The organism is Bordetella avium (genome assembly GCF_034424645.1).
GTDB lineage: Bacteria > Pseudomonadota > Gammaproteobacteria > Burkholderiales > Burkholderiaceae_B > Bordetella > Bordetella avium.
This window is the reverse complement of record NZ_CP139969.1, coordinates 171,113-627,585: the sequence shown is the minus strand read 5'-3', so window position 1 is coordinate 627,585 and position 456,473 is coordinate 171,113. Positions and strand designations below refer to the sequence as shown.

The following is a 456,473-nucleotide window of genomic DNA, read 5'->3' as shown; positions in this document are numbered from 1 at the left end:
CTATGGCGAACAGCGCCGTCTCGAGCTGGCGCGCGCGCTGGCCACCGAGCCCAAGCTGTTGCTGCTGGACGAGCCGGTGGCCGGCATGAACACGGGAGAGCGCGCCGAGCTGATGCGCGAGATTCTCGCCATCCGCGAGCGCGGCTACACCATCCTCATGATCGAGCACGATATGCGTTTCGTGATGGGCTTGTGCGAACGCATCGCGGTGTTGAACTTCGGCAAGATCATCGCCTGCGGCGGGCCGGAAGAAATCCGCAACAACGAACAGGTCATCGAAGCCTATCTGGGCCGCGAAGACGACGAAGACACCGAACAGGCGGAGGCCGTGCAATGAGCGCCATGCTGGAAGTCCGTGGCCTCGAAGTGAACTACGGCCACATCGAAGCGGTGCGCGGGATCGATCTCGATCTGCGCGCCGGTGAAATCACCGCGCTGGTTGGCGCCAACGGCGCGGGCAAATCCACCACGCTGCTGGCCCTCTCGGGCCTGCTGCCCAAAGCGGCCGGACGCATCATCTTCGAAGGCGAAGACATCACAAATCTGGCGCCGCACCAACTGGTGTCGCGCGGGATCGTGCAGGTGCCGGAAGGCCGGGCCATCCTCACCACCATGACGGTGCTGGAAAACCTGGAGCTAGGCGCCTACCGCCGTGGTCTGAAGAACCTCGACGCCGATCTGGAATATGTGTTCACGCTGTTTCCCCGCTTGAAAGAGCGCATCCACGGCATGGCCGGCAACCTCTCGGGCGGCGAACAGCAGATGCTTGCCATCGGCCGCGCCCTGATGGCCAAGCCGCGCCTGCTGTTCCTGGATGAGCCCTCGATGGGGCTGGCGCCCATCGTCGTGCAGGATATCTTCCGCTCGCTGCGCGCCATCAACGCCGATGGCCTGACCCTCTTCCTGGTCGAACAGAACGTGCGCCAGGCGCTCAAGATCGCTCAGAAAGGCTATGTGCTGGAAAACGGGGCGATGGCGCTGGAGGGCAGCGGCCGCGAACTGCTGGGCCATCCGCGCGTGCTGGAAGCCTATCTGGGAGCCTAAGCTCCCTCATACGAGCCGGCAGGCGGATCACAACCGCCTGCCGTGCTCGCGCAAGGCAGACGCTCCCCTGCTCAGTGGCGTGGTCTCGGCGCCAAGGTCGTGACGACCCAGCAGGAAGAGCCTGCTGCGGCGAACCCCGCAGCGAGGCGCTGCCGCTACCCGGGCATGAAAGATCAGCGGCGGCTCTTGAGCAGATGGGGCAAGGTGTAAACCTGGTCACGGTAAACCTGCTGCGGCCACAGCGCATGGGCCAGCGCACAGCGCACGGCGGCAGGATCGGCCGGCTCGATGGGAGTATAGGAATCGCCCCCTTCATAGCGGTACTGCGAACCCGGCTTGCCCGGCTCCAGAATGGTCAAGATTTGCTGCTGCAACAGGCCATAAACATCACCGTACTGCATGAGGGCCCGGCCGCCTGCCTCAGGGTCGGTCAGGTCAAAGCCGATCATGGGATGCTCGCCCTCAATGCCCAATAGCGAGAGCAGCGTCACCGGCAAATCGATCTGACTGATCACCCTATCATCCAGCCTGGGCTGCACCGACCCGCCCAAAATCAGGGCGGGGATATGGAAATGGCGCAGGGGAATGCGCTGCTTGCCGCCCACCCGCACATCGTGATCGGCTGTCACGAGGAAAACCGTGTCATCCCAGTAATCGGATTTGCGCGCCCTGTCGAAAAACTGCCCGATGGCCCAATCCGCGTAGCGCACTGTATTCCCCACCGAAGCCGGATCGCCCACTGGCGTGATGCGCCCTTGCGGATACTCCCAGGGAGAGTGGTTGCTGACGCTGAAAGCCAGAATGAAGCAGGGCTCGTCTCCCGCGCTGTCGAGAATGGCATGCACGCGGTTGAACATGTCTTCGTCGCTGGCGCCCCAGGTGCCGACAAAGGCCGGATTGATAAAGGTCTTCTGGTCATACAGCTCGGTAAAACCGTTGCCCAGAAAAAAAGCCTTCATATTGTCGAAGTGGGCTTCGCCGCCATAGACAAAGCCGTTGCGGTAGCCCTGGGTGCCTAGCAATTGAGCCAGGGTGAAAAAACGCGATTGCGCGCCGGGCAGGCGCAAAGCGGCCTGCGATAGCGAAGGCGGAAAGCCCGCCACCAGCGCCTCCAGCCCTCGTACCGAACGCGTGCCTGTCGCATAAGCATGCTGAAACGCCCAGGCGATGGGCGCCAGTTTGTCCATTTCCGGGGTGCAGCCGCTGCCGCCCAGATGGCCGACGAATTGCGCGCCCAGACTTTCCTCCACGATCAGCACCAAATGCCGCTTTTTCGCCGGTTTCGCGGCCGGGGTCTGGCGGTGCAAGGTGGGAATGCCGCCCTCGGGAATGGGCCCAGGAATGCGCGAGCTTGCACGCACCAGGGTCTGGACTTCGGTTTCGTCCATATCGCCGTAGGCGCTGCTGGCCGACGCCTCGTTCTTGAGGGAGTACACCGAGTACATCACGCTGTAGAGCGAATTGAGCGCGAGCGCATTGATCATGCCGTCGCCGCAAAAAGCCACAGTCGAAGGGTTGATGGGGCGATGCTGCAAGGTGCCCCGGATCGCCAGCACGCAAGCGGCGATGCCGCCCAGCGTCAGGACAGGCCGCCACCACCAGGAAAACACCGGCTCAGGAAAGAGCCAGGCCGTGCCCAGCAAGGCATGACCCGCCGCCACCATGCCAAGCAAGGCGGCCACCCCCAGAAACAAGGCCAGCCGATACTCTTTGAAGAGCATCGAGAACACCTCTTTGGGATACTTCAGATAGACGACGTATAACTGATTGGGCCGGGTGTCGTATTCGATAATGAACTGCGGCGTGGAAAACTCCAGCAGGCAAATCAGCGACCACGCGATCAGCAGCCAGATACCATTGATGGTGATGGCCGCCGGGGCATCGCCCAACCAGGGCGCCAGGGCCAGGGGCAAGGCCACGGCAACACCGATAAGGTGGGCATCAATGCGCAAGCCGCCCAGAAGTATCTGCCAGGGATGCCGGGATTCGGCCACCCGTTCGCGCTGCCACACCATCAAGGCCAGACGGCACGCCGTCAGAAAGAGCAGCGAGGCTCCGATAAACACTGCAATCTGTGAATACATTACCTGCCACCTGAAACCCTGAGGGAGCCTTCCATCAAACGGGCGACCATAAAGGAAAGAGCGTCAAATTCTTATGAGGAGGCGAGGTTTTCAGCCGGCCTCCGGGCGGGCTCATGCCCTCTTTCTCCGCGAAAACAGGGCAGATTGTTTCAGTGACGCCCTTGGATGGCAAGCTTTTCAGCCCCGCCCATCAGGCGAGCCCCTGCGGCCCGCGCGCACATAGACCAGCTCGGCCAGCAACTCGATCAGTGTCTGCGTCACGATGACAGCAGGCAAGACGGGCAGCGCACCCGGAATCGCCAGGGCAAGCGGCAGCACCACCAGGGAGTTACGCGTCGCGCTGCTGAACGCCACCGCCCGCCGTTGCTCTGGCGGCAAACACAACATCCACCCGGTCAACCAGCCAGCAATAGGCGCTAGCAAGGCGAAAGCGGCATAGACCGGCACGACTTCGCCCACGGCAGGCCAGGCCTGGCCCAGTTCAGGCGTGACCGACGCCACCACCACCCAGAGCAGGGCTGCTGTCGCGGGCACAGGCATGAGGCCCAGCCACCGCACCCCTCTTTTTCCTGCTGCCCCACGCGCCGCCCAGAACTGGCAAATCGTGGCGAGGGCCAGCGGAAGGGCGATGAACCAGACAAAGGCATGCGCAAACGGCTCCCAGCTTATCCATCGCGCAGCCTCCTCACCCAGGAACAACCCTAGGTAAAACGGCAGCAAAAGCATCTGGCACAGCAACAGCACGGGGGTGGCCGCAAGCAGCGAACGGGCATCGGCGCGTCCCAGATGGGCGAAGGTCACGACATAATCGATACAGGGGGTCAGCAGCACCATCAGCACCCCTATCCGTATTAAGGGGTCGCCCGGCACCCAGGGCAACAAGAGCGCCAGCAGCGCGGGCAGGACAATGAAATTCGCCAGCAGCAAAGTCCCCACGAAACGCAGATCGCTCAAAGCCCGGCCCACATCGCCCATCGGCACCTGCACAAAGGTGACGAAGAGCATCAGGGCCAGCAAAGCATCGATCGCCGCTGACAGTCCCCGCATGCCCGGCAGCACCCAGGCCGCCAGAAAAGCGCTCAAAACCGCAGCAAAATAGATGGAAATCTGGCGGGCCTCGAGAAAGGCGCGGCACGGGTCGAAAGACATGGCTTATCCGGGCAGGGGCAGAGCAGCCCCGAACGGGCCGATCGTAGCAGGCGCAGTCAATGGGCGCCGGTAATGCCCTCTCGCGCCATCAGGGTCAGGTCTCCCCCCATCCAGGGATCGCGAAACGGCCCCTGTTCGTGCAGGGTTTCAAAGCGCTCAGGATGCGGCGAACGCAGCCGGTAAAACTCCACCCAGCCGCTGGAGCCCGACGGCCGGACCGGCTCCTGACGCACGCCAGCCTGCTGATTGAACCAGAACGGGTCCTGATAGCCCGTCGCCACGCGCTCGGCTAGACGCTCCAGGGCCTGCGGCCGGTAGGCGTACCAGTCCTGGCCCTCTAAGCGTGCGAGCTCGGCCATCATCACCAAGGGTGCGATGGCGTAATCGTGATAGTGCAGCGCCCGGCGCTTGCGGGCCATTTCCATCGGTAAGCTGCCATCGGCTTGAATGTCATCGATGCCCTGCTGATAGATGCTGCGGGCGCTATCCAGCAAACCCTGGTCATGGGTCGCCAGCGCAGCGGCTAAGACCCCCAGGCCCGTCCAGTAATAATGGTTGTTGCGTTTATGTTTCGGGCTCTCCCAATAGACCAGGGTGGCGCGAGCGAGCTGCTTCAGCCAGGCCTGAATCACTTTGCGCTGGTCAGGCGTGGCCGCCCGGCGCGTTTTCAAATAGGCAATACCGGCCGCGCCCAATGTCCACTGGCGCACATACTCAGATTGGTCATTGTTGACGCGAATCATCTGACCCAACATGGCGCCGCCCTCTGCCCAGGCATCCAGCCACGACAAGGCGCAGCGCGCCGCGCCCTCGTCATGCCGGCCGATGTACGCATCCGACATCGTGGCCAGCCCTTCCACAAAACGCCTGAAAGGCCGTGTCGCTGCTTTATTTTCGACCTTGAGCGCCGGATCGATGACGGATGAGGCCGCATCGCGGTAATACCCCATTACCCGGATGTTGCGTTCAGCAGGCGGTGGCGTCTCGCATTCGGCGGCGAAAACCAGCGTGGCCGACACTGTGGCAATGCCTAGAACAGCCCAGGCAGCCAGGCGGCGGAAAACGCAGGAACGTCCCCGGGAAGAAGAGCGGTGCATAAGCAGACTCCGGCGAGCACAGGCAGTATCCTGTTGGGATCTGGCGCACCTGTGCTTGGTTCAAGGCAGGCCACAGACTGAAAACAAGCGTGGCGCCCGGCACGATTTAAGGATACACGGCGCCCGCCACTAGCAGAAACACCTTTCTTTTCTGGAGACGACTCATGCCCCGTTTGCCGCTTGCCCTGCTTGCCTTGTTCACGCTTGCCGGCTGCGGCGACGATGTGCTGGACTGGCGCAATGCCCAGTTCAGCAATGGCAAGGTCTATGAGGGCAGCGCCAACAAACCCTTCAGCGGCAAGGTCACGAACATGCCTTATTCCAAGGTGCTGGGAGGACAGGCGGGCTATCAACAACTGATCGGCCGGGGTGAAGCCATCGTCGCCATGTTGCTCGGTTCGTCCGTATTGTGCGACGTCAAGGTCCATGACGGCGTGCTCAAGGGCGAGGCGGTCTGCCGGCGCCCACAACAGACCGAAAACGAAATCGAAGCCCATTTCGACAACGGCGCGCTGACGGGCAAGTTTGTCATGCGCGACCCCAAAACCCACAACATGCTCGCCGAGACCACCTTCAAGGCGGGCAAGATCGACGGCGTACTCAAGCGTTACGACCCGCAAACCCAGAAGCAGACGCTGGAGCAAAGCGTGAAAGCCGGCGTCGCCGAAGGACGGCTGAAGCAATGGGATGGCGCGACGGGCCAGCTTCTGCTGGACGCCAATTTCAGCAAGGGTGTGCCTGAGGGCAAGTATCTGCAAAACGACGTGTACGGCAACGAACTACTCAATGGCTCGTATAAAAACGGGCTATTCACGGGCGATCGCACGCGCCTCTATTATTTGGAGGACGCATCCAGCCCGAAGACCCTGATCTCACGCATCACGGAAAAGGTGGTGGCGGGCAACATCGTCAATCAGGCCGAGGTGGACAAAGCACAGGCCAACTCGCGGCGCATCAAAGAGTGCGTCTGGGATCTGCGTTCCATGCGCCAGTTCGACGATGAAAAAATCGAGTACTCGGCACGCATCTCAAGCTATATCGCGCAATGCCAGAAAGACCCCGAGGCGGCCGCGAAATTGCGTGAGGCGCGCCATCCAGCGTCGAGCAAGGTCAGCAGCACGCCGGCGGCCAAGGAAGTAGACGAATTCGACGATGAACGCCTTTCTTTTCCGGAAGAGTCCAATGCCTGCACCGAGGCCTGGGCCGACGCCTTTCGCAAAACCGCCGGTGAAGACGCCATGATCAACTACGCCCTGGCCTGGGAATTTGTCGACAACTGCCGGGCCGGAAAACGTCCCTGACCCAGGCGTCCCGGAAACAGGACCTGCCCGGTCTGAGCCGCATCGGGTTCACGCTCAAAGGCGGCGACAGCAACCATCGATCGAGGCAGGCCGCCCGGCGCGAGCGATGCGATCGGCTTATTGATCCGCGCTTGCCTGCGGCGATGGACTCGGCTGTCTGCGAACCAGATCAGCGTCCTTGCGCGGCAAGGCGCGCCGTATCCAGGGAATGGAATCAAACGTTTGGAACAATTGCTCTATGGTCTGCACGATGCGCGTCAGCGAATCCAGATCCGCCTCCACCCCGGTCATGCGGCGCCACACCCGCACTTCGTGATCGATAACCTGCAAAGCGCCATAGATGTTCGCCACCGCCACGAGGTCGGTATGGGATAAGGTGGTGGCCTTATCGACGTGGGCCTGCAAAGCATCGAAGAAAAACCCCGCGCGTGCGCTGCGCAGATATTGCTCCAGCCCGGGAAGGTCACGCTGAACGGCCGCCGTGTGCAACAGGGTGAGATCGCTCCAGGCGGCCAGAATATTGCCCACCAGCATGCGCTGAAACAACTCCGCCACCGCAGCTTCCTTGCGCTGCTCTTTACGCGCCTGCACAAAGGACAGCCAAAGCGCCACCACCACAGCGCCCACGGTACCGCTGGCAGTCATCACCTCCAGAAACTTGACTTCCTGCGACAGGCCCAAGCTGCTATCGAAAATCTGTTCCAGCAATAGCAAACCCAGGCCCAAGGCCAACACAAGCAAGGTCAGCCAACCCCAGGCTTGCGCCCGGCTATGCCCCGTCTCTTGCGCTTTCATATTCACCGCCGCTCCTCTGTCCATGCGGCATCATACCCAAGGGCTTAAGAGGATTCTTGCCCGGCCTCAGCGGATCGCGTTGCTACGCAGCCGATTCAGCTCGGCCGCATTCAAACGCTTGGCTTCCTGCTCGGCATAATCGCGCTCGCCGGGCTCGTAAGCGCCGTTGTACAGGCAGGCATTGCGATTGATGCGGCACTCCACCGAAGCGTTGCTAGCGCCACTGCCGCCCAAGGAAGGCAATAGCGCGCGTACAGCGCCTGTCGGGCCGCTTACCGTGCATCCCGTCATCGAGGCAAACAACAACATCAGGCCGGCATAGCGGATCAGGGTGGCAGTATGCATAGGTCTCCTCAATGGCGGCAAACAACAAAACCCTGGCAAGACAGCAGGGCGGTCTGAATTGCCCCCCGAAAGCTGAGCAAACATCCCTAAGCTTTGTGGACAGGCATACGCGGATCAACATTACATCAATCGCGGCACGCTGGGGCAGATCGGCGCGGCCATCGCAGAAGGCCCCGGACGGCAGCGCTGCGAGGGGATGCCAGCCGCTCTCCGATACGCTCGGCCTGCAAAAAGGCTTGCATACCAAGGCATGCAAGCCTTTCACTCGGCCTGGCCGCTTACTGCTGCTCGACCTTGGCGTCCCTGATCACCCGCGCCCAGCGCTGATACTCATCACGGATAAAGCGGTCAAACACCTCAGGACCATCGGCGCGCGTCTCCCCACCAAGCTGCGCGATACGCTCCTGGAACTCGGGCGAAGAAGCGATACGGCGGATGGCTGCATCCAGCTTGGCCACGATCTCCGGCGGCGTTCCCGCCGGCGCCAGCACGCCATTCCACGAACCGATCACGAACTCCGGATAGCCTGCCTCGACCATGGTCGGCACATTGGGTAAGAGGGGGCTGCGCTGCGCCGAGGTCACAGCCAGGGCCTTGAGCTTACCGCTTTGCACATAGGGCAAGGAGGAGCTCAGATTGTCAAACATCAGCGTCAGCTGCCCGCCCATCAGATCGGACACGGCCGGCGCGCTGCCCCGATAAGGCACATGGGTGCCGGGCACTTTGGCGGCCACGTTGAACAACTCACCCGACAGGTGAATCGACGAGCCCACGCCCGACGACGCGAAACTCACCGCATTCTTGGGGTTGCGCGCGTAAGCCACCAGCTCGGCCACATTGTTTACCGGCAACTGCGCATTCACCACCAACACATTCGGAATGGTGCTAAAGAGCGTCACCGGCTGAAAGCTGTCCAAGGTCTTTTCTGACATGCCCTTGTACAGACTGGGATTGATCGCCTGCGTGCCGACCGTGCCCACCATCAAGGTATAGCCATCCGGCACGGCGCGCGCCATCTGGGCGCTGGCGATATTGCCCGAGGCGCCCGACACATTCTCGATCACAAAGGTCTGCTTCAGATCCTTGCTCAATTGCGTGCCAAGCAGGCGGGCCATCAAATCCGTGTTGCCGCCAGCCGCAAAGGGCACGACCAGGCGTACCGGTTTGTCCGGCCAATTGTCTGCGGCCCCGGCGGCCTGCGCAGCCGGTCCGACACAGACGGCAGCCAGCACGGCCATGGCGTATTTCTTCAATCCGAATTGCATGTTTGTCTCCGGGGATTTTATTCATGCCGCCGCAAGCCCTCCCCCGAGCATGCGGCAGGGGCTCAAACGGCGTAGCCGGGATTGCGGCGGTCCAGGCGGCGCAACAGACCGGGCCAGGCCAGCGCGGCCTTGGCGGCGCGGTCTGCGCGCGACTCGACATGGGCGCGGGCCAGCACCTCCGGCGGAATCTCCTGCAACTCCGCCCCACCCGATTGCGCCCGCACCTGCACCATGCAGGCAGCTTCCAGCCGGTGCATGGCCTGAAAAGCGTCAGCCATCGTCGAACCCACGGTCAACAGGCCATGATTGCGCAGGATGAGGTAATGGTTCGCACCGAGATCGCGCACCAGTCGCGGCTGTTCGTCCAGATTGAGCGCCAGGCCTTCGTAGTCGTGATAGGCCAGCGAAGGCAGCACGATGAATGCGAACTGCGATATCGGCAGCAAACCGGCCTTCTGGGCCGACACGGCCGCGCCATTGATCGAATGGGTGTGCAGCACGCACATCGCATCCTTGCGGGCGGCGTGGATACAGCTATGAATCGTGAAACCGGCCGGGTTGATGTCGTACTCCGACGCCATCACTTTGCGGCCGTCCAAATCAATCTTAACGAGGCTGGACGCCGTGATCTCATCAAAGGTCATGCCATAGGGATTGATCAGGAAGTTTTCCGTCCCGGGCACCTTGGCGGTGATATGCGTGAAGATCAGATCGTCCCAACCGAACAGCGCGACCAGACGATACAGCGCGGCCAGATCACAGCGCACCTGCCACTCGGCCTCTCCCACGCGCTCACGCAGGTCTGAAGCCACATCATTGTTTTGCAGAAAACTCATGGATAAGCCATCCCCCAAAAAGAAAATCCCCGCCGCGCGCCGCATCCCTAAGCAGACACAGCATTCGTTTGGAGCGACCCGCTATGGTAAGAACTCCCGGCTCGGACTCAAACCGTAATAAACTCATCTTCTTAATGAGTTTTATGAATGATTTTCCTGCGCAAATTCACCCCGTCCATGTCGCAGCTGCTGGCCTTCGAGGCCGCCGCGCGCCTGGGCAGCTTCACGGCCGCCGCCAAAGCGCTCTTTCTCACGCAAAGTGCGGTCAGCCGCCACATCCAGGAACTGGAAAGCCTATTGCAGGTGGATTTATTCGTGCGCAGCGGGCGGCGCGTCAGCCTGAGCGCGGAAGGCGCTCGTTACGCGCATGAAATTAGCGGCGCGCTGGCGCGTATCCGCAGTGCCAGCATGGACATCTACGAAGCCCGGCAGCGGGCCGGCGCGCTGCAACTCGCCGTGCTGCCCATCTTCGGCTCCAAATGGCTGATGCCCCGGCTGGGTGACTTCCAGGCAAAACACCCCGAAGTGCTCATCAATCTGCATTCACGCATTGGCGATATCGAGCGCACCTCGCAAGGCGTGGATGCCTGCATCATCATCGGCGACGGCAACTGGCCTCGCATGGAATCGCATCATCTGCTGACTGCGCGCGGCGTCATCATCGCCGCCCCCTCCCTGCTCGCCAAACAGCCCTTGCAACAGGCTCAAGACCTGCGCCGCCACCGCCTGCTGGAAGCCAGCACCTCGGCGCCGGGCTGGCGCGAATGCTTGCTTGCCAGCAACCTCGACCCGCGCATCGCCACCGTCGGCTCCCGCTTCGAATACACGGCCCACCTCATTCAAGCCGTGGCGGGCGGCCTGGGGCTGGGGCTGGCCACAGACCTCTTTGTGCAAGACGAGCTTCGCGCCGGCACCCTGGTCGCGCCCCAACTGCCAGGCTTTCGCTTCCCCGCCAAGCACTATTACCTGGTGCACCGCCCGGAAAAATCCCAGCTCCCGGCACTGAACACCTTCAAAACCTGGTTGCTATCGACCGCCGCCCTCGCTCGCATCGAAACCACCACCGGCTGAACCGCCCTGTTCGCCGCTCTGCGACATTCTGATTAATACGAATTTTTCGAGACAGGCGTAACCCAGGCTATCTCGCTCGGGCTGCTCTGAAATAATCGCATCGTTCTGCACCGCGATCGTTCTACAGCAGTTGTGTTCATCAACCCGCGAGAAAGCCGTATGAGACGTGCACGACCTTCCAACATGATGCTTTCTGGCGCTGACGATCAAAGGCTCCAGTTTGCGAGCCCCATCATTTACACGCCTGCTCTTGGCGCCGCCTTGATCTTGGCCTTGACCCTGTCAGCGCCCGGCCAGGCCGCTCAGGTCTACGCAAATGGCACCAATGAGATCGCACCTGCCACGGTCGACACCGGAAATATTTCCGGCACCAATGGGGTAGGCCTCTATGCGACGCGCGGCGGCACGATAAACAGCACGGGTGCGGTTCAGGTCACAACTGGGGGCACTGGCGCCTATGGCGTCCACGCTTACAACAACGGAAGCGTTACCCTGCAGACAGGCTCGACCGTCACCACGACAGGCAGTACCGCCTACGGGCTTTATACCCTCACCAATGGCCGGATTACCGCAACGGGCACCGTCATCTCGGTCGCGGCCAAGACCTATGCCGTAGACGCCACCCAGGGCGGAAAAATCGTGCTCATCGACAGCACCGTCAACAGTGGCGGCACCGGTCTGTTCACACTAGGCGCGAACGGCGACGGAACGAGTATCACCGCTACCAACGTCCACGTGCGCAGCGAGGGCGCCGCCGTAGAGGTCGATCGGGACAGCCTGATCAGCTTCACAGGGGGGTCGGTCATTACCACGGGCGCCTCAGGCCATGGCCTGTATAATATCGGCTCGGGCGCCGAACTTCAGGCCAGCGCGGCCACCATCACCACGCAAGGCTATAACGCACACGGGGTGTTCGCGGCAAGCGGCAGCATGACGCTGAAAAACCTCACGATTGAAACCCAAGGACAAACCGCCTACGGCGCCTACGCTGCAGGAGCCGTCCAAGTGGACCTCAGCGGCGGACGCATCCATACCGCCGGCAAGGATAGTCTGGGCGCCGTCGCGCAGAATCATGCGCAACTGCAGATCAATGATGTATCCCTCGTCACCGATGGCGATAACAGCCACGGACTTTTAGCATTCAATAGCCTGGCGAATCCCGGTACGAAGCTAAGCGCCGATAAGGTGAGCGTCACCACCTCAGGCGCGAACTCGCATGGCGCCGTGCTTGTGGGTGGCGCCGAAATGACGATCACCGGCGGAAGTTCGATCACCGCCCAGGGCGCCAACGCCTTCGCGCTTTTCGCTCAGGCGCGCGACGGCAATAAGAGCGTAGCGCGTGTCGCGGACAGCTCGCTGATGTCCACACAGGGGGTCGGCGTCCTGGTCTTTGGCACCACGCTCGATATCACGCTGACCCGCTCGCAACTCTCGGGCCAGAACGCGGCGCTGGACGTCCGCTCCGCCTCGGGCAATAGCGGCCACCTAACCCTCGCTGCCGACGCCTCCACCCTGACCGGCCGCGCCACGCTGGATGCGCTATCAACATCCGAACTCTCCCTGAGCAAGGGATCGGCCTGGACCCTGACAGGCGACTCCCGGATCACCCGGCTAAACAATCGCGACAGTTCGGTGCAGTTTCAATCCATCAGCGGCCCCGCCACCGATGCCGCCTCCTATCGCACACTGAGCACCGGCCATTACACCGGACAGAATGGAGCGCTGCGCCTGAACACCTATCTCGCAGGCGACAACTCGCCCAGCGACAAACTCATCATCGATGGCGGCGCCGCAGACGGGCAAAGCCGCGTACGCATCAACAACACCGGCGGCCCAGGCGCACAGACTAAAGGCGGCATCCTGGTCATCGACGCCATCAATGGCGCCACCACCACCACCGACGCCTTCGCGCTAGAGGGCCGCGCGGTGGCCGGGCCTTACGAGTACCGCCTGCTGCGCGGCGCCACCGACGGCAGCAATGCCGAGGCCTGGTATCTGCGCTCGGAAAAAATCAATAACCAGCCGGATGAGCCCCTCTACCGCCCCGAAGTCGGCGCCTATCTGGCCAACCAGTTCTTCGCTCAGCAATTCCTGACCCACACCCTCGATGACCGGCGCGGCGATCAGCCCACCTCCCCGGCCCAAGCCACTCAGCGTCTGCCCCACGCCTCCTGGCTGCGCATGACAGGCGCCCACGCCAAGGGCAACACCGGCGACGGCAACCACAGCGCCAAGACCGACGTCTTCACCCTGCATGGCGGCGCCGACCTCTATGAACAGGCCTCCGCCGATGGCCAGGGCAAAACCTATGCCGGCCTCATGGCCAGCTATGGCGTGGGCAGCTCACGCGCCCGCGCCGACGGCAACCCCTATCGCGCCAACGGCCGCAGCCAAGCCTGGAGCCTGGGCGCCTACGGCACCTGGTATGGCAACGACTTGACCCGCCTGGGCCCCTACGTCGATACCTGGGCCCAGATCGGCACCTTCCGCAACCGCGTCGAAGGCCAGTTGCTCGAAAAAGAAAAATACCAGGCCCACGGTTGGGCCCTGTCCGCCGAAACCGGCTATGCCGCCGCCCTCAGCGGCCGCTGGGTCATCGAACCCCAAGCCCAGCTCATCTACCTGGGCTACCGCCAATCCGGCTTCACCGAAAACACCGGCGTGCGCATCGGCAGCGCCAACGCCGATGGCCTGCTCACCCGCCTGGGCGCCCGCCTCTACCACCAGGCCGACACCTTCCAGCCCTATCTTGCCGCCAACTGGTGGCGCTCCAGCATCGAGCCCACCGTCCGTATGGACGGCAAACGCATCGACAACATGTATCCCCAATCCCGCTACGAACTCAAGACAGGCCTTAACGCGCGCCTGGCCAAAAGCTGGACCGGCTGGACCAGCCTGTCAGGCAACTGGGGCAAGCAGGATTACCGCGAATACGCCCTGCGCGCAGGGGTGCAATACACCTTCTGAAGATCGAGCACAGGCATTGCTGGGATCGCTCTCCGATTCCGCACAGGATAGGAAAAAGGCCAACCTATGAAGGTTGGCCTTTTTGATTGGAATTCTGGTGGGCTGTGAGTGGCTCGAACACTCGACCTACGGATTAAGAGTCCGCTGCTCTACCAACTGAGCTAACAGCCCGGCGCATGCAGTGTTATCACCGAGGAAATGTGCAAGCAATTCGTGAACCCGAGGGTTGCGAGGCGCTTGCCTTATTTCGCTGCAGAACCGCTGCAATTGCGAGAGGCCGAATTATACATAGATTTTTCGAGTTGTCCAACTTAGACCAAAAAATTTATGAAATCGGCCTATTTTTTCTTATCGCCCTCTTTGGCAGGCAGGCGTTTGAACAGGTCGGCGCACTTGGCTTCCTGGGGCGAGCTGGGAGCCACGAGGGCCAGGAGTGCGGCGGCGGGCGTCAACAGCACACCGAGGGCGACAGCGCCCGCGCTGCGCGCTGCCAGGGGCAACAATTCCACGCCGACATCGGGGTGCTCGAAGGTGCCGCGCACGTAAAGCGGAGAGCGCAGCGAGAAAATGCGAAAACCCTTGCTCTCCGGTGAAATGGTCAAATCCAGGGTTTCGTTGCGGAAATTGACATCGCCACTAACGGTGATGAAAGCGTTCTCGGTGTCAAAAGCCACGAGCCGGGGCGTCATGACGCCGGACTTCATTTCGAGATCGGCAGCCGCGCAGGTAATTTTGACCTCATCGTCGCCAAACAATTTACTGACGACGTAATTGCCCAGGTTCAAGCCGGCGATCTCCATAAGAGAACGGCTGATGAGACCATCATGCAGCAGCACCCGCGCCTGGCCATTGGCCGTACCTAGAAGCGCCGCGACAGAGTTGCCGCTACCCGAGAGCGCGATATCGCCGTTGAGCTCGCCCAGGGCACGTTGCATGGCTTGCACCCCGGGGAACATCTGTTTGAGCTGCAAACGGCGTATACCGAGGTCAATCCGGCCCTGCATGGGCGTTCTCGCGCCGTCGAGATGGAGTTTGCCGTCCAGACGCCCACCCGCCATGTCAAAGCGCAGGGGGTTGAGCACCAGCACGCCGTCGTTGAGCGACACGCCGACATCCAGGTTGCCCACCGGCAGCTTGTCGCCATGCAGAATACGGGCTGCGGAGAGTTGGATATCCGCATCCATGTCACGCCAGCGATCCGTGCGAAAAGTCTGTACGGGCAGGGCTTCGCCGCTAGGCTGAGGCTGCGCTTTTTCACCTTCGGCTCTGAACGTGCGGGCGGTGGTCCCTGCGCCCGATTGCACGCCGATCAAGGGCCCGAGGTCGGCCATGCGTAACAACTTGGACGAGAGCTGGCCGCTGAGCTTGGGACGCGGCGCCTGGAGCGCGAAGCTGATGTCGCCATGCAGATCGCTGGCGCCGACCTTGCCATTAAAGCCACGGTAGTGAAACTGCGGACCCCCGGCCTCGCGCAGACTGGCCTGCAAGTGGCCATCCGTGGCGTAAGGCGGGGTATCGGGCAGGGTGACGCCCGTGAGCAGAAAGAGATTGGCCATGGAGTCGCCCGAGAGCTGCAATCTCAGGTCTAGCGCGCCCAGGTGCATCGGATCGGTTAGGGTGCCGACAACGGCGGCATGGGTCGTGCCCGCGTGCAACTCAGCCTGTAAGGGAAAGGGGCGCGTGTGCAGGCTCAGCATGCCGCCCGCCTTGCCCTCGCCCTGCACGGGAAGATCTTTATACTGGCCTTTTACCTTCCAGCCGAAAACATAGTCCTCCGTCTGCGCCTCGAGCCGCTGCGCGGTAGCCGCGTCAGCTTGCTTGATCGTTTGCAAGGCATCGCCTGCAATCTGCGCGAAAGGAACCGGCTTGCCCAGCGGATCAATCTGCATATCCAGGTCCGCATTGAGCAGGGCATCGCGGTAGCGGATCTGGCCTTGATCAAAGCCGATTGCACCGATATCCACCGTCCAGGAAGACGGGCCTTTCGACTCGGGCATCGCAAAGTCCCAGTTGGCTTGACCATCGGCGCGGCGCTCCAGGTTGGCGCTCGGACGGGTGAACTGGAGTTCGTGGATCTCGACACGCTGCCGCAACAGGGGCAGCGCCGCGAGAGAGAATGCCAGACGCTCGATATGGGCGAGGTCTGCGCCCTGCCCCCAATCGGTGTTGGCGATACGGATGTCCGAGGCGGTAATGTACGCCCCCCAGCCGGCGCTCCGCCCCCAAGTCAGACTCAGGTCGCCCTGAATGGCGAACGGGCGGCCGATGGCTGCCGTCACCTTCTCATTGATGACGGGCTTGAAGCGGTTCCAGTCCAGATTGCTGACCACGATCACAAGCGCCACAGGCAAGGCCAGCAGCACCAAGATAATTGCAATCAGGATCTTGCGCCGGGTTGTCATTGCGTTTGTGCCCTGGTTTGTGCCCTGTCTCGCGCCACCCGCAGCACCCTGCTGCCGGCAGCCTCCGGCTCAGGGTAGCGCAGTCCCAGGCGCGAAGAAACCCCACCGCGGGGCAACACATGCACTGGCATCATTTCGCAGGACGCTTGAACTGAGCGCGCGCCTTGCCGCAGATTTTGTGCGCATAACATTGTGCATGATGGTCGTTGACCATACCCACGGCCTGCATGAAGGCGTAGACCGTCGTCGGCCCAACAAAGGACCATCCCCGTTTTTTCAGGGCCTTGGACAGAGCGGTCGCCTCCGCCGTGGGTGCGCCATCGGTCAAGGGCCGATCGGGGCCTTCGTAGCGCCAGAAGAACGCGGCCAGCGAACCCTCGCACTCGCGCATCTCAAGAGCACGCCTGGCATTGTTGATGATGGCCTCGATTTTGCCGCGATGCCGCACGATGCCAGCATCCTGCACCAGGCGCTCCACATCGGCAGGCCCGAACTGCGCGACACGATCCATATCAAAGTTGGCAAAGGCGCGGCGGTAACCCTCGCGCTTGTTCAGAATGGTGCGCCAGCTCAGGCCCGCCTGCATGCCTTCCAGGCAGATCTGCTCAAACAGATGCCGCTCATCCAGACTGGGATGCCCCCATTCGCGATCATGGTATTCGCGGTAGATATCAGAGTCGTCGACCCAGCCGCAGCGCGGCTTGCCATCAAGAAAATTCTGGCGCGTTTGCATGACTTGACCTTGAAGATGAAAAACCCTTGCATTGTGCAGGTGGCCCGATCGAGGGGCAATCGCACCTGCTACTATTGCACGCCGGTCCGTTCACCGCCTTAGGGCCGCCATGAATGGACCTCGCCATGACGCGACTCACCCCTGACCCCACCACGATTGTTTCCCTGGCCGATCTGGCCGGTGCCGACGCCAACCCCTGCCTCAGTTGCGGCGCCTGCTGCGCGCACTTCCGGGTGTCATTTTATTTCGGGGAGGTCAGCGGCGCCCTGGGCGGCCTGGTGCCCGAAGAATTGGTCACCCAGATCAGCCCCTCACGCGTCTGCATGAAGGGCACGGAACAAGGCGGGGGCCGCTGCACCTCGCTACGCGGCGAGCTGGGCCAGCCCGGCATTCATTGCGCCATTTACGAAAACCGCCCGACGCCCTGCCGGGAGTTTGAAATGTGGCAACCGGACGGCAGCCCCAATCCCGATTGCCAGCGCCTGCGTGCCCGGCTTGGCCTGGCGCCGCTGCAAGCGCGTCCCGATGCCGAAAACGACCCGCAAGGCCCGTCCACGCCTTCGGATCAACCCCGGGCCGCCTGAGCCTGCGCCTATTTCTGAACTGTCATACTTGCCTTTGAACGGCACAAGGCGCCAGTCTGCACCCTGATTCCTGTGCCCAGGCTGGCGCTCGACGGCATGCGGGTGAACATCGAGGCCGCCGCCCTCTAAGCCGCGAAGACCCTAGCGCCAATCGCCCACGCTTTGCGGGTCGATACGAGTCATTTCGTGGCGCATTTTTCTCAGATCCACGGTCAAAGCCTGGCCTGCGCCAACCTCGATATACTCTCGCGGGCCAGCCGATTGCGTGCGCACCCTGACCTCTCCTTGCTGCACGCGCACCACCAATTGGCCACCATCGTCTTTCACATCGAAAATGGTATCGGGGGTGGCCATGGCCGAGGCCAGCACGCTGACCTCATTCACGCCTATGCGCACATTGAGGTTGGTGCGGAATTTGTACACCACCCGAAAATACACTTGGCCCTGAGCCAGATTGACGTCGCGTCGGCGCGAGAAGAGCGCAACACTCAGCTCGGTATCGCCTCCCGCAACGATTTCGGTGCCATCCTCCAGCTTCAATGAGCGAACCTGGCCAGCCGACGTGTCGATCTGGGCACTGAATTGCGGAACGCTCTCGCGCAACACCCAGTTGGCGGTGAAGGCGAGCGCCAGTCCCACCAGAATGACGGCCAGCAAGATGGCCAGAATATGCTTGCGCCAGAGGGGGCGGGACTCAATTCGCTCAGACATGGAAAGACAAGAAGGCGGAGGAGACGATGCAGGGATTATAGGAAGCCGGCGGCATCCCCGCTTGCCGCCTAGCCTGATCGCTCTGCCGCCCTTTAGGGCGGTCGCCGCACAACAGGCGCACCGCGTATGATTCGACTGTCGCCGCGCCGGCAAGCGCCGGACCGCCTGACGCTTACGACTATCCGTGCTCAACCCTATCGCGACTATGCAATCCATCCAGATACCCACCGGCATCCATTGCGCCAACAACCTGCCCTTTGTGCTGTTCGGCGGCATCAACGTGCTTGAGTCCGAAGACCTGGCTCTGCGATCCTGCGCGGAATACGTGCGCGTCACCGACAAGCTCGGTATTCCCTATGTCTTCAAAGCCAGCTTTGACAAGGCCAACCGGTCCTCCATCCATTCCTATCGCGGCCCCGGCCTCGACGAAGGCATGCGCATTTTCGAGAAGGTGAAGCAGGAGTTTGGCGTGCCCATCATCACCGATGTGCACGAGCCCTGGCAGGCGGCCATCGTGGCCCAGACGGCGGACATTCTGCAACTGCCGGCGTTTCTCGCCCGCCAGACAGACCTGGTCATCGCACTCGCCAAGACCGGCAAAGTCATTAACATCAAAAAACCGCAGTTTCTCAGCCCCTCGCAAATGGCGCATATCGCCGAGAAATTCCGTGAAGCCGGCAATGACCAGCTCATTCTTTGCGATCGCGGCAGTTGTTTTGGCTATGACAACCTGGTGGTCGACATGCTGGGTTTTGATGTCATGACGAAAAGCACGGGCGGGCTGCCGGTCATCTTTGATGTCACACACGCACTGCAACAACGCGACCCGGGCGGCGCAGCCTCTGGCGGACGGCGCCAGCAAAGCGCCCAGCTCGCGCGCTCGGCGATGGCCCTGGGCCTGGCCGGTCTTTTTCTGGAAGCCCATCCGGACCCGGCCAAAGCCCTGTGCGATGGCCCAAGCGCCCTGCCGCTGGCGCAACTGGAACCCTATCTGGCGCAAATCAAGGCGATTGACGACCTGGTCAAATCCTTTGACCCACTGCACATCGATTAACCGCCCGGCCCTGGCCTGACAGGCAGGCGCCCCCCGGACTTACGCCAGCGGGGTGAGGCTTGCTCCGACACCAACTGGCTGATCCTCTATTGACCCTCTACTAGCGAAAAAAAACCCTGGCAGATTTCTCTACCAGGGTTTTTTGTATTTCGTTGGTGGGTCGTGCGCGACTCGAACGCGCGACCAACGGATTAAAAGTCCGCTGCTCTACCGACTGAGCTAACGACCCGACCTAAGCCAGCAATTATGGCCTAAGTTCATCCCATTGTCAAAACATCAAGCCAGGCATCTCGCCAAAACCCGCCGGGCACCAGGGCCTGGCGGGCGATGCAGATCGGGTGCGATCCGAATTACCAGGCAGCGACCACCGCGCCCTTGTACTTCTGCAGGATGAATTGTTTGACGGGATCGCTGTGATAAATGCTGACCAGCTTCTTGATCTCGGGACGGTTCTTGTCGGCAGCGCGCACGACCAGCACATTGGCGTAGGGCGAATCGGAAGCCTCCTGAACAATGGCATCCTTGGCGGGGTTCAGACCGGCTTCCAGGGCGAAATTGGTGTTCACGGCCGACGCATCGGTGTCATCCAGCGAGCGCGGCAGTTGCGCCGCATCCAGCTCGATGAAGCGCAGCTTCTTGGGGTTTTCGATCACGTCGATCGGGGTAGCCTTCAGGCCGGCTTCCGGACGCAGCTTGATCAGGCCCTGGGATTGCAGCAACAGCAACGCACGGCCGCCATTGGTCGGATCATTGGGAATGCCGATACGCGCGCCATTGGCCAGTTGATCCAGCGACTTCACTTTCTTGCTGTAGACGCCGATCGGAAAAATCACGGTCTTGGCCACGCTCTCCAGACCGTATTTACGATCGGCATTGGCGTTATCCAGATAAGGTTGGTGCTGGTAGCTATTGGCGTCCAGATCGCCGGAGGCCAGCGCCACATTGGGCTGAACGTAATCGGTGAATTCGATGATTTGCAGGTTCAAGCCTTGCTTGGCAGCTTCTTGCTTGACCACCTCAAAAATTTGCGCGTGCGGGCCGGCGGTCACGCCGATCTTCAAGGGCTTGTCCTGCGCCAGGGCCGGCTGGGCCAGAACGGCAGCGCCCAGGGCGAAAGTAGCTAGCGACTTCAGAAACTTGATGCTCATGATGCGGTACGTTCCGGTAATTATCAGTAAAAGACAAACAGGGTTAACGATGTGACATGCGGCGCACGAGCCAGTCGCCGAAACTCTGCACGGCCTGCACCAGCAGAATCAGCACCAGCACAACGGCCAACATCACTTCAGGCAGAAAACGCTGATAGCCATAACGGATGCCAAGGTCACCGAGACCGCCGCCGCCGATGGCGCCCGCCATGGCGGAGTAACCGATCAGGCTGACAATCGTCACGATGGTCGCGGCCACCAGGCCCGGCAGCGCTTCGGGCAACAACACCTTGCAAATAATCTGCATCGGGCTTGCACCCATGGCGCGGGCGGCAGTGATCAGGCCCGGATCGACCTCACGCATGGCGTTTTCGGCGATACGCGCCATGAAAGGAATCGCCGCAACCGCCAGCGGCACAATGGCCGCCGTGGTGCCGATCGAGGTTTGGGCTACCCAGCGGGTGAACGGAATGATGGCGACCATCAAGATCACGAAGGGCACGGAGCGCGTGGCGTTCACGATGAGGCCGAGCACATGATTGACGGCCAGGTTTTGCAGCATGGCGCCGCGGCTGGTGACAATCAGCGTGACCCCCAGCGGAATCCCCACCACCATGGCGATGACGCCGGCCACGCCGACCATCAGCAGGGTCTCAAGCAGCGACGTGTAAAGCAGGTCGATCATTTGCGGGTTCATGGGCGATTTCTTCTACAGAGATTTGATGGGCGGCCAAGGCGGCGAGCGCGTTATTGACGGCTTGCGGCGTACCTTGCGCCAGTACGAACAGCGTGCCGACGGCCACGCCCTGGATATCATCCACGCGGGCCTGAACCAGGCTGATATCGAGCGCATGCTGCCGCGCCAAATCGGAAATCAAGGCGCCGCCGGCATCCTTGCCGGTCAAAGACAAGCGCCACAAACGCGCAGCGCTGCCAGGCTGCTCCGCCGCCCGCGCCGCAATGCGCGCCTGCACCGCAGCCAGCGTGCTTTCGGTCAGGGCCGACGACGTCGCCGCCGACACCATCGCGCGGGTCACGTCATGCTGAGGCGTGGCGAACACATCCTGGGTGCGCGCCATTTCCACCACCTGCCCGTGCGAAAGCACAGCCACGCGGTCACAGATTTCGCGCACGACTTCCATCTGGTGCGTAATCATGACGACCGTCACGCCGGTCTTGCGATTGATGTCGCGCAGCAGCGCCAGAATGTTATGCGTGGTTTCGGGATCGAGCGCAGAGGTGGCCTCGTCGCTCAACAACACGTCCGGATCATTGGCAAGGGCGCGCGCGATACCCACACGCTGTTTCTGGCCACCAGAAATCTGGCTTGGATAGCGGTCACGCAAATGCTCCAGGCCCACCAGCGCCAAGAGACGTTCAACCTTGCCCGGAATTTCCTGGCGCGGCACGCCGGCAATCTCTAGCGGCAGCGCCACGTTGCCGTAGACCGTGCGGCGCGACAAGAGATTGAAGCCCTGGAACACCATGCCGATACGGCGCCGCTGGCCACGCAACTGCGCCTCGGACAGACCCGTCAGTTCCTGGCCGCCAATGCTGATAGAACCCTGATCGGGGCGCTCCAGCAGATTGATGCACTGGACCAGCGTGCTCTTGCCTGCGCCGCTGGGTCCGATGATGCCGAAGACTTCGCCCTGCTCGATCAGCAGGTCGATGCCACGCAAGGCCTCGAAGCGGCCATGTGGCGTGGCATAAGTCTTGGAAAGGTTTTTGATGTGAATCATGGCATGTGGATTGTGTCTTGCTGCCTTTCTAAATAGAACGACAGTTTATTCCTCTTTTAATAACTATTAGTTATATAAAAGGACTCAGACCCGACACGCGCGCCGCGCGAATCGGGTCAGAAGAGAGGCATCAGGAAAACGCCAGGGACAACCGGAGGCATGCCCCGGACTGATCCTGTCAGTCCGGGGCCGGCTCAAGTCAACGGGCGCGGGAAATGCGCACTTCAGCGCCGCGCCGCTTCACTTCCAGCCCTTCGGAGGGCAGGATACGCAGACCTTCCAGCCCCTTGATATAGCTGGAGCCCTGCATCTGCATCACACGGATTTTATTCCGCATGACAACCGGGTTGTGCACCGGCATGCCAAACATCCAGACTTCGTCAAGGATACGAGCCGAATTGAACTCGCCCGTATGCTGCGCCGCCGGCCCCAGGCAAAGCATATGCCCTTCACGGCCAAACACCGGCAACTGATTCAAACCGCAGTCCAGCGTCCAGGTCGTGCCGCCTTCATAGCGATGACCAGTATTCATATCCCACCAGGCTTCGCCCTTGGGCAGATAGACCCGCATCTGATTGCCGGGCTGCACAATGGGCGCCACCAACAGGGCAGGGCCCAGCAGGTATTGCAGATCCCAGGCATGCGCCTCCGGGTCATTGGGGAAAGCCATGGCCATCGAGCGCTGCACCGGCAAGCCGGTACGCGCGGCGTCCTCGATTGCCCCCAGCACATAAGGAATCAGGCGATAGCGCCATTGCATCCAGATTTGCACATGGGACAAAGTCTCTTCGCCAAAATCCCAGGGCAACAGCCCCGGCACACCCTGGAAACTGAAATTGGCGGAAAACACATTGGCGGCCAGCCAGCGCAGATAAAGCTCGGCCGTCATGTTTTCAAGGCTGCCGGTTGCCGAACCCAAGTTATGCACCTGCACGGGCAGGCCACTCGCGCCGATGGACAAGGCCGTGCGCAAACTGTGTTGCAAGCCGTCCCAATCATTGCTCACCTGCGGCCCGACCTGCCAGGGCAGCCGCTGTGCGGCAGGAAAAAGATCGGTGCTGGGCACCACGCCTTCGGGCGGTACTTTCTGCCCTGCGACCGCGTCAAACAGGGCGCGTCGGGCCAAAAGCGGATACATCGTGCGCAGCGCCGGACCCGTCTCGCCATTGCGCGCAGACACCGCATCGGGGATTGCGATCTGCGCATTGCAGGCCGGCGTGTCCAGGCCGTCATCGACCAGTTGACGATGGCGTTCCACCCAGAGGGTGTAGGCATCGCGATAAGTCAAATCCAGCAAGCCATAAGGCTGGCCCAGTGTCGCGGCATTCCCGTCAAAAACCTGGGCGCTGCCATCGTCACGTGTCAGCAGCCAGCCTCTATCTTCCAGCTCTTCGAAGAGTGGCGCGTGCTTGAGCACGGCCGGAAAGCTATGACCGGCCACATGCACATGCAACTTATGGAACAGCGCCAGCGCCTGACGCGCATCAGGAAAGCGCCGGGCATCCCATTCCATACCAAGCTTGTCTGACTGGAAGCCCCAAGCCGCCGGCAATGCCAGGGACACGGCGTCCAGCGGCACCTGACGCGAACGGAACTCCTCGACCAGCGCAACGGTTTCCGTCGGCATCTGGCCAGCAGCCTGCTGCAACCATGTTCCCATGGCCCACAGCACGGGCTGACCTGCGCGTCCCGTCAGTGCCGAGTACTGATTCAGGATTTCGCCGGGTTCGCCCGCAAACAGAAACACATCCAGGACGGGATCATCGACCGTCAGGACATAGCTGCCCTCATCGGGCGACACCCCAACGCTATGCTCGACACGGCGTAGGGTGTTGGCGTAAATACCCCAACCCCGCGGGCTCCAGGCGAGCGGCAGCGCGCGGTGTTCCGGATCATCCGAGACCACGGCTTCCTCGCGGCGGTTCAAATCTCCCGAGGTCTCACCCAGACCGTAGACGGCCTCGCCTTCGCGCAGGGCGAAGCCGGCCGTCCAGACAGCCTGTTCAGCGTCGTCCAGCGCGTTATGCCCGAACGGCGGGTTATGCGGCGAGAGCGAGGAGCTCAGCACCTCGACATCGCCGCGATAAAGCGTGACCCGCAAAGGATCGGTGCTCAAATCCAGCGACACATCGCCCTGCGTGATGCGCCAACCGTCGGCGCCTTCACGGGGCGTAATCGTGGCCTCGCCCACCGCTTCCTGGCGAGCGAGCAGCATTTCCGCCACGGCGCGCGCGCCAGGCTTGTCATCCGTCAACAGGCCCGCTTGACCACAGCGCAGACGAAACACGCCCGGCGCATGGGCCTCCAGCACCAGATGCAGGCCATCGCCCGCGTCAAAGTCGATACGGGTGGGGCGGGATGTCAGCAACTCGACGGTTTCGAGCTGGTTAGTATGAGCAAAGTCGTACTTCGGCGGCACAGAGCATCCCCCGGCTTTAGCCAAAAAACCAATAAAAGTCGTTATTTTGACGGATTTGGCCCCCGAAATAAACTCGGTCCCTTATTTGGCCTTCATGACCCATCCTGCGAGGCGCCATTATTCGTCTTCAAACGCGGAATCAAGCACAGTTCAACTCTACGCGCCGTTGCCGGACTTGAGCGCAAAAAGCCGATAAAAATCGATCAAAAGCGTGCATTTTCCACCAAATAACGACATACAAAAAAATCAACGTGGCCCGACGGAAGCCAGCAAATCGGTTTCCAGAGGTAAAGGCTCGCCGCACAGACGGGCGGCGATAACATCGCCGGCCAGGGCAGACCAACTCAAGCCGCGAGAACCATAAGCGCTGGCCAGCCACACCCCGCTGACCCCAGGCAGTTCACCCAACACCGGCAGACGGCCCGGCATCACCGCACGCCAGCCGGCCCAACCCGGCAACGGCCCCGCCACAGCGTCCAGCGGCGCGCCCAGCAGACCCGCCGCCTTCTCCAGATTGCGCTGCTGCCCGGCCAGACTAACCTCGCTTTGCGCCACGCCGGGCGCATAGGTACTGCCCACCACGCACCAGCCATCCACCGCGGGCAGCACATAGCCCTCCCCCCCGATCATGCAGTGCGGCCCCCCTCCGAGGGCCGCCGCCGGCACATGCGACACCTCACCCGCTAACGCATGCATCTGCGCCACACGCGGCAGCGGACCCAGTAAACCGCTCGCCTCCAGCACCAGAGGAGCCCCCGCCGCATTGGCCAGCACGACCTGCCGCGCCTCGCCCAGAACCTGGCCCAGGGCGTCCAGCGCCTGCCACTGCCCGGCCGAGCACTGCACCAGCCTGCTTACCCGCCCCCGCACGCGCTCGATGCCCGGCCAAGCCAACAAGGCGTCAATCAACGGCTGCGGACGCACCAGCAGGCCATCGGCAAAGTACAGGCCTCCCCGCGCAACAGGCAGACCCGCCAGTTGCTCTGCCTCATCAGATTCGACCCAACGCACCCAGTCACGGGGAAAGTGGAGCGCCGCCAGCGTGTCGGCCAGTGCAGCGCTGCGGCCGGCGTCGCGCTCGAGCTGCAAGGCGCCCACCTTACGCACAGCATCCAGCCCCTGCCAACGATGCCATGCACGCTGGCTTCCGGCCCGCGCCAAGCGCGCCCGCGCATTGTCATCGCGGGCCACCAGAGGCGTGAGCGCCGCGGCAAGATGACCGCCATGGGGCTGCGCCGACTCGGCGATCACACGCACTGACAGGCCGCGCAACGCCAGTGCCTGAGCCATGCCCGCACCCGCCAGCCCCGCCCCCACGACCAACACGGGCGCATCTGGCGCATCGGTCCGACGCGGCGCATGTTTACCCGCCCAGGCAGAACGGCGTCCCACCGTGATATGGCGTTTGCCGCGCGCGCCCGTCAGGCGCTGAATATCGAAACCCGCCTCCTGCAAACCCCGGCGCACAAAACCCGCGCTGGTCCAGGTAGCGAGCGTGGCGTCAGCTGCCCCCAGACGCAGGAGGCGGCGCAGCACATAGGTATCCCACATGGCCGGGTTTTTGCTCGGCGCGAAACCATCCAGGAAAAAAGCATCCACGCAGGCGCTCAAGCGGGGCGCCACCTGGCCGATATCGCCCAAAGCCAGCGTCAACGTAACGGCGCCATGCTCAAACTCGAGCCGGTGCAGACCTGGCAAGAGCTTAGGCCATTGGGCAAGCAGCTCACGCGCCCCTGCGCGCAGCGGCTCGGGAACCTGGGTATCGAGCACCGCCTCGTAGGCCTCGCGCGTAAGCGGATGCCCCTCAATGGACAGCATATGCAAACGCCCGCAGCGCCCCGGATCTTCCCGCCAGGCCCGCCACAAGGCCAGAAAATTCGTGCCCAGGCCAAAACCGGTTTCACATACCGTGAAATGGCGGCGCCCACGCCAGCGCTGCGGCAAGTCGTTGCCATGCAGAAATACGTCCACCGCCTGACCGTAGGCATCGGCAGGGCTGTTGTAGACATCGCCGTACTGACGGCTGGCCAGATGACCCGCCTCGTTCACTTCCGTCAAGGCGGGCGTCAAGGGTTGGTAAGCACTAGACATTGCATTCGCAGCTCGCCACCCCGGCTCTACGAGTCCGTTGGACGCAAGCCACGCCAAAAGATTAAATTGTTATGAAAAACCGGCTGCCCGATTGGGCAGGCTTACACTGCTGCCATGCAAAGCTCAGAGCCTCTCTCCCACAAAGCGATGCTGGATCTCGGCACCGCCATCGACATCGCTGTCACCGCCGCACATGCCGGCGCCGCCATCTTGCAGTCTTATGCGCACCACCGCAGCGATCTCATCATCGATCACAAGGCGCGCAACGATCTGGTGTCTCAGGCCGACCGCGAAGCCGAAGCCGCCATCCTGGAAGTCCTTCGTGAACGCAGCCCTGCCTACGGTATTGTCGCCGAGGAAACAGGCGGCGCGGCACAGGGCCCCGCCACCTGGTATATCGACCCGCTAGACGGCACCACCAATTTTCTCAGCGGCATTCCGCACTACGCGGTGTCCATCGCGCTGGTGGCCCATGCCGGCACCCAGGCCGCGCCCGGCGCCGCGCTCGAAGAAGATACGCCTGTCATCGGTGTGGTCTACGACCCTAACCGCGAAGAGCTCTTCACCGGCGTGTATGGCGTGGGCTCCTGGCTCAATGGCCGCCGCATCGCCTGCTCACGCACGCCGAGCCTGGCCGACTCGGTGGTAGCCACCGGCTTCCCCTTCCGCGACTTCTCCTTCGAGCCGGAATACATGCCCACGCTGGACTACGCCATCCATCACTCCCGTGGCGTGCGCCGCATGGGCGCGGCCGCGCTGGATCTGGCCTGGGTCGCCTGCGGCCGCTACGACGGCTATTGGGAAATGGGGCTGGCCCCGTGGGACGTCGCGGCCGGTACGCTGCTCGTGCGCGAAGCAGGCGGCGTCTGCCTCGACATGGACAGCCGAGACCCCTGGCCCGTCGCCGGGCGTGTCGTGTCGGGCAACCCGGTTGTCTGCGCGGCGCTGCACGACATGATCCGCCCTCACCTCAAGCCGCGCGGCTGACCCGCTCAGGCCGCGGGCGGCGCAGCCTCATCGCGCAACTCGCGGCGCAGTATCTTGCCTACATTGCTCTTGGGCAATTCCGTCCGAAACACGATGGCGCGAGGCCGCTTGTAGTTGGTCAAGCGGGTTTCGCACCATTTGAGAATATCCGCCTCCGTCAAGCCGGGGTGACTCCTGACGACATAGGCGCGGACCATCTCGCCCGAGTTCGCATCGGGCACCCCAACCACCGCACACTCCCGAACGCCGGGGCAGGCGCTGATCACGGTCTCCACCTCGTTCGGGTAAACCTTGAAGCCCGATACGATGATCATATCTTTTTTGCGATCCACGATACGGGTATAACCCCGCTCATCCATGATGCCAATGTCACCCGTGCGGAAAAAACCCTCCGCCGTCATGGACTGGCGGGTTTCTTCGGGCCTGCGCCAATACCCCAGCATGACTTGAGGCCCGCGTACGGCCACTTCGCCACGCTCACCCAATGGCAGCTCGGCGCCCGCGTCATCCAGAATCGCCACATCGGTCGACGGCAGAGGCTGCCCGATAGAACCTGAGTAAGCCGCAGAGTCCGTCGGATTCACCGTGGCGACCGGCGACGTCTCAGACAGGCCATAGCCCTCGATCAAGGGACGCCCGGTAATCTGAAGCCAACGCTCGGCCACCGAAGGATGCACGGCCATGCCGCCGCCCAGCGTCAAGCGCAGACCGGAAAAGTCCAGCCGGATAAATCCCGGGTTGTCGGTCAACGCATTGAACAAGGTGTTGACGCCGGGAAAGACATTGACGGGCACGCGCCGCCATGCCGAAATCAGCGCCGCCTGATCACGCGGATTGATAATGAGCAGATTACGCATGCCCGCATACATGCCAAACAAACCGCAAACGGTCAATGCAAAGACGTGATACAGCGGCAGCGCGCTGAGCATCGTGAGCGGCGGACCGTCTGGCGCGCCCAGCGCCGGGCGCGCCACGGCGCCCACCTGCAACACATTCGCCACCAGATTACCGTGCGAAAGCATGGCCCCCTTGGGCACGCCGGTCGTGCCGCCCGTGTATTGCAGCACCGCCAGATCACTCATGGCCTGCTCGGGCGCGGCGAACGGCCGCTGCGCGCCCTCATGCAGCGCCTGCGTCAATGCGCAAGCCCCATCGATCCGCCATGCCGGCACCAGCCGCTTGATATGACGCGCCGCAAAATTCACCAGCGGCGCCTTCAGGCCACCCAGCAGATCACCAGGGCCGACCACGACCACATGCTTGAGTTGCCCGCGCTCGCTCACCGCCGCCAGCGTCGCCGCGAAATTTTCCAGAATGACGATGGTTTCGGCACCGCTGTCGGCCAACTGATGCTGTAGTTCATCAGGTTTGTATAAGGGGTTGATATTGACCACCACCATGCCGGCACGAAATACCCCGAGCAAGGCGACAAGATAGGCCGGCACATTCGGCATCATCAAGGCGACACGGCTGCCGCGCTCCAGGCCGCGCGATTGCAACCAGGCGGCAAAGCTACGCGCCCACAGATCGATCTGACGATAAAGAATGTCGCTGCCCATGGCGGTGCAGGCAATCCGGTCGGCATGACGCTGAAAAGCCTCGTCCAGCAGATGCGTCAGCGAGCGGTAAGCCCCGGTGGATATTTCTGTGGGCACGCTCGGCGGATAATGCGCAAGCCACGGACGCGACATGGTGTTTGTCTCCATTTAGTTTGTTTTTTGTTTGATGATACCCTGCAAGAGTTCCGGCTCACACATAGAGATTTCCGCATGAAAATCCTCGAACCTATCTCAATCTGGCACGAAGAAATTGCCGGGCTCCGGCGCGATATCCATGCACATCCGGAACTCGCCTATCAAGAGTTCCGCACCGCCGATCTGGTGGCGCAACGCTTGCAGGAATGGGGCATCGAGATTGACCGTGGCCTGGGCGGCACCGGCGTGGTGGGCATCATCAAGGGCAAGCTGCCCGGTACGCGCGCCCTGGGTCTGCGCGCCGACATGGATGCCCTGCCCATGCAGGAGGTCAACACCTTCTCGCACGCCAGCAAACATACGGGCAAGATGCATGCCTGCGGCCATGACGGCCATACCGCCATGCTGCTCGGCGCGGCGCGCTACCTCTCGCAGCACCGTGATTTCGCAGGCACCGTTTACGTCATTTTCCAGCCCGCCGAAGAGGGCGGCGGCGGCGCCAAGCGCATGATCGATGACGGTCTTTTCACCCGCTTCCCGATGGACGCGGTATTCGGCATGCACAACTGGCCCGGCATGAAAGCCGGCCAGTTCGGCGTCACGGCCGGGCCCATCATGGCATCAGCCAGCGAGTTCTCGATTCGCATCACCGGCAAGGGCGCGCATGCCGCTATGCCACATCTCGGTGTGGACCCGGTCATGACCGCAGTGCAACTGGCACAAAGTCTGCAGACCATCATCACGCGCAACCGCCCCCCCCTCGAAGCCGCCGTGCTATCCATCACGCAGATTCACTCCGGCAGCGCCGATAATGTCGTGCCCAACGACGCCGAGATGCGCGGCACCGTGCGCACCTTCACCACGGAAACGCTCGATCTCATCGAGCGGCGCATGGAAGAAATCTCGCTCCACACCTGCGCCGCCCTGAATTGCGACGTCATCTTCGAGTTCAAGCGCAACTATCCGCCCACGGTCAATCATCCGGCCGAAACCGCCTTCGCGGTGGAGGTCATGCGCGACATCGTCGGCGCCGACAACGTCTTCGACAAAGTCACGCCCACGATGGGCGCCGAAGATTTCGCCTTCATGCTCCAAGAAAAGCCCGGCTGTTATGTCTGGATCGGCAACGGCAGCGGCGATCATCGTGATGCCGGTCACGGCGCGGGCCCCTGCATGCTGCACAACGGCAGCTACGACTTCAATGACGCACTGATCCCGCTGGGCGCCACCTACTGGAGTCAGCTGGCATTGAAGTGGCTGGCCGCCTGAGCTACTCCACGGCGGCCTGACAGGCCGCCAGAAAGCGCCGCGCCGCACGCGAGCAAGCCTGAGCGTGCGGCACCAGAATGCTGAGCGTTCGAGCCAGGGGTTCGGGCGCGATGCGCAGCGCGGCCAGCGTGCCGTCTTCGTGGCGCATCGACATCACCGATACAAAACCCACGCCCAAGCCGGCGCGCACCGCCTGCTTCACCCCCTCCACCCCGGCGAGCTCCAGCCCGGCGAGCACCGGCAAACCCGCGCGCCCGAAAGCCTGCTCGACCAGTTGCCGCACACCCGAACCGGGCTCACGCATGACCAACGGCAAAGCGGCCAGCTCATCGAGCCGCGCCGTCCCGCTGCGCGCCAGCGCATGATCGGCCCGCACGATGGCCACCACTTCATCACGCCGCCAGGCATGAACCTCGGCATCAGCAGGCAGCCCTGCCGGCACTTCACCCTCGATAAAGGCGAGATCCAGGGTCGCCAGACGCTCTACGATCTGACGGGTATTCCCATCTGACAAATGCAGGCTGACCGAAGGATAGTCTGCCCGAAAACGCGCCACCAGGGCGGGCAGCAGGTAGCTGGCAGGCGTCGTACTGCCGCCCAGGCGTAAAGAACCGGTTTCCAGGCCCCGCCAAGCATCGCGCATCGCCTGCGCCTGACCATAAACCTGGCGTAGTTGGCGGGCATGCGTGGCCAGACGCTCGCCCGCCTCGGTCAAGGCAATGCCATGGCCATTGCGGCGATATAGCGGCTCGCCAAACCACTCCTGCAACATGCGCAGCTGCCCCGACAAGGCCGGCTGAGAAAGATGCAGTTGCTGGGCGGCGCGGCTGATATTGCCGAGGTCGGCGACGCAGGCAAAACTCAGTAGTTGATCAGGTGTCACAAGATAATTATCGGAAATTCTTATATTAAATATAGAAAATAAAGATTTTTCAGATAGTTAGCAAGGCCGTAATATTTCCACCAGTTATTTGTCTATTCGAAAAACATGTCTGCCCTCCCCTTGCCCGCGCCCACCCCCTGGCGCGACAAACTCAACGGCGTGCTCTTTGTCGCCCTCATGGCCGGGGCTGTCGTTCAGCTCTCCAGCCTCCCCGCCATCAAACAACTGGGCTTCTCGCCGCTCGTTGTCGGCATCGTCTGCGGCATGCTGTATGGCAACTTTCTGCGCGGCGCCATGCCCGTGGACTGGGGCGTGGGGGTCAACTTCACGGCCCGGCGCCTGCTGCGAATCGCCGTCGCCTTCTATGGCCTGAACATCAGCATCCAGCAGATTGCTGCGGTCGGTCTGCCTGGCCTGGCCGTATCCGTGGCAATCGTTGTCGGCACCCTGCTGATCGGCGCCGTGGTCGGCCAGCGCCTGCTCGGCCTGGACCGCGACACCGCCCTGCTCACCTCCGCAGGCAGCGCCATCTGCGGCGCGGCGGCCGTGCTGGCCTTCGAACCCACGCTGCGCGCCGCCCCCCACAAGAGCGCGGTCGCCGTCGCCACCGTCGTGCTCTTCGGCACCTTGTCCATGTTTCTTTATCCGCTGGCCTATCATGCGGGCTGGCTGTCGCTGGACACGCAGGCGCTGGGCATCTATATCGGCGGCACCATCCATGAAGTCGCGCAGGTTGTCGGCGCCGCCAGCAACATCGACCCCGCCACCACGGAAGTCGCCACCATCGTCAAAATGACTCGGGTCGCGCTGCTGGTGCCGGTGCTGCTGGCGCTAGGCCTGTGGCTGCGCAGCCGCGCCAAAGACACGCCCTCGCAAGGCCGCGGAACACTGCCCGTGCCCTGGTTCGCCATCGGCTTTCTAGCCCTGGCCATCATCAACTCCCTGGACATCCTGCCAGCCAGCCTGATCGATGCTATCCGCCGTATTGATGTGTTCCTGCTGACCATGGCCATGACTGCACTCGGCATCGAAACCCGCTTCGCGCAAATCCGCAAAGCTGGCCCGCGCGTACTGGCATTGGGCCTTGTTCTCTATGTCTGGCTGTTATTTGGAGGCTATGGCATCGTCAAGCTGGTCGCCTGAGACGCCATCCGAAAAGCATGAAACACGCCTAGGTCACGTTTTTCCTGCATAATCGGCCGGTTCGCCATCAGGAGCCGGCCATGACGACCAAACTGCAATCCACCACCTTGCCCGTTGGCCGGGAGCCTGTCCTACGCGTAATGCCGATGCCGGCCGACGCCAATATCCATGGCGATGTATTCGGCGGCTGGATCATGGCGCAGGTTGATATCGCAGGCTCCATTCCGGCCGCACGCCGCGCCGCTGGCCGTGTCGCCACGGTTGCGGTCAACGCCTTCCAGTTCAAGCAGCCCGTTTTCGTCGGAGACCTGCTCAGCTTCTACGCCCAGATCGTCAAAACCGGCAACACTTCGGTCACTGTCGAAGTCGAGGTCTATGCCCAACGGCAGCGGCTGGACGCCGAAGTGGTCAAAGTCACCGACGCCACGCTCACCTATGTCGCCACCGACGATGCCCGCCGCAGTCGCCCGCTGCCCACTCTTTGAGTCCAGATTCGCATGACGCAGTCCGCCGCCGCGCAAAAAACCCCCGCGACGCCTCGCCGCCTGGACCCTGAAGACGCCCAGCACGCGCTGGAAGAAGTCCAGGAGCGCCTACGCCGCCAGCAAGTCGTGTCCGATCTCGTTCATCGCCAGGAACAGGGTGATCGCAAGGCCGGCCTGGTCGAAGACCTGCTGCATCGTCAGCAACAGGCAGAACTGCAAGCCCTGATCAACCGGCTGCACCCGGCAGATATCGCCTTCATTCTCGAATCGCTGCCCAAGGATGAGCGCCAGCAAGTCTGGCAACTGGTCAGCGCCGAGCATGATGCCGATGTGCTGCTGGAGGTCGAAGACTGGGTCCGCGAATCGCTGATCCAGGCCATGGATCGCCAAGATCTGGTGGCCGCCACTGGCAATATGGACGCAGACGAGCTGGCCGACCTCGCGCCGGATCTGCCGCCCGACGTGGTCGCGGAGGTGCAAAAAGGCCTCACCGAAGAAGAGCGCGCCCAGCTGCTTGAGGCCATGGGCTATCCGGAAGACAGCGTCGGCGCCATCATGGACTTCGAAATGGTCCGCGTGCGCGAAGATGTCTCGCTGGAGGTCGTGCTGCGCTATCTGCGCCGCTTGCACGAACTCCCCGACCACACCGACCAGATTTTCGTTGTTGACCGCCAGGACAAACTGCAAGGCGTGTTGCCCATCGCGGTGTTGCTGGTCAGCGAACCCGAGACCGAAGTGCGTTCGGTCATGAATATCGATTACCTCACCCTGGGTCCGCTGGACTCCGACGCCGATGCAGCTGGCGCTTTCGAGCGCTACGACCTCGTTTCCGCGCCGGTCACCGATGACCAGGGCCGCCTGATCGGCCGCGTCACCATCGCGGACGTCGTGGACGTGATGCGCGAAGACTCGCAAGAACAGGCGCTGTCGCGGGCAGGCCTGCAAGAGGAGGACATCTTCGCACCGGTAGCGATGGCGTTGCGCAACCGGGCGCCGTGGCTGTTATTCAACCTCTGTACGGCAGCCACCGCGTCTTTCGTGGCTTCACGCTTCGAGGGCACCGTCAGTCATATCGTGATCCTGGCCTTCCTGATGTCCATCGTCGCCGGTATCGGCGGCAACTCGGGTAATCAGACCATGACCATGATCATCCGCGCGCTGGCCGTGGGCCGCATCACTGGACGCAATATCTGGCAACTGATCAAGCGCGAAATGCTGGTTACGCTCCTGGTGGGCCTCTGCGGCAGCCTGGTGGCGGCAGCCTTCGCCTGGGCCATCTCCGATTCGCTCTCCATCGCACTAGTCATGATGGCCGCCATGATCTGCAACATGCTGGTCGGCGCAGGCGTCGGCGTGCTGGTGCCCATGGTGCGCGCCCGCTTCGGGAAAGATCCGGCAATCGGTTCCTCGGTACTCCTTACTTTTGCAACCGACTCGCTGGGTTTCTTTATATTTCTCGGGCTAGCCACCTTATTCCTTATTTAGAAAAGCGCTGCACAACAAAGCCGGCTCTGTCTTTTCAAGGTTGGCGATATATCCCGGATGACTGAAAAAGCCCCGACAAAGTACCCGCGCAAGCGGGAGCGCTTACCCCTGGGCTGTTCGGTCTCCGACACCTGGCGCCAGGTGTCGGAGACCGCCAAACGCAGCGTTAGGGCTCACACATCCGGCCATCGCTACGCTCGCCTGGGCAGCCAATAGACCTCGGATCGCAAAATGCGGGGTCTATCAACACATTGGGAGATGTCGGTGTAAAGTCAGCGACATGTCTTTTTTTTGTCATGCTGCTGCCGTGATCTACCTGCCCCGTCTACGCCATTTTTTTATCGGCTGTCTGCTCTGTTTACCCACGCTGTCGTACGCCTGCGAAAGCCTGCCCTCCTGGGCGCAATCCGCATGTAACCGTATTGACCAGATCTGGACCGAAGGCGGCAATGATCTCTATGTCACGGGTTACTCCTGGCATAACCGATCCATGTACAGCGCCAGCAAAATCCGCTCCTTCAATGAGAAAGCCTGGGGCGGCGGCTGGGGCCGCAGTCTCTATGACGAAGACGGAGACTGGCAGGGTCTTTACGCCATGGCGTTCCTGGACTCGCACAGCAAGGTCGAACCCATCGCCGGTTATGGCTTTCTGAAAATCGGCAAGGTTTCTGAAAACTTCCGGTTGGGTGCGGGCTACACGGTGTTCCTGACCGCCCGCCAAGACATCATGAGCTACGTGCCGTTTCCGGGCATTCTCCCGCTGGTCGGCGCCGGCTACAAAGACGCCATGCTTTACGCCACCTATATCCCGGGTGGCCGGGGTAACGGCAACGTGCTGTTCCTCTTTGGGCGTATGCACTTCTGAACCGCGCCTTCAAGGCGAGGTGTGCACCAGCCTGCGCACCAGTTCGGCGAGGCGGCAATCATCGATGCCGCTTTCGCGCAATGCTCTCTCCGTCTGCACGACGTAATCCAGGCAGCGTCCCGACTGGCCAACCGCTCGCCTTACGGCATCCAAGAGCAAATCGTCGGATAGCCCCTGAGCGTAATCGTCGCAGCGGCGATTCAGTAAAAACACCAGATCGCGTACGGCTTCGGCTTCCGTTTCACAATTGAGCCAGCGGGGCACATAAGCTCCGCGCACCATCTCGCGCTGCCAGAGCATGTCAAAAGTCGGAAGCACATCGGCGGCGGCAATACGGTAGGCCACGCCGCGGCAACAGCCGCCCCGGTCCAGCCCGAAAACCAGGCCCGGCAGATCGGGCGAACCCCGATGATCATGTGACCACAGGCAAAGCGACCGATGATAGCCGCGCACAGTTGCCAACCGCCGTTCCTGCCAACTGAAATTCGGCCGCCAGATCAGCGAACCATAGGCAAACACCCAGAGGTCTTTCTCACCATCCCAGCCCAACAACAAATCGTTTATCGAGGCAGCTTGAGGGGAGTCTGCCGAGGGAAGCAACATCATGATGCAAACAAGGTGACGGCCGCTAGCCGTGTCAGAGATGATCGCTATCCTAAGCCCGCAGCAACGCAAAAGCATTGCCACCTGAGGGAATGCAGCGGGTCGAAATAAAAATCACATCTACGGCAACCAGCCAGACTGGAATTTTTTTCTCAAAGCGAGCCTCACACCCCCGGGATAGGTAATTCTGTCGTACTTTTGATGACTTCCATCGAGAAACTCGCGCTCACATCCAGCAGATCCACCGCCTCGATCAAGCGCCGGTAAAAGCGGTCATAGGCGGCCATATCCTCGACCACGACCTTCAACAGGTAATCAATATCGCCAGCCATGCGGTGAAACTCCACCACATTGGGCAAAGCGGTCACGGCGCCGATCAGGGCCTGGGTCCATTTGGCGTTGTGCTGGCTGGTTTTGATGGTGACGAACACCGTGAGGTTCAAGCCGAGCGCTGCCGGGTCCAGCAGAATGGTGTTACGCGCAATAACGCCATCATCCTTGAGCTTCTGGATACGCCGCCAACACGGCGTGACCGACAAATTCACCTGCTCGGCGATTTCCGCCACCGAACGGCTTGCGTCCTGCTGAAGCAGGTTCAGAATCTTGATGTCCGTCTGATCCACGACGCCTTCCCCGAATGCCGCCTGCGGCCCTCAAAACCGGGGCCCTAGCGCTTGATGGCGCTTATCTTGCCCTTTCCCCCGATGCGCGTCCACCGGCATACCGGCGCGCTAGGAATAGTTTTCTAAAAAGCCTCGAGCCGCCCCAGGATTTTGCAAAGTATTTCTCGCCGTCCGTCCCTAGGATAGAGCGCATCATTTCAGTTCCTGCAAAGGCCTCACCATGATCCTCACCGACCGCGCATCAGCCCTGGGCGATCTCTGCCGAATCGTGGACAGCGCAGCCCAGAAGGCCGCCGCCAACCTCTTGTCTGACCTGGCCGCAGGTGTCGCGGCAACCGAAGGCATGCTGGCCTATCTGCCTGAGTCATTGCGAGCGGGCGAAGCGGACTCCTACACCCGGCATATTGCCTACGCCGACCCTCACGGCCGCTTCACCATTGCCTATCTGATCTGGCGTCAGGGCCAGTTCAGCCCTGTCCATGGTCATAAAACCTGGTGCACCTATCAAGTGCTGCAAGGCCAACTGACTGAAACCCATTTCCGTTGGCATGACGGCCATGCCGATCGAACCGGAAGCAAGCAGCGCCTGCCTGGCGACATCGTCACGGCCATGCCCGGCTTGCAACAAATCCACCAGCTTGGCAATGCCGACCCACAAACCGCGATCTCTCTGCACATCTATGGGGTGCCTCAAGCCGACCTGAGCTGCGGGGTCAATATCCTCGTCGACACAGAGGCCCGCTAAGGCCCGGCTAGGCTAGGGCTTGCCCCGGACCTCCGATTGATGCCTGTCCCCGTTCGCACTGCCCCTCGCGCCCTCTCAAGGGCAGCCCGGCAACATGCTGGCGCCAATTGCCCCTCCCCGATGGCCTCCGCCCCGACACGCCCCCAAACCAAACGGCCCTCAGACAAAGCCTGAGGGCCGCCGCATCGATGTCAAAGGCCGGTGTCCAATTCGTATCGGGAACCGTCACGCCGAACCAGCGTCAGCGTGCTTAATCGGGGCAGCACGGCCTGATCATCCTGGACGACGTGGATGCGCAGATTCGCCAATTCGACATCCCAACCCCCTTCCTGAGCCTGAATGCTGGCGTCCGCCACCAGGGCCAGACGTTCAGCCAGTGCCTGCGCATTCGCCGAACGTACGTCAATACGCGCAAGACTGCGCGTCTGATTAGGATGATTCATGAACTCCGGCGCCCAAACGCACTCGGGCGTGAGATGCCGGCAAAAATACATGCGCAGTCCAGGAATGGGCGGCTCGGCGAAACGCACCGTATGAAATCGCGCCATGATCTCCCGGCCACCCACTTGCGCCGGACGGCTCAGATCCTGAACGGGGTTGACCGCGAAACCCGCTGAACGCAAGCGCTCATAGCTTGCTTCAGCGTCATCGGTACGAAACACCAAGGCTTCCAGACCCGGAGCCGAGTCCGCGATCTCTTTGCGCGCAGGCGGCGCACCCGGAGGCCAGCCCAGCAACTCGATATAGGTATCGTCCAGCACGATAAGCCGGTTGCACGAACCGAGGTTGTGCACCGACTTGTCGCTCAGATGAAAACCCTGTTGCTCATAATGAGGCGCGAGATCGTCCAGACGGTCGCGCACCATGATGACAGCGTGGTCGAACTCCGTGCGCGGCATGATCAGGTCAACTTACCGTGGCACTGTTTGTACTTCTTGCCGCTGCCGCAAGGGCAAGCATCGTTGCGGCCCACCTTGGGCAACACATTGCGCACCGGCTCCTGAGCCTCAGCGGCCTCGCTGGCAAGCGCTTCGTCGTAATCCGAATGGTGGAACTGCACGTTTTGCACATGCGATTGCGCCGCCTCGGCTTCGGCCTGCGCAACCTGCTCGGTCGATTGCACGCGCACGGTCATGAGCACGCGCACGACATCATCGCGGATGCGGTCCAGCATGCCCGAGAACAGCTCAAAAGCCTCGCGCTTGTATTCCTGCTTGGGATTTTTTTGTGCGTAACCCCGCAGATGAATACCCTGGCGCAGATAGTCCAGCGCCGACAGATGCTCGCGCCAGTGCGTATCGATGGACTGCAACATGATGGAGCGCTCAAACTGCCCCCAGGACTCCTCGCCCACAAGCTCGGACTTGCTGCGATAGGTATCACGGGCAGCTTGCAAGACACGCTCAAGCAGCTCTTCGTCGGTAAGATTGGGCTCGGCCTCGACCATCTCGGCAAGCGGCAGTTGCAACTGCCAGTCGGACGCCAAAGCCTGTTGCAAGCCGGCAATGTCCCACTGCTCCTCAACCGACTCGGCAGGGACGAACCCCCGGAACAATTCCGTCACGGCGGCGTCACGCAGATTCTCGACCGAGGCGCCGATGGTCTTGGCTTCCAGCACATCGTTGCGCTGCGCATACAGCACTTTGCGCTGATCATTGGCGACATCGTCATACTCAAGCAACTGCTTGCGAATATCGAAGTTGCGGCCTTCCACCTTGCGTTGCGCGGTTTCGATCGAACGCGTCACCATGCCCGCTTCGATAGGTTCGCCTTCCGGCAGCTTCAGACGCTCCATGATGGCGCGCACACGGTCACCCGCGAAGATACGCATGAGCGGATCTTCCAGCGACAGATAAAAGCGCGAAGAACCCGGATCGCCCTGACGGCCCGCACGCCCGCGCAACTGGTTGTCGATGCGGCGCGATTCATGGCGCTCAGTACCGATGATGCGCAGGCCGCCAGCCGCTTTCACCTGTTCGTTCAAGGGCTTCCATTCCTGGCGCACCCGCTCGATACGGGCCGTTTTTTCGGCCTCGCTCAGGTTTTCATCCGCGCGGATCAGGTCGATCTGTTTTTCGACACTACCGCCCAAGACAATGTCGGTACCCCGGCCCGCCATATTGGTCGCGATCGTGATGTGCCCGGGCTTGCCGGCCTCGGCGACGATCTCTGCCTCACGGGCGTGCTGCTTGGCATTGAGCACCTCATGCGGCAGCTTGGCTTTTTTCAACAGGCCGGACAGCAATTCAGAGTTTTCGATGCTCGTCGTACCGACCAGCACGGGCTGGCCGCGTTCATGGCAGTCCCGGATGTCATTAAGAATCGCGTTGTACTTCTCTTGGGAAGTCCGGAAGACCTGATCGTTCTGGTCCTTGCGCTGCATCGGCTTGTTGGTCGGGATGATGACCGTTTCCAGAGAGTAGATTTCCTGGAATTCATAAGCTTCGGTGTCAGCGGTACCCGTCATGCCCGAGAGCTTCTCGTACATGCGGAAGTAATTCTGGAAGGTAATGGATGCCAGCGTCTGATTCTCGTGCTGGATCTTGACGCCTTCCTTGGCTTCAACAGCCTGGTGCAAGCCATCGGACCAGCGCCGGCCCGCCATCAGGCGGCCCGTAAACTCGTCAACAATGACGACTTCACCGTCTTGGATAACATATTGCTGATCGAGGAAGAACAGGGTGTGGGCGCGCAAAGCCACCATCATGTGGTGCATCAGCGCGATATGACGCGGATCGTAGAGCGACTCACCTTCAGGCAAGATACCCAGGCGCGTCAGAATTTTCTCGGCGCTCTCATGCCCCGACTCCGACAAATGCACCTGCTGGCTCTTTTCATCGACCCAGTAGTCCCCTTCGGGCTCGGGCTCATGCGGTTTGGGCTCGCCCGCCATACGTTTGAGCAGAGGCGGCACGGCATTCATGCGCACATACAGTTCAGTATGGTCCTCGGCCTGGCCCGAAATAATGAGCGGGGTACGGGCCTCGTCGATCAGAATGGAGTCCACCTCGTCGACGATGGCGTAAGCCAGCCCACGCTGGCGGCGGTCCTCGACGCGGTACTCCATGTTGTCGCGCAGATAATCGAAGCCGAACTCATTGTTCGTGCCATAGGTGATGTCGGCGCGATAAGCCGCAATCTTTTCTTCGTTAGGCTGCTGCGGCACGACAACACCCGTGCTCATGCCCAGGAAGCGGTACAGACGGCCCATCCAGTCCGCATCACGGCGCGCCAGATAGTCGTTGACCGTCACCACGTGGACACCCTTGGCCGCAATGGCGTTCAGGTAAACGGGCAAGGTGGCCATGAGCGTCTTGCCCTCGCCAGTGCGCATTTCTGCAATCTTGCCGTTGTGCAGCGCGATGCCGCCCAACAACTGCGCATCGAAGTGGCGCATGCCGAACACGCGCTTGCCTGCCTCGCGTACGACAGCAAAGGCTTCGGGCAGCAAGTCATCCAGGGAGGTTCCCTTGGCGTGGCGGTCACGGAATTCCTGCGTCTTGGCCTGCAGCGCCTCATCGGAAAGGGCGGCAATTTGCGGCTCAAGATTGTTGATCTGAGTGACCAACTTGCGGTACTGCTTGAGCAGCCTGTCATTACGGCTGCCGATGAGTTTTTTGAGCAGAGAAACCATGCGTGTCGTGGACGGCCACAGAGCGCAGCGCCAGCGGCGGCCACACCCATGCCGATATTTTCTGTGTCTGGTTAAGCGGGGGCTCCCGCTAGGAAACAATCCAGTTTAACGCACTGGAGCGTCACAGCGATTGCGTTGAGACGTCTTATGGCGCAGCGGGGTTGGCAGCGCCTTTGCCCTGCTGGGCTTGGGCGACGACAGATCCCTGAGCTTGAGGGGTGCCCAGGAACAAACGAGGGTCCAGCGGCTGGCCCGCCAGACGCACTTCAAAATGCAGATGCGGCCCTGTTGACCGGCCCGAAGACCCGACCCGGGCGACTTCCTGACCACGCTCGACGACGTCACCTGCCTTCACCAGCAGGCGCGAAGCGTGGGCATAGCGGGTGATCAAACCATTGCCGTGATCGATTTCCACCATATTGCCGTAGCCCGGTTGGGCTTTGGCCAACAAGACCACGCCGCCGGAAGCCGCCAGAATGGGGGTGCCCGGCGGGGCGGAAAAATCCAGCCCTTCGTGCATGGCGTAACGTCCCGTCACCGGGTTGCGCCGCCATCCATAGGAAGAGCTAAGATAGGGGTAATCCTTGATGGGCAGCGCCGTGGGCACCCGCGCCTGTTCGGCCGAGTGACTGGTCAGCGCAGCATCCAGCAGTTTCAAGTTGTCGGCCTGCTCTGTCATGCGCGTCTGGATATCGTCCAGTTGGCGGCCCAATGCTTCAGCCGACTCGGGTGTGGGTGGCTGGCGATCCGTAAACAGATCGTCCATGACGTAAGTCGCTTCGTCAAGAGGCCGCGCGACCATCATCTGCTCAGGCGCGGCGTACTTCAGGCCGGCGATCTCCGCCACCCGGCGGCCCAGCCCGTCGATGCTGGCCAGCTTGGCCTGCAAGATGCCCACCTTGGAAGCCAGCATGTTCACGTTCTCGCGCATGAAATCGGCATCTCGGTTGGCCTGAGCGCGCGCATAAGAAGGCCAATCCACCGCATAAGGCGCTGCCGCCTGACCAAACAGCAGACGCTGCATGCCTGCGCCGAACATGGCGGCGGCCATCAGGGCCAGCCCCATCAGCAAGACCAGACGCCCACCGCCGACGGTGAAATGCCGGTCTTGCCCTGAACGGGCATGCATAATCACTACCTTCAAGGTTGCATCCTATGATTATTGAACGGCATGAATAGACAACCTTCACACCGCCCACGTTCCTTGGCCAACAAACCCGGCGAACGTACCGCACTGGGCTGGCTGGGTCACGATATGCGCGGCGCTGGCGTTCTGGCGACAGCACGGGCGCATTTGCAAATTCAGCAGGCCGTCGCAGCCGTGCTGCCTCCCGCCTTGGGCGCTGTCTGCGTGGTAGCCAAACTGGAAAGTCAGCGTTTACAACTGGCGGTTCCTGGGGCAGCGCATGCAGCCAAACTGCGTCAGATGGCCCCTCGCATTGCTCAGGCGCTGTCTGCGCAAGGCTGGAACCTTAACGAAATTAGCGTCCGCATTCAAGCTGGCATGCCGCGCCCAGGACAACGCTCACCCCGCCCCCCGAAGGAAGCCGTCCCGCTGGGTGATACGGCCCTGAAAGCATTTGAAGACTTACAGCAGAATCTTACGCCAGGGCCCTTGGCCGATGCAGTGGCGCGGCTGTTGCGTCACCACAAGCGTAGCGAGTAATTCGACCCTGTTTATTGCTTTTTGGGGCTCGCCGCTGAAGCGGGCTTGGGCTGTGCAGCACCGTCATCGTTCAAGGAACGGTTGATTGACTGATTAATGCTGTTCACGACACCGTCAAAATCACTGAAGGCGCGATTGAGCGCGGCAGGTGCTTCAGAAATACTGACCCCATTTATAGATTCAGATTGATCTGATGCACAGCCGGTCAGAACCATCAGAAAAACCAGCCCTGCGAAAAACGAACGCATCATGACTCCAAGCTCAAAAGGTAAGGGGCCATGCAGGCCCCTCCGAGTACGAATCCGCGCGCTTAGGCCAAGCCCGGTCAGGCCAGCTTCCATTCGTGGCGGAAAGCTTGCGGCGCCTCTGCCTGGGATTCGTAAGTGACTAATTCCCAGGCGTCCTGCTGCTCGAGCAAGGCGCGGGCCAATTGGTTGTTCAGGGCATGGCCGGACTTCTGGGCGACATAGCGGGCCACCAGCGGTTTGCCCAGCAGATAGAGGTCACCGATAGCGTCCAGAATCTTGTGTTTGACGAACTCGTCGTCGTAACGCAGGCCGTCACTATTCAGGACGCGGAACTCGTCCATCACAATCGCGTTATCGAGGCTGCCCCCACGCGCCAGCCCCATGGATCGCAAGGCCTCGACTTCATTGACGAAACCGAAGGTGCGCGCACGGGCGATTTCGCGCACGTAGGAGTGCGTGGCAAAGTCGATTTCAGCGAAATTGGCGGTGGAATCGATGGCCGGATGGCGGAAATCAATCGAAAACGCCAGCGCGAAGCCTTCATGGGGCTCCAAACGAGCCCACTTTTCATTACGACCCTCCCCCTCACGCACCTCGATGGGCTTGAGTACGCGAATGAAATGCTTGGGGGCGTTCTGCTCGACGATGCCCGCTGACCGCAGCAGGTATACGAAAGTTGCTGCGCTGCCGTCCATGATGGGCACTTCTTCGGCCGTCAGGTCAACATGCAGGTTGTCGATGCCCAGTCCAGCAAGGGCGGACATCAAATGCTCCACCGTGGACACGCGCACATTGCCTTGTTGCAATACCGAGGCCATGCGTGTGTCGCCCACGCCCGTCGCCTGGGCCGGCAGGTCAACCACCTGAGGCAGGTCGACACGATGAAACACAATACCCGTATTGGGCTGTGCGGGACGCAAAGTCAACTCGACGCGACGCCCGGAATGGACACCGACGCCCGTCGTGCGGACAAGATTTTGAATGGTGCGCTGTCGAAACATAATTGGTGCTTTTAGACCAGCCAGCCAGGACAACAACCTCAACATCAGGGATTATGTTCAGGAAGTATGTCAGCTTGATAGTGCCATTGTAACCCCGAGGGCAAAGCGATGCCATGCAGGGGCAATATTCACGCCGGGACCCATCCTCTCTGGTTGATATTCGACAAGGCTCCATCACCCGCCTGCCCAGGGGAGGAAGCAGGCGGGTGTCGAGGGAGTGCTACGCCCCGCAAGGCGCTGTCAGACGCTTAGTCAGCTTGCTTGCGCAGAAAGGCCGGGATATCGAAATGATCCATACCCGAGCTTTCCAGCGCGCGCACCTGAGCCGAAGCCTGCGAACGCGGATTGCGCATCACGGACGGCATATCCAGACCACGATAATCGCCAGTCTGGCCGGCCAGCATACCGCCCACGGGCAGGTTGTCCGTACCCGTGCGCAACTCTTCGGTAGCCGTCTGCACCAGCTGCGGACGTGCGGTGGCGCGGCCCAGGCCGGTGGCCACAACGGTCACGCGCAGGCTTTCACCCATGCTCTCGTCATAGGCGGTGCCGAAAATCACGGTGGCATCTTCCGAAGCGTAGCTACGGATGGTTTCCATGATTTCGCGCGTTTCGCGCATCTTCAGCGAGCGAGCGGAAGTAATGTTGACCAGCACGCCACGGGCACCGTGAAGGTCCACGCCTTCCAGCAGCGGGCAGGCAATCGCCTTCTCGGCAGCGACGCGAGCGCGGTCGGCGCCGCTGGCGCTGGCCGTACCCATCATGGCCTGACCCTGCTCGCCCATGATGGTTTTGACGTCTTCGAAGTCAACGTTAACATTACCTTCGACGTTAATGATTTCAGCGATACCCGCGCAGGCGTTGTGCAGGATATCGTCGGCAGACTTGAAGCAGTCTTCCTGAGTGGCGTCCTCATCCATCAGCTCATACAGGTTCTCGTTCAGAACCACGATGAGCGAATGCACGTGCTTGGCCAGTTCAGCCACGCCCTCTTCAGCCATTTTCAGGCGCTTGTTGCCCTCAAACATGAAGGGCTTGGTCACCACGCCGACCGTCAGGATACCCAGTTCCTTGGCGACTTCTGCCACGACCGGCCCCGCGCCCGTGCCCGTGCCGCCGCCCATACCGGCGGTGATGAACACCATATGCGCGCCATTCAGCGCAGCACGAATTTCTTCACGCGCCGTTTCGGCGGCTGCGCGACCCTGCTCCGGCTTGGCGCCAGCACCCAGGCCGGTACGGCCCAGACGGATTTGCACCGGCGCATTGGTTGCAGCCAACGCCTGGGCATCAGTGTTGGCGCAAATGAAATCGACGCCGCTGACACCACTGCGAATCATATGCGCGACAGCATTGCCGCCCGCGCCTCCAACGCCTACGACCTTGATGACGGTCCCCTTGGCGTTGCTCTCAAGCATCTCAAAGTTCATCATGATGACTCCCTCACAAGTCGAATTCCAAACCAGAATATCCCCAACAACCTGTCTTTAACCGCCTCAACTCCGCAACTGACTGGCTGGCCAATCCGCTACGGGGTTGAGGCGTTCCCTCTCCCGACAAAGGCCGCAGGCTGCACGGCCATTGCCGAGGGATGGGCCCGCACCCATCCCTGAAATCAATTCATGAACCACTCTTTCATCCGCGCCAGCAGGCTTTTGAAATTGCCCGTCTGAGCGGCGACCTTCCTGCCACGCACGCGCTGCAAGCGCGCTTCCTGCAAAAGCCCCATGACGGTCGAGAAGCGCGGGTTACGCATCACGTCCGCCAGGCTGCCCTCATACTCGGGAACCGCTACACGCACCGGCTTGAGGAATACGTCCTCGGCCAGTTCGATCATTCCAGGCAGTTGCGCCGATCCGCCGGTCAACACGACACCAGACGAGAGCAGATCCTCGTAGCCCGAATCACGCACGACCTGTTGCACCAGGTTGAACAGCTCTTCGACACGCGGCTCGATCACAGCCCCCAGCGCCTGGCGCTTGACCTGACGTGAACCGCGATCGCCCAATCCGGGCACTTCCACGGTCTCATCCGGGCTGGCGATGACCTGTTTGGCCACGCCGTAACGCAACTTGATTTCTTCGGCATCCGGCGTCGGCGTGCGCAACATGGCCGCGATGTCGTTGGTGATCTGGTCACCCGCGATAGGGATGACCGCCGTATGACGGATAGCCCCCCCGGTATAGATCGCCACATCCGTCGTGCCGCCGCCAATATCGACCAGCACCACGCCCAACTCTTTCTCGTCAGGCGTCAGGCAGGCAAGGCTGGAGGCCAGCGGTTGCAGAATCAGGTCCTGCACTTCGAGTCCGCAACGGCGCACGCACTTGACGATGTTCTGCGCAGCACTCACCGCGCCAGTGACGATGTGCACGCGCACTTCGAGGCGCAGACCGCTCATGCCGATGGGTTCTCGGATATCTTCCTGACCATCGACGATGAATTCCTGAGTCAGGACGTGCAGCACCTGCTGGTCGGTCGGAATGTTGACAGCCTTGGCGGTCTCGATCACGCGCGCCACATCGGTAGCGGTGACTTCTTTGTCTTTGACCGCAACCATGCCGCTGGAGTTGAAACTGCGGATATGGCTGCCCGCGATGCCGGTATAGACATCACGGATCTTGCAGTCGGCCATCAGCTCGGCCTCTTCCAGCGCACGCTGAATCGAGTTGACGGTCGTCTCGATATTGACGACGACGCCTTTGCGCATGCCGCGCGACTCGTGCTGCCCCAGCCCGAGTACCTCGAAACGGCCTTCGGGCAGGATTTCAGCCACCACCGCAACCACCTTGCTGGTGCCGATATCGAGGGCGACGATTAGGTCCTTGATGTCACGAGTCATGGCGTCAATTTTTCTTGGCAGGTTTCGATTTGGAATGTGATTTGCTTTCGGACGGCGGCAAGGGCGCAAGGGCCAGAGCGAAACCATTCGGGTAACGCAGGTCCGCGCCAGTCACGGTGCGCCCTTCCAGGTGGCTCATCACCCCCGGCCAGACTTGTACAAAACGTTGAATGCGGGCGGCAAAGGGCAGTGCCCCAGGCAGGCCATGCGGATCCGGCGCATCCGCGCCCGGATCGCGGCCAAGATCCAGGGTCATGCCATTGGACAGCACGGCCTTCCAGGCATAGCGCGGGCTCAACTCCAGCTCTCGGACATGCAGATCCAGCGGCGCGAACCAGCGCGCCAGCTCCGCATAACGTTGCACCACGAGACTCTCCGAACCCTCCGGTCCGGAGAATTGCGGCAAGGTATCCTCGTCGTCCAGCTCGCCGGTGTTTGCCGTGAACGCCTCGCCCCAGGTATTGATCATCTGGTTTTCGTTCCACAGCGCCAGAGGCTGCTGCTCTTCGATCCGCACGCGCAGGGTGTTCGGCCAGATGCGCCGCACAGTGGCATGACGCACCCAGGGCACGGACTCGAACACTTTGCGCGCATCGTCCAGGTCCATCGTGAAGAAATTGCCCTTGAAACGACCGGCAATCGCCGAACGCACCGAGCCCGGCGAAACATAGTGCAGCTCGCTCTCCGGCATGGGTTCGAGCTCGATGGCAGCCAGATTGAAATACGGCCGCTGCGCCACCCACGCCACGCCGGCAAGCAGCAAAGCGGCGACCGCCAGCACGGCTAGCGTGTTGGCGACCAGGTTGATGGTACGAGCCTCGTTCCACACAGAACTTCCTATCCATTGGCGCGCGCCGGTGCGCGCAGCTTACAAGAGGCATCCGCCAGAATCGCGACACACAGCTCGGCATAGCTCATGCCGACCGCGCGCGCGGCCATGGGCACCAGCGAATGGCTGGTCATACCGGGAGAAGTATTCATCTCCAGCAACCAGGGCTGGTTTTGCCCATCCAGAATAAAATCCGCACGCCCCCAGCCTTCGCAGCCCAATGCGCGATAGGCCTGAACGGCAATCTTCTCGATTTGCTCGGCCACGCCCACAGGCAAGTCCGCCGGGCAAAAATACTGGGTCACGTCTGTGAAATACTTGTTCTGATAGTCGTAGTTGCCATCCGGCGCCACGATCTCGATCACAGGCAGCGCACGCGCATTACGGCCCGAACCCAGTAAGGCGACGGTCAGCTCCCGGCCGCGAACAAACTGTTCGGCCAGCACGACTTCATCAAAGTGCGAGGCCGCCGCATAAGCCTGCTCCATGTCGGCGCAAGCCGCCACTTTGGTGATACCCACGGTCGAACCTTCGTGCGGCGGCTTGAGAATCAGCGGAAGCCCCAGACGGTCAGGCACCCGCCGCAGTTCCGTGTCCGAGTCAATTTCCTCAAATGCGGGGGTAGGCAGGCCATGCTGCAGCCACACCCGCTTGGTCATGATCTTGTCCATCGCCAGCGCCGAAGCCGTCACGCCGCTTCCGGTATAGGGAATGTTCAACAGTTCCAGCGCGCCCTGAATCGCACCATCTTCGCCAAAGCGGCCATGCAGGGCGATGAACACCCGCTCGAAGCCGGCGGCTTCCAGCGCCGTGAGATCCTGCAAACCAGTATCGAACAGATGCGCGTCAACGCCTGCGCTGCGCAATGCCTCGTGCACACCGGCCCCGGACATGAGCGAAACCTCGCGCTCGGCAGAACGTCCGCCATACAGCACGCCAACTTTTCCAAAACGCTGTGTCATGCATGTTCTCCCAGTTGCGACGGAACCTTGCTGATGGACCCGGCGCCCATCAGGATCAATACATCGCCATCACGCATGAAATCCCGCACTGCCTGCGGCAGCTCGGCTACATCTTCTACAAACAAAGGCTCAACTTTTCCGGCCACGCGCAACGCGCGCGCAAGGGCCCGCCCATCGGCAGCCACCAGCGGCGCCTCGCCGGCCGCATAAACCTCGGTCAGCAGCACGGCATCTGCCGTACCCAGCACGCGCACGAAATCTTCAAAGCAGTCCCGCGTGCGCGTGTAACGATGCGGCTGGAAGGCCAGCACAATACGCCGGTCCGGCCAGGCGCCGCGGGCCGCAGCCAGCGTGGCGGCCATTTCGACCGGATGATGGCCATAATCATCGATGACGGAATACCTGCCGCCGCCCTGCGCCTCGGCCACCGGAAACTCGCCCCATTGCGTAAAGCGGCGGCCCACGCCTTTGAAGCCCGCCAGCGCCTGGCAAATGGCGGCATCGGCGACACCCAGTTCGGAAGCCACGGCGATCGCAGCCAGAGCATTGCGCACATTGTGCAAGCCCGGCAGGTTCAGTTCGACCTCGAGCGTGGGCAGATCCTGCTCGCGGCCTTGGCGGCGCACGGAAAAACGCATGCGCGTTCCATCGGCCTGTACGTTTTCAGCGCGGACCTGCGCGTCGGGGCTCAGGCCATAAGTCGTGATCGGCCGCGACACAAAGGGCATGATTTCGCGCACATTGGCATCGTCGGCGCACAACACTGCGCTGCCATAAAAGGGCAGACGCTGGGTGAACTCGATGAAGGCGCTCTTGAGACGCGCCACATCGTGCCCATAGGTATCCATATGGTCGGCGTCGATATTGGTGATGATGGCCATCACCGGCAGCAGATTCAGGAAAGAAGCATCCGACTCATCTGCCTCGACCACAATGAATTCACCCTGCCCCAATTGTGCATTGGCACCCGCCGAGTTCAGGCGGCCACCGATCACGAAGGTCGGGTCCAGGCCACCTGCGGCCAGCACGCTGGCGACCAGGCTGGTCGTCGTCGTCTTGCCATGCGTACCCGCCACAGCAATACCGCGCTTGAGGCGCATGAGTTCAGCCAGCATGACGGCGCGCGGCACCACAGGAATCCGCGCCAGACGGGCAGCGATCACCTCCGGGTTGTCACCGGCCACGGCCGTGGAGGTGACGATCGCATCAGCGTCCGCCACATTCTCGGCCGCATGGCCGATCGACACCTTCAGACCCAGATCGGCCAGACGGCGCGTAACGGTCGACTCGCTCAGATCGGAGCCGCTGACGGTGTAGCCCAGATTGAGCAACACCTCGGCGATGCCGCTCATGCCTGAGCCGCCCACGCCGACAAAATGAATATGTTGAATGCGATGTTTCATGATTGACGCCTCGCTGCCGCTACGCAGACGTCGGCGATATGCGCCGCCGCGTCCGGCCGCGCATGCGCGCGCGCCCGTTCGGCGACAGCTTGAAGTTCGGTACGGTCGCGCTGAGTCAGCCAATCGGCCAGCCACTGCGCGGTCAAAACATGCTGGGGTTGCAGCCAGGCGGCCTGCGCATCACTCAGATAGCGCGCATTGGCCGTTTGGTGATCGTCAATTGCATGAGGCAAGGGCACAAACAGTGCGGCCACGCCTGCCGCAGCCACCTCGGCCACCGTCATGGCGCCCGCGCGGCAAATCAGTACGTCAGCATTCGCCAATGCACTCGCCATGTCTTCGATGAAGGCAACGCACTCGGCCTGCACACCAGCTTTTGCATAGTCCGCCTGCAACGTTTGCAGATGCTGCGCGCCCGCCTGATGCATCACGATAGGTCGTTGCGCCGGAGGAATATTCCCGAGCGCCTGCGGCACGACGGTATTCAAAGCCTGCGCCCCAAGCGAGCCGCCCACCACCAGCAGGCGCAAAGGCCCCTGCCTGTCGGCATAGCGTTGCGCCGGGCTGCTTAGATCGCATAGATCTGCCCGCACGGGATTACCCACGTTGTCGGCACCGGGCAAGACGGCCGGAAAGCCCGTGAGGACGTTTTTCGCCATACGTGCCAGCCAGCGGTTGGCCGTACCGGCCACGGCATTCTGTTCGTGCACGACCAACGGCGTGCGGCGCAGCGCCGCGACCACGCCGCCGGGGAAAGCAACATAGCCCCCCATACCCAGCACGACATCCGGCTGGATCTCTGCCATATGCTTGCGGGCCTGAAGCAAGGCTCGCGTCAACAGCAGCGGCAACTTCAACAAAGCCGTCACGCCACGGCCGCGCAAGCCCTGAAAACGCAGGGGGGCCATCTCGATGCCGCGCGCGGGCACCAGCTTGCCTTCCATCTTGTCTGGATTGCCCAGCCAGCGCACCTGCCAGCCTCGTTGGCGCAAAATCTCAGCCACTGCCAGGCCCGGCATGATGTGACCGCCCGTGCCTCCGGCCATGATGAGAATGGTGGGCGCGCTCATACGCGGCCTCCCCGCATCATGACGCGGTTTTCATGATCGACCCGCAACAGCATGGCCAGCGCGCACAGATTCATCACGATGCCCGAGCCGCCGTAGCTCATCAAGGGCAAGGTCAAACCCTTGGTGGGCAGAAGGCCCAGGCAGACGCCCATATTGATGAAGGCCTGCACGCCAAACCACATAGCCACGCCATGAGCAACCAGGCCGGCAAAAGTGCGCTCCATGGCAATTGCCTGGCGACCGATATCAAAACCACGCTGCACAATGATGCCGAACAGCACGATGACCAGCATGACACCGGCGAAACCCAGCTCTTCGCCCACCACTGCCATGAGAAAGTCAGTATGTGCCTCTGGCAGGTAATGCAGTTTTTCGACGCTAGCGCCCAGACCCACGCCGAACCATTCGCCACGCCCCAGCGCAATCAGCGAATGAGATAGCTGATAGGCACTGCCATAAGCATTCTGCTCATTCCATGGGTCAAGATATGCAAACAGACGCGCCCGACGCCAGGGCGACAACCAGATCAACATCAGGAAGGTGCCAATCAGCACCGCCAGCAGACTGCTGAAATATTTGCCGTTGATACCCCCCAGGAACAAGATGCCGATGGCGATTGCCACGATCACCATGAAGGCGCCCAGGTCGGGCTCCAGCAACAACAGCATGCCCACGCCGCACAGGGCGCAGGCCATGGGGAGAAAGCCGCGCGCGAAAGCTTGCATATGCTCTTGCTTGCGCACGGTGTAATCGGCCGCATAGAGCAGCGCAGCCAGCTTCATCAATTCTGAAGGCTGGAAATTCAGCGGACCGAGCGGAATCCAGCGGTGCGCACCATTGACCTCGCGGCCAATGCCGGGAATCAACACCGCCACCAGCAAAATAAGCGCGATCACGAACAGCGGCACGGCAAGGCGTTGCCACACGCGGATGGGTATCGTCAGCACCACGGCGCCGGCGACCAGACCTGCCAACATGAACAGGCCATGGCGCAGCACAAAGTAATAGCGCCCATACGAGGCATAGCGTGGCCCATCGGCCAAACCGATCGAGGCCGAATACACCATCAACAGGCCAAGCAGCAACAGCGTCGATGCGGCTACGATAAGCGGCAGATCGCTATTGCGCATGCGGGTGCGCCCTGGACGCACGGCATTGACACTGGCGGTGAGTTCGGCGAACAGGCTCATAACACCTCACCTCGATCAAGGGCCAGCTCTTCGACCTCTTCGACGAACACCTGCCCGCGATGCGGATAATTACGGTACATATCGAGACTTGCGCAGGCCGGTGACAACAACACGGCCTCTCCCGCTTGTGCGATCTCGGCGGCGCGGCGAACCGCCTCGCGCATATCGGCGGCGACCACCAGGGCAACCCCGGTGGATTCGAGCACCTGCCCGATGGCCGGGCCATCGGCGCCAATCAGCACGACGGCACGGGCATGACGCGAAACGGCGGAACGCAGCGGCGAAAAGTCCTGTCCCTTGCCCTGGCCTCCTGCAATCAGCACCACGGTCTGCCCCAGGCCCTCGAGCGCGGCGACGGTGGCGCCAACGTTGGTGCCTTTGCTGTCATTGATATAGTCAACGCCGCCAATGCTGCGCACGAAAGCCGCTCGGTGCGGCTCGCCCGCGTAGTCGCGCAAAGCGCGCAACATGGGGCCCCAACCCAGCTCCAGCACACGCGCCAATTGCAAAGCAGCCAATGCGTTAAGGGCATTGTGCACGCCACGAATACGCAGAGCATCGACCGGCATCAAACGGCTCATGCGGCCCTCACCACGCTGCGGCGGTGGCGCATCCTTCTTGCGGCGCACAACCGGCTCATCGAAATCGCTAGGCTCGCAGGCCACCAGCCAGGAAACACCTTGCCCCAACTCCAGCCCCATGTCGCCCACTCTCTGCGGCAGATCACGGCCAAAGCTGCGCACATTCAGGCCATTGACATCAGCCACCATGGCCAGGGTCAGCGGGTCATCACGATTGACGATCGCCACGCGAGCCATCTTGAGCAAGCGGGCCTTGGCCTGAGCATAGGCCTGCATATCGCCATGCCAATCGAGATGGTCCTGCGTCACGTTCAGCACCACGGCCGCATCGGCCTGCAGGCTGTGCGTGGTTTCCAACTGGAAGCTGGAAAGCTCCAAAACCCAGACATCCGGCAAGGCATCCTGGTCCAGCGCCTCCATCAGCGATGCCAGAGCGGCCGGGCTGATATTGCCCGCCGCCCGGGCGCTCAGGCCGCAGGCCTCGATCAGTTGTCGCGTCAGGGCGGTAACCGTGGTCTTGCCATTGGTGCCCGTCACGGCGAGCAGGCGCGGATGATAGGCCCGTGCCTCGGCAAGACTGGCCAGCGCGCGCGCGAACAGCTCGACTTCACCCAGAACCTCGATACCGCGGGAGACGGCTGCGGCCAGCAAGCTGGCGGCCGGCTCCTGCCCCGGCGCGAGACCAGGGCTCAGGACCAGCTGCGTCACGCCATCCAGCAAGGCCGGATCAAAATGACTGCCGCAACCGAGGTGGTACTCCACCTGGGCCTCTTGCAAGACCGCTCGCAAACCCTCCAGGCCACCCGGCTGCATACGGGTATCGGCCACGCGAAGGCGGGCGCCCTCGCGGGCGCACCAGCGCGCAGCGGCCACTCCCGTCTCGCCCAATCCGAGGATCAGAACGAGCGGCGCATCGGCGCGGGAGGTGAGTTCGGTATTCATCGCAACTTCAGTGTCGAAAGGCCAATCAACACCAGCATCATGCTGATGATCCAGAAGCGCACCACAACCTGTGTTTCTTTCCAGCCGCCGACTTCAAAATGGTGGTGCAAAGGTGCCATCCTGAAGATACGTCTGCCCTGTCCGTACTTGCGCTTGGTGTATTTGAACCAAGTCACCTGCAGCATCACTGACAGCGTTTCGACGACGAACACGCCGCCCATGATGAACAACACGATCTCTTGGCGCACGATCACGGCAATGGTGCCCAGAGCCCCGCCCAGCGCCAACGCGCCGACGTCGCCCATGAAGACCTGCGCCGGATAGGCGTTAAACCACAAAAACGCCAGCCCCGCCCCGCCAATCGCGGCGCATAGCACCATCAGTTCGGAGGCGCCCGGAATGTAAGGAAACAGCAAATATTTGGAGTAATCGACGCGACCCACCACATAGGCGAAGATACCCAATGCTCCGCCCACCATGACGGTGGGCATGATAGCCAGGCCATCTAATCCATCGGTCAGGTTGACCGCATTGCTGGTGCCGACGATGACGAACCAGGTCAGCGCGACAAAACCCAGCACGCCCAGCGGATAGCTGACGGACTTAAAGAAAGGCACGATAAGGTCAGCGCGGGTGGGCAGCGGCATGGTGAAGCCGCTGACGACCCAGGCTTTGAAGAGCGGCCACAGTTCCGTGTTGGCCGGAGCCGACACCGCAAAGGCCAGATACACCGCCGCCACCAGGCCGATCGTCGCTTGCCAGAAAAACTTCTGACGCGCCGGCATGCCTTCAGGATCGCGATGGACCACCTTGCGGTAATCATCCATCCAGCCAATCCAACCAAACCCGAAGGTCACGAGCAGCACGACCCACACGAAGCGGTTGGTCCAATCGGCCCACAGCAAGGTGCTGATCGCAATGGAAATCAGGATAAGCGCACCGCCCATCGTGGGCGTGCCCGTCTTGACCAGATGCGTCTCGGGACCATAAGAGCGCACCGCCTGGCCAATCTTCATTTCGGTCAGCTTGCGAATCACCCTAGGGCCCGCCGCCAAACCGATCAACAAAGCTGTCGCACAAGCCAGCACCGCTCGCAAGGTGATGTATTCCAGCACGCCGATCGCGCGCACATCGTCAGACAGCCAACGAGCGATTTCAAGCAACATGCTTGTCCTCCTGGCCGGAGGCCGCCTCGTCGCCACTTGCAGAAAAAGCCGTCACTACCCGCTCCATGCGCATAAAGCGCGAACCTTTAATCAATACGCTGAACGGGTTCATGCCGCGCAAAGCGGCAAGGACTTCGTCTACGGATGCGCAAGCGTGCGCGCCTGCACCGAATTCGGCCGCAGCCGCCCGGCTGGCGTCACCCAGCGTGACCATTGCGTCGATCCCCTGATCGCGCGCGTACCCGCCAACTTCACGATGCATGGCAGGCCCCTCATCCCCGACTTCACCCATGTCGCCCAGCACAAGCACTCGTGGACCAGGCAACTGCGCAAGCACCTCGATGGCAACGCGCACCGAGTCGGGGTTCGCATTGTAGGTGTCATCAATGAGGATTGTTCCGTTACTCGTTTCTTTGCGTTGCATACGCCCTTTAACGGCAGAGAAGCCTTCCAGGGCCCGCACCGCACTCGCCAAAGGCGCTCCAGCAGCCAATGCGCAGGCAATTGCCGCCAAAGCGTTACGCAAATTATGCTCGCCAGGTACAGGTAAAACGATATCGGCCACACCCATCGGTGTTACCACCTGACACAAGGTACCCGAAGCATCAAGACGAATTTTCTGGGCGTACACATCCAGACCGGGCTGCAGGCCAAAGCGCAGCACCCGCCGCGCCCCCGCAAGCTCATCCCAGATAGGGGTGTAAACATCGTCACCGGGATAAACGGCCACGCCATCTTGGGGCAAAGCGGATAAGGCCGCGCCGTTCTCTCGCGCCACGGCCTCTACACCATGCAGGAATTCCTGATGCTCGCGCTGCGCATTGTTGACCAGCGCCACCGAGGCCTGAGCCATCGGCGCCAAATAAGCGATTTCGCCGGGATGATTCATCCCCAGCTCAAACACGGCGGCACGATGCCCCTCACGCAGCCGCAGCAGCGTCAGGGGTAAACCGATATCGTTATTGAAGTTGCCGGAAGTCGCCAGACGATGCGCCTCGCCCTGCCACGCCGCTAGAATGGCGGAGATCATCTCCTTGGTGGTGGTCTTGCCATTGCTGCCCGTGACGGCAATCACAGGCAGGCTGAAGCGCGCGCGCCAGGCCGTGGCCAAACGCCCCAAGGCGTGACGTGTCTCGCCCAGCACCAATTGCGGCAGGCTGGAATCACTCACGCGGTGGGCGACGACCGCAGCACATGCACCAGCGGCTTGAGCCTGAGCCAGATAACGGTGACCATCGAAATTCTCACCGCTGATCGCCACGAAAATTTCATCAGCAGCAACGCTGCGTGTGTCGGTCGAAACCCCTGCGACATGCGGCAGCAGCAAAGCAGCCCGGGCCCACTCGCGATCATCGAAAGCCAAGCGGCGACCGGCGATCTCCTGATAGGTCTCATGACCCTTACCCGCGAGCAGCACGACGTCTTCCGGCCGGCTGTCCCAGACCGCATGCAAAATGGCGAGGGCCCGATCGGACTCGGCGCGCAAGGCAAGGTCCGGCCCGACGCCGGCCAACACCTGATCAATGATGGCTTGTGGCGCCTCGCTGCGCGGATTGTCGCTTGAAACAATGATACGGTCGGCCAGCTCACCTGCAATACGGCCCATTTCGGGCCGTTTTCCCGGGTCACGATCGCCGCCGCAGCCAAACAGGCAGACCAGTGCGCCATTGCGCGCCTGCGCAACAGGCCGCAAGGCCAGCAAGGCACGCTCCAGGGCGTCCGGCGTATGCGCATAATCCACCACCACCAGCGGTCCCTGAGCGGAACCGACAGGCGCCACGGCTTGCAAACGCCCGTCTACCGGCGCGGCGGCAGCGACCTCGCGGGCCACGGCAGCCAGGGGCCAACCCAGCCTGAGCAGCAGACCCGCCACCAGCAGCAGATTGGCGACATTGTGATGCCCGAGCAAACCGGTGACGACCTGAGCTTGGCCCTCGGGGGTCGCCAGTGTGAAAACCTGCCCATGAGCCGTGGCCTGCAAATCGAGCGCGCGGACGTCGGCCTCGGCATGGTCGATGGCATAAGCACTGGCCAGGCCGACAGGCAGCTTGGCCAGCAGACGCCGGCCAGCGGCATCATCGGCATTGATCACGGCGGCCTGAAGCCCGGGCCAGTTGAACAGCAGGGCTTTCGCCGCTTCGTACTGCTCCATGGTCCCGTGGTAATCGAGATGGTCGCGCGTCAGATTGGTATAGCCGGCAGCAATCAGGCGCACACTGTCCATGCGGCCCTGCTCCAGACCGATCGAGGAGGCCTCAATCGCGACGGCTTGCGCCCCCGCGTCGCGCATCTGCGCCATCAAGCGGTGCAGGGTTATCACATCGGGCGTCGTGAGATTGCCGCCCAGCGAGACGCCATCCGGCAACAAACCGCCCAAGGTCCCTATCGTGCCGCAAGGCTTGCCCAGGCGGGTCAATGCCCGCGCAAGCCATTGCACGCAGGAGGTCTTGCCATTGGTGCCCGTCACGGCCAGAACGGTGAGACTGGCAGAGGGTTGCCCATACCAGCCGTCGGCCAACTCGCCCAGCATGCCGCGCAAGCCGGCCACAGGCAACACACGCGGATCGGCCACCACGCTCTGCGTCAGCGCATCGCTGTCATAAAGCACCACGGCGGCGCCCGCATCCAAAGCCGAGCCGATGTAAGCACGGCCATCGCCTTGCACTCCCCGGCAAGCAATAAACACGTCGCCAGGACTCAGCTCGCGTGAGTCGAGCCTCAGGTGCGCGCTCGCGGACACACGTGCCCGCAAAACCTCCAGTACCGGAAGCGCACTACCCTCAGATGCACGAACAAAATGCGGACTCAACGCTGACCTCCGTTATCAACACCCGCCACGATGGTGGATTCAAACGGCGCGTCAGGCTGCACACCCATCAGACGTAGACTTCCCCCCACGATGCTGGAAAACACGGGCGCGGCGATCGCGCCACCGTAGTAGCCCCCCACTTGAGGCTCGTCAATGGACACGGCCACGACAATCTTGGAATTGGAGACAGGCGCGAACCCCACGAATGAACTGCGATACCGCTGAAAACTGTATTTCCCATCGACAATCTTGCGTGCCGTCCCGCTCTTGCCGGCCACTCGGTAGCCGCGAACCTGGGCCGCCTTGGCGCCGTCCGGACCGGCGGCAGCCTCCAGCATGCCTCGGATCAACGCCGCCGTTTTCGGCGAATAGATCTTCACGCTGGTGGGATCACTGTCGCGCTTGACCAGTGTCAAAGAGACCATATCGCCATCACGTGCAAAAGCCGTGTAGGCCCGCGCCACCTGCAACAGCGACACCGACAGGCCATAGCCGTAAGCCATCGTGGCTTTCTCGATCAAGCGCCAACGGTCCCAGGGCCGCAGACGTCCCGGCGCAGCGCCGGGAAAACCCAGTTGCGGGGCCTGGCCCAGTCCCAGCTCGGTGAACCGATCCCACATCTCGCGTGACTGCAGTTTTTCGGAAATCATGGCCATGCCGATGTTGCTGGAGCGGCGCAGAATCCCGGCCACATCCAGCACACCATTGCGGCTCACATCGCTGATAGTCGAGCCTTGATACTGAAAGCGGCCATTACCGGTATCGAAGGTGGTGGCCGGCGTGATACGCCCCAGATCCAGCGCAAGCCCGGCCGTGAAAGGCTTCATGATGGAGCCGGGTTCAAAAGTATCGGTAATGGCCTGATTGCGCAGATTGGCAATCTTCCAGTTCTCGCGATGGTTTGGATCGTAGGAAGGTAGATTGGCCAGCGCCAGAATCTCTCCGGTTTTAACATCCACCACCACGGCCGTCGCAGCTCGCGCCTGATGCTTGTCTATCGCGGCCTGCAATTCCTTATAGACCAGGTATTGCAAGCGGGTATCTATCGACAGACGCAGATCGCGGCCATCCACAGGCAAGGTGATCGCCTTCACATCCTCAATGACGCGGCCCAGACGGTCCTTGATGACACGGCGGCTGCCCGGGCGGCCCGAAAGCTGCTCATTGAACGTCAGCTCGACCCCTTCCTGGCCCTGGTCCTCAACATTATTAAAGCCGACGATATGGGCCGTTACCTCACCCTCGGGGTAGTAACGCCGTGATTCCGGCTGCTGATGAATGCCCGGCAAGGCCATCTGCCGGATCTTGTCAGCCACATCCATCGGCACTTGCCGCTTGAGGTAAACGAAGTTGCGATCCTCGTCCGACAAGCGGCGGCGCAATTCGGCCGCTGGCGTATCGAGCAGCTTGGCCAGCGTGTTGATTTGATCAGGCGTGGCGGCCTTGGCATCTTCAGGGATGGCCCAGATGGCGCGCGCCGGTACGCTGGACGCCAGCACCACATTATTGCGGTCCATAATCTTGCCACGCGTGGCCGCCAAGGTCAGCGTACGCTCATAGCGGCGCTCACCCTGTTGCTGCAAAAACTCATTGGACAGCCCTTGCAGAAACAAAGCTCGACCGGCCAGAACCACCAGACCAGCAAACAGGAGAATCAGAACCAGCCGGGCGCGCCACATCGGCAATTGCCCACGCAGCACCGGGTTGTCGAAGAAAGGGACGCGCTTCATTGCACGCCCCCAGGCTGCACCATATAAATGGTGCGATCCGGCGAGATGGGAATCATCTTCAGATCATCGCGCGCCGCGCGGTCCACCCTGGCGTTGCGGGCCAACTCCGCGCGCTCCAGTTGCAGACGGCGCCAATTGATGTCCAGATCACGGGCCTCGGCCTGGCCGCGCCCCAACTCTATATAGAGCTGGCGCGACTGATACCTGCTCGTCACCAGAGAAATGGCGGACAGCATCAGCAAAGCGGCAACGACGAGGCAGGCACGGCCCATTAACGGCGCCTCCCCTTTTCCGCCGCACCGGGCACCGCCGGCACGAAATCTTCCGCACCCGTTGCGGGCAAGGGCTGCGAAGTACGTTCTGCGGCGCGCAGAATGGCAGAGCGCGAACGGGCGTTGCCGGCGACTTCGGCGTCGTCCGCAACCACTTTGCCCAGCGTTTGCAAAATAGGCTGCGGCAATTCGCTCTCACGCAGAGGCAGCCGCGGATGCGCGGCTGCCGGCCTTGCGGCCGCCGCGATGCACTGCTTGACCATCCGGTCCTCAAGCGAGTGAAAACTGATCACCGCCAACCTCCCCCCTGGGACAAGCAACTCTATAGCTGACGCGAGGGCGCGCGCGAGCTCTTCGAGCTCCCGATTGATGTAAATCCGTAGAGCCTGAAAGGTGCGTGTGGCCGGATGCTGCCCCTTTTCGCGCGTGCGGACGGCGCTGGCGACGCACTCGGCAAGCTCGAGCGTGGTGTGCAGCGGCCGTGTTGCGCGGCGAGCAGCAATCGCCTTTGCAACCTGAAAAGCAAACCGTTCTTCGCCATAATCTGCGATTACCTCCCGCATCTCTTCCACGCTGGCTTGCGCCAGCCAATCCGCCACCGTGGGACCACGGCTCGTATCCATACGCATATCGAGCGGGCCTTCTCGCATGAACGAGAATCCCCGATCCGCATCATCGATCTGGGGAGAAGACACCCCCAGATCCAACATCACGCCATCGATGCGCTCGATGCCGCGCGCTGCCAATTCTTCCGTCATGGTGGCAAAGCCGCCATGAACCACTGTCACCCGGGCATCTTCGGCAGCCAATGCCTGAGCCACGGCAATCGCCTCGGGGTCTTTATCGAACACAACCAGGCGGGCTTGAGGACCCAGACGGCCGAGCAACTCGCGGCTATGACCGCCCCGACCAAACGTACCGTCGACAAAAATGCCCGTGGCCTGCCGGGTCAAGGCTGCGGCCTCATCTCTGGGCCGCGCGCGTGAGGCGCCCCTGCCGCCGAAATCGGCTTGCAACAAGGCGTCCACCGTCGGCTCCAGTAGAACGGGCCGGTGTTCGAATTTCATAGTCGGTTTCAGAACGAAAACTGATTCAACACATCCGGCATTCCCTGGGCCAGATCTTCCGCCTCGCGGCGGGCCAGGGAAGCGGCATCCCAGAGCTCGAAGTGAGCACCCATACCGAGCAGCATCACGTCGCGCGTCATTCCGGAAGCGTTGCGCAGTTCGGGAGCAATGAGCACGCGGCCAGAGCCGTCGATGTCAACGTCCTGAGCGTTACCCAACAACAGCCGTTGCAGGCCACGCGCCGTCATCGGAAAAGCCGCGATCTGCTCGCGCTTCGCTTCCCATTCGGGCCGTGGATAAACCAGCAAACAACCATCGGGATGGCGAGTCAGGGTCAGGCGGCCTTCGGCCTGAGACACCAGGGCGTCACGATGCCGGGTCGGAATTGAAATCCGGCCCTTAGCATCCAACGTGAGCGCGCTGCTTCCCTGAAACACCGGTTTACCCCACTTAATTGCACAAATTCCTACTTTTTCCCACTCTACGGGAAGGGCACAAGCGGGTCAAGCGAGCGTTTGAAAATTTTTCAATCACAACAAGGACTTAGAGCAAATCACGAAAGCCGTGAAATGAAAACATCTTGAGAAATCAGGATGTTGCGATGCGAACTAAAAGTCACGCATCATGAAGCGGCGGCAAACACGCTTTTTTTCACTAGGACTTATCAGCACATGACGGCAAGAGAACGCCTCGTGCGCATATCGAACTAGTGCGAAAAAAAGGGGGGAGTGCAAAGCAGATCTATAGGCCGGATTCTGTACGCCGGGTTTCCCCGACTGGCAATCATTCCTCTACGCGAGCCATTGCTGACACGCTCTAGCCACCTACCCGCATGCTCGAACGAGCCGCCCTTTCCAGCCCGAAGGCTGTGCGCATGCCTATTTGATGTTGCTCCGGATAGAGGTTGCCGCGTTTCACCCTGCGATGCCGGCAACTGTCACCAGTTGCCGCAGCACGGAGATGGCCGTGCCGGTGCGCCCCTGAAGGCGCCCGCCCCGCAGACTCGTCTCTGTGGCCCTGTTCCTCGGCTCGATGCTTGCGCATCTTACCGGACGGCCGTTAGCCGCTATCCTGCCCTATGGAGTCCGGACCTTCCTCGATGGTCTAACCATCGCGACTGCCCAATCTGCCTTGCGGCGTGCATTGTAGTACACACAGCCTCATTCGCCGGTTCCTGCGACAATAGCGCCAACGCTAAGCGCAGAAATCCTCATGGCTCAAAACACGCTCATCTCCCTGACCGACGTACAACTGGCTTATGGCCACCATCCCTTGCTCGATCATGCCGACTTCGCCATCCAGGAGGGCGAACGCATCGGCCTGATCGGCCGCAACGGCGCCGGCAAATCCTCATTGCTACGTCTGCTGGATGGGCGCACGCAGCCCGACGACGGCGACATCAGCCGCATGTCGGGTTTGCGCGTCGTTACCGTCGAACAAGAGCCCATACTGGACGAAACCCGCAGCGTGTACGACATGGTCTGCGACGCCGAGGCCCATCCCGAAGATTGGCAGCGTCCGGCGCGGGTGCGCGCCACGCTGGAAAAACTCGGTTTGCCGACCGATGCCTTGATCTCCGGCCTATCGGGCGGCACCCGCAAACGCGTCGCTCTGGCGCGCGCACTGGTGGACCAACCCGACCTTCTGCTCCTCGACGAACCGACCAACCACCTCGATTTCGAAGGCATTGCCTGGCTGGAAGAGCTGCTGCGCAATTGGAAAGGAGCCGCGGTCATCATCACCCACGATCGCCGCTTTCTGGATGCGATCGCCACACGCATCGTCGAACTCGATCGAGGACGCTTGCTCAGCTTTCCGGGCAACTTCAGCCAGTGGCAGGAGCGCAAGGCGCAATGGCTAGAGGCCGAACGCCTCGAACAAGCCCGTTTCGATAAACTCCTGGCGCAGGAAGAGGTCTGGATACGCAAGGGCGTGGAAGCCCGACGCACGCGCAACGAAGGCCGTGTGCGCCGCCTGGAGCGCCTGCGTGTCGAGCGCGCAGACCGGCGCGAACGCATGGGCAACGTCAACCTGGCGGTCGCGCAAGGCCAACGTTCAGGCAAACTGGTCGCGGAACTACGCGATGTCGGCAAAACCTTTGGCGACAAAACCGTCGTACGCGACTACTCAACAACCATCCAACGTGGCGACCGCATCGGTATCATCGGCCCCAACGGTGCCGGCAAGACCACCTTGCTGAAGATCATTCTCGGAGAGCTCGCCCCTGACAGCGGCACGGTACGCACTGGCACCAATGTCGAAGTCGCCTATTTCGACCAAATGCGCGCCCAACTGGATGAAAACGCCGCACTGGCCGACATCATCAACCCCGGCAGCGAATGGGTTGAAATCGGTGGCGCCCGCAAGCACGTTATGAGCTATCTCGGCGATTTTCTCTTCTCGCCAGCGCGTGCCGGCTCGCCGGTGCGCAGCCTGTCCGGCGGCGAGCGTGCCCGCCTGCTGCTCGCGCGACTGTTCGCCCGGCCCGCCAATGTGCTGGTACTCGACGAGCCGACCAACGACCTCGATATCGAAACGCTGGAATTGCTGGAAGAGTTGTTGCAGGACTACGCTGGCACGGTATTGCTGGTCAGCCACGACCGCGCCTTCTTGAACAACGTCGTCACCCAAACCATCGCCTATGAAGGCGATGGCCGCTGGCGCGACTACGTCGGCGGCTACGACGAATGGCTGATGCAACGCCCGCAACCCGAAGCCGCAGCCGCCTCCCCGGCAGCGGCACCGGCCACGGTGCCTCGCGCCAAGCCGGCGCGCGCCTCCAGGATCAGTCCCTGGGAGCTGCGCGAACTTGAAGAATTGCCTGACGTGATCGCCGGGCTGGAAGCCGAACAGGCCAGCCTGAGCGCGAAACTGGCCGATGGCAGCCTGTATCGCGAAGCGCCCCAGGACGTCGATCGTATTCAGGGCGAACTGGCGCGCATCGAGAAAGATCTCGAAACCAAGTTCGCTCGCTGGGAAGCGCTGGAGGAGCGGCGCTCCGCCGCCAATTGAACGGGCTGGATAGCAACGGGCGGCCCTGGCCGCCCGCTTCTCATGCCTTGCGCAGCAGACTCAAGCCTTCACCCGCCAGCGCAGCGCCTCACCTGCCGCCAACGGCACCAGCGTCGTACTGCCAAAAGGCAGCTCTTGCGGGATAGTGAAATCCTCGCGCAACAAGGTCAACGTGTCGGTGTTGCGCGGCAGACCGTAGAAGTCAGGGCCGTGATGGCTGGCAAAACCTTCCAGCTTATCGAGCGCGCCTGCGTTCTCGAAAGCGGTCGCGTACAGTTCCATGGCATGCAAAGCGGTATAACAACCCGCGCAACCACAGGCATGCTCTTTCAGGCCGCGGGCATGCGGTGCGCTATCCGTACCCAGGAAGAAACGCGGGCTGCCGCTGGTGGCAGCTTCCACCAGCGCCTGGCGGTGTATCTCACGCTTGAGTATGGGTAAACAGTACCAATGCGGACGTACGCCGCCCTGGAAAATCGCATTACGGTTGTACAACATGTGCTGCGGCGTGATCGTCGCCGCGATCGGCCCCTCAGCATCACGCACATACTCCGCCCCATCCTTGGTCGTGATGTGCTCAAACACCACCTTCAGACCGGGATAGGCGCGGCGCAAAGGTTGCATCACCCGCTCGATGAACACGGCCTCACGATCGAACACGTCGATGGCCGGGTCCGTCACCTCACCGTGCACCAGCAAAGGCATGCCAGCCTTCTCCAGCGCCGTCAGGGCTGGACCACACTTGCCAAGCAGATCCGTCACGCCGGCATCGGAGTTGGTGGTGGCGCCTGCCGGATACAGCTTCACCGCATAGACCTGGCCGCTGGCATGGGCGCGTTCGATTTCGGCAGCTGGCGTGTTGTCCGTCAGATAAAGCGTCATGAGCGGATTGAAGGCCGTTGCCCGGTTTCCCACTGTTTTCTGCAGAGCAGCCACGATACGCTCGCGGTAGGCGAGCGCCTGCTCCGTCGTCGTAACAGGCGGCTTGAGATTGGGCATGATAATGGCGCGCGCGAATTGACGCGCCGTATCACCCACCACGGCCTCGAGCGCCGCGCCATCGCGCAGATGCAGATGCCAGTCGTCTGGGCGGGTAATCGTGATTTGAGCAGCGTTGGACATAAAAGAGGGGCTTTATTCGGCCAGAGGCATACCGCGCTCAGCCAAAGCAGCGAACATCGCGCTGCCCAGCGGAATCACGGCGTCATTGAAATCGAAATGGGGGTTATGCAGCAGGCAACCCGACTCTGCGCCGCCTTGGCCCAGCCGAAAATAGGCGCCGGGCTTGGCCTGCAGCATAAACGAAAAATCTTCTGACCCCATCGACGGAATCAGATCGCGCACCACCTTATCCTTACCCAGCATCTCGGTGGCGATGTCTGCCACTAGATTCGCATGCTGTGGCGTATTTAAGGTGGCGGGATACACGCGCTCGTAGCTAACTTCGGCTGTTGCCCCAAAGGCGGACGCGATAGCCGTCGCCAATTCACGCATCCGCATCTCGACCATTTCCTGCACCGATTTACGGAAGGTTCGCACCGTGCCTACCATGCGCGCCTCCCGTGGGATCACGCTCATTGCACCCGGATGCCCGGCCTGCACCGAACCGATGGACAATACCGCGGAATCCAGCGGGTTAACGTTGCGCGACACAATCGTCTGCAAAGCCGTGATCAGATGACCGGCCACCGTGACCGGATCGATTGTCTGATAGGGATGCGCACCGTGACCGCCCCGTCCATTGATCACGATTTCAAAGCGATCAGCCGCCGCCATCATCGGACCCGGATTCACGCCTATCGTGCCGGCAGGCAAACCGGGCCAGTTATGCAGCGCATAAACGGCGTCACAGGGATAGGTGTCAAACAGGCCATCATCCAGCATGGCCTTGGCTCCCCCCAAGCCCTCTTCGGCTGGTTGGAAGATCAACACCGCCGTGCCATCAAAATTGCGGGTCTGGGCCAGATAGCGTGCCGCGCCCAGCAACACCGCCGTATGCCCATCATGACCGCAGCCATGCATCAAACCTGGCTTGGTGGACCGATGCGCGAAGGCATTGTCTTCCGTCATAGGCAAGGCATCCATATCGGCGCGCAAGCCGATCATCCGACCGCTATCGCAACGCTTGCCGCGAATCACCCCCACCACGCCGGTCTTGCCGATGCCGCGATGCACCTCGATACCCAGTGCCTCAAGCGCACCCGCAACAATCCCTGAAGTTCGAACTTCTTCGAAACCCAATTCGGGATGGGCGTGCAAATCTCGACGCAGGGACGTGAGCTCTTCGTGGAAAAGACTTATCGATTCAAGTAGAGAACGTGCGTACATAGGACGTTACAGATGCCTCATAGGAGGGAGTGTATAGGCCGATTTTAGTTGCTACAGAGGATAAATGGCTTTGTCTTTACTGGGGAGACACGTTATGCTGCCGCCCGCAGGACATTTTTTCCAACATCCAGAGAAGGAGCGCCGCATTATGGCCACACCCTCCAAAACCGCGACCACGCGTAAACCGAATGCCGCGTTTATGAAGCCCCTGACCCCCAGCGCCGAGCTGGCCGCTGTCATCGGCTCGGAAGCCGTGCCGCGTACCGAGGTCACCAAAAAGATCTGGGACTACATCAAGAAGCACAACCTGCAAGACGCCAGCAACAAGCGCAACATCAACGCTGATGCCAAGCTGCTTCCCATCTTTGGCAAAGATCAGGTGACGATGTTCGAACTGACCAAATTGGTCAACGCTCACCTCAAGTAAGCGCCTGGGTCGAGGGCGTACCTCGTGCGTCCCTTCCTCCCTTTGTGCGTGAGGCAAGCCGGGTGTCGCCGTCCTGACCTCCCGGTCGTACTCCCCTCCCTGTTCTTGCGCTAACGACAGGAACATGCTGCACTGGCACTCATGCGTGCCAGATAGGCAGACTTGAGACAAAAAAACCGGCCATGGCCGGTTTTTTGCTTGATGCTAGGCATAACTGGAAGGCGGATTGCCCTCCAGCAGGGCCAGCCAGCCCTTGATAAGACGGTACAGCACCCAGATCACCGTAGCAGCCATGCCGATCCAGCCGATATAGATCAGCATCAGCACAAAGCTGACGGCAATCCAGAGCAAGGACCACCAAAAGGTGCGCAACAACCAATCGAAGTGCGACGCGTAAACAGTGCCTGCGGCATCCGAACGCTTCAGATACATCAGCACGACAGCCGCAAGCGTCGCGACCCCCAACATGCCGCCAGTCAAGAAGCCCAGCGCAAACAGGCCGTAGGAAACGTGCGTCAGAGTACGCAGATCCAGGGGTTGAGAACCCGGTACGGAATTGGGAGATTCACTCACGATCACTGCTCCATCGAATGCATTCACACAATCTTACCGCACAATACCGCAGCCTCCCGGCGGCCGTTGTTATTTAGGTACGCAGCGAGGTTTTGCTCCTCCGGGCTCTTGCCAAGGTCTTGTTTAGCTTTTCCGACTCTGACCTAGCCTCGCCGCTACGAAAAGAATGCATCGATATCCCTGGCTGAGACAGCCTAGGCAGCCGGCATGCAAAGACTTAACGCCTGCCGGGCAGATCAGCGGGCGTCAGGCAACGTGGCAGGCACCGGGTTTTCGCAGGCTGAGAGGGTGTTGGGGCGTGGCGCCTGGGGGAAGGCGAGCCGCGCAGGCAGGGGGTGCGGCAAGGGCCAGCGCAAGGGTGAAGCGCAAAAACAAAACCCCACAAGCGGTAGCTTGTGGGGTTTTGAGGGATAAAAGCCTGACGATGACCTACTTTCACAGGCGTAAACCAACTATCATCGGCGCGAAGGCGTTTCACTGTCCTGTTCGGGATGGGAAGGAGTGGGGCCACCTTGCTATGGTCGTCAGGCGTAACTGGCTAAGCAGTTGACGCTGTTGTCAACAGCTTGAATTTGGAAGAAGCGTCACGCGGGTTGCGTTGATGTATGTTCAGACGGCACTGGCGCGTATGGCCAGCAATCGTATATGTAAGACTAAAGAGTTATAGGATCAAGCCGCACGGGCAATTAGTATCGGTTAGCTTAACGCATTACTGCGCTTCCACACCCGACCTATCAACGTCCTGGTCTTGAACGACCCTTTAGAGAGATCTAGTCTCTGGGATACCTAATCTTCAGACGAGTTTCCCGCTTAGATGCCTTCAGCGGTTATCTCTTCCGTACTTAGCTACCCGGCAATGCCATTGGCATGACAACCGGTACACCAGAGGTACGTCCACTCCGGTCCTCTCGTACTAGGAGCAGGCTCCGTCAAGTATCCAACGCCCACGGCAGATAGGGACCAAACTGTCTCACGACGTTTTAAACCCAGCTCACGTACCTCTTTAAATGGCGAACAGCCATACCCTTGGGACCGGCTACAGCCCCAGGATGAGATGAGCCGACATCGAGGTGCCAAACACCGCCGTCGATATGAACTCTTGGGCGGTATCAGCCTGTTATCCCCAGAGTACCTTTTATCCGTTGAGCGATGGCCCTTCCATTCAGAACCACCGGATCACTATGTCCTGCTTTCGCACCTGTTCGACTTGTCAGTCTCACAGTCAAGCACGCTTATGCCATTGCACTATCAGCACGATTTCCGACCGTACCTAGCGTACCTTCGAGCTCCTCCGTTACACTTTGGGAGGAGACCGCCCCAGTCAAACTGCCCACCATGCACTGTCCCCGATCCGGATAACGGACCAAGGTTAGAACCGCAAACAAACCAGGGTGGTATTTCAAGGACGGCTCCCTCGAATCTGGCGACTCGAGTTCTGCGCCTCCCACCTATCCTACACAGGCCGGTTCACAGTTCAATGCAAAGCTACAGTAAAGGTTCATGGGGTCTTTCCGTCTAGCCGCGGGTAGATTGCATCATCACAAACACTTCAACTTCGCTGAGTCTCGGGAGGAGACAGTGTGGCCATCGTTACGCCATTCGTGCAGGTCGGAACTTACCCGACAAGGAATTTCGCTACCTTAGGACCGTTATAGTTACGGCCGCCGTTTACCGGGGCTTCGATCAAGAGCTTGCACCCCATCACTTAACCTTCCGGCACCGGGCAGGCGTCACACCCTATACGTCGACTTTCGTCTTTGCAGAGTGCTGTGTTTTTAATAAACAGTCGCAGCCACCGATTCTCTGCGACCCCATCATGCTCAGCGCGCAGGCGCCTCACACTACCGGGGCATACCTTCTCCCGAAGTTACGGTATTAATTTGCCGAGTTCCTTCTCCCGAGTTCTCTCAAGCGCCTTGGAATATTCATCCCGTCCACCTGTGTCGGTTTGCGGTACGGTCTCGTACAGCTGAAGCTTAGAGGCTTTTCTTGGAACCACTTCCAATCACTTCGCGAGACATGCTCGCTCGAGCCACACCCTTGATTTACGCGCCCGGATTTGCCTAAGCGCCATCTTCAATGCAGCAACAGGGACATCCAACACCCTGATGATCTTCCGCGATCCGTCCCCCCATCGCACTGTACGACGGTGCTGGAATATTAACCAGCTTCCCATCAGCTACGCATCTCTGCCTCGCCTTAGGGGCCGACTCACCCTGCGCCGATGAACGTTGCGCAGGAAACCTTGGACTTACGGCGAGGGGGCTTTTCACCCCCTTTATCGCTACTCATGTCAGCATTCGCACTTCTGATACCTCCAGCAGCCTTCACAAGCCACCTTCGCAGGCTTACAGAACGCTCTCCTACCGCGTGTACTCAAAGTACACACCCGCAGCTTCGGTTTATCACTTAGCCCCGTTACATCTTCCGCGCAGGACGACTCGATCAGTGAGCTATTACGCTTTCTTTAAAGGGTGGCTGCTTCTAAGCCAACCTCCTGACTGTCTATGCCTTCCCACTTCGTTTCCCACTTAGTGATAATTTGGGACCTTAGCTGGCGGTCTGGGTTGTTTCCCTCTTGAGTCCGGACGTTAGCACCCGGTGCTCTGTCTCCCAAGCTGTACTTGCGGGTATTCGGAGTTTGCCATGGTTTGGTAAGTCGCCATGACCCCCTAGCCATAACAGTGCTCTACCCCCCGCAGTAATACTTGAGGCACTACCTAAATAGTTTTCGGAGAGAACCAGCTATTTCCAGATTTGTTTAGCCTTTCACCCCTATCCACAGCTCATCCCCTAGTTTTTCAACACTAGTGGGTTCGGTCCTCCAGCACGTGTTACCGTGCCTTCAACCTGGCCATGGGTAGATCATCTGGTTTCGGGTCTACACCCAGCGACTCAACGCCCTATTCGGACTCGCTTTCGCTACGCCTTCCCTATTCGGTTAAGCTTGCCACTGAATGTAAGTCGCTGACCCATTATACAAAAGGTACGCCGTCACCCCACAAGGAGGCTCCGACTGTTTGTATGCACACGGTTTCAGGATCTATTTCACTCCCCTTCCGGGGTTCTTTTCGCCTTTCCCTCACGGTACTGGTTCACTATCGGTCGATCACGAGTATTTAGCCTTGGAGGATGGTCCCCCCATCTTCAAACAGGATTTCACGTGTCCCGCCCTACTTCTCTTACGCTTAGTTCCACCACCCGCATTTCATCTACAGGGCTATCACCTGCTACGGCCAGACTTTCCAGACTGTTCGATTATACGGATGGCTAAATCGTAAAGGCTCTTCCGATTTCGCTCGCCACTACTATCGGAATCTCGGTTGATTTCTTTTCCTCGAGCTACTGAGATGTTTCAGTTCACCCGGTTCGCTTCCACTGACCTATGTATTCAGTCAGGGATACTGCTTGCGCAGTGGGTTTCCCCATTCGGACATCTACGGATCAAAGCTTGTTTGCCAGCTCCCCGTAGCTTTTCGCAGGCTACCACGTCCTTCATCGCCTGTGATCGCCAAGGCATCCACCATGTGCACTTAGTCGCTTGATCCTATAACACTTGAGTCTTATAGGTTGCTGTCATTTCGCGTTTGTGCCGTTCTTAAGTTCAAAAGCTCTGACCATCTCTGGTCAGCTTGAGACTTGGAACATAATCATGCAATCACAACCCGTATTCATCTTCGTCAAGTTCCCTTGATTACTCGATAAACACTTTACGTTGTGCTTCTTCCAAATTGTTAAAGAACATATATAGCTGTCAGGCCTAAACCTAACGATTAAGACTGCTCGCAACCTTAACCGTTAACCTCAGACTCGCGAAGGATGAAACCTCTCTCTAACCGCCTCACTTCCAATCCGGCATCAACCGAATCAAAAGTAACTGGTGGAGGTGAACGGGATCGAACCGATGACATCCTGCTTGCAAAGCAGGCGCTCTCCCAGCTGAGCTACACCCCCGTATTCGTGGTGGGTCTGGTTGGATTCGAACCAACGACCCCCGCCTTATCAAGACGGTGCTCTAACCGACTGAGCTACAGACCCCAGACTTCAAATCTTCCGGATCTGTTCGATCCTTCGCAGCTATATTCAAACAACCGATAAGCGTGGACACTTAATGCGAGCACTTAGCTCTTAAAGGAGGTGATCCAGCCGCACCTTCCGATACGGCTACCTTGTTACGACTTCACCCCAGTCATGAATCCTACCGTGGTAATCGCCCCCCTTGCGGTTAGGCTAACTACTTCTGGTAAAACCCACTCCCATGGTGTGACGGGCGGTGTGTACAAGACCCGGGAACGTATTCACCGCGACATGCTGATCCGCGATTACTAGCGATTCCGACTTCACGCAGTCGAGTTGCAGACTGCGATCCGGACTACGATCGGGTTTCTGGGATTGGCTCCCCCTCGCGGGTTGGCGACCCTCTGTCCCGACCATTGTATGACGTGTGAAGCCCTACCCATAAGGGCCATGAGGACTTGACGTCATCCCCACCTTCCTCCGGTTTGTCACCGGCAGTCTCATTAGAGTGCCCTTTCGTAGCAACTAATGACAAGGGTTGCGCTCGTTGCGGGACTTAACCCAACATCTCACGACACGAGCTGACGACAGCCATGCAGCACCTGTGTTCCGGTTCTCTTGCGAGCACTCCCAAATCTCTTCGGGATTCCAGACATGTCAAGGGTAGGTAAGGTTTTTCGCGTTGCATCGAATTAATCCACATCATCCACCGCTTGTGCGGGTCCCCGTCAATTCCTTTGAGTTTTAATCTTGCGACCGTACTCCCCAGGCGGTCAACTTCACGCGTTAGCTGCGCTACTAAGGCCCGAAGGCCCCAACAGCTAGTTGACATCGTTTAGGGCGTGGACTACCAGGGTATCTAATCCTGTTTGCTCCCCACGCTTTCGTGCATGAGCGTCAGTGTTATCCCAGGAGGCTGCCTTCGCCATCGGTGTTCCTCCGCATATCTACGCATTTCACTGCTACACGCGGAATTCCACCTCCCTCTGACACACTCTAGCTCGGTAGTTAAAAATGCAGTTCCAAAGTTAAGCTCTGGGATTTCACATCTTTCTTTCCGAACCGCCTGCGCACGCTTTACGCCCAGTAATTCCGATTAACGCTTGCACCCTACGTATTACCGCGGCTGCTGGCACGTAGTTAGCCGGTGCTTATTCTGCAGGTACCGTCATTTGCGCAAGGTATTAGCCTGCGCCTTTTCTTTCCTGCCAAAAGTGCTTTACAACCCGAAGGCCTTCATCGCACACGCGGGATGGCTGGATCAGGGTTTCCCCCATTGTCCAAAATTCCCCACTGCTGCCTCCCGTAGGAGTCTGGGCCGTGTCTCAGTCCCAGTGTGGCTGGTCGTCCTCTCAAACCAGCTACGGATCGTCGCCTTGGTGAGCCGTTACCCCACCAACTAGCTAATCCGATATCGGCCGCTCTAATAGTGCGAGGCCCGAAGGTCCCCCGCTTTCCCCCGTAGGGCGTATGCGGTATTAGCTACGCTTTCGCGTAGTTATCCCCCGCTACTAGGCACGTTCCGATACATTACTCACCCGTTCGCCACTCGCCACCAGACCGAAGTCCGTGCTGCCGTTCGACTTGCATGTGTAAAGCATCCCGCCAGCGTTCAATCTGAGCCAGGATCAAACTCTTCAGTTTAATCTCTGTGTTGCGCCGTTAATCTCTTAACGACGACTTTCGCTTGCTCAAAGGAAGTGAGGTGATAGTTTCGAAAAACTAAACCTTACTTCTATATGAGCACTTGATAGTTTCGCTTCCCGTCAGACCTAAGCCTGACGTTGCGCACTCACACCAAGTGCCCACACTTATCGGTTGTTTAATTGTTAAAGAGCGGTCTTGCTAATTCTGTACTACCTTACTGCTTCGCTTCTCACTTACCGCGTCGCTCGGCTTATCTGCCGTTCGTCGCTGCATCGTTGTCAGCAGCAGAGAAACGAGATTATGAAGGAGTTTTTTTCGTTTGTCAACTCAGCTTCGCTTTTTTCGTATCGCTTGCGAAGATTTTTTTCTCCACTCACGCTACCGGCGAAACACCGAGTTGGCAACTTACTCACCACCTCACAGCAACCTAAGTCACTGCTCACCTCTTATCTCACTTCCTTGCTCTAGCAGCTCTCGAAACACCCTGCCGTTTTGCAGATCCGGGTAAACCCGAATGTTTCGATAACTGCCAAGCCCGAAACTATAACACAACTTTTTGGAATTTTGCAAGTCACTCGCAATTTTTTATTCCCCGTCGTGCCGCACTGGAATCCGGGCCGGCTATCGCCTTAACCTCTCTCCCCGTGCCTGACGCCTATCTGCTCTTCCCACGTTTCGCTTTGCGATAACCGCTTTGGAATCAAACACATAAACCTCAATTCCGGCTTCACTTCACTGACTGCGCCGCGTCTGCGTTGCTGTCTGTGCTGCGAAGGAGGCGAACTATAGCACAGCTTTTTTCGCCCTGTCTCGGCTTTGACTCTTTTTTAAAGAAAAATGAAAAATAATTTTGAAAGCCCCCACCTTCTGCCCCTGTTTGAGTTCCCCCTCTATATATAGGGGGCTTGTTTTGGCCCTGGCCCGACAGAATCTCGCTGTGGGGCTACACCCGCAACTCGGTCGTTTCCTTGATTTGCTGCAAAGCAAAGAAAGACTTCATATCGACTACCGCAGGATGCAACATCAGGGTATCCATCGCAAAGCGGGAAAAGTGCGCCAGGTCTTCTACTTGAATGCGCAAAAGATAGTCCATGTCTCCTGACATCGCGTAGCACTCGACGACCTCCGGCCAGAGTTGCACATCGCTATGGAAGTCAGCCATCGGGGCATGGCTGCCGCCCACATGCTTGTTGAGCCGGATCGTCACATAGGCAAGCAGCCCCAGGCCAACCTTCTTGGCATCCACCAGCGCGGCGTAGCGCTTGATATACCCCTGCTCTTCCAGTCTGCGCACCCTGCGTAAGCAAGGGCTAGGAGATAGCGACACACGCTCGGCCAACTCCTGATTACTTAGCCTGCCATCCCGCTGCAATTCGGCCAGAATCTTTCGATCTGTCCTGTCCAACCCTATTTCTGTCATTTTTCACCCCACTTTATAATTTATGCGCAATTAAATTGCTGATGATAGCTATTTATCGGGCATTTTTGCAATCCGCTGCCGCGCTAAATCCCTAGAATTTGTGTTTTCCAGCCCCATAAACGATAGAGACAAGCGAGCGCAGGCATGAGCACTCAATTTCAGCCTTGGGACAACCCCATGGGCACCTCCGGCTTCGAGTTCATCGAGTACACCGCCCCCGATCCGATTGCGCTGCGCAAAGTGTTTGAGCTGCTTGGTTTCAAGGCCATTGCCAAGCATCGGCACAAAGATGTGACGCTGTACCGCCAGGGCGGTATCAACTTCCTGATCAATGCCGAACCAGACTCTTTCGCCCAGCGTTTTGCCCGCTTGCACGGTCCCTCTATTTGCGCCATCGGCTTTCGGGTGGATGACGCGGCACGCGCCTACAAGCGCGCGCTCGAGTTAGGCGCCTGGGGTTTCGATTCGCATAGCGGCCCGATGGAATTGAACATTCCCGCCATTAAGGGGATCGGTGACTCGCTGATTTATCTGGTGGATCGCTGGCGCGGCAAGAACGGCCACGGCGGCATTGGCGACATCAGTATTTATGACGTCGACTTCGAGCCGCTCGACCCTGCGCACGCCCAGGAGGACCTGACCCATGTCGGAGCCGGACTTACCCTGGTGGACCACCTGACGCACAATGTGCACAAAGGCCGGATGGATGAGTGGGCCGAATTCTACGAACGCCTCTTCAATTTCCGCGAAGTGCGCTACTTCGATATTGAAGGCAAGGTGACGGGCGTGAAGTCCAAAGCCATGACCTCTCCTTGCGGCAACATCCGCATTCCCATCAACGAGGAAGGCACCGAGGAAAAAGGGCAGATCCAAGAGTATCTGGACCTGTACCGCGGCGAAGGCATTCAGCACATCGCCATGTCTACCGACAATATCTACGCCACCATCGAGCGCTTACGCGAGAACGGTGTGGTCTTTTTGGATACGCCCGAGACCTACTACGAATTGCTCGACCGCCGCCTGCCGGAGCACGGCGAGGACGTTGCCCGTCTGCAAAAAAACCGCATCCTGCTGGACGGCGCCCCCGATGGCGGTCTGTTGCTGCAAATTTTCACCGAGAACCAGATTGGCCCGATCTTCTTCGAGATCATTCAACGCAAGGGCAATGATGGTTTCGGTGAGGGCAACTTCAAAGCATTGTTCGAATCGATCGAACTCGACCAAATGCGCCGAGGCGTGGTGAAGTCGGTCGACTGAGTCCCGCCCACAGTGAAATGCCCCTCCCTGGCGACAGCGGCCAGAGAGGGGCATTTTTTATGACTTCAAACGACTCTGAAACTGCTTACGGAATTTGCTCACCTTGGGCGCGATGACGAACTGGCAATAGCCCTGCTCAGGATGCAAGGCGAAATAGTCCCGATGGTAGTCTTCGGCAGGCCAGAAGGTGGCAGGCGCCAGCAGCTTGGTGACGATAGGGGCATCGTAGATTTGCGCGCTATCGATCTCGCCGATGACCGCCTGAGCCTCTTGGCGCTGCTTATCGTTCTGCCAAAAGATTGCCGATTCGTATTGCGGACCGACGTCATTACCTTGGCGGCCCGGCGTCGTCGGGTCATGTGTGGCGAAGAACACGCGCAACAGATCCGCATAGCTCAATTCAGCCGGATCGAACTCGATGCGAGCGACTTCTATATGGCCCGTGTCTTTATTGCAGACTTGCTGATAGGTCGGATGATCGACGTGACCGCCGGCATAGCCGGGCAGCACACTGACCACGCCACGCAAATCCTTGAACACCGCCTCGACACACCAGAAGCAGCCGCCACCCAGCACCGCAATCTCCGTGCCGGAACAGGAAGGAGTTTCAGACATGGGGTTTCCTAAAGTTGAGAGTTATTTGGCAGGCGACAACGTCAGCACCCATTCCGCTAACTTGTGAGCCTCTTCAGGCGTCACCTGCGATTGTGCAGGCATAGGCACGGCGCCCCAGACCCCGCGGCCACCATGGCGAATTTTGTTAGCAAGGTAATCAACGGCCTCAGGATGCCCGGCATAACGTTCCGCGACACTGCGAAAAGGCGGCCCCACCCGCTTGTTATCAACCTGATGGCAGGCCATACAGGCCTTGCTTTTGGCCAGATCAAGCCCGGTGGTTTGCGCAGTGGCCGAAGCAGATGCAATCAGTGACAGGCCAAACAGGGCAGTTTTGAAGTTCAAATGCATAGATACGGAATTCCACGATAGAAGACACTAGCCAGGGGCCATAACGATGGTACCCGAAAGCTGTCTGGAAGGACCTCCCCAGGGAGTCTGTCTTGCAGACATTCTCCAAGTCATCCGAACGACGGGCGCGTCCGGTTATGATCGGACAACTTTTCTTCGCAGACCGCTCATGCTTCAGTTTCCCCAATTTGATCCCGTCGCGTTGCGCTTGGGTCCGCTTGCCATCCACTGGTACGGCCTGATGTATCTGCTGGCGTTCGCCTTTGTTTATTTACTGGGCCGCTACCGAATCAAGCGCGGCCAGGGCGGCAACCTGACATATAAAGACCTAGAAGATCTGATCTTCTATAGCGTGCTCGGCGTGGTGCTGGGCGGCCGCCTGGGTTATGTGCTGTTTTACAAACCAGGCTATTACCTCAGCCACCCGCTTGAGATCGCCTTTTTGTGGGAAGGAGGCATGTCCTTCCATGGTGGCCTGATAGGCGTGATCCTGGTGATGCTGCTCTTCGCGCGCAAGAAAGGCGTCTCTTTCTTTACGATCAGCGATTTCATTGCGCCCCTGATTCCCTTGGGCCTGGGCGCCGGGCGTCTGGGCAACTTCATCAATGGCGAACTCTGGGGCAGGCCAAGCGATTTGCCCTGGGCAATGGTCTTTCCACAATCGGGCAGCATGCTGCCGCGCCACCCCTCCCAGCTTTACGAGCTAGGCCTAGAAGGTCTGGTGCTCTTTGCGCTGCTATGGTGGTTTTCGAGTAAGCCGCGCCCTACCGGGCAGGTGAGCGCGATGTTCCTCATGGGTTACGGCGCGTTCCGCTTCCTGGTGGAGTTCACCCGTGAACCAGATAATTTCCTGGGCTTACTCGCCGGAGGCATGAGCATGGGACAGTGGCTGTCCCTCCCCATGTTCCTCGGCGGTCTCGTGCTGTTCGTGCTTACTGCAAGACGATCGTCCCGCCAACCGTAACGCTGACGGTCACCTCGCCGGCCTCCAAGGGCACCCCTGCAGCCGGCGCGGCGTCTGCGGCTTTGGCCATTGCCATCATGCGCGGCATCGCCCCACCACCATCACCCCCACCCAACTCAAGCTTGGACAGGCGGTAACCCGAAAAACCGAAGGCATTGGCCGCAGCCAATGCCCGCTCTTTGAAGGCTTGCGCCGCCTGGCCCAGCAATTTGCGCTCCTCGGCCTCGCGCCCTTCACGGGAAAGGAAGAAAGAGATATTCGAAATTGCGGTCTTGTCGCCCAGTTTGGCGGCCAGCGCCGAAGCGGCTTCAAAATCCTTGGATTCGAGCACGATCTCACCCTGGCCACGCCAATTCACGATCTTGCCTTTGGAATTGGTATTGGGCCAGACGTTATAGCCACCGGTACGGACTTCGATATTTTTAGCTCCACGGGCACGCTTGACCACGTCATCGAGCGCAGCCGTCAGACGCTTACCAGCGCTAGATTGATCGTTAGCCTCAACTTCCACCGACAGGGTGATGCGCACCGTGTCTTGCTTGACTTCGGCGGACGCCGAAGCATGCAGGCTCAATTCGGGTGCCGCGCGCGTGGACTCGGCAACCGCCGGTGCAGCAGTTTGCGCCAGGACGGGTTGAGCGAAAGCAAACGCCAGCGTGGCGCAGCAGGCCGCCGCGATTCGGGTCAGCGAAAACGCTTGGGATCGATGCATGAGGAAACCTGTAGAAAGATGACAGGGGGGAGGAATACGGGAGAACCCCGTCCAGGCTGCCCTGCGCCGCAAAAGACGCAGGACAGCCTGTATAAGATGCCCCGCAAGTGCCGTCTAGGCCGGCATCTCGAACCCATAGGTTCAAGGTGGTCGCGATCCGAAGAGCATCGGGTTCGTCAGCAAAGAGACGATCACACCCGCTCGACACTCCCGCAACCAGTATGCCGAAAAGCATCGGTTCAGAGAATGTATGGCCAAGTCACGAGCACCGCAGGGACAAACTGGAAACGCAGTGATGCGCGGCGGAACACCACCGCTGCAATGACAGTTAACTACGTTTAAAGAAGCTTTTCCTGGCCCGACAAGGCATCGTCGAGCAATAGGTTCATTTCTTCGATTCTACGCTTGAAGTCGCCGACTGCCAAACCGCCCAAGGGGCCATCGGGCGCCTTCATGGCAAGCAGCTCGCCTGCAATTTGCAGCGCCGCCATCACCGCTATGCGTTCGTTGCTGGAAACCTTGCCGGTGCCCTGGATGCGCAGCATGAGCTGATCCACATGGCGCACCGCAGCAAGCAAAACGGGCTTCTCTTCGGCTGAACACGCGAGGGAATAGTCGCGGCCCAGGATACTGACATCTAGGCGTTCCATCAGGCTTGTTCTCCCGCTGCGGCGCCCGGCAGACGCGCCAGGACAGCATCAATGCGTTCGCGTGCCGAAGAAGCAGCCGTACGCAAGCGCTGCAACTCGACGTCGCGAGCGGCCAGCACCTGCTGGATTTCGCTCTCACGAGTGGTGATGCGCGCCTGGAGAGCCTGGCGGTCTGCGGATTCACGGGCGAGCTGGTCCCTGAGCTCGGCTTGCGCCTGCTGGGATTCCGCCCTGGCAAGATTCAGCGCAGCGTCGTGATCGTGCATCTGTTCTTTCAGGGCCTGTAGTTCGGCTTCACGGTCGGCACAACGCTGCCTGAGGGCGCGCGCCTCGGCGTCGCTATCGTTCAGACGGATACGCAACGCATCGCGCTCGGCGTGCAGTTGTCGGGTGCGTTGCACCAATTGCCCAATTCGGGCGGCGAGTTGATCAAGGTCTTGCAGCATGGGCGCTATCGTAAACCATCCGGAACCGATTCGGGTCGCTTCACACACACGGAGAAACAGGGCAAGCTCTGGTTCCACATGAAAGTTTCATGCCAGATAACTTTCACTGCAGGAAAGAAGTAAACATCGAGGCTTAATTTCATCTTTCCGTTTACTTTCTTTTTACTTTCATTAAGCTTTCAATCGCCATTCAACTGAGCAATCTGGTTACAAGTAAAACCCGGATCATCCCTTACTTACACCCAAATCAAGGGAAAACCCTAGCTTATCTGATGAATGCCAGGGTTTGCATGGCGCATCCCCTCAATTACCATTCGGCCTTCAAAAAAGCGCCATTTAGCTTTCAGTCCATCCGCAGACGCTTTCAATAAGAACGAATGGCACCTCCAAGTGCCTTTTTGTGCCCGTCGTCCATGACCAACATCGCGCCGGGCTCACGCAAATCTACACGCTGTAAAACAGGAGCCAAACAATCATGCAGCTACGCAATCGACAGGATTTCTGGTCGGGGGTGATGTTTATCATCCTCGGACTGGGATTCTCCTGGCAGGCCAGCAGCTACCAAATGGGCACTGCGGCCCGCATGGGGCCTGGGTACTTCCCTTTCTGGCTAGGACTCGTTCTCGCCCTGCTGGGCGCAATCGTTCTGCTCAGCTCGCTCTCGAAGAAGGCCACTGAAACTCACGTCGACCGATTCGACTGGCGTGTGGTCTTTCTGGTGATTGGCTCCGTTGTTGTATACGCCCTGGTGCTCAAGCTGCTGGGTGTTTATATCTCCGTGTTCCTGCTGGTTGTGCTCAGCAGTGTGGCAAGCCATGAGTTCAATCTCAAGGTTGCCATTGCCAACGGTATTTTCCTGGCGGTGTTCTCGTACTTGGCCTTCATCAAGGGCCTGGGCTTGATCTTCCCGCTGTGGCCGTCGTTTATCTAAGGCTAGAGGAGCACACTCGCCATGGAATTGCTTGACAACCTCATGCTGGGTTTCTCGGTGGCGGTCACGCCCGAGAATCTGGCCTACGCCCTGCTGGGCTGCATTCTGGGTACGCTGATCGGCGTGCTGCCTGGCATCGGTCCCGTGCCGACCATTGCCATGCTGTTGCCCATCACCTACGTGCTGCCGCCGGTGGCCGGCCTGATCATGCTTGCCGGCATTTATTACGGCGCCCAGTATGGGGGGTCGACGACCGCCATTCTGGTGGCGTTGCCCGGGGAAACCTCCGCAGTGGTGACCGTGCTGGACGGCCACCAGATGGCCCGTAACGGCCGCGCCGGCGCTGCCCTGGCCATCGCGGCGCTGGGCTCTTTCTTCGCTGGCTGCGTGGCCACGCTGCTGCTGGCCGCCTTCGCCCCCCCGCTGGCCGAGGTCGCCTTCAAGTTCGGCCCTGCTGAATATTTCTCGCTGATGGTGCTGGGCCTGGTGGGTGCGGTGGTGCTGGCTTCGGGCTCCCTGCCCAAGGCCATCGCCATGATCATTCTCGGCCTGTTGCTGGGCATGGTCGGCACCGACGTGAATTCGGGCGTGGCCCGTTTCGACTTCGGCGTCCCCGAACTGCAAGACGGTATCGACTTCGCCATCGTGGCCATGGGCGTGTTCGGTTTCTCCGAAATCATGAACAACCTTGAGCAACGGGAAAACCGCGTAGACATCACGGACAAGATCGGCAATCTGTACCCGAACAAGCAAGAGTTCAAGGAAGCGGCCCCGGCCGTGATCCGCGGCACGGCCCTGGGCTCGGCGCTGGGCATCCTGCCTGGCGGCGGCGCAGTGCTGTCTTCTTTCGCGTCGTATACGCTGGAGAAGAAGATCTCCCGCAACCCCGAACGCTTCGGTAAGGGCCACCCGGCCGGTCTGGCTGGCCCAGAATCGGCTAACAATGCTGCGGCGCAGACTTCCTTCATCCCGCTGCTGACGCTGGGCATTCCCGGTAATGCAGTGATGGCCCTGATGGTTGGCGCCATGACCATCCACAACATTCAGCCTGGCCCTCAGGTGATGAGCAGCCACCCCGAGCTGTTCTGGGGTCTGATCGCCTCCATGTGGATCGGCAATCTGATGCTGGTGATCCTGAACCTACCCCTGATCGGCTTGTGGGTCAAACTGCTAAAGGTGCCCTATCGCATCCTGTTCCCAGCCATTCTGGTGTTCTGCACCATCGGGGTGTACTCGCTGAATTACAACACCTTTGATATCTTCATGACGGCGGCTTTCGGCATCGTGGGTTATCTCTGGTCCAAGCTGAAGTGTGAGGGCGCACCGCTGCTGCTGGGCCTGGTGCTGGGCCCCATGATGGAAGAGAACTTCCGCCGCGCTCTGCTTTTGTCTCGCGGCGACTTCTCGACCTTCATCACCCGTCCGCTGTCGGCCTCGCTGCTAGCGCTGGCGCTGGCCCTCGTCGTGCTGGTTGCACTACCCGCCATCCGCAAGAAACGCGAAGAGACCTTTGTCGAAGAAGACTGAGGACTCTGATGGGAAAGCCGGGCCCGCAAGGCCCGGCTTTTTTTTGCGCCCGCAACAGGCACCGGACATGTTCTGAGTGGATCATCGCTGGCTGGCAGTGTAGGAACACTGGCCCGGCCGCTCGACCTGCAGCGCATCGAAATGGAACTGCGCGCTGGCACCGCGCCACCCTAGTTACCGACCGCCCGGCCCGCCTCTGCCCCGACGAAAGCGGGTGCTTAAGGCTCGCTGCGGACGGATGATTAAGGTAAGTTAACGGCTTTGCGGTTTCACTCTTTGCGGGAAGCTCGAGCATGGCAAGCATTGGCTCAAAAACCTATGACAACGTCGCGGCGAAAAAAGTCGCTTTTCTCGGCCTGGGCGTGATGGGTCTGCCCATGGCCGGGCACTTGGCGCGTGCCGGACATGACGTGACTGTCTACAACCGCAGCCCGGCCAAGGCTCAGGCCTGGGTGCAAGAGTTCGGAGGAAAGTCGGCCCCCACACCGCGTGACGCCGCACAAGGTGCGCAGATTGTCTTTGCCTGCGTTGGCAATGACGACGACTTGCGCAGCGTGGTGCTAGGCGATGATGGGGCTTTTGCCGGCATGCCCGAAGGCGCCACCTTCGTTGACCACACCACCGCCTCGGCCGACGTCGCACGCGAACTGTATGCGCAGGCCAAAGCGCTCGGCTTGAATTTCGTGGATGCGCCGGTCTCGGGAGGACAGGCGGGCGCGGTCAATGGCGTATTGACCATCATGTGCGGTGGCGAGCCCGAGGTCTTTGAAGCCATCAAGCCGGTGGCGGCCGCCTATGGCCGCGCAGTCACTCTAGTGGGAGCGCCGGGCGCCGGCCAATTGGCCAAGATGGTCAACCAGATTTGCATCGCAGGTGTGGTGCAAGGGCTTTCTGAAGCCGTCGCATTTGGCGAAGCCGCCGGCCTCGACATGAAACTCGTGCTCGACGTCATCAGCAAAGGGGCCGCGCAAAGCTGGCAGATGGAAAACAGGGGCAAGACGATGGTCGATGGCAAATTCGACTTTGGTTTCGCCGTTGACTGGATGCGCAAAGACCTGGGCCTGGTGCTGGATGAAGCGCGCAATAACGGCGCGCGCCTTCCCCTGACCGCCCTGGTCGACCAGTTCTACGCCGATGTGCAGAAACACGGAGGCGGCCGCTGGGACACGTCCAGCCTCATCACGCGTTTGCGCAACTAAGCAAGCCCGGCGCGGTTTCGCCCGCGCCTCAGGCCAGTTGGGGCAGCAGTTCATCAATACGCGCCTTGGCCTGAGCCAACCCTTCGGCCGCGGCGAACTCCCCCATCGCCATGCCTTCGGCGGCGATAACCGTGACATCCTGCATGCCCAGAAAGCCCAGCATCTGCTTCAGATACGGTGTCATGCTGTCCTGCGGCGTACCCAAGGCCTTGCCGCCGCGCGCAATCAGCACATACACCTGCTTGCCCTGGAGCAAGCCCTCAGGCACCCCTTCTGGCGTATAACGGAAAGTGATACCCGCACGCGCCACATAGTCCAGATAGCTTTTGAGTTGGGCTGGTAGGTTGAAATTGTAGGTCGGCACCGCAAACACCACGCGCTCGGCAGCCTGCAACTCGGCGATCAGCGCGTCCGAAAGCGCCACGATGGCGCGCTGTGCGTCGCTGCGCGCATCGGCCGGGGTGAACAAGGCGCCCGCCGTCTCGGCATCGAAGTAAGGGACCGGCTGTGCGGCCAGGTCCCGCACCGTGATGTCGCTGGCTGGCTCATGCTCACGCATACGAGCCAGAAAATGATCCGCAAGCGCCTTGGATTTGGAACGATCACCAAGGATGGACGAAAGCAGGACGAGGGTCTTCAAGAGGAATCTCCGGTTATAGGGTGGCGCGTTGCCATGCCACGTACTGTACGGAGCTTCATTAATTACATAAATAGCCCTATGATTAACTTATCGTTCCAAATTTAGAACAATCATGCAGGATCTCAACGATCTTTTCTATTTTTCCCAAGTTGTCGATCAAGGCGGCTTCAGCGCTGCGGCACGCGTACTGGACATTCCCAAATCCCGTCTCTCGCGGCGCATTTCTCAGCTGGAAGAAAGACTAGGCGTGCGGCTTTTGCAGCGCACGACGCGGCGTTTGCGCCTGACCACGGCAGGCGAGCGCTACCTGCATTACTGCCGCGAGATGACCGCCTCAGCGCGCGCCGCCGAAGATGCGATGCGCCAGTTGCAAATCGAACCCTCCGGCCCTGTCGTGGTGAGTTGCCCGATTTCCCTCGCCCAGCAGGTACTGGCCCCACTGCTGCCGGAATTCATGAGTGCCTGGCCTGAGGTATCGATCCAGATGCTGGCAACCAATCGCCGCGTAGATCTGATCAACGAGGGGGTGGATCTGGCTTTGCGAGTGCGCACCAAACTGGATACCGATGCCGAACTTGTCGTGCGGCAGTTCGGCGCGGCCAGCAGCACACTGGTGGCCAGCCCGGCTTACCTGCAGCGCCATGGCACACCGGAGACGCCTGAAGACCTGCTTCAGCACATGACACTGAGCTTCAACGACCCTCAAACCGAGGTGGTCTGGTCTTTGCACAACGGCAAAGGAGAGGAGCGCCATGTCACAGTAGCCCCACGCTTGTGCTGCAATGATTTCATCGTGCTTGCGGCCGCGGCGGCGAACAGCCGTGGCATTGCCCTGCTGCCGACGGCCGCCACCCAAACGGAAATGCGGCGGGGAGAACTCGTGCCCGTGCTACCCGACTGGCGCTCGCCCGAGGGTATCGTGCATTGCATCTATCCCTCCCGTCGCGGCATGATTCCCGCGGTGCGCGTCTTCCTGGATTTTCTGTCCGAACACCTTGGCCCCAGCTACGAACAATTCGGCATGAAACCCCTCACGCGCTGAGCGGGAGTTCGCCTGAAGAACGCTCCTCCACGAGTACGGCGGCACCAAGCCATGCAAGCATCAGGTTCCCGGGCCACTCAGGGCCCGGATAGGAGCCGACATGCCTACTACCCCAACACTGCCCGACGCCAACTTTCTCCCTTCGATCGGCGATTTTGACGCCATCCTTGCGAGCTATGCGGCTGAAGCCGGCATGGCCGCCCGCGACGGCGTCGTAAGGCTGGTGACTTACACGCCCCACACCTATCTGCTCAGAGGGAATAGCCCGATACGCAACGGCAGCTTCGACGCTGCGGCCCTGCTGGCCAGCCTGAAGGCCGTCGCGCCCCTGCCCTCGCGCTTTTATATGATAGACGTGAGCCTGACTTCCGACCTCTTGCCTCACGAGTTCGCCGATAAAAAAGTCGAGGCTGAGTATTGGCGGCAGCACTCGCAGGCAGGCCGCCTGATCTCTCATCCCGTATTCGGCGCCGTCACCAGCCCCGACGATTTCCCCGATGTGCCGCGCAGAAAAATATCGGCCTTGCCCGGGGTAGACCGGCTGCCCGAGCTTCTCGCAGCGCTGCACCAAGAGATGTCGGAATGCACGCCTACCGTCATCTATGTGCATTGCGAGGCCGGGAAAGACCGCACGGGTGAAGTCATCGCAGCCTACAGCATGCAGTATTTGCGGCTATCTTATCGGGACGCCCTGGCCCAGGCCCGCGAGATCGCGGGCCGCCACCTCAACCGGTTCAACGAACAGGCCATGCGCTGGTATGCCTATTACCTGCGCGACATACTCGGTGTGCAAACTATCGGCGCCATCGATTGAATCAACACTTCCCAGCTATGAAACAGGCTGTGCTGGGCGTCCCACACCGTGACGGAAGCAAGCAAAACGGGAACCGACAGGGTAGCCACAGCGGCCCTGGCCAAACCGCGATCTGCACATTGAGCAGGATGAGCAGCGCCCAGGCCCGAACCGCTGGTCTCCGGCATCCGAGGCAGCGCCCTGAATCCCCGGGCTGTCCCCGACGCGATCCAGAAACAGGGGCAAAGCGGTAGCTCAGGACGCAGGCTCGTCGTTACCCCCCTGTTGCAATGCAAGCGGAATCCAGAATACGGCGGCCAGCCCATGGCCCCCCTGCGCATTGGGCTCACCGTCCTGCAGCTCGATATCGCCATCATTGCGGCGTGCGAAAGCCCGCGCAATGGATAGACCCAAACCGGAGCCCGAAGCGCCAGGCGTACGATCCAGGCCAACGCGCTCGAAACGCTCAAAAGCCCGGGCGCGCAATTCCGGCTCAACGCCAGGGCCATTATCGGCCACGATGACCTCGGCACGCTGGTCTTTTTTCACGACCGAAACCGTGATCGTGGCGCCCGGCGGCGCATAGTTAATGGCGTTATGCACAAGATTTGATAGCAATTCGTGTAACTCGGCCTCGCTGCCCGAAACCGGCACAACCGCGCCGCGCTGCCTGACCTTGCCGTCCTCGTCGCCGCGCGCATCCACCCAACCCAGATCCTGGCGCTTTTCGTGCGCCACAGGTAAGTATTGCAGTACCACTTCGCGTGCAAGATCGTTCAGGTCTAGCACCTGGCGCGGCATGACTTCAGCCTGGCTGGCATGCGCCAGTGACAGCAACTGCTCGGTCAGGCGGCGCGTACGGCCCAGTTGATCCACGATCGCCCGCAAGCCTTCTTGCGCACGAGCGGGGTCGCGTTCGCGCAAGGCATATTGCGCCTGGGTCAGCATGATGGCCAGCGGCGTGCGCAACTGGTGCGAGGCATCAGCCAGAAATTGGGATTGCTCGTCAATGACATGACGATGACGGGCAATGTGGTAATTGACAGCCTCGACCAAGGGCGCAAGTTCGCGGGGCACCCGCGTCGCATCGAGTGGCGTGAGGTCATCCTGACGGCGCGAGAGAATGTCATTGCGCAAACGCACCAAGGGTCGCAGCGCCCAGGTCACCCCCCACCAAACCAGCAGGGCTACGAGAGCCAACATACGCGCATCGCGCAAGGCCTCCTGCCGTTGTGCCGCCGCCTCTGCCTCCAGGCGCTTGCCCATGCTTTCCGCGACGATCACCAGCACCTGATAATGCTGCCCGTGGTAGTAGAGGTCACGCAGCACCGCCACCGCGCGCACCGGGTCATTGCGGTAGACGGCATCGTAGAAAACGGGCTGATCATTGGCGGCAGGCCAGCGCTCGGGATAGGGCATTTCCGGCATGCCAGCCAAGCCATGCCCCACCGGCGGACCTGATTTTGCATCCGGCCAGGGCGGGTCGATCTGCTCGATGCGATAGTACTTGCGCAGACCCGCACGAGATTCCAGCATGACCTGCGCATACAAGGGCGTAGAAACCTGCAAGGCGCCGTCAGTCGTGAACTCAAGACTGCTTTCGAGCACCCTTGCGGGTTCCAACAAGGCCGAGTCGTAGGCTTCGTTGGTAATGGATGCAAGCGTGCGGTAATCGTTAAGGCTGTCGATGACGAGGAGAACGATCACCCCGGGCAGCAAAAGCGAAATGAGCAGCGCCCTAATGCCCAGCATGGGCCGGCGGCGCCTTTCAGGACTCGGAGGACTCACGGGCCACGCTTTCGAGCATATAGCCCAGGCCGCGCACCGTCACGATGCGGACATCGCTGCCAGCCAGCTTTTTACGCAAGCGGTGCAGCACCACCTCTATGGCATCGGGATTGGCTTCGCTATCGTGCGTAAATACCTTGCCGAACAACTGAGCCTTGTCTACCGGATAGCCACTGCGCGTGAGCAATGCCGCCAAAGCCGCATGCTCACGCGGGGTCAGAAAGAGCAGCGATCCGTCCAGTGTGAACGCACGGCTTTCACCATCATAGGAAAGCGATCCGCACTGCAGCCGGGGATGCTGACGGCCACGGCTGCGCCGCACCAATGCTGTCAGGCGCGCCTCAAGCTCTTCAAGGGCGAAGGGCTTAGTAAGAAAGTCATCAGCCCCGAGATTCAGGCCTCGCACACGGTCCTGCAAGGCGCCCTGAGCGGTCAGAAGCAGCACCGGTGTGCGATCATCACGATTACGCATCTCGCGCAACAAAACCAAGCCGTGTTTATCCGGCAAGCGCAAATCCATGACGATAGCGTCGTACTCGTTGCCCGCCATCAGGCCTTCGGCAGTACGCGCATCCGGCGCGTGATCGGGCAAAAATCCACTTTGCGCAAGCGCGCGCATGAGCCACGAGGCCATGTCGCGCTCATCTTCAACCAGCAATATGCGCATGTCCGTCCGTTTCCGGAGAGTTATCGGTAGACCTGGGTCCGTGCACACGTTGCCGCAGATAGCGGGTTTCGTGATGCCTGCGGAACAGGATAGCCGCCAGTTCGTTCAATGCCTGGGTATAGACATCGCGCTTGAACTCAATCACCGCATCTAGCGGAACCCAATACTGACTCCAACGCCAGGCGTCAAACTCAGGATGCTGTGTCGAACGCAAGCAGACATCGCTGTCGCGCCCGACCAGGCGCAACAGAAACCAAATTTGTTTTTGCCCTTTATAGTGGCCACGCCACTCACGCCGGACGAAATGATCTGGTACGTTGTAGCGTAACCAGTCGCGTGTACGCCCCAAAATACGGACATGCTCGGGCTTGAGGCCCACTTCCTCATGAAGTTCGCGATACATGGCTTGCACCGGGCTTTCGCCATACTTGATGCCGCCCTGCGGGAATTGCCAGGCATGCTCCCGGATTCGCTTGCCCCAAAAGACCTCGTTTTTACCGTTGACGAGAATGATGCCGACATTGGGACGGTAGCCTTCGCGATCAAGCATGGGCCACCCCCACCGAATTTAATACAATTACGGACGATTATACGTATCTGCTGCCACCTTTAAACATGCGCGCATCCAACTACCACATCAATACCCTGAAAGAGGCGCCCGCCGACGCGGAAGTCGCCAGCCACCAACTGATGACGCGCGCCGGCATGATCCGGAAGCTGGCGGGCGGCATCTACAGCTACATGCCGCTAGGCCTGAAGGTCATCCGCAAGGTCGAGCACATCATCCGCGAGGAGATGAACGCATCCGGCGCTATCGAACTGCTGATGCCGGTGGTACAGCCGGCCGAACTTTGGCAGGAGTCAGGCCGCTGGGAGCAATACGGCCAGGAACTGCTGCGTATCAAGGATCGCCATCAGCGTGACTTCGTACTCCAACCCACGTCCGAAGAAGTCATCACCGATATCGCCCGCAACGAAATCCACAGCTATCGTCAGCTGCCGGTCAACTTCTTCCACATCCAGACCAAATTCCGTGACGAGCGCCGGCCCCGCTTTGGCGTGATGCGAGGCCGCGAGTTCACCATGAAGGATGCCTACTCCTTCGACCGTGATGAGGCCGGCGCAGGCCGCAGCTACGACATCATGTTTGACGCCTACCATCGGATTTTCCGCCGGCTGGGCCTGGCCTTTCGCGCCGTGGCTGCCGATACAGGCTCCATCGGCGGCTCGCGCAGCCACGAATTCCAGGTGATCGCCGATACGGGCGAAGACTTGCTGGTGTTCAACCCGGATTCCGATTACGCCGCCAATATCGAGTTGGCCGAAGCGGTCAGCCTGTTGACCGAGCGTGCAAGGCCGGCGGAAGCCCTTCAGGAGGTGGCCACGCCTGGCGCCGCCAAATGCGAAGCCGTGGCCGAACTGCTTGGCCTGCCGCTGTCGCAAACCGTCAAATCCATCGTGCTCGCCACCGAGTCCGAAAAAGACGGTGTGCAAATCTGGTTGGTGTTGCTGCGCGGCGACCATGAGTTGAACGAAGTGAAGGTCGGCAAGGTTCCTGGCCTGCAAAACTTCCGTCTCGCCACCGAAGCCGAGATCGTCGAGCATTTCGGCTGCAAACCGGGCTATCTGGGCCCCATCGCAACGGCCAAGCCTGTGCGCATCATCGCTGACCGTACGGTCGCCAACATGGCGGACTTCGTCTGCGGCGCAAACCGCCCGGACTTCCATCTCCGGGGCGTGAACTGGGGCCGCGATCTGCCTGAGCCTGAATTGGTCACGGATTTACGCAATGTGGTGGCGGGTGATCCGTCGCCCGATGGCAAGGGCACCCTGGCCATCCAGCGTGGCATCGAAGTCGGCCATGTATTCTTCCTGGGCACCAAGTATTCCGAAGCCCTGAAGGCCACATTCCTTGACGAAACCGGCAAACCGGCCCTCATGCAGATGGGCTGCTACGGCATCGGTGTCACCCGTATCGTCGGCGCCGCCATCGAGCAGAACTTCGACAACCGCGGCATTATCTGGCCGCGCGCCATCGCGCCTTTCGAGGTCGTGATCTGCCCGGTCGGCTGGGGCAAAAGTGAAACAGTACGTAACAAGTCCGAGGCACTGTATCAAGCCCTGCGCGAGCAAGGCATCGATGTCATCCTGGATGACCGCGACGCGCGCCCCGGCGTGATGTTTGCTGAATGGGAGCTCATCGGAGTACCGCTGCGCGTCACGATCGGCGACCGTGGTCTGAACGACGGCGTCATCGAGTTGCAAGGCCGCCGCGATACAGAAACTGTAAAAATTTCGGTCGATTCAGCATTGAAAGAGATACTGAATAAACTCGAAACGCTGTAGACTGCGCCCCGGGCCATTATCGGCCCGGGTTTCCCCTAGGCCGTTTATCTACCGTGAGCCAGCAGACGCCTGCCGAATCCATTCTGCGTGTACGTATCTACTATGAAGATACCGACGCAGGCGGAGTGGTTTTCTACGCCAATTACCTCAAGTTCTTCGAGCGTGCCCGCACCGAATGGCTGCGGGAGCTCGGGGTAGACCAATCCAAGCTGGTTCGTGAGCACAAGCGGATGTTTGTCGTCCAAGGGCTGAACATGGCTTACCGCCGCCCCGCCCTGCTCGACGACTTTCTGACTATCCGCAGCCGCATCATCCGTCTGGGGCGCGCTTCGATACACTTCGCACAGCGTGCCGAACGGGATGGGGAACTGCTGGCGGAGGGACAAATCCAAGTCTGTTGCGTAGACTCGGAGAGCATGCGACCCGCGGCGCTGCCCGACTTCCTCCGCGCCAAATTGGAATTCACTCAGGAATAACCATGCAAGTCACCAGCGACATGTCGTTGTCTTCGCTGCTTTTCAATGCCAGCGTGCCGGTTCAGCTCATCATGCTATTACTCCTGGGCATTTCGGTCGTGTCGTGGACATATATTTTCGCCAAACGGATGGCGATCAAACGCGCCAACCAGCAGACTCGCCGCTTCGAGGACGATTTCTGGTCGGGCGGTGACCTCGCCATGCTCCAGCAGGCCGTCTCGTCGCGCCGCGATGAGCAAGGCGCGCTAGCCCGCATTTTCGATGCCGGCATGACCGAGTTCCTGAAAGCCCGACGCAGCGGCGGTGACTCCAGCAGCCTGCTCGATGGTCCGCGCCGCGCCATGCGCGCAGCCTACCAGCGCGAAATGGACTCGCTGGAATCGCACCTGAATTTTCTCGCCTCAGCCGGCTCGGTCAGCCCTTACATCGGCCTTCTGGGTACGGTCTGGGGCATCATGCATGCCTTCATCGGCCTGTCCAATATGCAGCAGGCCACCCTGGCCTCGGTGGCACCCGGCATCGCAGAAGCCTTGATCGCCACGGCAATCGGCCTGTTTGCAGCCATCCCTGCCGTAGTGGCCTATAACCGCTTCACCAACGACATCGATCGCATCTCGATCCGCTTCGACAGCTTCGTCGATGAGTTTCTGAACATCTTGCAGCGGCAGGTGCGCTAATGCCTTCGGTACGTTCCAGCGGCCGTGGCGGCCGCCGCATGAAGGCCGACATCAATGTCGTGCCCTATATCGACGTGATGCTGGTGCTGCTGGTGATCTTCATGGTCACCGCTCCGCTCATTACGCCGGGCCTGATACAGTTGCCTTCGGTCGGCGCCGCCTCCGATGTGCCCGTCAAGCCGCTGGAAGTGCAGATTTCGGAAAATGGCCAGATTGCCATGCGCATGCGTGAACCGGGCGCCCAACTGGAAGACATCCAGCGCTCGGATCTGTTGAATCAAGTCCGATCACGTATCACGGCCGAAACGCCGGTCGTGATCGCAGCGGACGGCAAGGTTCCCTACGAAACCGTAGTCAAAGTGATGGACGAGTTGCGCAGTAACGGCATCACCCGCCTCGGTCTGCTGGTGGACCAGGGTGGCAGTTCGCAGCCAACGCCCGCCAAGAAACGCTGATTGCGCCATGCCCCCGATTATTCGATCCGACAGCAAAAACCCCTGGTCGCCAGAGCGTAAGGACACGGCCAAGTCCCTCGGCTTGGCCATTCTGGCGCACCTGCTGTTGATCGTAGTACTGATATTTGGTCTGAACTGGCGTACGGAAAACCCCGGCCCCGTCCAGGTTGAACTCTGGATGGACGGCGACACCCCCAACGCGACACCGCCCAAGCCCGAACCCGAACCCGAGCCTGAGCCGCCTACGCCGCAGCAACCGCCCAAGCCTGAACCCGAACCGGCCCCGCCCGAGCCTACGCCTGAGCCGCCGCCGCCGCCGCCTCCTCCTCCTACGCCCAAGCCGCAGGCTCAGCCCGAACCCCAGCCCGATCCCGAGATCGCGTTGGAGGCTGCGCGCAAGAAGCGCGAACAGGAGGAAAAAGCCCGGCAGGCGGCCGAGGCCGCAAAGGAAAAAGCGCGTCTCGAAGAAGAGCGTCGCCAGGCCGAGCTGAAGGAAAAGCAGCGCCTGGAGCAGGAGCGTAAGGCTGCCGAACAAAAGGCCAAGGAAGAAGCTGCCAAGAAGGCTGCCGAACAAAAGGCCAAGGAAGAGGCTGCCAAGAAGGCCGCTGAACAGAAAGCCAAGGAAGAAGCCGCCAAGAAGGCCGCTGAAAAAGCCGCAGCGGAAAAAGCTGCGGCAGAAAAAGCGGCTGCCGAACAGAAAGCCAAGGAAGAGGCCGCGAAGAAAGCTGCCGCCGATAAAAAGGCGAAGGAAGACGCCGCCAAGAAAGCAGCCGCTGACAAAGCCCTGCGAGATGCCTTCCGCAATGACATTCTCGGTACAGCCGGGGTGCCCGGTGGCACGGCCGACCGCAATCAGGCCGGCGGAGGCCGGGATAACGGCTATGGCGCCAAGGTTCGCGCCTGCGTGCAACCAGGGGTTGCCTATCCGACGCCGCCACGCGCAGGCTCGGCCAATCCCACCGTGGAATACCGAGTACAGTTAGGTAGTGATGGCAGGGTGAACAACCTGACGTTGACGCGCTCCTCCGGCAACGCTGGCTTTGACCGTGCTGTCGAAAACGGCATTCGCCGCTGCAACCCCTTCCCCAAGCCTTCGACGGGGCGCTACGAGCCCCTTATCGACGTCGTGTACCGTATGTATGATTGACAGGAGATTGCCGACCATGACACCCGCCTTCAGCCGAGCTTCCCTGTCGGAAGCCTTGCGATCGTATGGCCTTGCACTGCTGCTTTTCCTGGCCACGCTGCTTGCATGGCAACCGGCTCACGCGCAACTGCGCGTTGATATTTCTGGAACAGGCGCAACCCAATACCCCATCGCCATTGCCGATTTCGCGGGTGATGACGTGCGCGGCCGAGCCTTGGCCGAGGTCATCCGCGCTGACCTGACCCGCACGGGTCAGTTCCGCCTCATCAATGCCGCTGGCTCAGGCCTGACGGTCGACTCGCCCATCAATTACGATGATTGGCGTGGCCGTGGTGCCGACTATGTCGCCTATGGCAGTATCAGCCAGGGTGCAGATGGCCGCTTCGAAATCCGTTATCGTCTGGCTGACACCGTCAAGAAAAACCAGCTCGACGGCGTTGCCTTCTCGGGCACCGAACCGGAACTGCGCCGGATCGCACACCAGATCGCTGACCGCATCTACGAAAAAATCACCGGCGTGCGTGGCGTTTTCGCCACCCGTATTGCCTATGTTCTGAAGCAAGGTAATACCTACGAGCTGCAGGTTGCCGATGCCGACGGCCAGAACCCCCAGGTTGCCCTGCGTTCGCGCGAACCCATTATTTCGCCGACCTGGTCGCCCGATGGCTCCAAGCTGGCTTATGTGAGCTTCCACTCCGGCAAGCCCGTGGTCTACGTGCAGACGCTGGCCACACGCTCGCAAATCCCGGTGGCCAACTTCAAGGGCAATAACAGCGCCCCGGCCTGGTCTCCTGACGGATCGCAGCTCGCAGTCGCCCTGACCCAGGACGGTTTGTCGCAGATTTACATCGTCTCGGCTGATGGCAGCGCCAAACCGCGCCGTATTACGCGTTCGCCTGGCATCGACACCGAACCGACCTTTACGCCTGACGGCCGTTCCATTATCTTTACTAGTGATCGCAGCGGCGGGCCGCAAATCTACCAAGTCGGCCTTGATGGCGGTGACGCCCGCCGACTGACGTTTAACGGTAGTTACAACATATCACCCCGAATTTCTCCTGATGGCTCGACGCTGCTGTACGTTGCTAGACGCGACGGCGCGTTCCGAATCGCTTCGCTAAACCTGCCTACCGGCACAGAAACTCTGCTGACCGACGGTCGTGATGACCAGTCGCCGAGCTTTGCGCCCAACGGCATGCAGGTACTCTACGCAGCCACACAAAATGGGCGTAGCGTGCTTGCCGGTGTATCGAGCGATGGCCGCGTGCGGCAGACCCTGTCAGTCCTGAATGGGGAAATACGTGAACCAACGTGGGGCCCTTTTACCCGATAACACGTGTGACTCTCTTTGCAAAGGAACTATCATGAAGTCGCGCATTGCCAAAACCCTTACCATTGCCGCTCTGCTTGCCACGCTGGCAGCTTGCAGCTCCGTCCCTCTCGACGACAAAGCCGGTCAAGGTAGCGGCGGCGGCCAAGGTTCGGCCACTGGCCAAATCCTTGATCCCTTCAACCCCCAAAGCATCCTGGCGCAACAGCGCTCGGTGTACTTTGATTTCGACAGCTACGGCGTGTCGGATCAGTACCGCGGCCTGGTCGAAACCCATGCCCGTTACTTGGCCTCGCACCCGCAGCAGCGCATCAAGATCGAAGGCAACACCGACGATCGCGGCGGCGCCGAGTACAACCTCGCCCTGGGTCAGCGCCGTGCTGATGCCGTCCGTCGCATGATGACCCTGCTGGGTGTTGCTGACGCACAGATCGAAGCGATCTCCTTCGGCAAGGAAAAGCCCAAGGCGACCGGCTCGACCGAAGCTGACTTCGCTGAAAACCGCCGCGCTGACATCGTTTATCAGCGCTGATTTTTAGCGGGTGCCCCACCTCGCGTCGGGACGGTCTACCGGCCGTCCCGACGTTTTTTGCTTTCAGAGACCAGGAATTCCTATGCACGATCGAGTTCTTTCCCTGCGTAAACTGACCCTGGCCGCCAGCATCGCACTGGCCACGCTGGCCGCGCCTGCCCATGCCTTCTCCGACGATGAAGCACGCCGGGCGATTCTGGATCTGCGCCAGCAATTGCAGCAGCAGAACGAACAAAACTCACGTGCCCGCCTGCAACTGGCCGATCAAATCCAATCCTTGCAGCAAGAGATCGCTCAATTGCGCGACCAGCTCGAATTGGTGTCGCGCCAGCAGCCCAGCGGCCAGGGTCAGGGGCAGCAACATCCTGCCAATCCGCAAGGCGTGGAAGTCGGTGATCCTCAGGAACAGGCCGCCTTCGATGGCGCCACCGATCTGTACCGTAAAGGTCAGTACAAGGAGGCCGCCGAGTCGCTAGCTGCCTTCACGGCGCTCTACCCGAACAGCGATCTGGCGCCGACGGCCCAGTTCTATCTCGGCAGTGCGCGCTACGCATCCCGCGACTACAAAGGCGCGATCGAGCAACTGAGCAACCTGCTGCAAAAGTCGCCGGATAACGCTCGCGCGCCGGACGCGCTGCTGGTTATCGCTGGCAGTCAGATCGAGCTGAACAACCGCGCAGGCGCCAAGACCACCCTGCAGCGCATTGTGCGCGACTACCCTAATTCTCCGGCGGCCAATACCGCCAAAAGCCGCCTGCAACTGCTCTAAGTGAAAAACGGCGGCTCAACCCGCCGTTTTCCTGTTGCAGCCAGCGCGTCAAACAACGGCCTGCTGCGATGACCGCAGCAGGGCCGCACCTTTTTCAGATGCGTTCCGAACCCGAACTTGAATTACTGACCGTCGATCTAGACGGCTATCCCCTCTGCTATGCAGAAGCTGGCAGTGGCGAGCCCCTGGTGCTGGTGCATGGCTCGCTATGCGATTGCCGCTACTGGAAGCCGCAATTGGCCATGTTGTCGCGTCATTTCCGAGTACTGTCGCTATCTTTGAGACATTACTGGCCCGAGCAATGGAATGGCGAAGGCGAGGGCTTTTCGATTGCCCAGCACACTTCCGACGTACTAGCCTTTATTGAGGCCATCGTAGAAGGTCCAGCCCATCTGGTGGGACATTCGCGTGGCGGCCGCATCGCGCTTGAAGCCGCCTTGCGCGCACCTGCGCAAGTGCGCAGCCTGGTATTGGCCGACCCCGGTCTGTCGCGCCCTGGGGAAGATGAGCGCGGCGATTTTCGGCAGCGTGCCTTGGCCATGATTCAAGCGGGCGACATCGAAGGCGGCCTGGCGCTATTCATCGATATGGTGACCGGCCCGGACACCTGGCGGCGCATGGTGCCCTGGTTCAAGGACATGGTGCGCGCCAACGCCGCCACCTTGATCGGACAGGCTCGCGAGCCCGCCGAAGCCCTGGGAGACATCCGCGCACTGACGATGCCGGTATTGCTGATAGGCGGCGCACTCAGCCCGGCGCCCTACCCTGCCACGCTGGATCGCTTGCAGACGCTATTGCCGGCCGCAAGTCGGCTGGATATCGCGGGCTCATCGCATGGCATGAATCTGGGTAATCCACGCGCCTTTAACCAGGCCATCATTCATTTTCTGGCCTGACCAAAGCGGGGCCATGTGCAAGCGCATGGCCCCGCCCGGTCAAGCCCGCGTGGACCCGGTGCGAGCGGCAATGACCTGCTCGGCCACCTGGCGAGGCGCCTCGGCGTAGTGCTTGAACTCCATCGAGTAGGTCGCCCGCCCCTGGGTAAGCGAGCGCAAAGAAGTGGAATAACCGAACATCTCGGCCAGCGGCACCTCGGCTCGCACCAGTTTGCCACCGCCCCCGGCAATATCTTCCATGCCCTGAACCATACCGCGCCGAGAGGACAGATCGCCCATCACATTGCCCGTGAAATCTTCGGGGGTTTCGACTTCGACCTGCATCATGGGTTCGAGCAAGACTGGCGTGGCTCGCCGCAGCCCTTCCTTGAAAGCCATCGAACCTGCCATGCGAAAGGCATTCTCGTTGGAATCCACATCATGGTATGAGCCAAAGGTCAGTGTCACCTTGACATCAACCACCGGATAGCCTGCCAGCACACCCGTGTTAAGGGTATCGACGATGCCGCGCTCAACCGCCGGGATGAATTCTCGCGGGATCACCCCGCCCTTGATGGCATCGATGAATTCAAAACCCTTGCCCGCCGCCTGCGGCTCTACGGTAATAACGGCATGGCCGTATTGACCCCGTCCGCCTGATTGCTTAACAAACTTACCTTCAACGCCCTCGACCTTTTTGCGTATCGTTTCGCGATAGGCCACCTGCGGCTTGCCCACAGTAGCCTCAACATTGAATTCGCGCTTCATGCGATCGACCAGAATCTCAAGATGAAGCTCACCCATGCCGGAGATGATGGTCTGGCCGGACTCCTCATCGGTACGCACCCTGAATGAAGGGTCCTCCTGGGCCAGGCGATTGAGCGCCAGACTCATCTTTTCCTGGTCGGCCTTGGTCTTGGGTTCGACGGCCTGCGAGATCACCGGCTCGGGAAATATCATGCGCTCCAGGATGATGACATGGCCCGGGTCCGTCAGCGTATCCCCGGTCGTGACATCTTTCAGGCCCACCGCAGCGGCGATATCACCTGCGTACACCTCGTTGATTTCCTTGCGCTCATTGGCATGCATTTGCAGGATGCGGCCCAGGCGCTCTTTCTTGTTCTTAAGCGGGTTGAGTACAGAGTCACCGGATTTGACGACGCCGGAATAGGCGCGGAAGAACACCAACTGACCGACAAAGGGATCGGTCATGATCTTGAAGGCCAGCGCCGAGAATGGATCTTTGTCGGATGGGCGACGTTCGATTTCCTTATCGTGCTCGTCATGGCCCTTGATGGCAGGCACATCTAAGGGTGAAGGCAGATAGTCAAGAACGGCGTCAAGCATGGCCTGCACGCCCTTGTTCTTGAAGGCGCTGCCACACAGCATGGGCACAATCTCGTTGGCGATCGTGCGCTGGCGCAGCCCGGTCTTGATCTCTTCTTCGGACAGCGCTTCGCCGGACAGGTATTTTTCGAGCAGCACCTCATTGGCCTCGGCTGCCTTCTCAACCAGTTTGTCACGCCATTGATTAGCAAGCTCAAGCATAGGGGCAGGCACGTCTTCGTACTTGAAGCTCACGCCCTGGCTGGCCTCATCCCACAGAATGGCTTTCATCTTGACCAGATCGACCACGCCCTGAAAATTATCTTCGGCACCGATCGGCAACTGGACTGGTACGGCATCGCCCTTCAAGCGCTCGACGATTTGACGCTGCACGCGCAGAAAATCGGCGCCGATGCGGTCCATCTTGTTGACGAAAGCTATGCGCGGGACACGGTATTTATTGGCCTGCCGCCATACGGTTTCGGACTGCGGCTGCACGCCACCCACCGAGTCGTAGACCATGCAGGCGCCGTCGAGCACGCGCATGGAGCGCTCTACCTCGATAGTGAAATCCACGTGGCCGGGGGTGTCGATGATATTGATGCGGTGTTCGGGATAGTTACCCGCCATGCCGCGCCAGAAGGCGGTCGTCGCGGCCGACGTGATGGTGATGCCGCGTTCCTGCTCCTGCTCCATCCAGTCCATCACCGCAGCGCCTTCGTGCACCTCTCCCAGTTTATGGGTGATGCCGGTGTAAAAGAGAATGCGCTCTGTCGTCGTGGTTTTACCCGCGTCGATGTGGGCACTGATGCCGATATTGCGATACAGCTCGATTGGCGTCCTACGAGTCATGGTGATAGCCCCTTGCTCAAGGCGGTGGATCAATGGAGGCGCAACAGCAAAAACCGTTGTGTCCTGGACCAACTCCAGACTGATTAGCATAGTACGGCGCGGACACAAACGCAGCCCTTGCCCTCATTCGGCAACGGGTCATTCGGCTGACGAGCGCTGCGGACCCATCATCAGGCTAGGCGACGCGGCGAAAGAGAGGCCCCCACGCCGCGCTCGCTTAGCCCGCTTGTCCCAAGGGGGGGTTAAAGAGGGGCGCGCCAGCTAATGCGCTCCCGAACAGAGCGCCCAAAAAGAACAATCCCCACGCAGCATAGCGCTGCGTGGGGATCGGACTGACCTCTTATTCCCCCCGGGAAACCCGTGTCCGAAGGCTGCCGGTCAGCGCATCTGCCTTACTTCTTTTCTTCGACGCGGTAGACCAGCACGGCCGTGGAGGCCAGGGACAGCACTTTGGCCGTCACGCTGCCCAACAACAGACGCGACAGACCGCTGCGACCGTGGCTGCCGATGAAGATCAGGTCGCAGCCGGTATCGTGAGCGGCTTGCACCACGCCATCGGCCACATTGAAATTGGACACGGCACGCGACTCGACATTCACCCCTGCGGTATGAGCGCGATCGACGATTTGCTTCAAGTATTTTTCAGCCTGCTCGGAAGACGCTTTTTCGTAGTCTTCGTCGGTAATGGCATAGGCTGCGGCCATGCCGTCAAAACCGATGGTGGCCGCAAAAGGTTGCGTCACATGCAACGCAACGACATCCGCGCCAACCGAACGTGCAAAGGTGATACCGGCGTTGGCAGCCTGAGCGGACAGCGGAGAGCCATCGGTGGGAATCAGGATTTTCTTGAACATGCTTGCCTGCTCCTGTTTAGTAGGAAATTACATGCTAACGGAAAACAACATTCGGCCATGGGCATAGACCCCAAGCCTTGATAGGCATCAAGACAGTTGCTGAGCCGCCACGAACAAATTGGCACATCGCGTGCCCGTGCGGCAGTACGCGAGAACCGGGCCCGGCAGTTCGCGCAGTAATTCTGCAAAGCGTGCCACATCATCAGCCGTCATGGCACTGCCGACCACGGGTTGGTATTCAACATGCAGACCCGCCGCTTCGGCGGCCTTGGACACCGCTGCTGCGGTAGGCTGATCGGGGCCGCCCTCGAAATCGGGGCGGTTGATGATCACGCTCTTATAGCCCGCCTCGGCGACGTCAGTCATGTCATTAGGACCCAGTTGGGGCGCTACGGCGAAATTCTCGGTCAAGGGACGAATCGGCAAGCTCATGAGGGCTCCTTCAATAAGAGAGGCGGGTTCAACACGCAGAGTATAGTGGCCGCCGCGATTTAGGGAGGCAGGGTTTGCGCCTCAACGCTGCTGATCCGCACCGCCCATGATGTCTGCCAGAATGCCCCATGCCTGGGGCACATCGACCATGGCGACTGAAAACCGCAGCATCGTCGATGGCTGCTGGCTGGGAGAGAACAGCGTGCCAGGCGCCAGCAACATGCCACGGTCGGCCGCGCGGCGCGCCAATGTTTCGGAATCGCGCCCACAATCCGCCCAGACAAACATGCCTGCCATGGGTTCGTGGCTCACGACAAAACCCAAGGTTTGCAGACGGCGCAGACACTCGCGCCGCGCCTCATCCACGCGCAGGCGCACCCGGTCAAGATGGCGGCGGTACTGACCGCTCATCAGAATACGATGCACGACACGTTCGCCCAGCTCCGGCGAGGTCAGTCCGGCCAGCATTTTGAGGTCGCTCAAGGGCTGAATGACATCGGCATGGGCGGCCACATAACCCACCCGCAGGCTTGCTGCGAGCATTTTGGAAAAGCCCCCCACGAGTATCACGCGATTCAAGCGGTCCAGCGCGGCCAAACGCATTGCCCCGCCGGGATGCAGCTCGCCATAGGTGTCGTCTTCAACGATTACAAAATCGTGGCGCTCGGCCAGACGCAACACACCATAGGCCACTCCGGCAGAAAGACTGTAGCCCGTGGGGTTATGCACGGCGCCGTTGATGATAAACATCCGGGGTTTATGCTCGGCCGCCAGACGCTCGAGCAAGTCGAGATCCGGGCCGTCCGGACCACGCGGCACACCAATGACCCGGGCGCCGAAAGCCGCCAAACGGCCGAAGAACACAAACCAGGCAGGGTCCTCGACCAGTACGGTGTCGCCCGGCTTGACCAGATGGCGGGCGATGATGTCCAGACCGTGCGTCACACCATTGGTGGTGAGCAGATGGCGTTCGGGGTGCGCCGGCACGCCCTCACCCTGCAACATGGAAGCGATCTGCTGGCGCAGCGGCAGATACCCTTGCGGATGGCCATAGGACAGCAAATTCGCCCGTACCGAACGGCCGACGGCGCGGATAGCGCCCGCCACCATTTCGGGGTCCAGCCAACTCGCCGGCAGCAAACCCGCCCCGCCAGGCGAACCCGGCGCGGTATCGCGAAACATGCTGCGCAACAACCAAGTGACATCAATGCGCGCCGGAACCGGCAGGGCGGAGGAAACCGGCGCCGCTGGCGTCAGGGAATCGCGTCCCCGCGCCCGGACGAAAAACCCGGCGCCGCGACGGGACTGCACTAGCCCACGCGCCACCAGCCGATCATAGGCCTCGACGACCGTGAAACGGCTCACCCCCGCTTGTTCAGCCATGCGGCGGATAGACGGCAGGCGCGTGCCTGGCCGCATGCCCTGCTCGTCGATACGGCGGGCAAGATCGTCTGCCAACTGCATCACAAGCGTGGCATCGCTTTCGCGCACGGGCTGCCAGTTGGCGGGGGATTCGGCATTAACTGTCATGGTGTTTTTACCAGGCCAGTGACAAGGGTGAATAGGTCAAGTGTATCGGTACTGTATCGCTAACTGTGCGTAGAGTGACAGGCTTGTGATCTCGCAGCAAGACCTGACCCCGAAATTCCCTAGACTTATGCCCCGATCTCCTGCCGCCACTCAGTACGAAGGCTATGCCATGGGCTTGCTTGGCGTGCTGATGTTTTCTCTCACTCTGCCCATGACGCGCCTGAGCGTGGCCGAAATCCCACCGCTGTTAGTCGGCCTGGGGCGTGGCTTGGTGGCGGCCCTGCCCGCAGCCCTTCTTTTGGCGCTCACACGCAGCCGCCGTCCCACCCCTGCGGAATTCAGCGGCATTCTGCTAGCCGCTGTAGGCATCGTGGTGGGCTGGCCCCTCGCCTCCTCGCTGGCATTAAGCGATATCCCCGCATCAAATGCCGCCGTCGTCAACGGCCTGCTTCCGCTCTCCACGGCGCTGTTCGCTTGCTGGCGCAGCGGCGAGCGTCCTTCAGCGCAGTTCTGGGCCTGGGCGGTGCTGGGCGCGGTAATCGTGATGAGTTTTGTGTGGCGCGACGGTCACGGCAGCCTGCGGGCGAATGATCTGTACTTGCTCTTGGCCGTCTTGCTGGGCGGCATGGGTTACGCCGAAGGTGCCCGTGCCGCGCGCACCCTCGGAGCTTGGCGCACGATCTGCTGGGCCCTGGTCATCAGCGCGCCGTTTCTGGCCGGCCCGGTGCTTTGGATGGCGGCCCAGGCGTCCCGGCCTAGCGCCACCGCACTGTGGGCCTTTGCCTATCTAGCATTTTTCTCGATGTTCCTGGGTTTTTTCGCGTGGTATCGCGGCCTGGCGATCGGTGGCATCGCAAAAGTGGGCCAGGTACAGCTCTTGCAACCGTTTCTCACCGTGTTGGCCGCCGCTACGCTGTTCCATGAGCAGGTCGCTCCCAGCACTTTTATCTTCGCCATTGCCGTCATCATCGTCATCGCCGCAGGCCGCCGGGCGCTGGTCAAGACGAAACGCTGATATCACGTTTGAGCCAATACCATGTTGACCGAGTCCATCCCCATTCTTTCCCTGTCTTTGCTTGGCCCCTTGGCCTTATTCGCGCTGGTGTCCTCGATCACCCCCGGGCCCAACAACGTCATGCTGGCGTCCTCTGGGTTGACCTTCGGCTTTCGCCGCACCATGCCGCACATGCTGGGCGTGACGATCGGCTTTTCAGTCATGATTTTGCTGGTCGGGCTGGGCCTGGGCAGTCTGTTCGGTCAATTCCCCTGGCTATATACCGTGTTGAAGTACGGTGGTGCCGCTTATCTGATCTACCTAGCCTGGAAAATCGCGAATTCCGGCCCGATGGAAGACGGGTCAGCACGCGCCACCCCCATGACCTTCATGCAGGCTGCGCTATTTCAATGGGTCAATCCGAAAGCCTGGGTCATGACGGTGGGTGTGGTCGCCACTTATACGCCTCAGCAAGGCTTTGTTGCGAACCTGCTGGTGGCGACGCTGGTGTCAGGCCTGATCAACTTCCCCAGCCTGTCGGTCTGGGTGTCTTTCGGGATGGCTTTACGCCGGATACTGCATCGCCCGGGCGCGATCCGGGCTTTTAACATCAGTATGGCGATCCTGCTGGTGCTGTCTTTGTATCCGATCGCGCTGGAATTGCTGCCTTATTGAGCGATACGTCAACGGCTGCTCAAGGGCCGCTCAAGGGCTGCAAGGTTCGCATCAGCGGCGAACCCTGACGGGTTTCGGATGCCAGCGCCGGACGCCTCAAACTCAATCTTTGCACCAGCAGGCCATTGGCCACCAGCCACTCGCCCAACTCGGCACTGGACAGCACGGCCAATTCTGCGACGCGCTGTTCAGCATGCTCGACCGGGCCAGGCAGAGCAGGATGGCACATGATCAAATCACCATCCAGCGCATTGCTTAACCAATGATGCAGGAAAGCAGCGTAGACGCGCTCTCCGCCCTGAAAACCATAAACCCCGAAAAAACGGCCATTGCTAGGCCAGGCTTCGCGACGCACCTGGGCAGCCAGAGCATGACCGCCCAGCGCCGCGATCAACTGCGCCTTGAGCGTAGGCATCCAGGGCATACCTTGCAGGGTTCCCGCCGGCGTCAGGCGCAGCCAGGGACGCTGACCCGCATAGCGCTGCCGCAACTCAGCCAGCAGCGCCTGGCGCACGCCGGGCAACTGATGCACATGCTGATGCCCGTCGACATAGTGCGGCGCATGGCCTATCCGATCTTCAAAAGCGTCAAGCTGACGGGCGATCTCTTGGCGTAGCCAGTTGGCGTTCAGACGGCCAGTGTAAGCACGTAGCAATAAGGCGCGCAGCGGCAGCATGCCACCGTCTGCGGGCGATAAGGGTTCGGTGAAATTGAGATGCAGCCCGATGTCAACGGCACGCGTCTTGAGATCCTGGGCGTGCGCTGCAAAGCTTGCCCCCGTGGACATGCAGCTCACCGCACTCATGCGGCCCGCGTCAAGCAATTGAAAAATCGCGCGGTCGATACTGGCATCCATGCCAAAATCATCGCCACAGATCGCAATGCATCGGCTATATGCCGAAGCTTTCATTGTCGTACCCATTACCGTCATCCGCATGCCCGCGTTATTTCGTCAAATCGCCCTGTTTATTCTGGTTGGCTGCGCCGCCGCAGCGACGCACTGGCTGGCCGCTGTGCTTTGCGTCGAATTCGGCGGCATGGCGCCCGCCTGGGCGAACGTAGTTGGCTGGCTGCTTGCCTTTGCCGTGTCTTTCAGCGGTCACTACCGGCTGACATTTCGCCATCTTGCGCTCTCATGGATCGTAGCAGCCCGGCGTTTCTTCCTTGTGTCAGCCGCTGGCTTCGCCGTCAACGAATTGGCGTTTGTCTGGCTGCTGCACACGACCCGCCTGCCTTACGAGCTCCTGCTAGGGCTGATACTGATTGTTCTTGCCTGCCTTACTTTTGTGGCAAGCCGCCTATGGGCTTTCCGGCACAAACCCGCTCGCGCAACGCGTCATTGACGACCACACGCCAAACCAAGCGCCGGCCGTCGGAAAAATACGGCGCCTCACCCTTGATTGACACATAAGCATCGTTATCTGAGGGCTGCCCCCAGACCCAATAACGGGAGCCGGTTGGCGCAGCGCACAGACGGGCATTGAAGACTTCGTTGGAGACCAGCACTCGGCGCCCGACCTCCGGTTCAAATATTGCGGCGTCATAGAGCTCCTTGCGCCAATTATCGCGCGTAGGGATCTCGGGATTTGACCAATCATCGACGACCCAGATCGGCTCAGTGGAGGCAGTGTAAATACCAAGGTCAAAGGGGAAATGATGCAGAGCAACCATCGTATCGCCGGTTTGCGCCTCGGCGCGCACCTGCTCCCCGAGCGGCCCGCTGCCGCCACGAGGATTGAGCGTGGCAATGATGATACCCAGCAGGCATAAGACAGCGCCTAAGCCCAGGGAAAGCAGGGCCCGACGGCGCATGCCCTGGTTCCAGGCCCCCATAACCAACTCGGCAACCAGGAAAGCCAGCGCGGGCACGGCCGGCAGGATGTAGCCGATCAGTTTGGAACTCGGCAGCGAGAAAAAGACCAAAATGACAAGCAGCCAGATAAGCATCAGCCGGCGCAGGCCGTCAGTATCCTCCGCAGCCCAGAAACCTCGGCGCAGCGCGCCTCCTAACCAGAGCGACCAGGGCAAGGCGAGGCCTGCAAGTACCGGCGGATAGAACCAGAAGGGCTGTACATTGTTAAAGCCCGACAGCGCAAAACGCTCAAAATGCTGATAGACGAAGAAGTAGTGGAAAAAGCTGGGATAGCGCAGCTGCATTTCCACGAACCAGGGTACCGCCACGAGCAAAAACAACAGAATCGCTGGCGGCCAGATCAACGCCTTGAAGCCTCGCCAATCACGCCGCATAAGCAGCCAGAAGAACAGAATCGCAGCGGGCAATACCACACCGATCAAACCCTTGGCCAATACGGCCAGAGCAGCAGCCAAGGCCGTCGCCAACGACATGTAGCGCCAGGGCTGCCCCTGCGACACCCTCATAATGGTGTCTGCGCCGGCAAGCACGCACAAAGTGATCAGCCCAGCAACCGACATATCCATGTTGGCGAATTGCGCCCCGCCATAGAAGAAAGGCATGGTGGAGAGCACTAGGACTGCGCACAAGGCGAAAGCCTCGCCGCGATAGCGGCGCGAGAACGCATAAACGCCGGCGATGGACATCCAGGCGATCAATAAGGACGGCAGCCGGGCCGACCACTCAGACAGGCCGAAGACGGCGAACGACGCCTGAGCAAGCCAGTAGTAAAGGGGCGGCTTGTGAAAATAGGGCATGCCGTCCATCAGCGGCACAAGGTAGGAGTGGCTGCGCAACATTTCCCAGGCTACGCCGCCATACCGCCCTTCATCAGGCAGCGTCAGGGGCCGTATCCCAGCCAGAAAGGCAAGCCATACGGCGACACCGGCCAGCACCAGCCAAGCCGGCCAGCGCACCGTCGCTGACCGTGCAGACAAGACAGCTGTATTCATTTTTTATTGGCCTTACGTGCTGCACGGGCGCGTCCGCGACGCTGCCGAGTGATGTAAAGGGGACGCCCTTTGACTTCGTCAAAGATGCGGGCGACGTATTCGCCCACGACACCCAAAGAAAGAAGATTGATGCCTGCAAAGAACAGCAAGGCAGTGACGATCGTAGTCCAGCCGGAAACCGGATTGCCGTCCAAGAAATAGGCGCCCACGAGGTAGGCGCCATACACCATGGACATCAAGGCAAACACCAGACCCAACATGCTGACCACGCGTAGCGGCCAGGTCGTGAACGCAGTAAGACCGTCCATGGCAAGACCGATGAGCTTCATGGGCCGGAAATGGCTTTGCCCGTGCATGCGGCTGTCTGGAGTGTAGGGCAGCGGCTCGCACTTAAAACCCACCCAGGCATAAAGCCCTTTCATGAAACGTGTGCGTTCAGGCAGGGCAACCAATGCATTCACCACACGGCGATCCATCAAACGGAAGTCGCCGGCGCCCGCTGGCACATCCACCCGGCTGCCCGACAGCAGGCGATAAAACCAGTCAGAGCCCAAGCGTTTGAAATAGCCTTCGTCGTCGCGGTTACGACGCACGGCGTAAACCATTTCAGAACCTGCCTGCCAACGACGCAGCATTTCCTCAATGAGCGCGGGAGGATGCTGCATGTCGGCGTCGAGGCAGATCACGACATCGCCATCAGCGGCCTCCAGACCCGCGCTGATCGCGGCCTCTTTGCCAAAATTGCGCGCCAGCTGGATATAACGGAAGCCGTCCAACCCGCTCCAGTTGGCCATCAACTCAGCGGTGTTATCCGTGCTGCCATCATCAATCACGATGATTTCCCAGGCAGAGCAAAGTGACTCTAGCCGGTTGCGCAACGCAGGAAGCAGCACGCAGAGATTGTCCGCCTCGTTCAAACAAGGAACAATGCAACTGATCTGGGCCTCGACATAGAACGACCGCGTTTCAGCGGCGACCTCGAAGGCGGCCTCAGAAGTAGGAAGTGGCGCAGGGAGTGGCGCAGGAAGCGCCCGAGAGCGGAATTCGGCTTGCATATGGCGACCCATTTATGGGTGAATGTGCCGCAAGTATGCAAAGCGCACCGTCAAATTTTTATCAAATAAGCCCACTCCTACAAAACAAATCAAACCCGTCCAAATCACGAAAAAAATCGGGGACGAACTCAAACAAAAGCAATATAAACCGTTGTTTTATTTATTTTTTATGATCAACACGCTGTTGTGCCGCCCCATGAAGATTAGCGACCTGCCTGCCATCTTGCATCTGCAGGCAAGGGTGTATCCCGCCGATCTATTGGAAAATGAAGACTTTTATCGCAACCGTCTGACGCTGGCCCCGGCAACATGCCGGGTAGCCGTCAAGGACGGCACGCTGGTGGGCTATTTGATCGCCTATCCGTGGACGTCGGCCATGCCGCCCGCGCTGAATGCCCTGCTGAACGCCCTGCCCGCCGCGGCAGACACCTGGTTTGTGCATGATTGTGCGGTCGCCCCGCAGGCCCAGGGTGCAGGCGTGGCCGCCGCCATGCTGAAAGAGAGCGCCCGCGCCGCGCGCGAAGCCGGCTTGACGCGCGCCAGCCTGGTGGCATTAGCGAACGCGTTGCCTTACTGGCGGAAACTCGGTTATGACGCCGCAGCATCATCGCCGGCGCTGGCTGCCAAGCTGGCCGGCTATGGCCCTGGCGCGGTCTATATGACGCGGTTCTTTTAGTAGAAAGAACTGAAGGAGATATAAGCCTTGTAGAGAATGGTCAGCAAGGCCACGACAAGGCCAAGACCCATCAAACCCAGGCCCAGATTACGGTCACGCATCCCAAACCCGACCAACAAGAGCGCCACGGCAAGGCACAAGATGATGATCATCGTATTCGTGTTCGGGTGCATTGCCTCTTTCCTTTTTGAATAAAGCCTGGTTTCAACAACTGAGCGACATCCGACAGGTTTCGCCGTGGGCGATGTCTCGCAAAGCCTTTCCCGGCTTGCTCATGCCCCGCGCCATGTTAAACGGCCGGTACCGCGCTCCATTCCCGCATCGAGCACGCCCAAATCAATCGAAATTCAACAGCCGCACAACGTCGCTGCCGACTAGACCATACACGAAAAATAATGTCACGCTGCTACGGACACGCCGCCGCACAAGCCCTGCCAGCCTGCGCCTTCCGAAGTGGCGCTTTCCCGAAGCGGTTCTTTCCCGAAGCAGTTCCTTCGAAGCCGCGCTTTTCAGTCTCCTGCCAAGCGCAGTCTTCCAAAGAACGCTTTTTATCTTGGGATGCGGCCCGACGCTGTCTAGGCCTATTGCTGTCTAGGCCTATTGCAAAGCTGCAGAAAAGAAAAAGCCCGCTGTATTAACAGCGGGCTTTTTCAGGTGTTTGGTGGGTGGTACAAGTTTCGAACTTGTGACCCCTGCCGTGTGAAGGCAGTGCTCTACCACTGAGCTAACCACCCTGAAAGAAGCGAGATTCTAGCACGCTTTTTAAAACGTGCGCAAACCGCAAAATTAATTGGCTTTCGCTGGGGCTTGGACACTGCCGTCCAAGGTGCGCCATAAACAAGATCCGCCTACGGCTTTATCCAGAGCCGCAAGATAGGCCTCATGTTCGGTGAGATCTTCGCCCGCTGCCGCGACGACCGGCAGCACTGAGGCATCGAATGCCGCCAGCGCAATGCGGTTGCCTCCCGCCTGATTGTCATCGACATCAATCAACAGCGCGTCCTGCCCTCGCGTCATGGCCAGCCAGACCTCGGCCAGCAACTGCGAGTCCAGCAAAGCACCATGCAGCGTCCGGTGCGCATTCGAAATGCCATAGCGGTCGCACAGCGCATCCAGCGAGTTGCGCTTGCCCGGAAACAGCGTACGAGCATGCGCCAGGGAGTCGGTCACGCTGGCGCAATAGTTATCAAGAGTCTTTCGACCGACCTTTTGCAACTCCGCATTGAAAAACTTGACGTCGAAACTGGCGTTGTGTGCGATCAGCTCAGCGCCCTCGATGAACTGGATAAACGCTTCGGCAATATCGCCAAAACGCGGTTTATCGGACAGGAATGCCGTCGTCAAACCATGAACCGCCAAAGCCTCGGGGTCGCTGTCACGATCCGGATTGAGATAAAGATGCAGGTTGCGGCCGGTAACCATGCGGTTAACCAGTTCGACACAGCCGATTTCGACAATACGGTGTCCCTGAGCGGGGTCCAGGCCGGTGGTTTCAGTATCGAAAATAATCTGACGCATGGCAGCAATAACACAGCAACTACTTGGAGACAGGCGCGGCCTTGGGGTGCTGCTCCCCACCCGCCTTGGTATTGGCGATAAGGGAATAGGCAACCGGCACCACGAACAAGGTCAATAGTGTACCCAGACTGAGCCCACCCACCAGCACCCAACCGATTTGTTGGCGCGATTCCGCCCCCGCGCCGCTGGCCAAAGCCAGGGGAACGGTGCCGAGCACCATCGCGCCCGTCGTCATCAGAATGGGCCGCAGACGCAAGACGCTGGCCTCCACGACAGCTTCCATGAGGTCTTTGCCTTCTTCACGCAACTGATTGGCGAACTCGACAATAAGAATGCCGTGTTTGGTGATCAGGCCCACCAGGGTTATGAGACCGATCTGGCTATAAATAGACAGCGTGCCGCCGGTCAGCCAGAGCGCCAGCAGTGCCCCGGTCATGGAGAGCGGCACCGACAACATGATGATGAAGGGATTGCGCCAACTCTCGAACTGCGCAGCAAGCACCAGATAGATGAAGGCCAATGCCATCGCAAATACCAAGTAGATGCTGCCGGACGAGTCACGGAACTCGCGCGACTGCCCATCCAGATCCGTCACCACGGTATGCGGCAAGACCTCACGCGCCACGTCGTTCATGTGGGCCAACACCTCACCCAGCGCATAACCGGGCGCGACCGAGGCATCCACCTTGACTGCCCGCAGGCGGTTGAAATGGTTCAGCGATTGAGGCGACACGCTTTCACGCACCGACAACAGATTATCCAGCTGAACCATGCTGCCATCTCGGGCGCGCACATGAATACCGGAAATGTCGGCAGGCGTGGCGCGGTCGCGCGGTGTGACCTGCACGATCACATCATATTGTTCGCCTTCGTCTTTATAGCGCGTCACCTGCCGGCCGCCCAGCATAGATTCAAGGGTGCGGCCGACCACGGAAACATCGGCGCCCACATCCGCCATCTTGTCGCGATCGACCTCCACCCGCAGCTCCGGTGTGTTCAGGCGCAGATCGGTATCCAGGTTTTGCAGGCCGGGATAGTCACGCAAGGCATCGACAAATACCCCGACCATCTTGGCCAGCTCCGGATAAGAAGCCTGGCTCATGATGATGAATTCCACGGGTTTCGAACGCGCCGACTGCCCCAGCGAAGGGGGGTTGGTCGGGAAGGCGCGCACGCCTGGCAGGGAAGAAAACTTGGGTTGTAGCGCTCGGGCAATGTCCTGCTGGCGGCGGTCTCGCTCCTCCCAGGGCTTTAGACGCAAAATCGCCGTACCATCCGTCACGGTGGGAAAACCGACGGTTGACTGGATGATGCTGGCCTCGGGAATGTCGCCGTAGAACTTCTCGATCGCCAACATGCTGTCCAGCGTATAGCCCAGTGTGGCCCCCTCGGGTGCGCTCACGATACCGAAAATCACGCCTCGGTCTTCGATGGGCGTGAGTTCGCTTTTAACGACTTTGAACAGCCCGCCGCTGGCCGCAGCCACGACAAAACCCAGCCCAATCACCACACTACGATGCGCCAGCGACCAGCCCAGAGCGCGACGATAGCCCCGTGCCAGCGCTTCAAGCCATCCCTCGATCAGGTTGTAACAGCGATTGTGCCGCTTCTCGTGGCGCAGCAGCACTGCGCACATCATCGGGGTCAGGGTCAGTGCCACAAAACCCGAAACCAACACCGCAGCCGCAAGCGTCAGGGCGAACTCGATGAAGAGCCGGCCCGTGCGACCGGTGGCGAAAACCAGCGGCGCATACACCGTGACCAAGGTCATCGTCATGGCAACGACGGCGAAACCGATTTCACGCGAGCCTTGAATCGCCGCCTGCATGCGCGGCATGCCATTCTCGATATGACGAAAAATGTTTTCCAGAACCACGATGGCGTCATCGACCACAAGCCCGATCGCCAGCACCATGGCCAGAAGAGTCAGTGTGTTGATGGAAAAACCGAACATGTACATGATGGCGCAGGCACCAATCAGGGACACGGGAATCGTGACAATCGGCACCAGACTGGCGCGCAGATTACGCAGGAAGAAGAAAATCACCAGCACCACCAGCACAATGGCCTCACCGATGGTGTGATACACAGAGTCAATCGAACGCTCGATAAACACCGAGGTGTCATACGAAATGTTCAACTTCATGCCAGCCGGCAGACTTTCGTTCAAGCGTTCAACCTCGGTGCGAACGGCCGAGGACAACTCCAAGGGGTTGGCCGTGGACTGACGTGTAATGCCGATATTGATGGCGTTCTTGCCATTGAAGCGCGAAAGCACCCGGTCATTGGCGGCGTCGATCTGCACTTTGGCCACATCGCGCAGCCGCACCGGATAGCCTTTGACGTTGGCCACGATGATGTTTTCGAACTGGCCTGTCGTCTGGAGATCCGTAGAGGACACCACGGAAAACTCACGTGCGCGGGACTCGATACGGCCGGCCGGAATTTCTACGTTCTGACTGCGTAAGGCCGATTCGACGTCCTGCACTGTCAGCTTATAGGCGGCCAGCTTGTCGCGATCGATATAGATGCGCATGGAGGGCAGGCGCTCGCCAAATACCCGCACCTCGGCTGCGCCAGGCAGCACCGACAAACGCGTCTTGATATACCGATTGATGTAGTCAGAGGTCTGGATGGCCGAATAAGGCCCGGACTCCACCGAGATATAGATGATAGGCTGAGAGTCGGCCTCGACCTTGCCGATGATGGGTTCGTCGATTTCATCGGGCAGAAAACGACGAGCGCGGGACACCTTGTCGCGGACCTCGGCAGCAGCAGCGTCCGGATTGCGCGAGAGATTGAATTTGATATTGATGAGGCTGCGTTCGGAACGGCTGCGCGATGTCATGACATCGACGCCTTCGATACCCGCCAGCAGATCCTCCAGGGGTTTGGTTACCTGAGACTCGATGACTTCGGGCGATGCTCCCTTATAGGTCGTATCCACCGAAACAATAGGTTCGTCTATCTTGGGATATTCTCGAACCGCCAGCCGCGAGTATGAAATCAGGCCAATCAGAATGATGATGAGCGACAACACCGAGGCGAAAACCGGCCGGCGGATACAGATTTCAGAAATGACCACGGCCGGCCCCTCTTTTATTTAGCGCCGCTGTTAACAATGGTGACCGGCGCGCCATCGGTCAGGCGCTGCTGACCCGCAACCACCAGATCATCACCGGCCGATACACCTGTCAGGATTTCGGCGTGGCCATCACGGCGCTCGCCCACACTGACTTCGACTTTCTCGGCATGGCCGTCGCGCACGCGATAGACATACTGACTCTGCGCGGCGGGCGCTAGAGCCGCCTCGGGGGCAAGCAAGGCGCGGTCCTCACCGAACTGCAACTGCACCCGCGCAAACATGCCGGGGCGCAAGACCTTATCCGTGTTTTTCACCGTGGCGCGCAGCAGAATGGAGCGGCCGCCCGCGTCCACCAGCGGGCTCACCGCGTACACTTCGCCGCTGCGTTCCTCACCGGGCAGCGCATCCAGCCGCACATCCAGCTTCTGCCCCACGCGCAACTTGTTCAAATACATTTCCGGCACCCGGAAATCCACCTTGAGGGGGTCAATGGCTTCCAGCGGCGCCAAATCCTGCCCCTGGTTGACATAGTCGCCCACCGATACATTACGCAGCCCGACCATACCGGCGAAGGGCGCGCGTATCGTCATTTTGTCGAGCCGGGCCTGCGCCAGCGCGGCAGCAGCCTGCTGCACCTTGAGATTGCTGCTCGCTTCATCGCGGGCCTGCTGGCTTACGAAACCCCGGCCCTGCAGGTCTACTGCGCGACGGTGCTGGCTTTCCGCCAGCGCCAGATTGGCCTTGGCCTGGCGCAGCTCGGCGTTCTGGATCGCATCATCGAGGCGTATGAGCACCTGGTCGGCATTCACCGACTCCCCCTCTTTGAAGTCAATCTGCTGAATGCGACCCGCAACCTCTGGGCGCAGCACCACCGACTCGTCAGAGCGCAGACTACCCACTGCGGCGAGCTTACGTGCGAAAGGACGCTCTTCGACCTTGGCGACCTCCACCCGTATCGTGCTGGGAGCCGGCGCGACGGCCGTCTTGACCGGAGCCGCAAACCAGCGGGGAAGATAAACACCAACAGCCGCGCCAGCGGCCAGACCAAGCGCCAACGTGGCGAGCAATGCGGTTTTTTTCATGCTGGAACAGGAAGCGCCCGCGCAATCGTCTGGGCAAGAAACAGGAGCCTGGGACTGTAGCGCAGGTTTACAGCCTGGTACAGACAGGGCCGCTCGGTGAAATCCCGATCGGGCGATAGCTTAACGAAGCGCGGCAGAACTCAGTTGCGCGCCACACTGGCGACGCCCTGATTGGCCAGCATATCGGCCATTTCATTGCCAGGATCGCCGTTATGCCCGCGCACCCACTGCCAGCGAACCTCATGACGCGCAACCTGGGCGTCGAGCAACTGCCAGAGCTCTGCATTCTTGACCGGCTTTTTGTCGGCCGTCAGCCAACCCCGGCGCTTCCAGTTGGGCAGCCATTCGGTCATGCCCTTCATGACATATTGCGAATCGGTATGAATGACAACCGTGCAAGCCCGCTTGAGGGCGCGCAGCCCTTCCACCACGGCCAGAATTTCCATGCGGTTGTTGGTGGTTTGCGGGTCACCGCCGAAGAAAGTCTTTTCGTGGCTGCCATATCGCATCAACACGCCCCAGCCTCCGGGGCCGGGATTGCCCTTGCAGGCTCCATCAGTCCACATTTCAACGAGATCGGCGGGCGGGTTGGCGGTCGACATGGCATTCCATCAATAAAACTGGCCGCCGAAGATACTGGATTTCGGCAGCATGTGCATCCCTCAAGGGCTGTCACTCTGGCGGCTGACCCCGACCGGCGCGCCCTGGGCCGCCTTGCGCTTTTTCTTCCAGGCCGGCCCGATCAGGCGCATGCCGGACACACGCTTGACGGCCGATACCACATAGACGGCACCTCCCACGCGCCACCAGCGCTTACCCAGGCCCTCCATGAAGTGCCAGCGCTTGATCCAGGATTCGTTGCGGCAGGCGGGAATGAAACAGCCGTAATGGCCCCGATCCACCTCGAAAGACAGCAATTTGAGCCAATCACGCAGACGCGGCAGAGACACTTGCGACTTCAGCGGCACCGGCAACCAGGCCTCCATGCCAGGCAGCGCATTGCGCACGCCCCACAGGCTCCAGGGATTGAAGCCGGAGATCACGACCCTGCCCTCGGGCACAAGCACGCGCTCGACTTCGCGCAAAACCTCATGCGGCGCCTCGGCGCATTCGAGCATATGAGGCAACACCAGCAAATCCACACTTTGGGATTCGAAGGGCAGCAGTTCGGGCTGCGCCTGCACCCGCGCGGGCCAGGCCGTGTCGGACGTGAACAGGTCAGCCCCCACCCAGGCCTTGAATGGCATACGATTATTGGCCAGCAGATCAGGATCGGCCAGCCCCATCTGCCAGGCGTAGTACCCGAAGACATCAGCCACTTCTTCGTCAAAGCGGGCACGCTCCCACGCCAGGGCGTATTTCCCCGGCGGCGTCTGGAACCATTCGGCCAGTTCTACAATCGGTGCTGTTGTTTCCGCCACTTAGCCTTCCTCATACGATGCCAGCCCATTCCGACACGACGAAATCCGCCAGCCAGGTCGTCCCGATTGAAGCGTTCACGGATAACTATATATGGGCGGTGGTCTGCGATGGCTGGGCGGTCGTGGTGGACCCGGGCCAGGCCCAACCGGTAAGAGACTTTCTGGCCGCCCGCGGACTGCAACTGCGGGCCATTCTACTCACGCATCATCATGGCGACCATGTTGGCGGCGTCCTGGAACTGCTGGCCGACGCGACGGTGCCGGTTTATGGCCCGGCGCACGAAACACTGCCGCATTGTGATGTGCCGCTGCAGGAAGGCGACCGCGTCGACATCCCTGACCTGGGGATTTCCCTGGCCTGCCTGGATGTGCCGGGCCATACGGCCGGGCATATTGCCTATGCCGGCCATCTTGACGGAAAACCGCTGCTTTTCTGTGGCGATACGCTGTTTGCCGCAGGTTGCGGGCGGCTCTTCGAAGGCACACCGGAACAGATGCTGGCCTCACTGGAAAAATTGGGGACTTTACCGGAAGATACACAGGTTTTCTGCGCACACGAGTACACTCTAGCGAACTTACGCTGGGCCACGGCGGTGGAACCCGCCAACCTCACCCTGCAACAGTGGCAAGTTCAGGCCCGGCAAATGCGCACGGACGGCCGTCCCACGCTTCCCTCCTCGATAGGCAAGGAAAGGGACACGAATCCGTTTCTGCGCACTCAGCAGGCAGACGTAATCAATGCGGCCAAAATATGGGCCGGACAAACCTTGTCCAGCCCGGTGGAGGTCTTTGCCGCCCTGCGTAACTGGAAGAACAACTTCAAGTGAACAAGCGATGAGCCTATTTCGACTCCTGTTTCCTGTCCTCCTCATAGTCCTTGCCGGTTGCGCCGGCTCCGGACAGAAGCAGAATGCCGACGGTAGCTCATCGACCCGTTATGTCGCCAAAGACACCTCTCGCACGGTAGACCTCACCAGCCCGCCGCGCGATGCCTGGGACCGCATCCGCCGCGGTTTCGCCATTCCTAATCTGAATACCGAACTATCCCAGCAATGGACGGACTACTACGCCGCGCATCCGGACTCCGTTCAACGCATGGCGGAGCGGGCGGGCAAGTACCTCTACTTCATTGTGGACGAGGTCAACCGCCGTGGGCTGCCGACCGAGCTGGCGCTGCTGCCTTTCGTCGAAAGCGCCTACAACCCGACCGCGCTCTCGCGGGCTCAGGCCTCTGGGCTGTGGCAGTTCGTGCCGGCAACCGGGCAGCACTTCAACCTGAAGCAAGACTGGTGGCGCGACCAGCGCCGTGACCCTATCGCCTCGACCTACGCCGCGTTGGACTACCTGGAAAAATTGTTCGAAATGCAGGGTGACTGGTATCTGGCGCTGGCCTCCTACAACTGGGGCGAAGGGTCAGTACAGCGCGCAATGGCCAAAAACGAGGCTGCGGGTCTACCGACCGACTACCTCTCACTGTCCATGCCTGACGAAACGCGCAACTATGTGCCCAAGTTGCAGGCCATCAAAAACATCATCGCCGACCCCAAAAAATATGCTGTGGCGCTGCCCAAGGTAGACAACAGCCCCTATTTCGTCACCGTTCAGAAGAACCGCGATATCGATATCGAACTGGCCGCCAAATTCGCCGAAATGCCGCTGGACGAATTCAAGGCCTTGAACCCCTCGTTCAACCGCCCGCTGATACGGGGCGAGCACGCCCCCACCCTTTTGTTGCCGGCCGACCGGCTGGCGACATTCAATGCGAACATGCAAAACTACAAGGGTGATCTGAGCACTTGGTCTACCTATACCTCGCGCCGGGGCGAAAGCTATGCCGCTATCGCCAAGCGCCACGGTGTGACCGAAGCCCGCCTGCGCCAGATCAACGAATTGGGCGCCAAGCAGAAAGTCGCATCGGGCCAGGTATTGCTGGTTCCGGCAGGCCCCGAAAAACCTGCTGCCGAAAGTGTGCAACTGGCCTCATTGGCGACGCCTGTCGGGGCCCTGACCCCGCCGGCGACCGCCAAGCCAGGCCCCCGCGCACTGCCCTCGGCCGCCCGTGTGGCGCAGCCCAATGTGCGTACTCACAAAGTCGGCGCCGGGGACACTCTTTTCAGTCTTGCCAAACGCTATGGCACCTCTGTGGACGCGCTGCGCGCCCTGAACAATCTGAAGGGCAACAGCCTGAAGATTGGCACGCCATTGCGTGTGCCGGGCACCGGCACCCGAGGTTAAACGGCAATGCCCGTAAAATAACGGCCTTCAAGCAAGGCAACCAAAGGAAAACACCATGGGCTTTCTCGCTGGCAAGCGCATCCTCGTCACCGGGGTGCTCTCCAACCGTTCCATCGCTTACGGCATCGCTCGCGCCTGCCATCAACAGGGCGCCGAGCTGGCGTTCACCTATGTCGGCGACCGTTTCAAAGACCGCATCACTGAATTCGCCGCCGATTTCGGCAGCGATATCATCCTGCCCTGTGACGTCGCGGAAGACAGCCAGATCGAAGGCGCGTTCGCCGCACTCAAGGAACGCTGGGACGGCCTGGACGGCCTGGTCCACTCCATTGGTTTCGCACCGCGCGAAGCCATTGCCGGCGACTTTCTCGATGGCCTGTCGCGCGAAGGCTTCCGCATCGCCCATGACATCTCGGCCTATAGCTTCGCGGCCATGGCCAAGGCTGCGCTGCCGCTGATGGAGGGCCGCAAGGCCTCCGTGCTCACCCTGACTTATCTCGGCGCCGAGCGCGTCGTCCCCAACTACAACACCATGGGGCTGGCCAAGGCCTCTCTGGAAGCCAGCGTGCGCTATCTGGCCAATGCGCTGGGTCCGCGCGGCATCCGTGCCAACGGCATTTCCGCCGGCCCGATCAAGACGCTGGCGGCCAGCGGCATCAAGGACTTCTCGTCCATTCTGAAATTTGTCGAAGCCAGCGCACCGCTGCGTCGCAACGTCACGATCGAAGACATCGGCAATGTGGCGGCCTTCATGCTGTCGGATCTAGCTGCGGGCGTCACCGGCGAGATCACCCATGTCGATGCGGGTTTTTCGACCATCGTGCCTGGCATGGAAGACTGATAGACCGTTTCATAAAAAAAGGCGCTACGGCGCCTTTTTTTATGAAAGCCTCGTCTCAAGGGCCTCTTCACCACGCCTTCAGCATGCGCGGCCTGGCCCCCCCTCCGTTCGCCGAGCCTGACAAAAAACTGAACTTTAAGCGGAATTGCGGGTCTGTCACTCAGATGATTTTCGAGGAGTCTGCCTTGAGTGCCCGCCAACTGCTGGACCAATTACTGCAATCCAATCTGATCAAACAGGCTTCATCAAACGATGCCGCACGCGATGGCAAGCGCTTTCTTGCCGGCCTGGGCGGCGGCGCCCTCGGCGCCGGCGCGCTCGGCCTGCTGTTGGGCAGTAAAAAAGCCCGCAAAATCGGCGGCAAGGTGGCAATGTATGGGGGTGCGGCCGCGCTAGGCGCCATGGCTTTCCGGGCCTATAAGCAGTGGCAGGAAAGCCAGACACAGCCTGCGCCCTCACCCGCGCCGACGCCGATCACCATGGAGGCGCACAGCACGGCTATCCTGACCGCCATGATAGGCGCGGCCAAGGCCGACGGGCATATCGGCCCCGAAGAGCGCCAGTTGCTCGAACAAGAACTAATCCGTCTTTCCGGTGACGCCGCCGACCGATCCTGGCTAGAGGCGCAGCTGGCAGGCCCGGTCGATCCGGCTGCCGTGGCCCGATCTGCTCACACGCCCGAAATCGCGGCCGAAATGTATCTCGCCAGTGTGCTGATGGCCGACGAGCAGAGCTTTATGGAGCGCGCCTATCTCGATGAGCTGGCGCGCCAATTGAAGCTGGAACCGGCACTCAAGCAACAACTGGAAGCCCAGATCGCCCAACTGACTTAATCGGCATGCAGGCCCATGCGCCGGGTAAGCTGGCCAAAGCGCTGAATATCGGCCAACACCAAGGCCTGAAACGCCTGCGGCGTGCTGGCCACCGGATTAAAGCCCAGTTTCAGCAGCTCGGCGCGCATTGCCGGACGCGCCATGATGGCGCTCAGGGCCTGATTCAGACGGCTGATCACCGCAGGCGGCGTTGCCGCCGGAGCCAGAAGGCCATGCCATTGATCCAAGTCGTAGCCTGGCCAACCCTGCTCGGCCACCGTGGGCACATCAGGCATCAACGGCGAACGCTCAGCCGCGCTGACGGCTAAGGCATGCAATTTGCCCGATTGCAAAAACGGGAAAGCGCTGGATGCCGTCACCACGCCCAGCGGCACATGGCCCGCCAGCACATCGCTCAGCGCCGGTCCGCAGCCCTTATAGGGCACTTGCTGCATGGCTGCATTGCTGCGTGCCCGCAGCAGCTCGGCGGCCAGATGCTGCGGCGTGCCATTGCCGCAAGAAGCATAAGGCAGCGGGTTTTCGGGCAAGTTCGAGCGCAACACCGCATCCAGGGTGTTCAACGGCGATGCCGCCGGCACCACGATGACCGAAGGCACGAACGCCACATTGATCACCGCCGCGAAATCCTGCTCCGGTGAAAAATCGAGCTTGCCGAATACGCCGGGATTGATCGCAAATGAGCTGTTTACCATCAAGAGGGTATAGCCGTCAGGCTTTGCCTCTGCTACAGCACGGGCGCCGATATTGCCACTAGCTCCCGGCCTGTTCTCTATCACGACAGGCTGGCCCAGATCCCGTTGCAAGGCGCCACCTAGTTTGCGTGCCAGCAGATCCGTACCTCCGCCAGGCGGAAAGGTCACGATGACGGTGATGGGGCGGCTGGGGAAATCCGCATCGGCCTGAGCGCCACCCGCCAGACCCAAAAGGGCTGCTAACAGAGGGAATACGAATCGTCGCGCCATGGTGTTTCGCCAGGATGAGCGCTACCCCGACGCTCATCCTGACGCCGTCGAGGGCACTCGGTAAAAGAAAGGGGTCAGCTATCCAAGCCGATATCCAGCACCCGCGCGCTATGCGTCAGCCAACCCACCGCCATCAGATCCACGCCGGTTTCGGCAATCGCGGCGGCAGTCTCGGGAGCAATACGGCCGGAGGCTTCGGTAATCGCCCGGCCATCCACACGGCGCACCGCTTCGCGCAGGGTGTCATGGTCCATATTGTCCAGCAGCACGACATCCACCCCCGAGGCAAGCGCCTCGTCGAGCTGATCGAGGGTATCGACCTCAAGCTCGATCTTGACCATATGACCAACGCTGGCCCGTGCGCGGGCCAGCGCCTGGACGACCCCGCCTGCGAAAGCAATGTGGTTGTCCTTGATGAGCACAGCATCATCGAGCCCATAGCGGTGATTGCTGCCGCCACCGACACGCACGGCATATTTCTGCACTGCGCGCAGACCCGGCATGGTCTTGCGGGTGCACGTCACCTTGCACGCCGTGTGGGCGATGGCGTCGGCGATGGAAGCCGTGCCCGTCGCCACGCCACTCAGATGACCGAGAAAATTCAAGGCCGTACGCTCAGCAGTCAGCATGCCCCGCGCCGACCCTTCGATGCGGGCGATTTCGCTACCGGGCTCCAGACGCGCGCCATCCGTAAGCCGTGCCTGAAAACGGATCTCCGGATCAATCAGGCGAAATGCCAGACGAGCCAGGTCTAGCCCCGCCAAGACGCCAGCCTGACGTGCGACAAGGCGAGTTTGTCCTCGCGCCTCAGCCGGCACGATGGCATCGCTGGTGATGTCGCCCGCCCGGCCCAGGTCTTCCAGCAAGGCGGCCCGGACCAGAGGCTCCAGCATGACCTGAGGCAGCGCCGGCACAACGCGCGCCGTCTCAAAGGCGGGCATGGGACTGACTGTTTTTATGCTCATTTTGAGTATATTTAATGTTAAAAAAAGATGGCTTGACCTCGATTTATGCTAATCCTGAGCATAAATCATTGTCAAGCCTGCTGCCCGCAGTTAGCTGCTTACTGCCGCGCCAAGGGGAGCTTGCTGCCCGAAATAGCCCGCTCCTGCATCACATCGCGGCGAAAACGAAACAATTTGGCGGGCCGGCCGGCCGTCCCGCTGGCCATGCCGCCCGTTTCTTCGACCAGATCCTGCTGTTCGATCAGACGGCGAAAATTCTGTTTGTGCAAGCCACGTCCGGCCAAGGCCTCGACCGTCGTCTGCAACTGCAACAAGGTGAACTCAGAGGGCATCAGCTCAAACACGACCGGCCGATACTTGATCTTGGCGCGCAAGCGCGCAATACCTGTCGCCATGATGCGACGATGATCGTGCCGCATCGGCTGTCCCGGCAACGGCGCCGCCTCATTGGCTTCCCGAACCAAGCCCGCCTCATAAAGCAGCTCATAGCGCTGCAACACCATGTCTTCGTTCCAAGGCGCGCCGTCTAGACCGAAACTGTAAGCCAGCCGTTGATGACGTTGAGCGCGCAGACTCGTCTCCACGTCGGCCCAACGCCGCAAACGGTCCTCGATGTCTGCCAATACGGCAGGCGCACCGCTGCGCCAGTCTTCCCAGGGGAAATAACGATACCAATCCTGCCAGCCGACCTGGGCCACGCCCGTGTCGCCCACCTCTCTCGTCAAGGCGAGATAACTAACAGAAATGACCCGTGCGCCGTCCTCGTTGGAGCGGTCACGATCCGCGAAAGTGTAGAGCTGCTCGACATAGCCCAGGGGATGATGGGTCTGGGCCTCCACCCAAGCTCGCAGGCCTGCCTGCAAAGAGCGGTGGCTGAGCTCGAAAGGACCCGCCGGCAGCATCTGCCCGCAATCGGTGGTGAGCACACGCGGCTGCCCCGCCGTCACAGCGACAAGCACAGCCACCAGCTCGGCGGAAAGAGAACGGTCCAAGGCGTCGGCAATCCAAAAACAAATACACGGCCGGGATAAAACCGTGGCCGATTATAGATGCGCCTTCGAAGCTTGCCGTGAGCGATGCGCTGACGGCCAGCCTGGCCCTATTCCGCGCCGTTAAACATATAACCCCAGCCATGCACGGCGCGGATGGGCAAACGCAATTGCATGTCGGAGGCCTTGCGGCGCAAACGGCAGATCAACACATCGATATAGCGCAACCGTATGCCGTCGCTGCGGCCAGGACGCACATCCACCACATCCAGCAGCTCTTCACGGCTAAGCTTGTGTGTCGGCGCCTGCACCAGAGCCTGCAACAACGCGCGCTCCGTGCCGGTAAGCGTAAGACGAGCGTTGCCCGGGCTGGTCAGTACCCAACCATCCTCCAGCAAACGCCAGGTGCGTTCGAGATGATCGACATTGGCCGGTGCCATGCTATTACCAACCAGAGATAGTGAATGTTCTGGAGCAGGGGCCAGCTTATGCGCCAGGCCGCGCCGGGCCAGCGCCTGCAATACTGCGGCCACCTCTTGATGGCGCGTCGCCTGCTCCAGGCAGGCGTCAACGCCGCACAGCAGCAGTTGCACCCGCGCCTCGGAAGACAGCGGCGGCGTCAGCGCCACAATGCCCACACTGGGGGCCAGGGTGCGTAAACGAGATGCCGCGATCAGCACCTCTCCCTGTGGCGCGGCCAAAATGACAAATCCGTGTCGCTGCTGAGCATGCAGTTCATACATTGTCGACAGCTCAGTGCAACTGGCGACTCGAAAACCGGAGTCTACAAGCGAGTTCGACAGTGTCTGTGACAGACCGATGCCATCACAGAACAAGAGCACGCCTGGATTCGCTGCGCTATAGGGTTGATTTGCCAGGGAATAATCGGCAAATTCGAGCGATACCCGGCGCCCCATTACGCGCCATCCCGACCAGCACGAGAGGCCGGCGAAAAGGCCTCTGGACGGCCCGATTTATTCATGCAAAACGTGAAACTGGAAAACACGGATCTCATACTGTCCTGCCTTACCTTATAAATACACGTTCGTGTGAAAAGTAAATCACACTTATGAGTGTTTTGAAACTCGCATGGCGTTTATTTTTCAATCCAGGAACGAAGCTAGATATGAACCGGCCCTGTTACGTTTTGAAAACAACTGCCGCAACCCTTTGCACTCCATGCAAATGGGTATGCTCTAATCGCAGCCCCATTTCTATTCAAGCCGCTGCCGGTGAGCCGTTTCAGTGATCGTCTTCGCACCGCCCGCAACACGCGCGGCTGGACGCAAAAAGAGCTGGCTGAACTCAGCGGTCTGACACCCAGCGCCATCGGCAACTACGAAAGCGGCCAACGCGCCCAGGCGTCCGCCTCGGCCATGCTCAAACTCGCTGAAGTCCTCGGTGTATCCCCCGGATGGCTCGCTCAGGGCGACAGTCCGGCGCCGCCCCCGCCGGCGCCCTGGCCCTTCCCCTCTGTGCCCTATTCGCGCTACCTGCAACTTAAACCGCAGCAAAGACGTCAGCTCGAAGCGCTAATCGGCGCTTATATCGACTCCTGCTCAGGTTGATCTCTTTTTATTGCCAGGGAATCCGCCACGCATTCCAACTTGTCATTCAGCAAGTCGAGCGCGGCCCTCGCCAATTCGAACAAGGCATCGGCTTGGGCAGGGTCCATCGCTTTACCCACAGACGGCGCATCCTGCCGGCTGGACAGGTCTTGCTGCAAAATCGCCAACAAGCTCCCTAGACCCAGCGCCACGGATCGGGAAGACTGCAACGCCTTGATCAGCGCACGGACATCCACACCGCCACTGCCTGGCACCTCGTAATGCCTGAGACGGGCGCCTTCAGGCAGACTGGTCTGCTCGTATTGCATTGTTCAGCTCCATGCGATGGCCGACTGCTTTGCGCGCAATCCGTTATATCCTGAAACACTTGGCCTAATTCTATTGCAATATCAGCCCCTGCGGGCAGTACTTTTACGAAAGTGATGTTTCCACGGCGGGAAATAGCGCAAACTCAAGAGTGGAAACCGCCAAAGACGCATGAGTATCCCTAAAGGCATAACGTATTTCAGGCGGAAAGCCGCGCCTGCATGCATGGCCTGGCCTCATCTTTCATACCCTATCGACCATCCAAGGAACTGTCGTGCACTTCATTTTTCGCGGCGACGAGCTGCTGGTGCGTGAAAACAGCATCGCCCTGCCCGACGCCGCCGCCTGTGCCCTGCTGGGCTTGCGCGCCGACGTCATGCAGCCGCTTTGGCACTCACCGAACGCCGCTGATCGCTGCGCACAGGTGCCGCGTGACGCCCAGGCGCCCGCCGGTTATGTCTTTCGCAAACTGCGTGCCCTGCTGCCCGAATTCGGCGAACAGGCTGCGCTGGCGGGGCGCGCCTTTCAGATCGCCGAGTGGACCCGTACCCATCGTTATTGCGGGGTCTGCGCCACGCCCATGCAGCACTCCAGCCGGGAACTATGCTTGCAGTGCCCCCAGTGCGGGCTGCACTCCTACCCACGCATTTCGCCAGCCATGATGGTGCTGATCAAGCGCGGTGAGCATATTCTGCTGGCACGCCACACGCGCTATGCGACGGCGCGCTATACCGCGCTAGCCGGCTTTGTCGAAGCGGGCGAGAGCGTCGAAGATGCGGTGCATCGCGAGGTCCAGGAAGAAGTCGGTTTACGACTGAGCAAGCTGAACTACTTCGGCAGCCAGTCCTGGCCATTCCCGCACTCACTCATGCTTGCCTTTACCGCCGAGTATGTCAGCGGCGATATCCGGGTACAGCAAGACGAAATAGCGGATGCGCGCTGGTTTGGCCCTGGCGACGAAATCCCGAACATCCCCATGTTGGAGTCAATTGCCGGGCGCTTGGTGCGGGCGCACCTGCCGCCCGGCGCAAGATTGATTGAAACCTAAATCAGTGGATGAGCACGCCGCGTCCGGCGTAAAAACGCTCGAACACGCCGGCAGGCAGGCAGACATCGACACGGGTGGCCGGCGTGTCTCCCGACGGATTGTGAAACACTACGCGCTCGCCATCGGCCTTGGTGATCAACACCAAGTGGCCACCGCGGCGCGGCGGCTCGCTCTGGGGCAGACGGATGGAATGATGGACCGACGCCATGTAGAGACGACCTTTATCCATTAGCGCGGGCAGCTCGGTCGCCTGTAGACCGGTCTTGACCTCGGCTGCCAGACCGAACTCTTCGGACAGCATGGCGACGAAAGGGGCATAGATCATGCCACGAATGTTTTCCGCACTGACCTCGTAGGCGCCATAGTGCCTGGCCAGCCGGGCCAGCTTTAGCACCGGCTCGACTCGCCCCTGCCGGGCGGCCAACACCATTTTCAGGCAGGCCATGCCGCAGACATGGTTGGCCCAATCTACGTATTCCTCTTGCGTGGTCGCCCCGGAGGCCCGCCACAAAGGGTCATCTCGCAAGCTCGCCGTACCAGCCACCAGATCGGGCGCCAGCTCGGCAGACTCCCATTGCGAAAAGTAAGGCACCTGCATAAATGCTCCTCTGAGTTTTATGTCTTGCCATGAGACTGACATAAAGCCCGCAGACGCGCCATCCCATTGTTGCACCGCCGCCGCAATGCCAGGCCCCAACTGGCCTACCGCTGGGGAGTAAGATCGCCGCTTTCCGGCCGCTTACTACGCGGCGCCATCACGAGGCCCGACATGCCACACTCTGCTTCCCGCCTGGTCCGTTTTGACACGGGCCCCCTGCAAAATCCCGACATCGGTAAACCGCGCCGCCCCATCGAAGGGGAGACCGAATTTCGCACCGTTACCGTATTCGAAGGCAACGAAGGCCGGGCGCAATCTGGCATCTGGGAAAGCAGCGCCGGAAAATTCCGCTCCGACACGACCGGCTATATCGAGTTCGGCTACATCTTGGAAGGCCAGGCCCGGCTGGTGGACCCGGACGGTACCGTGCATGAGCTGACGCCCGGATCGCCTTTCATCATGCCCGAAGGCTATAAAGGCCATTGGGAGGTCGATCAGTTCGTGAAGAAGGTGTACTTCATCACTCACGTCGGCTGACGCGCCGCCGCTGGAAACCCCGCATTCCTGACGCGACAGGCCTGGCGCTAAGATGAAAACTCCGCTCCCAACAAACACAACGACCATGAGCCACCCCCTGCTTGAAGTTTTGCCCCGCGACATCTCGGCCTATCGTCAGGGCAATACCGGTATCGACTACGTTCACCGCTTTGAATCGGGCAAACCTGGCCCGCACGTGCTGATCAACGCGCTCACACATGGCAATGAGATTTGCGGCATGTTCGCAGCGACCCACCTGCTCGACAGCGGGGTACGGCCTAAGATCGGCACCCTGACCATTAGTTTTGCCAACGTGGAGGCCTATGAGGCCTTCGACATCGATCACCCCTACGAAAACCGCCAACTGGTGCACAACCTGAACCGCATCTGGTCGCCGCAGTGGCTGGACGGTCCCGAACAAAGCCCTGAATTGCGCCGCGCGCGGGAGTTGCGGCCCGTGGTCGCCGCAGCCGACTATGTGCTCGACATCCATTCGACCAGCACTCCGGTTCAACCCTTCTGGGTGTACTACGATCTGCCGCGCAATGTGGCGCTGGCCACGGCCGTCGGCTCGCCTGCGGTGCATCTGCTCATGCCCGTCGGCAAAGGCCCGGGCGCTCCCGTGATCGGCTATGGCCATCATGGCGATGCCGATTCGGCCAGTAAGGGTTCGCTAGTGGTGGAGTGCGGCCAGCATTTCGCCCGCTCTGCCGCAGATCTCGCCACAGACACCTCGCTGCGTTTTCTATCCCACCTGGGCCTGATCGATGCCCTGCCGCAAACCCAGCCCCAGGCGCAGCACTTCCGCTTGCTGGAAATTCATATGGTCAAGTCGGAAGACTTTCAGTTCGTGCGGCCCCTCGTCGGCTTCGAGACCTTCGCCGAGAACGAACTCATCGCTATCAACGGTGACGAAGAAATCCGCTCACCTTGCGCCGACTGCACCATCTTCATGCCCACCCGCCAGCCCATCGTCGGGCGGGAAGCGGTATATCTGACCCAGGCCGTCTAAAGCCCCAGCGGCGCCTGAGATACCTCAGGCGCCTGGCCTGCCGAGACTTACTGAAATACCCGCTTTGCATTGTTGCGCAGCCTGCTGAGCCCAAGCGCCGCGACGAGTTCTTCTGGCGGGGTGAAATCAATAAGGCCACCGCCGTCATCGGCATGGCCGCACAAACCAATGCACTGGTGACAGCCATGCAGGTGCCGGTAGACGAAGCGTTTCAGGTGACATGAGCGCTGCGGCGAGCCAGACTTGCCGCTTTGCCTTAGGCGCAAGCGCCTGGCGCAAGTGCCGTGCTGCTAAGTTGGCTCAAGGCACTTTCTGCCCCGCTGCGCAGGGCCAGGACGTCGATCCCGACAGCGACAAAGAGGGCGCCCCATGCTATGCAGGCTTTCGCGAAAGCAAGATCTGTTGTCAATATCCCAGGCGCGACACCGGCCGCCTTGATGCGCACGATGGCGTGCTGAATGGCTTCGCGCACCGCAGGGTGGGACAGATCGCCCGGATACCCCATATCGGCGGATAGATCGGCCGGGCCGATAAACACACCATCGACCCCTTCGACGGCCAGAATCTCATCGAGGTTGTCCAGGCCACGCTGGGTTTCAACCTGCAGCAACACGCAAACCCCCGTATTGGCCGACTGCGTATAACCGGCCGTGCGGCCGAAGTTGGATGCCCGTGTGGAGCCGCCGACACCTCGGATGCCGGCCGGCGGATAGCGAGTCGCTTGGACGGCGGCCCGTGCCTCTTCAGCATCCTGGATATAGGGCAGCAGCAGGCTTCTCGCCCCGACATCAAGATAGCGCTTGATAAGCACCGGATCATTCCATGGCGGCCGGACGACGGCATGGCTTCTGACCCCGCCCCCTGGCACGGCGGCGTCTATCGCCTGCAACTGATGCATTGTCGTGCCGAGATCGCCAGGGCCATGCTCATTGTCTATGAGTATCCAGTGATAGCCGCAACCCGCCAGCAGCTCTGTCACATAGGGCGACGGGATGTTCGCCCAGAAACCCAATTGCAGTTCGGACCGCGCCAGCGCGTCCTTGAAGTGGTTGCCTGTCATGCCTTCCTCCGTTGTGATGGCCACATTAATGATGGCCACACTCTTGTTTTCGCTCTCGCAAGAATAAGACCATAAAAGCCGCCGGTGGTGCCAGATCCCAGGGGCGCGTTCCCGCCCTCATCAGCAAAATTATGAGTGTCATCAGCAATCTTTGCGGATGCGTCACGCTTACGAAATGCTGAATGATCAGAATGCGGGACAAGTGTTCACCGAGACACGCGTGCGGCCCGATTCCCGAGCCGACTCCTGGAGCCCTGTCCCATGATCCCGTCCTTTCTGCGCCTCTGCCTGACCTCGCTGTTCGCTACCGCCGCCAGCGCCGCCATGGCGCAAAACACCATCGACAACCAGGCTTTGTCGCAAGCCCAGTTCCGCGAACACAAGACAACCTATGGCCTGGTGTACCGCCTGCCGCAGGAGGCCAACGCCACGCTAGACGCCAAAATCATGCCGAAGGTCAAAGCGGCGCTGCTGAAGGACGGCCTGGCCACCGAAGCCAATACGCCCAATATCCCGCACGTGACGGTGGTGCATATTCATAATGCCGATCCGCAGACGCCGGCTCGCATGCTCAAGGTGCTGCCCAAGCCGCCGGCGCCATTGAAAACGCAGCTCGTGAAGTTCTACACCACCGAAGCCGCCAAGGATGCAGGCCACCCCTGGTGGCTGGATCTGGGCGTCGCCAAGGAAGGGCCCGGCTTCGAAGCCATGATGGCCTACAACACCCAGGCTACGGCGGCACTGACCCCGCTGCGTGACGGCCCTCTGCCCCGTGTCACCGGCCCGGTTTACGCCAAGATGGGCGAAGCCGGCCGCAAGCTGGTTGCCGAGCAGGGCGTCTCCGGCGTGAACGTGGTGAGCAATGGCCAGGAACTGCGCACGCACAACCCGCACACTACGCTGGTCTACAGCATGACGCCGTACGCTCAGCACAAGACCGCGATGGATGTGCTCGCCCAAGAACTGAACGCCGTGCTGCCTGAAGGCATCCCGACCACGTTCAAGGACGTATCCATCGTTGAAATCGGCTTTGCCGGCAACGTGCTGCGCGAAATCTACCGCATCAGCCTGGAAGACGGCTCGGTGCTCGACGTCGCCAGCGGCAAGCCGGTCGTGCGCAACTAAAACCGCAGCAACACTGAGGCGGGCGCACCTTCTCGCTTTGTGCTGAGCCGCCAGCCCCCAGTCGCCAAGACTGGAACATCAATGAAAAAGCCCCTGATCTTGGCGACCAGGGGCTTTTGAATTCTTGGCGGACAGAGGGGGATTCGAACCCCCGATACGCTTATCACGTATACACGCTTTCCAGGCGTGCGCCTTCAACCACTCGGCCACCTGTCCTAATTTTTGCAAATTTGCCGGGGCTGCGCCCTTGCAGAAATTGCGAATCCGCGATTCTAGCAGAAATAGCGGCGTTTTGCGTGGCGCCGAAATGACAAGTATTAGACCGTGGCGCCGAGCTAGGCGCCCGCCCGCTTGCGAGAGGCCGTGCGCAGACTCGCCCTCCAGCGCCTGCACCGAGAGGCTCCGCCACCCACTGAACCGCCCGCGAGTGGCGGGGACTCAAGGTTCGATCTGCCGATAGGCCTGCACCGTGCCATCGGGGCGGCTTTCTTCAAGTCGTACCCGAAAGCCCCACAGACGGCCCAGATGCTTCATGACCTGATCGGCCTCATCGCCATCGAGCGGCCGGCCCCGGCTTTGCTGATGACGCAGCACCAAGGCACGATCTGACTCACGCTGATAGCGCACCACCTGGATATCGGGTATCTGGTTATCACGGTTGTGCTGCGCAGCCAGCAGCTTGCGTATCTGCCGGTAGCCGCCATCGTCATGAATGGCCGCGACTTCGAGCTTGGGACGGGCGGCATGATCGGCAATGGCAAAAAACCGGAACTGCCGGATCAAACGGGGCGACAGATATTGCGCGATGAAAGACTCATCTTTGAAATTGCGCATGGCGAAGTCCAGTGTCTTTCGCCAATCCGAACCGGCGATATCCGGGAACCACCTGCGGTCCTCCGCATCAGGCGTCTCGCAGACGCGCCGGATATCGCTCATCATGGCGAAGCCCAGCGCATAGGGATTGATACCGCCATAACCGCGCTCGTCAAAGCCGCGCTGGCTCACGACGTTGGTATGGCTTTGCAGCACCTCCATCATGAAGCCGTCAGTCACTAGACGCATCTGGTGCATGCGATTGAGCAGGGTGTAATGCCAGAAGGTGGCCCAGCCTTCGTTCATCACCTTGGTCTGGGTTTGCGGATAGAAGTACTGCGCCAGCTTGCGCACGATGCGCACCAGCTCTTTCTGCCAGGGTTCAAGCCGTGGCGAATACTTCTCGATGAAATACAGCAGATTTTCTTCGGGTTCGGGCGGGAAGACAGTGTGCGTCTGCGCGGCCGTTGCGGTCTGCGCAGACGCAACGGTGCGCCAAAGATCGTTGTATTGCCTGCGCGCATGCTCGGCGCGCTCGGCCTGGCGTGCCGACTCTTCACGCAATGAGATGGGCGGCGGGCGTTTATAACGATCCACGCCATGCAGACTCAGCGCATGGCAGGAGTCGAGAATGGCCTCGACCGCTTCAATGCCATGGCGCTCTTCGCAGTCCATCACATATTTGCGGGCGAAAACCAGGTAGTCGAGCACACCGTCGGCATCGGTCCATTGCCGGAACAGATAATTACCCTTGAAGAAAGAATTATGCCCATAGCAGGCGTGCGCGATAACCAGCGCCTGCATGGGCATGGAGTTTTCCTCCATCAGATAGGCAATACAGGGATTGGAATTGATCACGATTTCATACGCCAGGCCCTGCATACCCTTGCGGTAATACTGTTCGTTGCGAATAAACTCTTTGCCATACGACCAATGGGGATAGCCGATGGGCAGGCCGGCCGAAGCATAGGCGTCGAGCATTTGCTCCGATGTGATGACTTCGATCTGGTTGGGATAGCAGTCCAGACCATAGCTTTGCGCAATCGCACTGATGGCGTCGTCGTAATGCTGCAAGAGTTCGAAGGTCCAGTCTGAACCTATAGAAAGGGGCTTACCCGCTTCCAATCCGGTGGCAAGGGCGTTCATGCCGCCTCCTTCTTGAACAGCTCATGAAAGACCGGGAAGATTTCGCTGCGCTGGCTGATGCGGCGCATCGCGAAATGCGGCGAGGTTTCGCGCTCATATTCGACCCACAGACTGCTCTTGCGAGCCTCGGGCGAGTCCGGCACTTCGATATAAGCAAAATAGCGCGTGGCCGGCAGCAGATATTCCGCAAGAAAACGCGCACTCTTTCCGGCATCGGCGCCGAAGGAGTCCCCATCGCTAGCCTGTGCGGCGTAAACATTCCAGGCAGACGGCGGATAGCGCTTTTGCACAATGTCGTGCATCAGCTCCAGCGCCGACAGCACGATGGTGCCGCCACTCTTGGGGTCATAGAAAAATGCCCGCTCATCGACCTCTTCGGCATTGTCGGTATGCCGGATGAATACGACCTCCACTGTTTCATATTTACGCGATAGGAAAAGATAAAGCAGCGTGAAAAAACGCTTGGCCAAATCTTTCTTACCCTCGTCCATCGACCCAGACACGTCCATCAGGCAGAACATCACCGCGCGCGCCGCCGGCGTGACGACCGGCACACGATTGCGGTAGCGCAAATCCAGATCGTCTAGGAAAGGCACGCGCGCAGTGCGCTGCCGGCATTCCTCGAGGGCCAGGCGCAGGACGGCAAGCTCGCGTTCAGTGGCACCACGGCCGATCGCCTCGTCCAGGCTGAGCTCGGCCTCCTCAACTTCATTACGCGCACGTAAGCCCAGCGCCACGCGGCGCGATAGCGAGGCGCGCAACGTACGGTTGACCGATAGCAGGCTGGGCGAACCCGTCATGGTGTAGCCCGCTCGTTGCCACTTCTGCTGAGTCGTATCCGCCAGCTGCGTGCGGATCAGATGCGGCAGCTCGAGGTCATCGAAAAAGAGATGGAGGAATTCTTCTCGCGACAGACTAAAGGTGAACTGATCGGTAGCCTCGCCTTCGCCCGGCTCAGCGCCGCCCTCTCCTGCGCCGCCGCTGGGCCGGTCTATCTTGTCTCCCGTGGTGAACTCGCGATTACCGGGATGAACCATCTCCCGATCGCCCCCCGAACCATGCCGGAAATGCGGTTCAGCGATATCGCGGGCGGGCAAATTGACCTCGCCCCCCTGGTCGATATCAGCAATGGAGCGATCCCTAACCATATCCTGAACCGCCTTGCGGATCTGATCTTTGTAGCGCCGCAGGAAACGCTCGCGGTTGACGGCGCTTTTATTGCGACCATTCAAACGACGATCAATGAGCGAATTCATCATGCCCTCCCGCTCAGGAAGACTTCCTCACGCGCAGATACCACTCGCAAAGCAGGCGGACCTGTTTTTCCGTGTAGCCCTTGTCAACCATGCGATCAACGAAGCTCTGATGCTTGCTCCGGTCTTGCGCCGAAGCCTTGGCATTGAAGGAAATGACCGGCAACAGGTCTTCGGTATTCGAGAACATCTTTTTCTCGATCACTTCGCGCAGCTTCTCGTAGCTGGTCCAGGCGGGATTGCGACCGCCGTTGTTGGCACGGGCCCGCAGCACGAAGTTGACGATCTCGTTACGAAAATCCTTGGGGTTGGCGATCCCGGCCGGTTTCTCGATTTTTTCCAGTTCATCGTTGAGCGCAGCGCGATCAAAGCTCTCGCCGGTTTCCGGATCGCGTAATTCTTCATCCTGTATCCAGCAGTCCGCGAAAGTGACATAGCGGTCGAAGATATTCTGCCCGTACTCGGAGTACGACTCCAGATAAGCCGTCTGGATTTCCTTGCCGATAAACTCGGCGTAACGTGGTGCGAGATGACCCTTGATGAAATCAAGATAGCGGCGGCGCAGCTCTTCGGGGAAGTCTTCGCGGATGATGCGCTGCTCCAGCACATACATCAGATGCACGGGGTTGGCTGCGACCTCGGTCTGGTCGTAATTGAATACGCTAGACAGAATCTTGTAGGCGAAACGGGTCGATACGCCATTCATCCCTTCGTCGGTGCCTGCGTAGTCCTTGTATTCCTGCAAGGCCTTGGCCTTGGGGTCCACATCTTTCAGGCTTTCACCGTCGTACACCCGCAGCTTGGAATAAATACTGGAATTCTCGGGCTCTTTCAAACGAGTCAGCACCGAGAACTGCGCCATCATATCGAGCGTTCCCGGCGCGCATGGCGCCTGCGACAAGGAACTGTTGCGCAGCAACTTTTCGTAGATGTGAACTTCCTCGGTCACCTGCAGGCAATAGGGCACCTTGACGATATAAATCCGGTCGAGAAAGGCCTCGTTGTGCTTGTTATTGCGAAAGGTCTGCCACTCTGATTCATTGGAGTGCGCGAGAATGGTGCCGTTAAACGGGATGGCCGAAAACCCTTCAGTACCCTTGAAATTACCTTCCTGAGTCGCAGTCAGGAGCGGGTGTAGCATCTTGATCGGCGCCTTGAACATCTCCACAAATTCGAGCAATCCCTGATTGGCCAGGCACAGCCCGCCCGAGTAGCTGTAAGCATCCGGATCATCCTGCGAATAACGATCAAGTTTGCGAATATCGACCTTGCCCACCAGCGACGAGATGTCCTGGTTGTTCTCGTCTCCAGGCTCGGTTTTGGCAATGGCGACCTGACGCAGCACCGACGGATTCAGACGCACCACGCGAAACTGCGAGATATCGCCGTCGTACTCTTTCAAGCGCTTGACGGCCCAGGGCGACATGATGCCGCTCAGATAGCGCCTGGGAATTTGATATTCCTGCTCCAGCATTTCGCCGAAGCGCTCCGGATGGAATAAGCCCAGAGGCGACTCATTGACGGGCGAACCTTTGAGCGCATAGATGGGATAGCTTTCCATCAGCACTTTCAAACGCTCGGCGATAGACGATTTACCGCCCCCGACGGGTCCAAGCAGATAGAGAATCTGCTTGCGCTCTTCCAAACCCTGCGCGGCATGCTTGAAAAAAGAGACGATCTGATCGATCACCTCTTCCAAGCCATAGAACTCCTTGAATGCCGGATAACGGCGCATCAAGCGGTTGGAGAATAGGCGCGAAAGGCGAGGATCATTGCGCGTATCGACCAGTTCCGGCTCACCGATCGCAGCCAGCATGCGCTCGGCCGGACTGGCGTAAGCCATAGGGTCTTGTCTAGCCAATGTCAGATACTCTTCGAGTGAGAGTTCTGTATCTTGGTCACGCTCATACTGTGACTTGAAGCCTTCGAGGATGTTACGCACGGCGAATCCTCCAACAGTACTTAAATTACCGAGTCTTAAACCCTGACCCGTGTGACCATTGTGTTCTTCCTTGTTGAGCCCCGCCAATCATTATTTCAATCGCACGACATCACATTATCCAGCCGTCGCACTTTCACCACACAGATTTGGCGGGACCGCTTTCTCAACACCCGTTTAGTCAGGAACGCTCTAAACAAGTTCCATAAATCAGGGTAATCATCATGAAAAAACGGCTGCTTCTTGGCAGCCGTTTTTTCAGAGTGCTAACAGTGAGGCGGTGGATTTCCGCCTGCGATAAGCAAATTTCGCGTGCCTGTTTACGATGCCACCTATCCCGACAAGGGTTCAGGCCGCGCTGCTCATCATGCGTTCGACATAACGCGCAATCATATCGACCTCAAGGTTGACGCTATCGCCCGCATGCACATTGCGCAGCGTGGTGACAGCCTGCGTATGCGGAATGATGTTGATGCTGATCGTGCAAGCCGTGGCGGTATCTTCTACTCGGTTGACCGTCAGGCTGATGCCATTGACCGTGATCGACCCCTTGTAGGCCAGAAAACGCGCCAGGGATTTCGGAATCGAGATCAGCAGCTCTCGGGACTCGCCCACTTCGGAGAAACGCAGCACTTCGCCCAAGCCATCCACATGACCCGACACGAGATGCCCACCTAGCTTATCGCCCAGGCCCAGCGACTTCTCCAGATTAACTTCCCCTTCGCGGTCCAGGCCTACGGTACGGCTCAGGCTTTCACGCGATACATCCACCTGAAAATGCTGCGCCGACAGGCCAACGACTGTCATGCATGCACCCTGAACCGCAATCGAGTCGCCGATCGCAACATCCTGCAAGTCCAGACTGCCAGCATCGATATCCAGGCGCACGCCAGCCGATTCGCCGGCCAAAGGTTTTACCGACACGATGCGGCCCACCGCCGCGACCAAACCCGTAAACATGTGATGACTCCTAAATAAAACTTGCCTGCCGGGCGCTGTCCAGCAAGGCCTGCCAACGCGCCGGATCACGCGCCTGCAAACGCACATCCTCTCCCACACGGACGAGATCGGTAAAGGCATAACGACGCGCGGCGTCCAGGCGCTCAAGCACGGGCAAACGCACCATGCCGGCCGCATCGCCCAACAACACAGGCGCCAGATAAACCAGCAACTCATCTACGCAATCGGCGGCCAACAAGGCGCCGGACAGGCCTGCCCCCGCCTCCACATGCACTTCGTTGCACTCATGCGCCCCCAGCCAACGCATCATGCCGGGCAGATCGACATGTTCGCCCGATGCATCGGGCAGGCAGACCACCTCCACATTGCGGCTGGCCAGACGCTCGGCCTTGGCATGGTCTTGCCTTGCGGTAAATACCCAGACTGGCTCGCCATCAAATAAGCGGGCGTCTTCAGGCACACGAAACTGCCCGTCAACTACGCCCCGCCGGGGCTGACGCGGAGTGGACACCGCACGCACGTTCAATTGCGGGTCATCATGAACAATGGTGCCCAGGCCAGTCAGCACGAGGTCGGCGCGTGCGCGCCAGGCGTGACCATCCGCTCTTGCAGCTTCGCCGGTAATCCATTGCGACAGCCCATTATGCAGGGCGCTGCGTCCATCCAGCGAGGCGGCCAGTTTCAGCCAAAGCCAGGGCGTGCCGCGGCTCATGCGCGCCACAAAGCCCGGATTCAACGCCAGTGCCTCCTCCTCGCATACGCCGGAACTGACCTCGACACCTGCCGCACGCAAGCGTGCGAAACCCTGCCCGGACACCCTGGGATTGGGATCGCCCAAAGCTACGACCACTCGCGCCGGCGCGGCCGCCACCAAAGCATCGACGCAAGGCGGCGTTCGACCGAAATGGCTGCACGGCTCCAGCGTCACATAAACCGTCGCGCCCGCCGGATCATGCCCGGCGGCGCGGGCAGCACGCAGCGCCATGACTTCAGCATGGCCCCCGCCCGGAGGCTGGGTCGCACCTTCGCCCAGAATCTGGCCATCGCGCACGATGACGCAACCGACACGGGGATTGGGCGTGGTGGTGTAGAGCACCTCCCGGGCCAGGCCCAGGGCGCGCTGCATCCAGTAAATATCTTGGCTATCGCTCATTCTGACGATTGTATCTGCCTGCCCCGGGTCGTGCCGCAGGGCACCAGACCGCATGGCATGGGTGCCCATTATGATGTCCGTTTTGGTCTTATCCTGGTCTTCCCGCGTGCTCGTCAGGCAGCCCGCTATGCCAGCAGAATGCATGCGTTCTCCTTTCCTTTTGATTCGAGCACCATGAAAACAGCCCTCCTCCTCATCGACGTTCAAGAGTCCTTTCGTCAACGTCCGTTTTGGGATGCTGCAGAACTCCCCGACTTTCTGCGCAACACCCAGAACCTGATCGACAGCGCCCAAGCTCGCGGCATACCGATCCTGCAGGTGTTCCACATCGCGCAGCCGCAATCTCCCTTCGCGCTAGAGTCAGGATATGTCCGCACGCTGGATGAATTGTCGCTGACCCCCACGGCGGTCTTCCACAAAACGGTGCACTCCGCGCTCTTCGCGCGGGCCGCCGATGGCAGCACCCTGCAAACCTGGCTGGAGCAGCAGGGTATCGAGCAGGTGGTTGTCGCGGGCATCCGCACCGAGCAATGCTGCGAAACCACGGCCCGTCACGCCGCGGACAGCGGCTACAAGGTACGCTTTGTGACCGACGCCACCCTGACCTTCGCGATGCAAAGCCCCTCAGGCAAGCACTACACGCCCGCCGACATCCGCGACGCCACCGAGTTGGTGCTGGCGGGCCGTTTTGCGAAGATCGTGCCGGCCAGCCGGGCGCTGGACGACTGATGGCAACAACGCCGGTCTATTTTCTGATTCAGGAAGGCATCGTCCTTCTGGATCTGGCCGGCCCCGCCGAGGCTCTGCGCATCGCCAACCGCTTCGTGCCGGGCCGCTATACGCTGCACTATTGCGGCCCGCAGCAGGAAGTGGAAAGCAGCTTGCAGGGCTTGTATCTATCGCGCCTCGCGCCCTTGCCTGAGCATCTGCCTTCAGACGCACTGGTGGTCGTATCCGGCCTGGTCGGCTCACACTATGCGCTAGACCGCCCCGATCAGCAAACGCTGATCGCCTGGCTGGCCCAACGCGCACCGGCCGACGGATTCAAGCTCATGTCGGTCTGCGCGGGCGCTCTGATGCTCGCGGCCGCAGGCCTGCTATCCGGTCGGGACTGCACCAGCCACCATAGCTGCCTGGACCCGTTACGCGCCCTCGCTCCCGATGCGCGTGTCCTGGAAAACCGCATCTTCGTCGAGTCAGATGGCCTGTGGACCAGCGCCGGCATCACGGCCGGCATCGATCTGGCCCTGTATCTCATCGCACAGGATTGCGGGCCGCGCGTGGCCAGCGAGGTCGCGCGCGAGATGGTGGTGTATCTGCGCCGCTCGGGCAACGATGCCGCGCTCTCTCCCTGGCTGGATCATCGTAATCATCTGCATCCCGGCGTACACCGCGTACAGGATGCCGTGCTGCGCAACCCGGCCGCCGACTGGTCTGCGCAGACCTTGGCAGATCATGCGCACACCAGCGCGCGCCATCTCAATCGGCTGTTTGACGAACATGCGGGCTGCACGCCCATGGACTATCTCTATCGGGTAAGGCTAGCGATGGCCAGAGAATTGCTGCGGGAAACCCGCCTGGGCCTGGAGCACATCGCCGAACGCACCGGCTTTGCCTCGGCGCATCACATGCGGCGCGTCTGGAAGCGCTACGAAGGGCAGCCGCCCAGCGCCTCACGCGCAGAACCCTGAACGCTATTCTTTGCGCAGCTTGCCCGCCCCCAGTCGCGGCCCCTGCATCTCGCGTATGGCCTCGACAAACTCGCCGATGTCTTCAAAGCTCTTGTAAACCGAGGCAAAGCGCACATAGGCGACCTTGTCCAGACGCTTGAGCTCGTTCATGACAAGCTCACCGATGTGCTCGCTCGCGACTTCGCGCGCACCACTGGCCAGCAGCGTGTCCTCGATGCGCGCAACGGCGCCATCGACCTCTTCCGTACTGACTGGCCGTTTACGCAAAGCGAGCGCCAGACTGCCGCGCAATTTGGCAGCGTCGTACTCACTGCGGCTGCCATCGCGCTTGACCACCGTGGGCATCGCAAGCTCGACGCGCTCATAAGTCGTAAAACGCTTGTCACAGGACAGGCAGCGCCTGCGACGCCGAATGGTGTCGCCTTCTTCTGACACTCGGCTATCAACCACCTGAGTATCGGCATGTCCGCAAAATGGGCACCTCATCTCATTCCCCCGTGCCTGTAATCGCGCTATTGTAATAACAGCTTCATTTACTGCGGTTTGCGGCAGGTCTGGGCTGTTGTTCCTGGCGCACAAGCACAAAAAAAGGCGAGCCCGCGAGCTCGCCTTTTTTACATTCCAGCGCCGCCTTACTTGGCGCTGTAAACCGGCAGACGCGACGTCAGCTCGTTCACCTTGGCGCGGACAGCGGCGATATTCGCCTCGTCATGCGGGTTTTCGAGAACGTCGGCGATCAGGTTGCCGGTCAGTTCGGCTTCGGCTTCCTTGAAGCCGCGCGTGGTCATGGCCGGCGTGCCCAGACGGATGCCGCTGGTGACGAAGGGCTTTTCCGGATCGTTCGGGATGGCGTTCTTGTTGACCGTGATATGGGCCTTGCCCAACACGGCTTCGGCTTCCTTGCCGGTAATACCCTTGGCACGCAGATCAACCAGCATGACGTGGCTTTCGGTGCGACCCGACACAATACGCAGACCACGCTTGACCAGGGTTTCGGCCAAGACCTTGGCGTTCTTGACGACCTGGCTGGCGTAGTCCTTGAACTCAGGCGACAGGGCTTCCTTGAAAGCCACGGCCTTGGCCGCAATGACATGCTCCAAAGGACCGCCCTGGATGCCCGGGAAGATGGCCGAATTGACGGCCTTCTCGTGCTGGGCCTTCATCATGATGACGCCGCCACGCGGGCCGCGCAGCGACTTGTGCGTGGTCGAGGTAACGAAATCGGCATGCGGCACCGGGTTGGGGTATTGGCCGCCAGCGACCAGACCCGCGTAGTGAGCGATATCGACCATGAACAGCGCGCCATTTTCGCGGGCGATGCGGGCCATACGTTCAAAGTCGATGTGCAGCGCATAGGCGGAAGCCCCCGCCACGATCAGCTTGGGCTTGTGCTCACGGGCCAGCGCCTCGACCTGGGCATAGTTCAGGACTTCGTTTTCGTCCAGGCCATAAGACAGGAAGTTGTACAGCTTGCCCGAAGCATTGACGGAAGCGCCATGCGTCAGGTGGCCGCCCTCTGCCAGGCTCATGCCCAGCACGGTGTCACCCGGCTTGAGCACGGCCATGTAGACGCCCTGGTTGGCCTGCGAGCCCGAGTTGGGCTGCACGTTGGCGGCTTCAGCGCCAAACAGTTCTTTCAGGCGATCGATCGCAAGCTGCTCGACGATATCAACGTATTCGCAACCGCCGTAATAACGCTTGCCGGGATAGCCTTCGGCGTACTTGTTCGTCAACTGCGTGCCCTGGGCCTGCATGACGGCCGGACTGGCGTAGTTTTCGGAGGCGATCAGCTCAATATGCTGCTCTTGACGTTCGTCTTCTTTCTGGATGGCGGCCCAAAGGTCGGGGTCCACCTTGTCGAGGGTGAGCTTGCGGTCGAACATGGAGGGAGATTCCTGGAGCGGAGAAGAAGAAAAAGATTGCGCTAGTGTACTCTGTCCAGGCACGCCGACCCCGATTTTCCTGCGGCAATTCCAGTCAAAAACAGCGCATTGCGTTGGTAAAAACCGCCAATGCGCTGCTTAGTGAAAGTGCGCTCATGCCAACCATGAGCGGGGCTCATATGAGCCCCGTCAAGCAGAGTCAGGATGCCGAGGTGGCGCCGATCTGGCAGGGGGCCAGCGCCGGATTGAGCGTATAGGTGCCCGTGACCGAGGCCTGAGCCAGGATATGCCCCTCCATGGCCTTCAACACTTCCGGCCCCGTGAACTTACCCTCCACCGCCAGGCGCGGCACATCCAGCGCGTAGAGCGTGAACACATAATCATGGACGATGGCATCGTTCCAGGGCGGGCAGGGGCCGTCGTAACCGAAGTAATCACCGCTCATGTCGCGGTCAGAGGCAAACCAGCCGGTGTAGTCATTCAGGCCCTGCCGCACATCGTCAGGCGCAAGCGGACCGCCCTTGCCTCGCGGCGTGACATCATGCGAATAGGCCCCCTCCTCGATCTCCCGCAGATGAGCCGGCAGATCAATCAGCACCCAATGATAGAAATCCAGGCGCGGCAGGCTTGCTGGCACCTCACGGCCTTCCTGATTGACGTCATCAGGTTGCGAAGGCACGTGCGGATCAACGCACAGCAGCGCGAAGGACTGGGTGCCGGCAGGCACGTCATCCCAAGAAAACTGCGGGTTGAAATTATCCGCCAGCGCCACGTGCGATTGCGGATCGATTCGGCCAAAAGCGTAACGTTCGGGGATGGACTCACCATTAACGAAAGACAGACTCGCAAGTTTCATGTTCGTGCTCCTTAACGGTCAGGGCCGCCAGCGCCAGCCAGCGTCACACCGCCAAATTAACACGGGCAAACTTCCGTTTCCCCACTTGCAGCACGTATGAGCCCGCATTCAATTGCAACGATCTATCTTCAATTTTTGCGCCGTCGATCTTGACACCGCCCTGCTCGATCGCACGCTGCGCCTCGGAACTGGACGCGCACAAAGACGATGCGCGCAAAACGTGCAAAATCCCCATGGGCGCACCCGCCAGATTGACCTCGGGGATATCGTCAGGAATCGCGCCGTCGCGGAAGCGGGCCTCGAAATTGGCCAGCGCCTGTTCGGCATCTTTTGCACTATGGAAGCGGGTGATGATTTCCTGGGCCAGGGCGACCTTCGCATCGCGTGGATTACGGCCGGCGTCGATTTCCGCCTTCAGCGCGGCAATGTCTTCCAAGGAACGGAAAGACAGCAGCTCGAAATAACGCCACATCAGGGTGTCAGAAATCGACATCAGCTTGCCGAACATCGAATCAGGCGATTCCGAGATGCCGATGTAATTCCCCTTGGACTTGGACATCTTGTCCACACCGTCAGTCCCGACCAGCAGCGGCATCGTCAGGATGCACTGCGGCTCCTGGCCATATTCTTTTTGCAGCTCGCGGCCAACCAAGAGGTTGAACTTCTGATCGGTACCGCCGAGTTCAAGATCCGCCTTGAGCGCGACCGAGTCGTAACCCTGCATGAGCGGATACAGGAATTCGTGCACCGCGATCGGCACGCCGGTCTTGAAGCGGCGGGTAAAGTCCTCGCGCTCCATCATGCGGGCCACGGTGTAACGCGAAGCCAGTTGAATCATGCCGCGCGCGCCCAGCGGATCACACCACTCGGAGTTGTAACGGATTTCGGTGCGGGCCGGGTCCAGCACCAGACTGGCCTGGGCGTAATAGGTCTTGGCGTTGTGCTCGATCTGCTCGCGCGTGAGCGGCGGGCGGGTGGAGTTGCGGCCACTGGGGTCGCCGATGGTGGAGGTGAAGTCGCCAATCAGGAAGATGACCGTATGGCCGAGATCCTGAAGCTGACGCATCTTGTTCAGCACCACGGTATGACCCAAATGGATGTCCGGCGCAGTCGGGTCCAAGCCCAGTTTAATGCGCAAGGGCACCCCGGTGGCGCGGCTGCGCGCCAGCTTGCGGGCGAACTCGGACTCGACCAGAAGCTCGTCGCAGCCGCGTCGCGCGATCCGCAGGTCTGCTTCTACTTCGGGAGTGATGGGAAATTCGGCTTGCGACATGAGAATAGGCCCCGGATGACGGGAGTTTCAACGGAAAAAGGTGTAAAAACTGCGAAAATCGGTCGAAAATTCTAGCTTATTCAGCTAGGATACTGCCCTAATCATACGCAACTGTCATTTTCATGGCCGTTGGCGTCACTGCTAGTCGCACGTTATTCCAAAGTCAGCCCACGAAACCGTCGCTTCGGCGCAAGCCTACCTCCGGTCCGCAGGCCGCCAGGGGGATAGCCGAGGGTCCGACGTCTTTGTGCATCTGTGCCATCGAAGGTCCGCCCAATGAATCAAGGCTTGAACAGTCTGGTGCGTAGACTGAGCCGCAAGATTGCCGCCCTGTTTGCCCCTGCCACCGAACCGGCGCCCTCACGCGGCCGTTCGCTTGTCCGCCGCACGCTGCTTGTCTCCTCCCTGGGTCTGTTTGCCGGCGCCGCCGCGCTCGGCATGGTGCAACAGCCCGACCGCACCGAACTGCCCCCGTTGAGTCTCATCCACAGTGAGTTGAGGCTGCAACCTGAACAGCTTCAGGTCAGCGCCAGCACTCCCGCCCCCTATATCAGCGAAACACGCATCCGTTCCGGCGATACGCTGGCGAGCGTGCTGCAGCGCCTCGATATCGACGATAGCAAACTCCAGACCTTCCTCACCCACGACGCTTCCGCGCGCAGCATCTACCGCCTCTATCCGGGCCGTTCGGTGCAGGCCGCCACCGACGAGGAAGGCAATCTGGTGTGGCTACGCTACATCCACACCCCGGGCAACGAGGCTGACGGTCAGGTCTACACCAAATTGCTGCACGTCGAAGCCTCGGACGATGGCTTTAAAGCTCGGGAAATCACCGAAACCACCGATCTGCAAACCCGCGTCGCCGTGGGCACGATCCACTCGTCGCTATTCGCCGCCACCGACGCAGCCGGTATCCCTGACTCCATCACGATGCAGATGGCCGACATCCTGGGCGCCAAGATCGACTTCCTGCGCGACCTGCGCCAGGGCGACCAGTTCCGCGTGGTTTACGAAGTGCGCTCGCATGACGGCCGCTACGCCGGCGCCGGCCGCCTGCTGGCGGTCGAATTCCTCAACAACGACAAAAAATACAGCGCCGTCTGGTTCAGCCCCGACAATAAATCGGGCAGCTACTACGACTTTGACGGCACCAGCCTGCGCGGCGCCTTCCTGCGCACCGCCCTGAAGTTCAGCCGGATCAGCTCGACCTTCGGCATGCGCATGCACCCCATCCACAAGACCTGGACTGGTCACAAAGGCGTGGATTACGCTGCTCCTTCGGGCACGCCCATCCACAGCACGGCTGATGGCACCGTCGATTTCGTCGGCTGGCAAAATGGCTACGGCAATGTGGTGATCATCAAGCATCACGGCCAGTACTCGACGCTTTATGCCCACCAAAGCCGTATCCGTCCGGGCCTGAAGAAAGGCGACAAGATCGCTCAAGGCGACCTCGTCGGCTATGTTGGCGCAACGGGATGGGCCACCGGCCCGCACCTGCACTACGAATTCCGTATCAACAATCAGCCCGTCGATCCGCTATCGGTGGATCTGCCTGTGGCACGCAAGCTGGAGCCGGCCGAAGTCCGGGCTTTCGCCAAGGCCGTGGAGCCCTACAAGCAGCAGATCGAACTGCTGACCGAGTTCCAGCACACGCTGCCCGAATCCATGACCAACGTGGCCAGCCGCTGACATGACCCAGCCCATCAACGGCCCGGACAACCCGGGCCGTTGTTTCATCGGCCTGATGTCGGGCACCAGTATGGACGGCGTGGACGGCGTGCTGCTGCGCCTAGATGGCGCTCCCCATCTACTGGCCAGCGTAAGCCTCGACATCCCACCGTCTTTGCGCGCCACGCTGCTGGCCCTCAATAGCAGCGGGCCCGATGAACTGCATCGCGCCGCGCTGGCCGCCAATGAACTCGCGCGTTTGTATGCCCAGGCTTGCGCGCAGCTGCGGCAGGCGGCGCCAGAAGCGCGGGTGCGGGCCATCGGCGCACATGGCCAGACCGTGCGCCACCGGCCGGATCTGGGCTATACCGTGCAGCTCAATGCGCCGGCGCTTCTTGCCGAACTCAGCGGCATCGATGTCGTGGCCGACTTCCGCAGCCGCGATGTGGCCGCTGGCGGACAGGGCGCGCCTTTGGTGCCGCCCTTTCATGACGCGATGTTCGGCGGCCGAGGGGCGCCACGCGCCGTGTTGAACCTGGGCGGTATCGGCAACGTCACCCTGCTCGTACCAGGGCAGGCTCCGCGCGGCTTCGACACCGGTCCGGCCAATGTGCTGCTCGACGCGTGGTGCCATGCCCATACCGGCAAGCATTACGACCACAACGGAAACTGGGCTGCCACAGGCTCGGTCAGCAAGGCATTACTGCATCATCTTCTGAATAGCGAACCCTGGTTTGACCTGCCCGCCCCCAAATCTACCGGACGCGATCTGTTCGGCCTAGGCTGGCTGCATAAGCACCTGGACAGTTCGGGTCTGAGGCTTAGCCCGCAGGATGTGCAGGCCACGCTGGTGGAGCTGACAGCGCAAACCGTGGCCAGAGCCATTGCCAGCGAGCCGATCCAGGATCTGCTGGTATGTGGCGGCGGCGCCCGCAATCCTGCCATCATGCAAGCGCTGGCGCGCGCCCTGCCTTGCCCTGTCGCACCTACCGACAGCGAAGGCGTGCCGGGTCAATGGGTGGAAGCCATGGCTTTCGCCTGGCTGGCTCAGGCTTTTATCGACCGTCTGCCTGCTGGGCTGCCTGGCGTGACGGGCGCCCGCGGGCCTCGCGTGCTTGGCGCGCTCTATCCCGCCGCCTGATCCAGCAGAATACGAAAAAAGCCCCCGCAGGGGCTTCTTTCTGACTGCGCGAGATCAGACCGAGAAAGAAGATCCGCAGCCGCAGGTGGTCGTCGCGTTGGGGTTGCGGATGACAAACTGCGCGCCCTCGAGATCTTCTTTGTAGTCAATCTCGGCACCGACGAGATACTGGAAGCTCATCGGATCAACCAGTAACTGGACGCCTTCTTTGTCGAGCACGGTATCGTCTTCATTGACGACTTCATCGAAGGTGAAGCCATACTGGAAGCCCGAACAGCCACCGCCTTGCACAAAGACGCGCAATTTGAGCTCGGGGTTGCCTTCTTCTGCCAGCAGATCCTTGACCTTGGCGGCAGCCGAATCAGTGAAGACCAGCGGCACGGGAGGCGGCGCTTGAAGATCCACGGTTTCGGTAATTGCGTTCATGATTACACTCCTGGCTACGAGAGCCGTATTCCGGATGGCGGCAAACGCCGCGCACATAGGGTCACTATAGCGCAGCCGGGCTGCGCCTCAAAATTCCATCTGGACTTTACGGGAGGCGCGCACCGACGCGCCCTCCAGCACCGTCACGGTCACGGTTTCAGGGACAAATCCCTCGGGCAGCGCCAACAAGCCCTGACTGCGCTGAAATTGATCGAAATGCAGCGCCAACAGACCCGCCGAGCCATGAGCTGCTGCACCATGGCTTCCCGTTCCACCCGCAGCGTTGACGGACGACTCCGGAATGGCCTCGACTGCCGCAGCCGGCAGCACAGCACCCGGCGCAGCCGCTTCGTCGGTCTTGACCCGCTTGGGCAGCAGGTCCACGGTCACGGCCTGTCCTTTGAGCGTGCCGCTGGCCTGAAAGCGCAGCTCGCCATTGAACGGCGTCTCGCCACGGCCGCTGCGCATGAGCAAGATGCGATAGCTCAGGCTGTCGCCTGCGCGGGCAAACTCAGCGCCGCGGATATCAATCGAACCCGCAGGCCCAGGCGGCAGCAATTGCTCATAGAAGGCCAGCTGATCGCGCACCCGGCCCAATTCGGCCTGCTCTCCACGTAGCTGCGCTTCCAACTCCTGGCGCGCAGCCCGCTCGACGGCAATTTCGCCGTCGGCGGTATCGAGTTGCGCACGCACAAAACGCACCTCCGCCTCGCGCTGCTTCAGCAGGGCATGCTGCGCATCGAGCTCGGCTTGGGTCAGAAGCACCTGCCCCTCGGCCAGCTCGGCTTTCTGAGCGGAAAAACGCCCCAGAAGCACACCGGCCGCCAAAACCAGCACCAGCGCGATCCAGGCCGCGCGCGGCCAGGTGGGCGGGGAAGTTTGAGACATCAGCAAAACACCTGAAGACCCTCGAGACTCAAGGCAGGATGGCGACTTGATTCAGGCCCGTGGTTTCGGGCAGACCGAACATCAGATTCATATTCTGCACCGCCTGACCCGCAGCCCCCTTGACTAGATTGTCCTGCACCACCAAAACGATGAGCTGATCCCCATTGCCGGGACGCTGCACGGCAATGCGCAGATTGTTGGACGCCCGAACCGAACGGGTTTCGGGCAGGCTGCCGGCCGGCATCACATCGATGAAAGCTTCTCCGGCATAGCGTTCCTCGAACAGGGCCTGGAAGTCGGTTTCGCGCGCTTCGGGCAGAATGCGGGCGTAAATCGTGGAGAACATGCCGCGAATCATGGGCACCAGATGCGGCACGAAAGTAAGGCCGACCTTGCCGCCCGCCAGTTTTTCCAGCTGCTCGGTGATCTCGGGATGATGGCGGTGGCCCGCTACGCCATAGGCCTTGAAGTTATCGCTAGCCTCAGAGAATAAGGAAGCCACCTCGGCCTTGCGGCCCGCCCCCGATACGCCGGATTTGCAATCGGCAATCAGGGCCTGGGTATCGATCAGCTTGCGCTCAAGCAAGGGGGCCAAGCCCAGGATGACCGTGGTGGGATAGCACCCCGGATTGCCAATGACCTGCGCCTGCGCGATGGCGGCGCGGTTGAGCTCCACCAGACCATAGGCCGACTGCTTTGCCAGAATGTCCGGGCAGCCATGGGGCATTTTGTACCAGCGCTCGAAACTAGCTGTGTCTTGCAGGCGAAAATCCGCAGCCAGATCGATCACTCGCGTGCCGGCGGCGGTGAGGGCTTGCGCCTGCGCCATGGCTACACCATGCGGCGTGGCGAAGAAAACCACATCGCAATCGGTCAGGGAGGCTTTTTCCGGGGCGGAGAAAGCCAGCTTCACATGACCGCGCAGATTTGGGTACATCTCCGCGACCGGCAGACCGTCTTCTTTACGCGAAGTGATGGCGGTCAGTTCGACATCCGGATGCTGCGACAGCAGACGCAGCAACTCGACGCCGGTATATCCGGTGCCGCCGACGATGCCAACCTTGATGCGTGAATTCCTTGCTTGGGCCATGAGCTATTTCCTGATTTGGGGCGCGGGGTGTTCTGCCTAAGTGAATTGTATCGCTGGTCGCGCATAGACAACGGCCCGCCCTGCGACAGGACGGGCCGAAAAACAAAAAGACCGCTTGCGCGGCCTTTTTGCATACAGCGATTAACGCTTGCTGAACTGCTTCCGGCGGCGTGCTTTGCGCAGACCGACCTTCTTACGTTCAACTTCACGGGCGTCACGCGTGACAAAGCCCGCTTGCGACAGCGCCGGCTTCAGGGTCGCGTCGTAGTCGATCAGGGCACGCGTGATGCCGTGACGGACTGCACCGGCCTGGCCGGTTTCACCACCGCCGATCACGTTGACTTTGATGTCGAACGATTCGAGGTGGCCAGTCAGAGCCAGGGGCTGGCGCACAACCATGCGGCCGGTTTCGCGAGCGAAAAACTCGTCGACGGGCTTGCCGTTGACGACGATCTTGCCCGTACCCTTCTTGATGAAAACACGAGCCACCGAGGTTTTGCGACGGCCGGTTCCGTAGTTCCAGTTACCGATCATGGCGATTCCTTAGAGATCCAGCGGCTTGGGCTGCTGAGCGGTGTGCGGATGCTCGGCACCAGCGTACACCTTGAGTTTCTTGATCATGGCGTAGCCCAGCGGACCCTTGGGCAGCATGCCCTTGACAGCCTTCTGGATGGCGCGGCCGGGAAAACGCTCTTGCATTTTCTCGAAGTTCGTTTCGCGGATACCGCCCGGGTAGGTGGTGTGACGGAAGTACTTCTTGTCTTGCGACTTCTTACCCGTAACAACGATATCGGCAGCATTGATAATGACGATGTAATCGCCAGTGTCAACGTGCGGCGTGAATTCAGGTTTGTGCTTACCGCGCAGACGGCGTGCGACTTCGCTGGCCACACGACCGAGGACTTTGCCCTTGGCGTCGATCACAAACCAGTCACGCGTGACTTCATGCGGCTTGGCCACAAAGGTCTTCATGATGGTTCCTAACATGTAGAGAGTTGCCCGCCAGAACGCCTGGCTGGGTTCTTTCCCGGCCACCCCATAGGCCCCGTCTAAGCGTTATTAACCGCCCGTACAAGGGTCATGGCAGTGATATTTGACCGTGTTGCCGCCTGCTCGACATGCTCTTCACATGCCTCAAGGCAAAAGCCAAATAAAGGGAAAGCTCACTAGTTTAGCACGGCTGCTCAAATATTGTGCAAGTATCCGCCCGACCCGGCCTCAGGTCCGGCGCACGCCGAGATACTGTTCATAGCTGCTCTCGATGCGGAACCAGGGAAGCACGTCGTCGCGAAAGGCCATATAAGGGTCGTGCACCGCCTTGAACCTGGGGTTCTGCGCACAGAAGGACTGATACATTTGCAACGCCGCATCATAGGCATCATCGAGCACGGAGCGCGGGAAAGGACGCACTTGCGCGCCGCCGGCAATGAGCCGGCGCAAGGCCGCCGGATTCTGGGCGTCATAGCGGGTTAGCACAGCCATATGCGCCGCACGGCTGGCCGACTCGATGGCCGCCTGATAGCGCTTGGGCAATTTACCCCAGGCATCTTCATTCATATACAGGGAGGCCTGAGGCCCCCCTTGCCACCAGCCCGGGTAGTAGTAGTACCAAGCGTGGTGACCAAGATTCTGTTTTTCGTCATCATAGGGGCCGATAAGCGACAAGGCGTCCAACTCCCCTTTTTCCAGCGCGGGCCGCAGATCGGCCGCCGCCAGATCCTGAGGAACCACCCCCAAACGGGCCAGCACATCGCCACCCAGGCCCGACACCTGCATTTTCAGGCCCTTCAGATCGGCAGGGGACTTGATGGCTTTACGATACCAGCCGCCCATCTGCACACCCGTGTTGCCCAGCGGCAAATTCAGGATTTTGTGCGGCTTGAACAGGTCCCGCGTGAGCTTGAGCCCATCGCCGTCAAACATCCACGCATTCATCTGACGGGCGTTCAGGCCGAAAGGCACGGCCGTATCGAAACTGAAAGCGGCCTCTTTGGCTATATAGAAAGCAGAGAAACTATGGCCGCATTCGACCGTTGCAGCGCTGACCGCGTCAAAGACGCCAAGCGCGGGCGCAATCTCCCCCGCTGCTGACTGGCGGATGCGGAATTTACCGCCCGTGGCCTCGCCGACATATTTGCAAAAGACCTCTCCCGCTCCAAACAGAATATCCAGCGCTGGGCCAAAGCTGGACGCCAGCCGCCAATTGATCGCAGGCGCATCCTGAGCAAACACAGGGGCCGCGACCACGGCACCGCCCGCGGCCAGGCCTGCCTGCTTCAAGAACGAACGACGTTGCATGCGATGGCTCCCTTGGCTCAATCAGTCCTGCGTTGGATATTACACGCAGCCACCGCCCCAGATCCCTGCCACCGGCTGAAGCCAATGCATTCAGCCCGCGCCGTCGCCCTCTACGTCATCCACATAAAGAATCAGATCCCAAAGCGAGGGGTCGTGCTGCCGCAAACGCAGGCGCTTGCGGCCTAGACCGACAAAAAAATCCGCGAGTTCGAGAACATCTTGCGGATAATGGTAGGCAGCCACCGCGATACGACACTCGGGTTGGCTCACGTGGCGTGTCGCGCCGCGCAGGACGCTTAACTCCGCCCCCTCAACATCCACTTTCAGAAACGTGATGGGCTCCTGCACCTGCGTATCGAGTGTGACGCAGGGAAGCCGCTCGATATGTGCGGCATTCGCTGCAAGCCAGGCTGGGTCCGTGTTGTCCGACACCAAACGCGACCCATCCCGGCACCCGGGATCGGTGAAAAAAGCCAAGCCCTCCTGATTTCGGTCGCTGACAATCACGCGCAACGGGCGAAACGACGCAAAAAAACGAAGCTGCTTGAGAAGGGCGTAATCAACCGCATTGGGTTCGATAGCCCAGAAACGGGAGCCTTCGACGTCCTGGACCAAGCTGATGAACCTCAACAGCTCGCTGCCTTGCGTGGCGCCCACATCGACATAGTTTTCCCGGGGTTTGGGCACAAAGGAGTCGTCCTCGTTGACCGGATTGAAATACATATGCGAGAAAGGGGTCAGGGTTCGCATCAATGGCTGCCGATCCAGGCTGAAGGTTGCCGCCAGGCGGGCATACATGGTTTCTTGCGAACGCAGGTCCATCGCACTGACCAATTGCAGATAGCGATCCAGATTGGCCCGTATGAACTCGCGCTCTTTCTGCAAAGGCCCATACAAAAAAGGAAGATCGCGCTCGGCCAGATAAGCCAGATAATCGAAGCTCCAGGGCTTGAAGCGGCGCAAGAGTGCGTCTTCTTCTGAAGTACCGCTGAAGGTCAGCAAGCCTATCTTCCCGCCACTGCGCATCTGTTTTTGCAACACATCCGGCAAAGACAGGTACTGCCCTTCGCCGGGCCAGCGCACCTCCCTCAGCCAGGGACAAAAAAACCCTTCTCCAATGAGGCAATAACCCAGAAACCGCGGGTCATCACGATAACGGGGCGACAATAAATGATGATGCGCCCGGGTTGTTATGCTGGCGCCGCCATGCACCAACACATAAAAACCTTCGAGCTGACGAATGAATTGCAGGCGTTCCTCGCCCAGCGCGTACCACTGCGCCCAATCTCTGACCGTCATGACAGCAAGCCCTTGTAACAGCCCTGCCATTCATCACGCAGACGCAATGTGAGCTTCCAGGGCACCCAGCTCAGGGCACCCAGCTCAGGGCACCCAGCTCAGGGCACCCAGCTCAGGGCACCCAGCTCAGGGCACCCAGCTCAGGGCACCCAGCTCAGGGCACCTATCTTGAGAAGGTTAATCGCTGTGCACAGGGCCTGTCTGCCGGCCATCCCCCCGATAATGCGAGGAAACTTCCTTTAAAAACAGGCAGGCCGGCTGCGGATTCAGACGCCCGCGATGGACATTTGCTCGATCAGGATAGAACCGCTGGACTTGGTGCCACGCGACAAGGTGTCCGCCCCGACGGCAACAATCTGGCGGAACATTTCCGCCAGATTGCCCGCGATGGTGATTTCTTCTACGGCATGCTGGATTTCGCCGTTTTCGACCCAATAGCCGAAAGCCCCGCGCGAATAATCGCCAGTCAGGTAGTTGACGCCCTGGCCGATGAGTTCGGTGACCAGCAAGCCGGTACCGAGCTTTTTGAGCATGGCGCGGAAATCATCATCCGGACGGGTCAGGCGCGAGGTCAGGGTCAGGTTATGCGACCCGCCGGCATTGCCGGTCGTGCTCATGCCCAGTTTGCGCGCCGTATACGAGGACAGGAAATATCCCTCCAGGGCGCCGGCCGCAACGACACGGCGGGCTTGGGTGCGCACCCCTTCATCGTCGAAGGGCGAAGAGCCCATGGCGCCGCGCACATGCGGATCTTCCAGCACGTCGATATGGTCGGCAAAGACTGGTTTGCCCAGCGCATCGACCAGGAAACTGGCCTTGCGGTACAGCGCCCCCCCACTGGCGGCCTGGGTGAAAGCGCCCAGCAGCCCCAAGGCCAAGGGCGCTTCAAAAAGCACCGGCGCCTTGGTCGTGCGCAGACGACGCGCCGACAAACGCGACAAGGTGCGTTGCGCAGCATAGCGGCCGACCGCCTCCGGGGAGGCCAGCAAGGCAGGATCGCGCTCGGAGGTGTACCAATAATCCCGCTGCATACGCTCGCCCCGGCCGGCGATGGGCGCGACCGACAGGCTGTGGCGGCTATAGGCATAACCGCCCAGAAAGCCGCGGGTGTTGCCCATGACAAACTGGCCTTCGTAGGTGTTGACGCCCGCGCCATCGGTATTGGTGATGCGGCTGTCAACGTCTCGGGCAGCGCGTTCGCCGCGCAGCGCCAGCTCGGCGGCGGCCTCTGTGCCGATGGCCCAGGGATGATGCAGATCCAGATCCGGGTGCTCGGTAGCCAACATCTCGACATCGGGCAGGCCGGCCGCCGTGTCAGCGGCCGTATGGCGGGCAATATGCCAAGCCGCCTCGACAGTCTGCCGCAGCGCCGCCTCGGAAAAATCCGACGTAGACGCCGACCCCCGACTTTGGCCGGCGTAGACCGTCAAGTCCAGTGAGCGGTCGCGCGTCTGTTCGACCGTCTCGATATCGTTTTTGCGCACAGACACCGACAGCCCCAGGCTTTCCGAGACTTCAGCGACTGCGTCGCTCGCGCCGACCTGGCGGGCATAAGCCAGCACCTGTTCAACGAGTTCGGAAAAGCGCGCGTGATTGGCGGCGATCGGCAGGGAGGAGGAAGAAGTGACCATTGCTGTCCAATTTGCAGAGACGGTTATCATAGCCAAGTCCGTCTTTTAGCAGTGTCCCATGAGCATTCCCGATACCGAAATTCCCGTCGACGACGACGGCTACGATGAAAATGGCTACGACCGGCCCAGCAAGTCCCAGGTCAAGCGCGAGATGCACGCGCTGCTGGATCTGGGAAAGCAACTGATCGAGCTATCCCCCGAGCGGCTGCGCCAGTTGCCGCTCGAAGAGCGGCTTTACGAAGCGATCCGCACCGCTCAGCGCACCACCGGCCGCGAAGGCCGGCGCCGCCAGATCCACTTTGTGGGCAAACTGATGCGCGCCGCCCCCGCTGATGACATCCGCCGTCAATTGGATGTCTGGGAAAACGGCTCGCGCGAGGAAACTGCCGCCATGCACCGTCTGGAGGGGCTGCGCGAACGGCTGATCGCGGACGACGAGGCCTTGACCGAACTGCTGTCGCGCTATCCTGGCGCGGATGTGCAGCATCTGCGGGCCGTGATTCGCGCCGCCCGCAAGGAAGCGCAGCAAAACGCCGCCCTGTTGCAGGGCCAGGAGCCTCAGCGCAAACAATACCGGGCCCTGTTTCAGGCGCTCAAATCTCTCACTCAATGAGCGCCCCATGAGTCAAGACCTGTTGGAATGCATTGAAGTCGATACGGGCGCCAATCCGGCTCATACCGTGATCTGGATGCATGGGCTGGGCGCCGATGGCAATGATTTCCTGCCCATCGTGCCGGAATTGCGCTTACAGACGCCGGTGCGCTTTATTTTCCCGAACGCCCCGGTCGCGCCGGTCACGATCAATGGCGGCATGGCCATGCGTTCCTGGTATGACATCCTGGTCATGGACTTGGTGCGCCAGGAAGACGCCCAGGGCATTCGCGCCTCGGAAGCAGCGATTCGGCAATTGATTGCTCGTGAAAACGCGCGCGGCATCCCGACCTCCCGTATCGTATTGGCCGGTTTTTCTCAGGGCTGCGCGATGGTGCTGCATATCAGCCTACGCCTGCCCGAACGGCTGGCCGGGGTCGTCGGGCTTTCTGGCTATTTGCCCCTTATCGATAGCGCAGAGGCAGAACGCCTGCCTGCCAATGCCGAAACGCCGATTTTCCTGGCGCACGGCCTGCACGATCCGGTCGTGGCGCTGCCCCGCGCCGAGGCGAGCCGAGACAAGCTGCAAAGCCTCGGTTACCCGGTGCAATGGCGCACCTACCCCATGCCGCATTCCGTCTGCATGGAAGAGGTGGAGGACATCGGCGCATTCCTGCGCGACGTCCTGCGCTAACCCCTTAGTCGGGCGGGCGAGACGCCGCCTTGATCTCGGCATCCGGGTCCGGGCGCAGCGTCAGCCAGACGCGGCGCATCGAGGGGTCATCGGTGTCACGATCATTCGTGAAACCCAGCCGGGTCATGAGCGTAAGCATGGGCCGGTTGGTCGATAGCACCAGGCCATCGATATATTCCAGCCCCTGCGCGCGCGCGGCCTTGATGAGGGCGGTCATCAACTGACCGCCCAGTTTTCTGCGCTGCCAGTCGTCGGCGATCACCAGCGCATACTCGGCGCCCCGCCCATCTGGATTGCGCAAATAATGGGCAAAACCGATGATGACCTCGTGCGGATGCCCCCGGTTGGCCGGGTTGGGCACTTGCGTCGCCGCCACCAGCGCGAGTTCGCGGTGGTAATCGACCTGGGTGTAGCGCGCCACCATGCGGGGCGTCAGTTCGCGCATCATGGACACGAATCGCATATAACGCGAGCGTTCCGACAGACCGCGAATGAAGGCTTGCAGCGGTTCGCCGTCTTCGGGCCGTATGGGCCGGATCACCCAGGGCGTGCCATCCTCGAAACTGCACATCTGCACCAGTTGCGATGGATAGGGATGGATGGCCATATGGGTATAGCCCGTGATCTGCGGCGCCGGACAGGCCGGCGCCTCAGTGAGTGTCATGCGCAGGCCGCCGGCCCGTAACTGCGTTTCTCCGGCGTAAAGCGGATCTATGTCCAAGGACTGGATATCCGGCAGCTCTGAGACCAGCTCGGAAACCTGCACCAAGGCATGCTGCAAGGCCTCGGTGGCGGCATTGCTGACCTGGGCGGCCAGCACCCGGCGCCAGATCCGGCTGCGCTCGATGAGCTTGCGCGCCAGAAAATTATTCAGCGGCGGCAGATCCATGCCGCGCTCGGCAACAGAGAGGAGCGCATCGGAACCGCCGGCGCCAAAACGGATGACGGGACCGAAGCGGCTGTCGGTGCGCACCCGGATCGCCATCGGCCGGGACTCGGGCTCGCCTGAACCCAGGTCCAGCGGGCTGTCGCGCAGCGGCACACGGAAAGCCTTCAGCAGCACACGGCACTCAGACTCTGTGAGTTCACGCCGCCCCTGCTCGCGCAGCTGAGCGAGCAGGGCGCGTGCCGTCGCCATATCGGGCGGCCCGCCCGGCGCCTCCGGAGGCTGTGTCTGCAACAGCAATTGCTGGTTGTAATAATGTGTCGCCAGGACGCCAAAGGCGTCGGCGGCGGACTCTGGGGTGCGAAACGCCGGGGTGCCGGCATCGTCGAGCATGCGCCGCAAAGGCCGCATGCCGGCATCCCCCATGAAACAGCTCACGACAGGCTTTCTTGCCTTGGGTGCCAACTGGGCCAACTGCCGGGCCACGGCGGGCATGTCGGCCAGCGCATCAGGCGCCAACAGCACCAGTACACCGTCCACGCCCGCGTCATCGATCAGGCAGTCCAGCAATTGCTGCAGGAGTTCGGGTGTCAGCGGGGTATAGGTGATGACCGGATTCCGCGTTTGCGCGTCGGGCTCCAGCAGCGCAGCCAGGGCGCGCTGCGTAGCGGGCGACAAATCGGCCTTGAGCACGGCGGCGTCTGGGCCGATGAGATCCAGCGCCAATTGCGGCGGCCCGCTGCCATTGGAGAGCAGCGCCACGCGGCGCCCACGCGGACGCCGCGCATAGCCCAACACCTTGACCGCCGAGAAGAGTTGCACGAAATAACGTACTCGCACCGCGCCTGCACGGCGCAGCGCAGCATCGAACACCGCGTCGGCGGGCCCCTCTTCGCCGCGCCCGGCCTTGAGCACGATGACGGGCTTGACGCTGGCCGCCGCCCGCAGGGCGCTCATGAAGTCGCGCGCCGGACCCATATCTTCAAGATAGAGGACGACGCTATCGGTGCGTGGATCGCTAGCCAGATAGTCCAGCACCTCGGACATGCCCAACACGGCCTCGTCGCCCAGCGACACCGCCAGGGAAAAACCGATATGCACGTCTTCTGCCCAATCCATGACGGCCGCCATGATGGAGCGCGATTGCGCGACCAGAGCCACGCGCCCGGCGCGGGCCAGTGTCGGGTGCTGGCTAAGATTCAGGCCGGCATGCGGGCGCTGCGCGCCGAAGGCACGCGGACCCAGCAACTGGCAGTGATGGGCGCGCGCCCATTCCTCGCACAGCGCCAGCGTGCCCCGCGGATAGGGATCGGGCAGCTCGTGAGGCAGCAAAATGAGCGCACGGGGCGCCAGCCTCTCGAGCCTTCTGAGCGTTTCGGGCAGCACGGCTGGCGACACACAGACCAGGGCTAGATCGACCCGCTCGCCTTCTTCGAGGCCATTGCAGCGTTCGGGAAGCTCGGGGGCCTCGCCCGGCGGGCTGTCCACCAGCGTTGCCCGGGCGCGCAAAGGCCCCGGCAACACCGAAGTCGCCGGAAGCGTGCGGTCGGCCACGATCAGGAGAGAACGGGGCTCGAAAAGTGGCGCAAGCACATGTCGCAGCATCGCGGATTCGCACTCATCTAAAATGGCGTCATCGTAACAATACAACCTGCCCACCATCCACGGTGAACCGCGCGTGTAACGCGCCATTTTTCATGGAGGGCCGCCGCGCGGCGCCAACATCGGCCTATGACTTCCCCCAAACCCATCCGTACCCGCTTCGCTCCTTCGCCCACCGGCTTTCTGCACCTGGGCGGCGCACGCACTGCCCTGTTTTCCTGGGCTTTCGCCCGCCATCACAAAGGCGTGTTCGTGTTGCGCATCGAGGATACCGATGTGGAACGCTCGACGGATGCGGCCGTCCAGGCCATCCTAGACAGCATGGACTGGCTAGGCATGCAGCCCGACGAAGGCCCTTTCTATCAAATGAAGCGCCTGGACCGCTACAGCGAAGTGCTGCAAAGCATGCTGGCCGCCGGCACGGCTTACCATTGCTATAGCAGCCCCGAGGAAGTCGAAGCCATGCGGGAAGCCGCCCGCGCTCGCGGCGACAAACCGCGCTACGACGGCACTTGGCGCCCGGAGCCGGGCAAAACGCTGCCCGCCATTCCGGAAGGCCGCAAGCCCGTGATCCGCTTTAAAAATCCGCAAGATGGCGTCACGGCCTGGGACGACATGGTCAAAGGCCCGGTAAGCTTTGACAACAATGAGCTTGATGATTTGATCATTGCGCGCCCGGACGGCACCCCGACTTATAACTTCTGCGTGGTCGTCGACGATTGGGATATGGGCATGACCCACGTGATCCGCGGCGATGACCACGTCAACAATACGCCGCGCCAGATCAACATCCTGAAGGCCCTGGGCGCCGATGTGCCGCAATATGGCCATGTCCCCATGATCCTCGGCCCGGATGGCCAGAAGCTGTCCAAGCGCCACGGCGCGGTCAATGTCATGGAGTACGACGATCAGGGTTATCTGCCCGAAGCGATGGTCAACTATCTGGCCCGCCTGGGCTGGAGCCACGGCGATGCGGAGCTGTTCAGCCGCGAAGAGTTCGTGCGGTGGTTTGACACCCATCATCTGTCGAAATCGCCTTCGCAGTGGGACCCCAAGAAACTGAATTGGGTCAATGCCCACTACATCAAAGCGATGGACAATGCCGAGCTGGCGCAACGCGTGGCGCCGCGCATCGCCAAGCGCGGCGGAGACGCCAGCCGTGCCGATCTGGCCGATATCATGGGCCTGTTCAAGGATCGCGCCGAAACGCTGGAGCAACTGGCCGATGACGCCATGCTGTTCTGCGCCCCGTTCCAAGCTGCGCCGCAAGAACTCGCTACTCAGCACCTGACCCCGGCCGCCCGCGAAGCCCTGGCAGGTTTTGCCGCCGCCGCCGCTGGCACCGAATGGACGCGTGAAGCCATTTCGGCCCTGATCAAGGCCCAGCTGGCCGAGCGTGGTCTGAAGATGCCCCAGTTGGCGATTCCGCTGCGCGTGGCCGTGACCGGACGCGCCCAAACGCCAGCCGTAGACGCCGTGCTGGTGCTGCTGGGCAAGGATGTCGTGCTGGAACGCCTAAAAGCCTTGCTGTAGACCCGCGCCTTAGACCTGGGCACGCCGCCTGAGGGCCTGGCCGAAAGCCAGGCCCAACAGCGGCAGACCCAGGGCAGTCGCGGCAAACAGCGTCTGCGCGCCCAACTCATCGATCGTGACACCGGCCAAGGCTACCCCCACCGCCTGCCCCATGAACAGGCAGGAAGCGAACCAGGCAACAGCGGTGCCGCGCGCCTCGGGCACCATCTGGGTGGCATTGGTTTGCAAGGTGGCATGCAAGAGGTAATAGCCAAAGCCCGCCATCATGCTGGCCAGCACGCTCCAACCCCAGGCCGGACCCAGCAGATACAGCAGAAAAGCCAGACAGAGCACCAGGCCACCGGCCATGACCAGCCCGCGCTCGCCCATGCGTCGCAACACTGCAGCCGCCACGAAGGTATAGGCGATGCCGCCCACGGCATACAGCGCGACCAGCGCGCCCGCCATCGTCAGCGACAGGTCAAAACGGGTATGCAGATAGGCCGGCACAAAGGCCAGAGCGCCAAACACCAGCAAACCCTCCACAAAAACGGTTGCCAGCACCACACGCGCCCAAGGGGTGCTCCAGACACGCCGCGCCTGCGCCACGAAACCCTGGTTAACGCTGCGCACCGCCCCTCCCAGGCCCAGCGCAGTTTGCCGGCGAACCTCAGCCCAAAGCAGCAGGCCCACGATCACATAGCCCAGCACCAGCACCATGAAAGCCGAACGCCAGCCTATGGTGTCCGCAAAGATGCCGCCCGCTAGGCTACCGGCTGCCATGCCGAGGATAGTTCCCGTCAAAAAGCGCGCCAGCGTGGCCTGACGCCGCTCATAGGGCACGTTATCGCCGATCCAGGCCATGGACAGCGGCACGATGCCGGCGCCCGCCGCGCCAGACAAGATCCGGCAAAGCACCAGCATATCCAGTGTGCCTGCCAGCGCCGCGCCAGCACTGCCCAAGGCGCAGGCAAAGGTCGCCAGGCAGACAACCCGGTACTTACCGTAGCGATCGCCCAGCGGCCCGAAAAACATCTGTAGAAAACCGTAGGCCACAGCGAAAGCGGTCACGGCGTGCGCGGCCTGTCCGGTCGTGGTCGAGAACTCCCCGGCCAACTGGGGCAACATGGGATCGCAGATACGAAAAGCGCTGGCGCTGACAAAGGCGGCCAGCGCCAGAAGGACGATGGCTCGCCCCTCAGAATAAGCGGCGGACATGGCGAGGAAATTCAGACGAAGTCCGAAACCTTACTCCAAGCCCGCCTTACTCTCAATTCGGCATGCGATAGCCGGCAGACATCCGGCGCGCCGTGATGGTCTGACCGTCAGGCTTGAGTTCGCGCAAGACCAGGCGGGCGCGGTCCACGCTTTGCACCTTATAGCGGGTTTTATAGATAGGGTCATCGGCATCGACCGGCTCACCGGCAGACTTGGTGGTCTGCAAGGTGTACACGCCATTCTCTACGCTCCAGCAGCCGCTTTCGCGCAAGGCCGGGCGAACACGCTTACCTACTTTAAGCTGGGTTTCGTAGGTCATGGTGCCATCGGCCGACAGTACGGTCAGGGTGTGCAGATCACCGGCAAAACCGCGCGGACGCGACACGGAATACCAGGTGGCCACCATGGGATTGTCCGCCGCGACGGGAGTGCACACCACTTTTTTGGGTTCAACAGGCACAGCCGAAGCCTCGACGGTCGGCGCTTTTTTGCCAGCGCAACCGGCGAGCAGGGCCCCCAAAATCAAGCCGCCACAAGCGGCTCGCGTCAGCGACATCAATGCATACAACATGGCTTCCTCGGAGCTCTCTCAGCGCAATCTGCCGCTCATGGTTTTCATACATGCTTGCGGCTGCACGCACTCTAAAGAGGGGCCTCGCACAATGCAACGCGCGCATGAGGCCTAGTGCATTTGCGCAACACTCAGAAGCCGCCCCGCCTGACAGGCAACTGAGCGGCGATCACAGCGGCAGGCGCACATCATGCTTGATTTCGCGCAATGCCACGATGCTGCGCGTCTGGCGGATGCCCGGCAGGTTGAAGAGAAAACGATGCAAAAAGCGGTCGTAGGCCTCAGGGCTTTCGACCAAGATCTTGAGCAGGAAATCCGAGTCGCCGCTCACGGAATAGCACTCCAAGACTTCGGGCGCATCACGCACGGAACGCTCAAAATTGGCAACGGTTTCGGCCGAATGACGCTCCAGGCTGATCTGCGCAAACATGCAACCGCCCAGGCCCACTTTGCCCCGATCGACCTGGGCGCTGTAGCCCTGAATCACCCCGTCAGCCTCCAGCGCCTTGACCCGCCGCCACACTGGCGCGGGCGACAAACCCACTTTCTCGGACAACTGCTGAGCCGAGGCGCGGCCGTCTTCTTGCAGGGCCCGCAAGATGGCGAAATCAGTTTTATCCATTTTTCCCTGCGTTTTCTTATTAAAACGAAATGTTCATTTCAAATTATAGGGAATACACGAGCAAATAACGCAATAAACCAATATGCCCTCGCTCCTATCATGGTCGAAACAAAGGAGCACTCATGGACGGCACTCCCGTGGTCGATCCCCATCTCGATCTCGACTATCAACTTGGAGACAACCTGACCCGCACTCAGGGTCGGATTTTCCTGACCGGCACGCAAGCCCTGGTTCGCCTCGTACTCGCACAACGGCGGGCAGACCGCGATCGCGGTCTGAACACCGCTGGCTTCATTTCGGGCTATCGCGGCTCGCCGCTGGGCGGGGTAGACATGGCGATGTGGAAAGCGCAAAAAGCGCTGGACGCTCACCAGATCACCTTTCTGCCGGGCATCAACGAAGACCTGGCCGCCACTGCCGTCATGGGCACGCAGCAAGTCGGCGCCCGCGCCGACCGCAAGGTGGATGGGGTGTTCGCCATGTGGTACGGCAAAGGCCCCGGCGTGGACCGGGCGGGCGATGCCCTGCACCACGGGCACGCGGCTGGCGCGTCGCGCCAGGGCGGTGTGCTGATGGTGGTAGGGGATGATCACACCGCCGTGTCCTCGTCCATCCCGCACTCCAGCGAGGCCTCCCTGGCCGGCTGGCATGTGCCCATCGTGCACCCGGCCTCCATCGACGAATACGAAACCTTCGCCCTCTGGGGCTGGGCGCTATCGCGTTACAGCGGGGCATGGGTTGCTTTCAAGGTCACCTCCGAATCGGTCGAGACCGGCCAATCCTTCGAGGCCGCGCCACCCGTTCACTTCGACATGCCCGAGGACGGCGAGGCCGCCGAACGCGAATACAACGCGCGCGACTTTCTATCTCTTGCCATCGAAGCACGCATGGCTCGCCGCCTGCGCGCCGTCGCGGCCTTCGCCGAGCGGCACAGCATAGACAAGCTGATCTCGCCTGCACCGCAAGCCACCGTCGGGATCGTCACCGTCGGCAAGGCCCACCTCGACGTCATCGACACCCTGACGCGGCTGGGTGTGGACACCGCACAGGTACGTCTCTATAAGCCCGGTCTGGTATGGCCGCTTGAACGCGAGCGCCTGCTCAACTTCGCCAGGGGCCTGCGCCACATCCTAGTCATCGAGGAAAAAGACGGTATTGTCGAGGCGCAGATCAAGGACCTGCTCTATAACCAGCCAGACCGCCCATCTGTCTGCGGTAAACGCGGCTTGGATGGTGAAGCCCTGATTCCCACCGCCGGCCAATTGCGGCCGTCGCTGTTGGCCGCGCCGCTATCCGGCTGGCTGCAACGCACGGCCGGTCTGGCGCTGGGCATCAATACGGGCGGCTTCGCCTGTCCCCAGGCGCTGTCCAACGAGGCCGACGGCATGCGCCGTCGGCCCTATTTCTGCTCTGGCTGTCCGCACAACACCTCGACCAAGGTGCCGGAAGGCAGCCAGGCGCGCTCCGGCGTGGGCTGTCATTACATGGCGGCCTGGATGGACCGCGACACCGGCGGCCTGACGCAGATGGGCGGCGAAGGCGTGGACTGGATCGGCGTGTCACCCTATATCGAATCGCCGCATGTCTTCCAGAACATGGGCGAAGGCACTTACTACCATTCGGGCTATCTGGCGATCCGGCAGGCGGTGGCGGCTCGCGCCAACATCACCTACAAAATTCTGTTCAATGACGCGGTCGCCATGACGGGCGGCCAGCCGGTAGACGGCCCGATTTCCGTACCGCAGATCTGCCAGCAATTGCGCGGCGAGAACGTGGCCCGCATCGTCGTCACCTCGGACGAGCCAGAGAAATACCGTGGCATCGACCTGGGGCCTGGCATCCTCGTGCATCACCGGCGCGAGCTCGACGCCTTGCAGCGCGAACTGCGCGCCACGCCCGGGGTCACGGTGCTCATTCATGACCAGACCTGCGCGGCCGAAAAACGCCGCCGCCGCAAGAAAAAGACGTTTCCTGATCCTGCGCGACGCATGGTCATCAACAGTGCGGTATGCGAAGGCTGCGGCGACTGCGGCAAGCAATCCAATTGCCTGTCCATCGTGCCGCTGGAGACTCCCTATGGCCGCAAGCGGGCCGTCGATCAGTCCAGTTGCAACAAAGACTTCTCCTGCGCCGAAGGCTTTTGCCCCAGCTTCGTGTCTGTCGAAGGCGGACAGCCGCGCAAACGCCGGGTGGCCGGACAGACCGATTGGCAGGCACGGCTGGCCTTACTGCCATTGCCGGCCATTGCCGAGGTGCATGTCCCCTACCGTTTGCTGGTCGCAGGCATGGGCGGCACAGGCGTGATCACCATCGGCGCGCTCGTGTCGATGGCAGCCCATCTGCAAGGCTTGTCGGCCTCGGTGCTGGACCTCACCGGCCTGGCGCAGAAAGGAGGTACGGTCATCAGCCATATCCGCCTGGCGCCCGCAACCACGCCAGCGGGCCCCGCCCGGCTGGATTGGCAACAAGCCGACGCCGCCATCCTGTGCGACCCGGTTGCGGCCGTCTCGCCCGACGCGCTGGGTGCATTACGCCATGGCCATAGTCGCGTGACCGTCAACAGCTATGTCGCGCCGGTATCGGATTTCACGCGGCAGCCCGATGTGCCGATGCGCGGCGAGGCGCTGCTGGAAAAAATCCGCCACGCCGCCGGTGCCGAACAGACCGCAGCGATGGATGCGCATGGAGCCGCCCTCACCCTGTTCGGCGATAGCATCCTGTCCAACATCTTTCTGCTGGGCTATGCCTGGCAGCGGGGCGACGTGCCGCTCTCGTTAGCGGCGCTGACTCGCGCCATCGAGCTCAACGGCGTTGCCGTGGCCAGCAATCAGGCGGCTTTTGACGCCGGGCGACTGGCCGCGCATGAGCCGCAGGCCCTGGCTTTCGCACTCAAACCCGCCGCTCAGATGATTGCACTGCACCGCCCAGAACGCCTGGAAGAGGCCGTGGCGCGCCGTGTCGCCGACCTGACCGCCTATCAGAACGCGGCTTATGCCGAACGTTACCGCGCCTTGGTCGAACGCGTGGCCAAGCGCGAGCGCGAACTCAATCCAAACGCCCCGCCTCGCCTTGCCATTGCCGTAGCGCGCGGTCTGTTCAAATTCATGGCCTACAAAGACGAGTACGAAGTCGCCCGTCTTTATACCGACGGCACCTTCGCCGCTCAGCTAGCCGAGCAGTTCGAGGGCGAATTCAGCTTGCGCTTTCACATGGCGCCGCCCTTGCTGGCACGCAAAGACCCGGCGACCGGCGCGCCGCGCAAGATGGCCCTCGGCCCTCGCACCCTGACGACGCTGCGCTGGCTGGCCCGCTTCAAGAGTCTGCGCGGCAGTTGGGCCGATCCGTTTGGCCACACCACCGAGCGGCGCATGGAGCGCGGCCTCATCGCCGAGTATGAAAAGCTGGTCGAACGCTTGCTGTCCGGGCTGACGCTGGACAAGATCGGCGCTGCGGCTACAATCGCTGCCCTTGCTGAAAATGTGCGCGGCTATGGTCATGTCAAAGCGGCCAGCGTCGAACGTTTTCGCAAGGAAAGAGACCATCTGCTGGAGAGCTACGAGCAGCCTGGCTTTGCGCCGACCGAGGTCCGGAGAAGCGCTTAAAACTTAAGGCTGAGCGATCACTTCTGCGGGCGCGCCTTGATCGGTGCGCCCGCCGCATTTGGTAACAACTAAATTGGAACTTCTCGTCAGGTCAGCCTTGTCCGCCTGAACAAGGATCACTAGAATTAGTGCCTGGCGATGGGTGGTACACTATATATTGTGTTTATTTTGACCGACTGCTTACCCGTCGGCCGCTCTCCTAGGACATTTACGTCCTAGCATTTCCTTCCCCTCGCACCGAATTTTTTGTTCCGACATGGCTCGGCCATGTCCCGTTTCCGCTATTCGCACAGGAGCTTCCATGCAGACGACGATCGCCTCTGTGACTCGGTCCACGGCCGTGCCGCCCGAATCCAACGAAGGCCAGGCCAGCATCAGTCATGCCGGCCAATGGGCCAGCTACAACCTCATCCGCCGTAATGGCTCCGTGGTCGGCTTTGAGCCGGGCAAAATCGCCATCGCCATGACCAAGGCCTTTCTGGCGGTCAACGGCGGCCAAGGCGCCGCCTCGGCCCGCGTGCGCGAGCTGGTCGGACAACTGACCGAACAAGTCGTGAACGCACTGGTGCGCAACCGTCCCAGCGGCGGCACCTTCCATATCGAAGACGTGCAAGACCAGGTCGAGCTGTCGCTGATGCGCTCCGGCCAGCACGACGTCGCCCGCGCCTACGTGCTCTATCGCGAGCGCCGTGCTCAAGAGCGCGCCGCTGCCGCCGAGGTGCAGGACAAGGCTGCTGTGCCGGCCGAACCCACCCTCAACGTCAACGACAACGGTGTGCGCCGTCCGCTGGACATGGCCCAGCTGCGCGCCACCATCGAAGCCGCTGGCGTCGGCCTGACCGAATTCATCGACACCGAAACCATCCTGAAGGAAACGGTCAAGAATCTGTACGATGGCGTTCCTGTCGATGAGGTGTTCAAGTCGGCCATTCTGGCGGCCCGTGCGCTGGTCGAAAAAGACCCCGCCTACAGTCAGGTAACCGCCCGTCTGCTGCTGCACACAATCCGCAAGGAAGTGCTGGGCGAAGAGGTCTCGCAAGCCAGCATGGCCGAGCGCTACGCCACCTACTTCCCCACTTTCATTCAGCGCGGTATCGAAGCCGGCCTGCTGGATGCCAAGCTGGCCGAATTCGACCTGGAACGCATCGCCCGCGCACTCAACGCCAACCGCGATCTGCAGTTCGGCTACCTCGGTCTGCAAACCCTCTACGACCGCTACTTCCTGCACGTGCGCGGCACGCGCATCGAACTGCCGCAGGTATTTTTCATGCGCGTGGCCATGGGCCTGGCGCTGCGTGAGTCGGACCGCGAAGCGCGCGCCATCGAGTTCTACGAGATTCTGTCCTCGTTCGACTTCATGAGCTCGACGCCGACGCTGTTCAACTCCGGCACCCTGCACTCGCAACTGTCGTCGTGCTACCTGACCACCGTTTCCGACGATCTGGAAGGCATCTACGACGCCATCAAGGAAAACGCCTTGCTGGCCAAGTACGCCGGCGGTCTGGGCAATGACTGGACCCCGGTGCGCGCGCTGCGCAGCCACATCAAGGGCACCAATGGTGAAAGCCAGGGTGTGGTTCCCTTCCTGAAGGTCGTCAACGACACGGCCGTCGCGGTCAACCAGGGCGGCAAGCGCAAGGGCGCTGTCTGCACCTATCTCGAAACATGGCACCTGGATATCGAAGAGTTCCTGGAGCTGCGCAAGAACACGGGCGACGAGCGCCGCCGCACGCACGACATGAACACGGCGAACTGGATTCCCGACCTGTTCATGAAACGGGTCGTCGAAAACGGCGACTGGACGCTGTTCTCGCCCTCCGACTGCCCGGACCTGCACGACAAGTACGGCCGCGCCTTCGAACAGGCTTACCTCGGCTACGAAGCAAAGGCCGCCAGCGGCGAGCTGAAGCTGTTCAAGAAAATGCCGGCCATCTCGCTGTGGCGCAAGATGCTGTCGATGCTGTTCGAAACCGGCCATCCCTGGATCACCTTCAAAGATCCTTGCAACATCCGTTCGCCGCAGCAACACATCGGCGTGGTGCACAGCTCCAACCTCTGCACCGAAATCACGCTCAACACCAACGAGTCAGAGATTGCCGTGTGCAACCTGGGCTCGGTGAACCTTGTCGCTCACATGAAGCCGAGCGCCAACGGCGGCTACGAACTCGACCACGACAAGATCAAGCGCACCGTCGGCATCGCCATGCGCATGCTCGACAACGTGATCGACATCAACTACTACGCCGTCGAGAAGGCTCGCAATTCCAATCTGCGTCATCGCCCGGTGGGCTTGGGCATCATGGGCTTCCAGGATTGCCTGCACATGATGCGCGTGCCTTACGCTTCGCAAGCCGCGATCGAATTCGCCGACCGCTCGATGGAAGCCGTGTGCTATCAGGCCTATTGGGCTTCGAGCACGCTGGCTGAAGAACGCGGCCGCTATCCCTCGTACGAAGGCTCGCTGTGGTCGCGCGGCATCTTGCCGCAAGACTCCATCGCGATGCTGCGCGATGAGCGCGGTGGCAATGTAGACGTTGATGAGTCGAGCTCGCTCGATTGGGATACGTTGCGCGCGCGCATCAAAGCGCATGGCATGCGTAACTCGAACTGCGTCGCCATTGCCCCAACCGCTACGATTTCCAATATCATTGGCGTATCTGCGTGCATCGAGCCCACCTTCCAGAACTTGTACGTCAAATCGAATCTTTCCGGCGAGTTCACGGTCGTAAACGATTATCTCGTTCGTGATCTGAAGAAACTCGGTCTGTGGGACGAAGTCATGGTCGCTGACCTCAAGTACTTCGACGGCAGTCTGTCCCGCATCGATCGCGTTCCGACTGAACTGCGCGAACTTTATGCCACGGCGTTCGAAGTCGAACCGAGCTGGCTGGTAGAGTGCGCGGCGCGCCGCCAGAAATGGATCGATCAGGCACAGTCCTTGAACATCTACATGGCAGGCGCTTCGGGTAAAAAGCTCGATGACACCTACAAACTCGCATGGCAGCGCGGCCTGAAAACCACCTACTACCTGCGCACCATGGGCGCCACCAGCGCCGAGAAATCCACGGGCCGCGGCGGCGAACTGAACGCCGTCAGTGCCGGCAACCACAGCGCCTCCGCAGCACCTGTTTTGCCCGAACCCGAAGTTGTCGGGGCAGCTTGCACGATGCGGCCGGGAGATCCCGGTTTCGAAGAGTGCGAAGCCTGCCAGTAACGATATTCGGAGAATTCGATCATGCTTAATTGGGAAGACGACAACCTCGCCAAACAAACCTCGCCCGCGCCGACGGGCGCGGGTGGCGCTGCGCCCGAGCCGGTGCGCGCCGCCACCGGCGTGTTTGGCGACTCGGCCATGCCCACCCCGGCCGCGCCGCAATCTGCGGCCGACCTGGGCAACACCGCACAACGCGTCAAAGTTGCAGACAAGCGCATCATCAATGGTCAAACGGACGTCAACCAGCTTGTGCCGTTCAAGTACAAGTGGGCCTGGGAAAAATACCTGGCCACTTGCGCCAACCACTGGATGCCGCAAGAGATCAACATGTCTCGCGACATCGCGCTTTGGAAAAACCCCAACGGCTTGACTGAAGACGAGCGCCGCATCGTCAAGCGCAACCTGGGCTTTTTCGTGACGGCCGACTCACTGGCCGCCAATAACATCGTGCTGGGCACCTATCGCCACATCACGGCGCCCGAGTGCCGCCAGTTCCTGCTGCGCCAGGCTTTCGAAGAAGCCATCCATACCCACGCTTATCAATACATCGTTGAAAGCCTGGATCTGGACGAATCGGAAATCTTCAACGCGTATAACGAGGTTCCCTCGATCCGCGCCAAGGATGAATTTCTGATTCCGTTCATCGACGCCATCGCCGATCCGAATTTCAAGACGGGCACCCCGGAAGCCGACCAGACGCTTCTAAAGTCCCTGATCGTGTTCGCATGCCTGATGGAAGGTCTGTTCTTCTACGTTGGCTTCACGCAGATTCTGGCGTTGGGCCGGCAGAACAAAATGACCGGCGCCGCCGAGCAATACATGTACATCCTTCGCGATGAATCCATGCATTGCAACTTCGGCATCGACCTGATCAACACCATCAAGCTCGAGAACCCCCACCTGTGGACGCCCGAGTTCCGCGAAGAAATTCGCGAGCTCTTCCGCAAAGCAGTGGAACTCGAATACGCTTACGCTGAGGACACCATGCCGCGCGGTGTGTTGGGCCTGAATGCGCCGATGTTCAAATCGTACCTGCGCTTCATCGCCAACCGCCGTTGCCAGCAGATCGGCATCGAGCCTCTGTATCCACAGGAAGAGAACCCCTTCCCGTGGATGGCGGAAATGATCGACCTGAAAAAGGAACGCAACTTTTTTGAAACTCGTGTGATCGAATACCAAACCGGTGGCACACTGAGCTGGGAATGACAGCCTGGGCCATCAATGGCCCACCAGGTTCCGCTCCCGGTTGTGGTGTATTCGGTACACGTAGAACGTAACGGTAGGCTGCCGGTTCGCTGGCGCCTACCGATGCCATTTGAAATGGCTCGCGCCCCATCATTGACGGGGGCCATATCAAATGGCTGTGCTGAATTCATTAGCGCAAGCCGCGAGACTGTCACCTGCGAGGGACAGTGGCATGCGCCGATGAATAGCCCGGGTGCGGTTCGCCGTTGGCGTGCCGTGACACGGGTTTAAGTTCTGGGACCCCTGAACCTAAGGAGCATGACCATGGCAACTGCCAAGAAAGCCGCCAAGCCGGCGGTGAAGAAACCCGCCGCCACCAAGGCTGTGGCGAAGAAGGCCGCGCCGGCCAAAAAAGCCACTGCGGTCAAGAAAGTCGCTGTAAAGAAGGCTGTCGCTGCTAAGAAGCCCGCCGTGGCCAAAAAGGCTGTCGCCGCCAAGAAGCCCGCTGTGGCCAAGAAGGCTGTCGCTGCCAAGAAGCCCGCCGTGGCCAAAAAGGCTGTCGCCGCCAAGAAGCCCGCCGTGGCCAAAAAGGCTGTCGCCGCCAAGAAGCCCGCTGTGGCCAAGAAGGCTGTCGCTGCCAAGAAGCCCGCCGTGGCCAAGAAGGCTGTCGCTGCCAAGAAGCCCGCCGTGGCCAAAAAGGCTGTCGCCGCCAAGAAGCCCGCTGTGGCCAAGAAGGCTGTCGCTGCCAAGAAGCCCGCCGTAGCCAAAAAGGCTATCGCCGCCAAGAAGCCCGCTGTGGCCAAAAAGGCTGTCGCCGCCAAGAAGCCCGCCGTGGCCAAGAAGGCTGTCGTCGCCAAGAAGCCCGCTGTGGCCAAGAAAGCTGCCGCCACCAAGCCCGCTGCCGCCAAGAAAGCCGCTGCGACCAAGCCTGCTGCTGCCGTGAAACCGGCTGCCAAGAAAGCCGTCGCCAAGAAGGCTGCCCCCAAAAAGCCCGCCACGCCGCCGACCACGGCTGCTGCCCCGGGCGCCAAGACGGTGCTGAACCCGGCCGCATCGTGGCCCTTCCCGACCGGTGGCCGTCCGTAATTCGGACTTGCCCGGCTAAGGTAGGTATTAAACCGCCTGGCATAAGCCAGGCGGTTTTTTCTTGCCTGCCCAGCAGCTCAGGCAGAACGCCTAGCAGACGCCCTCACCGTCAATATGAGAGCGCTCATCATGAGACAATAGGCGACGTTACTCTCGGTAGATAGGCCATGATCGGCGATATTTTTGGTTTTATTATCGACATTCTGTTCACGCTTTTCGGCGCGGCCCTGCTATTGCGCGCGTGGATGCACGCCGTGCGCCTGCACCCGTTCAATCCTCTGGCCCGCACGATTTATCAATGCACCAACTGGCTGGTATTGCCATTGCGCCGCGTGATTCCTGCAACGGGACGTGTGGACTGGAGCAGTCTGTTCGCCGCTTGGCTAGCAGCCCTGGTGTTTTTCATTTTGCTGACCGTGGCCGCCTTCGGCGCACTGCCATCAGCCAGCGGCCTGCCGCGCATTCTGCTTGCGGCCTTGCTCACCGAAGTGCGCTGGGCGCTCAACCTCATCGTGTGGCTGACACTGATTCAGGCCGTGCTGTCGTGGGTCAACCCGATGTCGCCCATCATGCCTTTGCTACAGACCTTGAGCGCCCCCATCCTGAACCCGATCCGCCGCATCCTGCCGCGCACCAGCATTGATTTCTCGCCGCTGGTGGTGCTGCTTCTGGCGCAGGTCTTGATTATGCTGCTGACCCGCTTGTCATACCTGGCCTGAAGCCTCCCGGCCCTGCGCCGCTCACAGGGCGGCGTAGATGTCGAGCAGCTTCTTACGGTCGGTCTTGTGATTATTCGAGACCGGCAGCTCTGGGCAGACCACCAGTTCCGAAGGCACCATATAGGGCGGCAGGCGTTGCGCGAGTTGCGTCTTCCAGTCATTCTGGCGCACATCCTCCGCAAAGCGGGCCGCCTCGGCGCCGCTTTCCAGAAAACCGATCAGGCGCACCGCCGTACCGTCGGGACGACGCAGCACCGCACAAGCGCCGCCTCGGACCCCGCTCAGATCATGCAGCGCGGCGTCAATTTCTGATAATTCGATGCGATAGCCATTGAGCTTGATCTGGTCGTCAATGCGACCACGGCAGAACAGCAACCCTCCCTCTCCTGCCTCGCCAAGATCGCCGGTACGAAAACCTCGGCGGCCATCTTCTGCGCGAAAGCACTTGCTTGCGTTCAGATCGGGACGGTTGAGGTAGCCGCGCATGACGTGGTCGCCAACGATGCAGAGCTCTCCCTGGTCGATATACACATGCGCCTGCGGCTTGGCGTAGCCGATAGGCAAAGGATCGTGGGCGGCAATCACCGCTTCATCGACCTCGATGAGCGTGGTTGCGACAGTCGCCTCGGTCGGGCCGTAGGTGTTCAGGATGCGGGCATCAGGAAAGCGCTGACGCAACTTCTTGGCCAAAGCAAGGGTCAACGGTTCGCCACAGAAGAGAAAAGTATCGAGCGTGGGCAGTGCGCCCGGCGCGAAATCGCGGCTCACCAATTGCTGATGGGCGAAAGAAGGCGTGGAGACCCAGCAGCTGATGCCATACTCGGCCAAGCGCCTATACCACTGCGCCTGGGAAGCAATCTGTTCACGGGCGTTGAGCACACAACTGCCGCCCAGCGCCAACGTGCCGAACACTTCGTACATAGACAGATCGAAACTGAACGGCGCCTGATTCATGAAAACCGGCGCATCGCCCAGCCCGAAACCTGCCATCCACTCGCCCAACAGCGCCACGCTTTCGCGGCCGATCTGCACGCCTTTGGGGTCTCCCGTGCTGCCCGACGTAAAGATCACATAGGCCAGGCCTTTTTCTTCGAGCGCCTGCGCTTGCGGCGCGCCCGTTTCGAATTGGTCTGTCTCAGCATCATAGACGGCGCCCGCACCCACGATCTCGACGATACGGCGCAGACGCTCGGCCGGATAAATCGTATCCACCGGCACGAAGGGCGCGCCCAGCATCAACGCACCCACCATAGCGACAAAGAAGCCGGCCTGCTTGTGGCCATAGATGACAACCGGCACATCGGCCGTGATGCCTTGCGCACGGGCCCGCTCGACCCAGACGGCGGCGGCCTCGGCCAAAGCCTCCCAACTGAGCGTCCGGTCGGCGCCCACAACGGCCAGGGCCTGCGGCGCGCGCGCCGTGGGCACAAACTCAAAGGTATTCAGATCAAAACGCATGCTTGTGAGCTCAGATCGGGCTGCGGCCGCTAAATACATATAGCGCCAGGGAGGCCAGAATGAGCGTAATCACCCGGCCGGAGAATTTCACCCAGCCGATGGCCAGCCAGGCGGCCAAGGCGGGGCGTGTGCGCGCCGCATTGACCAGAAGATTATGAGCGACGGAATAGGTGCCGAACATGATGCCGCTGATGACGTAATGCCAATTCAGGCCGTTCCAGATGCCCATAGCGATCAGCGTGGCGAAGATGCCGATGTTTTGCGCGGCCAGACGGTGACGCCCAAAAAAGGAGGTCTTGGCCAGCGCCTTGTAAATCGGCATGAACACCACGTCACGCAGCCATTCGGAAAGACTGATGTGCCAGCGCCGCCAAAAGTCCTGCGGATTGCTCGAAGCCAATGGGTTGCGAAAATTGACCGGCAGCACAAAGCCAAACAACATGCCTATGCCTATCGCCATATTGCTATAGCCTGCAAAATCGAAAAACAGATAAAGGCTATAGAGCGTGGCGTTGGCGGCCACGCCGGTCAGTGAGTAATCGTGCGCATCCAGCGTGGAGAGCCCATAACGCCAGATGGCTTCAGCCAGGCCGAATTTCTGAATGACGCCCAGAAGTGTGAGCTCCAACCCACCCAACCAGGCATTGAGCGTCACGCCGTCATAACCGCGCCGCAAATCTGTCTGAAAGGCGCGCCAGCGATACATGGGGCCGGCCAGCAAAGTCAGCGGGAAAAACAGATAGACGAAATAGTCCAAGGGCGACAGCCGCTCATTGCGCGAGGCGAACAACAGCACGTCAATGGCGCGGAAGGTGGCGAAAGACAGACCCAGCATGCCGGGCAACTGTGTCGTACCCGTTTTGACCAGTAATAGCGGGGTCATGATGACGATGACCGACACCCATGTCGGCAGCCAGCCGCGCCGGTTGCCCCAGACTGCGGCGCCCGACACGGCCAATAATGCCAGCGGCTGCCAAGGACGCACGCCAAAAACAGCCAGCCAGATCAGCACGGACAACAGCGCCATCACATGGCGATAGTCGAGCCGCCAGGGCAACGCCAGGAAGCGGTAAAGCAAGAGACCCAGACCACCCAGCAGGGCGCCCCCGAAGAAATTCAGACTGCCGAATAATTCCATGAGGCTAGGTTCAGAACTGCTGGTATTGAAATTCGACCTTGATCGGCCCGCCGCTACCCGTGGTGGGTTGCGCTTGCAGAATAAAGACCAGAATCAGGCCGAGGTAAAGGCAGAGGTGCCAGAAAAAGCGTTTCATCGCGAGAAAAACTCCGCAATACCCCGGTCCGCCAGAGCCCATCCCAGTTCGGCCAAGTGCATGTCGTCTCGCACCATCCCGGGCGCGAACGGAATGCTGTAGAGGTCCAGGCAGCCCATGTCGTAGCGCTCGCACATGCCCTTGATGGCGGCCGCGACGGGGTCAAAACGCTCGACATCCAGAATGAGTTTGGGATTAAAGGGCTGAATCACGAAATAAGCCCTCACCTTGCGCTGCTGCAACAGGGCCATGAGACGCGCCAGGTCACCCAGCTCAGGGCGGCTCATGGGCGAGATATCGGGAAACTCATTGCGTGCGGGCGAGGATACCGATGCCAGATACTGCTGATAGTAGTCGTCGCGTACGCTGTAAGGATTCTTGCTGCCCAGGGCATGCTCGACATCGATGGCCTGCTCTATCAGCTCGTTCCAGTGCGAGGTCGATAAACGGGCGGCAGATGGCCAGGCCACATATTTGTGGGCCGGCACCGCCAAGGCGCTGCGCGGACGGTCGGGCGCCGGCTGACTGCGCGTGCGCCACCACAGGGCCACCTTGTCTTTGAACTCGGCCATCTGGCCATTGGCCAGCAGCCACAGCAAGCCCCAGTTGGCATTGGCGCCGATCCAGGTCTGCATTTGCTCACGGGTGGCCGACCGGTCCCAGAGACGGTCCCATACCGGGCCGGTGACGTGCTCGGCAAAGGCCGAACGCGGTAACTGGCCGCCCGACGCAAACCAGGCGGGCGATACCATGATGACCAAACGGGTGTTAGGCGTAAGGGCGTCGGCAACCGACTCCAGCACACTGACCATGCCATAGGACTGGAACATCGCGTGGCCATAGGCCAGCGTGGGAACTTTCAGTTCCTGCGGAAAGAAACGATAGGGAACGAAACGCAGGTCATGGCTGGACAACTCTGATGAACCCAGCACCACCAGGGTGCCGTCGCTCAGGGCGCGGGATAGGCGGTCGAGATTGACGTGCTGAGTTCCCCAATCAGGTCCGAGATTGGGCAGATAGTTATCGGTGGTGGAGGGGGAGCTGGAGATGGGCTGTACATTGCGGTCCAGAAAGCGGTCCGCCGTCCAGTAGAGTGCCAGCGCCAACAGGCTCGCGGTGATTGCTGCCGCAATGTGCGACAGCAGTCTGGCTTTAGCTGTGGGAAGCGACATATCCCGCAAGCGTGCGCACCGATTGCAGGTGCTCGGCAATTTCCGGGGCTGGAATGCTGCAGCCGTATTCCGACTCGACAGCAAGCGTGATATCTACCGCTGATAATGAATCCACCAGGCCGGAGGTAATCAGGGGGGTGTCGACAGCCACTTTTTTCAGGACGATCGATTCAACGATTTCAGCAATGCGAGTGTGGAGTTCTTGCTCTGTATGCATAAGGTGTCAGCTACTACGCCGCCTCGTCAGGCCAGTTACTCCCGACCCGAAGTCAGGAGCGGGACTATACCGATTTTTTCTTGCCAGATACAGAAAAATCAGCGTTTTTTTCAGACCGAGCACTGCCGTTGCATAAATGACGCAATCGTCTGCAATAGACCGTTCATTTATGTGAAACAGCCGGGAACTCGGCAGTATTCGCCAAATAAAAAGCCCTCCCGGACAGAGCCTGATGGCTTGCCAGGAGGGCATGGGCGCATGACGCTCAGTAGGGAACGACGCGGGTTGGGCCGCCGCCACTGATAACCTGCACACGCTGGCCCACGCTGACCGGATTATCGGCCTCCTGGGCCACCACACGGGTTTCGCCGTTATCGAGGCGAACCGTGATTTCATAGCCCGAGGTCTTGCCGACCTGATTCTCGGCGACGTTGCCTGCGAGCGCGCCCAGGATGGCGCCGCCAACCGTCGCGATGGTGCGGCCTGTGCCGCCGCCAATGGCATTACCCGCCACACCGCCAAGCGCGCCGCCAGCCAATGCGCCCACGCCGCTGGACTTGTCGGTCTGGATGGTGATCGGACGCACGCCCGTCACGGTACCCGTCCGCACAATTTGTTCGCGCTGGGCTTGGCCATAGGTGTAGACGCTGCTGGAGGCGCTGTGATTGGCGCAACCCGCCAGAACCAGCATACCGGCGGCCAGCGTGACCACCGCGATGCCGCGACCAATACGGCCGACAGACGGAGAAATGGTAGTGCTCATTGAGACTCCTCGATCGGAATGTACCTACATTCTCGATAATACTCTGCCGCCGGACAATTCGCGGGCGGGCTGGAAACAGGGTGAAACGAGCGTGGCAGACGCCACGCAGGTTCAATCAGAGTTTAGTCAGACATGGCGGGCGCAAGGTTCCCGGCCCGCCAATAGGGGAGTTTGACAAAAATCAGGCCGGTAATTGCAAGCCGTAGGCGCTTTGCAGACGACGGTTAATGTCATCGCGACTGGGCGCATGATTCTGCGGACCGCGCGAGGCGATCTTAATAGCGCCCATGACGTTGGCCAGACGGGCGCTGTCAGCCCAGCTCCAGCCCGAGGTCAGACCGTAAAGCAGACCGCCACGATGGGCGTCGCCGCACCCCGTCGGATCGAGCACCTCATCGGCCTTGACCGGCGCGATATGCACTTCCTGACCCTCGGTGTAGAGCGTGGCGCCCTCAGCGCCTCGCGTCACGATGACCGCACGCAGGCCGCGGGCAATATCCGCCATCTTGCGGCCGGTACGCTGTTCGACCACGCTGGCTTCATAGTCATTGACCGTCATCGCCTGGCACAGGCCCAACATGCGTTCGAGGTCGTCGCCCTCGAAGAGCGGCATGGCCTGACCCAGATCGAAGATGAACGGAATGCCACGTGCCGAAAGCGCGTGGGCATGGGCGAACATGCCTTCTTTGGCGTCGGGCGCGACGATCGCCCAGGCGGCATCGGCCTGGCTCAGGTCATTCTGCGCGGAGAAGGACATCGCACCGGGATGAAAGGCCGTGATCTGATTGTCGTCCAGATCGGTGGAAATAAAGCACTGCGCAGTGAAGGTGTCGGGCACGACCTTCAGGCGGGACACATCTATGCCCAGCTTGGTAAAGCGTTCGACGTAATCGGCGGCGTCTTCACCGATGGTCGCCACCGGCACTGGCCGGCCGCCCAGCAAGTGCATGGTGTAGGCAATATTGCCTGCGCAGCCGCCATATTCCTTGCGCATGCGCGGCACAAGAAAAGAAACGCTCAGCGATTGGATGCGATCCGGGAGGATGTGATCTTTGAAATAGCCTTCAAACACGGCGATGGTATCGAAAGCCATCGAGCCACATACCAGCACGGAAGAGGTCATAGTCATCCTTCAGGGGAAAAATTTTTCGAGTTGAAAGCCGTTAACGTTGATGCCCTGCACTTCGATAGGCACGGCGAGCTTGACTTCCTCATTCGCGCCAAAAGGCCCTCGGGCCTGCGCGGGATCGAGATAATCCTGGGGCAGCAACACTTTGCGTGCCACCACAGCATCCGAAATATCGGTCAATTCCAGCACCAGCGCAGGCCAGGGCTGAGGCTTGTCGTAACGGTTACGCATCACCACATTCAACACCAGGGACGTGCGGCCCTCGGCAAGCGCCGCGCCCTGCGGTGCGCGCAGCGAAGACGACACGATACTGATGCGCTCCAGCCGGCGCGTGTAAGCCACCGAGCAAGCCAGCGGCTTGCAAGCCAGCTCCAGAACCGGCCGCAAGGCCGGCACCGAGGTCGCGATGGCGCTGCGGTACACATAGGCCAGTTGCAAGCCCAGCGCCAGCAAACCCAGGAGGCAGGCCAGCAGCCACAGCCGTCGGCCCAAACCCCGTGAGCGCGCCCGGTCGTCATCCAGGAATTCCGGCGGCGTGCGCCCGCTGTCGGTCGCGCTGGAAAACCGGGTACGCCGTTCGCCCGGCACGGCATCAGCCTCGATAGGCTCGGCCGGCCCGGCCAGACCGGGCTCGCGAGGACCGTTTATTCGCGGTTCCGCACTAAAACTCCAGGGCCCATCGGCAGAAAAAACATCACGGTCCGCGCCATCGTCAGCCGCGCGTTGCGCTGCGTCTTGATGCGAACCCAACCTGTCGGGCAGCGCATCCTTCGAGCCGAGGCTCTGGCGCTCCTCCCAAGGCGGCTCATCGCGAGCATCCTCATCGGCTCGGGGTTCCGGGTCCTCTTGGTCACGCTGCATGGCGTCACGCCCGCGCAGCACGGCAGGCAGCGGCGGCGCGGGCGGGGGAGGCGGTATGGAAACAGGCGCGGCGGGTTCGGGCAGCGCTTGCTCGATCACAGGCACCGGCGCCTGGTTGACCGGCCCGCCAGGCGTCACCAGGCAGGCACGGCCATCAAAAACCGTGTTGCAAACGCCGCAGCGCACCAGACCATTGCGCACGCGCAACTGATCCGCAACGACCTTGAAAGCCGTTGCGCAATGCGGGCAGCGGGTCACCAAGGACATGATTTTGCCCCTGCCCGCGAATCAGGCTTTGCGCCCGTGCAGGCAGACCCAACCGTCGCGGGCACGCCATACCGACATGGCCAGCCAGGGCGCATAGGCCGCAGCCACCTCTTGCGCCTGTCGTTCCAGGACACCGGACAGCACCAGATCACCGCCAGGCGCGACACGCCCGGCCAGCATGGGCGCCAGCACCTTCAAGGGATTGGAAAGAATATTCGCCACCACGACGCGGAACTGGCCATCGGCCAACCCCTCCGGCAACTCGGCCGCCAGACTCACCTGGTTGACCTCGGCATTGTCACGGGTGGACTGCACGGCTTGCGGATCGATGTCGACAGCCGTCGTGTCGCCGGCCCCCAGCTTGCGCGCCGCGATCGCCAGGATGCCGGAACCGCAGCCGTAGTCCAGCAAGTCGGCGCCGGCAGGCAGCTCGGACTCCAGCCAAGCCAGGCAAAGATGGGTGGTGGGGTGGCTGCCCGTGCCGAATGCCAGCCCCGGGTCCAGCTCGATGCGCAAAGCACCTTCGGGAATGGATGCCGTGGCCTCGTCCGTGTCTTCACGATGCCAACTGGGTACGATCCACAGCTGATCGGAAATGCGGATGGGGCCAAACTGCGATTGCGTCAGACGCACCCAGTCTGCATCGGGCACTTCACGCAGCGTCCAGCCCGCGAACTCAGCGGCGTCGAGCAGCGCGGCCTGGGCCGCTTCTTCGAGCAATTGCGCGGGATCGACGCCATCGGGCAAAAGCGCCACGACGCAATTGCGGTCCCAAGCCTGCACCTCGGGTTCCGTACCGGGCTCGCCAAACAGAGGCCGCTCATCTTCGGTGCCGAAGTCAGCATCCTCAACCGAGACCGACAGCACGCCCGCGTCCAGCAAGGCATCGGACAAAGCCTCCGCCTGAGCTTCGCGGCAATAAAGGACCAATTCACGCATCTGTGCTTCTTCCTTGCGGCAAGGCCCGCACATCGCGGGCCCTGTCGCCATCAATACAAAAAACGGGGCCGCACGGGCCCCGATCACTGCTCAAGGACGCTGAGCCAGCTTGTTTTCCAGATAATGGATACTGGTGCCGCCTTCGATGAAGCGGGCATCCTGCAACAGCTCGCGATGCAGCGGGATGTTGGTCTGAATGCCCTCCACGACCATTTCCGACAGCGCGGTGCGCATACGGGCCAGGGCCTGCTCACGGGTATCACCGTAGGTGATGACCTTGGCGATCATCGAATCGTAGTTGGGCGGCACGAAATAGCCATTGAAGGCATGCGAATCGATGCGTACACCGGGACCGCCCGGCGTATGCCAGTTGGTGATGCGGCCGGGGCTGGGCACAAAACGGAAAGGATCTTCCGCGTTGATACGGCACTCGAGCGCATGGCCCTTGAGGGTGATGTCACGCTGACGCAGCGTGAACTTTTCGCCCGCGGCGATCAGGATCTGCTGCTGAACCAGGTCAACGCCGGTGATCAACTCAGTCACCGGATGCTCAACCTGGATACGGGTGTTCATTTCGATGAAATAGAACTCGCCGTTTTCGAACAGGAACTCGAAGGTGCCCGCGCCGCGATAGCCCATCTTACGGCAGGCGTCGGCGCAACGGTCCCCGATACGCTCGATCAGACGACGGGGAATCCCTGGCGCCGGCGCCTCTTCGATGACCTTCTGGTGGCGCCGCTGCATGGAGCAATCGCGCTCGCCCAGCCAAACGGCATTGCGGCCGCCATCGGCCAGCACCTGGATCTCCACGTGACGCGGATTTTCCAGGAACTTCTCCATATAGACTTCGGGATTGTTGAAGGCCGCACCCGCTTCGGAACGCGTCATGGTGACCGCATTCAGCAATGCCGCTTCGGTGTACACCACGCGCATGCCTCGGCCACCGCCGCCGCCGGCGGCCTTGATGATGACCGGATAGCCCACTTCGCGAGCTATGCGCAGGATTTCCTGCGGATCATCAGGCAGCGCGCCCTGCGAACCGGGCACCACGGGCACGCCGGCTTCGATCATGGCTTGCTTGGCGCTGACCTTATCGCCCATCAGGCGAATAGTTTCAGGACGCGGGCCGATAAAGACAAAACCGCTCTTCTCGACACGTTCGGCGAAGTCGGCGTTCTCGGAGAGAAAACCGTAGCCCGGATGAATGGCCTCGGCGTCGGTCACCTCGGCGGCCGAAATGATGGCCGGCATATTGAGGTAGCTTTCACGCGAGGGAGCCGGCCCGATGCACACGGACTCATCAGCCAGACGCACATACTTCGCGTCACGGTCAGCCTCAGAGTGCACCACCACCGTCTTGATGCCCAGCTCGCGGCAGGCGCGCTGGATACGCAGTGCGATCTCGCCGCGGTTTGCGATCAGGATTTTTTCGAACATTTGCGCTATCAGCCAATGACGAACAGGGGTTGACCGTACTCGACCGGCTCACCGTTCTCGACCAGAATTTCTTTGATCACGCCGGACTTGTCGGCTTCGATTTCATTGAGCAACTTCATGGCTTCAATGATGCAAAGCGCTTCGCCTTCCTTGACGGTCTGGCCGACTTCCACGAAGGGTGCGGCGCCAGGGTTGGGCGAACGGTAAAAGGTGCCAACCATCGGAGCCTTGACCACATGCCCCTGAATGACCGGAGCAGCCGGCTCGGCGGGTGCGGCTGCCGGCGAACCCACTACGGCCGCCGCAGGCGCGGCTGCCTGGTAAGCGACGGGTTGCAGCGCTTGGGAGAACTTGACGATGCGAACCTTGCCCTCGCCTTCGGTGATTTCAAGTTCGGCGATGCCCGATTCAGCCACCAGGTCGATCAAGGTCTTGAGTTTTCGGAGGTCCATAAAAGCTGCTTCCCGATAATGTTGACAGCACCCGCATGCGGCGGGAACTTGTGATGTTTTGCTAAGGAAAAAGTCGGCCCGGCTGGGGTCTCAGTGCCGCACCGCGTAACGCAAGGCCGCCTCGTAGCCGTCTGCGCCCAGGCCGCTAATCAGGCCGACCGCGATATCCGAGAGATACGAGTGATGCCGGAAACTCTCGCGCTTATACAGGTTGGACAAATGTACTTCGATAAATGGGATGGCCACCCCAGCCAACGCATCGCGTAACGCCACGCTGGTATGCGTGTACGCTGCCGCGTTGATAATAATGAAGTCCGTTCCGTCCTTCGACGCGGCCTGGATACGGTCTACCAGAGCCCCTTCATGATTGCTCTGCCAAGCCGATAGGCTCACGCCAAGCTCGTTCGCCAAGGATGAGAGATCCTCGTTGATCTGAGCCAGCGTGCGGCTGCCGTAGATCTCGGGCTCCCGGACTCCAAGGAGATTCAGATTCGGGCCATGCAATACAAGGATGCTTCGCGCCATTTGGCCTGCCAGTTGCTGGCAAAACAATCTATAAACCGCCTTTTTACGCCAATTCGAGCGATTTGCGCAACTGGCTCAGACGACAAGATCAAGAACGGTCTTTTCCAGGGCGTTCGGATCGATTTGACCCAATATCTTCTGCCTAATGCTGCCATCTGCATTCAAAACCAAGGTGAAAGGCAGGCCGCCCGATGGATTATCCAGCTTACGCAGGGTGTCGATCGCTGCGGAACCCATCACAAGCAGAGGGTAGGAAACAGGCAGTTTCTCGACAAATTTTCGCATATTGTCGGCGGTATCGACACCGATCCCGACAAACTGCACTTTAGCAGCCTTTTTGCTGAGAGCTTCCAGCTCGGGCATTTCCTTCACGCAAGGTGCACACCAGGTAGCCCAGAAGTTAATCACCATAGGGCGCCCGCGCCATTGCGACAAGGCCTGAGGCTGGCCATGCAGATCAGGCAGAGACGACGCCAGCAATTGCTGCAACGGGTCTGGAGATGCTGCCGGACGCGACCGGCTATAGAGCAAACCGCCCGCCGCGACAACGATGACGGCCGCGCCAGCGGTAAAGAAGAGACGGCGATTCATAGCACCCATCATATACCGTCCCCACGCCAAGCCGATGATCCTTCTACAATGCTATGAGGAGAATCCCATGCATTTACATATTCTTGGCATTTGCGGCACCTTCATGGGCGGATTGGCGCTGATCGCGCGCGCCGCCGGCCATAAAGTCACGGGCTGCGACGCGGGCGTCTATCCACCCATGAGCACCCAGCTCGCCGAGCAAGGCATCTCTCTTATAGAGGGTTTTGGCGCTGACCAACTGGCTTTGAAACCCGACCTCTTCGTGATCGGCAATGTGGTCAGCCGGGGCAATCCCCTGATGGAAGCGATCCTGAACAGCGGCGCGCGCTATGTGTCCGGCCCCCAATGGCTCGGGGACAACATCCTGCCCCAATCCCATGTACTGGCTGTTGCTGGCACGCATGGCAAAACCACCACCAGCTCGATGCTCGCCTGGATTCTGGAAGAGGCCGGTCTCAAACCCAACTTCCTGATCGGTGGGGTGGCGCCCGACCTCAAAGTGTCGGCACGCTACCAGTTCGGCTCGCGTCCCTTCGTGATCGAGGCCGATGAATACGACACCGCCTTTTTCGACAAGCGCTCAAAATTCGTGCACTACCGGCCGCGAACAGCCATTCTGAATAACCTGGAATACGATCACGCCGACATCTTTCCGGATCTGGCGGCGATAGAAACGCAATTCCATCATCTGGTGCGCACCATCCCGTCCGAGGGATGCGTCGTGCTGCCGACCCGCAGCGAGGCGCTGGAACGCGTGCTGGCCCGTGGCTGCTGGTCGCGGACGGTGCGCTTTGGCGCAGGCGGCGCTTGGCAGGCCGGCCCTGCCGACGAACTGGGCGCGTTCACGGTGCTGCGTGATGGCCGCGATCAAGGCATGGTGCGCTGGTCCCTGGGCGGCGAACACAACCGCATGAATGCCCTGGCCGCATTGGCGGCCGCCGAAAATATCGGCATCCCGGCCAGCGACGGCATTGCGGCTCTCTGCCGGTTTGCCGGTGTGAAGCGGCGTATGGAGCTGCGCGGCACGATCAATGGCGTGAAGGTCTACGACGATTTCGCCCACCATCCGACGGCGATCGCCACCACGATCGCCGGTCTGCGCCGCCAGGTCGGGCCAGCCCGGATTCTGGCTGTGCTTGAACCACGTTCGAACACTATGAAACTGGGAACCATGGCCGCACGACTGCCGCAGGCGCTGGCCGGCGCGGATCAGGTGTTTTGCTTTGGCGCGCAGGAAGGCAAACACGCACTGGGCTGGAATCCGACCGAAGTGCTGTCGCCACTGGGTGAGCGCGCCAGCAGCCACGACGACCTGAATGCCCTGGTCAATGCGGTAGCCCGGGCAGCGGCTCCGGGCGACCATATCCTGGTCATGAGCAATGGCGGTTTTGGCGGCGTGCACGACAAACTGCTTGCCGCCCTGGCTCAACCGCGCTGAGAGTCCGGCCATGCCTGAAGCCAAAATCCTTTATCTGCACGGGTTTCGATCATCGCCTGACTCATTCAAGGCACGCCTGATGGCGCAGGCCATGGCCGACAGGCCTGCCGACTGGGCCTGCCCGCAATTGCCTGCCAGCCCGAAAGCGGCGGCCGAGCTCGCGCGCGAACTGGCGCAGAATCTGCTGGGCGATGCGCCGCCGCGCAATCTGACCGTGGTAGGCTCCTCGCTCGGCGGCTATTACGCGACCTGGCTGGCCCAAGTGCTCGATTGCAAGGCGGTGCTGATCAACCCCGCCGTGAACGCACCGCGCGACCTTGCCACCCAGGTCGGCGAACACAAGATGTATCATTCTGCCGCCCCTTTCGTATTCCTGCCCGACTATGTGCAGGAATTGCATGAGCTGCATGTGCCTGTGCTGACCCACCCGGAGCGTTATTTCCTGATCGCGGCAACGGGCGACGAAGTGCTGGACTGGCGCGAGATGCGCGAGCGCTTCGCAGGGTGCAGGCAACGCATCATTCCCGGAAGCGACCACGGTGTGTCCGACTTCGCCCAATGGTTGCCGGAAGTGCTTGATTTTGCGCTGACCGGCCCCCACTGAATTCTTTCCCGTTATGCCCGGCCCGAGCTGGCCCGATGGACCGAAATATGTACGTGTTTTACGAAGATGACGGCAGCTTCAAGGCCGGCAAGATTCTCTCAGAAGCCGATGCCAGCCTGCAGGTGGAATCGGAGTCGGGCAAACGCAGCAAGATCAAACGCGCCAACACGCTGTTTACCTTCGCCTCGCCCGAGCCCGTGGCCTTGATGCGTGATGCGGCCGCCCTGGCCGAAGGCATCGACCTGGCCTTTCTGTGGGAGTGCGCTCCCCAGGAAGAATTCGACGCCCCCGTACTGGCGGCCGATTATTTCGGCCATGCGCCCAACGCCGTCGAGCAGGCCGCGCTGCTGATGCGATTGCATGGCGCGCCGGTGTATTTCCATCGCCGCGGCAAGGGCCATTATCGTCCGGCGCCCCCCGACATTCTTCAAGCCGCCCTGGCCGCGCTGGAGAAAAAACAGCGCCAGGCCGAACAACAGGATGCCTGGGTCGAGGAAATGGCTCAGGGCAGGCTGCCCGAAGCCATCGGCCAGATGGCCGAATCGCTGCTGGTCCGTCCTGATAAAAACACCATGCAATGGAAGGCACTGGACGCCGCCTGCACCCGCTTACAGAAAAGCCCTGACCGGCTGCTGCTGGAACTGGGCGCCTGGCCGCATGCGCTGGCCCTGCACAAGCAACGTTTTCTGGCCGTGAATTTCCCGCGTGGCGTGGCGTTTCCCGAGGTGGAAATCCCGCCGCTGGAACGTGAGCTGCCGCTGGCCGACGCCGAAATCTATTCGATTGACGATATCACCACCACCGAAATCGACGATGCCTTGTCGGTCACGCCGATGGCCGATGGCAAGGTGCGCGTGGGCATCCACGTCGCCGCACCGGGTCTGAGCGTCACGCGCGGTGGCGAGCTCGACAAGCTGGCGCGGCAACGGCTGTCCACGGTTTATATGCCGGGCGATAAGATTCCCATGCAGCCGGATTCGGTCATTCAGGCGTTTTCGCTGGATGCGGGACGCGCCGTGCCGGCCTTGTCTCTCTACGTCACCGCAGACCCGATCACTGGCGAAATCATCGCCTCGGAAACCCGTATCGAGCGCATTGTGGTGCGCGAGAACCTGCGTCACAATCAACTCGACACGGAAATCACCGAGGCGGCCCTGGCCGATCCTGACGCGCCGCTGCCCTATGCGCATTGGCTGCGCCCGCTGTGGCAGCTCGCCCAGGCGCTGTCGGCCCAGCGCGAGGTCATTCGCGGTAAACCCGAAAACAACAGCCGCGTCGAATACAGCTTCTATCTGGACGGCAGCCCTGACGATCCCGACACCCCGGTCCGTCTGGTGCCGCGCCAGCGCAACGCGCCGCTGGACCGCATGGTGGCCGAGTTCATGATTCTGGCCAACAATCTGTGGGGCGGCCTGCTGCATCAACACGGGGTGCCGGGCATTTACCGCTCGCAGCAGGCGGGCCGCGTGCGCATGAGCACCCAGGCCCTACCGCACGAAGCCATCGGCGTGCCGCAATATGCCTGGAGCACCTCGCCGCTGCGCCGTTATGTCGATCTGGTCAATCAATGGCAATTGATCGCGGCGGTCGAACACGGCGTGTCCGCCCGCCTGGTGGCTCCCTTCAAGCCCAAGGACGCCGACCTGTTCGCCATCATCGGCGCCTTTGACGCGCAGTATGCGACCTGGGCTGACTTCCAGAACGCAATGGAGCGCTATTGGTGCATGCGCTGGCTGCGCCAGCAGAACATCACCCGTTGCGTCGCGCATGTGCTGCGCGAGGATCTGGTTCGCCTAGGCAATGCGCCCTTCGTGACGCGGGTGGGCGGCATGCCTGAGCTCGAACGCGGCGCCGCCGTCGAAATCGACATTCTGGGCATGGACGAGCTGTCGCTGGAACTGGATTGCCGCTATCTGGGTCTGGCGAACGCCTGAGCGGCAACTCGGGGGCCTGCGCCGATTCACCCGGCCAGGCTCTAAAATGTTGCTGTGCATAGCTCCCTGCCCGCCCCCTCCCTGGCCCCAGGCCGGCACTATCTGCTGGTTGCCATTGTCATTTCGCTGCTGATACACGGCGGCCTTCTGGCTTGGCGCTTTCAGCTGCCAGCCGCGCCGCCTCCGCCCTTGAGCAGCCTGGACATCACGCTGGTCAACGCCCATACCGACGACGCTCCTATACATGCCCAGGTCTTAGCTCAAGCCTCGGTGGATGGCGGCGGCAATGCCCAAGCTGGGGTGGCCAGCACTTCCTTGCCGCGCACGGGCGATGCTCCCGACACCATCGTGCTGGAAGCCATGCGCAAACGGCAAACCCAGTTAGAGCAGGAACAAACCCTGCTCCTGAGCCAACTGCGGCCCGCAGACCCAAGCCCGGTCAGCCGCGCCCCCGCCCAGTTCTCAGAAGACCGGGACAGGCCTGGCGAACACGCCGAAGATCAGCCGGGGGTGGTGCAAAACGCTCAGGTCGCCACGCTCGCCAATCGCGTGCAGTCCTATAGCGCACTGCCGCGCAAGACCTTTGTCGCGCCCGCCGCCCAGGCTTCACGCTATGCGGCCTATCTGGATAACTGGCGCGCCCACATCGAGGCCATCGGCACCGAACATTTCCCCGCCGAAGCCCGCGGTCGCATTTACGGATCGCTGCGCATCACGATGACCCTCCGCAGCGACGGCAGTCTGGCAGGCTTCGAGATTGACAAGCCCTCAGCGCATGCCGTGCTGAATCAGGCGGCCCGCCGGATCGTGCAGATGGCCGCGCCTTTTGCACCATTCCCGCCCGATCTGGCGCGCGAAACCGATGAGTTGGTCATCACGCGCACCTGGAACTTCGTCAACGACTCCCTGGAAACCTCCGCCCCATGACCTCCCGCCCTGCCCTGCGGCGCTATGCCGTGATCGGCAATCCGATCACGCACAGCCGCTCGCCGCAAATTCACGCGATGTTCGCCGCGCAAACCGGCATCTCACTGGAGTACGAGCGTATTCCCGCGCCGCTGGATGGTTTCCGCGCCACCGCCGAGGCATTTTTCCTGGCGGGCGGCCAGGGGCTGAATGTCACCGTGCCCTTCAAGCAAGAGGCTTTTGAGCTGGCGCGGGAGCACCTCTCGGCCCGCGCACGCATGGCCGGCGCGGTCAATACCCTGACCTGGCGCGATGGCGTTTTGCAGGGTTGCAACACGGACGGGGTAGGGCTGGTCAATGACCTCATCCGCCTGGGCGTCATGCTTCAAGGCGCCCGTCTGCTGCTGGTGGGTGCGGGCGGCGCCGCCCGCGGCGTGCTACAGCCGCTGGCCGAAGCCGGCTGCGCCGAGATCCGCATCGTCAACCGCAGCCCTGGCCGCGCGGCAGAACTGTTGGCCGCCTGGACAGCCAGCGGCATACCCGGCGGCGTCCAGACCAGCGCCGGCGCGCTCGACGAAGCGGGCGGCGCCTGGGATATCGTCATCAACGCCACCGCCAGCAGCCTGCATGATTTGGCGCCCGCGCTGCCGGGCGGACTGTACGCGCCAGGCGCGCTAGCCTATGACATGGTCTATGGCGCACGGCCCACGCCCTTTATGCGCCAGGCCCGCGCCGATGGCGCCGCGCTGACCGCAGACGGTTTGGGTATGCTGGTAGGACAGGCGGCAGAGAGCTTTTTCATCTGGCACGGCCTGCGGCCCGACCCGACGGCGGTGCTGACCACGCTGCGCGCCAACCTGCTGGCAGAAGACTAACTCCGACTCCGTGAGGTTTGCCCATGTATGTCCGCAAGACCACTGAGCAAGGCGCGCGGCGTCGCCCATGAGCAGGCCCTGAATGGCGGCCTCGCGCACCCGCTCCTGGCTGCGCCGCACCGGCGGTGTACTCATGGCCCTGCTCTGCCTGTTCCTGATCTATGAACTGGCCATGTTTTCCATGGTGGTGTGGTACGCCCACCGCGACCCCGGCAGCAGCGCCATCATGCGCGAGGAGATCTCCCGCCTGCGAGAAACCGATCCGAAGGCGCAGCTAAGCTACACCTGGGTGCCCTACGACCGTATCAATGTCACGCTCAAACGTGCGGTCATCGCCTCGGAGGACGCCAACTTTACCGAACACGACGGTGTGGAATGGGATGCCATCCGCAAGGCCTGGGCCTATAACCAGAATCAACAGGCTCAGGGGCGTGCCACAATACGGGGCGGATCAACCATCACACAGCAATTGGCGAAAAATCTTTTCCTGTCGGGCTCGCGCAGCTACCTGCGCAAAGGACAGGAACTGATTCTTACCTATATGATCGAACACGTGATGTCCAAAGAGCGCATTCTTGAGCTCTATCTGAACATCGCCGAATGGGGGGTGGGGATATTTGGGGCCGAAGCCGCCGCCCGCCACTACTATGGCATCAGCGCGGCCAACTTGAATGCTTCGCAGTCCGCAAGGCTGGCGGCCATGCTGCCCAACCCTCGCTACTACGACAAGCACAGGAGCACCAGTTATCTGAACTCTCGCACGGCTATCTTGTTGCGCCGGATGCGCATGGTGGATATTCCGTAAAGATTGATCCTGGGGTGTAAGGCCCAGATTTGTTAAAGTTTTGTGTTTTGCGCGCCGAACCCGGCGTGCCTTGATGGTTTTCGAGACTCATGCGTACAGCCCGCCGCTATCTGGCCCGCGAGATTTATCGCTCTTGCGCAGTGGTCCTTCTGGCCCTGTTGGGGCTGTTCACGTTTTTTGCCCTGGTCGATGATCTGGACAACGTGGGCGAAAAATTCAGCATGCTGGCCCTGCTTTACATGCAGGCGCTGGCGCTGCCCACTCGCTTATACGATCTGCTGCCCATCGGCCTGCTGATCGGCGCCATTCTGGCGCTGGCCGGCCTGGCTCAGCGCAACGAGCTGGTGATTCTGCGTGTATCGGGCGTGAGCGGCATGCGCTTGATGCGCATGCTCTGGGTCGTCACTATCCCCGTCATGATCGGGGCGACGCTGCTCTCGGAATTCGTGACGCCCATCGCCGAAATCAAAAGCGGCGAGGCCGATCTGACCTTCCGAGGCAAGGCAGGCGGCGGCCGCCTGAACAGCGGTTATTGGTTCAAAGAACCCACGCGCGACGGCGGCACACGCATCATCAACATCCAGACCCTGTTGGCCGATGGGCAGGTGCGCGACGTCACGCTCTACGAGCTCAAACCCGATCTTGAGCTGGAATCCCTGTCTAAAGCGGCCAAAGGCGTTTTCACCGATGGCGACCTGCTTCTTAGCGACGTGGTCCAGACCCGCATCGCCCCTGAGGCGGCCCAAGCGCTGGCAAATGCCAAGCAACCCCCGAAGCCACCCGCCGAGGTCGAAACCCTCGCCTCGTTGCGCCTGGACACCACCCTGAGCCCGGAGCGCCTTCTGGCGCGTGTGCTGACCCCGGAACGCATGTCGGCAGCGACGTTGATCGACTATATCGACTATCTGCACCACAACCAGCTTCAGGCCGACCGGCAGGTTGTCGCGCTATGGCGCAAATTCGTTTACCCCTTCACGCTTTTGGTGATGATCACCATTGCCGCGCCCATTGCTTTCATGCAGACCCGCCGGGGCGGGGTGGGTGCCAAGGTTTTCATTGGCATCCTGATGGGCGTGGCCTTCTTCATGGTCAATCAACTGTCCCTAAACGTCGGGATGCTCAGCCGTTGGCCGCCCTGGCTCACCGCGCTTGGACCTAACGCCGCCGCCATGATTTTGGCGCTGGGAGCCCTGGTCATGATGGAGTATCGGCACGGGTTTTCCCGTTTTAAGCAACACCGCAAGGGCCTGTCCGACTGACAGGTATCACAGAGGGGTTCGCCCCTCACCCGGAGAGTGGCGTCTTCATGGCGACTGGCAGCATCTGGATGATTGGCGACGTGCAAGGATGCTGCACGCCGCTGCAACAACTATTGGCGCATCCCGACATCGCGGGAGAGCCAGGCGCACGCTTCTGGTTCGCAGGAGATCTGGTCAACCGCGGCCCGGAATCGCTGGCAACCCTGCGCCGCATCATCGCGCTCGGCGACCGGGCCGTGGCCATCCTGGGCAATCACGACCTGCATCTGCTCGCCGCAGCCGCAGGGGTGCGCAAACCGTCCAAGTCCGACACGCTGAATGACATCCTCAACGCGCCGGATGCCGATGATCTGATCGATTGGCTGCGGCATCGTCCGCTAGCGCATTACGCGCACGAGCACCTGATGGTGCATGCGGGCGTGCTGCCCAAGTGGAATGTGGCGAAAACACTGGCCCTGGCTGGCGAGGTCGAGGCCGCCCTGCGCGGCCCGAACTGGCGAAAGGCCTTGCAGAAAATGTATGGCAATGAGCCGGTCACCTGGAAAGACGGCCATAAAGGCGGCAAGCGCCTGCGCGTCATCATCAATGCCCTGACGCGCATGCGCCTGTGTACGCCGGCCGGCCATATGGAATTCGCCACCAAGGTGACGCCGGGCGCCTGGCCTGCAGGCCTGGTTCCCTGGTTTGACGTGCCCAACCGCGCCACGCGCGATGTGACCATCGTCTTCGGGCATTGGTCCACGCTGGGCCTGTTGATCCGTCCCCACCTGATCTGCCTGGATACGGGTTGCGTCTGGGGCGGCGCCCTGACCGCCATGCGTTTGCAAGACCGGAAACTGGTGCACATCAAGTGCAGCCAGTTCCAGGACCCGCTATCCGAATAGCTTTTAAAGCTGCGCGAGTATGGCTTCGCGCGCCTGGCGCGCGAGTTCCAGACGTGTGCAGGGCGAGCCGTCTTCGCGGAAGGTGGGCAGGGGCGGCAGAAACACCACCTCGACGGTCAGCCCCGTCGTGCCCAGCACGCGCCACAGGTTGGCAAGCAGCGTCTCTTCGCCAACAAAGGCGGCGAATCCACTGCGCTTGCCGCGGTGCATGAAACGCAGCACCAGTGGCTGAACATCCACCTTTGCCGAGCGCGCCGGCTCAAACAGGCTGGCGTGGAAAGGCCGCAGCTCGAAACCTTCCGAGGTTGTGCCCTCAGGGAACAGCCCGACCGCTTCGCCGCGGGCAAAACAATCATGAATGGACTCGCCCATCGCATGCACGGCATGGCGTTGGGTGCGTTCGATGAATAACGTGCCTGCGCCGGCGGCCAGCCAACCGATGACCGGCCAACTGCGGATCTCGCTTTTGGCGACGAAAGAAGTCGCCCGCACCGCATTGACGACAAAAATGTCGATCCAAGAGACGTGGTTGGCCACCCAGAGCACGGCGCCCGTCATGCGCGGCTCGCCTTTGATGCTCAGCCGCACGCCGCACAGGCGCATAAGCCAGCGCGACCAGAAGCGGTTCAAGGCCGCACGCTGCCCGGCATTCAACAGTCGATAGACCAGGCTGACGCAGAACAGCCCGAACAGAATCCAAGGCAGTACCAGCATGGCCCGCAAAACAAAGCGCAAGAGCTTCAAGCAGGCATCTCCCAAAGTGCGCGTCCGCCGATCAGAGTGGCGCGGACACGGCCGGGCAGCATCATACCCGCGAACGGCGTTTGCGCGCTGCCGCTGCGCATGGCGCCCGCCGACAGCAGCCACTCACACTCCGTATCCACCAGGCACAGATCCGCGGGCTCACCGGGCATCAGCGATGGAGCGGGCAGACCCAGCACGCGAGCTGGCCCTGTCGTCAGGCAGGCCAGCGCCCGAGACAGCGGCAAACCCTGAGCCCGCGCCCACTTGAGCGTCAGGGGCAAGAGCAGTTCGACCCCGCTGGCTCCGGGCGGAGTTTGCGCAAAGGGAAGCGCCTTGTCGGCGGCGCTTACCGGATGATGATCCGAGCACAGCGCATCCAGCGTGCCATCGGCTAAGGCCTGCGCCAAGGCGTCACGGTCGCGCTGGCCGCGCAGGGGCGGGCGCAGATGGCAATTGCTGTCGTAGAAACCGATGTCCAGATCCGTGAGGTGCAAATGGTGGATGGAGATATCGGCCGTCACCGGCAGCCCCTCGGCCCGCGCTGCCCGCAAGAGCGCCACGCCCGCAGCGCTGGACAGGCGGCAAAGATGCAAGCGCGTGCCTGTGGCCCGCTGCAAAGTGAATAGCGTTTGCAAGGCCAGGATTTCAGCCTCGACAGGGCTGCCCGGCAAGCCCAGCCGGGTTGCATAGGGACCGGCGGCCGCCACCCCGCCCAGATGGGCGTCTTCGGGCCGCAGCCACAAAGTGGCCCCCAGACCTGCCGCATATTGCATAGCTCGCCAGAGTTGTCCGGTGTCGGGTAGCGCGGCATCATCGCCGATGCCCACACAGCCCGCGTCCATCAGGCCCGCCATATCGGCCAGCCCGGTCTGGGTAAGCGGCCCGACATGCGCCAGATGCAGCGGGCTATCGGCGGCAGGCTGCCCAGCAGGCAAGACCAGGCGGGTAACGCCGCCCGACAAAGCGGCCTGCGACTCGCGGGCGGCGTCCGCACCCAGGCGCGCGCTCAGATCGGTCAGGCCAGGCAGCAGGGCCAGGCCCCGCGCATCCATCACACAATCGGCCGCAAAGCCATCGGGCGCCCTGTGCCGGGCCACGATCTGGCCATCGGCCAGAAAAAGATCCACCACCTCCTCTCGCAGAGGATCGAAGCCGCCCTGAATATGCACTCTCATGCAGCCTCCGAGAGCAGATGGCCGCAAACCGCCATCGCCGCCGCCTGAAACAGCAAGGGATCGGGTGCGCGCAACACCCTGGCATCTGGCGGCAACGTCCAGCGGCGCGCGTAATCGGCAGCCGAGGGCAGTAAATCCAGACCGGCCGGCGTAAGCCCCAGGTCAAGCACCACATCGACATCTTCCAGCGCCTGCTCGAGCGTGTCGTAAGCGCTCAAGCCCAATTGCGGCAAACCATCGGGCAGCAGCGGGCGCGGCCCTGCCGCGCGCAGCTCAGGGGCGCCCAGCGTCGTCAGGGCATGGGCCAGCGAACGCGCACGGCCGGAATGCAGAAAGTCGCCGATGAAGGCCACTCGCAACTCGGTAAATCCGCCTTTAGCCTGGCGTATCGCCAGCAAATCGGCCAGCGCCACCAAGGGCTGCGCATGCCAGCCGTCACCGGCGTTGATCACCCGTACTGCCTGCCGGGCCAGCACATGGGCCGCGCCGCTGGCGGGGTGGCGCAGCACGTGGATATCGGCGCCCGCTACAGGCCGCAAGGGCGCATCAGGCATGAAGCGGATGACCGCACCCTGCCTGCGCGCCGCCTCGGCCAGCCATTGCATGCCGTCGTCCGCCGGGCCAAGCAGGCAGATCTCACGCCCGGCCAGTAGGGGCGCGGGCCCGCCCGCAGCCTCGAGCAAAGGTTCGAGCAGCCGCTTGGGCAGACCTTCGGTAGACAGGAAGTGCGCCAGCCCGCCAAGCCGGTTCAATTGGGGATTGAACATGCCTCAAGCCAGACGATCGAGGTAGCGCTGCAAAATAATGGCCGCCGCCATCGCGTCATCGGGTGCATGGCTGCCCAGCTTCTCCTGGGCCTCCATGCTGGAGCCTCGCTCATCAACCAGTTCCACGGTAACGCCGAAACGGCCGTGCAGTTGATTGGCGAAACGCCGGCAGCGCAGGGTGGCTGACTGATCGCCACCGTCGGTCGCCAGCGCCAGGCCGACCACCACGCGCTGCGGCCGCCACGCTTCAAGCAGGGCCTGAATGCGGCCGAAACGCTCATCGCGACGCTCGGAGAAAATAATTTCCAGCGGCCGCGCATGGCAGGTCAGCGTGTTGCCGATAGCGACACCGATTTTTTTTTCGCCGAAATCGAAGGCAAGCAGTGTTTCTTCAGGCATGGCCCGCTTCACCCGCCAGCATGAGCGGATCGATCCCGAGCAGCCGCATCGCGGCGGGATAGCGCTCTTCGGCCGGCACATCAAAAATGATGACCGGATCGGCAGCCACACTGAGCCATGCGTTCTGGCTCATTTCGCTTTCGAGCTGGCCTGCGCCCCAGCCGGCATAGCCGAGGGTCACGAACAGGCGCGCCGGCCCCTGCCCTTCAGCCACCGCCTGCAACACATCGCGGGAGGTGGTGAGCGCCAGATCGCCCAGCCGGATGCTGGAGCTGTAATCGCCCGCAGGCGCATGCAGCACGAAACCCCGGTCAGTTTGCACCGGGCCGCCGAAAAAAACCTTCTCGTCAGCCGTGGGCCCCATCGCGACCGTCAGATCGACACGCTCGAACAGCGAAGCAAGCGTGAGGTCGGTCGGCCGGTTCAAGACCAGGCCGAGGGCGCCGCGCGGCGTGTGTTCGCAGATATAGATCACCGTGCCAGCCAGCTCATCGTTGACCATGCCCGGCATGGCCATCAGAAACTGATTGGAAAAATCGGTGAACCGGGCGTCGTCAGCGCTGGCGGAACGAAAGATAGCAGTCATGGCGCGCTCCAAAACCTGTTAATTAGCACCTGGCCGGCGCGGACCATCGCTAGGCCTGTTAGCGGCGCCACGCGCCGCACGAGGCTTAGATTTCCATCAATTCGAAGTCTTCCTTGCGGGCGCCACACTCGGGACAGACCCAGTTCGGGGGCACGTCTTCCCAACGGGTGCCCGGGGCAATCCCTTCGTCGGGCAGACCCGCTTCTTCGTCGTAAACCCAGCCACAAATAAGACACATCCAAGTACGCATAGCTCTCTCTGGCGCTTCTGTCCCCAAGCCCAGGACGGACAAGGCGTGAGAAGCATCTATTAGAATGGGCATATCTTACCGAAACCTAGAACAGATGCTTTTGTTGCGAAATCAAAGAAAGCCTCTTCATCCCCTTCCAGCCACTCCGTGACCGCTGTTATCCCTCCTCTCGTACTGATTCTGGGTCCGCTGGACCCCACCGGCGCCGACGGCCTGCCGGCCGATGCCGTAACGTGCGCTCAGCTTGGCTGCCATGGGCTGGCGTCTGTCACGGCTGTAACGGTGCAGGACACCGCCGGCATCGAGGATATCCATCCCATTTCCCCCGAACTGCTGGACGATCAGGCGCGCTGCCTGCTCGAAGATATGCCGGTGCAGGCCATCAAGGTGGGCGGCATGTTTTCGCCCGAAACCGCAAGCGTCGTCGCGCAACTGGCTGCCGACTACAGCCAGGTGCCGCTGGTGCTGCATCTCGGGCCGCGCGCGCCCATGCCGCAGGATGCGGTCGAACAGGACGACGCCGACGAACTGCTGGCTGCCACGCTTGAACTCGTGCTGCCACAGACCGATCTGGTGGTGGTGGAGCATATGCGCCTGGCGCAGTGGCAATCGGATGGCGTCATCGACACCTCGGAATCGCCCTCGCCCGCGCATGCCTTGCTGGCTGGCGGCGCACAATGGGCGCTGGTGCTGGGCAGCCCGCTGCGTCCAGGCCATCTGGCCAATGTGCTGGTCGGCCCCGACGGCCGTAATTTCACCTGGCCCTGGCAGGCGCCCCCCGTGCGCAGCGGCGACAACGGCGGTCTGCTGGCCGCCGCCGCTGCGGCCTTCCTGGCCTCGGGCCACGAGGTCCCGGAGGCGGTCGAAGCCGCGCTGGCCCACGCCTCACGCGGTCTGGCCGCCAGTTTCACGGCAGGCATGGGCCGCCCGCTGCCCAACCGGCTGTCCCAGCCATGAACACCCTCCGCTTTCCTGCCGGTCTTTACGGTGTCACCCCTGAATGGGACGACACCAGCCGCCTGCTGGCCGCCGTACGCGATGCCGCTGCGGGCGGCATGCGGGCGCTACAGTTGCGCCGCAAACACCTCAGCCGCGAACAGCGTCTGCGCCAGGCCCGGGCGCTGGCGCCGCTATGCCGCGAACTGGGCGTGACCTTTATCGTCAACGATGACTGGCGCACGGCGCTGGAGGCCGGCGCAGACGGCGCCCACATCGGCCGCGACGACGCAACACTGGCCGAAGTCCGCGCCGCCGCCCCCGGACTCCTGCTCGGCGTGTCCTGTTACGCCGACCTGAACCGTGCTCGCGAACTGCTGGCCCAGGGTGCGGATTACATCGCCTTCGGCGCGGTTTTCCCCTCCCCGACCAAACCACAGGCCGCCCATGCACCCCTGGCCTTGCTGGGCGAAGCCGCCGCGCAAGTGCGCGCCTGCGGCGCGCCCCGGCCTGCCGTCGTCGCCATCGGCGGCATCACGCCGGCCAACGCTGGTCTGGTGGCCGCTGCCGGGGCCGACAGCATCGCCGTCATCACCGGGCTGTTCGAAGCCCCCGATATCCGCGCCGCGGCTCAGGCCTGCGCCGCGCCTTTTCCCCCTTACCGACTAGAGCCATGTCCCGAAACGCAGAACTCTTCGAACGCGCCAGCCGCAGCATTCCTGGCGGCGTGAACTCGCCCGTGCGGGCCTTCCGCTCTGTGGGCGGCACCCCGCGCTTCATCAAGCGCGCGCTGGGTCCGCACATCTGGGATGCCGATGGCAAGCAGTACATCGATTACCTCGGCTCCTGGGGCCCGACCATTCTGGGGCATGCGCATCCAGAAGTTGTGCGCGCCGTGCAGGATGCCGCCACCGGCGGGCTGTCTTTCGGTGCGCCCACCGAGGCCGAGGTCGAACTGGCCGAGCTGCTGATCCAGCGTTTGCCCTCAATGGAGCAAGTGCGCCTGGTCAGCTCCGGCACCGAAGCCACGATGACGGCCATCCGGCTGGCGCGCGGGGCCACCGGCCGCAACAAAATCATCAAGTTCGAAGGCTGCTATCACGGCCATTCCGACAGTCTGCTGGTCAAGGCCGGATCAGGCTTGCTGACGCTGGGCAACCCGAGCTCGGCAGGCGTTCCGCCCGAGTTTGTCGCCCATACCATCACGCTGGACTACAACAATCTGCCCGCCGTGCAGACGGCCTTCGCGGAACATGGCCGCGACATCGCCTGCGTGATCGTCGAGCCGGTCGCCGGCAACATGAACCTCATCAAACCGGCGGCGGGCTTTCTGCAAGGCCTGCGCGAGCTCTGCACCCGCCACGGCAGCGTGCTGATTTTCGATGAAGTCATGACCGGTTTTCGGGTCGGCCCTCAAGGCGTGCAAGGCCTGACCGGCATCACACCCGACCTCACCACGCTGGCCAAGGTCATCGGCGGCGGCATGCCGGTAGGCGCTTTTGGCGGCCGCGCCGACCTGATGCGCCATATCGCCCCATTGGGTTCGGTCTATCAGGCCGGCACCCTGTCAGGCAACCCCGTCGCCGTGGCCGCCGGCCTGGCTACCCTGCGCCTGATCGGCCAGCCCGGTTTTTATGAAGACCTCTCGGCGCGTACCCAGCGCCTGGCCCTGGGCCTGACCGAGCGCGCCCACGCCGCAGGGGTGACTTTCAGCGCCGACGCTATCGGCGGCATGTTCGGCCTCTACTTCCGCGATAAGGTGCCCACCAGCTTCGCCGAAGTGCAGACCAGCAATACGGAAGCCTTCAAGCGCTTCTTCCACGCCATGCTGGATCGCGGCGTGCATTTCGCCCCCTCGGCCTTTGAAGCGGGTTTTGTGTCGGCTGCCCACGACGATGCCACGCTCCAGGCCACCCTGGACCATGCCGAAGCGGCTTTCGCCCTGCTGAAAGCCTGATCACCTCCCAGCCGCTTTCGATTGCCCCCACGGTTTATCGCCGTAGGGGCATTTTTCTGTCAACGCCAAATTGACCTAGCCTCTGAAATGCGAGAAAAAGAAGTTCGCGCGAACCTCGGCTCGCGCCTAATATGTCAATTTTTTTCTAACCGTTACTTATTGCAGGATACAACCCATCCCGCTAAGCATTCGGCGCAGGCCTTTGGAGAGAGCAAAAAACATGGCTGTCGAAACCGTATTCCGGCTGGATCTGGACGAAAACACGCGCGCCCTGACGGCAGGCTATACGCCAGGCCAGGATGGCCTGGCACCGCCGTCCTGGGATGATCTGATCGCCGTCGCCCAAGCACAGGGGTGGAACGCCGAGGTGTTAGACCAGACCAGCGCCGTGAACTTCATCGAGGCTTGCCGGGAAAGCAGGGAACCCGTACTCGCCTCGGTGGGCGAGGTGCTAGACGGTAGTTTTGCACTGGAGCTGGCACAAGATCGTATGTCGGTGCTGCTGTCGGTGACCCCGCCTCGGGGCGGACGCCGCGTCACCCTGAGCGATGTGCAGGCCGAACTGACCGAGCTTGGCGTGGTCTATGGTGTGCGCGACGCCAGCATCACGCAATCGCTCGCAGACCGGCGCGCCAATAGCACGCTCATCGCGCAAGGCACGCCGCCCACGGCCGGCACACCGACACGCTTCGACAGCCTGCTCGACGAGCTGAAAACCCGCCAAGAATACGACGACAAGGCCGTCGTCGATTACCGCAGTCTGGGCAACCTGATGCTGGTGGCGCCCGGCACGGCCCTGATGCGCCGTATCCCATCCGTCCAGGGCAAACCCGGGCTGAACGTGCTGGGTGAAGCGGTGCCACCCGTCCATATCCCCGACACCCCATTCGCCAGCGGCCTGACGGGTGTGGTCATCGATGAGTCTGACCCCTGTCTGCTGCGTGCCGCCAATGCCGGCTCGCCGATGCTCGTGCCACGAGGCGTACTGGTGAATTCGCTGGTCGAGGTAGACCAGGTCAACCTCTCTACGGGCAATATCGATTTTGACGGTACGCTCAAAGTACGCGGCGACATCACCGCCGGCATGGAAGTCCGCGTCTCGGGCGACGTGGTGGTCCACGGCACCATCGAGGCCGCGCGTGTGCAGGCTGGTGGCAGCATCATCGTCGATGGCGGCGTGATTGGCCTGGCCGAAAACAGACGCGGCGGCCATGCCACGGCCTCCCGCACAGCCCAACTCATCGCGGGCGAGTCGGTCTGGGCGCGCTTCATCGAGAACGCCATCGTCAAGGCCGAGAAAACCATCTCGATCGAACACGAAATCCGTCAAAGCCTGGTGTATGCCGGCCAGAGTGTGCGCGTGGGCAAGCCGAAATCGACACAAGGTTTGATTACGGGCGGCGAAGTGCATGCCAGGACCTCGGTCAGCGCGGGCACGATAGGCTCGCTAGCGGCCGTGCCGACGCTGGTCTGTGTCGGCGTCCACCCGCACGCCAAGGCCAGGCAAGCGGCGCTGCGCCAGCGTCGAGCCAGCCTGCGCGAAGAAAGCGACAAGCTGGAAAAACTCATCGCCTTTCTGCACCAGAACCCTGCCAAGGATATGAACGGGCTAAGTGCAAGAGCCACAGCCACCTATCAGCGCGTGCAAGGCGATATGGCCCAACTAGAAGCCAATGAGCAGCGCCTGCAGGAACTGTTGCGGCCGCTAAGAAGCGCCACCATTTCCGCCACGCAGCGCTACTATGGTGGCGTGACCCTGCGGGTGAGCGGCAAGCAGCTTAGCCTTTTGGAAGAACAGACCGGGGGCTGCGCCATGCTCGATGCCGAAGAGAGCCTGGTCGAGATCCGCTAGCCAGCGGCCGGCACGACGGCCGTGACTTCAATCTCGACGCGCGCCTGGTCTTCGATCAGATCGGATACCTCAACGGCCGTCATGGCCGGGAAATAGCGTCCGATCACTTCGCGATAGTGCTTACCTATCTGAGGATAGGCCGCGACATATTCGTCTTTGTCTTTGACATACCAGGTCATGCGCACGATGTGCTGCGGCCCGGCGCCGCCTTCCTTGAGAATGGCGACGATGTTTTCCAGCGTCTGGCGTACCTGAAGCGCAAAATCCTCGGTTTCAAACTGCTGCTGGCCATTCCAGCCGATCTGCCCGCCGACAAACAACAGGCGCGAGCCGACCGTCATTTCGCTCATCATGCCATTGGCATAACCACGCGGCGCCAGCCAATCGGGCGGTTGCAGAGTCTTGTTCATGGTTCCATCCTTTTATTTAATCCTGGGCGGGCAGCAGATAATCCTGCAAGCGCGCGCGTAAATCATCGGGCAGAGGCAGGGCGCGCATCGTGTCCAGCGACACTGTCACGATGGTCAGCCGGGCGCTCAAGCGCGTCTGACCATCCGGCCCCTCGAAGCGTACCTGCGCCTGAAACGACGCGCCGCCAATACGCCGCAGCTCCAGCACCTGCCTCAAACGGTCATTCCAGCGGCTAGGCAGATTGAAATCGCATTGCAAAGCGGCCGTCGGCGTACCGATGCGGCGCTCCAGATGCAGGGTGGCGAAAGACAGCCCCAGGCCTTTTTCAAACCACTCCTCGACAAAATCATTGATCATCTCGAAATAGCGCGGGTAAAAGACGATGCCGGCCGGATCGCAATGCCGGAAACGCACTTCCACCTCGCTGACGAAAGGCCCGGCCATCAGCGGCCTCCCGTCGCCAGCTGACGCAAAACGAAACGCTGCAACTTGCCCGTTTCGGTGCGCGGCAACACGGCCACGAACCGGACCACCCGCGGGTATTTGTAGGGCGCGATGCTTTCCTTGACGTAGTTTTGCAGGGCCCGCGCCAGCTGCGGCGTGCCGTCAAAACCGGGTTTGAGCACCACATAAGCCGCCACCACCTGGCCTCGCTCATCATCCGGCATGGCCACGACACCACATTCGGCCACCGCCTCGTGGCGCAGCATCGCATCCTCGACTTCCGGGCCGGCGATGTTGTAACCGGCCGAGATGATCATGTCATCATTGCGCGCCTGGTAATACAAATAGCCATCGTCGTCCTGCACAAAAGTGTCACCGGGAAGGTTCCAACCCTGCTGAACAAAGCGCTCCTGGCGCGGATCGGCCAGATAACGGCAACCCGTCGGGCCCTTGACGGCCAGCCGTCCCGGCGTACCGTTGGGCACCGGTTTCATATCGTCGTCGACCACCTGGGCAACATAACCCGGCACGACCTGGCCAATGGCGCCGCGGCGCACGCTTTCGGGAGCGCTCGACACAAAGACATGGATCATTTCCGTGCCGCCGATGCCGTCGATCATTTCAATACCGGTCGCTTGCTTCCAGAGCTGGCGGGTGGCGTCCGGCAAGGCCTCGCCCGCCGAAACGCTTTTTTTCAGGCTGCCCAGACGGAACTTCTCCACCAGCGGCGCCATCTGCCGGTAAAACGTCGGCGCGGTGAACACGATGGTGGCCTGAAAATCCTCGATCAGCTGCAAGAGAGATTCCGGCGAGAGCTTCTCGGCCAGCACCGTGCTGGCGCCGACCCGCAAAGGAAAGCACAAAAGGCCGCCCAAGCCAAACGTGAAAGCCAGCGGCGGGGTGCCGCAGAACACATCATCCGGCCCGGGCTTGATCACATGACGAGGAAAGAGATCGCACATGGCCAGCACGTCGCGATGGAAGTGCATACACCCCTTGGGCGCACCCGTTGTGCCGCTGGTGAAGGCAATCAGGCAGACGTCGTCGGCCGCCGTATCGCATGCTAGGAAGTGATCCGGTTTGGCCGCCGCCAGGCTATCTAACGAGCCCGGCGCATCCTCATTGAACAGCACGATCTGCTCCAGCTTGGGGCAATAATATTCGCTGTCCGGGTTCTGGCACTCGAGCGCCTCATCCTTGAGCCGCACATCGCACAACATGGCCTGCACCTCGGCCTTGTCTATGATCTGCTTGAGCTCTTTGGCGCGCAGCAAAGGCATGGTCGGCACCGTCACCATGCCGGCCTTGATGGCGCCCAGCCAAGCCGCCGCCATCATAGGATTATTGGGACCGCGCAGCACGATGCGATTGCCCGGCACGAGTTTCATATCCTCTTGCAATACGCGGCCGATGCGGTTGCTAAGCGCCTGCAATTCGGCATAGCTCATGGCTGCCGGCGCCCCGTCCTGATACCAGCGCAGCGCGACGCGCCCGCCCTGTCCCTGGCGCACCATCGCATCGACCAGTTCGACGGCGCAATTCAGGCGCGCCGGATAGGCGGTATCCGGGCCGTCCAGCAACAGCTCGGGCCATTGCTCGGACGGCGGCAGATTATCTCGGGCGAAAGTGTCCTTGTGCGCTGATACTTGCATGTTTTCCCCTGTCGCTATAAGTATCGGAAACGCCGGAATCAGTGCTTCAACAATTCCCTGGCGATGATTAATTTCTGCACTTCGGTGGCGCCCTCATAAATACGCAGCGCCCTGATTTCCCGGTACAGCTTTTCTATCGGCTGGCCACTCATCACGCCTGCGCCGCCAAACATCTGCAAGGCACGGTCAATGACTTGCTGCGCGGATTCGGTCGCGGCCATCTTGGCCATCGCCGCCTCGCGCGTCGTGCGCGCCCCCTTCACATCCCGCAGCCATGCGGCGCGGTAGGTCAAGAGCGCCGAACTATCGATGGCGCAGGCCATGTCGCCCAGCGCCGCCTGCGTCAGCTGCAGATCGGCCAAGGTCTGACCAAACATGCGCCGGCTGCGGGCGCGGCCCAGGCCCTCATCAAGCGCACGACGGGCAAAACCCAGCGCGGCGGCCGCGACCGAGGCGCGGAAAATATCCAGCGTCATCATGGCCAGCTTGAAACCCTGGCCTGGCTCGCCCAGGCGCTGCGTGGCCGGGATACGGCAGTTGTCGAATTGCAGCGTTGCCAAGGGATGGGGCGCGATCAGGTCGATGCGCCCGGAAATCGTCAGGCCAGGCGTATCGGCATCCACCACAAAGGCGCTGATGCCACGCGCGCCCGGCGCCTCGCCCGTTCGGGCGAACACGCAATAGAAGTCCGCGATACCGCCATTGGAAATCCAGGTTTTCTCGCCATCGAGCACATAGCTGTCGCCGTCCAGCCGGGCGGCGCAGCACATGGCCGCTACATCCGAGCCGGCATCGATCTCGGATAGCGCGAAGGCTGCAATCGCCTTACCGCTGGCCACGCGGGGCAGATAATGCGCCCGCAAGGCGTCGGAACCCATGAGCGAAATCGCCCCGCTGCCCAGACCCTGCATCGCCAACGCGAAATCGGCCAGGCCCTCATGACGGGCCAGTGTCTCGCGCAAAACACAGATGGCCCGCGAGTCGATCTGCGGCCGCTTGCCGCCCCAGGCCGCAGGCACGCAGTAGCGCAGCCATCCCGCCTCACCTAAGGCAGCCACCCATTGCCGGCAGGCGGCATCGGTATCGTGATGAGCCATGCCCGGCAGCGCCTGCTCGCACCAGGCGTCCAGCTCGTGAGCCAGCTCGCCATGCCAGGATTCAAAGAAAGGCCAGTCGAGCCAGGAAGCATCGCGCATGGCTCAGTCCCCCTCGAAAACGGGTTTGCGCTTGGCGACAAAAGCCTCGTAGGCGCGGCGGAAATCCTGTGTCTGCATGCAGATGGCCTGGGCCTGGGCTTCGGCCTCGATGGCCTCGTCCAAGCCCATATTCCATTCCTGATGCAGCAGTTTCTTGGTGACGCCGTGAGCGAACGTCGGGCCCGCTGCCAGTTGCGCGGCCAATTCCGCGGCTGCGCCCGCCAGCTCGGCCTGCTCATGAAGGCGATTGAAAAATCCCCAGGCCTGCCCCTCTTCGGCGCTCATCGAGCGCCCGGTATACAGCAGCTCGGAAGCCCGTCCCTGCCCGATGACACGCGGCAGCAAGGTGCAAGCGCCCATATCCGCACCGGCCAGACCCACACGTGTGAACAGAAAGGCCGTGCGCGCCTCGGGCGTGCCCAGTCGCAAATCGGCAGCCAGGGCCATCATGGCGCCAGCGCCGGCGCACACGCCATCCACGGCGGCCACGATGGGCTGTGGGCAGGCCCGCATGGCCTTGACCAGATCGCCGGTCATCCGCGTGAAGTCCAGCAACTCCGGCATGGTCATTTTTGTCAGCGGCCCGATGATCTCGTGCACATCCCCGCCCGAGCAAAAATTGCCCCCCGCGCCAGTGAGCACCACCACTTTGATATCGGTGGCATAGACCAGGCCGCGAAACAGATCGCGTAATTCGGCATAGGAGTCGAAGGTCAGCGGATTTTTGCGCTCTGGCCGGTTAAGAGTGATGGTCGCCACCTTGCCCTCTGTTTCCCACCGGAAATGACGCGGCTGATAACCCGCCCAAGGCTGCTTGTGGTGCTTCATGCTGTGCGCTTCGGTACTCATGCTGTCTCCTTGTTTTTCACGCGGCGGCTTCACCGCCATCGACCGCGATGGCCTGGCCATTGATCGCGGCGCTGGCGGGCAGGGCCAGCCAGGCCACGGTGTCGGCGACTTCGGCGGCCGACACCAAGCGGCCTTGAGGATTGCGCTCGGCCAGACGCGCGCGGGCAGCAGCCTCATCCATGCCGGTTTTCTTCATGATGTTGTCCACCGCTTCGCGCACGATGTCGGTCTCGGTATAGCCCGGGCACACCGTATTGACCGTCACGCCTTTGCGGGCGACCTCCTGCGCCAGCGCCCGCGTCATCCCCACCACGCCATGCTTGGCCGCGCAGTAAGCGACAACGTAGGCGTAGCCGATCAGGCCAGCAGTGCTGGCCACATTGATGACGCGGCCCCAACCGCCTTGCAACATGTCGGGCAGCGCCGCCTGCGTGCAATGAAACGCGCCATTCAGGTTGACCTGGACCATCTGTTCCCAAAGCTCGGCCGAGGTGCGGTCAAAGCGCTCGCTCACCGCCTGCCCTGCGTTGTTGACCAAAATGTGGATCGCGCCATAAAGCGTGCGTGCTGATGCGAAGGCGCGCTCGACCTCGCCGGCCTGCGCAATATCGCCAGCCACGGCCGCAACCCTAAAACCTTCGGCGGCAAGGCCGGCGCGCGCCGTTTCCAAGGCCTGCGCATTGCGGCCCATCAAGGTGACGGCCGCGCCGCGCTGCGCCAAGGCCCGGGCAATGGCCAAACCAATGCCGCGCGCCCCGCCGGTCACGAGCGCATGACGCCCCTGAAGTTCTGAATACATCGTCATTTACTCTCCGCCGCACTGGCGGCGCGTTCAAAATTGGTTTCTAACTGGCGTTTGCCCGCGACATATTGATCGGGCCAGGCGATATCGCGATACCCGACGCGGGCCGTCTCGCGCAGCGTCCAGGCCGCATCGGCCAGATGCGGGCGCGCCAATGCGCACAGATCGGCACGCCCGGAGGCGATGATGGCATTGGCATGATCCGCCTCGAAAATAGCGCCCACGGCAATCGTCGGGATACCTGCCTCATTACGCACACGGTCGGCGAAAGGCGTCTGATACATGCGGCCATAGACCGGCTTTTGCTCCGGACTCACCTGACCCGACGAGCAATCAATCATATCGGCGCCAGCGTCCTTGAAGCAGCGGGCGATCTCGACCGCCGCATCGGCATCAATACCGCCCTCGACCCAGTCATGAGCCGAAATACGTACCGATATGGGCCTGTCCTCTCCCCAGGCCTCTCGCACCGCCCGGAACACTTCCAGGGGATAGCGCAGCCGGTTTTCCAGGCTGCCGCCGTATTCGTCGCTGCGCTGGTTGGTCAGCGGCGAAATGAAACTGGACAGCAGATAGCCGTGAGCGCAGTGCAGCTCCAGCCAGTCAAAGCCGGCCTGGGCCGCCCGCGCGGCCGACTGCGCGAAAGCATCGCGCACCGCATCCATATCGGCCCGTGTCATGGCGCGAGGCAGTTGCGACACCCCGGGCAGATAAGGCAGCGCCGATGCGGAAATCAGCGGCCAGTTGCCCGCTTCCAAGGGATGATCGATGTGCTGCCAGCCTAACTGCGTCGAGCCTTTGCGGCCAGCATGCCCCAACTGGACACCGATGCGGGCGTGGCTGTTGGCATGCACGAAATCAACGATGCGGGCGAAGGCCCGGGCCTGCTCGTCATTCCAGAGCCCAGGGCAGCCCGGGGTGATGCGCGCATCCGGCGAGGGGCAGGTCATTTCAACCATGACCAGGCCTGCGCCCCCCAGGGCGCGCGCGCCCAGATGCACCAGATGAAACTCGCCCGGCACGCCATCCTGGCAGGAGTACATCGCCATCGGCGACACCACAATACGATTGGGCAGGGTTACCGAACGCACCCGGTAAGGCGTGAGCATGGGCGGTGGCGGGCGCGCATCATCGCGCACCGTCAGGCCGCTCTGAGCCGCCAGCCAGCGCTCATAGCCCTGCAACCACTGCGCATCGCGCAGGCGCAGGTTCTCGTGCGAGATGCGCTGCGACCTCGTCAGCAAGGAATAGGCGAATTGCTCCGGCGGCAACTCGGCATAGCGCTCGACGTTCTCGAACCATTCGGTGGAATTGCGCGCCGCATTCTGAATCTTGAGCACTTCGACACTGCGCACCGCCTCATAATGACGCAAGGCAGCCGGCAGATCCGCCGTCGAGCCATCGACACAGCGGGCCAGCTCAATAGCGTCCTCGAGCGCCAGCTTGGTGCCGGACCCGATGGAAAAGTGCGCCGTGTGGGCGGCATCCCCCATCAACACGACCGGCACGTCGCGCAGGCCACGCGGCGTTTCCAGCGTATTCCAGTGCACCCAGCTATTGCAGATAACGCGCGGAAAGCGAATCCAGATGGCCGAGCCCCGCAGATGCGCCGCATTGCTCATAAGCGGATGGCCATCCAGCCAGGGCGCGAACAGCTTTTCGCAATAGGCGATACCTTCTTCCTGACTCATTGCCTCGATGCCAGCGGCCCGCCAGGTTTCCTCTGGCGTCTCGACGATAAAGGTCGACAGGCCATCCTCGAAGCGATAGGCATGCGCCTGGAACCAGCCATGCTCCGTCTGAACGAAGGCGAAGGTGAAGGCATCGAAGACCTTGCGCGTGCCCAGCCAGACAAAGCGGCAGCGGCGCTGGTCGATGTCGGGCTGAAACGTGGAGGCGTAACGGCTGCGCACCACGCTATTGAGGCCATCGGAAGCGATGACGAGATCCGCGTCATAGCGGCGCGCCAGCTCCTGGTCATCCTGGACATAGGTTTCAAACACCAGCTTGACACCCACTTCTTCGCAACGGGCCTGCAAAATATTCAGCAGATGCTTGCGGCCGATGCCAATGAAGCCATGCCCCCCGCTGCGCACGCTGCGGCCTTTGAAATGTATGTCGATGTCATCCCAATGGTTGAAGGCGTCGCCAATGGTTTTGGCTGACACCGGGTCCGCCAGGCGCAGGTTGTCCATCGTGGCGTCGGAGAACACCACTCCCCAGCCAAAGGTGTCATAGGGCCGGTTGCGCTCCACCACCGTCACTTCATTTTCAGGATGGCGCAGCTTCATCAAGAGGCCGAAATACAGGCCGGCGGGACCACCGCCTATGCACACGATCTTCATTGCCTTACTCCCCAGCCCACCGCGCCTTAGCGCGTGCAGATTTAGACCTTAATAGTTTAGGCTTGAAATATATACCGCAAATGGGGAGGCGCGCCAATGGGGAAAGTCCCCGGAAGCGCAAATCAGGAAAGCCGCGTTTCAGCGGCCCGTGGCGGGTAAGCCGACGCGGTCGCGGCCTTCGTGCTTGGCCAGATAAAGGGCCTGATCAGCCCGGTTCAAGGCATCGGAGAGCGTTGCGCCCATCTGATGGTCAGCCATGCCGACACTGGCCGTCAGCCGTAGCGTCTCGCCCGCCACGTCGATCGCCAGTCCGCGCACCGCGCCGACCACACGGTCCATGACCCCTTGTCCGGTCTCCAGATCGGTGTCGGGCAGGACGAGCAAAAATTCCTCGCCGCCCCAACGGCCGCACAGATCGCCCGCGCGCATACTGCGTTGCAGCAAGGCGGCCAGTTCAACCAGAACGCGGTCGCCGGCCTCGTGCCCATAGCGGTCATTGACGGCTTTGAAATGGTCAACATCGAGCATGGCCAGCACAAAGGGCCGCTTATTGGCGTCAGAACGCCTGACCTCCATCCGGATGATGTCCATCAGGGCACGCCGGTTGAGCAGGCCGGTCAGGGGGTCGCGCCGTGAGGTTTCCTCTAGGGTGCGGTTCAGATCGCGCATCATGCTCTGATAATGATCAGAAATGCGGGCGATGCGCGCCAGTCGCCGCAACTGGCGGTCAAAACGCTCGTACAACCCCTGTTCACGCTGCAACGCCATCGTCTGATAAGCATCGGAAATCTGCGTGACACGCTCGATGCGGACCATCTGCTCCTGCGTCTGCCGCCAGAGCCTATCCAGAGCATCCCGCAAAGGATGCCCTGCATAGGCCGGGTCTGCCAGCAAATCGGCGATACGCTGGTCCAGGTCAGACTTGATGGCACTCATTCCCGGCCGACGACAGAAAAGGGGAAGGTGCAATCTTCCTTGAATTCTTGGGCCAGCTCACCCACGCGTTCGTTGCGCATATCGTAAAACCAGGTCACGGCCACAGCGCGGCCACCTTGACGCGCCGCCTCCAGCAAATCGAAGATATCCATCATCGCTTTGATGCTGCTGGTGTTCAGATAAAACAGCTCAAGTTCCAGGCGCAAAGGCGCGTCGCCCTGAGCCAAATAATTCTCCACCCACTCGATTACAGGTCCAAACAACTCGAAAGAATTCTCCGGGTAGGAGTCTCCTGTCATGGATAGCACACCGTTTTGGCTATCTGTGCGTATACCAGGCGTGGATTGCGTCCCGGGAATATCAAGTTCACTACTCATCGATCGCTCCAAAATTCCAAACGAGGCGAGGGGTCAGATTTCCACACTGAGACTGAAAAAATCCCAGCCAGCCGAGGCGCTAGGACTCAAGCTTGCCCTCAGTGGAGCGCCCGCGCGCCGCGCGATGTCTATCAGGCCCAGGCCCGCGCCCGTGGCAGCCCCCGGATCACGCGGCTTGTGCAGTTGCTCTTTGTAGGCCGCCTTCAAAGAGGCCTTGTCCAGCGCAGCCAGCGCCTGAATCCGCTCTACGAGCTGACGGCCATCTTCCGTTCTTACCCGATTGCCCGCCGACACTTCATAGCGGTTATCGCCACTGCGCCCGATCACGACGGTCGCATGCGCCTCCACGTCGCCGTTGGCGGCAGCGTACTGACGGATGTTCTGCACCATCTCGATATAGGCGGAGAACACGTCCATCGCCTCGGCGGGGCGCGCCTGCTCCGCCGTAAGATAGTTCTTGAGCGCATTCCCGATTTCTTCGATCAAACTGCGCGAAATCGGGCCATTGAAACACAGCAAGACGCGATTCTGGTTGAATCGCTCTCCCAGTGCGTAAAGATCAGCAGCATTCATGCAGCACCCCTGGAAAAATCGTTAATCGAAGCGGAACGCCAGCAAGGTGATGTCGTCACGCTGCGGCAAACCTCCCTGGTATTCAGCAAGCGCCTGAGCAAAAGCCTGCGCCTGCTCATGCATGGGTCGCCGCGCATGCCGCTTGAGCATGGAAGCGAAACGCGTGTTGCCAAAGCCGAAACCAAACTCGCCCCCGGCCTGGTCCAGAAAACCGTCGGTCGCCAGGTAGTAAGTCCAGCCGGACTCCAAGGGCAGCACGATGTTTTCGTATTCGCCCTGACGCTTATCGCAAAGGGCCCGGCGCGCGCCCGGCACTTCGCGCGCCTCGTCACCGTTGCTGGCATAGAGAGAGATTTTTGCGCCCACATAGATGAGCCGCGAATTATCGCGGTCTATATAGACCAGCCCTGCATCAATATTGGTGGCAAGGGCGTGGGGCAATTGCGCATCCGCGAGCATGGCGCGGATAGCGCTATCGGTGCGCCGCAAAATGCCCCCCGGATCGCGCGCGCCGACCTCGCTCACCGCCAGATCGATCGCCGCCCGCGCCAGCATGGTCATCAAGGCGCCGGGCACGCCATGACCCGCGCAATCCATGATGCCCAGCAAACAGTTTCCGCCATCCGAACGGAATACATAAAAGTCTCCGCCGACCACATCGCGCGGTTTCCACAGCACAAAGTGATGGGCGCCCAAAGACTGCGTCATCTGCCGATCGGGCAGGATGGCGCGCTGAATGAGGCTGGCATAGTCGATCGAATCATCGATTTTCTTGCGGGCGGCGGCCATCTCGCGGTTGGCCGACTCCCGTTCGGAAGTCCGCTCGCGCACCTTGGTTTCCAGCTCGTCCGTGTGTTTGCGCACCATATCGGCCATAACGCCGAAGGCACGGCTCAAATCACCGATTTCGTCTTGGCCGCCCGACGGCAGGCGCACGTCATAGCTGCCATCGGCAATCGCGCGGGCAGATTGCTGCAAGCGACGCAGGGGCCGCAGCATCAGACGCTCGATCGCAAACCCGAAACAGAGCACCAGCGCCACGAACAACAGCACCAGGCCTATCATGCCCGGCCACAGCCAGGCCGGGTCCACCACCCGAGCCGCGCCAAAGTCCACCAGCGTCACCAAGTGCCAGTGCAACTCCGGCATATAGGCCACGGCAACCAGCTGCCGCGCACCATCGATCTCAGCCCAGCTCATGGCTACCGACTGCGGGTCCGCTTTGGCCTGCTCCATGGCCTGGAGCAGATTCTGCCTGCCCTCTCCGGCGTCGAGCAGGCTGACCGCGAGCCCACGCTCCTGAGCCTGGCCCGCCGCACCAGAGTTATAGGCAATGCGAGACTCGTCGCGGTAAGCCTGTATGGCGCCCTGTTCGTCAACAATGAGCGCGCGCACTCCTGCACGGTCGCTGTTGACGAATTCACGTACAAACTCTCCCACGTCCAGCCCAGCGCCGCTCAGGCCCAGCACTTGGTCGCCATCACGGATCTGGACATTGATCCAGACCTTGGTGGTCTTGAGCTTGAGGTCGGGATTGACGTTGATGTTGTAGGGATCGGGGGATAGCAGCGAGGCGTAGAACCAGGCATCATCCGGAGCGCTGCGGCTCAGGGTGTAGCGCGCTTCCTGAGACTGGCTAGCGGGATCATTGAAGTAATAATGGCCGCTGTCCGCGCTGGCGATGAAATAGGTCTGCCCCATGAACTCGCGCCGATAGCCTTCGGCTTCGCGGAAAAACAGATCGCGCGCGGCAGGATCATTTTCGTTGCGCAACCAGCGCCGCGTCACTTCGCTATTGGCCAGGCGCACGGACAGCGCCATCTCGCGCGACACCGGGGCCAGGATGCGCTGGCGGCTCAGCTGCGTGAAATTTTCGGCAAAGGCCCGGCCGAAATGATCCCGCACGCCATCAAACACCAACATGGTAATCAGAATGGCGGGGGCCAGCATCACCAAACATGCCAGCAACAACGCCATAAAGGATTTCTTGCGCAAACCCCACTTCGCCATACAAATCTTCCCCTGCGCCCGGACGGTCTGGTGAGGCCAACCAGCCTGTTCCCCATTCGCGTTTGCGTTCGCGCCGCAGGATCGTCCGCGATGCGAAAGCATCGCTAGTGTAGATGCCCATCACAGGGATGGAAACATGCGAATACATTAGCTATCGACTATGTCGGCTTATTTCGCAATAGCGATATAGTCTTCGTAATTTATTACTTTAAATATCCAATAAAGTCCAATTATCGCATCAAGGCCGCTGAGCAGCAGGGTAGCCCAGCGGCGGCCTTGCCATGTCCAGGCTCACACGCCCAGGTAGCGCTCCCAGAGCGCACGGTCGGCATCGAGCGCCGCCGAGTCCCCAGTCCAAACCACCTTGCCACGTTCGAGGATGACGTGAAGGTCGGCCAGCGCCAGCAGGCGCTCCACATATTTGTCGATGACCAGAATCGTTTGCCCCGCAGCGCGCAGGCGCGCCAGGCACTGCCAGATTTCTTCGCGGATTTTGGGCGCCAGACCCTCTGTCGCCTCATCCAGAATCAGCAAACGCGGATTGGTCACCAAGGCGCGGCCGATGGCCAGCATCTGCTGCTCACCCCCCGACAACTGATTGCCCATATTGGACGCACGCTCGCCCAAACGCGGAAACAACTCGAATACCCGCTCGGGCGTCCAGACCTGGCCAATATCCGGATTGCGTCGGGCGACAAAAGCCGTCAAATGTTCCCGCACCGTCAAGTTGGGAAAGCACTGCCGGCCTTCGGGCACTAAGGCCAAACCGGCGCGCGCGATACGGTCCGGACTCCAGCCGCCGACCGGTTTTCCAGCGAACTCGATCACGCCAGCGCGCAGCGGCAACTGGCCAAACAGGGTGCGCAGCAGCGTCGTCTTGCCCATGCCGTTGCGCCCGAGCAGGGTCACCACCTGGCCCGCGCCAATCTCCAGATCCACGCCAAACAAAACCTGACTCGCGCCGTAGCCGCTGACGGCTCCCTTGATGCTCAGCATGTCTTTTCCTCGGCGTGCTCGCCGTCTTCGCCCAGATAGGCCTGGCGCACATCAGGATTGGCTCGGATCTCATCCGGGGTGCCGGTGGCGATCACCCGTCCGTAGACCAGCACGGAAATGCGATCGGCGAGACGGAACACGGCCTGCATGTCGTGTTCCACCAGCAGCATGGCCGCACGGCCTCGCAGGGACTCGATCAGCTCCGTCAGGCGCAGGGTTTCATCAGGCCCCATGCCTGCCATGGGCTCATCGAGCAGAAGCACGCTGGGACGCGCGGCAAGCGCCAGCGCGAACTCTAGTTTGCGCTGCTCGCCATGGGGCAGAGTTCCCGCCGGACGATCCAAGAGACTGGCCTCGATGGCGCACTGGCTGGCCAGCGCGCGCGCGGCATCGCGCAGGCCCGTCTCGGCCGAGCGCGGCCGCCAAAAACGGAAACTGCTGCCGGCATGGGCTTGCACCGCCAACAGCAGGTTATCCATCACGCTGAAACCGCGAAAGATATTGGTGATCTGGTAAGAACGCGACAAGCCGTTGGCGACCCGTTCATGCGCTGACATCCGCGACACATCGGTATCGCCCACCATAAGGCTGCCGGCGTCAGCAGCCAGCGTGCCAGACAGCAGATGGATAAGCGTGGACTTACCCGCGCCATTCGGGCCAATCAAGGCATGGATTTCGCCAGGCTCCAGCGTCAGGCTGACCTGGTCAGTGGCCAGCAGCGCCCCGAAACGGCGAACCAGGCCCGTGGCGCGCAGCGCCGGTGAGGTTTGCGTCATGATTGGGCCTTCGAGGATGCGCTGCCAAACCATGGGGACACCAGGCCGGCCAGACCGCGCGGCGCGCCGAACACCAGGGCCAGCAGCAACAGGCCCAGCGGCAGATGCCAATACTCCGTCCATTGACGCAGCAATTCTTCCAGCAACAGCATCACTGACGCGCCGACGACGCCGCCATAACGCAGCCCGATGCCGCCGACCAGCACCATGATGAGCAGATTGGCGGACTGGGTCCAGTGCATGAGACTGGGCGAGATAAAAAGATTGTGATTGGCCAGCAGCGCACCGGCCAGACCCGCTGCCGCACCGCTCAGGACGAACGCAGTCAGTTTGATGCGATAGACCGGATAGCCCAGCGCCTCCATGCGCGACTCGTTCTCGCGCACGCCCTGCAAGGCCTCGCCGTAACGCGAGGCCACCAGGCGGTTGAATACGTACATGACCACCACGAATACCGCCAGGACCACGTAATAGAAGGTCACGTCATTGCCGAGATCCAGCCCTGGCAAGGTCGAATAGCCGGGCAGATTCAGCCCGTCTTCGCCGCCATACTGGCGCAGCGAGATAAAGATGAAATACACCATCTGGGCAAAAGCCAGCGTGATCATGATGAAGTACACGCCTCGCGTGCGCAGCGAGATCGCGCCTATCACCCAGGCCAGAACGCCCGCCAGCAACACGGCCGCAGGCCAGACCGCCAAGACCGATGTGACGCCCCCCGAAGCCAGAATCCCCACGGTATAAGCGCCCGCGCCGAAAAAGGCCGCGTGACCTAAAGCCACCATGCCGCCATAGCCCAGCACCAGATTCAGGCTGGTCGCGGCCAAGGCATAGATCAGCACACGCCGGACAAAGGAAATATAAAAATCGAGCCCCATTGCCGGCGCAAACAGCGGAAACAGCACCAGCGCGACGAGCAGCAGCAACGTCCAAATCAAGGATTTACGCATCGTCAGCTCAACCCCGCGCCGGGAACAGGCCGGAAGGACGGAACACCAGCACCGCCGCCATCAGCACATAGATCAGAATCGCCGCCAGCGTGGGACCGACGCTGGAAGCCACGGCTGGCGAAAACACCTGGCGCAGCAGCATGGGCAGAAAAGCCCAGCCCGCCGTATCGACCATGCCCACCAGCAAGGCGCCGACAAAAGCGCCGCGTATGGAACCGATACCGCCGATGACAATGCAGACCAGGACCAGAATCAGGATTTCCTCGCCCATGCCGATCTGCACAGCGGTGATCGGCCCGAGCAAAGCGCCGGCGACGGCGGCCAACACCGCGCCCAACACAAAGACGCCGAGGAAGAGCAAAGGCACACGCACGCCCATGAGCGTGGCCATCTGACGATTGGACGCCCCTGCCCGCACCAGCACCCCCGCCCGGGTCCGCGTGACGAACCAGTACAAGCCGGCCGCCACCGCCAGGCCGACGATGATGATCATCAATCGATAGGCGGGATATAACAGCTCTGGCAGCAGGCGCACCGGCCCGGACAGCGCCGCCGGCATATTCAGCATGACCGGAGCCGGACCCCAAATCATTTTGACCAGATCATTAGCGATCAGGATGATGGCGTAGGTGCCCAGCACCTGCGCCAGATGGTCGCGCAGCGCCAGACGCCGCATGACCGTCAGTTCGAGCACCGCGCCGACCACGCCCGTAGCGACGGCGGCGACCAGCACCGCAGCTACGAAAGAGCCTGTGCGCTGCATGGTCTCGGCGGCTACATAGGCCCCCGCCATATAGAGCGACCCGTGAGCCAGATTCATGACATCCATGATCCCGAACACCAGCGTCAGCCCTGCCGCGATCAAAAACAACATCAACCCGAACTGGAGTCCATTGAGCAACTGCTCAATAACCAGCGTAAACGTCATGAAGCATTCCCCGTGTGCCGCAGGCGGCTGTTGCGCCGCCCGCGTGCCTGCCCGCAATAGGCTTACAGCTTGCAGTCGCCGACGTAGACGTCCTGATATTTGTCAAAGACCTGGCCGACCAGCTTGTTGGTGATGCGGCCATTACCGTCTTTGTCCACTACACGAACGTAGTACGACTGGATGGGATAGTGGTTCTTACCGTAGGTGAACGGCCCCCGCACCGACGGGAAGTCGGCTTTTTGCAGGGCCGCGACCACGGCCTGGCGGTCGGCAGCCTTGCCTTGGGTCTGTTTGACCGCGGCATCGATGGCCATGATGACGTCATAAGCCTGGGCGGCATAGACCGAGGGGTAGCGGCCGTTGTATTCCTTGCGGAAGGCCTCGACGAACTGCTTGTTCTGCGGATTGTCGAGGTCATGCGCCCATTGCGCGGTGTTGTACATGCCCAGCATGGGCTCGCCCACCGCCTGGATCACGTCTTCATCGCCCGAAAAGCCAGGGCCGATCAGCGCAATGTCTTTGGACAGGCCAGACGACACAAACTGTTTGACAAAGTTGATGCCCATCCCGCCCGGCAGGAAGATGTACACCGCATCGGGTTTGGCTGCGCGGATCTGCGCGATCTCGGCCGCGTAATCGAGCTGACCCAACTTGGTATAGATTTCTTCGCTCACAGGGGACTTGTAGCCGCGCTTGAAGCCGGTCAGGCCATCTTTGCCGGCCGGGTAGTCCGGCGCCATGATGAAGACTTTCTTGTAGCCGCGATCAGCGGCCACCTTGCCCGCTGCCTCGTGGAAAGCATCGTTCTGATACGAGAGGCCGAACCAGTAAGGGTTGCACTGCGAACCGGCGAACTGGCTGGGGCCGGGGTTGTTCGACAGATAGGGCACCTTGGCGGCAAACAGCGCCGGGCCCACGGCCAGCGCCACATTGGAACCGATCGGGCCGGTAAAGAAATCGATTTTTTCGCGCTGCAAATAGCGGGTGACGAGCTGACGGGCCTGATCCGGGTTGCCTGCCATATCCGTCTGCAGAAACTCGGCGGGCTGTCCGCCCAGCTTGCCGCCCAACTGCTTGATGGCCAGATTAAAGCCGTCGCGCGCTTCGGCGCCCAAGGCAGAGAAAGGTCCGGAAATATCGTTGGCGATGCCAACCTTGATGGTGTTGGCCGAAGCCATGGCAGGCATCAAGATGGCGGCAGCCAGAAGGGACGGAAGAAAACGCATGGTGGAACTCCTTACGCTGTCGCGCGGCAGAGGTATTGTTTTTCGGCGTTCTGTTGTTGCTGGCAGGTCGATGCAATCAGCTGCTTTGCGCTGCGATCCCACGCTGGCGCGCTCCGGTCCGGATAAGAAACTGGCATCCGGCATAGTTTAGGTTTAAAGTATTCGCTAAAACAAGTCTAGGGTTTGCCCCAGGCTATGATCAGAAAAACATCGATACCATGCCCTATCGCCACCGACTGGATTACGCCCCGCAAGGCGCACGCGCGACAGTACCCGACATCCCGGGCTTACTCAAGCCATCCCTACCAAGCCAGGCTTGCCACCTCTCAAAACCTTCCCGAAACCGCCATGACCGACATGCCTGATCTGGAAAGCCGCGCCGCGCCGGAAGACCACCACGCCCTGCGGCTGTGGCTGCGCATGCTGACCTGCTGCAACCTGATCGAGTCCGAAATCCGCAGCCGACTGCGCACCGAATTCGACACCACCCTGCCCCGCTTCGACCTGATGGCGCAGTTGCAGCGTGCGCCCAAAGGCATGAAGATGGGCGAGCTGTCGCGCCATATGATGGTCACCAACGGCAACATCACCGGCATCACCGACCAGCTCGAAAAGGAAGGCCTGGTAATCCGTACCAAGGTCGAATCCGACCGCCGCAGCTCCGTGCTCAAACTCACTCCGCAAGGGAAAAAGAGCTTCTCGCGCATGGCGCGCGCGCACGAGTCCTGGGTCAAATCGATGTTCAGCGATCTGCCCGAGTCCAGCCGCAACACCCTCTATAAAGCCCTGGGCGAACTCAAGCTCGGTGTGGTGGCCCGACAGCGCCAGGACTAGCCAGGCTACCGGGGCATGTGCCGCCAAGAAAGCGCATAATTATCGGCATGATTCCGGTATCCCTTCCTGGCGGTAATTTTTACGTGACCATGGCGCTGTCGCTGGTCTGCCTGGCGACCCTGCTGACCTGGGCGGCCAGCCTGGCGCGCAGCCGTGACGCGCGCTGGTGGCTGAGCGACCATCGCAAACTGGACTCCGTGCTGATGGCCATGCTGGCCGTGGGCGGCGCCGTCTTTCCTTATCAGCAGCTTAGCCACTGGCTGGACAGCCAAAGGCTGGCGCGCGCCGACGCGGCATTGCGCACCGTGCTGGCCCAAGCCCGCAATCTGGCCGGTGTCGCCATGCCGGCGGGCACCGAGCTGCGGCTGCGCAAGCAAGATGACCCGGAAAGCTTCGAAGAAGCCCGCTTCCCGGTTCCCACCCCGGTAGCCGGCGTCAAAGCAGAACGGCTGCTGCGCCATTTCGACGCCGCCGGCACCTCTGCCTCCTGGTCGCTGGCGCTGGCGGGCAACGAAACCATCGCCGGCTGGCTATGCAGCCGGGGGCATAAGGCCGAGTTTCGGCTACGAGGCAGCCAACCCGAGTTTTCAAGCTGTCACCTGGCCAGCGGCAACCGCATCGAGGAACAAAATCTGCCCGCCGGCACCTGGCTCACAGCCACCCCGGAAGGCTGGCTGCTGCGCACCGGCGGCAGCGAAAGCTTGCGCGTAGAGGGTCTGGACCTTCTCAAGGCCGACGTACGCCTTGATGGCGGGCACCGACGCACCCACTTTGAAGGCCTGCTGGCGCACGAGTCGGTGCTGGGCGACGTCACCTACCCTGCCGGCACCCGCGTCTCGGCGGCCGGCGCCAAGGTGCCCGGCGCACAGCCCGGCGACCTTCTACTCTCGCCTTCCCGCGGACGCAGCGCCCACCGGGCAGGCGGCAGCGAAATCGCCGCCGGCAAATCGGTACTACAGGCGCCCGACGGCACGGTGCGATCCGTGCTGAGCAACCGCGAGGCCGGCGTGCTGGATGTCGCCAGCGTGCGGCTCGGGCCCTGACACCCCCATACACCCAAGCGGTGGGATAATACCGGTTTGACCGCTGCCCAAACCCGGGCAGCCGCCCAGCCTAGCGAGACCTACCCACATGGCCGTTAATCTCCAGATTCCTTCCGAGTCCGAAATTTTTCCCGTCGCCGGTGTCGAAATCGGTGTAACCGAAGCGGGTATCCGCAAGGCCAACCGCCGCGACCTGACCGTTTTCCGTATCGCGCCGGGCGCCTCGGTGGCGGGCGTATTCACGCGTAACCGCTTTTGCGCCGCGCCGGTTCAGGTCAGCAAAGCGCATCTCGCCCTGGGCGGCCCGATCCGCGCACTGGTCATCAACACGGGTAACGCCAATGCAGGCACGGGAGAGTCCGGCCTGAACATTGCCAAAGACAGCTGCGCCGAATTGGGCAAGCTGCTGGGCGTCCCCGCCGAGCAGGTGCTGCCGTTCTCGACCGGGGTCATCCTCGAGCCGCTGCCCTTGGATCGCCTGGTCGCCGGCCTGCCCAAGGCCATCGCAGCCTTGGGCAATAACGAATGGTTCAATGCCGCGCACGGCATCATGACCACCGACACCCTGCCCAAAATTTATTCACGCCGCGTCGAGATCGGCGGCAAGACCGTCACCCTCACCGGCATCAGCAAGGGCGCGGGCATGATCCGCCCCAATATGGCGACCATGCTGAGTTTTCTTGCCACTGACGCCGGCATCGCCCAGCCCCTGCTCGAAACCCTGGCGCGCGAACTGGCCGACCAATCGTTCAACCGCATCACCATCGACGGCGACACCTCGACCAACGACTCTTTCATCGTCATCGCCACGGGGAAATCGGGCCTGCAGGTCAACAGCGTCAACGACGCCGATTACGCCGCATTGCGCCAGGCCATGGCGGAAGCCTCCGCCGATCTGGCCCAGAAAATCGTCCGCGATGCCGAAGGCGCCACCAAATTCATCACCGTGCGCGTCGAAGAAGCCAGCAACACCGAGGAGGCCCTGAAGGTCGCCTATGCCGTAGCCCATTCGCCCCTGGTCAAGACCGCTTTCTACGCCTCGGACCCCAACCTGGGCCGCATTCTGGCCGCCATCGGCTATGCCGGCATCGATGACCTCGACACCGCCAAACTGCGCTTGTGGCTGAATGACGTGTTGGTCGCCAAGGACGGCGGACGCAACCCCGACTACCGCGAAGAAGACGGCCAACAGGTCATGAAACAGGCCGAAATCCTGGTGCGTATCGCCCTGGGCCGCGGCCAGATCGCTGATACCGTATACACCTGCGACTTCTCGCACGAGTACGTCAGCATCAACGCCGACTACCGCTCCTGATTCGCCCTGACAGAACGGGCCTGCGGCCCGTTCCCCCCTGCGCCGCGTGCTTACCCCTGCGGCGCACGGCCGCCGCCGCATCCTTTGCAAGCTCCTGGCCAGCGCCGGCGTCTTCCACAGACCGCGCCTTTGTTGTGCGTAAGCGATGCCCCTAGGAATTGACGTGACTGCTACTGATCTCACCCAACTGATGGCCCGCGCCGAGCGGGTGCTGGCGCAACTCGAGGCCTGGCTGCCTCCCGCCCCGCCCGATATCGACTGGCAGGCCCACGCCTACCGCTGGCGCAAACGCGGCTCGCGCGGCTGGCTGGACGCCGTACGCCATGTGGCGCGCATCCAGACCGGCGACTTGCAGCACATTGACCGCCAGAAAGACATCATCGACCGCAACACCCGCCAGTTTCTGGAGAAAAAGCCGGCCAATAACGTGCTGATGACCGGCGCGCGCGGCACCGGCAAGAGCTCCCTGGTCAAGGCCATGCTGGCCGCCTACGGCGATCAGGGCCTGCGCCTGATCGAGGTCGATAAAAGCGATCTGGGCGATCTGCCCGAGATCGTCGAGCGGGTTGCCAGCCGTCCCGAACGTTTCATCGTGTTCTGCGATGACCTGTCCTTCGAAGAGGGCGAGGCCGGCTACAAGGCCCTGAAGTCCGTGCTCGACGGTTCGGTCGCCGCAGGGGGCGACAACCTGCTGATCTACGCCACATCCAACCGCCGTCATCTCATGCCGGAATACATGAGCGAGAACCTCCAGGCCAAACATCAGTCCGATGGGGAAATCCATCCTGGCGAAACGGTCGAGGAAAAAATCTCCTTGTCCGAACGCTTCGGCCTGTGGCTGTCGTTCTACCCTTTCAAGCAGGACGACTATCTGGACATCGTCTACCACTGGCTGCGCGAACTCAACTGTCCCGCCGACCAGATCGCAGCCTCGCGCACCGAAGCCCTGCAATGGGCGCTCGAACGCGGCTCGCGTTCGGGCCGGGTGGCCCTCCAATTCGCACGCGACTGGGCAGCTCGCCATGTCTGACAAAATCATCGATGTCGCCGCCGGCCTGATCCTGCGCCCTGATGGGCAACTCCTGCTGGGCCAGCGCCCCGAAGGCAAGCCCTGGTCGGGCTGGTGGGAACTGCCAGGCGGCAAGCTGGAGCCGGGTGAAACCGTGCTCCAGGCACTGGCTCGTGAACTTCAGGAAGAAATCGGCATCACGGTCACCGAGTCACGACGCTGGGTGAGCTATGTTCACGTCTATCCGCACACCACCGTCCGCCTGGCCTTCTGCTTCGTAACGGGCTGGACGGGCGAACCTCGGGGCCTGGAGAACCAGCAGCTAGCCTGGGTCGATCCGCAACAGGCGGCCAAGGTGGGCGAGCTGCTGCCCGCCACGTTGCCGCCCTTGCGCTGGCTGCGCCTTCCCACTGCCTATGGCATTAGCTCGGCAGGCTCGCCCGCTGCACTGCCTGCCTTTCTGACGCGTCTGGAGCAGGCGCTGGCGCAGGGCCTGAAACTGGTGCAATGGCGCGAGCCGGGCTGGCCCGGCGGGCCTGCCGCCCCCGACTTGCACGCCGCGTTTCAGGAAACCCTGAAGCGCTGCCGGCAGGCGGGTGCCCGCCTGCTGGTCAATAGCGTGCATCCCGAAACGTGGTGGCGGCAGGCCGACGGCGTGCATTTGCGCGCCCGCGATGCGGCAACACGCCAAACGCGGCCGGCTCTGGCAGAAGGCCATCTGGTCGGCGTATCCGCCCACACGGCCGCCGAAATCGCCCAGGCCCGCCTGCTTGAGGCCGATTTCGCCGTAATCGGCCCCGTCGCCGCAACGGCCACCCACCCCGGCCAGATTCCGCTAGGCTGGGACGGTTTCGAAGCCGCGAACCGCGACGCGGGCCTGCCCGTCTATGCCTTGGGCGGCCAATCGCCCGCCACGCTGGCACAAGCGCAACAGCACGGGGCGCATGGCATCGCCGCCATACGCGGCTTGCTCGGCTGAAATTGACCAGGACCATAACGCCCAGCGTCTGATTCAACGCCGGGCATCAACTCAGATAGCAGGCATCTAGCTCAAAAAAGCAGCCATGTCCGAACGCAGTACGGCGCCATACTGCACTGTTCGAGTGTGGAGATTGCAATGCGGAGGCTTCTAGGGTTTTGCATGCTGCTGGCGTGGGGCACTGCAGCGGGGCAAAACGACACACAGCGCAGCATCACCGTGCGCGGTGAGGTCATAGAAACAACATGCCTCATCAATGGCGGCACCTCGCCCGTGCCGCTCTTGGTTCAATTGCCACGGATCAACGCCGCAGTGCTCAAAAACCAAGGCGATACCGCAGGCGACACGCCCTTCACCATCACGCTGTCCAAATGTCCGGAAAATTTTCGCGGCACGGTCGATGTCGCATTCGAACCGGGCCCGACCAGCGACTTCGGCACCGGCAACCTCAAGGCGTACTCAAGCTCAGCCAGCATCAGCACGCCCGCCAACGAAATGCCGTCCGCCCTGGGTGCGGTGCGGGACAATGTTCAGATCCAGATCACGGCCGCCGATGGCACACCCATCGCCCTGACAGATAAAGCCACTCCCAGCGGCCATGGCGCCACCCTCCCAGGCGTGGCAGACAGTTCTGCCACGCTGACCTACAAGGCACGGTATATCAAAACCGGCAATGGGCCTGTCAGCGCAGGAAAACTGGTGACTTACGTCAATTTTTCGATTCAGTATCCTTGACGCCGCCGCCCAGCCCCTCCCATCCGCCGCCCAGCGCGGCCACCAGTTGCACACTGGCGATCAGGCGGCTACCCAGAAGGCTGATGGCATTACGCTCATTAGACAAGGCCGAGGCCTCGACAACGGCCACATTGAGATAGTCCACCAGCCCGGCTTCATATTGGTTGCGCGTCAGCCTGAGCGACTCTCGCGCCGACTCCAGGGCTCTGCGCTGCACATCCTGCTCCTGCCCTAGCACACGCAGTTGGACCAGATAGTCTTCCACCTCGCGCAAGGCCATCAACACCGCCTGGCGATAGGCGGCGGCCTGGCTGTCGTACCCCGCACGCGCAGACGCAATCTGGGCTTCGCGTGCGCCGCCATCAAAAATCGTCATGGCCAGGGCCGGACCCAGCGACCAAAACCGCGCCGGCGCAGTCAGCCACTGAGCAAACTGGCCATCACGGAATCCGCCAGAGGCCGACAGGGTCAGATCCGGAAACCAGGCCGCCTGGGCGACACCGATCTTGGCATTCGCGGCAGCGACGCGGCGCTCGGCCGCCGCCACGTCCGGGCGACGCTGCAATAACGCGGAGGGCAGGCCTAGCGGAATCTGCGGCAATTGCTGTGTAAAAGGCTCGGGCGGCAAGGCGAACTGAGAAGGCGCCACCCCGATCAACACGGCAATCGCGTTTTCGTACTGCCCGCGCTGCCAGTCCAGATCCACCAATTGCGCTCGCGTACTTTCCAGTTGCGTCTGCGCAACGGCCACATCGGACTTGCCCGCCACACCCGCCTCGTAGCGATTGCGCGTCAAGGTCAGCGAGCGCTCGTAGGCCTGCACGGTTGCCTGCAGCAAACGCTTTTGCTCATCGAGCACGCGCAGCTGCATATAGTTCTGGGCCAGCGCCGCCTCGGCGGATAGGCGTGTGGCGGCCAGATCCGCGGCAACAGCCTCTTCGCTGGCGCGGCTGGATTCCAGCTCACGCCGCAGCCTGCCCCAAAGATCGGCTTCCCAGCTCACATTCCCGCTCAAGGCGTATTGATTACTCACACCACCCGATGAGGATGACGAGCGCGTCACGCCGGCATTGGCGCCCACCGTCGGGAAAAAGCCCGAGCGCGCCACGCCAACCAGCGCCTGGGCTTGACGGTAGTTGGCTTCGGCCTGCGCAATGGTCTGGTTGGCGGCCTCCAGCCGCGTCATCAGGCCATCGAGCACCGGATCACCATAAATACGCCACCATTGCCCCCGGGCGGCGGCATCGGCCGGCTGCGCGGGCTGCCATCCCGGCAGGCTTTGCGGGTCGTCCTTGTACGCCGTCCCGACATCGATCTCCGGCCGCTGGTAATCCGGGCCCACAGCACAGCCCGCCAAAGCAAGAAGCAGGGTCAACGGCAACAGGCGCGGAAGAAAAGACATAAGCTTCATGAGTGTTCAGTTCCAGAATGGCGCGCCGAGAACCGGCCTTTGGCCCACAGGCGGAAACGGTCCAGGTAGAGATACACCACGGGAGTGGTGTAGAGCGTCAGAATCTGACTCAACACCAGGCCGCCAACAATGGTGATCCCCAAGGGCCGGCGCATTTCCACCCCTGCGCCGGTCGCCAGCATCAGGGGCAGGGCCCCGAAAATGGCGGCCATCGTGGTCATCATGATGGGCCGGAAACGCGTCAAGCAGGCCTGGTAGATCGCCTCACGGGGCGCCAGCTTTTCTTTGCGCTGAGCCTCCAGGGCGAAGTCCACCATCATGATGGCGTTCTTTTTGACAATACCGATCAGCAGAAACACCCCGATGAGGGCGATCAGGGTGAACTCGGTATTCAGCTCCATGAGCGCAAGCAGGGCGCCGATGCCTGCCGAAGGCAAGGTCGAAAGAATCGTGAGCGGATGCACCAGGCTCTCGTACAGCATGCCCAAGACGATATACATGGCCACCAGCGCCGCCAGAATCAGCCAGGGTTGACGCGACAGGGTTTTCTGCAACTCGGCGGCCGTTCCCTGAAAACCGGCTTGAATCTGGTCGGAGGGCAAGCCGATGCGGGCCACGGCCGCATCGATGGCCTGCGTGGCCTGCTCCAATGACACGCCTGGCGCTGTCGAAAACGAAATCGTGTCGGCCACGAACAGGCCTTGATGGCTCACGCTAAGCGGTGTGTTGCCCACCTCCAGCCGTGCAAAGGCGGCCAGCGGCACCGTCTTGCCGTCAGCGGCCACCACATTGAGCTGCTTGAGCGACTCGGCATCCTCGGCAAACCGAGGGTCCACCCCCATCACCACATGGTATTGGTTGAGGGGACCATACATCACCGACACCTGGCGCTGGCTGAAAGAGTTGTTCAGCACCGACGCAATGGTGGACATATTGATGCCTAGGCGCGTGGCCGCCTCTCGGTCAATAACGAGGTTGATCTGCCTGCCTTTGTCTTCAACGTCGGCATCCACATCGGTCAGCTCAGGCAGCTCGGCCATCGCGCGCTGCACTTTGGGCATCCAGGTGCGCAGCAGCGCCAGGTCGCCCGACATCAGCGTGTAGTCATAAGAGCCCGTGCTCTGCCGGCCGCCTATGCGTATATCCTGCTGCGACACCAGAAAGACCTGAGCGCCCGGATCGCGCAGTAAACGGCCCCGCAGCCGGTTGATAACCTCGTTGGCGCTCACGCCGCGCTCATCCAGCGGCTTTAGCTGTATCTGCATGAAACTGCTGTTGCTGCCGCCACGCCCGCCGGAATAGGCCGTAATGCTTTGCACGGCCGGATCGGCCTGGATGACTTTGCGGAAATACTCCAGCTTGGGCACCGTGGCCTGAAACGAAGTGCCCTGATCAACCCGGAAAAAACCCAGCAACTGGCCGGTATCCTGCTGCGGCATAAAACCCTTGGGGATCACGGAATACAGATAAAAATTCAGGGCGATAGTGGCCAGCAACATGAGCATCATCAAGCGGCCGTGGTTCAGGGCCCAACGCAAGGATCGCCCATAGCCCTCGCACATACGCTCGAAAAGGCGGGCGAACGCCGCACCCAGGCTCGCCCGGCGCCCCTGAGCAAGGGTTTCCTTTTCGGGCCTAAGCAGGCGGGCGCACATCATCGGCGTCAGCGTCAATGACACGACGAGCGAGACGCCGATGGCAGCCGACAGGGTCACGGCGAACTCGCGAAACAGACGCCCCACGACCCCGCCCATGAGCAGAATGGGAATGAACACCGCCACGAGCGACAGACTCATGGAAAGCACCGTAAAGCCGACCTCACGCGAGCCGCGCAAGGCGGCCCGCATGGGCGAGGCTCCCTGCTCGATGTGGCGCATGATGTTCTCCACCACCACGATGGCGTCGTCAACGACGAAGCCAGTCGCCACGATCAGCGCCATGAGAGAAATGGTATTGAGCGTATAACCGCACAAATACATGATGCAGAAGGTGCCGACCAGGGACACCGGCACCGCCAGCGAAGGAATGATGGCCGCGCGCCAACGACGCAGGAACAACAGCACCACCATCACCACCAGGCCCACTGCGATCAGCAGCGTCAACTCCGCCTCATGCAAAGAAGCGCGAATGCTGGGAGTGCGGTCTTGCGCCACCAACAGATTGACATCCGCCGGCAGCAAGGCGGCCAGTTGTGGTAGCTGCTCCCGCACCGCGTCGACGGTTTCGATGATGTTGGCATCCGCCTGACGCCGCACGATCAGCAGAATCGCCTTTTCGTTGTTGTAAAACCCGGTCTGAAACAGATCCTCGACCGAGTCTTCAACCGTGGCGACATCCGACAGGCGCACCGCCGCCCCATCGACCCAGGCCACAATGAGTGGACGATATTGCTCTGCGCGGCTGAGTTGATCACTGGCCATGATTTGCCAATGAAACTCGTCGTTTTCCAGCACCCCCTTGGGGCGTTGCGCATTGGCATTCGCCAGTGTCTGACGCACCTGATCGAGCGACACCCCGCGATTCGCCAGCGCCCCAGGAATCAGGCTCACTCGCACGGCGGGCAAGGAACTGCCGCCCACCGTCACCTCGCCCACACCGCTCACCTGCGAGAGCTTCTGCGCAATGACGGTCGAGGCCAGATCATAGAGCTGCCCCTGCGTGAGCGTCTGAGACGTCATCGCCAGCGTCATGATGGGCGCGGCGGAGGGGTTGGCCTTGTGATAGGTCGGGTTGCTGCGCAGACTGGTCGGCAAGAGCGAACGGGCAGCGTTAATCGCGGCCTGCACATCGCGCGCAGCGCCGTCGATATCACGCGACAGATCAAACTGTAGGGTGATGCGGGTAGAGCCCTGGGTGCTGCGCGAGGTCATTTCGGTGACGCCGGCGATACTGCCCAATGAACGCTCCAGCGGGGTTGCCACGCTGGACGCCATGGTTTCCGGGCTGGCGCCCGGCAGACTGGCTGTCACCGAGATGGTGGGAATATCCACCTGCGGCAGCGGCGCAACCGGCAGCAGGCGGAAGGACAGAATGCCCGCCAGCACGACGGCCAGCGCCAGCAAAGTCGTGGCGACAGGCCTGACGATAAAGGGCGCTGACAGAATCATGCTGACTCGGCAGGCAGGCGGCGGCGATGGGCCAGCCGGTCGAACATCAGATAGATGACGGGCGTGGTGAACAGCGTCAGCACCTGGCTCACCAACAGCCCCCCCACCATCACCAAGCCCAAGGGCTGGCGCAGTTCCGCACCCGTGCCGCTGGACAGCATAAGCGGCAAGGCGCCGAACAAGGCCGCCAGCGTGGTCATCAGAATGGGCCGGAAACGCAGCAGCGCGGCCTGATGAATGGCCTGCTGCGCCGACATGCCCTGCTTGCGTTCGGCCTCCAGCGCGAAGTCGATCATCATGATGGCGTTCTTCTTGACGATGCCGATCAGCAAAATGATGCCGATAATCCCGATCATGTCCAGATCCGTGCCCGAGATCAGCAAGGCCAGCAGAGCGCCCACACCGGCAGAGGGCAACGTGGAGAGAATGGTGATCGGGTGAATAAAGCTCTCGTACAACACACCCAAGACGATATACATCGTGATGATCGCGGCGAGAATCAGCCACAGCGTGCTGCTGAGCGAATTCTGGAAGGCCAGCGCCGCGCCCTGAAAGCGCGTCTCGATGGAAGCCGGCATGCCGATGTCATGTTCGGCCTGCTTGATCGCCGCTACCGCCGACGACAGGGACGCGCCCGGCGCCAGATTGAAAGACACCGTCACCATGGGAAACTGATCCAGGCGGTTGATCGCCAGCACCGTGCGGCCTTCCGAAATATGCGCGACTGATGACAGCGGCACCTGGCCGCCATTGGCGGTGGGCACACGGATCTGATCCAAGGAGGCCGCATCGCGCCGGAATTGAGGCAATACCTCCAGCACCACGCGGTATTGGTTCGATTGCGTGAAGATGGTCGAAATCAAACGCTGGCCAAAGGCGTCGTACAACGCTTCGTCGATCGTGGCCGCCGTGATACCCAGACGCGACGCCGCATCGCGATCGATCCCCACCCAGGTCATCAGACCCTGATCTTGCAAATCATGCGTCACATCGGCCAGCTCGGGCAGCTTGCCCAGACGCTCGACCAGTTTGGGCGCCCATTCGCTCAACTCGGCCAGGTTGGGATTGGAGAGCGTCAGTTGATACTGCGTGCGCGCCACGCGGTCTTCGATGGTGAGATCCTGCACCGGTTGAAGATAGAGCGTCACGCCATTTTTCAAGCCAGAGACCGACTCCTGCAAGCGGCGCATGATGGCCGCCTGATCGGCGCTGCGCTCGCTGTGTTCTTTGAGCGCAATCTGCATGCGGCCAGCATTGAGCGTCGCATTGGCGCCATCCACACCGATAAAAGACGAAACCGCCTGCACATCCGGGTCTTGTGCGATGCGCTTAGCAATTTCCTGTTGCCGCGCCGACATGGCTTGGAAAGAAATGGTCTGCGGCGCCTGGGTGATCCCCTGAATCAGGCCGGTATCCTGCTGCGGGAAAAATCCCTTGGGAATGACGATATACAGCAGCACGGTAAGGGCAAACGTGCCCAATGCCACCAGCAGCGTCGCCGGTTGATGCGCCAGCACGAGCTTGAGCATGCGGTCATAGGCCGCGATGATGCGGTCGATGCCCGCGCCCGTCCATTGATGAAAGCGGCCGTGGCGCTGGGCCGACTCGGGCTTGAGCAGGCGCGCGCACATCATCGGCGTGAGCGTCAGCGAGACGACCAGCGAAATCAGGATGGCCACCGCCAGCGTCACAGCGAACTCGCGGAACAGACGCCCCACCACGTCCTGCATGAACAGCAAGGGGATGAGCACCGCGATCAGCGAGAAGGTCAGTGAGATCAGGGTGAAACCAATCTGCGATGCCCCCTTGAGCGCTGCCTGCATCGGGCTCTCGCCCTCCTCGATATGGCGGGCGATGTTCTCGATCATGACGATGGCGTCATCGACCACGAAGCCGGTGGCGATGGTCAAGGCCATGAGCGTCAGATTGTTGATGCTGAACCCGGCCAGATACATGATGCCGAAGGTGCCGATCAAGGACAGCGGCACCACCACACTCGGAATGAGGGTGGCCGTAACGCTGCGCAGGAAGACATAGGTCACCATAACCACCAGCGCAACAGCCATCAGCATTTCGTGCTGTACGTCCTTGACCGAGTCGCGGATGGTCTGTGTGCGGTCAGACACCACGCTCAGGTCTAGCGTTGCGGGCAAGGCTGCACGCAACTGTGGCAACATATCGCGGATGCGGTCCACCACATCGATCACGTTGGCGCCAGGCTGGCGCTGCACATTGAGCAAGATGGCCGGCTTGTCCCCCACCCAAGCCGCCTGACGCGTATCCTCGGCGCCCTGCACCGCCTGCGCCACATCGGAGAGCCGCAGCGGCGCGTGGTTTTTGTAGGCGATGATGAGGTCGTTATAGTCGGCAGGCGACTTGAGCTGATCGTTGGCGTCTATCGTGGTCGCACGCAGTGGCCCGTCCAGATTGCCCTTGGGCTGATTGACATTGGCCCCGACAACCGCGGTGCGCAAATCGGACAAGCCCAAGCCTGCGGCCGCCAGCGCCTGCGGATTGACCTGCACGCGAACGGCGGGCCGCTGGCCGCCGGCCACACTCACCAAACCCACGCCCGGCACCTGCGACAGCTTCTGCGCCATGCGGGTATCGACCAGATCGCGCACCTGCGGCAAGGGCATGGTGGGCGAGGTGATGGCCAGCGTCAGCACCGCCGCGTCGGCCGGGTTGACCTTGTTATAAACCGGGGGTACCGGCAAATCATTGGGAAGCAGATTAGAGGCTGCGTTGATGGCGGCCTGCACCTGCTGCTCCGCGACATCCAGCGGCAGTTCCAGATTGAACTGCAAGGTAATGACCGAGGCGCCGCCCGAACTCGTGGACGACATCTGATTGAGGCCCGGCATCTTCCCGAACTGCCGCTCAAGCGGTGAGGTGACCAGGGAAGTCATGACATCCGGGCTGGCGCCAGGGTAGAGCGTCACCACCTGAATAGTGGGATAGTCAACCTCGGGCAATGCCGAGACCGGCAGCAGCCGGTAAGCAATCAGGCCGGCGATCAGGATAGCCACCATGAACAAGGTGGTGGCGACCGGACGAAGAATGAACAGACGCGACGGGCTCACGACGGCCTACCGGTTGTCTTGACGGCGTGGCTGCGAGGCGGGTTTCGCAGCGGCCGCGGCAGGCTCGGCGGGCGTGATGACCTGTACCTTCGAGCCCGCGCGCAGCCGGTCTGTGCCTTCGATGACGACACGATCGCCTGGCGAGAGCCCCTCGTTAACGGCCACCCAGTTGCCATTGACGGCGCCCAGCTTGACCGGCTTCACCTCCACCGTATCATCGGCCAGCACCTGAAACACAAAGGCCCCCACTGAGCCCTGCTGCACCGCCTGCATCGGAATAGTGGTCACGCCGCTGCGGGTCTCGACCAGCAAACGCACATTGACGAACTGATTCGGAAACAAAGACTGATCGGCATTTTCGAAACGCGCCTTGAGCTTGACCGTGCCGGTGGCGACATCGATCTGGTTGTCGATAGTCTCAAGCACGCCTGTCGCCAGCTTGCGGGTGTCGGCGCGATCATAGGCCTCGACCGTCAGGGTTTTGCCTGCTCGCACCTGTTCCAACACTTGGGGCAACTGCGTTTCCGGCAGCGTGAACACCACCGAAATCGGCTGTGTTTGTGTAATGACGACCAGACCGTTGGCGTCACTGCTGGACACCAGATTGCCCTGGTCCACCTGACGCAGGCCCAGCCTGCCGCTGATAGGCGCCGTGATACGCGAATAGGCCAGGTTCAACTTGGCGGCGTCGACAGCCGCCTGATTGCTCTTGACCACGCCCTCATATTGGCGCACCAGTGCGGCCTGGGTATCGAGCTGTTGCCGGGCGATGGAATCCTGCTTGAACAGAGTCTGGTAGCGTTGCAGATCGCGTCGGGCATTCTCGAGCTGCGCCAGATTCTGCTGCTGCTGGCCCTGGGCCTGAGCCAGCGCGACCTCGAACGGCCTCGGATCGACCTGCGCCAGCAAATCGCCGGCCTGAACCATCTGGCCTTCTTTGAAAGCCACCTTGATCAATTCGCCGCTGACCTGGCTGCGCACCGTGACGGTGTTGTAGGCAGTCACCGTGCCCAGCGCCCGCAATATGATGTCGACGTCTTGTGACCGGGCCTGCGCCACCTTGACCGGAGTCGCCATCGGCATCAATGAGGGCGGACCTCCCGGCCCGCCCCGTCCTAAGCGCGTGTTTTGCCCCGACGGCTTGAACAGCACCCAGGCAAGCAGAGCCAGCACGGCAATGACGAGAGCGATCCCGATCCAGCGGCGGCGGCGCGAAGCAGGTTGGGCAGACGACAATTCAGGCATATGGCTGGGCCCAGAATACAAAAGGACAAGGGGGAAAAACGCAAGCCGATATTCTCCCTCAGACCCGCAAAGCGCAGCAGGGTTCTGTCAGCCGTTTGAAATCCGGCGCAACATGTTCCCGATCAAAACATCATGCGCCCCTTATTTAAGAGACATGCCGACCGCGCCCAGCGCGCTCAGGCCGCGCAAAGCGACATTTTGAAGCTGACGTCGCGCGCCACTTGCTGGGGCTTCAAGTCACCGTCCTGGCTGGAGAAACGTATCCAGACCATATATTTATTGGCGCTGATCTCGGGAAAGCAAGCACTGCCCGGATCGACCCAGACACGCAGTAACTGATGCGGTTTGCCATTGAGCATCTGCTGGTAAGCCCCCTGCTCGGCCACAGCCTCGCCACGGCGCCCCGACTCCCGCAAGAGACGTAATGCCAGCGCCAGCCCTTCCTGCAATGGCTGGAAAGGCTGCATCCAGTTGTGCAGATCGGCCAGGCGCAGCGATTCGGCCTTGGTTTGCCAGGCATAGTACGAGGGCATATCGACCTGGGTGGCCCCGCTGGGCATCGCCAGCCGGCCGCGCAGGCTGCTCAACCATTCATTTTCGCGCAGGCTTTGCCCGGTTTTCCCGGCCACTGACAAGGCGGTGAACACCCGCTCGATCTCGCGCAGCATGGCGTCCAGCGCCGCTGGATCCACATCGGGATGCTCGCGCAGCGCCGCCAAGTTGAGACGCTGCCGCTCCAGATCCTGCAACACCGCCCCTTTCATATCGGTGCGCTCGCACACGTCAAGAATGTCGAACAGGGATATCACAGCAACCTGATGCAAACGCGCGTCCCCTTCGGCCGCAAAAAATGCTAGACGGTCGAAGAGATACTCAAGCCGCAGATAGGCCCGGACACGTTCGTTAAAAGGGTATTCGTACAAGATCACGCTGGCTACAGGCTCGTCTTATGTCGACACGAACGTCGAAGTTGATCAAGGAGGGCCGGCCTCGGTACTGCCATGCCGGTCGTGCTTGTCCGCCAATGCAAGATAGCTCTGGTGCAGACTTCTTGCTCGCGCCAGCAACACCTCGGCTGTCGTCGAGCCATCGTTGACGATGACATCATCGGCGGCTTTTAGCCGGGTCGCGCGCGCGGCCTGCGCATCCATGATACGCCTGATGTCCGACTCCGTCAGCCCACTACGGTTTTGCACCCGCTTGATCTGCGTTTCGGGATCGCAATCGACCACACAGATACGATCAAGCTGGCCGCGCCAACGGCCTGACTCGACCAATAAAGGCACGACGAAAACCAGATAACTCCCCACCGCGCGCTCGGCGGCCGCTTGGGTTTCCTGACCGATCAGCGGGTGCAGAATCGCCTCGAGGCAGGCCCGCGCCTGCGGCTCGCGAAACACCCGATTCCGGACCCAGGCGCGATCCATCGCGCCATCGGCGCGCACAGCCTCTGGCCCGAACGCCTGAATGATGGCGGGCATGGCCAGCCCATCGGCCTGAGTCAAGGCGTGCGCAATGGCGTCGGTGTCAATGACCGCCGCCCCCCACTCTCCCAGCTTGTCAGCCACGCGGGTCTTGCCCGACCCAATGCCACCCGTCAAACCGATTCTCAACATTGGCCTTCCCGTCAAAATAATCCACCGCCGCGACAAAGCAGGCCTGCGACGCCGGCCAGGGCCAAACAAGGCCCAAAGGGCTGCAACCGTCCGCCAAGGCCACGCCATCGGGCCGCCAAACCCAAGGCCACACCGGCCAGGGCAGCCAGCAACATCACCGGGCCAAGCATGCCCAGCCCCAGCCAGGCGCCGAGCGCGGCCGTCAGTTTGAAATCGCCAAAACCCATGCCCTCCCGTCCGGTGCACAGTTTGAACATCTGATAAAACAACCACAACACGCCATAGCCTGCCGCAGCCCCCAGAACCGCATGCGGCAAAGGGGTAATCGCCCCATCGATATTGACCAGCAAACCCGCCCACAACAGCGGCAGCGTCAAAGCATCGGGCAGCAGATAACTACGACAATCCACCCAGGCCAGCACCAGCAAGACCAGGCAATAAGCCATCGCACACAAGGCGAGCCAGCCCGCGCCAAAACGCCAGAGGCAGGCCATGAACATCGAGGCCAGCAAGAGTTCAGGCCAAGGCCAGGCACGCGCCAGCAGCCAACCGGCCATCGGCCAGGCCCGAAGTTTCGCCCTGCGCGGCACAGATCCACGGACAGGACGGCCACGCCAGACGCGGCGCAGAAACACCGGGAAATACTGACAAAAGACCGCCACCGCTCCCCCCAGCGCCAGACCCGCCAGAGCGGCATAGAGGTAGATGACGGCATCGGGTAGGAGCATGGTGATCAGGAGACCGTCGATTGAAATCGTTGGCAAGCACGAGCGATATTGAGTGTATAAGAGTAATCCTGCTCAAAACGGCGACGAGACGCTGTCACGACGCAACGCACAGGCTTGCGAAAGCAGGGCAAAGCGCCCAGCGTCATGTCGATCGCTGCAATCCTGCGTAAAATCAGCACAGACCAACAAACTCCGGACACGCTGCCATGTCGGCCCTCATACTCGCTCCCAAAATCCGCCCCATTCCTCTGGCTGGCGCCCTGCTGGCGATCGCCTTCATGGCCGGATGCGCCCAGCAACGCACCGAGGGTTACTACAACCCGCCGGCCGAGAGCACCGTCACCGATGCCCAGGCGCAAGCCCAGGGCGCGGGCTACCGCACGGTGCTTCACGCCCCGTCGCAGCTTCAGATCGCGCTCAAGCCAAACACCAGCCGCACGCAAAACGTGCAGCAGTTGACGGGGGACAACGAACAAGGCGTCACGGCCCCTGACAACAACAGCGGCGGCAATAGCGGTGGGGTCAGTCTGCCCGCCGTGGCCGGCAGCTATGCGCAGGAACTCATACCCCAGGCGCAGACCTTCCAGGGCACCCTGCCCTGCCTCACGGCGGAACTGCAATGCGAAGCCCAGCGCGTCACCCTCACGCTGGCTCCCAACGGCCAATGGCGCGCCCGCATCGCCTATCTGGACAATCTTCCCAAAACCGACGGCAAGCCGACGTTCGAGCAAGGCTGCTGGGATGCGCTTCAAGAGCGCCCCCCGCGCATTCTGCTGCTGGACCGCCAGGGCAATCTGCGCGCCGATTTCAGCATGTCGGCGAACAACACCCTGCGGGTGCGCTCGGTCAATGGCAGAACACCCAACCTCAACTACACCCTGACCCGCCAGCCCGACCTGGACCCCGTCTCCGAACTGGACAATCAGCCGGCGCTGCGCTGCGGTCAATAGGCCCGGACATGGGTTCGGCCAGCGCCGTCCGGTAAGGGCATAGCTGGCATACCAGTTCCAGCACATTGCGCACGCCTATCTTGCGAAAGATACGTGCGCGATGCGCCTCGACGGTACGCATGGAAATGCCCAATTCGATGGCGATGACCTTATTCGCCTGGCCTCGGGCCAGATAGGCCAACACCTCGTGTTCACGCGGCGTAAGCCGGGTGTTGGCGCAAGAAGAATGCGGTGAATACATGGCAAGCCGCCTGCAATGAGGTATTGCAGGCAGTCTCGCACTGGCGCGGCGCCGCCGCCATCTGACCCTTCCGAGGCCAGAGCGGTTTTGCGACAAGCCCCGCCGGGCCTGAGGACTCAGATTTCCAGGTTGTCGATCAGGCGCGTCGCGCCCAGCGTCGCGGCGGCCAAGACCACCAAAGGCTGACGCGTCTCGAAATCGGCAGCGCCCGGCGTCTTCAAGTCATGCTGGCGACGCAGCGACACATAATCGACCCGCCAACCATGCGCGGCCAGTCGCGCGGCGGTCTCGGCTTCCAGCGCCGCCACATCGCGTTCGCCATCCAACACACGCTGGCGCAGCTCGCCCAGCAAAGCATACAAACGGGGCGCCTCGGCGCGTTCCTCGACTGACAGATAGCGGTTGCGCGACGACAGGGCCAGGCCATCAGAGGCGCGCACGGTTTCGTGGGCAATGATTTCGACCGGAAGCTGGAACTGGCGGCACATGGCCCGCACAATCATCAACTGCTGATAGTCTTTCTTGCCGAACACCGCCACACGCGGCTGCACGCACGACAACAGCTTGAGCACGACGGTGCAGACACCCTGGAAAAACCCGGGGCGGAACTCCCCTTCAAGCACATCGCCCAGATCATCCGGCGGCAGCACCCGGTAGTTCTGCGGCTCGGGATACATCTCGCGCTCATCGGGCGCAAACACCATATAGACATCGCGGTCGCGGTCCATCTTCTCGATGTCGTTTTGCAAGGTACGCGGATAGCGGTCGAAGTCTTCGTTGGGACCGAACTGCAGGCGATTGACGAAAATGCTGGTCACAACCGGATCGCCATGCTGGCGCGCCAGCTTCATGAGCGCCAAATGCCCCTCATGCAAATTCCCCATGGTAGGCACGAAGGCGATACGGTTCTGTCCGCGCAGATGATCACGCAGATCCTGAATGGTATGGACGACTTTCAAGAAAACTCTCCGGGATTTAAAGCTCGCGCAAGCTAGACCTCAGTCGTGGCGCTGGTATAGGCCAGCCGCACATAAATCGGCGCATAAGGCTCGGCCTGCGTGATGTCGAGCAAAGACTCGCGCGCAAGCTCCAGCATGGCGATGAAATGCACCACCACCACCGCCACCGGAGCGCCTTCAGTGATGCGCTCCAGAAAGAGATCGGTGAACTCCATGAAGCGCGCGTCGTTCAGGCGCCTCAGGATGTGCGTCATGTGGTCGCGCACCGACAACTGTTCGCGGGTAATGTGATGATGTTGATTCAGCCTGGCACGCTTGATGATGTCGGCCCAGGCGCTGCGCAGATCTTCCAGGCTGACCTCGGGCATCATGCGTTCGACGCTGATGTCGGCCACACCCTGAGCGCGCTGAAAATCGCGCCCCAGCTGCGGCAAGGCATCCAGGCGCCGCGCCGCCAGCTTCATCTGCTCGTATTCGAGCAGGCGGCGCACCAGTTCGGCGCGCGGATCTTCAGGCTCTTCGCCGGTGTCGCTTTTCTTGACCGGCAAGAGCATCCGCGACTTGATTTCGATCAGCATGGCCGCCATGAGCAGATATTCGGCGGCCAGCTCGAGATTATGCGTACGGATCTGGTCTACATAGGACAGATACTGGCGCGTAACATCCGCCATCGGGATGTCCAGCACATTGAAGTTCTGTTTGCGGATCAGATAGAGCAACAGATCCAACGGCCCTTCGAAAGCCTCGAGAAAGACCTCCAGCGCATCGGGCGGGATATACAGATCCGTGGGGAGTTGGAACAAGGGCTCGCCATACAGGCGAGCAAAGGCCACGCTGTCCACGGTATCGGGCGTGCTGTCGACCTGAGGCTGCACCAGCGCCTCAAGATCATTTCCGGCAACATTTTGAGACATGCGCGCCCGCTGTCAACCCGGCTCAGTCGACTTGGTAAACGTAGGGCTTTTGCGGCACGCGGGCAGCACGAAAGCCTTCCTGCAATTCGGTGTTCTGGGGCTTGTCCCAGAGACGAGCACGGCCCTCACGCTGGCGCTCTTCGGTGCCGGGGTGCGTAGCCTTGTAGTTCTTCAGGAACTGGGTGATTTCAGATTCGTAATTGTTGGCCATGACGCAAGCTAGCAAAATCGTTTACGGGTAAGCCATAGTGTACTGTAGCCAGCGTCCGACGCCGTGGCTTGCAGCGTACAATCGAGCGGCACTTTTCCCGCCGCCGCCCCCATGCCCTCTGAATCCGCCTCAGCCGCTGCCTCGCCCCCCTTGACCGACCCCAAGGCCGCCAGAGCGGCAAAGATGATTCCCTTCATCGTGGGCTGCGCCCTGTTCATGCAAATGCTGGACTCGACCGTCGTGGCGACGGCCTTGCCGGCAATGGCCGCCGCCCTGGACTCCACGCCAGTACGCCTGAATGTGGCGATCACCTCTTATCTGCTGGCTGTCGCCGTGTTCGTACCGATCAGCGGCTGGGCGGCCGACCGTTTCGGCGCGCGGCGCGTATTCATTAACGCCATTGCCCTGTTCGCCCTAAGCTCGATCGCCTGCGCGCTCTCCCAAAATCTGACGCAATTGGTGCTTGCCCGCGTGGTGCAGGGACTGGCCGGGGCGATGATGGTGCCGGTCGGACGGGTCATCCTGCTGCGCACGGTGCCCAAGAAAGACCTGCTCAAGGCCATGTCCTTTCTGTCCATTCCCGCGCTGCTCGGCCCGGTGATCGGACCTCCGCTAGGCGGCTTCATGGTCACCTATATGTCCTGGCACTGGATCTTTCTGATCAATGTGCCCATCGGCATCATCGGTATCTATCTGGTCATGCACTTCATCCAGGAAATCCGGATGGAGAACGCGCCTCGCCTGGACGTCATCGGCTTTGTCCTGAGCGGCATCTGCCTGGCTTCGCTGGTCAGCGGCTTCGAGGCGCTGGGCCACGGCCTGCTCGAGCCGGGGCTGTTAGCGGCCCTGCTGCTGGGCGGCCTGGCCTGTGGCCTGCTCTATATTTGGCACGCCAAACGCGTCGAGCACCCCATCATCGAGCTGGCGCTGTTGCGCATCCCGACTTTCGCCATCTCGACCCTGGGCGGCAATCTATGCCGCTTCGCAGTGGGCGCCATGCCGTTTTTGCTGGCGATGCTGCTTCAGGTCGGCTTCGGCTTATCCCCGCTGTCGGCGGGCCTGATCACCTTCGCCAGCGCGGCCGGGGCTCTGCTGATGAAGTTTGTCGCAACCCCCATCGTGCAACGCTTCGGGTTTCGCCGGGTGCTGATGGTCAATGCCGTGCTCACCGGAATATTCGTCATGTGCTGCGCGTTTTTCACCCGGGACACCCCCGTCTGGATGATGATTTTCATCCTGTTGCTGGGCGGCTTTTTCCGCTCGCTCCAGTTCACAGGGGTGAACACGCTCGCCTATGCCGACATCCCTGCCGAAAAAATGAGCAGCGCCAGCAGCTTTGCGGCGATGGCCCAGCAGGTGGGCATCAGCCTGGGCGTCGGCGTCGCCGCCATCAGCCTGAATCTGAGCATGATGGCGCGCGGAGCCACTACCCTGGCCGTCTCTGACGTCATCACTGCCTTTATCACGGTGGGGGTGCTGTGCGCGCTGTCCGGCCTCTCTTTCCGTGGCCTGGCGCCAAACGCCGGCGCCCAACTCAACCGCAATAAAGTGAATAGCGATGACGAATAAATACGTCCTCGCCCTGGATCAGGGCACGACCAGCTCGCGGGCCATCGTGTTTGATCGCAAGGGCGCAGTGCGCGGCGTGGGCCAGCGCGAGTTCAGCCAACACTATCCCCGGCCGGGTTGGGTCGAGCACGACGCCACCGAAATCTGGACCACCCAGCTCGAAGTCTCCCGCGAGGCCCTGCGCAACGCGGGCGCCAGCGCCGCCGATATCGCCGCCATCGGCATTACCAATCAGCGAGAGACGACACTGCTCTGGGAGCGCGCCACCGGCCGCCCACTGGCGCGCGCCATCGTCTGGCAGGATCGGCGTACCGCGCCGATGTGCGAACAACTGCACCGCGACGGCCATGCTCCCTGGCTGCAATCACGCACCGGCCTGGTCGTGGACGCCTATTTTTCCGGCACCAAACTGGCCTGGCTGCTCGACCATGTGCCGGGCGCTCGCGAAGCCGCCGAGCGCGGCGAACTGGCTTTCGGCACCATGGACACCTGGCTGGTCTGGCAATTGACCGGCGGCGCGGTGCACAGCACCGACCCGAGCAATGCCTCTCGCACCATGCTGTTCGACCTGCACACCCAGGACTGGAACGAAGACATCCTGGCGCTCTTGAATATTCCACGTTCGGTACTGCCACAAATCGCACCCAGCAGCGCCGTCATCGGCCATGCACAGGCCGAATGGCTAGGTGGCGCCATCCCTATCGCGGGCGTGGCCGGCGACCAACAGGCCGCCACCTTCGGACAGGCCTGCTTCAGGCCCGGCATGGCCAAGAACACCTATGGCACCGGCTGTTTCATGCTGATGAACGTGGGCGATGCGCCAGTCGCCTCGCGCAACAACCTGCTGTCCACCGTGGGCTGGAGCCTGCCGTCTGGCCCGGCCTTTATGCTTGAGGGCGGCGTGTTCGTGGCCGGAGCGGCCGTGCAATGGCTGCGCGACGGACTGGGCATCATCCAGCACGCCGAAGACATCGAAGCCCTGGCCGCCAGCGTGGCCGACAGCGATGATGTTTTCATGGTGCCCGCCTTTGCTGGCCTGGGCGCGCCGCACTGGGACCCCTATGCCCGAGGCACCCTGGTAGGCATGACGCGCGGCACCACGCGCGCGCACATTGCGCGGGCGACACTGGAGTCCATCGCACTGCAAAGCGCCGAACTGCTCGATTGCATGAATGCCGACAGCGGTATCGCGCTATCCGAACTGCGTGTGGACGGCGGCGCATCGCGCAACGATCTGCTGATGCAAATGCAGGCGGATGTATTGGGCGTGCCCGTCGTGCGACCGCGCGTAGCCGAATCCACCGCTCGTGGTGCGGCCGGCCTGGCCGGTCTGGCGGTCGGTTTCTGGAGCCACCAGCAGGAGTTCGCCAGCCAGTGGGAGGCCGAGCGCAGCTTTGAACCGCGCTGGACCGACGACGTGCGCCAAGCGCGTATGCAGCGCTGGAAACAGGCGGTCGAACTCTCCAAGCACTGGTCCCAGCCCGCCTGACAAGCCCTCAAAAAAAGGGTTTGGCGACCGCCAGCGTCACCGCCATCGCGGTGATCAAAAACACCGCAGCCCCGGACAGGCCCAGCCATCCGGGTGCGCGGTAATCCGCGTCAGCGATCCGGCGCGACAGCACATGGGTCTGCCATAGATGCAGCAGGGTCAATAGCGCGACGAGACCCATTTTCATATCCAGCCACATCTGGCCGATCCAGCCCACCATCCCGCCCATCATCAGACCGAACAGCCAGGTCAGAGCCATCGCAGGCAGAATCAGGCCGCGGTTCCAGCGCGCCAGCCGACGCAGCGTGGCCGGCGCCGCGCCTGCGAAACCCGTGCTCGATGACAACAGCAAAAGACCCAGAATCCAGACCGTGATCGCCAGAATATGCAGCGTCTTGATGAGGGAATACAGCACGGTCCGAACCCCTGTCGTCAGTTCAGGCTGGCGCCCGAAATTTTGACGATCTCCTGGTACTTGCCCTTCTCGCTCTTGACGAAGGCGGCAAACTCGTCGGCCGACATCGGCGCCTGCTCGGAACCCATGGTCAGCAAGCGCTCACGTACTTCGGGCAGGCGCAACGCTTCGGTATAGGCCTGGCTGAGCTTGGCCACCACCGGAGCAGGCGTGCCGGCCGTGGTGAACACGCCAAACCAAGTACCCAAGTCAAAACCCTTGACGCCCGACTCTTCCACAGTGGGCACATCGGGCAGCAAGGAAGAGCGCTGGGCCGTCGTCACGGCCAGAGCCTTGACCTTGCCATCCTTGATGAGAGGCGCCGCAGAGGCCAAATTGTCAAACATAAAGTCGGACTGCCCCGACAGCAAGGCCAGTTGGGCCGGCGCGGCGCCCTGATAGGGAATGTGCTCGGCGGCAATACCCGCTCGCGCCTTGAGCAGTTCACCCGACAAATGGCCGGCGCTGCCATTTCCCCCCGAACCATAGTTCAGACGGCCGGGATTTTTCTTGGCGTAGGCGATCAGGTCGGCGACAGTGTTGATATGGTTTTTTTGCGCGAAATCGGCATTCATGACCAGCACATTGGGCACCGAGGCCACTATGGTGATGGGCGCGAAGTCCTTGACCGGGTCATAAGCCAAATTGGAAAACAGGAAAGGATTGATGGCGTGGGTGGCGACCGCGCCCATCACCAGCGTGTAACCATCCGGCGTCGCCTTGGCCGCCAGATCGGCGCCGATATTGCCGCCTGCGCCAGCCTTGTTTTCGACAATGACAGGCTGGCCCAGCGACCCGCGGACTTTTTCGGCCAACATACGGGCCATCGTGTCCAGCGGGCCGCCCGGCGGATAGGGCACGATGAAGCGCAGCGGCTTGTTGGGATAGTCCTCCTGGGCTGCAGCGGCAGGAGCCAGCATCGAGGCGCCTGCCGCGAGAGCCAGCATACTACCGACCAGCGCTCGGCGCGTGGCGGACACAAAGGAACGAGTCATGAAGCGTCTCCGGACAAAAAAGGAATAGTTCTTGGCCGGTAGCATAACGCAGCCTCAAAACAGGCCGGCCAATGAAAAAGGCCCTCGCAAGGGCCTTGATTCAAATCCTGCCGGCCCCTTCCGAGGCCGCTTTTCAGTGCAGAATCTGGCTGAGGAACAGCTTGGTGCGGTCGTTCTGGGGATTGTCGAAAAACGCATCGGGCGTGTTTTGCTCGATGATTTCGCCCCGGTCCATGAAAATGACGCGATTAGCCACCTTGCGCGCAAAACCCATTTCATGAGTCACGCACAACATGGTCATGCCACTTTCCTGAGCAAGACTGACCATCACATCCAGCACCTCCTTGACCATCTCGGGGTCGAGCGCCGACGTCGGCTCATCGAACAACATGATCTTGGGGCTCATGCACAGCGAACGCGCAATGGCCACACGCTGTTGCTGGCCGCCCGAGAGCTGGCCCGGAAACTTGTGCGCCTGATCCGGAATGCGCACGCGCTCCAGGTATTTCATGGCCGTGGCCTCAGCCTCGGCGCGTGATTTTTTCAGCACCCAGATCGGACCCAGCGTCAGGTTCTCCAGCACCGTCAGGTGGGGAAACAGATTGAAATGCTGAAACACCATGCCGACATCCTTGCGGATGGCCTCGATGTGCTTGAGATCGTTGGTTAACTCAGTGCCATCGACGACAATCTTGCCCTGCTGATGCTCCTCAAGCCGGTTGATGCAACGGATCATGGTGGACTTCCCCGACCCCGAAGGGCCACAGATCACGATGCGCTCGCCTGCCGTCACGTCCAGATTGATATTGCGCAGGACGTGGAACTGGCCGTACCACTTGTTGACGTCCTGCAAACGGATGATGGCATCGGACATGCCTAGACTCCCGAAAAAGTGACCGGCCGCCGGGGCGGCCGGCGTATTGCTATCGTTGATGCCCGGTCGCCAGACGGCGCTCCAGGTGCTGGCTGTATTTGGACATCGAGAAGCAGAAGACGAAGTAGATCAGCGAGATGAAGAGATAGGCTTCAATGCCGAAACCGCGCCATGCCGCATCCGACAGGGCCGCCTTGGCGGCCAGGGTGAGATCGAAAATACCGATGATCACGACCAGCGAGGTGTCCTTGAACAAGGCGATGAAGATGCTGACCAGCGGCGGAATGACGACCTTCAAGGCCTGCGGCAGGATGATCTTGCGCATCTTCTGCCAATAGGACAGGCCAAGCGAGTCCGCGCCTTCGTATTGCCCCTTGGAAATGGCCTGCAAGCCGCCCCGCACGGTTTCCGCGATATAAGCTGCCGCGAACAGGATGATGGCGATTTGCGCGCGCAACAGCTTGTCGATCGAAAACCCCTCCGGCAAAAACAGCGGCAACATCACTGACGACATAAACAGCAGGCTGATGAGCGGCACACCGCGAATCAGCTCGATGTAGACCACGCACAAGGCCTTGATGGCCGGCATGTTCGAGCGCCGGCCCAGGGCCAGCAGCACGCCGATCGGAAAGGCGAAAGCAATGCCGAAAGTCGAGAGGATGAGGGTCAGCGGAAAACCGCCCCAGCGGCTGTTTTCGACAAAGGTGAGGCCGAATACCCCCCCCCACATCAGGATCGCCACCAGGCTTAGGCCCACCACCCAGATCAGGGCCAGGATGGGGCGCCAGAAACGGCGCATGCCGCTCAAAACGATGACAGCAATCAGGATGAAGGTCGCGATCAGTGGCCGCCATTGTTCGTCATAGGGGTAGGTGCCGAACAGAATGAGGCGGTGTTTCTCGACGATGAAGGCCCAGCAGGCGCCGCCCGAAGCACGACACTCCTGAGCCGTCGTGGCCGAGAAATTGGCGCGGATGAACGCCCACTCGATCAAGGCCGGCACTGCCATCAAGATCAGCCATGCCAGGATGACTGTCGTCAGGATGGACAGCGGCGAGGAAAACAAACGCGATTTGAGCCAGGGCCACACACCCGTGTGACCCATAGGCGGAGGCAGGTCCGCGCGCGGGGTTTGCGTAGAACTGCTCATATCAACGCTCCACCAGCGCAATGCGCTTGTTGTACCAGTTCATGAAGATAGAGATCGACAAGCTGACGGTCAGGTAGGCCGCCATGATGATCAGGATGCCCTCGATGGCCTGGCCGGTCTGGTTCAGCGTGGTGTTGACGACCGACACGATATCGGGATAACCGATGGCGACGGCCAGCGAGCTGTTCTTGGTCAGGTTGAGATATTGGCTGGTCATCGGCGGAATGATGACGCGCAAAGCCTGAGGCAAGACCACCAAACGCAACACCAGCGAGCGACGCAGACCCAGAGCCCCGGCGGCCTCCCATTGGCCGTTGTTGACAGCCTGAATACCCGAACGCACGACTTCAGCGATAAAGGCCGAGGTATAGATCACCAGACCCGCCAGCAAGGCGGCGAATTCCGGCGTCAGTGTGAGACCGCCCTGGAAGTTGAAGCCTTTGAGTTCCGGCATAGTCAGCGTGAGCTGCATGCCGCTCAACAGCCAGCCCAGCACAGGCAAAACGATGAGCAGACCGATGGCCGTGCGGACCAGCGGGAACACCTGGCCCGTGGCGTGCTGACGCTTCTTGGCCCAATGACCGAGGTAGAGCGTTGCAATAATGGCAATCGCGAGCCCGAGCAGAATCCAGTCGAGCGAATTGCCCACGGCCTCGGGAATCTTGATGCCGCGATTCGAAATGAACACCCCCGGCAAGGGATTGTGCGCCTGACGCGGCCCGGGCATGTTCTCGGTGATGAGCGCATACCAGAAGAAGAGTTGCAGCAGCAGCGGCACATTGCGCATCACTTCGACGTAGAGCGAAGTCAAACGCGCGACCAGCCAGTTCTTGGACAGCCGGCCGATACCGATCAACGTGCCGAGAATGGTCGCCAGAATGATGCCTAGCACCGCAACACGCAAGGTGTTGAGCAGGCCAACCATGATGGCCCGGCCATAGGTATCGGCGGGGGTATAGGCGATGGGGGTCTCCCCGATCGCAAAACCGGCTTCTCTGTCGAGAAAGCCAAAGCCGGTGGAAATATTTCGCACCGTAAGATTGTGCAAAGTGTTGGACACCAGGAACCATGCGGCCAGCGCCACGAGGGCCAACGCGACTACCTGGTACACCACGGCGCGCACACTGGGATCATTCCAGCTGAGACGGCGTCTCGGCGCGTTTTTCTGGGTTGTCGCCATAAGATGCTTCTGTAAATAACGGATTGAAGGCGGCATCGCCACCCATGCGACCCGCTCCGCACGGGTCGGGCCGGGCGGATCGCGCCCGGCCAACTACCCCTTGCTTAGCGGATCGGCCAGCCGTACATCAAACCGCCGTGCTTGTAGGAAGCGTTCATACCACGCTCCAGTTTCATCGGGCTGTTCTTACCCAGATTGGCCTCGAAACTCTCGCCGTAATTACCCACTTGCTTGACGATGTTATACGCCCATTTGTCGTCCACGCCGAGGTTTTTCCCCATGCCCGGCGTCACACCCAGAATACGCTGGATATTGGGGTTGCCGCTCTTGGTCATTTCTTCGACATTCTTGGACGTGATGCCGTATTCCTCGGCTTCGATCATGGCGGTAAGCGTCCAACGGATCATGTTGAACCACTGCTCATCGCCCTGACGCACCATGGGACCCAGAGGCTCTTTGGAGAAATCCTCCGGCAGGATGACGTAGTTGTCGGGCTTCTCGAGCGTGGTGCGGGTGGAGGCTAGCTGCGACTTGTCGGTCGTGAAGGCATCACAGCGGCCCGCCGAGAAGGCGCGCACGATTTCGTCATACTTGTCGATCACGACAGGCTTGAACTCGATGTTGTTGCTGCGGAACCAGTCAGCGAGATTGAGCTCGGTGGTGGTGCCAGGCTGCACGCAGACCGTGGCGCCGCCCAGTTCCTTGGCGCTTTTGACGCCGAGGTCTTTGGACACCATAACGCCCTGGCTGTCGTAGTAGTTGACGGCCACGTCAGCCAGGCCCAGCGTCGTGTCGCGCGAGAGCGTGAGGGTGGTGTTGCGCGTCAGCACGTCCACTTCGCCCGACTGCAACGCGGTGAAGCGCTGCTGGGTGTTCAGAGGCGTAACCTTGAACTTGGAGGCGTCGCCAAACATGGCCGCAGCCACGGCGCGGCAAAGATCGACGTCGAGGCCTTTCCATTCACCCTTGCTGTCAGCGATGGAGAAACCGGGAATGCCAGTGGATACACCGCATTGCACAAAGCCTTTTTTCTTGACGTTATCGAAGGTGGTTCCCGCTTGCGCGGCCGTGGATGCGGCGAACAGAGCGGCGCTCAAGGCTGCCAGTTTCAGTGTTTTCATGTTTAGCTCCGTGTAAGGACAACATCGAAACATCGGCCTGATGAGCCGACGCGCTTGGCGGATGGTAAAGGTTGCCTAAATGTGGGGACATGAGGGATATCCCTTTCCGTATTTCCCCACATTTTGGGGACAGACATATCTCTCCCTGGCGCAACATAAGACTTGTCCCAACCCGGGTCGGCCAGACAATCCCGCCTTAGCGTCTGACACTGGGCAGAGTTAATATTGCGGCTTCATTTTCCGGTTCGCCATGATCGAATTCCAGCACGTCTTCAAATCCTATGGGCGCGGCCGCAATATTCTGGCCGACATCAACTTCCGTGTTGAGGCGGGGGAATTCGTCTTTGTCTCAGGCCCTTCGGGTGCGGGCAAATCCACGCTGCTCAAACTGATCGCAGGCCTGGAGCCGCCCTCCCGAGGCTCCATCCTGGTGCATGGCCAGCGGCTGGACAAGTTGTCGGCGCGCGCCAGACCCTATCTGCGCCGTGCCGTGAGCGTCATTTTGCAAGACACCCGCCTGCTCTATGACCGCAGCGCGCTGGCCAATGTGATGCTGCCCCTGTCCGTGCTCGGCCAGGCGTCGGATACGGCTGCCGCCCGTGCGCGCGCCGCGCTCGACAAAGTCGGCCTGGCCGGCAAAGAAGACCTCAATCCGATCGAATTGTCCGGCGGCGAACAACAGCGCCTGGCCATCGCCCGCGCCATCGTCAACCGGCCCGCCATCCTGATCGCAGATGAACCTACCGCCAACCTGGACGACGACAACGCCCAGCGCATCATGAGTGTTTTCCGTGACTTCAACCGCGTGGGTGTCACGACCCTGATCGCCTCGCACGACCAGCCATTGATGGTGCGCTACACCCGCCGCACACTGAGCATCGATCACGGCAAGTTTCACGATACGCAGGAGGATGCGGCATGAAATCCTGGCTGCGGCAACATCATTACGCGCTGTCCATCACGCTCAAGCGGCTGGCGGCGCAACCCTTTTCTTCGCTGACCAACCTGCTGGTCATGGCGCTGGTGCTGGCCCTGCCGCTGTTGGGCAGCGCAGTGCTGGTCTCGGTGCAGCCCCTGGCGCGCCAGATCTCGGTCACGCCGGAGCTGACGCTCTATATGCAACCGGCGGCACCTGCCGGCGCGGCCGCCGCCATTTCCGACCGCATCGGCCGCGAATTCGGCGATCAGATCGCCTCCGTGCGGCTGGTGCCGCGCGAGCAGGCCCTGAAGGCGCTGCGCCAGAATCCCGCCTGGGAGGAGGCGCTGGCCGTGCTGCCCGACAATCCTCTGCCGGATGCCGTGGTCGTGACACTGGCCGGTGACGATGATCTCGCTGATCGAGCCGCCAGCCTGGCCGATGGCTGGCGCAAGTGGCAGTACGTCGATCAGGTTCAGCTGGACAGCGCATGGGTACAGCGCCTGGAAGCTATCTTGCAGTTCGGCCGCCTGGGCTTGGCTTTTCTGGCGATCTGCGTAGCGGTTGTGGTGTTGGCGACCGTGTTCAACACGGTGCGCATGCAGGCGATGACACAACGCGAAGAAATCGCCGTGGCCCGGCTGGTCGGCGCGACCGAGTCTTTTGTGCGCCGTCCCTTTCTCTACCAGGGAGCCCTGTCCGGCGCCCTGGCCGCGCTGCTGGCGATCGCTGGGGCCGCCGCGGCCCTTATCCCCTTGAACTATGCCCTGCTGGGGCTGGCGCGCAGCTATGGCGCCGAATTCGCCCTACGCCTGCCCGAATTCCCGGCCCTAGCTTTTGCGGTCATCACCGCCGGCGTGCTGGGTGCGCTATCCGCCCGTTGGTCAGTGACCCGCAGTACGCGCTTTTAAGTGCGCTGTTCCCAGGAAAGAAACCGCCCGTTTTTGGCTACAGTGGCCTAATGGGCGGTTTTTCCGCCGCCATCCCTACGGGCCCCCTACAAGCCCGAGCGCCCGCACTGTTGCAGTGCTTTGACGGAATCGACTCAAACACACCTCAACCTGTTGCCGCCCCGATTTCGTCCTTGTTCTGAAAAATATTGAGAAGGATAATAACAAGTTGAAATTATTTATCCGGCTTTCGCAGCCTGATCTTCGCTGAGACTGCCCCTATGTCCGTCCGCCTGGATGCGCGCGCCTCGCGCCACTATTACGACAGCACCTTTGAGCGCCACGCCGTCAAAATTCTGCCCAACGAGTATTTCGTCACCAAGGGCGAGGATCTGATGTTGTCGACCGTGCTCGGCTCTTGCGTAGCTGCCTGTCTGCGCGACCCGCTCACGGGTATCGGCGGCATGAACCATTTCATGCTGCCCGATGGCGACGCGCAGTCACCCGCCTCCGCGACGATGCGCTATGGCGCCTTCGCCATGGAAGTGTTGATCAACGAACTGCTCAAGGCAGGGGCAGCGCGCGACCGCCTTGAAGCGAAGGTGTTTGGCGGTGGAGCCGTGCTCAGCGCCATGCAGCAAATGAATATCGGCGAGCGCAATGGCCAGTTCGTGCTGAGCTATCTAAAAACCGAAAACATTCCCGTGCGAGCGCAGGATCTGGGCGATACCCATGCCCGTAGGATTCATTACTTCCCCTACGACGGCCGCGTACTGGTGCGCAAAATGGCCCCCCATCACGCCAAGGCAGAGGAAGTCATCGCCCACAGGGAGAAACTGGCCGCACAGAAAGCGCAGGACAACTCCCGCTCCACGCCTCGGGTCGAGCGCTTCGACGCGCCCAAGATGAAGGTCGACATGTTCAAGCGCCCCCTGCGCCCTACCGCCAACGTAGAGTCCTGAAACGCGGGGGGCTCTGCCCCCCGCACCTGGATCAGGCAGCGCGTGCGCCGTCTATGCTCACTACCGAAGCGCTGAACTCCTGCAATAAGCGCTCGCGCTTTTGCGCAGCACGGGCCATGGCCGCCTCTTTAACGTGGCCATAGCCACGGATTTCCTGAGGAATACTGGCCAGCTCCACGGCCTTTTCAAGATTGCTGCGGCTGAGCTTGCCGATGATGGCGCTGATATGTTGTTCATACTCACGGATCAACTCGCGCTCGGCGCGCCGCTCATCGGTACGGCCGAATATATCGAAAGCCGTACCGCGCAGAAAGCGCAGCCGGGCCAACAAGGAAAAAACGCGCAACATACCTGGCCCATAAGCGCGCTTTTGCAGATGACCTTCGGCGTCGCGTTTAGCGCTCAGAGGGGGAGCCAGATAAAACTTGAGCTTCCAGTCGCCTTCGAACTGCGCCCCCACTTTCTTGATGAACTCGCCGTCGCTGTATAAACGCGCCACCTCATACTCATCTTTATAGGCCATGAGTTTGAAGTAGTTGCGCGCCACCGCCTCGGCCAGACGCGTCGTGCCCGTGGCGGCACGCTCGGCCTGCGCCACCTTGGTGACCAGGTCGGTGTAACGCTGCGCGTAAGCGGCATTCTGATAAGCCGTCAGAACATCGCGGCGCATCTCGACAATGTGTTCGAGATCGGTGGCCGGACGTTTGAAATCCACCACAGCAGGTTCGCCGCGGCGCAGTTCGACAAGTTCCATCTCGCCCTGGGCGATCAGGCTTTGCACCGCCGCCAGATTGTGGGCGGCGCGACGCCCCCAGGCAAAGGCAGCCTGGTTATTGGGCACTTGCTGGCCGTTCAGCTCGATGGCGCGCAAGAGGCTCTCCTCGCTCAAGGGCAACCAGCCCTTCTGATAGGCATAACCCATCATGAGCGGATTGGCATAGATCGCATCGCCCAGCAAACCCACGGCCAGCGCGGCCGCGTCAATGCGGTCCACCGAAGCGCAGGCGCGACCGAGATCTGCCTGCAGATCCGAACCCGGCAGCGTCCAGTCCGGGTTGTGCACAAAGGCGGCGGTAGGCGCAACATCGGTATTAATCAGGGCGTGGCTACGGTCAGGCCGCATGCGCGCCACGGCTTCCTGGCTGCTGCCAACGACCAGATCGCCCGCCAGCACCAGATCGGCCTCGCCCATTGCAACCCGCGTGTTCATGAGTTCACCGGGGGTGAGCGCCAGCACCACATGGGAGTAAACCGCCCCCCCCTTCTGGGCCAGGCCCGCCATGTCTAGCACGGAGCAGCCCTTGCCCTCCAGGTGGGCCGCCATGCCGATCAACTGTCCGATGGTCACCACACCCGTGCCGCCTACGCCGGCAATGAAGATGCCGTAGTGGCCCTTGATGGCCGCGGTCTGCGGCGCAGGCAGGCCGGCCGCGATATCTCCGTCCTGGGCCAGCGCTTGCGGCCGGCGCAGCTTGCCGCCCTCGACCGTCACAAAGCTGGGGCAGAAACCCTTGAGGCAGGAAAAATCTTTGTTGCAGCTGGATTGGTTGATGCTGCGCTTGCGGCCAAACTCGGTTTCCAGCGGTTCGACAGACAGGCAATGGGATTTCTCGGAGCAGTCGCCACAGCCCTCACACACCCGCTCATTGATCAGCACACGGCGCGCCGGGTCAGGGTAGGCATTGCGCTTGCGGCGGCGGCGTTTCTCGGTGGCGCAGGTCTGGTCATAGATCAGTACGGACACGCCCGGATGCTCGCGCAGCTCGCGCATGACGCTGTCGAGGTCGTCGCGGTGCCTGACCGGCACGCCGGGCGCCAGACCGCTGATGCCCTGGTATTTTTCGGGCTCGTCGGTCACAACAACGATTTTCTCGATGCCCTCCGCCACCATCTGCTGCGTAATCATGGGCACGCTGATGGGCCCGTCAACCGGCTGGCCGCCGGTCATGGCAACGGCATCATTGAACAGAATTTTGTAGGTGATAGGCACCCGGGCGGCGACCGCCGCACGGATCGCCAGCAGGCCGGAATGGAAGTAAGTTCCGTCGCCCAAATTGGCGAACACATGTTTTTCCTCGGTAAAGGGCGCCTGCCCGATCCAGGGCACGCCTTCGCCCCCCATCTGCGTAAAGACCTGGGTGTTGCGGCCCATCCAGGTAACCATGTAATGGCAGCCGATACCGGCCAGCCCCCGTGAGCCGTCCGGTAAGCGGGTCGAGGTATTGTGTGGGCAGCCGGAGCAGAACCAGGGTTTGCGGTCCACCACCAGACGGGGCTTGGCGAGCGCCTTCTCACGTTCGGCAATGAAAGCGAGCCGGGCCTCGATGCCGGCGCGCACCGCTTCAGGCAATTCGAGACGCAGCAGGCGCGCGCCCACGGCCTTGGCAACCATGGCCGGCGAGAATTCATAGTGCGCCGGCAGCAGCCAGTTGCCCTGCGGCACCGACCACTCTCCACCGTCCTTATCATCGAATTTGCCCACGACACGCGGGATCTTCTTGCCTGTGCCGATCCAGGAAAACAGTTCTTCCTTGAGCTGATACTCGATGACTTGGCGCTTTTCTTCGATCACCAGGATTTCGTCTAGGCCTTCGGCGAATTGCTGCATGCCGGTGGCCTCAAGCGGCCACACCATGCCCACCTTGAACAAGCGCAGGCCGATATGCTGGCAGACCGCTTCGGACAAGCCCAGATCGGCCAGCGCCTGGCGCGTGTCGAGATAGGCCTTGCCCGAGGTAATGATGCCAAAACGCGCCCGGTCGTTGGGCACGCTCCAGAGTTCGCGATTGAGCTTGTTGGCGCGGGCATAGGCCAGCGCTGCATAGAGCTTGTAATCGAGCAGGCGGGCCTCCTGCTGCAGGGGCGTATCAGGCAGGCGGATATTCAGGCCGTCCGGTGGCAGGGTGAAATCCTCGGGCAGCAGAATGCGCACACGCTCGCTATCGACCTCGACCGATGCCGAGACCTCAACGATGTCGGTGATGGTTTTCAAGCCGACCCAAACGCCCGCGTAACGGCTCATGGCCCAGCCGTGCAGACCGAAATCCAGGACTTCCTGCACACTGGACGGAAACAGCACCGGGATCATGCAGGCTTTGAGGATGTGATCACTCTGGTGCGGCAGCGTGGAGGACTTTGCCGGATGGTCATCACCCGCCACGACCAGCACGCCGCCATGGCGCGAGGTACCGGCCGCATTGGCGTGTTTGAAGACGTCGCCGCAGCGGTCCACGCCGGGTCCCTTGCCGTACCACATGCCGAATACGCCGTCGTATTTGGCCCCGGGAAAGAGATTGACCTGCTGCGAGCCCCATACCGCCGTGGCGGCCAGGTCTTCGTTGACCCCAGGCTGAAACTCGATGTGGTGCTGCTTGAGATATTTGGCGGCCTTCCACATGTTCTGGTCCACGCCGCCCAAGGGGGAACCGCGATAGCCGGAAATAAAGCCGGCCGTATTCAACCCGGCACGGGCGTCACGCTCGCGCTGCATCATGGGCAGGCGCACCAGAGCATGGATGCCGCTCATCCAGGCGCGGCCGGTTTCAAGGGTGAATTTGTCGTCCAGGTGAACGGACTGAAGCGCCGCGCGCTGCGCGGGCGTGAGAGGGGCATTCATGTCTACTCCGTTGGTGTGGAATATCCGACAAACGTGCCCGGAACAGCCCTTTTGGGGCACATGGACCGTTACGCCGGACGCTTACGCCTTTTTGTTTTCTTTCTTTTTACTCGCCGCTAACCGTCCCCGCAATAGGGCGATGCGATAATTCCGCCATGCAATTCGCCGCCCTCATCGCCGACTGGCAAGCCCGCCACGGCCGTCACCGACTGCCCTGGCAGAACACCCGCGACCCTTACCGGATCTGGCTCTCAGAAATTATGCTGCAGCAGACCCAGGTCGCCACCGTTATCCCCTATTACGAGCGTTTCCTGGCGCGCTTCCCGGATGTGCAGACGCTGGCGGCCGCCAGCCAGGAAGAGGTCATGCCTTACTGGGCAGGCCTGGGCTATTACGCCCGCGCGCGCAATCTGCATCGCTGCGCGCAGGACATCGTGGCGCATTGGGGCGGGGCCTTTCCCCCGGACGCAGCGCGCATCGCAAGCCTGCCCGGTATCGGACGCTCGACTGCGGCGGCCATCGCGGCCTTCGCCTATGGCGAGCGCTCTCCCATCATGGACGGCAACGTCAAGCGCGTGTTCGCCCGCCATTTCGGTATCAAGGGCGATCCATCCCGACGCGCAACAGAGCAAGCGCTCTGGACCCTAGCAGAATCCCTGGTGGCAGCCGTGCCGGATCTGGACATGACGGCCTACACCCAGGGCCTGATGGATCTGGGAGCCACCTTATGCACGCGCGGCAAACCCGATTGCACAAACTGCCCCGTGGCGGCCACCTGTATCGCGCGCCGCGACGGGCGCCAGCAGGAGCTGCCCACGCCCAAGGCACGCCGCGCCGTGCCGGAGCGCCAGATCAGCATGCTGGTACTGGAGCACAAAGGCGCCATCCTCTTACAACAGCGGCCATCGCCCGGCATCTGGGGCGGTTTGTGGAGCCTGCCGGAATTCGATGCGGCAGGCGATGCCGACAACGCCACCCGGACGCTGGGCCTGGAGCCCGCCGCGCACTATGCACTGGCTGCCTTCGCGCACACGTTTACCCACTACCGTTTGCATGTCCGTCCCTGGTATGTGCCGGTGCATGCCGCTGGGCTGTGTTCAGCCAGCCTGCCGCAACGCTGGGTGCCTGCCGATGCGCTGAACACGATCGCGCTGCCCGCGCCGATCAAGAAATTGCTGTTGGGCCTGACGCAGGAGGGTTTCCCTCCAATGCTGTCGTTCTAGCTGCGTCATCGGGCCCGCGCAACAGCATCACCAGCTTGAGTTCCGGATGGGTGGCCAGGCGGAAAGTGACTTGTTGATAACGCAGCAAGCCATGTCTCGGATGACCAAAATCGCGTAGCCCGCCTTCGCGCTCGACCACCGCATGGCGTGTCCACCAATGCGCAAAGACGGGACTGGAGCGCATGAGCTCGTCGATCAGGCCGCGCACGTCGGCCTCGTCCAGATGCGCGCCGGCATCGGCGCGGAACTCGGCTACGACGCGGCGCGCGCGCTGTTCCCAGTCCACCACCAGTTCAGGCGCGGCCGGGTCCAGAAAGATATAGCGCAGCAGATTGGGCTGCGGATCTCGCTGCGGCCAATGGTCAAACAAATCACGCATGGCGGCATTACTCGCCAGCACATACCAGGCCCGGTCCAACACATAGGCAGGCGCAGCCACCTCATCAACGCAGGACTGTAGCAGCCCACCGGCCGTACCCGCCGGCTCATCTCTGGGATGCTGCGGGTCGGCGCATTCGGCCAGTTCGAACAGATAAGCGCGTTCGGCGCGGGCCAGTTGCAAGACGTTGGCGATACGCGACCAGACCGCAGGCGATACGGAAACCTCGCGTCCCTGTTCGATCCAGGTGTACCAGGTAACACTGATGTCGGAGAGCTGAGCGACCTCCTCGCGGCGCAAGCCCGGTGTGCGGCGGCGCGAACCCGAGGGCAGTCCCGCCATTTGCGCCGTGATGCGCGAACGGGCGCTGCGCACGAACTCGCCCAGCGTCTGGCGGCGTAAGGTAGAACCGGAGGTAGCAGTATTCATACCAGGATAAGCTATGGTCTTGTACGGGTATTTATGTTTGCTTATCTTAGCCGCTATCCCAACCCCCAGCAGGAAACAGCATGACTGCTCCCAGCCACGACGCCGCCGTCCAGCGGCAATTCAGCCCCCAGGCTTCAGCTTATCTGACCAGCGCCGTCCACGCCCAGGGCGAAGACCTGAAGGAAATGGCCTCATGGGCGAGGGCGGACGCCCGCGTTCTCGATCTGGGCTGCGGCGGGGGGCACGTCAGTTTTCATGTCGCGCCGCGGGCCGCAGAAGTGGTGGCTTACGACTTATCGCAATCGATGTTGGACGTGGTGGCGGCCGAGGCCGCCCGGCGCGGGCTGAACAATCTGCGCACCTGTCAGGGCAAGGCCGAGCGGCTGCCCTTTGCCGATGGGGAGTTCGATCTGGTGATGAGCCGCTTCTCGACCCATCACTGGGAAGACCCCGGCCAGGGCTTGCGCGAGGCATGCCGCGTCCTCAAACCGGGCGGCATCGCCGTGTTCGCGGACGTGGTGTCGCCCGGCCAGGCGCTGCTGGATACCTGGATACAAACCATCGAAGTGCTGCGCGACACTTCGCACGTGCGCGACTACTCGCAGGCGGAATGGCTCACGATGCTGGCCGAGGCCGGCTTCACCTTGCGCAGCCTGACGATGCGCCGCCTGCCCCTGGAGTTCTCTTCATGGGTGGCCCGCATGCGCACGCCGCAAGCCCTGGTGCGCGCCCTGCGCGACATGACCGCCATTGCCCCGCAGCCGGTCAAACAGCACTTTGAAATCCAGGAGGATGGCTCGTTCACCAGTGACACCGCCGTCATCGTGGTGAACAAGCCGGCCTGAGCCGGGCTCAACCGCCCAGATTCGGCGCCAGCGTGCGCCGCAGATCGTCTTCGCTGCGGCCGCTGCGGGCCGCATAGTCGGCCAGCTGGTCCTCACCGATCAGACCGACATTGAAGTACTGCGAATCAGGGTGGCTGAAGTAAAAACCCGACACGCTGGAAGCCGGGAACATGGCATAGCTCTCCGTCAGCTCCATGCCGATGTCCTCGGCTTCAAGGACACGGAACATATCGGTTTTCACGACATGCTCCGGGCAGGCCGGATAACCCGGCGCCGGTCGGATGCCCACGTATTTTTCGGCAATCATCGCTTCGTTGTCGAGTGTTTCGTCAGCCGCATAACCCCACAGATCGCGCCGCACTCGCGCATGCAGGCACTCGGCGAAGGCCTCGGCAAGTCGGTCTGCCAGCGACTTGAGCATGATGCTGGAGTAATCGTCCAGCGCCGCATCAAATTCGGCCTCTTTCTTCTCGATGCCCAAGCCGGCGGTCACGGCGAACAGGCCGATGTAATCCAGCTTGCCGCTGTCTTTGGGCGCAATGTAATCGGCCAGACACTTGTTGCTGACGCCTTCGCGCTTGACGCCCTGCTGGCGCAGGTTGCGATACGTAAAGAGCACCTCCCGACGGGTTTCGTCGCGATAGACCTCGATATCCTCATCATTGATGCGGTTGGCCGGGTAAAAACCCACTACGCCGTTGGCGGTCAGCCAGCGGCCTTCGATGATGCGCTTGAGCATGGCCTGGCCGTCGGCATAGACCTTGCGCGCCTGCTCGCCCACCACCTTGTCGTCCAGAATGGCCGGGAAAGGCCCGAACAGGCTCCAGGTCATGAAGAAGGGGCCCCAATCGATATAGCGCGCGATCTCGGCCAGGTCATAGCTTTTGAAGGTGCGCCGGCCGATGAACTTCGGGCGCGGCGGTGTATACGCCGCCCAATCGATCTGCGGCCGCGCAGCCCGCGCCTCGGCCAGCGGCATCAGGGGCGTGGCCTTACGGTTGGCATGGCGGCGGCGCACGTCTTCGTACTCTTGCGCCAGCTCATCGAGATAGGCCTGAGCCTGATCAGACATCAAGCTAGTCGCCACGCCGACCGAGCGGCTGGCGTCCGGCACATAAATCACCGGCCCTTCGTAATTGGGCGCGATCTTCACGGCGGTATGCACGCGGCTGGTGGTGGCCCCGCCAATCATCAAGGGCGTCTTGCGGTCGCGGAAATAGGGGTCGCGCTGCATCTCGGAAGCCACATAGGCCATTTCTTCGAGGCTGGGCGTAATCAGGCCAGACAGGCCGATGATGTCAGCGTTTTCTTCCTTGGCCTTGTCGAGAATCTGCGCGCACGGGACCATCACGCCCATGTTCACGACTTCGAAATTATTACATTGCAAGACCACAGAAACGATGTTTTTGCCGATGTCGTGCACATCGCCCTTGACGGTGGCGATCACGATCTTGCCCTTGGCCCGCACATCGCCGCCTGCCGCCGCGATCTGCCGCTTCTCTTCTTCGATAAAGGGAACCAGGTGCGCCACCGCCTGCTTCATCACGCGGGCGGACTTCACCACCTGAGGCAGGAACATTTTGCCGGCGCCAAACAGATCGCCCACCACGTTCATGCCATCCATGAGCGGGCCTTCGATCACCTCGATAGGACGTCCGCCCCGCTCGGCAATCTTTTGCCGCACCTCTTCGGTGTCCTCGACGATAAAAGTCGTGATGCCGTGCACCAGAGCATGGGCCAGGCGCTCTTCGACCGTCTTGGCGCGCCAGAGCAGATCCTCTTCTTTCTTGGCGCCGGAGCCCCGAATCGTATCGGCGAACTGCACCAGCCGTTCGGTGGGTGTGCGCTCGTCATCGGCTGCTTTCTTGCCCAGCGGTTCGGCGCGGTCGAGCACCACATCTTCGACCAGATCGCGCAGCACCGGGTCCAGATCGGCATACACGCCGAGCTGGCCGGCGTTGACGATACCCATCGTCAGGCCTTCGCGAATGGCGTAATACAGGAAGACCGTATGGATGGCCTCCCGCATCGGCTCATTACCGCGGAAGGAAAAACTGACGTTCGAAATACCCCCCGACATGCGGGCATGCGGCAGATTCTCGCGTATCCAGCGCACCCCTTCGATGAAGTCCACGGCATAGTGGTTGTGCTCATCGATGCCGGTGGCGACAGCAAACACATTGGGATCAAAAATGATGTCTTCGGGAGGGAAGCCCTCCTCATCGACCAGAATGCGATAGGCCCGTGCGCAGATTTCCTTGCGGCGCTCTAGGGTGTCGGCCTGGCCAAGCTCGTCAAACGCCATCACGACAACCGCTGCGCCGTAGCGACGGCACAGACGGGCATGCTCGCGAAAAGCCGCTTCGCCTTCCTTCATCGAGATGGAATTCACGACGGCCTTGCCCTGCACACACTTCAGACCCGTTTCGATCACCTCCCATTTGGAGCTGTCGATCATGATGGGAACGCGGGCGATATCGGGTTCGGAAGCAATAAGGTTGAGGAAGCGGTGCATGCAGGCCACCGAATCCAGCATGGCCTCATCCATATTGATATCGATGATCTGCGCGCCGTTCTCGACCTGCTGGCGCGCCACGGCCAAGGCCTCGTCGTACTGCTCTTCGCGGATCAGGCGGGCGAACATCTTGGAGCCCGTGACGTTGGTGCGCTCGCCGACGTTGACGAACAGCGTGTCTTCGTCGATGTTGAGCGGCTCCAGGCCCGACAGCCGCGTTTTAACCGGCACCTCGGGCACCTGGCGCGGCGTCAGCCTTTCGATCTTGTCTGCAATGGCGCGGATGTGGTCGGGCGTGGTGCCGCAGCAGCCGCCCGCCATATTCACCAAGCCCGATGCCGCGAACTCTTCGAGCAGCGCCGAAGTGTCAGCCGGCGTTTCATCAAAGCCGGTTTCAGCCATGGGGTTGGGCAGCCCGGCATTGGGATACACACAGACGTAGGTATCGCAAATCTTGGACAGCTCGGCCACATAGGGACGCATCAGCGCGGCGCCCAGCGCACAGTTCAGCCCGATCGTCACAGGCCGGGCGTGGCGCACCGAGTTCCAGAACGCCTCTACGGTTTGCCCCGACAGGATGCGGCCCGAAGCATCGGTCACGGTGCCGGAAATCATCACCGGTAAGCGCACGCCGCGCTGTTCGAACACCTGCTCGATCGCGAAGATCGCCGCCTTGGCATTGAGCGTGTCGAAAATGGTTTCGATCAGCACAATGTCGATGCCGCCATCAAGCAGACCGTTCAACTGCTCGACATAGGCGGCGCGCAAGGCTTCGAAGGTGACGTTGCGCGCCCCCGGATCATTGACGTCTGGAGAAATCGAGGCGGTCTTGGGCTGAGGCCCCAGCGCGCCAGCGACAAAACGCGGCCGCTCGGGCGTACTGTAGGCATCACAGGCCTCGCGCGCCAGCCGGGCCGAGGCCAGGTTGAGTTCGTAGGCCAGCTCGGGCAAGTCATAGTCGCCCTGGGCGATCGAAGTGGCGCCGAAAGTGTTGGTTTCGATGACGTCGGCGCCCGCTTCCAGATATTGGCGGTGAATCTCGGCAATCACATCCGGGCGCACGAGCGACAACAACTCGTTATCGCCCTTGAGGTCTTTGTGATGCTCGGCGAACCGCGCCCCACGGAAATCCGCTTCGCTCAGCTTGTAACGCTGAATCATGGTGCCCATGGCGCCGTCGAGAATCAGGATGCGCTCGGCCAGAAGGCGAACGAACTCAGCGCCGCGCGTATAAGCAGACAGCGGATAAGGCATGCGGGGATAAGACACAGCGAAGGCCCTGGAGGTGACAAAAAGGCAAAAAATGCGCCCTAAACAAGCTGGGATGGTAACAAAATAACGCTAGTTAGCCGGTAGCGGTGATAGAGTCTCGACCCCGAACCGGTACTTTTATCGCTCCGTGCATAAAAGTGAAATGGGAAACAGGAAGGCTGGCGATTCGCGCCGGCCCAGCCTGTGCTGCCCCCGCAACGGTCCCCACGGCGCTATCCGTGGCAGCCCGATACCAGCCGGTTCGATATGAGCCGGGCTCCGCCTCCCTCGCCAGGGATGTCGAGGCCCCCGTCCCGAGAACGACGTGCGGGGTCGCGCGTCAACCGAGAACCTGTCGATGAAAACCCGCTCCATCCGGCGTTACGCCGGTTTCCTAGCCTGTGTCGCGCCCGTAGCCGCCAGCGCCCAGCAAGCCACCCCCACCGAATTGGCGCCCGTCGTTGTAACGGGCAGTCTGACCCAACAAAAACAGCAGGACATGCTGGGCGATGTCAGCGTGATCAAGCGCGCCGCGATAGAACGCGCCGGTCAAAGCAGCGTCGCCGAGCTGCTGCAACGTCAGCCTGGCGTCGAGATCAATCACACCGGCGGCCCCCAGACGGCAACCAGCGTGTTCCTGCGCGGCGCCAACTCCAATCAAACCCTGTTGCTGATCGACGGCCGCCGCATGAACACGGCCACGCTGGGCAGCGGCAACTTCCAGGGCATGCCTCTGGACAATATCGAGCGCATCGAAATCCTGCGGGGCGCAGCAAGCAGCCTGTATGGCGCCGACGCCATCGGCGGCGTGATCAACATCATCACGCGCCAGGGCGGCAGCGACCGCCCCCTGAACATCCGCGCCGATGTCGGCTACGGCACGCACGACACCAGCCGCAGCAGCATCGGCCTAGATGGTGCTGCCGACGGCTGGCGCTACGCGCTGAACGCCGGTTATGGCCGCAGCCGCGGCTATAACGCCACCGCCAAAACCGTCGGAGGCCAGTACAACAAGGGCTATAACGGCGACCGCGACGGCTACGAGCAGAACGATGTGTCCGGGTCCCTGGGCTATGCCTGGAAACCCGGCCAGGAAATCGCCTTCGATTTCTATCACAGCAAGATGAAGGGCCAATACGACGGGGGCTTTGACAAACCGTTTAACGAGTACAACGACCGTCTTTATCAAACGATCAACCTCTACACGCTGAGCAGCAGCAATCAGTTGACCGATTGGTGGCGCAGCACGGTGCGCCTGAGCCAAAGCACGGACACGCAGCGCAATCAGCAAGCCCCTGGCACCTGGGGCTTCCCGGAGGACGGCGAAACACGTTTTCGCACGCGCCAGGAGCAATACACCTGGCAGAACACCTTCGACCTGGCCGCCAACCAGACCGTCACGCTGGGCTATGAACACCTGAAGCAGCGCGTCAGCGGCGATCTCTTTGAGAGCATTTGGCCCGCGCCGGACCGTATCATCGACTATGGGGTCGATTCGCGCATCACCAATTCCTTCTTCGGCGAGTACCGCACCCGCATCGACCGCCATCACGTTCAGGTCAACCTGCGTAGCGACCACAACACGCTCTACGGCAACAAGGTGACCGGCGGCGCCGAGTACGGTTTCGATATCACGCAGCAGCTGCGCGCCGGCATTGGTGCCAACACAGGGTTTCGCGCACCGACCTTCAATGACCTCTACTGGGGCAATGACGGGGGCACGGTGGGCAACCCCAATCTGAAGCCGGAAAGTTCGCGCAACATCGAGCTGTCGCTCCACTACGTGGATGACAGCACCACGGCAGGCATCGTGGCCTACCGCAGCCATGTCAAAGACTTGATTGTCTGGGCGGATCGCAATGACGGTTCTTATCTGTGGTCGCCTGAAAACGTAGGTCGCGCCGAACTGCGCGGCATCACCCTCACCGGCAGTCAGCGCTTGGGCCAGACCACGCTGCGCGCCAGCGCGGACTTCCAGGACCCCCATGACCGCGACAATGGCAACACCCTCGCCCTGCGCGCGCGTCAGATCTACCGCGCCAGCGCGGAACACCGTTTCGGCCCGGCGACAGCCGGCGTCGAGTACCTGTGGTCGGGTCCGCGCTACGCCAATGCCGCGAATACGCAGGAACTCGGTGGCTATGGCTTGGTGAACCTCACCGCCTCCTACGACGTGAGCAAAAACCTGACGGCCTATTTGCGCTGGAACAACCTGTTCAACAAGGACTACACCCTGGCGCGCGGCTACAACACGCCGGGCTCGACGGTCTTTCTGAATCTGGCCTGGCGCATGTAAGGCAGCAAGGGTAGGATGAACAGCGCAACCCTTGCCACGATGAACCTACCCCTTACTGCACCTATCCGCCTTGCGGCGATGATTCTGGCGCTGGCCGCATGGCCGGCCGGCGCCCAGCCCATCGCGCTGACCGACGATACGGGCCACGCGTTCACACTCCTGGCCCCCGCCCGGCGGGCCATCACCCTGACCCCTCACGCCACCGAACTGGTCTATGCGGCCGGCGCCGGCGCTTTTCTCGCGGGCACGGCGCGCGGTAGCGACTACCCCCCCGCCGCACGCGCATTGCCTAGCGTAGGCGACCCCTTCCACCCTGAGCTAGAACGGCTGTTAAGCCTGTCACCCGACCTGCTGATCGCCTGGCAACCTAGCAGCGCACTGGCTGGCATCCCCGCGAAATGGGGCATCCCAATTTATTACAGCGATCCGCGCAAACTCGACGACATCCCCAAAGCCATCGAGCAATTCGGCCATATGTTCGGCACCAGCCAGGTCGCCGACGCCGAAGCCCATCGCCTGCGCGAACGCCTGCATCAACTGCGTGCGCGCTATGCCAACAAAAAGCCGGTGCGCGTCTTCGTGCAGGCCGGCAGCCAGCCTCTCTACACCATCAACGACAACAGCATCATCGGAGATGCCCTGCGCCTGTGCGGCGCCGTCAATGTGTTCGGCCACTCGCCGCTGCTCCCGTCTCAGGTCAGTGTCGAAGGCGTATTGGCCGCCAATCCGCAGGCCGTCGTGGCCGGCGTCGCCTCGGCGCGCGAGGCGCAGACCCTGCAACGCGATTGGCGCGCCGCCGGCCTGCCCGCCGCACTCGCCGGCCATGTTTACGCGCTGAACGCCGACCAGCTCTACCGTCCCGGACCGCGCTTGATCGACAGCACGGCCTTGCTGTGCGAAGACATCGACAAAGCGCGGTAGTGTTGCCCCCCACGCTGCGCAGGCTCGCGCCTGCTTGCTGCACCACCACGGGGGGCTACCCCGAGGATGTCATGCCGCAACGGCCAAGGGCTTGCTGCTGCGCGGCCGGCAGACGGCTTGGCTGGTCTGGGGGTCGGACGTTAACCCTGCCATGCTCAGGGTCGTGAGAAGAGCGAAGACGGGCGGGTGTTTTATGATGCGGACATCGATTGCTTTTTTCATGCGCGCCGGGCATCGCCCGCCGCAGCCACGTCCCGTATCGCCATGAGCTCACAAGACACCCTCACTATCGCAGGCAAAAGCTACCAATCCCGCCTTCTGGTCGGCACTGGCAAGTACAAGGATTTCGCAGAGACCCGCGCCGCGCTGGACGCCAGCGGCGCGCAGATCGTGACGGTCGCCATCCGGCGCACCAACCTCGGCCAGAACCCGGGCGAGCCCAATCTGCTGGACTATGTGCCCCCGTCGCGTTTCACTATGCTGCCCAATACGGCCGGCTGCTACACCGCCGACGATGCAGTGCGCACCCTGCGCCTGGCGCGCGAACTGCTGGACGGCCACGATCTGGTCAAACTCGAAGTCCTGGGCGATCCGACCAATCTGTTTCCCAACATGCCCGAAACGCTCAAGGCCGCCAAAACGCTGGTGGACGAGGGTTTCAAAGTCATGGTGTATTGCACGGACGACCCCATCCAATGCCGCATGCTCGAAGATATCGGTGTGGTCGCCATCATGCCGCTGGCCTCGCTCATCGGCTCGGGCATGGGCATTCTTAACCCCTGGAACCTGCGGCTGATCCTCGACCAGAGCAAACTGCCTGTCATCGTGGATGCCGGTCTGGGCACCCCTTCCGATGCCGCCGTGGCGATGGAAATGGGCTGCGCCGCGGTACTCATGAACACGGCCATCTCGGGCGCCAAAGACCCCATCCTGATGGCCAGCGCCATGAAAAAAGGCGTCGAAGCTGGCCGCGAAGCCTTCCTGGCCGGGCGCGTGCCGCGCAAGCTTTACAGCGGCGTGCCCTCTTCGCCCACCGAAGGTTTGATTTCCACCGCCAAATGAGCAAAGAACGCCATATACCCAATGCCCTGAGCATCGCCGGGGTCGATCCTTCAGGCGGCGCCGGCATTCTGGCGGACGTGAAGGCCATGAGTGCGCTGGGGGCCTATGGCTGCGCCATCATCGCAGCGCTCACCGCCCAGAATACCCAGGGCGTGACCGGCATTCTGCCGGTCGATCCCGCCTTTGTCGGCCTGCAAATCGACACCCTGTTCGCGGATGTGCGCATCGACGCGGTCAAGATCGGGATGGTAGGCCAAGAGTCCGTGATCCGCATCGTCGCCGAAAAACTGGCGCGCTGGACGCCCGCCCACGTCGTGCTGGACCCGGTCATGGTCGCCAAGAGCGGCGACCTGCTGCTGGAGCGCGGCGCGGTGGGCGCGATGCGCGAATCGCTGCTGCCGCAGGCCACGATGCTCACGCCCAATCTGCCCGAGGCCGGCGTGCTGTTGGAAGAGCGGCCGGTCGAAACCATCAGAGAAATGCGCCGCGTGGCGGAAAAGCTGCGTGAAAAGCTGGCCTATTCCGGCCACCGCTGGGTGCTCCTGAAGGGCGGCCACCTGCCCGGCAGCGAAACCGTCGATCTGCTGTACGACGGCGACCGCATGCTGGAGCTGCCCGGCCGGCGTATCGACACGGTCAACACCCATGGCACCGGCTGCACTCTATCTGCGGCGCTGGCCGCGCTACTGCCCCAGACCGAAGACGTGCCCGAAGCGGCCCGCCGTGCCAAAGCCTATCTCACCGAGGCCATCCGCCATGCCGAGCGGCTGTCGGTGGGTTCCGGCCACGGCCCGGTTCATCACTTCCACGCCTGGTGGTAATGGCGCCCCCCGCCTGGCGGGTAGCCGGTACAATGGCCGCTTAGTTCACTGTCCTTCTCTTTCAGCCGTCATGAACGCCTCAACCCTGCCCGACGTAGAACAAGCCCGTTTCAACATGGTGGAGCAGCAGATCCGCCCCTGGAATGTCCTGGACACGCGTGTTCTGGACGCCCTGTTCGAGGTGCGCCGGGAACAGTTCGTGCCGCCGGCGCTACGCGCCCTGGCCTTCTCCGATCTGGAAATCCCGCTGGAAATCAACGGCGCCGACACCCGGCAAAACATGCTGGCTCCCAAGCTGGAGGCCCGCCTGGCCCAGGAACTGCAACTACAGGCCGCCGACAGCGTACTGGAAATCGGTACGGGCTCGGGCTATCAGGCCGCCCTGCTGGCCCATCTGGCGCGCGAAGTCACCACGGTCGAGATCGACAGCCGCCTGGTGGCCTTCGCTCAGCAGAACCTGCAGCTGAATAACGTCACCGACGTCAAAGTTGAAACCGGCGACGGCCGCAATGGCTGGGGCTCGAATGAATATGACGCCATCCTAGTGACCGGCTCGGTGCCTTCCGTGCCCGACGCCCTGAAATACCAGTTGCGCGTCGGCGGCCGCCTGGTGGTGATCGTGGGCGAAGCGCCTGTCATGACGGCCTGTCGCATCACCCGCACCACCGCCGCCACCTTCGAAACGGTCGAACTGTTCGAAACCATCGTCAAGCCCCTGCGCGGCGCTACGGTCTCGCACTTCAAATTCTGAGCAGCATGCGCGTCCGGTCTCTTGCGGCAGTACTGAGTTTGTTCTGCGCCGCAGCGGCCGGCGTGCCCGCACAGGCGCAAGATCTCATGCAGGTCTGGCGCGAGGCGCTGGCCCGTGATCCGGTTTATGCCGCCGCGCGCGCGGCCTACCGGGCCAATGCCGAGAAACTGCCGCAGGCCCGCGCCGGCCTGCTGCCGCTGGTTAGCGGCTCCACCAGCGGCGTCTATAACGAGGCTCGCAGTACTCGCGGTCTGTCTTATGACCACAGCGGCAGCCGGGGCACCTGGGATCTCTCCCTGACCCAACCCCTGTTCGACTGGGCCCGCTGGCAGCGCTTCGAGCAATCCAAACTGGTGGTCGCCGACGGCGAAGTGCAATTGCAGCAATCCCTGCAGGGGCTGGTGCTAAGGGTGGCGGATGCGTATTTCGGCATTTTGAGGGCCCAGGATGCGCTCACCGCGACCGAAGCCGAGAAGGCCGCCGTCGCCGAACAGCTCGCCGCAGCCCACCGCAGATTCGAACTGGGCAACGCCACCATCACCGACACCTATGAAGCTCAGGCGCGCTATGACCTGGTGTCGGCGGAAGAATTACGCCTGCAAAACGAGGTCCAGAACCAGCGCGACCAGCTCGCCAAGATCACCGGCTCGCCTCCCGGCGCGCTGGCCGAACTGCCGCATGGCGTCTCCCTGCCCGCGCCCCAACCTGCCCGCCTGAGCGACTGGTCACAACAAGCCCAGGAGGCTTCGCTTGAGGTGCTGCGGGCCCAGTTACAAACCCGCATCGCCGGCAGCGACATCGAGATCGCGCGCTCCGGCCATTACCCCACGCTCAATCTGCGCGCCTCCAGCGGCAGCGCTTCCGATGGCAGCCTGCGTAATGGCGGAGCCGGCCGGCCGATTGACAACAGCGTGGGCCTGACCCTGTCCATCCCGATTTACTCGGGCGGCGGCATCTCCTCGCAGGTAAGCGAAAAAGTCCAGCTAGAGCAAAAGGCCCGGCAGGACTACGAAAACGCCAAGCGCGAATCACTGCGCGCCACACAACAGTACTTCAATGGCGTGCTCACCGGACTGGCGCGCGTGCGCGCCCTCGAGGCAGGGGAGATTTCCAGCCGCAATGCGCTGCAAGCCAACCAGACCGGCTATGAACTCGGCGTACGCATCAACCTGGATGTGCTCAATGCCCAGCAACAGCTCTACGCCACACAACGCGATCTGGCGCAGGCGCGCTACCAGACGCTTCTGGATGGGCTGCGCCTGAAGGCAAGCAGCGGCAGCCTGAACGAAGACGACCTGGACGCCATCAACCGCCTGCTACGCCTGCCCTGAGGCAGGCCTCAGGCGCCCCGGATCTTGCGCACCAGCGTGGTCGTCGAACGCTCAAACTGAAACGGAATCGCCACGGCCCGCCCGCCCCAGCTACGCACCAGCGCAGTTTCGGGAAGTTTTTCCATATCGTAGTCGCCGCCCTTGACGATGATGTCGGGGCGCAATTCCGCGATCAGCGCTTCGGGTGTGTCTTCGCCAAAAGCCGTCACGGCATCCACGCTCTGCAAGGCCGCTAACAACGCAGCTCGGTCAGCCTCGGTATTCAGCGGCCTTTCCTCGCCCTTGCCCAAACGGCGCACCGACGCATCGGTATTGACCGCCACGATCAGGGTCGCCCCGAGCTGGGCGGCCTCATCGAGATAGGTCGCATGGCCACGGTGCAGCAGATCGAACACGCCATTGGTGAAGACCAGCGGACGCGCAAGCTTGCCGGCGGCAACAGCGGCCACCAGGTCTGCGCGTGTGTAGATTTTGGATTCGAAGCGGGCTTGAGACATGGCGGGATTGTAGCGCCGCCTGTCTCGAAAAGCCTGCTCAGACGCCGACCAGAATGCCGTCGGGCTCAGCGCGCACGGAACGCGCCAGCCGGTTGGCCACTTCCTTACGGTAGCGGTTCAAGTCCTTGACGTTTTCAAAGGGACTGTCGAGCAGCTTGGACAAAATATGCAAAATACGGCTGCTCACTTTCTGCTCCCACTGGCCATCAAAGCGAATTTGCGTATCGAGCCAGTTTTCCAGCCAACCCGGCTCCGGCAGACGCGATTGCACCGTATCGTTCGGGAAAAGCGCCTTGTTGACGTGCAGATTGGTCGGGTGCATCGCCTGGTTGCCCCGGCCGGTCGAAGCCATCAGCACGCCGATCTTGGCGAAGGCCTGACGCGCGCTGCTGCTGACCACATCGCCACGATCGTGCAGGGCGCGGCGCATGTATTGCAGATAGGCGCCAGCATGGCGCGCCTCATCTTTAGCAATGGTCTTGTAGATGGCACGGATGACGGGTTCGGTGTGCCAATCGCCAGCGCAGCGATACCAGTGATTCAAGCGGATTTCTCCGCAGAAATGCAGCATCAGGGTTTCGAGTTCCGGGGCCGGATCGAATTCGAATCGCACTTTGTGCAGTTCCTCTTCGGTCGGCATCAGATCCGGACGGAAACGGCGCAGATACTCCATCAGCACCAGCGAGTGTTTCTGCTCTTCAAAAAACCACACCGACATGAAAGCGCAGAAATCGCTGTCGCCGCGATTATCGCGCAGGAACATTTCAGTGGCAGGCAGGGCCGCCCATTCGGTAATGGCATTCATCTTGATGGTGAAGGCCTGCTCCTCCGACAGCTTGCTGCGGTCAAAGTCGTCCCAGGGAATATCAGTCGCCATATTCCAGCGCACGGCTTCCATGGTTTTGAAGAGGTCAGGATAAAGCATGAGTCGTCCTTTTGGATTTCCCGCTTGAAAGCTCAGGGTTAGCGGAAGACACGCAAGATGTAATCTCCCCTGTGCTACAGGCTTATAAAAATGGTTTAGTTATCGCCCGCCAACGCGAAGCTGTCGTGACAGACTGGTGACGAATAAACGACAGTGCGAGCCTTACAACACTTGCCCCGCCTTTATCGCGTCAGGGCCCATAGCGCCACCGCGATCCCCACGGCGAGCACTGCCGTCAATGCGGCGAGAAGGCGATTGCCCTGTTCCTGCGCGCGGCGCAGTCGCTGCGTCTCGGCCAACATCTGCGGCGAGACATTCGGGCGGCTCAGATAGTCGTGCACCAGGCGGGGCATGGCCGGCAACATCTGCGACCATTGAACCGCCTCCTTGATCAGACTGCGTTTGAGGCCGTCCCATCCCACACGCTGACGCATCCAGCGTTCCAGGTAGGGCTTGGCCGTTTTCCACAGGTCGAGGTCAGGGTCCAGTTGACGCCCGAGGCCCTCGACATTGAGCAGGGTCTTTTGCAACAACACCAGCTGAGGCTGGATTTCGACGTTAAAGCGGCGCGAGGTCTGAAACAGACGCAACAGCACCTGCCCCAGAGAAATCTCGGCAAGCGGCCGGTCGAAATAGGGTTCGCAGACGGCGCGCACGGCGCCCTCCAGCTCTTCTTCGCGCGTGTCGGGCGGCACCCAGCCGGACTCGATGTGCAACTGCGCCACACGCCGGTAATCGCGGCGGAAGAAAGCCAGAAAATTCTGCGCGAGATAGTTTTTATCGAACTCCGACAAAGAACCCACGATGCCGAAATCCAGAGCGATGTAACGCCCCAGCGTGGCCGGGTTGTCAGAGACATAAATATTACCCGGGTGCATGTCGGCATGGAAAAAACCGTCCGTAAACACCTGGGTAAAGAAAATTTCCACACCGCTGCGGGCCAGTGTCGGGATGTCTATGCCCGCAGCCCGCAGACGATCGATCTGCCCCACCGGAATGCCATACATGCGCTCCATCGTGAAAACGGTGCTGGCCGTGTACTCCCAGATCACCTCGGGCACGATCAGAATATCGCCCCGGCCCGATTCAGGCCCGAAATTGCGGCGCAACTGGCTGCAGTTGGCGGCTTCGCGCACGAGATCCAACTCGTCATGCAGGTATTTATCGAACTCGGCCACTACCTCACGCGGCTTCAGGCGGCGGCCATCCGGACCCAGCCGCTCGATGACGCGCGCCACAATGCGCAACAGCCCCATGTCTTTGTCGATGACAGCGCGCATGCCGGGCCGCAGCACCTTGACGGCCACCTTGCGGCCATCGTGCAGCACCGCAAAATGCACTTGTGCGATCGAAGCCGAAGCCACCGGGTCCGTATCGAACTGCGCGAAGAGCTGCGCGGGCGGCGCACCCAGCGCGGCCTCGATGCAGGCTGCCGCCTGCGCCGAGGGGAAAGGCGGTACGCGATCCTGCAATAGGGCCAGCTCGTTGGCGATATCAGCCGGGATCAGATCCCGGCGGGTAGACAGCACCTGGCCGAACTTCACGAAAATCGGGCCGAGCGACTCCAGCGCGCGGCGCAGGCGCTCACCGCGGGGGGCACGCGGCCGGGTGCCCAAACGGATCACGCGCAACAGACCGTTGGCCACGGGATGATTGAGACTGGACAGCACCAGTTCATCGAGACCGTAACGCAAAGAAACCAAAATGATGCGCAGCAGACGCAGAAAGGTCATCATGAGCGATTACCCCTGAGCGGCAGGGCTGCCAGACGGCTCTGCAATGCGCCGATCGAACGGGCCAGACGGTCCGTATCCTGTTGCAGCTCCGTCAGATCCAAACGCCACTGCTCAAAGACAGGCCGCCCCGCAAGCACCCGGCTTTCTTCGGCCAGATACTCGGCCGTATTGCCCGCCATACGGCGAGCGGCCTCACGCGTGCCGCGCAAAAAGGCTTGCAGGCCGGCCGTCAGGCGCAACGCGGGAATATCGCCGATCACACGAGCCAGGTCATCCTGAGCATCCCAGCGCAGATCACGCGCCAGATCCGCCACCACCTGGGCCAATGCCGCATCGCCCGAAATATGCGTGACTTCAGCCATATCCGGTTTGGGCGAGCCAGGCAAAAATTGCAGCAAACTCAAACGCTCGGGCAGGGCTGACAGCGTGACATCGGGCACGATAGCTGGATCAGACTCTTGCACACGCCCCTCGTTGTCTATGGTCAGGGACAGGCCAAAGCCATTCAAGGCAAAACGCACAGTCTTGCCGCCATGGCGGGCAAGACGTTCGCGGGCCCAGGCCTCACGATCAAGCAAGGTATTCAAGGCGCGCAAGGCGAAACGCGTTGGAGTAGGCAGTGCAGGCAGCATCGAAAACAGGAAAACAGACAGCCCCGGCAGGGGAGGAACATCCCCGCAGTTTACCGGTTTAATACCATTACCGTTGTTTCAGACGCTGGCCCGCGACATCACCTCATCCAGCGCACGCAGACGCTGCGCTTGCTCCGCCCTATCCACCCCTGGATCGACCAGAAAGGCCAGACTGCTCAGCCCCAGCTCACGCGCCACCGGCAAGGGCTGGGCCCGTCCCAGACCCGCGCGGCGAAACGCGGCCTCGCGGTAGATTTCAGGGCAGCTCCCCTGAAAAACACGCACCCCGCGCTCTTGCAAGGCAAGCATCAAGGCATCCCGCGACCAGCCGGGACGCAAGGCCTGCGCACGCACAAACACATAACAGCGGTAATACGCATGGCCGATATGCGCTGGCGGGCGCGGCACGCGCAAGGCCGGATAGCGCGCGGCGGCGTCCATCAGGCCATGCGCACGCTCGCGCCTTGCGGCAACCCAGGCCGCGCACTTGCCCAATTGAATCCGCCCGATGGCGGCCTGCATCGCCGTCATGCGGCCATTGCCGCCAAACGCTTCATGCACCCAACGAAAGCTCGGGCCGCCAGACGGCCGGGGGCCTGGCTGTTTGCCATGATCCTTCAAGCTCCACACGCGGCGCCAGACCGCCTCGGAAGCGGTCGTGACCATGCCTCCCTCGCCGCCGGTAGAGATAATCTTGTCCTGACAAAATGACCAGGCCGCCGCATCGCCCAAACTGCCTGCCGGCTGATTCCGATAGCTAGCGCCATGCGCCTGCGCGCAGTCTTCCACAACCTTGATGCCATGCCTGCGGGCCCAAGCGAGGATGTCATCCATCTCGCACATCCAACCCGCCAGATGCACCAGAACGACCGCCCGCGTGAGGGGGGTGCGCGCGGCTTCAAGCGTGGCGGCCGTCACGTTCTGGCTGTCTGCGTCCACATCGGCAAACACCGGGCGAGCGCCCACTGCCACGATGGCGCTCGCCGAGGCGATGAAAGAGCGCGCCGTGACCAGCACATCCTGACCCGGCCCGATGTCCAGCGCTTTGAGCGCCAGCTCCAGAGCCACCGTGCCATTGGCCAGCGCGACGGCGTAAGGCACACCAAGATAAGCCGCGTAGGCCGCCTCGAACGCGGCCACGTCCGGCCCCGACCAGGCATTGCCCTGCCCGCGCGCCAATACATCCATGACCGCCTGCCGCTCATCCTCTTCATAAAACGGCCAGGTCATGAGCGGCCATCCTTGTCAGGCAAAAACTCGGCGCAGGTCGCCTGCCCTGGCGCGCTGACCCCTGCGCCGGTCAACACCACCCGCAGCGTGAGCCACAGAATGCGCAGGTCCACACACCAGGACGCATGGTCTACATACCAGCAATCGAGACGAAAACGGCTTTCCCAATCTAGGGCGTTGCGGCCGTGCACCTGAGCCCAACCCGTAATACCCGGCCGCAGCGCATAACGGCGCCGCTGCTCGGGCGTGCAACGCGCCACATAGACCGTGGGCAAGGGACGCGGCCCGATGAAATTCATATCGCCAGTGAGCACATTCCACAGACCAGGCAGTTCATCCAGACTGGTGCGCCGCAGCCAACGGCCAAAGCGGGTGAGGCGCGCCTCATCAGACTCGCCTGGATAACTGGGCGTACGCATGCTACGGAATTTATACAGCCGAAATGGCCTGCCATGCAGCCCGGCGCGCTCCTGCGTGAACAACACCGGCCATCCGTGGGCGCACAAGACCAACAAGGCCAGCAGCACAAGCAGCGGTGACAGCAGCAGGAGCAAAACCAGGGCCAAGATCCGCCGCATGGTCAACGAAACACACGGATCACATCGCCCACGGCGGCATCGATCATGACACTGGACGACAGGCTTTCGCGGATGCGGGTCGCATCCATCACGATGACACCGCGTTCTATCTTGAGTCTTGCCGGCTCATCCGCCTTGAAGCCCGACGGACCACCGACGTCACAACCTTCCGCAAGATAAACAAAATTGTCCACCCTGGTGCCCGTGCGCAGAATCGTATTGGCTCCGATGAAGCAGTGATTACCGATACTGCAGCCAGCCTCGATAATCGCATTCGGCCCGATCAAGGTGTTGTAGCCGATCGTCACGCCACTATCGACAATACTATTGGGATAGATCAAGGAGCCAACACCAACCACGGTTTCTGGCGCACACATCGCAGCATCAAAAATCACAGGCAGCAACTTCAGGCCAGCGCGCAGCAAACGGCTGAAGATATCAATGCGCAAGCGCCCGGCAAACCCTGGACCCGCAAACAACAAACAAGGCTTGCCGCTGAGCTCAGCCTCTAACTCGGCGGTATCAAAACTGCCTAAAGCGTCTCGCTCAAGGCTCCAGATCCGTGCCTGTGGAAAGTGACGCTGAACATAAGCGCTAGCCAGGCTATCCAGATAGGGATCGGCAAATACAACATTCATGAGTTCTGACATGCTCACACCTCGCGGTAAACGCAATCTCGCAGATAAACCATCTGCCGCATCAGGTGCTCTTCATAGTCGCCTTGCGTAAAGCGCCATTCACGCCCACTGGCGCTAGCGAAACCTCGCTGGACCCGCTCCAACACAACACTATCCTCATCAATAACAAAACGCTCCCCTCTGGCTATCGCCATCAATAAGGGCGCCGCGTCGAATTTCGCTGTCATTTCCGCCAGGCAGAAATTCATTCGATAAAAGAAGCTGCCCGCACTCTTGGGAAAATACTGCTGCGTCGCGTAGTACCTACCGCCGACAGAACAGAAATTGGTGTTAGGGAAGAGGAAGATATTCTCGTAATGATCAGGAGAAAGCCGACGCTTTATTTTTGAGTCATACCACTGTTCCTCGACCTCATAACAACTCTGCATCCGATAAGAAAGCAAACGAAGGTCTCGAATTTCTTGAACGAAGCGACCGAAACTTCGCGCCTCCGTCTCACGCATCCTGATCATCCCGTGTTCTTGAAGCTGCCGCTGCATCTCCGGCAAAGTTCCCAAGAACGTCGATGAATGCACAAAAGGCGCATGCATCCAATCTTTGACGTTCTCCATATTGAGCTTCCAGTTATACCGTGCCAGGAAATCGGCCTGAAGCACAGCACTTCCCTGACCGGCACGCTCTAGCTGTTCGAGCACATCGGCGGGAAACTGCTCTTCGATAGCTAGCGGCTGGCCATCCATATTGATGAAGATGAGCGGCCCGACGACAGCAACCGCCAAGGTGGTGAGCCCGCGCCCACAGGCATCATCGACTCGGACGGCATCGTGCTCGAAGGCATTCGCCATGCGCACACCGGTCAGTGCGGCGCCGTCACGAAAAGCCCAGCCATGGTACTTACACACAGGGCGGGTATTGCCCGTCACGTCGGTAACGATTGCGCCGCCGCGATGCGGACAGATATTGAAATAGGCCCTAGGCTGGCCATTGAGCAGATGAACGACGATCTCATAGTCAAAAATGGTGATCGTGAAATAGTCGCCATCTTTCTTAAGCGCAGAACGGAAACCGGCGACCAACCAGAGTTTCTCGAAAATCTCTCGCTTTTCCAGCGCCAAATAATGCTCATCGGCATACCAAGCCGGGTCAAAAACCGCCTCTTTCATCGAACTACCCTCCCCGGATTCCCAAGCACCGTGGCGCCCTCTGGAACATCACGCAAGACCACCGAACCCAAGCCGATGTGCGCGCCAGATCCGATATGCAAACCACGTGCGATACAGACACTAGGCTCGATCAAGACGCCTTCGCCTATATGGCAATTACCAGCGATAAAAGCACCCCAACCGATATGGGTGTAATCACCTACCACAGTGTCATGACCAAGCACGGCACCAAAGGAAATGCTGACATAATCCGCAACTTGGCAATCCACAGAAAGAACGGCTCCGGGATGAATCAGCGAAGCGCCGATCTGGCTGCGTGACCCGATATATCCACACAGCACACGGGCAAAATTTGCTCCGCGGGCAAGCAAACTCTGAGTCATTTTTCGGCGTAGTGCCGGACTGCCCACGCTGGCAAGGAACAAGACGTCAGGTAGAAGAGGCACATCATCGACGCCCCCCAGCACGGGCACGCCGGCCACCTCGTTTCCTCGAAACGCTGGCGAGTCATCCACGAAACCCGCCACTTCAAACCGACTGTCATTCAACAGACAATCCAACACTTCACGTCCATAACCGCCAGCGCCTAACAAGCACAGCCTTATGGTCATGTTCTTATCGCTCCGCCAGAGAGGATAATGTCGGTGCCGTTGATGGCTTTGGCGTCATCGGCAAGCAGAAACAACACCGGCCCAGCGACGTCAATAGGATGGCCCACGCCCAATGGATAGCGTTCCTTTCCAAACTGATCAAGCCATTGCTGCTCTCCTGGAGAACCGCAGCTCATCCGGGTACGCACCATCGCTGGTGATACCGAATTAACACGGATTCCATGGCGCATCAGGTCATTGCTGAGAACACGGCCAAGCGCGACCAAAGCAGCCTTGGCCATCGTATAGGGCGCAATACCCCGCACGCCTAGATAAGCGCTAATGGAGGAGATCAATACAACCGACGCGCCTCTCCTTAGTCTGCGCGCGACCACCAAAGCTCTCAGCATCACGATCAAGGTATTGATATTGACGTCGATCGCCCTTTGTATAAGTTCAGGCGTCAGTAAGGACAAGGGCGCTCTGACGAACTCTCCGACGCTGAACACCAAACCATCTAGAGGGGACTCAATAGTCGACACATACTGCTGCACCTGCTGAGCATCGAGTAAATCCAGGATGTGCACGGGATAGCCAAGATCGCCTGGATTTTTTCTGACGATGCCGGACACTGCGGCGCCCAGCTCCAGCGCATTCAAGGCAATCTCCCTACCGATTTCGGAGGTACCGCCAAGTAGCAGGATGCGTTTGCCGCTGAGATTCATGAAAGGAGTCATCGGCCAGGCACCATATCGACACTCATGCCGCCATCCACCCGCAAAGAACTCCCATTCATCCACCGGGCCGCTGGCGTCAGCAAAAACAGCATCGCACCGATAGCCTCATCGGCGCTCATGATATGTGCGTCCGGGACAAGCTCTCCAGACGCCCCAGTGTCAACGGGACCATGAAGCACAAAATTGATACGCATGTGCTGAGCGACCAGGTCACGCGATGCCGAGAGTAATCCGGTATGCAGCGCGGCCAGCGAAGCCGCATAGGCCGAAGTGGACTGCGGCGCATAAGCCGCCACATGCGCGACATTGACAACCACCGAGGCGCTCGACCCCAAACACCTCTTACGGAACAAGGTCTGCAAAAGCAGATAAGGCGACAGAAAGTTTTGCTCCCATAGCTCGCGTAACTCTGTCTCTTTGACCGATGAAAAAGAACAGAAATCGCCAACAGCGCCGGGATTGAACACAATTCCGTCGAGCTTGGTGTCACTGAAAGCCTCGGCCAGATGCTCACGCTGCCCCTCATCGGCAAGATCGCTGGAAACGTGTTGCGCATCAAGATCAAGTGGCGCTTCCCGCGAGACCACCCATACGTTAGCGTCCAGGGCTAGCAAACGTTGGGCAAGCGCGCGGCCCATACCCCGCGCCCCTCCCGTGACCAAATAGTTCCGGTCACGAAAATCGATCAGTTGAGAAATCATATTTTTCTCCCAACGTGATGAGTTCTGGAACGTAGAACGGCTTCGTTTCGAGATACAGAGTCCCCCAACTCAGACCAATACCAAAACCGCACCATACCCATCTCAGGCGTTGTTCCGATGCCTGCTGAGCAAGCCTTGCGGTGATGGTGACCGGGATACTCGCCGAGCTGGTATTGCCGTAGTCATAAAGCGAACTGGGCCATTTTTTTTCGTCGACGCCGATTTTTTTTCGTATGGTTTCGTTGATCATCCGATTAGCCTGATGCAGTACGAAGTAATCAACATCAGCGGTGGCAATCCCGACCTCACCGAGCAACTCGGCGATTGCGCGCGGCGCACGATCCGTGGAAAAATTCAAGACGGCAGGACCATCGAGCCACACATCGTTGGGTGCGCGCCTCACGCCGTCACGGCAGCTTATTGGGAAATGGCTGTCCGGACGCATCGGAAAGCGCTTGCCGCCATGCGGCATGATGATGGCGTCATAACCAGAGCCGTCACTGCGTCCATGGAAATACATGGGCTCGGCCGAGGGGTCATATTCCAATGCGGTAGCCGTACAAGCATCGCTGAAGAGGACCTCACGTCCGACATCTTCAGTCGCGCCCGAGGCCGACTGGTCTCCCGCCAAAAGAATGACGCGGCGCAGACGCCGATCGCCCATCATCGAGGCGCAGACAAATACGCCATAGGGATAGCCCGAGCAGCCCAGGTTGATATCAAAGGCAAGCGTCGTGATGGGCAGACCCAGGCGATGCTGCAAGATGATGGAGGTAGCCGGGATCAGGAATTCAGGCGACTGGGTCACGAGAATAAGCGCATCCACCGATGCCGGGTCCCATGCCAGTCCTTGCAATAGTTTTTCCGCTGCATGCTGAGCCAGATCCGAAAAAATCAGGCTGCTCCCGCTGCAATAGCGCCGCCACCGTATGCCGATGTTTTTCACGAGACGTTCACGTTGGCGCAACTGATCGGCGGGCACATCCAGATTGTCGACCAAAGCTTCGGGCATCACGGTGACGAGGCCTCGAATGGCAACGTGCTCGATAAGCGCTAGACTCACACCTGCTCCTGAGAATAGGCGTACAGAGCGCCTACCGTAGCGAGTTCAAAAACTTTTTCTGCCGTGATGCGCCGAGAAAAACGGGTCTCCATCATGATAATCACGCCCAGCATGGCCAGCGAATCAAAGTCAGCGATCTCATCCAGACGACTATCTGCATTGACCGACACCTCATCGACGAAGTCACAAGCGATGAGAAACTCATCGATGAACTCACTTAGCTCCATTTTTTCCATATTTTTGTCCTTAAACACCCTCAGTCATTAAGCGATCAAACTCGTTTTCAGGAAGCTCCCGCACACTTCCGCTTTCCAACAGGAAAAAGCGCGTACAACAGCGCCGCAGCAATCCATGGTCATGCGAGGCAAAGACCGTGATGGCGCTTTTGTTCAACATCGTTTCCAGACGTGCGACACACTTGCGCTGAAACGCGGCATCACCGGTCGAGAACCATTCATCGAGAAGCAGAATGTCGGGGATCATGGCGGTCGCCAGCGAAAAACTAAGCCGCATACGCATGCCGGAGGAATAGGCTTCCATAGGCATATCGAAGAATTCGCCCAGCTCGCTGAAGGTCTCGACCTGGCGCGTGATCGCACGGCAATCCGCAGCGGAAAAGCCCATGGTCATCCCCAGGGTCAGGACGTTCTCCCGGCCCGTAAGTTCGGGTGCGGTGCCTGCATCGATATCGAACATGAGGGAAACCGCCTCACCCTGCACATCGACCTTGCCCCCTTGGGGGGTGTAGATACCGGCAATGGTGCGCAGCAAGGTGCTTTTCCCGGCGCCGTTCGCGCCGATCAGACCGACGCGATCGCCCTGACAGATTTCAAAGCTGACCCCCTTGAGCGCATCCACCTGCCAGACCGTACCCGCGCGCTTGCGCGTTGCGCCGAAAGAAAGCCAGTTGGCGATCTGATTCCGCAAATGACTGGCCTGGACATCCATCATGGGATATCGCAGAGAAACCTGATCAAAGCGTATATAAGCCATTTCATATCCAGAACAGAACACGGCGCGGATTACGCGCATAAACGGCAGCACAGGCCAGACAGAGAATCAGGAAAAAGCCAAGGGCGCCGGCATAGATGAAGGCCTGCGGCGGCGCCTGGTCCTGCACCAGTGACATCAGCGGCATACGCAAGGCCTCGATAAAGTAGGAGACCGGGTTGAACCAGATGAATCTGCCAGCTAGGCTTTCAGGACGGAACAACACCGGGCTGACAAAGAACAGCAGGGGCAGGCTCGACTCGACGGCATAACGCACATCGCGAAATCGGGCCCCAAGCGCCGCGAGCAGCGCGGCAAGCGGGACACTAGCGAAAATGAGCAACAGCAGACCGGGAATGGCCAGCCATGCCTGGTCCGACCAGCGGGTGCCGAAGAAAAATAGAACGACGCAGACCAGGGCCAGGTTGTGCGCCAGATTGATGAGGTGATAACCCAGCGTGCGCACGGCGAAAAACCACACGGGAATCCTGTGATTTCGCATCACATGTCCGTTGGCGGTATAGGCAACCGTGGCCGATGCCATGACACCTGACAGGTACTGCCAGATGACCAAGCCGATGGCCAAGGAAGGAATGAATACGTTGCGCTTCTCGCCAAGGAGTTCCGCCCAGACAGCGCTGAACCCGAAGATGGCGACAGCATTACCCAAGGTCAGCCATAGCGGGCCAAGCACACTTTTCCGGTATCGGGTACGCACATCCGAGACGCTCAAACGCAGAGCATTGCACATGTAGCGTAACGATCGAGACGACATTCCGATATCCATTCGCAAGGTTAAGCAGTTGCGACAGCTCTTGAAGCGATCGCATGAACAAGCGTTGGATTTTAGGAATTGCAGGATAATCCGTATGTCAGATAAACCCTTTCCCTGAGAGCGAAGTTCGCCAAGCATCAGGCGAGAATCGAGGAGGCCGGAATGGCCGGAAGAAACCCCTCGCCGCGCGCTCGCCTACCGCTACAGTCAGCGCTAAGCAAAGACATGGATATTGGAATCATCGGCCGCCAGAAATAAAAAATGCCCGCGCAAAGCGCGGGCATTTCAAGAGGTACTACGGAGCCAATCAGCTAGCCTGGTCCACAGGAATCTGTTGAATACCGGCGAGGAGCCAGCCGCCCGTGGTGGGCTTGAACAGGTTCCAGACTTCTTCGAAGCGGAAGGCCTCGGCGCCCGGCGCTTCACGCAGCATGCCGGAGAAGCGCACGCTGGCGAGGTGGCCATCGGAAACCGTTTCAATGCCCAGCAACTCGGCGTTGAGCAGCACGACTTCGGTCTTGTTCACTTCATTGCCACGCGCTTCGAGCTGCGGCTTGAACTCGGCGATCAGGTCATCGGTGAGCAGGTCACGCAGATTGTCGACGTTGCCGCTGTCCCAGATGGCCTGGATGCGAACGAATTGTTCTTTGGCCTGTTGCAGGAAACGCGGGGTGTCGAAATCACCAGGAACGAACCAATTGCCGTCTTCGCCCGCCTTGGGCAAGGCTGCCGGCGCAGCCGCTGCGACCGGGGCGGCTGCGGGCATGGAAGCCTCGCGCCACATCGGTTGCTGCGTTTGCGCAGCTTGCTGACTGCCGACCCCGCCATAAGCGCCCTGCATGGCCGGACGCTGCGCGGACGCGCCGCGCAGACGGCGCACGATGAACAACACCGCGAAAACCACCAGACCGATCAGCAGAGCGCTGCTGAGGAATTCGGCCAAGGCGCCGCCCAGACCCAGGCTGGAAAACAGCGCTGCCAGGCCCAGACCTGCGGCGATACCGGCGAGCGGCCCGAGCCAACGCGAAGCGCCGCTCTTGGCGGCGGCGCCAGCGGCTGCCGTGCCGGCCGCTGCAGTGCCTGCCGCGGCACCCGCCGTGGTGCCAGCGCCCGGCGTAGCCGGCGGCGTGGTGGCCTGGCGCTGCGTGGTGACATTGGAAGACTGGCGGCCGACGCTGGAACCGCCGCCGGCGCGACGCGCTTCCGCGTCGAAAGACGCGGTAATCAGCGCGGCGCCGGACACGGCGATCAGGGCCGCTGCCAGCACTCGGGAAAGGCCAAACTTGGTGGACATGACGATAAAGCTCCTCTCGAATAACGCCCCCCTGCAGCAGCAGGGAAAGGCAGGCGGTGCTTACCGCCCCTTTTCTTACAAAAAACTGAATAATTGCAAGAATAACGGACAAGACCGTCCGCCACAAGTTCCCCGGCGAGGGGCTCAGCCCAGGCGTACCCCTTCGTGCAGGGCCGCCACGCCGGCTGTCAGATTGAAGTACTGCACCCGATCCAGGCCAACGGCCCGCATCATGTCAGCCAGCGTGTCCTGGTCAGGATGCATGCGGATGGATTCGGCCAGGTAACGGTAACTCGCCTCGTCATTGGCGACTTTTTTGCCCAGCCAGGGCAGCACATTGAAGGAATACCAGTCGTAGGCCGGCGCCAGGGGCTTGGCCACGCGGGAGAATTCCAGCACCAGCAGCTTGCCGCCCGGCTTGAGCACGCGGCGCATTTCGGCCAGCGCCCGGTCTTTATGTGTCATGTTGCGCAGACCGAAAGCCACGCTGACGCGGTCAAAATATTGGTCTGGGAAAGGCAGCTTCTCGGCGTCACAGACCGCAAGCGGCAAAATGAGGCCGCCATCGGTCAGGCGGTCGCGGCCCACGCGCAGCATGGAGTCATTGATGTCGGTCAGCCACACTTCGCCGCTCGGGCCAGCGCGCTTGGCGAATGCTCGGGCTAGGTCGCCCGTGCCGCCCGCGATGTCCAGGACCTTCATGCCGGGACGTACGTTGGCGCGGCCGATGGTAAAGGCTTTCCAGACACGGTGCAGTCCGGCGGACATCAGATCATTCATGACATCGTAGCGGGCGGCGACCGAATGGAAGACTTCGGCCACTTTATTCGCTTTATCGCCCTCCGGGACGGATTGAAAGCCGAAATGAGTGTTGCCGGCCGACGACGAATCGGGAGAAGAGGAACGGTTTTGCATGACAGAATCCAGAAGTATGCCCAATGGTAGCCGATTGAAGCCCCGACTCCTTCCTAAGACTTAGTCACATACCTGAAATATTGCGGCCATACTATGGCAACGTTCGCGCCATCAGGCGCCCTCGCTGTGAACACTGCCTCTATGTCTAGCACTATTCTTGTCGTCGAAGACGAACCCGCCATCCAGGAACTAATCGCGGTCAACCTCTCTTTCGCCGGCCACAAGGTCTTGCGCGCATTCGACGCCGAACAGGCTCAGACGCTGATCCGCGCCGAATTGCCCGATCTCATCCTGCTGGACTGGATGCTCCCGGGCATGTCAGGCCTGTCACTGGCGCGCAAACTGCGCGACGATGAGCGCACCCGCAATGTCCCAGTGATCATGCTGACGGCCAAGGGCGCCGAGCAGGACAAAGTGGACGGCCTGGAGGCCGGCGCCGACGACTACATCACCAAGCCTTTCTCGCCCAAAGAGCTGATGGCCCGGATCAAAGCGGTGCTGCGCCGCCGTGCGCCTCAGCTCACCGACGACATCATCGACGTGGGCGGCCTCAAACTGGACCCAGTGACGCACCGCCTGTCCGGCGACAGTCAGGCGCTGCAAATCGGGCCGACCGAGTTCCGTCTGCTGCATTTTTTCATGACCCATCCTGAACGCGTCTTCTCGCGCTCGCAGTTGCTGGATCAGGTCTGGGGCGATCATGTGTTCGTCGAAGAACGTACGGTAGATGTGCATATCCGCCGCCTTCGCAAGGCGCTGGAGCCCACAGGCCATGATGCGCACGTCGAAACGGTGCGTGGCAGCGGCTACCGCTTTACCGCCCAGATCCCCGCGCGGTAAAAACACCCTACGATGATCTGGCTGCGTACGCTCTCGCTGATCGCCCTGTGGGGGGGGCTCAGTCTTCTGCTTCATAGTCTGGCCGGTTCACCCGCCGGCTGGGTGTTTTTTTCGCTGTCCATGATGGGCATGGTGTTGTGGCGGAGCTGGCGCCTGCAACGTGTCTCAGATTGGGCGCATAACCCCGAATCGGCGCCTCCCGCCGGCGTAGGCCCCTGGGAAGACATTCTCGCCCCGCTCTACCGCTACACCCGCGCCCGCCGCCGCGAGCTGGCCGAATTGCAGGACACCATGCAAGGCATGCTGGCTGCCGCCCAGGCGCTGCCGGACGGCGTGGTGACCCTCAATGAAGACTTCCAGATCGAATGGGGCAACCGGGTGGCGCGCCGCCACCTTAACCTGCGCCTGCCTGCGGACCGTGGGCAGAATTTGCTCAATCTGTTGCGCGCGCCGGAGTTCGTGGCTTATGCGCAGCGCGGCGTCTGGCCCGAGCCCATTCTCGTGCGTGTGGGTCAGAGCGGCCAGGAACGGGTCATGATGATTCAAATGGCCGCTTACGCCACCAGCCGCCGGTTGCTCATCTCGCGCGATGTGACGCAGATCGAAAAACTGGAAACCACCCGACGCGATTTCGTCGCCAACGTATCGCATGAACTGCGCACGCCGCTCACCGTGCTGGCGGGCTTTCTGGAAACGCTGCACGACATGCCGCCCGAAGCCTTGGGTGAGGAGCAGCGCAGCCAATATCTGGCGATGATGCTCGAACAAGCGCAGCGCATGCAGGCCATCGTCGAAGACTTGCTGACGCTGTCCACGCTGGAGTCTTCGCCCGGTTCCGATCCAGTGGCGGTCAACATCTCGACCCTGCTGCTGACAGCACGCCAGCAGGCCGAGGCCCTGTCCGGCGGACGGCATCAGTTCGAATGGCATATCGCGCCAGATCTGGATGTATTGGGCAACGGCACGGAACTGGCTTCGGCCTTGTCCAATCTGCTGACCAATGCGGTGCGCTACACCCCCGAAGGCGGCCACATCACCGTGCGCTGGGAAGCCACGCCCGATGGCGGCGCCTGCTACAGCGTGCGCGACACCGGCATCGGCATTCCGGCGCGGCATATCCCGCGCCTGACCGAACGCTTCTACCGCGTGGACCGGGGCCGCTCGCGCGCCGCCGGCGGTACGGGTCTGGGGCTGGCCATCACCAAGCACATCGTGCTGCGCCACGATGCCGAGCTCCTGATCAAAAGCGAGCCCGGCAAGGGCAGCGTTTTCTCGCTACTATTTCCGTCCGAACGCGTCGTGCCGGGCGACGCCGCATCAAGCAGGCCGTCCTGAAAAACAGCGGCCGCATCCTGCGTGCCTGGCACACCGGCTGCCCTGGAGGCCTAATCTCAGATGATGCTGCACCATCCCGAACTCCCTCAAAACGTGGGGCCTGCCTGGCCGCTGGCGGCCGGCATGAAGGGCGTCCTCCCATGACGCTGCGCCGCCGCTTACTGGGCGCAGCCCTGCTGCTGCCCCTGACCGCCCCCGTGGCCGTGCGCGCCGCGTCAGCCCCTGTCATCGACATCTGGAAAACCCCCACTTGCGGCTGCTGCGGCGACTGGGCGGATCACCTACGTGGCGCCGGCTTTCGCGTGCAAGTACACGAGGTGAGCGACACCGATCCTGTGCGCAAACGCGCCGGCATCGCGCCACAGTACGCGTCCTGCCATACAGGCCTGGTCGGCGGCTACGCCATCGAAGGCCATGTGCCGGCGCAAGACATCCAACGCTTGCTGTCCGAGCGCCCCGAAGCCGCCGGGCTGGCAGTGCCTGCCATGCCAGTAGGCAGCCCCGGGATGGACGGGCCTGCTTATGGCGGGCGGCGCGACCCCTACGATGTGTTGTTGGTGCAAACCAATGGCCAGTCCCGTGTCTGGCGGGCAATACGCTGAAACAAGCAACTATTTGAGGACAGCGTTTAGGCCACACTGCCGCCTAGGGATTGGACATCCGCAGCAAAAATCTGGTCCACAATGGCCTGGTCAGCGCCTGTCGGCGCTGGCTCCGGTCCTCCGGGCCTTTCCTTCCCTCACGGCAAGCACCCATGGCACAAATCGTTTTGTTCGAGAACGTTCATCCCAGCGCCCGCGCGGTCTTTGAAGCCGCGGGCTATTCCGATATCGCCACCTACAGCTCGGCCCTGCCTGCGGCAGAGTTACGCACCGCGCTAGCAGGCGCCGAAGTGGTGGGAATCCGCTCTCGTACCCATCTCGACGCCGAGCTGATTGCCGCGCTGCCGGATGTCCGCGTGATTGGCTGCTTCTGCATCGGCACCAATCAGGTCGATGTCGATGCCGCCATGAAGCGCGGTATCCCGGTGTTCAACGCACCGTTTTCCAACACCCGTTCCGTCGCCGAACTGGTGTTGGCTGAAGCGATTTTGCTGCTGCGCCGCATTCCCGAGAAGAACCTGCGCGTGCACCAGGGGCATTGGGACAAGAGCGCAGCCGGCGCCTTTGAAGCGCGCGGCAAGACGCTGGGCATCATCGGTTACGGCAATATCGGCTCGCAGATCAGCACACTGGCCGAGGCCATCGGGCTGCGCGTGGTGTACTTCGATGTCGAGGCCAAACTGCCCCTGGGCAACGCCCGCGCTGCCGCGTCCCTGAGCGAACTGCTGGCGCAATCCGACGTGGTGACGCTGCATGTGCCAGGCGGGAAAAGCACCGAGAACATCATCAATGCCGACACGCTGGCGCAGATGCGCCGGGGCGCCATTCTGATCAATGCTTCACGCGGTACGGTTGTAGACATCGAGGCGCTGCACTCGGCGTTGCGCAGCGGCCACCTGGCCGGCGCAGCGCTGGATGTGTTCCCAACCGAACCTAAGGGGCCGGACGAAGCGCTGGCCAGCCCGCTCATCGGCCTGCCCAATGTGATCCTGACCCCGCACATCGGCGGCAGCACCCAGGAATCGCAAGAGAACATCGGCCGTGAAGTCGCCGAGAAACTGGTGCGTTTCCTGCAAGCGGGCACCACCAAAACGGCGGTCAACTTCCCAGAACTGTCTTATGTGGAGCCGGCCGGCGCGGCACGCCTTCTGCATGTGCACCGCAACGCGCCGGGCGCGCTGGGCACCTTGACCAGTCTGTTGGCCGAACACGGCCTGAACATTGTCAGCCAGACTCTGCAAACCCGTGGCCAGATCGGCTACGTGCTCACCGATGTGGATGGCATCGTCGATGATGCGCTGATCGCGGCATTGCGCCAGCATCCTATCACCGTGCGCTGCGACCGCCTCTAAGCCCCTCAGGCGGCCGGGCCTTCTGGCCCGGCCTGCCCCAGGACGGCCTGCCCCAGGACGGCCTGCCCCAGACACTCCACCATTTTTTCCACCAGTGGCGAACGCGACAGGCGTCCGATCACACCGATTTCGCGCGTAAAGCCCGGCTCGCCCAGGTCGATGAGACGCAGGCCTTGCGCATCCAGACGGCGGGTGCGCGGCAGCAAAGCCACGCCCAATCCGGCGCGGGCCATATTAGCCAAGGCATCGATCTCATCCAGCTCTACGGCTTCTCGCACCGTAATGCGATGGCGGCGCAGAAAACTATCGACCAACCTTCCGCCAAACGATGAACGGTCATAACGGATAAAAGGCTCGGTTTCCAAGAGATCGCGCCAGGGCCTGAGCGGCGTGGCCTTACTGACGGCGAGCACCATGGGTTCGCTCAGCAAAAGATGCCAGTCCAGCTCAGGAGGCAAGGCGAAAGGCGGCCGGATGAGCACTACCAGATCGACCTCTCCCGCATCGACCTGACCCAGCAGCGACAGTGACACCCCCGGTACGACGCGTATCCGCACATCCGGATAGGTGGCGCGAAAGGGTTGTAAAGCGCGCACCAGCAAATCCTGCTGCACCGAGGCAATCGCACCCATGCGCAGCACACCGCTCACACGTCCGCCCGCCTGGCTCACCATGCGATCGGCCATGGCCAGCAAGGCCTCGGCCTGGGGCAATAGTTCACGCCCCTGGGTATTGAGCACGGCCGCCTTGGCGCTGCGGTCAAAGAGGCTCAGCCCCAGGTGGTCCTCCAGACGGTGAATCTGGGCACTGACGGCCGACTGGGTCAGCCCCAGCTGGCGGCCCGCGCCCGTGAAGCTGCCCTCACGTGCCACGGCGACAAAGGTCTTGTACTCTCTCAGCATAATTGGGGACATGCCTTTAGTCTGAGACAAGCATCATTTTTATTAATGCTAAGTCCCAAAAAATATCGTTTTTCGATCAAAAAAACAATCCGTAAACTATCGAAGCCGCGGCCCTGAGCCGCCCCGACCCGGAGACTTTCTCATGAGCACCCAAACCGCCATTCCTCCCTTCCACCTCGCCTTTCCGGTGCGTGATCTGGCCGAAGCCCGCAAGTTCTATGGCGAACTGCTGGGCTGTTCCGAAGGGCGCAGCTCGCCCGAGTGGATCGATTTCAATTTTTACGGCCACCAGATCGTGGCGCACCTGGCACCGGGCGAATGCGGCGCAAATGCGACCAATGCCGTAGACTCGCACAATGTGCCCGTACGTCATTTCGGCGTGGTGCTTTCGATGGATCAATGGGACGCCATGGCCAAGAAGCTGACGGACGCAGGCACGGACTTCGTGATCGAACCCTATATCCGCTTCAAGGGTGAAGTCGGCGAGCAAGCCACCATGTTCTTCCTCGACCCCTCGGGCAACGCCCTGGAATTCAAGGCTTTCAAGAACATCGAGTCCCTGTTCGCCAAATAAAGCCCTTGGCGCCACGCAGGATTGCCGTTGTCAGCTTCTCTAGAAAACCCGTCCGCATGGCGCATTATTCCCCAGGGTGACCGCTGCCTGCTTGTTATCCTGGGCGACACCATCCATGAGGCCACGGGCCGTCATTGCCTGAGTCTGGCGCGGCAAATCCGTGCGGCGGACTGGCCCGGTGTGGTCGATGTCGTCCCCTCGTTCACCACGGTCGCCGTGCATTACCGGCAGTTGCCGCAAGGCGGCCCGGCGCACGAGTCGCTCGCCGCGCGCCTGCGCACGCTACTGGCGCAAGGCATTCAAGCCGATACGGCTTGCGGCCGCGAGGTGGAACTCCCCGTTTGCTACGGAAGGCGGCACGGCCCCGACCTGGTTGCTGTGGCGCAGGCCTGCCGCCTCTCACCAGACGAAGTCATTGGCCTGCATTCGCAGGCGGGCAGCATGGTCTATATGCTCGGCTTCGCGCCGGGGCTGGCTTACATCGGCGTGCACGATGAGCGCTTGAACCTGCCTCGCCGCGACTCGCCGCGCACCGAAGTCCCCCCCGGCTCGGTGGCGATTGCCAACCGCCAGACTGTTGTCTACCCAGGCCGGCTGCCAGGCGGCTGGCATATCATCGGCGCCACGCCGCTGACGATGTTCGACCCCGCGCGCGAACCGGCAGCCTGGCTACAGCCCGGGGACCGTATCCGCTTTGTTCCCATCGACGAAGCCACGTTTGACCGCCTCCAGGCGGAGCAGCCATGAGCATCACCGTGCTTAAACCCGGCATGCTCTCAACCTTCCAGGACGAGGGCCGCTACGGCTATCAGCATCAGGGCATCCCCGTGGCGGGCGCCATGGACGAAAGCGCCCACCAACTGGCCAATATGCTGGCAGGCAACAGCGCGCGTCCTGCCACGCTGGAGATCACCCTGTCTGGCCCAATGCTGCGCTTTGACGAGCCCGCCTGTTTCGCCATTACAGGCGCTGACCTGAGCGCAACGCTGGACGGTCGGGCTCTGCCCCTTTGCCGCCCTCTCATCGCCCGGGCAGGCAGCGTACTGGCCTTCGGTAAGCCGGTCCAGGGCGCCCGCGCCTACCTGGCGGTCTATGGCGGTTTCGCGCTCACGCCCGTCATGCGCAGCGGCAGCACCTATCTGCGAAGCGGATTCGGCGGCTTACAAGGGCGCGCTTTGCGCAAGGACGACCGCATCGGCCTGGCGCGCAGGCTGCGCACGGATGCCCTCGATGCCTTGGCCCAAACGCTTTGGGCCAAGCGGATTTATCTGCCCGCAACCCTGCGCAGCTCGCCGCGCGAACAAATACGGGTTCTGCCCGGACCGCATTGGGCGGAATTTACGGAGCGCACCCACCACGAGTTTTTGCACCAGGCTTTTCGCATCACCCCGCAGTCCGATCGCATGGGCTTTCGCTTACAAGGCCCGCCCTTATTGATGGATCAGCCCCGCCAGATTCTTTCCGAGGCCACCTGTTTTGGCACGATACAAGTGCCTGCGGGTGGCGAAGCCATTGTCTTGATGGCAGATCGTCAGACCACGGGCGGCTATCCCAAGCTGGCCCAGGTCGCGAGCATCGACCTGCCTGCACTAGCGCAACGCCTGCCGGGCGACACGCTGCGCTTCGCGCCGATTGCGCTGGAAGAAGCGCAGGCGCTGGATGCGGGGCGCGCACGCGCTTTCGCAGCGCTGCACGACAGCTTGCAGCCCTTGCGCGACGAATTACTACAAGCCATCGACACCAAGGAGTCCCGAGCATGAGCAAAACCCTGGATCTGAACTGCGACATGGGCGAGAGCTATGGCGCCTGGCCGATGGGCAACGACTCCGCCGTCCTGCCCTTGGTCAGCTCGGCCAATATCGCCTGTGGCTTTCATGGCGGCGATCCCGGCACGATGCGCAAAACGGTAGCCCTGGCGCTGGCAAACGGCGTGGCCATCGGCGCGCATCCTAGTCTGCCCGATCTTGGCGGCTTCGGGCGGCGCGTGATGCAGATCACGCCGCAGGAGGCCTATGACATGGTGGTATATCAGTTGGGTGCGTTGGCTGCGGTGGTCGCATCACAAGGCGCCCGCCTGCATCACGTGAAAGCGCATGGCGCGCTCTACAACATGGCCGCCAAGGACGCGGCCCTGGCGCGGGCCATTTGCGCGGCCGTGCGCGATGTGGACCGCGAACTGATGGTTTATGGCCTGGCTGGCAGCGTCTGGATCAGCGAGGCGCAGGCTGCCGGTCTGCGCGTCGCGCAAGAGGTTTTCGCTGACCGTTCTTATCAAGAGGATGGCAGCCTGACCCCGCGCACCCAGGCCGGCGCCATGATTACCGACGCCGAGCAGGCAGTAGCCCAGGTGTTACAGATGGTGCTGGACGGCAGCGTCACCAGCCTGACTGGCAAGCGGGTGCCGCTGACCGCCGACACGCTGTGCATCCACGGAGACCAACCCGACGCCCTGCGTTTTGCCAGCGCCATCCGCCATGCTTTGTCGGCGCGGAATATCCGCGTGCAGGCCGCTTAAGAAAGCCCATCCCCAGCGGCCATTTCATAAACCTGGACGATATTGACCACGGTGGCCAGCACATCGCTGCGGGTCATGGCGGCTGCACGCGGCAGGTCGCCATCCGTGATGGCATGCAGCACCTTGGCATGAAACGCGTCATAGGGTAATTGCGACATCGCGTGACGCAGATAGATATGCCGCGTGGGCTCCACCTGCTCGTACAGACGGCTCAAGGCGTCTTCCAGCGGCGTATTGGCGGTAAAACGCGCAGCCAGCAAATGGAAATCGCGCAGATTGCCCGCGTAGGCGCGCACGTCCTGATCGAGGTGGGCGCGCGCCAGCACGCGGTCGTACGCCCGCATCGATTCCAATAATTTATCGAAATTCAAGTTCGCCAGTTGCAGCAGGCTGTAGGCGGCCAGCTCAGCCCGCAGCGCATAAATCTGGCGAATTTCGACTTCGCTATAGCGCCGCACGCGGAAACCCTTGCGCTGCACATGTACGACCAAGCCCGTAAGCTCCAGCAGACGCAGCGCCTCGCGTATGGGGCTGCGACTCGTGCCGAAACGCTGTTCGAGTTCCTGCTCCCTCAAGGGCTGACCCGGCCTAAACCTGCCATCAATAATCAGCTCGCGGACTTGTTCCTTGAGGAAATAGGGGATCGTGGCTGGCGCTTTGGCCTGCAAATGAAAGTCGTCCAGCGGCATGAAAAAAAAAGTAACAATATGGCAGGACGGGCATTGGAACACAAAACGCGCACTAACCGACGATGAAAGGCGTGACGCGCCGCCCATGCGACAGCGTCACGAAAAAACACCTGGGGACTACACCAGAACCCGCTCGATGCCACCCGTATTCGCGCGCTTGACGTAGTCTTCCATCCAGCTATCGCCCAGGATGTGACGCGCCATTTCGACCACGATGTAATCCGCATCCATGCCGGTGTCGCCCTGATAGCGCGACAAACCTTGCAGGCAGGACGGGCAGGAGGTCAGCACCTTCACTTCGCCATCGAAGCCATCGGCACGCACGGCCGCGCTATTTTTCTGAAGCTCTTCCTGCTTGCGAAAGCGCACCTGCGTCGAGACGTCCGGACGCGTGACAGCCAGCGTGCCTGACTCGCCACAGCAGCGATCGGTCTTGATCGCCTGCTCGCCCACCAGCGACCGCACGGTTTTCATTGGATCTTGCAACTTCATCGGCGTATGGCAGGGGTCGTGATACATATACCGCACACCCTGAACGCCATCGAGCTTGATGCCTTTTTCGAGCAGGTATTCGTGAATGTCGATCAAACGGCAGCCCGGGAAGATCTTGTCGAATTCATAACCCGACAACTGGTCGTAGCAGGTACCGCAGCTCACCACCACGGTCTTGATATCGAGGTAGTTCAGCGTGTTGGCCATACGATGGAACAGCACGCGGTTGTCCGTGATGATCTGCTCCGCCTTGTCGGTCATGCCGTTGCCGCGCTGCGGATAACCACAGCAGAGATACCCCGGCGGCAGCACCGTTTGCACGCCTGCATGCCAAAGCATGGCCTGCGTGGCCAAGCCCACTTGCGAGAACAGGCGCTCGGAACCGCAACCCGGGAAGTAGAACACGGCCTCCGTATCAGCCGTGGTGGCCTTGGGGTCCCGGATGATGGGCACGTAGTTGGCGTCTTCGATGTCCAAAAGCTTGCGGGCCGTCTGCTTGGGCAGGCCGCCGGGCATCTTCTTGTTGATGAAGTGCACGACCTGTTCGCGCAGCGGCGGCTTGCCCACGGTTGCAGGCGGATGCTCGGTCTGCTTGCGCGCCACACTGGCAAGCAGGTCATGCGCGGCGCGCTGGACCTTGTAGCCAACGCCGACCATGGCCTTGCGTGTGGCATTGATGGTCGCCGGGTCTTTGGCGTTCAAGAAGAACATCGCCGCCGCCGTACCGGGATTGAAGGACTTGCGGCCCATGCGGCGCAGCAAGGCCCGCATATTCATCGAGACGTCGCCAAAGTCGATATCGACCGGGCAAGGCGTATAGCACTTGTGACAGACCGTGCAGTGGTCCGCCACATCCTCGAATTCCTCCCAATGGCGCAGGCTCACGCCACGGCGGGTCTGCTCTTCGTAGAGGAAGGCCTCGACGAGCAAGGAGGTCGCCAGAATCTTGTTGCGCGGCGAATAAAGCAGATTCGCGCGCGGCACGTGGGTAGCGCACACGGGCTTGCACTTGCCGCAGCGCAGGCAATCTTTGACCGAGGCCGAAATCGCGCCGATATCGCTTTGCTGCATGATGAGCGACTCATGGCCCATCAGGCTGAAGCTGGGCGTCCAGGCGTGCCGCAAGTCGGCGCCGGGCATTAGTTTGCCGGCATTGAAATGGCCGTTCGGGTCAACGCGGCGCTTATAGGCCTGGAAGGGCGCGAGTTCTTCTTCGGTCAAAAACTCATACTTGGTCAGGCCGATGCCGTGCTCACCCGAAATCACGCCATCGAGGTCGCGGGCGATCTGCATGATGCGGTCCACCGCCTCATGTGCCTCGCGCAACATGCCGTAGTCGTCCGAATTGACCGGCAGGTTGGTATGGACGTTGCCGTCGCCGGCGTGCATGTGCAGCGCCACGAACACACGGCTCTTGAGCACGCGGGCGTGAATCGCCTTGAGCTCATCCAGAATGGGTTTGGCGGCAGCGCCCGAGAAAATCCCCTGAAGGGCGGACAACACCTCGGTTTTCCAGGACACGCGCACCGTGCGGTCCTGCACCACATCAAACACGCGCGCCTGCGGCTGGGCCTGCAGGCGTGCCGTGAAGGTTGCTGCCATCGAAGCCAGGCCGATATCGCCGAGTTGCGCAAGCGCTTGGGCCAGCGGCAGATCGAGATGATCGAGCAGCCATTGCCAGCGGCGGCGGGCGCCCGCGAGCAGCGCAACCGCCTGCTGCGTGCGCTCGGCCAGCACTTCGGCGCGGGTCAGCGCGGCGTCTTCGGCATCTTCGGGCTTGCCCACCGGCAGCGGCTGAGCCAGATAGGCATCCAGCGCGTCCAGCAGACGCAGCTTATTACGGGTGGACAGTTCGATATTGATGCGTTCGATGTGATCCGTATACTCACCCATGCGGTTGAGCGGAATCACGACGTCTTCGTTGATCTTGAAGGCGTTGGTATGTCGTGCGATGGCCGCCGTGCGCGAACGGTCGGCCCAGAATTTTTTGCGCGCTTCGGCGCTCACGGCCACGAAGCCTTCGCCGTGACGGGTGTTGGCCAGGCGCACCACTTCGCTGGCGGCCGCGGCCACCGCATCTTCGTCATCGCCGACGATGTCGCCGATGAGCACCATCTTGGGCAGTACGCCGCGCTTGCTCTTGGTGGCATAACCGACCGCACGCAGATAACGCTCGTCCAGATGCTCCAGACCGGCCAGGATGGCCCCGCGCTCGCGGCCTTCGCCGTCGAGATAGCCCTTGACCTCGACGATGGACGGAATCGCATCGCGGGCCTGGCCGAAAAACTCCATACAGACAGTGCGCGTATGACGCGGCATGCGGTGCACCACCCAGCGCGCCGACGTGATCAGGCCATCGCAGCCCTCTTTTTGCACCCCCGGCAGACCGGCCAGGAATTTGTCGGTCACGTCCTTGCCCAGGCCTTCTTTGCGGAACACCCGGCCCGGAATCTCGAGAATCTCGGTGCGCAGCAGCTTCTCGCCCGGCTTGGCCGCGCCATCGAAGCATTTGAGTTCGAAACGCGCGACGGCCACATCATGAATTTTGCTCATGTTGTGATCGAGACGCGTCACCTCCAGCCAATTGCCGTCCGGGTCCACCATGCGCCACCAGGCCAGGTTATCCAGGGCGGTGCCCCACAGCACGGCTTTTTTGCCGCCCGCGTTCATGGCGATATTGCCGCCCACACAGGACGCCTCGGCCGACGTGGGATCGACAGCAAAGACAAAACCGCCGCGCTCGGCCGCCTCAGCCACCCGCTTGGTGACGACGCCTGCGCCCGTTGCAATCACGCCGACCTGATCATCGCGTCCGGGCAGTTGCACCAATTGAACTTCGCTGATCTGATCGAATTTTTCGGTATTGATGACCGCCGACTTCCAGGTCAGGGGAATAGCGCCGCCGGTATAACCCGTGCCGCCGCCGCGCGGCACAATGGTCAGGCCCAACTCGATACAGGCCCGCACCAGCGCCGCAGTTTCCTCTTCGGTATCCGGCGTGAGCACCACGAAGGGATATTCCACACGCCAGTCGGTCGCGTCGGTCACGTGGGCCACACGCGATAGACCATCAAACTTGATATTGCCGCGCGCCGTGATGCGGCCCAGGATTTTCTGAGTCTGCTTGCGCAATTGCTCGGTCAGGTCGAACTGGGCCTCGAACTCCGCCACGGCGGCGCGGGCACGGGCCAGCAACTCACCGACCTTGAGGTCGCGCTGCGGATCATGTCCTTCCTCGGTAGCGGCTTGCGGCTCACGCCGCTTGTCGATTTCACCCAGACGGTGGTGCAGGGCCTCGATCAGCAGTTTGCGGCGCTTGGGGTTGTCCAGCAGATCGTCCTGCAGGTAGGGATTGCGCCGCACCACCCAAATATCACCCAGCACTTCGTACAACATCCGGGCGGACCGGCCAGTGCGCCGTTCGCCGCGCAGATCAGACAGCAGTTGCCAGGCGTCTTCGCCCAGGAGTCTGCCGACGACCTCGCGATCGGAGAACGACGTGTAGTTGTAGGGAATTTCGCGCAAACGCGCGCCGGGTGCCGGCGGTATCGCCGCGGTCAGGATTTGGCTGGCGAGGGGGGCATTCATGGGAGCAACGGGAGGGGCCCTAAAAAAATATTTTAAGACATTGCTGACAACGGCCACCTGAATCCCCCCCGGAACCAAGGGGAAAGCCATTCAGACTGCCGTCAATAGCGGGGCTCAAACCACCCACAACAGCCCCGCAGTGAGCACAATGTAACGAAGGAGTTTACCCAGCGCCATATAGAGAGTGCTGGGCCAAAAAGCCAGGCGCAGCCAGCCTGCCACGGCGCAAAGCGGATCACCCACACCCGGCAGCCAGGCCAGCAGCATCGCCGGCGGCCCGATCCGGGCCAGCCAAGCGTGAGCACGGGCGTTCCAACGCCCGCGCCGCGTCAGGTCACGCTGCTCATCGCCTTCATGGGGATGGCTCTCGCGCCAGCGCTGGTAGGCGCTGCGCCCCGCTGCGCCCATCGCATAGCTGATCACGCCGCCCAAGGTATTGCCCAAGGTGGCGACCGCGATGGTCGGCCAGAACATGTCCGGCTGCAATGTCACGTAGCCGAATACGAAGGCCTCCGAGCCAAGCGGCAAGAGCGTGGCGGACAGCGTGCAAATCAGGAAGATCGCGGGCAGGCCTACCGCAGGCAAAGCCAGAGCGGCCAGCAGCCAGTCCACCGAGTCGAGCAGCCATTGTTCCATGGCGCGCAGTGTAGCCCGAGAGCCGCGCTAGGCCTTGCCCCTGTGGTAATCTGCCCCACGCTCAATTTTTACGCACTACCACTGGCTGTTCCATGTCCACTGACTATCTGAAACGCATCCTGACCTCCAAGGTCTACGACGTCGCTGTCGAATCCCCGCTTGAACCCGCCCCCCTGGTCTCTCAGCGAATTTCGAACACGGTGTTGCTCAAGCGTGAAGATACCCAGCCGGTGTTCAGTTTCAAATTGCGCGGCGCCTACAACAAAATGGCCAATCTAGCGCCGGCCGCGCTGGCGAGAGGCGTAATTGCGGCCTCGGCCGGCAACCACGCGCAAGGCGTGGCGCTGGCCGCACGCCGCCTGAACTGCCGCGCCGTGATCGTCATGCCGACCACCAGCCCGCAGGTCAAGGTCGATGCGGTGCGCCGTCTCGGCGGCGAGGTCGTGCTGGCCGGCGAAAGCTTCACCGATGCCTACCAGCATTCGCAACTGCTGGAAAAAGAACAAAAGCTGACCTTCGTCCATCCCTTTGACGACCCTGATGTGATCGCCGGGCAGGGTACGGTAGGCATGGAGATCCTGCGCCAGCATCCCGGCCCGGTCGAAGCGGTGTTCGTGGCCATCGGCGGCGGCGGTCTGGCCGCCGGCGTGGCCACCTATATCAAGCAGCTTCGCCCCGAGATCAAGGTCATCGGCGTGCAGACCGAGGATTCCGATGCAATGGTGCGCAGTGTGCGCGCCGGACGCCGCGTGACCCTTAACGATGTCGGTCTGTTCTCGGACGGCACGGCCGTCAAACTGGTGGGTGCGGAAACCTTTAAGCTGGTGCGCCAATACGTCGATGACTTTGTCGTGGTCAACACCGACGCCATCAGCGCCGCCATCAAAGACGTTTTCCAGGACACGCGCAGCGTGCTCGAACCGGCGGGCGCGCTGGCCCTGGCCGGCGCCAAGCAATACGCGGCGGAGCACAAACTCAAAGGCAAAACGCTGATCGCCGTCACCAGTGGCGCGAACATGAATTTCGATCGCCTGCGTTTCGTGTCGGAGCGCGCCGAAGTGGGCGAAATGCGCGAAGCGGTGTTCGCCGTCAGCATGCCGGAGCAACGCGGCAGTTTCCGCCGTTTTTGCGAGCTGGTGGGCGATCGCAGCGTAACTGAATTCAATTACCGCATTTCCGACGCGGAACAGGCCCATGTTTTCGTGGGCCTACAGGTGAGCACGCCTGCCGAGCCCGCCAAGATCGCCGCCCATTTCCGCAAACATGGGTTCGCCACGCTGGACCTCACCCATGACGAAATGGCCAAGACCCATCTGCGCCATATGGTGGGCGGGCGCTCGACCCAGTCCAGAAACGAATTGCTGTACCGCTTCGAATTCCCGGAGCGCCCTGGCGCATTGATGCGCTTTCTCAATGCCATGAACCCTGATTGGAACATCAGCCTGTTCCACTACCGCAACCAGGGCGCCGACTACGGCCGCATCCTGATCGGCATCCAAGTGCCTCCCTCGGACAAGAAGCAGTTCAAGAGCTTCGTGGCCGAACTGGGGTATCCGCACTGGAACGAAACCGAGAACCCGGCCTACAAGCTGTTTCTCTGACCGTTCTACTTTCAGGGTTTCGTTCGCGCAGGACCTGCCGCCCTCGATAAAAAGGGCCTCCCGAATCGGGAGGCCCTTGCTTCTTCGCGTCAGCGACGTCCGGCGGCAAACTGGGGGGTCGTGTCACTCACGGTCTACGGAGATAGGCACCGCGAATTCCTTCAAATTGATGCCGGACGTCTACGACACTTAGAACCGGTGACGCATACCCACCGCGACGGCCGTATCCTTCGCATCACGTTGGAAGGCATAGTTGTCGGCGTAAGCAGCGTAGGCGTAGAGATTGGTGCGCTTGCTCAGGTCATAGGTGTAACCCAGGCTGTACACATTGGTCGTGGCATCGTCGCCCGTCAGCTTGCTATTGTTCGGTGCAGCACGCTGCCAGGAACCGAACACCGAGCTGCGGCCCAGAGGCAGGGTGGCGCCGACCATATAGGAATTGGCGCGAAAACCATCGGCCCCGACGAAGGAACCGAACTTGTTCATGCCATCCGGGGTCGTGCCCAGATTCTGGCCGACGAACCAGCCGTCGCGGGTCTGGCCGAAAGCGCCAGCCAGCTTGACCACTTCGAAATCATACGACGCGCCCAGGACGTAGGCATCGACAGAATCCGCCTTCTTGCCGCCCGTCAGGTTGTTGCTTAGGCTCATGTGATCATAGGCCAAGGCTACGTTCAGCGGACCGTTCAGGTATTGAACGCCGGTGGTGAGCACACGGTTGTTGTCATTGATCTGGAAGCCCGAACGACCGTTGTCGTCTTGCGTGTCGTCGGCATTGAAGGAATAGCCAATGCCAAACTTAAAGCCGTTCATGTTCGGCGTTTGATACAGCACCATGTTGTCCAGGCGCATCGTGTTGGCGCTGCTGAACGTCGTGCCCAGATTGGCCGTGTTATAGCTCAGCGAGAAGGGGTCGATCGAACCCAGGAACTTCGAGGCAATATTGGTCTGACGGCCAAATTCCAGGCGGCCCCAGTTATCGCTGTCCAGGCCCACGGTGGCTTGGCGGCCAAACAAGCGGCCATTCTGAGCAGACTCACCATTCAGGGGGCCGAAACCGGCTTCCAGCGTGAACACCGCGCGCAGGCCATCGCCCAGGTCTTCCACGCCCCGCATGCCAAAACGCGAACCGCTGCTCACGCCTTGAACGCCACCCACGCGGCTTTGCTTTTCGCCCTTGAATTTCACTTGCTCGTAACCGATACCGGCGTCGATCAAACCATACAGCGTGACCGAGTCAGCAGCCTGCGCCGTGCCGGCGAAGCCGGCCAACAGCGCCATAGCCAATAGCGTCTTTTTCATAATGAGTTCCCATTGCGGAAGGACTGGAGAAGGCTTGCGCGCGCTACGCTTCTGAAGCGTCAACGCTGGCGCTTCAGAAGCGACAGCGCGGCGCGCACAAACACAGTGTCGACTGCGACTCGCCTAGGAATAACCCTTGTTTTGGCGAATACCTTTCCATTAATGAGTAAATAAAGCTTACTAATCGCTGATAATCCCAATATTGGAATCAAAATTTCGGCCTTTCTCCCAGGAGAAGGCGATATTTCCGAGGCATGCCCAGACCATGATGTCCTCAAAAACTTGCTTACACAGCGCGGCGGGCGTCTCTGAAATTGATGTTTTTTCCCTGTATTTTTTGTTGTAATTTCACGTCAAACAAGGCCGGGTTCCGCATGGCAAGCGAGCACTTCGATGGCAAAAGCGTGCCGCCGGCAGAGCGTGGCGGCAGCCCAATGCGGCGACATGCCGATTCCGAGGATACTTTTCCATTAATGGAAGAATCTTAAGCACACTAAAAGAATCCAAGCTATCTCACTCATGAATCGCTGTAGTTCTGTCCTGGTGGATCTGCAAAGCAGATTTCCATGTACGGAAAAATCAGGCCACGTATGATATGAAGGGCCAGCCGTAACCATTCCGAGAATGCACATGGATATCCCGCTCAACGACATCGCCTTGTTCGTCGAGGTCGCCAAGCGCAAGAACTTCAGCCACGCCGCTGAAGCGCTGAATATCCCGACATCCACCCTGTCGCGCCGGGTCAGCGAACTGGAGCGCAACATCGGCATGAAACTGCTTAACCGCAGCACGCGTCGCATCGATCTGACGGAAGCCGGCATGGTGTATTTCGAGCGCTGCCGTCATATCGTGGAAGAAGCCCGCGTGGCGCATGAGCAGTTGCAAGATATGGCGGCCCACCCCAAGGGCCGGCTGAAAATCTCCATGCCGACCAGCCTGGCGCAGTTGTTTCTGCCCGTGGTGATCCGCAATTTCCGCGATCAGTATCCCGACATCGAATGCGATTTCGATCTGAGCCTGCGGCCTATTGATCCCATCAGCAACCCTTTCGATCTGGTGCTGCGCTTTGGCGCCCAGCCCGACTCCAGCCTGATCGCCAAACAGATCGTGCTGATGGCGCAACAGCTCTACGCCTCGCGGGCCTATCTCGCTCAATACGGTGAACCGCGTGTGCCTTCGGACCTGGGCCACCACGAATGCCTGCGCACCACACTGGGTGAACCTGCCTCCTATTGGATGCTGCACTCGGGCGATAAAGTGGAGCGCGTACAGGTGAACGGCCGTCTGGCCGCCAACAATCTGGGCATGCTGGGGCGCATGGCTGCGCATGGAATGGGCATCACGCCCCTGCTGGTATTCGATGCAATGGAACAGGCCGTGTCGGAAAGCGGCCTGGTGCGGGTGCTGCCGGAATGGAGCTTGACGCCCGTGCCGCTGTTTGCATTGCTGCCCTCGCGGCGCATTCCGGCCAAGACCCGCGCTTTTCTGGACTTTATCCAGCCCCTGCTCAAGAAAGCCTGAGCGCGGCCTGGATGGAGCCAGGCTGCTCAGTCCGTTGCCGAGAACTGACAGACGGTATAGAGCGGCGTGCCGGTTTCAGCGATATGCTGCGAGCCGCCGATATAAGGCAGATCAATGATGGCGGCAGCCTCGACCACATTGGCGCCCAGGCGTTGCAGCAGCTTGATGGCGGCGACCATGGTGCCGCCGGTGGCGATCAGATCATCGACCAGCAAGACGCGCTGGCCGGTACGCACCGCGTCGGTATGTATTTCAACGGTGGCGTTGCCGTACTCGAGCGAATATTCTTCAGCCACCGTGCGATAAGGCAGTTTGCCTTTTTTACGCACCGGCACGAAGCCCAGATTCAGCTCATAGGCCAGCACGCTGCCCAGAATAAAGCCGCGGGCATCGACACCTGCCACGAGGTCCAGCCGTTGGCGCATATAGCGGTACACAAACAGATCGACCAGCGCGCGGAAGGTGCGGGGGTCTTGCAACACCGGCGTGATATCGCGGAAGGTCACGCCTGGCACCGGCCAGTCGGGAACGCTGCGTATGGTGCGCCGGACAACTTCGGCGTAATCGGTCTGCATGATGGTACTCCCCCGGTTCAAAGCAAGGCGAACTATACCTGCGCCCGGCTCACGAAGCCAGATCAGCGTAATTGGCCGTCGATCAAGGACAAACTGCGATGCACTGCCCCTTCAGGCAGACGGGCGTGCGTCGCCAACACAATGGCACGGCCGCCGCAGGCATGGGCCAGATCCGCCAGAAAAGCCTCTTCGTTGGGACGATCCAGACCCGCCGTCGGCTCATCGAGCAAGATAACCGGGGCTTGGGTCAGCAAAACACGCGCCAGACACAAGCGCCGCGCCTGACCCGCTGACAGCCCGGCCCCCGTTTCACCCACCCAGGTGTCCAGCCCATCGGGCAAGCCACGCACAAACTCGGCCAGACGCGCGGCTTCCAGGGCCTGCCACAGCGCGCCTTCGCCAGCCTGGGGAGAACCGATCAGCAGATTGCTGCGCAAACTGCCCAGAAATACCGGCGAATCTTGGGACAGCAAAGCGATGCGGCGATGCACCTCGGCCTGTGCCGCCTCGCGCAAATCGCAAGCGCCAAAGCTGACCGAACCGCGCTGAGGGTCTTCCAGACGCAGCAGCAAATGCAGCAGGGTGGATTTGCCGCTGCCGCTGGGGCCGACAATCGCAAGCCGCTCACCGGGGGCCAGATGCAGATCGGCGCCGCTCAAGATGGCCCGATCACGGCCGGGATAGGAAAAATGCAGATCGCGCGCGACCAAGGCGCCCGCTTCGGGCAAGGGGCGCGGCTCGGCGGGATCGCGCAGATCGGGCTCGGCGCGGGTCAGGTCGCCAATGCGGCGCGCCGCCGCCCTTGCCGCACCCAGGCGCGACACCCCGCGCATGATGGGGCCCGCCACCTCGAATACCCCCAAAGTCGCCAACACCAGCCCGGCCATCAAGGGCCCGGACACCTCACCCTCGGACAAGCCGTGCAAGCCAAACCAAAGCACGCCGACCAGGGCCGCGCCCGCAGCCACCTGCACCAGCCATAGCCCGTGCGCAGCCAGACGCGCCTGCGCACCACGGGCCCGTTGCAAATCTTGGCATTGCGCGGCGAAATACTCACGCGCCTGCCGCTGCGCATGCAGAGCGGCGATGTCCACATGGCCTTCCACGGCCTCCAGCACCGCGTGACGCAGGGCGCCCGCGCTAGCCTGAGCACGCTCGCCCGGCCCTTGAGCGGCGCGCGACAACCACCAGGGCACCAGGACACAGGCCGCCAGAAGCGCTGCGGCCAGGGCCAATCCGGCAGCCGGCAGGTGATAACCCATGACCAAACAGAGAATCGCGCCCCCCGCCAAGGCGGTCGCCACCGGCATGATGACGAACAGAAACACCATGTCCAGCGCATCGACGTCGCCCGTCAAGCGCGCCACCAGGTCACCCGCGCGATAGCTCGACAACTGCCTGGGCGTCAGGCGCAACAGAGAACGGAATACCGAGGCGCGCAGATCCGACAAGAGGCGAAGGGTAGCGCTATGACTGGAAAGACGTTCGGCATAGCGGGCACAGATGCGCAACATAGACAGCCCGCGCACCATAGCCGAGGGCAAAAACAGATTGAAAACGGCCCCCACGCCTGCCAGAGCCGTAGCGGTTAAAAACCAGCCCGACACGCCCAGCAGGCCTACCCCGGCAGCCAAGGTCAGCAAAGACAAGGCCAACGCCCCGAGCAGTGCGCCCCGGCGCCGGATATACAGCGATTTCAGCAAAGCCCACATATCAGCGGCACTCCAGATGACCATGCGCCAGACGCCATTGGCGCGGCAGACGTTGCGCCACGCTGGCGGCATGGGTGGCCAGTATCAAACTGCGGCCTTCGGCAAAGGCCAGAATCTCGTCCAGCACCCTTGCCTGCGTATCCTCATCCAAATGCGCGGTCGGTTCATCCAGCAAAATGATGGCGGGATCGCGCAGAAACAGGCGAGCCAGCGCCAGGCGTTGCGCCTGACCGCCCGACAACCCACGGCCGCGGCCATCCAGGCGGGTTTGCAAACCTTCAGGCCAATCCTGCGTAAACTCGAGCACGCAGGCGCGACGCGCCGCCTCCTGCACGGCTGCGTCATCGGCGCCAGGACGCGCCAGCCGGATGTTATCGGCCAAGGTGCCCGCATGCAGATAGGGCCGCTGACCGATGAAGGCCACGCGCTCGCGCAGCGCGGCCTCATCCCATTCAGCCAGAGGCCGGCCGTCGAGCCACAGATCGCCCTGAGCCTGTGGCCCCAGGCGGCCCAAGACCTGCAACAAACTGGACTTGCCCGCGCCGCTCTCGCCCATCAGGGCGACGTGCTCGCCGGGCTTGAGCTCAAGATCGACGGTGTCGAGCACAGCCTGTGGCCGGCCCGCCATGCGCAGCGTCAGGCCTTGCGCGCGGAGGCTGGCGGCGCCGGGCTGCGATTGCGCTGCGCTCCCGGACAGCGGCGGCAACGTTTCAGGCAGTTCGCCGAACAGGCCATGCAGCTGATGCACGGCGGCGCGCGCCGTCGCGCGGTCATGGTAATGCGCCGCGAATTGACGCAGCGGGGCATAGACCTCAGGCGCCATCAACAGACAGAAAAACCCGGCCTGCAAGGTCAGCGGCGAATGGCGGATGTCGATATAGCCCAGATAGGTCAGGCCGAAATAGACCGCCACGCCCGCCACGCCCAGGGCGGCGAAAAACTCCAGCACGGCGGAAGAGAGAAAGGCGATGCGCAATACCGACAGGGTGCGCCGCCGCAGGGCTTCGCTGGCCTCGACCACGTTTTCGGCTTCGGCTTCGGCGCGACCAAACAGTTTCAGCGTCGCCAGGCCGCGCAGACGGTCGGCAAAGAAGCCGGACAGCCGCGCAAAAGCCTGCAAATGGCGGCGGCTCGCGGCTTCGGCGCCCCAGCCCACCAGGGCCATGAACAGCGGAATCAAGGGCGCCGAAATCAGCAGCACCAAACCCGCCACCACATCGATGGGAAAAACGATGACCGCGAAGGCAATAGGCAAAATGGCCGCCGCGCCCATCGCAGGTATGTATTTGGCGAAAAAACCGTCCAGCGCCTCGACCTGTTCGAGCATGGCACTGGCCAGTTCTCCCGAGGCCTGCTCACGCGACCACTGCGGGCCTCTGGCCAGCAGTCGTGCAAAAAGCGCCTCGCGCACCTGCCGTTTGATGACCTCGGCCGCGCCGGCGCCGGCGCGCTCGCCCAGCCAGCCCAGACAGGCGCGCAGCAAGATCAGCAGCGCAATGAGAGCAATAGGCTGAATCAGCTCGGCGCGCGGCAACTGCCCCGCGATGGCATCCTGCAAGACCTGAGCCAACAACCAGACTTGCATCACCAACAAGCCTCCCGACAGCAGCGGCGCCAGGGCAGCCAGGCCAATAGCCCGGCCCGCAAGCCGCCTGCGGGACATCAGCCAGCGCGATTGCTCGGGCGGCAGTTTGAGCAGCACGGCCGAGGGGTCGTGCTCCACACCGGAACGGCCGCTCACTTGCTGACCGGCTGCTTGAGCGGGTCGTGGGCCTGCCCTTCGCGCAGCTCAAACCACATGGCGTTAAGAATGGCGAAGGTGCAAGCCAGCCCCAGGCCGAGTATCCACGAGAAGTACCACATGAACGCTTCCTTGGTCAGTATGAGTTGGGCGTGTCGCTGATAGATTCCTGCGTGACCTTCCCACGCATCACGCGATACACCCAGGCGGTGTAGAGCGTCACGAGAGGCAGGAAAACCGCTACGGCGATAAGCATGACCCACAAAGTGAGACGGCTGGACGACGCATCCCAGATCGTCAGGCCGGCCTTGGGATTGAGTGCGGACGGCATGATGAAGGGAAAGAGCGCGAAACCTACCGTCAGAATAATGCCGGTCAGTGTCAGCGAAGACGTGAGGAAAGATAGCACGTTAACGCGCAGAGCCAGTAAGACGATGGTCAGGAGCGCGCCCGCCACGCCCATCGCCGGGGCGATCCAGAACAGCGGCCACTTGGTAAAGTTGTGCAGCCAGGCGCCTGGCGCGGCAATCACCTCCTTGATCATGGGATTGGCCGGCCCGTCAGGATGGATGGCATTGGTGATGACATAGCCGTCAAGCCTGGCCACCCAGAAGCCAGCTGCGACGAACAGCAGGGCCGTGAGCAAGGCAGCGATCTGGCCCAAGCGGCGGGCGCGTCCGGCGACCGGGTCCTCGGTGCGCCAGGCCAGCAGAACAGCGCCATGCATCAGCAGCATGAATACGCTGATCAAGCCGGCCAGCACGGCGAAGGGCGTAAACAACTGGAAGAAATGCCCGCTCCAGGTCGAGCGCAGCGTCACCGCATGGAAATCGTGCGGCACACCGAGAATGACATTGCCCATCGCCACGCCAAACACCAGCGACGCCACCAGACCCGAGCCGCACAACACATAATCCCAGTTGTTGCGCCAGCGCGGGCTCGCCATTTTGCTGCGGTATTTAAAGGCCACCGGCCGCAGGATGAGCGCCAGCAGCAGCAACAGCATCGCCAGATAAAAGCCCGAAAATGCGGCGGCATAAAGCAGCGGCCAGGCCGCAAAAATTGCGCCGCCTGCCGTGATGAGCCAGACCTGGTTGCCTTCCCAGACCGGACCCACGACGTTGATCGCGATGCGGCGCTCGGCATCGTTTTTGGCCACGAAGGGCAGCAAGGCGGCGACACCCAGGTCAAAGCCGTCCATGATGGCAAAGCCGATGAGCAGCGCGCCGAGCAGCACCCACCAGATCACGCGCAAGGTGCCCAGATCGAGAGGAATCAAGGTATCCATATGATGAAATCTCCGGTTCAGGCGTCGATAGCGGCTTGGATCGGACTACCCGCCCGACCATCCGGAATCAAGGGCTTGTCGGGCTTGGGGCCGGCCTTGACGGCATGCGTCATGACCCGGATGCCGATGACGAGCAGCACGGTGTAGAGCGCGATGAACACGGCCAGACTGATGGCCAGGTCCACCATGGACAGGCCCGAGGCCGCGTAATAGGTCGGCAGCACCCCCTCGATAACCCAGGGCTGCCGTCCGTACTCCGCCACCAGCCAGCCGCTTTCGATCGCCAACCAGGGCAGCGGCAGGCTGTAGAGCGCAATTTTCAAAAACCGCGGATGACTTGCAAGACGGCCTCGCATGGACAGCCAGAAAGCCACGGCGAAGAAGGCGATGAAATAAAAGCCGAGCGCCACCATAAGGCGGAAGGCCCAGAACAGGGGCGCGACGGTGGGGATGGTGTCGAGCGCCGCACGACGAATGTCCTCATCGCTCGCCTTGCTCAGGTCGGGCTGATAGCGCTTGAGCAGCAGGGCGTAACCCAGATCCTGCCAGGTGCGATCAAATACCTCGCGCGCCTGCTGATCTTTGGGGTCGCGGCGGATACGCTCAAGCGCCTCGTTGGCCACGATACCGTCGCGGATACGCGTTTCGGCGCGCAAGACCAGATCATCGATCCCCAACAGCGGCGTCGTCAGCGAACGGGTGCCGATCAAGCCCATGAGATAGGGCACAGAAATCGCGAAGTCGTTCTTGCGCGCCTCCTGATTGGGCACGGCAATCAGATTGAAAGAAGCCGGGGCAGGCTCGGTATGCCACATCGCCTCGATAGCGGCGATCTTCATTTGCTGATGCTCGGTCGTGAGGTAGCCGCTTTCGTCACCCAGCACGACCACCGACAAGGCCGAGGCCAGACCGAAGCTGGCCGCGACCGTCATCGAACGCTTGGCCAGATCGATATGACGGCCGCGCAGCAAATACCAGGCGCTGATCGCCATCACGAAGATGGCGCCACAGACGTAGCCGGCGCTGACGGTATGCACGAACTTGGCCTGCGCCACCGGATTGAGCACCACTGCAACAAAATCGGTCATCTCCATGCGCATGGTGTCAGGATTGAACACCGCGCCCACCGGATTTTGCATCCAGCCGTTGGCAATCAGAATCCAGAGAGCCGACAGATTGGTGCCCAACGCCACCAGCCAGGTGACGACCAGATGGGACACCTTGGACAGGCGGTTCCAGCCAAAGAAGAACAAGCCGACGAAGGTGGCCTCCAGGAAGAAGGCCATCAAGCCTTCGAGCGCCAGCGGCGCACCGAAGATATCGCCCACATAATGGCTGTAGTAAGACCAGTTCATGCCAAACTGGAACTCCATCACCACGCCGGTGGCCACACCCAGGGCGAAGTTGATGCCGAACAGCGTGCCCCAGAACATGGTCATGCGCTTCCAGATCTGACGCCCGGTCATGACATAGACGCTTTCCATGATGGCGATCAGGAAAGACAGGCCTAGGGTCAGGGGAACGAAAAGGAAGTGATAGAGGGCAGTGGCGGCGAATTGAAAACGCGACAGGCCGACAACATCCATGTCAATCATGGCGATGCTCCCACACGAAGCTGAAGGTGGAAGTGGTATAGACAGCTTTCATAGACTCATTCCTGAACGTTAGTGGGCGTATCAGCCGAGCGCCCACGTAACTTACCGGCAAAAGACAGCACTTTTTGAACTCTTGATCCAAGACGCATCAGATTTTGCAAGGTCTCGGGCGGCAGACGTTGCACCTCGTCGAACCAGCCCGTGGATAGTTCAATAAGCTCAAGCATCTCGCGCATGCGCTGTTGCGCATGGACTTCGTTCGCCTCAGACGAAGGCTCTAGCAAGGCCTCGCGTAGCAGCGTCAAGGTCGGATCGATCTCGCGTTTGCGTTTTTCTTCCATAAGGATGCGGAAGATTTCCCACACATCCTTCGGCGTTTCGAAATACTCGCGCCGGTCGCCCACCTGATGCATCAGCTTTACCAGACGCCAGGACTGGAGCTCTTTGAGCCCCATGCTCACGTTGGAGCGGGAAAAACCCAAGGCCTCGGCGATGTCATCGGCGTGCAAAGGACGCGGAGACAGAAACAGCAAGGCATAAATCTGGCCAACCGTGCGATTGACCCCCCAGCGGCTACCCATTTCACCGAAATGCAATACAAAACGCTCGATCTGCGGAGAGAGGTTCACGACAACCTTTGTTACAGTAAATTCAGAAAGTGCTGAAATTATCGAATTGACTGAAAAGAAAGGCAAGCCATCTCTTGCGTTTTCGGATTCGGCTCGCGGCCTCCGCTAAGGAGGCCGCGTCGGGCAAATCAAGACCAACGAGAACTTAAGGTCGGGCGCTGGCGATCGGACTTCGCAGCTATCCGATGCACATAGCAGAGGGGGAAAAACAAAGGCCCGGCGAAGAGCCGGGCCCGAATCAGGGAACGCTGCGCTGCGTCAAGCCGCCTTGACGGACACCGCAGCCGAAACCCGCCTGGCTTTTTCGCGGGCGGCATCCAGGGTATCGGCCACTGCCAGCCCCACGCCCATGCGGCGCTTCACGAAGGCTTCGGGCTTGCCGAACAGCCGCACATCGGTGCCCGGCTCGGCCAGCGCCTGCGCCACACCATGGAAGGTCACGCCGCGGCCGTCCAGCCCACCATAAATGACACTGCTGGCGCCAGGCTGGCGCAGCGCCGTATCGACCGGCAGGCCAAGCAAGGCGCGGGCATGCAGCTCGAACTCGTTCTGGACCTGGGTGATCATCGTGACCATGCCGGTATCGTGCGGGCGCGGGCTGACTTCCGAGAACCACACCTGATCCCCCGCGACGAAGAGCTCGACGCCGAAAATGCCCAGCCCCCCAAGATTGCCGGTCACGCCAAGCGCGATTTCCCGGGCCCGCGCCAGGGCGGCTGGCGACATCGGATGGGGCTGCCAGCTTTCGACGTAATCGCCGTCCACCTGCTTATGACCGATGGGATCGCAAAAGTGCGTTTCAATCTGGCCGTCCACCCCACGGGCGCGCACGGTCAACAGGGTGATTTCGTAGTCGAAATCGATGAAACCCTCGACGATGGCCCGGCCGCCGCCGACCCGCCCCCCTTCCTGGGCGTAGCGCCAGGCGGCGTCGAGGTCGCCGGGGCCGCGAATGACCGACTGCCCCTTGCCCGACGACGACATGACCGGTTTGATGACGCAGGGATAGCCGATGCCGCCGTCAATCGCCTGCTGCAATGCGTCCTGGGTGTCGACAAATTGGTAGGGAGAAGTCGGCAGGCCCAGGGTTTCGGCGGCAAGGCGGCGGATACCCTCGCGGTTCATGGTGAGGCGAGCGGCGCGTGCGGTCGGCGTGACACGCGCCACGCCCTCCTGCTCGAGCTCGACCAACAGATCGGTGGCGATGGCTTCGATTTCAGGCACGATGATGTGCGGGCGCTCTTGTTCGATGACCGCGCGCAAGGCCGCCGGATCGGTCATGGACACCACATGGGCGCGGTGGGCCACCTGATGGCCCGGCGCGTCGGCATAACGATCGACGGCGATCACTTCAACACCCAGGCGTTGCAGGGCGATGATGACTTCCTTGCCCAATTCGCCAGAGCCAAGCAGCATGACTCGGGTGGCCGAAGGAGACAGAGGGGTGCCTAGCACCGGTGCGGGAAAGGAAGACATGGCGGAAAACCTGGGGAAAAGGGCGCAAGGCGGCCACTCGCCGCCGGAAAATGAGCTGCCAGAATGCCATAGCCGCCTGCCCTGGGGCAAATTCCCCCCTGTCGTTTAAAATCCAGGCATGACTCACCCCGTTCCCACCTCTGCTGACGCGCTGGCGTCGGCGCGCCGCACTTTGCAGACCGAAGCCCGGGCCATCACCGAGCTGTCCGCCCGGCTGGATAGCAGCTTCACGCGCGCCGTCGACATGCTGCTGGCCTGCCAGGGGCGCGTGGTGGTCAGCGGGCTGGGCAAGACCGGCCATATCGCGCGCAAGATCGCCGCCACGCTGGCCTCGACCGGCACGCCGGCTTTCTTCATGCATGCCGCCGAAGCCGCGCATGGCGATCTCGGCATGCTGACCAGCCAGGATGTGCTGATGGCGCTTTCCTATTCCGGCTCCGGCCAGGAATTGCTGACCATTCTTCCCGTGGCCAAACGCTTGGGCGTGGGCATCATCGCCCTGACCGGCAATCCGGCATCCGACCTGGCCTTGCAGGCCGACGTGCATCTTGACGCCAGCGTCGTCCAGGAAGCCTGTCCGCTCAATCTAGCGCCGACCGCCAGCACGACCGTCTCCCTGGCCCTGGGGGACGCCCTGGCGGTGGCCTGCCTGGAAGCCCGCGGTTTCGGTCCCGACGACTTCGCCCGCTCGCACCCCGGCGGCGCGCTGGGCCGGCGTTTGCTGACCCATGTCCGCGATGTCATGCGCCACGGCGAGGCGCTGCCCACGGTCGCCAGCACCGACAGCCTGTCCCGCGCCCTGGAAGAGATGTCCGCCAAGGGCATGGGCATGACCGCCGTCGTGGATGCGCAATTGCGCCCGGTCGGCATCTTCACCGACGGCGACCTGCGCCGCCTGATCGAACGCCTGGGCGATGTACGCGGTCTGACCGTCGCCGAAGGCATGACGCACAACCCGCGTAGCGTGGAACCCGGCGCGCTGGCCGTAGAGGCCGCGCGCATCATGGATGAAAAACGCCTCAGCCAAATGCTGGTCATCAACGATGACGGCGTGCTGATCGGCGCCCTGCACATGCACGATTTGATGGCTGCCAAAGTGGTATGACAATGACAATACCCTCCCGACTCCCCCATCCTGCCGAAGCCCTGGTGCTGGCCCGTATTCCGGCACCGGTGCGTGAGCGCGCGGCCGCGGTGCGGCTCATGGTGTTCGACGTGGACGGCGTGCTGACCGACGGCAGCCTGTTCTTCGGCGAGCACGGAGAAATGTTCAAGCGCTTTAATGCCCTGGATGGTCATGGCCTGCGCCTGCTCATAGAAAGCGGCATCAAGGTCGGGCTCATCACGGGCCGCTCCAGCCAGGTGGTCGCCCGCCGCGCGGCCGAGCTGGGCATTGCCGAGGTCATGCAAGGCGTGCGCGACAAGGGTAGCGCGCTGGCCGAACTTGCGCAGCGTCAGGCTGTCCAACTGGATCAGACCGGCTATATGGGCGATGACATCATCGACCTGCCCGCCATGCAGCGCGCCGGTTTTGCGGCCAGCGTCCAGAACGCGCCCGGTTATGTGGCCCAGGCCGCGCACTGGGTCTCCTCGCTTGCCGGCGGCAGCGGCGCGGTGCGCGAATGCTGCGACCTGCTGCTGGCTTCGCAAGGGCGCCTGGGTGCCTTCCTGAATTCGTCGGCCGTCCTGAGCGGGCCAGGCGCCATCCAGTAATCCCCATGAAAGAACGTCTTCCCACGCTGATTGCGCTGTTCCTGCTGGTCTCCCTGGTGATAAGCACCTGGTGGGCGGCCGACTATGCGCAGCGGGCCATTCCCATCGACCCGCCGCGCCGCATCACGCACGAGAAAGACGCCTGGTCGCGCGACTTCGTTATGCTGCGCACCGATGCGCAGGGCAAGCCTATCAATCGCATGGAAGGCGTGTACGGCGAGCATTTCCCCGACGACGACTCTTACCACGTGGTTTCGCCGCGCGCGATCGGCCAGCAGGCCAACAACCCCGTCACGGTCGCGGTATCCAAAACGGCCATCATGGAAGAAGGCGGCAAGCGCGTCGTCATGAACGGCGACGCTCATGTCCACCGCAACGGGGACGCCAATAACGACGCACTCGATGTGCGCAGCCAGCAACTCATCCTGATCCCCGACGACGACCTGGTCTTCACCGACCTGCCGGCTCAGGTCATCAAAGGCAATTCGCGCATGAACGGCACCGGAATGCGTTACAACAACAAAACGCGGCAGCTCGAAGTGCACGCCTCGACGGACGTCGAAATCGCTGGCAGCGAATCCCGCAGGCAGAACGCCGGGCCCTCTACTCCCAACCAGAACAAACCATGACTGACTTTCCGTTTGCGCAGCGCCTGATGAGCGCGCTGCTGCTGACCGCAGCAATGTGCGCTCCCGCTCTGGCCCAACAGGCCAAGCCCGAAGACCCGAGCACGCTGATCCTCTCCGATTCGCTGCAATATGACGACGTCAAACGTCAAAGCGTCTTTACCGGCAATGTCGCACTGACCCGCGGCCTGATGACGCTTAACGCCGATAAGCTCGAGGTGCGCGAAGACCAGAAGGGCAATCAGTTCGGCACAGCGACCGCCAACAAGGGCAAACTGGTCCGCATCCGCCAGGAGCGCCCCGACACCTTCGAAATCATCGAAGGCGAGGGCCTGCGCGCCGACTACGACGGCACGAACAGCCAATTCGATCTTATCGGCCAGGCCGTCGTGACGCGTTACATCTGCGGCAAACCCTTTGACACCATCCGCGGCGACCGTGTGCGCTATAACGAGAAGACCGGCATCTACCAGGCCGAAGGCGGCCCGAATTCTGCGGCGCCGGGCGGCCGGGTCCGCTCCTACTCGCCGCCGCGCGCCAAGGCGGATGCCGCCATCGCCGAATGCCGCGCCAGCAAAAAGCCCGCAGCCGCCGCGAAAAAATAAGGCCCCGCGCCGACTACCGCAACTGATTTCCGATCCATGACGTCTTCCTCTACCACCACGCTGTCCCCGATACAGCAGGGCAATCTGCGCGCTACCGGCCTGCGCAAGACCTATAACGGCCGTACCGTTGTGCAGGACGTATCGCTCTCGGTAGAAAGCGGCGAAGTGGTGGGCCTGCTCGGCCCCAACGGCGCCGGCAAGACCACCAGCTTCTACATGATCGTAGGTCTGGTGCCCGCCGATGCCGGACGCATCGAGATCGACGGCAAAGAAATCACGGCTATGCCCATCCACAAGCGCGCGCGCATGGGATTGTCGTACCTGCCGCAGGATGCCTCGGTGTTTCGCCGCCTGACCGTCGAGCAAAACATCCGCGCCGTGCTCGAATTGCAGCTCGATGCGCAGGGCAAGGCCTTGTCGGCCGCTAAAATCGCGGAAAATCTCGAATCGCTGCTCGACGAGCTGCAAATCGGCCACATCCGCAGCAACACCGCCATTTCGCTGTCGGGCGGCGAGCGCCGCCGCGTCGAAATCGCACGCGCCCTGGCCACCAATCCTCGCTTCATCTTGCTCGACGAGCCTTTCGCCGGGGTGGACCCGATTGCCGTGATCGAAATCCAGCGTATCGTGCGCTTTCTGAAAGGCCGCGGTATCGGCGTCTTGATCACCGACCACAATGTGCGCGAAACCCTGGGCATCTGCGACCGCGCCTACATCATCAGCGAAGGCAAGGTGCTGACCAACGGCCATCCCGATGAAATCGTCGGCGATCCGGCGGTGCGCCGCGTCTATCTGGGCGAACACTTCCGCATGTAGCCCAAGCTGGCGCCAACGCGCCAGCCGCTACGGCAAGTCGCTGTCAGCCGAACTTGCGTTGGGCGTCCAGCGCCAGGCCTGCGCCAATACTACCGAACAGATCGCCCTCGACGCTGCGTGCGCCCGGCAGCAATGCCGACACCCGCTCGCGCAGACAGGGCACGCGGCTGGAGCCGCCCGTGAAGAACAGCGTATCGACATGGCTCACGCCGGCATCGGCCAGCAGATGGGCCACCGTGCTTTCGATGCGCTCGATCAGGCCGCTCATGGACAGATCAAAGGCAGGACGGTCGACCTGGGCCGCCAGATCCGGGGCAATACGCGACAGATCGATGCGGGTGCCAGGGGCTTCAGACAGCGCGATCTTGGCCTCTTCAACCTGGATGGCAACCCAATGGCCCTCGCGATTCTTGATCAGGGTCATGAGACGGTCGATCTTCTCGCGTTCGATAGCCTGAGCCTGAATAAAGGAGAAAGTCTCGGCCGCCTTACGGGTATAGGCTTGATTAATCGTATGCCAGCAGGCCAGATTGGCGTACTGGGTGGACGGCACATCCTTGCCGGTTTTCAGTTGCCCGCCCAGACCGAACAGCGGCATAACATGGGCCAGGCTGAGCTGCTTATCGAAATCGGTGCCGCCGATGTGCACACCGCCGTGCGAAAGAATGTCTTCGCGGCGGTCTTCCCGCCCGGCGCGCTGCGGACCGAGACGAATCAAAGAGAAATCGGAAGTACCACCGCCGATATCGATGACAAGCACGAGTTCTTCGCGCGAGATCTGTGACTCGTAATCAAAAGCTGCCGCCAGCGGCTCGTATTGGAAGGCTATATCGCGCAGGCCCACGGCGCGCGCGATTTCACCCAGGGTGTCCTGGGCCAGTTGGTCGGCCTTCGGATCGTCATCGACGAAAAACACCGGGCGGCCAAGCACGGCCGACTCGAACTGACGGCCGGCGGTTTGCTCGGCGCGCGCCTTCAGTTCGGCGATAAAGCGCGTAAGCAACACCTTGAAGGGCACGGCGCGCCCGCCAACCTCGGTATGGCCCTCCATGAGCGAGCTGCCCAGCAGGCTTTTCATGGAGCGCATGAGCCGGCCATCATAGCCGGCAACATAGTCAGCGATGGCCGCTCGGCCGTAACTGACCTCGTTGTCTTCGTCGTGAAAAAAAATGGCTGACGGCAGGGTGGGTTTGCCGCCCTCGAGCGCGAGCAGGGCGTGCTGTCCAGGGCGCATCCAGCCGACAGTAGAGTTGGAGGTGCCGAAGTCGATTCCGCAGGCAGTCATGGAAAACCAAAAAAAAAGGGCGCACTAGTTTAGCCTGCCGGCGAGTCCGGCGGGCGGGCCGATCACCACACCATAAGCGACGCTGCCGGCCCGTGCGCGAAATCATCACCTCTAACACCCAGGAGTAGTACGGCGACCTGCCGACGCGAGTCGCAAGCATGCCTGATGAAGGAGGCGGAACGAAGCCAGCAATTATCGCCTCTTGGTATTCCCGCCGGCCTCGTGCTGCCGATCAGGTTGCCATCGAATCGGCTGTCTGGACCTGTTCGCGGCGCAACAACTCACGCTTGCGCGCCACGCCCCAACGGTAGCCGGACAAGGCGCCATCGTTGCGCACCACGCGGTGGCAGGGGATGGCGACCGCCAGCATATTGGCCCCGCAGGCCTGAGCCACGGCGCGCACAGCGCGCGGCATGCCGATGCGACGGGCGATTTCTCCGTAAGAAACGGTTTCGCCGGGCGCAATGCGAGTCAGCGCCTGCCAGACCCGCTCCTGAAACGCGGTGCCGCGTACATCCAGCGGCAGATCGAGCGCGGTGCCGGGCGCCTCAACCATGCCGACGACCGTGGCCATCAGCCCCTCATAGGCGGGGTCGCCGCCTATCAGCTCCGCATTGGAAAAGCGATCCTGCAACGCTCGCAGCAAGGGCTCCGGCTCATCACCCAGCAAGATGGCGCAGACACCCCGCTCGCTTTGCGCCACCAGAATGGCGCCCAAGGAGCATTGGCCCACCGCGAAATGAATGACAGCGTTAGCGCCGCCCCCGCGATAATCGCTCGGCTTCATGCCAAGCATGGTGTCGGCTGCCGCATAGAAACGGCTGTTGGAATTGAAGCCGGCAGCATAAAGCGCGTCGGTCACGTTACCGCCCTGGTCCAACTGCTGCCGCAGGCGGCGCGCCCGATGAGCCTGCGCATAGGTCCGGGGGGTCAGGCCGGTGGCGGCCTTGAAGACCCGGTGAAAGTGATAAGCGCTCACCCCCAGCTCGGCGGCCAGGTCAGCCAGTATGGGCAAGCTATCAGAGGCCTCGATACGGCGGCAGGCCCGCTCGACCCAGGACGCATGCATCTGCGCGACGCGAGTCTGATCTGCGGCTTTGCTGGGCCGGTATCCGGCCGCCTCGGCCTCCTGGGCGCTGGCGAAAAATACGACGTTTTCCGGCCGGGGCAGGCGGGCCGCGCTGCTGGGTCGGTTGTAGACACCGGTGGTCTTCACAGCGTAAACAAACTGCGCATCGGCCTGCGGATCACGGGCCAGAACGGCGGCCCAGCGGGGATCGGCGGCCGTATCGGGAGAAGACGTGGTCATGGCAGTCTCAAAAAATGAGGGTAAGTGACTGTAGACCGTCATTCGGCCCGCTGCACGCCGTTGCTTGCGATCGAATTCGGGGCAAGCACCGCCTCACCCCGCCTGGCGTAATGTGAGATTGATGCGTTGACGCCCCAAAAGTGGATGCTCACCATCGGCCAGCGGCAAAACGCCATGAAATCGCAGGCGGTCCACGCCCCCCCAGACGGCGACATCACCATGGTGCAACACGATCCGCCCCGGCCTATCCTCGCGACGCATGCCGCCAAACAGAAAAACCGCCGGCAAGCCCAGCGACACCGACACGATGGGTGCCTCGAAATCCCGTTCGTTGCGGTCCTGGTGCAGACTCATGCGCGCGCCGGGCGCATAGTGATTGATGAGACAGGCGTCGGGACGAAAACCCGCAAACCCCGCAGCCTGCGCAGCTTCGGCAGCAAGCCGGCTGAACAAGGCGGGCATGGGGGGCCAGGGACGGCCTGTCTGCGGGTCATCGGGACGATAACGGTAGCCGCGCCGGTCCGTGGTCCAACCCAGCGCGCCGCAATTCGTCATAGCAGCCGACATGGTGAACCCCCCCGGCGTGACCATGCGCCGGGGCGGCGCCTCGGCCTCGATGTGGGCCAGCGCCGCAAGCAAGGCCTGAACATGGGGTAAGGCCAGACCGCGCAAAACACAGGCCTGGGCGCTGAGTGCGATACGGCTTTCATCGGCGGCGAAAAAATCCGGCTGCATAGCGGGCGTGACAGTACGGCATTGAAGGGCCTGAGTCTAGCCGGCCCGATGCGTCCGCGCACCCCGCATCTTGCGCCGGCATTCAAACCGGGCGCAGCGCCTGCCGGAACCATTCATGGCAGCGCGCCACCGCCGGACGCTGAGGCACGGCATGAAACAGCAAGGCAATTCGCCGCTCGGTGGGCTGCTCTCCCAGGCCTAATACCGCCAGCGAGCCGGCTGGCTCCGGCCGCGTATACAACCGGGAGATCAAGCCCACGCGCTGACCCGCCCGCACAAGACTATAGAAAGAGGCGGTGTAGTTCAGCGCATGCACCTGCCCGGCATCCGGCGCATATTGCGCGAGTGCAGCGAGAATCATGCTGTGGGTACTGCCCCGGGTCAGCACGGCCAGATGCTGGCCGGCAAGGTCCTTCCATTGCAACACGCCGCGCCCGGCCAGGGGGTGATCCGGCGCCACCACCGCAACCAGATCGTCCTGAGCGACCTCATCGGCCTGGAGCTTGGGCGGCAAACCAAAGTTCAGGCCCAGGCCCAGATCCAGGGCGCCGCTTTCCAAACCGGCAAGGATGTCGTCATTGAGCATATCGCGCAGATCCAGCGCGATGCCCGGTTCAGCAGCCTCCCAAGCGGCAAGCAGCGGCGCAATCAATTGCATGGCCGAAGGCACACAGCCGATACGCACGACCGCCGCCTCGCTGCGCAACAGCCGGTGCAGTTCTCGCGTGCCCTCCTCGTAGGCGTTGAGCATCCATTGCACCTGGACATAGAGCGCCTGGCCTGCGGACGTCAACCTGACGTGATGCGTGCTGCGGTCTAACAATAGGGCATCCAGGGTGGTCTCCAGCTCTCGAATCGCCGACGACAAGGCAGGCTGGCTGAGCGCCAGCGCCTGAGCGGCCCGGCTGAAGCTGGCGTGGCGGGCGACTTCGACAAAACCACGCAATTGGCGCAGGCTGGGCTGACGCTCAACGACATTCATGGCGGGTCTGCTTATAAATTCAATGGATGAATCTATAAAAATATATCACTTCACCTATTACCCTTGAATTCGTAACATGGCCGCGCCCCAGGCTGCGGCCCGCGCGGCCTTGTATGACTCCCGCCTCTGCCCTTCTTCGTTTCCGCACCATGTTCAAACGCCTTATCCTCCTCGCGGCTGCCGCTTTCGCGCCGCTGGCCTGTCTGTCTGCCGATCAGACAGCGGACTGGCCTGCCGCCAAACCCCTCACTCTGATCGTTCCGGTGAGCGCGGGCGGCAATGTCGACACGACGGCCCGCCTGGTCGCGCAAAAGCTGGGAGACCGCCTGAAACAATCCATCATCGTCGAGAACATCGCAGGCGCGGGTGGCGTGGTCGGCGTGGGCAAGGCCATTCATGCCGCCGCCGACGGCTATACCGTCGTCATGGGTTTTGACGGCCCGATCAGCGTGGCCCACCTCATCAACCCCGCCGTGAAATACGATGCCGAGCACAAGCTCGCGCCGGTTGGCCTAGTCAGCACCGCGCCGGTAGTCATGGTGGCGCGCCCAGGCCTGGCGGTGAATTCCGTCCAGGATATGCTGGCTTTGGCTCGTCAAGAGCCCGGCAGGCTCACCTACGCCACCTCGGGCGTGGGTACGGTGCACCATCTTGCCGCCGAAGTGATGCAGGAACAGGCTGGCGTGCAGCTGACCCATGTGCCCTATCGCGGCGGCGCGCAAATCGCCAATGACGTCATGGGCGGACAGGTCGATCTGGGCATGCTGGTGACCACCAGCGCCACGCCGCTGATACAGCACGGCAAGCTGCGCGCACTGGGGGTGACGTCGGCCTCACGCGTCGGCTCACTGCCGCAAGTGCCCGCCCTGGGTGAAACGCCGGACCTCAAAGGCTTCGATCTCAACACCTGGACTGGCCTGTTCGTGCCGACAGGCACCCCGGCCAGCGTTATCGCTCGTCTGAACGAGGAACTCAATGCCGTGCTGAAAATGCCGGATGTGATCGCCCGTCTTCAGGAGGGTGGCGCCACGCCGGGCGAGGGTACGCCGGCATCCTTCGCGGACTTCCTCAAGAAAGAGCAGGCCACTTACGCGCATATCGTTGACAGCGCCCATATCACCCAGGACTGAACCATGATGCCGCCCTCCCCGCTCTCGCCAAGCATCTTGCCCGAAGTGGCCGCGATCCAGAACGAAATGGTGGCCCTGCGCCGCCAGATCCACGCCCACCCCGAACTCGCCTATGAAGAAATTCACACCGGCGATCTGGTGGCTGAACGCCTGCAAGCCTGGGGCTATAGCGTGCATCGCGGGCTGGGCGGCACGGGGGTGGTGGGCCAATTGCGCCTGGGCTCGGGACAGCGCCGTCTGGGCCTGCGCGCCGATATGGACGCACTGCCTATTCAAGAAACCACGGACCTGCCCTATGCCAGCCGTCTACCGGGAAAAATGCACGCTTGCGGACATGATGGCCACACGGCCACCCTGCTTGCCGCAGCCCGCGTACTGGCCGAGCGAGGCCGTTTCGATGGCACGCTCAACCTGATTTTCCAACCCGCTGAAGAAGGTCACGGCGGCGCTCAACGCATGATGACCGACGGCCTGTTCGACCGTTTTCCCTGCGACGCCATCTACAGCTTTCATAACGAACCGGGCTACCCGGCCGGCCAATTCGGTTTTCGTTCCGGCGTGATGTATAGCTCGTCCGACACCGTCATCCTGACAGTGAGCGGCGAAGGCGGGCATGGCGCCATGCCCCATGTGGCGGTAGACCCCATTGTCGCGGCGGCGCACATTGTTCTGGCCTTGCAAACCATTGTTTCGCGCGAGATTGACCCCAACGACATGGCTGTCGTCACCATCGGCGCCATTCACGGCGGCGATGCGCCCAATGTGATCCCGGCCAGCGTCGAGCTGCGTCTGACCGTGCGCGCACGCCTGCCCCATACGCGACAGCTACTGCGCGAACGCATTACCACCATTGCACAGCAGCAGGCCGCCGTGCACCGCGCCCGTGTCGAGGTCGATTACCGCTGGCGCTATCCGCCTGTCATCAACGATGAAGCCGCCACGCGCTACGCCAGCAGCATCGCCCGGCAGGTGCTAGGCGATGCCGCGCTGATCGCTGATTTGCAGCCCTTACAGGCCAGCGACGACTTCGCTTTCATGCTCGAAGCCGTGCCCGGCAGTTATTTCATCGTCGGTAATGGCGAAGGCGAGGGCGGCTGCATGGTGCACAACTCTGGCTACGACTTCAACGACGCGCTGCTGCCCCGCGTGGCGAGCTACTGGGTGCATCTGGCTGAACATTTCCTGGGAGACCCGCAACCGTGACGACCGCCGACTTCGATGCCACCACACCGTACTGGCAGGAAATCATCACACTGCCCGCGCAACCCCAGCCCCCCTACCAGCGCAGCTATCCCGCCCGCCTGCCCGACGGCCGCTATCTCTTGCTGCCCCTGCGCGGCGTGCCGGGTGACAGCCAGCGTTGCGTTGCCTCCTTGATCGCCAATCATGCCGCGCTGGATGTGGTGGATACCCTGGCCGGTTTCATGACACAACGCGCCGCGCGCTTCAAAGCGGACGTGGTGGTCGGACTGCCCACCCTGGGCCTGGCCTTCGCGCCCCTGGTAGCTCGCGGCCTGGGTTTTACCCGTTATGTGCCTTTCGGCTATTCCCGCAAGTATTGGTATGACGCCAGTCTGGCAGTGCCGGTGCGTTCGCTGACCACACCCGATAGCGCCAAAATGCTCTACGTAGACCCCAATCTGGCCGGTCATCTACGCGGCAAGCGGGTACTGGTGGTGGATGACGCGGTAAGCACCGGTCAAACCCTGGGCTCGGCCCTGCAACTACTGGATCGATGCGGCGCCGACGTGGCGGGCGTCGTGGTCGCCATGCGCCAGGGCCAGGGATGGCGCAACCTTTGCGATATGCGGGGCCGGCCTATCGAGGTGGAGGGCGCGTTCGACTCGCCGCGGATGCAACGCACTCCCGCTGGCTGGGTGCCGGCCAGCTAAACCCCGGCATCCATCTCGAAAGAAACCGTTTCGGCCGGCAGGGCGCAGATGAATGCGGCCGGCGCGCGCCGCGCGGGTGCGAGCCGCCATCGCATTGATGCGGCGGATGACCTGGGGCGCGTCAACAGGCGGGGCAGCGGAACAGCCCTTCTTGGACATCGATGACCAGCAAGGCGGCTGGCATGGCGGCAGGGCCTTTTGGAAGCGAATAAAGAAAGCGTCTATGCCAGCTTTGCGACCCGCGTGTTGCAAACAAGAAACGCCGCCAGCCGCCTGCGGCTGAAACCCCCACCATGCCGCGCCCGGAAAATTACGCCGGATCAGACCGCCATCTCCAGCAAGATAGCCGATACATCTATTTGTTGTATACACAACTAACTTGTCATATAGTTGCTTGAACAACAATACGCAACTATGGAGACCGTCATGCCGAAAGGCAATCAAGCACCCGTTGTTATCGCCGGCGGCGGCCCGGTCGGCCTGATGATGGCGGCTTTGCTGGCGCGTTACGGCATTGCCTCGATCACGATCGAAGCCGATGCAGGCTACTGCGAAGGCAGCCGAGCCATCTGTATGTCGCGCCGTTCGCTGGAAATTCTGGCCTGGGCCGGCGTGGATCGGGCCGTGGTAGAAAAAGGGCTGGCCTGGAGCGGCGGGCGAAGTTACTACGGCAATCAGGAAGTGCTGCATTTCGAAATGCCGCAGGAGCCGGGCCAACGCTTCGCGCCCATGACCAATATCCAGCAGTACTACATCGAGGAGTACATCGATCAGGTATTGCGCGGCCAATCAGCGCTGGCGCAAGTACGTTGGAACAGCCGCGTGACAGGCCTGCGCGAGGATGACGATGGCCTTATCGTGACCATCGACAACCAGGGCCGTGAGCAGGAGCTGCCCGCCTCCTGGTTAATCGCCTGCGATGGCGGACGCAGCACCGTGCGCGAACTGCTCGGCCTGTCATTACAGGGCATGCAGTATGACGGCCGCTATGTGATTGTCGATATCCGTCAGAAAAGCCAGCGCGCCACCGAAAGGCTGGCCTGGTTCGACCCGCCCTCGAATCCCGGCTCCACCTTGCTGATGCACCGTCAACCCGATGATGTCTGGCGCATCGACTATCAGATCAGCGATGAGGAAGATCCAGCGGAAGCCGTCAAGCCGGAAAACGTCTTGCCCAGAGTCCGCAGCCATCTTGAAATGATAGGAGAAACCCAACCCTGGGAGCCCTTGTGGATTTCGGTCTACAACGCGAAATGCCTGACCCTGGATCGCTATCGCCATGGCCGCGTGCTGTTCGCCGGCGATGCCGCGCATCTGGTGCCCATTTTCGGTGTGCGCGGGCTGAATTCCGGCCTGGATGACGCAGGCAACCTGGCCTGGAAACTGGCGGCCGTGCTGTCTGGTCAGGCGGCTGACAGCCTGCTCGACAGCTATAGCCAAGAGCGCGTGGCGGCCGCCCGCATGAATATCAGCTATGGCGCCAAGAGCACCGAGTTCATGGCGCCGCCCGACTATGGATTCAAGCTGCTGCGAGAGGCCACTCTCCGGCTGGCCCTGCACGATGCAGATGTGCGTTCGTTGATCAATCCGCGCCAATCCGAACCCGTTTTTTACCGCGATAGTCCGCTCAATATCGCCGACGGCGCCCCCCAGGCCGGTGCGCAGGCCGCCCCCGGCATGCCGGCGCCCGACCTGCGGCTAAGCGGCGGCCGCTACCTGAGCGAACAGTTTGGCCATCGCTTCACCGTGCTGGTGCAAGGCGAACAGACACTGGACCCCACTGACTGGCCAGAGGTGACGGTGCTACAGCTCGACGCCCAGGCCGAAGATGCCGCGTTGCTACAGGAACGCTACGGCCAGGCCCGCCTGTACCTCATCCGGCCCGACGGCTATGTCCTCGGACGCTGGGCGAGCTTAGATCTGGCGGGCCTGCGCTCGGCATTGACCCCGTTTGGCATTCAAGGACTTCAGAGGCCGCAATGAACCATCAGGAACTGGATCAGGTTTACACAGAACTGGCGCAGGCCGTCGCCCGCGCGGGCGAGGCCCGTGCGCCCTTGCTGCTATCCATGATTTGCCTCGCCTTGCTCAGCAAGCAGGAAAACGCCCAGGCGGCGCTGGCCTCTATCCAGCAAGCCGAAGCGTCGCTGTAACGACAACAACACCCATAATCCCGAGGAGACATCATGAAACGACTCACGCTGGCGGCCCTGGGCCTGAGCCTGCTTACAGGCACCGCCCTGGCCTATCCCGAACGCCCCATCGAATGGGTTGTGCCCTATACCGCAGGCGGTGGCTCGGACATCGTGGCGCGCACATTGGCCGAACCCATGTCGCGCGAACTCAAGCAGACGCTTATCGTTTCCAACAAGCCGGGGGCGGCCACCGCCATCGGCGCCGACTACGCCGCCCGCGCCAAAGCGGATGGCTATGTCATGCTGACTGGCGATACCGCGACGCTGGCCGCCAACCCCTCGCTCTATCCCAAGCTGGCCTACCAGCCCGCCCGGGACTTTGACTCAGTTGGCCTGATGACGCGGTTCTCCATGATTCTCGTGGTGCATCCTTCTGTACCCGTGAAAAGCTATGATGAGTTTCTGGCCTGGGCTGCGCAGCAGAAAGAGGGTGTGCCCTATGCCACGCCGGGCGCGGGCAGCCCGCACCATCTGGCCACCGAACTGCTGCGCAAGCGCACCGGCCTGAACCTGATCCATGTCCCCTACCGGGGAGCGGCGCCGGCCGTGCAGGATGTGGTGGGAGGACAGGTACCCATGATGTTTGTCGATTCTGCCACCGGGATGCAGTACATCGCCTCCGGCAAATTGCAAGCCGTGGCGGTTGCCAGCGACAAACGCCCCCCCGGCTTTCCCAAGGTGCCCACCTTGATCGAATCAGGACTGCCCGGTTTCGAAGCCTATGCCTGGCAAGGGCTGGTCGTACCCAAGGGCACACCAACCCCGGTCATCGACACCCTCAATCATGCCTTGCAGAACGCGCTGGCCTCGCCTGCGGTGCGCGAACGCTTTACGGCAATGGGCCTGGAAACCCTGCCCGGCACGCCGGAAACCATGGCAGCCTATAGCGCCGATGAACAGCGCAAATGGGCAGAGGTCATCCATGATGCGGGCATCAAAGTAGAGTGAACGAGGCGGCTTGTGGCAAACTCGCAGCTTCATCTCCAGGTAGGCCGCCCATGCCCAAAAATGCCGCTCCCGAAGATCTGCCCGCGCTCGATCGCTTCCTGACCTACCGGCTGCATCTCGTCAACAAGATCAGCGACCGTGATAGCGCTCAGGCTTATGCCGATCGTTTCAAACTGCCCATAGGCGAAGCCCGCTGCCTGGCGGCCATAGGCCGCTTTGCACCCTTGTCGGTCAATGATCTGGCGCGCGCAGCCAATCTCAACAAAGGCCAGGCCAGCCGCTGCGCGCAAGCCCTGCAGGAAGCGGGCTTCATCCGCAAGACTGTCAGCAGCGAAGATGGCCGTGGCGTGGTGCTCAACCTGACAGCCAAGGGGCAGCGCCGCTACCCGCAGGTCGTTGCGCTGATCGCCGAACGCAATGAAGAGGTTTTCGGCTGCCTGTCCGCACGCGAGCAGGCCGACCTGAGCCGCATTTTTGACAAAATCATTGCCCACCTGCAGCCCGAGACCTGAGGCCGTCAGCGCATCAGCACCAGCAGCGTGCCGGCTTCGCGCGGGTGCGGCAGCACGTCGGCCTCGACGCCGTACACCCTGCGCAGGTTGGCCGGGGTCAGCACCTCGGCCGGCGCACCGTCGGCCACCACGCTACCCTGGGCAAGCAATAGCAGGCGATCGCACCAGCGGGCGGAAAGATTAACGTCGTGCACGATGACGAGCACGCCCACCCCGGCCTCGCGCGCCAGATCATGCGCGGTGCGCAACACATCGATCTGATGGCGCGGATCGAGATTGGAAATCGGCTCGTCCAGCATGAGATATCGCGGCTGGCCTGCCGGCGCTGCCTGACATTGCATCAGTACGCGCGCAAACTGCACCCGCTGCTGCTCCCCCCCCGACAGCTCCAGATAGCGACGGCCCGCCAGATGGCTCACGCCGGCCTGACGCAAGGCCTTTTCGCATAGCGCATCGACATCGGCGGGACTGAGTTCGGCATAGGGATAGGCACCCATGCCCACCACCTCGCGCACCCCCAGATCGAAGGATAGCGAAGGTTTTTGTGGCAACACAGCACGCAACCTCGCCTGTTTGGCCGAGGCCAGACTGCGCAAAGGCTTGCCGTTGATCTCGATATGGCCGCAGACCGGCTCAAGCTCACCGCTCAAGCAGGCCAGCAGCGTGGACTTGCCCGCGCCGTTGGCGCCCAACAGACCCAACATCCGGCCCGGCTCAAGCGTGAGCGACACCTGGGTCAGGATGCGCTTGGCGCCACGGTCAACGCTAAGGTCTTGTGCTTGCAGAGTCATCAGAAACGGCGTCCGCGCGCCAAAAGCCAGAGGAAGAAAGGACCGCCCACCAAAGCCGTCACCAGCCCGATGGGCAGCTCGGCCGGCACCACGACGACACGCGCCAGCCAGTCGGCCAGCGCCAGCGCCAGCGCACCCGCGAGCATGCTGGCCGGCAAGAGCCAACGATGGTTGGCGCCCAACACCATGCGCACCAGATGGGGCACAACCAGCCCGACAAAACCAATACCGCCCGTCGCGGCGACGAGCGGCCCCACCACCAGAGCAGTCACGAGGATCAGCTTGCGCCGCAAGCGAGACAGCGCAAACCCCAGATGCTGGGCTTCACGCTCACCCAACAGCAAGGCGTTCAGGGCCCGCCATTGCCGCATAAGCCAGACGCAGCAGCACAGCGTCCAGGGCGCCAGAAACATCAGTATGGACCAGCGCGCCCCCGCCAAGCTGCCCATGTTCCAAAAGGTGAGATCGCGCAACTGGGCATCGCTGGCCAGGAAGGTAAGCAGGCCAATCAGCGCACCGCACACAGCATTGATGGCAATGCCTGCCAGCAACAGCCCGGATACACCCGGTACGCGCTGACCCAGCACATAGGCGCAAGCGGTGGCCAGCAGGCTGCCGACGAACGCGGCGCTGGCCGTCAAGGCAAAACCGCCCGCGCCCAGCACAATCGCCGCCACCGCGCCCAGCGCACCGCCCAGCGAAATGCCGACCAGGCCGGGCTCGGCCAAGGGATTGCGAAACAGCGCCTGCATGGTGGCGCCGCAAATCGCCAGCGCGGCCCCCGCCACCAGCGCGAACGCGACGCGCGGCAAACGGATGTCCCAGATGATATTGCGCCAGAGCGCATCCTCGGCTCCCCCTTGGCCGCTCAGCAGACGGGGCAGCGCCGACAGGGGAATCGACACCGCACCGCTGGCGGTTGCAAGACAGACCACGACGACCAGGGCCAAGGCCAGACCCGCCAACACCCAGCGCGGGCGAACGGCATCAAGGGCTATGGACATCGCGTATGCAAGGAGTCTGTTTGAGAAAACGGATGGCTTCGCCCAAGCGCGGCCCGGTACCCAATGCCAGCAAATCGTCCATCGCGACGATGCAGCGCCGGCGGACCGCCGGCGTGCTGGCCAGGCCGGGCTGCTGATAGAGTTTTTCCATGCCGCCGGACGCCAAGACCGAAGCGTCGGTGACGACAATGACCTCTGGGGCCAGCGCGCCAATACCTTCGGCCGACAAGGGCTTATAGCCCTGCTGTTCCGCCAGCACGTTTTTCAGGCCGGCCAGTTGCAAGATGAGATCGGCGCTGGTGGCCGCGCCGGCAGCCTGCGGCGCGCCGCTGCGGTTCATCAGCAGCACGGCCGACAGGCCCGAGGCGGGCAAGTCCTGGGCCTCTTGCACTTTTGTGCGCACTTCAGCCCACAGCTTTTCGCCCTCGGACGGAACGCCCAGGGCCTGGGCAATCTGGCCGATGCGCGTTTCAAGCGAGTGCAGGGATGGCTCATCGGAAACCCGCAGCACCTTGACCCCGACTTCGCTCAGGCGTTTCAGGGTATCGGGCGGCCCGGCCTGCTCGGACGCCAGCACCAGATCCGGCTTGAGCGCCAGCACGCCTTCCAGCGGCACACTGCGGTAATAACCCACACGCGGCAACTTCGTGGCGGCTTCGGGGTAAAGACTGGACAGGTCATCGCCCACCACCTTGCCGCCCTGCCCCAGGGCGTAGACGATTTCCGTCACGCTGCCGCCCAGCGTCACCACACGTTCAGCCGCCTGAGCGGATAGCCCCAGGCAGACGCCCAAGATCAGGCCCAGCAATCTCTTCATAGTCACCTCAAGCGGCCAGCGGCTGCTCGCACAGGCTGAGCATCAGCTCACGCCAGACGGGCAATTCAGGCTTGCCGGGTTTGCGTTCACCAAAGAATTGCACGATCAGGTCGCCATTGGCCGCGTAGATTTCCAGCGACGTCACCCAACCGTCGGCCGTCGGTTTATTGACGACCCAGGATTGCGCGATGGCTTCCGTATTCAGGTGCAGATTAAACCGCGCATCCAAGACATTGAACCATGGGCCGGTGCGGCGCAGGCTTTCGACGGGACCGGTATGAATCTGGATCATGCCCCGGTTACCCACGAAGCACATGATGGGCAGGCCGCAGGCGGCCGCCTGCGTCAGCATGCGCTCGGCGGAATCAAGCGGCACGGCCTGGGCCAGATCGCTGCCCACGGCCGCCAAAGCGGCCAGCCGCGACACCTTGAACTTGCGCAGCAGCGGGAAGAAATCGTGCGTGTCTTGCATGGCCAGCCAGGCCTCCCGCAGCGCCTGCGGATCGGTGACCTCGGTGCTTTCTTCGGTGGCCGCAATGGCGGTGGGAAGGGGCCAGACGGGCGGGCCGGCGAATTTCTCGATCAGGACGTTCCAGGCGGCCTCATCGGTGGCTTCGGTGCGGTACACCTTGTGTACCGCCACACCCGCGCCATCAAAGAACTGTAGGCTGTGGCGGCCGTCCTGCTCTACCGCCCAGGCCGACTTCCAGTGGCCGAAGAATACGCGCAGATCGATATCCGGACCGAGCACGAGGCCGACATGGCCCTGCGCCTGGATGTCTTCGTAACGGCCGTGGCGTTCATGCACGCACCATTCATTGCGGCTCAGCGCCATGACTTCGCCCAGCGTGCCCAACTCGCGAAAGATCGTCTGGGGCTCTCCTCGCAGCGCCGTAACCCGGGCCCCGCCACAGCCGGCGGCCACCCACTCGGCCTCGCTAACCTCAAGCGCCTGGGCCGCGTTGCGGGCACGCTGCCCAGGCTGGCTGGCCGCATAGGCATCATGACGGGCACGCAGATCGGCGGCGCGGGTTTCGAAATTGATATCGGTCATGCTGTTTTCTCCAAAGTCCGGCGGCGGGACCCTGCCCCGCCCGCGCGGAGGGGGGGCTAGTATTGATAGGTCAGGGACAGGCGCACGCTGCGGCCAGGTTCGGTATACCAGTCTACCGGGCGCGGGATCGCTGTGCCCCCCGCCGTAGGTACGTTGATCGACTCCCAGTACTTTTTATCGAACAGATTGAACACCCCCAACTGTACCTGCACCCCCTTGACGGCGGCAGGACGCCAGTAGGCCATCAGATCAACGACGCCGTAGCCGGGCGCCTGAAAATCAGGGTAGGGCGCGGCAGGGGTAGCGCTGGGATTCTGCACTTTGTCATGTTTGCGCGCTGCAGTGAGCATGGCGTCCACCCCCCATTGATCGCGGGCGTAACCCACGCCCAACACCGTCTTGAGCGAGGGAACCGAGTTCAGATATTGGCCGGTGCTCTGATCTTTGCCCACAGCCCAGGCCACCGAACCCCAGGTGCGCCAGTTGGGCGCGAACTTCCAGTGGGCGGAGGCCTCGGCGCCGTAGATGCGCACGCGGGCTCGGTTGACAGTGCCCGTCACGCCCAAGGGGTACTGTCCGGCCCAGCCCGGCTGCCATTGCGCAGAGGCGGCGGTAATGGGGATATTCTTGTCGATGAAGTTCTGATAGCGGTTATCAAACAAAGACAGAGCGCCGCCCAGATCCTCATTGCCGAGTCTGGAACCCAACTCCCAGCCTTTGCTGGTTTCGGGTTTGAGGTTGGGATTGCCCAAGCGCAGATAGGTGCCTGCCCCGCCGTAGTTGGTATAAAGCTCGCTGGCGCTGGGCGCTCGGTAGCCATAGGCGTATTGCGCGTAGAGCGTGACCTGCTCCTGCGCTTTCCAGGTGCCCAACAGCTTAGGCGAGAAGCGGCCGCCCGAGGAGGCCGGCGGCAAAATACCCTTGGAATTGGGGTTGCTGTCGTAGCCCGCGCTGGACTGCGGTTTTTGTTCGTAATGGTCGTAACGCAAGGACGGTGTCAGGGTATAACGGCCATCGTCAAAGCTGAATTCATCCTGGCCCCAGAAAGCGAACTGGCTGCCCTTTACGCGCGGCATGTCGGCCTGATTGCTATGCAGCAGATCGCAGGCCCGAGGGCCAAAGGGGGCTGGCAGATTGGGGGCAATCGTCGGGCAGTTGTCGTAGCCATCCGAGTACTGCTGCGTGCGGCTGCCCATCCATTCCCCGCCCAAGGTCACGCGTTGCGCAATCGCGCCATCAAAGCGGCGGCTGATCTCGCCGGTCACGCCGAAGAGCGATTCCTGGATGGAGTTGCTGCGGCCGTAGGCGCCCGACGGAAAGCCGTAACGGAAAGGATCGCCTGGCCTGATGTTGGCGCGGGCATCCACCCCGCGCCGCGCAGACAGATCATTGTCCAGCGTGACGCGCTGCCAATAGAGGGCAGCCGTGGCGCTGTCGATCAGGCCTCCGGGTGTCGGCGCGTTGTACTGGTAATCCAGCGATACGCGCTCGCGCTTTGTTGTTTTTTTGGTGCTGTTTTCGCCGTACAGATAATTGGTGCCGGGGCCCTGGTCGTACATATTGTCCAGCTTGCCTTCGCGCTTGAAGTACTCGCCGGTCAGGCCGAAGCGGTGGCCGCCATCGACCTTTTGCTGCAACTTGGCCAGAAAGTTCTGCTGCGAGAACGTCTCGGGCGTGGGTTCGCTGCGCCGGGGGCCATAAGCGCCCACGTCGGCGCGGTTGCCCAACGCATGACCGCCGCGCGCGCCCGCCTGAATCAACCATGTCGTGTTGTCATCGATGCGGCCGGCCAGCGCTGCGTTGGCGCCCCGGCTGCTGTCGGCAGAGTCATAGTCCAGCTTGGCAAGCGCCCCGAAATCGCGCTCAGGACGCAGCAGATCCGAGGGGTCCAGCGTGCGCAGTTCGGCCATGCCGCCCAAGGCGCCCGAGCCGCCCTTGGTGGAGTCGGAACCGCGCACGATGTCCAGACGCGACAGGGTATTGAAATCCACGGTTTCCAGGCCGCCCTTCACACCGCGCGCGCCATCATCCAGATAGGGCAGGCGGATGCCGTCGATGCGGGTCAGCACGCGGTCCTGGTCCAGGCCACGGATATTGATGCTGTTGTTCTGGCGGTTGAAGGTCACGCCCGGCTCGATGCGTTTGCCGACATCGGTCCAGTCGTAGGCCATCACCGAATCCAGCGCCGCGCGCGTGGTGATGGTGGTCCAGGCGGGCTCCGGACGCGGACCGACGGTCTCGACCTTGACCGGCGCCAACTGTGACACGCTGCCCGCCGGGCGCAACACATAGGTGTTGTCGCCCTGCCGGCTGGCCACCAGCGATGTGCCGGCCAACAGACGAGACAGCGCCTGTTCGGGGGTGTAGCGGCCCGTCAGACCCGGACTGTCCAGACCGGCCACGGCGGCGGGTTCATACAGCACTGAAATACCGGCCTGATCGGCATAGCGGGCAAGCGCCTCGGTCAATGACATGGCTGCGATTTGATAGGTTTGAGGCGCGCTATGCTGCGCCATCGCAGGCAGACTCATGCACAGCGCCAGGGAGGTCAGCGCCGTCGCGCGGGCGAGCCGCTGCGTGAGAACAGACGAAAAGGATGCGGTGAGGGGACGTGCAAGTGCCATGAGAGCTTTCCGGTCGAGGGGAGGCGTTGCGATTGCTTCCAATGACCCACGTTCTCATCGAACCGGACAGTTTTTACGAATCTATTTAGTAACAGGAATCATTTACGTTTTATCGATGACGATCCAATACGGCGTGCGGCTGCGCACGCTCACCGGCAGCAGCGCCGGCAGCGCGCGCAGAATGCCCTCGGTATTGTCGAGCTGGAAAGTGCCGGACACAGGCAGCGCGGCAACAGCCTGGGCGCAACGCACAAGACCGCGCCGATAGCGGCCGAGTTCGGCCGCGAAGGTGGCCAGCGGCATCGCGTTGACGTGCAGCACGCCGCGCAGCCAGGCAGGCTCGGACTCGAGCGCGGCGGATCTGAGGCGCACGGTATACGCATCGAAGCAGGCCGCTTGCGGCGCAGCCAGCGTAGCGGCCACGCCCAGCGCCGGCCGGACTTGCACCTGGCCTTCATAGACTTCGATCCGGCAGCCCTCGGCATCCAGGCGTAAGGCGTAGCGCGCATGGCTGGCCGTCACCTGGCCCTGCGGCGCATGGGCGACACAGCGCAGACCGGCACGCACATAGACCTCCCCGGCTCGCAGCACCGCACCGTCATCGCTCAGATCCAGGGCCGAACCGCTGTTCAAGCTCACGAAAGTGCCTCCCGGCAAGACAATGTCGCGCCGCTCTCCGGGCGCGCTGCGGTAGTCGGCCAACAGCCCGGTCTCTCTGCCCCCGCGCCAGGCTGCCCATGCGGCAGGCGTCCCCAGGGCCATCCCGGCCATGGCTTTGAGCGCGAGCCGGCGGGTTTTGTGGGCCGGCCGCCCCAGCGTGGCGTGCAACAACTGGGGGGGCAGGCCACCCAGCAAATCGTTGACGCGCTGAGCATGTTGCCAGGCCTGCTCGTGCCGCGTGTCGCTGGCGCGCCAGCGCTCACACGCTGCCGCATCATCGGCACTGGCCTGCCCCGAAGCAAGATGCATCAGCCAGCGCGCGGCCTCACGGGCCACGCGGCGATCCAAGACGCCGGCTGCGCTCATGACGCATCCATCACCAGAATGCATTGCTCATAAGCACGCAGGATGTGCCGCTGTACCGTACGTACCGAAATCTGCAATTGCTCGGCGATCTCGGCATAGGGCAGCTGCTCAACCTGGGCCAGCAAAAAAGCCCTGCGGGTCTTGAGGGGCAGAGCAGACAGCAGCGTATCGATCTGATCCAGCGCTTCAAAGATCAACAGGCGTTGCTCGGGCGAGGGTGCGCTCTCGAGCGGCATGACCGCCAGCGCCTCTTCGTAGGCGCGCTCCAGCGAGCGGCGACGGTAGTGATTGAGCAGCAAACGCCCGGCGATCGTGACCAGATAGGCCCGGGGCTCGCGCACACCAGGCAGTTCGCGGCGATGACGCAGCACGCGCACAAAGGTGTCCTGGGCCAGGTCCGCCGCGTCAAAGCTATTGCCCAGCTTTTTGCGCAGCCAGCCATTCAGCCAGCCGTGATGATCAGCATAGAAGCGATGGACATCGTCCTGGGAAGCAGAGAACACTTTTTGCAAGAAATATAAATGAAAATCAGTCTCATTCTATTAAATGCACACGAAACTGCAATCAGTTTTTACACTTCTCTTCGACAACAGCCGCCAGCCAGTGACAGGCTCAGGCGAGGTCAGGCAACGGCGCAAGCACGACGCAGCACGACCGGCAAGCAGATGCGCAGAGGCCTGAAATACAAGGCTTTTGGACACTTGTTGCAGGTCTGCAACAAGCGTTCCCGAAAGGCTAAGACGTGTCTTAGCTTATAGGTCCGCTATGCCAAAATGACGAGGCGTCGGCCGCCGCCGCCGTTGATCTTTTTAGGTATTGCCACACTTTGACTCCCCTGCATCTGATCCGCTGCGCTCTGGCGAGCGCGGGGGTGGCGCTCAGTCTTTCGGCGCTTGCCGCCCCGCCGATCTTTGTGTTGAATTCGCTCAATGCCAATGTCAGCATCATCGATCCTGTCACCTACACCGAGCTGCGCCGTGTGCCGACGGGCAAAGAACCGCATCACATCTACCTGACGCCGGATGAGCAATCGCTCATGGTGGCCAATGCGCTGAGCGACACCATCACCTTGCTGGACCCGCGCACCGGCGACGTGCAGCGCACGATGACCGGCATCGTCGACCCCTATCATTTGCGCTTTTCGCCCGACATGAAGTGGTTCGTGACAGCCGCCAACCGCCTGGATCATGTCGATATCTACGAATACAAACCGCTGGGCCAGGGCAAGGGCTTTGACCTGAAACTGGCCAAGCGTGTGCCGGCCGGGAAAACACCCAGCCACATCGCCATCGACAGCAAAAGCAAGGTCACTTATATCTCCCTGCAAGACAGCGACCAGATCATGGCGATTGACCTGGCCACGCAACAACCGCTGTGGACCATCCCAGTAGGCAAGACGCCCGCCGATCTGTTCATCACCGGCGATGACAAGACCCTGCTGGTGGCCCTGACGGGCGACAGCTACGTCGAGGCCTACGATCTGACATCCAAGCCGGCCAAACTGATCAAGCGCATCAAGACCGCCAATGGCGCGCATGCGTTTCGTGCTCAGGGCGACGGCCGCCACCTGTTTGTCAGCAACCGCGGCGCGAACTCCATCAGCCGTATCGACATGCGCGCGCTGGAAATCACCGACACCTTCCCCGCCCCCGGCGGACCGGACTGCATGGATGTGTCCAAAGACGGCAAGCTGCTGTATGTCACCTCGCGCTGGGCCGGCAAGCTGACGGTCATCGATCTCGAGAAGAAAACGGTCAGCAAACAGGTCCGCGTGGGTAAGTCCCCTCATGGCGTCTGGACGCTGAACCATGCGCCGGCGCGCTGAACGCCTGCTGGCGGCGGGCCTGCTGGCCGCCGCCTTCGCTGCTCAAGTCCAGGCCGCCCCGTGCGACAAGCCGGTTTACCTGACTTTCGACACCGGCCACATGGGCGTGGCCGACCTGATCGCCGACGTACTCAAGCGCCAGGGCGTGCATGCCACGTTTTTTCTGGCCAATGAACGCACCCTGGCCGGCGGTGGCAGCCTGGATGCGCAATGGGCTCCATGGTGGCAAGCCCGAGCCGCCGAAGGTCATGTCTTCGGCTCTCACACTTACGACCACGTGTATTGGCGCGGGGACCAGCCCGAAGGCAAGTTCCGCGTGCGGCCCAGCGCCGGCCCCGATGCGGATAAAACCCAAACCTGGACCGCCGCGCAATATTGCGCCGAGATCCGGCGTTCGGCGCAGCGCTTCCAGGAGATGACCGGCAAAACCCTGCTGCCGCTTTACCGTGCGCCCGGCGGCAAGACCTCGCCCGCCCTGCTGGCGGCGGCCAAGACCTGCGGTTATGCGCACGTCGGCTGGGCCGACGCCGGCTTTCTGGGCGACGAACTGCCCAGCGAAAAATACCCGAATGCAGCCCTGCTGGATCAGGCATTGCGCCGCATCAGGCCCGGCGATATTCTGCTGGCGCACCTCGGCATCTGGTCACGCCAAGACCCCTGGGCTCCGGCCGTGCTCGAACCCCTGATCACAGGTCTGAAAGCCAAGGGCTTCTGTTTCGCCACGCTCGACACCCATCCCGCCTATCGCGAGTGGATCGCCACGCATCATTGATTTGTCATGGATACCTTCAGCCAACTGTTTTCTCAATGTCAGGAATGGCTGTTCGAAACAGTCGTTCAACCCCTGCTTTTTCATCTGGGCATGGCCAGCATCATCGAAGACGCCTATGACGGCACGATGTGGCTGCTGGTGGGCCTGATCCAGCTTGCGATCATGGTGGTGTTCTTTGGCAGCCTGGAGCGCTGGCGCCCGGTCGAAGCCGTGCGGGACCGCCAGCAGGTAATGGTGGATGTGCTTTACACCCTAGTGCACCGGCTGGGCCTGTTCCGCATCGCGCTTTTTTTCACGATCGACCCCTTGTGGGACAGCGTGTTCGGCAGTCTGCACACCTGGGGGCTGGCGACCTTTCAGCTCGATCAGATCTGGCCCGGCGTGACCGATGGGCCATGGATCAGCCTGCTGATGTATCTGCTGATCTTCGATCTGGTCGATTATCTGTATCACCGGGCCCAGCACCGCTTTAGCTGGCTCTGGGCGCTGCACTCGCTGCATCACAGCCAGCGGCAGATGACCCTCTGGAGCGATAACCGCAACCATCTGCTCGACGACATGCTGCGCGACGTGGTGATCGTGCTCGTGTCGCAATTAATTGGTGTGCCGCCAGCCCAGTTCGTCGCCATCGTGGCCATCACCCAGCTCACCGAAAGCCTGTCGCATGCCAATCTGCGCGCCGGCTTCGGCTGGCTGGGCTCGCGCCTCGTCGTGGGACCGCGCTTTCACCGCCAGCACCATTCCATCGCTTACGATGCTTCATCGCCAGGGCCGGCCGGCGGCTACAACTTCGCCGCCCTGTTTCCTATCTGGGACATCCTGTTTCGCTCCGCGCGCTTTGACGGCGATTACGGCCCCACCGGCATTCACGACCAATTGCCGGAAGCCGGCGGACAGGATTACGGACGGGGTTTCTGGGCCCAGCAGCGGCTAGGCATGAAACGCATGATCAAGGCACTCAGGCCTAAGCGTTCGGATCGTGCGCCTGTTTCTTGATGGCGTCATGGCGCTTTTCCATTTCCTGACGTAGGGCGCGGCGCTGCCGCGCCGCCTCGAAACGCTGACGCTCTTCAAGCGTGACCGGCGTCAGGGGAGGCACGGCGATGGACTGGCCGTGCTCATCCACCGCCACCATCGTGAAATAACAACTGTTGGTGTGCCGCACCAGCTTGCGCCGGATGTCTTCAGTCACCACCTTGATGCCGACCTCCATCGAGGTGCGGCCCGTGAAGTTGACAGAAGCCAGGAAAGTCACCATTTCGCCGACATGGATGGGTTCACGGAACACCACCTGATCCACCGACAGCGTCACGACATACTGGCCCGCATAACGGCTGGCGCAGGCATAGGCCACCTGATCCAGATATTTGAGAATCGTGCCGCCGTGCACATTGCCTGAAAAATTCGCCATATCGGGCGTCATCAGGATGGTCATCGAAAGCTGGTGGCTGAAAGCGTCTTCCATAATTGTCTGGCAGGTGGCCGAAAACAGCTATCGTACCCCGCCTATTGCGGTGGTGCGTCCTCTCGGACGCCGCTGGGCGGCACCACGCGCAGCAAAGGCGGATTCCAGCGCCCATCCAGCGCCTCGGCCGACGGCAGGTAGAGGCGCAGCAGCAGATTCACCGCCTCACCGGACAAAGGCAGCCAATTGGCCCGGTCTAGCTCTCCCGGCGGCTCGCTCTGTAAAAACAGATCCAGCGAACCGTCGGCGTTGTAATGCAGGGGATCGCGGTCACCCAGGCTGTAACGTCGATAGGGATTGCTCAATGGCTGACCCTGGCCGTCATAGGCCGCAAGCGTCCAGAAGGCATCGCCCGGCGGCAGCGCATCGGCCTCAAAACGCAAGACGTAACGCGAGCCAGGCAGAACCGGCGAGCCGTCGGCATCCGTGGTCAGACGCAGGGTCAGCACCTCTTCAGGCAGTTCGGCCCCCGGTTGCAGACGCGCCATGCGGGCACGCTTCAAATAGGCGCTGCCATAGGCCCCCATCGCCTCGCGCTCGGCCACCCAGCCACGTTCAGCAGCAGCATTGAGCGCATCCAGATAGGCCGGTGTCTCCCGGGCGGCACGGCGCAAGGCCTGCTGCACGGGATTGTCGAGCTTGCCGAAAACGAGCTGTTGGCCGGGGAAGATGCCCACCCGCCGCAAACGCGCCAGCATGGCTTGATCGCCGACACGTGGCGGATGCTTGCGCAACAACTCGGCGCCATAAGTGAAAAACACATCGGCCGGCATCTTGGCGATCTGCTGCGCTACCGGCGTCACCGTGTCCAGACCCGGGTCTGACCGGACCTGCATCGCCTGGCTGCCACGATTCCAGTCCTGCAAAGGCGTCAGGATGAAGCCCTCTTGCAGGGCCGCGCTATCGGCACCCGCCTGCAACAGCCCCTGCACCCAGACCTGGCTGGTCGGCGCCTCGACGCGCTGCATGGCAGGCGGCAATGGCGCCGTCCATCCCGGCGGCACGACCGCATAATTGCCCCGGCCCGTGCCGGTGCTGCGCTTGCCTAATACCGCGAAGGCATCCCCCCACAGATCATGCAGCGTCAAGCTGTAGAACCGTCCCTGAGTCGGCGGCAGGGAAATCACCACCGGACCGGTATTCAAGTCCAGCCAGGCGCTCATGCGCAGCATGTCGGCATGCGGCCAAAGACCGCCCGGCGCATCGCCACGCTGCATCCAGAAGCGATTGACCTGGGCATGCCCAGGCTGGCCCTCCGTTTTGGGCGACACGGCCTGACGCCGCGCCAAATCCATGGAAATCAGAGGGTATAGATAAACATAGGCATCGACGGCTGCACGCTGAAGCTCCGCCGCGGCCGGAGATACCGCAGGCGCGGCCAGCCCCTGGGCGAAGCCGGGCGACACAGCGAAAAGCGTTGACAGGGACAGAACAGCCGCCGTCAAGCGGCGCAGATGGCGCATGAGGCGCTCCAGAAATCGATCGTGAATCCCTCCCATTCTCGAAAAAAAACCGAAGGGCGGTACAAAAACCATGGTAGCAGCGCCCAGTCAAGACAAAATCTGTGAATACGCCGCTTTCTTGATCTATATCCGTCCTTGAACAGCAGGAAATTGATATCGGTCAAGGTGCGGGCCTATACTCTCGGAAGCTGTGACGCCAGTCGGAATTTGCCGCGACGGCAACAAAAGAGGCGTCACTTTCCTCCACCCAGAAGGGAGAGTGCTTCATGACACACATGAATCGCCGTCAATTCTTCAAGGTGACAGGGTCTACGTTGGCTGGCTCCAGCCTGATCATGTTGGGCGCAGCGCCCGGCACGGCGATGGCCGAGGTGCGCCAATACAAACTGGCGCGCATGAAAGAAACGCGCAACACCTGTCCCTACTGTTCCGTTGCCTGTGGCATCTTGATGTACGGGCTGGGCGACGGCGCCAAAAACGCCAAGGCCAGCATTGTCCACATCGAGGGCGACGCCGACCACCCCGTCAACCGGGGGACGCTCTGTCCCAAAGGGGCTGGGCTGATCGACTTCATCCATAGCCCCAACCGCCTCAAATACCCTGAATACCGCGCACCGGGTTCGGACAAGTGGGAACGCATCTCCTGGGATCAAGCGATGAGCCGCATCGCCAAGCTCATGAAGGATGACCGCGACGCCAATTTCGTCCAGAAAACGGCCGACGGCAAGACCGTCAACCGCTGGCTCACCACCGGCATGCTCGCCGCTTCGGCCAGCAGCAACGAAGTCGGTTACATCACGCATAAAGTTGTGCGCAGCATGGGAATGCTGCCCTTCGACAACCAAGCTCGTGTCTGACACGGCCCGACGGTGGCAGGTCTTGCCCCGACGTTTGGCCGTGGAGCGATGACGAACCATTGGGTCGACATCAAGAACGCGGATGTAGTGCTGATCATGGGCGGTAATGCCGCCGAGGCCCACCCTTGCGGGTTCAAATGGGTCACGGAAGCAAAAGCGCATAACAAGGCAAAACTGCTGGTCGTGGACCCGCGCTTTACGCGCTCGGCATCCGTGGCCGATTTCTACGCGCCCATACGCACCGGAAGCGACATCGTCTTTTTGGGCGGCGTCATCCACTACCTGCTGGAAAACGACAAAATCCAGCACGAGTACGTGCGTAATTACACCGACTTCTCGTTCATCGTCCGCGAGGATTTCGCCTTCAATGACGGCATCTACTCGGGCTACAACCCCGAGAAGCGCAGCTATGACAAGGCGTCCTGGGACTACGAACGGGGCGAGGACGGCTACGTCAAAACCGACCCGACGCTGCAACACCCGCGTTCGGTCTATCAGCTGCTCAAGAAACATTACGCGCGCTACACACCGGAATTGGTCGAGCGCGTCTGTGGCACGCCGCAAGACAAGTTCCTGTATGTTTGCGAAACGCTAGCTTCGACAGCCACCCCTGACCGCGCGACAACCATTCTCTACGCGCTGGGCTGGACGCAGCATTCCATCGGCTCGCAAATCATCCGTACCGGCGCGATGCTGCAACTGCTGCTGGGCAATATCGGCGTGGCCGGCGGCGGCATGAACGCCTTGCGCGGTCACTCCAACATCCAGGGCCTGACCGATCTGGGGCTGATGTCCAACCTCTTGCCGGGTTATATGACGCTGCCCAGCGAGGGCGAGCAGGACTTCGGCAAGTACATCGATGTGCGCGCGCAAAAGCCCCTGCGTCCCAATCAATTGAGCTATTGGCAGAATTACAAGAAGTTCCACGTCAGCCTCATGAAGGCCTGGTGGGGCGACGCCGCCACGGCCGACAATAACTGGGCCTACGATTACCTGCCCAAGCTGGACAAGCTCTACGACATGCTGCAAACGTATGAGCTGATGAACCAGGGCAAGGTGAACGGCTACATCTGCCAGGGTTTCAATCCCCTGGCCGCCGCCCCCAACAAGGCCAAGCTGACCGCCGCTTTCTCCAAGCTCAAGTTCATGGTCATCATGGACCCGCTGAGCACCGAAACCTCGGAGTTCTGGCGTAATGTGGGCGAGCAAAACGACGTCGACACCGCCTCGATCCAGACCGAAGTATTCCGTCTGCCCACCACCTGTTTTGCCGAGGAAGAAGGCGCACTGGTGAACTCGGGCCGCTGGCTGCAATGGCACTGGAAGGGCGCGGAGCCACCGGGCGAGGCCCGCAGCGATATTGAGATCATGTCTGATCTCTTTACGCGCATGCGTGAGCTTTACCGCAAGGAAGGCGGGGCCTATCCCGACCCCATCGTCAACCTGTCATGGCCTTACTCCAATCCGGAAAGCCCCACGGCCGTTGAACTGGCCAAGGAGTACTGCGGCCGCGCCCTGAAAGACCTCACCGATCCCAAGGACCCGTCCCGCGTCACGCGTAAGGCAGGCGAGCAGCTCGCCGGATTTGCCGAGTTGCGCGACGACGGCAGCACCTTGAGCGGCTGCTGGATCTTCGCGGGCGGCTGGACCGAGGCCGGCAATCAGATGGCCCGGCGCGACAACAGCGATCCGACCGGCATCGGCCAAACGCTGAACTGGGCCTGGGCCTGGCCGGCCAACCGCCGCATCCTCTACAACCGCGCCTCTTGCGACGTGGAAGGCAAGCCCTTCGATCCGCGCCGCAGCCTTATTGCCTGGGATGGCAAGCGCTGGGGCGGCGCCGATATCCCGGACTTCAAGGCCGACGAGAACCCGGCGGGCGGCATGGGGCCCTTCATCATGAACCCGGAGGGTGTGGCGCGCTTTTTCGCCCGCGCCGGCTTGGCCGAAGGCCCCTTCCCCGAGCATTACGAGCCCTTCGAGAACCCGCTGGGCTACAACCCGTTGCATCCCAAGCAGCCGCTGGCCGTCAGCAATCCGGCCGCGCGCGTGTTCAAGTCGGACCTGGAGGCCATGGGCAAGACGGAGAATTTCCCGCATGTGGCCACCACCTATCGCCTGACGGAGCACTTCCATTACTGGACCAAGAACGTGCGCCTGAACGCCATCCTGCAACCCGAGCAATTCGTCGAAATCGGCGAGGCGCTGGCCAAGGAACTGGGCATAGCGAATGGTTCACGTGTGAAGGTTTCGTCCAACCGGGGCTACATCAAGGCGGTGGCGCTCGTCACCAAGCGCATCAAGGCGCTGACCATCGAAGGCCGCACCGTGCACCATGTGGGTATTCCCATCCACTGGGGCTTTGTGGGGATTACGAAACCGGGCTTTCTGACCAACACGCTGACGCCTTTCGTCGGTGACGCCAATAGTCAGACACCCGAGTTCAAGTCCTTCCTGGTCAAGGTCGAGAAGGCATAGGAGCGATATATGTCAATGCAATCACTGGACATCAAACGGCGCTCCGCCACCACCACGCCGCCGCCCGGCGTGCGCGAGCCCTCGACCGGCAGCGTGGCCAAGCTGATCGACGTCTCCAAGTGCATAGGCTGTAAAGCCTGCCAGGTCGCCTGCATGGAATGGAACGACCTGCGCGATGAGGTCGGCGTCAACGTGGGGGTCTATGACAACCCGGCCGACCTCACCGAGCACTCCTGGACCGTCATGCGGTTCTCGGAATACGAGAACGAAAAAGGCGATCTGGAGTGGCTGATCCGCAAGGACGGCTGCATGCACTGCGAGGACCCCGGCTGCCTGAAGGCCTGCCCCTCGCCAGGCGCCATCATCCAATACAACAACGGCATCGTGGATTTTCACGAAGAAAACTGTATTGGCTGCGGCTACTGCATCACCGGCTGTCCGTTCAACGTGCCGCGCATCTCGCAGAAAGACCACAAGGCCTATAAGTGCACGCTGTGTTCGGATCGCGTGGCGGTCGGCCAGGAGCCTGCCTGTGTGAAAACCTGTCCCACCGGCGCTATCGAGTTCGGCACCAAGGAAGACATGAAGCAGCAGGCGGCCGAGCGGATCGAAGACCTCAAGTCACGCGGTTTCGAGCATGCGGGGCTCTACGATCCGCAGGGGGTGGGCGGCACGCACGTCATGTATGTGCTGCACCATGCCGACCAACCGCAGCTCTATCATGGCTTGCCAGCAGACCCGAAGATCAGCCCCATGGTCTCATTCTGGAAGGGCATCGCCAAGCCCCTGGGCGTGGCCGCGATGGCGCTGACCGCGCTGGCCGGTTTCTTCCATTACATCCGGGTTGGTCCCAACGAAACCCACGAAGAAGACGAACGCAAGGCTGAAGAGGAGGCCCGTCATGGCTGATCCCCATCACCCCAGGAAGATCCAGCGCTACACGGCTGGCGAGCGCAGCAACCATTGGGTGATCGTCATCACCTTCATTTTGCTCGCCCTCTCCGGCCTGGCGCTCTTTCATCCGGCCTTCTCCTGGCTTTACGCCCTCCTGGGCGGCGGCCCCTGGACCCGCATCCTGCACCCTTTCATCGGGGTCGTGATGTTTGTCAGCTTCTTCGTCTTTGCCGCGCAAATGTGGCGGCACAACATCATGACGAAGACGGACATCCAATGGCTGCGCCAGATCAATGATGTCGTCAACAACCGGGAAGAAAATCTACCGGAAGTCGGCAAATACAACGCGGGCCAGAAACTGCTGTTTTATGTGCTTATCCTCTGCATGCTGGGTCTGGTGCTGACCGGCATCGTCATGTGGCGGGCCTATTTCGCGATCTATTTCCCGATCTGGGCCGTCCGGGCCGCCTCGCTGCTGCACGCCGTTCTTGCTTTTGTGCTGATTTGCGCGATTATTGTGCATATTTACGCAGCGATCTGGGTCAAGGGCTCGATCCAGGCCATGGTGCGCGGCACCGTGACCTGGGGCTGGGCCTGGAAGCATCACCGTGCCTGGTTCCGTTCGGTTCGCAAAGATTCGCCTGGCGGCGAATAATCCCGCCCACAGGCGAACCCCCACGGCTGCGATGCGCCTTTTGGCGTAACGCAGCCGTGTTGTTTCTCTGGAGAATGATTTGCAGCGTATATTGCCGCGCGGCGAGATCGAGTCCCTGGATCACACCGCCATCGCCCGCCTGCGCCAGCCTGAACGGGCCAGCGTGTTCAGCACACGCGCCGCACGTCTGCGCGCCCTGGCCGAGAACAACCCCATTGCCGACTACCTGTCCCTGATGGCTACGGTGGCGGACGCGCAGCAGACCGAACTGGCTGCCGCGCATTTCCCGGGCGCCAGCCCCGAACGCATCGACCGTGCGCAAGCCCATGGCATGCCGCCTTTACAGGCGGTCGGCTGGCCGCGTGATCCGGCCTGGCGCGAGATGCTCGGCCGCCTGCTCGACCGCGTGGCCGACACGCCCTCCACCCCCCAGGCCGCGCGCGACATCTGCCAGCAGTGGCGCCTCACCCTGGAACAGGACCCGCAGGCCGTCGAAAACCTCGCTGATGCGCTACTGACCGAACGCAGTGTGGGCGTGGATAGCGCAGCCGCGCCGCTGGTCATGGCGGCGCTGCAAGTCTATTGGACCGACATGGCCTGCCGTTTCGACCGCAAAGCCATGCCGGTCGCCAGTCCTTTTGGTGTCTGCCCCATGTGCGGCAGCTTGCCGGTCGCCAGCGTGGTGCGCGTGGGCGGCCAATCCGATGGGCTGCGCTACCTCTCGTGCAGTCTGTGCGCCTGCGAATGGCATCTGGTGCGCGTGACCTGTAGCCAATGCGAAAGCACCAAAGACATCGCGTATCACAACATCGAAGGCCGCTCCGAAGCCATCAAGGCCGAGTCCTGCGATAACTGCCACAGCTACCGCAAGATCTTCTACCAGGAAAAAGACCTGCATGTGGAAGCCGTCGCCGACGATCTCGCCAGTCTTGCGCTGGACATCCTGATGGGCGAGGCCGGATATAGCCGGGCCAGCGGCAACCCGCTGCTGTGGCATGAAGAGGTGGAGGAATGAGCAGCGCCGCCCCCGGCGACATTCCCTCCCTGGACCGGCTGCTCAAGCAGGCGGACTACACCCCGCTGATCGAGCAATATGGCCGCAGCCAGGTCGTCACCGTCTTGCGCAGCCAATTGCAAAGCCTGCGTGAACAGGCCCTGGCCGGCACGCTTGCGCATGAAGCGCTCAAAGACATCGCGGCGGCCACCGCCGCCGCGCTGGCCGCACGCAATGCGCCGCGCCTGAGGGCCGTTTTCAACCTGACGGGCACGGTGCTGCATACCAATCTGGGCCGCGCCTTGCTGCCTGATGAGGCCATCGCGCCCATCGTGCGCGCGCTGACCTCGCCGGCCAACCTGGAATTCGACCTCGGCACCGGCGCGCGCGGCGACCGCGACGACCTGATCGAAGACCTGCTGTGCGAACTCACGGGCGCCGAAGCCGCCACCGTCGTCAACAACAATGCCGCAGCCGTGTTGCTCATGCTCAACGCGCTGGCGGACCGGCGCGAAGTCATCGTCTCGCGCGGCGAACTGGTTGAAATCGGCGGCGCGTTTCGCATCCCCGACATCATGAAACGCGCGGGCGCCAAGCTGATCGAGGTCGGCACCACCAACCGCACCCATGCCACCGACTACAGCCACGCCATCGGGCCGCGCACAGCCATGCTGATGAAGGTGCATTGCAGCAACTACGCGGTCACCGGCTTCACCAAAAGCGTCAGCGTGGCCGAGGTCGCAGCGCTGGCGCATGCACAGGGCTTGCCGGCCACGGTCGATCTGGGCAGCGGCACGCTGCTGGACCTGACCCAATGGGGATTACCCCGCGAAGACACCGTACGCGACACCCTTTCGGCCGGCGCCGACCTGGTCACCTTCAGCGGTGACAAGCTGCTGGGCGGGCCGCAGGCCGGTCTGCTTGTCGGCCGCGCCGATCTGATCCGGAAAATCAAGAAGAACCCGCTCAAACGCGCTTTGCGTGTGGGCAAACTCACCTTGGCCGCGCTGGAGCCCGTGCTGGCGCTCTACCGTGCCCCCGAAAAACTCGCAGAACGCTTGACGACGCTGCGGCTGCTCACACGTCCCCAGCGGCAGATGCAAGAGCAGGCCGAACGGCTGCGCGCGCCCCTGCAGCATGCGGTCGGCACGGACTTCGGCGTCGAAGGCCTGCCTCTGTTCAGCCAGATCGGCAGCGGCGCGCTGCCCGTCGATCAACTGCCTAGCTTTGGCCTTGCCATCCGCTATCTGGGCCGGGGCCGTGCCGGCCGCCACCTCGAACGCCTCCAGACCCGATTGCGTGAACTGCCGACACCCGTTGTAGGCCGCATCGATGACGATGTGCTTTGGCTAGACCTGCGCTGTCTCGAAACACGCGATGAAGCCGGATTCCTCGCCCAATTGGCGGAGCCGCTGGCATGATCATCGGAACCGCTGGCCACATCGATCACGGTAAAACCACGCTGGTGCGCGCACTGACCGGCGTGGACACCGACCGTCTCAAAGAAGAAAAAGCGCGTGGCATCTCCATCGAACTGGGCTACGCCTACACCCCACTGCCCAACGGCGATGTGCTGGGTTTCATCGATGTGCCCGGCCACGAAAAACTGATTCACACCATGGCGGCAGGCGCCAGCGGCATCGACTTTGGCCTCTTGGTCGTCGCCGCCGACGATGGCGTCATGCCTCAAACCGAAGAGCATCTGGCCATCTTGAGCCTGCTGGGCTTGAACCAAGGCGCCGTGGCCATCACCAAGGCAGACCGCGCCGACGCCAGCCGTATCGATGCTGTGCGCGCCGACATCCAGCGGCTGACGACCGGCTCCTTTCTGCAAGACGCGCCGGTATTCGTGCTGGCCGCCGCGCAAGCCGATGATCCCGGCGTGGCGCAGCTCAAAGCCTGGCTCGAAGCCCAGGCGCAGGCACGGCCTGCCCGTGCTGTCAAAGGGCTGTTCCGCCTGGCCATCGATCGCGCCTTCACCCTGGCCGGTCATGGCACTGTCGTGACCGGCACCGTGCACGACGGCCAGGTGCACGTCGCCGATGAACGCGCCGACTTACGCCTGATGCCTGAGGGGCGGCCGGTACGCGTGCGCAGCATTCATGCACAGAACCGTCCCAGCGAAAGCGGCGTGGCCGGTCAGCGCTGTGCGCTTAACCTGCCCGGCATAGACAAAGACAGCATCCATCGTGGCGACTGGATCGCCGACGCGCGCTGCTTCACGCCGGCACGCCATATGGATGTCGAATTGCGCTGGCAGGGCGATAGCCCGCTGACGGCCTGGACGCCTTTGCAAGTACATCTCGGCGCTGCGCGAACGCAGGCCCATGCCGTACCGCTGGCGCCTGTCGAACTGGCCGTAGGCCAGACCGGGCTGGTGCAACTGGTCTTCGACAACGATCTTTGCGCCATGCCAGGTGACCGCTACATCGTGCGCAACAGCCGCCGTACCGTGGGCGGCGGACGGATACTCGACCCCAATGCGCCGGACCGCAAACGCCGCAAACCTGCGCGGCTAGCCTGGCTGCATGCTCTCAGCACCTATCTCGACGACCATGATCTGCGTCCGCTGTTGGCTCAGGCGCCGCTGGGCATCCCGGAAACCCTGGTGCTGCGCCTGAACGCCACGGCGCCGGCGGATGCGCGCTGGATCGCGCCGCGCGGCGAACGCGTACTCATCGCGCAAGACTGCTGGCTGGCGCTGCGCGCAAGCCTGCTCGCGGCCGTCGCAGCCTTTCATGCGCAGTATCCCGACGAACCCGGCGCCGACGCGGCCCGCTTAAGGCGCATGAGCTGTCCGCAGGCCGCAGCCGAACTCTGGCAGGCGCTGCTGGAGCACAGCGCCGAGGAGGGCCTGCTTAGGCGCAATGGCGCCTGGTGGCACTTGCCGGAACATGGCGTCACCCTGAATGAGGAAGAACAGCGCCTGGCGCAGCAAAGCCTGCTGCTGCTGCGCCAAGCGCGCTTTGACCCGCCCTGGGTGCGTGATCTGGCGCGCAGCCTGCGCCTGCCGGAAGACGATATGCGCCGCCTGATGCGCAAACTGCTGCGCCGGGGCGATGTCGTGCAAGTGGTGCGCGATCTTTTCTATCATCACCAGACCATGGACGAGCTGGCGGCACGGGTGGCGCAACAATGCCAGGAGCGAGGCGGCGTGGAAGCAGCGGCCTTTCGCGACCAGACCGGGCTGGGACGTAAACGGGCCATCCAGATTCTCGAATTCATGGATCGGGCGGGCTACACCCGCCGTCTGCGCGACCGCCATGTGTTGCGTGGCGACAGTAAGCTGTTCGGTCGCGCACAAACAGCCGTCGAGCCGCTATCATAGGAAGCATGGAAGGCATGCGTGCCCGGTGGCGCGGCTGGGCTTCAAACCCAGTTGGGGACGTCAGACGTTCCCAGGTAGGTTCGACTCCTGCTGCCTTCCGCCATACGCGGGCGATGCTATGCTTTCTCTGCACCGATGGAGAAATTGCATGTCTACCGATACCAGTCCGCGACTCACCTCTCTCTCGCATGGCGGCGGCTGCGGCTGCAAGATAGCGCCGGGCGTGCTGTCCGAGCTGCTGGCGCGCTTCGTGCCCCAACGCCACGACCCCAATCTGCTGGTCGGAACGGAAACCTCGGATGACGCGGCGGTCTATCGCTTGAACGACCAGCAGGCGCTCATCGCCACCACCGATTTCTTCATGCCCATTGTCGACAATCCCTTCGACTTCGGGCGTATCGCAGCCACCAATGCGCTCTCCGACATCTACGCCATGGGTGGCAAGCCCATCATGGCCCTGGCCATCGTCGGCATGCCCATCAATGTGCTGCCCCATGACGTGATCGCCGACATCCTGCGCGGCGGAGAATCCGTCTGCCAAGATGCCGGCATCATGATCGCGGGCGGCCACAGCATCGACTCTGTCGAGCCCATTTATGGGCTCGCCGCCATGGGCCTGGTGCACCCCGATCTCATCAAGCGCAATGCCGATGCGCGAGCGGGAGATGTGCTCATCCTCGGCAAGCCCCTGGGCGTGGGGATACTCTCCGCAGCGCTCAAGAAAAACCGGCTCGATGACGCGGGCTATGCCGCCATGCTTGCGGCCACCACTCAACTCAATCGCCCTGGCCCTGACCTCGCGGCCCTGCCGGGCGTGCACGCCATTACCGACGTGACGGGTTTCGGCCTGCTGGGCCACACGCTGGAGATGGCGCGAGGCGCAGGCCTGACCGCACGTCTGCGGATGGCCGATCTGCCCTGGCTGGCCGGTGTGCGCGGGCTGGCCGCCGATGGCGTCATCACCGGCGCATCGGGCCGCAACTGGGCCTCTTATGGCAGTTCGGTACGCCTTGGGCCATCGCTCAGCGAGACGGACCGCGCCCTGCTGACCGACCCCCAAACGTCCGGCGGACTGCTGGTGGCCTGCGCACCCGAGGCCGCCAGCCAAGTGCTGTCGATTTTCGCGGCGGCAGGCTTTAAAGACGCCGCCGTGATAGGCGACATGGCCGCCGGCGACGCCGTGGTCGAGGTGGCCTGAACCGCGCCACCGAATGACCCGGGTATTGCCTGCGCCGCGCCAACAGAAGAAACAGGCCATCCCAGCATGGCCAGGATGCGAGGGCGGCGCAGGGGGCCTGCCAGCGATGCGGCCCCGCCTGCGATTACGGGGAAGCGGCCTGCGCCAGCAGCCAATTGGCCACGACATCGGCGTCGCGAGACGGGCGGCGCGGATTACGGACCAGCCAATAGGCCAGCGGCGTATCGCCGGGCTCTTCGCCGCCCACGGGACGCAAACGCCCTTGGGCGAGCATGGGCGCAATCAGGGCGCAACGGCCCAGGGCCACGCCGTTGCCCGCCAGCGCCGCATGCACGACCTGATCATATTGGTTGAAACGCAATATGCTTTTGGGCTGCACCCGACTCAAACCCCGCGCGTCCAGCCAAGTGCCCCATTGCAGCCAAGGGCGGGTGGGATCATCGAACTCCAACAACACCAGCTCGCGCAACGCGGCGGCATCCAGGCTAGGCAGATCAAACGAGGGATGGGCAACAGGCAATACGGTCTCGCCGAACAGCCAATGCGCCTCCTCGCTGACATGCTCAGCCGTGCAATAACGGATGGCGATCTCCACCCCTTCGCGATCCAGATCCATGATGCGGTTGTCGGCGGCCACACGCACATCGATATCGGGATGCTCGGCCTGAAAAGCGCCAAGGCGGGGTAGCAGCCACAGCGAGGCCACACCGATGGTTGTCGTGACGGTCACCGGCAGACGCCTGCCAGGGGTACGCCACTGCGCGCTCAGCTCACCCAGCTCCGTCAGCCAGGGATCGGCAAGGCGAAACAACTGCGCGCCCTCCGGCGTAAGCGACACACTGCGAAAACCACGGGTAAGCAGGGCCACGCCCAGATGCGCCTCCAGGCTGCGTATCTGTCGGCTGACCGCCGACTGCGTCACATGCAGATCCTGCGCAGCCTGAGTAATGCTCATGCGCCGAGCAACGGCGACAAAGCCGCGCACCAGATCAAGCGGCGGCAATTTAACCAGCGGGAACGGCATTCTTGAAACTCATGTCATGAGGCTCTGAAAATTGCTTGAGCAATATTACCTTTCGGGCGTTCAATGGTCCTGAAACAGCGCAGGCATCGGAAGCCCGGTTCTACGATTTGCACCGAAAGGGCTCGCCATCACTGCAATGCTGTCTTGCGGCCCATGCCTGCCGCGCCCCAAATCGTCGGAGTGCTTCGCCATGACCCTTCCCGCCGCGCCACGCGTTGAGATGTGGTTCGATTTCGCCAGCCCTTACAGCTATCTCGCACTGTCCCGCATCGAGACACTCACCCGCCAGGCCGGCGTGAGGCTTGCGCTGCGGCCCTTTCTGCTAGGTCCGATCTTTCAGGCCCAAGGATGGAATGACAGCCCTTTTCGCCTCTTCCCGGGAAAGGGGGCTTACATGATGCGCGACATCGTCCGGCTGGCCGACAAATACGGTGTGCCCTATAGACGGCCGACGATTTTTCCGCGCCTGGGTGTGCTGCCGACACGGCTGGCGCTGCTGGGTCAAGAGCAACCCTGGGGCCTGAGTTTTTGCCGTGCCGTCTTTCACGCCAATTTCGCCGATGACCGCGATATCCAGGACGAAGATGTCATGCGTGAGGTGCTTGCCAGCCTGTCGCTGGATGCTGCGGATTGGCTTGCGCGCGCCAAAACGGAAAGCTGCAAAGAGGCTTTGCGCCGCCAGGTGGACCGAGCCCGCCAGCACGGCCTCTTCGGCGCGCCCACTTTTCTGGTCAACGGCGAAATGTTCTGGGGTAACGACCGCCTGGAAGACGCCCTGGAATGGGCGCGCCAGCATAGCGCGCCCCCGGCAGCCTGATCAGGCCACCAGACGAGCCAGTTCGGCCCCTGGCTCTTCGGCGCGCATAAAGGCCTCGCCGACCAGAAAGGCCTGCACGCCGTGGCGACGCATGAGCTGCACATCGTCCGGCTGGAGGATGCCGCTTTCGGTCACCACCCGCTTACCGGCCGGAATGCGCGGCAACAGATTCAACGTCGTCTCCAGACGGGTTTCGAAGCTGCGCAGATTACGGTTATTGATGCCCAGCAACGGCGTCTTCATGCCCAAGGCCACGTCCAACTCGGCTTCGTCATGGACTTCTACCAGCACATCCATGCCCAGATCCATCGCCACGGCTTCGAGATCGCGCAACTGCGTGGGCGAGAGCGCCGCCACGATCAGCAGCACACAGTCGGCCCCCATCGCGCGCGCCGAAATGATCTGATAAGGATCGAGGATGAAATCTTTGCGCAGCACAGGCAGCGGGCAGGCCGCGCGCGCGCGCCGCAGATTGTCGTGAGACCCCTGAAAGAACTGCACGTCGGTCAGGACCGAAAGGCAGGCCGCGCCATGGGCGGCATACGAGGCCGCAATCTCGGAAGCATCGAAGTTTTCGCGCAGCACGCCCTTGGAGGGCGACGCCTTCTTGATTTCGGCGATAACGCCGGGCTTGCCCTGGGCGATCTTGTCTTCGATAGCCTGTGCGAAGCCTCGCACGTCCTGGCGCGCCTGCGCCTCACGCAGCAACTCAGCCTCGCTGCGCATTTGGCGGGCGGTGGCGACTTCCTCAGCCTTGACGGCTAGGATCTTCGCGAGAATGTCATTCATTTTGCAAATTTCCGGGTGTATGCGCAGAATTCTTCCAGCTTGGCGCGGGCAGCGCCGTTAGCAATCATTTCAAATGCCAACGCCAACGCCGATTCGATGCTGTCAGCTTTATTGCCGGCGTAGATGGCCAGGCCAGCGTTCAGGGCGACGATATCACGCGCCGCTCCCTCGACATTATCCAACGCCTCGATGACAAGCTCACGCGATTGTTCGCGATTGGACACCTTGATGCTGCGGTTGGACATCATGGATAGCCCGTAGTCTTCGGGATGAATTTCGTACTCGCGCACGACCCCATTCTTGAGCTCGCCGACCAGCGTGGCCGCGCCCAGAGAGGCCTCGTCCATGCCATCTTTGCCATGCACCACCAGCACATGACGCGAGCCCAGGCGCTCCAACACTCGCACCTGGATACCGACTAGATCAGGATGGAAAACACCCATCAGCTGATTGGCTGCGCCGGCCGGATTAGTGAGCGGTCCTAGAATGTTGAAAATCGTCCGGACCCCTAACTCTTTGCGCACGGCGGCGACGTTTTTCATGGCGCCATGATGCGCCGGCGCGAACATGAAACCGATGCCGGTGGCTTCGATGCACTCGGCCACGGCCTGCGGAGAAAGCTGCAGGTTGGCGCCCAGCGCTTCCAGGACATCGGCGCTGCCAGAAGAGGACGATGCGCTACGATTACCATGTTTGGCGATCGGCACGCCGACGGCCGCAGCAACAAACATCGCCGTGGTGGAAATATTAAAGGTATGGCTGCCATCGCCGCCGGTGCCGCACATATCCAGCAAATCCTGCGGGTTGGGCGTGACAACCGGCGTGGCGAACTCACGCATCACCTGGGCCGCGGCGGTGATTTCGCCCACGGTTTCTTTCTTCACGCGCAGGCCCATCAGCAAGGCGCTCGCGATCTGCGGCGACATCTCTCCGCGCATAAGCATGCGCATCAGATGCAGCATCTCGTCGTGAAAAATCTCGCGGTGTTCGATGCAGCGCGTCAGGGCTTCAGTGGCAGAAATCGTCATCAAGGTCTCCGCGTAATCAGATGTTCAGAAAGTTGCGCAGCATGTCGTGGCCGTGTTCGCTCAGCACCGACTCGGGATGGAATTGAACGCCATACAAGGGCAGCGTCTTGTGGCGCACGCCCATGATGTCGCCATCGGGCGCCGTGGCCGTCACTTCAAGCACATCGGGCAGCGTATCGGGATCGATAGTCAGCGAGTTGTAACGGATCACGGTGTAGGGCGAGGGCAGCCCCGCGAAGATATCCGTACCCGTATGCGAGACAGGGACTGTCTTGCCGTGCATGATGGTCTGAGCGCGCACGATGTCACCGCCATAGGCCGCGCCGATCGCCTGATGTCCCAGGCAGACACCCAAAATAGGCAGCTTTCCCGCGAACTCGCGAATCACTGGCACGGAAATCCCCGCTTCCGCCGGCGAGCAGGGGCCAGGCGACACGCAGATGCGGTCCGGCGCCAGCGCGGCAATCTCTTGCAGCGTGATCTGGTCGTTGCGCGCCACGCGCACCTCTTCGCCGAGTTCGCCGAAGTACTGCACCAGGTTGTAGGTGAAAGAGTCGTAGTTATCTATCATCAGCAGCATGGCTTTGCGCTCTCAGAAAAAAGTGGGGCGAAACAGGAAGGAAGCGACGAGCCAGCACCGAACCGCCGAGGTTCGTATCGCGAGGATGGGGAAGGCTGATAGCACTGACAATCTCCTGTTTTGGAGCCGCCGTGCCGGAGGGGGGGGGAACTTGCTTTGTGCGACCTGCCACCGGTTACGGCGGCAAGGTGCAGTTTCGAACCGCAACGACGAGCCGCTTCCTAGAGGAAGCGCCACCACTGAGCTGCGTTGAACGAAACCGGACGAATCATGGAATGGGATTTCAATAACTGGCGGCACGCTGCCGCCTAAGCTTTTTCATTCTAACGTGGGCCTCGACGCTTTGTCGACCGCGTTTTTTGGAAGCTTCTTTCGAGACTTATTTCGAAACCTCTTTCGAAACATTACCCGGCCAAGCCGCCTCGGGAATACCCCTAGCCGAACTGTCATCAAAGTGCAGGATTTACTGCGCTAGCGCAACTTGTATTCGGGCTAAGAGTCTATACACTAGTACTTAAGAGCTTGCGTTTTCTACAACGCTTTTTCGAGAAGGAGGATGTGTAACGTTTATATCGCGCTTCATGCGCACCCGTTTACTTCATCTCTTTTCTTTAAGGAGAGCGCACTATGAACCTGAGCATTAGCGGTCGTCGCCTCGATGTCACCCCGGCCATCCGGGAATATGTCATAAACAAGCTGGCACGAGTATTGCGCCACTTCGACCATGTGATCGATACCCAGGTCATGCTCTCAGTGGAGCCCCTGCGGCATAAAGCCGAAATCACCATGCATCTGCGCGGCAAGGATATCCATTGCGAAGCCGTGGATGAGAACCTTTATGCGGCGATCGACCTGCTGGTCGACAAGCTGGATCGCCAGGTCATCAAATACAAGGACAAGGTCCAGAGCCACGCGGGCGAGTCCGTGAAGCGGCAAAGCGACGTGCTGTCGCCCCCCTAGTCCCGCGCTTCATAAGCACTCAAGCCAAGCTGCTCGATTCACCCTGACCTGATCCAACCCGCCTAGGGTCCGATGTCCCTCTGGGACATCGGAAAAGACCCTAAAACCCTCCTCAGGCCCGATTGCCTTCACAGTCAGACACAGTCGGTCTATGCTTGCCGGCCCGAAGCGCAATTTCCCAAGTTTTTTGCGCTGCGTCATATAACCCTATAATGATCCGCATGAATCACTTGTCGCGCATTCTGCCCGCTGGCAATGTCGTGCTCGATATGCTCGCCACGAGCAAGAAACGGGCATTCGAACAGGCCGGTCTGCTCTTCGAAAATCACAATGGCTTGGCTCGGTCTGTCGTTTTCGACAGCCTGTTCGCTCGCGAACGGCTCGGATCGACGGCCCTGGGTCAAGGCGTGGCCGTGCCACACGGCCGGGTCAAGGGCCTGGAGCAGGCGGTCGCCGCCTTCATCCGTCTGGCCCAACCCATCCCCTTCGATGCGCCCGACGGCCAGCCGGTATCCGTGCTGCTCTGTCTGCTGGTGCCCGAAGCCGCCACGCAACAACACTTGGACATCCTGGCCGAACTGGCCCAACTGATGTCGAACAAGCCTTTGCGTGAAGCACTGGCCACCGAACCCGACCCCGCCACGGTCTATCGCATGCTCACCACGGGTCAACTCTAAAGCAGGATCGCCCATGCTCACGGTTCAGGAACTGGTCGACGACAACGCCGACAATATCCCCTTCAACTGGATCGCTGGGCATGGCGCCGCAGACCGCGCCATTCCCGATGACGGCATGGCCGCCGCCGACCTGGTCGGCCACTTGAACCTCATCCATCCCTCGCGCGTCCAGGTATTTGGCCAGGAAGAACTGGCGTACTACACCCGGTTTGATCTGCGCCGCCGCATGCACCACATGGACGAGCTGCTGATCGGCGGCGTGCCGGCCATTCTGCTGGCGGACGGCCTGTCCGCGCCGCAAGACCTGATCGATCAGTGCGACCAGCATCAGGTGCCGCTGCTCTCGACGCCTGTCGCGGCCGCCCAACTGATCGATCTGCTGCGCATTTACCTTGGTAAAAAGCTTGCCCCGACCACCACCGTACATGGCGTATTCCTGGACGTGCTGGGCCTGGGCGTATTGATCACCGGCGAATCCGGCCTGGGCAAAAGCGAGCTGGCGCTAGAACTGATCTCGCGCGGCCACGGCCTGGTGGCCGATGATGCCGTCGAGTTCTCGCGCACCGCGCCCAATATGATAGAAGGCCATTGCCCGCAGCTATTACAAAACCTGCTGGAAGTGCGTGGCCTCGGGCTGCTGGATATCCGTACCATATTCGGTGAAACGTCCGTGCGCCGAAAAATGCGCCTCAAACTGATCGTGCATCTAGTCCGCGCCACCGCCCAAGACAAATTCGAGCGCCTCCCCCTGCAAGACATCACCCAGGACATGCTGGGCCTGCCGGTGCGTAAAGTCATGCTGCAAGTAGCCGCCGGGCGCAACCTGGCGGTGCTGGTCGAGGCGGCAGTGCGCAACACCATACTGAAGTTGCGCGGCATCGACACGCTGGGCGAATTCATGGAGCGCCAGGCCATGGCGATTTTGCAGAGCAGCAAATAGTCAGCGTGGCCCTATCGCTGGCCGTCAGCAATAGGGCCGAAAGAAGCTAAGATCGGCGGCCAGGCTGCCGCAAGCAAAACCATGCCACAATCACAGCCATGTTAAGAGTCGTCCTCATCACCGGCATTTCTGGCTCCGGAAAGTCTGTCGCGCTACGCATGCTCGAAGACTCGGGTTTCACCTGCGTAGACAACCTACCGCTGCGTTTCCTGACCGAGTTCGTCGCCGTGTCCCACGATGACGGCATGGAGCGGGTCGCCGTCGCCATCGATGTGCGCTCGCCCGGCGAGCTGGCCGAACTCCCCAATGTCATCACGGCGCTGCGTGCGATGGGCACCCAGCTTTCTGTCGTTTTTCTGGACGCCAGCACCGAGACGCTGGCGCAGCGCTACTCAGAATCGCGCCGCCGCCACCCCCTGACCGACCGCGCCTCGCGGGGGGAAAAATCCGCCTCGCTCACCGACTGCATTGCCTTGGAACGCGAACTGCTCGCGCCGCTGCGCGACCAGGAACACGTGATCGACACCACCGATCTCACACCCGGCCAGTTGCGCAGCTGGATACGCGAACTGATCGATGCCGACCGTGCGCCGCTGGTGCTGACCTTCCAGTCCTTCGCCTACAAACGCGGCGTGCCGAACGATGCCGATCTGGTGTTCGATGTGCGCTGTCTGCCCAACCCCTATTACGATCGTAATCTGCGGCCCCTGACCGGACGCGATCAACCCGTGGCGGACTGGCTGGCGGGCTTTGAAATCGTGCAGCGCATGATTGACGACATCGACGGTTTCATCCGACGCTGGTTGCCGCAATACACCTTGGACACCCGCAACTACCTTACCGTGGCGGTCGGCTGCACCGGCGGCCAGCACCGCTCGGTCTATGTGGTCGAGGAGCTGGCGCGCCGCTTCAGCGAGCATGACCCGCTGCTAGTGCGCCACCGCACGCAATTGCCTGACGAATCCGCATGAGAAGATCTCCGCTTGCCCTGTTCATGATGTTGCTGCTGGCCGCCGTGCTGGCGGGCTGCGGCACCAGTGGCAAGCGTGGCGGCGGTTATTACAAGGATGACGGCCCGGACGCCAATCCGCCTGCCAATCTGGATAGCATCCCCGACGCCGTGCCGCGCCTGGAACCGCTTGCCAGCGGCGCAAACCGGCCCTATGTGGTGTTTGGCAAACGCTATGTGCCCGACACCCGCGAACAACCCTTCCGCCAGGAAGGCATCGCCTCGTGGTATGGCAAAAAATTCCATGGCAACTCGACCTCGATTGGCGAACCCTACGACATGTACAGCATGACGGCGGCCCACCCGACCATGCCCCTGCCCAGTTACGCCAGGGTCACGAGCAAGGCAACGGGCCGCACCATCATCGTGCGCGTCAATGATCGCGGCCCCTTCCACAGCGATCGCATCATGGACCTGTCTTATGTGGCGGCCTATAAGCTCGGGATCATCGGTCCGGGTAGCGGCCCCGTTGTGGTCGAGCGCATTTTGCCCAGTGAAATCCGCAACATGGCGGCAGGCGGCCTGGAGCCCATCGCGCTGCCCGATGCCCCGCCCTCCGCTGCACAACCCCTGCCCGATGCTCCCCCCGCCCCCAGACCGCCCCCGGCCATGCTCGCAGGCGGCGTCTATCTGCAATTGGGCGCTTTCAGCCAGGCCGCCAATGCGCATGGGCTGGTCAATCGGGTCAATGGCCAAATGCGCGGGGAGCCCACGGCCATCGTTGAACAGGCCAATCAGCTCTATCGCGTGCGTATGGGCCCCTACGCCTCGCGCGAAGCGGCCATGGAAGCGGTGCGGCGCGTGTCTGAACACACGGGTATTCTGCCCACGCTGGCCTCGCAATAAGGCCAGGGCGCTACCAGGGCAAATCCATCTGGCCGTCACAGACGCGGCGGGCGCGGGCGCTACGACCCGAATAGCGATGGCCCTCATGCGCCAGCAAGCGCTGTTTGCGGTCCAAACCGCCGCCAAAACCGGTCAGCGCGGTGTCCTGCCCGATAACACGGTGGCAGGGAATGATGATGGATATTGGATTGCGGCCGACCGCCTGCGCGAGCGCACGCGTGGCCCGCGGCCGGCCAATAAGCCGAGCCAGTTCGCTATAGCTGATCGTCACGCCAAACGGCAGATCCAGCAGGCCCGCCCAGACCGCCTGCTGAAACGCGGTCCCCCGGGGCGCCAAGGGCAGATCGAAGTCCTGCCGCTCACCGGCGAACCAGGCGCGCAATTGTTCCTGCGCGCGGCCCAGCACAGCTCGTTCGGCCGCGCTACTTGCGCCTCGGCCGGGCTCGGGCAGCTCAGGCTGATCGGCGAACCATAATCCACATAGCGATAGCCCGCTGGCCATCAGACGCACACCGCCCAAAGGCGTGTCGATATCAAGGGCACTCGCGTCCTCGATGCCGCGGATCATGCATTGTCCTTGCGCACCAGCGCACGCTGATACAAGGCGTCGCGCGGCAGGCCGGTCACCTTGGCTGCGACCCGCGCCGCATCACGCACCGACAGGCTTTCAAGTAAGGCATCCAACAGCTTATCGACTGCCGGATCGGCCAAACCGTCGTCCTCGCGCGCCGGGGCTGCATGCAGAATGAGCACGAACTCGCCCTGCTCATGGTGGCCGTCCTGGGCCAGCCAAGCCGCCGCCTCGGCCAGCGGGAATGTCACGATCTGCTCGAAACGCTTGGTCAGCTCTCGCGCCACGGTCAGTTGCCGCTCGGGACCGCAGACCGTCAACAGATCGGCAAACATCGCCGACAGACGGTGAGGCGATTCAAACATCAGGACCGGCGCGGGCAGGGCGCTCCACTCGCCCAGCCAGCGCTGACGCGCCGCCGCCTTGGACGGCGCAAACCCGGCAAAGGCGAAAGCCGGATTTTCATCGCTGGTCACGCCGCTTCCCATCAGGGCGGTAATGACCGCGCTGGGGCCAGGAATCGGCACGACCGGATAGCCGGCCTCGCGCACCGCCCGCACGACGCGGGCGCCTGGATCGCTGACGGCAGGCGCGCCCGCGTCGGAGACCAAGGCCACGCGCTGCCCCTGCGCCAGGCGCTGACAGATGGTCTGCGCCGCCTGCGCCTCGTTGTGACGGTGAGCGGCCATCAAGGGCGTGGCAATACCCCAGGCATCGAGCAGCGTGCGGCTGGCGCGGGTATCTTCGGCGGCTATGACATCGGCGCGCGCCAGCGCTTGCCAGGCGCGCAAGCCCATATCGCCCAGATTGCCGATAGGCGTGGCCACCACATACAGGGCGCCTTCGGGCCAGTGCTGTGCGGCCACCCTTTCTGCGACCCGGCGCCAGGCCTCTCCGGTAACAACGGCTGTGACTTCTTGATTCATAAGGGAACGGCGGCGGTGAAAACTCTGCCAGTGTAGCCCCATGCGCCGACTGCTCGATTTCCTGCGCCGCGGTCTGATCCGGCCCGATCCGCGCCACGCCCAGGGAAAACGGGCCGAGGCGCAAGGCTTGCGTCTGCTGCGGGCGCAGGGCCTGCGCCTGCTGGCCCGCAACGCCCGCAACCGCCACGGCGAACTCGACCTCATCATGCTGGACGGTGAAGTACTGGTGGTGGTGGAAGTGCGCTGGCGGTCCGGCTCCGCCTTCGGCGGTGCGGCAGCCAGCATCGGTCCGGCCAAGCAGGCTCGGCTGGCCAGGGCAGCCGCCTGCTGGCTGGCGGGCTCGGAGCACGCCGGCCGCCGCCTGCGCTTTGACGTACTGGCCTTCGAAGCCGGGCAGGCGCGCTGGCTGCGCGGCGCCTTTGAACCTCCCGCTTATATTGCGTCACAAGCCTTACGTGCGAGGGGCAGGCGCCGTTGATCGCCAGCGCCGCCCGCGTGAGATAATCCGCAGCATGGATATGACTTCTCGCATGACGTCGCACTTCCGCGATGCGATGGCGCTGTGCGAACAAAGCATGCAGGCCCTGTCCGAGCCCTTGGCAGGCGCAGTGGAGCTGCTGTTCGCGGCATTGGCCAATAATGGCCGGATTCTGGCATGCGGCAACGGCGGCTCGGCCGCCGACGCCCAGCACTTCGTCGCCGAACTGGTGGGGCGCTTCGAGCGCGACCGCCTGCCCCTGGCCGGCATCGCCCTGAACACCGACACCTCTATTCTGACGGCGGTGGGCAACGACTATGGCTTTGACGAAATCTACGAACGCCAGGTCAACGCGCTCGGCCAGCCCGGCGACGTGCTGGTCGCCATCTCCACCAGCGGCAATTCGCCCAACGTCGTGCGCGCCATGGAGGCGGCCCGCGACCGTGAAATGCATGTCATCGCCCTGACTGGCAAGGGTGGCGGCGTCATGGGGGAACTCATCACGCCTCACGACGTCCATCTTTGTGTTCCGCATGATCGCACGATGCGCATCCAGGAAATCCACATCCTGCTGCTGCATGCCCTGTGCGACGGTATCGATGCCTTACTGCTTGGAGACACCGAATGATGATGCCCAAAGCACGCGGGGCGGCCCGCCCCCTGATCCTAGCCGCCGCCCTGGTCAGCACCGCGGCTTCGTTGTCGGCCTGCGTGCCACTGGTGATCGGTGGCGCCGCAGCCGGCACCGCCGTCGTCGCCACCGACCGGCGCAGTTCCGGCGCCCAGCTCGACGATCAGAATATCGTCTTCCGCGCAGAGAGCCAGATCGCCCAGAAACTGGGGCCGGACGCCCGCGTGAATGCGATGGCCTATAACGGCCAGTTGTTACTCACTGGCGACGTACCCAGCGAGGCCGCCAAAGCCGAGGCCACCGCCATCGCCCAAGGCATCAGCAAAGTGAAAAGCGTCAGCAACCAACTGACGGTCGGCCCGGCGGCCGCGTTTTCGACGCGCTCCAACGACACCTGGCTGACCTCCAAAGTCCGCACCGCGCTGGTCAATGCTCAGTACGTTCCGTCGCGCACCATTTCTGTCACGACCGACAAAGGCGTGGTCTACTTGATGGGCATGGTGACGCAACCCGAAGGCGATTACGCGGCTAATGCAGCAGCAGGGGTCGGCGGTGTCACCAAAGTGGTCAAGCTGTTCCAGACCATCAGTCGCGAAGAGGCTGTGCGTCTGTCTGGCACCGGCAACAGCAGTAGCAAAAGCGCCCCTATCGAATCGAGCGCCCCCCAGCCGCAGGGCGCCCCGAACAATGATGGCAATACAAACAGCGGCATCGAACTCATGCCCATCAAATGAAAAAAGTCGCCCTCGCCTTCGCTGCCATCATCATTGCCGGCATCGGCGCCTGGTTTGTCTGGCGGCCGGCCCCCGAAGTGCCGCCGGTCGTCTTCACCATGCTGGACGGCAAACAGGTTTCCTTGCAAGACCTGAAAGGCAAGGTGGTGCTGGTCAAGTTCTGGGCTACCAGTTGCGTCACCTGCGTCAAGCAGATGCCTGACACCATTTCGGCCTATAAGGAATATGCCCCGAAGGGGTATGAGGCCATTGCGGTGGCGATGCAATATGATCCGCCCAACTACGTGCGCAATTTCGTCCAGGGCCGCAAACTGCCTTTCCCCGTGGCGATAGACAGCACGGGCGACATTGCGCGCGCCTTCGGCGATGTGCGCCTGACGCCCACCGCCTTTCTGATCGATAAGCAAGGGCGCATCATCAAACGCTATCTCGGCGAGTACGACCGCGCCGAATTCCACGCCACCGTCGAGAAAGCCCTGGCGCAAGGCTGATCCCGGCAGCCTTCCAACAGGAAGGCCTTTTCGCATGGGGCAACGCCGCCTCAGAAGGCCGGAACGACCGCGCCCTTGTACTTCTCGAGGATGAACTTGCGGACATCGTCGCTATGCAGGGCCTGCACCAGTTTCTTGACGGCCGCCGCATCCTGCTTGTCAGCCCGGGTGACCACAATATTGGCATAGGGCGAATCAGACCCCTCGATGAACAGCGCATCCTTGGTCGGGACCAGGCCGGCTTCGAGGGCGTAATTGGTGTTGATCAGGGCCAGATCGACGTCATCGAGCGAGCGCGGCAGCATGGCGGCCTCGAGTTCGCGGAATTTCAGCTTCTTGGGATTTTCAAGCACATCGACTGGGGTAGCCAAGATGTTGGAGGGGTCCTTCAGCTTGATCAAACCTTGCTTTTGCAGCAGCACCAACGCACGGCCGCCGTTGGACGGATCATTGGGAATAGCGACCGAAGCGCCCTCCTTGAGCTCGGCGAGTTTCTTGATTTTCTTGGAGTAACCGCCAAAGGGTTCGACATGCACCAGCGCCACCGGCACCAAATTGGTCTTGCGGTCACGGTTGAAGCTGTCCAGATAAGGCTTATGCTGGAAGAAATTGGCGTCCAACTGCTTGTCGGCCACTTGCAGATTGGGCTGTACGTAGTCGCTGAAGACCTTGATGTCCAGATCCACGCCTTCCTTGGCCAGCACGGGCTTGACCACTTCCAGAATTTCCGCATGCGGCACCTGGGTGGCGGCGATGGTCAGCTTTTCGGCATGCGCCTGGGCAGCGCCCATCGCCAGGGCGGAAAAGATCAGCGCCGAGCGCAGGAGCTTGAATGTCATGATTGCCTCTGATGTCGTTGATTCTTGAAAGGGCGAAATAAACGTCGGAGAAGGTTTTCCCCGAGCCGTTGCAAAAACGCCCTCAATTTACTTGAAAGCCGCCGGCTTGTCGGTCATATCGACATGGCGCCAGCACATATGCCAGCGGTCTTGACTACAATTCCGCTTATTCCCTCGTCACTTTTTTACTTGGTGGCAGGGCCTTTTCATGCTTCTTGATTGCTTCCCATCACCTGCCATGACCGACACCCCCGACCCTGCCGCCGTCCTGTCTCCTGCTGTCAAAGCCGCTATTCTTTCCGAGGCCTTGCCATACATCCGACGCTTTCACGGCAAGACCATCGTGGTGAAGTACGGCGGCAATGCCATGACGGAAGAACGATTGCAGCGCAGCTTCGCCCACGACGTGGTGCTCTTGAAGCTGGTCGGCCTGAACCCGGTGGTGGTGCACGGTGGCGGCCCGCAGATTGACGACGCGCTGCGCCGCCTGGGCAAGCAGGGTACTTTCGTGCAAGGCATGCGCGTGACCGATGCCGAAACCATGGAAGTCGTCGAGTGGGTGCTGGGCGGTCAAGTCCAGCAAGACATCGTCATGATGATCAACGAGGCGGGCGGCAAGGCCGTGGGTCTCACCGGCAAGGACGGCATGCTGCTCCAGGCCCGCAAAAAACTCATGGCCGACAAGGAAAAACCCGGCGAACTGCTGGACATCGGCCTGGTGGGCGATGTGACCCGTGTCGAACCGGCCGTCGTCAAAGCCTTGCAAGATGATCAGTTCATTCCTGTCATCTCGCCCATCGGTTATGGCGAAGACGGCACGGCCTACAACATCAATGCTGACGTGGTCGCAGGCAAGATCGCCGAGGTGCTGGGCGCCGAGAAGCTGCTCATGATGACCAACACGCCGGGCGTGCTCGACAAAAGCGGCAAGCTGCTGCGCAGTTTGTCGGCCCAGACCATCAACGAGCTGTTCGCCGACGGCACCATCTCGGGCGGCATGCTGCCCAAGATTTCGTCCGCCCTGGACGCCGCCAAGAACGGGGTGCCCTCGGTGCACGTGGTCGACGGCCGCGTGCCGCACTGCCTGCTGCTGGAACTGCTCACCGACCAGGGTGTGGGCACCATGATCAGCGCCCACTGATGCTTGCACGCCGGCAACTGTCCGGTCCGGCCGTGCGTCCTCGCCGCTCACGCGAGGCGGACGCACGCCGCGAGCGCCTCTGGCTGTTTGACCTCGACAACACGCTGCACGACACCTCGCACGCCATCTTCCCGCGCATCGACGCCGGCATGACGCAGGCGGTATCGGAAATGCTGGGCGTGGACGAAAGCACCGCAAACAGCCTGCGCAAGCGTTACTGGAAGCGCTATGGCGCCACCGTGATCGGCATGGAACGCCATCATGGCGTCGATCCCCGCCGGTTTCTGCACCGCAGCCATGACTTCGATGTCCGGCCGCTGGTGCGCGCCGAAAAAGGCCTAGCCGGCAAGCTCAAACGCCTTCCCGGCCGCAAAGTGCTGCTTACCAACGCGCCGCTGCATTACGCGCGCGCCGTGCTGCGCCATCTGGGCATCCTGCAACAGTTCGACGCGCTCTGGGGCATCGAGGAAATGCGCTTGCACGGTCAGTTGCGGCCCAAACCCTCATCCGCCCTGCTGCGCTACGTGCTGGCGCGCGAAGGCGTGCCGGCTGCACGCGCCGTGCTGGTCGAAGACACGCTGGACAATCTGCGCGGCGCCCGCCGCGCCGGTATGCGCACGGTACATGTCTATCACCCCGGCACTCCTTTCGCGCAGGCGCGCACACATCGCCCAGACTACGTCGACTTGCGAGTAAACTCGGTGACTGACTTACTGTTGCGCCGCCGTCCGCTACGCGGCTAACTGCTTTCCGCAACGTTCACGGCTCTGTCATGGCGACCAAACCCGGCGAGAGAAAAACCCAGATCCTGCAAACGCTGGCCGAAATGCTGGAGCAGCCCCACGCCGCCCGTATCACGACGGCCGCGCTGGCTGCGCGCCAACAGGTTTCCGAAGCCGCGCTGTATCGGCATTTCGCCAGCAAGGCGCAAATGTTCGAAGGCCTGATCGAATTCATCGAAACCACGCTGTTCACCCTGATCAACCAGATCATTGCCGCTGAGCCGCAACCTCTGACGCAGGCGCGCAAAATTGTCTCCATGCTGCTGGCTTTCGCAGAACGCAATCGCGGCATGACGCGGGTGCTGACCGGCGATGCGCTGGTCACCGAAGACAACCGTCTGCAAGGGAGGATCAACCACATCAATGACCGCATCGAAGCCTCTCTCAAACAATGCCTGCGTGAGGCCGTCAACGAAGGCAGCCTGCCTCCCCAAACGAATGTGGCTGCCTACGCCAGCCTGCTGACCCATCTGGTGATGGGACGCTGGTTGCGCTACGCCCAAAGCGGCTGGCGGGTCACCCCGACCGCCCATCTCGAAGAACATCTGCGTCTGATTCTGCCCTGAGTGCCGGGTTCATTTGCACCGCAAACCGGAAAACTTAACCGGCGGTCGCAAAGAACCACAAGTTGGAAAGCGTGTTAGCTTGATTGCCATCAATACGGGTTTTCCTTATTTCCTTACGCTTGTTACACAGTTGTTTGACTCACAGAACGGAGATGGATATGACTGCGCAAGCCGCTGTCCCTGCCCCGCAAGCCCCAAAGAAGAAAATCCCGATAGGTCTGGTCGCGGGCTTCATTGCACTCATCCTGGTGCTCTTGATTCCCACGCCGGCCGAACTGCCCGTCGCAGGCCACCGGATGCTCGCCATCCTGGTATTCGCAGTCGTGGTGTGGATTACCGAAGCCGTCTCTTATGAAGCCAGCGCCATCATGGTCACCACCCTGATGGCGTTTCTACTGGGCACGGCGCCCTCCATCAAAAACCCGGACGTGCTGATTGGCACCTCGGCGGCTATCACGATGGCCCTGCAAGGCTTCGCCAATTCGGCGCTAGCCCTGGTAGCGGGGGCCCTGTTCATCGCGGCGGCCATGACCTTCACCGGGCTTGACCGGCGCATCGCGCTGGTCACGCTGTCCTTGATCGGCACAACCACGCGCCGCATCCTGATCGGCGCCATCGCCGTGACCATCGTGCTGAGCCTGGTCGTGCCCAGCGCCACCGCGCGCAGCGCAGCCGTGGTGCCGATCATGATGGGCGTGATTGCGGCCTTCGGCGTGGACAAGCGTTCCAACATCGCGGCCGGCATCATGATCATCGTGGCGCAGGCCACCAGCATCTGGAACGTCGGTATCCAGACCGCCGCAGCCCAGAACCTGCTGACCGTCGGCTTCATGGATAAGATGCTGGGCGAACGGGTGAGCTGGGCCGAATGGCTCATCGCCGGCGCGCCGTGGGCGATCATCATGTCGGTGATCCTCATCCTCATCGTGCTGAAGATGCTGCCCCCGGAAAGCAATGAAATCGCGGGCGGCAAAGAAGCCGTTGAACGCGAACTGCGAGAAATGGGCCCCATGACGCCGCCGCAAAAGCGGCTGCTGGCAGTGTCCATCTTCCTGCTGATGTGCTGGTCCACCGAAAAAGTGCTCCACAACTTCGACACCACCTCGACCACCTATTTAGGCCTGGTTCTGCTGATGTTGCCGCGCTTTGGCGTGATGACGTGGAAAGACGTGCAATCACGCATACCGTGGGGCACGGTCATCGTGTTCGGCGTGGGTATCAGCCTGGGTTCCGCCTTACTCTCGACGCAGGCCGGTCAATGGCTGGGCAACCAGGTGGTAACGCATACCGGCCTGGACAACCTCGGCCCGCTTTCGATCTTCGCCATTCTGGGCGCCTTCCTCATCCTCATTCACCTGGGTTTCGCCAGCGCCACCGCACTGACCTCGGCCATGCTGCCCATCCTGATCTCGGTGCTGCAAACGCTGCCAGGCGACTTCAACCGCCTGGGCATGACCATGCTGCTAGGCTTTGTGGTCAGCTATGGCTTCATCCTGCCCATCAACGCGCCACAGAACATGGTGTGCCTGGGTACGGAAACCTTCACGGCCAGGCAGTTCGCCAAAGTCGGTATCCTCATCACCATCATCGGCTTTGCCCTGATGATCGTCATGGGCATGACCTACTGGCGCTGGCTGGGCCTTCTGTAAGGAGCCGCCCATGAAAATCGCCATTCCCGACGCCATCGCCTACGGCGAAGCCCTGCTCGTCGCGCAGGGCGTGCCGCAAGACATCGCTTTCGACGTCGCCGAACACCTGGTCGAGTCCGACCGGGTGGGTTACACCAGCCACGGCCTGTCCATCCTTCCCAATTACGCCCGCGTACTCAAAGAAGGCTTTCTGCAAGCTGACGGCCGCCTGCAACTACTGACCGACAACGGCGGTTTTCTCGCCTACGACGGCAACAACGGCTTTGGGCAACACGTCGGCAAGATGGCGGTGCAGGCCGCCATCGAACGCACCACTCAGCAGGGCTCATGCGTCCTGACGCTGCGCCGCAGCCACCACCTGGGCCGCATGGGTTACTACGGCGAGATGGCCGCCAGCGCCGGTTTCATCCTGCTGGCCTTCACCAATGTGATCAATCGCGCTCCCACCGTCGCCCCGTTCGGCGGCGCGCGCGCCTGCCTGACCACGAATCCGCTGTGCTTTGCGGGTCCGCTGCCGGGCGGCCGCCCGCCTCTTGTCGTGGACATTGCCACCAGCTCCATCGCCGTCAACAAGGCTCGCGTGCTGGCGACGAATGGAGAGCAGGCGCCTCCCGGGTCGCTGATCGACGCCGAAGGCAATCCGACTACCGACCCCAATGCGCTATTCACCAATCCGCCGGGCGCGCTGCTACCTTTCGGCGGGCATAAGGGGTATGCGATGGGGGTGGTGGCCGAACTGCTGGCGGGTGTGCTGTCCGGTGGCGGAACCATCCAGCCGGAAAACCCGCGTCAGGGTGTGGCGACCAATAATATGTTCGCCGTGCTCCTTGATCCGCAGGTGGACTTCAACGCCAGTTGGCGCAGCCATGAGGTCGCCGCCTTTATCGACTACCTCCATGATTGCCCGCCGCAACCTGGCGTAGACGGTGTGCAGTATCCAGGCGAGTACGAAGCGGCCAACCGCGCACGCAATGGCGATGCCATCAGTTTCGCGCCCGCCATTTGGCACAAGCTGGCTGAACTGGGCCAGGAGCTGGGCGTCTCTGCGCCAGCGGCGGCTTAAGCCGCCAGACCGGGCGGGCGCCTGACGGCGCCCGCCTAGGCCTTGACGGGCTTGGCGCGGCTGATGCTCATCATGATGCCGAAGGCCACGCCCATCGTGAGCAAGGCCGTACCGCCATAGCTCATAAAGGGCAAGGGCACACCCACCACCGGCAGAATGCCCGTCACCATGCCCACGTTCACGAAGACATAGATGAACATCATCATGGTCATAGAGCCGGCCAGCAGACGGCCGAACTGCGAGACGCTGCGTGATGCGATCGCCAGGCCGCGGGCGATCAGCAGGCCATATAGCACCAGCAAGGCCACCCCTCCATACAGGCCGAATTCCTCGGCATAGACGGCGAAAATAAAGTCCGTGGTGCGTTCGGGGATAAAGTCCAGATGGGTTTGCGTTCCCTGCATATAACCCTTGCCATAGAGTCCACCGGAACCCACTGCAATCATGGACTGAATGGTGTGAAAGCCCTTGCCCAAAGGGTCGGAGCTAGGATTGAGCAAGGTGCAGACCCGATGCTTCTGGTAGTCATGCAGCACGACCCAGTCAACATCAGGCTCACACAATTGGTCTTCGTAATAGACCAGTGTGCCGATGCCGATAACACCGATCAGCACTGCGGGAATCAACAGCTTGAATGACAGGCCGGCGAAATAGATGACGAAAAAGCCCGCGCCAAAAACCAGCAGCGCTGTACCCAAATCGGGCTGAAGCACAATTAGACCAAATGGCAGACCCAGCATCAGCACGGCCACCAGAAAATCACGCACACGCACCTGCCCTTCATGGCGCTGGAAATACCAGGCCAGCATCATGGGCACGGCGATCTTCATCATCTCCGAAGGCTGAATGCGGGTGAAACCGAGATTCAGCCAACGCGTGGCGCCCTTGCTGGTTTCACCGACGAACTCCACGCCCAAAAGCAGCACAACGCCCAGAATGTAAAAAGGCAAGGCCAGCTTCATGAGGGTTTGCGGCGACACCAGCGCCACAATCCACATGGCGAAGAAGGCGATGGTGAAATTGCGGGCCTGCTCGGCGAAACGCCAGTCCGTGCTGCCCACGGCCGAATGCATGACCGTCAGGCCCAAGGCGGCGAAAAGCACCAGCACGAGCAGCAAGGGCCAGTCAAAGGCGGTGAATACGCGCAGCAACACCAAGCCGATGCGCTTCATTGCGCCTTCTCCCCGGCCGCCACCTGCTGAGGACGCACGATCTTGTCCTCCCGCTTGGGAGTCAGCCAATAATCGAACACCTCTCGCGCTATGGGCGCGGCCACACTCGCGCCCCAACCGGCATTCTCGACGATGAGGGCTACCGCAATACGCGGATGTTCGACGGGCGCAAAACCCATGAACAAGGCATGGTCGCGCAGACGCTCATCCAGGGCCGCCGCACGGTACTGTCCGCCACGCAGGCTGAACACCTGGGCGGTCCCTGTCTTGCCCGCGGCCTGATAAGCGGTGTTGGCGAAGGCGCGGCGCGCCGTGCCCGACCGGACCACATCGGCCATGGCGCTCTTGATGACGTCGATGTTGGCCTGCTTCAAGGGGATACGGTAATCCGGTGTCGAAGGGGTGGCCGTCAGCTCGCCAGTGCGCGAATCGCGCACCGCATGAACCAGATGCGGGCGCCGGTACAGACCATTGTTGGCCAGCGTGGAGGTACCCTGAGCCAACTGCAACAGCGTGAACGCGTTATACCCCTGACCTACGGCGACCGAAATGGTTTCACCCGCATACCAGCGCTGACGCTCGCGGTCTTTATAGGCCCGCCGCTTCCAGTCGGTGGACGGCAGCACGCCCGCACGCTCGCCTTCAAGATCGATACCTGTGATCTGGCCAAAGCCGAACTGCTTGGAAAAATCATGCAGGGCATTCACACCGATTTCAGGGCCTAGAGAATAAAAATAGGTATCGGAAGAGACGACGATCGCGCGGTGCATGTCCGTCATGCCAAAGACCGCACCGCCGGCATTGCGGAATTTCTGCCCGCCGAACTCGTAATAGCCCGGGTCAGGCAGACGGTCGGTTGCGCGGCGCTTGCCCAACTCCAATGCAGCCAGACCGACAAACGGTTTGTAGGTGGAGCCGATCGGATAAGTGCCCGACAGGGGCCGGTTGATCAGCGGATGGTCGGGGGATTCGTTCAGGCGGCGCCAGTTCTCGACATCGATGCCATCAACGAACAGATTCGGATCGAAAGACGGTTGCGAGACGAAGGCCAACACTTCGCCGGTATCCGGGTCCAGCGCGACGAGGGCGCCACGGTGGCCCTCAAAAGCCTTTTCAGCCACACGCTGTAGGCCCAGATCGATGGACAGCATGATGTCGGAACCCGGCACGGGATCGATGCGCCGCAGCGTGCGCACCGGACGCCCGCCGGCCGTGACCTCGACCTCTTCCAGACCGGTGCGGCCATGCAGGGCCTGCTCCCAGGTTTTCTCGATGCCTTTCTTGCCGATCACATCGGTGCCACGGTAATTACCCAGTTGCCCGCTCTTTTCGAGGTCTTCGAGATCATTTTCGGCAATGCGGCCGATATAGCCGACCACATGGGCCGCCGCCTCTCCCTGGGGATACTCGCGCACCCAGCGCGCGCGCAGCTCGACACCCGGAAACTCGAAGGCATGGGCGGAAAACCAGGCCGCCTCGGTTTCATTGAGGTTGTTACGCAGGACCAGATTGGCATAACGGCCGGACTCAGACACACGGCGCTTGAAACGGCGCTGGTCGGCAGGACTGATATAGACAACCGGGGTGAGGCGGGCGAACAACTCATCAACCGGACCGGCGCGTGCGGGCACGACTTCGAGGGTATAGGTACGATAATTGCGCGCCAACACCACACCATTACGGTCCAGCACCTCGCCCCGGCGCGGCGGAATCGGCTGCACCGCAATGCGGTTGCGATCGGCGCGCTCGGAAAAACCTTCGTAGCGATCGACCTGCAAATACCAAAAGCGGCCGATCAGCACGCCAAAGCAGGCCAAGGCAAACAGACCGCCCACCCAGGCACGCAAACGGAAGCGCTGCTTCTGTTGCTGACTGGTCTTTTTGAACTCGAACATGGGCACGCTGTTCAGCTCGCAGAAGACTCGACGTCGTCATGCAGGCGTTGCGGCAATTGCAATACCCAGCCGAAAACCGGCCATAACGCGGTCGTCAGCAATACGCCATAAGCCCAGTCCCAACCTGCCCACCGGCCGGCCAGCCAAGCCATGATGATCTGGGTCAGCAATTGGGATAGGAAAAACACCGGCAACATATGCATGGCCTGGCTCCAGAGATCGAAGCGTTGCAGGCGGCGATGCAGCGCCAGCGCGCCATAGGCGACCAGCGTGAAGGTCAGGGCATGCCCGCCCAGCAGACTGGCGTCGTGGACATCCAGAAGCAGGCCGAAAATGAAAGCGGTGAACATGCCGACGCGGCGCGGTTCGTAGGCGCTCCAGAAAGCAATGACCAACAGCAGGATATCCGGCGAAGCCGGCCATTGCCGCCAGGGCAAGAGCGACAACAACCAGACCAGCAGCAGGGTTCCCCAGACAAAGAACCCACGCGCCGGACGCATCAACCGTTCGGGATGCACATTGCTGGGCGTACCAAGGCGACGTTGAGCGGCATTATTGCGTGGTGCCACCATCGGCCTCCTCTTGATTGGCTTCGGCCTTCGCGACGTCAACCTGCAAGACCAGGAAATGACGGTAGCGCTCAGGATGGGCCAAAGGCTCGGCAATCGCGCGCGCGAAACCTGAAGCCGTATCACGCTCGACCGAGCTTATCTTGGCCACGGGCAGACCGGCAGGAAACAGGCCGCCTACACCAGAAGTCACGATGGTATCACCGGGCTTGATATCGGCGTTAGCCGCCAAATAGCGCACGTCGATCGTGCCCGGTGTGTGGCCCCCGAAGGCAATCAGACGAAGTCCGTTGCGTAGCACCTGCACGGGAATGGAAACCCGCTCATCGGTCACCATTGCGGCTTCGGCCGTCATGGGGGTGACGCGCACGATCTGGCCCACCACGCCGCCTTCGTCAATAACCGGCATGCCCGGCGCGATGCCGGCCTTGCTGCCCTTGTTGAAAACAAGACGCGGATGAAAGGCGTTGGGCGGCTCGTAGAGCACTTCCACCACGGTTGCCGGTTGACCGACCGTGTCGGTCACGCCTAGCAAACGCCGCAGCTGCGCGTTCTCGGCGGCCAGTTGCACCGCATGCGTGGCCACCTGAGACAACTCGATGCGCTGACGCTGCAAAGCCTCGTTTTCAGAACGTACCAAATTGGCGGCATTGATCCACTCGTCGACCTGCTGCACGAGGTCGCGCGGCGCCATGACGGCGCGCTGGAAGGGATAGAGCGCCACCGATACGGCGCGGCGCACCGGCTCCAGAATGCGCAATTGGGAATCGACGACGATCAGTGCCAAGGCCAGCGCGACCAGGATGACCAGCCGCACTTCGGCCGGCGGGCCGCGCCTGAACAGCGGTGGAGTGCCTTGTCGTTGCATGAATCTCAGCTCGGGCTTGTCTGCCCGTTGCCGTGAGGCCGCCCCGGAACGCGCGCGGGCGTTCCAAGGACCGGACGGTCCAGCTTAGTCGTTGATGAAAATCGCACCGAGCTTTTCGAGATGCTCGAGCGCCTCGCCGCAACCGCGTACGACGCAAGTCAGGGGGTCGTCGGCCACCACCACCGGCAAGCCGGTTTCTTCTTGAAGAAGGCGGTCGAGATCCCGCAGCAGCGCACCGCCGCCGGTCAGGGCGATACCTTTGTCCGTGATATCGGCGCCAAGTTCCGGAGGCGTTTGCTCCAGTGCGATCTTGACGGCGGAAACAATCTGATTCAGCGGGTCGGTCAGGGACTCGAGGATCTCGTTGGACGACACCGTGAAGCTGCGCGGCACGCCTTCGGCCAGGTTACGGCCCTTGACCTCGATTTCTCGGACCTCAGAACCCGGAAAGGCCGAGCCGATTTGCTTTTTGATGAGCTCTGCGGTCGGCTCACCGATCAGCATGCCGTAGTTGCGACGGATATAGTTGACGATGGCTTCGTCGAACTTGTCGCCGCCCACACGCACCGAACCCTTGTACACCATGCCGCCCAGCGAAATGACTGCGACCTCGGTGGTGCCGCCGCCGATATCGACCACCATCGAGCCGCTGGCATCAGACACGGCCAGGCCGGCGCCGATGGCGGCTGCCATGGGCTCTTCGATCAGGTAGACATGGGAAGCCCCTGCACCCAGGGCAGACTCACGAATCGCGCGGCGCTCGACCTGGGTCGAGCCGCAGGGAACGCAAACAATAATCCGGGGGCTGGGAGCCAGCATGTTGCGGGGGTGCACCATGCGGATAAACTGCTTGAGCATTTGCTCGGTGACGGTGAAGTCGGCGATAACGCCGTCCTTCATGGGGCGGATGGCCTCGATATTGCCTGGCACCCGTCCCAGCATCTGTTTGGCCTCCTGGCCAACGGCCTGGATGACTTTCTTGCCGTTGGGGCCGCCCTCGTGGCGGATCGCGACCACCGAGGGTTCGTCCAGCACAATGCCCTTGCCTCGGACGTAGATCAGCGTATTGGCGGTACCGAGATCGATCGCCATGTCGCTGGAAAAATAACTGCGGAGGAATCCGAACATGGGAGCTCAGCTAGGTTCAGGAATTAGGTCGAGCTGCGGTCTCAGACGCCGAAGCTACACCATCGCGGCATCTGACCGTAGCGATTAAACCGTGAATCATAACTTATAATTTCCTTGGAAATAGCGTACAAATCGCAGCTATTCAAGCTTTGTAACGGGTTTCTCCTAGGTAAACCGCCTAGTCTCCTTCGCCCGCTACCTCCCTGTTTTCTGATCAATCCAAACCCATGGCGCTGAATCAACAAGATGTGGCCCGGATCGCCCGCCTGGCCCGAATCGAACTGACCCCTGAGCAGCAAAGCCGGGCGCAGGATGAACTCAATGGCATTCTGCACCTGATCGAACGTCTGCAGGCTGTCGACACGCAGGGTGTGGAACCCCTGGCCCATCCCCTGTCGGCGCACGAAGACATCCCGCTGCGCTTGCGCCAGGATGCTGTCACCGAGACCGCCTCGGCCGAACGCCGCGCCGAATTGCTGGCTAACGCCCCCGAGCAAAGCGCCGGTCTGTTCCTGGTTCCCAAGGTCATCGAGTAAGCCATGAGCCAATCTGCATTGCACACTGAATTCGGCGATATCGCCGGCCTGCGCGCCGCCCTGGCCGAACGCCGCGTGAGCGCGGTCGAACTGGCCGAAAGCGGTCTGGCCGCCGCACAGGCCGCCGCCGGACTGAACGCCTTTCTGCACATCGATCCCGAGCTCACGCTGGTCCAAGCCCGTGCCGCAGACGCCGCGCTGGCCGCCGGCACCGCCGGGCCCCTGGCCGGCATCCCTATCGCCCACAAAGACGCCTTTGTGACGCGCGGCTGGCGCAGCACGGCAGGCAGCAAGATGTTGCGCGACTACCTGAGCCCCTTTGACGCCACCGTGGTCGAACGTCTGCAGGCCGCCGGCGCGGTCTCGCTGGGCAAGCTGAACTGCGACGAATTCGCAATGGGTTCGGGCAATGAAAACTCCGCCTTTGGACCGGCCCGCAATCCCTGGGATCTGGCCGCCGTGCCGGGCGGCTCCTCGGGCGGTTCGGCTGCGGCCGTCGCCGCCCGCCTGGTGGCCGGCGCCACCGGCACCGACACCGGCGGTTCGGTGCGCCAGCCGGCCGCGCTGTGCGGCGTGAGCGGCATCAAGCCGACCTACGGCACCGTGTCTCGCTACGGCATGATCGCCTTCGGCTCCAGCCTGGATCAGGCCGGCCCGCTGGCGCCCAGCAGCCGCGACTTGCTCGAACTGCTCGACGTCATGAGCGGCTTCGACCCACGTGACGCCACCAGCCTGGAGCGCTGCGATGACGCCGCCAACGCGCCGGGCCGCATTCGCGCGGCCTTTGATGCCGCACAGAACGGCTATCAGGCTGCCGGCAGCCAGCCCCTCAAGGGCCTGCGCATCGGTGTGCCCGCGGAATTCTTCGGTGCGGGCCTCACGCCCGACGTCGCCGCCGCCGTCGAAGCCGCCCTGCGTCAGTTCGAAGCGCTGGGCGCGGAACGCGTAGCGATTTCCCTGCCGCGCACCGAGCTGGCCATTCCGGCCTATTACGTCATTGCCCCGGCCGAAGCCTCCAGCAACCTGGCCCGCTTCGATGGGGTGCGCTACGGCCACCGCGCCGCCGAGTACAGCGACCTGAACGAGATGATCAGCCGTTCCCGCGCCGAGGGCTTTGGCGACGAGGTCAAGCGCCGCATCCTGATCGGCGCCTACGTGCTGTCGCACGGCTATTACGACGCCTATTATCTGCAAGCCCAACGCCTGCGCCGCCTGATCGCCCAGGACTTCCAGCGCGCCTTCGCCGGCCAGTGCGACGTCATCATGGGCCCGGTGGCCCCGAGCGTGGCCAAGAATATCGGCGAGAACCGCGACGATCCGACTGCCGACTGGCTGGCCGACGTCTACACACTGGGCGTGAGCCTGGCGGGCCTGCCCGCGATGTCCGTGCCCTGCGGCTTTGGCGCCGCCGGCCGGCCGGTCGGGCTGCAAATCATTGGCAACTACTTCGACGAAGGCCGTTTGCTGGCCATCGCCGACCGCTATCAACAAGTAACCGACTGGCATCAACGCACGCCGGCAACGCAGGACGCCTGACCATGGAATGGGAAATCGTCATCGGGCTGGAAACCCACGTCCAGCTCGCCACCGAGTCTAAGATTTTCTCGGGTAGCAGCACCCGCTTTGGCGCGGCGCCGAACACGCAGGCCAACGAGGTGGATCTGGCCCTGCCGGGCAGCCTGCCGGTCATGAACCGTGGGGCGGCCGAACGCGCGATCCTGTTCGGCCTGGCCATCGGCGCCAAGATTGCGCCGCGCTCGGTGTTTGCTCGTAAAAATTACTTCTATCCCGACCTGCCCAAGGGCTACCAGATCAGCCAGTATGAGCTGCCGGTGGTCGTGGGCGGCACGCTGTCTTTCTTTGTCGGCGAAGAAGAAAAGACCATCAACCTGACCCGCGCGCATCTCGAAGAAGACGCCGGCAAGTCGCTGCACGATGAATTCCATCTGGCCAACGGCGCGCCGGCCAGCGGCATCGACCTGAACCGGGCCGGCACGCCGCTGCTGGAAATCGTCACCGAGCCCGAAATGCGCTCGGCCGCCGAGGCGGTGGCCTATGCCCGTGCGCTGCACGGCCTGGTTGTCTGGCTGGGCATTTGCGACGGCAATATGCAGGAAGGCTCATTCCGCTGCGACGCCAACGTATCGGTGCGTCCGCGCGGCCAGGTTGAATTCGGCACCCGCGCCGAAATCAAGAACGTCAACTCCTTCCGTTTCCTTGAGCGCGCCATCCAGTACGAGGTACGCCGCCAGATCGAACTGATCGAAGACGGCGGCAAGGTCGTGCAGGAAACCCGCCTGTACGACGCCGAGCGAGACGAAACGCGCAGCATGCGCAGCAAGGAAGACGCGCACGATTACCGCTATTTCCCCGACCCCGATCTGCCCACGCTGGTGATCGGCCAGGATTGGGTCGAGGCCGTGCGCGCCACCATGCCGGAGCTGCCCAGCGCAATGCGCGCCCGCTTCGAGGCCGATTTCGGCCTGCCGGCCTATGATGCAGCCCAATTGACCATCAGCCGCAAGCTGGCCGCCTATTTCGAGGCCGTGGCGCGGGCGCTGCCGGCTGGACAGGCCAAGCTGGCTGCCAACTGGATCATGGGCGAAGTCACCGCCACCCTGAATCGCGAAGAGAAAGACATCGCCGATACGCCCGTGCAGGCCGCTCAGCTCGCTGCGCTTATCAACCGCATCATCGACGGCACGATCTCGAACAAGATTGCACGCGACGTTTTCGCCGCCATGTGGGCGGGTGAAAACGGTGGCGAGCCCGACGCCATCATCGAGGCCCGTGGCCTGAAGCAGATCAGCGACACCGGCGCCATCAGCGCCATGATCGACGAGGTGCTGGCTGCCAACCCCGCCATCGTGGCCGAGTACCGCGCCGGCAAGGAAAAAGCCTTCAACTCACTGGTCGGCCAGATCATGAAAGCCGCCCGGGGCAAAGCCAACCCGCAGCAGGTCAACGACCTGCTCAAGGCCAAGCTGTCAGCCTGAGCCCACCCATGAAAAAAGCGGCCTACGGGCCGCTTTTTTCATGATTTCCCCGGCAGATTAAACGACCATAAGCAAGCGACAGCGTGGGGGCAAGGACCGCCGACGGACCGTCCCTAGGCGGGACAGCCCCCTCAGAGAACAGCAAGCAAGCGACAAGCCTGCGCAGCGTGGGGGCAAGGACCGCCGACGGGCCGCCCCTAGGCGGGACAGCCCCCTCGGGGGGCAGCAAGCAGGCGACAAGCCTGCGCAGCGTGGGGGCAAGGACCGCCGACGGGCCGTCCCTAGGCGGGACAGCCCCCTCGGGGGGCAGCAAGCAGGCGATAGCCTGCGCAGCGTGGGGGCAACATTAAACGCCGTATTGCTCGCGATACGCCAGCACCGAATCACGGTGGGCCGCGAACTGCTCATCATCCTGAAGCAGCTGAAGAATATCGGCCAGGGAGGCAATGCTGATCACGGGAATGCCATAGGTCTTGGCGACATCCTGCACGGCCGAGTGCGGCGAGAGAGCCTCATCGGGACCTGCGCGCTCCATGCGATCCATGGCGATCAGTACCGCCGCAGGCTGTGCGCCCGCAGCGCGGATGATCTCGACCGACTCGCGCACCGAGGTGCCTGCGGTGATGACATCGTCGATGATGACGACCCGGCCCGCCAGAGGCGCGCCAACCAGCGTGCCACCTTCGCCATGGTCCTTGGCCTCTTTGCGGTTATAGGCAAAGGGAATGTCGCCCGAAGCTTGAGGATGGCCGGCCAAGGCTACAGCCGTGGCCGTGGCCAAGGGAATACCCTTGTAAGCCGGGCCAAAAAGCATGTCGAAATTCAGGCCGGAATCCAACAGGGCCTGGGCATAGAAAGCCGCCAGCTTGCCCACCGAACGGCCGCTATTGAACAGCCCGGCGTTAAAAAAATAGGGGCTCATGCGGCCGGATTTGACCTTGAAACTGCCAAAGCGCAGCACGCCTTCATCAAGGGCAAAACGGACGAAATCAGTGGCGGTATTAGACATGCGCGGGCTTCCGGATCAGGATGGCAAACGGCGCCATTATCCGCGATCCGGCATTTTTTGGGTTGCTCCACGCAGCAGACTTAGGGACCCCAGGCGGTTTACAAGGAAAAGTCGTAATCGATCGTGAGCGGCGCGTGATCGCTAAAGCGCACGTCTTTGTAGATGGCGGCCTGCTGGGCCGTGGCCGCCAAGGCGCCGCTGGCGATGTGGTAATCGATGCGCCAGCCTACGTTTTTGGCCCAGGCCTGCCCTCGATTACTCCACCAGGTATAGCCCTCGCCCGTGGCATCCGGCGCGAGACGGCGGTAGACATCCACCCATTTCAGTTCGTCGAACACCTGGGTCAGCCAGGCACGCTCTTCGGGCAGAAAACCGCTGTTCTTGAGATTGCCCTTCCAGTTTTTGAGGTCAGCCTCTTTGTGAGCGATATTCCAGTCGCCGCAGATGACCACTTCCCGGCCACGGCCGATAAGGTCGGCCAGATGACGATAAAAATGTTCCATGAAGCGATACTTGGCCGTCTGACGGTGATCGCCGCTGGAGCCGGACGGCAGATAGACCGACACCACCGACAGCTTGGGGTAGACCAGCTCGATATAGCGGCCTTCGGCGTCGATATCGGGCACCCCCAGACCGATCACGACCGATTCGGGTTCATGAGGGGTGTAGATACCCACACCGCTATAGCCCTTTTTTTCGGCGTAATGGAAATACCCCTGCAAGGGCGCCGGCGCCTTCATGGCGGGACTGAGGTCCGCTTCCTGAGCCTTGAGTTCCTGAACGCAGACAAAATCGGCGTTTTGCTGATGCAACCAATCGAAAAAGCCTTTGGTGTTGGCGGACCGGATGCCATTCAGATTGGCGGAAATAACACGCAGCATAAAAATCCCAGGCGCTCGGAGCGCGAAAGTGGCCAGGGTCTCAACTATAACGAGATCCCCTGCGCCCATAATGCGACAAAATAATTAGGGACATATCAATGGGTCAAATTTTTTTGCCCTGCCTCCTGTTACCGAAAAAAAGAGTGGCGTTTCTTTGGTCATCCCGCCGCCGGCACGATGCACAACGACAAGAATATAGGGGACATATAATTAAAGTCATTGATTTATAAAAGAACAAGACCTTGTTTCAGCAAATTCTTCGAAGCTGAAACGCCACATTTCCACTCTCCCATCAAATTATGCGTCCCCATTAAATTCGGGAAATGACCGACTTTACGGCCCGCCTCACACCCCCTGCCGGAGCCCGGAAATCCTCCCTACAATCGCGCACCAAACCAGTGCTTTTCCACGGCATCGCACCATTGCAGATCATTTTTTGCACCGATCTGATCCCGCAGGCACTGCTGTGTCGCATTACCGGAGACCATCCATGCAGTCATTGAACGATTTCCTGGGCCGCGTTGCCAGCCGCGATCCGCACCAACCCGAATTCATGCAAGCCGTCCAGGAAGTCATGGGCAGCCTCTGGCCGTTTATCGAAAAAAACCCGAGCTACGGCCAGCAAGCCCTGCTCGAGCGTCTAGTCGAACCCGAGCGTGTCATTCAGTTCCGTGTCTGCTGGACCGATGACCAGGGCCGTGCCCAGGTCAACCGCGCTTTCCGTATTCAGCACAACTCCGCCATTGGTCCTTTCAAGGGCGGCATGCGCTTTCACCCCAGCGTGAACCTGTCGGTGCTGAAGTTCCTGGCCTTCGAACAAACCCTCAAGAATGCGTTGACCACGCTGCCCATGGGCGGCGGCAAGGGCGGTTCGGATTTCGACCCCAAGGGCAAGTCCGATGGCGAAGTGATGCGCTTTTGCCAGGCCCTGATGGTCGAACTCTACCGCCACCTCGGCCCTGACACCGACGTGCCGGCTGGCGACATCGGCGTGGGCGCCCGCGAAGTCGGCTATATGGCCGGCATGATGAAGAAACTGTCGAATTCGGCCGCCAGTGTGTTTACGGGCAAGGGCCTGAGCTTCGGCGGCAGCCTGATCCGCCCCGAAGCCACCGGCTTTGGCACCGTCTATTTTGCCGAGCAGATGCTGCGCCGCGTGAGCATGTCCTTCGAGGGCCTGCGGGTTTCCGTCTCGGGCTCCGGCAATGTCGCCCAATACGCTATCGAGAAGGCTATGGCGCTGGGCGCTCGCGTGCTCACCGCCTCCGATTCGGGCGGCACGGTAGTCGATGAAGCCGGTTTCACCCCCGAAAAGCTGCAAGCCCTGATGCACATCAAGAACGTGCAGCGCGGCCGTGTCGAAGACTATGCCAAGCAATTCGGCCTGCGCTTTTTGCCCGGCGCCCGGCCGTGGCAGATCCCGGTGGATGTGGCGCTGCCCTGCGCCACGCAGAACGAACTGGATGAAGCGGATGCCCGCATCCTGATCGCCAACGGCGTGAAATGCGTGGCCGAAGGCGCCAACATGCCCGCCACGCTGGCGGCCGCCCAGGCCTTTATCGATGCGCATGTGCTGTACGCGCCCGGCAAGGCCAGCAACGCCGGCGGCGTGGCCGTCTCCGGCCTGGAAATGAGCCAGAACGCTGCCCGCCTGTCGTGGACCCGCGAAGAAGTGGATCAGCGCCTGTTTGCCATCATGTGCGACATTCACGAAAACTGCGTGCGCCATGGCCACGCCGAGTCAGGCTACGTCAACTACCTCGACGGCGCCAACATCGCCGGCTTCGTCAAGGTTGCCGACGCCATGCTCCAGCAAGGTCTGTACTAAAAGTCTGCCTGAGCCCAGATCGCGGTCTGGGCTCGCAGACGGCCTGCCGGCTCAGTGCCAGTCGCCCCGGTAGACGAATTTCGGCATCTGCCAATTAAAGCGCAGCGCGAGCAGCCGAAAAGCCAGGCCCACCGCCAGGGCGATGGGCACCGCTACGTTGACCGTACCTGTGTAGTGGTCCAGGGCGAGATACAGCCCGCCGGTGACCAAAGAAACGCTGGCATAGAGTTCGCTGCGAAACAGCAGCGGAATATCGTTACACAGCACGTCACGCAAAACGCCGCCCGCACAGCCCGTAATGACGCCGCTGATGATCACGATGGAAAGCGGCAGATCCATCTGCTGGGCGACTTTGCAGCCGATGATGGAAAACGCCACAAGGCCCAATGCGTCCAGCAGCAGAAAGACTTTGCGTAAATGACGCAGCATGGGCGCGCACAACGCCGTCAACAGGGCAGCGCCGGCCGTCATGGCCAGATACTCGGGATGGCTCACCCAGGTCAGGGGATAGTGCCCGAGCAGTACATCACGCAGCGAACCGCCGCCCAGCGCGGTAACGCAGGCGATGACGCAAACCCCCACCCAGTCCATTTCACGCCGCCCGGCAGCAAGCGCCGCCGTCATGGCTTCGGCTACGATGGCAATCAGATACAAGGTGTGAAGCAGCAAGGTGGACGTTTCGCTGGGCATGACAATTCAGGATAAAAGGCGATTGTAGGTCGGCAGCCGCGGCCTTGATGCCTGTCAAGGCCGGCGGGCGCCGCAAGACGGCACAATAGTATGAGCGCATACGCGCTTCACCTAGAGGAGAAGACAGATGACAGAGACCATCTTGCTCGCAACGGACTTGAGCGCCCGCAGCGACCGCGCCCTGGACCGCGCCCTGATGCTGGCACGCCAACACCATGACCGGCTGCTGGCTCTGCATGTCATGGAGCCGCCGAGCGCTTCCACCCTGGCCACACCGGCATGGCGGCGGCTGACGCCCGACCACAAGGCACTGGCTGAACAGCGTCTGGCCGAGGACCTGGCCGAGGCCGGGGTGCCAACTGAAGCGGTGGTGGTGAGCGGCCATCCGCTAGACGTCATTCTGGATACGGTGCAGCACTTTAATTGTTCGCTCATCGTGACCGGCGTGGCGCGCGAAACGACGGTAGGCCGATTGCTGCTGGGCACGACAGTCGAACGGCTGGCCCGCCACGCCAGCACGCCCGTGCTGGTCGTCAAGGCGCGGCCGCGCAAACCCTATCAAGACGTGGTGATTGCCACCGACTTTTCCGAAGGCTCACGTCAGGCCCTGACCGCAGCGCTGAAACTGGCCGCAGACGCCCGCATCACGCTATTCCATGCCTATTCCACACCGGCTGGGCAAGACGATCTGCCGCAAGACGCCGAGGTACGCAGCTTTTATAACGATGCGCTGCAAAAAGCGCAGGCCTTTTTGGCCGCCACGCCAGAGCTGGCGGGCCGAGCCATGCCAGAGATCGTGCTGGAGGCCGGTCTGCCGGAACATATGCTGTCGGAGTTCGTGTTCAAGCGCCGCTGCGATCTCGTGGTGACCGGCACGCACGGCCTGACCGGCATTCTGCGCACAGCGATCGGCAGTGTGGCGGAAAAACTGCTGGAGGCGCTTCCCTGCGACGTGCTGATCGTGCGCCAGGCTGCGGCCTGAATCAGAGGCGCAAGCCTTCACGCTCGAGCGACTCGATATCGCTCTTGCGCAGCCACAGCAAAACCAGGCCGGGCAGGGCGATGAACACCGTCGCCATGAAAAAGCCCGGCCATCCCATATAGCCGACCAGCACAGGCGTGAGCGGGCCCGCTAGATAGGTGCGCCCGACCGCCGAGAGCGCCGACAACAGTGCAAACTGCGTGGCGGAAAACGCCCGGTTGCACATGGACATCAGCAGTGCGACGAAGGCGGCCGTGCCCAGCCCGCCGCACAAATTCTCGATACCGACGGCAAGCGCCATCAGCCCGATGCTTTTGGGCGCGACCGAGATGAGCCAATAGCCTAGATTGGAGACGGCCTGCAAGGCGCCAAAAGCCATGAGAGAACGGTACAGGCCCCAACGACTCATGATGGCGCCTCCGGCCAGCGCACCAACGATGGTGGCGGCCAGACCGAGAATCTTGTTGACCGTGCCCACCTCAGTGGGCGTAAAGCCGGCACCCCGGATCAGAAAGGTGGTGGACAGGGCGCCCGCGAAGGCATCGCCCAGTTTGTAGAGCACGATGAGCGCCAGGAAGATGATCGCGCCCCGGCGGCTGAAAAACTCCCGAAACGGCTCCACCACGGCACGGCCCAGACTGCGCGGCGCAGCGCTGGGCTGCTCGGGTTCGGGCGCCCAGAAGGTGCCCGCCACGCCGGCCAGCATCAAAAAACCCATCAACACATAGGTCGTGCCCCAGCCCAGCCAATGATCGGCCAGCACCAGCGCCAGCCCCCCCGACACCAGCATGGCCAGGCGGTAGCCCAGCACTTTGACGGCAGCCCCCGCGCCACGCTCGTTTTTGTGCAAAACGTCCGTGGAATAGGCATCGAAAGCAATGTCTTGCGACGCGGACAGAAAAGCCACTAGCACGGCCAGCATCGCCAAAGGCAGCAGGGACTGCTCGGGAGAAAGCAGGCCCATCAGCATAATGGTGACCGCGAGCAGCAACTGAGTCAGCAGCATCCAGCCGCGGCGGCGGCCCAGAAAGGGCGGCGCGTAGCGGTCGATCAGGGGCGCCCAGAGAAACTTGAGTGTGTAGGCGCTACCGACCAGCGTCAGGAAACCGATATCCTGGAGAGACGCGCCCTCGACCGTGGCCCAGGCCTGCAAGGTGCCGCTGGTCAGGGCCAGCGGCAAGCCGCTGGCGAAACCCAGAGCCAACAGGGGCGCCACGCGACGGCTGAAATAAATCCGGTAGCTATCGGAGGCGATGATGAGTCTCCTGGGCGGCGGTCCGTGCAGAACCTGTTTAGAGGCGAGCTGGCATGGTCAACAAGCCTGGCTCGTTACGCCTCGAAGCGATAGACGGCCAGGGTGCTGCGCCAGCCTGGCAATACCTTGACCTCGCGACGGTCGTTGAACGTGGCACGCTCCAGGATGCGCACCCCGACGTCACGTGCGAGGTCTTCGAAGTCTCGCAGGGTGCACAAATGGATATTGGGCGTGTTGTACCACTGGTAAGGCATTTGCCCGGTCACCGGCATCCTGCCGCGCAAAATAGACCAGCCATGCGGCCAATAGCCAAAATTCGGAAAAGAGACAATACCAAAACGCGATACCCGCGCCATTTCGCGCAGGATGTGCTCGGTACGGTGCATGGACTGGAGGGTTTGCGACAGCACGACCGTGTCGAACTGTTTATCGTCAAACAGCGCCAGACCATCTTCCAGGTTTTGCTGGATAACCTCGACACCCCGGCCGACGCAGGCAATGACGCTGGCGTCATCGATCTCGACGCCCGCGCCGCGCACCTGGCGATAGTCGCGCAGATAAGCCAGCAGCGCGCCGTCGGCGCAACCGAGGTCAAGTACGCGTGAGGCGGGCGCGATCCAGTTGGCGATGCGTTCCAGGTCCGGACGCAGGACGACCGGCGCAAGCGCGTTGATGGCGGGACTCATGCCGCAGACTCCTCGGCTTGGCGCGTCAACCCCAGGTTGCGCGCAATGCGTTCGTAATAAGCGCTCACCATCGCATGGTAACGGGCGTCTTCGAGCAGGAAGGCATCGTGCCCGTGGGGTGCATCGATCTCGGCATAGGTGACCGGGCTGCCGTTCTTGAGCAGCGCGCGCACGATGTCTCGCGAACGCTCGGGCGGAAAGCGCCAATCGGTCGTGAACGACACCAGCAGGAAGTCTGCCTGAGCCGATGACAGGGCGCGGGCGAGATCGCCGCCGGTAGCTCGCGCGGGATCGAAATAATCGAGCGCGCGGGTGATGAGCAGATAGGTGTTCGCGTCAAAGTAACGCGAGAATTTCTCGCCTTGATAACGCAGATATGACTCGACCTCGAATTCGACATCATAGCCATAACGATAGGCGCCGTTTTCGGCGGGCTCACGTTGGGTACGGCCGAATTTCTCGGCCATATCATCATCGGATAGATAGGTGATATGCCCGATCATGCGGGCCACTGCCAGACCCCGGTGCGGCACCGTATCGTGCGCGTAGTAGTTGCCGCCGTGGAAGCCCGGATCGGTAATGATGGCGCGGCGCGCCACTTCGTTAAAGCCGATATTCTGGGCCGACAGGCGAGGGGTGCTGGCGATCACCACGCAATGGGCGACCCGCTCGGGCAAGGTAATGGCCCAGCTCAGGGCCTGCATGCCACCGAGCGACCCCCCCATGACGGCCGCAAAACGCTGGATGCCGAAATGATCGGCCACACGCGCCTGAGCACGCACCCAGTCCTCAACCGTCAGAACGGGAAAGGCAGCCCCCCAGGGCAGCCCGGTTTCCGGGTTGGTACTGGCCGGTCCGGTCGAACCGAAGCAGGAGCCCAGGTTGTTGATGCCGATCACGAAAAACACATCGGTGTCCACGGGCTTGCCCGGGCCCACCATGTTGTCCCACCAACCGACATCCTTGGGGTTGCCGGCGGCCACGCCCGCCACATGATGCGAGGCGTTCAAGGCATGACAGATGAGCACGGCATTGCTGCGCTCGGCGTTCAGGGTGCCGTAGGTTTCCACCGCCAGTTCATAGGCGTTCAGGGACTGACCGCTCGCCAATGGCAGCGGCTCGTCGAACCGGAGGAAGACGGGAGAAACGACCCCGACGGAGGCCGGGCGATGGGACGTCGTATCGGGAGACGTCGTATTGCGGGACGGTGTAACACTCGCCGCGGTCAAAGCAGGACTGGTCATTGCAGACCTCTTTAGCTGGATTTATAAGAGGCGCCCGCAAGCGGATCAGGCAAATCGGCGCCGACAATGTGATGCTTATTCTAGCACCGGCGGCGCCGAGCCGCCGCTGCCAGCCGCTCAATGGCTAGGAAACCAGAACAGCGCAGACGCGATCAGCAACACGGTAGACACCCGCACGGCAGCGGCAAACCGCTTAATTTGGGCCTGGCCGCGCAAACCAGTCCGCACGGCGCAGAATTGTCGCCTCTTTTCCTCTTACCGTCTGAAAAACGTGCCCGCTCGAGCGATCCGATCTATGCTGAACTCAGCCCTGTCCGGACGGTCGATTTCCCTAGAGACCTCGGGGCCAATCCGCCACCCGGGCCCGCTGAACGTAAAATCTCGACTCGACAACCCCAAGAACTCATTGCCGTGACCGCTCATTCCAACTCCCGCCTTGCCCTGGTTCAGGCCCATCCCGATCTGCTGGCGCAGACTCTGCGCGGGGTCGAAAAAGAAGGCCTGCGTGTGGATGCCCAAGGTATGCTGGCGCGCACCCCCCATCCCGCCGGATTGGGCTCGGCATTGACCAACGAACAGGTCACTACGGACTACTCCGAAGCCCTGCTCGAACTGATCACCGGCACCCACTCCCGTGTTGAGTCGCTGCTGCAAGAACTGCGCGACACACACCGCTTCGTCTATGGCGTACTGGACGGCGAACTCATCTGGAACCAGTCCATGCCGGCCTATCTGCCGGCCGAGGCCGATATCCCGATCGCCTGGTATGGCCACTCCAATACAGGCATGCTCAAGCATGTGTACCGCCGTGGTCTGGCCGAGCGCTACGGCAAAACCATGCAGTGCATCGCCGGGGTGCATTACAACTTCTCGCTGCCGGATGCCTTGTGGCCCTTGCTCGAGCCAGACGCCGCCTCCCTGCAAGAAAGCCGCTCGCGCGGTTATATCGCCCTGATCCGCAATTTCACGCGCTACTCCTGGCTGCTGATGTATTTGTTCGGCGCTGCGCCCGCCTTATCGCGCGAGTTCATGCGCGGCCGCGAACATCCGCTGCAATCGCTGGGCGCCGATACGCTTTATCTGCCCTACGCCACCAGCCTGCGCATGAGCGATCTGGGTTACCAGAACAAAGCCCAATCGCAGCTCAAGCTCTGTTACAACGATCTGAGCACCTTTCTGGGTCGTTTGTACGAGGCAGTCACGCAGCCATGGCCCGCCTATCAGGCCATAGGCACGCAACGCGATGGCGCGTGGATCCAGCTCAACACCAACGTGCTCCAGATCGAAAACGAGTACTACTCGAGCATTCGGCCCAAACGCACGACTGGGCGTTGCGAGCGCCCGATCACGGCGCTGGCCGAGCGCGGCGTGCAATACGTCGAAGTGCGCTGCCTGGACATTGATCCGCAGGAACCCACTGGCCTGGCCCCCGACACGGCGCGCTTCGTCGATGCTTTCCTGCTGTTCTGCGCCGTCAGTGAAAGCCGCTTTTTCGATCAAAACGGCTATTGCCAGCGCAGCGCCGACAATTTCTCGACCGTCGTCAAGGAGGGCCGCAAACCCGGCCTGATGCTAGACCGCGACGGTCAGCCGGTCAGCCTGGCGCAATGGGGCGAAGCATTGCTCGATCAGGTCACGCAATACGCCGCCCTGTACGATGCGGCGCTGGGCGGCACTGCCTACGTGGCAGCAGTAGAACAGCAACGCGCCAAGCTGCTTGACCCGGACCTCACGCCGTCGGCGCGCTTGCTGGCGGACCTGCGCGCAAGCGGACAATCGTTTCATGACTACACCCTGGCCCAAAGCCAGCGCCATGCCGACACCCTGCGCGCCGAGGCGCTGCCTGCAGCGACCGCCCAGGCTTATGCCGATGCCGTGCAGGATTCGCTGGCACAGCAGCAACAAATCGAACAGTCCGATACTGTAGACTTTGATACTTATGTGGCGCGCTATCACGCCGCTCTCAAAAACCCGCTGCCTGCCCGCGACGCCAGTTAAGCCGCCGGTGGCCGCTATCGCAGGAACCCTCGTATGCGCCGCCTGATTCTAAGCCTAGTTCTGCTGGCCAGCGGCCTGGGCCTCGCCCAGGCCCAGCCTGCCGCTGTGCGCACGGTTGACCATGTCGATCTTGATCGCTATATGGGCCGCTGGTACGAAATCGCACATTTGCCGATGTTTTTCCAACGCAACTGCGTGGGCGACACCACCGCTGAATATAGCCAGAATACCGATGGCACGGTGAGCGTCACCAATCGCTGCCGCACCAAAAACGGCAGCATCGATGCCGCCACCGGCACCGCTACTGTCGTCGCTGACAGCGGCAACGCCAAACTCGAGGTCTCTTTCTTTCGCCCCTTCAAGGGCGATTACTGGATTATCGGCCTTGACCCGGAATATCGCTGGGCCGTGGTCGGATCGCCCAACCGAAAAACACTGTGGGTTCTCGCGCGCACACCGGAATTGGCGCCCGCAGACCTGCAACAGGCATTAAATATTGCCAAATCTCAGGGTTACGATCTCAGCGAGTTGAAATACACTGAACAACGTTGAATAAACGAATCAACAGGCAATAAAACACCGGTGTGACATGCAATTGCCATAATTAGAATGGCCCGTGCATAAATAGGTAATTGTAATAAAAAGGGACACTGGACTAGACTTGCCGCATCGACGCCCCGCGTCTGTTGCGGCCTGCGTGCTCTCGACACGCCCGATGGCCGTCCGCCTTCTAGCGGCCGCCTTCCCCTTTTAGTTTGGGGGCACTGACCGAGACATAGCACGCCATGAAGCGATTTCATTTTGACAGCACGGCGCTGCGGTATTTTTTGACTGTTGTCGAAACGGGTTCCGTAAACGGCGCAGCATTGCAGCTAAATGTAGTCAGTTCGGCCATAAGCCGGCAAATCACCGGTTTGGAATTGCGCCTTCAAACCAAGTTGTTTGAACGCCATGCCAAGGGCATGCGCGTAACCGAAGCAGGTCGTTTACTGGCGGAGCATGCCCGCCGAGTCGAGTCGGATGCCACGCGCACCATTGCCGAGATTGACCAGCAGCACCGGCACCAGGTGCAAACCGTGAAAATATCCAGCGTACACGGTTTCGCCAGCATTGGATTGCCACGCCTGTTCGCCGCCTTCCAGAACGAACATCCCCATGTTCGCTTCAGCCTCATGGTGCAGGATGCGCGCCAGATTCCCGAGCAACTGCGCGCCGCGCAAGCAGAAATCGGTATCACCTACAGCTTCGGCGTGGAAAAGGATATTGCGGTGGTGCATGCCCAGCCCACCGAAATCGTGGCGGTCATGCGCAACGACCATCCTTTGTCCCTGCATGAGCGGTTGGTGCTATCCCAATTGCCGGCCTACCCCTTGGCCCTGCCCGAAGGCGGCAATGCGCTGAGGCAGGTGCTGGACCATGCCGCACGCGAACGCCAGCTATCGCTGTCACCCGTGCTGACGTCCAATCAAACGGCTGTGCTGCTGCATTATGTGCAGGCCGGACAGGCCATCACCCTATGCACGCGCTCTAGTCTGGACGATGACCTGAGCTGGCAGCAGTTGGCGGTGCGACCGCTGCAAGACAGCCTGCTCGGGCCTGGCGAAATTCAACTCCAGACCCATGCTTCGCGGCCGCTTTCCCATGCGGCAGAACGTTTTCTGCTGTATCTGCGCGATGCCTATACGGCGGTTGCTGGCATTCGAACGCAGGATTGAATTATGGTCAATTGTAATTTTTAATACTAATTAATACTATTTCAAGGGTTTTCCCTTGGGCTCGCGCTGTCCGCGCCGGCCGCTTTGATTGATGCCCTTTCCAGAAAACGGAAAGGTGAAGGAGCCTAAGCTTGTTGTCCCGCCTGAAAATCCGCACTGGACTGCTGATTGTTCTGATCGCGTTTTCCCTCGTCTTTGCCCTCTCGGCCATTCTGAGCCAGTTGCTCTTCCGCGCTGCGGATGAAGCGGTTGACAACCTGCATGGGGTCGCCACGGAGCATACGCGCCCCCTGTACGAAACCCAGGCACTGCTGCTGCGTACCCGGATCACGCTGGTGGCGGCCTATTTAGACGTGTTGGACGGCCGCGATCGCCAAGCGCAGGAGTTTGCGCAGCAGGCCAGCGGTTATCTGGACCAAGCCCGCCGGCGCCACGCGATTTTCCAGAATATGCCCAAGCTGAACGAAGCCAGCCAGCAACTGGGCCGCGACATCGCGACGGCCTACAACAATTACGAACGCGGTATCGCGGGCTTGCGTCAGGCCATACAACAGAGGTCGGCCCGTTTGTATGAGGAATCCACGACTCAAACCAGTTTAGCCGATGCGCAGTTCGAACAATTGACCCGCGCTTTTTTGAGCCAGCCCCCAAAACGGGGGGAACTCATCCATAAAGCATCCGATGAGCGCTATGACCGTTCGGTTCTGCTTGCCATCGTCATGCTAAGCCTAGGTGTGCTGCTGGCCTTCGCCTGCTGGGTTTTCATCAACCGTCAGTTAGGGCATCCGCTTAGCGACGCAACCGGGCAGGGGAATCGCAGCGCTGCGGACCTCAGGCAAAGGATAGAGGCTCGCCCTGGTCATGAAATCTGCACCTTCTTCAGCGCGCTAAGGCGTATGTAGGAAAACCGGGACGCCTCTGCCCCAGGTCCGACAAAGCGCTGACGGGATGCCTGAAGACCAGGCAGCGCTACTGGGCGATAACGCCCGTCTTCCCGCCGCAGCGACGAAGCGGCACGCCATCTCGGCGACACAAGCCTTCAAACTGCCACGGAAAACAAGAGGGGGGATTCGGCAAGTCTGCCTGAGATGAGCCAGTGGAATACTGGCCGGCTTACCGGGGATAGGCTTAGATAGGCTTAGACTTAGCTGAGGCTTAGACTAGGTGGATGGCGCGCCCGACAGGAATCGAACCTGTATCAAGAGCTTCGGAAACTCTCATTCTATCCATTGAACTACGGGCACAGCGCGCCACTATTGTACCTATTTTTATGCCGCCCGTTGGCGGCCCAGCCTAATTCGGATTTCGATGCAGACCGGGCGATATAATCCGGCATCCTTAAAGGGCCCGACGCCTAGCCGCCGGCCTTGTTCACAGCAGGACCCGACCATGAGCCAGACGCAGGGTCACAGCACCACACCGCCCGCCTCCTCCCGGCACAGCCGCCCGCTGATCATCACGATCGCGCTGTCCTCATTGACCTGTGTCGCCCTCATTCTTGCGCTCATCGCCCTGCTCAGCCCCCAGGCGGACCCGGGCCCGCCGTCGGCCATCGAAGAACGCATCAAACCGGTCGCCGGCTGGCACCTGGCTGGCACGCCAATAGCCGGCAATCTTGCGAGCGCGCCCACCTTATCTGCCACAACCGTCCCGCCCGCTGCGGCGATCGATCCCGCCGTGGGCGAAAAGCTCTATAAGCACACCTGTTTCACCTGTCATGGGACTGGCGTGGCCGACGCGCCCAGACCCGGCGACAAGGCCGCATGGGCACCCTATATTGCGACCGGCATGGACGCCATGCTGCAAGCGGCCCTGCACGGCAAAGGCATCATGCCGCCAAAAGGCGGCGCGGACGATGCGTCAGAAGACGATATCCGGGCCGCGATCGAATACATGATCACCCGCTGACTTGGCTCCATGAATAATCCCGGCCGTCGGCCGGGATTATTCATATCGGAAAACTCGGCTCAGGCATGGAGCAAAGACAGCCCAAGCTGCACCCGGCGCTGCAACCAAAGGCTGGGGCGGTAGCGCGGATCGCCGGTCACACGCTGCATATTGCGCAGGACTTCCAAAATGCGGGCCGCCCCCAACGCATCGCCCAGCGCCAGCGGGCCTTTGGGATAACCCAAGCCCAGGGTGACAGCACGGTCGATATCTTCGGGCGTGGCGATTTGCTGCTGCGCGATATCGCTGGCGATGTTGACGATGGTCGCGACGATACGCTGCGCGACGAAGCCGGGCGAATCGTCGATCACGCTGACCGCCACGCCATCTTGTGCGAACACCGCATGCGCGGCGTCGCGCCAGCGCGGCGCAGTGGCAGGCGACACCATCAGCGTGCGACGGCGGCTGGCGGCGAAATCATGCAATACATCCAGGCCCACGACACGCGCACCGTCCAGCCCCTGTTCGGCCACGCAGGTAGACAGGTCTTCGCCCATCGGCGTGACGATCAGCAGCGTATCGGCATCGGCCGTGTCGGTGAGTTCCGCGCCCAGTTGGCCCAGCAGCGCGCGCGCACGCGCCTGTCCCTCGGGATGCGCCGGGCTGACCCAGACACGCAGACCGGACGGCAGCGCGGGCACGGCAGGTTCGGGCGGCACCTGCTTCTGACCATCCTGGTACAGGTAGAAGCCCTCGCCGACCTTGCGGCCCAGCAGGCCACCGGCCAGGCGCACGGTGGTAATGGGAGAGGGACGAAAACGCGGTTCGTCAAAGAACTGGCGGTAGATGGATTCCATCACCGGGTGCGAAACATCCAGCGCCGTCAGATCCAGCAGTTCGAAGGGACCCATGCGAAAGCCCGCCTGCTCGCGCATGATGGCATCGACCTGAGCAAAAGAAGCAACCGCCTCCTGCGCCACACGCAGGCCCTCTGTGTTCATGCCGCGCCCGGCATGGTTGACGATGAAGCCCGGCATGTCTTTCGCGCGCACGGGGGTATGCCCCATGCGGCGCGCCAGCTCGGCCAGGGCGTCGCCCACTGCGGGGTCCGTGCGCAGGCCGTCGATTACCTCGACCACCTTCATGAGCGGCACGGGATTGAAAAAGTGATAGCCCGCCAGGCGCTGCGGACGCTGGCAGGCGGCTGCGATCGCGGTAATAGACAGCGACGAGGTGTTGGAAGCCAGAATGCAATCCGGGCCGACAATACCTTCGAGTTGGGCGAACAGGTCACGCTTGACGTCCAGCCGCTCGACGATGGCTTCAACGACCAGTTGGCAATCGGCCAGTTCGCTCAAGGCCGAAGCGGGACGCAGATGGCCCAAGGCCGTCTGCACGGACTCGGCGCTCATCTTGCCTTTCTGAGCCAGCCTGTCCCAGGTTTGCGCCAGCGCCTCGCGCGCCGCGGCGACCGCCTCGGCGTTGTTATCGTAGAGGCGCACCGTGACGCCCGCCTGCGCGGCGATCTGCGCGATGCCGCGCCCCATGGCGCCCGCGCCGACCACACCCAGGATTTGAATCTCTGCCATCTGTCTCTCCTCTCTTTCTTTGAGATCGTTACCGCTCAGGCGGGCTGCGCCAGCGCCTCGATTTCCGTATCAGACAAGCCCAGCCGCTCGCTCAAAATCTGATGGGTGTGCTCGCCCAGCATCGGCGCCGGGCGCAGATACGCTACCGGCGTTTCCGATAGCTTGAGCGGGCTGGCCGCGATGGGCGCCACGCCGGCCACCGGATGCGGCAATTCTCGCTTCATGCCGCGCGCCAGCACCTGCGGGTCCTGGTAAACCTGATCCAAGGTATTGATCGGACCGGCCGGCACACCGGCGGCTTCCAGCTCGGTGAGCCAGGTGTCGCGAGCCCCGGTCAGCATGCGCTCGGCCAGCATCGGCACCAGCGCGTCGCGGTTGCGCACACGCTGCGGATTGGTGGCAAAGCGCGCGTCGTCAGCCAGCTCGGGCATGCCGATGACACGGCAGTAATTGCGAAACTGGCTGTCATTACCCACGGCCACGATAAGGTGCCCATCGGCCGCCGCGAATACCTGGTAGGGCACCAGATTCTGGTGTGCATTGCCGGCGCGGCGCGGCGCGACGCCCGATGTCATGAAATTGAGATTCTGGTTAGCCAGCATGGCCACCTGGCAATCCAGCAGCGCCATGTCGATATGCTGGCCCAGACCGCTGCGCTCGCGCTCAATGATGGCGGCAAGAATACCGACGGTGGAATACATGCCGGTCATTAGATCGGTCACGGCCACGCCTGCCTTCTGAGGGCCGCCGCCGGGCAGGTCGTCGCGTTCCCCGGTAATGCTCATCAGGCCACCCATGCCCTGAATCATGAAGTCATAGCCAGGACGGCTGGCATAGGGCCCCGTCTGGCCGAAGCCCGTTATCGAGCAATAAATCAGGCGGGGATTGATCGCCTTGAGGCTTTCATAGTCCAGCCCGTATTTGCGCAGGCCGCCAACCTTGAAATTCTCGACCACGATGTCGGATTGCATGGCCAGTTCGCGCACCAGCTCCGCGCCCCTCGGCGTGGCGATGTCCAGCGTCACGGAGAATTTATTGCGATTGGCCGACAGATAGTAGGCGGCTTCGCTGGTGTTTTCTCCGGCGGCGTTTTTCAAATAGGGGGGACCCCAGGCGCGCGTATCGTCGCCTGAGCCGGGGCGTTCGATCTTGATGACTTCAGCGCCAAGATCCGCGAGGTTCTGGGTGCACCAGGGACCGGCAAGCACGCGGGTAAGATCCAGCACGCGGATGCCAGTCAGGGGAGCAGTACGTTGCGACATGGTTTTCTTGAATCTTGAAATAAGCGTCGGAGAACCTGGCATATTAGCCCCAGGTGTTCCCAGGCATTTTTCGTTTTGCGCACGATGTTGTGCGTCTGCCGCACAAAGTTAAAGCGCCTTCAACATTTCCCGTGCGATAAGCAATTGCTGGATCTGGGTCGTGCCCTCGAAAATGCGGAACAGACGCACGTCGCGGTAAAAACGCTCGACCGCATACTCCGCCATATAACCCGCGCCGCCATGGATCTGCACGGCGCGATCGGCCACCCGGCCAACCATTTCGGTGGCGAACATCTTGGCGCAGGCCGCCTCCATCGTGGTGTTTTCGCCCCGGTCGCGCTTGCGCGCGGCATCCAGCACCATGCAGCGCGCCGCATAACACTCGGCCTGGCTATCGGCCAGCATGGCCTGCACTAACTGGAACTCGGCGATGGGTTTGCCGAACTGTTGGCGGTCTTGCGCATAACGCGTGGCATCGCGTATGAGGCGCTGCGCGATACCCACGCACAACGCGGCAATATGCAGGCGGCCTTTGTCCAGCACGCGCATCGCGGTGCGGAACCCGCTGCCTTCCTGCTCGCCCAAGAGTGCGCTAGCCGGCACGCGGCAGTTATCAAACACCACATCGCAGGTCAGGGCGCCCGCCTGGCCCATTTTCTTGTCGGGCCTGCCCAGCGTGATGCCCGGCGTGCCAGCCTCGACCAAAAAACAGGAAATCGAGTCCGCGCGACGTTCGGGCGCGGTCCGCGCCATGACGGAGAATAGGCCGGCAATCGGCGCATTCGTGATGTAGCGCTTGGTACCGTTGAGGATGTAATGATCGCCGTCACGGGTGGCGGTGGTGCGGATGGCCATCGCGTCCGAGCCCGCGTCGGGTTCGGTCAGCGCGAAAGCACCGATCAGCTCGCCGCTGGCCAGACGCGGCAAATAGTGGCGGCGCTGCGTCTCGGAACCCGCCAGCACGATGGCTTGCGAGCCGATGCCGATATTGGTGCCCGCCAACGAACGGAAGGCCGGTGAAGTCTGGCCGAGTTCGAACACCACCTCGACCTCCTCGGTCATGGTCAGGCCCAGACCGCCGTACTCGGGCGAGATCGATAGCCCGAACAAACCCAGCTCGCGCATCTCATGAGCAATGTCTTGCGGGATCTGGCCGCTATGCGCCAGCGCTTCTTCGGCAGGGACGAGCCGCTCGGCAACGAAACGGCGTACGGCATCGAGCAGCAAAGTCAGGGTTTCTTGGTCCAACGCCATGGCGCTTACCTCGTGTCAGTGTCAGACCGGCACAGACCGCCGGCGATAAGGTTGAAATAGTCTTCCGCAACGACGCCTGCCTTCTGGCCCTGGCCGGGCTTGTACCAGCGCACCATCCAGTTCAAGAGGGACAAGACGGCGCGTCCGGTGGCGGCGATATCGCGCTCGCGAAAGACCGCCTCGCTTATCCCCTGAGCCAGAATGGCGCGCAGCAGGCCTTCGTAGCGATCGCGCAATGCCGCCGCATCGGCCCGCTCTGGCGAGGCCATTCCCGAATAGCCGACCAGCATGGTGACGAACTGATCGTGATGAGTCTCGAAGTAGTCCGCATGCGCCACCATGAACGCCCGCAGCCGGGCGCGGGCGCCGCGCTCGGGATCGCAGGCCTGCGTGACCGCCGACAACAGGCCGCTCAACACATCCAGAATGATGGCGTCGTAGATGTCCTGCTTGGTCGGGTAGTAGTGATAGATGGCCGCCTTGGATACGCCGATCGCGCAAGCCAAATCAGAAATCGAGCTATTTTCATAGCCGCTGCGTGCGAACAAGGCCGCAGCGGCATCCAGGATGCGTTCGCGTGGCGCGGCCAAGGTCGGCGGGCGTCCGGCGCGGCGGGCAGAAGACGGCGTGGCAGGCATGGGGGTCGGGCGGGAGAACCTGAATTGACAGCCGTTTGGCGGCTGGCGTTAAATGGATTTCATTAATTACCGGACAGCCGGTAGGTAATTATAGCTGCGGCCTCGCGCAACGCCCCTGTCGGAAACCCTTATGAACGCCCCTGATACGACGCTGACCGCCACGCTGTCTGCCCAATTGCGTCTGCCTGTGATTTGCTCTCCCATGTTCATCGTGTCCAATCCGGACCTGGTGCTGGCCCAATGCACCAGCGGCGTCATGGGCGCGTTTCCCGCGCTGAACGCCCGGCCGCAGAGCCTGCTGGCCGATTGGCGGGCCGAAATCGAGGCGGGCCTGGCCGATTACCGCAAAAACCATCCACAGGCGGTGGTCGCCCCCTATGCAGTCAACCAAATCATTCATCAATCGAACGATCGCCTTGACCATGACTTGGCCGAATGCGCCCGCTACCGCGTGCCTTACCTCATCACCAGCCTGCGCGCGCCCGGTGATCTCGTGGACGGCATACATCGATGGGGCGGCAAGGTCTTCCATGATGTCACCACCATCCGCCACGCCGAAAAAGCCCTGGAGGCCGGCGTCGATGGGCTGATCCTAGTGGCGGCCGGCGCGGGCGGCCACGCGGGCACCCTGAGCCCCTTTGCCCTGCTGGCCGAAGTCCGCCGCTTCTATGACGGCCCCATCGCGCTGTCCGGCGCAATCTCCACGGGCGCTGGCGTGCTGGCCGCCTTGGCCATGGGCGCAGACTTCGCTTATATGGGCACCCGCTTCATCGCCAGCCGCGAAGCCAACGCCAGCCTGGACTACAAAGAGGCCCTGGTGCGCGCTTGCGCCAACGACATTCTGTACACCCCATTTTTCACCGGCATACCGGGCAACTACTTGAAAGCCAGCATCATCAATGCGGGGCTGGACCCGGCCAACCTCCCGGCGCCGGCAAGCGGCGCCGCTAATTTCGGCAGTTCACGCGCCAAGCCCTGGAAAGATATTTGGGGAGCCGGTCAGGGAGTGGGCAGCATCGAGGGGATACAGCCCACGTCCGAGATCGTCGCGCAACTGCGAGCCGAATACGCTGCCGCCCGGGCGCGGCTCGCCGGCCGGAGCGTTGCATGAGCGTTCTCTCCTCCTGCCACGATGGCGTGCTTACCCTGACCCTGAACCGCCCGGCCTGCCGCAATGCGCTGGATACGGCCAGCTATGACAGGCTCACTCAGGCACTGCGCGCCAGCGACATGGACATCGGTGCCATCATCCTGACGGGTGCAGGCGGGCACTTCACCGCCGGCAACGACCTGCGCGACTTTCAGGCGGGTCGCAACGAAGGCGACAGCCCCGGCCTGCGTTTCCTGCGCGCCCTGATCGATTGCGATCTGCCGGTCATCGCCGCCGTCGAGGGGTATGCCATCGGCATCGGCGTCACGCTGTTGCAACACTGCGATTTCGTCTACGCCGGCCAGGGCGCCACACTGCGCATGCCTTTTCTGGCGCTAGGCCTGTGCCCGGAAGGGGCCTCCAGCCAGGCACTGGCACATATCGCGGGCGCCCGCCGCGCCGCCGAATGGCTGTTATTGGGCGAGAGCTTCGGTCCCGAGGCCGCGCGTGACGCGGGCCTGATCAATCAGGTCACGGCAAGCGGCCAGGCGCTTGCCGCCGCGCAGACCACGGCGGCGCGGCTGGCAGCCCAGCCACGGCAGGCCCTGCGTATTTCGAAAGCACTGATGCGCGGCCCGCAACGCCCGGCCTTGCACGCCACGCTGGACCGCGAAGCCGAGCAGTTCCGCCAACGGCTGGCCAGCCCCGAAGCCCAGGCGGCCTTTGCGCGGTTTTTTGCTCCCAGACCATGAGGCCGCGTTCAAAACTCCGGGGCGCGGCGCTCGCGCAGCGACTGGATTCCCTCGCGCACATCCGGGCCGGAAAAGCCCATGAATTCCAACGCCAATGAGGTGTCAAAACTGGGGCCGGCCTGGCGCAGCCAATTATTCAGGGCGTACTTGGTCCAGCGGATTGCCGTCTGCGACCCTCGCGCCAGCCGGGTCGCGACCTCGAATGCGCGCTCAAACAACTCGGCCTCATCGACGCATAGCGACACCAGACCGATGCGCTCGGCTTCCTCACCGCTGACCGTCTCGCACAGCAGCAGGTAATACTTGGCCTTGGCCATACCGCACAGCAGGGGCCAGACGATGGCGGCATGATCGCCGGCCGCCACGCCAAGACGGGTATGCCCGTCGATGATGCGGGCATCGCGCGCAGCGATAGACACGTCGGCCAGCAAGCCCGCCACCAGACCCGCACCGACCGCCGCGCCGTGCATGGCCGAAACCACCGGCTTATTGCAATTGATGATGTTGTAGACCAGGTCGCGGGCCTCGCGCCAGACACGCGTGCGCACCTCGAAGTCGTCCGCCATCTGCTGCACGAGATCCAGGTCGCCGCCCCCCGAGAAAGCCTTGCCTTCGCCACGGATGACCACCACACGGGTCTCCGGGTCGGTGTCGATATCACGCCAGATATCCGCCAGTTCACGATGCAAGCGATGATCCGCCGTGGAAAGTTTGCCGCTGGCGTCCTTGGCGCCCATGATCAGTTCAAGCACGCCTTCCGGGTGGCGGCGCAGCTTGAGCGATTGATAGCGCGCATAGTGCGCCAGGGTGGGATCAGCAGTCATCTCGGTCTCCAGACAGGCGCGACGGTGCGCCCGGTTTTGGGCACTATAGTGGAAAGACCCCATGCACCCGGAGACAAAATGCCCGCCTTGATCGCGCCCAAGCAGTTTCCCGATCTGTTCGCCCCCCGCCCGAGCGATAGCAATAAAGGCAGTTTCGGCAGTCTGGGCATCCTGGGCGGCGGCCCGGGCATGACGGGCGCGGCCTTGCTGGCGGCGCGCGCCGCGCTCAAGACCGGCGCCGGGAAAGTACTGGTCGGCCTGGCCGAGACACCCAGTCCGCTGGCCTGCGACCCCCTCCAACCGGAACTGATGGTGCGCGATGCGGACCATCTGCTGACCTGCGGCCTGACGCTGTCGGCCTGGACGGCGGGCTGCGGCATTGGCACCTCGGATTACGCCATTCGAACGCTATCGCTCCTGTTTCAATCGCGTGCCGGGGCGCCGTTGGTGCTGGACGCCGATGGCCTGAATTTGCTGGCCTCGGGCAAGCTTGATCCGAGCTGGGGCAAGGGCACCGTGGTCTTGACCCCGCACCCCGCCGAGGCGGCGCGTCTGCTCGCCTGCGCCACAGCCCAGGTACAGGCAGACCGCCCGGCGGCAGCCAAGGCGCTGGCGCGGCGCTTCACGGCCTGGATCGTGCTCAAGGGCGCGGGCAGCCTGGTCTGTGCCCCCGATGGCGCTTGCCTGCGCAACCCGACAGGCAATCCAGGCCTGGCCACGGCCGGCACCGGCGATGTATTGGCCGGCATGCTGGGCGCCTTGCTGGCCCAATCCTTGCCGCCGGAACAGGCCGTGCCCGCCGCCGTCTGGCTGCACGGCGCGGCTGCTGACGCCCTGGCCGCCCAGGGAGTGGGGCCCATCGGCCTGACGGCCGGCGAACTGGCTGACGCCGCCCGCGCCATCCGCAACGGCCGGCTGATTCACCCACCCCTCCCCGGCGGCAGCTTTACAACAAACTAGGGTTTTCCCTAGATTTTTGTTGCACTGCATCTAGGGTTTTCCCTATAATGGCTTATACCAAATCCGATAAAGAGATGATTGGAGTAAGCCATGAGCCACCTGATCCTGAACCAAAATGCCCGCCTGACCGACGCGCTCGAGCGTGACCTGCTGTGTGGCGTCATGGAAAACCAATCCTCCCTGCCCCCCCTCGTCGATATCAAGAACGTGGCTCGCCGCATCCGCCGCAGCATCGGCGCCGTCTTCGCCTTCGTGGCAGAGGTCAACGAGTCGATGAATCGCGCCCGCGCCCAAAGCGCCTGGTACAGCGGCTCGCAGTGGTAAGGCTTTGACAACGGTGTGACGCCAAACAGGGTCACGCCTTCTCCTGGCGCCTTCCCTCTCCCTCGGGCGCCATCCGCGCCGGTCCAACCGGCGCGGTTCTTTCCGGAAACCCCTAGGGATTTCCCCAATACGCCCCATTTAATCCCTCTGACACAGCGCAATAAATGGTCAGAGGATGCAGGCGTTTGGCTGGCCAATCGTTGACAATGTCCTGAGTGCCCAACAAAATCGCGGCCTTACTCATCGGATTTGTCCTACATGAAGTCTCGCCTCCTCCTGGCCGCATTGGCGGCGGGCATGGTCGCCGCGCCCGGCAGCGCCGCCCTTGCCCAAAACCTGAAGATCGCGCTGTCGTCCGAACCCACGTCGGCCGACCCGCACTATCACAAGCAAACGCAGAACGACGCCTTCGCGGCCCACGTCTATGACTCGCTGGTGGCGCGGGATGCGGACATGAAGCTCAAGCCCTCGCTGGCCAAGTCCTGGAAAACCCTGGACGACCTGACCTGGGAATTCAAGCTGCGCGACGACGTCAAGTTTTCCAACGGCAAGCCTTTCACCTCCGAGGATGTGCTGTTCACCATCTGCCGTACGCTGAACAACGAGACCAATGTCTCGCAGTCGTACATGGACATGACCAAGCGCATCACGGACGTGCAAACGCCCGATGCGTACACCGTCATCATCAAGACGGCCGAACCGCTGCCGCTGATGCCCGCCGAACTGGCGCGCGGTCTGCCCATCATCTGGAACGGCATTGTCGAGCACGGCAAGCTGACCTTCGATCCGAAAAAGGGTTGCGGCGTTACTGGCAAGTGGCCCACCGTGGCCGACTTCAACAATGGCAAGGACGCCATTGGTACTGGCCCCTACACCCTGAAGTCTTACGTGAAGGGCTCGGGTATCGAACTCAGCCGCAACGAGCTTTACTGGGGCGAGAAGCCGGCCTGGAAAGAAGTCAAGATGGTGCCCGTGCCCAATGCGGGCCCGCGCCTGACCGGCCTGCTCTCGGGTGACTTCGACGTCATTGAAAACCCGGCCGCACGCGATCTGCAGCGCATCAAGTCCAATCCGCAATACGGCTACGTCGCCACGCCGTCCACCCGCCTGGTGTTCTTCCAGCCGGACGTGGGCCGCGCCGAAAGCCCCTTCGTCAAAGCGGCCGACGGCAAGAATCCGCTCCAGGATCTGCGTGTGCGCAAAGCCATCTCGATGGCGATCGACCGCAAGACCATCGTGTCGCGCATCATGGACGGCCTGGCTACGCCCGCCTACCAATACATGCCTGACGGCATGTTCGGCGGTTTGGCCAACGCCCCTGAAATCAAGTACGACCCCGAAGGCGCCAAGAAGCTGCTGGCCGAGGCGGGCTACCCGAATGGCTTCGAGATGACCATCTCGACCACCAACGACCGCTACGTCAATGACGGCCAAGTGGCTCAGGCTGTGGCGCAGTACCTGTCGCGCGTCGGCATCAAGGCCAACGTTGACGCCATGACCGCCTCGATCTACTTCCCCAAGCGCGCCAAGCGTGAGTTCAGCTTCCCGATCGGCGGCTGGCCGTCTGAAGTGGGCGAGGCCTCGGGTCTGTTCCAACTGTGGGTCGCCTCGCTGGATTCGCCCAAGAGCCTGGGCACCAGCAACTACGGCGGTTTCAGCAACCCCGACTTCGACAAGGTCTATCTGGAAGCCATCGTGACGGTCGATCCGGCCAAGCGCGAAAAGCTGCTGCAACAGGCCACGCAGATCGCCCTGGACAATGTGCCGCTGATCCCGCTGCACTTCGAAAGCAGCATCTGGGCCTTCCGCAAGGGCCTGACCTACGAGGGCCGCCGCGACCAGTACACGCTGGCCACCTCGGTCAAACCCGCGGACAAGAAGTAAGCCACGCGGGTCCAGCCCTTTCATGAAGGATGCTGACCCGCCCAGGGGCGCCGCCGATGGCGGCGCCCTTGTTCCTTCCCGGATGGTCAGATTTGTAACCCCTATACAATCTCGCCCGCCATCCCCGTCGATGAGAGCCAAAACGCCGCACAGGCGACGGACATCGACAGGCTTCCCAGCCCTCATGGCCTGGCGCGAAGCGCGCGAGGCTTATCGGCCCCGGAACCCAAGTTTTTCGCGGAGCGCCTGACCGGCGCGCCGTTTATTGAGACCACCAAGGAAATCAAAACGTGGCCTTGTTTATCCTGCGCAGGCTGATTCAAAGCCTGTTTGTTCTGCTAGCGGTATCGCTGGTTGTCTTTCTTGCGGTGTACGCCGTGGGGGACCCGATCGAACTGCTGGTCAGCCCCGAAGCCAGCATGGAAGCCCGTCAGGCGATGATTACCCGCCTCGGCCTGGACCTGCCCGTCTGGGAGCAATACCTCAACTTCCTGTGGCGCGCCCTGCACGGCGATCTGGGCAACTCCTTCGTGCACGGCATCCCCGCGCTCGAACTCATCCTGCAACGCATGCCGGCCACCTTTGAACTGGTGCTGGTCGCCATCACGCTGACCTGTGTTTTCGGCATCCCCTTGGGGCTGGTCGCCGGCCTGTACCGCGACCAGCCGCTCGGCCGAGGCATCATGGGGACGTCGGTGCTAGGCTTCTCCCTGCCCAATTTCTGGCAGGGCATGATGCTGATCCTGCTGTTTTCGGTGTGGCTGGGCTGGCTGCCCGCCTCCGGACGCGGACCGACCATCACGGTGTTCGGCATCCCGTTCTCGCTGTTTTCGTCCGAAGGCTGGGCCCATGTCATCATGCCGGCCATCAACCTGGGGCTGGCCAATATCGCGCTGGTCCTGCGCATGACCGCCAGCGGCGTGGTCGAAGCCCAGTCGCAGGAGTATGTGAAGTTCGCGCGGGCCAAGGGCGTCAAGCCTGGCCGTATCGTGCGCCGCCACATTCTGCGCAACATTCTGATCCCGGTCGTCACCGTGATCGGCATGGAATTCGGCCAACTGATCGCCTACTCGACCATCACTGAAACCGTGTTCGCCTGGCCGGGCATGGGCAAGTTGCTGATCGATAGCGTCTACCAGCTCGACCGCCCTGTCGTGGTGGCCTATGTGATGCTGGTCACGCTGATCTTCGTCATCATCAATCTCATTGTCGACATCATGTACGCCGCCCTCGACCCGCGCGTGCAGTTGGTCGCCCCCGCACATTAAGGTTCGCCATGGCAACATCCTCCAGCAATGGCCGCACGCGCACGGTTCCGCCCCTGGCCGAAACCCCGCGACGCGCGCAAATTCTGAAGAAGCTGCGCAGCCGCCCGACCCTGCGCGGGTCGGCGCTCGCCCTGTTCATTCTCATCGCAGTGGTGCTGCTGGCGCCTTTCTTCGCGCCGCAAAACCCCTATGACCTCGCCAATCTCAACCTGCTGGATGGCCGGCTGGCGCCGCGCTCGCCCATGGCCGAAGGTGGCATCTACTGGCTCGGCACCGACGACCAGGGCCGCGACATGCTCAGCGCCATTCTGTATGGCCTGCGCATCAGCCTGTTCGTGGGCCTGACGGCCGTGGCCTTGTCCACCGCCATCGGCAGCCTAGTCGGCCTGCTGGCGGCTTATACCGGCGGCGTGATCGACTCCATCCTGATGCGTCTGGTCGATTTCATCCTGGGCTTCCCGACCATTCTGGTGGCCCTGGTGCTGCTGGCCATGATGGGCCGGGGCGTAGACAAGGTGATTCTGGCCCTGGTCATCGTGCAATGGGCGCATTACGCGCGCATCATGCGCGGCCGGGCGCTACAGGAGCGGCGCAAAGAGTATGTCGAAGCGGCGGCCAACCTCGGCTTTCCGGCCTGGCGCATCATGCTCTTTCATCTGCTGCCCAACTGTATCGGGCCGGTGATGGTGTTCGCCACCATCCAGATCGCCAATGCCATCGTGCTGGAAGCCACGCTCTCCTTCCTGGGCGTCGGCGTGCCGGTGACCGAACCGTCGCTGGGCCTGTTGATCGCCAACGGCTTCCAATACCTGCTCTCGGGTGATTACTGGATCAGCCTGTTCCCGGGCCTGGCCCTGCTGATCCTCATCCTGACCATCAACATCGTGGGCGACCGCCTGCGCGAAAGCCTGGACCCTCGACGAGCATGAGTGACACTATTCTCGAGGTGCGCGGCCTGCGCACCGCATTCCATACCGAAGCCGGCGCCTGGCCGGCGGTCGACGGCGTCGACCTCACTGTCAAACGCGGCGAAGTCGTCGGCCTCGTGGGCGAATCCGGTTCCGGCAAATCGGTCACTGGTTTCTCGCTGCTGGGTCTGATCGACCCGCCCGGAGAAGTCGTCGAGGGCGAAATCCGCTTCAAGGGTCAGGACCTGAGGGCCCTGAGCGAAGAACAGATGCGCCAGTTGCGCGGCAACCGCATCGCCATGATCTTCCAAGACCCGCTCATGACGCTGAATCCGGTGCTCAAGGTCGGCGAACAGATGCTGGAGGCCATCCTCACGCATGAAAAAATGCCGCGCCAAGAAGCCCTGGAACGCTGCCGCGAAGCGCTCGCCATGGTGGGCATTCCCTCGCCGGAAAAACGCCTGAACGCTTATCCGCACGAATTTTCGGGCGGTATGCGTCAGCGTGTGGCCATCGCTATCGCCATGCTCAACCGCCCCGACCTCATCATCTGCGATGAGCCGACAACGGCGCTGGACGTCACCATTCAAGGGCAGATTCTGTATCGCATGCAGGAGATCTGCCGTAAGTACCAAACCGCCCTGATCTGGATCACCCACGACCTGGGCGTAGTGGCCGAGCTCGCCGACAAAGTAGCCGTCATGTATGCCGGCCGCATTGTCGAAACCGGCCCGGTGAACGAAGTGCTGGATGCGCCGCGCCATCCCTATACGCGCGGCCTGCTGGATTCCATGCCCGCGCAGTCCATGCCTGGCAGCCGCCTGCACCAGATCAACGGCATGGCGCCCAGCCTGTCGGCACGCCCCTCGGGCTGTGCTTTCCGGCCCCGTTGTCCGAACGTGATTCCCCGCTGTACCGAGCAGCCTCCTGCCGCCACCCATGAAGGGCCGCGCAGCTTCCGCTGCTATGTGCCGATTGCCCGAGAGGCCGCATGACCCAAGCCGACACCCCCGTTATCGAACTACGCGACGTCCATAAGCGATTTGAAAGCCGCCCGGACATGGCGCAACGCATTCTTGCCCTGGCCGGCAAACCCATCGACCGCCGCACCGTGCATGCCGTCAACGGCGTATCACTATCGATTGCGCGCGGCGAGGTCGTTGGACTGGTGGGCGAGTCCGGTTGCGGCAAGTCCACACTGGGCCGCGTCGTGGCCGGCCTGCATCGTCAAAGCTCGGGCGAACTGTATTACCAAGGCCGGGAAGTCAACACCCTGCAAGGGGCCGACAAGCTGGCCTACACGCTCGGCGTGCAGATGGTTTTCCAGGACCCGCAGGCCTCGCTCAACCCGCGCCAGCGCCTGCGCCAGATCCTTGGCGAAGCACTAAAGGTGCACAAACTCGCGCCGTCCGCCGAGATCCCCGGCCGTATCGACCGCGCCCTGGCCGAAGTCGGTCTGGACCGCGAGTACCGTGATCGCTTTCCGCATCAGATTTCCGGCGGCCAACGCCAGCGCATCGGCATCGCCCGCGCCTTGCTGGTCGCGCCCAAGTTTCTGGTGTGCGATGAGCCCGTCGCCGCGCTGGATGTATCCATCCAGGCTCAGGTCATCAACCTGTTCATGGATCTGCGCGAACAGCATGGTTTCACCTACCTGTTCATCAGCCATGACCTGGGCGTGGTGCGGCACATCTCCGATCGCGTGGCCATCATGTATCTCGGAAAGATCGTCGAACAGGCCAAGGCATCGGAGATTTTCGCCCATCCCAATCATCCTTATACTCAGGCATTGATGGCCGAGGTACCGGATGTGGGGCGGCGCGGACGCCAGTTCACGCCCATCCGGGGTGAGATTCCCTCGCCCCTGAACCCGCCATCGGGCTGTACCTTCCATCCGCGCTGCCCGCACGCCACGCAGCGCTGCAGAGAAGAAGTGCCCGAGCTCAAGACCATTGCTCCAGGCCATGTTTCGGCCTGCCACCTCAACGACTCCGCAGCCTGATCATGAAACCCGTCGAACTGAGCAACGCCGAACGCATCGCCATCGAGCTGGGCCATGCCGGACGCAACAGCTTTTCGTATGTGGATGACGACCGCAACGCCGATCGCCCTTTCACGCTGAATACCTACCGGCCTTACGGTTACACCCCGGAAGACCCGGTAGTCATCGTACAGCACGGCGTCTTGCGCAATGGCGACGACTACCGCGATTTCTGGATTCCGGCAGCCGACAAGCACCGCCTGCTCATCATCGCCCCGACCTTTTCCAACGAGATCTGGCCGGGCCTGGACAGCTATAACAATGGGCGCGTCTTCACGCCCTCGGGCAACCCGCGCCATGTCGACGGCTGGACCTACGCGATGGTGGGCCGTGTGCTCAAGGATCTCGCCGCCTCCGAGATTTCCGCCTGTAACCCGGTTTATCTCTTCGGCCATTCGGCCGGCGGCCAGTTCGTGCACCGCCTGATGAGCAGCCAGCCGCACACGCCCTTTAAGGGCGTGATGGCGGCCAACGCCGGCTGGTACACCCTGCCCACCCTGGATCTGACTTTCCCGGAAGGCATGGGCGGAGTCGGCCTGAACGAGGAACACCTGGCTCGGCTACTGGCCTATCCAATGGTGATTCTGGCGGGCGATCAGGATATCGACACCGCCGATCCGAATTTGCCCAATCAACCCGAAGCCCTGCGCCAGGGGCCGCACCGTTACGCACGCGCTTACAACTACTTTGAAGCCGGCCGCAAGGAAGCCGAGCGCCGCGGCCTGCCTTTTGGCTGGCGCTTGCAAAGCGTGCCCGGCATCGGCCATGATGGACGCGCCATGTCCGCCGTCGCCGCCCACCTGTGGTTTGACGGCGGCATGCCTGACGACGCCACACTGGCCGAGCTGGCCGGTAACCAGACCGCCTGAGTCCCCCAACCTCTGCGACATTGCCATGCACAAGCTTCCGACTACGCAAGAACTCGTTTCCGAAATCCAGACCTGGGTGCAATGCGAATCGCCCTCCCACTATGCCGAGGGCATCACCGCCATGGCCGAGCTGGCCGCCGCGCGCGCCCGCGAAGTGGGCCTGCGCGTCGAACTCACCTCCCTGGGTGAGGACATCGGCCCCATGGTCTACGCCACGACCCGCGAAGCCGGCGACACCCGCCACGGCATCCTCATCCTGGCTCACATCGACACGGTGCACCCGGTGGGCACCCTGAGCGATAACCCCTGCCGCATCGAAGATGACCGCCTCTACGGCCCGGGCAGCTATGACATGAAGGCCGGCATCGTGCTGGCCCTGGCGGGTCTGAGCGGCCTGACCGGCAAGCATGGCACGCGCCTGCCCATCGACTTCCTGATGGTGCCCGACGAAGAAACCGGCAGCCATGCTTCGCGCGCGCATATCGAGCGCCTGGCCAAGCAGGCCAAGTATGCCCTGGTCTGTGAGCCGGCCCGCCCCAACGGCGGCAAATGCGTGACCGCCCGCAAGGGCACCGGCATGCTGCGCCTGGGTGTCAAGGGCCGGCCGGCCCATGCTGGCATGGCGCACGACAAGGGCCGCAGCGCCATCCGTGAAATGGCGCATCAAGTGCTGGCGCTCGAAGCCATGACCGACTACGAGCGCGGCGTCACGGTCAGCGTCGGCACGATTTCCGGCGGCACCGTGACCAACACCGTGCCGGCCCAGTGCCGTTGCGTGGTGGACTTCCGCGTGCCTGACATGGGTGCGGCCTCGGATGTGCTGCGCCGCATGCGCGAGCTGTGCGCGGTCGGCCCCGATGTCGAACTCGACATCGATGTCAAGCTCAACCGGCCGCCCATGGTCAAAACGCCGGCCTCGGCCGAACTGCTGGAATTGGCCCAGGGCTACGCCAACGAGGCCGGCTTCCCGCTTGAAGACGCCCCGATGACCGGCGGCGGCAGCGACGCCAACTTCACCTCCGCGCTGGGCGTGCCCACGCTAGACGGCCTGGGCGCCGATGGCGACGGCGCGCACACGCTAAACGAGTACATCCAGATCTCCACGCTCGAAATGCGCGCCAAGTTCTGGCATTTGCTACTGCGCGACCTGGCCTGAACCAGCCCGCCAGCGTCGATACCCCGACGCCCCCGAAAAAACCGCTCACCCACCATGTCATCACGGTCGGTGAGCGGTTTTTTATCGCCGGGCCGTCCCAAGATAAAAAGCCCCCTTGGGGGGCAGCAAGCAAGAATCTTATTTTTTCAGCAGGGATTTCAGCATGCCCAAACGTTCGCGAGGACTCATGGCCGCAATGGCCGGATCCTCCTGGCGAACGGCTTGAACCAGGCCCATTTCCTCAATGAAGCGCGATGGCTCACACACGCGGTCTTCACGTGCGCGCCGCCGCTTGCGGCACCAGCTCAAGTGCAAGCTGCGCTGTGCGCGGGTGATCCCGACATACATCAGGCGGCGCTCTTCCTGAATGCGCGTGGCGAGGTTATTGGCGTCGGGATCGGTATCCTCTTCATCGCGGCCCACATGGGGCAACAAGCCTTCTTCGACGCCCACCAGATACACATGGGGATACTCCAGCCCTTTGGAGGCATGCAGGGTCGAAAGCTTGACCGCGTCGGGCTCCTCGTCTTCGCCGCGCTCCAGCATCGTGACGAGCGCCACATGCTGCACCAGCTCAAAGAGCGTCATGCCGTCTTCGTCCGCCTTGCGCTTGAGCCAGGCCATCAATTCCAGCACGTTCTGCCAGCGATTCTGAGCCGGACGTTCTTCGAGGCTGTCGAAAAGAAAACGCTCATAGTCGATGGCCGACATCAAATCATCGAGCAAAGGCCCGGCGGGCTCGGCCGCACGGGTGGCGGCGCCTTCGGCGCTGCGGCCGGCCCGCCATTGAATACGGCGGATGAATTCGCCAAAGGTGCGCAGCGGCTCCAGTTGGCGGGGTTGCAGCAGCGCCTCCAGGCCCTCTTCCGCCGAGGCTTCCAACAGAGAAATCGCACGCTGCGCGGCATACTGCCCCAGCGTCTGCAAGGTAGCCTGACCGATACCGCGCTTGGGCGTCGTGGCCGCGCGGATGAAAGCCGGATCATCGTCGTCATTGGCGACCAGACGCAGATAGGCCAGCACGTCGCGCACTTCGGCCTTGTCGAAAAAACTCTGGCCGCCCGAAATCGTGTACGGAATCTTGAGGTTGCGCAGCGCCTGCTCCAGCACGCGCGACTGATGATTGCTGCGATACAGAATCGCAAAATCCTTCCATTGCGCCTGTCGCTCGAAGCGCGACGCCGAGATCTTCATGGCAATGGATTCGGCCTCATGCTCTTCGCCATCCATCGGGCTTACCGTGATGGGCTCACCCGCACCGAGATCGGACCAGAGTTTTTTCTCGAACAGTTTAGGATTGCGTTCGATCACATTATTGGCGGCCGCCAGAATGCGCTGCACGGAACGGTAATTCTGCTCCAGCTTGATGAGCTTGAGATTGGGATAGTCGGTCGTCAGCTTGGCCAGATTTTCGATGGTGGCGCCCCGCCAGGCATAGATGGCCTGGTCATCGTCACCCACCGCCGTGAACATGGAGCGCGTCCCGGTCAGCAACTGCACCAAACGGTACTGACAGACATTGGTGTCCTGATACTCATCCACCAAGAGATAGCGCACCCGGTTCTGCCAGCGCGTGCGCACCGCTTCATTGTCTTCTAGCAGCTTGGCCGGGATGCGTATCAGATCGTCGAAATCCACCGCCTGATAGGCCGCCAGCGTCGCGGCATAACTGCGGTATACCGCCACCGCCTCGACCTCGCCTGGCGTGACGGCCACCTTGGCCGCATCATCGGGCTCTAGCAAGGCGTTTTTCCACAAAGAAATGATGGATTGCACCTCCCGCAGGCGGCCACGATCCGTCGTCGCGAGCAAATCCTGGATGATGGCCATGGCGTCATCGGCATCCAGAATGGAGAACTGGGGCTTGAGCCCGGCATGCACCGCCTCTTCGCGCAACAAGCGCACGCCCAGCGCATGAAAGGTGCTGATGGTCAGCCCCTTGGCGAGTTTGCGGTCAACCAGCGGCTTGACCCGCTCCGTCATTTCGCGCGCCGCCTTGTTGGTGAACGTCAGCGCCACCACATTGCGCCCCATATAACCGCACTCACGCAACAGATAGGCAATCTTCTGCGTGATGACACGCGTCTTGCCGCTGCCAGCCCCCGCCAGCACCAGGCAAGGGCCGTCCAGATACAGCACTGCCTCTTTCTGTGCGGGATTCAGGCCGTGGCCAATAGGAGCATCTGTGGACATGGGAATGAGCGAGTCGAGTCGGGCGGGGCGGAAACAGGCTGGCGAAGCACGATCAGATATCGAGGGGATCCACCTCCAGTTGCCAACGCACCCGCGTAGCCAAGGCCGCGATCGTGTCCATCCAGTACGGCAAGAAGGCCTGCAAGGCCGGCCGGCTGGCGCTTTCCACCAATAATTGGGCGCGCTCTACGTTTGCCACCCGCACAATGCGCAGGGGTACGGGATCGTAAAGTGTAATCGTCTCGTTCAAGGCCGCGCCAGCATCGCGCGCAGACTGCAAGAAAGCCAACGCCTGGGCCACTTCGCGCGCCTCGGCGGTCAGCAAAGCCTGATAGGCAAAGGGCGGCATGCCGGTCACCTCGCGCTCTTCGAGCGAATGACGGGCAAAGCCAGCGTAATCGTGCCGCAGCAAGGCCTGATACACCGGCTGCTCGGGATAAGCAGTCTGAATCAGCACTTCACCGCCCCCGGTGTGACGTCCGGCTCGTCCGGCAACCTGCATTAACTGGGCAAACAAACGCTCGGGCGCACGGAAATCCTGCGAGAACAACATGGAATCGGCATTGAGCACGCCGACCAGCCCCAGACGCGAGAAATCATGTCCCTTGGCCACCATCTGCGTCCCCACCAGGATGTCCACCTCGCCCGCATGGACCGAAGCAAACAAGGCCTGCGCGCTACCCTTGCGGCGCGTGCTGTCGGCATCGATACGGGCGATCCGCGCTTCGGGAAACAACTCGGCCAAATGTTCTTCGACGCGCTGCGTGCCGCGCCCCATCGGTTGCAGATCCTGATCGCCGCAATCCGGGCAGGCGCGCGGAACCGGCCCCTGATAGCCGCAATGGTGGCAGTGCAGCCGATAGCCGCCCGTGCGATGCAAGACCGTGCAGGCCGAGCAGCGCGGACAGTGCGTCATCCAGCCGCAGGACGCGCAATGCAGCACCGGCGCATAGCCGCGCCGGTTAAGAAAAACCAGCGCCTGTTCGCCCCGCGCCAGCCGCTCGGTGATCGCGTCGATCAATTGCGGCGACAGCCCGTGCTTGAGCGGCAGGCGCCGCGTATCCACCAGCCGGATCTGGGGCAGCTCGGCCGCGCGCGCGCGATTGGCCAGCGTCAGAAGCAGATAGTGCCCCCGCTGCGCGTGATGCCAGCTCTCCAGCGAAGGGGTTGCAGAGCCCAGCACCACCGGAATCTTGCGGTCATGGGCGCGCCAGACGGCCAGATCGCGAGCCGAGTATCGCAAACCGTCCTGTTGCTTATATGAAGTGTCGTGTTCTTCATCGACCACGATCAGTCCCAGATCGGGCAAGGGCGCAAAAATCGCCATACGCGTGCCCAGCAACATCCGGGCCTGCCCGCGCTGCACCCGCGCCCAGGCCTGCAAACGCTCGCCATCGGACAAGCCGCTATGCAATACCGCCAGACCATCCTGACCGACCAGACTCTCCAGCCGCGCGCGTAGCGCCGCCTCCAGCTGGGGCGTGAGATTGATTTCCGGAACCATCAGCAACACTTGCTTGCCGGCCGCCAACACCGTTTGCGCAGCATGCAAATAGACTTCGGTCTTGCCGCTACCGGTCACCCCATGCAATAGCAGGGGTTTGAAACCCGCGATCGCGCCGATGGCCGCCACGGCGGCTGCCTGCTCTGCATTCAGCGGGGGCGCCGTGTCCGCCGCCACGGCGCCCGCCTGGGAACGCGGCTTGCGCGCATCCAAACGCGCCACCGGGCCGGCGCCAGAACGTTTGCCCTGATAAGCCGAGGGCTTGCGCAGCGGCGGGGGCAGGGCAGGCAGCATGACCTCGCCCAAGGGACGCTGATAGTAGTCAGCGGCGAAACGCGCCAAACGCATCCAGTCTGCCGTGAAAGGGGGAAGATCCTCCAATACCTGTTCGACCTCCTTCACCTGAGCCGGATCGATAGCAGGCTCGGCCGGCAGCTCGAGCACCACCCCGACCAGTTTGCGCCGCCCAAAGGGCACGATGACCCGGCTGCCGGCCGCAACGACGCCGCCGCCTTGCGGCATGCGGTAATCGAAAGGGCCGTGCAAAGGCACGTCCAGCGCAACGCGAACCCAGACGGAGCGGACATGGCCGTTCATGGCAAACGGTGTTCCAACTTAAAGTGTTTTCTGGAAAAAGACGCTAAGGCTCAAACCGGCAGAGGGGTTTGAACAAGTTTTCCTCAGCCTGTGGATAACTTTGGGGAAAAGCGCAAAACAATCTTGCCACGCCTCTTTGCCACATGCCTCGCCTATCTGGCAAGACATACGAGTATGAAAAAAATACTATTTATTTTCATGGACTTATTTGATATTTACACGGCTGTGACGAGATATTTTGGGTTTTCCCGATTACTGTCATTGCTGTGCACAACTCAAATCAAAGGCAGACTGCCTGCGCCGTTTTCCACGCTAGCGGCTACTCACTACTGATGCAAGGCGCGGCTGTACTGGTGAACTTCATCCACCAGTTCGATCACCGCCTCAGGCGGCGTGAATTGGGATATGCCATGGCCCAGGTTGAACACATGCCCTCCCTTGCCAACCGGACCAAAACTGTCGAGCGTGCGACGCGCCTCGGCACGAATGGCCTGAGCGGAACCGAACAGCGTCATCGGGTCCAGATTGCCCTGTAGCGCCACCGCATCCGCCACTCGCGCACGCGCCTGCCCAAGATTGACCGTCCAATCCAGGCCCACCGCATCACAGCCGCTGGCGGCAATATCTTCCAGCCACAGGCCGCCGCCCTTGGTGAAGGCGATCACGGGCACGCGGCGGCCCTCCCGCTCTCGGTGCAGACCGGCAATCACGCGGCGGGTATAAGCCAGCGAAAAAGCCTGATACAGGCCGTCGGCGAGCACGCCGCCCCAACTGTCGAAAATCATGACGGCCTGCGCGCCCGCCTCGATCTGAGCATTCAAATAATGCGTGGTTGCCTCGGCATTGATTTCCAGCACGCGGTGCAGCAGCTCAGGCCGGGAGTACAGCAGCATCTTGATTTTGCGGTAGTCGTCGCTGCCCCGGCCCTCGACCATATAACAAGCAATCGTCCAAGGACTGCCGGCAAAGCCGATCAGGGGCACACGGCCATCCAAGGCACGGCGAATGCTGCTCACGGCGTCGAAGACATATCGCAGTTTCTCCATGTCGGGCACAGCCAGACGCGCCACATCGGCCTCGTCGCGCAGAGGATGGGCAAAGCGCGGCCCTTCACCTGGCGCGAAATCCAGGCCTAGTCCCATGGCATCGGGCACGGTCAGGATGTCGGAAAACAAGATGGCGGCATCCAGTGGATAACGCTCGAGCGGCTGTAAGGTCACCTCAGTGGCATAAGCCGGATTTTGAGCCAGCCCCATGAAAGACCCTGCCCGGGCGCGCGTGGCGTTGTACTCGGGCAGGTAACGGCCAGCCTGACGCATCAGCCAGATCGGCGTATAGGGCACGGGTTCACGCAGAAGAGCACGCAGGAACACATCATTCTTCAGGGCAACGGACACGACATTCCTCGGATGATGGACAGTCCATGATTCTACCTTTGCCCGGCGCTGACGCCTTGGTCAGACGCAAATGCTGTCAAGTTCGCAGCGAAGCGCGCTCTCTGGCATGCTCGCGGTAGGGCGCGGCCTGTATCCTATGCTTGCGCATCAGCGCCCAGAATGCGCGCCGGTGCTTGAGAGCGGCCCGCGCCGCCTGCGACACATTCCCCTCGTGCTTGGCCAGGCAGCAATGCAGATAGGTCCGCTCGAAATGTCCGACCACCCGGGCCTTGGCGGCCCCGAACGGCGCGTCCAGCAGGGAAGCATCGAGATCGGCCTCATTCAAACTGGGCTGCTCCTGAAACGCATCGTCTTTAACATCATAGACCCAGGCCTCCCGCGGCGTCTGGCGGTTGCGCCGGCAGATAGACAAGGCAACCCGCAAGCGCAATTCATCGGGGCTGTCAGGGGAGAGAAAATCATCCAGCCCCAGGGGAAGCAGATCGCGCAACCCGACGGATCCGACACCCGTAACCAGGGCGAGCACCGGAGTCTCCAGGCTGCCCTGCGCGCCCGCCAATGCCGTTCTTACCCAAGGCAGCGTCGCAGCCTCGACGGGTAGCAAGCAGGCGTCAAAGCGCCGCAAGGACAGCGCAGAGGATTTCAACCAGCCCGGCGTAGCCGAAGCGCCTTCAGGCAATTGGGCAAAAAGCCGGGGATAGCCGTTGCGCATGCTGTAGGTCGAAACATGGCGCATCCAATCATCCAGCCAGGAGCCGTGTCCGGGCACCAACACCACCGCGCAATCATAGGTTTCGCGCATAGCGCCTCCTTTGTCTTGTAGAAAGAAGGAGGCTACGCGAGGCGAGGGCATACGAAACAGACGTAGAGGCCGCATTACGGCAACTGCGCGGGACAGAAATAGCTCACTTGAACGTGAGCAAGCGCCATCTCACAGCCCGGAAGCCTCCCCATCAGCACCATGGCCCGTCTCAGACAAACCTGGCTTGCGCCAACACGACTTCCCCAAAACGAACAAGGCGGCCCGAAGGCCGCCTTGTCTGACTGCATCAGCGCTGCTTAGTGCGAACCGCGGCCAGGACGCAGACGGCGGGCCGCCAGGGCCTGGGCCGCCAGCATGGCCAGCTCGGCCTCGACCGCAGCGATGTCCTCGCGGTCTTTGGCGTTGCGCAAAGCCTCTTCGGCTTTTTCGCGAGCGGCCAGGGCACGGGCTTCGTCCAGATCAGCGGCACGGATGGCCGTATCGGACAACACGGTTACGCTGCCAGGCTGCACTTCCAGAATGCCCCCAGCGACGAAGATGTTTTCCTCGCCTTCGTCGGCACGGACGATCTTGACCGTCCCGGGGCGGATGCGCGAAATGAGCGGAGTGTGACCGGGCAAAATGCCCAGTTCGCCCGACTCGCCAGGCAGCACCACGAACTTCGCCTCACCGGAGAAGATCGCTTCCTCTGCGCTGACCACATCAACATGCAGGGTTGCCATAATGGTTCCTTATTGCAGTTTCTTGGCCTTCTCGAAGGCTTCGTCAATCGTGCCGACCATGTAGAAGGCCTGCTCAGGCAGCGCATCGCACTCACCCTCGACGATCATCTTGAAGCCACGGATGGTTTCGGCCAGCGGCACATACTTGCCAGGCGAACCCGTGAACACTTCGGCCACGTGGAAGGGCTGCGACAGGAAGCGCTGGATCTTGCGTGCGCGGGCCACGGCCTGCTTGTCTTCCGGCGACAGTTCGTCCATACCCAGAATCGCGATGATGTCGCGCAATTCCTTGTAGCGCTGCAGCGTCTGCTGCACGCCACGGGCCACCTGGTAGTGCTCTTCACCCACGACTTGCGGGTCAAGCTGGCGGCTGGAGGAATCCAGCGGATCAACGGCGGGGTAGATACCCAGTGCGGCAATGTCACGCGACAGCACGACGGTCGAGTCCAAATGCTGGAAGGTCGTCGCGGGCGAGGGGTCGGTCAAGTCATCGGCAGGCACGTACACGGCCTGGATGGACGTGATCGAGCCGGTCTTGGTCGAGGTGATGCGCTCTTGCAGAACACCCATTTCCTCGGCCAGCGTCGGCTGGTAACCCACGGCGGACGGCATACGGCCCAGCAGTGCGGACACTTCGGTACCGGCCAGGGTGTAGCGATAGATGTTGTCCACGAAGAACAGAATGTCACGGCCTTCATCACGGAACTTCTCGGCCATCGTCAGACCGGTCAGTGCCACGCGCAGACGGTTGCCCGGGGGTTCGTTCATCTGACCGAACACCATCGCAACCTTGTCCAGAACGTTGGACTCTTCCATTTCGTGGTAGAAGTCGTTGCCCTCACGGGTACGCTCACCCACACCGGCGAACACCGACAAGCCGCTGTGCTGCTTGGCGATGTTGTTGATCAGTTCCATCATGTTGACGGTCTTGCCCACGCCGGCGCCGCCGAACAGGCCGACCTTGCCGCCCTTGGCGAAGGGGCAAACCAAGTCAATAACCTTGATGCCGGTTTCGAGCAGCTCAACCGAAGGCGACAGTTCGTCGAACTTCGGCGCGTGTTGGTGAATCGCGCGCTTTTCGTCTGCATTGATGGGGCCGGCTTCGTCGATGGGACGACCCAGCACGTCCATGATGCGGCCCAGCGTGCCGTGACCGACGGGCACCGAAATCGGGGCGCCGGTACGGCTAACGGGCATGCCACGGCGCAGGCCGTCGCTGGAGCCCAGGGCGATCGTGCGAACCACGCCATCACCGAGCTGCTGTTGCACTTCGAACGTCAGACCTTGCTCAGCGAACGAGGAACCCTCGTCGGCCAGAGTGAGGGCTTCGTAGATCTTGGGCATTTGGTCGCGGGGGAACTGAATATCCACCACGGCGCCGATGCACTGAACGATGGTTCCGTTGCTCATGTCGATTCCTTGATATTTTGACGGGATACTGCCCGGCTTACACCGCGGCAGCGCCCCCTACGATTTCCGAAATTTCCTTGGTGATCGCGGCCTGACGGGTCTTGTTGTAGACCAGCTGCAGTTCGCCGATGACCTTCTTTGCGTTGTCCGACGCCGCCTTCATGGCGACCATACGAGCGGACTGTTCCGAGGCCATGTTCTCGGCAACGGCCTGATACAGAAGACCTTCGACGTAGCGTTGCAGCAAATCGTCGATCACACTCTTGGCATCCGGTTCGTAGATGTAGTCCCAGCCGTAGTCAGACTTGACCTCGGTCGTGCTCTCAAGATGCTCCAGGCCCGACTGGAAGGGATCATTCAAACCAGAGGCCAAGGGCAAAAGACGCAGGAACACCGGCTCCTGCTTCATCGTATTGACGAAGCGGGTAGTCGCCACGTAGAGCGCGTCGATGCGGCCCTCGAGGTAGTCGTCGAGCTGCACCTTGATGGCGCCCAGCAGGCGGTCCAGATCGGGCTTGTCGCCGAGCTGAGTTTCCTGCGACACCAGTTTCGTGCCGATACGCGTCAAGAGGCCCAGGCCCTTATTGCCGAAGGCGGTCGCCCGCACCTGAATATTCTGGGCTTCAAAGTCCTTGAAGCGATTCAGGGTAAGACGGCTGATATTGGTGTTCAAGCCACCGCACAGACCCTTGTCAGTCGTAACCAGCACCACCCCCACCGCCTTGATCTCACGCTGCTGGAGATAGGGGTGGTTGTACTCGGGGTTAGCCTGCATCAGATGCGCGGCGATCTCGCGCACCTTGTTGGCGTACGGACGGCCCGCACGCATCCGTTCCTGCGCCTTGCGCATCTTGGATGCGGCGACCATTTCCATCGCCTTGGTGATCTTGCGCGTGTTCTGCACGCTCTTGATCTTGGTTCGGATTTCCTTGATTCCGGGCATTGCGCTTTCCTGTTGAGACGGCTGGCGGGTTCGGCCCCTGGCTTCGCCCGCCCTACCGTAGGGATGGGCGTCAACCCATCACTACGCCAGAACTTGCCTTAAAAAGCACCGTGCTTCTTGAAATCCTGGACGGCGGCGGCCAGTTCGGCCTCGTCATCCTTGGACAGTTCCTTGGTGTCTTCGATGCGCTGGATCAAGGCGGCATGCTTGGCCTTGAGCTGGTCCTTGAGGGACTTCTCGAAGGACAGCACCTGAGCCACGTCCACATCATCCAGATAACCGTTGTTCACGGTGTACAGCGACACGGCCAGTTCCCACACTTGCAGCGGCTGGTATTGCGGCTGCTTGAGCAGTTCGACCACGCGCTTGCCGCGCTCGAGCTGGCGACGGGTAGCGTCGTCCAGATCGGAGGCGAACTGCGCGAAAGCGGCCAGCTCACGGTACTGCGCCAAGTCGGTACGGATACCGCCCGACAGCTTCTTGACGACCTTGGTCTGAGCGGCGCCGCCCACACGGGACACCGAGATACCGGCGTTGATAGCGGGACGGACACCGGCGTTGAACAGGTCGGTTTCCAGGAAGATCTGACCGTCGGTGATCGAGATCACGTTGGTCGGCACGAAGGCGGACACGTCACCGGCCTGCGTCTCGATGATAGGCAGAGCAGTCAGCGAACCGGTCTTGCCCTTGACGGCGCCGTTCGTGAACTTCTCGACGTACTCTTCGTTGACGCGAGCGGCACGCTCCAGCAGGCGCGAGTGCAGGTAGAACACGTCGCCCGGGTAGGCTTCGCGGCCCGGCGGACGGCGCAGCAGCAGCGAGACCTGGCGATAGGCCCAGGCTTGCTTGGTCAGATCGTCATAAATGATCAGGGCGTCTTCGCCACGATCACGGAAGTATTCGCCCATCGTGCAACCGGCGTAGGCAGCCAGGTATTGCATGGCGGCCGAGTCGGAGGCCGAAGCGGCCACGACGATGGTGTATTCCATGGCGCCATGCTCTTCGAGCTTGCGCACCACGTTGTTGATGGTCGATGCCTTCTGGCCGATGGCGACGTACACGCAGGTGACGCCCTTGCCCTTCTGGCTGATGATGGTATCGACGGCAACAGCGGTCTTACCGGTCTGGCGGTCGCCGATGATCAGCTCGCGCTGACCACGACCGATCGGGACCATCGAATCGATAGCCTTGATACCGGTTTGCAGCGGCTGCGACACCGAGCGGCGGGCGATAACGCCGGGGGCCACTTTTTCGATGATGTCGGTTTCTTTGGTGTTGATCGGGCCTTTGCCGTCGATGGGCAGACCGAGCGTGTTCACCACGCGGCCACGCAGCTCAGGGCCGACCGGCACTTCAAGAATGCGGCCGGTGGTCTTGACCTGGTCGCCTTCGGACACGCCGGTGTAGTCGCCCAGAATCACGGCGCCGACCGAGTCGCGCTCGAGGTTCAGAGCCAGACCGAAAACATTGTTGGGAAATTCGAGCATTTCGCCCTGCATCACGTCGGACAGACCGTGAATGCGGGTAATACCGTCAGTCACGGAGACGACGGTACCTTGGGTACGAACATCAGTCGAAGCGCCCAGGCCCTCGATGCGGCTCTTGAGCAGTTCGCTGATCTCGGAGGGATTGAGTTGCATATTGACTCCTGGAATCCTGTTAGTCTCGCGTGCCTTGTCAGGCGGCCAGCGTATCGCGCAGCCGGGCCAGTTGGGCTTTCACGGAAGTATCGAGCACCTGGTCTCCGACGGCCACGCGCACGCCACCGATCAACGAGGGATCGATAGTGACTTGCGGCTTGAGCTTGAGACCGAATTTGACTTCGAGCGCGGCGATGAGCTCTTTGACCTGAGCGTCGCTCAGTTCGAACGCGCTGGTGATTTCCGCCTGCGCCGTGCCCTCGTAGCGATTCTTCAAATCGACGAATTGCGTGGCGATGATGGGCAGCAGCAACAGCCGGTCGTTCTGCACCAGCAGGTCGATGAAATTGCGCGCGGCCTGCGGCAACGGCGACTTGATCAAGCTGGTGAACACCTGAGCGCGCTGAGCGTCGTTCAGGCGCGGATCGGTCATCGCCTCGCGCACATCGGCATTGGCGGCAACCTGGGCCAATTCGCCGACGAGGTCGGCCCATGAGACCAGGCCAGCCTTGTCGTCGCACGCAGCGCCGAACAACGCTTCGGCGTAGGGGCGGGCAACAGTGGAAAGTTCAGCCATGACGTTCCCGGATTAAAGCTGCGCCTTGAGCTGGTTCAGCAGCTCGGCATGGGCGCGGGCATCCACCTCGCGCTTGAGGATCTGCTCAGCACCTTTGACCGCCAGCACGGCGACTTCGTCGCGCAGCGCATCACGGGCACGCTGAACTTCCGCAGCAGCGTCCTGAGCGGCTTGCGCCACGATACGGGCGCGCTCGGTCTCGGCGTCGCGGCGAGCCTGTTCGATCAGGCCAGCGGCTTGCTTCTCAGCGTCGACAATGCGAGCGTGGGTTTCAGATTTGGCAGAAGCTTCGATCAGACTGACGCGCGCTTGGGCCTGGGCCAGGTCGGCTTTCCCTTTCTCGGCGGCGGCAAGGCCGTCGGCGATTTTTTGGCGGCGCTCATCGATCGCCTTCGTCAGGGGCGGCCACACGAATTTCATCGTGAACCAGCCCAGAACGAAGAACACGAGCATCTGGAAGAAGATCGTCGCGTTCAGATTCACGGTCGTTCCTTTAACACCTTGCGGCTCCGGCAACCCGACACGGGGCGGCACGGAGCACTCGATACTTGCCGGTACGTGGCAACCCACGCCCAGCCGCGGGCCCCCTGGTCACGCCAGCGGGCATTGCCTTTAGCCAACGAACGGGTTGGCGAAGGCGAACAGCATGGCGATACCCACGCCGATCAGGAACGCCGCGTCGATCAGACCGGCCAGCAGGAACATCTTGGTTTGCAGCGCGTTCATCAGTTCGGGCTGACGAGCCGAAGCTTCCAGATACTTGCCACCCATCAGTGCGATACCGATGCAAGCGCCGATAGCGCCCAGACCGATGATGAGACCGCAAGCGAGAGCAACGAAAGCGACGTTGGTCATGACAACTCCTTGGTTAAAAATCTGAAGTCAGAAATGTTGGAAAACGGGTACTACTTGAATGCAAGAAAATCTTGCGATCGGTGCCCGCCACCATGGCGCACACCGAAAATTGGGATCAATGACCTTCGTGAGCCTGACCGATATACACCAGGGTCAACATCATGAAGATGAATGCCTGCAGCAGCACGATCAGGATGTGGAAGATTGCCCACACCGAACCGGCCAACACATGCCCAATGCCCAAACCGATGCTGGAGGCGTTGAAGCCTGTCCAGGCGCCACCCAGCAGGGCGATCAGCATAAAAATCAGCTCACCGGCAAACATATTGCCGAATAACCGCATACCCAGCGAAACCGACTTGGCGGCGTATTCGATCAGGTTGAGCAGCAGGTTGAAGGGAGCCAGCACGAGCGCGGCCAGGCCGTGAGCGTGGAAAGGCGCGGTGAACAATTCTTTGACGAAACCCGCCGGGTGCTTGATCTTGATGCCGTAATAGAACATCAGCAGCAGCACGCCCAGCGACATGCCCATCGGCACGTTCAGGTCAGCAGTGGGAAGAATGCGATGGTAGTAGAGCGGATCGCCATGCTCGGCACCCAGGCCCGTAACGCGCCAGATGGTGGGGAACAGATCGACCGGCAGCAAGTCCAGGGCATTCATCAGAATGATCCACAGGAAGACGGTCAAGGCCAGCGGTGCGACGAACTCGCGGCTCTTGGCGTTTTGCACAATGCCCTTGGCCTGATCGTTGACCATGTCGACGATCATTTCGACGAAACCCTGGAAACGGCCCGGCACACCCGCCGTGGCGCGGCGCGCGGCCAGCCACAGGCAGAAAATGACGATCAGACCCATGAGGCCCGACCAGAACAACGAGTCATAGTTGATGACGTTGAACTGGGCGATGACGGATTGCTTCTCGCCCAGGTTGTTCAGGTGCACCAAATGATGCTGGATGTACTCGGACTGAGGCGACGCGCCACTGGCTGCAGCCATGTGAAATCCTACCCTGTTTGCTGTGGGCCGCCCCCGGAGGAACGGCTTGCACGATTGTTAATTGCGCTATGACAACTTGCGGAACATCAGCAGCACGAGGTAGCCCTTGAGCGTCAGGATCAAGCCCAACAGCACTGCCGGCCAGACCAACCAGGCCTGGGTGTAGTGCCATATCAGCCACAACAGCAGCGCCGTCATGAGCAACTTGAACATTTCACCAAGGAAAAATGTCAACGGATCGGGCCGGATAGACTTAACGACGTTTATCAACAAGCGCAATGCAAACAATGCATTGGGCAAGAAATACGCCCCCGCTCCCAACAACGCCGACGCTGCCGCCGACGTTCCCGCAACAATCCCCGCGATTGCCGCCGCTACGAGTCCCATGAGCCCCTGAGCCACAACGGCCATGAAGAGCTCCCGGCACGCACGCGCATTGATAGCCGCACGATCTGTGTCGGTAAGAACCAAACTCTTCTGCATTAAGCTTCCCCGCCTTAGAACCGCCACGATTATGCCGCGCGGTTTCCAGGCCTGCGTCGAGAGCGCAGACCGTAAACCCGACCCCCGCCATATGACTTGCATATGGCTTGCTCTGGCTACCTGCCGACCTGACCGGCCTGCAATATCACCTTTGAGCCCAGTCCCGCCTGACGGGATTTTATGGGAATCGGGCCACTGACCATGACCTCTCTAGCGTTTTTTTTCGCCCAACTGCTATGGCCGCTACGGCGCAGCTTTAAGCTACGTGTTACCCCGAAAGCGTCAAACTCTGAGAGTATAGCTTGAAAGCAATTCAGCAGACAAATGGAAAGCGGACAAGTCAGATGGCGGCGAGGCCAAATTTTTCAAGACCCCGCCTGCGGCGCTCAGCGATGCTTGAAGTCCGGTTTACGCTTTTCCGAGAAAGCGCTCATGCCCTCTTTCTGATCTTCGGTCGCAAAGAGCGAATGGAAAACGCGGCGTTCAAACAACAGCCCCTCGTTCAGCGGGGTCTCGAAAGCCCGGTTGACGCACTCTTTGGCCATCAGGACCGAGGGCAGCGACATAGAAGCGATGATGGTCGCGGCGTCCAGCGCCTCGTCGAGCAGCTTGTCGGCCGGCACCACGCGCGACACCAGACCCGAGCGCTCGGCCTCCTCGGCGTTCACCATGCGGGCCGTCAGCACCATGTCCATGGCCTTGGCTTTCCCCACCGCGCGCGTGAGACGCTGCGTGCCGCCGGCCCCCGGAATGACGCCCAGCTTGATTTCGGGCTGGCCAAAGCGCGCGGTGTCGGCTGCAATCACGATGTCGCACATCATGGCCAGCTCGCAACCGCCGCCCAGCGCGTAGCCGGCCACGGCGGCGATGATGGGCTTGCGGATGCGCTTGATGGTTTCCCAGTTACGGGTGATGTACTCGCTGCCGTACACATCCATATACGACCAGTCTTTCATGGCGCCGATATCCGCGCCTGCGGCAAATGCTTTCTCGCTGCCCGTGATCACGATGGCGCCAATGCCGGCGTCGCTCTCGAAAGCCAGCAGCGCAGCGCCGAGTTCGTCCATGACCTGATCGTTGAGGGCATTGAGCGCTTTAGGGCGATTAAGGGTCAGCAGACCCACCCGGCCACGGGTTTCGACCAATACTAAGGACTCGCTCATGTGTTTGTCTCCTGAGAGGAATATGAGAAGTAAGATATGCCGATGAACGACGCACCCGTAATTTACCGCCTCGAGCCCCACGACCCGGCGGGCCACCGCTACCGGATAACCCTAGGCGTGGCGCGGCCTGACCCCAACGGCCAGTTGCTGTCATTGCCGGCCTGGATTCCCGGCAGCTATCTCATCCGGGACTTCTCGCGTCAAATCGAGACCCTGTCGGCCCGCGCCGGCGGCCGGCCTGTCGCCGTCATGAAACGCGATAATCACACCTGGCAGGCCGCGCCCTGCGAGGGCCCCCTGGTGATCGACTACACGGTATACGCCTGGGATCTGTCGGTGCGCGGCGCCCACCTGGACGAAAGCCACGGTTTTTTCAACGGCACCAGCGTCTTTCTGCGGGTCCATGGCCAAGATGACCAACCCTGCCTGCTCGACCTGGCTCCGCCGCCCGGTATTGCCGGCTGGAAGGTCTACACCAGCCTGCGCGAGGCCCGCGGACGACTGGGGGCCCGCAGGCATGGTTTCGGACGCTACGAAGCTCCTGACTACGATGCCCTGATCGACCATCCTGTGGAAATGGGCACGCCGCAGGTCGCCCGCTTCACCGCCCACGGCGCCGAACACGAGTTGGTATTCACTGGGGTGGCCCCGCGCCTGGATCTCGCCCGCATCGCACAAGATGTCCAGAAAATCTGCGAAACCCAGATCGCCTTTTTCGAGCCCCGCAGCCGCCGCGCGCCCTTTCTGGACAGCGCAGACCGCTATGTATTCATGACTATGGTGACGGGTGACGGCTACGGAGGCCTGGAGCACCGCGCCAGCACCGCGCTCATGACGTCGCGCAAAGACCTGCCCGTGCTGGGCCAGCAGGGCCAGGGGGAGGGCTACCGCAGCTTTCTCGGGCTGGTCAGCCACGAGTATTTCCATACCTGGAACGTCAAGCGCATCAAACCGGCCGCCTTTGCGCCCTACAACCTGGCGCAGCCGGATCTGACCCGCCTGCTCTGGATCTTCGAAGGTTTCACGTCTTACTACGACGATCTGCTGTTGTTGCGTGCGGGCGTCATCACGCGAGACGACTACCTGCGTCTGCTGAGCAAAACCATCACCAGCGTGATGCGCAGCCCCGGCCGCCACAAACAATCCGTGGCCGACAGTTCTTTCGATGCCTGGACGCGCTACTACAAGCAAGACGAGAATTCCGCCAATGCCCTGGTGAGCTATTACACCAAGGGCTCTCTGGTCGCGCTGGGCCTGGACCTGCTGATCCGCCAGGACAGCGGCGGCAGCCACAGCCTGGACGATGTCATGCGCCTGCTCTGGCAGCGCTATGGCCGCGACTTTTATCGCGGCCGCGCCCAGGGCCTGGGCGAGGAAGAATTCCCCGAGCTGGTGCGCGAAGCGACGGGCGTGGACGTGCGCCGCTTCGTCAGGCGCTACGCCTATGGCACGGCCGACCTACCGCTGGCGGATCTGCTGGCGCCGCAGGGCATCTCGACAGAATGGAAAACCGCCAGCCCCCTGCCCAGCCTGGATGTGCGCACACGCAAACAGGGGGACAGCCTTGTGCTGGCCACGGTCTTCGAAGGCGGGGCGGCGCATCGCGCCGGGCTGTCGGCCGGCGACGTGCTGCTGGCCATCGACGGCTTGAAAGTCGAGGCGCAGGCCGGGCTCGATGTGCTGTTGTCGCAGTACCGGCCAGGTGACCGGGTGCAGGTGCATGTGTTTCGCCGTGATGAACTGCGCAGCTACCTGGTGCGCCTGGCCGCGCCCGAAGCGCTGGATTGCGTGCTGAGCTGAGCGCGGGGCTCAGGCGCGCTCCCAGCGGCGCTGGATGTCTTTGGCCGCCACGACGCCGTCGGCCATGGCCGTGACGACGCAGGGATGGGCGCGGTTGGCAACTTCGCCAATGGCGTAGACATCGGGCAGGCTGGTGCGCGCCGTAGCGAAGTCAGTGCGGATATAGCCGCGCGTGTCGCGCGCCAGACCCAGACTGTCTGCAAAGGCGGCCTGCGGCTCCCACCCATAAAACACCAGGATGAGGTCATAGGCCCGGCCATTAACCGTGCGCCGGACCGGATCGATCTCGTAGGGGCCCACGCTGACGCCCTCGGTGCCGGCGCGCTGCACCCATTGCTGCTGCGCCCGCACGCTGCGGGCATAAAGATGCACCTGGCGCGCGCCACAATTGCGCACGTAAACAAAGTTCTCAAAGGCATTGTCGCCACCGCCCAGCACCGCCACCGACAGGCCCGAGTAGTTTTGCGCCATGATGGGCGAGCCGGGGCCGATCATCACACCCGGCCAGCTCGCCCCGGCGGGATAGCCGGGCAACCCCCGGGCGCGCACGCCCGTGGCAATGACCAGGCTGCGGCCCGTCAGCACTTCCGCAGAAGAGGCCATGGTCAGCGCCATGCCCTCTTTGCAAGAATGCACGCTCAGGGCAGGCGAAGCCAGATGCAAGGGTACCTGCGCAGCCGCCAGACTCTGGCCGATCTGGGCCGCGATCTCTTGCCCGGTGCGGCCGGGCGCCGCGACGTTCCAGTCGTCGGTAAAGGGGTTATCCGCCGTCAGACCGCCTGGCCGCGCGCTCGCTTCCACCAGTACGGGCGCCAGCCCCAAACGGGCCAGCCATACCGCGCAGGAGGCTCCCGCCGGACCCGCACCCACTATGACCGCATCGTAAATCTGCCGCATATCCCTGTTTTTCCTCGCCAGCGCCGGATGGCGTCACCGGAATTGTAGTCAGGGTCGCCCTGGGCTGCGCGCGGCCCCCCGCGCCCCTTACAATTCGGGTTCACCCTGCATTGAGCTCATCATGCCTACTCGCCGTATTTTCATATCGGGCCTCGCCCTGGATGCCCGCATCGGCATTCTCGAACACGAACGCCGCGCCACCCAGCCGTTGCATGTCGATGCCGAATTCGACATCGACATCACGCGCAATGTGGACGACCTCGATATTCATAGCGTGCTGGATTACCGCCAGCTACGCGAAGCCATCGTCCAGGAGTGCACGCAGGCCCACGTCAACCTGATCGAGACTCTCTCGGAGCAGGTGGCCAAGCGCCTGTTGGCAGAATTTCAAGAGGTCCGTTCGCTGCGTTTGCGCATCAGCAAGCCGATGGCCTTTTCGGACTGCAACGCCGTCGGCGTGGAAATCCAGATCAGCCGCTGAACATGACTCGCACCGATATTGAGCGCCCGGTTCTCACCCAGGCCGAAGAAAAGGCCCGTTACGAGGGCAATAAACTGAGCAAGCGTCTGGCGCGTGAGACCACTCGCGCTTTATCCGACTACAACATGATCGAAGAAGGCGACCGCGTGATGGTCTGCCTGTCTGGCGGCAAAGACTCCTATGCCATGCTGGACATTCTCATGGCCTTGCAAAAGCGTGCGCCCTTCCGCTTCGAGCTGATCGCCGTCAACCTGGACCAGAAGCAGCCCGGTTTTCCCGCCGATATTCTGCCCAACTATCTCAGCTCGCTGGGCGTGCCGTTTCATATCGAGACACAAGACACCTACTCGATCGTGACGCGAGTGCTGGCTGAAGGCAAAACCATGTGCTCGCTCTGTTCGCGTCTGCGGAGGGGCATTCTGTACCGTGTGGCCGATGAACTGGGCGCCACCAAGATTGCACTGGGCCATCATCGCGACGACATCCTCGGCACACTGTTCCTGAACCTGTTTTATGGCGGCAAACTCAAAGGCATGCCGCCGAAACTGGTGTCCGACGATGGCCGCCATACCGTGATCCGGCCGCTGGCCTATATCGCGGAAACGGATTTGATCGCTTACGCCGAGCTCAAGCAATTCCCTATCATTCCCTGCAATCTCTGCGGCTCGCAAGAGAACCTCAAACGCAAGGAAGTCAGCCGGATGGTGCAGGAATGGGATCGCAAATTTCCGGGCCGCTCCTGGAATGTGTTCAATGCGCTCTCGCGCGTGGTGCCCTCGCACTTGATGGACCGCGACCTGTTCGACTTCGTCGGGCTCAAACCCACCGGCCTACCTGACGCCAACGGCGATATCGCCTTCGATGAGCCGCAGACCGATGACGCCTGTGACGCCAGCGCACCGGCGGATGGCCTGAACGAACAGCAAATCGTCTTCAGCCGTTTCAGCTAGGCGGCAGGGCGACGGCATCAAGCCGCCGCCCGAAGTAATGCTCAAAGCAGGCCCAGTCAGGATAATCGGCTGGCGCGGCGCGGTAGGCATACAGCCGCCCCGCCAGCCCGCATATCCAGTCGGCGCATTGCAGCGTCTGGAAATAATCGCTCTCGCCCTGCAAGGGCGGCTCCATCAGGCTGCGGCATTTGGCGCTCACCGCTTCGAACATGGCGCTGGTACAGGCCGCCACATTGGCTTCGCGCCAACGACTGCCCGCCTTCTGCTCATCCAGCACAACCATGAAGGTCGCATCGCGCGCATCACAAAACATCGCAACCCGGCGCAACACTGCGAGCAACTGGCGTTGAAACCGATCCGCAGCGGTCTGCCCGTCTTTTTTGCACGCTCCGCTCAGCACCGCATAGCCTCCTGCCCGCCGGATGTAATTGAGCAGTCTCGCGACGGCGTGGCGTAGCGCCGGATAACTGCGCACATTGCGTTCGGTGAATAGCTGCGCGCCTTTTTTCTCCCAACGCCAGGCGGGCAGAGGCTGACGCTGAATCTCATAGCTCAGCAAACGGCATTTGAGCCGGTAAAAATAGATGGCGAATTCGCGCAGCTCCTGTGCGGGCAGCAGCAGCCCGCCGAAACCGAACACCGGGCTAGTGCGAAAACGCGGATGTGACCGCGCGACGTAAGGCCCCACATGCCCAAATTCGTCCAGATAGAGCACATAGTGTCTGGTCATGTCATTGGGCTCCTTACGACATTCGTGCTGTAACCGATTACAGGCCAGCACGAAAAACAACGGCATTGATTGGCCGCGAGTATGCGTGAACAGGTCGCCGCTGTTGCAGGATATTGCAGAATTCGGACCACGGCGACATCGCCGGAAACATCGGCCAGGCTGGGGGGAAACAGGGGCGCAAAAACACGAAAGCCAGACAGCGCCTGGGCGCCGTCTGGCCTCGGAAGGTGGGCATGCTTGTGGCATGCGTTGCAAAGATTTTAGGGCTGGCGGTGCGAGTCCTCGCGCGGATCAGACCTTTCTTGAGCGAGATACACGCGCTTTTCAGCCGTTTAGCCGCTGGATAGGCGCACCATCGAGCCAGGCGCGCACAGCCTTGACCGCATTGCGGTAAAACGCCTCAAAATTCGACTGGGTGACATAACCCAAATGCGGCGTCAGGATCAGGTTGTCGAGATCACGCACCGGATCGGTCGGCGGCAAGGGCTCGACCGGATAGACATCGAGCCCCGCGCCCGCAATACGGCGTTTTTCGAGGGCATCCATGAGCGCGGCCTGATCGACCAAGCCGGCGCGCGAGGTGTTGACCAGATAGGCGGTCGGCTTCATGGCGGCCAGAGCCGCGTCATCCACGATATGACGCGTGGTCTCGCTCAGGATGAGATGGATGCTGATGGCATCGCTAGTAGAAAACAAGGTCTCTTTATCGACCCGCCGCAGGCCTGCGGCGGCGGCCCGCTCATCGGTCAGATTGGGGCTCCAGGCCACGACATCCATGCCAAAGGCGCTACCCACGCGCGCCACGGCCTGACCCAGTTTGCCCAGACCCAACACGCCCAGGCGCTTGCCCGCCAGCGGCACCGGCATGCCGGTTTGCCACATACCGCGACGCATGGCGGCGTCTTCCTGAGGAAGATGTTTGAACAGCGCCAGCAGATGCGCCCAGGCCAGCTCGGCGGTGGCCGTGCCCGAGTCCGCGCTGCCTGGCGCGCCACAAACCGGTATGCCGCGCGCCGCGCAGGCCTGCATGTCGATGGCGTGGTTGCGCAGACCCGTGGTGACCAGCAGCCGCAGATTGGGCAAGGCGTCGATCAGTCCGGCCGGGAAAGCCGTGCGCTCGCGCATGGCCACGATCACATCGAAAGGCTGCAAAACCCGGATGCGTTCAGCGCCTTCAGGCAGGGCATCGCGAAATGCAACCACATCGGCGCCCAGCGCGGTCCAGTCCGCGTAGCGCAAGGCCACTTCATGGTAGTCGTCCAGAATGGCGATCTTCATGCTTATCTCCTTGCGCCAGGTGTCAAATCTAGACCTTATTGACTGACATTGCGGGTCAGCCGCTCGCGCAATTGCGCCGGCGGCAGCACGCCCGCCGCGCGCGTGTTGTCTTCAAAAAAAAGCGTGGGCGTGCCGCGCACCCGCAATTTCTCTCCCAGCGCCACCAATTCCTCGATGGGCGCACGGCAGTGCGCCGGGGCGGGCGGCTTGCCTTCCAGCATCCAGGCATCCAACACTTTGCCGGGATCGGCCGCGCACAAGACATCGCGCGCTTTGACGGTAGAGTCGGGCGACAGAATGGGATAGAGAAAGGTGTAGATCGTCACATCGTCCATCTCTTTCAAGGTATGGCGCAGTTGCTTGCAATAACCGCAATTGGGATCTTCAAAAATGGCGATCCGATGCTTGCCCTGACCTTTGACCTGCTTGATCGCGAGATCCAGCGGCAGCTCGGAGAACGACACGGCGCTGAGTTTTTCAAGGTTTTCTCGCGTCACATCGCGGCGCGTGGCGGCATCGATCAGCGGACCCTTCATCACCCACGACACATCCTTGTCGGTGTAGAACATATCGCCGCCCAGCTGCACCTCGAAAAGGCCGTAAGGCGTGGGCCGGACAACGCCTATCTTCAGGTCTTGAAACCGCAGCTGAAAGCGCTTTCTGACAGCATCCGTCACCGGGTCGGGCGGCTGGACCTGCGTGGTGGAATAGACTTTGCCGCCATTCGTGGCGGGTTTGCCGACCTGATTGGTCGAATAGACCGTATCGTTCTGGCCAGAGGACTGCGCCGTCGATGCCGAATAGCCGTTTTGGGCATAGGCGTTGGCGCACAACAGACTGGCCAGCAAGACAATGATGCGTGCTTTCATGGAACATCCTGGTGCGAAAGGGCTCGTCAGTTGCGCGAGGCTTGCTCGATGAGGCGGCGCTTGACCAAGGGCAGGGCATCGACCAGGCGCATGCCGGCATTGCGCAAAAAAGCGGCCGGCGCATTATGCGCGGCAAACAGGCGCTGCAATCCGTCCGTCGCCAACCGCATGGCCAACACCGGTTCAGCGCGGGCGCGTTGATAACGGCGCAACACGCGCAAATCTCCGGCCTGCCGATAGGTCTCGCGCCCGGCCACGGCCTCGGCCAGCGCTTGGGCATCGCCCAACCCCAGATTCAAACCCTGACCGGCCAAGGGATGCAAGCGGTGGGCGGCATCGCCTACCAGCGCAATGCCCGGCGCGACCATCTGCGACTGCTCAAGCGTCAGCGGAAAACCATGCAGGCGGCTGCGCGCATGCAAGCGGCCCAAACGGCCCTCGCTGGCCATCAACAAACGCCGCTCGATCTGCGCGCCCGGCTCGGGCAAGGCCATCAGTTCACGCGCCAGGCCTTCGCGCATGGACCAGACCATGGACACCTGCGGACCTTCGCGCGTGTCGGGCAAAGGCAGCAGCGCCAAGACGCCATCATCGCGGAACCATTGCAGCGCCGCGCCATGATGGGGCTGCTCGGCGTTCAGATGCATGACCAGGCCAATGTCGGCGTAGGACTTGCTTGTGTGCTTCAGACCCGCCGCTTCGCGCAGGGGAGACGACGCGCCATCGGCGCCAATGAAAAGCTCGGCCGACAGGCGCTGACCGCTTTCGGTTTCGACCTCGCCAGGCCGCCAGCCCACGGCACGCTCTTCGATCCAGGGAATGCCGAACATGCGGGTAGCCTGCACCAGCACCCGCTCGATCTCGCTGGACTCGACGATCCAGGCCAGTTGGCTCTGCGCGGCCTGCCAGGCATTGAGTTCGACGCGGCCATCGCCATCGCCGTGGATTTCCATCGACTTGACGGGTGTCAGGCGCGCGGCGGGCAGGGCGTCCCAGATACCCAGGCCTGCCAGAAAGCGCTGGCTGGCGGGCGAAATCGCGTAGACACGCGGGTGATAGACATCCGCCTCGGCGGGCGGCAGGTTCAGGCGCGGCGCCAAGACGGCGACGCGCTGCTGCCGACGGGCTAGCGCCAGGGCGCTGGCCAGACCGACGATGCCTGCGCCGCAGACAATAATCTGGTGTTTCATCTTGCAGAAGGCTCCCCGGCTTGCTTGGGCCACAGCAGCCACATCTGGCCGCGCTGCTTCATACGCCCAGCCTGCTGTCCGGCCTCGTCACCGAAGCCCCAATAATAGTCGGCCCGCGCCGCCCCCTTGATGGCCGTGCCAGTGTCCTGGGCGAACACCAGACGCTGCAAAGGACGCTCGGAAGCCGGATAGGTCGTGGAAAGATAGACGGGCGTGCCCAGCGGCACGAAAGTCGGGTCCACCGCGATGGCGCGCCCGGCGGCCAGCGCAATGCCGTAGGCGCCCTTGGGGCCTTGCTCGGGATCGGCCACGGTTTCCTCGCGGAAGAACACCACCGCCGGATTGGCGTTGAGCATTTCCTGCACCCGCGAGGGATTGCGCTGCGCCCAGGCGCGGATGTTTTGCATCGAAGCCTGGTCAGCGCGCAATTCGCCCCGGTCAATCAGCCAGCGGCCGATCGATACATAGGGCTGCCCATTGTGGTCGGCGTAGGCCACCCGTATGGTTTTGCCCGCATCCGGGCCTTCCGTCAGCTGGACGCGCCCGGACCCCTGCACCTGCAGGAAAAAGTTGTCTACGGGATCATCCACCCAGGCCACGACCGGCGGCTTGCGGCTGGAGGCTTCGATACCGGCACGGGTGTCATAGGGCACCACACGGCGGCCGTCGAGTTTGCCGCGCACTCGCTTGCCGGCCAGATCAGGGTAGACCGCGCCCAGATCGATGATCAGCAGGTCATCGGGCACGCCGTACAAGGGCCATTGATGGCGCCCTCCACGCTCTCGCGAACCGCGCACCAGGGGTTCGTAATAGCCGGTCACGGTGTTGGACGCCACGCGACCATCAGCCCCCACCAGACGCCAGGGCTGGAGATAGCTTTGCAGGAAGCGGCGCACCGCTGCGCCATCGCCTGCGGCCGGGGCACGCGCGGGATCAGCGGCGGCGGCGCAGACCGGCTGCCAGGCACGCGGCGTGGCGCGGGCGGGCACGGTCAGGTTGCCGGAGGCCGGACGCACCAGACCTTTGCAATTACGCAACACCAGCGGCCACAGGCGCGAAAGATCGTCGCTTTCCCAACCCGGCAGTTCCGACCAGGCGGCTCGCTGATAACGGCCGGCCAGCGCGCGCGGCGGCGTATCGGGCAACGTCGTGGGCACGACCAGCGGCCCTTCGGACACCGCTTGACCGGGGCCGCGCGATTCCGGCGGGATTTCCGATGTAGTGCTACATGCCGCCAGCAGCGCCGACAGCAGGGACAGACAAAATAAGCGTTTCATGGAGACACCGTTCAATGCAACGTGCGGGGCATGGCGAGCACGAACTCGTCGATCGGCACCTCGAAGGGAATACCGTTTTCACCCACGCAGTGATACGTGCCGCGCATGGTTCCGACCGGTGTCGGCAACGGACAGCCGCTGGTGTATTCGAAGGTCTCGCCTGGGGCAAGCAGGGGCTGCTGCCCGACCACCCCCAGACCGCGGACTTCCTGCACCTGCTGATTGCCGTCGCTGATGATCCAGTGGCGGCTGATGACCTGAGCCGGCTGCGAGCCGGTGTTGGTAATGCGCACCGTATAAGCAAAAACGTATTGCTGCTGACTGGGATCGGACTGCTCCGGCACAAAACGCGGGGTCACGGATACGGTCAGATCGTAAGGTTTCAAAGGTCTTTCCCAGTTCGGCAGTCGACAATACAAATAAGGGCGAACAGGCGCGACGCAAACCCGAGCAGAAACCTGACCGACAAGCTTGTGCGCCAAACTACAATAATTGCACATTATGCCCCCGGAAACCCTGAACACCATGTCCACCCCGGCCACCACCCGCATCGCTCCCAGCATTCTTTCCGCTGACTTCGCCCGCCTGGGCGAAGAAGTCCGCAACGTCGTCGCCGCTGGCGCCGACTGGATTCACTTCGACGTGATGGACAACCACTATGTCCCCAACCTGACCATCGGGCCCATGGTGTGCGCCGCCATCCGTCCCCATGTACAGGTGCCGATCGACGTGCATCTCATGGTCGAGCCGGTCGACGAGATCGTGCCCATGTTCGCCAAGGCCGGTGCCGACATCATCACCTTCCACCCCGAAGCCAGCCGTCACGTCGACCGCACGCTGGCCCTGATCCGCGACAACGGCTGTAAAGCCGGGCTGGTGTTCAACCCCGCCACGCCCCTGTCATATATGGACTATGTCATGGACAAGCTGGACATCGTGCTGTTGATGTCGGTCAACCCCGGATTCGGGGGCCAGGCCTTTATCCCGGCCACGCTCGACAAGCTGCGCCAGGCCCGCGCGCGCATCGACGCCTGGACCCAGGCCGGCGGCCAGCCTATTTTGCTGGAGGTCGATGGCGGCGTGAAAACCGACAACATCGCCGAGATCCGCCGCGCGGGAGCCGACACCTTCGTCGCAGGCTCGGCCATCTTCGGCAAGCCCGATTACGCCTCCGTCATCAAGACCCTGCGCGACGAAATCGCCAAAGGCGAAACCCTGGCTGCCTGAGATATCTATGACTAGCTACCGCGCTGCTTTACTGGACCTGGATGGCACCTTGCTGGACTCCATCCCCGATCTCGCCCGGGCGGCCAACGCCATGCGCGTCGAACTGAACATGCCGGTCCTGCGCGATGACGTGCTCGCGACCTTTGTCGGCAAGGGCGTGGACAACCTGGTGCGCCGCACGCTGGCCGCCAGCACGGAGGCCGGCGAGGTGCCGGACGAGCTGTTCGCGCGCGGCCGCGAGTCTTTTTATCGCCACTATCATCTGGTCAATGGCGACCGGGCGCGGGTCTTTGACGGCGTGATAGACGGGCTCAAACTCATGCGCGACATGGGTTTGAAACTGGCTGTCGTCACCAATAAACCGACCGAATTCACCTTGCCGCTGCTGCAACGCACCGGCCTGGCGGGCTTTTTCGGCCTGGTCGTCTGCGGAGACACCTGCGCACGCCGCAAGCCTGACCCCGATCAGGTGCTGCATGCCTGCGAAGTACTGGGGGTGGCACCCCGCGAGGCCGTCATGATCGGCGATTCGCTCAATGACACCCAGGCCGGACGCAGCGCAGGCACGGCCGTGCTGGCGCTGCCTTATGGCTACAACGAGGGCATGGACGTGCGTTCGCTTGATGTCGATGGTATAGTTGATTCGCTAGTCGATGCCGCACACTGGATCGAAAACGGCGCGTCTGGCGCCCGTCATTGATTCAGTCATTGACGCCTTTCTCAGGCTTTTCCCGACGCTTTATCGCCCCTGATGATGACTCTCTCCCTGACCCAAATGCGCAACGCCTCATGGCGTTGGTGGCGTTTGTCTTCCGGGTGGCGATAATCTCTTCCCGGCCCTAAGCGCGCGTCGCGATAGTGCCCAAAGCCAAGCCCGGAACCGCAACAGGACCGGGCTTTTTTGTTTGCATGCCTGGTCCCTCACCACCGAGACCCGACATGACCGAACTTGAATTCAAAGCACTGGCCTCTCAAGGCTATAACCGTATCCCCCTGATTGCGGAAACTTACGCCGACCTGGACACACCGCTCGCCATCTACCTGAAGCTGGCCCATAGCGGCCCGCAGCATGGCAAGATGAGCTGCCTGATGGAATCCGTTGTCGGCGGTGAACGCTTCGGCCGTTATTCTTTCATCGGCCTGCCGGCCCGCACTGTCATCCGCGCCAGCGGCCGCACGACCGAGGTGCTGCACGACGGCCAGGTCGTCGAAACCCATGAGGGCGATCCGCTGGCCTTCATCGAGCAATATCAGGCCCGTTTCAAAGTCGCGCTGCGTCCTGGCATGCCGCGCTTTTGCGGCGGCCTGGCCGGTTATTTCGGCTACGACACCGTGCGTCACATCGAAGCGCGCCTGGGCCCGGCCGTCAAACCCTTCCCCGAGGGCATGGACGAAGGCACGCCCGACATCATGCTGCTGCATGTCGATGAGCTGGTCATCGTGGACAACCTGGCTGGCCGCACTTATTTGATGGTCTACGCCGATCCGGCCCACCCGGAAGCCTATAGCCGCGCCCAGGAGCGCCTGCTGGAGCTGCGCGCGCGCCTGCGCAAGCCGGTGGACATCCCTTACAGCCACGCCAGCATGCAAACCGAAGAGCGGCGCGACTTCGCCAAGGAAGATTATCTAGCCGCTGTGCGGCGCGCCAAGGAATACATCGCCGCAGGAGATCTGATGCAGGTGCAGATCGGGCAGGTGATCGCCAAACCCTTCCGCGATGCCCCGCTGTCGCTATACCGTTCGCTGCGCTCGCTAAACCCTTCGCCGTATATGTATTTCTGGAACTTCGGCGACTTCCAGGTCGTCGGCGCATCGCCGGAAATCCTGGTGCGCCAGGAACAGGTCAACCAAGACGGCGAGCTCAAGTCGCAGATCACGATCCGGCCGCTGGCCGGCACCCGCAAGCGCGGGGCCACGCCGGAAGAAGATCAGGCGCTGGCCGCAGAACTGCGCGCCGACCCCAAGGAAATCGCCGAACATGTCATGCTGATCGACCTGGCGCGCAACGACGTCGGCCGCGTGGCCGAAACGGGTTCGGTACGGGTCAGCGACACCATGGCGATCGAGCGCTACTCGCATGTCATGCATCTGGTTTCCAATGTCACCGGCAATCTGAACCCCGGCATGAGCAGCATGGATGTGCTGCGCGCCGCTTTTCCGGCCGGCACGCTGACAGGCGCTCCCAAGGTCCGTGCGATGGAAATCATCGATGAGCTGGAGCCGGTGCGCCGGGGCATTTATGGCGGCGCCGCAGGCTATTTGAGTTACGGCGGCGAGATGGATGTCGCCATCGCCATCCGCACGGGCGTCATCAAGAACGGAACCCTCTATGTCCAGGCAGCCGCCGGCATCGTCGCGGACTCCACGCCTGAACTGGAATGGGCCGAAACCGAGGCCAAGGCGCGCGCGGTGCTGCGCGCCGCCGAACAGGTGCAACACGGCCTGGACGACCCGATCTGACCCTAAGGCTCCCGGCCTGTTGCACCTAGGCAGGGAATGAGGCCTGGCCTATGCCGTCAGGGCCGGCTGGCCTGGGCGGCCTGACGCGCTAGCAAGGCATCGAGCTGATTGGCGAAAGCCTTGCGGTCGGCCTGGCTGAAGGCGGCCGGGCCGCCGGTATCCACGCCGCTGGCTCGCAGTTCTTCCATCATGTCGCGCAGGCTAAGCCGCTCGCGTATGGTGTCGGGCGAGTAGCGCTCGCCTCTCGGATTCAGGGCCAGGGCGCCCTTGGCCAGCACATCGGCAGCCAGCGGAATGTCGGCGGTGATCACCAGATCGCCCGCCACCGCATGCGTGGCGATATGCGCATCGGCCACATCGAAGCCGCGCGGCACTTGCACCGCCCGGATCAGCGCCGAGGGCGGCGTGCGCAGCATCTGATTAGCCACCAGCGTCAGAGGGATCTGCCAACGCTGCGCGGCGCGAAACAGAATGTCTTTGATGACGGCAGGGCAGGCGTCGGCATCAACCCAGATATGCATGGGAACTCAGGCGTCCAGCGCTTTTTGCAACAGCTCGGCCACGATGTCGTTGGGCGATACACCGCGCTCCTGCGCCAGGGCGCGCACACGCTCGACCTGGGCTTGCGGCAGCTTCAGCGCAAACGGCACCAAACCAGCCGCCTGATCGAGCTTGCGCTGCTCGCGGCGGTCCGGCGGCTGACCGCCGCCAAAACGCGCTGAAACGCCCGATTGCCGCAACTGGCCGGAAATTTTGAGGGCTTTGTTCTTTTCGAGTTCGAATTTGTTCATGGGGATTCCTGACAGAGAGCGCCATCATAAGCCCTGAACGCCGAATACACCGCAGCTATCCCGTTTCGGCGTCCTGCCTTGAAGCGGATGCTGTGTCCGGCCGGCAGGGTGTAGCACTGCGCTAAGCAATAGCGCCTGCGTCCTGCCATGGAACCGCCAGGTTTCAAACAAGACTATTGAACGGGCGCTGCCCGCAGATCAAGGGCGCTGCGGGCAGCGCAGGACTGGCAGCGCAACAGCCCAGGCGACGCGGCTGCACAGTGTTAGCGACACAGTGGCCGCCACCCTAGCGGCGGCCATGCTGACGCTTGTCCCTGCACACTCAACGCGCAAACAAGCCACGGATACGCATCAACTCACGATGCAGGGCTTCGTTCTTCTCGAAAGGGGCGCGTCCGTGCAGATAGAAGTAATTGTTCAACACCACCAGTTCGCCCGGCGGCAGCGTGATTTCCTGGACGCCCGCGCTGCTTTCCATGGATGCCGACAGGTCATGCAGATACAGCGCCTCTTCCAGCGTGGCCGGCTGCACGAACTGATCGATAAAACATACTGACAGGCCGTAGCGGCTTTGGAAGAACAAGGGACGCTCAACCTGCTCGGCGACGTTTTTCGACGCGGGCGACTTGTACAGCAAGGGTTGGGTTGCAAGCGGGTCCTGCGTGAAGCGATCCAGGTCGGCCCAATCATCCAGATGCAGAAAGCGCGACTCGCCGCCCACTGCATTGCGCTCATCGAACTTCATCATCAGCAGCCAGTCGGTCGCCTCGGTGACATAGGTGCCATCGGTATGCATGGTGAACAGACGATAGGCCTGGCGCAGATAGGAGTCGCTATTGTCGGTGTGCTTCACCAGAAAGCGCGCGTAGTATTTCCCTGACATCGAATCATGGTTGGCCGGGCCGAGCAAATAGCCCACCGCCGTGCCGAACCTCACGAAATCGTCCGGATCCGCCGACAAGCCTTGCAGGCCGATCGTGAATCCCCCATGACGGCGATCCTCGACCAGCGCATTGAGCGTGGCGCGCAGCCCCTCGCCGCAGGCCTGCAACAGCATATCGGCCAGCTTGAAACGCATAAAGGGCACGTACTCGAGATTCTGCACATCGATCGCCCGGGCCTGATCCAGAAAGCGCTCCAGTCCCTCGGATTCGAGGGTGACCTGACGCACACGCGTATGCGTTTGATGGTCGGAAACCGTGCCGGGAAAAAGACGCTGCAAGTCGAGTCTGTCATTCATAATGATCTCCTTGATGGAAAGCGGTGCTGGAAATCATTAAACGTGACAACCCTCCGGCATTAAACCGGCGGCTACCGATACTTTGTTTGGTATGAGCGATCAAAACGTGGAAACACGCACGCTACGCTACTTCATTGCAGTAGTGGAAAACCTGCATTTCTCCAAGGCGGCGGACCGGCTGGACATCTCCCAATCGGTGTTAAGCGTAGCCATACAAAAACTGGAAACCCAGCTTGGCGTGAAGCTGCTCCAGCGCAATAAAAGACAGCCGGTCTCGCTCACCGATGCCGGGCGCGCCTTTCATGCCCATGCCGTCATCGCCCTGCAACATATCGATCAGGCGGTGCAGATCGGGATGTTGGCCGCGCGTGGGCTGGCCGGAGTCGTCAAGATCGGCTTTGTCGGTTCGGCCGTCACCACCGGCGTCATGCAGGGGCTGCTCAGAGGCTATCGCGCCGAGCATCCCGCAGTCCGCCTGGAAGTACTACCCATGGACACCCCCACCCAGATCGAAAACCTGAAAACGGCTGCGATCGACGTCGGCATTCTGCGCGCCCGGCGCGAATACCCTAAAGGCGTAGAGGCAATTTCGCTTGAATCAGAGCGCCTGGCGGTCGCCATGGCCGACAACCATCTGCTTGGGCGCAAAGATGAACTGGCTCCCGCCGATCTGGCCCTGGAGTCTTTCATCATCCCGCAGTTTGGAGAGCGCGAGGGATTCTCGGAGATTCTGGCGGATCTGGGCAGAAGCGGCGGCTTCACGGCTCAGCCGCATCAGCGCGTCAAGGATTTCATGTCGGCCTTGGCGCTGGCCGCGGCGGGCTATGGGGTGGTGCTGGCGCCCGAATCCATCGTCAGGCTGTCGCCGCCCGGCATCACCTACCGCCGCATCACCGGCTTCGAACGGCGCGTGAATCTCGCCCTGGCCTTTCGCACACGCGATAATGCCCCGGCCGTGGCGGCGCTGATCGACAAGGCCCGCGCTACAGGCCTTTGGAAGACGCCGACGCAAACGTCATAAGCGACCGCTCAAGCAGGCACGAATAGGCGCTGGGAGGCAGACCATCCCGCAGATAAGCCTGCGCATCGGGCGTGGCAGATAAGGCGGGCGGCAGAGGCATGGACGACGGACAGTTCAGGCGGAGCGGCGCGCCAGCGACTCGGTATCGCGATGGCTTTGTGCTTCGAGATAGGCGTCACGCGAAGGCAGCAAATGGGCCGCGCACAAGGACACTAGCGTATCGATATCGCCGGCTTCCAGCGCTTCTATCATTTGCCAATGCTCCTGTCGGGCCTGCTCGCGGTAATCGGGCGACACCAGCGAGGCAAAGCGGATCGGGTGGGTCTGGCGCGCGAACTCGGTCAAGGCCTGATGCAGGGTTCGATTGCTGCAAAGGCTGAACAGGGCTTCGTGAAACGCCGCGTTATGGCGAAACGCCGCACGCGCATCACCCGCCTGCGTAGCCTGATCATGCAAGGCCTGGATGGCTTTCAAGGGCGCCAGGCGCTGCGGGTCCAGGTCGCGAGGGATACGCCTTGCCGCCTCCGTCTCGAGCAAGGCACGCACTTCGTATAGCTCGATGACTTCCTGGACGGAGAAGGCGCGCACAAAAGCGCCGATATTCTTGCGGCGCTCGACCAGACCCATGCGCTCCAATGCAAGCAATGCCTCTCGCGCCACATGACGCTTGACGTTGAAACGCGCCATGAGCTCGTCTTCAACCAGACGTTCGCGCGGATGCAAACGGCCGAAAACGACATCCTCTTCAAGCGCGGCGATCATACGCTTCAAGGTGTCGGGTGCGTCGGATTGGCTAGCGGGGGCAGGCATGGGCTGAAAACCTGGGCATAAGGGCGCACTGCGCCAGTCACTGGAGAATAGACCATTGTATTTCCGCTGACCTCTCCGACGCCCGCCCAAGCCCTGGCGCTCAGTCTTTTCTGGGCAGGCTGCCGCGTTGTGTGGCGGCGCGCAAGAAATCGAAGTCCACCCCCTGGTCAGCCTGATTCACGGACGTCAGAAACAGCTTGCGGTAGCCCCGGTCCGCCGTGGGCTCGACCACCGGCTGTGCTTGGGCGCGCGCGGCCAGTTCGGCGTCGCTGACATGCAGGATGATCTCGCGGCGCTGTACCGACAGGCCGATGCGGTCGCCGTTGCGCACATAGGCCAGCGGCCCGCCGATGGCCGCTTCGGGCGTGACATGCAGCACGATGGTGCCAAACGCCGTGCCGCTCATGCGGCCATCAGAGATGCGCACCATGTCTTTCACGCCAGCCCGGGCCAGCTTGCGCGGGATGGGGATATAGCCCGCCTCGGGCATGCCCGGCGCCCCCTTGGGACCGATGTTTTTGAGCACCAGAATATCGTCGGCCGTCACGTCCAGGTCGTCGCTGTCGATACGCAAGGCAAGGTCGGCCCCATCCTCGAACACCACGGCACGCCCTTCATGCTCCATCAGATCGGGATGCGCGGCCGATTGCTTGATGATGGCCCCACCGGGCGCCAGGTTGCCGTGCAGCACCGCGATACCGCCTTGCGGATAGATCGGCCGGCTGCGTGGCCGCACAACGTTCTGGGGGAAGCCCGGCCCGGCCAACGCGATCTCTTCGCCCAGCGTGCGGCCCGTGATGGTAAGCGCATCCAGATGCAGCAAGGGCTTGAGCTCACGTAACAAGGGGCCATGCCGCCTGCATGGTGGAAGTCCTCCATGTAGTGGTCGCCCGAGGGCTTGAGATCCAGCAACACCGGCGTGTCGCGGCTCATGCGATCCAGGGCGTGCAGATCGATGTCATAGCCCATGCGGCCGGCAATAGCGGCCAAATGCACGATGCCATTGGTGGAGCCGCCGATGGACAGCAACACACGCATCGCGTTCTCGAAGGCTGCGGGCGTGAGAATCTGGTCAATGGTGAGGCGCTCGCGCGCGAGGCGCACGGCCTCGGTGCCGGTACGTTCGGCCACGCGGAGGCGATCCGCCGTCACGGCGGGCGGTGAAGCGCCACCCGGCACGGTCATGCCCAGCGCCTCGGCCAGACAGGCCATCGTGCTCGCCGTGCCCATGACCGAACAGGTGCCGACGCTAGCCACCAGTTGATTGTTCACCTCCGCAATTTCTTCGGCATCGATTTCCTCGGCGCGGTACTTGCCCCAATAGCGCCGGCAATCGGTACAGGCGCCCACCCGCTCGCTGCGATGCGAACCGGTCAGCATCGAACCGGTGATCAACTGAATGGCGGGAATGCCGGCAGAAGCCGCGCCCATCAATTGCGCCGGCACCGTCTTGTCGCAACCGCCTATCAGCACGACAGCGTCCATCGGCTGGGCGCGGATCATCTCCTCGGTATCCATGGACATGAGATTGCGCAAATACATGCTGGTTGGCGCCGAGAAGCTCTCATGAATGGAAATCGTGGGGAAATCCATCGGCAGGCCGCCCGCCAGCATGATGCCGCGCTTGAGCGCCTCGATCAGTTGCGGCGCATTGCCATGACAGGGGTTGTAGGCGCTGCCGGTATTGACGATGCCGATGACCGGACGTTCGAGCGCCGAATCGGTATAGCCCGCCCCTTTGATGAAAGCCTTGCGAAGGAACAGGGAAAAGCCCTGATCGCCGTATTGGGTGAGGCCTTTGGACAGCCCGCTGGCGGCATTCGAGGTTGGCGGGTGGGCCTTTTTTTCGGAATCGGACATTGGCTGAGTGGGGCTAAGAAAAGGGGCGGGCGGGAAAGCTCAGCCACCCGGGTAGGCAATCTGTGCAACGATGTCACTGGTATTATCACCCATATTATTAATAATTTAGTTAATTAAAGTAGGCCTTGTTGGCAGACGGGCTTGGGACACGCAGCTGTGCAAGCTCGCCGCAGCGCCCGACATCACCGATGCCGAACTGGAGGCCATGCACGAGGCCGGGGTGCGCCTGAACGTGCTGTTTGGCGGCGGTGTGGGCTTTGCCGCCTCGGGCATTTTCGGCAGTATCGGCGCCTATCTGACCGAGCTGTTCCCCTCGGACGTCCGCGCCAACGGCCAGGGCTTACAACTTCGGCCGGGGCATCGGCGCGTTGTTTCCCAGCCTGGCGGGCTATCTCGGCCAAACCCACGGCCTGGCCTGGGCCTTCGGCGTATTCACCACCACAGCTTATGGCGTCGTGATCATCGCCGCGCTCATGCTGCCCGAAACCAAGGGCCGCATACGGGAATAGGCCGGCCTATTCCGGGCAGACCGTCCGAGGCACCGGGGAAGGCGCTTCGGCGGTATTGCCCGCGAACTGGCGGATGCGCTGGGCCAAGGCCGGCGTGGGCCGTTGATAGCCATAGCAATAAGGCGGCGTGGGCACCGCCTCGGGGCGGTAATCCTGCAGTAGGTGTTTCGCATCGCCCAGATTTCGTCCAGGAAATCGTCACGTCGGCCGAGCCGTTTTTCACGTTCAATAGCCGGTCTGACATCCGCGAAATGCCAGATACGACTCGACGCCCGCCTGAGCGCGACAGGTCTGAAACGCGCTGGGGTCATAGGAAGCAGAGGGCCTCGGCAAAGCGGCCTTCGTCTCTTTCTCAGCTTGCCGAACCCGCCGGCAAGGCTGATGGTCTCAGGTGAGATAAAGAATCCAGCCCACGGCCAAGGCAAGGCAGAGCAGGGACACCGGCAAACCGGCCCGCGCGAACTCCCAAAAGCTGATAGTCACGCCATGCTCTTTGCCCTGCTCGGCCACGATGATGCCAGCCAGACTGCCGAAAATCACCATGTTCGATGAGAAGCCGGTACCCAGCGCAATCGCCGCGCCCAGCGCCGCCGGGTTGGTGACGCCATCGATAAAGGGCGCCACCAGCATGACGGCAGGGTTGTTGCCCACCACATTGCTCAACACCGACATAATCGCCAGCATGGACAGCGGATCTTGCAGATGCAGGCCTATGCCGCTCAACTCGGTCAAGAGATGCTGAGGCAGGCCGGTCGCGGCCACCGCCTGGTTGACAATGAATAGACCGATCAGCAAAAGCAGCAGATCGCCGTCGACGCGGCTGAGCATGTTTTTGGATGAAATGCCCCGATTGACCAGCAGCACCGCCGCGCCGCCCAGCGCAATCAACATATGCGGCCAATTGCTAAAGACGAAAGCACCCACCATAAGCAGGGTGATCACCGCCGCCTTGAGCGTTTCGACCCGGTCGAAGGGGATCGCCTCAGCGACCGGCCCCTTCACGGCTGCCGCTTGCGCCCTGCGCTGCCATTTGCCACGGTAGAGAAGGACTATCGTCAACCAGATGAGCGGCAGCCCGAGCAGAGCCGGCAGGGCCGATACCCTCATAAAGCCGGTAAACGAGAGCCCTAGCGCCTCGGCGGCGATCATGTTCTGCGGGCTGCCGATGATGGTCGCGGCCGAACCGACGTTGGACGCAAAACAGAATGCCAGCAGAAATGGAATCGGGTTCAGGCCTCGCGTCAGCGTGATGGACACGAGCACCGGCGTCATGGCCACGACCACCACATCGTTGGTCAATATCGCAGACAGCCCGCCGCCCACAGCGATCAGAATGGCCAGCAATAGCGGCGGCGCAACACGCAGACCGCCCACCCATCGCGCCGCCTTGTCATAAAAGCCGGAAACCACAAAAGCCGAAGAAACGACCATCAGCCCGAAAAGCAGGCCGATGGTCCGGTAGTCAATGGCATCCCAGGCAGCTTGCGGTGATATGTAGCCCAGCGCGAGCAGGACCATGGCCCCGACCGTTGCAGCCCCGGTCCGATCGAGCTTGAATCCTGGCAGATGGCCGACGCCCATCGCCACATAGACCAACAGAAAAACCGCAAGCGTGAGATCCATCAAAAACCCTTACTTTGTTGCCTTGGCCTTCTTCCCGGCCTTATCCGACTTGCCAGACTTGGGCGACTTAGCCGCTTCCGGCTTGCCTGGGGCAGCTTGCGCGGAATGATATTCCGCCCGGATGGCCGCGATATCGACCGTCGGCTCGGGCAGCTTCATATGCAGATCCTTGAGCGTTTCCGCGATGATCTGCGAGGCCGCCAAGTTACGGAACCACTTGTGGTTGGACGGCAAGATATACCACGGCGCATGCTTGGTCGAACAATTCTCCAGCATCGCCTCATAAGCGCCGATATAGTCATCCCAGAGCGCGCGCTCGGTGTAGTCGCTATTGGAGATCTTCCATTGGCGCATCGGATCGTCCAAGCGCTCGCCAAAGCGCTTGAGCTGCTCCTCGGGCGTGATCATCAAAAAGAACTTGATGATCGTCACACCGCTTTCGTGCAGCAGCTTCTCAAACTCATTGATGCGATCGTAGCGGGAGGACCAGACCGACTTCGGCGCCAGCTTGTGAACACGCACCACCAGCACGTCTTCATAATGCGAGCGATTGAACACCGCGACCTGGCCGAGCCCTGGCGTGTGCGGATGCACGCGCCACAGAAAATCGTGGGCGAGCTCTTGCGGCGTGGGTTGCTTGAAGCCGCTGACGTTGACGCCTTGTGGATTCATACCCTTGATCACATGCCAGCATACGCCGTCCTTGCCCGCCGCATCGATGCCTTGCAACACGATCAGCAAAGCATGGCGCTTTTCGCCATACAGCAGACGCTGGTGATCGGCGATGCTGGCCAGGTGTTTGGCAATATCTTCCGCCGCTTCTTTTTCGCTGCCATGCTCGCCATGCCAGCCCGGGTCCAGGTTTTTCAGCTTGACCTTCGAGCCGGGCGCCACGATCAGCTTCTTGCGATAGTCCATATGCTCTCTCCCAGATAATTCGGTTTATTGCCTGCCGGCCGCCGATCATGCGGCGGCCGGGATGCGAGGGTCAGGCCGGCTTGGCGACAATCGGCGCCTTAAGACCAGGCTGCGCCGCCCGGGAGGGCGGGCCAAAGCGGTAATAGGCGATCTTCACGATGTCGATGAGCACGGTCCAGCACAGCACATACACCCAGACCAGGCCAATGACTGCCCAGGGAAGCTGTGTCACGAGAATGCCGAAACCGCACAGCAGCACCGCCACGATCTGGGTGACCACCACCGCCAGGAACAAGGGCCAGGACGGATAGAGCGGCCGGAAAATCGAACCCGGGGTGCGGACCACAAAGAGCAGCATGTGGCCGCCAGCCGCGAGCTGGAGGAACAAGGCCGTTTGCAAATGGCTTTGATCCAGCGGAATCCAGGCCTGCAAAGCAGTGCTGCTGATCCACTCCATGCCCACCAGCACCAGGCCAAAGCTCTCCAGGGTCGCCATGATGCCCATCAGGACCGAGAAGATCAGAATATGGTGCATGTCCCAGCGCACCGGCTTACTCGCTGGCCTCACCCGGTCATAGGCGATGGTCATGATAGGAATGTCATCCAGCAGGGCCAGCACCACGATCATGATTGCGGTCAGCGGCTGGATGTTGAAGACCACGCTGGACAACACCACGACGACCATGATCGCGATGGTCATGGCGATGCGGTAATAGACGTAGGAGTTGATGCGCTCGAAGATCTTCCGGCTCTCGATGATCGCATTGACAATGGTGGACAGGCCCGGGGCGGTCAGAATCAGCGCCGCCGCATTACGGGCCGCGTCCGTCGCGCCAGACACGGCGATCCCGCAATCGGCCTGTTTGAGCGCCGGGCTGTCGTTCACGCCATCACCGGTCATGGCGACGATATGACCGCCTTGCTGAAGCGCTTTGACGATCTCGTACTTGTGTTCCGGAAACACCCGCCCGAAGCCGTCGGCCTTTTCCACTGCGGTGATCGAGGCCTGGGGAATATGAGCGGCATCGGTCCCCTTGGGAAACACATCGCTGGCCACCAGCAGATTGGGGCCCATGCCAAGCTGGGTTGCGATCTCGGCGCCGATGGCAACGTCATCGCCGGTCACCATCTTGACCTGGAGGCCGAGCTCCTTGGTCTTGGCGATGGTGTCCTTGGCATCGACGCGCGGCGGGTCCAGCAACGGCAGGATGCCCAGCAACTTCCATGTCTTGCCGTCGTCCTCGGAACTGGCCGCCCCCAGCGCCCGGTAGCCATGGCTGGCCAGGTCGTGAACCTTGCCGTCATACGCCGTCTCGGTCGCCTGATCAAGCTTGCACAAGGCCGAGATCGCCTGCGGCGCGCCCTTGGCGTATTGCCATGACTTGCCTGCGCTATCCGTGACCGTCGCGATCGTGCGCTTGTTTACCGGATCAAAGGGGACGAAGTGGGTTTGCTTGTACTGCGCGAGATCGGCGGGGGTTTTGACGCCCTTCAATACCGCCTGATCGATGGCATCCTCGCTGCTCGTCTGGGTGGCGAGGGCCGCCGCGAAAATCACCTCGTCGGGCTTGGCGTCGTTAAAACCGATAGGTGCGTCGAGCGTGAGCTTGTTCTGGGTCAGTGTGCCGGTCTTGTCCGAGCACAACACATCCACGCCCGCCAGTTCATCGATGGCTGACAAGCGCGAAACAATCGCCTTTTGCTTGGACAATGCCAGCGCGCCAAGCGCCAAGGTCACCGACATCACGGCGGGCAGCGCCACCGGCACCGAAGCCACCAGCAGCACCAGCACGAATTGCAGAATCGAGCCTGCGGTCGCCCAGGTCCAGGCATCCGGCACCACGATTTCGCGGTACACCTGCACGCCGACCAGTATCGCCGCGAGAATCGCCGCAAGTACGATCAGAAAATCGCCGATCTGCACGACAGCCGTCTGGGAATGCGATTTCACGCCCGCCGAGGCCACCAGCTTGGCCGTGCGGCCGAAGAAGGTGTTGTTGCCGGTCGCGATCACAACGCCCTTCATATCGCCCTGTTTGGCGATCGAGCCGGAAAACGCGCTATCGCCGATTTTTTTGCTGACAGGCAGCGACTCGCCGGTCAGCGCCGCCTGGTCCACGCTCAGATAATCGCCCGAGATCAGCACCAGGTCTGCGGGCACAATCTCGCCGCCCGACACATCGATAATGTCGCCCGGCACCACCTTGGCCGCATCAACGCTGACCCAGGCGCCATCACGCAGAACGCGGGCCTTGAGCGCCAAGTCTTTTTTCAATGCTGCAAGCGCCGATGCCGCCTTCGCGTCCTGCCAGAACCCCACGGCCGCGTTATAAATGAGCAGCCCCATCACCACAGCGAAATCCGCCCAATCGGCGCGCAAGAGTGAAATCAGCGCCGCCGCCTCGATCATCCAGGGAATAGGCCCCCAGAAATAACCGAAGAGCTTGTGCCAAAGCGGCTCTTCCTTGGCCTCGATCGCATTCGGCCCATACTGGGTCAATCGCTGCGCCGCATCGGCGCTGGACAGTCCCTTGTCCGAAGTTTTGAGTTCGCTCAGCTTGGCCGCGATCGCCGCGGCATCCAGCGGAACCGGTTTGCCCTTGCCGCCGCCGGCCTGCTGGGTGGCCGCGTTCGGGGTCTGCGCCGCTGCGGGCGCAGGTGAATCCGCAGGATGCGGGGACGTTGTCGTTGCCTGCCTTGGATCGCTCATAGACACAAAGTCCTTTTGAGGTGTTCACCGCTCGATCGTCTTTCTCAAACTACAAAGCAATAATCGAAAGACGACTTGCAGCGGTTTGAATAGAGTAAGGGCAAAAATTTATTATCCGACCCGACGAGTATATGGCAAGCCGCAACAACGGCGATTTTTTGTTATAGATTCGTCCATTTCAATCAAGGCCATTAATACGAAAAAACAAACTTATTCTATTTACAAAAAAATGATTCTTTAGTAATCCAGCTAAGCCAGCCATTCCGATCCGACAGCCACTTGATTGCGCTGGCTGACAAAGTCGTAGCGACGCTCAGCCTCAAACCAGATAGCAGCAACAGACTCATAATCAAAACCATGAGCCAATTGGCTTATCGCATCGCGGCGGAATTGGGCTGCAAGCAGCCCAATCCCGCCAACGTCAATAAACCGAGAATCGCGACCTCTGATGCGGACCCGCTCTGACTCAAGGCCATGAACCATCGAGCTAAAAACCCTTTTGGGTCCGCCTACCGGCGAAAAAAAGGGCCGCGATGCGGCCCTGTTCAGGACGGTGGTGTTGCGATCCACGAGGGCGGGCCGGCTCCCGCCACACAAGCCACCGCCTGCCAAAAAGAAAAGATGCGATAAGCGGGATAAGCACAAAGCTTATCCCGCCCTCCCTATCGCCTTATTGCTCGTTCGGAACAAGGACGTCATTACTCGCCGATTGCTGCCATTTCAGCATCTCGGGGGTGACGAACTTCTGCCGGATCGACGCCACTTCCGCCTGGCTGACGGTCCTCGCGCTATTGCCCCAGCTATTGCGGACAAAATTGACGAGATCGGTCACTTCCTTGTCATCCAAACGCCAGGCGTATCCAAGCATCGCATACTGGGTAGGCGCCCCAGCGGTACCGGGCATCTGGCTACCACGCAGAATAATGCTGATCAAGGAGTCGGCATTACTGTTCAGGATGGAAGGATTGCCCGCCAGAGCCGGGAAGGTTTGGGCATAGCCCTTGCCGTCCGTGCGATGGCAGCCCGCACAGTTGTTCAGGAAAGAGAGCGCCCCAGGGGTCTCCACTCGGCCTTGCGACAGCGCTTCTTGCGTGGCGGGCTGGTACTGGAATACCGCCCCTTGAGGAACGCTGGGCGTCAGTGACTTCAGGTAGGCGGCTATGGCAGTGATATCCCTGTCCGTCAGATGCTGAAGGCTGTCCTCCACCACCTCTGCCATCGGGCCGAACACAGCGGAATGATTGTTCCTGCCTGTTTTCAACAGCTGGACCAGGTCTTCCTGGCTCATCCGGCCGAGACCAGCCATATTGTTGCCCCGCAGGTTGACGGCATTCCAGCCTTCCAGCGATCCCCCTCCCGACAGAAACCGATCCTCCTTGTCGTTCGAAAAAACCACCTGGACCATGGCGTCATTTCTCGGCGTGTGACAGGTGCCGCAATGCCCGAGGCCGCCCACCAGATAAGCGCCGCGCAAGAGCTGATCCCCATCATCCTTGAACGCCACCATGGACGTGACATCCGGCGCAAACAGCAAACGCCAGGCATTGATGGGCCAGTTCATGGTGAACGGCCATGACCCGGATGGACCAGGCACAGCATTGTTGACCGGCTTCACCTCATGCATGAAGTAGGCATAGAGGGCCTCGACGTCCTCGCTCGACACCGATGCGAAGGAGGGATAAGGCATGGCCGGATAGAGGCTTTCCCCGGATTTCTTGATGCCATATCTCAAGGCATTGTCGAAATCCCGCAGGCTGTAATGCCCGATCCCGGTCTCTTTGTCAGGGGTGATATTGCTCGGATAAATCAAGCCGACGGGCGTGCCTGAATCCAGACCGACACCACCGGCGAAGCTGCCTTTATCGCTGGTGTGACAGGCCATACAGTCGCCGGCCCTCGCCAAGTACTTCCCCTTCAGAATCAGCTCTTCCTTGGACAGCTTGGATGTAGGCTTTATGGTGGACTCGTTTCCTTTATAGAAATAAAAAAAACCGACAACCAAGATGGCCGCCAAAATAACTAACAAAACCAAGTTCCTGACGATCCTCATGACGTTTTCCTTATAGCCATCAAACCATCATGCCCGGTTTGGGAAGATATTTTTCGACGATATAGGAGGCAGAAAAATATGCCAAAGCCCCTACCAGCGCCGTCGGGTTGTAGCCCACGTTTTGCGGGAAAGCGCTTGCGCCGGAAACAAACAGGTTGTGCACATCCCAGTGTTGAAGATATTTGTTCACCACACTGGTCTTCGGGTCGTCACCCATGATGGCGCCGCCCGTGTTGTGCGTGCTCTGGTACTTTCTGGTGTCATACGGCGCATCGAGGGCAAAGTCCTCGAACTCCACCTTGCCGCCCAGAGCGCGCCCGACAAACGCCATCTTGTTCATCAGGTAGTTGGCGACCTTGTTCTCATTGGCCTGCCAGTTGAAGGTCATGCGCAGCAAGGGCAGGCCAAGATTATCGGTATAGGTCGGGTCCAGATCGAGATAGGCATTCCGATAGGACATCACGGACCCAGAAATCCCGATCGAGAAGATTCTCTGATAGCCCTCTTGGGTGGCCTTTTTCCAGCCGCTGCCCCATTTCGCCGAACCTGCTTCCGTCGGCGTCTGCTGGATAGGTCGTCCACCATGAATGCTGGTGCGGATGCTCGCCCCGCCCAGAAAACCCAGACCGGAATGGTCAAAGGTCGTTTCATTGTAGTTATCCATCGCCACGCCACCGGCCCCGGTGCCGATGAAGGTGTTGAGCTTGGTCCCGGCGGGCATGACCACCTTGATGCTCACGTCGCGCTGATAGGCGTAGCTGCGCCCCAGGGTGCCGGTCTCCGAAACGGGGTCGTACGGCTGGCCGATCTTAGACAAAAGCAGCAGGCGAACGTTATGGATGGCGAACGCGTTCAGGATGACGATATCGGCCGGCTGAAACACCTCTCTTCCCTGGCCATCCACATAGGTGACGCCGGTAGCGATCTTCTTGTCGCTATCGGTATTGATCTTCACCACATTCGCATTGGTTCTCAGCTCGAAATTCTGCCTTTGCAGCAGCACCGGAAGAATGGTGGTCTGAGGCGAAGCTTTGGAATAGTTATAACAGGCGAATTTTTCGCAGAATCCGCAGTAATTACAGGGACCGAGACGGACCCCATACTGGTTGGTATAGGGAGCCGAGGCATTGGCGGCAGGGGCCGGGTAGGGCGAATAGCCCATTTCCTCACAGCCCTTGCGGAATAGCTCGGAGGCATAGCTATTTATCAGGGGCCTGTTCGGAAACTCGGTGGAGCGCCAGCCCTCAAAGGGATTGCCGCCCTTGAGTTTGGCGCCTTTCAGGTTGCCAGCCTGGCCGGAAACACCGCAGACCTCTTCGAATTTGGCGAAATAGGGCTCAAGCTCTTCGTAGCTTACCGGGTAGTCCTGTAGATACATCCCTTTAGGGACAATACCTTTGCCATACTTTTCTTCGTAAAAACTCTTCAGCCGGAGCTGATTGGGCAGATAGCGATAGAACATGCCGTTCCAATGCAGTCCGGCGCCCCCTACGCTGTTGCCGAGCAAAAACGAGCCGTACTGCCGGTAAGGCACTGCGGTATGGCCTACGTCATGCCGTATCGTCAGGCTGTCTTTGGCCAGCGGCTGGAACAGCTTGCCCCGCACCCCATAGTTGAGCTCATCTATCACCTGAGGAAACTTGGCGTCTGTCGAGGTCTGCTGCATATGGCCTCGCTCCAATGCGACGACCGTCTGCCCCGCAGCAGTCAGCTGCTCGCCAAAAATCGCGCCCGTCCAGCCGAAACCGACCAGCACGACATTGACCCTCTCTTTCTGAATGGCCATTTCGCTTCCTTATCAGTTAGATTTTCTTGGGAATAATGGAGACAGGCTTGATCAGGTACTCGACGTTGTACTTGTCCGCCCAATCCAGATAACTCGCTCTCGCTCCAGGGAATCCCACCATTTTCCAACCCGCCATATCCCGATTTCCGCCATACATGGGGTCAGCGAAGAAGCCCTCTTTCGTGTTTTCCCAAAGCTGCGAGAAAAAAACGCCGGCCGGAACATCTTCGTCGCCGAACTCAAGCTTTTCATCGCTTAACAGGGTAAGCACCTCACTGCGCTTGCCAGGGTCCAGCTCGGCGAAAGATTTGCCGTGTTTCTTGCTGCACCACTTGTTCAAGGCGGCAATACCGGAACGGTATATGTCGCGGGGGGTCATATTGAGCTGGTAACCGAGCGTCGGCGTGCTCTTCATAATCTCGGGGTGGAAGGGCCCTTTCATGTACCAAAGCTGGCCATGACCGTAAGGCGTCTCCATTTGACGATCGATGAACACTGGCACGCCCGTAGCGATTGCCCCTGGCCCCAGCTCATCCTCAGGAATGAGCAGGTCCACCGCGCTTTTTATGAAGGCATATTCACCATCATTAAAAAAAACCGGGAGATAGTCGCTGACCTCACGGGGAAGATCAGATAAGGCATCGACGGACCCGGGTGCGCCGGGCAGCGCCTGGGCCGTTGTCGAAACGCCAACGGCGGTCACTGCCGCCGCCGCCGGTATAATTTTCAGAAAACCCCTCCGCTGAGGGTTTGTGGCTTGCTTCTCTTTCATTTCCCTAGCCCCTGTTGAAATAGCGTCAGACAGCACGTGGCGATCAACACAGATTGAAACGCTCCGGATTTTCCGAACAACCTAGCTGCTGGGAATCAGGAATGCCCCTGATCCAGGCAGGGAACCCTCCCAGGCGACAACAGCAACACAAGAATCCGGAGAATTGAGTTAAGCGGTACTCAAGCAAAGCAGGACAGGCGAATCACGCCGCAGGCCCATTCGAATGGCGCGTCACGCGGTAAATGCGACAAAATCAAGTCACACGGAAGGCGAAACGCATGGGCCAAAACTCATGCTGCCCTTTCCCCTAGCTTTCTTTTTTTACATGAGCCGGAACATATGGGCAATCTGACATACCGCTTTTTTTTTCCTAGGATAGGTGGATTTTCGGCATTTTTATTGCCGCGAGAGATGCATCGCATACTGAAAAATCGCTGCTCCCGGAACACCCGCCAACCGCAGCATCCTTAGCACAGACAATAAGAGAAGACCTTGACGGTCATTAATACTCTGCACATTCTGAAGCGCGCACAAGCTCGGCGAGAGAAAACGATCAAGCCAAAACCCCGGCTCGCCCGAAAGAAGAAAACAAGGTCGATCACAGCGCCTTAGCACGCACCGCGACAAGCGATGAAGCGCCAGCGCTGGACACCTCATCTTGTCTGCCAGCGCGTCCGCCAAAACAGGCTGAAATACATACAAAATATAAATGTATGGTTTTATTCGGCTTACCCAAGTAAAAAAAACGTACAAACTCGGGCATTCAGCCATTTGCAGGGTAGTTGGCGATAGAATTCCACTGCTATCAGGCGAGTAAGGCGTTCACGCCCCCCACACCCGGCCGCTTTCCGTCTTGCTCTTTGTCCGGCAAATACGAGAGGACGACAGGGCGAGAAACCGGCCGGTTCTGTCTGTGGCAGCCTGCCCCGCGCGCAGAGTTTGTCTGGATGCGGAGAGACCTTGTCCGTCAAGTACGGCGAGGGAAGCGATCCCACACGCTTTGGAAGCGGGCTGATGCTTTTTTGGCGTTCACGGCTTTGTTCGTCTTTGCCTGGCGTATGAGTCGTAAATGAAGCTGCTGAAGCAGCGCTTTGAGGAAATGATGAATTTTTGGGTCCCTGTCATCTTCGGTACGTTCAAGCTCGTGGTCTTGGCGACGTTCATGTTTCTCGCCATCAAGTCCCATTACGATGGAGAGAAAGAGGAGAAGAAAAAGAAGGACATGGAAGCCCAGCCTCCTGCCGCCAGCTGACCCCCATGGGCGCGACAGAATGAGCCGCGGCTCAGGCCATCCGCGGCTGCCGCGCCAGCGATCGGCCCGGAGCGAGAGCGCGTGGCGCCGACAACAGCCGCCGATCCCATGCGACGATTCAAGCTGCTATTGCCGCGTTGCCGCTTGCGCAGTCATCGGCGGGCGGCAATCGATACATGAGCGACAAGCGTGGCATATCGTTGATGCGGGCGTTACAGCGCCCGAGACGCCCACACTAAGCCAGAGCCCGCCTTCAACACAGCGCAAGCCAGCAGGGATTTTCAACAAAAACGTGTTGCTGGCGATGGGCTGAGCAGGCTGGACTTAAGTAGCTAATTCCGGCGCTTGCATACATCAGAACACCCTCACAACCGAAATATTTAGATAGAAATAAACTCAATCAATTATTCAATATTTTTTATTAAAAAATATGGCAAATTCAATTGCCATCTATTAAAAATAAAATAATCAAATTTCTGAAAAACACATTAAAATCATCCAGCATTAATAAATAGTTTTTAATGCCGATTGCCGGAATATCAGCCGGCCCCTGCCCCAGAAAGAAGGAAGCAAAGCGCATCCCAGGGCTTCGCCTCTGTTCTGTGCCGCTCGCGCAGCCTGACGGCTTAGCCGTCGACGCGCGCAGGGTTCTGAACGGTGCGCCATCAGAGCCAGGGTGATGGATGCTTTTGGGGATAAGCCTTGCCACCCGCTTTTTTGGCACTGCCAATCCTTAATGCGCCTTAATGCCTCCGCGCACCTAGGGAAGCATCTATATTCATTCAGATTTAATTCAATTTTTTTCTGAAAATACCATTTCCATTGACCAGAAAATTGAATAAATCGATGGAAGCGAAAACTCTATTTGCTTATTCCGCTAGGACAATCCCTCACCAGACCCTATATTCACGCACCTATTCTTAAAAAAACTGGAGACAACCGTGAGAATAGCTGGACGGATAAGACGCAAAGCGATGACGGTTGCTGCTATAGCAAGCCTTGCCGCCGCGGCAATGGCTCCTGCCGCACCGGCGTTCGCCCAGGATGCCTTTCCCAGCAAGCCTATTCGCCTGATTGTCGGCTATCCGCCAGGAGGCTCCAATGACATCGTGGCACGCATTGTCGCGGTACCGCTGAGTCAGATCCTGGGACAGCAGGTGATTGTGGAAAACAAGCCCGGCGCTAGCGGGGTGATCGCTTCCACCCATGTCTCCAAGGCGGACCCCGATGGCTATAACCTGTTGCTGTCCAGTGCGAGCGCGCTGGTGATCGCACCGCACTTGATGCCCAAAAAGCCTTTCGACGTGACCAAGGACCTGATGTCCATTGGCACCCTGGGCTGGACACCGGAAACTATCGTGACGGGCCCCAGCCTGAACGTGAAGGACTTCCGCGAGTTCATGGAGCTTGCCAAAACACGTGAAATCACGATCTCTTCGTCAGGCAATGGCGGCCTGCCCCATCTGACCATCGAACTGCTCAAGCAGGCTGCGGGCGGCAGCAAAATCATGCACGTGCCTTACAAGGGGGCTGGCCCGGCAGTGTCCGATACGCTGGCAGGCCACGTGGATGCCGTGACCATGGACCTGCCCGCCGTGATCAGCTTCGTGCGCGAAGGAAAGCTCAAAGCCATGGCGGTGACCAGCGACAAGCGCATCGACTTTCTGCCTGAGGTGCCAACAGCCCGCGAGCAGGGGCTGCCTTCGTTTTCCTCAGTGAACTGGTTCGGCGTCTTTGCGCCCGGCGGCACCCCGGATGCCGTGGTCGCCAAGATCCATGCCGCTATGAACCAACTAGTGCAAGACCCTAAAATCAAGGAGCAGTTGACCCGGGTGGCCGTGGTGCCCCAAAGCAGCGCCACCTCCAAAGAATTCGCAGACTTCGTGGCCCAGGAAAACCTGCGCTGGGCGGACGTGGCCAAGAAATCCGGAGCGACGATGGACTGATACGTCCGGCCGCAGCGCGTGATGCCTGCGGCGGCGGGATAGCTGTCTCCTGGCGCAGTGCGCAGCCGACAACCATGGCGGCGCACTAAAATCCGCACTTCATCTATGAAGAGCCAAGAGAGACGCCATGGAGACAACTTCCACCAAAAGAAACAAGATGGACAAACTGTGGGCGATGACCGTGTTTGTTCGCGTGGCGGAATGCTCTAGCTTTTCCCGTGCGGCCGAGTCGCTGGATCTGGCCAATGCCACCGTGACGGCATGTGTGCGCAATCTGGAGCTGAGCCTGGGCGTAACGCTCATTCATCGCGATACCCGCCGCCTGCACCTGACAGAGCAGGGCGAAAAATATCTGGAAAGGGCGCGCGAGATTCTACGCGCCGTGGATGACGCGGAAATCGAGGTGCGCAGCCAGCTCGGGGAGCTGCGCGGGCCCTTGGTGGTTGAAACACCGATCTCTTTTGGCCACGCGTTTCTGTGCCCGGCGCTGCACGGCTTCGCACTGCGTCATCCTGGTATCTCGACCATGGTCACGCTGACCAACCAGCCGCACAACCTGATTGAAAAAGCCATTGATGTGGCCATCCGCATGGACCGTGTGGAGGATGCAGGCCTGATTGCCCGCCCGATCTACGAGGCGCGCTACGTCGTCTGTGCCACGCCCGAAGTGGCGGCAAGCCTGCCCGAACATCCTGCGGACCTCAACCCGCAGGATTGCCTGGGGGTGCTGGCAGAAGAGCGCCGCACCTCGAATCCCTGGCTGCTGACACGGGAAGAAGAAACCGTGGCGGTGCAGCCCCGCGGCACGCTGCATTTCAACAGCAACGACGCCGTCGTGAATGCGGCCCTCCACGGCGCCGGAGTGATCCACGTTCTGGACATCTTTGTGTTGCGCGCCATCGAACAGGGCACACTGGTGCCCGTCTATACAAACTGGATCACCCAGTGCCGGACCTTTTACTCAGTCACCACGCGCGCCCGCAATGACTCCGCCAAGGTCAGGGCCTTTACCGACGTCCTGAGCGAAGTGATTGATTCGGAACGCAAGCCCAATACCTTCCGGGCAGTAGAAGTCCGTCCTTTAGGCAAGCGTTGATCAAGGCCGCATAAAGAGCATCCTTTAGGGCAGAGCCCTTTTCTTGCGATTCGCGCAGACTCAGATTTGCTGACCCGACCTTAGGGCAGTCTGCGCGGCTACGCGGCCGAATACGCAGGCCTTGCCCAAGGCTGAGCCCGTCATATAGGCGCCGCCATGGAAGCCGCCCATGATTTCACCGGCGGCATACAGACCGGGAATCCGGTCACCGAACACGTCCACCACCTGCATCGCAGCATTCACGCGCAGACCGCAGTAGGTACCGAACACGGAGGCCGTAGAAGGATAGGCATAGAAGGGGCCGGTTTCGATGCGGCGCAGCTCACCATGGTTGTGAACCAGCTTTTTGCGGCCGAACTCGGGATCATGTTTTTCGTCGCAATAGCGGTTGTAGTTGTCCACGGTCGCTTTGAGCGTTTCATAGGGCACTTCGATCTGCTGAGCCAGCCCCTGCAAGGTGTCGGCCTGGATGATCAGGCCTTCTTCCATGCGGCGCTGGAAGTCAAGAATACGCACACGGTCGTCGCCCGATTCAAAAATGGGCTGATCGAAGATCTGGAAAGACGTGTGATAGGGCTGGGCCATCACCGCATCGCCCAACAGCTTGTACGAGATGGACTCGTCGACGAAGCGCTTGCCCTCTTCGTTCACCGCAATCGCACCCTTGTACACGGCCAGGCAGCTATGGTGATTGGTCGTATCCACCGGGTGTTTGCCGTAGGTTCCTTTGATGTAAATCATGTCGCGCACATCGGCGCCGAGTTTACGCGCCATAGCCAGCCCATCCCCGACATTGCCTTCGCCGCAGACGAACACCGCGTTGTCATAGTGGGGAACGAACCGATGCACGAGTTCGGCGTTCTTGCCAAAACCGCCGCTGGCCAGAAGCACGCCCAGGCTGGCCCGGATAGTGAACTCACCATCGGGACCGCTGGCCAGGACCGCTTGCACGGGAGCGGTTTCGCTGCTGCGCACTAAGCGCAGTGCACGGGTACGGGTGAAGACCTGCACTCTGCCTGTTTCCAGGCATCGAGCCTGCAAGAGGCGCACGGTGTCGGCAGGATCTACCGTGTGTACGCGCGGCACCGACTGGCCAGAGGAGGCTTCGATGACAGGGCTGAATGCGACGCCCTGCTGCTTAAGCCATTCGTAGGTCTGTAGCTGGAGGTCTACATAGGTCTGCACCAGTTCCGGATCGTTTTCGTGCTGACCGACCTCGATCAGATCGCGCTTGAGCAGTTCTGCGCTGTCTTCGATGCCTTCAGCGGCCTGCAGGTCAGTGCCGGCGAAGGCGAGGCAGCCCCCGCTCATCGCCGAAGAACCGCCGGTTTCCGGCATTTTTTCCAGCAGGATGACCTCTGTGCCGGCCTGTGCCGCTTCCAAGGCCGCGGCAAAGCCTGCCAGACCGCCGCCGATGACCAGCAGTTGGGTGCTCAAGGATGGGATGGAAGCACTCATTGGGCAGTAAATCGTTTGAGTTGATAGAAATCCAACATTTCGCGCAGGCGCTCGCGCTCGGGCGGCGCGTTGTAATAGCCGCGCTGGCAGCGTTCGATGCCGCTATGGCGCTTCAGATCAACCAGCAATTCCGCCTGCTTGATCCAGCAAGACAGTGAGTCCAGCACCGGCACGCCGTCCACGTTGGAGACGCCCTGTGACGCCAGTAGCACGCACAGCGGTGCCTCACCCGGAATGATGACTTGGGCGCCCGCTGCAATTTGCGCGCGCGCGGCTGCGCGGAAACGCTCAATCAGCGGCGCCGGGTCAGCAAAGCCGGCCAGCACCTCGGTGAAGCGAAAACCCACATCCGAGACGCCCACCAGGCGCTCGCTCAAACCGTATTTGCGGGCATTGTCCACCAGCAGATCGCTCATCTCGTTGATGAACAGCAGGACGGAGAATTTGGCTCCCAGCAGGCAGGATGTCAGCATGGCGGACTCGCCGTAACCTACTGTCGGGATCGTCAGCAGGGAGCGGATTTCGCGCAAGCCCGGATCAGGCAGCGTGCTGATGGCGTAGGCATCGAAACCCTCCTCCTCGGCCTGTACCCCAGCCGCCAGAAACTGCAGCGAGTGCAGGTATTGAAAGCCCGCGTGGCGGATGTCTTCGCCGGGGTAGTTGCTGCGGTAGGTGCCGGGCTGCATCCCGTGCATGACAATCTCGGTGTCAGGACGCGCCACGCGCTTGAAATGCGCCTTGAGGGCGGCGTCATAGGCGCCTAGGTCCTGCAATACCGTAAAGCTTTGGTGCCAGATACGAATTCCCATTCTTTTGCTCCCGGCCGTCGGCCCGTCAGGCGGTGAAGTCCAGGTTGGCGGCAGTGGTCACCTGCTTGCAAAAGCGGGTGATGCTGCCGATGGAGTTGCGATGCTCTTCCTCGCTATACGCACAGCAGGCATCTTCGATCACGATCACTTCGTAGTCGCGGTCGTGGGCATCGCGCACCGTGGCTTGCACAACGGCTTGTGTCGACACGCCAGAGCAGTAAATGCGGGTGTAGCCACCCGCGCGAAGCTGAGCTTCCAGCGTAGTGGAATAAAAAGGGCTGACGCGATGCTTCACGACCTGCACGTCACCAGGACGCTGTTCCAGGTCGGGATGGATTTCGGTGCCAAAGCCGCCCAGCTTGAACATGCCCGCCTTGGGCGCGCCGCCAAAAACCGGGGAGTCCTTGGGGCATTCCTGGTATTCAGGAGAGAAGCCCACGCGCACCCACCCCACGGCCACGCCAGCGGCACGGGCCTTGGCCAGCGCGGTAGCGGTGTTGGCGATGATCTGGCGTGCGCGAACCTGTTCGCCCATGGGGGACTTGCCGTTAGGGCCGTCCACGTGGACCAGGTCGTTTTGCATGTCGAGAACGAGATAGATTGCCTTCATATTGAAAATTCCTTGTGTTGGCATAAAGCCGTTAGGCGAAGAAGCAAAGCGGTCGAAAGCAGGAGATCAGTCGCACCACATGCCGCCGTTGACATCGAGCACTTCGCCAGTGATGAAGCTGTTTTCCTGACTCGCCAGAAACAAAATGGCGGTGACGACGTCGCCGGCACTGCCCATGCGGCCCACAGGCAGCATGGCCTGGAGCGTGGCCGGAAAGCTAGTGGTCATTGCTGTGGCGATCGGGCCAGGAGCGACGGCATTAACCGTAATGCCATAGGCCGCGAGCTCCTTGGCTAGAAACCCTGTCATGGCATGGATGCCGGCCTTGGACACGCCGTAGGCGACATTGCCGGCACGCTGCTGTTCGGTGGGATCCATCCAGGGACGGGGATTGCCGGCATTCTTGCCGACGACCGAGCCTAGATTGATGATGCGGCCGAAACCCGCGCGCTTCATGCCGGGAATGACGGCCTGACAGGTCATGAAGCTGCCTTTGAGGTTGATGTCGATAACCCGGTCCCACTCGAGTTCCGAGAGTGCTTCGGCCGAGCCGAAAGACACCACGCCTGCGACGTTGATCAGCAAATCGATAGGACCGAGCTGTGCCTCGGTGCGCGAGACCAGGCCGCGAATCGAGGATCTGTCGGTCACATTGAGGCGAACCAGGTGTTCGGTGCGCAAATCGGCTTGTGTCCAGGGCCGTCCGCTGGCGCCGTCGGCGGCCACGACGTGGGCGCCCAGGCGGCGCAACTCGGTGACCAGCGCGCTGCCAATGGCCCCGGCCGCGCCTGTGACAAAGGCGATACGGCCTTTGAAATCTGTCGTCATGTCATCTCCTTGATCTGAAGGTGTGGCGTCAGAAACATGACCTTGCCCGAACCGCAGGCGAAGCCATGCCTTCCACAGCCATTCAAGCCGCGGCAGTCTCACGGGCAGCCTTGGCGCCGGCAATGCGGCCAAACACCAAGCCCTTCAGCACAGAGGTCGCACCGGTGTAGTTGCCGTAGTAGATGCCCACGGTTTCGCCTGCTGCAAACAGGCCGGGGATGGCGTCACCGTCGCTATTGAGCACGTTGGCGTCGGTGTTGATCTTCAGGCCGCCAAAGGTGAACACATTGGCCGAAATGATGGGGTAGGCGTGAAAGGGAGCTTCCGTCAGGGGGCAGGCCCAGTTGGACTTGGGCGGGTAGAGACCCTGGGTCGCCACACCATCCACCTTGAGCGGCGTCCAGTCCGCACCGCTGCAGGCTGCGTTATAGGCCTGTACGGTCTTTTCCAGTCGGTCTGCCGGCACGCCGATCTTGAGCGCCAGTTCGCCGATGGTGCTGGCCGAGACGGGCGGCCGGTCGGTGCGGATGCCCAGGCGATAGTTGGGGATGCGGGTATGGCGGGCATCCAGAATCGTCCATGCCGTGCCGTCGCGCTGTTCAAAGATGCGGCGTGTCACCGGCTCATAGCAGGCGTCCACGGTGGTGGGCGCTTCATCGGTGAAACGTTCGCCGTCCTGGTTGACCAGAATGCCGTAGGGGAAGATGAAGATCGACGGCTCGGCGATGCCCGAGCGTGGGTCCACAGGCTCTGCGTGGTAGCTGCCAAAGTCACCGCAGGCTGCCGCGCCGATATCGATGCCCATGCGGATGCCTTCGCCACGGTTGTAATAGGCGCCTTTGCACACGGGGCGTAGGTAAACCGAACGAGGGCCCACGTAGCGCGTCATCATCTCGGTGTTGCCTTCGAAGCCGCCGCAGGCCAGCACGACCTTGCCATGCAGTTTGATCTGCTTGCCACGCACATTGGCGCGCAGGCCGATGACTTCGCCTTCGTCATTCTGTAGCAGCAACTGTGCCGTGGTTTCATACATAAAAGTCACACCCAAGGCTTCGGCGCGGGCTGCCAGCACATCGACCAGCGCCTGGCCGCCACCGACGGGCAGCAGACGCGGCTGGGATGCGGTCAAAAACTGCGTGGGCAGGAAGTCAAAGCGCGCGCCCAGACCTTGCAGCCAGGCGATGGTGCCCGGTGCGGCATTAGCAAAACGTTCGATCAGGTTGGGGTCTGCAAGGCTCAAGCTGCGCGTCAGCGTCGTCCCCTGGGAGTCGGTGGCGGCCTGCTCGACCAGCTCGGGGTCGATGCTGCCGGAGCCGTTTTCCGCCAAATGGGTTTCAAAGTCATCGCTGACCTCTGTCAGGCTCTTCATGCGCAGATAAGCCTCGGTGTAGCGGCTCTGACCGCCACGATCCGACTCCGGCGCGCGCTCCAGCACCACCACTTTTGCGCCGCTCTCGGCGGCCGAGACTGCTGCCGACAGTCCGGCCACGCCACACCCGGCCACCACCAC

The 456,473-nt window shown here is 61.7% G+C and carries 419 protein-coding genes, 8 tRNA genes, 3 rRNA genes, 2 other RNA genes, 5 pseudogenes and 2 riboswitches (2 of these 439 running past the window's edge); of the genes and pseudogenes, 172 read left to right on the top strand and 265 right to left on the bottom strand.

The annotated features are described in order from the left end of the window. Together U0029_RS02960 and U0029_RS02955 are read left to right on the top strand one after the other, a co-directional pair. Positions 1–337: the final stretch of an ABC transporter ATP-binding protein gene (locus U0029_RS02960; RefSeq protein WP_114852927.1), read on the top strand. The gene continues 452 nt to the left of window position 1, outside the view; the window shows 337 of its 789 coding nt (coding positions 453–789); the start codon falls outside the window, past its left edge; the stop codon is at positions 335–337. After that, positions 334–1,044, top strand: a complete 711-nt coding sequence (locus U0029_RS02955) for an ABC transporter ATP-binding protein (RefSeq protein WP_012418476.1) — start codon at positions 334–336, stop codon at positions 1,042–1,044. Before U0029_RS02960 ends, U0029_RS02955 begins: the two co-directional genes overlap by 4 nt. 173 nt (positions 1,045–1,217) lie before the next feature. On the opposite strand, the gene U0029_RS02950 is transcribed toward U0029_RS02955, so the two are convergent. The 3 genes from U0029_RS02950 to U0029_RS02940 form a co-directional block, all read right to left on the bottom strand. Beyond that, a complete protein-coding gene (locus U0029_RS02950; protein WP_114852926.1) occupies positions 1,218–3,128 on the bottom strand; it encodes an LTA synthase family protein in 1,911 nt (636 codons plus the stop codon). Positions 3,129–3,305: 177 nt separating this feature from the next. Next, positions 3,306–4,277 carry an arsenic resistance protein gene (locus U0029_RS02945; RefSeq protein WP_114852925.1) on the bottom strand — a complete coding sequence of 324 codons (972 nt, stop codon included), beginning with the start codon at positions 4,275–4,277 and terminating at the stop codon, positions 3,306–3,308. A gap of 56 nt (positions 4,278–4,333) precedes the next feature. After that, positions 4,334–5,374 (bottom strand): polysaccharide lyase, encoded by a 1,041-nt coding sequence (locus tag U0029_RS02940; protein WP_114852924.1) that lies wholly within the window; start codon positions 5,372–5,374, stop codon positions 4,334–4,336. A 164-nt stretch (positions 5,375–5,538) separates the two neighbouring features. Between U0029_RS02940 and U0029_RS02935 the strand changes: the two genes are divergently transcribed. Beyond that, on the top strand, positions 5,539–6,675 hold the full coding sequence (locus tag U0029_RS02935; protein ID WP_114852923.1) for a toxin-antitoxin system YwqK family antitoxin: 1,137 nt from the start codon (positions 5,539–5,541) through the stop codon (positions 6,673–6,675). Positions 6,676–6,792: 117 nt separating this feature from the next. Here the strand turns inward: U0029_RS02935 and U0029_RS02930 are convergent, their stop codons facing one another. The 4 genes from U0029_RS02930 to U0029_RS02915 all read right to left on the bottom strand — a co-directional run bounded on the left by U0029_RS02930 (position 6,793) and on the right by U0029_RS02915 (position 9,916). After that, complete coding sequence (locus U0029_RS02930; RefSeq protein ID WP_236824178.1) at positions 6,793–7,470, bottom strand: hypothetical protein; 678 nt, start codon at positions 7,468–7,470, stop codon at positions 6,793–6,795. A gap of 66 nt (positions 7,471–7,536) precedes the next feature. Continuing rightward, positions 7,537–7,815 (bottom strand): hypothetical protein, encoded by a 279-nt coding sequence (locus U0029_RS02925; RefSeq protein WP_114852922.1) that lies wholly within the window; start codon positions 7,813–7,815, stop codon positions 7,537–7,539. A 278-nt stretch (positions 7,816–8,093) separates the two neighbouring features. Then, positions 8,094–9,080, bottom strand: a complete 987-nt coding sequence (locus tag U0029_RS02920) for a Bug family tripartite tricarboxylate transporter substrate binding protein (RefSeq protein WP_114852921.1) — start codon at positions 9,078–9,080, stop codon at positions 8,094–8,096. Between the two features lie 62 nt (positions 9,081–9,142). Continuing rightward, complete coding sequence (locus U0029_RS02915) at positions 9,143–9,916, bottom strand: class II aldolase/adducin family protein (RefSeq protein ID WP_114852930.1); 774 nt, start codon at positions 9,914–9,916, stop codon at positions 9,143–9,145. Between the two features lie 147 nt (positions 9,917–10,063). Here U0029_RS02915 and U0029_RS02910 point away from each other — a divergent pair, with 147 nt between their 5' ends. Then, complete coding sequence (locus U0029_RS02910; protein WP_012418485.1) at positions 10,064–10,987, top strand: LysR substrate-binding domain-containing protein; 924 nt, start codon at positions 10,064–10,066, stop codon at positions 10,985–10,987. 183 nt (positions 10,988–11,170) lie between these two features. Continuing rightward, the gene (locus U0029_RS02905; RefSeq protein ID WP_169507448.1) at positions 11,171–13,954 is read left to right on the top strand and encodes an autotransporter family protein; all 2,784 of its coding nucleotides are present in this window, start codon (positions 11,171–11,173) and stop codon (positions 13,952–13,954) included. A gap of 95 nt (positions 13,955–14,049) precedes the next feature. Here the strand turns inward: U0029_RS02905 and U0029_RS02900 are convergent. From U0029_RS02900 to U0029_RS02890, 3 genes are all read right to left on the bottom strand, one after another. Further along, positions 14,050–14,125: transfer RNA gene (locus tag U0029_RS02900), tRNA-Lys, on the bottom strand. A 167-nt stretch (positions 14,126–14,292) separates the two neighbouring features. Continuing rightward, complete coding sequence (locus tag U0029_RS02895; protein ID WP_114852770.1) at positions 14,293–16,356, bottom strand: AsmA family protein; 2,064 nt, start codon at positions 16,354–16,356, stop codon at positions 14,293–14,295. Between the two features lie 130 nt (positions 16,357–16,486). Further along, entirely contained in the window at positions 16,487–17,089 is a 603-nt protein-coding gene (locus tag U0029_RS02890; RefSeq protein ID WP_114852771.1) for a DNA-3-methyladenine glycosylase I, read from the bottom strand. Positions 17,090–17,214: 125 nt separating this feature from the next. Here U0029_RS02890 and U0029_RS02885 point away from each other — a divergent pair, with 125 nt between their 5' ends. Together U0029_RS02885 and U0029_RS02880 are read left to right on the top strand one after the other, a co-directional pair. Next, positions 17,215–17,673, top strand: coding sequence for a YkgJ family cysteine cluster protein (locus U0029_RS02885; RefSeq protein WP_039051969.1), 459 nt, complete (start codon positions 17,215–17,217; stop codon positions 17,671–17,673). A 48-nt stretch (positions 17,674–17,721) separates the two neighbouring features. After that, a pseudogene (locus tag U0029_RS02880) lies at positions 17,722–17,802 on the top strand (RidA family protein); the annotation flags it as partial. 12 nt (positions 17,803–17,814) lie between these two features. Here U0029_RS02880 and U0029_RS02875 read toward each other — a convergent pair. Then, positions 17,815–18,384 (bottom strand): FecR domain-containing protein, encoded by a 570-nt coding sequence (locus U0029_RS02875; RefSeq protein ID WP_012418490.1) that lies wholly within the window; start codon positions 18,382–18,384, stop codon positions 17,815–17,817. A 205-nt stretch (positions 18,385–18,589) separates the two neighbouring features. On the opposite strand from U0029_RS02875, the gene kdsA reads away from it, so the two are divergent. Continuing rightward, entirely contained in the window at positions 18,590–19,438 is an 849-nt protein-coding gene (kdsA, locus tag U0029_RS02870) for a 3-deoxy-8-phosphooctulonate synthase (protein ID WP_012418491.1), read from the top strand. Positions 19,439–19,591: 153 nt separating this feature from the next. Here kdsA and U0029_RS02865 read toward each other — a convergent pair. The 6 genes from U0029_RS02865 to mnmC all read right to left on the bottom strand — a co-directional run bounded on the left by U0029_RS02865 (position 19,592) and on the right by mnmC (position 26,838). Continuing rightward, positions 19,592–19,667 (bottom strand) — tRNA-Lys (locus tag U0029_RS02865). Between the two features lie 121 nt (positions 19,668–19,788). Further along, positions 19,789–20,586: a MetQ/NlpA family ABC transporter substrate-binding protein gene (locus tag U0029_RS02860; RefSeq protein WP_012418492.1), complete on the bottom strand. Its 798-nt coding sequence runs from the start codon at positions 20,584–20,586 to the stop codon at positions 19,789–19,791. Between the two features lie 43 nt (positions 20,587–20,629). Further along, the gene (locus tag U0029_RS02855; RefSeq protein WP_039051958.1) at positions 20,630–21,283 is read right to left on the bottom strand and encodes a methionine ABC transporter permease; all 654 of its coding nucleotides are present in this window, start codon (positions 21,281–21,283) and stop codon (positions 20,630–20,632) included. Then, a complete protein-coding gene (locus tag U0029_RS02850; RefSeq protein WP_012418494.1) occupies positions 21,240–22,328 on the bottom strand; it encodes a methionine ABC transporter ATP-binding protein in 1,089 nt (362 codons plus the stop codon). The genes U0029_RS02855 and U0029_RS02850 overlap by 44 nt, the downstream gene beginning before the upstream one ends. A 199-nt stretch (positions 22,329–22,527) precedes the next feature. Continuing rightward, on the bottom strand, positions 22,528–24,747 hold the full coding sequence (locus U0029_RS02845; RefSeq protein ID WP_114852772.1) for a glycoside hydrolase family 31 protein: 2,220 nt from the start codon (positions 24,745–24,747) through the stop codon (positions 22,528–22,530). Positions 24,748–24,993: 246 nt separating this feature from the next. Continuing rightward, positions 24,994–26,838, bottom strand: a complete 1,845-nt coding sequence (gene mnmC, locus U0029_RS02840) for an FAD-dependent 5-carboxymethylaminomethyl-2-thiouridine(34) oxidoreductase MnmC (protein WP_114852773.1) — start codon at positions 26,836–26,838, stop codon at positions 24,994–24,996. Between the two features lie 114 nt (positions 26,839–26,952). Here mnmC and U0029_RS02835 point away from each other — a divergent pair, with 114 nt between their 5' ends. Then, positions 26,953–27,825, top strand: coding sequence for an inositol monophosphatase family protein (locus U0029_RS02835; protein WP_012418497.1), 873 nt, complete (start codon positions 26,953–26,955; stop codon positions 27,823–27,825). 5 nt (positions 27,826–27,830) lie between these two features. Here U0029_RS02835 and U0029_RS02830 read toward each other — a convergent pair whose 3' ends face one another. Further along, complete coding sequence (locus U0029_RS02830; protein ID WP_012418498.1) at positions 27,831–29,516, bottom strand: AMP-binding protein; 1,686 nt, start codon at positions 29,514–29,516, stop codon at positions 27,831–27,833. Between the two features lie 78 nt (positions 29,517–29,594). On the opposite strand from U0029_RS02830, the gene U0029_RS02825 reads away from it, so the two are divergent. Beyond that, a complete protein-coding gene (locus tag U0029_RS02825) occupies positions 29,595–30,788 on the top strand; it encodes a M20 aminoacylase family protein (RefSeq protein ID WP_012418499.1) in 1,194 nt (397 codons plus the stop codon). A gap of 1 nt (position 30,789) precedes the next feature. Here the strand turns inward: U0029_RS02825 and U0029_RS02820 are convergent, their stop codons facing one another. Then, entirely contained in the window at positions 30,790–31,671 is an 882-nt protein-coding gene (locus tag U0029_RS02820; RefSeq protein WP_039051961.1) for a LysR family transcriptional regulator, read from the bottom strand. Between the two features lie 105 nt (positions 31,672–31,776). On the opposite strand from U0029_RS02820, the gene U0029_RS02815 reads away from it, so the two are divergent. From U0029_RS02815 to pagP, 4 genes are all read left to right on the top strand, one after another. Then, positions 31,777–32,814 (top strand): YeiH family protein, encoded by a 1,038-nt coding sequence (locus U0029_RS02815; protein ID WP_012418501.1) that lies wholly within the window; start codon positions 31,777–31,779, stop codon positions 32,812–32,814. 80 nt (positions 32,815–32,894) lie between these two features. Beyond that, complete coding sequence (locus U0029_RS02810; protein WP_012418502.1) at positions 32,895–33,299, top strand: acyl-CoA thioesterase; 405 nt, start codon at positions 32,895–32,897, stop codon at positions 33,297–33,299. Positions 33,300–33,311: 12 nt separating this feature from the next. Beyond that, positions 33,312–34,784, top strand: coding sequence for a magnesium transporter (gene mgtE, locus U0029_RS02805; protein ID WP_012418503.1), 1,473 nt, complete (start codon positions 33,312–33,314; stop codon positions 34,782–34,784). 280 nt (positions 34,785–35,064) lie between these two features. Then, positions 35,065–35,649 carry a lipid IV(A) palmitoyltransferase PagP gene (gene pagP / locus U0029_RS02800; protein ID WP_082011711.1) on the top strand — a complete coding sequence of 195 codons (585 nt, stop codon included), beginning with the start codon at positions 35,065–35,067 and terminating at the stop codon, positions 35,647–35,649. A gap of 9 nt (positions 35,650–35,658) precedes the next feature. Here the strand turns inward: pagP and U0029_RS02795 are convergent, their stop codons facing one another. Both U0029_RS02795 and U0029_RS02790 read right to left on the bottom strand, forming a co-directional pair. Continuing rightward, positions 35,659–36,255: a gamma-glutamylcyclotransferase gene (locus U0029_RS02795; protein ID WP_114852774.1), complete on the bottom strand. Its 597-nt coding sequence runs from the start codon at positions 36,253–36,255 to the stop codon at positions 35,659–35,661. A gap of 161 nt (positions 36,256–36,416) precedes the next feature. Next, entirely contained in the window at positions 36,417–36,875 is a 459-nt protein-coding gene (locus tag U0029_RS02790; protein WP_039051962.1) for an Lrp/AsnC family transcriptional regulator, read from the bottom strand. 220 nt (positions 36,876–37,095) lie between these two features. Here U0029_RS02790 and U0029_RS02785 point away from each other — a divergent pair, with 220 nt between their 5' ends. After that, the gene (locus U0029_RS02785; protein WP_012418507.1) at positions 37,096–37,620 is read left to right on the top strand and encodes a cysteine dioxygenase family protein; all 525 of its coding nucleotides are present in this window, start codon (positions 37,096–37,098) and stop codon (positions 37,618–37,620) included. 191 nt (positions 37,621–37,811) lie between these two features. Here the strand turns inward: U0029_RS02785 and U0029_RS02780 are convergent, their stop codons facing one another. The 3 genes from U0029_RS02780 to U0029_RS02770 form a co-directional block, all read right to left on the bottom strand. Continuing rightward, the gene (locus U0029_RS02780) at positions 37,812–38,519 is read right to left on the bottom strand and encodes a VOC family protein (protein WP_012418508.1); all 708 of its coding nucleotides are present in this window, start codon (positions 38,517–38,519) and stop codon (positions 37,812–37,814) included. Positions 38,520–38,521: 2 nt separating this feature from the next. Further along, entirely contained in the window at positions 38,522–41,254 is a 2,733-nt protein-coding gene (secA, locus tag U0029_RS02775) for a preprotein translocase subunit SecA (RefSeq protein ID WP_114852775.1), read from the bottom strand. A 145-nt stretch (positions 41,255–41,399) separates the two neighbouring features. Next, positions 41,400–42,383: a M23 family metallopeptidase gene (locus U0029_RS02770; RefSeq protein ID WP_012418510.1), complete on the bottom strand. Its 984-nt coding sequence runs from the start codon at positions 42,381–42,383 to the stop codon at positions 41,400–41,402. 126 nt (positions 42,384–42,509) lie between these two features. Here U0029_RS02770 and U0029_RS02765 point away from each other — a divergent pair, with 126 nt between their 5' ends. Next, positions 42,510–42,920 (top strand): flagellar hook-length control protein FliK, encoded by a 411-nt coding sequence (locus tag U0029_RS02765; RefSeq protein WP_012418511.1) that lies wholly within the window; start codon positions 42,510–42,512, stop codon positions 42,918–42,920. An 11-nt stretch (positions 42,921–42,931) separates the two neighbouring features. Here the strand turns inward: U0029_RS02765 and U0029_RS02760 are convergent, their stop codons facing one another. From U0029_RS02760 to rnpB, 17 genes are all read right to left on the bottom strand, one after another. Continuing rightward, positions 42,932–43,171 (bottom strand): hypothetical protein, encoded by a 240-nt coding sequence (locus U0029_RS02760; RefSeq protein ID WP_039051964.1) that lies wholly within the window; start codon positions 43,169–43,171, stop codon positions 42,932–42,934. Between the two features lie 74 nt (positions 43,172–43,245). Beyond that, positions 43,246–44,169 (bottom strand): UDP-3-O-acyl-N-acetylglucosamine deacetylase, encoded by a 924-nt coding sequence (lpxC, locus tag U0029_RS02755; protein WP_012418513.1) that lies wholly within the window; start codon positions 44,167–44,169, stop codon positions 43,246–43,248. Between the two features lie 248 nt (positions 44,170–44,417). After that, positions 44,418–45,602, bottom strand: a complete 1,185-nt coding sequence (gene ftsZ / locus U0029_RS02750) for a cell division protein FtsZ (protein ID WP_012418514.1) — start codon at positions 45,600–45,602, stop codon at positions 44,418–44,420. A 182-nt stretch (positions 45,603–45,784) separates the two neighbouring features. Beyond that, entirely contained in the window at positions 45,785–47,011 is a 1,227-nt protein-coding gene (gene ftsA, locus U0029_RS02745; RefSeq protein WP_114852776.1) for a cell division protein FtsA, read from the bottom strand. Positions 47,012–47,015: 4 nt separating this feature from the next. Beyond that, a complete protein-coding gene (locus U0029_RS02740) occupies positions 47,016–47,840 on the bottom strand; it encodes a cell division protein FtsQ/DivIB (RefSeq protein ID WP_039051965.1) in 825 nt (274 codons plus the stop codon). 8 nt (positions 47,841–47,848) lie between these two features. Further along, complete coding sequence (locus U0029_RS02735; protein ID WP_012418517.1) at positions 47,849–48,802, bottom strand: D-alanine--D-alanine ligase; 954 nt, start codon at positions 48,800–48,802, stop codon at positions 47,849–47,851. Then, positions 48,799–50,205 carry a UDP-N-acetylmuramate--L-alanine ligase gene (gene murC, locus U0029_RS02730; RefSeq protein ID WP_114852777.1) on the bottom strand — a complete coding sequence of 469 codons (1,407 nt, stop codon included), beginning with the start codon at positions 50,203–50,205 and terminating at the stop codon, positions 48,799–48,801. The genes U0029_RS02735 and murC overlap by 4 nt, the downstream gene beginning before the upstream one ends. Then, the gene (gene murG, locus U0029_RS02725) at positions 50,202–51,275 is read right to left on the bottom strand and encodes an undecaprenyldiphospho-muramoylpentapeptide beta-N-acetylglucosaminyltransferase (RefSeq protein ID WP_114852778.1); all 1,074 of its coding nucleotides are present in this window, start codon (positions 51,273–51,275) and stop codon (positions 50,202–50,204) included. Before murG ends, murC begins: the two co-directional genes overlap by 4 nt. Continuing rightward, complete coding sequence (gene ftsW / locus U0029_RS02720; RefSeq protein ID WP_012418520.1) at positions 51,272–52,465, bottom strand: putative lipid II flippase FtsW; 1,194 nt, start codon at positions 52,463–52,465, stop codon at positions 51,272–51,274. Before ftsW ends, murG begins: the two co-directional genes overlap by 4 nt. Further along, positions 52,462–53,988, bottom strand: coding sequence for a UDP-N-acetylmuramoyl-L-alanine--D-glutamate ligase (gene murD / locus U0029_RS02715; protein WP_114852779.1), 1,527 nt, complete (start codon positions 53,986–53,988; stop codon positions 52,462–52,464). Before murD ends, ftsW begins: the two co-directional genes overlap by 4 nt. Next, on the bottom strand, positions 53,985–55,154 hold the full coding sequence (gene mraY / locus U0029_RS02710) for a phospho-N-acetylmuramoyl-pentapeptide-transferase (protein ID WP_039051966.1): 1,170 nt from the start codon (positions 55,152–55,154) through the stop codon (positions 53,985–53,987). Before mraY ends, murD begins: the two co-directional genes overlap by 4 nt. After that, on the bottom strand, positions 55,144–57,963 hold the full coding sequence (murF, locus tag U0029_RS02705; RefSeq protein WP_114852780.1) for a bifunctional UDP-N-acetylmuramoyl-L-alanyl-D-glutamate--2,6-diaminopimelate ligase MurE/UDP-N-acetylmuramoyl-tripeptide--D-alanyl-D-alanine ligase MurF: 2,820 nt from the start codon (positions 57,961–57,963) through the stop codon (positions 55,144–55,146). The genes mraY and murF overlap by 11 nt, the downstream gene beginning before the upstream one ends. Continuing rightward, positions 57,960–59,693, bottom strand: coding sequence for a peptidoglycan D,D-transpeptidase FtsI family protein (locus U0029_RS02700; RefSeq protein ID WP_114852781.1), 1,734 nt, complete (start codon positions 59,691–59,693; stop codon positions 57,960–57,962). The genes murF and U0029_RS02700 overlap by 4 nt, the downstream gene beginning before the upstream one ends. Continuing rightward, on the bottom strand, positions 59,690–59,965 hold the full coding sequence (gene ftsL, locus U0029_RS02695; protein WP_012418525.1) for a cell division protein FtsL: 276 nt from the start codon (positions 59,963–59,965) through the stop codon (positions 59,690–59,692). Before ftsL ends, U0029_RS02700 begins: the two co-directional genes overlap by 4 nt. Further along, positions 59,965–61,032 carry a 16S rRNA (cytosine(1402)-N(4))-methyltransferase RsmH gene (gene rsmH / locus U0029_RS02690; protein ID WP_012418526.1) on the bottom strand — a complete coding sequence of 356 codons (1,068 nt, stop codon included), beginning with the start codon at positions 61,030–61,032 and terminating at the stop codon, positions 59,965–59,967. The genes ftsL and rsmH overlap by 1 nt, the downstream gene beginning before the upstream one ends. 8 nt (positions 61,033–61,040) lie before the next feature. Beyond that, entirely contained in the window at positions 61,041–61,469 is a 429-nt protein-coding gene (mraZ, locus tag U0029_RS02685; RefSeq protein ID WP_039051967.1) for a division/cell wall cluster transcriptional repressor MraZ, read from the bottom strand. A 291-nt stretch (positions 61,470–61,760) separates the two neighbouring features. Next, positions 61,761–62,165, bottom strand: an RNA gene (gene rnpB / locus U0029_RS02680) — RNase P RNA component class A. A gap of 79 nt (positions 62,166–62,244) precedes the next feature. Between rnpB and U0029_RS02675 the strand changes: the two genes are divergently transcribed. Continuing rightward, positions 62,245–64,044: an ATP-binding cassette domain-containing protein gene (locus U0029_RS02675; RefSeq protein ID WP_114852782.1), complete on the top strand. Its 1,800-nt coding sequence runs from the start codon at positions 62,245–62,247 to the stop codon at positions 64,042–64,044. A 60-nt stretch (positions 64,045–64,104) separates the two neighbouring features. On the opposite strand, the gene pyrC is transcribed toward U0029_RS02675, so the two are convergent. Next, positions 64,105–65,166: a dihydroorotase gene (pyrC, locus tag U0029_RS02670; RefSeq protein ID WP_012418529.1), complete on the bottom strand. Its 1,062-nt coding sequence runs from the start codon at positions 65,164–65,166 to the stop codon at positions 64,105–64,107. Positions 65,167–65,178: 12 nt separating this feature from the next. Continuing rightward, a complete protein-coding gene (locus tag U0029_RS02665) occupies positions 65,179–66,372 on the bottom strand; it encodes a M20 aminoacylase family protein (RefSeq protein ID WP_012418530.1) in 1,194 nt (397 codons plus the stop codon). A 148-nt stretch (positions 66,373–66,520) separates the two neighbouring features. Between U0029_RS02665 and U0029_RS02660 the strand changes: the two genes are divergently transcribed. Then, positions 66,521–66,799 (top strand): SWIB/MDM2 domain-containing protein, encoded by a 279-nt coding sequence (locus U0029_RS02660; RefSeq protein WP_012418531.1) that lies wholly within the window; start codon positions 66,521–66,523, stop codon positions 66,797–66,799. A gap of 204 nt (positions 66,800–67,003) precedes the next feature. Here U0029_RS02660 and U0029_RS02655 read toward each other — a convergent pair whose 3' ends face one another. The 7 genes from U0029_RS02655 to U0029_RS02625 all read right to left on the bottom strand — a co-directional run bounded on the left by U0029_RS02655 (position 67,004) and on the right by U0029_RS02625 (position 74,456). Then, complete coding sequence (locus U0029_RS02655) at positions 67,004–67,378, bottom strand: DUF4870 family protein (RefSeq protein ID WP_039051971.1); 375 nt, start codon at positions 67,376–67,378, stop codon at positions 67,004–67,006. A gap of 410 nt (positions 67,379–67,788) precedes the next feature. Further along, positions 67,789–67,901, bottom strand: a 5S ribosomal RNA gene (gene rrf, locus U0029_RS02650). Between the two features lie 136 nt (positions 67,902–68,037). Beyond that, a 23S ribosomal RNA gene (locus tag U0029_RS02645) occupies positions 68,038–70,919 on the bottom strand. A 331-nt stretch (positions 70,920–71,250) separates the two neighbouring features. Then, positions 71,251–71,326 (bottom strand) — tRNA-Ala (locus tag U0029_RS02640). A 7-nt stretch (positions 71,327–71,333) separates the two neighbouring features. Next, a tRNA-Ile gene (locus U0029_RS02635) sits at positions 71,334–71,410 on the bottom strand. A gap of 92 nt (positions 71,411–71,502) precedes the next feature. Continuing rightward, positions 71,503–73,033, bottom strand: a 16S ribosomal RNA gene (locus tag U0029_RS02630). The 16S, 23S and 5S rRNA genes sit together here with 2 tRNA genes alongside, the layout of an rRNA operon. 946 nt (positions 73,034–73,979) lie before the next feature. Continuing rightward, positions 73,980–74,456 (bottom strand): Lrp/AsnC family transcriptional regulator, encoded by a 477-nt coding sequence (locus U0029_RS02625; RefSeq protein ID WP_012418533.1) that lies wholly within the window; start codon positions 74,454–74,456, stop codon positions 73,980–73,982. A gap of 144 nt (positions 74,457–74,600) precedes the next feature. Here U0029_RS02625 and hppD point away from each other — a divergent pair, with 144 nt between their 5' ends. Then, positions 74,601–75,713, top strand: coding sequence for a 4-hydroxyphenylpyruvate dioxygenase (gene hppD, locus U0029_RS02620; protein ID WP_012418534.1), 1,113 nt, complete (start codon positions 74,601–74,603; stop codon positions 75,711–75,713). 57 nt (positions 75,714–75,770) lie between these two features. Here the strand turns inward: hppD and msrA are convergent, their stop codons facing one another. Further along, a complete protein-coding gene (msrA, locus tag U0029_RS02615; RefSeq protein ID WP_012418535.1) occupies positions 75,771–76,328 on the bottom strand; it encodes a peptide-methionine (S)-S-oxide reductase MsrA in 558 nt (185 codons plus the stop codon). A 21-nt stretch (positions 76,329–76,349) separates the two neighbouring features. Continuing rightward, positions 76,350–76,679, bottom strand: coding sequence for a c-type cytochrome (locus U0029_RS02610; RefSeq protein ID WP_012418536.1), 330 nt, complete (start codon positions 76,677–76,679; stop codon positions 76,350–76,352). 169 nt (positions 76,680–76,848) lie between these two features. Here U0029_RS02610 and lgt point away from each other — a divergent pair, with 169 nt between their 5' ends. Beyond that, a complete protein-coding gene (gene lgt / locus U0029_RS02605; protein WP_114852231.1) occupies positions 76,849–77,643 on the top strand; it encodes a prolipoprotein diacylglyceryl transferase in 795 nt (264 codons plus the stop codon). Here lgt and U0029_RS02600 read toward each other — a convergent pair. The 4 genes from U0029_RS02600 to U0029_RS02585 all read right to left on the bottom strand — a co-directional run bounded on the left by U0029_RS02600 (position 77,612) and on the right by U0029_RS02585 (position 79,451). Next, positions 77,612–78,355, bottom strand: a complete 744-nt coding sequence (locus U0029_RS02600) for an SIMPL domain-containing protein (protein ID WP_012418538.1) — start codon at positions 78,353–78,355, stop codon at positions 77,612–77,614. The genes lgt and U0029_RS02600 overlap by 32 nt on opposite strands. 94 nt (positions 78,356–78,449) lie before the next feature. Then, positions 78,450–78,635, bottom strand: a non-coding RNA gene (gene ssrS / locus U0029_RS02595) — 6S RNA. Positions 78,636–78,693: 58 nt separating this feature from the next. Further along, positions 78,694–79,005, bottom strand: a complete 312-nt coding sequence (locus U0029_RS02590; RefSeq protein WP_012418539.1) for a cell division protein ZapA — start codon at positions 79,003–79,005, stop codon at positions 78,694–78,696. Then, entirely contained in the window at positions 79,005–79,451 is a 447-nt protein-coding gene (locus U0029_RS02585) for a hypothetical protein (protein WP_039051846.1), read from the bottom strand. The genes U0029_RS02590 and U0029_RS02585 overlap by 1 nt, the downstream gene beginning before the upstream one ends. A 475-nt stretch (positions 79,452–79,926) precedes the next feature. On the opposite strand from U0029_RS02585, the gene U0029_RS02580 reads away from it, so the two are divergent. From U0029_RS02580 to U0029_RS02570, 3 genes are all read left to right on the top strand, one after another. Then, positions 79,927–80,382, top strand: coding sequence for a tripartite tricarboxylate transporter TctB family protein (locus tag U0029_RS02580; RefSeq protein WP_012418541.1), 456 nt, complete (start codon positions 79,927–79,929; stop codon positions 80,380–80,382). A gap of 21 nt (positions 80,383–80,403) precedes the next feature. Beyond that, positions 80,404–81,909 (top strand): tripartite tricarboxylate transporter permease, encoded by a 1,506-nt coding sequence (locus U0029_RS02575; RefSeq protein WP_039051847.1) that lies wholly within the window; start codon positions 80,404–80,406, stop codon positions 81,907–81,909. A 293-nt stretch (positions 81,910–82,202) separates the two neighbouring features. After that, positions 82,203–83,108: an NAD(P)-dependent oxidoreductase gene (locus U0029_RS02570; protein WP_012418542.1), complete on the top strand. Its 906-nt coding sequence runs from the start codon at positions 82,203–82,205 to the stop codon at positions 83,106–83,108. Between the two features lie 28 nt (positions 83,109–83,136). Here the strand turns inward: U0029_RS02570 and U0029_RS02565 are convergent, their stop codons facing one another. After that, positions 83,137–83,748, bottom strand: coding sequence for an FMN-dependent NADH-azoreductase (locus U0029_RS02565; RefSeq protein WP_114852230.1), 612 nt, complete (start codon positions 83,746–83,748; stop codon positions 83,137–83,139). A 112-nt stretch (positions 83,749–83,860) separates the two neighbouring features. Between U0029_RS02565 and U0029_RS02560 the strand changes: the two genes are divergently transcribed. Both U0029_RS02560 and U0029_RS02555 read left to right on the top strand, forming a co-directional pair. Next, entirely contained in the window at positions 83,861–84,790 is a 930-nt protein-coding gene (locus tag U0029_RS02560; RefSeq protein WP_012418544.1) for a LysR family transcriptional regulator, read from the top strand. A gap of 100 nt (positions 84,791–84,890) precedes the next feature. Further along, positions 84,891–85,604: a protein-tyrosine phosphatase family protein gene (locus U0029_RS02555; RefSeq protein WP_012418545.1), complete on the top strand. Its 714-nt coding sequence runs from the start codon at positions 84,891–84,893 to the stop codon at positions 85,602–85,604. A gap of 234 nt (positions 85,605–85,838) precedes the next feature. Here U0029_RS02555 and U0029_RS02550 read toward each other — a convergent pair whose 3' ends face one another. From U0029_RS02550 to U0029_RS02540, 3 genes are read right to left on the bottom strand one after another with little or no spacing between them, the layout of a single operon-like run. Further along, complete coding sequence (locus tag U0029_RS02550; protein WP_012418546.1) at positions 85,839–87,335, bottom strand: sensor histidine kinase; 1,497 nt, start codon at positions 87,333–87,335, stop codon at positions 85,839–85,841. A 16-nt stretch (positions 87,336–87,351) separates the two neighbouring features. Beyond that, entirely contained in the window at positions 87,352–88,038 is a 687-nt protein-coding gene (locus U0029_RS02545) for a response regulator (protein ID WP_025515747.1), read from the bottom strand. Next, on the bottom strand, positions 88,019–88,588 hold the full coding sequence (locus U0029_RS02540) for an RNA pyrophosphohydrolase (RefSeq protein WP_039051848.1): 570 nt from the start codon (positions 88,586–88,588) through the stop codon (positions 88,019–88,021). The genes U0029_RS02545 and U0029_RS02540 overlap by 20 nt, the downstream gene beginning before the upstream one ends. 65 nt (positions 88,589–88,653) lie before the next feature. Between U0029_RS02540 and U0029_RS02535 the strand changes: the two genes are divergently transcribed. From U0029_RS02535 to U0029_RS02495, 9 genes are all read left to right on the top strand, one after another. Further along, positions 88,654–90,384, top strand: a complete 1,731-nt coding sequence (locus U0029_RS02535) for a proline--tRNA ligase (RefSeq protein WP_012418549.1) — start codon at positions 88,654–88,656, stop codon at positions 90,382–90,384. Between the two features lie 53 nt (positions 90,385–90,437). Next, a complete protein-coding gene (gene ybgC / locus U0029_RS02530) occupies positions 90,438–90,860 on the top strand; it encodes a tol-pal system-associated acyl-CoA thioesterase (RefSeq protein WP_039051849.1) in 423 nt (140 codons plus the stop codon). A 2-nt stretch (positions 90,861–90,862) separates the two neighbouring features. Further along, positions 90,863–91,537, top strand: a complete 675-nt coding sequence (gene tolQ, locus U0029_RS02525) for a protein TolQ (RefSeq protein ID WP_012418551.1) — start codon at positions 90,863–90,865, stop codon at positions 91,535–91,537. Continuing rightward, positions 91,537–91,992, top strand: coding sequence for an ExbD/TolR family protein (locus tag U0029_RS02520; protein ID WP_012418552.1), 456 nt, complete (start codon positions 91,537–91,539; stop codon positions 91,990–91,992). The genes tolQ and U0029_RS02520 overlap by 1 nt, the downstream gene beginning before the upstream one ends. 7 nt (positions 91,993–91,999) lie before the next feature. Further along, positions 92,000–93,139: a cell envelope integrity protein TolA gene (gene tolA / locus U0029_RS02515; RefSeq protein ID WP_114852229.1), complete on the top strand. Its 1,140-nt coding sequence runs from the start codon at positions 92,000–92,002 to the stop codon at positions 93,137–93,139. 16 nt (positions 93,140–93,155) lie between these two features. Then, on the top strand, positions 93,156–94,472 hold the full coding sequence (gene tolB, locus U0029_RS02510; protein ID WP_039051850.1) for a Tol-Pal system beta propeller repeat protein TolB: 1,317 nt from the start codon (positions 93,156–93,158) through the stop codon (positions 94,470–94,472). A 31-nt stretch (positions 94,473–94,503) separates the two neighbouring features. Beyond that, positions 94,504–95,001: a peptidoglycan-associated lipoprotein Pal gene (gene pal / locus U0029_RS02505; RefSeq protein ID WP_012418555.1), complete on the top strand. Its 498-nt coding sequence runs from the start codon at positions 94,504–94,506 to the stop codon at positions 94,999–95,001. An 82-nt stretch (positions 95,002–95,083) separates the two neighbouring features. Beyond that, positions 95,084–95,770: a tol-pal system protein YbgF gene (gene ybgF, locus U0029_RS02500; protein WP_012418556.1), complete on the top strand. Its 687-nt coding sequence runs from the start codon at positions 95,084–95,086 to the stop codon at positions 95,768–95,770. 98 nt (positions 95,771–95,868) lie between these two features. Then, a complete protein-coding gene (locus U0029_RS02495; RefSeq protein WP_012418557.1) occupies positions 95,869–96,666 on the top strand; it encodes an alpha/beta fold hydrolase in 798 nt (265 codons plus the stop codon). A gap of 39 nt (positions 96,667–96,705) precedes the next feature. Here the strand turns inward: U0029_RS02495 and fusA are convergent, their stop codons facing one another. From fusA to U0029_RS02475, 4 genes are all read right to left on the bottom strand, one after another. Continuing rightward, positions 96,706–98,823 carry an elongation factor G gene (gene fusA, locus U0029_RS02490; protein WP_012418558.1) on the bottom strand — a complete coding sequence of 706 codons (2,118 nt, stop codon included), beginning with the start codon at positions 98,821–98,823 and terminating at the stop codon, positions 96,706–96,708. A 392-nt stretch (positions 98,824–99,215) separates the two neighbouring features. Further along, the gene (locus tag U0029_RS02485; RefSeq protein WP_012418559.1) at positions 99,216–99,677 is read right to left on the bottom strand and encodes a universal stress protein; all 462 of its coding nucleotides are present in this window, start codon (positions 99,675–99,677) and stop codon (positions 99,216–99,218) included. An 87-nt stretch (positions 99,678–99,764) separates the two neighbouring features. After that, positions 99,765–100,109 (bottom strand): TIGR01244 family sulfur transferase, encoded by a 345-nt coding sequence (locus U0029_RS02480; protein WP_012418560.1) that lies wholly within the window; start codon positions 100,107–100,109, stop codon positions 99,765–99,767. An 81-nt stretch (positions 100,110–100,190) separates the two neighbouring features. Further along, positions 100,191–101,600, bottom strand: a complete 1,410-nt coding sequence (locus tag U0029_RS02475) for an aminotransferase-like domain-containing protein (protein WP_086935838.1) — start codon at positions 101,598–101,600, stop codon at positions 100,191–100,193. A gap of 166 nt (positions 101,601–101,766) precedes the next feature. On the opposite strand from U0029_RS02475, the gene U0029_RS02470 reads away from it, so the two are divergent. Continuing rightward, positions 101,767–102,654, top strand: coding sequence for a DMT family transporter (locus U0029_RS02470; protein WP_039051852.1), 888 nt, complete (start codon positions 101,767–101,769; stop codon positions 102,652–102,654). A gap of 21 nt (positions 102,655–102,675) precedes the next feature. Beyond that, the gene (locus U0029_RS02465) at positions 102,676–103,308 is read left to right on the top strand and encodes a LysE family translocator (protein WP_012418563.1); all 633 of its coding nucleotides are present in this window, start codon (positions 102,676–102,678) and stop codon (positions 103,306–103,308) included. A 19-nt stretch (positions 103,309–103,327) separates the two neighbouring features. Here U0029_RS02465 and U0029_RS02460 read toward each other — a convergent pair whose 3' ends face one another. Next, a complete protein-coding gene (locus U0029_RS02460; RefSeq protein ID WP_012418564.1) occupies positions 103,328–104,164 on the bottom strand; it encodes a ChbG/HpnK family deacetylase in 837 nt (278 codons plus the stop codon). Between the two features lie 79 nt (positions 104,165–104,243). On the opposite strand from U0029_RS02460, the gene U0029_RS02455 reads away from it, so the two are divergent. Continuing rightward, positions 104,244–104,651, top strand: coding sequence for a GtrA family protein (locus tag U0029_RS02455; protein ID WP_012418565.1), 408 nt, complete (start codon positions 104,244–104,246; stop codon positions 104,649–104,651). On the opposite strand, the gene U0029_RS02450 is transcribed toward U0029_RS02455, so the two are convergent. Together U0029_RS02450 and U0029_RS02445 are read right to left on the bottom strand one after the other, a co-directional pair. Then, a complete protein-coding gene (locus U0029_RS02450; protein WP_012418566.1) occupies positions 104,587–106,173 on the bottom strand; it encodes an ArnT family glycosyltransferase in 1,587 nt (528 codons plus the stop codon). The genes U0029_RS02455 and U0029_RS02450 overlap by 65 nt on opposite strands. Further along, entirely contained in the window at positions 106,170–107,228 is a 1,059-nt protein-coding gene (locus U0029_RS02445) for a glycosyltransferase family 2 protein (protein ID WP_012418567.1), read from the bottom strand. Before U0029_RS02445 ends, U0029_RS02450 begins: the two co-directional genes overlap by 4 nt. A gap of 22 nt (positions 107,229–107,250) precedes the next feature. Between U0029_RS02445 and U0029_RS02440 the strand changes: the two genes are divergently transcribed. After that, entirely contained in the window at positions 107,251–107,904 is a 654-nt protein-coding gene (locus tag U0029_RS02440; RefSeq protein WP_305954664.1) for a GNAT family N-acetyltransferase, read from the top strand. Here the strand turns inward: U0029_RS02440 and U0029_RS02435 are convergent. The 7 genes from U0029_RS02435 to U0029_RS02405 all read right to left on the bottom strand — a co-directional run bounded on the left by U0029_RS02435 (position 107,901) and on the right by U0029_RS02405 (position 115,010). Then, positions 107,901–108,077 carry a hypothetical protein gene (locus tag U0029_RS02435; RefSeq protein WP_012418569.1) on the bottom strand — a complete coding sequence of 59 codons (177 nt, stop codon included), beginning with the start codon at positions 108,075–108,077 and terminating at the stop codon, positions 107,901–107,903. The two genes, U0029_RS02440 and U0029_RS02435, sit on opposite strands and share 4 nt — an antisense overlap. 486 nt (positions 108,078–108,563) lie before the next feature. Then, a tRNA-Val gene (locus tag U0029_RS02430) sits at positions 108,564–108,638 on the bottom strand. A 52-nt stretch (positions 108,639–108,690) separates the two neighbouring features. Then, complete coding sequence (dnaQ, locus tag U0029_RS02425; RefSeq protein ID WP_012418570.1) at positions 108,691–109,422, bottom strand: DNA polymerase III subunit epsilon; 732 nt, start codon at positions 109,420–109,422, stop codon at positions 108,691–108,693. Positions 109,423–109,441: 19 nt separating this feature from the next. Beyond that, positions 109,442–112,507 (bottom strand): efflux RND transporter permease subunit, encoded by a 3,066-nt coding sequence (locus U0029_RS02420; RefSeq protein WP_114852228.1) that lies wholly within the window; start codon positions 112,505–112,507, stop codon positions 109,442–109,444. A 14-nt stretch (positions 112,508–112,521) separates the two neighbouring features. Beyond that, complete coding sequence (locus tag U0029_RS02415) at positions 112,522–113,589, bottom strand: efflux RND transporter periplasmic adaptor subunit (RefSeq protein ID WP_012418572.1); 1,068 nt, start codon at positions 113,587–113,589, stop codon at positions 112,522–112,524. A 140-nt stretch (positions 113,590–113,729) separates the two neighbouring features. After that, positions 113,730–114,191, bottom strand: a complete 462-nt coding sequence (gene rnhA / locus U0029_RS02410) for a ribonuclease HI (RefSeq protein WP_012418573.1) — start codon at positions 114,189–114,191, stop codon at positions 113,730–113,732. 60 nt (positions 114,192–114,251) lie between these two features. Beyond that, the gene (locus U0029_RS02405) at positions 114,252–115,010 is read right to left on the bottom strand and encodes a class I SAM-dependent methyltransferase (protein WP_039051855.1); all 759 of its coding nucleotides are present in this window, start codon (positions 115,008–115,010) and stop codon (positions 114,252–114,254) included. 17 nt (positions 115,011–115,027) lie between these two features. Here U0029_RS02405 and gloB point away from each other — a divergent pair, with 17 nt between their 5' ends. The 4 genes from gloB (at position 115,028) to U0029_RS02385 (ending at position 118,919) form a co-directional block, all read left to right on the top strand. Next, the gene (gene gloB, locus U0029_RS02400) at positions 115,028–115,837 is read left to right on the top strand and encodes a hydroxyacylglutathione hydrolase (RefSeq protein ID WP_012418575.1); all 810 of its coding nucleotides are present in this window, start codon (positions 115,028–115,030) and stop codon (positions 115,835–115,837) included. Between the two features lie 7 nt (positions 115,838–115,844). Beyond that, positions 115,845–117,245 (top strand): transglycosylase SLT domain-containing protein, encoded by a 1,401-nt coding sequence (locus U0029_RS02395; protein ID WP_012418576.1) that lies wholly within the window; start codon positions 115,845–115,847, stop codon positions 117,243–117,245. Between the two features lie 55 nt (positions 117,246–117,300). Continuing rightward, a complete protein-coding gene (gene fabI, locus U0029_RS02390) occupies positions 117,301–118,086 on the top strand; it encodes an enoyl-ACP reductase FabI (RefSeq protein ID WP_114852227.1) in 786 nt (261 codons plus the stop codon). 185 nt (positions 118,087–118,271) lie between these two features. Next, positions 118,272–118,919 carry a tellurite resistance TerB family protein gene (locus U0029_RS02385; protein ID WP_086935839.1) on the top strand — a complete coding sequence of 216 codons (648 nt, stop codon included), beginning with the start codon at positions 118,272–118,274 and terminating at the stop codon, positions 118,917–118,919. Here the strand turns inward: U0029_RS02385 and U0029_RS02380 are convergent. From U0029_RS02380 to U0029_RS02365, 4 genes are all read right to left on the bottom strand, one after another. Further along, on the bottom strand, positions 118,916–119,881 hold the full coding sequence (locus U0029_RS02380; protein ID WP_012418579.1) for a tripartite tricarboxylate transporter substrate binding protein: 966 nt from the start codon (positions 119,879–119,881) through the stop codon (positions 118,916–118,918). The two genes, U0029_RS02385 and U0029_RS02380, sit on opposite strands and share 4 nt — an antisense overlap. Positions 119,882–119,955: 74 nt before the next feature. Then, positions 119,956–120,846 (bottom strand): carboxylating nicotinate-nucleotide diphosphorylase, encoded by an 891-nt coding sequence (gene nadC / locus U0029_RS02375; protein WP_162790358.1) that lies wholly within the window; start codon positions 120,844–120,846, stop codon positions 119,956–119,958. A 98-nt stretch (positions 120,847–120,944) separates the two neighbouring features. Further along, the gene (locus U0029_RS02370) at positions 120,945–121,850 is read right to left on the bottom strand and encodes an NUDIX hydrolase (RefSeq protein ID WP_114852225.1); all 906 of its coding nucleotides are present in this window, start codon (positions 121,848–121,850) and stop codon (positions 120,945–120,947) included. Between the two features lie 95 nt (positions 121,851–121,945). Beyond that, positions 121,946–122,536, bottom strand: a complete 591-nt coding sequence (locus tag U0029_RS02365; protein WP_231838533.1) for a winged helix-turn-helix domain-containing protein — start codon at positions 122,534–122,536, stop codon at positions 121,946–121,948. 531 nt (positions 122,537–123,067) lie between these two features. On the opposite strand from U0029_RS02365, the gene U0029_RS02360 reads away from it, so the two are divergent. After that, positions 123,068–123,403 carry a helix-turn-helix domain-containing protein gene (locus U0029_RS02360; RefSeq protein ID WP_049794175.1) on the top strand — a complete coding sequence of 112 codons (336 nt, stop codon included), beginning with the start codon at positions 123,068–123,070 and terminating at the stop codon, positions 123,401–123,403. Here U0029_RS02360 and U0029_RS02355 read toward each other — a convergent pair. Next, entirely contained in the window at positions 123,379–123,711 is a 333-nt protein-coding gene (locus U0029_RS02355; protein ID WP_012418585.1) for a hypothetical protein, read from the bottom strand. The two genes, U0029_RS02360 and U0029_RS02355, sit on opposite strands and share 25 nt — an antisense overlap. 272 nt (positions 123,712–123,983) lie before the next feature. Between U0029_RS02355 and nudC the strand changes: the two genes are divergently transcribed. Next, the gene (nudC, locus tag U0029_RS02350; protein WP_039051857.1) at positions 123,984–124,757 is read left to right on the top strand and encodes an NAD(+) diphosphatase; all 774 of its coding nucleotides are present in this window, start codon (positions 123,984–123,986) and stop codon (positions 124,755–124,757) included. A gap of 1 nt (position 124,758) precedes the next feature. Here the strand turns inward: nudC and U0029_RS02345 are convergent, their stop codons facing one another. Then, positions 124,759–125,355 (bottom strand): C39 family peptidase, encoded by a 597-nt coding sequence (locus U0029_RS02345; RefSeq protein WP_039051858.1) that lies wholly within the window; start codon positions 125,353–125,355, stop codon positions 124,759–124,761. Positions 125,356–125,526: 171 nt separating this feature from the next. On the opposite strand from U0029_RS02345, the gene U0029_RS02340 reads away from it, so the two are divergent. Both U0029_RS02340 and U0029_RS02335 read left to right on the top strand, forming a co-directional pair. Then, positions 125,527–125,892: a cupin domain-containing protein gene (locus U0029_RS02340; protein ID WP_012418588.1), complete on the top strand. Its 366-nt coding sequence runs from the start codon at positions 125,527–125,529 to the stop codon at positions 125,890–125,892. Positions 125,893–125,944: 52 nt separating this feature from the next. Beyond that, a complete protein-coding gene (locus tag U0029_RS02335) occupies positions 125,945–126,904 on the top strand; it encodes a M14 family metallopeptidase (protein WP_012418589.1) in 960 nt (319 codons plus the stop codon). 256 nt (positions 126,905–127,160) lie between these two features. Here U0029_RS02335 and U0029_RS02330 read toward each other — a convergent pair whose 3' ends face one another. Further along, the gene (locus tag U0029_RS02330; protein WP_039051876.1) at positions 127,161–127,964 is read right to left on the bottom strand and encodes an HpcH/HpaI aldolase family protein; all 804 of its coding nucleotides are present in this window, start codon (positions 127,962–127,964) and stop codon (positions 127,161–127,163) included. 261 nt (positions 127,965–128,225) lie between these two features. Between U0029_RS02330 and U0029_RS02325 the strand changes: the two genes are divergently transcribed. Then, positions 128,226–129,089: a hypothetical protein gene (locus U0029_RS02325; RefSeq protein WP_012418591.1), complete on the top strand. Its 864-nt coding sequence runs from the start codon at positions 128,226–128,228 to the stop codon at positions 129,087–129,089. A gap of 125 nt (positions 129,090–129,214) precedes the next feature. On the opposite strand, the gene U0029_RS02320 is transcribed toward U0029_RS02325, so the two are convergent. The 6 genes from U0029_RS02320 to ribD all read right to left on the bottom strand — a co-directional run bounded on the left by U0029_RS02320 (position 129,215) and on the right by ribD (position 136,326). Then, positions 129,215–129,305: transfer RNA gene (locus U0029_RS02320), tRNA-Ser, on the bottom strand. Between the two features lie 222 nt (positions 129,306–129,527). Beyond that, positions 129,528–131,048: a SpoVR family protein gene (locus U0029_RS02315; RefSeq protein ID WP_012418592.1), complete on the bottom strand. Its 1,521-nt coding sequence runs from the start codon at positions 131,046–131,048 to the stop codon at positions 129,528–129,530. Next, the gene (locus U0029_RS02310; RefSeq protein ID WP_012418593.1) at positions 131,045–132,304 is read right to left on the bottom strand and encodes a YeaH/YhbH family protein; all 1,260 of its coding nucleotides are present in this window, start codon (positions 132,302–132,304) and stop codon (positions 131,045–131,047) included. The genes U0029_RS02315 and U0029_RS02310 overlap by 4 nt, the downstream gene beginning before the upstream one ends. Before the next feature lie 13 nt (positions 132,305–132,317). Beyond that, positions 132,318–134,234, bottom strand: a complete 1,917-nt coding sequence (locus U0029_RS02305; RefSeq protein ID WP_370510835.1) for a PrkA family serine protein kinase — start codon at positions 134,232–134,234, stop codon at positions 132,318–132,320. A 354-nt stretch (positions 134,235–134,588) separates the two neighbouring features. Next, complete coding sequence (locus U0029_RS02300; RefSeq protein WP_114852223.1) at positions 134,589–135,200, bottom strand: riboflavin synthase; 612 nt, start codon at positions 135,198–135,200, stop codon at positions 134,589–134,591. 10 nt (positions 135,201–135,210) lie between these two features. After that, positions 135,211–136,326, bottom strand: coding sequence for a bifunctional diaminohydroxyphosphoribosylaminopyrimidine deaminase/5-amino-6-(5-phosphoribosylamino)uracil reductase RibD (gene ribD / locus U0029_RS02295; RefSeq protein WP_114852241.1), 1,116 nt, complete (start codon positions 136,324–136,326; stop codon positions 135,211–135,213). A 201-nt stretch (positions 136,327–136,527) separates the two neighbouring features. Here ribD and U0029_RS02290 point away from each other — a divergent pair, with 201 nt between their 5' ends. Then, on the top strand, positions 136,528–137,082 hold the full coding sequence (locus tag U0029_RS02290; RefSeq protein ID WP_114852240.1) for a cysteine hydrolase family protein: 555 nt from the start codon (positions 136,528–136,530) through the stop codon (positions 137,080–137,082). Beyond that, the gene (locus U0029_RS02285) at positions 137,082–138,044 is read left to right on the top strand and encodes a GlxA family transcriptional regulator (RefSeq protein WP_012418598.1); all 963 of its coding nucleotides are present in this window, start codon (positions 137,082–137,084) and stop codon (positions 138,042–138,044) included. The genes U0029_RS02290 and U0029_RS02285 overlap by 1 nt, the downstream gene beginning before the upstream one ends. Before the next feature lie 3 nt (positions 138,045–138,047). Here U0029_RS02285 and nrdR read toward each other — a convergent pair whose 3' ends face one another. The 4 genes from nrdR to tyrS form a co-directional block, all read right to left on the bottom strand. Next, entirely contained in the window at positions 138,048–138,530 is a 483-nt protein-coding gene (gene nrdR / locus U0029_RS02280) for a transcriptional regulator NrdR (protein ID WP_012418599.1), read from the bottom strand. 146 nt (positions 138,531–138,676) lie between these two features. Further along, the gene (gene glyA, locus U0029_RS02275; protein ID WP_012418600.1) at positions 138,677–139,927 is read right to left on the bottom strand and encodes a serine hydroxymethyltransferase; all 1,251 of its coding nucleotides are present in this window, start codon (positions 139,925–139,927) and stop codon (positions 138,677–138,679) included. A 199-nt stretch (positions 139,928–140,126) separates the two neighbouring features. Further along, positions 140,127–140,783, bottom strand: a complete 657-nt coding sequence (locus tag U0029_RS02270; protein WP_012418601.1) for a YbhB/YbcL family Raf kinase inhibitor-like protein — start codon at positions 140,781–140,783, stop codon at positions 140,127–140,129. Positions 140,784–140,826: 43 nt separating this feature from the next. Then, positions 140,827–142,056: a tyrosine--tRNA ligase gene (gene tyrS, locus U0029_RS02265; protein WP_012418602.1), complete on the bottom strand. Its 1,230-nt coding sequence runs from the start codon at positions 142,054–142,056 to the stop codon at positions 140,827–140,829. Positions 142,057–142,332: 276 nt separating this feature from the next. Here tyrS and U0029_RS02260 point away from each other — a divergent pair, with 276 nt between their 5' ends. Beyond that, positions 142,333–143,748, top strand: a complete 1,416-nt coding sequence (locus tag U0029_RS02260; protein ID WP_012418603.1) for a M23 family metallopeptidase — start codon at positions 142,333–142,335, stop codon at positions 143,746–143,748. A gap of 1 nt (position 143,749) precedes the next feature. Further along, positions 143,750–144,868, top strand: a complete 1,119-nt coding sequence (locus U0029_RS02255) for an anhydro-N-acetylmuramic acid kinase (RefSeq protein WP_114852222.1) — start codon at positions 143,750–143,752, stop codon at positions 144,866–144,868. 54 nt (positions 144,869–144,922) lie between these two features. On the opposite strand, the gene erpA is transcribed toward U0029_RS02255, so the two are convergent. The 8 genes from erpA to pmbA form a co-directional block, all read right to left on the bottom strand. After that, the gene (erpA, locus tag U0029_RS02250) at positions 144,923–145,294 is read right to left on the bottom strand and encodes an iron-sulfur cluster insertion protein ErpA (RefSeq protein ID WP_012418605.1); all 372 of its coding nucleotides are present in this window, start codon (positions 145,292–145,294) and stop codon (positions 144,923–144,925) included. A gap of 87 nt (positions 145,295–145,381) precedes the next feature. Further along, entirely contained in the window at positions 145,382–146,182 is an 801-nt protein-coding gene (locus tag U0029_RS02245) for a DUF6776 family protein (RefSeq protein WP_114852221.1), read from the bottom strand. Between the two features lie 28 nt (positions 146,183–146,210). Further along, entirely contained in the window at positions 146,211–147,272 is a 1,062-nt protein-coding gene (argC, locus tag U0029_RS02240) for an N-acetyl-gamma-glutamyl-phosphate reductase (RefSeq protein ID WP_012418607.1), read from the bottom strand. A 141-nt stretch (positions 147,273–147,413) separates the two neighbouring features. Continuing rightward, on the bottom strand, positions 147,414–147,806 hold the full coding sequence (gene rpsI, locus U0029_RS02235; RefSeq protein ID WP_012418608.1) for a 30S ribosomal protein S9: 393 nt from the start codon (positions 147,804–147,806) through the stop codon (positions 147,414–147,416). Between the two features lie 9 nt (positions 147,807–147,815). Beyond that, the gene (rplM, locus tag U0029_RS02230) at positions 147,816–148,244 is read right to left on the bottom strand and encodes a 50S ribosomal protein L13 (RefSeq protein WP_012418609.1); all 429 of its coding nucleotides are present in this window, start codon (positions 148,242–148,244) and stop codon (positions 147,816–147,818) included. Positions 148,245–148,490: 246 nt separating this feature from the next. Then, complete coding sequence (locus tag U0029_RS02225) at positions 148,491–149,570, bottom strand: twin-arginine translocation signal domain-containing protein (RefSeq protein ID WP_114852220.1); 1,080 nt, start codon at positions 149,568–149,570, stop codon at positions 148,491–148,493. A 90-nt stretch (positions 149,571–149,660) separates the two neighbouring features. Further along, positions 149,661–150,869 (bottom strand): FkbM family methyltransferase, encoded by a 1,209-nt coding sequence (locus U0029_RS02220; protein ID WP_039051861.1) that lies wholly within the window; start codon positions 150,867–150,869, stop codon positions 149,661–149,663. Positions 150,870–151,135: 266 nt separating this feature from the next. Continuing rightward, positions 151,136–152,500 (bottom strand): metalloprotease PmbA, encoded by a 1,365-nt coding sequence (pmbA, locus tag U0029_RS02215; protein WP_114852219.1) that lies wholly within the window; start codon positions 152,498–152,500, stop codon positions 151,136–151,138. Between the two features lie 58 nt (positions 152,501–152,558). On the opposite strand from pmbA, the gene yjgA reads away from it, so the two are divergent. Beyond that, complete coding sequence (yjgA, locus tag U0029_RS02210; RefSeq protein ID WP_012418613.1) at positions 152,559–153,113, top strand: ribosome biogenesis factor YjgA; 555 nt, start codon at positions 152,559–152,561, stop codon at positions 153,111–153,113. Between the two features lie 7 nt (positions 153,114–153,120). Continuing rightward, positions 153,121–153,786: an alpha/beta hydrolase gene (locus U0029_RS02205; protein ID WP_114852218.1), complete on the top strand. Its 666-nt coding sequence runs from the start codon at positions 153,121–153,123 to the stop codon at positions 153,784–153,786. Positions 153,787–153,790: 4 nt separating this feature from the next. Here the strand turns inward: U0029_RS02205 and U0029_RS02200 are convergent, their stop codons facing one another. Next, positions 153,791–156,277 (bottom strand): bifunctional acetate--CoA ligase family protein/GNAT family N-acetyltransferase, encoded by a 2,487-nt coding sequence (locus U0029_RS02200; RefSeq protein WP_114852239.1) that lies wholly within the window; start codon positions 156,275–156,277, stop codon positions 153,791–153,793. 126 nt (positions 156,278–156,403) lie between these two features. On the opposite strand from U0029_RS02200, the gene gltX reads away from it, so the two are divergent. Beyond that, positions 156,404–157,807, top strand: coding sequence for a glutamate--tRNA ligase (gene gltX, locus U0029_RS02195; protein ID WP_012418616.1), 1,404 nt, complete (start codon positions 156,404–156,406; stop codon positions 157,805–157,807). A gap of 9 nt (positions 157,808–157,816) precedes the next feature. On the opposite strand, the gene U0029_RS02190 is transcribed toward gltX, so the two are convergent. The 3 genes from U0029_RS02190 to U0029_RS02180 form a co-directional block, all read right to left on the bottom strand. Beyond that, the gene (locus tag U0029_RS02190; RefSeq protein WP_114852217.1) at positions 157,817–159,004 is read right to left on the bottom strand and encodes an MFS transporter; all 1,188 of its coding nucleotides are present in this window, start codon (positions 159,002–159,004) and stop codon (positions 157,817–157,819) included. Positions 159,005–159,056: 52 nt separating this feature from the next. Then, positions 159,057–159,575 carry a hypothetical protein gene (locus U0029_RS02185; protein WP_114852216.1) on the bottom strand — a complete coding sequence of 173 codons (519 nt, stop codon included), beginning with the start codon at positions 159,573–159,575 and terminating at the stop codon, positions 159,057–159,059. A 169-nt stretch (positions 159,576–159,744) separates the two neighbouring features. After that, positions 159,745–160,197, bottom strand: a complete 453-nt coding sequence (locus tag U0029_RS02180; RefSeq protein ID WP_012418619.1) for an Lrp/AsnC family transcriptional regulator — start codon at positions 160,195–160,197, stop codon at positions 159,745–159,747. A gap of 122 nt (positions 160,198–160,319) precedes the next feature. Here U0029_RS02180 and U0029_RS02175 point away from each other — a divergent pair, with 122 nt between their 5' ends. The 5 genes from U0029_RS02175 (at position 160,320) to U0029_RS02155 (ending at position 170,003) form a co-directional block, all read left to right on the top strand. Further along, positions 160,320–163,799, top strand: a complete 3,480-nt coding sequence (locus tag U0029_RS02175; protein ID WP_114852215.1) for an indolepyruvate ferredoxin oxidoreductase family protein — start codon at positions 160,320–160,322, stop codon at positions 163,797–163,799. A 301-nt stretch (positions 163,800–164,100) separates the two neighbouring features. Further along, on the top strand, positions 164,101–167,013 hold the full coding sequence (locus U0029_RS02170; RefSeq protein ID WP_114852214.1) for a ribonucleoside-diphosphate reductase subunit alpha: 2,913 nt from the start codon (positions 164,101–164,103) through the stop codon (positions 167,011–167,013). A gap of 21 nt (positions 167,014–167,034) precedes the next feature. After that, positions 167,035–168,219, top strand: a complete 1,185-nt coding sequence (locus U0029_RS02165; protein WP_012418622.1) for a ribonucleotide-diphosphate reductase subunit beta — start codon at positions 167,035–167,037, stop codon at positions 168,217–168,219. Positions 168,220–168,522: 303 nt separating this feature from the next. Next, positions 168,523–169,284: a histone H1-like repetitive region-containing protein gene (locus U0029_RS02160; protein ID WP_115600664.1), complete on the top strand. Its 762-nt coding sequence runs from the start codon at positions 168,523–168,525 to the stop codon at positions 169,282–169,284. A gap of 167 nt (positions 169,285–169,451) precedes the next feature. After that, positions 169,452–170,003, top strand: a complete 552-nt coding sequence (locus U0029_RS02155; RefSeq protein WP_114852213.1) for a YggT family protein — start codon at positions 169,452–169,454, stop codon at positions 170,001–170,003. Positions 170,004–170,024: 21 nt separating this feature from the next. On the opposite strand, the gene U0029_RS02150 is transcribed toward U0029_RS02155, so the two are convergent. From U0029_RS02150 to U0029_RS02090, 13 genes are all read right to left on the bottom strand, one after another. Continuing rightward, positions 170,025–171,461 carry a D-alanine--poly(phosphoribitol) ligase gene (locus U0029_RS02150; RefSeq protein WP_114852212.1) on the bottom strand — a complete coding sequence of 479 codons (1,437 nt, stop codon included), beginning with the start codon at positions 171,459–171,461 and terminating at the stop codon, positions 170,025–170,027. 10 nt (positions 171,462–171,471) lie between these two features. Beyond that, positions 171,472–172,599 carry an MBOAT family O-acyltransferase gene (locus U0029_RS02145; protein ID WP_114852211.1) on the bottom strand — a complete coding sequence of 376 codons (1,128 nt, stop codon included), beginning with the start codon at positions 172,597–172,599 and terminating at the stop codon, positions 171,472–171,474. 10 nt (positions 172,600–172,609) lie between these two features. After that, positions 172,610–172,735 carry a hypothetical protein gene (locus U0029_RS02140; RefSeq protein ID WP_012418628.1) on the bottom strand — a complete coding sequence of 42 codons (126 nt, stop codon included), beginning with the start codon at positions 172,733–172,735 and terminating at the stop codon, positions 172,610–172,612. After that, positions 172,732–173,907, bottom strand: a complete 1,176-nt coding sequence (locus U0029_RS02135; RefSeq protein ID WP_114852210.1) for a D-alanyl-lipoteichoic acid biosynthesis protein DltD — start codon at positions 173,905–173,907, stop codon at positions 172,732–172,734. Before U0029_RS02135 ends, U0029_RS02140 begins: the two co-directional genes overlap by 4 nt. Next, positions 173,888–174,124 (bottom strand): acyl carrier protein, encoded by a 237-nt coding sequence (locus tag U0029_RS02130; protein WP_012418630.1) that lies wholly within the window; start codon positions 174,122–174,124, stop codon positions 173,888–173,890. Before U0029_RS02130 ends, U0029_RS02135 begins: the two co-directional genes overlap by 20 nt. A 265-nt stretch (positions 174,125–174,389) precedes the next feature. Further along, positions 174,390–174,887, bottom strand: coding sequence for an outer membrane lipoprotein (locus U0029_RS02125; RefSeq protein WP_114852209.1), 498 nt, complete (start codon positions 174,885–174,887; stop codon positions 174,390–174,392). A 181-nt stretch (positions 174,888–175,068) separates the two neighbouring features. After that, complete coding sequence (locus U0029_RS02120) at positions 175,069–176,010, bottom strand: carbohydrate kinase family protein (RefSeq protein WP_012418632.1); 942 nt, start codon at positions 176,008–176,010, stop codon at positions 175,069–175,071. Between the two features lie 9 nt (positions 176,011–176,019). Further along, entirely contained in the window at positions 176,020–177,144 is a 1,125-nt protein-coding gene (locus tag U0029_RS02115; protein ID WP_114852208.1) for a DUF3426 domain-containing protein, read from the bottom strand. Between the two features lie 21 nt (positions 177,145–177,165). Then, positions 177,166–178,083, bottom strand: a complete 918-nt coding sequence (gene prmA, locus U0029_RS02110; RefSeq protein WP_114852207.1) for a 50S ribosomal protein L11 methyltransferase — start codon at positions 178,081–178,083, stop codon at positions 177,166–177,168. A 90-nt stretch (positions 178,084–178,173) separates the two neighbouring features. Continuing rightward, the gene (gene accC / locus U0029_RS02105) at positions 178,174–179,520 is read right to left on the bottom strand and encodes an acetyl-CoA carboxylase biotin carboxylase subunit (protein WP_012418635.1); all 1,347 of its coding nucleotides are present in this window, start codon (positions 179,518–179,520) and stop codon (positions 178,174–178,176) included. An 8-nt stretch (positions 179,521–179,528) separates the two neighbouring features. Then, on the bottom strand, positions 179,529–179,972 hold the full coding sequence (gene accB / locus U0029_RS02100; protein ID WP_012418636.1) for an acetyl-CoA carboxylase biotin carboxyl carrier protein: 444 nt from the start codon (positions 179,970–179,972) through the stop codon (positions 179,529–179,531). Between the two features lie 90 nt (positions 179,973–180,062). Next, the gene (gene aroQ, locus U0029_RS02095; protein ID WP_114852206.1) at positions 180,063–180,497 is read right to left on the bottom strand and encodes a type II 3-dehydroquinate dehydratase; all 435 of its coding nucleotides are present in this window, start codon (positions 180,495–180,497) and stop codon (positions 180,063–180,065) included. A 75-nt stretch (positions 180,498–180,572) separates the two neighbouring features. Further along, positions 180,573–181,088: a TlpA family protein disulfide reductase gene (locus tag U0029_RS02090; RefSeq protein ID WP_114852238.1), complete on the bottom strand. Its 516-nt coding sequence runs from the start codon at positions 181,086–181,088 to the stop codon at positions 180,573–180,575. A 67-nt stretch (positions 181,089–181,155) separates the two neighbouring features. Between U0029_RS02090 and mpl the strand changes: the two genes are divergently transcribed. The 8 genes from mpl (at position 181,156) to U0029_RS02050 (ending at position 189,793) form a co-directional block, all read left to right on the top strand. Next, the gene (mpl, locus tag U0029_RS02085; protein WP_114852205.1) at positions 181,156–182,526 is read left to right on the top strand and encodes a UDP-N-acetylmuramate:L-alanyl-gamma-D-glutamyl-meso-diaminopimelate ligase; all 1,371 of its coding nucleotides are present in this window, start codon (positions 181,156–181,158) and stop codon (positions 182,524–182,526) included. A 10-nt stretch (positions 182,527–182,536) separates the two neighbouring features. Then, positions 182,537–183,130 carry a YqiA/YcfP family alpha/beta fold hydrolase gene (locus U0029_RS02080; protein WP_012418640.1) on the top strand — a complete coding sequence of 198 codons (594 nt, stop codon included), beginning with the start codon at positions 182,537–182,539 and terminating at the stop codon, positions 183,128–183,130. A gap of 47 nt (positions 183,131–183,177) precedes the next feature. Further along, positions 183,178–185,064 carry a ribonuclease catalytic domain-containing protein gene (locus tag U0029_RS02075; RefSeq protein WP_114852204.1) on the top strand — a complete coding sequence of 629 codons (1,887 nt, stop codon included), beginning with the start codon at positions 183,178–183,180 and terminating at the stop codon, positions 185,062–185,064. A gap of 54 nt (positions 185,065–185,118) precedes the next feature. After that, positions 185,119–185,991, top strand: coding sequence for a TonB family protein (locus U0029_RS02070; protein ID WP_049794177.1), 873 nt, complete (start codon positions 185,119–185,121; stop codon positions 185,989–185,991). Then, positions 185,988–186,845 (top strand): shikimate dehydrogenase, encoded by an 858-nt coding sequence (gene aroE, locus U0029_RS02065; protein ID WP_012418643.1) that lies wholly within the window; start codon positions 185,988–185,990, stop codon positions 186,843–186,845. The genes U0029_RS02070 and aroE overlap by 4 nt, the downstream gene beginning before the upstream one ends. Before the next feature lie 82 nt (positions 186,846–186,927). Further along, complete coding sequence (gene mtgA / locus U0029_RS02060) at positions 186,928–187,650, top strand: monofunctional biosynthetic peptidoglycan transglycosylase (protein WP_114852203.1); 723 nt, start codon at positions 186,928–186,930, stop codon at positions 187,648–187,650. Positions 187,651–187,739: 89 nt separating this feature from the next. After that, positions 187,740–188,909, top strand: coding sequence for an LPS export ABC transporter permease LptG (gene lptG / locus U0029_RS02055; RefSeq protein WP_114852202.1), 1,170 nt, complete (start codon positions 187,740–187,742; stop codon positions 188,907–188,909). A 47-nt stretch (positions 188,910–188,956) separates the two neighbouring features. After that, a complete protein-coding gene (locus U0029_RS02050) occupies positions 188,957–189,793 on the top strand; it encodes a symmetrical bis(5'-nucleosyl)-tetraphosphatase (RefSeq protein WP_012418646.1) in 837 nt (278 codons plus the stop codon). 3 nt (positions 189,794–189,796) lie between these two features. On the opposite strand, the gene U0029_RS02045 is transcribed toward U0029_RS02050, so the two are convergent. The 6 genes from U0029_RS02045 to U0029_RS02020 all read right to left on the bottom strand — a co-directional run bounded on the left by U0029_RS02045 (position 189,797) and on the right by U0029_RS02020 (position 193,714). Beyond that, positions 189,797–190,537 (bottom strand): lysophospholipid acyltransferase family protein, encoded by a 741-nt coding sequence (locus tag U0029_RS02045; RefSeq protein WP_012418647.1) that lies wholly within the window; start codon positions 190,535–190,537, stop codon positions 189,797–189,799. Then, positions 190,534–191,712, bottom strand: coding sequence for an amidohydrolase family protein (locus U0029_RS02040; protein ID WP_114852201.1), 1,179 nt, complete (start codon positions 191,710–191,712; stop codon positions 190,534–190,536). The genes U0029_RS02045 and U0029_RS02040 overlap by 4 nt, the downstream gene beginning before the upstream one ends. Continuing rightward, the gene (locus tag U0029_RS02035; protein ID WP_236824180.1) at positions 191,709–192,479 is read right to left on the bottom strand and encodes an aspartate carbamoyltransferase; all 771 of its coding nucleotides are present in this window, start codon (positions 192,477–192,479) and stop codon (positions 191,709–191,711) included. The genes U0029_RS02040 and U0029_RS02035 overlap by 4 nt, the downstream gene beginning before the upstream one ends. 3 nt (positions 192,480–192,482) lie before the next feature. Further along, positions 192,483–192,878 (bottom strand): Holliday junction resolvase RuvX, encoded by a 396-nt coding sequence (gene ruvX, locus U0029_RS02030; RefSeq protein ID WP_114852200.1) that lies wholly within the window; start codon positions 192,876–192,878, stop codon positions 192,483–192,485. After that, on the bottom strand, positions 192,871–193,464 hold the full coding sequence (locus tag U0029_RS02025) for a YqgE/AlgH family protein (protein WP_114852199.1): 594 nt from the start codon (positions 193,462–193,464) through the stop codon (positions 192,871–192,873). Before U0029_RS02025 ends, ruvX begins: the two co-directional genes overlap by 8 nt. Positions 193,465–193,549: 85 nt before the next feature. Next, on the bottom strand, positions 193,550–193,714 hold the full coding sequence (locus U0029_RS02020) for a rubredoxin (RefSeq protein WP_003814980.1): 165 nt from the start codon (positions 193,712–193,714) through the stop codon (positions 193,550–193,552). A gap of 147 nt (positions 193,715–193,861) precedes the next feature. On the opposite strand from U0029_RS02020, the gene thiD (U0029_RS02015) reads away from it, so the two are divergent. The 4 genes from thiD (U0029_RS02015) to U0029_RS02000 all read left to right on the top strand — a co-directional run bounded on the left by thiD (U0029_RS02015) (position 193,862) and on the right by U0029_RS02000 (position 198,459). Then, positions 193,862–194,671: a bifunctional hydroxymethylpyrimidine kinase/phosphomethylpyrimidine kinase gene (thiD, locus tag U0029_RS02015; protein ID WP_367158522.1), complete on the top strand. Its 810-nt coding sequence runs from the start codon at positions 193,862–193,864 to the stop codon at positions 194,669–194,671. Beyond that, positions 194,668–195,381 (top strand): thiamine phosphate synthase, encoded by a 714-nt coding sequence (gene thiE, locus U0029_RS02010; protein ID WP_114852197.1) that lies wholly within the window; start codon positions 194,668–194,670, stop codon positions 195,379–195,381. The genes thiD (U0029_RS02015) and thiE overlap by 4 nt, the downstream gene beginning before the upstream one ends. Further along, complete coding sequence (gene hemL, locus U0029_RS02005) at positions 195,324–196,607, top strand: glutamate-1-semialdehyde 2,1-aminomutase (RefSeq protein ID WP_114852196.1); 1,284 nt, start codon at positions 195,324–195,326, stop codon at positions 196,605–196,607. The genes thiE and hemL overlap by 58 nt, the downstream gene beginning before the upstream one ends. A gap of 220 nt (positions 196,608–196,827) precedes the next feature. Continuing rightward, positions 196,828–198,459 carry a FapA family protein gene (locus U0029_RS02000; protein WP_114852195.1) on the top strand — a complete coding sequence of 544 codons (1,632 nt, stop codon included), beginning with the start codon at positions 196,828–196,830 and terminating at the stop codon, positions 198,457–198,459. On the opposite strand, the gene U0029_RS01995 is transcribed toward U0029_RS02000, so the two are convergent. From U0029_RS01995 to U0029_RS01920, 16 genes are all read right to left on the bottom strand, one after another. Continuing rightward, complete coding sequence (locus U0029_RS01995; protein WP_114852194.1) at positions 198,456–198,869, bottom strand: RidA family protein; 414 nt, start codon at positions 198,867–198,869, stop codon at positions 198,456–198,458. The two genes, U0029_RS02000 and U0029_RS01995, sit on opposite strands and share 4 nt — an antisense overlap. A gap of 16 nt (positions 198,870–198,885) precedes the next feature. Continuing rightward, positions 198,886–199,314, bottom strand: a complete 429-nt coding sequence (locus tag U0029_RS01990; protein ID WP_012418657.1) for an acyl-CoA thioesterase — start codon at positions 199,312–199,314, stop codon at positions 198,886–198,888. Further along, entirely contained in the window at positions 199,314–200,966 is a 1,653-nt protein-coding gene (locus tag U0029_RS01985) for an AMP-binding protein (protein ID WP_114852193.1), read from the bottom strand. The genes U0029_RS01990 and U0029_RS01985 overlap by 1 nt, the downstream gene beginning before the upstream one ends. Before the next feature lie 38 nt (positions 200,967–201,004). Further along, the gene (locus tag U0029_RS01980; RefSeq protein ID WP_012418659.1) at positions 201,005–202,162 is read right to left on the bottom strand and encodes an acyl-CoA dehydrogenase family protein; all 1,158 of its coding nucleotides are present in this window, start codon (positions 202,160–202,162) and stop codon (positions 201,005–201,007) included. 3 nt (positions 202,163–202,165) lie between these two features. Further along, positions 202,166–203,011, bottom strand: coding sequence for an enoyl-CoA hydratase family protein (locus U0029_RS01975; protein ID WP_012418660.1), 846 nt, complete (start codon positions 203,009–203,011; stop codon positions 202,166–202,168). A gap of 16 nt (positions 203,012–203,027) precedes the next feature. Next, positions 203,028–203,816, bottom strand: coding sequence for an SDR family NAD(P)-dependent oxidoreductase (locus U0029_RS01970; RefSeq protein WP_114852192.1), 789 nt, complete (start codon positions 203,814–203,816; stop codon positions 203,028–203,030). After that, positions 203,813–206,158 carry a bifunctional salicylyl-CoA 5-hydroxylase/oxidoreductase gene (locus tag U0029_RS01965; protein ID WP_012418662.1) on the bottom strand — a complete coding sequence of 782 codons (2,346 nt, stop codon included), beginning with the start codon at positions 206,156–206,158 and terminating at the stop codon, positions 203,813–203,815. Before U0029_RS01965 ends, U0029_RS01970 begins: the two co-directional genes overlap by 4 nt. A gap of 138 nt (positions 206,159–206,296) precedes the next feature. Further along, positions 206,297–207,094, bottom strand: a complete 798-nt coding sequence (gene siaD / locus U0029_RS01960; RefSeq protein WP_012418663.1) for a biofilm regulation diguanylate cyclase SiaD — start codon at positions 207,092–207,094, stop codon at positions 206,297–206,299. Continuing rightward, positions 207,091–207,471, bottom strand: coding sequence for a biofilm regulation phosphoprotein SiaC (siaC, locus tag U0029_RS01955; RefSeq protein ID WP_114852191.1), 381 nt, complete (start codon positions 207,469–207,471; stop codon positions 207,091–207,093). The genes siaD and siaC overlap by 4 nt, the downstream gene beginning before the upstream one ends. 33 nt (positions 207,472–207,504) lie before the next feature. Then, positions 207,505–208,044 carry a biofilm regulation protein kinase SiaB gene (siaB, locus tag U0029_RS01950; RefSeq protein ID WP_012418665.1) on the bottom strand — a complete coding sequence of 180 codons (540 nt, stop codon included), beginning with the start codon at positions 208,042–208,044 and terminating at the stop codon, positions 207,505–207,507. Positions 208,045–208,065: 21 nt separating this feature from the next. Continuing rightward, positions 208,066–210,054, bottom strand: coding sequence for a biofilm regulation protein phosphatase SiaA (gene siaA, locus U0029_RS01945; RefSeq protein ID WP_211308643.1), 1,989 nt, complete (start codon positions 210,052–210,054; stop codon positions 208,066–208,068). Positions 210,055–210,345: 291 nt separating this feature from the next. After that, a complete protein-coding gene (locus tag U0029_RS01940) occupies positions 210,346–211,050 on the bottom strand; it encodes an ABC transporter ATP-binding protein (RefSeq protein ID WP_012418667.1) in 705 nt (234 codons plus the stop codon). Continuing rightward, positions 211,044–211,826 (bottom strand): ABC transporter ATP-binding protein, encoded by a 783-nt coding sequence (locus U0029_RS01935; RefSeq protein ID WP_012418668.1) that lies wholly within the window; start codon positions 211,824–211,826, stop codon positions 211,044–211,046. Before U0029_RS01935 ends, U0029_RS01940 begins: the two co-directional genes overlap by 7 nt. Continuing rightward, positions 211,823–212,776: a branched-chain amino acid ABC transporter permease gene (locus U0029_RS01930; protein ID WP_012418669.1), complete on the bottom strand. Its 954-nt coding sequence runs from the start codon at positions 212,774–212,776 to the stop codon at positions 211,823–211,825. Before U0029_RS01930 ends, U0029_RS01935 begins: the two co-directional genes overlap by 4 nt. Before the next feature lie 7 nt (positions 212,777–212,783). Next, positions 212,784–213,704 carry a branched-chain amino acid ABC transporter permease gene (locus U0029_RS01925; RefSeq protein WP_114852190.1) on the bottom strand — a complete coding sequence of 307 codons (921 nt, stop codon included), beginning with the start codon at positions 213,702–213,704 and terminating at the stop codon, positions 212,784–212,786. A 62-nt stretch (positions 213,705–213,766) separates the two neighbouring features. Further along, positions 213,767–214,930, bottom strand: coding sequence for an ABC transporter substrate-binding protein (locus U0029_RS01920; protein ID WP_012418671.1), 1,164 nt, complete (start codon positions 214,928–214,930; stop codon positions 213,767–213,769). Positions 214,931–215,278: 348 nt separating this feature from the next. Between U0029_RS01920 and U0029_RS01915 the strand changes: the two genes are divergently transcribed. The 6 genes from U0029_RS01915 to U0029_RS01890 all read left to right on the top strand — a co-directional run bounded on the left by U0029_RS01915 (position 215,279) and on the right by U0029_RS01890 (position 220,845). Next, on the top strand, positions 215,279–215,764 hold the full coding sequence (locus U0029_RS01915) for a MarR family winged helix-turn-helix transcriptional regulator (RefSeq protein ID WP_114852189.1): 486 nt from the start codon (positions 215,279–215,281) through the stop codon (positions 215,762–215,764). 47 nt (positions 215,765–215,811) lie between these two features. After that, a complete protein-coding gene (locus U0029_RS01910; protein WP_114852188.1) occupies positions 215,812–216,807 on the top strand; it encodes a hypothetical protein in 996 nt (331 codons plus the stop codon). A gap of 88 nt (positions 216,808–216,895) precedes the next feature. Next, positions 216,896–218,122: a bifunctional glutamate N-acetyltransferase/amino-acid acetyltransferase ArgJ gene (gene argJ, locus U0029_RS01905; RefSeq protein WP_114852187.1), complete on the top strand. Its 1,227-nt coding sequence runs from the start codon at positions 216,896–216,898 to the stop codon at positions 218,120–218,122. 163 nt (positions 218,123–218,285) lie between these two features. Continuing rightward, entirely contained in the window at positions 218,286–219,152 is an 867-nt protein-coding gene (locus U0029_RS01900; RefSeq protein WP_039051865.1) for an ATP-binding protein, read from the top strand. After that, positions 219,145–220,110: a Nudix family hydrolase gene (locus tag U0029_RS01895; protein ID WP_012418676.1), complete on the top strand. Its 966-nt coding sequence runs from the start codon at positions 219,145–219,147 to the stop codon at positions 220,108–220,110. The genes U0029_RS01900 and U0029_RS01895 overlap by 8 nt, the downstream gene beginning before the upstream one ends. Before the next feature lie 138 nt (positions 220,111–220,248). Beyond that, positions 220,249–220,845 carry a fimbrial protein gene (locus U0029_RS01890; RefSeq protein ID WP_012418677.1) on the top strand — a complete coding sequence of 199 codons (597 nt, stop codon included), beginning with the start codon at positions 220,249–220,251 and terminating at the stop codon, positions 220,843–220,845. Here the strand turns inward: U0029_RS01890 and U0029_RS01885 are convergent. The 7 genes from U0029_RS01885 to U0029_RS01855 all read right to left on the bottom strand — a co-directional run bounded on the left by U0029_RS01885 (position 220,820) and on the right by U0029_RS01855 (position 232,035). Next, the gene (locus U0029_RS01885; protein WP_114852186.1) at positions 220,820–222,256 is read right to left on the bottom strand and encodes an efflux transporter outer membrane subunit; all 1,437 of its coding nucleotides are present in this window, start codon (positions 222,254–222,256) and stop codon (positions 220,820–220,822) included. The two genes, U0029_RS01890 and U0029_RS01885, sit on opposite strands and share 26 nt — an antisense overlap. Beyond that, on the bottom strand, positions 222,253–225,363 hold the full coding sequence (locus U0029_RS01880) for a multidrug efflux RND transporter permease subunit (RefSeq protein ID WP_114852185.1): 3,111 nt from the start codon (positions 225,361–225,363) through the stop codon (positions 222,253–222,255). The genes U0029_RS01885 and U0029_RS01880 overlap by 4 nt, the downstream gene beginning before the upstream one ends. Continuing rightward, the gene (locus tag U0029_RS01875; protein WP_114852184.1) at positions 225,360–228,446 is read right to left on the bottom strand and encodes an MdtB/MuxB family multidrug efflux RND transporter permease subunit; all 3,087 of its coding nucleotides are present in this window, start codon (positions 228,444–228,446) and stop codon (positions 225,360–225,362) included. The genes U0029_RS01880 and U0029_RS01875 overlap by 4 nt, the downstream gene beginning before the upstream one ends. 6 nt (positions 228,447–228,452) lie before the next feature. Continuing rightward, positions 228,453–229,691, bottom strand: coding sequence for an MdtA/MuxA family multidrug efflux RND transporter periplasmic adaptor subunit (locus U0029_RS01870; protein WP_114852183.1), 1,239 nt, complete (start codon positions 229,689–229,691; stop codon positions 228,453–228,455). Positions 229,692–229,867: 176 nt separating this feature from the next. Next, complete coding sequence (zapD, locus tag U0029_RS01865) at positions 229,868–230,620, bottom strand: cell division protein ZapD (protein ID WP_039051867.1); 753 nt, start codon at positions 230,618–230,620, stop codon at positions 229,868–229,870. Positions 230,621–230,665: 45 nt separating this feature from the next. Next, entirely contained in the window at positions 230,666–231,307 is a 642-nt protein-coding gene (gene coaE / locus U0029_RS01860) for a dephospho-CoA kinase (RefSeq protein ID WP_012418683.1), read from the bottom strand. Between the two features lie 11 nt (positions 231,308–231,318). Then, a complete protein-coding gene (locus U0029_RS01855) occupies positions 231,319–232,035 on the bottom strand; it encodes a prepilin peptidase (RefSeq protein ID WP_039051868.1) in 717 nt (238 codons plus the stop codon). Between the two features lie 206 nt (positions 232,036–232,241). Here U0029_RS01855 and U0029_RS01850 point away from each other — a divergent pair, with 206 nt between their 5' ends. Beyond that, positions 232,242–232,985, top strand: coding sequence for a copper resistance protein NlpE N-terminal domain-containing protein (locus tag U0029_RS01850; protein ID WP_114852182.1), 744 nt, complete (start codon positions 232,242–232,244; stop codon positions 232,983–232,985). On the opposite strand, the gene U0029_RS01845 is transcribed toward U0029_RS01850, so the two are convergent. The 4 genes from U0029_RS01845 to U0029_RS01830 form a co-directional block, all read right to left on the bottom strand. Beyond that, positions 232,903–233,226, bottom strand: a complete 324-nt coding sequence (locus U0029_RS01845) for a response regulator transcription factor (protein WP_082011692.1) — start codon at positions 233,224–233,226, stop codon at positions 232,903–232,905. The genes U0029_RS01850 and U0029_RS01845 overlap by 83 nt on opposite strands. A 116-nt stretch (positions 233,227–233,342) precedes the next feature. Then, positions 233,343–234,185 (bottom strand): pantoate--beta-alanine ligase, encoded by an 843-nt coding sequence (gene panC / locus U0029_RS01840; protein ID WP_114852181.1) that lies wholly within the window; start codon positions 234,183–234,185, stop codon positions 233,343–233,345. A 32-nt stretch (positions 234,186–234,217) separates the two neighbouring features. Continuing rightward, entirely contained in the window at positions 234,218–235,099 is an 882-nt protein-coding gene (locus U0029_RS01835) for a segregation and condensation protein A (protein ID WP_012418687.1), read from the bottom strand. 22 nt (positions 235,100–235,121) lie between these two features. Further along, a complete protein-coding gene (locus U0029_RS01830) occupies positions 235,122–235,310 on the bottom strand; it encodes a DUF3460 family protein (RefSeq protein ID WP_114852180.1) in 189 nt (62 codons plus the stop codon). A 183-nt stretch (positions 235,311–235,493) separates the two neighbouring features. On the opposite strand from U0029_RS01830, the gene U0029_RS01825 reads away from it, so the two are divergent. Together U0029_RS01825 and glpK are read left to right on the top strand one after the other, a co-directional pair. Beyond that, positions 235,494–236,879 carry a DHA2 family efflux MFS transporter permease subunit gene (locus tag U0029_RS01825; protein ID WP_012418689.1) on the top strand — a complete coding sequence of 462 codons (1,386 nt, stop codon included), beginning with the start codon at positions 235,494–235,496 and terminating at the stop codon, positions 236,877–236,879. Next, positions 236,869–238,368 (top strand): glycerol kinase GlpK, encoded by a 1,500-nt coding sequence (glpK, locus tag U0029_RS01820; protein ID WP_012418690.1) that lies wholly within the window; start codon positions 236,869–236,871, stop codon positions 238,366–238,368. Before U0029_RS01825 ends, glpK begins: the two co-directional genes overlap by 11 nt. A 7-nt stretch (positions 238,369–238,375) precedes the next feature. Here glpK and U0029_RS01815 read toward each other — a convergent pair whose 3' ends face one another. From U0029_RS01815 to U0029_RS01790, 6 genes are all read right to left on the bottom strand, one after another. Further along, on the bottom strand, positions 238,376–238,783 hold the full coding sequence (locus U0029_RS01815) for a CopD family protein (RefSeq protein ID WP_049794179.1): 408 nt from the start codon (positions 238,781–238,783) through the stop codon (positions 238,376–238,378). A gap of 17 nt (positions 238,784–238,800) precedes the next feature. Then, positions 238,801–239,817 carry a Bug family tripartite tricarboxylate transporter substrate binding protein gene (locus U0029_RS01810; RefSeq protein WP_012418692.1) on the bottom strand — a complete coding sequence of 339 codons (1,017 nt, stop codon included), beginning with the start codon at positions 239,815–239,817 and terminating at the stop codon, positions 238,801–238,803. 133 nt (positions 239,818–239,950) lie between these two features. Further along, on the bottom strand, positions 239,951–240,691 hold the full coding sequence (locus U0029_RS01805; protein WP_012418693.1) for an amino acid ABC transporter ATP-binding protein: 741 nt from the start codon (positions 240,689–240,691) through the stop codon (positions 239,951–239,953). A gap of 49 nt (positions 240,692–240,740) precedes the next feature. Continuing rightward, entirely contained in the window at positions 240,741–241,841 is a 1,101-nt protein-coding gene (locus U0029_RS01800) for an amino acid ABC transporter permease (RefSeq protein ID WP_114852179.1), read from the bottom strand. Between the two features lies 1 nt (position 241,842). Continuing rightward, positions 241,843–243,021, bottom strand: coding sequence for an amino acid ABC transporter permease (locus U0029_RS01795; protein ID WP_114852178.1), 1,179 nt, complete (start codon positions 243,019–243,021; stop codon positions 241,843–241,845). Between the two features lie 104 nt (positions 243,022–243,125). Then, positions 243,126–244,142: an amino acid ABC transporter substrate-binding protein gene (locus U0029_RS01790; RefSeq protein ID WP_012418696.1), complete on the bottom strand. Its 1,017-nt coding sequence runs from the start codon at positions 244,140–244,142 to the stop codon at positions 243,126–243,128. Positions 244,143–244,392: 250 nt separating this feature from the next. Between U0029_RS01790 and U0029_RS01785 the strand changes: the two genes are divergently transcribed. From U0029_RS01785 to cheD, 3 genes are all read left to right on the top strand, one after another. Next, on the top strand, positions 244,393–245,064 hold the full coding sequence (locus U0029_RS01785) for a cell division ATP-binding protein FtsE (protein ID WP_012418697.1): 672 nt from the start codon (positions 244,393–244,395) through the stop codon (positions 245,062–245,064). Beyond that, positions 245,061–245,969, top strand: a complete 909-nt coding sequence (locus U0029_RS01780) for a cell division protein FtsX (protein WP_114852177.1) — start codon at positions 245,061–245,063, stop codon at positions 245,967–245,969. The genes U0029_RS01785 and U0029_RS01780 overlap by 4 nt, the downstream gene beginning before the upstream one ends. A 260-nt stretch (positions 245,970–246,229) precedes the next feature. Beyond that, a complete protein-coding gene (cheD, locus tag U0029_RS01775) occupies positions 246,230–246,910 on the top strand; it encodes a chemoreceptor glutamine deamidase CheD (protein WP_114852176.1) in 681 nt (226 codons plus the stop codon). A 31-nt stretch (positions 246,911–246,941) separates the two neighbouring features. Here cheD and U0029_RS01770 read toward each other — a convergent pair whose 3' ends face one another. Then, a complete protein-coding gene (locus U0029_RS01770) occupies positions 246,942–250,526 on the bottom strand; it encodes an indolepyruvate ferredoxin oxidoreductase family protein (RefSeq protein WP_114852175.1) in 3,585 nt (1,194 codons plus the stop codon). Positions 250,527–250,681: 155 nt separating this feature from the next. On the opposite strand from U0029_RS01770, the gene mutY reads away from it, so the two are divergent. Beyond that, entirely contained in the window at positions 250,682–251,749 is a 1,068-nt protein-coding gene (gene mutY, locus U0029_RS01765; RefSeq protein ID WP_114852174.1) for an A/G-specific adenine glycosylase, read from the top strand. Here mutY and U0029_RS01760 read toward each other — a convergent pair. Further along, on the bottom strand, positions 251,691–252,557 hold the full coding sequence (locus tag U0029_RS01760) for a helix-turn-helix transcriptional regulator (RefSeq protein WP_114852173.1): 867 nt from the start codon (positions 252,555–252,557) through the stop codon (positions 251,691–251,693). The two genes, mutY and U0029_RS01760, sit on opposite strands and share 59 nt — an antisense overlap. Before the next feature lie 80 nt (positions 252,558–252,637). On the opposite strand from U0029_RS01760, the gene U0029_RS01755 reads away from it, so the two are divergent. Then, the gene (locus U0029_RS01755; RefSeq protein ID WP_012418703.1) at positions 252,638–253,402 is read left to right on the top strand and encodes a class I SAM-dependent methyltransferase; all 765 of its coding nucleotides are present in this window, start codon (positions 252,638–252,640) and stop codon (positions 253,400–253,402) included. A 7-nt stretch (positions 253,403–253,409) separates the two neighbouring features. On the opposite strand, the gene metH is transcribed toward U0029_RS01755, so the two are convergent. After that, positions 253,410–257,186: a methionine synthase gene (gene metH, locus U0029_RS01750; RefSeq protein ID WP_114852172.1), complete on the bottom strand. Its 3,777-nt coding sequence runs from the start codon at positions 257,184–257,186 to the stop codon at positions 253,410–253,412. Positions 257,187–257,281: 95 nt separating this feature from the next. Next, a riboswitch (cobalamin riboswitch) is annotated at positions 257,282–257,444 on the top strand. Positions 257,445–257,526: 82 nt separating this feature from the next. Between metH and U0029_RS01745 the strand changes: the two genes are divergently transcribed. The 6 genes from U0029_RS01745 (at position 257,527) to U0029_RS01720 (ending at position 264,350) form a co-directional block, all read left to right on the top strand. Continuing rightward, the gene (locus U0029_RS01745) at positions 257,527–259,464 is read left to right on the top strand and encodes a TonB-dependent receptor domain-containing protein (RefSeq protein ID WP_114852171.1); all 1,938 of its coding nucleotides are present in this window, start codon (positions 257,527–257,529) and stop codon (positions 259,462–259,464) included. 15 nt (positions 259,465–259,479) lie between these two features. Continuing rightward, positions 259,480–260,385 carry an ABC transporter substrate-binding protein gene (locus tag U0029_RS01740; RefSeq protein ID WP_114852170.1) on the top strand — a complete coding sequence of 302 codons (906 nt, stop codon included), beginning with the start codon at positions 259,480–259,482 and terminating at the stop codon, positions 260,383–260,385. A 264-nt stretch (positions 260,386–260,649) separates the two neighbouring features. Then, positions 260,650–261,447, top strand: a complete 798-nt coding sequence (locus tag U0029_RS01735) for a thiazole synthase (protein ID WP_012418707.1) — start codon at positions 260,650–260,652, stop codon at positions 261,445–261,447. Then, positions 261,444–262,268, top strand: a complete 825-nt coding sequence (thiD, locus tag U0029_RS01730; RefSeq protein WP_012418708.1) for a bifunctional hydroxymethylpyrimidine kinase/phosphomethylpyrimidine kinase — start codon at positions 261,444–261,446, stop codon at positions 262,266–262,268. The genes U0029_RS01735 and thiD (U0029_RS01730) overlap by 4 nt, the downstream gene beginning before the upstream one ends. A 70-nt stretch (positions 262,269–262,338) precedes the next feature. After that, positions 262,339–263,019 (top strand): protein-L-isoaspartate O-methyltransferase family protein, encoded by a 681-nt coding sequence (locus tag U0029_RS01725; RefSeq protein WP_012418709.1) that lies wholly within the window; start codon positions 262,339–262,341, stop codon positions 263,017–263,019. 5 nt (positions 263,020–263,024) lie between these two features. Continuing rightward, the gene (locus tag U0029_RS01720) at positions 263,025–264,350 is read left to right on the top strand and encodes a TolC family outer membrane protein (protein WP_114852169.1); all 1,326 of its coding nucleotides are present in this window, start codon (positions 263,025–263,027) and stop codon (positions 264,348–264,350) included. A gap of 8 nt (positions 264,351–264,358) precedes the next feature. On the opposite strand, the gene rfaE2 is transcribed toward U0029_RS01720, so the two are convergent. The 17 genes from rfaE2 to ubiE form a co-directional block, all read right to left on the bottom strand. Then, a complete protein-coding gene (gene rfaE2 / locus U0029_RS01715; protein ID WP_114852168.1) occupies positions 264,359–264,847 on the bottom strand; it encodes a D-glycero-beta-D-manno-heptose 1-phosphate adenylyltransferase in 489 nt (162 codons plus the stop codon). Positions 264,848–264,884: 37 nt separating this feature from the next. Next, on the bottom strand, positions 264,885–265,772 hold the full coding sequence (locus U0029_RS01710) for a ferritin family protein (protein ID WP_012418712.1): 888 nt from the start codon (positions 265,770–265,772) through the stop codon (positions 264,885–264,887). A 182-nt stretch (positions 265,773–265,954) separates the two neighbouring features. Next, entirely contained in the window at positions 265,955–267,508 is a 1,554-nt protein-coding gene (gene ubiB / locus U0029_RS01705) for a ubiquinone biosynthesis regulatory protein kinase UbiB (protein ID WP_012418713.1), read from the bottom strand. After that, positions 267,505–268,140, bottom strand: a complete 636-nt coding sequence (locus U0029_RS01700; protein ID WP_012418714.1) for a ubiquinone biosynthesis accessory factor UbiJ — start codon at positions 268,138–268,140, stop codon at positions 267,505–267,507. The genes ubiB and U0029_RS01700 overlap by 4 nt, the downstream gene beginning before the upstream one ends. A 78-nt stretch (positions 268,141–268,218) precedes the next feature. Further along, entirely contained in the window at positions 268,219–269,370 is a 1,152-nt protein-coding gene (locus tag U0029_RS01695; protein WP_114852167.1) for a DegT/DnrJ/EryC1/StrS family aminotransferase, read from the bottom strand. Then, positions 269,367–269,948, bottom strand: coding sequence for a sugar transferase (locus U0029_RS01690; RefSeq protein WP_012418716.1), 582 nt, complete (start codon positions 269,946–269,948; stop codon positions 269,367–269,369). The genes U0029_RS01695 and U0029_RS01690 overlap by 4 nt, the downstream gene beginning before the upstream one ends. Before the next feature lie 2 nt (positions 269,949–269,950). Then, complete coding sequence (locus U0029_RS01685; RefSeq protein ID WP_012418717.1) at positions 269,951–270,598, bottom strand: DapH/DapD/GlmU-related protein; 648 nt, start codon at positions 270,596–270,598, stop codon at positions 269,951–269,953. A gap of 2 nt (positions 270,599–270,600) precedes the next feature. Beyond that, a complete protein-coding gene (locus tag U0029_RS01680; protein WP_114852166.1) occupies positions 270,601–271,749 on the bottom strand; it encodes an aromatic ring-hydroxylating oxygenase subunit alpha in 1,149 nt (382 codons plus the stop codon). Continuing rightward, positions 271,746–272,360, bottom strand: a complete 615-nt coding sequence (locus tag U0029_RS01675; protein ID WP_012418719.1) for an acetyltransferase — start codon at positions 272,358–272,360, stop codon at positions 271,746–271,748. Before U0029_RS01675 ends, U0029_RS01680 begins: the two co-directional genes overlap by 4 nt. Beyond that, positions 272,357–273,064 (bottom strand): SDR family NAD(P)-dependent oxidoreductase, encoded by a 708-nt coding sequence (locus U0029_RS01670; RefSeq protein ID WP_158308706.1) that lies wholly within the window; start codon positions 273,062–273,064, stop codon positions 272,357–272,359. The genes U0029_RS01675 and U0029_RS01670 overlap by 4 nt, the downstream gene beginning before the upstream one ends. Before the next feature lie 8 nt (positions 273,065–273,072). After that, a complete protein-coding gene (locus U0029_RS01665) occupies positions 273,073–273,777 on the bottom strand; it encodes an SDR family NAD(P)-dependent oxidoreductase (protein WP_082011665.1) in 705 nt (234 codons plus the stop codon). After that, positions 273,749–274,759: a ketoacyl-ACP synthase III gene (locus U0029_RS01660; protein ID WP_236841028.1), complete on the bottom strand. Its 1,011-nt coding sequence runs from the start codon at positions 274,757–274,759 to the stop codon at positions 273,749–273,751. Before U0029_RS01660 ends, U0029_RS01665 begins: the two co-directional genes overlap by 29 nt. 77 nt (positions 274,760–274,836) lie before the next feature. Beyond that, positions 274,837–275,076: an acyl carrier protein gene (locus U0029_RS01655; protein ID WP_039051574.1), complete on the bottom strand. Its 240-nt coding sequence runs from the start codon at positions 275,074–275,076 to the stop codon at positions 274,837–274,839. A gap of 10 nt (positions 275,077–275,086) precedes the next feature. Then, a complete protein-coding gene (locus U0029_RS01650) occupies positions 275,087–275,833 on the bottom strand; it encodes an ABC transporter ATP-binding protein (RefSeq protein WP_012418724.1) in 747 nt (248 codons plus the stop codon). A gap of 1 nt (position 275,834) precedes the next feature. Beyond that, on the bottom strand, positions 275,835–276,605 hold the full coding sequence (locus tag U0029_RS01645) for an ABC transporter permease (protein ID WP_012418725.1): 771 nt from the start codon (positions 276,603–276,605) through the stop codon (positions 275,835–275,837). A 307-nt stretch (positions 276,606–276,912) separates the two neighbouring features. Next, positions 276,913–277,899, bottom strand: a complete 987-nt coding sequence (locus tag U0029_RS01640; RefSeq protein ID WP_114852165.1) for a Tim44 domain-containing protein — start codon at positions 277,897–277,899, stop codon at positions 276,913–276,915. 144 nt (positions 277,900–278,043) lie between these two features. Further along, complete coding sequence (gene ubiE, locus U0029_RS01635; RefSeq protein WP_012418727.1) at positions 278,044–278,814, bottom strand: bifunctional demethylmenaquinone methyltransferase/2-methoxy-6-polyprenyl-1,4-benzoquinol methylase UbiE; 771 nt, start codon at positions 278,812–278,814, stop codon at positions 278,044–278,046. Positions 278,815–278,955: 141 nt separating this feature from the next. Here ubiE and phoB point away from each other — a divergent pair, with 141 nt between their 5' ends. The 4 genes from phoB (at position 278,956) to serA (ending at position 282,943) form a co-directional block, all read left to right on the top strand. Continuing rightward, positions 278,956–279,654 carry a phosphate regulon transcriptional regulator PhoB gene (gene phoB, locus U0029_RS01630; RefSeq protein WP_012418728.1) on the top strand — a complete coding sequence of 233 codons (699 nt, stop codon included), beginning with the start codon at positions 278,956–278,958 and terminating at the stop codon, positions 279,652–279,654. A 12-nt stretch (positions 279,655–279,666) separates the two neighbouring features. After that, positions 279,667–280,989, top strand: a complete 1,323-nt coding sequence (phoR, locus tag U0029_RS01625) for a phosphate regulon sensor histidine kinase PhoR (protein WP_012418729.1) — start codon at positions 279,667–279,669, stop codon at positions 280,987–280,989. A gap of 140 nt (positions 280,990–281,129) precedes the next feature. After that, positions 281,130–281,591, top strand: a complete 462-nt coding sequence (locus U0029_RS01620) for a DUF411 domain-containing protein (protein ID WP_012418730.1) — start codon at positions 281,130–281,132, stop codon at positions 281,589–281,591. A 152-nt stretch (positions 281,592–281,743) separates the two neighbouring features. Beyond that, a complete protein-coding gene (serA, locus tag U0029_RS01615) occupies positions 281,744–282,943 on the top strand; it encodes a phosphoglycerate dehydrogenase (RefSeq protein ID WP_012418731.1) in 1,200 nt (399 codons plus the stop codon). Between the two features lie 5 nt (positions 282,944–282,948). Here serA and U0029_RS01610 read toward each other — a convergent pair whose 3' ends face one another. Next, a complete protein-coding gene (locus U0029_RS01610; RefSeq protein ID WP_114852164.1) occupies positions 282,949–283,845 on the bottom strand; it encodes a LysR family transcriptional regulator in 897 nt (298 codons plus the stop codon). A 142-nt stretch (positions 283,846–283,987) separates the two neighbouring features. On the opposite strand from U0029_RS01610, the gene U0029_RS01605 reads away from it, so the two are divergent. From U0029_RS01605 to U0029_RS01590, 4 genes are read left to right on the top strand one after another with little or no spacing between them, the layout of a single operon-like run. Next, complete coding sequence (locus U0029_RS01605) at positions 283,988–284,419, top strand: VOC family protein (RefSeq protein WP_012418733.1); 432 nt, start codon at positions 283,988–283,990, stop codon at positions 284,417–284,419. A gap of 21 nt (positions 284,420–284,440) precedes the next feature. Then, positions 284,441–285,166 (top strand): 5-oxoprolinase subunit PxpB, encoded by a 726-nt coding sequence (gene pxpB / locus U0029_RS01600; RefSeq protein ID WP_114852163.1) that lies wholly within the window; start codon positions 284,441–284,443, stop codon positions 285,164–285,166. Continuing rightward, a complete protein-coding gene (locus U0029_RS01595) occupies positions 285,163–286,179 on the top strand; it encodes a 5-oxoprolinase subunit C family protein (protein ID WP_114852162.1) in 1,017 nt (338 codons plus the stop codon). The genes pxpB and U0029_RS01595 overlap by 4 nt, the downstream gene beginning before the upstream one ends. Then, positions 286,176–286,934 (top strand): LamB/YcsF family protein, encoded by a 759-nt coding sequence (locus U0029_RS01590; RefSeq protein WP_114852161.1) that lies wholly within the window; start codon positions 286,176–286,178, stop codon positions 286,932–286,934. Before U0029_RS01595 ends, U0029_RS01590 begins: the two co-directional genes overlap by 4 nt. Here the strand turns inward: U0029_RS01590 and U0029_RS01585 are convergent. The 3 genes from U0029_RS01585 to U0029_RS01575 all read right to left on the bottom strand — a co-directional run bounded on the left by U0029_RS01585 (position 286,931) and on the right by U0029_RS01575 (position 292,339). Then, positions 286,931–287,623, bottom strand: coding sequence for a GntR family transcriptional regulator (locus U0029_RS01585; RefSeq protein ID WP_039051572.1), 693 nt, complete (start codon positions 287,621–287,623; stop codon positions 286,931–286,933). The genes U0029_RS01590 and U0029_RS01585 overlap by 4 nt on opposite strands. Before the next feature lie 117 nt (positions 287,624–287,740). Further along, positions 287,741–291,703, bottom strand: coding sequence for a DUF3683 domain-containing protein (locus U0029_RS01580; protein ID WP_114852236.1), 3,963 nt, complete (start codon positions 291,701–291,703; stop codon positions 287,741–287,743). 114 nt (positions 291,704–291,817) lie between these two features. Beyond that, on the bottom strand, positions 291,818–292,339 hold the full coding sequence (locus U0029_RS01575) for a YqaA family protein (protein ID WP_012418739.1): 522 nt from the start codon (positions 292,337–292,339) through the stop codon (positions 291,818–291,820). Positions 292,340–292,431: 92 nt separating this feature from the next. Between U0029_RS01575 and ilvA the strand changes: the two genes are divergently transcribed. Further along, complete coding sequence (ilvA, locus tag U0029_RS01570; RefSeq protein WP_012418740.1) at positions 292,432–293,940, top strand: threonine ammonia-lyase, biosynthetic; 1,509 nt, start codon at positions 292,432–292,434, stop codon at positions 293,938–293,940. A gap of 189 nt (positions 293,941–294,129) precedes the next feature. Here the strand turns inward: ilvA and U0029_RS01565 are convergent, their stop codons facing one another. Next, complete coding sequence (locus tag U0029_RS01565; protein WP_114852160.1) at positions 294,130–295,242, bottom strand: porin; 1,113 nt, start codon at positions 295,240–295,242, stop codon at positions 294,130–294,132. A gap of 630 nt (positions 295,243–295,872) precedes the next feature. Here U0029_RS01565 and U0029_RS01560 point away from each other — a divergent pair. After that, entirely contained in the window at positions 295,873–296,763 is an 891-nt protein-coding gene (locus U0029_RS01560; protein ID WP_114852159.1) for a LysR family transcriptional regulator, read from the top strand. 26 nt (positions 296,764–296,789) lie between these two features. Here the strand turns inward: U0029_RS01560 and U0029_RS01555 are convergent, their stop codons facing one another. From U0029_RS01555 to purT, 8 genes are all read right to left on the bottom strand, one after another. After that, on the bottom strand, positions 296,790–297,338 hold the full coding sequence (locus U0029_RS01555) for an adenine phosphoribosyltransferase (RefSeq protein WP_012418744.1): 549 nt from the start codon (positions 297,336–297,338) through the stop codon (positions 296,790–296,792). 62 nt (positions 297,339–297,400) lie between these two features. Next, entirely contained in the window at positions 297,401–299,050 is a 1,650-nt protein-coding gene (cydC, locus tag U0029_RS01550) for a thiol reductant ABC exporter subunit CydC (protein WP_114852158.1), read from the bottom strand. A gap of 1 nt (position 299,051) precedes the next feature. Continuing rightward, entirely contained in the window at positions 299,052–300,791 is a 1,740-nt protein-coding gene (cydD, locus tag U0029_RS01545; RefSeq protein ID WP_114852157.1) for a thiol reductant ABC exporter subunit CydD, read from the bottom strand. Continuing rightward, the gene (gene cydX / locus U0029_RS01540) at positions 300,788–300,913 is read right to left on the bottom strand and encodes a cytochrome bd-I oxidase subunit CydX (RefSeq protein ID WP_012418747.1); all 126 of its coding nucleotides are present in this window, start codon (positions 300,911–300,913) and stop codon (positions 300,788–300,790) included. Before cydX ends, cydD begins: the two co-directional genes overlap by 4 nt. 14 nt (positions 300,914–300,927) lie before the next feature. Further along, entirely contained in the window at positions 300,928–302,079 is a 1,152-nt protein-coding gene (gene cydB / locus U0029_RS01535) for a cytochrome d ubiquinol oxidase subunit II (RefSeq protein ID WP_012418748.1), read from the bottom strand. A gap of 17 nt (positions 302,080–302,096) precedes the next feature. Continuing rightward, complete coding sequence (locus tag U0029_RS01530; RefSeq protein WP_114852156.1) at positions 302,097–303,674, bottom strand: cytochrome ubiquinol oxidase subunit I; 1,578 nt, start codon at positions 303,672–303,674, stop codon at positions 302,097–302,099. A gap of 56 nt (positions 303,675–303,730) precedes the next feature. After that, positions 303,731–304,303, bottom strand: coding sequence for a GbsR/MarR family transcriptional regulator (locus U0029_RS01525; protein ID WP_039051570.1), 573 nt, complete (start codon positions 304,301–304,303; stop codon positions 303,731–303,733). A gap of 258 nt (positions 304,304–304,561) precedes the next feature. Next, positions 304,562–305,779, bottom strand: a complete 1,218-nt coding sequence (gene purT, locus U0029_RS01520) for a formate-dependent phosphoribosylglycinamide formyltransferase (protein ID WP_012418751.1) — start codon at positions 305,777–305,779, stop codon at positions 304,562–304,564. A gap of 118 nt (positions 305,780–305,897) precedes the next feature. Here purT and U0029_RS01515 point away from each other — a divergent pair, with 118 nt between their 5' ends. The 5 genes from U0029_RS01515 to lptB are packed head-to-tail and all read left to right on the top strand — an operon-like array spanning position 305,898 to position 309,539. Then, a complete protein-coding gene (locus U0029_RS01515; RefSeq protein ID WP_114852155.1) occupies positions 305,898–306,884 on the top strand; it encodes a KpsF/GutQ family sugar-phosphate isomerase in 987 nt (328 codons plus the stop codon). After that, positions 306,881–307,492, top strand: a complete 612-nt coding sequence (locus tag U0029_RS01510) for a KdsC family phosphatase (RefSeq protein WP_012418753.1) — start codon at positions 306,881–306,883, stop codon at positions 307,490–307,492. The genes U0029_RS01515 and U0029_RS01510 overlap by 4 nt, the downstream gene beginning before the upstream one ends. Before the next feature lie 5 nt (positions 307,493–307,497). Beyond that, positions 307,498–308,121, top strand: a complete 624-nt coding sequence (gene lptC / locus U0029_RS01505; RefSeq protein WP_114852154.1) for an LPS export ABC transporter periplasmic protein LptC — start codon at positions 307,498–307,500, stop codon at positions 308,119–308,121. Then, positions 308,118–308,723, top strand: a complete 606-nt coding sequence (gene lptA, locus U0029_RS01500; protein WP_012418755.1) for a lipopolysaccharide transport periplasmic protein LptA — start codon at positions 308,118–308,120, stop codon at positions 308,721–308,723. The genes lptC and lptA overlap by 4 nt, the downstream gene beginning before the upstream one ends. Before the next feature lie 36 nt (positions 308,724–308,759). Next, positions 308,760–309,539, top strand: coding sequence for an LPS export ABC transporter ATP-binding protein (gene lptB, locus U0029_RS01495; protein ID WP_012418756.1), 780 nt, complete (start codon positions 308,760–308,762; stop codon positions 309,537–309,539). 43 nt (positions 309,540–309,582) lie between these two features. Here the strand turns inward: lptB and U0029_RS01490 are convergent, their stop codons facing one another. The 4 genes from U0029_RS01490 to U0029_RS01475 form a co-directional block, all read right to left on the bottom strand. Then, positions 309,583–310,824: an Hsp70 family protein gene (locus tag U0029_RS01490; RefSeq protein WP_012418757.1), complete on the bottom strand. Its 1,242-nt coding sequence runs from the start codon at positions 310,822–310,824 to the stop codon at positions 309,583–309,585. Between the two features lie 232 nt (positions 310,825–311,056). Further along, on the bottom strand, positions 311,057–312,133 hold the full coding sequence (gene ada / locus U0029_RS01485; RefSeq protein ID WP_114852153.1) for a bifunctional DNA-binding transcriptional regulator/O6-methylguanine-DNA methyltransferase Ada: 1,077 nt from the start codon (positions 312,131–312,133) through the stop codon (positions 311,057–311,059). Between the two features lie 93 nt (positions 312,134–312,226). Beyond that, positions 312,227–312,868 (bottom strand): DNA oxidative demethylase AlkB, encoded by a 642-nt coding sequence (gene alkB, locus U0029_RS01480; protein ID WP_114852152.1) that lies wholly within the window; start codon positions 312,866–312,868, stop codon positions 312,227–312,229. Between the two features lie 82 nt (positions 312,869–312,950). Next, entirely contained in the window at positions 312,951–313,850 is a 900-nt protein-coding gene (locus U0029_RS01475; protein WP_114852151.1) for a LysR family transcriptional regulator, read from the bottom strand. Between the two features lie 149 nt (positions 313,851–313,999). Here U0029_RS01475 and U0029_RS01470 point away from each other — a divergent pair, with 149 nt between their 5' ends. From U0029_RS01470 to U0029_RS01440, 7 genes are all read left to right on the top strand, one after another. Beyond that, positions 314,000–314,980, top strand: a complete 981-nt coding sequence (locus U0029_RS01470; protein ID WP_114852235.1) for a Bug family tripartite tricarboxylate transporter substrate binding protein — start codon at positions 314,000–314,002, stop codon at positions 314,978–314,980. A gap of 3 nt (positions 314,981–314,983) precedes the next feature. Beyond that, on the top strand, positions 314,984–316,183 hold the full coding sequence (locus tag U0029_RS01465; RefSeq protein WP_012418762.1) for a M20 aminoacylase family protein: 1,200 nt from the start codon (positions 314,984–314,986) through the stop codon (positions 316,181–316,183). Then, complete coding sequence (locus tag U0029_RS01460; protein WP_114852150.1) at positions 316,180–316,872, top strand: phosphoribosyltransferase; 693 nt, start codon at positions 316,180–316,182, stop codon at positions 316,870–316,872. Before U0029_RS01465 ends, U0029_RS01460 begins: the two co-directional genes overlap by 4 nt. Before the next feature lie 426 nt (positions 316,873–317,298). Beyond that, entirely contained in the window at positions 317,299–318,855 is a 1,557-nt protein-coding gene (locus tag U0029_RS01455; protein WP_114852149.1) for an FAD-dependent oxidoreductase, read from the top strand. Next, the gene (locus U0029_RS01450) at positions 318,852–319,025 is read left to right on the top strand and encodes a hypothetical protein (protein WP_012418765.1); all 174 of its coding nucleotides are present in this window, start codon (positions 318,852–318,854) and stop codon (positions 319,023–319,025) included. The genes U0029_RS01455 and U0029_RS01450 overlap by 4 nt, the downstream gene beginning before the upstream one ends. Before the next feature lie 33 nt (positions 319,026–319,058). Continuing rightward, entirely contained in the window at positions 319,059–320,015 is a 957-nt protein-coding gene (locus U0029_RS01445) for a Bug family tripartite tricarboxylate transporter substrate binding protein (RefSeq protein WP_012418766.1), read from the top strand. Between the two features lie 50 nt (positions 320,016–320,065). Continuing rightward, complete coding sequence (locus U0029_RS01440; protein WP_012418767.1) at positions 320,066–320,527, top strand: MarR family winged helix-turn-helix transcriptional regulator; 462 nt, start codon at positions 320,066–320,068, stop codon at positions 320,525–320,527. Positions 320,528–320,532: 5 nt separating this feature from the next. On the opposite strand, the gene U0029_RS01435 is transcribed toward U0029_RS01440, so the two are convergent. From U0029_RS01435 to U0029_RS01405, 7 genes are all read right to left on the bottom strand, one after another. Beyond that, positions 320,533–321,318, bottom strand: coding sequence for a heme ABC transporter ATP-binding protein (locus tag U0029_RS01435; protein ID WP_012418768.1), 786 nt, complete (start codon positions 321,316–321,318; stop codon positions 320,533–320,535). Beyond that, the gene (locus U0029_RS01430; RefSeq protein ID WP_162790357.1) at positions 321,318–322,322 is read right to left on the bottom strand and encodes a FecCD family ABC transporter permease; all 1,005 of its coding nucleotides are present in this window, start codon (positions 322,320–322,322) and stop codon (positions 321,318–321,320) included. Before U0029_RS01430 ends, U0029_RS01435 begins: the two co-directional genes overlap by 1 nt. Continuing rightward, entirely contained in the window at positions 322,306–323,139 is an 834-nt protein-coding gene (locus U0029_RS01425) for a heme/hemin ABC transporter substrate-binding protein (protein ID WP_114852148.1), read from the bottom strand. The genes U0029_RS01430 and U0029_RS01425 overlap by 17 nt, the downstream gene beginning before the upstream one ends. A 7-nt stretch (positions 323,140–323,146) precedes the next feature. Continuing rightward, positions 323,147–324,193, bottom strand: a complete 1,047-nt coding sequence (locus tag U0029_RS01420; RefSeq protein WP_114852147.1) for a hemin-degrading factor — start codon at positions 324,191–324,193, stop codon at positions 323,147–323,149. Between the two features lie 56 nt (positions 324,194–324,249). Further along, entirely contained in the window at positions 324,250–326,817 is a 2,568-nt protein-coding gene (locus U0029_RS01415; RefSeq protein WP_370510826.1) for a TonB-dependent hemoglobin/transferrin/lactoferrin family receptor, read from the bottom strand. Between the two features lie 102 nt (positions 326,818–326,919). After that, positions 326,920–327,843: a DUF4880 domain-containing protein gene (locus U0029_RS01410; RefSeq protein WP_114852146.1), complete on the bottom strand. Its 924-nt coding sequence runs from the start codon at positions 327,841–327,843 to the stop codon at positions 326,920–326,922. After that, positions 327,840–328,355: a sigma-70 family RNA polymerase sigma factor gene (locus U0029_RS01405; protein WP_012418774.1), complete on the bottom strand. Its 516-nt coding sequence runs from the start codon at positions 328,353–328,355 to the stop codon at positions 327,840–327,842. The genes U0029_RS01410 and U0029_RS01405 overlap by 4 nt, the downstream gene beginning before the upstream one ends. Before the next feature lie 314 nt (positions 328,356–328,669). On the opposite strand from U0029_RS01405, the gene U0029_RS01400 reads away from it, so the two are divergent. Genes U0029_RS01400 through U0029_RS01390 form a run of 3 tightly spaced genes read left to right on the top strand, consistent with a single transcriptional unit; the run spans position 328,670 to position 331,436 of the window. Further along, positions 328,670–329,668 (top strand): YVTN family beta-propeller repeat protein, encoded by a 999-nt coding sequence (locus tag U0029_RS01400; protein ID WP_114852145.1) that lies wholly within the window; start codon positions 328,670–328,672, stop codon positions 329,666–329,668. After that, positions 329,652–330,440, top strand: coding sequence for a polysaccharide deacetylase family protein (locus U0029_RS01395; RefSeq protein WP_162790356.1), 789 nt, complete (start codon positions 329,652–329,654; stop codon positions 330,438–330,440). Before U0029_RS01400 ends, U0029_RS01395 begins: the two co-directional genes overlap by 17 nt. A 6-nt stretch (positions 330,441–330,446) precedes the next feature. Further along, a complete protein-coding gene (locus tag U0029_RS01390) occupies positions 330,447–331,436 on the top strand; it encodes a sterol desaturase family protein (RefSeq protein ID WP_012418777.1) in 990 nt (329 codons plus the stop codon). Here the strand turns inward: U0029_RS01390 and U0029_RS01385 are convergent. Together U0029_RS01385 and U0029_RS01380 are read right to left on the bottom strand one after the other, a co-directional pair. After that, positions 331,405–331,905 carry an acyl-CoA thioesterase gene (locus U0029_RS01385; RefSeq protein WP_012418778.1) on the bottom strand — a complete coding sequence of 167 codons (501 nt, stop codon included), beginning with the start codon at positions 331,903–331,905 and terminating at the stop codon, positions 331,405–331,407. The genes U0029_RS01390 and U0029_RS01385 overlap by 32 nt on opposite strands. Before the next feature lie 41 nt (positions 331,906–331,946). Then, complete coding sequence (locus U0029_RS01380; protein ID WP_012418779.1) at positions 331,947–333,368, bottom strand: DUF1254 domain-containing protein; 1,422 nt, start codon at positions 333,366–333,368, stop codon at positions 331,947–331,949. Positions 333,369–333,634: 266 nt separating this feature from the next. Between U0029_RS01380 and fdnG the strand changes: the two genes are divergently transcribed. From fdnG to selD, 8 genes are all read left to right on the top strand, one after another. Beyond that, positions 333,635–336,703: a formate dehydrogenase-N subunit alpha gene (gene fdnG, locus U0029_RS01375; protein ID WP_147294787.1), complete on the top strand. Its 3,069-nt coding sequence runs from the start codon at positions 333,635–333,637 to the stop codon at positions 336,701–336,703. Positions 336,704–336,712: 9 nt separating this feature from the next. Next, positions 336,713–337,612 carry a formate dehydrogenase subunit beta gene (fdxH, locus tag U0029_RS01370; protein WP_012418781.1) on the top strand — a complete coding sequence of 300 codons (900 nt, stop codon included), beginning with the start codon at positions 336,713–336,715 and terminating at the stop codon, positions 337,610–337,612. Beyond that, positions 337,605–338,252, top strand: a complete 648-nt coding sequence (locus U0029_RS01365) for a formate dehydrogenase subunit gamma (RefSeq protein WP_012418782.1) — start codon at positions 337,605–337,607, stop codon at positions 338,250–338,252. Before fdxH ends, U0029_RS01365 begins: the two co-directional genes overlap by 8 nt. Before the next feature lie 79 nt (positions 338,253–338,331). Beyond that, entirely contained in the window at positions 338,332–339,267 is a 936-nt protein-coding gene (gene fdhE, locus U0029_RS01360; RefSeq protein ID WP_114852143.1) for a formate dehydrogenase accessory protein FdhE, read from the top strand. Then, positions 339,264–340,667 (top strand): L-seryl-tRNA(Sec) selenium transferase, encoded by a 1,404-nt coding sequence (gene selA, locus U0029_RS01355; protein ID WP_012418784.1) that lies wholly within the window; start codon positions 339,264–339,266, stop codon positions 340,665–340,667. Before fdhE ends, selA begins: the two co-directional genes overlap by 4 nt. Continuing rightward, positions 340,664–342,574 carry a selenocysteine-specific translation elongation factor gene (gene selB, locus U0029_RS01350; RefSeq protein WP_012418785.1) on the top strand — a complete coding sequence of 637 codons (1,911 nt, stop codon included), beginning with the start codon at positions 340,664–340,666 and terminating at the stop codon, positions 342,572–342,574. The genes selA and selB overlap by 4 nt, the downstream gene beginning before the upstream one ends. A gap of 7 nt (positions 342,575–342,581) precedes the next feature. After that, a tRNA-Sec gene (locus tag U0029_RS01345) sits at positions 342,582–342,677 on the top strand. A 45-nt stretch (positions 342,678–342,722) separates the two neighbouring features. Then, positions 342,723–343,772 carry a selenide, water dikinase SelD gene (gene selD / locus U0029_RS01340; RefSeq protein WP_012418786.1) on the top strand — a complete coding sequence of 350 codons (1,050 nt, stop codon included), beginning with the start codon at positions 342,723–342,725 and terminating at the stop codon, positions 343,770–343,772. A gap of 124 nt (positions 343,773–343,896) precedes the next feature. Here selD and U0029_RS01335 read toward each other — a convergent pair whose 3' ends face one another. Beyond that, positions 343,897–344,796, bottom strand: coding sequence for a LysR substrate-binding domain-containing protein (locus tag U0029_RS01335; protein WP_114852142.1), 900 nt, complete (start codon positions 344,794–344,796; stop codon positions 343,897–343,899). A gap of 190 nt (positions 344,797–344,986) precedes the next feature. On the opposite strand from U0029_RS01335, the gene U0029_RS01330 reads away from it, so the two are divergent. Further along, complete coding sequence (locus U0029_RS01330) at positions 344,987–345,613, top strand: 2-hydroxychromene-2-carboxylate isomerase (RefSeq protein WP_114852141.1); 627 nt, start codon at positions 344,987–344,989, stop codon at positions 345,611–345,613. Here the strand turns inward: U0029_RS01330 and trpC are convergent, their stop codons facing one another. From trpC to U0029_RS01315, 3 genes are read right to left on the bottom strand one after another with little or no spacing between them, the layout of a single operon-like run. Then, on the bottom strand, positions 345,614–346,402 hold the full coding sequence (gene trpC, locus U0029_RS01325; protein WP_012418789.1) for an indole-3-glycerol phosphate synthase TrpC: 789 nt from the start codon (positions 346,400–346,402) through the stop codon (positions 345,614–345,616). It lies immediately after the preceding gene. Continuing rightward, positions 346,399–347,430, bottom strand: a complete 1,032-nt coding sequence (trpD, locus tag U0029_RS01320; RefSeq protein ID WP_012418790.1) for an anthranilate phosphoribosyltransferase — start codon at positions 347,428–347,430, stop codon at positions 346,399–346,401. Before trpD ends, trpC begins: the two co-directional genes overlap by 4 nt. A gap of 16 nt (positions 347,431–347,446) precedes the next feature. Further along, positions 347,447–348,010: an aminodeoxychorismate/anthranilate synthase component II gene (locus U0029_RS01315; protein ID WP_012418791.1), complete on the bottom strand. Its 564-nt coding sequence runs from the start codon at positions 348,008–348,010 to the stop codon at positions 347,447–347,449. A 627-nt stretch (positions 348,011–348,637) separates the two neighbouring features. Between U0029_RS01315 and hpf the strand changes: the two genes are divergently transcribed. From hpf to U0029_RS01290, 5 genes are all read left to right on the top strand, one after another. Further along, entirely contained in the window at positions 348,638–348,970 is a 333-nt protein-coding gene (hpf, locus tag U0029_RS01310; protein ID WP_012418792.1) for a ribosome hibernation-promoting factor, HPF/YfiA family, read from the top strand. Positions 348,971–349,191: 221 nt separating this feature from the next. After that, positions 349,192–349,647: a PTS sugar transporter subunit IIA gene (locus tag U0029_RS01305; RefSeq protein WP_039051583.1), complete on the top strand. Its 456-nt coding sequence runs from the start codon at positions 349,192–349,194 to the stop codon at positions 349,645–349,647. A 13-nt stretch (positions 349,648–349,660) separates the two neighbouring features. Beyond that, entirely contained in the window at positions 349,661–350,587 is a 927-nt protein-coding gene (hprK, locus tag U0029_RS01300; protein ID WP_012418795.1) for an HPr(Ser) kinase/phosphatase, read from the top strand. 98 nt (positions 350,588–350,685) lie between these two features. Further along, positions 350,686–351,558, top strand: coding sequence for an RNase adapter RapZ (gene rapZ / locus U0029_RS01295; RefSeq protein WP_012418796.1), 873 nt, complete (start codon positions 350,686–350,688; stop codon positions 351,556–351,558). Further along, the gene (locus tag U0029_RS01290) at positions 351,555–352,442 is read left to right on the top strand and encodes a septal ring lytic transglycosylase RlpA family protein (protein ID WP_012418797.1); all 888 of its coding nucleotides are present in this window, start codon (positions 351,555–351,557) and stop codon (positions 352,440–352,442) included. The genes rapZ and U0029_RS01290 overlap by 4 nt, the downstream gene beginning before the upstream one ends. Before the next feature lie 10 nt (positions 352,443–352,452). Here the strand turns inward: U0029_RS01290 and U0029_RS01285 are convergent, their stop codons facing one another. Further along, complete coding sequence (locus U0029_RS01285; protein ID WP_012418798.1) at positions 352,453–353,010, bottom strand: methylated-DNA--[protein]-cysteine S-methyltransferase; 558 nt, start codon at positions 353,008–353,010, stop codon at positions 352,453–352,455. Continuing rightward, a complete protein-coding gene (gene rsmI, locus U0029_RS01280) occupies positions 353,007–353,939 on the bottom strand; it encodes a 16S rRNA (cytidine(1402)-2'-O)-methyltransferase (RefSeq protein ID WP_114852043.1) in 933 nt (310 codons plus the stop codon). The genes U0029_RS01285 and rsmI overlap by 4 nt, the downstream gene beginning before the upstream one ends. Before the next feature lie 40 nt (positions 353,940–353,979). Here rsmI and U0029_RS01275 point away from each other — a divergent pair, with 40 nt between their 5' ends. Genes U0029_RS01275 through U0029_RS01260 form a run of 4 tightly spaced genes read left to right on the top strand, consistent with a single transcriptional unit; the run spans position 353,980 to position 356,273 of the window. Continuing rightward, on the top strand, positions 353,980–354,417 hold the full coding sequence (locus tag U0029_RS01275; RefSeq protein ID WP_012418800.1) for a YraN family protein: 438 nt from the start codon (positions 353,980–353,982) through the stop codon (positions 354,415–354,417). Positions 354,418–354,451: 34 nt separating this feature from the next. After that, positions 354,452–355,045 (top strand): phosphoheptose isomerase, encoded by a 594-nt coding sequence (locus U0029_RS01270; RefSeq protein ID WP_012418801.1) that lies wholly within the window; start codon positions 354,452–354,454, stop codon positions 355,043–355,045. Beyond that, complete coding sequence (locus U0029_RS01265; protein WP_012418802.1) at positions 355,045–355,782, top strand: BON domain-containing protein; 738 nt, start codon at positions 355,045–355,047, stop codon at positions 355,780–355,782. The genes U0029_RS01270 and U0029_RS01265 overlap by 1 nt, the downstream gene beginning before the upstream one ends. Beyond that, positions 355,779–356,273 (top strand): TlpA disulfide reductase family protein, encoded by a 495-nt coding sequence (locus U0029_RS01260; RefSeq protein WP_012418803.1) that lies wholly within the window; start codon positions 355,779–355,781, stop codon positions 356,271–356,273. Before U0029_RS01265 ends, U0029_RS01260 begins: the two co-directional genes overlap by 4 nt. A 50-nt stretch (positions 356,274–356,323) precedes the next feature. On the opposite strand, the gene U0029_RS01255 is transcribed toward U0029_RS01260, so the two are convergent. After that, positions 356,324–357,112: a MetQ/NlpA family ABC transporter substrate-binding protein gene (locus tag U0029_RS01255; RefSeq protein ID WP_012418804.1), complete on the bottom strand. Its 789-nt coding sequence runs from the start codon at positions 357,110–357,112 to the stop codon at positions 356,324–356,326. Between the two features lie 238 nt (positions 357,113–357,350). Between U0029_RS01255 and argB the strand changes: the two genes are divergently transcribed. The 5 genes from argB (at position 357,351) to U0029_RS01230 (ending at position 362,313) form a co-directional block, all read left to right on the top strand. Next, positions 357,351–358,253 (top strand): acetylglutamate kinase, encoded by a 903-nt coding sequence (gene argB / locus U0029_RS01250; protein ID WP_114852044.1) that lies wholly within the window; start codon positions 357,351–357,353, stop codon positions 358,251–358,253. After that, positions 358,253–358,996 carry a pyrimidine 5'-nucleotidase gene (locus U0029_RS01245; protein ID WP_114852045.1) on the top strand — a complete coding sequence of 248 codons (744 nt, stop codon included), beginning with the start codon at positions 358,253–358,255 and terminating at the stop codon, positions 358,994–358,996. Before argB ends, U0029_RS01245 begins: the two co-directional genes overlap by 1 nt. A 29-nt stretch (positions 358,997–359,025) precedes the next feature. Next, positions 359,026–359,601, top strand: a complete 576-nt coding sequence (gene slmA / locus U0029_RS01240; RefSeq protein ID WP_114852046.1) for a nucleoid occlusion factor SlmA — start codon at positions 359,026–359,028, stop codon at positions 359,599–359,601. A gap of 158 nt (positions 359,602–359,759) precedes the next feature. After that, positions 359,760–361,250, top strand: coding sequence for a DASS family sodium-coupled anion symporter (locus tag U0029_RS01235; RefSeq protein WP_039051316.1), 1,491 nt, complete (start codon positions 359,760–359,762; stop codon positions 361,248–361,250). A 10-nt stretch (positions 361,251–361,260) separates the two neighbouring features. After that, the gene (locus U0029_RS01230; protein ID WP_114852047.1) at positions 361,261–362,313 is read left to right on the top strand and encodes an Ldh family oxidoreductase; all 1,053 of its coding nucleotides are present in this window, start codon (positions 361,261–361,263) and stop codon (positions 362,311–362,313) included. A 35-nt stretch (positions 362,314–362,348) separates the two neighbouring features. Here the strand turns inward: U0029_RS01230 and rodA are convergent, their stop codons facing one another. From rodA to U0029_RS01205, 5 genes are all read right to left on the bottom strand, one after another. Next, complete coding sequence (rodA, locus tag U0029_RS01225; RefSeq protein ID WP_012418810.1) at positions 362,349–363,485, bottom strand: rod shape-determining protein RodA; 1,137 nt, start codon at positions 363,483–363,485, stop codon at positions 362,349–362,351. Then, complete coding sequence (gene mrdA, locus U0029_RS01220; RefSeq protein WP_012418811.1) at positions 363,482–365,380, bottom strand: penicillin-binding protein 2; 1,899 nt, start codon at positions 365,378–365,380, stop codon at positions 363,482–363,484. Before mrdA ends, rodA begins: the two co-directional genes overlap by 4 nt. Positions 365,381–365,391: 11 nt before the next feature. Beyond that, positions 365,392–365,952 (bottom strand): rod shape-determining protein MreD, encoded by a 561-nt coding sequence (mreD, locus tag U0029_RS01215; RefSeq protein ID WP_049794180.1) that lies wholly within the window; start codon positions 365,950–365,952, stop codon positions 365,392–365,394. Further along, positions 365,933–366,817 (bottom strand): rod shape-determining protein MreC, encoded by an 885-nt coding sequence (gene mreC / locus U0029_RS01210; RefSeq protein ID WP_012418813.1) that lies wholly within the window; start codon positions 366,815–366,817, stop codon positions 365,933–365,935. Before mreC ends, mreD begins: the two co-directional genes overlap by 20 nt. A gap of 84 nt (positions 366,818–366,901) precedes the next feature. Further along, complete coding sequence (locus tag U0029_RS01205) at positions 366,902–367,945, bottom strand: rod shape-determining protein (RefSeq protein WP_012418814.1); 1,044 nt, start codon at positions 367,943–367,945, stop codon at positions 366,902–366,904. A 227-nt stretch (positions 367,946–368,172) separates the two neighbouring features. Here U0029_RS01205 and gatC point away from each other — a divergent pair, with 227 nt between their 5' ends. From gatC to gatB, 3 genes are read left to right on the top strand one after another with little or no spacing between them, the layout of a single operon-like run. Then, positions 368,173–368,481 carry an Asp-tRNA(Asn)/Glu-tRNA(Gln) amidotransferase subunit GatC gene (gene gatC / locus U0029_RS01200; protein WP_012418815.1) on the top strand — a complete coding sequence of 103 codons (309 nt, stop codon included), beginning with the start codon at positions 368,173–368,175 and terminating at the stop codon, positions 368,479–368,481. 3 nt (positions 368,482–368,484) lie between these two features. Continuing rightward, entirely contained in the window at positions 368,485–370,017 is a 1,533-nt protein-coding gene (gatA, locus tag U0029_RS01195) for an Asp-tRNA(Asn)/Glu-tRNA(Gln) amidotransferase subunit GatA (protein ID WP_012418816.1), read from the top strand. Between the two features lie 2 nt (positions 370,018–370,019). Further along, positions 370,020–371,477 carry an Asp-tRNA(Asn)/Glu-tRNA(Gln) amidotransferase subunit GatB gene (gatB, locus tag U0029_RS01190; RefSeq protein ID WP_114852048.1) on the top strand — a complete coding sequence of 486 codons (1,458 nt, stop codon included), beginning with the start codon at positions 370,020–370,022 and terminating at the stop codon, positions 371,475–371,477. Between the two features lie 346 nt (positions 371,478–371,823). On the opposite strand, the gene pyrE is transcribed toward gatB, so the two are convergent. Together pyrE and U0029_RS01180 are read right to left on the bottom strand one after the other, a co-directional pair. Beyond that, positions 371,824–372,486: an orotate phosphoribosyltransferase gene (gene pyrE / locus U0029_RS01185; protein WP_012418818.1), complete on the bottom strand. Its 663-nt coding sequence runs from the start codon at positions 372,484–372,486 to the stop codon at positions 371,824–371,826. Between the two features lie 98 nt (positions 372,487–372,584). Beyond that, positions 372,585–373,367, bottom strand: coding sequence for an exodeoxyribonuclease III (locus U0029_RS01180; protein WP_012418819.1), 783 nt, complete (start codon positions 373,365–373,367; stop codon positions 372,585–372,587). 490 nt (positions 373,368–373,857) lie between these two features. Between U0029_RS01180 and gdhA the strand changes: the two genes are divergently transcribed. After that, positions 373,858–375,195 (top strand): NADP-specific glutamate dehydrogenase, encoded by a 1,338-nt coding sequence (gene gdhA, locus U0029_RS01175; protein ID WP_012418820.1) that lies wholly within the window; start codon positions 373,858–373,860, stop codon positions 375,193–375,195. A gap of 51 nt (positions 375,196–375,246) precedes the next feature. Here gdhA and U0029_RS01170 read toward each other — a convergent pair whose 3' ends face one another. Then, positions 375,247–375,885 carry a trimeric intracellular cation channel family protein gene (locus U0029_RS01170; RefSeq protein WP_039051317.1) on the bottom strand — a complete coding sequence of 213 codons (639 nt, stop codon included), beginning with the start codon at positions 375,883–375,885 and terminating at the stop codon, positions 375,247–375,249. A gap of 127 nt (positions 375,886–376,012) precedes the next feature. Between U0029_RS01170 and U0029_RS01165 the strand changes: the two genes are divergently transcribed. Further along, positions 376,013–376,867: a universal stress protein gene (locus U0029_RS01165; RefSeq protein ID WP_114852049.1), complete on the top strand. Its 855-nt coding sequence runs from the start codon at positions 376,013–376,015 to the stop codon at positions 376,865–376,867. A 1-nt stretch (position 376,868) separates the two neighbouring features. Here the strand turns inward: U0029_RS01165 and U0029_RS01160 are convergent, their stop codons facing one another. The 3 genes from U0029_RS01160 to metX all read right to left on the bottom strand — a co-directional run bounded on the left by U0029_RS01160 (position 376,869) and on the right by metX (position 380,052). Next, positions 376,869–378,125, bottom strand: coding sequence for a muropeptide transporter (locus U0029_RS01160; RefSeq protein WP_082011631.1), 1,257 nt, complete (start codon positions 378,123–378,125; stop codon positions 376,869–376,871). Positions 378,126–378,196: 71 nt separating this feature from the next. Beyond that, positions 378,197–378,808: a methionine biosynthesis protein MetW gene (metW, locus tag U0029_RS01155; RefSeq protein ID WP_012418824.1), complete on the bottom strand. Its 612-nt coding sequence runs from the start codon at positions 378,806–378,808 to the stop codon at positions 378,197–378,199. Then, entirely contained in the window at positions 378,805–380,052 is a 1,248-nt protein-coding gene (gene metX, locus U0029_RS01150; protein WP_114852051.1) for a homoserine O-succinyltransferase MetX, read from the bottom strand. Before metX ends, metW begins: the two co-directional genes overlap by 4 nt. Beyond that, positions 380,043–380,123: riboswitch (SAM riboswitch) on the bottom strand. It overlaps the preceding gene by 10 nt. Positions 380,124–380,463: 340 nt before the next feature. On the opposite strand from metX, the gene gshA reads away from it, so the two are divergent. From gshA to U0029_RS01130, 4 genes are all read left to right on the top strand, one after another. Further along, positions 380,464–382,050 carry a glutamate--cysteine ligase gene (gene gshA / locus U0029_RS01145; RefSeq protein WP_114852052.1) on the top strand — a complete coding sequence of 529 codons (1,587 nt, stop codon included), beginning with the start codon at positions 380,464–380,466 and terminating at the stop codon, positions 382,048–382,050. 33 nt (positions 382,051–382,083) lie between these two features. After that, positions 382,084–382,602, top strand: a complete 519-nt coding sequence (locus tag U0029_RS01140; RefSeq protein ID WP_012418827.1) for a lipocalin family protein — start codon at positions 382,084–382,086, stop codon at positions 382,600–382,602. 233 nt (positions 382,603–382,835) lie between these two features. Further along, positions 382,836–383,765: a LysR family transcriptional regulator gene (locus tag U0029_RS01135; protein ID WP_012418828.1), complete on the top strand. Its 930-nt coding sequence runs from the start codon at positions 382,836–382,838 to the stop codon at positions 383,763–383,765. Between the two features lie 131 nt (positions 383,766–383,896). Continuing rightward, positions 383,897–384,667 carry a Tar ligand binding domain-containing protein gene (locus U0029_RS01130; RefSeq protein ID WP_039051351.1) on the top strand — a complete coding sequence of 257 codons (771 nt, stop codon included), beginning with the start codon at positions 383,897–383,899 and terminating at the stop codon, positions 384,665–384,667. A gap of 267 nt (positions 384,668–384,934) precedes the next feature. Here the strand turns inward: U0029_RS01130 and U0029_RS01125 are convergent. Next, positions 384,935–385,009 (bottom strand) — tRNA-Arg (locus U0029_RS01125). Positions 385,010–385,154: 145 nt separating this feature from the next. Between U0029_RS01125 and U0029_RS01120 the strand changes: the two genes are divergently transcribed. Further along, the gene (locus U0029_RS01120; RefSeq protein ID WP_305954660.1) at positions 385,155–385,673 is read left to right on the top strand and encodes a c-type cytochrome; all 519 of its coding nucleotides are present in this window, start codon (positions 385,155–385,157) and stop codon (positions 385,671–385,673) included. 59 nt (positions 385,674–385,732) lie between these two features. Here U0029_RS01120 and U0029_RS01115 read toward each other — a convergent pair whose 3' ends face one another. The 4 genes from U0029_RS01115 to U0029_RS01100 form a co-directional block, all read right to left on the bottom strand. Next, positions 385,733–387,241: a 3-hydroxyacyl-CoA dehydrogenase gene (locus U0029_RS01115; RefSeq protein WP_012418831.1), complete on the bottom strand. Its 1,509-nt coding sequence runs from the start codon at positions 387,239–387,241 to the stop codon at positions 385,733–385,735. Positions 387,242–387,276: 35 nt separating this feature from the next. Continuing rightward, a complete protein-coding gene (locus U0029_RS01110) occupies positions 387,277–388,503 on the bottom strand; it encodes a CaiB/BaiF CoA transferase family protein (RefSeq protein ID WP_012418832.1) in 1,227 nt (408 codons plus the stop codon). A 108-nt stretch (positions 388,504–388,611) separates the two neighbouring features. Beyond that, on the bottom strand, positions 388,612–389,757 hold the full coding sequence (locus tag U0029_RS01105) for an acyl-CoA dehydrogenase family protein (protein ID WP_114852054.1): 1,146 nt from the start codon (positions 389,755–389,757) through the stop codon (positions 388,612–388,614). A 5-nt stretch (positions 389,758–389,762) separates the two neighbouring features. Beyond that, entirely contained in the window at positions 389,763–390,395 is a 633-nt protein-coding gene (locus U0029_RS01100; RefSeq protein WP_012418834.1) for a TetR/AcrR family transcriptional regulator, read from the bottom strand. Between the two features lie 130 nt (positions 390,396–390,525). Here U0029_RS01100 and U0029_RS01095 point away from each other — a divergent pair, with 130 nt between their 5' ends. Continuing rightward, positions 390,526–391,506, top strand: coding sequence for an NAD(P)H-dependent flavin oxidoreductase (locus U0029_RS01095; protein ID WP_114852055.1), 981 nt, complete (start codon positions 390,526–390,528; stop codon positions 391,504–391,506). After that, complete coding sequence (locus U0029_RS01090; protein WP_012418836.1) at positions 391,503–392,237, top strand: enoyl-CoA hydratase-related protein; 735 nt, start codon at positions 391,503–391,505, stop codon at positions 392,235–392,237. The genes U0029_RS01095 and U0029_RS01090 overlap by 4 nt, the downstream gene beginning before the upstream one ends. An 8-nt stretch (positions 392,238–392,245) precedes the next feature. Here U0029_RS01090 and U0029_RS01085 read toward each other — a convergent pair whose 3' ends face one another. Beyond that, on the bottom strand, positions 392,246–393,061 hold the full coding sequence (locus U0029_RS01085; RefSeq protein ID WP_114852056.1) for an enoyl-CoA hydratase/isomerase family protein: 816 nt from the start codon (positions 393,059–393,061) through the stop codon (positions 392,246–392,248). 78 nt (positions 393,062–393,139) lie between these two features. Between U0029_RS01085 and U0029_RS01080 the strand changes: the two genes are divergently transcribed. From U0029_RS01080 to U0029_RS01040, 9 genes are all read left to right on the top strand, one after another. Beyond that, on the top strand, positions 393,140–394,021 hold the full coding sequence (locus U0029_RS01080) for an NAD(P)H-hydrate dehydratase (RefSeq protein ID WP_012418838.1): 882 nt from the start codon (positions 393,140–393,142) through the stop codon (positions 394,019–394,021). Between the two features lie 90 nt (positions 394,022–394,111). Continuing rightward, positions 394,112–394,345 (top strand): hypothetical protein, encoded by a 234-nt coding sequence (locus U0029_RS01075; RefSeq protein WP_012418839.1) that lies wholly within the window; start codon positions 394,112–394,114, stop codon positions 394,343–394,345. Between the two features lie 258 nt (positions 394,346–394,603). Further along, on the top strand, positions 394,604–396,229 hold the full coding sequence (locus tag U0029_RS01070) for an ABC transporter substrate-binding protein (RefSeq protein ID WP_012418840.1): 1,626 nt from the start codon (positions 394,604–394,606) through the stop codon (positions 396,227–396,229). Between the two features lie 290 nt (positions 396,230–396,519). After that, positions 396,520–397,497: an ABC transporter permease gene (locus U0029_RS01065; protein ID WP_039051320.1), complete on the top strand. Its 978-nt coding sequence runs from the start codon at positions 396,520–396,522 to the stop codon at positions 397,495–397,497. Between the two features lie 8 nt (positions 397,498–397,505). After that, on the top strand, positions 397,506–398,426 hold the full coding sequence (locus U0029_RS01060) for an ABC transporter permease (protein WP_012418842.1): 921 nt from the start codon (positions 397,506–397,508) through the stop codon (positions 398,424–398,426). Then, positions 398,423–399,400: an ABC transporter ATP-binding protein gene (locus tag U0029_RS01055; RefSeq protein WP_012418843.1), complete on the top strand. Its 978-nt coding sequence runs from the start codon at positions 398,423–398,425 to the stop codon at positions 399,398–399,400. Before U0029_RS01060 ends, U0029_RS01055 begins: the two co-directional genes overlap by 4 nt. Further along, positions 399,397–400,407, top strand: a complete 1,011-nt coding sequence (locus U0029_RS01050; RefSeq protein WP_012418844.1) for an ABC transporter ATP-binding protein — start codon at positions 399,397–399,399, stop codon at positions 400,405–400,407. The genes U0029_RS01055 and U0029_RS01050 overlap by 4 nt, the downstream gene beginning before the upstream one ends. A 2-nt stretch (positions 400,408–400,409) precedes the next feature. Continuing rightward, entirely contained in the window at positions 400,410–401,315 is a 906-nt protein-coding gene (locus U0029_RS01045; RefSeq protein WP_114852057.1) for an alpha/beta hydrolase, read from the top strand. Positions 401,316–401,340: 25 nt separating this feature from the next. Further along, positions 401,341–402,471 (top strand): M20 family metallopeptidase, encoded by a 1,131-nt coding sequence (locus tag U0029_RS01040; RefSeq protein WP_114852058.1) that lies wholly within the window; start codon positions 401,341–401,343, stop codon positions 402,469–402,471. A gap of 138 nt (positions 402,472–402,609) precedes the next feature. Here the strand turns inward: U0029_RS01040 and U0029_RS01035 are convergent, their stop codons facing one another. The 14 genes from U0029_RS01035 to U0029_RS00970 all read right to left on the bottom strand — a co-directional run bounded on the left by U0029_RS01035 (position 402,610) and on the right by U0029_RS00970 (position 417,715). After that, positions 402,610–404,664 carry a UvrD-helicase domain-containing protein gene (locus tag U0029_RS01035; RefSeq protein ID WP_012418847.1) on the bottom strand — a complete coding sequence of 685 codons (2,055 nt, stop codon included), beginning with the start codon at positions 404,662–404,664 and terminating at the stop codon, positions 402,610–402,612. A 52-nt stretch (positions 404,665–404,716) separates the two neighbouring features. Next, a complete protein-coding gene (locus U0029_RS01030) occupies positions 404,717–406,765 on the bottom strand; it encodes a primosomal protein N' (RefSeq protein WP_114852059.1) in 2,049 nt (682 codons plus the stop codon). Positions 406,766–407,091: 326 nt separating this feature from the next. Then, a complete protein-coding gene (hemE, locus tag U0029_RS01025; protein ID WP_114852060.1) occupies positions 407,092–408,162 on the bottom strand; it encodes a uroporphyrinogen decarboxylase in 1,071 nt (356 codons plus the stop codon). Positions 408,163–408,238: 76 nt separating this feature from the next. Continuing rightward, positions 408,239–408,964 carry a hypothetical protein gene (locus U0029_RS01020; RefSeq protein ID WP_039051322.1) on the bottom strand — a complete coding sequence of 242 codons (726 nt, stop codon included), beginning with the start codon at positions 408,962–408,964 and terminating at the stop codon, positions 408,239–408,241. A gap of 257 nt (positions 408,965–409,221) precedes the next feature. Then, entirely contained in the window at positions 409,222–409,647 is a 426-nt protein-coding gene (locus U0029_RS01015) for a F0F1 ATP synthase subunit epsilon (RefSeq protein ID WP_012418851.1), read from the bottom strand. A gap of 9 nt (positions 409,648–409,656) precedes the next feature. After that, entirely contained in the window at positions 409,657–411,057 is a 1,401-nt protein-coding gene (gene atpD, locus U0029_RS01010) for a F0F1 ATP synthase subunit beta (protein ID WP_012418852.1), read from the bottom strand. Positions 411,058–411,094: 37 nt separating this feature from the next. Next, a complete protein-coding gene (gene atpG / locus U0029_RS01005; RefSeq protein ID WP_012418853.1) occupies positions 411,095–412,000 on the bottom strand; it encodes a F0F1 ATP synthase subunit gamma in 906 nt (301 codons plus the stop codon). 98 nt (positions 412,001–412,098) lie between these two features. Further along, positions 412,099–413,640: a F0F1 ATP synthase subunit alpha gene (gene atpA / locus U0029_RS01000; RefSeq protein ID WP_012418854.1), complete on the bottom strand. Its 1,542-nt coding sequence runs from the start codon at positions 413,638–413,640 to the stop codon at positions 412,099–412,101. 37 nt (positions 413,641–413,677) lie between these two features. Next, positions 413,678–414,217, bottom strand: coding sequence for a F0F1 ATP synthase subunit delta (locus U0029_RS00995; protein WP_012418855.1), 540 nt, complete (start codon positions 414,215–414,217; stop codon positions 413,678–413,680). A gap of 12 nt (positions 414,218–414,229) precedes the next feature. Further along, positions 414,230–414,700: a F0F1 ATP synthase subunit B gene (locus tag U0029_RS00990; RefSeq protein ID WP_039051323.1), complete on the bottom strand. Its 471-nt coding sequence runs from the start codon at positions 414,698–414,700 to the stop codon at positions 414,230–414,232. A 129-nt stretch (positions 414,701–414,829) separates the two neighbouring features. Continuing rightward, positions 414,830–415,072, bottom strand: a complete 243-nt coding sequence (gene atpE / locus U0029_RS00985) for a F0F1 ATP synthase subunit C (protein ID WP_003815363.1) — start codon at positions 415,070–415,072, stop codon at positions 414,830–414,832. Between the two features lie 115 nt (positions 415,073–415,187). Continuing rightward, a complete protein-coding gene (gene atpB / locus U0029_RS00980; RefSeq protein WP_012418857.1) occupies positions 415,188–416,069 on the bottom strand; it encodes a F0F1 ATP synthase subunit A in 882 nt (293 codons plus the stop codon). A 66-nt stretch (positions 416,070–416,135) separates the two neighbouring features. Continuing rightward, positions 416,136–416,552, bottom strand: coding sequence for an ATP synthase subunit I (locus U0029_RS00975; RefSeq protein WP_039051324.1), 417 nt, complete (start codon positions 416,550–416,552; stop codon positions 416,136–416,138). 386 nt (positions 416,553–416,938) lie between these two features. Further along, positions 416,939–417,715: an enoyl-CoA hydratase gene (locus U0029_RS00970; RefSeq protein WP_012418859.1), complete on the bottom strand. Its 777-nt coding sequence runs from the start codon at positions 417,713–417,715 to the stop codon at positions 416,939–416,941. 36 nt (positions 417,716–417,751) lie between these two features. On the opposite strand from U0029_RS00970, the gene U0029_RS00965 reads away from it, so the two are divergent. Beyond that, positions 417,752–419,515: a M61 family metallopeptidase gene (locus tag U0029_RS00965; protein WP_012418860.1), complete on the top strand. Its 1,764-nt coding sequence runs from the start codon at positions 417,752–417,754 to the stop codon at positions 419,513–419,515. A 9-nt stretch (positions 419,516–419,524) separates the two neighbouring features. Here the strand turns inward: U0029_RS00965 and U0029_RS00960 are convergent, their stop codons facing one another. Then, positions 419,525–420,412: an NAD(P)/FAD-dependent oxidoreductase gene (locus U0029_RS00960; protein ID WP_012418861.1), complete on the bottom strand. Its 888-nt coding sequence runs from the start codon at positions 420,410–420,412 to the stop codon at positions 419,525–419,527. Positions 420,413–420,533: 121 nt separating this feature from the next. Here U0029_RS00960 and folB point away from each other — a divergent pair, with 121 nt between their 5' ends. Continuing rightward, positions 420,534–420,893 (top strand): dihydroneopterin aldolase, encoded by a 360-nt coding sequence (gene folB, locus U0029_RS00955; protein ID WP_114852061.1) that lies wholly within the window; start codon positions 420,534–420,536, stop codon positions 420,891–420,893. Between the two features lie 2 nt (positions 420,894–420,895). Next, positions 420,896–421,843, top strand: coding sequence for a tRNA 2-thiocytidine(32) synthetase TtcA (ttcA, locus tag U0029_RS00950; protein WP_114852062.1), 948 nt, complete (start codon positions 420,896–420,898; stop codon positions 421,841–421,843). Here ttcA and U0029_RS00945 read toward each other — a convergent pair. The 6 genes from U0029_RS00945 to apaG all read right to left on the bottom strand — a co-directional run bounded on the left by U0029_RS00945 (position 421,836) and on the right by apaG (position 427,573). Continuing rightward, positions 421,836–422,573: a DUF3800 domain-containing protein gene (locus U0029_RS00945; protein ID WP_012418864.1), complete on the bottom strand. Its 738-nt coding sequence runs from the start codon at positions 422,571–422,573 to the stop codon at positions 421,836–421,838. The genes ttcA and U0029_RS00945 overlap by 8 nt on opposite strands. A 324-nt stretch (positions 422,574–422,897) precedes the next feature. After that, a complete protein-coding gene (locus U0029_RS00940) occupies positions 422,898–423,851 on the bottom strand; it encodes a D-2-hydroxyacid dehydrogenase family protein (protein WP_114852064.1) in 954 nt (317 codons plus the stop codon). A gap of 35 nt (positions 423,852–423,886) precedes the next feature. Further along, positions 423,887–424,720, bottom strand: a complete 834-nt coding sequence (locus U0029_RS00935) for a DsbC family protein (protein ID WP_012418866.1) — start codon at positions 424,718–424,720, stop codon at positions 423,887–423,889. Positions 424,721–424,746: 26 nt separating this feature from the next. Next, the gene (locus U0029_RS00930; RefSeq protein WP_114852065.1) at positions 424,747–425,910 is read right to left on the bottom strand and encodes a UbiH/UbiF family hydroxylase; all 1,164 of its coding nucleotides are present in this window, start codon (positions 425,908–425,910) and stop codon (positions 424,747–424,749) included. Further along, positions 425,907–427,187: a murein transglycosylase A gene (gene mltA / locus U0029_RS00925; RefSeq protein ID WP_114852066.1), complete on the bottom strand. Its 1,281-nt coding sequence runs from the start codon at positions 427,185–427,187 to the stop codon at positions 425,907–425,909. Before mltA ends, U0029_RS00930 begins: the two co-directional genes overlap by 4 nt. An 11-nt stretch (positions 427,188–427,198) precedes the next feature. Next, complete coding sequence (gene apaG / locus U0029_RS00920; protein ID WP_012418869.1) at positions 427,199–427,573, bottom strand: Co2+/Mg2+ efflux protein ApaG; 375 nt, start codon at positions 427,571–427,573, stop codon at positions 427,199–427,201. Between the two features lie 115 nt (positions 427,574–427,688). Between apaG and rpe the strand changes: the two genes are divergently transcribed. From rpe to trpE, 3 genes are all read left to right on the top strand, one after another. Further along, the gene (rpe, locus tag U0029_RS00915) at positions 427,689–428,414 is read left to right on the top strand and encodes a ribulose-phosphate 3-epimerase (RefSeq protein WP_012418870.1); all 726 of its coding nucleotides are present in this window, start codon (positions 427,689–427,691) and stop codon (positions 428,412–428,414) included. 7 nt (positions 428,415–428,421) lie between these two features. Continuing rightward, the gene (locus U0029_RS00910) at positions 428,422–429,114 is read left to right on the top strand and encodes a phosphoglycolate phosphatase (RefSeq protein ID WP_012418871.1); all 693 of its coding nucleotides are present in this window, start codon (positions 428,422–428,424) and stop codon (positions 429,112–429,114) included. A 239-nt stretch (positions 429,115–429,353) separates the two neighbouring features. Further along, a complete protein-coding gene (trpE, locus tag U0029_RS00905; protein WP_114852067.1) occupies positions 429,354–430,874 on the top strand; it encodes an anthranilate synthase component I in 1,521 nt (506 codons plus the stop codon). Between the two features lie 56 nt (positions 430,875–430,930). Here trpE and U0029_RS00900 read toward each other — a convergent pair whose 3' ends face one another. The 3 genes from U0029_RS00900 to glaH all read right to left on the bottom strand — a co-directional run bounded on the left by U0029_RS00900 (position 430,931) and on the right by glaH (position 432,905). Next, positions 430,931–431,395, bottom strand: a complete 465-nt coding sequence (locus U0029_RS00900) for a YaiI/YqxD family protein (protein ID WP_012418873.1) — start codon at positions 431,393–431,395, stop codon at positions 430,931–430,933. Between the two features lie 6 nt (positions 431,396–431,401). Further along, the gene (locus U0029_RS00895; protein ID WP_114852068.1) at positions 431,402–431,665 is read right to left on the bottom strand and encodes a hypothetical protein; all 264 of its coding nucleotides are present in this window, start codon (positions 431,663–431,665) and stop codon (positions 431,402–431,404) included. A gap of 322 nt (positions 431,666–431,987) precedes the next feature. Continuing rightward, complete coding sequence (glaH, locus tag U0029_RS00890) at positions 431,988–432,905, bottom strand: glutarate dioxygenase GlaH (protein ID WP_114852069.1); 918 nt, start codon at positions 432,903–432,905, stop codon at positions 431,988–431,990. Between the two features lie 91 nt (positions 432,906–432,996). Between glaH and U0029_RS00885 the strand changes: the two genes are divergently transcribed. Then, a complete protein-coding gene (locus U0029_RS00885; RefSeq protein ID WP_039051326.1) occupies positions 432,997–433,926 on the top strand; it encodes a LysR family transcriptional regulator in 930 nt (309 codons plus the stop codon). A 114-nt stretch (positions 433,927–434,040) separates the two neighbouring features. Here the strand turns inward: U0029_RS00885 and U0029_RS00880 are convergent, their stop codons facing one another. Both U0029_RS00880 and U0029_RS00875 read right to left on the bottom strand, forming a co-directional pair. Next, positions 434,041–434,736 carry a GntR family transcriptional regulator gene (locus U0029_RS00880; protein ID WP_114852070.1) on the bottom strand — a complete coding sequence of 232 codons (696 nt, stop codon included), beginning with the start codon at positions 434,734–434,736 and terminating at the stop codon, positions 434,041–434,043. A gap of 100 nt (positions 434,737–434,836) precedes the next feature. Beyond that, positions 434,837–436,596 (bottom strand): annotated as a pseudogene (locus U0029_RS00875) (IlvD/Edd family dehydratase). 175 nt (positions 436,597–436,771) lie between these two features. On the opposite strand from U0029_RS00875, the pseudogene U0029_RS00870 reads away from it, so the two are divergent. After that, a pseudogene (locus U0029_RS00870) lies at positions 436,772–436,861 on the top strand (amidohydrolase family protein); the annotation flags it as partial. Further along, positions 436,838–437,105: pseudogene (locus tag U0029_RS00865) on the top strand (MFS transporter); the annotation flags it as partial. The pseudogenes U0029_RS00870 and U0029_RS00865, both read left to right, overlap by 24 nt. Positions 437,106–437,111: 6 nt before the next feature. Here the strand turns inward: U0029_RS00865 and U0029_RS17315 are convergent. The 8 genes and pseudogenes from U0029_RS17315 to U0029_RS00830 all read right to left on the bottom strand — a co-directional run. Continuing rightward, positions 437,112–437,285: pseudogene (locus U0029_RS17315) on the bottom strand (pectate lyase family protein); the annotation flags it as partial. Between the two features lie 207 nt (positions 437,286–437,492). Next, positions 437,493–438,728, bottom strand: coding sequence for an ArsB/NhaD family transporter (locus U0029_RS00860; protein WP_012418880.1), 1,236 nt, complete (start codon positions 438,726–438,728; stop codon positions 437,493–437,495). 9 nt (positions 438,729–438,737) lie between these two features. Continuing rightward, positions 438,738–439,646, bottom strand: a complete 909-nt coding sequence (locus tag U0029_RS00855) for a polyphosphate kinase 2 family protein (protein WP_012418881.1) — start codon at positions 439,644–439,646, stop codon at positions 438,738–438,740. Positions 439,647–439,716: 70 nt separating this feature from the next. Further along, positions 439,717–442,356, bottom strand: coding sequence for a plasma-membrane proton-efflux P-type ATPase (locus tag U0029_RS00850; RefSeq protein WP_114852071.1), 2,640 nt, complete (start codon positions 442,354–442,356; stop codon positions 439,717–439,719). A 249-nt stretch (positions 442,357–442,605) separates the two neighbouring features. After that, positions 442,606–442,926, bottom strand: coding sequence for a hypothetical protein (locus tag U0029_RS00845; protein ID WP_127815311.1), 321 nt, complete (start codon positions 442,924–442,926; stop codon positions 442,606–442,608). 100 nt (positions 442,927–443,026) lie between these two features. Continuing rightward, positions 443,027–444,406: a cytochrome c gene (locus tag U0029_RS00840; RefSeq protein WP_114852073.1), complete on the bottom strand. Its 1,380-nt coding sequence runs from the start codon at positions 444,404–444,406 to the stop codon at positions 443,027–443,029. 19 nt (positions 444,407–444,425) lie between these two features. Then, on the bottom strand, positions 444,426–446,192 hold the full coding sequence (locus U0029_RS00835) for a GMC family oxidoreductase (protein WP_114852074.1): 1,767 nt from the start codon (positions 446,190–446,192) through the stop codon (positions 444,426–444,428). A 16-nt stretch (positions 446,193–446,208) separates the two neighbouring features. Then, entirely contained in the window at positions 446,209–446,964 is a 756-nt protein-coding gene (locus U0029_RS00830) for a gluconate 2-dehydrogenase subunit 3 family protein (RefSeq protein WP_114852075.1), read from the bottom strand. A 1,069-nt stretch (positions 446,965–448,033) separates the two neighbouring features. Between U0029_RS00830 and U0029_RS00825 the strand changes: the two genes are divergently transcribed. Next, positions 448,034–448,216 carry a hypothetical protein gene (locus tag U0029_RS00825; RefSeq protein ID WP_012418888.1) on the top strand — a complete coding sequence of 61 codons (183 nt, stop codon included), beginning with the start codon at positions 448,034–448,036 and terminating at the stop codon, positions 448,214–448,216. 439 nt (positions 448,217–448,655) lie between these two features. Here U0029_RS00825 and U0029_RS00820 read toward each other — a convergent pair whose 3' ends face one another. Next, on the bottom strand, positions 448,656–448,940 hold the full coding sequence (locus U0029_RS00820) for a hypothetical protein (RefSeq protein WP_127815312.1): 285 nt from the start codon (positions 448,938–448,940) through the stop codon (positions 448,656–448,658). A gap of 289 nt (positions 448,941–449,229) precedes the next feature. On the opposite strand from U0029_RS00820, the gene U0029_RS00815 reads away from it, so the two are divergent. Together U0029_RS00815 and U0029_RS00810 are read left to right on the top strand one after the other, a co-directional pair. Beyond that, positions 449,230–450,162, top strand: coding sequence for a Bug family tripartite tricarboxylate transporter substrate binding protein (locus U0029_RS00815; protein ID WP_162790352.1), 933 nt, complete (start codon positions 449,230–449,232; stop codon positions 450,160–450,162). 157 nt (positions 450,163–450,319) lie between these two features. Continuing rightward, positions 450,320–451,258 (top strand): LysR family transcriptional regulator, encoded by a 939-nt coding sequence (locus tag U0029_RS00810; RefSeq protein WP_162790353.1) that lies wholly within the window; start codon positions 450,320–450,322, stop codon positions 451,256–451,258. A gap of 60 nt (positions 451,259–451,318) precedes the next feature. On the opposite strand, the gene U0029_RS00805 is transcribed toward U0029_RS00810, so the two are convergent. From U0029_RS00805 to U0029_RS00785, 5 genes are all read right to left on the bottom strand, one after another. Continuing rightward, a complete protein-coding gene (locus U0029_RS00805) occupies positions 451,319–452,716 on the bottom strand; it encodes an FAD-dependent oxidoreductase (protein ID WP_114852078.1) in 1,398 nt (465 codons plus the stop codon). Then, entirely contained in the window at positions 452,713–453,525 is an 813-nt protein-coding gene (locus U0029_RS00800; protein WP_012418892.1) for an aspartate/glutamate racemase family protein, read from the bottom strand. Before U0029_RS00800 ends, U0029_RS00805 begins: the two co-directional genes overlap by 4 nt. A 25-nt stretch (positions 453,526–453,550) precedes the next feature. After that, positions 453,551–454,135, bottom strand: a complete 585-nt coding sequence (locus U0029_RS00795; protein WP_236824182.1) for a cysteine hydrolase — start codon at positions 454,133–454,135, stop codon at positions 453,551–453,553. Between the two features lie 66 nt (positions 454,136–454,201). Further along, positions 454,202–454,963 carry an SDR family NAD(P)-dependent oxidoreductase gene (locus U0029_RS00790; protein WP_012418894.1) on the bottom strand — a complete coding sequence of 254 codons (762 nt, stop codon included), beginning with the start codon at positions 454,961–454,963 and terminating at the stop codon, positions 454,202–454,204. Between the two features lie 82 nt (positions 454,964–455,045). Beyond that, positions 455,046–456,473, bottom strand: the 3' portion of a protein-coding gene (locus U0029_RS00785; protein WP_114852080.1) for an FAD-dependent oxidoreductase. 18 nt of this gene lie beyond the right edge of the window; the window shows 1,428 of its 1,446 coding nt (coding positions 19–1,446); its start codon lies off the right edge, out of view — the gene reads right to left on this strand; the stop codon is at positions 455,046–455,048.

Bases quoted from the DNA above. Each gene is read 5' to 3' on its own strand.
- mrdA (WP_012418811.1), bottom strand. From the start codon at position 365,380: ATGTTCGAGTTCAAAAAGACCAGTCAGCAACAGAAGCAGCGCTTCCGT.
- U0029_RS01455 (WP_114852149.1), top strand. From the start codon at position 317,299: ATGCCGAAAGGCAATCAAGCACCCGTTGTTATCGCCGGCGGCGGCCCG.
- U0029_RS02955 (WP_012418476.1), top strand. From the start codon at position 334: ATGAGCGCCATGCTGGAAGTCCGTGGCCTCGAAGTGAACTACGGCCAC.
- U0029_RS00885 (WP_039051326.1), top strand. From the start codon at position 432,997: ATGAGCGATCAAAACGTGGAAACACGCACGCTACGCTACTTCATTGCA.
- argB (WP_114852044.1), top strand. From the start codon at position 357,351: ATGACCGACACCCCCGACCCTGCCGCCGTCCTGTCTCCTGCTGTCAAA.
- U0029_RS02255 (WP_114852222.1), top strand. From the start codon at position 143,750: ATGACCCAGCCCATCAACGGCCCGGACAACCCGGGCCGTTGTTTCATC.
- lptG (WP_114852202.1), top strand. From the start codon at position 187,740: ATGCGTACAGCCCGCCGCTATCTGGCCCGCGAGATTTATCGCTCTTGC.
- U0029_RS02785 (WP_012418507.1), top strand. From the start codon at position 37,096: ATGATCCTCACCGACCGCGCATCAGCCCTGGGCGATCTCTGCCGAATC.
- U0029_RS01605 (WP_012418733.1), top strand. From the start codon at position 283,988: ATGAGCACCCAAACCGCCATTCCTCCCTTCCACCTCGCCTTTCCGGTG.
- U0029_RS01655 (WP_039051574.1), bottom strand. From the start codon at position 275,076: ATGGAAAAAATGGAGCTAAGTGAGTTCATCGATGAGTTTCTCATCGCT.
- U0029_RS00795 (WP_236824182.1), bottom strand. From the start codon at position 454,135: ATGAAGGCAATCTATCTCGTTCTCGACATGCAAAACGACCTGGTCCAC.
- erpA (WP_012418605.1), bottom strand. From the start codon at position 145,294: ATGAACGCAATTACCGAAACCGTGGATCTTCAAGCGCCGCCTCCCGTG.
- U0029_RS02815 (WP_012418501.1), top strand. From the start codon at position 31,777: ATGTCTGCCCTCCCCTTGCCCGCGCCCACCCCCTGGCGCGACAAACTC.
- U0029_RS02660 (WP_012418531.1), top strand. From the start codon at position 66,521: ATGGCCACACCCTCCAAAACCGCGACCACGCGTAAACCGAATGCCGCG.
- U0029_RS01920 (WP_012418671.1), bottom strand. From the start codon at position 214,930: ATGCGTTTTCTTCCGTCCCTTCTGGCTGCCGCCATCTTGATGCCTGCC.
- U0029_RS02915 (WP_114852930.1), bottom strand. From the start codon at position 9,916: ATGAGTTTTCTGCAAAACAATGATGTGGCTTCAGACCTGCGTGAGCGC.
- U0029_RS02560 (WP_012418544.1), top strand. From the start codon at position 83,861: ATGCAGGATCTCAACGATCTTTTCTATTTTTCCCAAGTTGTCGATCAA.
- U0029_RS02310 (WP_012418593.1), bottom strand. From the start codon at position 132,304: ATGAATTCGCTCATTGATCGTCGTTTGAATGGTCGCAATAAAAGCGCC.
- argC (WP_012418607.1), bottom strand. From the start codon at position 147,272: ATGGCCCAAGCAAGGAATTCACGCATCAAGGTTGGCATCGTCGGCGGC.
- U0029_RS02120 (WP_012418632.1), bottom strand. From the start codon at position 176,010: ATGACCTCTTCCGTGCTGGTATGTGGCTCGATGGCTTTCGATACCATC.
- U0029_RS01015 (WP_012418851.1), bottom strand. From the start codon at position 409,647: ATGGCAACCCTGCATGTTGATGTGGTCAGCGCAGAGGAAGCGATCTTC.
- U0029_RS01710 (WP_012418712.1), bottom strand. From the start codon at position 265,772: ATGCTTTATCCTGACCTCTTCAAAACCATGGAAGCCGTGCGCTGGAAT.
- U0029_RS01895 (WP_012418676.1), top strand. From the start codon at position 219,145: ATGTCTGACAAAATCATCGATGTCGCCGCCGGCCTGATCCTGCGCCCT.
- U0029_RS01595 (WP_114852162.1), top strand. From the start codon at position 285,163: ATGAGCATCACCGTGCTTAAACCCGGCATGCTCTCAACCTTCCAGGAC.
- U0029_RS00975 (WP_039051324.1), bottom strand. From the start codon at position 416,552: ATGCAGAAGAGTTTGGTTCTTACCGACACAGATCGTGCGGCTATCAAT.
- U0029_RS02950 (WP_114852926.1), bottom strand. From the start codon at position 3,128: ATGTATTCACAGATTGCAGTGTTTATCGGAGCCTCGCTGCTCTTTCTG.
- U0029_RS01640 (WP_114852165.1), bottom strand. From the start codon at position 277,899: ATGTCCACCAAGTTTGGCCTTTCCCGAGTGCTGGCAGCGGCCCTGATC.
- U0029_RS01410 (WP_114852146.1), bottom strand. From the start codon at position 327,843: ATGAGCGCAGCCGGCGTCTTGGATCGCCGCGTGGCCCGTGAGGCCGCG.
- U0029_RS02495 (WP_012418557.1), top strand. From the start codon at position 95,869: ATGCGTTCCGAACCCGAACTTGAATTACTGACCGTCGATCTAGACGGC.
- atpA (WP_012418854.1), bottom strand. From the start codon at position 413,640: ATGCAACTCAATCCCTCCGAGATCAGCGAACTGCTCAAGAGCCGCATC.
- U0029_RS01050 (WP_012418844.1), top strand. From the start codon at position 399,397: ATGACCCAAGCCGACACCCCCGTTATCGAACTACGCGACGTCCATAAG.
- U0029_RS02760 (WP_039051964.1), bottom strand. From the start codon at position 43,171: ATGATGCGTTCGTTTTTCGCAGGGCTGGTTTTTCTGATGGTTCTGACC.
- U0029_RS00970 (WP_012418859.1), bottom strand. From the start codon at position 417,715: ATGAGCGAGTCCTTAGTATTGGTCGAAACCCGTGGCCGGGTGGGTCTG.
- U0029_RS02890 (WP_114852771.1), bottom strand. From the start codon at position 17,089: ATGCAAACGCGCCAGAATTTTCTTGATGGCAAGCCGCGCTGCGGCTGG.
- U0029_RS01170 (WP_039051317.1), bottom strand. From the start codon at position 375,885: ATGCCCAGCGAAACGTCCACCTTGCTGCTTCACACCTTGTATCTGATT.
- U0029_RS01805 (WP_012418693.1), bottom strand. From the start codon at position 240,691: ATGTCCGATGCCATCATCCGTTTGCAGGACGTCAACAAGTGGTACGGC.
- U0029_RS01270 (WP_012418801.1), top strand. From the start codon at position 354,452: ATGGATATGACTTCTCGCATGACGTCGCACTTCCGCGATGCGATGGCG.
- trpE (WP_114852067.1), top strand. From the start codon at position 429,354: ATGACCGAACTTGAATTCAAAGCACTGGCCTCTCAAGGCTATAACCGT.
- U0029_RS02580 (WP_012418541.1), top strand. From the start codon at position 79,927: ATGCAGCTACGCAATCGACAGGATTTCTGGTCGGGGGTGATGTTTATC.
- slmA (WP_114852046.1), top strand. From the start codon at position 359,026: ATGGCGACCAAACCCGGCGAGAGAAAAACCCAGATCCTGCAAACGCTG.
- U0029_RS01515 (WP_114852155.1), top strand. From the start codon at position 305,898: ATGACTCACCCCGTTCCCACCTCTGCTGACGCGCTGGCGTCGGCGCGC.
- tyrS (WP_012418602.1), bottom strand. From the start codon at position 142,056: ATGTCGCAAGCCGAATTTCCCATCACTCCCGAAGTAGAAGCAGACCTG.
- mreD (WP_049794180.1), bottom strand. From the start codon at position 365,952: ATGGTGGCACCACGCAATAATGCCGCTCAACGTCGCCTTGGTACGCCC.
- ybgF (WP_012418556.1), top strand. From the start codon at position 95,084: ATGCACGATCGAGTTCTTTCCCTGCGTAAACTGACCCTGGCCGCCAGC.
- hpf (WP_012418792.1), top strand. From the start codon at position 348,638: ATGAACCTGAGCATTAGCGGTCGTCGCCTCGATGTCACCCCGGCCATC.
- rfaE2 (WP_114852168.1), bottom strand. From the start codon at position 264,847: ATGTCTCAAGCCCGCTTCGAATCCAAAATCTACACACGCGCAGACCTG.
- U0029_RS01430 (WP_162790357.1), bottom strand. From the start codon at position 322,322: ATGTCCATAGCCCTTGATGCCGTTCGCCCGCGCTGGGTGTTGGCGGGT.
- rapZ (WP_012418796.1), top strand. From the start codon at position 350,686: ATGTTAAGAGTCGTCCTCATCACCGGCATTTCTGGCTCCGGAAAGTCT.
- aroQ (WP_114852206.1), bottom strand. From the start codon at position 180,497: ATGGCGCGAAGCATCCTTGTATTGCATGGCCCGAATCTGAATCTCCTT.
- kdsA (WP_012418491.1), top strand. From the start codon at position 18,590: ATGCAATCCATCCAGATACCCACCGGCATCCATTGCGCCAACAACCTG.
- glyA (WP_012418600.1), bottom strand. From the start codon at position 139,927: ATGTTCGACCGCAAGCTCACCCTCGACAAGGTGGACCCCGACCTTTGG.
- U0029_RS02810 (WP_012418502.1), top strand. From the start codon at position 32,895: ATGACGACCAAACTGCAATCCACCACCTTGCCCGTTGGCCGGGAGCCT.
- U0029_RS01445 (WP_012418766.1), top strand. From the start codon at position 319,059: ATGAAACGACTCACGCTGGCGGCCCTGGGCCTGAGCCTGCTTACAGGC.
- ftsL (WP_012418525.1), bottom strand. From the start codon at position 59,965: ATGGGCCGTGCCTGCCTCGTCGTTGCCGCTTTGCTGATGCTGTCCGCC.
- mutY (WP_114852174.1), top strand. From the start codon at position 250,682: ATGCAATTCGCCGCCCTCATCGCCGACTGGCAAGCCCGCCACGGCCGT.
- lptC (WP_114852154.1), top strand. From the start codon at position 307,498: ATGAAAGAACGTCTTCCCACGCTGATTGCGCTGTTCCTGCTGGTCTCC.
- U0029_RS02455 (WP_012418565.1), top strand. From the start codon at position 104,244: ATGCCCGCGTTATTTCGTCAAATCGCCCTGTTTATTCTGGTTGGCTGC.
- U0029_RS01035 (WP_012418847.1), bottom strand. From the start codon at position 404,664: ATGTCCACAGATGCTCCTATTGGCCACGGCCTGAATCCCGCACAGAAA.
- U0029_RS02895 (WP_114852770.1), bottom strand. From the start codon at position 16,356: ATGACAACCCGGCGCAAGATCCTGATTGCAATTATCTTGGTGCTGCTG.
- U0029_RS02225 (WP_114852220.1), bottom strand. From the start codon at position 149,570: ATGCAACGTCGTTCGTTCTTGAAGCAGGCAGGCCTGGCCGCGGGCGGT.
- trpC (WP_012418789.1), bottom strand. From the start codon at position 346,402: ATGAATGACATTCTCGCGAAGATCCTAGCCGTCAAGGCTGAGGAAGTC.
- U0029_RS02735 (WP_012418517.1), bottom strand. From the start codon at position 48,802: ATGACACAGCGTTTTGGAAAAGTTGGCGTGCTGTATGGCGGACGTTCT.
- U0029_RS02550 (WP_012418546.1), bottom strand. From the start codon at position 87,335: ATGCTGGGCATTAGGGCGCTGCTCATTTCGCTTTTGCTGCCCGGGGTG.
- U0029_RS01100 (WP_012418834.1), bottom strand. From the start codon at position 390,395: ATGCCTGCCACGCCGTCTTCTGCCCGCCGCGCCGGACGCCCGCCGACC.
- U0029_RS01425 (WP_114852148.1), bottom strand. From the start codon at position 323,139: ATGAAGAGATTGCTGGGCCTGATCTTGGGCGTCTGCCTGGGGCTATCC.
- U0029_RS01490 (WP_012418757.1), bottom strand. From the start codon at position 310,824: ATGACTGCCTGCGGAATCGACTTCGGCACCTCCAACTCTACTGTCGGC.
- U0029_RS02000 (WP_114852195.1), top strand. From the start codon at position 196,828: ATGGCTGTCGAAACCGTATTCCGGCTGGATCTGGACGAAAACACGCGC.
- U0029_RS02165 (WP_012418622.1), top strand. From the start codon at position 167,035: ATGCTTAATTGGGAAGACGACAACCTCGCCAAACAAACCTCGCCCGCG.
- U0029_RS02080 (WP_012418640.1), top strand. From the start codon at position 182,537: ATGCCTGAAGCCAAAATCCTTTATCTGCACGGGTTTCGATCATCGCCT.
- tolQ (WP_012418551.1), top strand. From the start codon at position 90,863: ATGCAAGTCACCAGCGACATGTCGTTGTCTTCGCTGCTTTTCAATGCC.
- U0029_RS01645 (WP_012418725.1), bottom strand. From the start codon at position 276,605: ATGTCGTCTCGATCGTTACGCTACATGTGCAATGCTCTGCGTTTGAGC.
- U0029_RS02910 (WP_012418485.1), top strand. From the start codon at position 10,064: ATGATTTTCCTGCGCAAATTCACCCCGTCCATGTCGCAGCTGCTGGCC.
- secA (WP_114852775.1), bottom strand. From the start codon at position 41,254: ATGGTTTCTCTGCTCAAAAAACTCATCGGCAGCCGTAATGACAGGCTG.
- U0029_RS02335 (WP_012418589.1), top strand. From the start codon at position 125,945: ATGAAAACTCCGCTCCCAACAAACACAACGACCATGAGCCACCCCCTG.
- U0029_RS01470 (WP_114852235.1), top strand. From the start codon at position 314,000: ATGTTCAAACGCCTTATCCTCCTCGCGGCTGCCGCTTTCGCGCCGCTG.
- thiE (WP_114852197.1), top strand. From the start codon at position 194,668: ATGAACACCCTCCGCTTTCCTGCCGGTCTTTACGGTGTCACCCCTGAA.
- murG (WP_114852778.1), bottom strand. From the start codon at position 51,275: ATGAGCGCGCCCACCATTCTCATCATGGCCGGAGGCACGGGCGGTCAC.
- U0029_RS02190 (WP_114852217.1), bottom strand. From the start codon at position 159,004: ATGTCCGCCGCTTATTCTGAGGGGCGAGCCATCGTCCTTCTGGCGCTG.
- U0029_RS02290 (WP_114852240.1), top strand. From the start codon at position 136,528: ATGAAAACAGCCCTCCTCCTCATCGACGTTCAAGAGTCCTTTCGTCAA.
- selD (WP_012418786.1), top strand. From the start codon at position 342,723: ATGTCTACCGATACCAGTCCGCGACTCACCTCTCTCTCGCATGGCGGC.
- U0029_RS02155 (WP_114852213.1), top strand. From the start codon at position 169,452: ATGATCGGCGATATTTTTGGTTTTATTATCGACATTCTGTTCACGCTT.
- U0029_RS00940 (WP_114852064.1), bottom strand. From the start codon at position 423,851: ATGAAGATCGCCATTCTGGACGACTACCATGAAGTGGCCTTGCGCTAC.
- U0029_RS02920 (WP_114852921.1), bottom strand. From the start codon at position 9,080: ATGCAATTCGGATTGAAGAAATACGCCATGGCCGTGCTGGCTGCCGTC.
- U0029_RS01260 (WP_012418803.1), top strand. From the start codon at position 355,779: ATGAAAAAAGTCGCCCTCGCCTTCGCTGCCATCATCATTGCCGGCATC.
- U0029_RS02040 (WP_114852201.1), bottom strand. From the start codon at position 191,712: ATGAGAGTGCATATTCAGGGCGGCTTCGATCCTCTGCGAGAGGAGGTG.
- U0029_RS02135 (WP_114852210.1), bottom strand. From the start codon at position 173,907: ATGTCGCTTCCCACAGCTAAAGCCAGACTGCTGTCGCACATTGCGGCA.
- U0029_RS01510 (WP_012418753.1), top strand. From the start codon at position 306,881: ATGACAATGACAATACCCTCCCGACTCCCCCATCCTGCCGAAGCCCTG.
- phoB (WP_012418728.1), top strand. From the start codon at position 278,956: ATGTCTAGCACTATTCTTGTCGTCGAAGACGAACCCGCCATCCAGGAA.
- U0029_RS02160 (WP_115600664.1), top strand. From the start codon at position 168,523: ATGGCAACTGCCAAGAAAGCCGCCAAGCCGGCGGTGAAGAAACCCGCC.
- U0029_RS02470 (WP_039051852.1), top strand. From the start codon at position 101,767: ATGCCCCGATCTCCTGCCGCCACTCAGTACGAAGGCTATGCCATGGGC.
- U0029_RS01915 (WP_114852189.1), top strand. From the start codon at position 215,279: ATGACCGACATGCCTGATCTGGAAAGCCGCGCCGCGCCGGAAGACCAC.
- U0029_RS01080 (WP_012418838.1), top strand. From the start codon at position 393,140: ATGCCCGCCTTGATCGCGCCCAAGCAGTTTCCCGATCTGTTCGCCCCC.
- rsmI (WP_114852043.1), bottom strand. From the start codon at position 353,939: ATGAATCAAGAAGTCACAGCCGTTGTTACCGGAGAGGCCTGGCGCCGG.
- U0029_RS02925 (WP_114852922.1), bottom strand. From the start codon at position 7,815: ATGCATACTGCCACCCTGATCCGCTATGCCGGCCTGATGTTGTTGTTT.
- fdxH (WP_012418781.1), top strand. From the start codon at position 336,713: ATGTCAATGCAATCACTGGACATCAAACGGCGCTCCGCCACCACCACG.
- pmbA (WP_114852219.1), bottom strand. From the start codon at position 152,500: ATGGTCACTTCTTCCTCCTCCCTGCCGATCGCCGCCAATCACGCGCGC.
- gdhA (WP_012418820.1), top strand. From the start codon at position 373,858: ATGCAGTCATTGAACGATTTCCTGGGCCGCGTTGCCAGCCGCGATCCG.
- U0029_RS01725 (WP_012418709.1), top strand. From the start codon at position 262,339: ATGAACGCCTCAACCCTGCCCGACGTAGAACAAGCCCGTTTCAACATG.
- U0029_RS01940 (WP_012418667.1), bottom strand. From the start codon at position 211,050: ATGCTGAGCATCAAGGGAGCCGTCAGCGGCTACGGCGCGAGTCAGGTT.
- rnhA (WP_012418573.1), bottom strand. From the start codon at position 114,191: ATGTCGACCGCCAACCCGCCCGCCGATCTCGTTGAAATGTGGACTGAT.
- U0029_RS01180 (WP_012418819.1), bottom strand. From the start codon at position 373,367: ATGCTGCGTGTTATTTCCGCCAATCTGAATGGCATCCGGTCCGCCAAC.
- U0029_RS02180 (WP_012418619.1), bottom strand. From the start codon at position 160,197: ATGGATAAAACTGATTTCGCCATCTTGCGGGCCCTGCAAGAAGACGGC.
- gatC (WP_012418815.1), top strand. From the start codon at position 368,173: ATGGCGCTGAATCAACAAGATGTGGCCCGGATCGCCCGCCTGGCCCGA.
- cydX (WP_012418747.1), bottom strand. From the start codon at position 300,913: ATGTGGTACTTCTCGTGGATACTCGGCCTGGGGCTGGCTTGCACCTTC.
- selA (WP_012418784.1), top strand. From the start codon at position 339,264: ATGAGCAGCGCCGCCCCCGGCGACATTCCCTCCCTGGACCGGCTGCTC.
- U0029_RS01870 (WP_114852183.1), bottom strand. From the start codon at position 229,691: ATGCCTGAATTGTCGTCTGCCCAACCTGCTTCGCGCCGCCGCCGCTGG.
- U0029_RS02945 (WP_114852925.1), bottom strand. From the start codon at position 4,277: ATGTCTTTCGACCCGTGCCGCGCCTTTCTCGAGGCCCGCCAGATTTCC.
- pyrC (WP_012418529.1), bottom strand. From the start codon at position 65,166: ATGTCCAACGCTGCTCAAATCACGATTACCCGCCCAGACGACTGGCAT.
- U0029_RS01020 (WP_039051322.1), bottom strand. From the start codon at position 408,964: ATGCGCGAAACCTATGATTGCGCGGTGGTGTTGGTGCCCGGACACGGC.
- U0029_RS01450 (WP_012418765.1), top strand. From the start codon at position 318,852: ATGAACCATCAGGAACTGGATCAGGTTTACACAGAACTGGCGCAGGCC.
- U0029_RS02185 (WP_114852216.1), bottom strand. From the start codon at position 159,575: ATGTTGTATGCATTGATGTCGCTGACGCGAGCCGCTTGTGGCGGCTTG.
- U0029_RS00815 (WP_162790352.1), top strand. From the start codon at position 449,230: ATGGCTCCTGCCGCACCGGCGTTCGCCCAGGATGCCTTTCCCAGCAAG.
- U0029_RS02450 (WP_012418566.1), bottom strand. From the start codon at position 106,173: ATGAATACAGCTGTCTTGTCTGCACGGTCAGCGACGGTGCGCTGGCCG.
- U0029_RS02780 (WP_012418508.1), bottom strand. From the start codon at position 38,519: ATGCCGCGCACGGAGTTCGACCACGCTGTCATCATGGTGCGCGACCGT.
- U0029_RS02485 (WP_012418559.1), bottom strand. From the start codon at position 99,677: ATGTTCAAGAAAATCCTGATTCCCACCGATGGCTCTCCGCTGTCCGCT.
- yjgA (WP_012418613.1), top strand. From the start codon at position 152,559: ATGAGCATTCCCGATACCGAAATTCCCGTCGACGACGACGGCTACGAT.
- mraY (WP_039051966.1), bottom strand. From the start codon at position 55,154: ATGTTGCTTGAAATCGCTCGTTGGCTGTCTGACGATGTGCGCGCGATC.
- fusA (WP_012418558.1), bottom strand. From the start codon at position 98,823: ATGACTCGTAGGACGCCAATCGAGCTGTATCGCAATATCGGCATCAGT.
- U0029_RS00800 (WP_012418892.1), bottom strand. From the start codon at position 453,525: ATGGGAATTCGTATCTGGCACCAAAGCTTTACGGTATTGCAGGACCTA.
- U0029_RS01855 (WP_039051868.1), bottom strand. From the start codon at position 232,035: ATGCTCCTACCCGATGCCGTCATCTACCTCTATGCCGCTCTGGCGGGT.
- U0029_RS01720 (WP_114852169.1), top strand. From the start codon at position 263,025: ATGCGCGTCCGGTCTCTTGCGGCAGTACTGAGTTTGTTCTGCGCCGCA.
- U0029_RS01700 (WP_012418714.1), bottom strand. From the start codon at position 268,140: ATGCTGCCTGCACTGCCTACTCCAACGCGTTTCGCCTTGCGCGCCTTG.
- gloB (WP_012418575.1), top strand. From the start codon at position 115,028: ATGCCAGCCCATTCCGACACGACGAAATCCGCCAGCCAGGTCGTCCCG.
- U0029_RS01795 (WP_114852178.1), bottom strand. From the start codon at position 243,021: ATGGCGACAACCCAGAAAAACGCGCCGAGACGCCGTCTCAGCTGGAAT.
- U0029_RS02035 (WP_236824180.1), bottom strand. From the start codon at position 192,479: ATGTTCAATCCCCAATTGAACCGGCTTGGCGGGCTGGCGCACTTCCTG.
- U0029_RS01735 (WP_012418707.1), top strand. From the start codon at position 260,650: ATGAGCTCACAAGACACCCTCACTATCGCAGGCAAAAGCTACCAATCC.
- U0029_RS00855 (WP_012418881.1), bottom strand. From the start codon at position 439,646: ATGGACTATCGCAAGAAGCTGATCGTGGCGCCCGGCTCGAAGGTCAAG.
- tolB (WP_039051850.1), top strand. From the start codon at position 93,156: ATGACACCCGCCTTCAGCCGAGCTTCCCTGTCGGAAGCCTTGCGATCG.
- U0029_RS02830 (WP_012418498.1), bottom strand. From the start codon at position 29,516: ATGTCGCGTCCGTGGCTTGCGCATTATCCGCCGAGCGTGCCCACAGAA.
- U0029_RS00880 (WP_114852070.1), bottom strand. From the start codon at position 434,736: ATGCCTGCCCCCGCTAGCCAATCCGACGCACCCGACACCTTGAAGCGT.
- U0029_RS01910 (WP_114852188.1), top strand. From the start codon at position 215,812: ATGATTCCGGTATCCCTTCCTGGCGGTAATTTTTACGTGACCATGGCG.
- U0029_RS01610 (WP_114852164.1), bottom strand. From the start codon at position 283,845: ATGCTGAGAGAGTACAAGACCTTTGTCGCCGTGGCACGTGAGGGCAGC.
- U0029_RS00850 (WP_114852071.1), bottom strand. From the start codon at position 442,356: ATGAGCGATCCAAGGCAGGCAACGACAACGTCCCCGCATCCTGCGGAT.
- U0029_RS02835 (WP_012418497.1), top strand. From the start codon at position 26,953: ATGCAAAGCTCAGAGCCTCTCTCCCACAAAGCGATGCTGGATCTCGGC.
- U0029_RS02770 (WP_012418510.1), bottom strand. From the start codon at position 42,383: ATGCATGCCCGTTCAGGGCAAGACCGGCATTTCACCGTCGGCGGTGGG.
- U0029_RS01785 (WP_012418697.1), top strand. From the start codon at position 244,393: ATGATCGAATTCCAGCACGTCTTCAAATCCTATGGGCGCGGCCGCAAT.
- mltA (WP_114852066.1), bottom strand. From the start codon at position 427,187: ATGAAACGCTTATTTTGTCTGTCCCTGCTGTCGGCGCTGCTGGCGGCA.
- glpK (WP_012418690.1), top strand. From the start codon at position 236,869: ATGACGAATAAATACGTCCTCGCCCTGGATCAGGGCACGACCAGCTCG.
- U0029_RS02600 (WP_012418538.1), bottom strand. From the start codon at position 78,355: ATGCATCGATCCCAAGCGTTTTCGCTGACCCGAATCGCGGCGGCCTGC.
- U0029_RS00860 (WP_012418880.1), bottom strand. From the start codon at position 438,728: ATGGATCTCACGCTTGCGGTTTTTCTGTTGGTCTATGTGGCGATGGGC.
- hppD (WP_012418534.1), top strand. From the start codon at position 74,601: ATGAGCACTCAATTTCAGCCTTGGGACAACCCCATGGGCACCTCCGGC.
- trpD (WP_012418790.1), bottom strand. From the start codon at position 347,430: ATGACGATTTCTGCCACTGAAGCCCTGACGCGCTGCATCGAACACCGC.
- U0029_RS02150 (WP_114852212.1), bottom strand. From the start codon at position 171,461: ATGCGTTTTGATCTGAATACCTTTGAGTTTGTGCCCACGGCGCGCGCG.
- U0029_RS00840 (WP_114852073.1), bottom strand. From the start codon at position 444,406: ATGAGGATCGTCAGGAACTTGGTTTTGTTAGTTATTTTGGCGGCCATC.
- rodA (WP_012418810.1), bottom strand. From the start codon at position 363,485: ATGAAGCGCATCGGCTTGGTGTTGCTGCGCGTATTCACCGCCTTTGAC.
- U0029_RS01245 (WP_114852045.1), top strand. From the start codon at position 358,253: ATGCTTGCACGCCGGCAACTGTCCGGTCCGGCCGTGCGTCCTCGCCGC.
- U0029_RS02245 (WP_114852221.1), bottom strand. From the start codon at position 146,182: ATGTCTCAAACTTCCCCGCCCACCTGGCCGCGCGCGGCCTGGATCGCG.
- nadC (WP_162790358.1), bottom strand. From the start codon at position 120,846: ATGAGCATAAAAACAGTCAGTCCCATGCCCGCCTTTGAGACGGCGCGC.
- ftsA (WP_114852776.1), bottom strand. From the start codon at position 47,011: ATGACTCGTGACATCAAGGACCTAATCGTCGCCCTCGATATCGGCACC.
- accB (WP_012418636.1), bottom strand. From the start codon at position 179,972: ATGGACCTCCGAAAACTCAAGACCTTGATCGACCTGGTGGCTGAATCG.
- U0029_RS01565 (WP_114852160.1), bottom strand. From the start codon at position 295,242: ATGAAAAAGACGCTATTGGCTATGGCGCTGTTGGCCGGCTTCGCCGGC.
- U0029_RS02460 (WP_012418564.1), bottom strand. From the start codon at position 104,164: ATGGATGCCAGTATCGACCGCGCGATTTTTCAATTGCTTGACGCGGGC.
- cydB (WP_012418748.1), bottom strand. From the start codon at position 302,079: ATGGATACCTTGATTCCTCTCGATCTGGGCACCTTGCGCGTGATCTGG.
- U0029_RS02610 (WP_012418536.1), bottom strand. From the start codon at position 76,679: ATGCATTTGAACTTCAAAACTGCCCTGTTTGGCCTGTCACTGATTGCA.
- siaD (WP_012418663.1), bottom strand. From the start codon at position 207,094: ATGAGTGCCATCAAGTCTGACCTGGACCAGCGTATCGCCGATTTGCTG.
- U0029_RS02540 (WP_039051848.1), bottom strand. From the start codon at position 88,588: ATGCTTGATCGCGAAGGCTACCGTCCCAATGTCGGCATCATTCTCGTC.
- U0029_RS02125 (WP_114852209.1), bottom strand. From the start codon at position 174,887: ATGAGCACTACCATTTCTCCGTCTGTCGGCCGTATTGGTCGCGGCATC.
- accC (WP_012418635.1), bottom strand. From the start codon at position 179,520: ATGTTCGAAAAAATCCTGATCGCAAACCGCGGCGAGATCGCACTGCGT.
- mpl (WP_114852205.1), top strand. From the start codon at position 181,156: ATGCATTTACATATTCTTGGCATTTGCGGCACCTTCATGGGCGGATTG.
- U0029_RS02795 (WP_114852774.1), bottom strand. From the start codon at position 36,255: ATGATGTTGCTTCCCTCGGCAGACTCCCCTCAAGCTGCCTCGATAAAC.
- U0029_RS01580 (WP_114852236.1), bottom strand. From the start codon at position 291,703: ATGAATGCCCCCCTCGCCAGCCAAATCCTGACCGCGGCGATACCGCCG.
- U0029_RS01165 (WP_114852049.1), top strand. From the start codon at position 376,013: ATGACAGAGACCATCTTGCTCGCAACGGACTTGAGCGCCCGCAGCGAC.
- U0029_RS01560 (WP_114852159.1), top strand. From the start codon at position 295,873: ATGGATATCCCGCTCAACGACATCGCCTTGTTCGTCGAGGTCGCCAAG.
- U0029_RS02625 (WP_012418533.1), bottom strand. From the start codon at position 74,456: ATGACAGAAATAGGGTTGGACAGGACAGATCGAAAGATTCTGGCCGAA.
- U0029_RS01760 (WP_114852173.1), bottom strand. From the start codon at position 252,557: ATGAATACTGCTACCTCCGGTTCTACCTTACGCCGCCAGACGCTGGGC.
- U0029_RS02380 (WP_012418579.1), bottom strand. From the start codon at position 119,881: ATGGCGCGACGATTCGTATTCCCTCTGTTAGCAGCCCTTTTGGGTCTG.
- U0029_RS02850 (WP_012418494.1), bottom strand. From the start codon at position 22,328: ATGATTCACATCAAAAACCTTTCCAAGACTTATGCCACGCCACATGGC.
- mnmC (WP_114852773.1), bottom strand. From the start codon at position 26,838: ATGTCTAGTGCTTACCAACCCTTGACGCCCGCCTTGACGGAAGTGAAC.
- U0029_RS00835 (WP_114852074.1), bottom strand. From the start codon at position 446,192: ATGGCCATTCAGAAAGAGAGGGTCAATGTCGTGCTGGTCGGTTTCGGC.
- alkB (WP_114852152.1), bottom strand. From the start codon at position 312,868: ATGCAGCCGGATTTTTTCGCCGCCGATGAAAGCCGTATCGCACTCAGC.
- ubiE (WP_012418727.1), bottom strand. From the start codon at position 278,814: ATGCAAAACCGTTCCTCTTCTCCCGATTCGTCGTCGGCCGGCAACACT.
- U0029_RS02115 (WP_114852208.1), bottom strand. From the start codon at position 177,144: ATGTCCTTGGTGACCCGCTGCCCGCATTGCGCAACGGCTTTCAAGGTC.
- atpG (WP_012418853.1), bottom strand. From the start codon at position 412,000: ATGCCCGGAATCAAGGAAATCCGAACCAAGATCAAGAGCGTGCAGAAC.
- U0029_RS00935 (WP_012418866.1), bottom strand. From the start codon at position 424,720: ATGAAAGCACGCATCATTGTCTTGCTGGCCAGTCTGTTGTGCGCCAAC.
- metX (WP_114852051.1), bottom strand. From the start codon at position 380,052: ATGACCAGTCCTGCTTTGACCGCGGCGAGTGTTACACCGTCCCGCAAT.
- U0029_RS01680 (WP_114852166.1), bottom strand. From the start codon at position 271,749: ATGAAAGAGGCGGTTTTTGACCCGGCTTGGTATGCCGATGAGCATTAT.
- U0029_RS02145 (WP_114852211.1), bottom strand. From the start codon at position 172,599: ATGGAATTATTCGGCAGTCTGAATTTCTTCGGGGGCGCCCTGCTGGGT.
- U0029_RS01925 (WP_114852190.1), bottom strand. From the start codon at position 213,704: ATGACGTTTACGCTGGTTATTGAGCAGTTGCTCAATGGACTCCAGTTC.
- U0029_RS00895 (WP_114852068.1), bottom strand. From the start codon at position 431,665: ATGAACAAATTCGAACTCGAAAAGAACAAAGCCCTCAAAATTTCCGGC.
- U0029_RS01745 (WP_114852171.1), top strand. From the start codon at position 257,527: ATGAAAACCCGCTCCATCCGGCGTTACGCCGGTTTCCTAGCCTGTGTC.
- U0029_RS01285 (WP_012418798.1), bottom strand. From the start codon at position 353,010: ATGATCCGCGGCATCGAGGACGCGAGTGCCCTTGATATCGACACGCCT.
- mgtE (WP_012418503.1), top strand. From the start codon at position 33,312: ATGACGCAGTCCGCCGCCGCGCAAAAAACCCCCGCGACGCCTCGCCGC.
- U0029_RS01365 (WP_012418782.1), top strand. From the start codon at position 337,605: ATGGCTGATCCCCATCACCCCAGGAAGATCCAGCGCTACACGGCTGGC.
- U0029_RS02765 (WP_012418511.1), top strand. From the start codon at position 42,510: ATGCGCGGCGCTGGCGTTCTGGCGACAGCACGGGCGCATTTGCAAATT.
- U0029_RS01135 (WP_012418828.1), top strand. From the start codon at position 382,836: ATGAAGCGATTTCATTTTGACAGCACGGCGCTGCGGTATTTTTTGACT.
- U0029_RS01590 (WP_114852161.1), top strand. From the start codon at position 286,176: ATGAGCAAAACCCTGGATCTGAACTGCGACATGGGCGAGAGCTATGGC.
- U0029_RS01070 (WP_012418840.1), top strand. From the start codon at position 394,604: ATGAAGTCTCGCCTCCTCCTGGCCGCATTGGCGGCGGGCATGGTCGCC.
- U0029_RS01965 (WP_012418662.1), bottom strand. From the start codon at position 206,158: ATGAAGATCGTGTGCATAGGCGGTGGTCCCGCCGGCCTGTATTTCGGC.
- cydC (WP_114852158.1), bottom strand. From the start codon at position 299,050: ATGTGGGCTTTGCTGAAATCGCTGTATATCCGGCGCCGGGGCGCACTG.
- U0029_RS02075 (WP_114852204.1), top strand. From the start codon at position 183,178: ATGTACGTGTTTTACGAAGATGACGGCAGCTTCAAGGCCGGCAAGATT.
- ttcA (WP_114852062.1), top strand. From the start codon at position 420,896: ATGACTCGCACCGATATTGAGCGCCCGGTTCTCACCCAGGCCGAAGAA.
- U0029_RS01810 (WP_012418692.1), bottom strand. From the start codon at position 239,817: ATGACTCGTTCCTTTGTGTCCGCCACGCGCCGAGCGCTGGTCGGTAGT.
- cheD (WP_114852176.1), top strand. From the start codon at position 246,230: ATGTCCGTCCGCCTGGATGCGCGCGCCTCGCGCCACTATTACGACAGC.
- U0029_RS02675 (WP_114852782.1), top strand. From the start codon at position 62,245: ATGGCTCAAAACACGCTCATCTCCCTGACCGACGTACAACTGGCTTAT.
- ada (WP_114852153.1), bottom strand. From the start codon at position 312,133: ATGACCACGTCTTCTCCCGATACGGCCGCCGATCCCCGCTGGGCCGCC.
- U0029_RS01115 (WP_012418831.1), bottom strand. From the start codon at position 387,241: ATGGCAGAGATTCAAATCCTGGGTGTGGTCGGCGCGGGCGCCATGGGG.
- U0029_RS02575 (WP_039051847.1), top strand. From the start codon at position 80,404: ATGGAATTGCTTGACAACCTCATGCTGGGTTTCTCGGTGGCGGTCACG.
- ruvX (WP_114852200.1), bottom strand. From the start codon at position 192,878: ATGCCTGAAGAAACACTGCTTGCCTTCGATTTCGGCGAAAAAAAAATC.
- U0029_RS02480 (WP_012418560.1), bottom strand. From the start codon at position 100,109: ATGAGCTTGCCGATTCGTCCCTTGACCGAGAATTTCGCCGTAGCGCCC.
- U0029_RS01555 (WP_012418744.1), bottom strand. From the start codon at position 297,338: ATGCAGACCGATTACGCCGAAGTTGTCCGGCGCACCATACGCAGCGTT.
- U0029_RS01105 (WP_114852054.1), bottom strand. From the start codon at position 389,757: ATGGCGTTGGACCAAGAAACCCTGACTTTGCTGCTCGATGCCGTACGC.
- rpsI (WP_012418608.1), bottom strand. From the start codon at position 147,806: ATGATCGGTAACTGGAACTACGGAACCGGCCGTCGCAAAACCTCGGTG.
- U0029_RS00900 (WP_012418873.1), bottom strand. From the start codon at position 431,395: ATGCATATCTGGGTTGATGCCGACGCCTGCCCTGCCGTCATCAAAGAC.
- U0029_RS01755 (WP_012418703.1), top strand. From the start codon at position 252,638: ATGACTGCTCCCAGCCACGACGCCGCCGTCCAGCGGCAATTCAGCCCC.
- prmA (WP_114852207.1), bottom strand. From the start codon at position 178,083: ATGCGTGAATTGGTCCTTTATTGCCGCGAAGCTCAGGCGGAGGCTTTG.
- U0029_RS02330 (WP_039051876.1), bottom strand. From the start codon at position 127,964: ATGACAGGCAACCACTTCAAGGACGCGCTGGCGCGGTCCGAACTGCAA.
- siaB (WP_012418665.1), bottom strand. From the start codon at position 208,044: ATGAATGCTGCTGATCTTTACGCACTGGGAGAGCGATTCAACCAGAAT.
- U0029_RS02825 (WP_012418499.1), top strand. From the start codon at position 29,595: ATGAAAATCCTCGAACCTATCTCAATCTGGCACGAAGAAATTGCCGGG.
- U0029_RS01675 (WP_012418719.1), bottom strand. From the start codon at position 272,360: ATGACCATAAGGCTGTGCTTGTTAGGCGCTGGCGGTTATGGACGTGAA.
- U0029_RS00960 (WP_012418861.1), bottom strand. From the start codon at position 420,412: ATGCGGCAGATTTACGATGCGGTCATAGTGGGTGCGGGTCCGGCGGGA.
- U0029_RS02570 (WP_012418542.1), top strand. From the start codon at position 82,203: ATGGCAAGCATTGGCTCAAAAACCTATGACAACGTCGCGGCGAAAAAA.
- metW (WP_012418824.1), bottom strand. From the start codon at position 378,808: ATGAGTCCCGCCATCAACGCGCTTGCGCCGGTCGTCCTGCGTCCGGAC.
- U0029_RS02440 (WP_305954664.1), top strand. From the start codon at position 107,251: ATGTGCCGCAAGTATGCAAAGCGCACCGTCAAATTTTTATCAAATAAG.
- U0029_RS02020 (WP_003814980.1), bottom strand. From the start codon at position 193,714: ATGCGTACTTGGATGTGTCTTATTTGTGGCTGGGTTTACGACGAAGAA.
- U0029_RS01265 (WP_012418802.1), top strand. From the start codon at position 355,045: ATGATGCCCAAAGCACGCGGGGCGGCCCGCCCCCTGATCCTAGCCGCC.
- gatB (WP_114852048.1), top strand. From the start codon at position 370,020: ATGGAATGGGAAATCGTCATCGGGCTGGAAACCCACGTCCAGCTCGCC.
- U0029_RS02205 (WP_114852218.1), top strand. From the start codon at position 153,121: ATGAGTCAAGACCTGTTGGAATGCATTGAAGTCGATACGGGCGCCAAT.
- mreC (WP_012418813.1), bottom strand. From the start codon at position 366,817: ATGCAACGACAAGGCACTCCACCGCTGTTCAGGCGCGGCCCGCCGGCC.
- hprK (WP_012418795.1), top strand. From the start codon at position 349,661: ATGCTCACGGTTCAGGAACTGGTCGACGACAACGCCGACAATATCCCC.
- U0029_RS01780 (WP_114852177.1), top strand. From the start codon at position 245,061: ATGAAATCCTGGCTGCGGCAACATCATTACGCGCTGTCCATCACGCTC.
- glaH (WP_114852069.1), bottom strand. From the start codon at position 432,905: ATGAATGACAGACTCGACTTGCAGCGTCTTTTTCCCGGCACGGTTTCC.
- U0029_RS01685 (WP_012418717.1), bottom strand. From the start codon at position 270,598: ATGTCAGAACTCATGAATGTTGTATTTGCCGATCCCTATCTGGATAGC.
- U0029_RS02220 (WP_039051861.1), bottom strand. From the start codon at position 150,869: ATGACGGTCAGAGATTGGGCGCAGTGGTACGCGCTGGGCGAGGAACGC.
- ubiB (WP_012418713.1), bottom strand. From the start codon at position 267,508: ATGATGACCTTTCTGCGTCTGCTGCGCATCATTTTGGTTTCTTTGCGT.
- U0029_RS02930 (WP_236824178.1), bottom strand. From the start codon at position 7,470: ATGAAAGCGCAAGAGACGGGGCATAGCCGGGCGCAAGCCTGGGGTTGG.
- U0029_RS01935 (WP_012418668.1), bottom strand. From the start codon at position 211,826: ATGACGCAAACCTCACCGGCGCTGCGCGCCACGGGCCTGGTTCGCCGT.
- U0029_RS02270 (WP_012418601.1), bottom strand. From the start codon at position 140,783: ATGAAACTTGCGAGTCTGTCTTTCGTTAATGGTGAGTCCATCCCCGAA.
- U0029_RS02535 (WP_012418549.1), top strand. From the start codon at position 88,654: ATGCGCGCATCCAACTACCACATCAATACCCTGAAAGAGGCGCCCGCC.
- U0029_RS02885 (WP_039051969.1), top strand. From the start codon at position 17,215: ATGACGCGACTCACCCCTGACCCCACCACGATTGTTTCCCTGGCCGAT.
- U0029_RS01315 (WP_012418791.1), bottom strand. From the start codon at position 348,010: ATGCTGCTGATGATAGATAACTACGACTCTTTCACCTACAACCTGGTG.
- U0029_RS02555 (WP_012418545.1), top strand. From the start codon at position 84,891: ATGCCTACTACCCCAACACTGCCCGACGCCAACTTTCTCCCTTCGATC.
- U0029_RS02855 (WP_039051958.1), bottom strand. From the start codon at position 21,283: ATGAACCCGCAAATGATCGACCTGCTTTACACGTCGCTGCTTGAGACC.
- phoR (WP_012418729.1), top strand. From the start codon at position 279,667: ATGATCTGGCTGCGTACGCTCTCGCTGATCGCCCTGTGGGGGGGGCTC.
- U0029_RS01670 (WP_158308706.1), bottom strand. From the start codon at position 273,064: ATGAATCTCAGCGGCAAACGCATCCTGCTACTTGGCGGTACCTCCGAA.
- U0029_RS02445 (WP_012418567.1), bottom strand. From the start codon at position 107,228: ATGCAAGCCGAATTCCGCTCTCGGGCGCTTCCTGCGCCACTCCCTGCG.
- U0029_RS01040 (WP_114852058.1), top strand. From the start codon at position 401,341: ATGCACAAGCTTCCGACTACGCAAGAACTCGTTTCCGAAATCCAGACC.
- U0029_RS02465 (WP_012418563.1), top strand. From the start codon at position 102,676: ATGTTGACCGAGTCCATCCCCATTCTTTCCCTGTCTTTGCTTGGCCCC.
- U0029_RS02860 (WP_012418492.1), bottom strand. From the start codon at position 20,586: ATGAGCATCAAGTTTCTGAAGTCGCTAGCTACTTTCGCCCTGGGCGCT.
- U0029_RS01030 (WP_114852059.1), bottom strand. From the start codon at position 406,765: ATGAACGGCCATGTCCGCTCCGTCTGGGTTCGCGTTGCGCTGGACGTG.
- gltX (WP_012418616.1), top strand. From the start codon at position 156,404: ATGACTTCCCCCAAACCCATCCGTACCCGCTTCGCTCCTTCGCCCACC.
- U0029_RS02520 (WP_012418552.1), top strand. From the start codon at position 91,537: ATGCCTTCGGTACGTTCCAGCGGCCGTGGCGGCCGCCGCATGAAGGCC.
- U0029_RS01845 (WP_082011692.1), bottom strand. From the start codon at position 233,226: ATGTATTCACCGCATTCTTCTTGCGCCAACACCCGGCTTACGCCGCGT.
- mtgA (WP_114852203.1), top strand. From the start codon at position 186,928: ATGGCGGCCTCGCGCACCCGCTCCTGGCTGCGCCGCACCGGCGGTGTA.
- lpxC (WP_012418513.1), bottom strand. From the start codon at position 44,169: ATGTTTCGACAGCGCACCATTCAAAATCTTGTCCGCACGACGGGCGTC.
- atpE (WP_003815363.1), bottom strand. From the start codon at position 415,072: ATGACCAACGTCGCTTTCGTTGCTCTCGCTTGCGGTCTCATCATCGGT.
- ribD (WP_114852241.1), bottom strand. From the start codon at position 136,326: ATGCAGCGCGCCCTGGGCCTGGCCCGGGAGGTGCTCTACACCACCACG.
- U0029_RS01890 (WP_012418677.1), top strand. From the start codon at position 220,249: ATGCGGAGGCTTCTAGGGTTTTGCATGCTGCTGGCGTGGGGCACTGCA.
- U0029_RS00810 (WP_162790353.1), top strand. From the start codon at position 450,320: ATGGACAAACTGTGGGCGATGACCGTGTTTGTTCGCGTGGCGGAATGC.
- U0029_RS02260 (WP_012418603.1), top strand. From the start codon at position 142,333: ATGAATCAAGGCTTGAACAGTCTGGTGCGTAGACTGAGCCGCAAGATT.
- U0029_RS01585 (WP_039051572.1), bottom strand. From the start codon at position 287,623: ATGCCGCTGGACGACTTTCATTTGCAGGCCAAAGCGCCAGCCACGATC.
- U0029_RS01575 (WP_012418739.1), bottom strand. From the start codon at position 292,339: ATGGAACAATGGCTGCTCGACTCGGTGGACTGGCTGCTGGCCGCTCTG.
- U0029_RS01970 (WP_114852192.1), bottom strand. From the start codon at position 203,816: ATGACGATGTATTCAGAACTTCAGGGGCGTCATGCGCTCGTGACCGGC.
- U0029_RS01435 (WP_012418768.1), bottom strand. From the start codon at position 321,318: ATGACTCTGCAAGCACAAGACCTTAGCGTTGACCGTGGCGCCAAGCGC.
- U0029_RS02905 (WP_169507448.1), top strand. From the start codon at position 11,171: ATGATGCTTTCTGGCGCTGACGATCAAAGGCTCCAGTTTGCGAGCCCC.
- pal (WP_012418555.1), top strand. From the start codon at position 94,504: ATGAAGTCGCGCATTGCCAAAACCCTTACCATTGCCGCTCTGCTTGCC.
- U0029_RS01415 (WP_370510826.1), bottom strand. From the start codon at position 326,817: ATGGCACTTGCACGTCCCCTCACCGCATCCTTTTCGTCTGTTCTCACG.
- U0029_RS01880 (WP_114852185.1), bottom strand. From the start codon at position 225,363: ATGATTCTGTCAGCGCCCTTTATCGTCAGGCCTGTCGCCACGACTTTG.
- hemL (WP_114852196.1), top strand. From the start codon at position 195,324: ATGTCCCGAAACGCAGAACTCTTCGAACGCGCCAGCCGCAGCATTCCT.
- fabI (WP_114852227.1), top strand. From the start codon at position 117,301: ATGGGCTTTCTCGCTGGCAAGCGCATCCTCGTCACCGGGGTGCTCTCC.
- U0029_RS01290 (WP_012418797.1), top strand. From the start codon at position 351,555: ATGAGAAGATCTCCGCTTGCCCTGTTCATGATGTTGCTGCTGGCCGCC.
- U0029_RS01690 (WP_012418716.1), bottom strand. From the start codon at position 269,948: ATGCGGCGGATCTTGGCCCTGGTTTTGCTCCTGCTGCTGTCACCGCTG.
- U0029_RS01740 (WP_114852170.1), top strand. From the start codon at position 259,480: ATGAACAGCGCAACCCTTGCCACGATGAACCTACCCCTTACTGCACCT.
- U0029_RS01530 (WP_114852156.1), bottom strand. From the start codon at position 303,674: ATGATTGACATGGATGTTGTCGGCCTGTCGCGTTTTCAATTCGCCGCC.
- U0029_RS01665 (WP_082011665.1), bottom strand. From the start codon at position 273,777: ATGATTTCTCAACTGATCGATTTTCGTGACCGGAACTATTTGGTCACG.
- U0029_RS02090 (WP_114852238.1), bottom strand. From the start codon at position 181,088: ATGAATCGCCGTCTCTTCTTTACCGCTGGCGCGGCCGTCATCGTTGTC.
- U0029_RS01420 (WP_114852147.1), bottom strand. From the start codon at position 324,193: ATGACCGATATCAATTTCGAAACCCGCGCCGCCGATCTGCGTGCCCGT.
- pagP (WP_082011711.1), top strand. From the start codon at position 35,065: ATGTCTTTTTTTTGTCATGCTGCTGCCGTGATCTACCTGCCCCGTCTA.
- U0029_RS02875 (WP_012418490.1), bottom strand. From the start codon at position 18,384: ATGTCTGAGCGAATTGAGTCCCGCCCCCTCTGGCGCAAGCATATTCTG.
- U0029_RS01395 (WP_162790356.1), top strand. From the start codon at position 329,652: ATGCGCCGGCGCGCTGAACGCCTGCTGGCGGCGGGCCTGCTGGCCGCC.
- U0029_RS01120 (WP_305954660.1), top strand. From the start codon at position 385,155: ATGAGCCAGACGCAGGGTCACAGCACCACACCGCCCGCCTCCTCCCGG.
- U0029_RS02300 (WP_114852223.1), bottom strand. From the start codon at position 135,200: ATGTTTACGGGTTTGGTCGCGGCGGTGGGCCGCATCGTGTCGGTAAAA.
- U0029_RS02140 (WP_012418628.1), bottom strand. From the start codon at position 172,735: ATGAAACGCTTTTTCTGGCACCTCTGCCTTTACCTCGGCCTGATTCTG.
- U0029_RS01850 (WP_114852182.1), top strand. From the start codon at position 232,242: ATGTCGGCCCTCATACTCGCTCCCAAAATCCGCCCCATTCCTCTGGCT.
- folB (WP_114852061.1), top strand. From the start codon at position 420,534: ATGCCTACTCGCCGTATTTTCATATCGGGCCTCGCCCTGGATGCCCGC.
- U0029_RS01990 (WP_012418657.1), bottom strand. From the start codon at position 199,314: ATGGCCGGGCCTTTCGTCAGCGAGGTGGAAGTGCGTTTCCGGCATTGC.
- U0029_RS00965 (WP_012418860.1), top strand. From the start codon at position 417,752: ATGCCGATGAACGACGCACCCGTAATTTACCGCCTCGAGCCCCACGAC.
- purT (WP_012418751.1), bottom strand. From the start codon at position 305,779: ATGTCTTCCTTTCCCGCACCGGTGCTAGGCACCCCTCTGTCTCCTTCG.
- U0029_RS01045 (WP_114852057.1), top strand. From the start codon at position 400,410: ATGAAACCCGTCGAACTGAGCAACGCCGAACGCATCGCCATCGAGCTG.
- U0029_RS02130 (WP_012418630.1), bottom strand. From the start codon at position 174,124: ATGCATACAGAGCAAGAACTCCACACTCGCATTGCTGAAATCGTTGAA.
- U0029_RS01440 (WP_012418767.1), top strand. From the start codon at position 320,066: ATGCCCAAAAATGCCGCTCCCGAAGATCTGCCCGCGCTCGATCGCTTC.
- U0029_RS02355 (WP_012418585.1), bottom strand. From the start codon at position 123,711: ATGCAATACGAGCAGACCAGTCTGCCTGAAGGCGCCCGTCTCAGGCAT.
- U0029_RS02025 (WP_114852199.1), bottom strand. From the start codon at position 193,464: ATGACTGCTATCTTTCGTTCCGCCAGCGCTGACGACGCCCGGTTCACC.
- U0029_RS02345 (WP_039051858.1), bottom strand. From the start codon at position 125,355: ATGCAGGTGCCTTACTTTTCGCAATGGGAGTCTGCCGAGCTGGCGCCC.
- siaC (WP_114852191.1), bottom strand. From the start codon at position 207,471: ATGAGTAGTGAACTTGATATTCCCGGGACGCAATCCACGCCTGGTATA.
- U0029_RS00910 (WP_012418871.1), top strand. From the start codon at position 428,422: ATGACTAGCTACCGCGCTGCTTTACTGGACCTGGATGGCACCTTGCTG.
- aroE (WP_012418643.1), top strand. From the start codon at position 185,988: ATGACCTCCCGCCCTGCCCTGCGGCGCTATGCCGTGATCGGCAATCCG.
- U0029_RS01885 (WP_114852186.1), bottom strand. From the start codon at position 222,256: ATGAAGCTTATGTCTTTTCTTCCGCGCCTGTTGCCGTTGACCCTGCTT.
- U0029_RS02170 (WP_114852214.1), top strand. From the start codon at position 164,101: ATGCAGACGACGATCGCCTCTGTGACTCGGTCCACGGCCGTGCCGCCC.
- rplM (WP_012418609.1), bottom strand. From the start codon at position 148,244: ATGAAGACCTTTGTGGCCAAGCCGCATGAAGTCACGCGTGACTGGTTT.
- U0029_RS02415 (WP_012418572.1), bottom strand. From the start codon at position 113,589: ATGAAAAAAACCGCATTGCTCGCCACGTTGGCGCTTGGTCTGGCCGCT.
- U0029_RS01930 (WP_012418669.1), bottom strand. From the start codon at position 212,776: ATGCGTAAATCCTTGATTTGGACGTTGCTGCTGCTCGTCGCGCTGGTG.
- U0029_RS01475 (WP_114852151.1), bottom strand. From the start codon at position 313,850: ATGAATGTCGTTGAGCGTCAGCCCAGCCTGCGCCAATTGCGTGGTTTT.
- U0029_RS01085 (WP_114852056.1), bottom strand. From the start codon at position 393,061: ATGACTGCTGATCCCACCCTGGCGCACTATGCGCGCTATCAATCGCTC.
- murC (WP_114852777.1), bottom strand. From the start codon at position 50,205: ATGAAACATCGCATTCAACATATTCATTTTGTCGGCGTGGGCGGCTCA.
- U0029_RS02545 (WP_025515747.1), bottom strand. From the start codon at position 88,038: ATGCGCATATTGCTGGTTGAAGATGAGCGCGACATGGCCTCGTGGCTC.
- U0029_RS01305 (WP_039051583.1), top strand. From the start codon at position 349,192: ATGAATCACTTGTCGCGCATTCTGCCCGCTGGCAATGTCGTGCTCGAT.
- U0029_RS01790 (WP_012418696.1), bottom strand. From the start codon at position 244,142: ATGAAAACACTGAAACTGGCAGCCTTGAGCGCCGCTCTGTTCGCCGCA.
- U0029_RS01995 (WP_114852194.1), bottom strand. From the start codon at position 198,869: ATGAACAAGACTCTGCAACCGCCCGATTGGCTGGCGCCGCGTGGTTAT.
- U0029_RS01975 (WP_012418660.1), bottom strand. From the start codon at position 203,011: ATGAGTACCGAAGCGCACAGCATGAAGCACCACAAGCAGCCTTGGGCG.
- U0029_RS01835 (WP_012418687.1), bottom strand. From the start codon at position 235,099: ATGTCTCAAAATGTTGCCGGAAATGATCTTGAGGCGCTGGTGCAGCCT.
- U0029_RS01330 (WP_114852141.1), top strand. From the start codon at position 344,987: ATGACCCTTCCCGCCGCGCCACGCGTTGAGATGTGGTTCGATTTCGCC.
- lgt (WP_114852231.1), top strand. From the start codon at position 76,849: ATGCTTCAGTTTCCCCAATTTGATCCCGTCGCGTTGCGCTTGGGTCCG.
- U0029_RS01985 (WP_114852193.1), bottom strand. From the start codon at position 200,966: ATGCAAGTATCAGCGCACAAGGACACTTTCGCCCGAGATAATCTGCCG.
- U0029_RS00830 (WP_114852075.1), bottom strand. From the start codon at position 446,964: ATGAAAGAGAAGCAAGCCACAAACCCTCAGCGGAGGGGTTTTCTGAAA.
- U0029_RS01830 (WP_114852180.1), bottom strand. From the start codon at position 235,310: ATGGCCAACAATTACGAATCTGAAATCACCCAGTTCCTGAAGAACTAC.
- U0029_RS00825 (WP_012418888.1), top strand. From the start codon at position 448,034: ATGAAGCTGCTGAAGCAGCGCTTTGAGGAAATGATGAATTTTTGGGTC.
- coaE (WP_012418683.1), bottom strand. From the start codon at position 231,307: ATGTTGAGAATCGGTTTGACGGGTGGCATTGGGTCGGGCAAGACCCGC.
- U0029_RS02200 (WP_114852239.1), bottom strand. From the start codon at position 156,277: ATGCTGCGACATGTGCTTGCGCCACTTTTCGAGCCCCGTTCTCTCCTG.
- U0029_RS02340 (WP_012418588.1), top strand. From the start codon at position 125,527: ATGCCACACTCTGCTTCCCGCCTGGTCCGTTTTGACACGGGCCCCCTG.
- U0029_RS02175 (WP_114852215.1), top strand. From the start codon at position 160,320: ATGGACGGCACTCCCGTGGTCGATCCCCATCTCGATCTCGACTATCAA.
- U0029_RS01465 (WP_012418762.1), top strand. From the start codon at position 314,984: ATGATGCCGCCCTCCCCGCTCTCGCCAAGCATCTTGCCCGAAGTGGCC.
- pyrE (WP_012418818.1), bottom strand. From the start codon at position 372,486: ATGTCTAATACCGCCACTGATTTCGTCCGTTTTGCCCTTGATGAAGGC.
- U0029_RS02285 (WP_012418598.1), top strand. From the start codon at position 137,082: ATGGCAACAACGCCGGTCTATTTTCTGATTCAGGAAGGCATCGTCCTT.
- selB (WP_012418785.1), top strand. From the start codon at position 340,664: ATGATCATCGGAACCGCTGGCCACATCGATCACGGTAAAACCACGCTG.
- U0029_RS01055 (WP_012418843.1), top strand. From the start codon at position 398,423: ATGAGTGACACTATTCTCGAGGTGCGCGGCCTGCGCACCGCATTCCAT.
- atpD (WP_012418852.1), bottom strand. From the start codon at position 411,057: ATGAGCAACGGAACCATCGTTCAGTGCATCGGCGCCGTGGTGGATATT.
- U0029_RS00805 (WP_114852078.1), bottom strand. From the start codon at position 452,716: ATGAGTGCTTCCATCCCATCCTTGAGCACCCAACTGCTGGTCATCGGC.
- nrdR (WP_012418599.1), bottom strand. From the start codon at position 138,530: ATGAGGTGCCCATTTTGCGGACATGCCGATACTCAGGTGGTTGATAGC.
- U0029_RS01980 (WP_012418659.1), bottom strand. From the start codon at position 202,162: ATGCGCGATGCTTCCTGGCTCGACTGGCCTTTCTTTGAATCCTGGCAT.
- U0029_RS01825 (WP_012418689.1), top strand. From the start codon at position 235,494: ATGATTCCCTTCATCGTGGGCTGCGCCCTGTTCATGCAAATGCTGGAC.
- U0029_RS00930 (WP_114852065.1), bottom strand. From the start codon at position 425,910: ATGAAACACCAGATTATTGTCTGCGGCGCAGGCATCGTCGGTCTGGCC.
- U0029_RS01770 (WP_114852175.1), bottom strand. From the start codon at position 250,526: ATGAATGCCCCTCTCACGCCCGCGCAGCGCGCGGCGCTTCAGTCCGTT.
- atpB (WP_012418857.1), bottom strand. From the start codon at position 416,069: ATGGCTGCAGCCAGTGGCGCGTCGCCTCAGTCCGAGTACATCCAGCAT.
- U0029_RS01620 (WP_012418730.1), top strand. From the start codon at position 281,130: ATGACGCTGCGCCGCCGCTTACTGGGCGCAGCCCTGCTGCTGCCCCTG.
- U0029_RS01650 (WP_012418724.1), bottom strand. From the start codon at position 275,833: ATGGCTTATATACGCTTTGATCAGGTTTCTCTGCGATATCCCATGATG.
- U0029_RS01255 (WP_012418804.1), bottom strand. From the start codon at position 357,112: ATGACATTCAAGCTCCTGCGCTCGGCGCTGATCTTTTCCGCCCTGGCG.
- U0029_RS00995 (WP_012418855.1), bottom strand. From the start codon at position 414,217: ATGGCTGAACTTTCCACTGTTGCCCGCCCCTACGCCGAAGCGTTGTTC.
- U0029_RS02590 (WP_012418539.1), bottom strand. From the start codon at position 79,005: ATGGAACGCCTAGATGTCAGTATCCTGGGCCGCGACTATTCCCTCGCG.
- ftsZ (WP_012418514.1), bottom strand. From the start codon at position 45,602: ATGATGAACTTTGAGATGCTTGAGAGCAACGCCAAGGGGACCGTCATC.
- U0029_RS01205 (WP_012418814.1), bottom strand. From the start codon at position 367,945: ATGTTCGGATTCCTCCGCAGTTATTTTTCCAGCGACATGGCGATCGAT.
- U0029_RS02935 (WP_114852923.1), top strand. From the start codon at position 5,539: ATGCCCCGTTTGCCGCTTGCCCTGCTTGCCTTGTTCACGCTTGCCGGC.
- U0029_RS02395 (WP_012418576.1), top strand. From the start codon at position 115,845: ATGAGCCTATTTCGACTCCTGTTTCCTGTCCTCCTCATAGTCCTTGCC.
- U0029_RS01060 (WP_012418842.1), top strand. From the start codon at position 397,506: ATGGCAACATCCTCCAGCAATGGCCGCACGCGCACGGTTCCGCCCCTG.
- U0029_RS02585 (WP_039051846.1), bottom strand. From the start codon at position 79,451: ATGCTGCAAGACCTTGATCAACTCGCCGCCCGAATTGGGCAATTGGTG.
- U0029_RS02325 (WP_012418591.1), top strand. From the start codon at position 128,226: ATGATCCCGTCCTTTCTGCGCCTCTGCCTGACCTCGCTGTTCGCTACC.
- U0029_RS01380 (WP_012418779.1), bottom strand. From the start codon at position 333,368: ATGCGCCATCTGCGCCGCTTGACGGCGGCTGTTCTGTCCCTGTCAACG.
- murD (WP_114852779.1), bottom strand. From the start codon at position 53,988: ATGAATACCGAACTCACCTCCCGCGCCGATGCGCCGCTCGTTCTGATC.
- lptB (WP_012418756.1), top strand. From the start codon at position 308,760: ATGACGTCTTCCTCTACCACCACGCTGTCCCCGATACAGCAGGGCAAT.
- U0029_RS01140 (WP_012418827.1), top strand. From the start codon at position 382,084: ATGCGCCGCCTGATTCTAAGCCTAGTTCTGCTGGCCAGCGGCCTGGGC.
- U0029_RS01390 (WP_012418777.1), top strand. From the start codon at position 330,447: ATGGATACCTTCAGCCAACTGTTTTCTCAATGTCAGGAATGGCTGTTC.
- serA (WP_012418731.1), top strand. From the start codon at position 281,744: ATGGCACAAATCGTTTTGTTCGAGAACGTTCATCCCAGCGCCCGCGCG.
- siaA (WP_211308643.1), bottom strand. From the start codon at position 210,054: ATGGCGAAGTGGGGTTTGCGCAAGAAATCCTTTATGGCGTTGTTGCTG.
- U0029_RS02700 (WP_114852781.1), bottom strand. From the start codon at position 59,693: ATGAAGCGCGTCCCTTTCTTCGACAACCCGGTGCTGCGTGGGCAATTG.
- dnaQ (WP_012418570.1), bottom strand. From the start codon at position 109,422: ATGCGTCAGATTATTTTCGATACTGAAACCACCGGCCTGGACCCCGCT.
- U0029_RS01090 (WP_012418836.1), top strand. From the start codon at position 391,503: ATGAGCGTTCTCTCCTCCTGCCACGATGGCGTGCTTACCCTGACCCTG.
- U0029_RS01385 (WP_012418778.1), bottom strand. From the start codon at position 331,905: ATGGAAGACGCTTTCAGCCACCAGCTTTCGATGACCATCCTGATGACG.
- U0029_RS01335 (WP_114852142.1), bottom strand. From the start codon at position 344,796: ATGCCGTTCCCGCTGGTTAAATTGCCGCCGCTTGATCTGGTGCGCGGC.
- gatA (WP_012418816.1), top strand. From the start codon at position 368,485: ATGAGCCAATCTGCATTGCACACTGAATTCGGCGATATCGCCGGCCTG.
- lptA (WP_012418755.1), top strand. From the start codon at position 308,118: ATGACTGACTTTCCGTTTGCGCAGCGCCTGATGAGCGCGCTGCTGCTG.
- ilvA (WP_012418740.1), top strand. From the start codon at position 292,432: ATGTCCACTGACTATCTGAAACGCATCCTGACCTCCAAGGTCTACGAC.
- U0029_RS01275 (WP_012418800.1), top strand. From the start codon at position 353,980: ATGCGCCGACTGCTCGATTTCCTGCGCCGCGGTCTGATCCGGCCCGAT.
- U0029_RS02050 (WP_012418646.1), top strand. From the start codon at position 188,957: ATGGCGACTGGCAGCATCTGGATGATTGGCGACGTGCAAGGATGCTGC.
- U0029_RS02940 (WP_114852924.1), bottom strand. From the start codon at position 5,374: ATGCACCGCTCTTCTTCCCGGGGACGTTCCTGCGTTTTCCGCCGCCTG.
- U0029_RS00790 (WP_012418894.1), bottom strand. From the start codon at position 454,963: ATGACGACAGATTTCAAAGGCCGTATCGCCTTTGTCACAGGCGCGGCC.
- U0029_RS02665 (WP_012418530.1), bottom strand. From the start codon at position 66,372: ATGTACGCACGTTCTCTACTTGAATCGATAAGTCTTTTCCACGAAGAG.
- U0029_RS01095 (WP_114852055.1), top strand. From the start codon at position 390,526: ATGAACGCCCCTGATACGACGCTGACCGCCACGCTGTCTGCCCAATTG.
- U0029_RS02315 (WP_012418592.1), bottom strand. From the start codon at position 131,048: ATGAACGCCCTTGCCACCGGATTGGAAGCGGGTAAGCCCCTTTCTATA.
- tolA (WP_114852229.1), top strand. From the start codon at position 92,000: ATGCCCCCGATTATTCGATCCGACAGCAAAAACCCCTGGTCGCCAGAG.
- rsmH (WP_012418526.1), bottom strand. From the start codon at position 61,032: ATGAAATTCGAACACCGGCCCGTTCTACTGGAGCCGACGGTGGACGCC.
- U0029_RS01230 (WP_114852047.1), top strand. From the start codon at position 361,261: ATGAAAATCGCCATTCCCGACGCCATCGCCTACGGCGAAGCCCTGCTC.
- msrA (WP_012418535.1), bottom strand. From the start codon at position 76,328: ATGTCTGAAACTCCTTCCTGTTCCGGCACGGAGATTGCGGTGCTGGGT.
- U0029_RS02435 (WP_012418569.1), bottom strand. From the start codon at position 108,077: ATGCACCCGAACACGAATACGATGATCATCATCTTGTGCCTTGCCGTG.
- U0029_RS01110 (WP_012418832.1), bottom strand. From the start codon at position 388,503: ATGTCGCAACGTACTGCTCCCCTGACTGGCATCCGCGTGCTGGATCTT.
- U0029_RS01235 (WP_039051316.1), top strand. From the start codon at position 359,760: ATGACTGCGCAAGCCGCTGTCCCTGCCCCGCAAGCCCCAAAGAAGAAA.
- argJ (WP_114852187.1), top strand. From the start codon at position 216,896: ATGGCCGTTAATCTCCAGATTCCTTCCGAGTCCGAAATTTTTCCCGTC.
- U0029_RS01075 (WP_012418839.1), top strand. From the start codon at position 394,112: ATGAGCCACCTGATCCTGAACCAAAATGCCCGCCTGACCGACGCGCTC.
- U0029_RS00945 (WP_012418864.1), bottom strand. From the start codon at position 422,573: ATGACCAGACACTATGTGCTCTATCTGGACGAATTTGGGCATGTGGGG.
- ftsW (WP_012418520.1), bottom strand. From the start codon at position 52,465: ATGAGCCTGTTCGCCGAACTCACCGCCAGTGTCAATGCCGTGCGTCCA.
- U0029_RS01800 (WP_114852179.1), bottom strand. From the start codon at position 241,841: ATGAGCAGTTCTACGCAAACCCCGCGCGCGGACCTGCCTCCGCCTATG.
- thiD (WP_012418708.1), top strand. From the start codon at position 261,444: ATGAGCAAAGAACGCCATATACCCAATGCCCTGAGCATCGCCGGGGTC.
- rpe (WP_012418870.1), top strand. From the start codon at position 427,689: ATGCCCCCGGAAACCCTGAACACCATGTCCACCCCGGCCACCACCCGC.
- U0029_RS01695 (WP_114852167.1), bottom strand. From the start codon at position 269,370: ATGACCTGGCCGTTTTATGAAGAGGATGAGCGGCAGGCGGTCATGGAT.